328 protein-coding genes, 6 tRNA genes, 1 other RNA gene and 1 pseudogene are annotated in these 403233 nt (G+C 49.6%); 137 read left to right on the plus strand and 199 right to left on the minus strand.

The window, feature by feature from the left end; all coding sequences use genetic code 11:
* Positions 1-2 precede the first annotated feature (2 nt).
* Together MJX74_RS11720 and MJX74_RS11725 are read right to left on the minus strand one after the other, a co-directional pair.
* On the minus strand, positions 3-845 hold the full coding sequence (locus MJX74_RS11720; RefSeq protein ID WP_240223029.1) for a hypothetical protein: 843 nt from the start codon (positions 843-845) through the stop codon (positions 3-5).
* On the minus strand, positions 842-1423 hold the full coding sequence (locus tag MJX74_RS11725; protein WP_240223030.1) for a Pvc16 family protein: 582 nt from the start codon (positions 1421-1423) through the stop codon (positions 842-844). The genes MJX74_RS11720 and MJX74_RS11725 overlap by 4 nt, the downstream gene beginning before the upstream one ends.
* Positions 1424-1779: 356 nt before the next feature.
* Between MJX74_RS11725 and MJX74_RS11730 the strand changes: the two genes are divergently transcribed.
* A complete protein-coding gene (locus tag MJX74_RS11730) occupies positions 1780-2778 on the plus strand; it encodes an FAD:protein FMN transferase (RefSeq protein WP_240223031.1) in 999 nt (332 codons plus the stop codon).
* Between the two features lie 13 nt (positions 2779-2791).
* Here the strand turns inward: MJX74_RS11730 and MJX74_RS11735 are convergent, their stop codons facing one another.
* From MJX74_RS11735 to MJX74_RS11835, 21 genes are all read right to left on the minus strand, one after another.
* Entirely contained in the window at positions 2792-3598 is an 807-nt protein-coding gene (locus MJX74_RS11735; protein WP_240223032.1) for a substrate-binding periplasmic protein, read from the minus strand.
* A 102-nt stretch (positions 3599-3700) separates the two neighbouring features.
* A complete protein-coding gene (locus MJX74_RS11740) occupies positions 3701-5278 on the minus strand; it encodes a general secretion pathway protein GspF (protein WP_240223033.1) in 1578 nt (525 codons plus the stop codon).
* A 10-nt stretch (positions 5279-5288) separates the two neighbouring features.
* Entirely contained in the window at positions 5289-7715 is a 2427-nt protein-coding gene (locus tag MJX74_RS11745) for a LamG domain-containing protein (protein WP_240223034.1), read from the minus strand.
* A 3-nt stretch (positions 7716-7718) separates the two neighbouring features.
* The gene (locus tag MJX74_RS11750) at positions 7719-8915 is read right to left on the minus strand and encodes a hypothetical protein (RefSeq protein ID WP_240223035.1); all 1197 of its coding nucleotides are present in this window, start codon (positions 8913-8915) and stop codon (positions 7719-7721) included.
* 23 nt (positions 8916-8938) lie between these two features.
* Positions 8939-9883 carry an AgmX/PglI C-terminal domain-containing protein gene (locus tag MJX74_RS11755; protein ID WP_240223036.1) on the minus strand — a complete coding sequence of 315 codons (945 nt, stop codon included), beginning with the start codon at positions 9881-9883 and terminating at the stop codon, positions 8939-8941.
* Positions 9880-10401 carry an ExbD/TolR family protein gene (locus tag MJX74_RS11760; RefSeq protein WP_240223037.1) on the minus strand — a complete coding sequence of 174 codons (522 nt, stop codon included), beginning with the start codon at positions 10399-10401 and terminating at the stop codon, positions 9880-9882. The genes MJX74_RS11755 and MJX74_RS11760 overlap by 4 nt, the downstream gene beginning before the upstream one ends.
* Positions 10398-10916: a biopolymer transporter ExbD gene (locus MJX74_RS11765; RefSeq protein WP_240223038.1), complete on the minus strand. Its 519-nt coding sequence runs from the start codon at positions 10914-10916 to the stop codon at positions 10398-10400. Before MJX74_RS11765 ends, MJX74_RS11760 begins: the two co-directional genes overlap by 4 nt.
* A complete protein-coding gene (locus MJX74_RS11770) occupies positions 10900-11559 on the minus strand; it encodes a MotA/TolQ/ExbB proton channel family protein (protein WP_240223039.1) in 660 nt (219 codons plus the stop codon). Before MJX74_RS11770 ends, MJX74_RS11765 begins: the two co-directional genes overlap by 17 nt.
* A gap of 13 nt (positions 11560-11572) precedes the next feature.
* The gene (locus tag MJX74_RS11775) at positions 11573-11878 is read right to left on the minus strand and encodes a hypothetical protein (RefSeq protein WP_240223040.1); all 306 of its coding nucleotides are present in this window, start codon (positions 11876-11878) and stop codon (positions 11573-11575) included.
* Positions 11871-12494 (minus strand): tetratricopeptide repeat protein, encoded by a 624-nt coding sequence (locus MJX74_RS11780; protein WP_240223041.1) that lies wholly within the window; start codon positions 12492-12494, stop codon positions 11871-11873. The genes MJX74_RS11775 and MJX74_RS11780 overlap by 8 nt, the downstream gene beginning before the upstream one ends.
* On the minus strand, positions 12481-15351 hold the full coding sequence (locus MJX74_RS11785; protein WP_240223042.1) for a tetratricopeptide repeat protein: 2871 nt from the start codon (positions 15349-15351) through the stop codon (positions 12481-12483). The genes MJX74_RS11780 and MJX74_RS11785 overlap by 14 nt, the downstream gene beginning before the upstream one ends.
* Entirely contained in the window at positions 15348-17195 is a 1848-nt protein-coding gene (locus MJX74_RS11790) for a hypothetical protein (RefSeq protein WP_240223043.1), read from the minus strand. The genes MJX74_RS11785 and MJX74_RS11790 overlap by 4 nt, the downstream gene beginning before the upstream one ends.
* Positions 17180-17686, minus strand: coding sequence for an AraC family transcriptional regulator (locus tag MJX74_RS11795; protein ID WP_068229223.1), 507 nt, complete (start codon positions 17684-17686; stop codon positions 17180-17182). The genes MJX74_RS11790 and MJX74_RS11795 overlap by 16 nt, the downstream gene beginning before the upstream one ends.
* Positions 17687-17715: 29 nt before the next feature.
* Positions 17716-18846, minus strand: a complete 1131-nt coding sequence (locus tag MJX74_RS11800) for a DUF3570 domain-containing protein (RefSeq protein WP_240223044.1) — start codon at positions 18844-18846, stop codon at positions 17716-17718.
* Entirely contained in the window at positions 18833-19057 is a 225-nt protein-coding gene (locus tag MJX74_RS11805) for a DUF4266 domain-containing protein (protein ID WP_240223045.1), read from the minus strand. The genes MJX74_RS11800 and MJX74_RS11805 overlap by 14 nt, the downstream gene beginning before the upstream one ends.
* The gene (locus MJX74_RS11810) at positions 19050-19532 is read right to left on the minus strand and encodes a TlpA family protein disulfide reductase (RefSeq protein ID WP_240223046.1); all 483 of its coding nucleotides are present in this window, start codon (positions 19530-19532) and stop codon (positions 19050-19052) included. Before MJX74_RS11810 ends, MJX74_RS11805 begins: the two co-directional genes overlap by 8 nt.
* Positions 19533-19552: 20 nt before the next feature.
* Positions 19553-20167, minus strand: coding sequence for an outer membrane beta-barrel domain-containing protein (locus MJX74_RS11815; protein WP_240223047.1), 615 nt, complete (start codon positions 20165-20167; stop codon positions 19553-19555).
* Complete coding sequence (locus MJX74_RS11820) at positions 20137-20859, minus strand: outer membrane beta-barrel protein (protein ID WP_240223048.1); 723 nt, start codon at positions 20857-20859, stop codon at positions 20137-20139. The genes MJX74_RS11815 and MJX74_RS11820 overlap by 31 nt, the downstream gene beginning before the upstream one ends.
* A complete protein-coding gene (locus MJX74_RS11825) occupies positions 20860-23472 on the minus strand; it encodes an HzsA-related protein (RefSeq protein ID WP_240223049.1) in 2613 nt (870 codons plus the stop codon).
* Positions 23473-23632: 160 nt separating this feature from the next.
* A complete protein-coding gene (recA, locus tag MJX74_RS11830) occupies positions 23633-24676 on the minus strand; it encodes a recombinase RecA (RefSeq protein ID WP_240223326.1) in 1044 nt (347 codons plus the stop codon).
* Between the two features lie 62 nt (positions 24677-24738).
* On the minus strand, positions 24739-25236 hold the full coding sequence (locus tag MJX74_RS11835; protein ID WP_275692769.1) for a CinA family protein: 498 nt from the start codon (positions 25234-25236) through the stop codon (positions 24739-24741).
* A gap of 359 nt (positions 25237-25595) precedes the next feature.
* Here MJX74_RS11835 and MJX74_RS11840 point away from each other — a divergent pair, with 359 nt between their 5' ends.
* The 6 genes from MJX74_RS11840 (at position 25596) to MJX74_RS11865 (ending at position 33500) form a co-directional block, all read left to right on the plus strand.
* Positions 25596-26291, plus strand: a complete 696-nt coding sequence (locus MJX74_RS11840) for a 3-keto-disaccharide hydrolase (RefSeq protein WP_240223050.1) — start codon at positions 25596-25598, stop codon at positions 26289-26291.
* Complete coding sequence (locus MJX74_RS11845; RefSeq protein WP_240223051.1) at positions 26291-27970, plus strand: GMC family oxidoreductase; 1680 nt, start codon at positions 26291-26293, stop codon at positions 27968-27970. Before MJX74_RS11840 ends, MJX74_RS11845 begins: the two co-directional genes overlap by 1 nt.
* Complete coding sequence (locus tag MJX74_RS11850) at positions 27970-28767, plus strand: gluconate 2-dehydrogenase subunit 3 family protein (RefSeq protein ID WP_240223052.1); 798 nt, start codon at positions 27970-27972, stop codon at positions 28765-28767. The genes MJX74_RS11845 and MJX74_RS11850 overlap by 1 nt, the downstream gene beginning before the upstream one ends.
* Positions 28768-29054: 287 nt before the next feature.
* Entirely contained in the window at positions 29055-31628 is a 2574-nt protein-coding gene (mutS, locus tag MJX74_RS11855) for a DNA mismatch repair protein MutS (protein ID WP_240223053.1), read from the plus strand.
* Positions 31629-31686: 58 nt separating this feature from the next.
* Positions 31687-32856 (plus strand): benzoate/H(+) symporter BenE family transporter, encoded by a 1170-nt coding sequence (locus MJX74_RS11860; RefSeq protein WP_240223054.1) that lies wholly within the window; start codon positions 31687-31689, stop codon positions 32854-32856.
* Entirely contained in the window at positions 32856-33500 is a 645-nt protein-coding gene (locus MJX74_RS11865) for a GntR family transcriptional regulator (protein ID WP_240223055.1), read from the plus strand. Before MJX74_RS11860 ends, MJX74_RS11865 begins: the two co-directional genes overlap by 1 nt.
* A gap of 46 nt (positions 33501-33546) precedes the next feature.
* Here MJX74_RS11865 and rpoS read toward each other — a convergent pair whose 3' ends face one another.
* The 10 genes from rpoS to MJX74_RS11915 form a co-directional block, all read right to left on the minus strand.
* Complete coding sequence (gene rpoS / locus MJX74_RS11870) at positions 33547-34539, minus strand: RNA polymerase sigma factor RpoS (protein ID WP_240223056.1); 993 nt, start codon at positions 34537-34539, stop codon at positions 33547-33549.
* A gap of 84 nt (positions 34540-34623) precedes the next feature.
* Positions 34624-35481, minus strand: a complete 858-nt coding sequence (locus tag MJX74_RS11875; RefSeq protein ID WP_240223057.1) for a peptidoglycan DD-metalloendopeptidase family protein — start codon at positions 35479-35481, stop codon at positions 34624-34626.
* Between the two features lie 68 nt (positions 35482-35549).
* Positions 35550-36452: a DUF368 domain-containing protein gene (locus MJX74_RS11880; RefSeq protein WP_240223058.1), complete on the minus strand. Its 903-nt coding sequence runs from the start codon at positions 36450-36452 to the stop codon at positions 35550-35552.
* 13 nt (positions 36453-36465) lie between these two features.
* A complete protein-coding gene (locus tag MJX74_RS11885) occupies positions 36466-37104 on the minus strand; it encodes a protein-L-isoaspartate(D-aspartate) O-methyltransferase (RefSeq protein WP_240223059.1) in 639 nt (212 codons plus the stop codon).
* Position 37105: 1 nt separating this feature from the next.
* Complete coding sequence (surE, locus tag MJX74_RS11890; protein WP_240223060.1) at positions 37106-37858, minus strand: 5'/3'-nucleotidase SurE; 753 nt, start codon at positions 37856-37858, stop codon at positions 37106-37108.
* A 4-nt stretch (positions 37859-37862) separates the two neighbouring features.
* Positions 37863-38906: a tRNA pseudouridine(13) synthase TruD gene (gene truD, locus MJX74_RS11895; RefSeq protein WP_240223061.1), complete on the minus strand. Its 1044-nt coding sequence runs from the start codon at positions 38904-38906 to the stop codon at positions 37863-37865.
* Positions 38903-39382: a 2-C-methyl-D-erythritol 2,4-cyclodiphosphate synthase gene (gene ispF, locus MJX74_RS11900; RefSeq protein ID WP_240223062.1), complete on the minus strand. Its 480-nt coding sequence runs from the start codon at positions 39380-39382 to the stop codon at positions 38903-38905. The genes truD and ispF overlap by 4 nt, the downstream gene beginning before the upstream one ends.
* On the minus strand, positions 39382-40074 hold the full coding sequence (gene ispD, locus MJX74_RS11905) for a 2-C-methyl-D-erythritol 4-phosphate cytidylyltransferase (RefSeq protein WP_240223063.1): 693 nt from the start codon (positions 40072-40074) through the stop codon (positions 39382-39384). The genes ispF and ispD overlap by 1 nt, the downstream gene beginning before the upstream one ends.
* Complete coding sequence (ftsB, locus tag MJX74_RS11910) at positions 40067-40366, minus strand: cell division protein FtsB (RefSeq protein ID WP_240223064.1); 300 nt, start codon at positions 40364-40366, stop codon at positions 40067-40069. Before ftsB ends, ispD begins: the two co-directional genes overlap by 8 nt.
* A gap of 73 nt (positions 40367-40439) precedes the next feature.
* Positions 40440-41093, minus strand: a complete 654-nt coding sequence (locus tag MJX74_RS11915) for a hypothetical protein (RefSeq protein ID WP_240223065.1) — start codon at positions 41091-41093, stop codon at positions 40440-40442.
* Positions 41094-41258: 165 nt separating this feature from the next.
* Here MJX74_RS11915 and MJX74_RS11920 point away from each other — a divergent pair, with 165 nt between their 5' ends.
* On the plus strand, positions 41259-41777 hold the full coding sequence (locus tag MJX74_RS11920) for a DUF1569 domain-containing protein (protein WP_240223066.1): 519 nt from the start codon (positions 41259-41261) through the stop codon (positions 41775-41777).
* Positions 41778-41821: 44 nt separating this feature from the next.
* Here the strand turns inward: MJX74_RS11920 and MJX74_RS11925 are convergent, their stop codons facing one another.
* Positions 41822-42181, minus strand: coding sequence for a DUF3192 domain-containing protein (locus tag MJX74_RS11925; RefSeq protein ID WP_240223067.1), 360 nt, complete (start codon positions 42179-42181; stop codon positions 41822-41824).
* A gap of 175 nt (positions 42182-42356) precedes the next feature.
* Between MJX74_RS11925 and MJX74_RS11930 the strand changes: the two genes are divergently transcribed.
* Together MJX74_RS11930 and MJX74_RS11935 are read left to right on the plus strand one after the other, a co-directional pair.
* Positions 42357-42647 carry a hypothetical protein gene (locus MJX74_RS11930; RefSeq protein ID WP_240223068.1) on the plus strand — a complete coding sequence of 97 codons (291 nt, stop codon included), beginning with the start codon at positions 42357-42359 and terminating at the stop codon, positions 42645-42647.
* Between the two features lie 2 nt (positions 42648-42649).
* Entirely contained in the window at positions 42650-43429 is a 780-nt protein-coding gene (locus tag MJX74_RS11935) for a Zn-ribbon-containing protein (protein WP_240223069.1), read from the plus strand.
* On the opposite strand, the gene syd is transcribed toward MJX74_RS11935, so the two are convergent.
* Complete coding sequence (gene syd / locus MJX74_RS11940) at positions 43414-43965, minus strand: SecY-interacting protein (protein WP_240223070.1); 552 nt, start codon at positions 43963-43965, stop codon at positions 43414-43416. The two genes, MJX74_RS11935 and syd, sit on opposite strands and share 16 nt — an antisense overlap.
* Before the next feature lie 20 nt (positions 43966-43985).
* On the opposite strand from syd, the gene queF reads away from it, so the two are divergent.
* The 8 genes from queF (at position 43986) to MJX74_RS11980 (ending at position 52323) form a co-directional block, all read left to right on the plus strand.
* A complete protein-coding gene (gene queF, locus MJX74_RS11945; RefSeq protein WP_240223071.1) occupies positions 43986-44882 on the plus strand; it encodes an NADPH-dependent 7-cyano-7-deazaguanine reductase QueF in 897 nt (298 codons plus the stop codon).
* A 453-nt stretch (positions 44883-45335) separates the two neighbouring features.
* Complete coding sequence (locus tag MJX74_RS11950; protein WP_420851403.1) at positions 45336-46892, plus strand: sensor domain-containing diguanylate cyclase; 1557 nt, start codon at positions 45336-45338, stop codon at positions 46890-46892.
* A gap of 33 nt (positions 46893-46925) precedes the next feature.
* Complete coding sequence (ppnN, locus tag MJX74_RS11955) at positions 46926-48284, plus strand: nucleotide 5'-monophosphate nucleosidase PpnN (protein WP_240223073.1); 1359 nt, start codon at positions 46926-46928, stop codon at positions 48282-48284.
* Position 48285: 1 nt separating this feature from the next.
* Positions 48286-49098 carry a flap endonuclease Xni gene (gene xni / locus MJX74_RS11960; RefSeq protein WP_240223074.1) on the plus strand — a complete coding sequence of 271 codons (813 nt, stop codon included), beginning with the start codon at positions 48286-48288 and terminating at the stop codon, positions 49096-49098.
* Between the two features lies 1 nt (position 49099).
* Positions 49100-49525, plus strand: coding sequence for a DUF3192 domain-containing protein (locus MJX74_RS11965; RefSeq protein WP_240223075.1), 426 nt, complete (start codon positions 49100-49102; stop codon positions 49523-49525).
* Positions 49515-50867, plus strand: a complete 1353-nt coding sequence (locus MJX74_RS11970) for a hypothetical protein (RefSeq protein ID WP_240223076.1) — start codon at positions 49515-49517, stop codon at positions 50865-50867. The genes MJX74_RS11965 and MJX74_RS11970 overlap by 11 nt, the downstream gene beginning before the upstream one ends.
* 163 nt (positions 50868-51030) lie before the next feature.
* Entirely contained in the window at positions 51031-52038 is a 1008-nt protein-coding gene (locus MJX74_RS11975) for an isocitrate dehydrogenase (protein ID WP_240223077.1), read from the plus strand.
* A 66-nt stretch (positions 52039-52104) separates the two neighbouring features.
* A complete protein-coding gene (locus MJX74_RS11980; protein ID WP_240223078.1) occupies positions 52105-52323 on the plus strand; it encodes a VF530 family protein in 219 nt (72 codons plus the stop codon).
* 36 nt (positions 52324-52359) lie between these two features.
* Here the strand turns inward: MJX74_RS11980 and MJX74_RS11985 are convergent, their stop codons facing one another.
* The 8 genes from MJX74_RS11985 to MJX74_RS12020 all read right to left on the minus strand — a co-directional run bounded on the left by MJX74_RS11985 (position 52360) and on the right by MJX74_RS12020 (position 58221).
* Positions 52360-52929, minus strand: a complete 570-nt coding sequence (locus tag MJX74_RS11985; RefSeq protein ID WP_240223079.1) for a nucleoside deaminase — start codon at positions 52927-52929, stop codon at positions 52360-52362.
* A gap of 2 nt (positions 52930-52931) precedes the next feature.
* On the minus strand, positions 52932-53402 hold the full coding sequence (gene gpt, locus MJX74_RS11990) for a xanthine phosphoribosyltransferase (protein ID WP_338052276.1): 471 nt from the start codon (positions 53400-53402) through the stop codon (positions 52932-52934).
* Between the two features lie 32 nt (positions 53403-53434).
* Positions 53435-54136 (minus strand): purine-nucleoside phosphorylase, encoded by a 702-nt coding sequence (gene deoD, locus MJX74_RS11995; RefSeq protein WP_092795588.1) that lies wholly within the window; start codon positions 54134-54136, stop codon positions 53435-53437.
* A gap of 9 nt (positions 54137-54145) precedes the next feature.
* The gene (locus tag MJX74_RS12000; protein ID WP_240223080.1) at positions 54146-55360 is read right to left on the minus strand and encodes a phosphopentomutase; all 1215 of its coding nucleotides are present in this window, start codon (positions 55358-55360) and stop codon (positions 54146-54148) included.
* 244 nt (positions 55361-55604) lie between these two features.
* Positions 55605-57770 carry a prolyl oligopeptidase family serine peptidase gene (locus tag MJX74_RS12005; RefSeq protein ID WP_240223081.1) on the minus strand — a complete coding sequence of 722 codons (2166 nt, stop codon included), beginning with the start codon at positions 57768-57770 and terminating at the stop codon, positions 55605-55607.
* 139 nt (positions 57771-57909) lie between these two features.
* Positions 57910-57985, minus strand: a tRNA-Phe gene (locus MJX74_RS12010).
* A gap of 19 nt (positions 57986-58004) precedes the next feature.
* A tRNA-Thr gene (locus MJX74_RS12015) sits at positions 58005-58080 on the minus strand.
* A 65-nt stretch (positions 58081-58145) separates the two neighbouring features.
* A tRNA-Phe gene (locus MJX74_RS12020) sits at positions 58146-58221 on the minus strand.
* A 200-nt stretch (positions 58222-58421) separates the two neighbouring features.
* Between MJX74_RS12020 and MJX74_RS12025 the strand changes: the two genes are divergently transcribed.
* Positions 58422-61187: a hybrid sensor histidine kinase/response regulator gene (locus MJX74_RS12025; RefSeq protein WP_240223082.1), complete on the plus strand. Its 2766-nt coding sequence runs from the start codon at positions 58422-58424 to the stop codon at positions 61185-61187.
* Positions 61188-61230: 43 nt separating this feature from the next.
* Here the strand turns inward: MJX74_RS12025 and MJX74_RS12030 are convergent, their stop codons facing one another.
* Positions 61231-62841, minus strand: coding sequence for an endonuclease (locus tag MJX74_RS12030; protein ID WP_240223083.1), 1611 nt, complete (start codon positions 62839-62841; stop codon positions 61231-61233).
* A gap of 198 nt (positions 62842-63039) precedes the next feature.
* Entirely contained in the window at positions 63040-64635 is a 1596-nt protein-coding gene (locus MJX74_RS12035) for an isocitrate lyase (RefSeq protein ID WP_240223084.1), read from the minus strand.
* 227 nt (positions 64636-64862) lie between these two features.
* Here MJX74_RS12035 and MJX74_RS12040 point away from each other — a divergent pair, with 227 nt between their 5' ends.
* Entirely contained in the window at positions 64863-65801 is a 939-nt protein-coding gene (locus MJX74_RS12040) for a LysR family transcriptional regulator (protein ID WP_240223085.1), read from the plus strand.
* Positions 65802-66116: 315 nt separating this feature from the next.
* Here MJX74_RS12040 and aceB read toward each other — a convergent pair whose 3' ends face one another.
* Positions 66117-67721, minus strand: a complete 1605-nt coding sequence (gene aceB, locus MJX74_RS12045; RefSeq protein WP_240223086.1) for a malate synthase A — start codon at positions 67719-67721, stop codon at positions 66117-66119.
* A 239-nt stretch (positions 67722-67960) separates the two neighbouring features.
* On the opposite strand from aceB, the gene MJX74_RS12050 reads away from it, so the two are divergent.
* Both MJX74_RS12050 and MJX74_RS12055 read left to right on the plus strand, forming a co-directional pair.
* The gene (locus tag MJX74_RS12050; RefSeq protein WP_240223087.1) at positions 67961-68614 is read left to right on the plus strand and encodes a DUF2726 domain-containing protein; all 654 of its coding nucleotides are present in this window, start codon (positions 67961-67963) and stop codon (positions 68612-68614) included.
* A gap of 154 nt (positions 68615-68768) precedes the next feature.
* Complete coding sequence (locus MJX74_RS12055) at positions 68769-68963, plus strand: hypothetical protein (protein WP_173500863.1); 195 nt, start codon at positions 68769-68771, stop codon at positions 68961-68963.
* 56 nt (positions 68964-69019) lie between these two features.
* Here the strand turns inward: MJX74_RS12055 and MJX74_RS12060 are convergent, their stop codons facing one another.
* Entirely contained in the window at positions 69020-70573 is a 1554-nt protein-coding gene (locus MJX74_RS12060; protein WP_240223088.1) for a methyl-accepting chemotaxis protein, read from the minus strand.
* A 222-nt stretch (positions 70574-70795) separates the two neighbouring features.
* Between MJX74_RS12060 and MJX74_RS12065 the strand changes: the two genes are divergently transcribed.
* From MJX74_RS12065 to MJX74_RS12085, 5 genes are all read left to right on the plus strand, one after another.
* Complete coding sequence (locus MJX74_RS12065; RefSeq protein ID WP_240223089.1) at positions 70796-72139, plus strand: DUF4397 domain-containing protein; 1344 nt, start codon at positions 70796-70798, stop codon at positions 72137-72139.
* A 22-nt stretch (positions 72140-72161) separates the two neighbouring features.
* The gene (locus MJX74_RS12070; RefSeq protein WP_240223090.1) at positions 72162-72854 is read left to right on the plus strand and encodes a response regulator; all 693 of its coding nucleotides are present in this window, start codon (positions 72162-72164) and stop codon (positions 72852-72854) included.
* A gap of 4 nt (positions 72855-72858) precedes the next feature.
* The gene (locus tag MJX74_RS12075) at positions 72859-74013 is read left to right on the plus strand and encodes a sensor histidine kinase (protein WP_240223091.1); all 1155 of its coding nucleotides are present in this window, start codon (positions 72859-72861) and stop codon (positions 74011-74013) included.
* Positions 74014-74096: 83 nt separating this feature from the next.
* On the plus strand, positions 74097-74480 hold the full coding sequence (locus tag MJX74_RS12080) for a response regulator (protein ID WP_240223092.1): 384 nt from the start codon (positions 74097-74099) through the stop codon (positions 74478-74480).
* A gap of 79 nt (positions 74481-74559) precedes the next feature.
* A complete protein-coding gene (locus MJX74_RS12085; RefSeq protein WP_240223093.1) occupies positions 74560-74835 on the plus strand; it encodes a DUF5666 domain-containing protein in 276 nt (91 codons plus the stop codon).
* A gap of 70 nt (positions 74836-74905) precedes the next feature.
* Here MJX74_RS12085 and MJX74_RS12090 read toward each other — a convergent pair whose 3' ends face one another.
* Both MJX74_RS12090 and MJX74_RS12095 read right to left on the minus strand, forming a co-directional pair.
* A complete protein-coding gene (locus MJX74_RS12090; protein ID WP_240223094.1) occupies positions 74906-76822 on the minus strand; it encodes a phytase in 1917 nt (638 codons plus the stop codon).
* 14 nt (positions 76823-76836) lie between these two features.
* Entirely contained in the window at positions 76837-79602 is a 2766-nt protein-coding gene (locus MJX74_RS12095) for a TonB-dependent receptor (RefSeq protein WP_240223095.1), read from the minus strand.
* A 202-nt stretch (positions 79603-79804) separates the two neighbouring features.
* Between MJX74_RS12095 and MJX74_RS12100 the strand changes: the two genes are divergently transcribed.
* The 5 genes from MJX74_RS12100 to MJX74_RS12120 all read left to right on the plus strand — a co-directional run bounded on the left by MJX74_RS12100 (position 79805) and on the right by MJX74_RS12120 (position 84655).
* On the plus strand, positions 79805-80701 hold the full coding sequence (locus tag MJX74_RS12100) for a GGDEF domain-containing protein (protein WP_240223096.1): 897 nt from the start codon (positions 79805-79807) through the stop codon (positions 80699-80701).
* The gene (locus tag MJX74_RS12105; protein ID WP_240223097.1) at positions 80701-81729 is read left to right on the plus strand and encodes a helix-turn-helix domain-containing protein; all 1029 of its coding nucleotides are present in this window, start codon (positions 80701-80703) and stop codon (positions 81727-81729) included. Before MJX74_RS12100 ends, MJX74_RS12105 begins: the two co-directional genes overlap by 1 nt.
* A gap of 27 nt (positions 81730-81756) precedes the next feature.
* On the plus strand, positions 81757-82665 hold the full coding sequence (locus tag MJX74_RS12110; protein ID WP_240223098.1) for a metallophosphoesterase family protein: 909 nt from the start codon (positions 81757-81759) through the stop codon (positions 82663-82665).
* Between the two features lie 113 nt (positions 82666-82778).
* On the plus strand, positions 82779-84179 hold the full coding sequence (locus tag MJX74_RS12115; protein WP_240223099.1) for a tetratricopeptide repeat protein: 1401 nt from the start codon (positions 82779-82781) through the stop codon (positions 84177-84179).
* Positions 84180-84196: 17 nt separating this feature from the next.
* On the plus strand, positions 84197-84655 hold the full coding sequence (locus MJX74_RS12120; RefSeq protein WP_240223100.1) for a hypothetical protein: 459 nt from the start codon (positions 84197-84199) through the stop codon (positions 84653-84655).
* Positions 84656-84689: 34 nt separating this feature from the next.
* Here the strand turns inward: MJX74_RS12120 and MJX74_RS12125 are convergent, their stop codons facing one another.
* On the minus strand, positions 84690-85775 hold the full coding sequence (locus tag MJX74_RS12125) for an AI-2E family transporter (RefSeq protein WP_240223101.1): 1086 nt from the start codon (positions 85773-85775) through the stop codon (positions 84690-84692).
* A 58-nt stretch (positions 85776-85833) separates the two neighbouring features.
* A complete protein-coding gene (locus MJX74_RS12130) occupies positions 85834-87072 on the minus strand; it encodes a DUF819 family protein (RefSeq protein WP_240223102.1) in 1239 nt (412 codons plus the stop codon).
* A 231-nt stretch (positions 87073-87303) separates the two neighbouring features.
* Between MJX74_RS12130 and MJX74_RS12135 the strand changes: the two genes are divergently transcribed.
* Entirely contained in the window at positions 87304-87483 is a 180-nt protein-coding gene (locus MJX74_RS12135) for a hypothetical protein (RefSeq protein WP_240223103.1), read from the plus strand.
* A 41-nt stretch (positions 87484-87524) separates the two neighbouring features.
* Here the strand turns inward: MJX74_RS12135 and MJX74_RS12140 are convergent, their stop codons facing one another.
* A complete protein-coding gene (locus MJX74_RS12140; protein WP_240223104.1) occupies positions 87525-87872 on the minus strand; it encodes a HopJ type III effector protein in 348 nt (115 codons plus the stop codon).
* A gap of 185 nt (positions 87873-88057) precedes the next feature.
* Here MJX74_RS12140 and MJX74_RS12145 point away from each other — a divergent pair, with 185 nt between their 5' ends.
* Positions 88058-89431: a DNA-3-methyladenine glycosylase 2 family protein gene (locus MJX74_RS12145; protein ID WP_240223105.1), complete on the plus strand. Its 1374-nt coding sequence runs from the start codon at positions 88058-88060 to the stop codon at positions 89429-89431.
* A gap of 1 nt (position 89432) precedes the next feature.
* Positions 89433-89900 (plus strand): methylated-DNA--[protein]-cysteine S-methyltransferase, encoded by a 468-nt coding sequence (locus tag MJX74_RS12150; RefSeq protein ID WP_240223106.1) that lies wholly within the window; start codon positions 89433-89435, stop codon positions 89898-89900.
* 30 nt (positions 89901-89930) lie between these two features.
* Here the strand turns inward: MJX74_RS12150 and MJX74_RS12155 are convergent, their stop codons facing one another.
* Positions 89931-90467, minus strand: coding sequence for an outer membrane beta-barrel protein (locus MJX74_RS12155; protein ID WP_240223107.1), 537 nt, complete (start codon positions 90465-90467; stop codon positions 89931-89933).
* A gap of 217 nt (positions 90468-90684) precedes the next feature.
* On the opposite strand from MJX74_RS12155, the gene MJX74_RS12160 reads away from it, so the two are divergent.
* From MJX74_RS12160 to MJX74_RS12210, 11 genes are all read left to right on the plus strand, one after another.
* Positions 90685-91572 carry a pirin family protein gene (locus MJX74_RS12160; protein WP_240223108.1) on the plus strand — a complete coding sequence of 296 codons (888 nt, stop codon included), beginning with the start codon at positions 90685-90687 and terminating at the stop codon, positions 91570-91572.
* Between the two features lie 91 nt (positions 91573-91663).
* A complete protein-coding gene (gene mtnN / locus MJX74_RS12165) occupies positions 91664-92374 on the plus strand; it encodes a 5'-methylthioadenosine/S-adenosylhomocysteine nucleosidase (RefSeq protein WP_240223109.1) in 711 nt (236 codons plus the stop codon).
* Between the two features lies 1 nt (position 92375).
* Complete coding sequence (locus tag MJX74_RS12170) at positions 92376-93323, plus strand: cobalamin biosynthesis protein CobD/CbiB (protein ID WP_240223110.1); 948 nt, start codon at positions 92376-92378, stop codon at positions 93321-93323.
* A gap of 132 nt (positions 93324-93455) precedes the next feature.
* On the plus strand, positions 93456-97991 hold the full coding sequence (locus tag MJX74_RS12175) for an EAL domain-containing protein (RefSeq protein ID WP_240223111.1): 4536 nt from the start codon (positions 93456-93458) through the stop codon (positions 97989-97991).
* Positions 97992-98093: 102 nt separating this feature from the next.
* Entirely contained in the window at positions 98094-98939 is an 846-nt protein-coding gene (locus MJX74_RS12180; protein WP_240223112.1) for a DMT family transporter, read from the plus strand.
* A gap of 156 nt (positions 98940-99095) precedes the next feature.
* On the plus strand, positions 99096-100529 hold the full coding sequence (gene miaB / locus MJX74_RS12185) for a tRNA (N6-isopentenyl adenosine(37)-C2)-methylthiotransferase MiaB (protein WP_092794435.1): 1434 nt from the start codon (positions 99096-99098) through the stop codon (positions 100527-100529).
* Between the two features lie 45 nt (positions 100530-100574).
* Positions 100575-101579 carry a PhoH family protein gene (locus MJX74_RS12190; protein WP_240223113.1) on the plus strand — a complete coding sequence of 335 codons (1005 nt, stop codon included), beginning with the start codon at positions 100575-100577 and terminating at the stop codon, positions 101577-101579.
* Positions 101579-102040, plus strand: coding sequence for an rRNA maturation RNase YbeY (ybeY, locus tag MJX74_RS12195; protein WP_240223114.1), 462 nt, complete (start codon positions 101579-101581; stop codon positions 102038-102040). Before MJX74_RS12190 ends, ybeY begins: the two co-directional genes overlap by 1 nt.
* Positions 102041-102073: 33 nt before the next feature.
* Positions 102074-102946, plus strand: coding sequence for an HlyC/CorC family transporter (locus tag MJX74_RS12200; RefSeq protein ID WP_240223115.1), 873 nt, complete (start codon positions 102074-102076; stop codon positions 102944-102946).
* 5 nt (positions 102947-102951) lie between these two features.
* Positions 102952-104514 (plus strand): apolipoprotein N-acyltransferase, encoded by a 1563-nt coding sequence (lnt, locus tag MJX74_RS12205; protein ID WP_240223116.1) that lies wholly within the window; start codon positions 102952-102954, stop codon positions 104512-104514.
* 75 nt (positions 104515-104589) lie between these two features.
* The gene (locus MJX74_RS12210; RefSeq protein WP_240223117.1) at positions 104590-105168 is read left to right on the plus strand and encodes a GNAT family N-acetyltransferase; all 579 of its coding nucleotides are present in this window, start codon (positions 104590-104592) and stop codon (positions 105166-105168) included.
* Between the two features lie 206 nt (positions 105169-105374).
* On the opposite strand, the gene MJX74_RS12215 is transcribed toward MJX74_RS12210, so the two are convergent.
* Complete coding sequence (locus MJX74_RS12215) at positions 105375-107768, minus strand: Lon protease family protein (RefSeq protein ID WP_240223118.1); 2394 nt, start codon at positions 107766-107768, stop codon at positions 105375-105377.
* A gap of 147 nt (positions 107769-107915) precedes the next feature.
* Between MJX74_RS12215 and MJX74_RS12220 the strand changes: the two genes are divergently transcribed.
* The 4 genes from MJX74_RS12220 (at position 107916) to MJX74_RS12235 (ending at position 110263) form a co-directional block, all read left to right on the plus strand.
* The gene (locus tag MJX74_RS12220) at positions 107916-108191 is read left to right on the plus strand and encodes a hypothetical protein (protein ID WP_068229008.1); all 276 of its coding nucleotides are present in this window, start codon (positions 107916-107918) and stop codon (positions 108189-108191) included.
* Between the two features lie 93 nt (positions 108192-108284).
* Positions 108285-108905 carry an HvfX family Cu-binding RiPP maturation protein gene (locus MJX74_RS12225; RefSeq protein WP_240223119.1) on the plus strand — a complete coding sequence of 207 codons (621 nt, stop codon included), beginning with the start codon at positions 108285-108287 and terminating at the stop codon, positions 108903-108905.
* A complete protein-coding gene (locus MJX74_RS12230) occupies positions 108898-109566 on the plus strand; it encodes a sigma-70 family RNA polymerase sigma factor (RefSeq protein ID WP_240223120.1) in 669 nt (222 codons plus the stop codon). Before MJX74_RS12225 ends, MJX74_RS12230 begins: the two co-directional genes overlap by 8 nt.
* Complete coding sequence (locus MJX74_RS12235; RefSeq protein ID WP_240223121.1) at positions 109559-110263, plus strand: DUF3379 family protein; 705 nt, start codon at positions 109559-109561, stop codon at positions 110261-110263. Before MJX74_RS12230 ends, MJX74_RS12235 begins: the two co-directional genes overlap by 8 nt.
* A 46-nt stretch (positions 110264-110309) precedes the next feature.
* Here MJX74_RS12235 and MJX74_RS12240 read toward each other — a convergent pair whose 3' ends face one another.
* The 10 genes from MJX74_RS12240 to MJX74_RS12285 all read right to left on the minus strand — a co-directional run bounded on the left by MJX74_RS12240 (position 110310) and on the right by MJX74_RS12285 (position 118968).
* Positions 110310-111098, minus strand: a complete 789-nt coding sequence (locus MJX74_RS12240; RefSeq protein WP_240223122.1) for a PEP-CTERM sorting domain-containing protein — start codon at positions 111096-111098, stop codon at positions 110310-110312.
* Positions 111099-111248: 150 nt separating this feature from the next.
* Positions 111249-111812, minus strand: coding sequence for a nicotinamide riboside transporter PnuC (pnuC, locus tag MJX74_RS12245; RefSeq protein ID WP_240223123.1), 564 nt, complete (start codon positions 111810-111812; stop codon positions 111249-111251).
* A gap of 15 nt (positions 111813-111827) precedes the next feature.
* Positions 111828-112235, minus strand: coding sequence for a DCC1-like thiol-disulfide oxidoreductase family protein (locus MJX74_RS12250; protein WP_240223124.1), 408 nt, complete (start codon positions 112233-112235; stop codon positions 111828-111830).
* The gene (locus tag MJX74_RS12255) at positions 112235-112954 is read right to left on the minus strand and encodes an aspartate/glutamate racemase family protein (protein ID WP_240223125.1); all 720 of its coding nucleotides are present in this window, start codon (positions 112952-112954) and stop codon (positions 112235-112237) included. Before MJX74_RS12255 ends, MJX74_RS12250 begins: the two co-directional genes overlap by 1 nt.
* A gap of 138 nt (positions 112955-113092) precedes the next feature.
* Positions 113093-113803: a ZIP family metal transporter gene (locus tag MJX74_RS12260; protein WP_240223126.1), complete on the minus strand. Its 711-nt coding sequence runs from the start codon at positions 113801-113803 to the stop codon at positions 113093-113095.
* A 187-nt stretch (positions 113804-113990) separates the two neighbouring features.
* Positions 113991-114341, minus strand: coding sequence for a putative quinol monooxygenase (locus MJX74_RS12265; protein ID WP_240223127.1), 351 nt, complete (start codon positions 114339-114341; stop codon positions 113991-113993).
* Positions 114342-114360: 19 nt separating this feature from the next.
* On the minus strand, positions 114361-115833 hold the full coding sequence (gene nhaD / locus MJX74_RS12270; RefSeq protein ID WP_420851405.1) for a sodium:proton antiporter NhaD: 1473 nt from the start codon (positions 115831-115833) through the stop codon (positions 114361-114363).
* Between the two features lie 85 nt (positions 115834-115918).
* Positions 115919-116773 (minus strand): universal stress protein, encoded by an 855-nt coding sequence (locus MJX74_RS12275; RefSeq protein ID WP_240223129.1) that lies wholly within the window; start codon positions 116771-116773, stop codon positions 115919-115921.
* Positions 116774-116793: 20 nt separating this feature from the next.
* Complete coding sequence (locus tag MJX74_RS12280; RefSeq protein ID WP_240223130.1) at positions 116794-118275, minus strand: SulP family inorganic anion transporter; 1482 nt, start codon at positions 118273-118275, stop codon at positions 116794-116796.
* A 210-nt stretch (positions 118276-118485) separates the two neighbouring features.
* A complete protein-coding gene (locus tag MJX74_RS12285) occupies positions 118486-118968 on the minus strand; it encodes a zinc ribbon-containing protein (protein WP_240223131.1) in 483 nt (160 codons plus the stop codon).
* Between the two features lie 134 nt (positions 118969-119102).
* Between MJX74_RS12285 and leuS the strand changes: the two genes are divergently transcribed.
* The 14 genes from leuS (at position 119103) to MJX74_RS12355 (ending at position 132483) form a co-directional block, all read left to right on the plus strand.
* Positions 119103-121694: a leucine--tRNA ligase gene (gene leuS, locus MJX74_RS12290; RefSeq protein WP_240223132.1), complete on the plus strand. Its 2592-nt coding sequence runs from the start codon at positions 119103-119105 to the stop codon at positions 121692-121694.
* 1 nt (position 121695) lies between these two features.
* The gene (locus MJX74_RS12295; RefSeq protein WP_240223133.1) at positions 121696-122175 is read left to right on the plus strand and encodes an LPS-assembly lipoprotein LptE; all 480 of its coding nucleotides are present in this window, start codon (positions 121696-121698) and stop codon (positions 122173-122175) included.
* A gap of 19 nt (positions 122176-122194) precedes the next feature.
* Positions 122195-123238, plus strand: a complete 1044-nt coding sequence (gene holA, locus MJX74_RS12300; RefSeq protein WP_240223134.1) for a DNA polymerase III subunit delta — start codon at positions 122195-122197, stop codon at positions 123236-123238.
* A 6-nt stretch (positions 123239-123244) separates the two neighbouring features.
* Complete coding sequence (gene nadD, locus MJX74_RS12305; protein ID WP_240223135.1) at positions 123245-123880, plus strand: nicotinate-nucleotide adenylyltransferase; 636 nt, start codon at positions 123245-123247, stop codon at positions 123878-123880.
* 62 nt (positions 123881-123942) lie between these two features.
* Positions 123943-124263 (plus strand): ribosome silencing factor, encoded by a 321-nt coding sequence (rsfS, locus tag MJX74_RS12310; protein WP_068228951.1) that lies wholly within the window; start codon positions 123943-123945, stop codon positions 124261-124263.
* Positions 124264-124269: 6 nt separating this feature from the next.
* Positions 124270-124740 (plus strand): 23S rRNA (pseudouridine(1915)-N(3))-methyltransferase RlmH, encoded by a 471-nt coding sequence (rlmH, locus tag MJX74_RS12315; RefSeq protein WP_240223136.1) that lies wholly within the window; start codon positions 124270-124272, stop codon positions 124738-124740.
* Between the two features lie 2 nt (positions 124741-124742).
* Positions 124743-126611 carry a penicillin-binding protein 2 gene (gene mrdA / locus MJX74_RS12320; protein ID WP_240223137.1) on the plus strand — a complete coding sequence of 623 codons (1869 nt, stop codon included), beginning with the start codon at positions 124743-124745 and terminating at the stop codon, positions 126609-126611.
* The gene (rodA, locus tag MJX74_RS12325) at positions 126604-127722 is read left to right on the plus strand and encodes a rod shape-determining protein RodA (protein WP_240223138.1); all 1119 of its coding nucleotides are present in this window, start codon (positions 126604-126606) and stop codon (positions 127720-127722) included. The genes mrdA and rodA overlap by 8 nt, the downstream gene beginning before the upstream one ends.
* Complete coding sequence (locus tag MJX74_RS12330) at positions 127722-128558, plus strand: septal ring lytic transglycosylase RlpA family protein (RefSeq protein ID WP_240223139.1); 837 nt, start codon at positions 127722-127724, stop codon at positions 128556-128558. The genes rodA and MJX74_RS12330 overlap by 1 nt, the downstream gene beginning before the upstream one ends.
* Before the next feature lie 39 nt (positions 128559-128597).
* Positions 128598-129761: a serine hydrolase gene (locus tag MJX74_RS12335; protein ID WP_240223140.1), complete on the plus strand. Its 1164-nt coding sequence runs from the start codon at positions 128598-128600 to the stop codon at positions 129759-129761.
* 106 nt (positions 129762-129867) lie between these two features.
* Positions 129868-130149, plus strand: coding sequence for a DUF493 family protein YbeD (gene ybeD, locus MJX74_RS12340; protein WP_240223141.1), 282 nt, complete (start codon positions 129868-129870; stop codon positions 130147-130149).
* Positions 130150-130198: 49 nt separating this feature from the next.
* Positions 130199-130906: a lipoyl(octanoyl) transferase LipB gene (gene lipB, locus MJX74_RS12345; RefSeq protein ID WP_240223142.1), complete on the plus strand. Its 708-nt coding sequence runs from the start codon at positions 130199-130201 to the stop codon at positions 130904-130906.
* On the plus strand, positions 130899-131864 hold the full coding sequence (gene lipA / locus MJX74_RS12350; protein ID WP_240223143.1) for a lipoyl synthase: 966 nt from the start codon (positions 130899-130901) through the stop codon (positions 131862-131864). The genes lipB and lipA overlap by 8 nt, the downstream gene beginning before the upstream one ends.
* 262 nt (positions 131865-132126) lie before the next feature.
* Complete coding sequence (locus MJX74_RS12355; RefSeq protein ID WP_240223144.1) at positions 132127-132483, plus strand: PilZ domain-containing protein; 357 nt, start codon at positions 132127-132129, stop codon at positions 132481-132483.
* Here MJX74_RS12355 and MJX74_RS12360 read toward each other — a convergent pair whose 3' ends face one another.
* From MJX74_RS12360 to rlmE, 17 genes are all read right to left on the minus strand, one after another.
* Complete coding sequence (locus MJX74_RS12360) at positions 132484-133668, minus strand: hypothetical protein (protein ID WP_240223145.1); 1185 nt, start codon at positions 133666-133668, stop codon at positions 132484-132486. It lies immediately after the preceding gene.
* Positions 133658-134569 carry a lipoprotein NlpI gene (gene nlpI, locus MJX74_RS12365; protein WP_240223146.1) on the minus strand — a complete coding sequence of 304 codons (912 nt, stop codon included), beginning with the start codon at positions 134567-134569 and terminating at the stop codon, positions 133658-133660. Before nlpI ends, MJX74_RS12360 begins: the two co-directional genes overlap by 11 nt.
* Positions 134550-136679 (minus strand): polyribonucleotide nucleotidyltransferase, encoded by a 2130-nt coding sequence (gene pnp, locus MJX74_RS12370; RefSeq protein ID WP_240223147.1) that lies wholly within the window; start codon positions 136677-136679, stop codon positions 134550-134552. The genes nlpI and pnp overlap by 20 nt, the downstream gene beginning before the upstream one ends.
* 189 nt (positions 136680-136868) lie before the next feature.
* Complete coding sequence (gene rpsO / locus MJX74_RS12375) at positions 136869-137138, minus strand: 30S ribosomal protein S15 (RefSeq protein WP_092794585.1); 270 nt, start codon at positions 137136-137138, stop codon at positions 136869-136871.
* Between the two features lie 129 nt (positions 137139-137267).
* Positions 137268-138194, minus strand: a complete 927-nt coding sequence (truB, locus tag MJX74_RS12380) for a tRNA pseudouridine(55) synthase TruB (protein ID WP_240223148.1) — start codon at positions 138192-138194, stop codon at positions 137268-137270.
* Entirely contained in the window at positions 138194-138640 is a 447-nt protein-coding gene (rbfA, locus tag MJX74_RS12385) for a 30S ribosome-binding factor RbfA (RefSeq protein ID WP_240223149.1), read from the minus strand. The genes truB and rbfA overlap by 1 nt, the downstream gene beginning before the upstream one ends.
* Positions 138641-138711: 71 nt before the next feature.
* Positions 138712-141396 carry a translation initiation factor IF-2 gene (gene infB, locus MJX74_RS12390; RefSeq protein WP_240223150.1) on the minus strand — a complete coding sequence of 895 codons (2685 nt, stop codon included), beginning with the start codon at positions 141394-141396 and terminating at the stop codon, positions 138712-138714.
* A 21-nt stretch (positions 141397-141417) separates the two neighbouring features.
* On the minus strand, positions 141418-142917 hold the full coding sequence (gene nusA / locus MJX74_RS12395) for a transcription termination factor NusA (RefSeq protein ID WP_240223151.1): 1500 nt from the start codon (positions 142915-142917) through the stop codon (positions 141418-141420).
* A gap of 29 nt (positions 142918-142946) precedes the next feature.
* Positions 142947-143402 (minus strand): ribosome maturation factor RimP, encoded by a 456-nt coding sequence (gene rimP, locus MJX74_RS12400; protein ID WP_240223152.1) that lies wholly within the window; start codon positions 143400-143402, stop codon positions 142947-142949.
* 289 nt (positions 143403-143691) lie between these two features.
* Positions 143692-143768, minus strand: a tRNA-Met gene (locus MJX74_RS12405).
* A gap of 74 nt (positions 143769-143842) precedes the next feature.
* Positions 143843-143927 (minus strand) — tRNA-Leu (locus MJX74_RS12410).
* 13 nt (positions 143928-143940) lie between these two features.
* Positions 143941-144267, minus strand: a complete 327-nt coding sequence (gene secG / locus MJX74_RS12415; protein WP_240223153.1) for a preprotein translocase subunit SecG — start codon at positions 144265-144267, stop codon at positions 143941-143943.
* Positions 144268-144269: 2 nt separating this feature from the next.
* Positions 144270-145022 carry a triose-phosphate isomerase gene (tpiA, locus tag MJX74_RS12420; RefSeq protein ID WP_240223154.1) on the minus strand — a complete coding sequence of 251 codons (753 nt, stop codon included), beginning with the start codon at positions 145020-145022 and terminating at the stop codon, positions 144270-144272.
* Positions 145023-145105: 83 nt separating this feature from the next.
* On the minus strand, positions 145106-146440 hold the full coding sequence (gene glmM, locus MJX74_RS12425) for a phosphoglucosamine mutase (RefSeq protein ID WP_240223155.1): 1335 nt from the start codon (positions 146438-146440) through the stop codon (positions 145106-145108).
* 3 nt (positions 146441-146443) lie between these two features.
* On the minus strand, positions 146444-147277 hold the full coding sequence (gene folP, locus MJX74_RS12430; RefSeq protein WP_240223156.1) for a dihydropteroate synthase: 834 nt from the start codon (positions 147275-147277) through the stop codon (positions 146444-146446).
* 88 nt (positions 147278-147365) lie between these two features.
* Positions 147366-149297: an ATP-dependent zinc metalloprotease FtsH gene (gene ftsH / locus MJX74_RS12435; protein ID WP_275692770.1), complete on the minus strand. Its 1932-nt coding sequence runs from the start codon at positions 149295-149297 to the stop codon at positions 147366-147368.
* 49 nt (positions 149298-149346) lie between these two features.
* Positions 149347-149976 (minus strand): 23S rRNA (uridine(2552)-2'-O)-methyltransferase RlmE, encoded by a 630-nt coding sequence (gene rlmE / locus MJX74_RS12440; protein ID WP_068228891.1) that lies wholly within the window; start codon positions 149974-149976, stop codon positions 149347-149349.
* 83 nt (positions 149977-150059) lie between these two features.
* Here rlmE and yhbY point away from each other — a divergent pair, with 83 nt between their 5' ends.
* Positions 150060-150356 (plus strand): ribosome assembly RNA-binding protein YhbY, encoded by a 297-nt coding sequence (yhbY, locus tag MJX74_RS12445; protein ID WP_092794618.1) that lies wholly within the window; start codon positions 150060-150062, stop codon positions 150354-150356.
* 56 nt (positions 150357-150412) lie between these two features.
* On the opposite strand, the gene greA is transcribed toward yhbY, so the two are convergent.
* From greA to MJX74_RS12475, 6 genes are all read right to left on the minus strand, one after another.
* Positions 150413-150889: a transcription elongation factor GreA gene (gene greA, locus MJX74_RS12450; RefSeq protein WP_240223158.1), complete on the minus strand. Its 477-nt coding sequence runs from the start codon at positions 150887-150889 to the stop codon at positions 150413-150415.
* The gene (carB, locus tag MJX74_RS12455) at positions 150886-154107 is read right to left on the minus strand and encodes a carbamoyl-phosphate synthase large subunit (RefSeq protein WP_240223159.1); all 3222 of its coding nucleotides are present in this window, start codon (positions 154105-154107) and stop codon (positions 150886-150888) included. Before carB ends, greA begins: the two co-directional genes overlap by 4 nt.
* Before the next feature lie 30 nt (positions 154108-154137).
* The gene (carA, locus tag MJX74_RS12460) at positions 154138-155268 is read right to left on the minus strand and encodes a glutamine-hydrolyzing carbamoyl-phosphate synthase small subunit (RefSeq protein WP_240223160.1); all 1131 of its coding nucleotides are present in this window, start codon (positions 155266-155268) and stop codon (positions 154138-154140) included.
* A gap of 197 nt (positions 155269-155465) precedes the next feature.
* A complete protein-coding gene (dapB, locus tag MJX74_RS12465; RefSeq protein WP_240223161.1) occupies positions 155466-156275 on the minus strand; it encodes a 4-hydroxy-tetrahydrodipicolinate reductase in 810 nt (269 codons plus the stop codon).
* A 238-nt stretch (positions 156276-156513) separates the two neighbouring features.
* Positions 156514-157668: an iron-containing alcohol dehydrogenase gene (locus tag MJX74_RS12470; protein WP_240223162.1), complete on the minus strand. Its 1155-nt coding sequence runs from the start codon at positions 157666-157668 to the stop codon at positions 156514-156516.
* Positions 157669-157794: 126 nt separating this feature from the next.
* Entirely contained in the window at positions 157795-159666 is a 1872-nt protein-coding gene (locus MJX74_RS12475; protein WP_240223163.1) for an MFS transporter, read from the minus strand.
* Between the two features lie 172 nt (positions 159667-159838).
* On the opposite strand from MJX74_RS12475, the gene MJX74_RS12480 reads away from it, so the two are divergent.
* Positions 159839-161173: a Na+/H+ antiporter NhaC family protein gene (locus tag MJX74_RS12480; protein ID WP_240223164.1), complete on the plus strand. Its 1335-nt coding sequence runs from the start codon at positions 159839-159841 to the stop codon at positions 161171-161173.
* Here the strand turns inward: MJX74_RS12480 and MJX74_RS12485 are convergent.
* The 7 genes from MJX74_RS12485 to dnaK all read right to left on the minus strand — a co-directional run bounded on the left by MJX74_RS12485 (position 161170) and on the right by dnaK (position 168015).
* Positions 161170-162243: a nucleotidyltransferase domain-containing protein gene (locus MJX74_RS12485; RefSeq protein ID WP_240223165.1), complete on the minus strand. Its 1074-nt coding sequence runs from the start codon at positions 162241-162243 to the stop codon at positions 161170-161172. The genes MJX74_RS12480 and MJX74_RS12485 overlap by 4 nt on opposite strands.
* The gene (locus tag MJX74_RS12490) at positions 162237-163088 is read right to left on the minus strand and encodes an HprK-related kinase A (protein ID WP_240223166.1); all 852 of its coding nucleotides are present in this window, start codon (positions 163086-163088) and stop codon (positions 162237-162239) included. The genes MJX74_RS12485 and MJX74_RS12490 overlap by 7 nt, the downstream gene beginning before the upstream one ends.
* Positions 163081-163248 (minus strand): hypothetical protein, encoded by a 168-nt coding sequence (locus tag MJX74_RS12495; RefSeq protein WP_240223167.1) that lies wholly within the window; start codon positions 163246-163248, stop codon positions 163081-163083. The genes MJX74_RS12490 and MJX74_RS12495 overlap by 8 nt, the downstream gene beginning before the upstream one ends.
* A gap of 4 nt (positions 163249-163252) precedes the next feature.
* Complete coding sequence (locus MJX74_RS12500) at positions 163253-163855, minus strand: hypothetical protein (RefSeq protein WP_240223168.1); 603 nt, start codon at positions 163853-163855, stop codon at positions 163253-163255.
* A 148-nt stretch (positions 163856-164003) separates the two neighbouring features.
* Complete coding sequence (locus MJX74_RS12505; protein WP_240223169.1) at positions 164004-164804, minus strand: M48 family metallopeptidase; 801 nt, start codon at positions 164802-164804, stop codon at positions 164004-164006.
* A 106-nt stretch (positions 164805-164910) separates the two neighbouring features.
* Positions 164911-166041: a molecular chaperone DnaJ gene (gene dnaJ, locus MJX74_RS12510; protein WP_240223170.1), complete on the minus strand. Its 1131-nt coding sequence runs from the start codon at positions 166039-166041 to the stop codon at positions 164911-164913.
* A gap of 63 nt (positions 166042-166104) precedes the next feature.
* Complete coding sequence (gene dnaK, locus MJX74_RS12515) at positions 166105-168015, minus strand: molecular chaperone DnaK (protein WP_240223171.1); 1911 nt, start codon at positions 168013-168015, stop codon at positions 166105-166107.
* Between the two features lie 228 nt (positions 168016-168243).
* Between dnaK and luxS the strand changes: the two genes are divergently transcribed.
* A complete protein-coding gene (gene luxS, locus MJX74_RS12520) occupies positions 168244-168753 on the plus strand; it encodes an S-ribosylhomocysteine lyase (RefSeq protein WP_240223172.1) in 510 nt (169 codons plus the stop codon).
* A 27-nt stretch (positions 168754-168780) separates the two neighbouring features.
* On the opposite strand, the gene MJX74_RS12525 is transcribed toward luxS, so the two are convergent.
* From MJX74_RS12525 to MJX74_RS12615, 20 genes and pseudogenes are all read right to left on the minus strand, one after another.
* Positions 168781-170415, minus strand: coding sequence for a diguanylate cyclase (locus MJX74_RS12525; RefSeq protein ID WP_240223173.1), 1635 nt, complete (start codon positions 170413-170415; stop codon positions 168781-168783).
* A 24-nt stretch (positions 170416-170439) separates the two neighbouring features.
* Complete coding sequence (locus MJX74_RS12530; protein WP_420851406.1) at positions 170440-172260, minus strand: PAS domain-containing sensor histidine kinase; 1821 nt, start codon at positions 172258-172260, stop codon at positions 170440-170442.
* A 51-nt stretch (positions 172261-172311) separates the two neighbouring features.
* Positions 172312-172731 (minus strand): annotated as a pseudogene (locus MJX74_RS21965) (GAF domain-containing protein); the annotation flags it as partial.
* A gap of 187 nt (positions 172732-172918) precedes the next feature.
* Positions 172919-175672, minus strand: coding sequence for an FAD-binding and (Fe-S)-binding domain-containing protein (locus MJX74_RS12535; RefSeq protein WP_240223175.1), 2754 nt, complete (start codon positions 175670-175672; stop codon positions 172919-172921).
* Positions 175673-175819: 147 nt separating this feature from the next.
* Positions 175820-176200, minus strand: a complete 381-nt coding sequence (locus tag MJX74_RS12540) for a VOC family protein (RefSeq protein ID WP_240223176.1) — start codon at positions 176198-176200, stop codon at positions 175820-175822.
* A gap of 3 nt (positions 176201-176203) precedes the next feature.
* Positions 176204-178540 carry a pectate lyase gene (gene pelA, locus MJX74_RS12545; protein ID WP_240223177.1) on the minus strand — a complete coding sequence of 779 codons (2337 nt, stop codon included), beginning with the start codon at positions 178538-178540 and terminating at the stop codon, positions 176204-176206.
* Positions 178540-180159, minus strand: coding sequence for an NADP-dependent glyceraldehyde-3-phosphate dehydrogenase (locus MJX74_RS12550; protein ID WP_240223178.1), 1620 nt, complete (start codon positions 180157-180159; stop codon positions 178540-178542). Before MJX74_RS12550 ends, pelA begins: the two co-directional genes overlap by 1 nt.
* A gap of 483 nt (positions 180160-180642) precedes the next feature.
* A complete protein-coding gene (locus MJX74_RS12555) occupies positions 180643-181599 on the minus strand; it encodes a sugar kinase (protein ID WP_240223179.1) in 957 nt (318 codons plus the stop codon).
* An 11-nt stretch (positions 181600-181610) separates the two neighbouring features.
* Positions 181611-182279: a bifunctional 4-hydroxy-2-oxoglutarate aldolase/2-dehydro-3-deoxy-phosphogluconate aldolase gene (gene eda / locus MJX74_RS12560; protein WP_240223180.1), complete on the minus strand. Its 669-nt coding sequence runs from the start codon at positions 182277-182279 to the stop codon at positions 181611-181613.
* Positions 182279-183748, minus strand: coding sequence for a mannitol dehydrogenase family protein (locus MJX74_RS12565; protein ID WP_240223181.1), 1470 nt, complete (start codon positions 183746-183748; stop codon positions 182279-182281). Before MJX74_RS12565 ends, eda begins: the two co-directional genes overlap by 1 nt.
* Positions 183749-184082: 334 nt before the next feature.
* On the minus strand, positions 184083-185507 hold the full coding sequence (gene uxaC / locus MJX74_RS12570) for a glucuronate isomerase (protein WP_240223182.1): 1425 nt from the start codon (positions 185505-185507) through the stop codon (positions 184083-184085).
* Between the two features lie 55 nt (positions 185508-185562).
* A complete protein-coding gene (locus MJX74_RS12575) occupies positions 185563-187119 on the minus strand; it encodes a UxaA family hydrolase (protein WP_240223183.1) in 1557 nt (518 codons plus the stop codon).
* 274 nt (positions 187120-187393) lie between these two features.
* Positions 187394-188839 carry a glycoside hydrolase family 28 protein gene (locus MJX74_RS12580; RefSeq protein WP_240223184.1) on the minus strand — a complete coding sequence of 482 codons (1446 nt, stop codon included), beginning with the start codon at positions 188837-188839 and terminating at the stop codon, positions 187394-187396.
* Positions 188840-189022: 183 nt separating this feature from the next.
* The gene (locus MJX74_RS12585) at positions 189023-190057 is read right to left on the minus strand and encodes a LacI family DNA-binding transcriptional regulator (protein WP_240223185.1); all 1035 of its coding nucleotides are present in this window, start codon (positions 190055-190057) and stop codon (positions 189023-189025) included.
* A 10-nt stretch (positions 190058-190067) separates the two neighbouring features.
* Positions 190068-190853, minus strand: coding sequence for an IclR family transcriptional regulator (locus tag MJX74_RS12590; RefSeq protein ID WP_240223186.1), 786 nt, complete (start codon positions 190851-190853; stop codon positions 190068-190070).
* Between the two features lie 58 nt (positions 190854-190911).
* Positions 190912-192207: a TRAP transporter large permease gene (locus MJX74_RS12595; protein WP_240223187.1), complete on the minus strand. Its 1296-nt coding sequence runs from the start codon at positions 192205-192207 to the stop codon at positions 190912-190914.
* On the minus strand, positions 192207-192707 hold the full coding sequence (locus MJX74_RS12600; RefSeq protein WP_240223188.1) for a TRAP transporter small permease: 501 nt from the start codon (positions 192705-192707) through the stop codon (positions 192207-192209). Before MJX74_RS12600 ends, MJX74_RS12595 begins: the two co-directional genes overlap by 1 nt.
* Positions 192700-193707: a TRAP transporter substrate-binding protein gene (locus MJX74_RS12605; protein WP_240223189.1), complete on the minus strand. Its 1008-nt coding sequence runs from the start codon at positions 193705-193707 to the stop codon at positions 192700-192702. The genes MJX74_RS12600 and MJX74_RS12605 overlap by 8 nt, the downstream gene beginning before the upstream one ends.
* A gap of 86 nt (positions 193708-193793) precedes the next feature.
* A complete protein-coding gene (gene kduI, locus MJX74_RS12610; protein WP_240223190.1) occupies positions 193794-194636 on the minus strand; it encodes a 5-dehydro-4-deoxy-D-glucuronate isomerase in 843 nt (280 codons plus the stop codon).
* Positions 194637-194664: 28 nt separating this feature from the next.
* Positions 194665-195423, minus strand: coding sequence for an SDR family oxidoreductase (locus MJX74_RS12615; RefSeq protein ID WP_275692771.1), 759 nt, complete (start codon positions 195421-195423; stop codon positions 194665-194667).
* A gap of 374 nt (positions 195424-195797) precedes the next feature.
* On the opposite strand from MJX74_RS12615, the gene MJX74_RS12620 reads away from it, so the two are divergent.
* The 3 genes from MJX74_RS12620 (at position 195798) to MJX74_RS12630 (ending at position 202043) form a co-directional block, all read left to right on the plus strand.
* Positions 195798-198581 (plus strand): TonB-dependent receptor, encoded by a 2784-nt coding sequence (locus tag MJX74_RS12620; RefSeq protein ID WP_240223191.1) that lies wholly within the window; start codon positions 195798-195800, stop codon positions 198579-198581.
* Positions 198582-198706: 125 nt separating this feature from the next.
* Positions 198707-201175, plus strand: coding sequence for a glycoside hydrolase family 88 protein (locus tag MJX74_RS12625; RefSeq protein WP_240223192.1), 2469 nt, complete (start codon positions 198707-198709; stop codon positions 201173-201175).
* A 115-nt stretch (positions 201176-201290) separates the two neighbouring features.
* Positions 201291-202043, plus strand: coding sequence for a rhamnogalacturonan acetylesterase (locus MJX74_RS12630; protein WP_240223193.1), 753 nt, complete (start codon positions 201291-201293; stop codon positions 202041-202043).
* Between the two features lie 44 nt (positions 202044-202087).
* Here the strand turns inward: MJX74_RS12630 and grpE are convergent, their stop codons facing one another.
* Together grpE and hrcA are read right to left on the minus strand one after the other, a co-directional pair.
* A complete protein-coding gene (gene grpE, locus MJX74_RS12635; RefSeq protein ID WP_068228780.1) occupies positions 202088-202651 on the minus strand; it encodes a nucleotide exchange factor GrpE in 564 nt (187 codons plus the stop codon).
* 30 nt (positions 202652-202681) lie between these two features.
* Positions 202682-203713, minus strand: a complete 1032-nt coding sequence (hrcA, locus tag MJX74_RS12640) for a heat-inducible transcriptional repressor HrcA (protein ID WP_068228777.1) — start codon at positions 203711-203713, stop codon at positions 202682-202684.
* A 126-nt stretch (positions 203714-203839) separates the two neighbouring features.
* Between hrcA and nadK the strand changes: the two genes are divergently transcribed.
* From nadK to MJX74_RS12655, 3 genes are all read left to right on the plus strand, one after another.
* Positions 203840-204721 carry an NAD(+) kinase gene (nadK, locus tag MJX74_RS12645; protein WP_240223194.1) on the plus strand — a complete coding sequence of 294 codons (882 nt, stop codon included), beginning with the start codon at positions 203840-203842 and terminating at the stop codon, positions 204719-204721.
* Positions 204722-204830: 109 nt separating this feature from the next.
* The gene (recN, locus tag MJX74_RS12650) at positions 204831-206504 is read left to right on the plus strand and encodes a DNA repair protein RecN (protein ID WP_240223195.1); all 1674 of its coding nucleotides are present in this window, start codon (positions 204831-204833) and stop codon (positions 206502-206504) included.
* 67 nt (positions 206505-206571) lie between these two features.
* A complete protein-coding gene (locus MJX74_RS12655) occupies positions 206572-206922 on the plus strand; it encodes an outer membrane protein assembly factor BamE (RefSeq protein WP_068228768.1) in 351 nt (116 codons plus the stop codon).
* A 54-nt stretch (positions 206923-206976) separates the two neighbouring features.
* On the opposite strand, the gene MJX74_RS12660 is transcribed toward MJX74_RS12655, so the two are convergent.
* Together MJX74_RS12660 and MJX74_RS12665 are read right to left on the minus strand one after the other, a co-directional pair.
* Positions 206977-207324, minus strand: coding sequence for an RnfH family protein (locus MJX74_RS12660; protein ID WP_240223196.1), 348 nt, complete (start codon positions 207322-207324; stop codon positions 206977-206979).
* Entirely contained in the window at positions 207317-207760 is a 444-nt protein-coding gene (locus MJX74_RS12665; RefSeq protein ID WP_240223197.1) for a type II toxin-antitoxin system RatA family toxin, read from the minus strand. The genes MJX74_RS12660 and MJX74_RS12665 overlap by 8 nt, the downstream gene beginning before the upstream one ends.
* A gap of 106 nt (positions 207761-207866) precedes the next feature.
* On the opposite strand from MJX74_RS12665, the gene smpB reads away from it, so the two are divergent.
* From smpB to MJX74_RS12710, 9 genes are all read left to right on the plus strand, one after another.
* On the plus strand, positions 207867-208349 hold the full coding sequence (gene smpB, locus MJX74_RS12670) for an SsrA-binding protein SmpB (RefSeq protein ID WP_240223198.1): 483 nt from the start codon (positions 207867-207869) through the stop codon (positions 208347-208349).
* Positions 208350-208508: 159 nt separating this feature from the next.
* Positions 208509-208869, plus strand: a transfer-messenger RNA (tmRNA) gene (gene ssrA, locus MJX74_RS12675).
* A 104-nt stretch (positions 208870-208973) separates the two neighbouring features.
* Complete coding sequence (gene vapB, locus MJX74_RS12680; RefSeq protein WP_240223199.1) at positions 208974-209171, plus strand: type II toxin-antitoxin system VapB family antitoxin; 198 nt, start codon at positions 208974-208976, stop codon at positions 209169-209171.
* Positions 209172-209726: 555 nt separating this feature from the next.
* The gene (locus MJX74_RS12685; protein ID WP_240223200.1) at positions 209727-210443 is read left to right on the plus strand and encodes a hypothetical protein; all 717 of its coding nucleotides are present in this window, start codon (positions 209727-209729) and stop codon (positions 210441-210443) included.
* A gap of 223 nt (positions 210444-210666) precedes the next feature.
* The gene (locus MJX74_RS12690) at positions 210667-211761 is read left to right on the plus strand and encodes a nucleoid-associated protein (protein ID WP_240223201.1); all 1095 of its coding nucleotides are present in this window, start codon (positions 210667-210669) and stop codon (positions 211759-211761) included.
* Positions 211758-212744 carry a GTP pyrophosphokinase gene (locus tag MJX74_RS12695; protein WP_240223202.1) on the plus strand — a complete coding sequence of 329 codons (987 nt, stop codon included), beginning with the start codon at positions 211758-211760 and terminating at the stop codon, positions 212742-212744. Before MJX74_RS12690 ends, MJX74_RS12695 begins: the two co-directional genes overlap by 4 nt.
* Before the next feature lie 318 nt (positions 212745-213062).
* The gene (locus MJX74_RS12700; RefSeq protein WP_240223203.1) at positions 213063-214175 is read left to right on the plus strand and encodes an AsmA family protein; all 1113 of its coding nucleotides are present in this window, start codon (positions 213063-213065) and stop codon (positions 214173-214175) included.
* A gap of 51 nt (positions 214176-214226) precedes the next feature.
* Positions 214227-215129: an MlaA family lipoprotein gene (locus MJX74_RS12705; protein ID WP_240223204.1), complete on the plus strand. Its 903-nt coding sequence runs from the start codon at positions 214227-214229 to the stop codon at positions 215127-215129.
* On the plus strand, positions 215101-217521 hold the full coding sequence (locus tag MJX74_RS12710) for an efflux RND transporter permease subunit (RefSeq protein WP_240223205.1): 2421 nt from the start codon (positions 215101-215103) through the stop codon (positions 217519-217521). Before MJX74_RS12705 ends, MJX74_RS12710 begins: the two co-directional genes overlap by 29 nt.
* 44 nt (positions 217522-217565) lie before the next feature.
* On the opposite strand, the gene MJX74_RS12715 is transcribed toward MJX74_RS12710, so the two are convergent.
* The gene (locus MJX74_RS12715) at positions 217566-217982 is read right to left on the minus strand and encodes an organic hydroperoxide resistance protein (RefSeq protein WP_240223206.1); all 417 of its coding nucleotides are present in this window, start codon (positions 217980-217982) and stop codon (positions 217566-217568) included.
* A 175-nt stretch (positions 217983-218157) separates the two neighbouring features.
* Between MJX74_RS12715 and MJX74_RS12720 the strand changes: the two genes are divergently transcribed.
* The 3 genes from MJX74_RS12720 (at position 218158) to MJX74_RS12730 (ending at position 220808) form a co-directional block, all read left to right on the plus strand.
* Positions 218158-218607: a MarR family winged helix-turn-helix transcriptional regulator gene (locus MJX74_RS12720; RefSeq protein WP_240223207.1), complete on the plus strand. Its 450-nt coding sequence runs from the start codon at positions 218158-218160 to the stop codon at positions 218605-218607.
* 315 nt (positions 218608-218922) lie between these two features.
* Positions 218923-219750, plus strand: coding sequence for a PEP-CTERM/exosortase system-associated acyltransferase (locus tag MJX74_RS12725; protein WP_240223208.1), 828 nt, complete (start codon positions 218923-218925; stop codon positions 219748-219750).
* A 50-nt stretch (positions 219751-219800) separates the two neighbouring features.
* Positions 219801-220808 carry a metal-dependent hydrolase gene (locus MJX74_RS12730; RefSeq protein WP_240223209.1) on the plus strand — a complete coding sequence of 336 codons (1008 nt, stop codon included), beginning with the start codon at positions 219801-219803 and terminating at the stop codon, positions 220806-220808.
* On the opposite strand, the gene MJX74_RS12735 is transcribed toward MJX74_RS12730, so the two are convergent.
* Both MJX74_RS12735 and MJX74_RS12740 read right to left on the minus strand, forming a co-directional pair.
* A complete protein-coding gene (locus tag MJX74_RS12735; protein WP_240223210.1) occupies positions 220798-221298 on the minus strand; it encodes a DUF1543 domain-containing protein in 501 nt (166 codons plus the stop codon). The two genes, MJX74_RS12730 and MJX74_RS12735, sit on opposite strands and share 11 nt — an antisense overlap.
* A 100-nt stretch (positions 221299-221398) precedes the next feature.
* Complete coding sequence (locus MJX74_RS12740; protein WP_240223211.1) at positions 221399-223033, minus strand: diguanylate cyclase domain-containing protein; 1635 nt, start codon at positions 223031-223033, stop codon at positions 221399-221401.
* Between the two features lie 207 nt (positions 223034-223240).
* On the opposite strand from MJX74_RS12740, the gene MJX74_RS12745 reads away from it, so the two are divergent.
* Positions 223241-224620 (plus strand): sensor histidine kinase, encoded by a 1380-nt coding sequence (locus MJX74_RS12745; protein ID WP_240223212.1) that lies wholly within the window; start codon positions 223241-223243, stop codon positions 224618-224620.
* A gap of 30 nt (positions 224621-224650) precedes the next feature.
* Here the strand turns inward: MJX74_RS12745 and MJX74_RS12750 are convergent, their stop codons facing one another.
* Together MJX74_RS12750 and MJX74_RS12755 are read right to left on the minus strand one after the other, a co-directional pair.
* Entirely contained in the window at positions 224651-225907 is a 1257-nt protein-coding gene (locus MJX74_RS12750) for an ABC transporter permease (protein WP_240223213.1), read from the minus strand.
* Positions 225901-226593 carry an ABC transporter ATP-binding protein gene (locus MJX74_RS12755; protein ID WP_240223214.1) on the minus strand — a complete coding sequence of 231 codons (693 nt, stop codon included), beginning with the start codon at positions 226591-226593 and terminating at the stop codon, positions 225901-225903. Before MJX74_RS12755 ends, MJX74_RS12750 begins: the two co-directional genes overlap by 7 nt.
* Positions 226594-226664: 71 nt before the next feature.
* Between MJX74_RS12755 and MJX74_RS12760 the strand changes: the two genes are divergently transcribed.
* A complete protein-coding gene (locus tag MJX74_RS12760; RefSeq protein WP_240223215.1) occupies positions 226665-227210 on the plus strand; it encodes a DUF3299 domain-containing protein in 546 nt (181 codons plus the stop codon).
* Between the two features lie 37 nt (positions 227211-227247).
* Here MJX74_RS12760 and MJX74_RS12765 read toward each other — a convergent pair whose 3' ends face one another.
* Positions 227248-227835: a ZrgA family zinc uptake protein gene (locus MJX74_RS12765; RefSeq protein WP_240223216.1), complete on the minus strand. Its 588-nt coding sequence runs from the start codon at positions 227833-227835 to the stop codon at positions 227248-227250.
* Positions 227836-227963: 128 nt separating this feature from the next.
* On the opposite strand from MJX74_RS12765, the gene MJX74_RS12770 reads away from it, so the two are divergent.
* From MJX74_RS12770 to MJX74_RS12780, 3 genes are read left to right on the plus strand one after another with little or no spacing between them, the layout of a single operon-like run.
* On the plus strand, positions 227964-229493 hold the full coding sequence (locus tag MJX74_RS12770) for a cryptochrome/photolyase family protein (RefSeq protein WP_240223217.1): 1530 nt from the start codon (positions 227964-227966) through the stop codon (positions 229491-229493).
* Positions 229490-230764 (plus strand): DASH family cryptochrome, encoded by a 1275-nt coding sequence (locus tag MJX74_RS12775; RefSeq protein ID WP_240223218.1) that lies wholly within the window; start codon positions 229490-229492, stop codon positions 230762-230764. The genes MJX74_RS12770 and MJX74_RS12775 overlap by 4 nt, the downstream gene beginning before the upstream one ends.
* Before the next feature lie 8 nt (positions 230765-230772).
* Positions 230773-232275 carry an FAD-binding domain-containing protein gene (locus MJX74_RS12780; RefSeq protein WP_240223219.1) on the plus strand — a complete coding sequence of 501 codons (1503 nt, stop codon included), beginning with the start codon at positions 230773-230775 and terminating at the stop codon, positions 232273-232275.
* A 14-nt stretch (positions 232276-232289) separates the two neighbouring features.
* Here MJX74_RS12780 and MJX74_RS12785 read toward each other — a convergent pair whose 3' ends face one another.
* The 3 genes from MJX74_RS12785 to glnB are packed head-to-tail and all read right to left on the minus strand — an operon-like array spanning position 232290 to position 234744.
* Complete coding sequence (locus MJX74_RS12785; protein ID WP_240223220.1) at positions 232290-233195, minus strand: M28 family peptidase; 906 nt, start codon at positions 233193-233195, stop codon at positions 232290-232292.
* 2 nt (positions 233196-233197) lie between these two features.
* On the minus strand, positions 233198-234373 hold the full coding sequence (locus MJX74_RS12790) for a tetratricopeptide repeat protein (RefSeq protein ID WP_240223221.1): 1176 nt from the start codon (positions 234371-234373) through the stop codon (positions 233198-233200).
* A 32-nt stretch (positions 234374-234405) separates the two neighbouring features.
* On the minus strand, positions 234406-234744 hold the full coding sequence (gene glnB, locus MJX74_RS12795; RefSeq protein WP_068228692.1) for a nitrogen regulatory protein P-II: 339 nt from the start codon (positions 234742-234744) through the stop codon (positions 234406-234408).
* Positions 234745-234893: 149 nt separating this feature from the next.
* Between glnB and nadE the strand changes: the two genes are divergently transcribed.
* Together nadE and MJX74_RS12805 are read left to right on the plus strand one after the other, a co-directional pair.
* Positions 234894-235721, plus strand: a complete 828-nt coding sequence (gene nadE / locus MJX74_RS12800; RefSeq protein WP_240223222.1) for an ammonia-dependent NAD(+) synthetase — start codon at positions 234894-234896, stop codon at positions 235719-235721.
* A gap of 70 nt (positions 235722-235791) precedes the next feature.
* The gene (locus tag MJX74_RS12805) at positions 235792-236298 is read left to right on the plus strand and encodes a GspH/FimT family pseudopilin (RefSeq protein ID WP_240223223.1); all 507 of its coding nucleotides are present in this window, start codon (positions 235792-235794) and stop codon (positions 236296-236298) included.
* Here the strand turns inward: MJX74_RS12805 and MJX74_RS12810 are convergent, their stop codons facing one another.
* The 19 genes from MJX74_RS12810 to murJ all read right to left on the minus strand — a co-directional run bounded on the left by MJX74_RS12810 (position 236299) and on the right by murJ (position 255294).
* Entirely contained in the window at positions 236299-236694 is a 396-nt protein-coding gene (locus tag MJX74_RS12810) for a type IV pilin protein (protein WP_275692774.1), read from the minus strand.
* Positions 236695-237771 carry a hypothetical protein gene (locus MJX74_RS12820; protein WP_240223224.1) on the minus strand — a complete coding sequence of 359 codons (1077 nt, stop codon included), beginning with the start codon at positions 237769-237771 and terminating at the stop codon, positions 236695-236697. It abuts the gene before it with no gap.
* Position 237772: 1 nt separating this feature from the next.
* On the minus strand, positions 237773-238144 hold the full coding sequence (locus MJX74_RS12825) for a hypothetical protein (protein ID WP_240223225.1): 372 nt from the start codon (positions 238142-238144) through the stop codon (positions 237773-237775).
* Complete coding sequence (locus MJX74_RS12830) at positions 238141-239106, minus strand: PilW family protein (RefSeq protein ID WP_240223226.1); 966 nt, start codon at positions 239104-239106, stop codon at positions 238141-238143. Before MJX74_RS12830 ends, MJX74_RS12825 begins: the two co-directional genes overlap by 4 nt.
* 2 nt (positions 239107-239108) lie before the next feature.
* Complete coding sequence (pilV, locus tag MJX74_RS12835; protein ID WP_240223227.1) at positions 239109-239603, minus strand: type IV pilus modification protein PilV; 495 nt, start codon at positions 239601-239603, stop codon at positions 239109-239111.
* A gap of 74 nt (positions 239604-239677) precedes the next feature.
* Positions 239678-240091, minus strand: a complete 414-nt coding sequence (locus MJX74_RS12840; protein ID WP_240223228.1) for a type IV pilin protein — start codon at positions 240089-240091, stop codon at positions 239678-239680.
* An 8-nt stretch (positions 240092-240099) separates the two neighbouring features.
* Positions 240100-243534: a pilus assembly protein gene (locus MJX74_RS12845; protein ID WP_240223229.1), complete on the minus strand. Its 3435-nt coding sequence runs from the start codon at positions 243532-243534 to the stop codon at positions 240100-240102.
* Between the two features lie 10 nt (positions 243535-243544).
* On the minus strand, positions 243545-244063 hold the full coding sequence (locus MJX74_RS12850; protein WP_240223230.1) for a pilus assembly PilX family protein: 519 nt from the start codon (positions 244061-244063) through the stop codon (positions 243545-243547).
* A 9-nt stretch (positions 244064-244072) separates the two neighbouring features.
* Entirely contained in the window at positions 244073-245026 is a 954-nt protein-coding gene (locus MJX74_RS12855) for a PilW family protein (protein ID WP_240223231.1), read from the minus strand.
* A complete protein-coding gene (gene pilV, locus MJX74_RS12860; protein ID WP_240223232.1) occupies positions 245023-245439 on the minus strand; it encodes a type IV pilus modification protein PilV in 417 nt (138 codons plus the stop codon). Before pilV (MJX74_RS12860) ends, MJX74_RS12855 begins: the two co-directional genes overlap by 4 nt.
* Before the next feature lie 11 nt (positions 245440-245450).
* Positions 245451-246068 carry a GspH/FimT family pseudopilin gene (locus tag MJX74_RS12865; RefSeq protein ID WP_240223233.1) on the minus strand — a complete coding sequence of 206 codons (618 nt, stop codon included), beginning with the start codon at positions 246066-246068 and terminating at the stop codon, positions 245451-245453.
* Between the two features lie 123 nt (positions 246069-246191).
* Entirely contained in the window at positions 246192-246896 is a 705-nt protein-coding gene (locus tag MJX74_RS12870; RefSeq protein WP_240223234.1) for a LytR/AlgR family response regulator transcription factor, read from the minus strand.
* Positions 246896-247924, minus strand: coding sequence for a sensor histidine kinase (locus tag MJX74_RS12875; RefSeq protein WP_240223235.1), 1029 nt, complete (start codon positions 247922-247924; stop codon positions 246896-246898). The genes MJX74_RS12870 and MJX74_RS12875 overlap by 1 nt, the downstream gene beginning before the upstream one ends.
* A 90-nt stretch (positions 247925-248014) precedes the next feature.
* Positions 248015-248944: a 4-hydroxy-3-methylbut-2-enyl diphosphate reductase gene (gene ispH / locus MJX74_RS12880; RefSeq protein WP_240223236.1), complete on the minus strand. Its 930-nt coding sequence runs from the start codon at positions 248942-248944 to the stop codon at positions 248015-248017.
* A gap of 3 nt (positions 248945-248947) precedes the next feature.
* Positions 248948-249385, minus strand: a complete 438-nt coding sequence (gene fkpB / locus MJX74_RS12885) for an FKBP-type peptidyl-prolyl cis-trans isomerase (protein WP_068228648.1) — start codon at positions 249383-249385, stop codon at positions 248948-248950.
* Entirely contained in the window at positions 249382-249870 is a 489-nt protein-coding gene (gene lspA / locus MJX74_RS12890; RefSeq protein WP_240223237.1) for a signal peptidase II, read from the minus strand. The genes fkpB and lspA overlap by 4 nt, the downstream gene beginning before the upstream one ends.
* Complete coding sequence (gene ileS, locus MJX74_RS12895; protein WP_240223238.1) at positions 249870-252698, minus strand: isoleucine--tRNA ligase; 2829 nt, start codon at positions 252696-252698, stop codon at positions 249870-249872. Before ileS ends, lspA begins: the two co-directional genes overlap by 1 nt.
* On the minus strand, positions 252695-253669 hold the full coding sequence (gene ribF, locus MJX74_RS12900) for a bifunctional riboflavin kinase/FAD synthetase (protein WP_240223239.1): 975 nt from the start codon (positions 253667-253669) through the stop codon (positions 252695-252697). Before ribF ends, ileS begins: the two co-directional genes overlap by 4 nt.
* Before the next feature lie 50 nt (positions 253670-253719).
* Positions 253720-255294 (minus strand): murein biosynthesis integral membrane protein MurJ, encoded by a 1575-nt coding sequence (gene murJ / locus MJX74_RS12905; RefSeq protein WP_240223240.1) that lies wholly within the window; start codon positions 255292-255294, stop codon positions 253720-253722.
* A 175-nt stretch (positions 255295-255469) separates the two neighbouring features.
* Here murJ and rpsT point away from each other — a divergent pair, with 175 nt between their 5' ends.
* A complete protein-coding gene (gene rpsT / locus MJX74_RS12910; RefSeq protein WP_040551604.1) occupies positions 255470-255739 on the plus strand; it encodes a 30S ribosomal protein S20 in 270 nt (89 codons plus the stop codon).
* A gap of 60 nt (positions 255740-255799) precedes the next feature.
* Here rpsT and MJX74_RS12915 read toward each other — a convergent pair whose 3' ends face one another.
* Positions 255800-256093, minus strand: a complete 294-nt coding sequence (locus tag MJX74_RS12915) for an ArsR/SmtB family transcription factor (RefSeq protein WP_068228627.1) — start codon at positions 256091-256093, stop codon at positions 255800-255802.
* A gap of 221 nt (positions 256094-256314) precedes the next feature.
* On the opposite strand from MJX74_RS12915, the gene MJX74_RS12920 reads away from it, so the two are divergent.
* A complete protein-coding gene (locus MJX74_RS12920; RefSeq protein WP_240223241.1) occupies positions 256315-257646 on the plus strand; it encodes a M20/M25/M40 family metallo-hydrolase in 1332 nt (443 codons plus the stop codon).
* A 1-nt stretch (position 257647) separates the two neighbouring features.
* On the opposite strand, the gene MJX74_RS12925 is transcribed toward MJX74_RS12920, so the two are convergent.
* Positions 257648-258052 carry a hypothetical protein gene (locus MJX74_RS12925; RefSeq protein WP_240223242.1) on the minus strand — a complete coding sequence of 135 codons (405 nt, stop codon included), beginning with the start codon at positions 258050-258052 and terminating at the stop codon, positions 257648-257650.
* Positions 258053-258237: 185 nt separating this feature from the next.
* On the opposite strand from MJX74_RS12925, the gene MJX74_RS12930 reads away from it, so the two are divergent.
* Positions 258238-258522 carry a hypothetical protein gene (locus tag MJX74_RS12930; RefSeq protein ID WP_240223243.1) on the plus strand — a complete coding sequence of 95 codons (285 nt, stop codon included), beginning with the start codon at positions 258238-258240 and terminating at the stop codon, positions 258520-258522.
* Positions 258523-258591: 69 nt separating this feature from the next.
* Positions 258592-259182: a DNA endonuclease SmrA gene (smrA, locus tag MJX74_RS12935; RefSeq protein WP_240223244.1), complete on the plus strand. Its 591-nt coding sequence runs from the start codon at positions 258592-258594 to the stop codon at positions 259180-259182.
* Positions 259183-259472: 290 nt separating this feature from the next.
* On the opposite strand, the gene MJX74_RS12940 is transcribed toward smrA, so the two are convergent.
* Together MJX74_RS12940 and MJX74_RS12945 are read right to left on the minus strand one after the other, a co-directional pair.
* Positions 259473-260054: a GNAT family N-acetyltransferase gene (locus MJX74_RS12940; protein WP_240223245.1), complete on the minus strand. Its 582-nt coding sequence runs from the start codon at positions 260052-260054 to the stop codon at positions 259473-259475.
* A gap of 1 nt (position 260055) precedes the next feature.
* Complete coding sequence (locus MJX74_RS12945; RefSeq protein WP_240223246.1) at positions 260056-260976, minus strand: 2-hydroxyacid dehydrogenase; 921 nt, start codon at positions 260974-260976, stop codon at positions 260056-260058.
* 377 nt (positions 260977-261353) lie between these two features.
* On the opposite strand from MJX74_RS12945, the gene MJX74_RS12950 reads away from it, so the two are divergent.
* Both MJX74_RS12950 and MJX74_RS12955 read left to right on the plus strand, forming a co-directional pair.
* Complete coding sequence (locus MJX74_RS12950) at positions 261354-261875, plus strand: hypothetical protein (protein ID WP_240223247.1); 522 nt, start codon at positions 261354-261356, stop codon at positions 261873-261875.
* Between the two features lie 47 nt (positions 261876-261922).
* Positions 261923-262600: a 4'-phosphopantetheinyl transferase family protein gene (locus tag MJX74_RS12955; RefSeq protein ID WP_240223248.1), complete on the plus strand. Its 678-nt coding sequence runs from the start codon at positions 261923-261925 to the stop codon at positions 262598-262600.
* On the opposite strand, the gene MJX74_RS12960 is transcribed toward MJX74_RS12955, so the two are convergent.
* Both MJX74_RS12960 and MJX74_RS12965 read right to left on the minus strand, forming a co-directional pair.
* Positions 262572-263357, minus strand: coding sequence for a thioesterase II family protein (locus MJX74_RS12960; protein WP_240223249.1), 786 nt, complete (start codon positions 263355-263357; stop codon positions 262572-262574). The two genes, MJX74_RS12955 and MJX74_RS12960, sit on opposite strands and share 29 nt — an antisense overlap.
* Positions 263358-263380: 23 nt before the next feature.
* Positions 263381-293413: a non-ribosomal peptide synthase/polyketide synthase gene (locus MJX74_RS12965; protein WP_240223250.1), complete on the minus strand. Its 30033-nt coding sequence runs from the start codon at positions 293411-293413 to the stop codon at positions 263381-263383.
* Positions 293414-293732: 319 nt separating this feature from the next.
* On the opposite strand from MJX74_RS12965, the gene MJX74_RS12970 reads away from it, so the two are divergent.
* From MJX74_RS12970 to MJX74_RS13035, 14 genes are all read left to right on the plus strand, one after another.
* Entirely contained in the window at positions 293733-297113 is a 3381-nt protein-coding gene (locus MJX74_RS12970; RefSeq protein WP_240223251.1) for a non-ribosomal peptide synthetase, read from the plus strand.
* A gap of 34 nt (positions 297114-297147) precedes the next feature.
* Positions 297148-303630 carry a non-ribosomal peptide synthetase gene (locus MJX74_RS12975; RefSeq protein WP_240223252.1) on the plus strand — a complete coding sequence of 2161 codons (6483 nt, stop codon included), beginning with the start codon at positions 297148-297150 and terminating at the stop codon, positions 303628-303630.
* 3 nt (positions 303631-303633) lie between these two features.
* Positions 303634-309945 (plus strand): non-ribosomal peptide synthetase, encoded by a 6312-nt coding sequence (locus tag MJX74_RS12980; RefSeq protein ID WP_240223253.1) that lies wholly within the window; start codon positions 303634-303636, stop codon positions 309943-309945.
* Between the two features lie 23 nt (positions 309946-309968).
* Positions 309969-314609 carry a non-ribosomal peptide synthetase gene (locus MJX74_RS12985; protein ID WP_240223254.1) on the plus strand — a complete coding sequence of 1547 codons (4641 nt, stop codon included), beginning with the start codon at positions 309969-309971 and terminating at the stop codon, positions 314607-314609.
* Between the two features lie 13 nt (positions 314610-314622).
* The gene (locus tag MJX74_RS12990) at positions 314623-315984 is read left to right on the plus strand and encodes an MFS transporter (protein WP_240223255.1); all 1362 of its coding nucleotides are present in this window, start codon (positions 314623-314625) and stop codon (positions 315982-315984) included.
* A gap of 37 nt (positions 315985-316021) precedes the next feature.
* A complete protein-coding gene (locus MJX74_RS12995; RefSeq protein ID WP_240223256.1) occupies positions 316022-317275 on the plus strand; it encodes an efflux RND transporter periplasmic adaptor subunit in 1254 nt (417 codons plus the stop codon).
* A gap of 17 nt (positions 317276-317292) precedes the next feature.
* On the plus strand, positions 317293-318000 hold the full coding sequence (locus tag MJX74_RS13000) for an ABC transporter ATP-binding protein (RefSeq protein ID WP_240223257.1): 708 nt from the start codon (positions 317293-317295) through the stop codon (positions 317998-318000).
* 1 nt (position 318001) lies between these two features.
* Positions 318002-320434 (plus strand): ABC transporter permease, encoded by a 2433-nt coding sequence (locus MJX74_RS13005; RefSeq protein ID WP_275692775.1) that lies wholly within the window; start codon positions 318002-318004, stop codon positions 320432-320434.
* Positions 320435-320575: 141 nt separating this feature from the next.
* Complete coding sequence (locus MJX74_RS13010) at positions 320576-321361, plus strand: UDP-2,3-diacylglucosamine diphosphatase (RefSeq protein ID WP_240223259.1); 786 nt, start codon at positions 320576-320578, stop codon at positions 321359-321361.
* 92 nt (positions 321362-321453) lie between these two features.
* Positions 321454-323166, plus strand: a complete 1713-nt coding sequence (olsF, locus tag MJX74_RS13015; protein WP_240223260.1) for a bifunctional ornithine lipid synthase OlsF — start codon at positions 321454-321456, stop codon at positions 323164-323166.
* A gap of 165 nt (positions 323167-323331) precedes the next feature.
* A complete protein-coding gene (locus MJX74_RS13020; protein WP_240223261.1) occupies positions 323332-324762 on the plus strand; it encodes a DUF3300 domain-containing protein in 1431 nt (476 codons plus the stop codon).
* Positions 324763-324895: 133 nt separating this feature from the next.
* A complete protein-coding gene (locus MJX74_RS13025; RefSeq protein WP_240223262.1) occupies positions 324896-325594 on the plus strand; it encodes an OmpW/AlkL family protein in 699 nt (232 codons plus the stop codon).
* 93 nt (positions 325595-325687) lie between these two features.
* Entirely contained in the window at positions 325688-327550 is a 1863-nt protein-coding gene (locus MJX74_RS13030) for a GNAT family N-acetyltransferase (RefSeq protein WP_240223263.1), read from the plus strand.
* Complete coding sequence (locus MJX74_RS13035) at positions 327550-328467, plus strand: histone deacetylase family protein (protein WP_240223264.1); 918 nt, start codon at positions 327550-327552, stop codon at positions 328465-328467. The genes MJX74_RS13030 and MJX74_RS13035 overlap by 1 nt, the downstream gene beginning before the upstream one ends.
* A 100-nt stretch (positions 328468-328567) precedes the next feature.
* Here MJX74_RS13035 and purL read toward each other — a convergent pair whose 3' ends face one another.
* Complete coding sequence (purL, locus tag MJX74_RS13040; protein ID WP_240223265.1) at positions 328568-332461, minus strand: phosphoribosylformylglycinamidine synthase; 3894 nt, start codon at positions 332459-332461, stop codon at positions 328568-328570.
* A 152-nt stretch (positions 332462-332613) separates the two neighbouring features.
* On the opposite strand from purL, the gene mltF reads away from it, so the two are divergent.
* Positions 332614-334044, plus strand: a complete 1431-nt coding sequence (gene mltF, locus MJX74_RS13045; RefSeq protein WP_240223266.1) for a membrane-bound lytic murein transglycosylase MltF — start codon at positions 332614-332616, stop codon at positions 334042-334044.
* A 203-nt stretch (positions 334045-334247) separates the two neighbouring features.
* On the opposite strand, the gene tadA is transcribed toward mltF, so the two are convergent.
* On the minus strand, positions 334248-334733 hold the full coding sequence (tadA, locus tag MJX74_RS13050) for a tRNA adenosine(34) deaminase TadA (RefSeq protein WP_240223267.1): 486 nt from the start codon (positions 334731-334733) through the stop codon (positions 334248-334250).
* 187 nt (positions 334734-334920) lie between these two features.
* Between tadA and MJX74_RS13055 the strand changes: the two genes are divergently transcribed.
* The 3 genes from MJX74_RS13055 (at position 334921) to MJX74_RS13065 (ending at position 336232) form a co-directional block, all read left to right on the plus strand.
* Complete coding sequence (locus MJX74_RS13055) at positions 334921-335133, plus strand: hypothetical protein (protein WP_240223268.1); 213 nt, start codon at positions 334921-334923, stop codon at positions 335131-335133.
* 95 nt (positions 335134-335228) lie between these two features.
* Positions 335229-335669 carry a transcriptional repressor gene (locus tag MJX74_RS13060; protein WP_240223269.1) on the plus strand — a complete coding sequence of 147 codons (441 nt, stop codon included), beginning with the start codon at positions 335229-335231 and terminating at the stop codon, positions 335667-335669.
* Positions 335670-335767: 98 nt separating this feature from the next.
* Positions 335768-336232 carry a chemotaxis protein CheX gene (locus MJX74_RS13065; protein ID WP_068228539.1) on the plus strand — a complete coding sequence of 155 codons (465 nt, stop codon included), beginning with the start codon at positions 335768-335770 and terminating at the stop codon, positions 336230-336232.
* Between the two features lie 93 nt (positions 336233-336325).
* On the opposite strand, the gene alr is transcribed toward MJX74_RS13065, so the two are convergent.
* The 20 genes from alr to tsaE form a co-directional block, all read right to left on the minus strand.
* On the minus strand, positions 336326-337411 hold the full coding sequence (gene alr, locus MJX74_RS13070) for an alanine racemase (RefSeq protein ID WP_240223270.1): 1086 nt from the start codon (positions 337409-337411) through the stop codon (positions 336326-336328).
* On the minus strand, positions 337411-338793 hold the full coding sequence (dnaB, locus tag MJX74_RS13075; RefSeq protein WP_240223271.1) for a replicative DNA helicase: 1383 nt from the start codon (positions 338791-338793) through the stop codon (positions 337411-337413). The genes alr and dnaB overlap by 1 nt, the downstream gene beginning before the upstream one ends.
* 167 nt (positions 338794-338960) lie before the next feature.
* Positions 338961-339413, minus strand: coding sequence for a 50S ribosomal protein L9 (gene rplI / locus MJX74_RS13080; protein WP_240223272.1), 453 nt, complete (start codon positions 339411-339413; stop codon positions 338961-338963).
* A gap of 19 nt (positions 339414-339432) precedes the next feature.
* Positions 339433-339660: a 30S ribosomal protein S18 gene (rpsR, locus tag MJX74_RS13085; protein WP_068228526.1), complete on the minus strand. Its 228-nt coding sequence runs from the start codon at positions 339658-339660 to the stop codon at positions 339433-339435.
* 11 nt (positions 339661-339671) lie between these two features.
* A complete protein-coding gene (priB, locus tag MJX74_RS13090; RefSeq protein ID WP_092789719.1) occupies positions 339672-339977 on the minus strand; it encodes a primosomal replication protein N in 306 nt (101 codons plus the stop codon).
* A gap of 10 nt (positions 339978-339987) precedes the next feature.
* Positions 339988-340365, minus strand: coding sequence for a 30S ribosomal protein S6 (gene rpsF, locus MJX74_RS13095; RefSeq protein WP_240223273.1), 378 nt, complete (start codon positions 340363-340365; stop codon positions 339988-339990).
* A 455-nt stretch (positions 340366-340820) separates the two neighbouring features.
* Entirely contained in the window at positions 340821-341552 is a 732-nt protein-coding gene (gene rlmB / locus MJX74_RS13100) for a 23S rRNA (guanosine(2251)-2'-O)-methyltransferase RlmB (RefSeq protein WP_240223274.1), read from the minus strand.
* Between the two features lie 179 nt (positions 341553-341731).
* On the minus strand, positions 341732-344071 hold the full coding sequence (rnr, locus tag MJX74_RS13105) for a ribonuclease R (protein WP_240223275.1): 2340 nt from the start codon (positions 344069-344071) through the stop codon (positions 341732-341734).
* A 66-nt stretch (positions 344072-344137) separates the two neighbouring features.
* Entirely contained in the window at positions 344138-344758 is a 621-nt protein-coding gene (locus tag MJX74_RS13110; protein ID WP_240223276.1) for a tetratricopeptide repeat protein, read from the minus strand.
* Positions 344759-344831: 73 nt separating this feature from the next.
* Complete coding sequence (locus tag MJX74_RS13115; RefSeq protein WP_240223277.1) at positions 344832-346151, minus strand: S41 family peptidase; 1320 nt, start codon at positions 346149-346151, stop codon at positions 344832-344834.
* A 95-nt stretch (positions 346152-346246) separates the two neighbouring features.
* Positions 346247-347542: an adenylosuccinate synthase gene (locus MJX74_RS13120; RefSeq protein WP_240223278.1), complete on the minus strand. Its 1296-nt coding sequence runs from the start codon at positions 347540-347542 to the stop codon at positions 346247-346249.
* 125 nt (positions 347543-347667) lie between these two features.
* Positions 347668-348837, minus strand: a complete 1170-nt coding sequence (locus MJX74_RS13125; protein ID WP_240223279.1) for an aminotransferase class V-fold PLP-dependent enzyme — start codon at positions 348835-348837, stop codon at positions 347668-347670.
* A 67-nt stretch (positions 348838-348904) separates the two neighbouring features.
* The gene (gene hflC, locus MJX74_RS13130; RefSeq protein WP_240223280.1) at positions 348905-349786 is read right to left on the minus strand and encodes a protease modulator HflC; all 882 of its coding nucleotides are present in this window, start codon (positions 349784-349786) and stop codon (positions 348905-348907) included.
* Positions 349787-349789: 3 nt separating this feature from the next.
* On the minus strand, positions 349790-350944 hold the full coding sequence (gene hflK, locus MJX74_RS13135) for an FtsH protease activity modulator HflK (RefSeq protein ID WP_240223281.1): 1155 nt from the start codon (positions 350942-350944) through the stop codon (positions 349790-349792).
* Positions 350945-350984: 40 nt separating this feature from the next.
* Entirely contained in the window at positions 350985-352280 is a 1296-nt protein-coding gene (hflX, locus tag MJX74_RS13140) for a ribosome rescue GTPase HflX (RefSeq protein ID WP_240223282.1), read from the minus strand.
* A 17-nt stretch (positions 352281-352297) separates the two neighbouring features.
* The gene (gene hfq / locus MJX74_RS13145; protein ID WP_068228488.1) at positions 352298-352558 is read right to left on the minus strand and encodes an RNA chaperone Hfq; all 261 of its coding nucleotides are present in this window, start codon (positions 352556-352558) and stop codon (positions 352298-352300) included.
* Positions 352559-352647: 89 nt separating this feature from the next.
* The gene (miaA, locus tag MJX74_RS13150; RefSeq protein ID WP_240223283.1) at positions 352648-353577 is read right to left on the minus strand and encodes a tRNA (adenosine(37)-N6)-dimethylallyltransferase MiaA; all 930 of its coding nucleotides are present in this window, start codon (positions 353575-353577) and stop codon (positions 352648-352650) included.
* Positions 353574-355328: a DNA mismatch repair endonuclease MutL gene (gene mutL, locus MJX74_RS13155; protein WP_240223284.1), complete on the minus strand. Its 1755-nt coding sequence runs from the start codon at positions 355326-355328 to the stop codon at positions 353574-353576. Before mutL ends, miaA begins: the two co-directional genes overlap by 4 nt.
* A 2-nt stretch (positions 355329-355330) precedes the next feature.
* The gene (locus MJX74_RS13160) at positions 355331-356638 is read right to left on the minus strand and encodes an N-acetylmuramoyl-L-alanine amidase (protein WP_240223285.1); all 1308 of its coding nucleotides are present in this window, start codon (positions 356636-356638) and stop codon (positions 355331-355333) included.
* On the minus strand, positions 356625-357140 hold the full coding sequence (tsaE, locus tag MJX74_RS13165) for a tRNA (adenosine(37)-N6)-threonylcarbamoyltransferase complex ATPase subunit type 1 TsaE (protein WP_240223286.1): 516 nt from the start codon (positions 357138-357140) through the stop codon (positions 356625-356627). The genes MJX74_RS13160 and tsaE overlap by 14 nt, the downstream gene beginning before the upstream one ends.
* A gap of 135 nt (positions 357141-357275) precedes the next feature.
* Between tsaE and queG the strand changes: the two genes are divergently transcribed.
* Positions 357276-358409 carry a tRNA epoxyqueuosine(34) reductase QueG gene (gene queG, locus MJX74_RS13170; protein ID WP_240223287.1) on the plus strand — a complete coding sequence of 378 codons (1134 nt, stop codon included), beginning with the start codon at positions 357276-357278 and terminating at the stop codon, positions 358407-358409.
* On the opposite strand, the gene MJX74_RS13175 is transcribed toward queG, so the two are convergent.
* From MJX74_RS13175 to orn, 3 genes are all read right to left on the minus strand, one after another.
* A complete protein-coding gene (locus MJX74_RS13175; protein ID WP_240223288.1) occupies positions 358378-358584 on the minus strand; it encodes a DUF1289 domain-containing protein in 207 nt (68 codons plus the stop codon). The two genes, queG and MJX74_RS13175, sit on opposite strands and share 32 nt — an antisense overlap.
* Before the next feature lie 94 nt (positions 358585-358678).
* Positions 358679-358754: transfer RNA gene (locus tag MJX74_RS13180), tRNA-Gly, on the minus strand.
* Positions 358755-358823: 69 nt separating this feature from the next.
* Positions 358824-359372, minus strand: coding sequence for an oligoribonuclease (gene orn / locus MJX74_RS13185; protein WP_240223289.1), 549 nt, complete (start codon positions 359370-359372; stop codon positions 358824-358826).
* Positions 359373-359483: 111 nt separating this feature from the next.
* Here orn and rsgA point away from each other — a divergent pair, with 111 nt between their 5' ends.
* The 3 genes from rsgA to MJX74_RS13200 all read left to right on the plus strand — a co-directional run bounded on the left by rsgA (position 359484) and on the right by MJX74_RS13200 (position 362249).
* Positions 359484-360518: a small ribosomal subunit biogenesis GTPase RsgA gene (rsgA, locus tag MJX74_RS13190; protein WP_240223290.1), complete on the plus strand. Its 1035-nt coding sequence runs from the start codon at positions 359484-359486 to the stop codon at positions 360516-360518.
* Positions 360519-360536: 18 nt separating this feature from the next.
* Positions 360537-361394 (plus strand): archaetidylserine decarboxylase, encoded by an 858-nt coding sequence (asd, locus tag MJX74_RS13195; protein ID WP_240223291.1) that lies wholly within the window; start codon positions 360537-360539, stop codon positions 361392-361394.
* A gap of 153 nt (positions 361395-361547) precedes the next feature.
* The gene (locus MJX74_RS13200; RefSeq protein WP_240223292.1) at positions 361548-362249 is read left to right on the plus strand and encodes a glycerophosphodiester phosphodiesterase; all 702 of its coding nucleotides are present in this window, start codon (positions 361548-361550) and stop codon (positions 362247-362249) included.
* Between the two features lie 67 nt (positions 362250-362316).
* On the opposite strand, the gene MJX74_RS13205 is transcribed toward MJX74_RS13200, so the two are convergent.
* The gene (locus MJX74_RS13205) at positions 362317-362706 is read right to left on the minus strand and encodes a MerC domain-containing protein (protein WP_068228461.1); all 390 of its coding nucleotides are present in this window, start codon (positions 362704-362706) and stop codon (positions 362317-362319) included.
* A gap of 172 nt (positions 362707-362878) precedes the next feature.
* Here MJX74_RS13205 and priC point away from each other — a divergent pair, with 172 nt between their 5' ends.
* Positions 362879-363187 carry a primosomal replication protein PriC gene (priC, locus tag MJX74_RS13210; RefSeq protein ID WP_068228458.1) on the plus strand — a complete coding sequence of 103 codons (309 nt, stop codon included), beginning with the start codon at positions 362879-362881 and terminating at the stop codon, positions 363185-363187.
* Positions 363188-363260: 73 nt separating this feature from the next.
* Here priC and MJX74_RS13215 read toward each other — a convergent pair whose 3' ends face one another.
* The 3 genes from MJX74_RS13215 to MJX74_RS13225 all read right to left on the minus strand — a co-directional run bounded on the left by MJX74_RS13215 (position 363261) and on the right by MJX74_RS13225 (position 365995).
* Entirely contained in the window at positions 363261-363797 is a 537-nt protein-coding gene (locus tag MJX74_RS13215; protein WP_068228455.1) for a DUF3016 domain-containing protein, read from the minus strand.
* Positions 363798-364018: 221 nt separating this feature from the next.
* The gene (groL, locus tag MJX74_RS13220; protein ID WP_240223293.1) at positions 364019-365656 is read right to left on the minus strand and encodes a chaperonin GroEL; all 1638 of its coding nucleotides are present in this window, start codon (positions 365654-365656) and stop codon (positions 364019-364021) included.
* 48 nt (positions 365657-365704) lie between these two features.
* Positions 365705-365995 (minus strand): co-chaperone GroES, encoded by a 291-nt coding sequence (locus MJX74_RS13225; RefSeq protein ID WP_068228453.1) that lies wholly within the window; start codon positions 365993-365995, stop codon positions 365705-365707.
* A 306-nt stretch (positions 365996-366301) separates the two neighbouring features.
* Here MJX74_RS13225 and MJX74_RS13230 point away from each other — a divergent pair, with 306 nt between their 5' ends.
* The 5 genes from MJX74_RS13230 to prmA all read left to right on the plus strand — a co-directional run bounded on the left by MJX74_RS13230 (position 366302) and on the right by prmA (position 371547).
* Positions 366302-368074 carry a protein-disulfide reductase DsbD gene (locus tag MJX74_RS13230; RefSeq protein WP_240223294.1) on the plus strand — a complete coding sequence of 591 codons (1773 nt, stop codon included), beginning with the start codon at positions 366302-366304 and terminating at the stop codon, positions 368072-368074.
* Positions 368075-368294: 220 nt separating this feature from the next.
* Positions 368295-368750 (plus strand): type II 3-dehydroquinate dehydratase, encoded by a 456-nt coding sequence (aroQ, locus tag MJX74_RS13235; protein WP_240223295.1) that lies wholly within the window; start codon positions 368295-368297, stop codon positions 368748-368750.
* Between the two features lie 22 nt (positions 368751-368772).
* The gene (accB, locus tag MJX74_RS13240; protein ID WP_240223296.1) at positions 368773-369222 is read left to right on the plus strand and encodes an acetyl-CoA carboxylase biotin carboxyl carrier protein; all 450 of its coding nucleotides are present in this window, start codon (positions 368773-368775) and stop codon (positions 369220-369222) included.
* A gap of 16 nt (positions 369223-369238) precedes the next feature.
* Positions 369239-370582 carry an acetyl-CoA carboxylase biotin carboxylase subunit gene (gene accC / locus MJX74_RS13245; RefSeq protein ID WP_240223297.1) on the plus strand — a complete coding sequence of 448 codons (1344 nt, stop codon included), beginning with the start codon at positions 369239-369241 and terminating at the stop codon, positions 370580-370582.
* A gap of 80 nt (positions 370583-370662) precedes the next feature.
* On the plus strand, positions 370663-371547 hold the full coding sequence (gene prmA / locus MJX74_RS13250) for a 50S ribosomal protein L11 methyltransferase (RefSeq protein WP_240223298.1): 885 nt from the start codon (positions 370663-370665) through the stop codon (positions 371545-371547).
* A gap of 3 nt (positions 371548-371550) precedes the next feature.
* Here the strand turns inward: prmA and lepB are convergent, their stop codons facing one another.
* The 9 genes from lepB to MJX74_RS13295 all read right to left on the minus strand — a co-directional run bounded on the left by lepB (position 371551) and on the right by MJX74_RS13295 (position 380421).
* A complete protein-coding gene (gene lepB / locus MJX74_RS13255) occupies positions 371551-372222 on the minus strand; it encodes a signal peptidase I (protein WP_240223299.1) in 672 nt (223 codons plus the stop codon).
* A 138-nt stretch (positions 372223-372360) separates the two neighbouring features.
* Complete coding sequence (locus MJX74_RS13260; RefSeq protein WP_240223300.1) at positions 372361-372942, minus strand: outer membrane beta-barrel protein; 582 nt, start codon at positions 372940-372942, stop codon at positions 372361-372363.
* Between the two features lie 284 nt (positions 372943-373226).
* Positions 373227-375203: a response regulator gene (locus MJX74_RS13265; protein WP_240223301.1), complete on the minus strand. Its 1977-nt coding sequence runs from the start codon at positions 375201-375203 to the stop codon at positions 373227-373229.
* Complete coding sequence (locus MJX74_RS13270; protein ID WP_240223302.1) at positions 375196-375657, minus strand: response regulator; 462 nt, start codon at positions 375655-375657, stop codon at positions 375196-375198. The genes MJX74_RS13265 and MJX74_RS13270 overlap by 8 nt, the downstream gene beginning before the upstream one ends.
* Positions 375657-377141, minus strand: a complete 1485-nt coding sequence (locus tag MJX74_RS13275) for a sensor histidine kinase (RefSeq protein ID WP_240223303.1) — start codon at positions 377139-377141, stop codon at positions 375657-375659. The genes MJX74_RS13270 and MJX74_RS13275 overlap by 1 nt, the downstream gene beginning before the upstream one ends.
* A gap of 23 nt (positions 377142-377164) precedes the next feature.
* Complete coding sequence (locus MJX74_RS13280) at positions 377165-377374, minus strand: histidine kinase dimerization/phospho-acceptor domain-containing protein (protein ID WP_068228428.1); 210 nt, start codon at positions 377372-377374, stop codon at positions 377165-377167.
* Between the two features lie 20 nt (positions 377375-377394).
* Positions 377395-378729, minus strand: coding sequence for a sigma-54-dependent transcriptional regulator (locus MJX74_RS13285; RefSeq protein ID WP_240223304.1), 1335 nt, complete (start codon positions 378727-378729; stop codon positions 377395-377397).
* 211 nt (positions 378730-378940) lie between these two features.
* A complete protein-coding gene (locus MJX74_RS13290) occupies positions 378941-379390 on the minus strand; it encodes an SRPBCC family protein (protein WP_240223305.1) in 450 nt (149 codons plus the stop codon).
* Between the two features lie 194 nt (positions 379391-379584).
* Positions 379585-380421, minus strand: coding sequence for a MipA/OmpV family protein (locus MJX74_RS13295; protein ID WP_240223306.1), 837 nt, complete (start codon positions 380419-380421; stop codon positions 379585-379587).
* A gap of 204 nt (positions 380422-380625) precedes the next feature.
* On the opposite strand from MJX74_RS13295, the gene MJX74_RS13300 reads away from it, so the two are divergent.
* Together MJX74_RS13300 and MJX74_RS13305 are read left to right on the plus strand one after the other, a co-directional pair.
* Positions 380626-381303 (plus strand): response regulator, encoded by a 678-nt coding sequence (locus MJX74_RS13300; RefSeq protein ID WP_240223307.1) that lies wholly within the window; start codon positions 380626-380628, stop codon positions 381301-381303.
* Positions 381304-381353: 50 nt separating this feature from the next.
* The gene (locus MJX74_RS13305) at positions 381354-382691 is read left to right on the plus strand and encodes a sensor histidine kinase (protein WP_240223308.1); all 1338 of its coding nucleotides are present in this window, start codon (positions 381354-381356) and stop codon (positions 382689-382691) included.
* Positions 382692-383177: 486 nt separating this feature from the next.
* Here the strand turns inward: MJX74_RS13305 and MJX74_RS13310 are convergent, their stop codons facing one another.
* Complete coding sequence (locus MJX74_RS13310) at positions 383178-384416, minus strand: MFS transporter (protein ID WP_240223309.1); 1239 nt, start codon at positions 384414-384416, stop codon at positions 383178-383180.
* A 101-nt stretch (positions 384417-384517) separates the two neighbouring features.
* On the opposite strand from MJX74_RS13310, the gene MJX74_RS13315 reads away from it, so the two are divergent.
* On the plus strand, positions 384518-385477 hold the full coding sequence (locus MJX74_RS13315; protein ID WP_240223310.1) for an AraC family transcriptional regulator: 960 nt from the start codon (positions 384518-384520) through the stop codon (positions 385475-385477).
* Between the two features lie 308 nt (positions 385478-385785).
* Here the strand turns inward: MJX74_RS13315 and guaA are convergent, their stop codons facing one another.
* The gene (gene guaA / locus MJX74_RS13320) at positions 385786-387363 is read right to left on the minus strand and encodes a glutamine-hydrolyzing GMP synthase (RefSeq protein ID WP_240223311.1); all 1578 of its coding nucleotides are present in this window, start codon (positions 387361-387363) and stop codon (positions 385786-385788) included.
* A gap of 58 nt (positions 387364-387421) precedes the next feature.
* Positions 387422-388891, minus strand: a complete 1470-nt coding sequence (gene guaB, locus MJX74_RS13325) for an IMP dehydrogenase (protein WP_068228410.1) — start codon at positions 388889-388891, stop codon at positions 387422-387424.
* A 140-nt stretch (positions 388892-389031) separates the two neighbouring features.
* Here guaB and xseA point away from each other — a divergent pair, with 140 nt between their 5' ends.
* The 8 genes from xseA (at position 389032) to MJX74_RS13365 (ending at position 399645) form a co-directional block, all read left to right on the plus strand.
* A complete protein-coding gene (gene xseA, locus MJX74_RS13330; RefSeq protein ID WP_240223312.1) occupies positions 389032-390369 on the plus strand; it encodes an exodeoxyribonuclease VII large subunit in 1338 nt (445 codons plus the stop codon).
* Between the two features lie 83 nt (positions 390370-390452).
* Positions 390453-391298 carry a MipA/OmpV family protein gene (locus MJX74_RS13335; protein ID WP_240223313.1) on the plus strand — a complete coding sequence of 282 codons (846 nt, stop codon included), beginning with the start codon at positions 390453-390455 and terminating at the stop codon, positions 391296-391298.
* Positions 391288-391668: a DUF3019 domain-containing protein gene (locus MJX74_RS13340; RefSeq protein ID WP_240223314.1), complete on the plus strand. Its 381-nt coding sequence runs from the start codon at positions 391288-391290 to the stop codon at positions 391666-391668. Before MJX74_RS13335 ends, MJX74_RS13340 begins: the two co-directional genes overlap by 11 nt.
* Before the next feature lie 159 nt (positions 391669-391827).
* Complete coding sequence (locus MJX74_RS13345) at positions 391828-393822, plus strand: TonB-dependent receptor plug domain-containing protein (RefSeq protein WP_240223315.1); 1995 nt, start codon at positions 391828-391830, stop codon at positions 393820-393822.
* A gap of 94 nt (positions 393823-393916) precedes the next feature.
* Entirely contained in the window at positions 393917-394639 is a 723-nt protein-coding gene (locus MJX74_RS13350) for a response regulator (protein WP_240223316.1), read from the plus strand.
* Positions 394636-395940: an ATP-binding protein gene (locus MJX74_RS13355; RefSeq protein ID WP_240223317.1), complete on the plus strand. Its 1305-nt coding sequence runs from the start codon at positions 394636-394638 to the stop codon at positions 395938-395940. The genes MJX74_RS13350 and MJX74_RS13355 overlap by 4 nt, the downstream gene beginning before the upstream one ends.
* A gap of 97 nt (positions 395941-396037) precedes the next feature.
* Positions 396038-398527, plus strand: a complete 2490-nt coding sequence (locus tag MJX74_RS13360) for a serine hydrolase (protein ID WP_240223318.1) — start codon at positions 396038-396040, stop codon at positions 398525-398527.
* Between the two features lie 290 nt (positions 398528-398817).
* Complete coding sequence (locus MJX74_RS13365; protein WP_240223319.1) at positions 398818-399645, plus strand: MipA/OmpV family protein; 828 nt, start codon at positions 398818-398820, stop codon at positions 399643-399645.
* A 232-nt stretch (positions 399646-399877) separates the two neighbouring features.
* Here MJX74_RS13365 and MJX74_RS13370 read toward each other — a convergent pair whose 3' ends face one another.
* The 6 genes from MJX74_RS13370 to MJX74_RS13395 all read right to left on the minus strand — a co-directional run bounded on the left by MJX74_RS13370 (position 399878) and on the right by MJX74_RS13395 (position 403142).
* On the minus strand, positions 399878-400144 hold the full coding sequence (locus MJX74_RS13370) for a hypothetical protein (protein WP_008900236.1): 267 nt from the start codon (positions 400142-400144) through the stop codon (positions 399878-399880).
* 126 nt (positions 400145-400270) lie between these two features.
* A complete protein-coding gene (locus tag MJX74_RS13375; protein WP_240223320.1) occupies positions 400271-400774 on the minus strand; it encodes a hypothetical protein in 504 nt (167 codons plus the stop codon).
* 54 nt (positions 400775-400828) lie between these two features.
* Entirely contained in the window at positions 400829-401173 is a 345-nt protein-coding gene (locus MJX74_RS13380) for a hypothetical protein (protein WP_240223321.1), read from the minus strand.
* Positions 401174-401297: 124 nt separating this feature from the next.
* A complete protein-coding gene (locus MJX74_RS13385; protein WP_240223322.1) occupies positions 401298-401906 on the minus strand; it encodes a hypothetical protein in 609 nt (202 codons plus the stop codon).
* A gap of 107 nt (positions 401907-402013) precedes the next feature.
* The gene (locus tag MJX74_RS13390) at positions 402014-402571 is read right to left on the minus strand and encodes a type II secretion system protein GspG (protein ID WP_240223323.1); all 558 of its coding nucleotides are present in this window, start codon (positions 402569-402571) and stop codon (positions 402014-402016) included.
* Positions 402572-402677: 106 nt separating this feature from the next.
* Positions 402678-403142 carry a hypothetical protein gene (locus MJX74_RS13395; protein ID WP_240223324.1) on the minus strand — a complete coding sequence of 155 codons (465 nt, stop codon included), beginning with the start codon at positions 403140-403142 and terminating at the stop codon, positions 402678-402680.
* Positions 403143-403233 lie beyond the last annotated feature (91 nt).

The raw sequence follows: 403233 nt of genomic DNA on the forward strand, positions 1-403233 counted from the left end.
GGTTAATAGTTAAGGTAAATTTCCGACACGTTGCTTGCTACTCCATTGACTACTGCTTTATCGATTTGCCCGGCCACTGCAACCGGCAGCCGTTTGATCAGAATTTTCTCACTACCGTGCGCTGCAGTTATTAGCTGAAACCGGTACGGGCTGAATTGCTGCAGCTTTAAAGGCTGGGCAGAATCAAATACCTGCGCCACAAGGCCATTGGCCAAACGGGTATCGTTTTGCTGTATAAAATGGGTTTGCTGCGCCATATCCTGAATGCGCAGCGGTTGCGCAAAGGCTCTGCCACAGAGGTAATAGCGCCAGACACTCTGCCTGCTGCCAAACCGCAACAGATAAGATATTGCGTTATCCGCTGTAAGTTGCGTTATGTGCAAAGCGGTTATATCAAGGGCCAGCAGCATTACAGGTAAGGGTTTGCCTTTTGGTGGCAGTACACCGGCCACTGGCGTATCATTAGCACTTATTACCTCTGCGCTGCCAAGCTCCGGTTTGGCATGTAAACGCAAGGCCGCATCATCCGGCATCGGCGCCCGGTTATCGCAGTATAATAATTGTTGTGGCTCCAGCAGCGGCAGGCTGTAACTGCCAAAGAGCGGGTCATCGCTGTACAACAAAAAATATAATGTCAAAATTGGCTCACAACAGGCAGCAGCTATGTCGCGGCGGCTGGTATCCAGCAGCAACACGGCGCCCTGTTTTGTCGGTTTAACCAGCAACTGGGCATTTTGTAAGTGCCGCTGTGTTTGTGCTGCAGGTACCAGACGTAGCTGCTGCGCCAAACCATCACTAAAATATTGATGCTGCAGCACAATATGACATAACGGCAGGTAACTCATGATTGGGTTCCAACATCAGTGACCGGTTTGCGCAATAAGCTGCTTTGGCTGTAAATATCCGCGCCGTCAAAACTAATCATCCGTACCTTGTACAGTACCGATGGCAGGTATTTACCGCTTAACATGCCCCACAGGTTACTGGCATCCTGAATGCTCAGGTTTTCCATATCCAGCGCCAGCCGTTCAATAGAGGGGTCAAGATCAGGCAGGTTTTGATGAGTAAACAGCGGATTGCGCTGAAAAAAACTGATACTGGCCGACAGTAATGTCAGCGCATCGCTGTAGTTAGTGCCATTAAAATTAGCGGCCAGCATGACATACAAATTCAGATGCAGTGGCGGGGCACTGTTAGCACTGCGGGCAAAGCCGGTATCCAGCAATGTTGTTTTACTGCGCGAAGCGGCTTCTTTTTCGATGCCAACTAAAAATAGCACCAGTTTGTTATTAACCTGGGTCAATACGGTGCCATCGGCCTCATTTAAGTTCGACACCAGCACCACATCTTCTTCCAGTTTGAAGTTATGCCGCAAAAAACGGTTTAATTGCACCGCCAACTGTGACAACGTCTTTGCTATCATGTTGTGTTTCCAGCCAAACGAACACCACACAGCCTTCTTGGCTGTGAACGATACTTCAGATTAACAGTGAATACCGGAAGCGCTTTTAACTGCGCTTTTAGTCTCCAACAACAGTAAAAACAAATAACAAAAACAAACAGCGGGTTATTTATACAAGGAGAATTTACATAATGCGATTAAAGATAGTGATTGTTTAGCGCTTTGCAAACATATAATAAATTTATCAAATAAATTGATATTTTCATTAGAAATACATTTAATATCTGCATTAGCTATATTAGGCCTGGCTGATGAATTACATAAGGTGATACAGTGAATTGCAGTGATTTTCGTTTAGATATTGGCAGATATTATTTATGACTTTTTTAATGAAACCATGCCGCCAGCCCGCTCTGTTCTGTTTTGTTATTGCTGTGTTTTTGCTGCAGTTCACAGCCACTGCTAATGCCCAGTGGCAACAAAAATCGTTTCAGACACTGGGTACTCAGGCCTATATTGAGCTGTGGAGTGAAGACAGCAAACAAGCAGAACAGCTGATCAGTGAAGTGCAGGCCGAGTTTGAGCGGATAAACCAGCTGATGAGCCCTTACATTGCCAGCAGCGAACTCAGCCTGTTAAACCGCGAAGCAGCAAAAAAACCGGTGCAGGTATCTGCTGAGATGTATCAATTATTGCAGCGCGCCAGGCAAATTTCACAGCAAAGCAACGGTGCTTTTGATATTACCTTTGCTTCAGTCGGTTTTTACTACGATTACCGTAACCATAAAAAGCCTGACGCTACAGTGCTACAAAAAGCCAGACAATATGTTAATTATCAGAGCGTTGAACTACTAAAAAACAACACCGTCCGCTTTGCCCAGCCTGGCGTTAAAATTGATCTGGGCGGCATAGCCAAAGGTTATGCGGTTGAGCGCAGCATTGCCTTACTGGCACAGCATGGCATCAGCAATGCGTTGCTTACTGCCGGTGGTGATACCCGCCTGTTGGGCGATAAAAAAGGCAAACCCTGGCTGGTAGCCATTAAACACCCGCGCCAGGACGATAAATACGCCGCCCAGTTACCACTGGAAAACAGTGCTATCAGCACATCAGGCGATTACGAGCGTTACTTTATTGAAGATGGTGTGCGCTACCATCATATTTTGGACCCTAAAACCGGCCAAAGTGCTACCGGCCTGCTTAGCGTAACAGTAACCGGTGCTGACACCACCCAAACCGATGCATTATCTACCACATTATTTGTATTGGGATTAAAGCAGGGTATGGCACTGATTGAACAAATCGATGGTTATGACGCCATATTTATTACCGCAGAGCGGAAAATGCATTTTTCCAGCGGCCTGAGCCAACCCTGAGTTGCCTGCTGGTTTATTCTGTTGCAGGCAATAAAGAAGCGGGGTTGGGCAGTTTAATCTGATAACCGGACAGCGGATAACGCTGCACAATAGCGGCCAGAGTGCCGTCTGCGTACAGTTTTTGCCAGGCCTGCGCTAATTGTTGTAACTGTATGCTGCTAATGGTGCGAAGGTTAAAGCCAAAATACACCATGCTCTGATGCACCTGAAACAGCGGTACGTAATCTGCCGTTGGTAAACCTGGCTGTACTTTCCAGTAATGGTAAGCCGCAATGTCTTCCAGCACACCGTGCACCCGGCCATTGAGTAATAATGCCTGCTTATCTTCGTTACCGCGGATAAACACAAAACGGGTGCGGTTTTTTGCATCATTTAAAATGCTGTCCAGCTTGTCACCGTAATAAGCCCCATTTAGCAGCGCGATAATGCCGGTGGTGCCGCTGTTTTGTAATTGCTCTACCGCAGTAAGGCCGGGGAAAGCACGCGGCAAACCTACCAGATAAATGGTTTCCTGCTGATGCGGGCCAATAAAAGCAAACTGTTTGCTGCGTTCAGCGTTATAGCTAAGGTGGCTTAACACATCCAGCTCGCCCTGCTCGATTAGCTTTAACGAACGCAGCCAGGGGCTGTGAATAAACTCAAGCTCGCAGCCCATCTCTTGCACCAACCGTTGCAGCAGCTCAACATTCATACCTCGCCAGCTGTCGCCGTGCTGCAAGATATAAGGTGCGAAGCTGGTTTCAATGCCCATACGTAAAGTACAGCTGTATACCGGCTGGCTAAGAATGCAGCTAACAATAAGCGCCAGAACCCCTTTCATTATGCACCCTGCAATAAAACGCACAGACATCAACTATAAGCCCGGCGAAGCCACTTTGCCTGCCGCCGTAAAAAAATACTACGGCAATCCGCTTTTAGGCAGCTAGACAATAGGCTCAAATGCAGTAAGGCGGTCAATACTGGCAGCATTACCTAAACCATGAAACGGTGCTACTTCAGCCAGACGGTTTTGCTCACCGCTTAGTGCCAGATAGTTTAACAGCACTGTTTGCACCAGCAGGTTAACGTTGTTCGCCGCCACTGATGAGCCGGTTTCTACCGAAGCATCCGGCCGCATAAAGCCAATTTGCTGATGCCTGGCTTGCTCGGCTGTACTACCGCCCAGTAAAGAGGGGCGGCCATTGGGGCTGTATACCAGCATAAAAGAGGCAGCGGTGGAGGAATTATCACCTGTCCACTCGCCTTTACCCCGGCCTGCTTCTGAATCGTCAATACGGCCGTTGCTGTCTACCGAGCCATCGCTGTACACATAAATCATCAGCGGCTGGTTCACTCTTGCGGCATATTCTAGGCAGGCGCCAATACAGCGGCCGGCGCGTAAGTCACGCAGCTCACCGGTACCGCGCTCACCGGTGTGGTAGTCGTAACCACCAATGGTAATGGAACCCGCACCGGCAAAGCCATTTACCACCAGCTTCATTACCGATGCTGTTTTACGAAACTCGGCATCGCTGTTAAATTCGTCCACGCTAAAAATGCCGGCCGCGCCGACAATATCCACATCAGCAGCCGGGTCCAGCGTGGCCGGGTTACCAAAGCGATCTGCCAGATCAGCACTTTTTACATAACCACAGCGGATCAGATCTTTAATCACTGCATCACGGCTGATATTGGTATTAACCCGGCTTAGTTTGCTGTCGCTGATGCGTTGCACAGATTCCATCACCGCTACGGCGTCGTTCTGGTTTAACAAGCCAAACAAATCGCCGACATCAACCAGACCGGTCACATCACTTGGCCGGTCAATTTTGGTCGGCCGCAGTTCGGCATTATAAAACTCCATTGGTGCCATAGAGTTAGCACCGGAATCTGAATTGCGCGACCCTACCAATGGCATTAATGAGCCGCTGGCACCGGCTTTGGCAATGGCGTACATCGGGTTGTGCGGGTTATTGCCGGTATCGTTTTCCGAGCGTGACGGTAACACAGCGCCATTGGTCATCGCCTGGGTAGCCAAACTGGTACGCTCTAAAATGCCGGCCAGCATTTGTGAATCGCTGTGAAACGCCAACCCCAGCTGATTATTAACAAAGCCCCCGGCCGGGTTAGCAGCATTAACTGCTGTTGGCACCATATCCGGCGGCAGGCCCAGTTTGCTGTAGCCCTGCACCGATAAAAAATCGAGCTGGCCACCCGCGCCGCCCACCAACACATTAGAACCGGCAATATTGGCACCACCGGCTAAATCGAAACAGATAAACGGAATTTTACCCGCGCCTTGCACATTAATACCGCACAGCTGTTTTAGCGCTTCTAAATCAGGTGATAACTGCGCCTGTGCTTTACCGGGGTTAGCAAACATGCCAAATACCGAGCCAGTGGTTAGCACTGCAGCGCCGTAACTTAAACCACAGGCGATAAAGTCGCGTCGGCTTACCGGTTTACTGTGGCAGGCATGCAGCAACGGGCTGTCGGGGTGCAAAGGTTTTGCTCTTTTCATCTTTTATCTCCTACTGCACCAGCAGTTCTGCACTGGCCAGTACCGCAGTACAGGCCGCTTTGGCAATGGTAAGGCTGCGGTCACTGCTACAAGCGCCGCTGCAGGTGCTTAAGCGGGTGATCAGCGCATCCAGTTCAGCTTCAACATCGGCCGGCGATGCTGAGCTTGCCGGTGACAACGGCATTAACCGGTTAAGTAGCGGCTGCACAACCAACGGCCGGTTAGCCTGGCTGTAGGTGATAGCCGGGCTGGCACTAAAATCTGCCGCCGGGAACCAGCTTTGGCGCAAACTGGTATCTTCAATAGCGGCATTACAGTAAGCGATAGCTAACTGCGTGATCGCCATCTGCTGCGCCGAGACAAAGGTATCGATAGCCTCAGCTGCCGGTAACTGCCGCTGTATGGTCTGGTAAATGTCTGCTACCGCGCTTTGTTCTTGTGCTACGCCGGTCAGCGCGCTCATACTGGCATGAATTTCTGCAAAGGTTCTCAGGCCAATATCACTACTCTCTCTGGTGCTGGCGGTAATCTGTTGCACCGGCACACTGATGCCGGTGCGCACATTTTCCAGCTCGCCAATACGGCCGAACGATAAAAAGAACTCGTCGCTGGCCGCGCCTTGCTCAGCAGCAATAATAGTGCCCTGCGCCGACAACTCGGCCCCTTCTGACAGTGCCGTGCCGGATGCCAGGTTAAAACGTTGTTTTAGCCAGCTCTGGCCGGTTACCGCTTCTTGACCGTTAATGCCTATCGCCATGCCGCTAATCGTCAGTGCCTGTGGCAGGCTGCGCCCCTCCAGATTTACCAGATAAGGCGAGTTAAACAGATAAGAGTAATTATCAAACTGGGCTACCTCAAACACAATATAACTGTCGGGCAGGTTAATCAGCTCGCCAACGCCAAATAACAGGTAAAACTTCTGCCCGACACCAACAGTATAGTTTTGCTGAATTTGCGCCGCAGTTAAGGCTTTATTGTGAATAGCCAGCAAGCGCATGGTGCCCTGCCACTGGCGGTTGCCGTTGGCCTCGTTACCGACAATCAGCGCGTAGCTGTCGTCCCAGTTACGGATAGCCTCTGCGGTGTCGCGCACTGCGCTGTCCTGGCCGTTAATATAAATACGCCGGCCGTTTACCGGGTCTTGTGTCAGCACCACATGTTGCAATGTGGCCTGCAGCAGTTGATCGGCATCGGCTGTGCTTAATGCCGGCAAACCGGCAAAATCCGTGGCGGCTGAGCGCAGTAAAAAGTTGTAGTTGTACTGTGTCTGGCCCAGCGTAAAGTTGCGTTCGGTGCTGCTGCCAGCATAGCTGACAATAGCGGCAGGGCCTTGCTGCGTCACATTAGCCGGCACTACCCAGGCCTCTACCGTCATTTCACCGGTGGCGCTGATAAGCCGGGCCAGTTTGTTGCTATTTTGCGTGCTGGCCTGCGCCCGGCCGCTGTTAATCTGAATACCCCAGCCGGTTACCCAGCCAATATCACCCTGCAGGCTAAGGTTTGCCGCAGGCTCTACGCCCGAGGTGTCGTAGGCAATAGCGCCACTGCCAGCTTTAAACTGATAAAACGCAATCTGGTTAGCTTCAAAGCGGCCACCACTGGAGGCCACCACACCATCGTCCAGCCGTAAGGCCTTAGACGGCACCAGTGCCGGGTCCAGCTCGCTTAGCTCAACACTGTCGGCTATCTGGCGCACCGCAGCCAGCATAGTGGCCGCGTCATCATCACAGGTTGACCAGCAGTTATGAAACTCACCGGCCAGCCGGGCGACAAAGCGCGACAGTTCTGGGCTGTCGAGGTTAATCAGCTTACGGCTGGCCTGATAGGCCGCGGCCAGATCGCTGTCGGCAAAAAAGGGCGACTGGGTTTGTGCTGCATCCGGCGCATGGCAGTTTACACAGTGCTGGCGCAGCAGCGGATAAACCGAACCGCCAAACAAAGTAGCATCATCCGGCAAGGCTTTGCTGGCACCGGGCTCGCGCACCGGCGGCGCAACCAGGGTTACTGTAGCGCTTTGCGTGTCGGTGCTGTTAGCCCAGTTACGCACCCACTGCGCCATAGTGTCGGCACAGGCACTGTCGCTGGCCTGCCAGCAATTATGGCCACCGGCCAGTTTAGTTACCAGCAGCGATTGCGCCGGATCGGCCAGATTAACCAGCGGGGTGGCAGCAGCATAGGCCAGGTTAATATCGTCGTTACGGGCAAAAAATGGCGCGGTATTACCGGCAACATGACAGGCACCGCAGCGGTTACCGGCGGCGATATTATCCCACAGCGTAAGTTTAAACAGCTGGATATCAGCCGTTTGCGGTGCAGGCCCGGTGTAATTAACATTGTCTTCCTGTACCGGTGGTGGCGGGTTTTGCTCTACTTCTGCCCCACCGCAACCGGCTAACAACAGGCTTAACGCCAGTAATGGGAGTAAAAATAACTTCATCGGTTAGTCTCCCATACAATAAGTAGCGGTGTCGGCAAACACCTGTTTCAGGCGGTAACCGCCACTGCGAAAACTGTCGGTAATGCTGTGCAGTGCAGTCACATCACTGAGGTTTTCCGGCTCGCGCAGGCACACGGTACGAAATACCTTTTTTACCTGGCACTGAGCAAAAGCAGCGCTGTTGGCCAGCTCCTGACCCAGGCTTCTGGCGCCGTTACCTTCACCCGGCAGGCTGTTATCCCAGCCCAGCGCCTGGTTTTGCCCTTCGCGCCAGTAGTTAGTCCAGCTGTCATCCGGCGTGCGAAAGCCATAGGGAAAGGTACCGGCATTGATATGGTATTTGTTTTGAACCCGGCTTTGTGTGCTTTCATTTTGCGTGCCGCTTTGCTGATAAAAAACCCGGCCATTGCTGCCGCTTTCATCAGTAAACTGATAATCGTAATAGGCAAAGGCCTGTGCCAGTGGATCCATGCCAGCGTGGCAACCTACACAGCGGTTGTTAAAAATACGGCTGTCGCCACCTGGGCTGCGGCTGACATCCTGCCGGATGCGGTCGGTTGGCATGGCGATATCCTGCAGCGGCTCTAAGTCGGTGCACAGTTGGCTCATCAGCGTAAAACGGAACATCGCGCGGTTAGTACCCAGATAAAAAAACGCTTTGGCGGCGGCACGGCTGGTCATAACCCCCGCGGCTGCATCTGCCGGAATACCGTTTAACGTGCTTTGCGCCCTGGGCTGCAAGTGCTGGGCTAAATCGACGGCTTCGCGCTCCAGCGCCAGATAATGTTCATTATTGTTACTTTGATACGGCGGTAAACCCAGGCTGTCGGCACCGACATATAAAATGTCGGTTTGCAGCAACTGGCGAAAATCTACATCATCTCGCACCAGACCGATCACGGTGGCGCTGTAATCGTTCAGCGGTTCAAACACGTCCAGCTCGCGGTTGGTTGCTGCTGAGGCAAACAACTTCAGCGTTGTGCGGTAAAAATCCGGGTGCTGCATGGCCAGCTCCGCAGCTGCAGTGGCGTTACCGCCATCAATCAACGCCTGCATCTGGCTTAAAGTGGCCGCATCTGCCGGTATACCGGCAATACGGTCATGTAGCCTTTTTGCCTGCTCCAGTGAACCGGCCTGCGTCATTGCAGCAAAGAGCAAACTGCCGAACACCATTACTCTGACATAGCATAGATAACGCATTTTTATCACCTCCGGCTGTGTTATCAGCCCGGTAAAAATTCTACTGTCCACTGCGAACGGGTTAAAGCTACAGCTTCAGCACCAAAATTAACGGAACCTAATCTCAGCACCAACTGCCGCTCCAGTTTGCTGTCGTTCAGCTCACTTTGCACTATGGTCACTTCTGCCAGGCTACCGTCTGGCTTAATCACCAGCTCAAACACCACCTTGCCTTTTAGCAAAGGGTTAGCACGTAAAGCACGGCTGTACAGCGTGTACAGGCTGCTTTTATTCGCCTCCAGCACCCGGCGGATAGCGGCTTCTGAACGGCCCTGCCCGGCGCTGTTAGCGCTGGCATTGGCATTGCTGCGATTTTGCTGCTCAGCGCTGCCGGTGGCCGACAAACCCTTTAGTTCAGCTTCGGCCAACGCGGTAGTGCCGGTATCGGCCAGTTCAGAACGTGCTATATCGCCAGCCACCGCAGCAGCCTGCGCCGCAGCAAATTGTTTACTGGCGTCATTACGCAGTAGCTTACGATCTACCTGGGTAGCTTGTTGTTCACCGCTGCTTTTTACCTGTGGTGCGGTATTGTTCAGCTGAAAGCTTTGCCGCAGCTGTGCCAAATCATCTTTCATCGCCAGCAAACCGGCCTGTTGCGCCTGTTCACGCGCCCGTTGTGGGTCTGGCTTTACCGGTTCCGCGGCGGCAGGCACAGGTTCGGTTACCGCAACTGGCTCGGGTTTTGGCTGCGGCAAAGGTTCCTGTACCGGTGGCGGTTCTGGTGGCGGTGGGGCTTTGCGCTCTTCCAGCACAACCCGCGCCAGCTGCGGTGGTAATTGCTCCTGCACTTGCCGGCTACGCTCCGGCACTGTCAGCGCGGGTATCAGTACCGCAAATATCAGCCATAGCGCAAAACCCAGCCATAACAGCCGGTAAAAGCGCTTGTCTTCAAATTGCCAACTGCTGTCAGTCAGGATCGCTGCTGTCATGGCGCCTCCACAGCCGGTGCTATTGCTTCTACCGCCAGCGATAAATCGCGATATTCGGTAGCGGCACAAATGGCCATTAACCGACGCAGCAGCGCATAAGGCGTAGCAGCATCACCCAGTATCGTCAGCGCCCGGCCAACCGGCTGTTGCTCTGGCGCTAAAGGCCCGGCCCGGTTGGCCAGATAATTCAGCTCAGCAGTTAACGCCTCAGTAAGCTCAGGCAGCCAGTTGTTGCTGTCTTGCTGCCAATCGCCCTGCCACACCGGTTTACCCTGCACCAGCACACCGTTGGTGGTAATGGTTAACATCACTTTTTCGCTGGGTAACTGCTCAGATACTGAACGCGGTAAGTTGATCTCTTTATTGCTTTGCAGTACTTTAACTTCAGACTGGTTCACCATTAAAAAGAATACCAGTATGGTGAAAATATCCATCAGCGCGACCAGGTTCAGTTTACCAGCCTGCGCCAAACGTTGGTTCTGCCGCTCTAAGCGTTTGGCGCGAAATGACATTTTCATTCACTGCCCTCCGCTTTAGGTAACTCGCCCAGTGATATTTGCGGAAACAGTTCTGCATCAACCAACTGCGCAGCAACCACGGCTTTAAACGAGCGCACGGTATCCATCGCCGTTACCAGCGTCTGGTAGTCCAGCTCGTCGGGCGCCAGAATGGTAATATCTTGTTTTTCTATCTGTTTTTGTGCAAAAGTTAGCTTTAAATCCTGCAGGTACAGGCTAAGCGCGGCAAAATCTAAGCTGCCTTGTTCTGTCAGTTCAAATACCCGCAGCGGTTCACCCGCCGGATAATTCAGCCGTAGCCTGTCGGCATGAATTTCCAGTTCCAGTTGCTGCGGCTGTTCTTGCTCTTGCTGCAGTTGCTGTTCGCTTAATGGCGGCAGCTGAATATTCAGCACGCGAATTTGTGCAAACACCAGGCTTAGCAGCAATACCGGTACCAGCACGATCATCAGGTTCATAAAGGACGTGATATCAAGCTCGGCATCGGCAAGGGGTGCTTTACGCCGTTTTATCATCCGCGCCACCATCAGTTTGTTTGGCAATACTGTTCATCAGCTTAATACCAACCATTTCCATAGTATCGATAATGCTGGCTGTTTTGCCCTGCAGTAAGGCATGAACAAACACCAGCGGAATGGCGGTGATAAGGCCAAAGGCAGTGGTGTTCATCGCTACCGAAATACTCGATGACAACAAGCTGGCTTTTTCCGACGGGTCGGCATTGGCTACCGCCGAAAACGCGGCAATTAAGCCCATAATAGTACCCAGTAAGCCAAGTAACGTGGCTACGTTAGCCAGGGTGGCCAGAAACGGCGTGCGTTTTTGCAACCGCAGGCTGTATTCCAGTACCACCTCTTCCATCGCGTATTCCATATCTTCACGCTTGGACGATGAGCGCAACCGGTGTACGCCGCTGGCCAGCATAGCCAAAATTGGAGCGCTGCTGCTGGCTGCTAATTGTACAATGCGGCTGGTATCGGCCTGTGCAACTGCACTTTGTACCTGCGCCATAGCGCGCTGGTTTACGCCATATACACTGCGTAAAAACCACCAGCGTTCAACGGCAATAACGATGCCAAGCACCAGGATAAAAGCGATAGGGTAAATAAACACGCCGCCTTCCTGTAAAAACCGAACTATGCCGTTTAACAACTCCATGAAAAATGTCCTCTTATTGCTTTTGTGGATTAACTGTTGTGGTAGCCGCCGCGCCAGCCTGGTTGCCCTGCTGTACAGCGATAAAACGTAAAAATTGCTGCCGATCCAGTGGCGACAGTGCCGGTGCCTGCTGGGTTAATGGCTCGCCTGGAATGCGGATCAGGCTAACCGGGCTTTGCCATGGCAGCACATAAATGGTTTTTGGTTGTTCCTGATTACCACTAATAGTGCTTTCCACCTGTACCTGCTGCGTGCGCTGTTGCGCAAACAGACTAAAACTGGCAGATAACACTATGCTAACTAACACCAGCCTATTCATTAGCTGCCTCCTGATCCAGTTGTTGTTCCAGCAGTGCCAGCCAGACTTTCGCCTGCTCGTCTTGTGTCATGGCATAGTATTGCTGGTAGTGGTAATGCGCCGCTAACGGCTCGCCAAGGTACAACTCATATAAAAATGCCAGATTTTTATGCGCTATGGCGTAATCTGGTTGTGCCTGTAATGCCCGCTGAAAATGCCGCTCAGCCTGGCGAAAGTTACCTTGCTGGCGGGCCAAAATACCCAACAGGTTATGGCTGGCACTGTGCCCGGCAGAGGCATTCACCGCCTGTTGCAGGCTGCTTTGTGCTCCGGCAGCATCACCACCCTGCCACTGGCTTAACGCCAGGTTATACCAGATACCGGCAAAACTGCCTTGCTGCGCCGCCAGCGCGCTGAATAGTTTTTGTGCCGCACTGTATTGACCAGCGACTAACAACGCTTTGCTTTCGGCGAATTGTTGTTGCTGTAAGGCGCTTAACTGCGGTGCTGCAACCACCGGCTCTGCAGGAGGTGTGGGTACCGGCAACTGGCTGCAGGCGGCCATGCTGCTTAAGGTTGCAGCCAGCAAATACTTAACCAGAGCATGCTTAGCCAGAAAGTGTTTAGTCAGCGGCATCGGCTACCCCGGTATAGGCTTCGGTTTTATTAAATTTAGCCGGCAGCAACTGCGCCAGCCGGGTAAAGCTTTGCTGCACCCAACTGTCCCATACCTGCTGTTGGGTAAGGCGGGTATTTTGCTGATAAATAGCAATGGCTTGCTCTTCAAACGGAAAGGCCTGCTCTTCCAACAATAGCTCGTATTCTTCCAGTGCCAGCTCGTTCAGCCCTTTGGGCCGATCTGACTGCAGCAAAGCCGTGGCCATTTGCTGATATAACTCCGCTACTCTGAACTGAGCTTCACTAACCAGCGAGGCCACGCCGTAGCTAATGGCTTGCTCGTAATGTTTAATTGCGCTACTCATATGTTGGCGCTTTTTTTGTAAGCTTTGCCGCAGCGGATGGCTAAGCCTGATTACAGCAAATAAACTGCTTTCGTGCTGCCCCAGTTGCAGCAACGCCTGCGCCGCTAATTGCTGGGTACGCTCGTTTCCTTCGCCGGCAAACTGTTGCTCAAAGCTGGCAATTTTTTCCCGCCAGAAATTTTGCCGCGACAGATCCCGCTGCGCCTGATACAGCTGCACCAGCTGATAACGCGCTTCCTGCGCCAACAGATGCGGCTGCGGATAACGGTTGGCATAGCTGCGCCAGGCATCAAGCGCTTTGTCGTTACTGTTAGCGCGCTGATAATACTGTGCAGCCAGGTACAGGGCTTCGCGCTGTTGCTGCGCATCACCTTCGCTGCTCAGTGTTATTAGCTGAGCGGCGGCTTTGTCCCATTGCTCAGCTTGTTCGTAACTGTCCAGCAGCAGCGCTTTGGCGGCCACCGTGCGCTCGGTACCGGGATAACGCTGAATAAAAGCATTTAGCAGCGTAATTGCTGCCGGATAATCCCGGGCAGCAAGCTGTAATTCTATTTGCTGATAAGCCGCAGCTTCGTGATATTCCGACTGCGGCAACGCGCTTAACAAACGCTGTAAATGTGCCTGTACTGCTACTACAGGCGCGTCTTTTTGCTGTGCCTGCTGATAAATACTGGACGCCAGTTGTGCCGTTAACAGTTCGCGGCGATCTGCTGGCAAGGTTTGCTGCAATAGCACATTAATACTCTGCTCTGCAGCAGCATATTGCTTAAGCGCCAGCTCGCTCTGGCTTTGTAAAAACTGCGCTTCCTGCACTAATGCGCGCTGGCTCGGCGCAGCAGGGGCTGGTTCTGCTGAGTTTTTCATAGCTGAGCTTTGCCGGTTATCGCCCCAGTTAATCACATCCGCGCTGTGCAGCAGTACGGCCTGGTAATCCTGCTCGCTATAACGTTGTTGCAGCTGTTGCAACGCCACCTGCTGTGCGGCAGGGTGTTGGCGGTGCTGCGCCACAAAACGGCTTTGCTGTTGCCACAGAGCCAGTGCTGCGGCGTCACTTTGTGACGATAACTGCTCGCTGAGCAGTAACGCTTTATAAGCGGCATCCTGCGCACTAAACAAGCTGGCATCGGTTAACGGTGCCTGATAGCCAAGCCAGCTATAAAGCTCAAGCGCGGCATCATACTGGCCAGCACCGGCATAAGACTCTGCCAGCAGGTAGCTTATGTCTGCCTGAGAGTAGCGGGTATCCGCCTGCGGGTAAGCGCTGTTTGGCATTTGCTGCAGTACTGTCAGCATGGCTTGCCAAAGCGGTATGGCTGCAGCAAAGCCGGTTATTCTTTCCTCGCCCTGCAATGCCGTGGCGCGGGCATAATGGGCGCGGGCAAAGTAATCCAGATACCGAAGCAATAATGGCTGCACCTGCGCCAGCTCGGCGCTGCGGGCCTGCTGCCAGAATGCTGAACCCGGCCCAAACAGGCTGATATATTCCTGCTGCGCGCTAAGGGCTAAATCAGCATCACCGGACGCCAGATAATGCTCAATCAGCAGCAACTGAAATTCTGCTGCAGTGATGGTTGCCGGGTAATCTTGAATAAACAGCCGGTAACTTTGCAGGCTTTCGCTCAGCAATTGTTTTTCTGCTAAAAAACGTGCCAACGTCTGATACAGCTCGGCCACATACACTACAGAGCGTTCGCCACTGCGATAAGGCACCCGTTGCAACAGTGCCTGCAGGCTTTGCCCCTGTTGCTGGTAACTCAGTGAAATGCTTAAGGTGCGCAGTACTTCACTGCGCAGGCTTTGCTGTGGCTGGGTGTTTTCTGTCAGCAGTAATTCAGTGTAGGTATCATCCAGCAGATGCAAAAACTGCTCATCGGCCTGTTCAAACTGCTGCAATTTAAAGTAACTCCAGCCAGCCATATAACGGGCGTGCTGCTTTAAGCTCGGGTCGGTGCCGTTCAGCACAGCTAAATAGGCAGATAAGGCGGCCTCGTAATCAGCAAAGCTGTAATGAATATCGGCTTTACGAAACCATACTTCGCTGGCAAAGGGTGAAGATGGGTAATCGCGCAGCAAAATATCCAACTGTTGCAGGCAGGCGTTTTGCTCAGCCAACAAATCGTAACTGCGCGCCAGCTGATAGCGGATCAGCTCGTTGTTTGGCTCTTGCGGATAATCACGCAGCAGCTGCTCGTAGCGCTGTACCAAAGCACGCAGTGCAGTTTGCTCCTGTGCCGTTGGCAGCTCAGATTGCTCCAGTTGGCTGGTGTGCATTTGCGATAAGCGATACAAAATACGCTTACGCGTTTGCTCGGCTGGCTGCATGCTGAGTATTTGCTGGTATATCAGATCCAGTTGTTGCTCGCTTACGCTAAGATCAGCAGACAGCATGCTGCGATCAAACGCCGGTAAATCCGCCAGCCGCGGCCGTTTGTTTTGCTCGGGCACTGAACTACAGCTTTGCAGCAGTAAACTGCAAGCTGCGGCCAGCACACTAATGCGTAACAGGCTCATGGCTGGCCTCCGCTGTTAGCGGCACGCTTTAGCAATACCAGTTCCATCACCCGGGCCAGTGATTCTTTATTGTGCCGCTGCAACTGTTGCAACCGCGCGATATCTTGCTGGCGGTGCTGTTGTAACTGCTGATTCAGCTGCGCCAGTAACTGCTGTTGCTGGCTTAACAGCGCCAGGTTCAACTGTTGCTGCTGCGCACTTAATTCGGTTAAGCGTTGCTGTTGCCGACGCAACCGGTCAGTTTGTGTGCCTTGCCGGCGCAGTGCCTGTAAGCGGTTATCCAGCTCGGTAAGCGCCGTGCTGATTTGCTGCTGCAACCGGCTAAACTGATAGTGTTGCGCGGCGCTATCTTCGTAATATTGCCACTGTAATAAACCACGCAGCCTTGTCAGGCGCTGGCTGTAAGTATCAGCCTGCGCTGGCGGTAACTGCTGTAAATGCTGCTCAGCACGCTGCAGCCGGCTTAACTGCTGGTGCAGGTTGCCCTGTGTCAGAGCCAGCGGCAGGTTATTGTCAGTTAATGCGCTGATTTGCTGCTGTACTGCCGCAAACTCACCCTGCAATTGCTGGCGCCGTGCACTAAGCTGTGGCAACTGGCTGCTGAGTAATTGTTGTTGCTGGTTTAACTTAAACTCAGCCGTTTGCTGCAGGCTAGTCAGCCGTTGCTGGCGCTCTGGTGCAGCCGTAAGCTGTTGCTGTAGCGCAATAATATCCTGCTGTAGCCGGTACAGATTGTTGTCGTTAGTTAACTGTAATTGCTGCCACTGGCTGGCACCTTGTACCACTTGCTGCACCTGAAGCGGATTCGCCTGCTGATTAATTAGCTGGTATTGCTGCTGATAGTAATTGTCAGCCCAGTTGTAAGCGGCCAGTGCATCATCGGGTTGTAATGCCCGCTCTAACTGCTCACCGATGCGGGTTGCCGCTTGCCAGGCTGTGTTGCTAAACGGTTGCTGGCGGATCTGCTGCTGTAATACCGCCAGCAAAGCCGGAATATGCCGCTGCTCAGTAAGAATATAGCTATATAGCTCCAGCGCATTGCTGCTAAGCACACTGTCGCGGCCAAAGTTAGCCAGAATAGCATCGGCTGCGGCATAATCCTGCAGCTGAATATGCAACTGGGCCTGAGTAAGCTGCAGGTAATCATCCAGAGCCTGCTTTTCGTCATCAGGATAAACAAAACCATCAGGCCGGCTGAGTAAACTCCAGCGCCCGGAAAATAGCTGCTGCCAGAAGCCCTGCTCAGCTGGCGTGACAAATTGCTGCTGCAACCCGGCCAGCCAGTTAAGCGCCTGTTGTGGCTGCTGCTTTGCCAGCACCAGCGCCTGATTACTGATGACATAAGGCATTTCTGGCTGATCTGCCAGTGAGACAAAATCCGGCTGTGGCGGCACACTGATATCCGGCCAGTGAATAAGCTGGCTTAGCAGTTGCTGCTGGCCGCGCCAGGCACCATCGGCGGTAATATTAACCTGCTCCAGATAATGGCGGGCAGCGGTTTTTTTGCCCAGTTCCAGCTGGTAGCGGGCAAACTGCAATAAGGCAATATTTTTCAGAGCCTGAGGTACGGCGTTATCATCTGCAGGTTGTGCCAGCACCTGCTCCAGCGCAGTAGCAGCATGTTCAGGCATAGCCAGCTGTAAGTACAAACCGGCTTCCAGCAAGCGGGTGCGGCCATCCTGCTGCGGCGCCAGTTGTAGCGACTCCAGCGCGCTGGCTGGTTGTTGCTGATAAAAAGCCCACGCCGCCTGGCGATAATGCTTTTCGCTAAGCGATACCGGTTCTGCTATCACAAAAACAGATAGCAATAACAGGCTGACGGGCACTATCAGTCGTTTGACCATGGCTGCACAATAAATTCAGGTTGATAATCACTGCTGCGATCTTTTACCTGTAACTCCAGCAATACGGCATCTTCTGCTTTATTAAAGCGGTAACTTACTGCGCGGCGGTAGTCGCGATTGTCCGGCCCTTTGCCAACAAATACGGCCGTCAGGTTATGCTCTCCGGCCTTAACATTGCCTTTATACAATGGTTGGATCGCGCCACGTTTTAGCGCATCCCACTGCTGGGCAGTGTATAAATGGCCCTCTACCGGTTTGTCATTCAGCATTAACTCAACACTGTCGAGCTGGAAAAACTGGCCGCTGTCTACCGACAAAAACACGGCAAGCTGGGTTTGCGGAGGAAATAACAACTCTTCTTCGAGCAAAAACAGCTCACGGTTTAACTGAATAACCTGCTGTTTCAGCTGCTCCAACTGATCGCTGGCGGGCGTATTGGCACCTGCCTGGGCGCTTAGCAACAGCAAACAACTTAGTAGTAGCGCTCTCATTATTTTGTCCTGTTAAAAAGTAAGCCCGGTTAAAAATAAACACTAAAAAACGCCCGCAACACATTGGCGTCCAGCCGGTACAGTGGCTCCAGGCCAACGTCGGTGTCGGTGGCGGTTACATCACGAAAATTGTTATAGCTAAAGCGGATGTGGTCCCACTGCAGGTTAAATTCGGGTTTGGCCAGTGGCCAAAAGTCCCAGCCCGGCAGGCGGTAACTGGCACCTACGCCAAAAGTCCAGTTGGTAAAGTCGCTCAGCTCTTTGTCACGCGCCATAAAGTTTTGCTGGCTGGCAAAATCAAATAAGTCACGGTAAAACTCGGCCTGGCTTTGGCTGTACCAGCGTATTTTTGCGTCCAGCGTCCAGCGCTGGCTAAACGGGTGCACATATTCCAGCTCGGCATCCAATGCGCGGATATCCCAGCTGTCCTGATAATGGCGCAGGTTAAAGCTAAGTGCAGCGCGATAGGGCAAATACACTTTGTTTACCACGGCAACTGCCAGTGAATTACGGGTAGAGGGATACACCTCGCTTTGATATCCATAGCCGAGCGGCTCGGTATTATCACGGTAACGCACACTGCGATAAGGGTTATTTAAAAAGCCTTCGTCTAAATCAACCTGCACATTCAGGGCGCTGATCCAGCTGCTGCTTAGCACCTGGGTCCAGCCCAGTTTGTAGTTGTAGCGTTTTACGCTTTCGCTAAAACTTTCATCGCCGTTGCGGCCGACGTCGTCATCGCCAAGGCCAGCCTCCAGGCTAAGGGTGGTCATGCCACCAAAAGTATCGTGCGCTATGGCAAAAGACACTGATTTAGCCTTGTAGTCGTCTTCGTCGCTTTGGGCGTAGTTGGCGCTTAAAATGCTGTTGCCTGCCAGATAATCAATGCCAACACGCTTTTCATGGCGTGTTTCGCTATAAGCCGAGGCCGTGGCGACTACATCGATAGAAGCACCCGATACGGTATCTATATAGTAATAGGCCGATAACGACACCGCCTGACCGGCTTTTTTACGCAGCATTACCGCCGGGCCATCAATAGACACACCACCGCCCTGATAGCTGTGGTACATCAGATCAGCCCTGTCATCCGGCAATACAGCCGCCTGCGCTACTGAGCACATAAAGCACAACAGCGCCAACAGCCTAGTTACAGCCACAACCACCACCTCCGCTGCCATTTGCACCTTTGGCGGCTTCACGCGAATCCTGCACGTGGGCGACATGCTGCAGTGCTACCGGATGGCGGCCAAACGCCATGATCGGATCGGCCAGCTTGTCGCGCTCGTAGGGTTTTACCCAGGGCTCCATACCGGCACAGCCACTGAGTAACAGCAGCACCGCTGCGGTGCTTAGCAGATGTTTATTCACGTAATAAACCTTTGATGTCGTCTTCATATTTCTTTTCATACCCCGGCTTATATCCACGGTGCACACTGCGCACCTTACCGTCTTTATCCAGTATTACGGTGGTGGGCATCGCCTCTACGCGATAATCTTTCGACACACTGTTATCCACATCAAACAGAATAGGAAACGCCACCTGCACCTTGCTCAGGTAGGCTTTGGCGGCGGAGCTGTCGTTTTCGACATTCACGCCCCAAACCTGCACCCCCAGCATCTGGTATTTTTGCGCCAGTTTGTCCAGCGCCGGCATTTCCTGAATACAGGGGCCGCACCAACTGGCCCAGAAGTTAATTAGCATAATGTCGCCACGTTGCTCAGCTAAACGCAGGTTATTGCCATCCAGTGCCTTCAAGGTGAAATCGGGTGCGGTTTGCGCCTGCACCGTAGCTGACAAACCCAGTGCCAGTAGCAGCATGCTGCTTCGTATTAATCGCTTCATTACTACCTCTGTATCAACAACTAGAAATACACCGCTACACCCAGTGCCAGGCTAAGGTTGTGTGTGGTTTTGCTGCGTGCCAGTATGGTGGTTTCAAAAATATAATCGCTAAAGGTCAACTCAAGCGCCAACCAGTCTGTGGCGTATAGTCTGAACTGGCTGCCCAGTTGCAGCGCAAATACCTTATCTCCGGCAAAATCGACATTGCCCCCACCGGCAAATACCGACAAGCCGCTGTTCATCGCGTAGTTACGGTTTAAAAACACTTCGCCCGGTAATAACATATAACCGACATGTGCGCCGTAATAACGCCACTCGCGTTCGCTGTCGGTCAGTAATGGCGCCGCGCCGCTCAGCTCCTCAAACGAGGTGCGCCCAGCTTTAGCCATGGCGTACTCAGCGCTCAGGTAAAAGTCTTCGTTAATGTGATAACTAAGCTGCAATGCCCCCAGTGCACTGCTGCCAAAATCTTCAATATTGATCATGCCGCCACGCAGGCCCAGCAACCAGTTTTCGCTATCCAGTACGTTTTCGCTGATACTGCTTTGGTTGATATCCGGCTCAACCTGCTGTGCATAAGCCAGAGCGGGTGCCAGACCCAGCACTAAAAAAATACGCTGAAACCAAGTTTCCATGTGTCTATCTCTTCGTTGTCATTGCGATCGGTAACGATAATACTGCGCCGGTAACCGGCACGGGCGATAAAATTACGGCTAAGGTAATAACGTACCCCCAACTCAGCACTGGCCAGGCTGTTATTACGATCCGGCGTTTGCACCAGCACGGTTCGCGGCGTGGTACGCAGCACACCACCGCCAATGCCAAAATAAGGTGACCAGCGCCAGTGTGGCATCGGGCTTAAATACACGCTTAGCTCGGCTGACAGGTTATCAGCCTGATCGCCATTAGCCTGCCCTACCGCCAGCTCGGTTTGCACATAGGGGCTAAACAAATACGCCAGCGACAGCTGATAAAAACTGCTGCCGTTAAAGTCGCCAAACATAAAGCCCGCTTCAAGCGAGCGCTGCTCGTACTGTGCTATACGATTATCTGATACCGTAAATGTTTGTTGTTGTAGCGTAACCAATTGTGTCAGGTCAGCTCGCGCCAGCCAGTACTGCTGTTGTTTAAACTCTACCTGTACCCAGTCGGTGCGGCGTTTATTGAGTACTAAAGCCTCACCTTTAATGGCTACCTGCACGATGGGGTAACCGCGGCCAGGGCCGGAATGCAAATTGACAAAATCTCCGCTTACTTTAACAGCGACTGTTTCAGCCATTAACTGCAGGCTTAATACACTAAGAAGTAACATTAATAGCCGTATCATTTATTGCTCCGGCACGGCAAAAGGCGAGTTGTAGTACTGCGCACCAATATCCAGCCAGTCGGCTAGCAGTTTAAGCTCGGCGGCGGTTAAATAACCCTGATGGCTACCAGTATTACCAAATAAACTGAAAAATGCGCCACTGCCCACAGCGCTGCCAGCGCGCAGGGTTGGTGTAACCGCCACTGTTACCATCACATGAATGGGATTGCCGTTGTCATCAAGTACCAGATTGCCGGTGCCGTCGGTAACAAACAGCAAATTACCGTCAGCATCGGTAGCCTGCACCAGGCGATCAACCAGTACTGCACCCACCAGCTCCTGCTCGTTATCGGCACTTAACAGTTCGCGGTAACTGCGATAATGCTCAGGCTCCAAATCTGATGGCTCTGCATCCAGTTCCAGTTGCGCTAAAGGCACACGGCTGTTGTCGTTAGCATCGGTTCTGCTATGGCAATTGACACAGGTATGATCGGCAATCAGTTCGTTAGTGTCTGGGTCAAAGCGGCGCCGATCTTGCTGCCACAGTGGCTGAATATGGGTTGGGTAATCTATGCGTAACCGGCAACTGGCCAGCCACTGCGAAAAGCACTCCAGCCCGGCAGGTAAGGTTGTAGTCAAATCCTGCAGACTGATCTGCACAGCGACATCTGGCGCACGCCTGGCCGGATCGGTCCAGATATCTAAATATTGCAATGCTTCGCTAAGCTCTGGTATGCCATTTAACCTGGCTGCAGTTTGCGCCATGGTTTCCCCGGGCTGCGCCAGCAATTGCGGATTGGCATTAGGGAATGCAGCCAAATCTGGTGAGCCGGCATTAGCACTTTGCGCTTCACCTTCGCCGTTTACTCTGCCATGCGGCGCTGTGCTTTGTGGCGTATGGCAACCATTGCAGCTAAGCGTTTCGCCGGGGCGCAGTGTTATCCATTGCTGGTGCAATGCAGAAACAGCCTGGCCTTCGCCATTAAGCACCGCCAGATTAAACGGCACATTGGCCGGTACTTTTACCTGCACAGAGCCATCGGGCTCAATGGCGACAGTACCCAGAATTTCCCGCATCAGCTGACGGCGGCTAACGCCAAAAGCAAAGTCTGGTGTGTCCAGCACTTCTTCTGGCGGCAAAGGCACCCCGCGTACTAACCGTAAAAACCGCGCCGGGCGCTGCGTAGCAGTGCTTTGCATCGGATCAGACAGCAGGGCAATATCCACCTCAGCCACACCGGCAAAATCATATACGCTACGAATATCCAGCACGGCGGCATTTTGCGCCGCCAGCTCTGCATCCAGCAATGGATTTGCCGGTAAAAAAGCGCCGGCAGTGTAAGGTTGCAACACGACAGGCTCTGTTACCAATACCCCTTCCTGGCCGGGCCGCACCGGCACCTGAGTTTGCTTTTGTGTATCAAACAGCCATAAACCGTATAAAGGTTCTGCCAGTTCCAGATCGGCATCTTCTGCTACCTGAGCACAGCTTAAGATGGCTTCTTCCTGTATCACACGACACGGAGACCAACTCACCAGATAACGGCCAGTGCCATCTTTCAGAGCAGCGTAGCTATTAACTGCCCCGGCACGCTCGGCGCGGCCGGTATTATCAAACGCCCAGGCAAATAATGGTGTCTGCGCTGGCATATTCAGTGTTTCACCTGCCAGTGCTTGCTCATTGTCACTGGCAAGGTCAAGCGCCACACGTTGTGGCCAGCTGTTGTAATAAGGTGCATCAACCCCGGCCAGAGCCAGAGACACAGCGCCATCATCCAGCACTATCGCCTTAGCAAACTCCACTGCCGATTGCTCCGCCCCGCTGTTATGCGAATGCCAGCCATACACCAGTTGGTTTTCGCTGCCATCGGGCTGCATACGATACCAGTTAAGCATCGAACGATCGCTCTGGTTGTCCCAGCGACTATACAAAATATGGCCATCGTCCAGCACTACCGGATAAAGGTCGTGGCTCAGGTTAAAACTCAGTTGGGTAATATTGCTGCCATCGGCATTCATAACATGCAGGTTAAACGCGGATGAATTTACGTCTTCATCCAACGCCGTATATTGCGGCTTGAACTCATCTAATAAAATTTGCCGGGAAATAATCTGCCTGGTCGAACTGAAAATAATACGGCCATCAGGTAAAAAAGCCGGGCTGATATCATGGCCGCGCTGTGCCAGTTGTGTATCTGCAATTAACGGGCTAACCGTTTTACTGGTAACGTCATAGCGCCATAATTCCCACTTCGGCTGCAGCTCATCGGCAACATTGGGTATTTGCGGCGCGCGCAGGGCAAACAACAAGGTTGTGCCATCGGGCGAAGCTGCTAAATCTTTTACATCGTATAGGGAATTTTCGGTAAACAGGCTGGCAGTAAGATCGGTTTCAGCCGACTGGGCAAACGCATTTTGCTTAAGTACTAACCGTGCACCGGGATTAAATGCTGAAGGGTCAAATAAATTGCTTTGATAGCGTTCATCGTCAACCAGTAACGGGCGTTCAACAAAAGCGAGGGCAATTTCCTGCACTACCGGGTCGGTGGGTTCATCCTGTACGCTGATATCTGCTTTGCATGCTACAAGTACAATACAAACTGCGATAAGGCATAGCCTTGTTATTATTATCATTATTCTGATACCGGCTACCGTTTACTGCTTGTTTACGTTTTGGGAGCAACAAAACTGGCTAAGTCAACAGCTTATCGCTGCATGAACAACAGAGCAAGTTAAAATTTATCACAAAAAAAGCCAGCTTAAGCTGGCTTTATTAACGGCAGATGAACACGACTTATAAGTCGGCTTCAAACGCTTCTGGTATGCTTTCTTCAATCGGTTTTTCACCCGGTTTTAACAACAGGCGCGAACGCAGCTCTTTTTCAATTTCGTCGGCAACAGGTTGGTTGTCTGCCAAAAACTTCATTGCATTTGCCTTACCCTGGCCAATTTTATTGCCCTGATACGCATACCAGGCACCGGCTTTGTCTACTAAACCCTGGGCTACACCCAAATCAATCAGTTCGCCCAGCTTATTAATGCCGGCACCGTACTGAATAATAAACTCGGCTTGTTTAAATGGCGGCGCCACTTTGTTTTTCACCACTTTAACGCGGGTTTCGTTACCGGTAATTTCATCACCATCTTTTACTGAGCCGATACGGCGGATATCTAAGCGCACAGAAGCGTAGAATTTCAGCGCATTACCACCGGTAGTGGTTTCCGGGTTACCAAACATTACACCGATTTTCATGCGGATTTGGTTGATAAAAATACACAAAGTATTAGAGCGTTTAATATTACCGGTTAGCTTACGCAATGCCTGTGACATTAAGCGGGCTTGCAGGCCCATATGGCTGTCGCCCATGTCGCCTTCAATTTCAGCTTTTGGCGTTAACGCCGCTACCGAGTCGACTACCACAACATCTACTGCGGCAGAGCGCACTAACATGTCACAAATTTCCAGCGCCTGTTCACCGGTATCCGGTTGCGACACCAGCAGGTCTTCTACCTTAACACCCAGCTTTTTGGCATAAACCGGGTCCAGCGCGTGCTCGGCATCGATAAAAGCACAGGTTTTACCGGCCTTTTGCGCTTCGGCAATAACCTGTAAGGTTAAGGTGGTTTTACCGGACGACTCCGGGCCATAAATTTCAACAATACGGCCATATGGTAAACCGCCGATACCCAGTGCAATATCCAGCCCCAGCGAACCGGTAGATACAGCAGCGATATCCAGCGCGGTGCTATCACCCAAACGCATAATAGAACCTTTACCGAACTGACGTTCAATTTGACCTAAGGCGGCAGCGAGCGCTTTTTGTTTGTTGTCGTCCATTTTTATATCCATGGTTGAGCCGGGCTTGCCGGACAATTAACACTGTATGCTCGTACAGTAGTCTAGTTTACTAAAGCTGTCAACAGCTCAATGCTTTGTTTGAGGGCGTAATCGATGGCTTGCTGGCGTACTTGCTGGCGATCACCGGCAAATACCAAATGGCTGCTGGCTACATTACCATTAAGGTAAAAGCCAAAACACACAGTGCCCACCGGCTTATATACCGAGCCGCCATCCGGACCGGCAATACCAGACACAGCAATAGCCATATTCGCATTAGCAGCTTTGGCAGCGCCTTCGGCCATTTCACGCACAGTCTCTTCACTTACGGCACCAAACTGTAGCAAAGTTGCGCTGCGCACAGCCAGTAATTGCTGCTTGGCTTTGTTGCTATAGGTAATAAAACCGCGGTCAACATAAGCTGAGCTGCCGGGTACTGCGGTTAACCAGTAACCTATACCACCGCCGGTACAGGATTCAGCAGTAGTGATAGTCCATTTTTTCTGCACCAGTAACTGCCCAAGCTGTGCTGCCAGTGTCATACTGTCTGCGGTCGCCATAATTCACCTACATCGTAATAAGTGCCTGCTATTATGCCGCCAGAACCGAAAACGGAGCAAGTACCGCTTGGCCGCGCTGTAAAACAGCCAGCCTTCCAGCTATATTTTTCGCCAAAAAAAATGTAACGCATTACATTCAAGACTAGCCAGCCATACCAGACTAAATTGGCCTGGTTAGCGGCTAATTATGGCGCAGCACTGCAGCAAATATCGAGTTTTTGCACTAAAAAAGCGCCGTCTGTTTATCGAATTGCTCTTTTATTTTGTAGCTGTTTGCACTATAACAGCAAACGCAATGATATCGGTTACATTGAAACAGTGCCTATAACAACAATCACTGCAACAAGAGGAGAACGACCTTGAAAATCAGACACCAACTTTATGCCCTGCTGCTAACGCTTGGTAGCTTTGGCGCACTCGCCGCGGATAATCAGTTAACCGCACAAGAGCAACAGGATGGCTGGCAACTGTTATTTAATGGCAAAGACCTGTCGCAGTGGCGTAACTTTAAACAGGAAGGATTAAGCGATAAGTGGGTCATTGAAGATGGCGCTATTAAGTTAAGCGGCAAAGGCGGCGGCGACATTCTGACTAAAGCCCAATATCAGGATTTTGACTTGAAGCTGGATTGGAAAATTGCCGAAGGTGGTAATAGCGGCATTTTTATTCTGGCAGATGAAGCTGGCAGCCAGATTTACTCACATGCCCCGGAAATTCAGATCCTTGATAACGAACGCCACCCCGACAATAAACTGGCAAGCCATTTATCCGGTTCTTTATACGACATGATCGCCTCGCCTGCGGCTTCGCACAAAATAGCCGGTGAGTGGAATCAGGTACGCATCCGGCTGGAGAAAAACCAGTTAACCATTTGGCAGAACGATGTGCAGGCAGTACAAGTGGAGCTCCACAGCCCACAGTGGCAGCAACTGGTGGCCGCAAGCAAATTTGCCAACTGGCAAGGGTTTGCCGCTAACAGCAACGGCCATATTGGTTTGCAGGATCACGGCGATGTGGTGTGGTTTAAAAATCTGAAAATTAAAGAGCTAAACTGATGAAAGATTTTGCTTATGACGTTTTGGTTGTCGGCTCGGGCGCCGGTGGCGCCATGGCCGCTTATGAGTTAACCCGGCAAGGCCACAAAGTGCTGCTACTGGAAGCTGGCCGCAATTACGACCCTAAAACAGAAACTCCGATGTTCAGGCCCAACTCAGCCGCACCGTTGATGGGCACCTCCACACCAGATAAAGACTTTGGTTTTTATGATTCCACCGTAGACGGTGGCTGGCAGGTACCAAACGAACCCTATACCACAGCCGAAGGCTCGGACTTTTTATGGTGGCGTGCCCGTATGCTGGGTGGCCGTACCAACCACTGGGGCCGCTATTCGCTGCGTTTTAGCGAGCATGATTTTAAAGGCAAGAGCCGCGATGGCCTGGGCGCCGACTGGCCCTTTAATTATGACGACATTGCCCCCTGGTACGACAAAACCGAAGCTTTAGTAGGCGTTTGCGGTACCAATACCGGCCTGGATGATATGCCACCATCACCGGAAGGTGTGTTACAGCCGCCACCCGCACCACGGGTACCTGAATTACTGATAGCTGCTGCGGCAAAAAAACACGGTATTACAGCAGTACCGATGCACCGCGCCGTGCTGACCAAACCGCTGGATAACCGCGCGGCCTGTTTTTATGCTACCCCCTGCGGCCATGGCTGCTCTATCGGGGCCGCTTTTCAAACCACTACGTCACTGCTGCCAATGGCACAGGCAACCGGTAATCTACGGATAATCACCGACGCTATGGTTAAAGCTGTTACCGTTGATGCACAAGGTAAGGTTACCGGCATCAGCTATATCGACAAAAAAACCACTACTGAACAGCAACTCAGTGCAAAAGTGGTTATTCTGGCAGCCAGTGCCTGTGAATCAGCGCGCATTTTGCTCAATTCAAAAAGCGACAGTCATCCCAACGGTCTGGCCAATTCCAGCGGCCAGGTTGGCCGCAACCTGATGGACTCCACCGGCGCTGGCCTGTCAGCACTGGTACCGGCACTAATGGACCGGCCGCGCTATAACGAAGACGGCCACACTGCCAACCACCTGTTTATTCCCTGGTGGGGCCACAAAGCGCAGGCCAATAAAGAATTGGATTTCCCGCGTGGCTATCACTTTGAACTTGGCGGCCGCTTCGGTGAACCAGGCGCTTATGTCAGCGGTAATCTGCAAGGTTACGGCACATCACTAAAACAGCAGGTTCGCGCCCATTACGGCTCTTACGTTTCATTTGCACTACGCGGTGAAATGCTGCCAAACGAACATTGCTATATGGATATAGATCCACAGGTAACAGACAAATGGGGTATTCCGGTGGCACGTTTTCATTGGAAATGGTCCGAGCACGAGCTTAAACAAGTCGAGCATGGCCTGAAAACCGCCAAAGCCATTTTGGAAACGATGGGCGCGACAGTTAACGAGTTACCTTCAGCCGAAGATGCCATTAGAAAAGGCGGCGAAATTATTCACGAAGTGGGCACCACACGGATGGGCAGTTCAAGCAAAGACTCGGTAACTAATCAATGGGGACAAAGCTGGGATTGCCCGAACTTGTTTGTCATGGACGGCGGCGTTTTTGCCTCCAACCCACATAAAAACTGCACCCTGACCATTATGACACTGGCAATGCGTAACAGCGCCTGGCTGGCAGATCAATTAACAGCGGGGAAACTGTAATGCAAAAACCAACCATAATGCCGAACCCAAACACCACTGAGCACGCCGACGGCCTGACACCGGCTTACACCAACCATTTAAGCCGGCGTGATTCGTTAAAACTGCTGGCCGCACTGGCTGCAAGTGCGATGTTGCCTGCCCTGGCTGGTTGTGAGCCAACACCAGCGGCAAAAACAGCCAGCGGCACGACAAGCGCAGAACACTGGCCAGAACTGAAGCTGCAACCGATCACCGCCAAGGGTTACGGTAAAGATCCCAATCTGATTATGCCACCCGAAGCGCCCTGGCCTTTAACCTTAACAGCTGCACAATTATCACTGGTAGCTTTGTTGTCTGACATTATCGTGCCGCAGGAAGGCCAATCGCCGTCGGCTTCTGCAGTGCAGGTGCCAACGGTGATCGATGAATGGGTTAGCGCGCCTTATCCCAGTCAGCAGCGGGACAGGCTGACTATTCTATCGGCACTGGCCTGGCTGGACGATGAAGCGGCTCTGCGCTTCGCCAAGCCGTTTACCGCACTTGGCACAACGCAACAACTGGCAATTATTGACGATATTGCCTACGACAACGAGCAAACCCCACAACAGTTCCAGCGTATTGTCAAAGCCTTCGCCCGGCTGCGCAATCTGGTACTGGCGGCCTATTTCTGTACACCGGAAGGCATTAAAGATATTGGCTATCTGGGTAATGTTCCCATCGCCGGCGCCTACCCCGGCCCCACGCCAGAGGCATACAGCCACTTAAACAAAACACTGACAGAACTGGGGTTGAGTGACTTTGCTTATCCGGTAAGTTAAACCTTAACCAGCATTTGCTTATTAAGCTCCCTGATCGCAGATCCAGGGAGCTTTTTTATTTTCGTGCTGTAGTGTCGCAAGTGAATAGTCTGTAGTTATCACCTGAGCCAAAAAACACTTGTACCTGGAAGTTAATTTAGATTTATTTAAATAATCGTAGCCAAACTACGATAATTGAAACTTTTCTAAATATCCACCGCCTGTACCCGACGATCACACGCACTAAAAAACTTCTGTTATAATCCCCGGCTTTATCATCGCTAACGGCCGCGGATAAGAACATCGGTATGACTATTATCAAAGACCTGTCTTCTCATACACCCATGATGCAGCAGTATCTGGGGTTAAAAAGCGAACACCCCGACATTTTGCTGTTTTACCGCATGGGTGACTTTTACGAACTGTTTTACGACGACGCTAAACGCGCAGCCGCACTGCTGGATATTTCGCTGACCAAGCGCGGCCAAAGTGCCGGTACACCGATCCCGATGGCGGGCGTACCTTATCATGCCGTTGAGGGCTATCTTGCCCGTTTGGTACAGCTGGGCGAATCGGTGGCAATTTGTGAGCAAATTGGCGATCCAGCCACCAGTAAAGGCCCGGTTGAGCGCAAAGTAGTGCGCATTGTTACCCCCGGCACGGTTACTGACGAAGCTCTGTTAAATGAGCGGCAGGACAATTTACTGTGTGCTATCAGCCAGTTGCGTGGCCAATACGGCCTGGCTCAGTTGGATTTAAGCAGCGGCCGTTTTTTGCTGAATCAGGTAGACAACATAGATGATTTAACCGCGCTGTTGCAGCGGCTTAACCCGGCAGAGCTGTTATACCCGGAAGATTTCGCCGACAGTTATCTGGTAGAAAAACGCAAAGGCGCGCGTCGTCGCCCGGTGTGGGAATTTGAGCTGGCTACCGCTAAGCGTTTATTATGCCAGCAGTTTGCTACTAAAGACTTACTGAGTTTTGGTGTAGATGAAGCACCGGTAGCGCTAATGGCGGCCGGTTGCGTAATGCAATATGTTAAAGACACACAACGCGCCGCGCTGCCACATATCCGTGCGGTGGCGCTGGAACGCTCACAGGACAATATTGTACTGGATGCCGCCACCCGGCGTAATCTGGAGTTAACACAAAACTTAGCCGGCAACTACGAACATACGCTGGCCGCCGTGCTGGACCGCAGCCAGACAGCCATGGGGTCACGCCAGCTAAAACGCTGGATCCATGCGCCATTGCGTAGTCAGGCCCAGGTTAATGCCCGGCTGGATGCCGTAACAGAACTGAATACAGAATATGAGCAGTTGCAACCACTGTTAAAACAAATTGGCGATATTGAGCGGGTTATCGCCCGTTTAGCGCTACGCAGTGCCCGCCCGCGTGACTTTGCCCGTCTGCGCCAGGCATTACAGCAATTACCGGTGCTGGCACCGCAGCTGTCGCCGCTGCAAAGTGCTTTACTGCAACAAATCAGCCAGGCCGCCCAGCCACTGCCACAGCTATGTACGCTGTTAGAGCAGGCTATTGTGGAAACACCACCGGTATTGATCCGCGATGGTGGCGTTATTGCCAGTAGTTACAACGCCGAGCTGGACCAATGGCGGGCTTTAGCTACCGGTGCCACCGATTATTTAGAACAACTGGAGCAGCGCGAGCGCGAGCGCACCGGTATTGCTTCACTAAAAGTAGGCTTTAACCGTATTCATGGTTATTACATTGAAACTGGTCGCAGCGCCGACACCAAAGTGCCACCTGAATATGTGCGCCGCCAGACATTAAAAAACAATGAGCGCTATATTATTCCCGAGCTAAAAGAGTACGAAGACAAAGTACTTGGCAGCCAGAGCAAAGCCTTAGCGCTGGAAAAACAGCTGTATGAGCAACTATTTGAGCTGACAGCGCCCTTTTTGGCCCCACTACAACAGCTGGCGCAGGCGCTGGCCGAGCTGGATGTGTTATGCACCTTTAGTGAGCGTGCCGACAGCCTGAACTATTGCCGGCCACAGCTTAGCAGCCAAACCGGCATAGTGTTGCAGCAAGCGCGGCATCCCGTGGTAGAGCAGGTATTAACCGAACCCTTTATTGCCAACCCGCTGCATTTACACCAACAACGCCGTATGCTGATGATTACCGGGCCGAATATGGGCGGTAAATCTACCTATATGCGCCAAACTGCGCTGATTGTACTAATGGCTTATATTGGCTGCTTTGTGCCTGCCGACAGTGCCGAAATTGGCCCGATAGACCGTATCTTCACCCGTATTGGCGCGTCAGATGATCTGGCCTCCGGCCGTTCTACTTTTATGGTTGAGATGACCGAAACTGCCACTATTTTGCATCACGCCACTGAGCACAGTCTGGTACTGATGGACGAAATTGGCCGCGGTACCAGTACTTACGATGGTTTAAGTTTAGCCTGGGCCTGTGCCGATTATTTGGCAACCAAAATTAAAGCCTTAACCTTGTTTGCCACCCATTACTTTGAACTGACTGAACTGGCAGAGCAACTGCCGGGGCTGGCTAATGTGCACCTGGACGCAGTAGAACATGGCGACAGCATAGTGTTTATGCACCACGTGCAGGACGGCGCCGCCAGCAAAAGCTTTGGCTTACAGGTAGCACAACTGGCCGGCGTACCTAAAGCCGTTATTAAACAAGCGCGGCATAAACTCAGTGAGCTGGAGCAGCATGGCAGCACAGCATCGGTAAAAACAGCAGTAACAACAGCGTCAACCGTGATACAACCGCAACTTAGCCTGCTGGAAACCGAACATCCGGTAGTAGAGCAACTGCGCGCTATTAATCCGGATGATTTAACCGCCCGGCAGGCACTGGAGTTATTGTATCAATTGAAACAACAACTGTAGCTTGACAAAAAATGTATACATTTTAAATTAGGTATACTTTTTTAGTTTGAGTTAACTTATGTCAATTAAAGATCTTAGCCTCTCGGCCATAGTCGCGGGGTTTGTTGCGGTATTGGTCGGCTTTGCCAGCTCGGTAGCGATAGTGCTGCAAGCTGCCGCTGCTGCCGGTGCCACGCAGGAGATAATGGCATCCTGGCTGTTGGCGCTGGGCCTGGGTATGGCCGCCACCTGTATTGGTTTGTCCTGGTATTACAAAGCGCCTATTATTACCGCCTGGTCTACTCCCGGCGCGGCCCTTTTAGCAACCGGCCTGCAGGGCTTAACCATCAACGAAGCGGTAGGTGTATTTATATTTACCGCGGCACTTGGCGTTATTATCGGCCTTAGCGGTTGGTTTGATAAGTTAACCCGGCTTATTCCGCTGCCACTGGCCAGCGCCATGCTGGCGGGTATTTTGCTACAGTTTGGCTTAAGTATTTTTACCTCACTACAAAGCCAGTTATTACTGGTTGGCCTGATGTGTATCAGTTATTTACTGGCCAAACGCTTTATGCCGCGCTATGCCATTTTGTGGGTGTTGCTTACGGGGTTACTATGTGTACTGCTGCAGGGCCAGTTTAATTACAGTGCCGTTACGCTAAGTTTAACCACACCGGTATGGGTAACACCGCATTGGTCACTCAGCGCCTTACTCGGTGTTGGCCTGCCATTGTTGCTGGTTACCATGGCATCACAGAATATCCCCGGTGTTGCGGTGATCCGCACCAGCGGTTATCAAACGCCGGTGTCACCGCTTATCAGCAGCACTGCCCTATCAACCTTACTGCTGGCACCCTGGGGCGCTTTCTCCATTAACCTGGCTGCCATTACTGCAGCTATTTGTACTGGCACTGAAGCACACCCCGACAAAGATAAACGTTATATTGCCGGTATAGCTGCCGGTGTATTCTACCTGCTGGCAGGTTTGGCCGGTGCCACTGTAGTGGCGCTATTTTCCGCTTTCCCTAAAGAAATGATTGCTGCGCTGGCTGGCCTGGCGTTGCTGGGCACCATTGGTGCAAACCTGGCCGTAGCTACTGCTGAAGGCGAGCACCGCGAAGCGGCTGTCGTAACCCTGTTGGTTACAGCAAGCGGCGTGAGTTTCTTTGGTGTTGCAGCCGCATTCTGGGGCATTATTGCCGGTGGTTTAACCCTGCTGATAATCAATGGCCTGCGCCGGAGCCACTGATGCTGAAAAAGCAACAGCTTTACAACCAGCTAAAACAGCATATTCAGCTGCAACACTGGCCACCGGGTACCGTGCTTACCCAGCAACAGCTTGCAGAGCATTATGGCGTCAGCCGTATTGTTGTGCGCGATGTGCAACAGGCGTTATTGAGTGACGGCTGGCTGGAGCCGCATGGCAAAGCCGGTATCCAGGTGCCGGGTTTTAGCGCGACTGAAGCACAAGAGCTGTGTTTGCTGCGTTTACAATTGGAGCCGCTGGCACTGCAATTGGCCGCAGCCAATATGAGTTTCAGCCAGCTGGGCCAGGCCGAAGACTTACTGGCCTATATTGCGGCGCATAAACATCTGGCGCCTTATCAGCGCGGAGAATTAAACTGGCAGTTCCATCGCATATTGTATCAAAGCTGCGCTAAGCCACATTTATTGCGCTTGCTGGATCAACTGCATCAACAGGTATCTCGCTATCTGGGGTATCAGGAGCAAGCCCTGGCCTATGCCGATACCAGTGCCGCTGAGCATGCAGAATTACTCAGTTTATTGCGCCACGGCGACACAGAGCAGGCCGGTAAACTGCTGGTGCGCCATATTACCGAGGCCGGTAATTTGCTGGTGCAGTTGCTACAAAAACAACAAGGCGCCAGATAGCGCCTTGTTTGGTTTCAGCCTGGTCTTAGCCAAGTTTTAGCATAGTTTAATCCTGAAACAGGGTTTCGATATTCAAGCCCTGATGGGTAACAATTTCCCGTAAACGCCGCAGTGCTTCAACCTGAATTTGCCGCACCCGTTCGCGGGTTAAACCAATTTCATGGCCAACATCTTCCAGCGTCGAAGGCTCGTAGCCAAGCAAACCAAAACGCCTTGCCAGTACTTCACGCTGTTTTGGATTCAGCTCATTTAGCCATACTACTAAGTGCTGGCGAATATCTTCGTCCTGCAGCTCAGTTTCCGGCCCAAGCTCTTTTTCATCTGCAATAACATCCAACAACTGCTTTTCTGATGAACCTGCCACTGGCGTATCTACCGAGGTTATTTTTTCATTTAACTTCAGCATTTTGCGCACTTCTTCCACCGGCCTGTCCAGCGCACTGGCAATTTCTTCCGGTGTTGGTTCATGATCCAGCTTTTGTGACAACTCCCGCGCAGCACGCAGGTAAATATTCAGCTCTTTCACAACATGAATGGGCAACCGGATGGTGCGGGTTTGGTTCATAATGGCGCGTTCTATGGTCTGGCGGATCCACCAGGTGGCATAGGTTGAGAAGCGGAAACCGCGTTCAGGATCAAATTTTTCTACCGCGCGGATCAGGCCAAGGTTACCTTCTTCGATTAAATCCAGTAACGCTAAACCACGGTTAATATAGCGGCGGGCAATTTTCACCACTAAGCGTAAATTGCTTTCTATCATACGCTTACGTGCTGCTTGATCACCTTTTAGTGCCAAACGGGAAAAATACACTTCTTCTTCAGCAGACAATAACGGTGAAAAACCTATTTCACCCAGATAAATTTGTGTTGCATCCATAGTTTTATGGCTGTCATCACGGGCAAAAACATCTTCTGTCACACTTTCTTCAGCCGTTAAATCAGCCACATCCGGCTCTGCATCCTCTTCCAGCAACGCAGCATCGTCTACCAGTTCATCTTCTTTAAAATCTAAAACGTCATCGTCACTCTTTTGTCCCATATCCTTTCTCCCACGTCTACAGGGTCAGGAGCCAACTAAGGCATATCGTGTCCATTCCTGATATTACTTGTGTCTTTGATCTTATTATTTTGGTAAATATTTTAATGGGTCTACGGAGGTGCCACGAAAGCGGATCTCGAAGTGCAAACGTGGATCCGTAGCATCAGTACTGCCCATTTCGGCTATCTGCTGCCCGGCAGTAACCATTTGTCTTTCTGTTACCAGCAATTTGCGGTTATGCGCGTAAGCACTTAAGTAATCATCATTGTGCTTGATAATAATTAAATTACCATAACCTCTTAACGCACTACCGGCATAAACCACTTGCCCGCTGGCTGCTGCATTTACTCTGTTGCCTTCACGCCCGGCAATATCCACCCCTTTATTGCCTTGTTGCTGATGCGAAAAACCGGAAATTATTTTGCCTTTTACCGGCCATTGCCATTGCACCACGTTCCCACTTAGGGTAGGATTTTGCGCCTTTTTTTCCAGCGCTGTTCTGTTCTGAACATAACCCGTTTGATTTTTCGGTGCAACAGGTTTAGCCGGTTTTACCGAACTATTTGATTTTGCTTGGCTTGAATTATTCTTATTTGTATTTTGTACAGGCTTTGGCGCAGGTTTAGCCACGGTTTTAGCAACCCGACGGGCCATAGTTCCGGTAAGTTTAAGCTGTTGTCCGGGGTAAATAGTGTAAGGGCTGGCAATGGCATTCAGCCGTGCCACTTCGCGTACATCTTTACCCGCACGAAAAGCAATAGAATAGAGGGTATCGCCGCGCTTAACGGTATAACTGCTGGCAGACAATGAACCACGGTTGCGCTGTTGATAGAAATTCTCCCGCAGCTCCAGCGTGCTAACCGGTGCCGGTGTAGAGCGTGAAGAACAGCCGCTGAGCACCATTATCAGCAGTATTAACCACAGCCAGAAGGCACGCGCCAAAAACCAGACCGGACGTGTTGTTGCGCTTTGCAGGTAGCTGTGGCTAGTACAACGAATAAAAACCTCCTTTAGTCTTTCGTCGTCGCATTTTCCGCCGTAGCAGGCAGAGTAAACCATTTTTCCAGATTTAACAGCAGTAACATAATGCCTATGCCAGCAATCAGACACACCAAAGCCATACCAATATCTGCATCACCTACCTGCCTGGCATACTGCCAGGGCAGATAGATTTTTTGCTCGGCCTGCCAGGGCCAAATCCGGTAAAAAGCGCCAATTACCACCCCAATTAACAGCGCCAGCGTGGCGTCATGGTAATGCTGCAGCAGCCAGTTTAGTAAACGGGAAAAACTCAGTAAACCAAAAATGCAGCCTGCCAGAAACAGCGCCAGCACGCCAAGCTGTAATTCCGTTACCGCCAGCAGTACCGGCGCATACATACCTGAAATCAGCAGGATAAAACTACCGGAAATACCGGGCAGGATCATTGCACATATTGCTATCGCACCGGCAATGAAAAACAACCAGGGTGCAGGTTTAAGTTCATGTGGCGCCAGCATGCCAACCGATACCGCGAAAGCCACTCCCAACAGACACAACCCGACACGCAGTAAGTTCCAGCGCAGGCTTTTTATCAGCGTGGGTAGTGCCGCAAGAATCAGGCCATTAAACAGCGCCCACAACGGAATGGGCCGATACTCGAGAAAATAGCTTATTACCCCGGCCAGAGAGAAAATGCTGATAAAAATGCCGCCAAACAAGCAAAGTAAAAATGTACCATCAATATGCTGCCACAATGCAGCAATTTTGCCTCGCCCAAGCAAACGCAATGCCTGCACATTGCAGTTACTGATGGCGGCCAGCAAACGCTCATAGATGCCCAGAATAAAGGCCAAAGTACCGCCTGACACACCCGGCACCACATCAGCAGCTCCCATCGCCAGCCCTTTGATAATCCACTGAATATATTGCATTAATTTCCCTTAATCAGGCCAGTGCACCCGGCACAAGAGGCACAAAACGCACCGCTTCAATGTCCGTGCTGCTAAAATCATCGCCATTGCGCTGGTATACCCGCAAAACCTGCTCATGTAACCCCACCGGGATCACTAACCGGCCACCTTCAGTCAGTTGTTGCAACAAGGCTACAGGCACTTCAACCGGGGCCGCAGTAACAATAATACTGTCAAACGGGGCTTTGCTGGGCCAACCCTGCCAGCCATCGCCATGTTTCATCGATACATTGTGTAAATCCTGCTGTTGCAAGCGCCGCTTAGCCTGAAACTGCAGCGCTTTAATACGCTCAACACTGCATACATGCGAAAATAGCCTGGCCAGTATTGCAGTTTGATAACCTGAGCCGGTACCAATTTCCAGTACCTTACCAGGCGCTTTGTCCTGCAATAATAATTCTGTCATGCGGGCAACAATATAAGGCTGAGAAATAGTCTGGCCCTGCCCAATCGGCAGGGCGGTATTTTCATAGGCTTTATGAGCCAGCACGGCTTCAACAAACAGATGACGTGGTGTGTGGGCTATAGCCGCCAGAACCTGTGGATTGCTGATACCCTCAGCCTGAAGTTTTTGCGCCAGTACCGCGGCGCTGCGTGATGTTGCTACTGCCATGTTACAAACTGATCCCCTCTAGCCACTGACGTAATGTGTCCATGCTTTTATAAGCCGACATATCAATTTGCAGTGGTGTTACAGACGCATAGCCATTGGCTATGGCATGAAAGTCGGTGCCCTCGCCAGCATCCAGCTCCGGCCCCAGTGAGCCATACCAGTATATTTTCCGACCCCAGGGATCGGTAGCACTGGTCATGGTTTCGGCTTTATGGCGCCGGCCCAGACGGGTTACCTGAATGCCTTTTAGCTGCTCTATTGATACCGCCGGAACATTAATATTTAAAATCTGATCTGCCGGTAACGGGTGTGACTTCAGCTTTTTAATAACCTGCACAGTAACATAGGCGGCTGTAGCAAAATGCTCTTCATCACGCCCGGCCAGTGAAACCGCAATGGCAGGTAAACCTAAGTGCCGCCCTTCTGTGGCGGCAGCGACAGTACCCGAGTACAATACGTCATCCCCCAGGTTAGCACCATGGTTAATACCGGCTACTACCAGATCCGGTGTGAAATCCAGCAGCTGGCTGATAGCTAAATGCACGCAATCTGTCGGTGTGCCGTTTACCGACAAAAAGCCGTTTTCCATCTGCTGTACCCTTAACGGGTTTATCAGCGTTAATGAATTGCTGGCACCGCTACAGTTCCGATCCGGCCCGACTGTTGTTACTTCAGCTATCTGGCTCAGCGCCTGTTGCAGCACCTGCATACCTTTGGCATGCACACCATCATCATTACTTAATAAAATTCGCATCTGGCTACTCCATATCAACGGTTTTACGGCCGCAATCCTGGTACTTCAGCAGCTCTCTGAGCACGCTGGTAGCAAAACAACCTGCGGGTAACGCAAAGCTTAGCGTTATATCATTACCCTGCTGTTGCACTGTTAACTGTTGTGGTAACAGCCGTATCGCCCGCCGTTCGGCCTTTAAGCGATAATCTTCCAGCCCCTGCACCAGGGCTCTGTGCTGTGCAAGCACCTGCTGCTCAAATTCGGCGGCGGCACCGCTGACCATTGGCTCGCCAATGCCCGCCAGTACTGCAGTAATATGTAAATCCTGCTGTTGCAGCCGCTGCTGCAATTTGGCATCAGCCTCTGGTGCGCGGAATACCGAGCCAGAGCCATTTAGTTGCAGCACATCACCATGTTGCACAGTATTAAATAAACCTGCACTGATGCGGGCACACACCTGCTGATTGAACACATAAGAGCGGGCGGCCGATAATGCCAGGCCGCGCAGTTTACGATCAGTGATACTCTGGCCATTAAACAGCTGTTGCGCCAATGCAAGATTGCCACCATTAATGCCAAAACGCTGCTCACCATAATAGTTAGGCACGCCCTGGTTTAGCAACGTAGCGCGTTTAAGCACATCGGTAATATCTGATACCTGGCGCAAGCGGATCTGAAACAGATTAGCTTTAAGTGCGCCTAAACGCAGTTTGCGGTAATGGCGCTGCATATCCAGCACAGTGCAACCTTCCAACTGCCAGCTTTGCCAATCCAGCGGTTGCTTAATTGGCCACTTAAAACAAAACCACTGACGGGTAACAGCATGGCGGTCTTTTAAACCGGCATAACTGATATCGCGGGCGCGCAAGCCGGTAAGCTCTGCCAGTTGCTTGGCAACATACTGGGTGTTCTGGCCGGTTTTTTCGATATACAGCAAAATATGCTCACCGGCGCCGCTCGGGCTGAAATTAAGCTGCTCTTCAACAATAAAGTCATCGCTGTGCTGACGTAATAACGCTGTAGCTACAGGTTCACCGTACAGATAACTTAGGGGCTGTGCAGCGGTCATGCGCCAACCAGCAGTACCACGGCCTCTGCCGCTATACCCTCTTTGCGGCCAACAAAACCCAGCTTTTCTGTGGTAGTGGCTTTTACATTTACCTGTGACAACTGGCAAGCCAAATCATCGGCAATACACTGGCGCATAGCGTTAATGTGCGGTGCCATTTTAGGCGCCTGCGCCATAATAGTGATATCAAGATTACCGATTTTATAACCGGCTGCACTAACATCAGCGAACACCTTACGCAGTAATATCCGGCTATCAATACCTTTAAAAGCAACGTCAGTGTCAGGAAAATGATGGCCAATATCGCCAAGCGCTACGGCACCAAGTAAAGCATCGGATAACGCATGCAACACAACATCACCATCAGAATGTGCCAGCAGGCCCTGGGTATATTCAATTTTAACGCCGCCCAGCGTTACCGGGCCTTCGCCACCAAAGGCATGCACATCAAAGCCGTGACCAATACGCATATTCATTAACTACTTTGCTCCAGATAAAACGCAGCCAGGGCTAAATCGGCTGGCTGAGTAATTTTAATATTGTCGCTGTGGCCTTCCACCAGCAGCACACTGTGGCCAGCCCATTCCATCGCGGATGCTTCATCAGTAATGTGTACCCCGGCGCTGATAGCGTCCTGCAAGGCGGCTTTTAACAGGCCGGTAGGAAAAAACTGCGGTGTCAGCGCATGCCACAAATGTTCGCGGCTCACCGTTTCAGCTACCATTAATTCGCCGCGTTTCATGGTGTCGCGTACACGGCAGGCCAAAATGCCGCCCTCGCCACTGGCTAAACAACGCTGAATTAGCTGTTCAATATCAGATTGGCGCACTAACGGCCGTGCTGCGTCATGCACCAGCACCCAGGGGTACTGATGTTCATCTACAAAATTCAGTGCATTGAGCACCGAATGCATACGCTCTTCGCCACCTTTAACCCGGATAATATTACTGTGGCTTAACGCGGTAGCATCAAAATAGGGATCATCTGCTGCCAGCGCCAGCCAGATTTGTTCAACACCAGCAACTGCCTGCAACCTGGCAACACTGTGTTCCAAAATGGTTTTACCATGCAAAACCAGATATTGCTTGGGCCGATCAGCCTGCATGCGTGCACCAACACCAGCGGCAGGCACTATGGCGGCAATCGCAGGATAATTAGGGTTAGTCATTAATTGTTTTACCCGGCTCGGCCTGGCTGAATAACCGAAAGAATACTTCGTCTTGCTTAATTAACCCAAGCTCATTGCGGGCGCGCTCTTCAATCGCTTCCAGCCCTTGTTGTAAGTCAGTCACATCGGCTTTTAATAAGCGGTTACGCTTTTCCAGCTCCAGATTACTGGCCTGCTGGGTACGCAGCTCTTCTTGCAAACGAAAGTAATCGGCAATACTGTGCTGGCCCAACCACAAACGGTATTGCAGCAAGCCCAGCACAATTACCAGCAGTAAAGTGAGTATTCGCATAATACAGCTTCATTAAACAGACTGTGGCCATTATGAAGCCTCTGCCCCCGATTGCAAAGCAGGAAAACCAACATCAGGCTAACAATGCCGGTAAAGGTTTGGCAAAGTTTTGCCAGTTTAACCGACTCGCCAGCAACAATTCGCGCAGGCTAAGCAAACGCGGTGGCTTTTTGTCAGCATTTAACCACTGATGGCCACAGCAGGCGGCAGTCATAATAGCTTTGGCGGGTTTCAGCACAAACTTATCGCTGTTTTCCTGTGCCAGCGGTGTACCGGAAAAACTAAACCAGCCGTGCTCATTGCAATGCAGGCGCTGCCTGGTGGGGTCGACTTCATCTACGCTATCAAGCACTATCTGCTCGTGCGTCAGTTGGGTAATGTATACCGGCACTATCAGGCCGGGTTTGGCATATTTATTGTAAAACGCATCTATCGGATCGGCCTGCTGTTTACGTGCCGGGCAACTTGCCGCCTGTTTGTGATACCAGGACGCATTTTGGCTATCCAGCTGCAAGGCATTATTTTGCTGCAATATATTACTGGCCGCCCGGCGGATATAAAACGGCAGGCTGGCTAAACGGTTTGGCAGACGTAGTAATTGCTCCGTACTAAGCTGTGACAAACGCAGCAGTTCACGCTCATACAAAGCGTTACACAGCTCAGTATAAGTCTGGTTGTCTCTGGACACCTGCCAGAAGTGGGGTTGGTTGCTACCGGCGTCAATCATGGCCAGATGTTAGCCAATCGCCCGGCGCTTGTAAAAGCAAATCAGTGGGATATGCATAATAAATCTGTCGTTTTTATAGCGAAAAAAGTGCAAAAAAGGTAGCGTTACTGCATGCTTACTCAACTGCACTCGCTACTCAATGCTGCAGGCAATACGGATTATCAGATGAACCGACGCAAATTTCTTTTAACCGCAGTTGGCATACCACTGGCAGTGGCATTTGGCACTAAAATGGTGGCTATGGCGCGGCACTACCCGCTGGATGAGCTGCTGGCACAATTAAAACGCTTACCGGCAGCTAAACTGACCAGCCATGGCAACTGGAGTGTCAGTAAAGTGTTTCAGCATCTTGCCCAAAGTATTCGCTACTCGCGCCTTGGCTACCCACAGGCGAAATCGGCTTTGTTTCAGTACACCGCAGGTGCGGCTGCATTAAATGTATTCTCAGCCAGTGGCACTATGTCACATCCACTGGATGAACCTATTCCCGGCGCAGCAAAATTGGTAGACGCCGTGCCTAACGACGTAGCACTGGCTGAACTGGTAACCGAAATTGAATTGTTTATTGCCTGGCAAGGCGATTTAGCGCCGCATTTTGCTTATGGTGAGCTGACCAAAGCACAATATTACAGCGCTCATTACCTGCATCTGCAAAATCATCTGCAGGAAATAACACTAAGTTAATGCTATGCCCGGCGGGCGACTGCGCCGGGTAAGTGCTATTGCTATTACAGATACTGGTAGGCTTTATCGCCCCAACCGCTGAGCTTGTTTTGTTTAAAAATAAGCGGCGTACATTCATCTTTGGTGGTCTTACCATCACTTTTTATATGATGAGTGCGATAAAACAGTACTTGCACGGTTTCACCGTCTTTGTTGAACGACTCAGTAAAATCAGGCGTACCCAATAAGGTGCGTACGTCTTCTGCGCTACTATTCAGGGCCAGCCGGTTAATCTGTTCCTGATTATACTGCTGGGTTTTCTTCCAGCTGCTGTCATCATCCAACTCGTGCTTGCCCCCTACTGCAATCACACATCCTGATAACGAAACTGCTAAAGCAGCGGCCACAAATACTTTTGCTAACATAGTGATTTTCCTGTGTTGTTTTAATAATCAGCTGCAGTAGCAGCCTGGCTTTAGCTCAGCAAATGCCATGCCATAGATTAAAACAATATAAAACAGTAACTTATAAAATAACCGCTACTATCTGTCGGCGCTTAGTGGTAAATTTCGCTATTAGTTAGTCAAACAGGCAAAAGCCATGACAGATCCCGTACAACTGTTACAACAAGTTGCCGCCCAGCTGCAACGTGAGGGCAAAACGCCCAGCCTGGCGTTGTTTCGTACTCGTTTAGCCGGGCGTATCGCTCCACAACAACTCTTTGCGGCATACCAGCAATGGCGGAATAACCCGGTATTTGATGATACACCTCCAAGCACAAAGCCTTTACCAACGCTAGCAACAACTGAATGCTCAGACACCACCCTGACACAAACTCTGGCGCGCATTGAAACCAAGCTGGATTTACTGCTCAGCAAGCTGGATAAATAGCCGTGTATCTGGCTGAGCTACGGTTCAAGGTAATTGCTGATACCGACTTTAATAGCGCCGAAAGCGCTATTCGCCGTTACATTGAAACCCTGATATTTAATGGCCAGGTGCTGGGGCGTGAATTTCCAACCGCCTGGCAACAGGACAGTTTTAACAGCCGCATAGTGTTGCCGGATGAGCACGCTTTACAACAAAAACACCACAGCGCCAAAGGCCTGGATGCACTGCAGCAATTAGCTCCGGTAGGCCTGGCTTATCCGCAAGTATATATTCTGGGTATGGATCTGATGTCGCAGCATACCGATCCTTGTCACAGCGCCGATTTTTATATTCTGTACAGCCGTTTTAATGACACCTGCTCGCCGGTACGCTGCGGCGAACATTTTGCGCCAGTGCCGTTATATCAGCTCAATACAGCAGCAGTAGATCATGAAAAGCTTATTCGCTGGCAGCTGCAATACCAGGCGCTGGACGAGATACAAATGCAGCATACGCGGGTACTGGTTAAAAGCGCAGAGCGCAGCTTGCAGCAGCTAAACAGCAAATTAAACAAACAGGGCAGACAACTGGCGCGCCAGTTGGAACAGGCCAATAACACCCCGGTGTACTACGCGTTGTACAGTGGCAGCAGTAGTAATTGCGAAAAAGAGGCGGATAAACCCTGCCCCGGCTGTGGTGATAACTGGCGTTTAGCGCTGCCGTTGCAGCAGTTATTCGACTTTAAATGCGATAACTGCCGCTTACTGGGTAATATTGCCTGGGATTGTCAAAGCCCGTCGTAGCAGCAGGGTGCCAGCTGGCTGATAAAATCAGCCAGGCTGTCGGCCAGTTTTTCTTTTACTTCCTGCCCTACATGCTCAACAAACACTTCACCTGTGCTGTTAAGCACCGACAGCAAAATATCATCATCTTCAGTGGTGGCAAAAAACACCGTTTCGCGCTGTTTTAACCGCCGTTTCATAATGATATGGCCGATAATGTTTTCCTGCAGCCGCTTTACATCATCACTGTTCCATACCATTAGCAGCAACAGTTTTCCGCGGCTATGCTCTGCGGCAAGACCGGCACCATACTGCAACTGATAATAGCTTTTTATATCAGGGTGTAATTCCAGCTCGAGTGCCTGCTCAACATTAGAAAAATCAGCAGGCGGTTGCTGTAATACAGGCTGCCATTGCACCCGGTCGTCCACCGGATCTGTAACCTGGCAGGGGGATGGGCTTTTGGGATCGGCCCAGGTGGTTAATGTCAGCTGTTGCTGCTGATACCACAGTACTGCACGCTGAATAAATTGACTGTAATTCGTTGCCAGAGCCACGCGACCTTCCATCAAACTTTATGATAAACTTGCGCCATTGTAACGCTAACTACGCCGTGATGACAAAAACAGACATGACCAGCAGCCACTCAGAACTTCTTGCCGAATTAAGCCTTGGTAAAGTAACCGCCTATGCCGATCAGTATGATGCCTCTTTATTGCAGGCAGTACCGCGCAGCCTGGGCCGGGATGACATTGGTCTGGCATCAGCAGCCTTACCCTTCGTAGGTCAGGACATCTGGCACGGTTACGAGTTATCCTGGCTTAATGCCAAAGGTAAACCTATGGTAGCCCTGGCTACCTTTGTGGTGCCTTACAACTCGGCAAATTTAATTGAGTCCAAGTCATTTAAACTATACCTCAACAGTTTTAACCAAAGCCGCTTTGCTGATCTGGGGCAGGTATATCAGCATTTGCAGCGCGATTTATCAGCCTGTGCCGGTAAAACGGTAAAAGTCAGCCTGCATAACGTTAATGAGATTATGGCGTTTCAGCCCACCTGGATCCCTGGCCGCTGCATTGATGACTTAGACATTGAAATTACCCAGTACCAGTATGATGCAAGCTTGCTACAAACTCAGACTGACGCCGATATTGTTGAAGAGAAACTGCACTCACATTTACTTAAATCGAATTGTTTAATTACCTCACAACCCGATTGGGCCAGTGTTTATATACATTACCGAGGCAAAGCACTGGATCACGAAGCGCTGTTACGTTATTTAATCAGCTTTCGCAGTCACAACGAGTTTCATGAACAATGTGTTGAGCGCATTTTCAGCGACATCTGGTCACATTGTCAGCCCAGCTTTTTGTGTGTTTATGCCCGCTACACCCGTCGCGGCGGATTGGATATTAATCCCTGGCGTGCCAGTGAACCCTGCACACCTCCGGCTATCCGCCTAAGCCGTCAGTAAACATCTACTATTACAAACTAACTTTCACACCATAGAAGCACCATTAAAATAAAAAACCATACAAATCATAATAGTAAAAAATTGTAAATTTAAACTTACAGATCAAAACATAGAAATTTTGAAATAAATAAAGAAACATTACATGATGACTTTCACAAAATAACGTTTTCTGGTTAAATATGCAGCGTCTGGCAGATGGACTGCCGGACAGTAGTTCCAACAAGGGATGCTGATTATGCAACACCTGACCTCTGCTGAAGAACAAACCTGGTTACCTTATTACCTGTGTAAAAAGTAAACCGGACAATAAGAAAGATAAATCCCCTACTACAGCAGGCCTTCGGGCCTGCTGTTTTTTTATCTGCTAATACATTTTGCTTAAAACAGTGATCGCATTTATTACTTTTGCCGATATACTTAAATCTAAACATAGATTTAACAGCGAACCCTCAGGTGGTAGTCTTGCAAGACGACACACAAAAACAACTGGCTAGCGCACTTAAAGCACGTAAAGCGCTGGAAGACACTTATGAAAGCCAGTTTAAAATTCTGGCACAGTTTGTCTCGCGGCTGTCTCTGGCGTGCAAAGGGGTGGATGTCGATTTAGATAACCGGCTGGCAAAATTGCGAACCGAACTAAACCGCGGCACCGATCTGGAAAAACTGCTGCCGTTTATTGAGGCCACCAGCGACAATCTTAAACTGATAGAATCAAGGCACCAGGCCGATATTCAAAGCATGCAGCAGGGCCTGGCTGACGCCGGTAAGCTGCTGCAGCAACAAAAAGGTTTACCTGATCAGCTACGCCGCGATTTACGCCAGTTACTGGGTAAAGTCGGCCAACCCTCTGCTACTGTACATGCATTTTTGCCGCATTTAACTGAACTGGCCAAACTGTATCAAAACGTACTGCAAGCCAAACAGCAACTGGCCGACAGCGATGACGATGATGTGCGTTACAGCCATATTTGTCGCCAAATCAGTGTCGAGTTGACTAACCTGCTTAGCGAACTTGCCTTTGCCGAAGAAAGTGCGGCCGAAATTGATGCCATCCGGCTGAGCTTGCTGGGCAAACTGCCCATTGATGCATTGCTGGAAGCCTGCTTAAAGACCATCGGTATTATCATCAGCAGCATTAACCGTGAGCGTCAGTCGGCTGAACATTTTTTATTAAAACTCAATGATGCCCTGACCAGCGTGCAACAATCGGTGGTATCGTCGTTAAGTGCATCGACTGATCTGAAACAAAAGATGCTGGTGCTGAACCAGCAAATTGAGTTGCAAATTGATCATCTTAGCCATGTCAGCCAAAAGGCCACTTCGCTGGAACAGTTAAAATTACTGGTCAGTGATAAGTTAACTGCTATTACCGGATCGTTACGCGAAAAAGAGCAGTTGGAACAGCAGGAACGGCAACAATTGCTGTTAACACTTGGTAATATGGAACAACGCCTCGGCGAGCTGGAGACAGACGCCGGCACTTTTAAAAAGCGCATTGCCGAACAGAATTTCCGCAGCCTGCAAGATGCTCTAACAGAAATACCCAACCGCGCAGCCTTTGATGAGCGCTACCAATTAGAAATTAAACGCTGGCAACGCTATAAAAAACCGCTTTGTGTGGTTTTGGCAGATGTTGACCATTTTAAAAATATTAATGACAGCTACGGCCACAGTGCCGGTGATAAAACACTCAAAGTGATTGCCAAAACACTGAAACTTAACCTGCGCGAAACTGATTTTATCGCCCGTTACGGTGGCGAGGAATTTATTATGCTATTTCCGGAAACTGAGTTAGCCGAGCTGGAAAAGCGGCTTAACGCCTTAAGGGAAAAGATTGGTAAAATCCCTTTTAAATTTAAAAATGTAAATGTGCCTATTACCATTTCATTTGGCGCAACCCGATTTACAGAACAAGACACCAATCGCAGCGCTTTCGATCGTGCCGATGAAGCGCTGTACGAAGCCAAAAAAGCAGGCCGTGATAAAGTTATTCTTAAACCTGCCTCCTGACACGGCATTAACCTAATGTATAAAGGAGCACATATGCATGTGCAGTTAAACCCACTTGGGTCTATGGATTTATTATCACAGCTGGAAGTTGACCATTTAAAGCAAAATACCCAACAAGAAGCCTTCCGTTTATTTCGTAACTGCTGTTTGGCAGTGCTCAATGTGGGTAGCCACACCGACAGCTCGGCCGAAATTTACGAACAGTACAACGATTTTGCCGTTAACCTGATTAGTCGCGAGCGCGGCATTAAAATTGAGTTATTTAATCCACCGCAAAGCGCCTTTGTTGACGGCCAGATTATCAAAGGGATACACGAACACTTGTTTGCCGTACTGCGCGATATTCTTTTTTATCACAGCCGCTTACAAAGCAGTAAAAGCTGGCTGGATTTAAACAACAGCGATCATATTACTCACACCGTATTTGATATTTTGCGCAACGCCCGTGTAATTGATGCCAGCAACGAGCCTAATATGATTGTTTGCTGGGGTGGCCACTCTATTAATGAAGTGGAATATAAATATACCAAGCAAGTGGGTTATGAACTTGGCTTGCGCGGTATGGATATTTGTACCGGCTGTGGCCCTGGCGCCATGAAAGGCCCGATGAAAGGCGCCACCATTGGCCACAATAAACAACGCATTAGCACTGGCCGCTATCTTGGCTTGACAGAGCCCAGCATTATTGCCGCCGAACCACCAAACCCTATCGTGAATGAGCTGGTGATTCTGCCGGATATCGAAAAGCGGTTGGAAGCTTTTGTCCGGGTGGCACACGGTATTATTATTTTCCCTGGCGGTGCAGGTACTGCAGAAGAGCTGTTATACCTGCTTGGTATTATGCTGAACAAAGATAACCAGCAGCAGACGTTACCGGTTATTTTAACCGGGCCGAAGCAAAGCGAAGTGTATTTTCGCGAAATTGCCAGTTTCATAGAAAACACGCTGGGCAGCGAAGCGCTAAAACTGATTGAGATTATTATTGATGATGCGCCCGCAGTAGCGCGTAAGCTGAAGCTGGCCGCCACCGAAGTACGGCATTACCGTAAATCAGTCGGCGATGCCTATCACTTTAACTGGACACTGCAGATAGAACCGGACTTTCAGCAGCCTTTTATCCCGAATCATCAGAATATGGCCGCACTTGACTTGCACCTGGATCAGGACAGCGCAACACTGGCAGCCAACCTGCGCCGCGCCTTTTCCGGCATTGTGGCCGGTAATGTCAAAGACGAAGGTATTAAAGCCATTCGCCAACATGGTCCTTTCCAGATAAGTGGTGAACCCAAACTGATGCAAATGATGGATACGCTATTACAGGCTTTTGTGAACCAGGGCAGAATGAAGCTGCCAGGCAGCAAATATGAACCCTGTTACAAGGTAGTACGCTAACATGGCACACTTGCTGTTAATTGATGCGCTTAACCTGATACGCCGGCTATACGCCGTGCAGGAGCGGCCATATCTACCTGTAACCGACGAAGTTGCTGAGGGCACCAAAACTCAGATCATTCGTAATACAGAAAATATGCTGCGTCAGGCACTGGCAAGATTACAGCAAGAATTAGCACCGAGCCACGCTGTGCTGGTATTTGACGGACGCAACAGCCTGTGGCGTAAAACGCTGTATGTTGAATACAAAGCTAACCGTAAACCAATGCCAACCATTCTGGCAGATGCCCTGCAAGGATTACAGCTATGCGCCAAAACGCTAGGCTTTGACAGCGTGCAGCAAGATGAATATGAAGCCGATGATATTATTGCATCAATTGCCGTAAAGCTGGCGCAGCATGGCCAGCAGGTTACCATAGTGTCAACAGACAAAGGTTTTCTGCCACTGCTAAGCCAGCATATTCAAATTTACGATGCCTTTTCCCGCCAGCACCAAACTGAAGAAGCGGTACAGCAAAAGTTTGGTGTCAGTACAGCTCAGCTGGTGCGCTACTGGAGCCTGGTGGGCGATAGTACCAACAATATTCCCGGTGTAAATGGCATCGGCCCCAAAGGCGCCCATGATTTGCTGGCACTGGGTGCCACGCTGACCGAAGCACTAGAACACCCGGATTGCCATAAAAAATTGCGCGAAAAAATTCTGCAGCATAAAGAACAGATCAAAGTTTTTATGCAAATTCTGGCATTAAAAACCGATGTACAACTGGGATTGAACCTGCAGGATATGCGGATCCAGCCGGTGGTAGCCCCCTGATATGATGCAAAAAGCCGCTTCTGTGTTTCAGCTGAAACTACGCAAATGGACCTGGCTCAGTATCGGACTGGTGGTGTACCTGTTGCTCACGGCTACAGTATTTTTCTGGTATCAGGATGATGTCGACCAAATGACCTGGGTCGACCGGGAAGCCTTTAACTACAAACTGATCAACCAATATAAATTGACTGACAACCTGACACAGGATGACGTTATGCGCCGCCTTGGCACACCAGATATTACTGAGGCAGTGCTGCAGGGTAAGGATCTGTATCAGGTGTTGTATTACCGCACCCACCGCAGCGTTTCAGATGGCATAACTACTGCTGATGAATGCACAGCCTTGCTGTTTAAAAACCGCCACCTGCAAGCCATAGGCGAAGAGGCGGTGCAGCGCTACACTGTTATTAGCGGCCATGCAAACTGACCCAGGCCCATGGCAGCGTTATCAGCAACTTTACCAACACTGCGTTAGCCAGGCAGACACCTCAGCTGAAGCGCTGTATAAAACAGCAATACTGCTGAGCAAACAGCGCGAAGCACTTGATACCGCAGTCACTTATGACAGCATTAGCCAGCCAATCCACCAACTGCCCGCATCACTGTGGCGTATTGAGGTATTGTTATATCTTGCCGGTTGCTATCAGTTACAGCCGCTTAACCGGCGCTTACTGCTTCTTGCCGGCTGCTGCAGTGCTGTAGTGTCTGCTATACAAACAGGGCCATTGCCGTACCCTGCCCTGACAGCAGCCAGGCAGTTTAAAGCGCTGCCGCAAGCTGCCAGCATCGTTAAAGTGTTAAGTGGTTGCTATGCCTCCGAGCGTAAACAACCGCAATGGCAACAAACTCTGTTAAGCCTGCTGCTGACACAAAGTGAGTATCTGTCTAACCACAGCGAATGGCAGGGGCAGTTAGCCACGCGCCTGATGCTAAGCCAAAGTGACTATGAATTAGATATTTTGCACCAGCTACTGCAGCAGCCAGTTACAGAGTTAACACCACAGCCGGATACCTTTGCCCATTTGCTGCAACATTCCCGCTTTAGCGAACTGCGCCATTATGACAACAAAGCCTTAGAGCATTACCTGACAACCAGCCCAGAGCGCTCGGCGCCCTTGCTGGCACTGGCAAGCCAGTTAAACCGCCAGCAGCAAAGTGTGCAAAGCGTAAAGCTGGCAATTGGCATTATTGGCCGTGATGCATTGCCTGCAGCGCTGGCTCAGGCAGAGCTGCAGCATTATCTCAGTGCCCTGCGTCACCCATGGCAGGAGGTGTTTAGTCAGTTTTGTCATGTGTTGACACAAGCGCTACAACTGTTCATGCCCAAGCTGTCAAACGCCGATAGCCGCTTGCTGGCGCTGTGTTGCTGCGCCCCGCTATGGCTTAGCCCACTTTACCAGCGCACTGCGCTGGTTAACCGTACTACCACCGGTTACCAAAGCGCTTTTACTCCAGCGCTAAATTGCCAAAGTGAAACTTACCTGCCACAGCTTATTGAACTGCTGCAGCTATACCAGCTGGATCACACCGCCGCTGTTACGGCCTGGCTACAACCCAGTACAAGCCAGCGCTTAACAGCCGTTGCGGTTAATCTGCAACTGGCATGGCATAGCAGCCTGGTGCTGTACTGCGCAGCATCAGCGCAACCCTTTAATACTCTGTTGAATATAACTGTGACGGCTGGCAATACAGCGGTTGCAGCAGATGTGTGGCTGCAACAACTGATACAACGCAGCCAATGCTATTACCCCATCAGCCTTAAATTGTAGTTTTATTACAACATTCACCAGCCTTATAGCGTATATAACACAGATAACTGCGCTAAACTGGCACCAAACTGGCGTAATGTGCCGAAAAATGCTATATTCTGCGCCGTTTTCAGGCCCGCCAGAGGCCCTCTTTCCTAATAAATACGACAGCTAAGGATCCCCCATGAGCAAGCAAATTATTACTGTCATTAAAGGCGATGGCATAGGCCCAAGTATCGTTGAAGCCGCCATCCAGGTGCTGGACAAAGTGGGCTGCAACTTCGATTATGAATATGTCGATGCCGGTTTAACTGCGCTGGAAAAAACCGGTGAGCTGTTGCCACAAGCCACGTTGGATGCCATTGCCCGCAATAAAATCACCTTAAAAGGCCCGCTGACCACGCCAGTGGGTGAAGGTTTTACCTCTATTAACGTAACGCTGCGTAAGAAATTTAACCTGTACTCTAACGTGCGCCCGGTTATTTCATTTAAAGGCACTAAAGCCCGTTACGAAAACATCGACATCATCACTATCCGTGAAAATACCGAAGGTATGTACTCTGGCCATGGCCAGGTCGTGTCTGCCGACGGCCTGGTAGCAGAAGCCACCAGTATTGTGACTAAAGAAGGTGCCGAGCGTATTGCAGTGTTTGCCTTTGAAACGGCACGGCGCGAAAAGCGCAAGAAAGTGACTATTGTACACAAGGCCAACATTCTGAAATCCACCTCAGGTTTATTTCTGAAAACAGCGCGTGAAGTGGCTACCCGCTACCCGGATATTGAAGCACAGGAAATGATTGTTGATAACGCCTGTATGCAGCTGGTAATGAACCCGCAACAGTTCGACGTTATTGTTACTACCAACCTGTTTGGCGATATTTTGTCAGATTTATGCGCCGGTTTAGTCGGTGGTTTAGGTATGGCGCCAGGTGCTAACATTGGTACAGATTGCGCCATTTTTGAAGCAGTACATGGCAGCGCGCCGGATATTGCCGGTAAAAACCTGGCTAACCCAAGCTCAGTAATTCTGGCCTCTATTCAGATGTTGGAATATTTAGGCATGCAGGATAAAGCCGAGAAAATCCGCAGTGCTCTGGCCGATGTTATCGCCACCGGCGATCGCACCACCCGTGATTTAGGCGGCAGCTTCGGCACCACCGACTTTACCGCTGCGATGTTAGAGCGTTTATAAGCCTGGACTGTATGCAGCCGGTTCAGGCATGAACCGGCTTGCTCACGCCAACAATAGGGACCTTATATGTCTCAACCAAAGAACCCGCTGCATGGCGTTACGCTGGAGCAAATTGTCACCGCGCTGGTTGATCACTTTGGCTGGCCGGGCCTGGCAAAACAGATTGATATCAACTGCTTTAAATCAGATCCGTCGGTAAAAAGCAGTTTGAAGTTTTTACGTAAAACGCCCTGGGCAAGGCAGAAAGTAGAAGAGTTATATGTAGCAACCAAGCTGTATCAGTAACACTGATCCAGCTTGGGTTTATTTAGCCGTTACACCCTAGCCATTATAAATAGCGCCACCGCTACCAATATAATTCTGCAATACGCTATTGGCTGCATCACGCTGTACCAATTGCACCACTTCTACGCCAGCGTCGCGTAAATACTGATAACTCTGCGCAAATACCGGGCCTTCGTCAAAACCGATAGCACGGGCATCTTCAGCAGTAGCAGCGCATACCAAACGCTTTACACCACTCCATAAGGTACCGCCTAAACACATGGCGCAGGGCTCACACGAGGTAAATAGCTCACGCTTAACACCATCGGCCGATAAACTAAAGCTTTGCACATTTTGCTCTGCCAGCATTATCGCCATCATTTCGCCATGTGCAGTAGAGTTATGCAGTGGCACTACCCGGTTTACACCCACGCTAACCAGTTTGCCGCTGGCACAATCAAAAATAGCGCTACCAAAAGGGCCACCGGTGCCGCGCAGCACGTTTTGCTTTGACAGCTCGACCGCCAGCGCCATTTTTTCATCGTCGTTTTGATACACTTTTTGCCAGTCGACTACGTCGTTAATCCAGTCCGGCAAATGCAGGGTTAATTTTTGTACTGCGGTCATAGTTACTTCTCAGCTAACGGCTTGCTATAGGCCAGTTCCATATCCCATGGCAGCTGGATCCAGGTATCCTGCTCGATATCTGTTACGTATTTATCCACCAATGGCTTACCTTGCGGCTTGGCATACACAGTAACAAAGCAGGCTTTAGGGAAGTGTTCGCGCAAAGCCCGGGCTGTTTCACCGGTGTCCACCAGATCATCCACAATCAGCAGTTTGTCAGAATCAGCCAGGCTGGCGTCTTTTAAAATGCTCAGGCTGCCTTGTTTATCATGGTCATAACTGGCAACACAAATGCTGTCTACCACGCGGATATTCAGCTCGCGGGCCAAAATAGCGGCCGGCACCAGGCCACCACGGCTTACCGCCACTATAGCGTTATAGTCCTGTCCCAGCAGCTGATGCGCCAGCTCTTTAGTGGCGCGGTGAAACGCTTCCCACGATACATAAAACATTTTATTGCTTGATAATGACATCTGTCTGTCCTGCAAAATCGGTTACACGAAAATTATAAGCAGCCCAGTGCTACTTCAACCATTTCATTAAAGCTGGTCTGGCGCAGCTCAGCGCTTAATGCTTCACCGGTACGGATATGATCGCTTACCGTAAAAATAGCCAACGCATTAATGCCGTATTCTGCCGCCACGCCATATAAACCGGCCGCTTCCATTTCTACCGCCAGCACGCCGTATTTTTCCAGGGTGTCGAATAAGGTTTCGTCCGGGTTGTAGAATAAATCTGAGGTAAACACATTACCTACTTTGACATTAATATTTTTTGCCCGGGCCGCAGCTACGGCTTTTTCCAGCAGGTTAAAACTGGCAATAGCGGCAAAATCCATTCCGGCTAAACGGTTACGGTTTACGCTGGAATCGGTGCTGGCGCCCATGCCGATCACCACATCACGTACTTTTACGTCCAGCGGCAAACCGCCACAAGAGCCAATACGGATAATGTTTTTAACACCATAAAACTTTACCAGCTCGGTGGCATAAATAGACATAGACGGTACGCCCATACCCGAGCCCAGCACGCTTACCGGCTTACCTTTGTAGGTACCGGTGTAGCCAAACATATTACGAACGGTGTTTACACATACCGCGTCAGTTAAAAAAGTTTCTGCAATATGCTTGGCCCGCAGCGGATCGCCCGGCATTAGTACGGTTGCTGCAAAAGCGCCTTCTGGCGCATTAATATGCGGAGTTGCCATAAAAGTCTCTTAGTTAATTTTATCTAAAAAGGAGTCGCCGTAGGCCATGGCCTCCAGCTCAAAATAACCTGCCAGAGTCTGGCCAATATCGGCAAAGCTCATGCGCTCGCCTAAATTAATGTCTTGCATACCGTTTTTGTAGGCCAGCACCGGAATATATTCACGCGTATGTTCAGTACCATGCCAGGTTGGGTCACAACCATGATCTGCTGTCAGAAGCATTAAGGTGTCATCACCACAGGCAGCTATTAATTGCGGCAAGCGACTGTCAAAGTATTCCAGCGCTTCGCCATAACCGATAGGATCACGGCGGTGGCCAAAATTCTGGTCAAAATCAACCAGATTGGTAAAGATAATGCTGTTATCAACCTGTTGTGCCATTTGCACCAGCGTTTTGTCTACCAGTGCTTCAAGGCCGGTGGCTTTTAAACTTTCACTAATGCCCTGATGAGCATAAATATCAGCAATTTTGCCAATGCTGATCACCTTACCGCCGGCATCTGTCAGCTTATCCAATACAGTTGGTGCCGGTGGCAATACTGAATAATCGCGGCGGTTACCGGTGCGGGCATAGTTATTGGCGTTATCGCCCAGAAATGGCCGGGCAATAACACGGCCAATATTGTATTTGTCCAATAGCTCGCGTGCTACCAGACAAAAATCCAGCAGTTTCTGCAGACCAAAATGTTCTTCATGCGCCGCTACCTGAAACACGCTGTCGGCCGAGGTATAACAAATCGGCTTACCGGTTTTAATATGCTCATCACCCAGCTTGACCAGAATATCAGTGCCTGAGGCATGGCAGTTGCCCAAAATACCAGGCACGCCGGTACGTTGGCATAGTTCGTTAAGCAACTCTGGCGGAAAACTGCCGGTTTTATCATGGAAATAACCCCAGTCGAACAGTACCGGTACACCGGCAATTTCCCAGTGGCCGCTTGGCGTGTCTTTGCCGCTGCTTAGTTCACGCGCATAACCATAAGCGCCGGTTATCGACCTTGCACCGGCTATATCGGCCTGCACACCATTGGAGGCCGCGGTGGCAGCCTTAACCAAGCCCAGTTGCGCCAGATTAGGCAATGCCAACTGGCGGCCTTTTTGCGCATGAAAGGCTTTTGCGATACTGGCAAAGGTATTAGCACCAACATCACCAAACTTATCGGCATCCGGTGCATAGCCAATACCAAAGCTATCCAATACCAGGATCACTGCTTTTTTTGCCATTGTCCTGCTCCTGATCTTTTGTTGTCCATCTGTGACAAACCAGTTGTGATAAAACCAGACCAGCATAACCGTTACAAGGCTGGCATAACAGGCTGGCGTGCACATTTAAAAAAGGGCACGCAGTGTAAAACGAAGCGCTAATCTTTACAATATCAACTTTAGATAAACACCATACTGCCTGAAACAGTTTTAATAAAAACAAAGAACCCGCTGTCACAGCGGGTTCTTCTCATCGCTCAGCCGGTTAAGGCAGTTGCTTATAGCCCATGTTATACAGTGTAAAGCTAACCATATCGGCCGTTTGCTCAATCTGCTTGGATACCGGTGTACCAGCACCATGGCCAGCATTGGTTTCAATGCGGATAAGCTGCGGGTTAACACCGGCATCTTTTGCCTGTAACTCAGCAGCAAACTTAAACGAGTGTGCCGGTACTACGCGGTCATCATGATCGGCTGTGGTTACCATCGTTGCCGGGTACGCCACGCCTGCTTTTACATTATGCACCGGTGAGTAAGCCAGCAGGTAATCAAACATTTCTTTACTTTGCTCACTGGTACCGTAGTCGTATGCCCAACCGGCACCGGCAGTAAAGGTGTGGTAACGCAGCATATCCAGCACACCAACCGCTGGCAACGCCACTTTAATCAGCTCTGGCTGTTGTGTCATTACTGCGCCAACCAACAAGCCGCCATTAGAGCCGCCACGAATTGCCAGCTTTTCTTTAGAGGTATACCCCTCTTTTTGCAGATACTCTGCAGCTGCGATAAAGTCGTCAAACACATTTTGCTTTTGTAACTGAGTACCGGCCTGATGCCAGGCTTTACCGTACTCACCACCACCGCGCAGGCTTGGCACCGCATATACGCCCCCCAGATCCATCCATACAGCATTGGGAATGTTAAACGCCGGGGTCAGGCTGATATTAAAACCACCGTAGCCATACAACATGGTTGGGTTGCTGCCATCGCGTTTCAGTCCTTTTTTGTAGCTGATAATCATCGGTACTTTAGTGCCATCTTTTGAGCTGTAAAACACCTGCTCCGACACATAGTTATCGCTGTCAAACTTTGCACCTGATTTGCTGTAAACTGCTGAGTTACCATCAGTTGGGCTGAAATCATAAATAGTTTGCGCCGTAATATAGTTGGTAAAAGTGTAATACAGCTTTTGGTCATCTTTTTTACCACTGAAGCCACCGACACTGCCCACACCCGGCAGCGTAATATCACGTACCAGTTTGCCGCTATAATCGTATTGCTGCACTTTGGCAATGGCGTCAACCATATACTCAGCAAAGATATAACCGGCGCCGGTTGATGCGCTAAGCACATTATCTGTTTGCGGGATCAGATCCTGCCAGTTTTCCGCTTGCGGTTTAGCGGCATCAACCGTAACCACTTTTTTATTTGGTGCATTTAAGTTGGTAACCAGAAACAGCTTGCTGCCGTCGTTATCCAGCAAGTCGGTATCCGAATCGGTATGATCCAAAATGGTCACCAACGGGCTGTCCGGGTTGGCTAAATCTTTTAAAAATAACTTATTACCAGAGGTCGATACCGCAGCAGAAATCAGCAGGTAACGATCATCTTCGGTTACCGAGGCACCAACATAGCGATGCTTTTGTGCTTCAGTGCCACCAAAAATAACAGCATCGTCTTTTTGCGCACTGCCCAGCTTGTGGTAGTACAGCTTATGTTGATCCGTTTTTGCCGACAGTTCACTGCCATCTGGCTTGTCGTAACTGGAATAGTAAAAACCTTCGTTGCCAAACCAGCTGATACCGCTGAATTTAACATCAGTCAGCTCTGATTCCAGCGGCTTTTTAGTCTCAACGTCAATAATGATAATTTTACGCCAGTCGCTGCCGCCTTCAGAAATAGAATACGCCAACATAGAGCCATCTTTAGAAAAACTAACCTCAGCCAACGATGTTGTGCCGTCACTGCTAAAGGTGTTGGGATCTAAAAACACCTCACTGCTGCCATCTTCCAGTTGGCGGTACAATACATACTGGTTTTGCAAACCGTCATTTTTATAGAAGTAGGTGTATTTGCCTTCTTTGAACGGCGCGGTTACTTTTTCATAGTTCCACGATGCCGCCAGCTTTTGCTTCACCTGCTCACGGTATGGAATTTGCTCCAGATAATCAAAAGTAACTTTATTTTGTGCTTTTACCCAGGCTTCGGTTTCGCTGCTGCGATCATCTTCCAGCCAGCGATACGGGTCGGCAATTTTTTGTTCAAAATAGCTATCTACCACGTCGCCTTTAGCGGTTTGCGGATAGGTAAAGGTGGTTTTTGCAGCTTCTGTCATGGTTACACTATTAGGTTGGGTGGCAATATCAGTTTTCGATTCGCTGCCACAGGCAGCCAGTAAGGAAACGGCCAGGATACTTAAAACGTGCTTCATCGTGAGGAACTCCCTGATTCTTTTTGTTATAGCCCGTCAGAGCTTAACAAAGAAGCCGGTGTTTGCCTATTTCGGCTCAACGGATTTTCGGCGGTATTAAACGAAAAAACCCTAACCAAATGGTTAGGGTTTTTAAGTATGGTGCCCAGAGGCGGAATCGAACCACCGACACGCGGATTTTCAATCCGCTGCTCTACCGACTGAGCTATCTGGGCAAAACTGGCTGACGCAAAATGGTGCCGCTTATCCGAGTCGAACGGATGACCTACTGATTACAAGTCAGTTGCTCTACCAACTGAGCTAAAGCGGCTGCGACAACGTGACACAAGTTGAATAACTCTGTTACTTTAGTACAACTTGAGCACCAAAAACTGATGGTGCCCAGAGGCGGAATCGAACCACCGACACGCGGATTTTCAATCCGCTGCTCTACCGACTGAGCTATCTGGGCAACGCGGGTCGTATTAAACGGATTTTACGATCTTAAGTCAACAGATATTTTAATGCTGCTGGTGCGTTAGCCTAATAGTTGAACAACCCGCTACAATAAGCAGCAAAAACCAACACTGGCTACCTAAATTATGAAAAGTTGTTAAAATGCCCGCCAGTGCATAAAGTCTGCTGAGCTGGCAGCAAAATATTGGAAAACTAATGGAAAACACGTCGTTTAGTAAACCGATTTTTAAGCGCCTGACTGTACTGTCTCTGCTGATTTTATTTGCTCAGGCAGCGCTGTTTGCCTGGCTAAACCAACCTGAGCCTGGCCTAAATGAACAGCAACTAAACCGGCTAACAGCTGACAGCCGCTTGCTAAGCCGCGTTTTACAGCCACTACTGGCAGAAAACAATACCGCGGCTACTGAGCAAATGCTGTTTCAAACCCGGGATGGTAATACCGACCGTGCACTTTATGTATACCGGACACTACCCAACCAACAAACCGAACTTATTGCCAATACCAGTAATGTGCAGGGTTTTGTACCCCAGCCTGTATGGCAAGACAGTGCTTTGCAGCAGGATAACTATCTGATCGTCAATCAGTTGATTAATTTACCGCAGCAGCAAACCGCTATTCTGATCTATGTACAACAGTTAAAACTGCGCCCAAGCTGGCCTTTTTTTGCTGCTTTTGGCGTAAGTTTGGTATTGGCACTAACACTAAGCGCGGTATTTGCGGCCACTATTTCAGGCTTTTTCAGCCGCCGTATTAAGCCTTTATTAGTTGGCACCCGTCAGGCGCTGGATAAAGATCAATACAACAGCAGCGTCGACAGCCACGCACAAGACAGCTACGGCACGCTTGGTAGTTATATTAACCAGCTGCTCCGCCGCATACAGCAAGCGCAGGAAGCCCTGGCAGCATCGGAGCAGAACATTAAAAACCTGAAGCTGGAAGTGGAAACCCGCATTAAAGAACGTACCGATGCGCTGGAAACCGCTAAGCTCACCGCAGAAAAAGCCAACGAAGCCAAATCAACTTTTCTTGCTACCATGAGCCATGAAATCCGTACGCCAATGAATGGCATTATCGGTACTATTGATTTACTGCGTAAGACTCAGCTATCCACCTCGCAGTTTCGCATGACAGACACGGTACGTGAGTCGTCATTCTCATTGCTGCGCATCCTGGACGATATTCTCGATTTTTCAAAAATTGAAGCCGGTAAACTGCAACTGGAAACCATACCATTGTCACTGGTGGATATTATTGAAGCTGTCGGCCGTATTCTGGTATCGGTGGCGCATCAGCGGCAAATTGACCTGAAACTGTTTATTGATCCCCGCATACCCGACGGCCTGATTGGCGACCCGGTGCGGTTGCGGCAAATTCTGTACAACCTGGCAGGTAATGCAATTAAGTTTACCCAGACCACGCCGGAGAAAACCGGACTGGTCATTATTAAAGCGGAGCTGCTGGAAGAAAATATGGATTTCAGCCAAATCCAGTTTAGTGTGACAGACAACGGCAAAGGCATGACGCAGCGTCAAATTAACTATGTATTTCAGCCTTTTAACCAGGCAGAGGGTTCAATTACCCGTAAATTTGGCGGTACAGGCCTTGGTTTGTCTATTTGCCAGCGCTTAACCACACTGATGTACGGTGATATCAGTGTGAACAGTCAGGTGGATCAGGGCACCGAATTTATTGTGCGTATACCCATGCGCCGCTCAGATGAAATTCAATATCCGGATAAAGAACTACTGCGTGATATTTATATATGCCTGTTCAGCGCAGACGTACACAACATGGCGCATTTACATGATTACCTCAGCCATACCGGTGCCGAACTTGATGTTGCCAGCCATTTTGACACTTTGTTGCAAAAAGCACAGGCTCTGAAGCCATTACCTCCCAAACAGGCAGCAGTATGGGTGCTGGATGCAACCTATGAGCAAATTTCGGCAAATGAAATAGATCAATTGTTGCAGTTACCCACTATGGCCCAGGTACAGTTTGTGGTGATCACCAATCAGGTGGAATTGTCAGAGCGCAGCACCGACAGGGTGTATTATCTGCACAGCTCACCAATATGCCGCAGCCATTTATTTGATGCCGTGTTAATAGCCGCAAAGCGCAAAAGCAAACCGGTTTATACCAGCAGCGAACCACAACAAAACCGTCTGGTGCCCTCGCTTGAAGAAGCGCGTAAACAGCGCCGTCTGGTATTGCTGGCTGAAGATAATTTAATGAACCAGCGCGTAATTGTTGATCAGTTAAATGCGCTGGGTTACGCAGTAGAAGTTGCCGATGACGGCGCGATAGCGCTGGAAAAATGGCGCCAGTACCACTACCCGCTGCTGCTGACAGATTTGCATATGCCGAATATGAGTGGCTACGACCTGACCAGCGCGATCCGCAAAGAAAGCTTGCACCTAAGCGAAGGTGCCGAATTCACCCGTATCGTTGCGGTAACCGCCAATGCACTCAAAGGTGAAGAGCAAAAATGTCTGAGTGTAGGCATGGACGGCTATATCACCAAGCCGATTGAACTGGCGGCGCTGGAAACCATGCTCACCCGCTGGCTACCGCACGCTGCTGAACTGAAAAAAACCACTGTCTCAGCTACCGAAAACAATCAGAACAATTCGCCGATATGCTTTACCACTATTGCTAATTTCCTTGGCAATAACCCGGCCAAGCATGAAGAATACCTGAATTACTTTGTAAAACATGCCGCTGAACTGCTTAGCAATATGGCCACTGCGGTGCAAAATCAGGATCGCAGCACAGTACGCTCAGTAGCACATCAGTTTAAGTCGGTAGCAAAAAGTGTCGGTGCACTTGGCTTATCCGGCGATGCACTAAAACTGGAAAAAGCAGCCGAAGAAAGTGACTGGCCGGTAATTAACGATTATATCCGCCTGATGCAGGAGAAATATCAGGAAGTAGTCAGTTACGTAAAACAACGTTATTGAGCGTAAAACAACAGCGTCGGCAATAAGCCGACGCTGTCTCATTTTAGTTACCCCAGATAGCGCTGACAAATTGCGGATGGTCAATAAAAGGGTTACGGTTACCCTGATACTGATATGCCGCATTGTTGCGATCACGCTCTTTCTGGCTAACCGGATCCTGCTGGTGCCATTGTTTCAGCAACTGTAACAACCAGTTTTCAAATACCTGGGTGGTCGTGCCGTTTAACGCTGCATTAGCTTCGGTACTGTTGTTTTGCCAGTTTGCCAGCTGACTCTGATACCGGGTTGCCATATAAAAATATGCCCTGGCTATATCACCTTTAAACTCATCTATCGGTTCAAATACAGTGCCACTATAACCGCTACCGGCGATAGCGCTACCCAGTTTCGAGCCGTTGGTTGACGTGAAACTGGCGCTGCCTACTTTACCAAACGGATAGCTACCGCGTTTTGAGTTAACAAAACCGTCAGTGGCGAAAATATGATGGATATCCGAGTTCATCGGCTCTATGGCACCACCAAACCAGCTGCGCGGAAAGCTGTGCTCACGGTTATAGCAATCCGCTTCGCTGTTATAGCTACCACATTGATCGCTACCTGCAGCATATACATAGCTGTCTGTCGCAGAGGGTTTTTCCGAGTAGATATCCAAAATAGAGCCATCATTCTCGTAGTAGTTATCCAGCTCATAAACATTGTAAAACCCCCAGATAGCGCTATATCCGCGCGCAGTGTGGTTGTTAATAATATTATGTAGTGCTGTTTTCAGGTTGTAGCCGGTTAAGCCTGCAGCATCCGCGTAGTAGCTGCCTAAATCAACATCGCCACCACCGGCACTCCCAAGCGTAAAGCTATGGCTTTGCTGCGCACCGAAACTGCTGCCACTGAACACGGGCTGGTTGTTAAGTGTCACGCTATAACTGCCATTACCGTAACTACAGCAAATACCATCACCATAGCTGTCAAAAATGGTAAAGCTGTATTCGCCATCGGCCAGACACCACTGCTCGCTGTAGCTGGTGTTACCGGCATAGCCTGAGCCAGCATATTGCTGCTGGTTTTGCGCGTTAGTTAACTGCCAGCTGGTTTCTGCACCGTAGTTATCGGTACTCAGTGCAAAGCTCAGGCTGGTATTACTGCAGCCTGTCGCGGGTGGCTCTGTTGTGCTGGCAGGTTTAAACTCGTCAACATATACCAGCTCGGAGCCATCAAAGCCTGCTACATCATAAAAACGTAAACCGACTTCTATATTGCCACTGCTGGGTGCGGTGTAACTGTGGCTAAGTGTTTGCCACTGCCCGGTTAGCTGCTCATTGGAATAGCCCTGATAGCCGTTTACATAAAGCCGGGCCCTCACGTTGCCTTCAGTATGATAAACCGCAGTGCTGAAGGTATAAGTCTGGCCGGCCGTTACGCCAACCAGCTGGCGAAAGTCAGTGTTAGCCTGATCTGCCGTATTAACACTGATGGCTGCGGCGCTGCTACCGCTGAGTTTTATTGTGTTTGACTGACTAACGCTAATACCGCTGTCAATTAAGCTCCATGCCGTAGGCTGGCCCTGAGCCCATTGCTCAAAACCACCGTTAACTACGGTAGCCTGCGCCGGTATTGCCAGCGCAGTAAGTACACCAAGTAAGAAGGTTGCTCTTTTCATCGTATTAGTCCTGTGGCTAAAAGCTGCCAGCCCAACGGTCAGCAGTGCCTCTACACTATTGCAAATAAGATGCATAAAAATAAAGCAATTATTAATTATTGATGAATTTATCAATAAAAAAGGCAGCACAAGGCTGCCAACACTGCCAGTTTCCTGACCACGTAGTGTAAAACCAACTCAAAACTTAACACTCAGCAGTTAAAACTGATTCATAGTGTTATGCGTACCACCGGCTTTTAACGCAGCTTCGCCAGAGAAATACTCTTTATGATCATCCCCGACATCAGAGCCGGACATATTCTGGTGTTTAACACAGGCAATACCCTGGCGGATTTCTTTACGCTGCACCCCTTCAACGTAACCCAGCATACCAGCCGCACCGAAGTACTCTTTCGCCAGATTGTCGGTAGACAACGCTGCCGTATGGTAGGTGGGCAAGGTGATCAGGTGATGGAAAATACCGGCTTCACGCGCTGCATCAGCCTGGAAGGTGCGAATACGGTTATCGGCTTCCAGCGCCAGCTCTGTCGCATCGTAATCGGCACTCATCAGCAAAGCACGGTCATAAGCGGATACGTCTTTAGCGGCAGTTTTCCAGGCATCAAATACCTGCTGGCGGAAGTTTAACGTCCAGTTAAAACTTGGGCTGTTGTTGTACACCAACTTGGCGTTGGGCACCACTTCGCGAATGCGGTTTACCATTTCGGCTATCTGGCCAACGTGCGGTTTTTCCGTTTCAATCCACAGTAAGTCAGCGCCATGCTGTAACGAGGTAATACAATCCAGCACTACCCGGTCAACGCCACTGCCCTGTTTAAACTGGAACAAACCACTGGCCAGGCGTTTTGGTTTCAGTAATTTGCCGTTGGCTTTTACCACCACATCGCCGTTGGCAATATCGTCAGCGCCGCTGATCACATCACCGTCTAAAAAGCTGTTGTACAAGTCGCCCAAATCGCCCGGTTTATTGGTAACGGCAATTTGTTTGGTTAAACCGGCACCTAACGAGTCGGTGCGGGCCACAATAATACCGTCATCCACGCCAAGCTCTAAAAAGGCGTAACGCACGGCGTTAATTTTCGCTAAAAAGTCAGCATGTGGCACGGTAACCTTACCGTCCTGGTGACCACATTGCTTTTCATCCGACACCTGGTTTTCAATCTGGATAGCACAGGCACCGGCTTCTATCATTTTCTTTGCCAGTAAATAAGTGGCTTCTTCGTTACCAAAGCCGGCGTCGATATCGGCGATAATAGGCACCACATGAGTTTCAAAGTTATCAATTTTGCTTTGTACTACAGCAGTTTTGGCGCTGTCACCAGCGGCTTTGGCGGCATCCAGCTCACGGAATAAGCCCCCCAACTCACGGGCATCGGCTTGCTTTAAAAAGGTATACAGCTCTGCAATTAAGGCCGGTACCGCGGTTTTTTCATGCATGGATTGATCTGGCAAGGGGCCAAACTCAGAGCGCAGCGCCGCTATCATCCAACCGGACAAATACAGGTATTTACGTTTGGTAGTACCGAAATGTTTCTTAATAGCGATCAGTTTTTGCTGACCAACGAAGCCGTGCCAGCATCCCAATGACTGTGTGTACTGGCTGCTGTCTGCATCATAGGCAGCCATATCGGCACGCATAATTTTGGCAGTGTATTTGGCGATATCCAGCCCGGTATGAAAACGGTTTTGCGCCCGCATTCTGGCAGCAGACTCAGGGTTTATCGCACTCCAGGCCTCGCCGTTTTGTTGGCGCAGTTGGGCGATGTGTTGTATTGCATCTTGGTAAGCTGACATAGCAGTATCCTCTTTTGCTTATTGCCCGGCTTGCCGGACGCTGACTGTTCCCAGGCTGATGTACTACCTGTTGCATTACACTATAGGTTTCATTTTTGTAATTCATAAAGGTGATTTTTGTGATGCTGACCATTCATATAACTAATACCAAAGTCAGCTTGACGCTGGCCACTGTGCTAATGCTATGATTCAGTTCAGTTATGAAATGTCGCCGGGTTATTTAACTAATGAATATTAATAAAATGGATTTAAATTTGCTGGTGTACCTGGATGTACTGCTACGCGAAAAAAATGTTACCCGTGCCGCCGGCAGGCTTAATATAACCCAGCCAGCCATGAGCAACGGCCTGAAACGGCTGCGCGACTTACTGAATGATCCGATACTGGTACGCACTTCAGACGGCATGGTGCCAACAGAGCGGGCCCGCGAGCTGGCACCGATAGTACGGGGGGTGTTACTGACACTGGAAGAAACCCTGCAACCGAATAAAGATTTTGAACCCCTTAACAGCCAGCGGGTGTTCCGTATTATGGCCAGCGATTACGCAGCTTCTACCTTAATACCGGCATTACTGAAAAAAATGCGCGTGCAGGCGCCACATACCAGCCTGGATATTATGACGCCGTCCGATGTGACCTTTCATGATGTCGAGAACGGCAAGGTGGATATGGCGATTAACCGCTTTGATCAGTTGCCGCAGTCGTTCCACCAAAAAACGGTATGGCGCGACAGCTTTTCCTGTCTGATCAACACACAAAACCCGGTGCTGAAAAACTTTAATTTAGACAGCTACTTAAAAGCGCAGCATATTTGGGTAAGTAAAACCGGCTTTGGTGTAGGTGTGGGTATGGACCCAAAAGACGTGCAAAAACTGGGCTGGGTAGACGAAGCCTTAGCCAAGTTGGGCAAACAACGTAGTATCTCGGTATTTACCCGTAACTACCATGTAGCAATGCATTTAGCGGTAGGCATAGATTTAGTTGCCACTTTACCCAGCCGTGCAGCCCGCCTGTACGAAAATGATAGCGCAATGGCCATTATGGACCCTCCGTTTGCCATTCCGTCGATTGAGCTGAAGATGATCTGGAGCCCGTTGCTACACCAGGACGCCAGCCATATCTGGTTCCGCCGCTTAATTGTAGAAACTGCAGATGAGCTAAACTGAGCCCACCTGACAGGGATAAAACCTTTTTTGAATGAGTCGGGGAGTGTCTGAGCCCTGCCGCAGGCATAAGGGCGAGTTGCCCCGGCGAATGAGGAAAAGCGTTTTATCCCGGTATATATGCTCAGGACGTGCTGCAACACCCGCCTTGGCTCGCCACAGCAACTCGCTCGCGCTGGCGCTGGCGCACTCACTCAAACACTCTGTGCCGACCAAAACGGGGTTCCAGCCCATCCCCTCATTAATCTGCAGTCTTCAACCGCATAAAAAAGGCGCTGTCAGCAAGTCAGCGCCTTTTGCATTGGTGGTTTACTCAGGTTAATCAAGTAACTGATAAGCTGGCAGGGTCAGAAAATCTACCAGTTGATCAGAAGTCGTGATATCAAGCAATAAAGTTTGCGCTTTGGCAAAATTTTGTTCTGCCCATACTGCTTCGCCTACTTCTTCCTGTACCACTTTTGCCTCCTCCTCTAACATAGAAGCAAATAACGCTTTGGTAATCAGCTTGCCGTTGCTTAAGCTCTTACCGTGTTTAATCCACTGCCAGATAGAGGTGCGCGAAATCTCCGCTGTGGCAGCATCTTCCATCAAGCCATAAATCGGCACACAGCCTTTACCGCTGATCCAGGCGGCAATATATTGCAGCGCCACCCGAATATTAGTACGCATACCTTCTTCTGTACGCCCACCATCACAAGGCTCAAGCAACTGTGCCGCACTGATTTCTTCGTCTGCTTCACGGCTAATATCCAACTGGTTCTGTTTGCCGCCTGCCAGGTACTTGTCAAATACTGCATTAGCCGTAGCAGCAAGGCCAGGGTGCGCCACCCAGGTGCCATCGTGGCCGTTAACCGCTTCCAGCTCTTTATCTGCGGTTACTTTGGCCAGTATAGCGGCGTTTTCTGCAGCATCTTTGGCTGGTATAAATGCGGCCATACCACCCATCGCCAGTGCCCCGCGTTTATGGCAGGTTTTTACCAATAAACGCGAATAGGCATTTAAAAATGGTTGTTTCATGGTAACGACCTGGCGATCTGGCAGTACACGGTCAGCATGATTTTTTAACGTTTTGATATAGCTGAAAATATAATCCCAGCGGCCGCAGTTAAGCGCTACGATGTGATCGCGTAACATATACAGAATTTCATCCATCTCAAACACGGCCGGCAGCGTTTCAATTAATACCGTGGCGCGAATAGTGCCAATTGGCTGGCTGAACTTTTGCTCAGTGTAGCGAAACACATCGTCCCACCATTTAGCTTCCAAATGGCTTTGCAGCTTTGGCAGGTAATAGTACACACCGCTGCCATTGGCTAAACGGGTTTGGTAGTTGTGCAAAAAATACAGCGCAAAATCAACCAGGGAGCCCGGGATCTGCTCACCATCCACCAGCAAATGTTTTTCCCACAAGTGCAAACCGCGCACACGGGCAATTAGCAAGGCCGGATTATCTTTTAACGCATAGTGCTTACCGCTTTGCGGATCGGTATAACTGATGGTACCCATGGTAGCATCGCGCAGGTTAATCTGGCCTTCAATAACACCGGCCCAGCTAGGCGCCTGCGAGTCTTCAAAGTCGGCCATAAATACTTTTACATCAGCATTTAAGGCGTTAATGATCATTTTGCGATCAACCGGGCCGGTAATCTCCACCCTTCTGTTCTGCAAATCGCCAGGTATTGGTGCTACGCGCCAGTCAGACTGACGGATATTAGCGGTTTGCGGCAGAAAATCCGGCAGAGCTCCCGCGTCATATTGCTGCTGTATTGTCTGGCGTGCAGCTAATAACTCTTTTAAGCGCGGGCGAAACTCGCGGGTTAATGCTACCAGCAAGGCACAGGCCTGCTCTGTCAGAATAGTATCGTAATCGGCATTTAACGGTGCATTTATGCTTAAACCGGCACGGCTGATGCTTGTTGTCATAAGTCTGTCCTTTTTTGCTGCCTGTACGCTATTTGCCGGTAAGGCTGTCAGGTATCAGGGTAGGCACTAACTATAAGCGCTTTTCAACTATAAAATGTATTAATGCAGACAATGCCAGCCATTCGCAGCATAAATAGTAAAATTATGAATATATAAGAAAATATGGCACAACTTATGCTTTATCTATCACAGTCTTATGATGTGTCAGACATTGAGTCAATTTTCTGTCGGAGGTATGCATGGAATTTGTCCTGCTGTTAATTTTACTGTTAGTCATTGTTGTGGCGATGGTAGCCAGCCGCTTTATTGACAGTGGCAACCCTTTTCCGGTGCAGAAGAAAAACAGTTTATTCAGCCCGGTAGAGCGCTCTTTTATGCAACTGCTGGAAAAAGCCGTAGCTAACGATTACAAAGTAATGAACCGGGTAAAGCTGGCCGATATTATGGAGCTTAAAAATGGCACCAGCGATAAAACCCGTGCCAGCACCATGCTGAAGTTAAATACCAAGTACCTGGATTTTGTTTTATGTGATCCGCAGGATTTTAGCGTTATAGCAGTGCTGGATTTAGTTAATAACAGCAGTAAAGAAGGCCACAAGGCTGTACCCGACTGGTTTGTTAACGGCGCGTTGGATGCCGCAGGCGTACCTTACCTGCGGATGAAAATAAAAGCCGGTTACACTTCCGCCGATATTCAGGCAGCTATTGCGTCCCGGTTAGGTAAAACAGTAACCAAACCTGAACCCATGTTTAAAGGTTTAGTGAAAAAAGGCCCTACCCGGCCAGTACGTTCACTAAAACCGGCAACGGCTGGCGGCAATACTTTGCCGGTGCCAGCTTTGTCACACTCACAAATTAAAGCGCAGCAAACTGCGCTGATACAGGCTTCTTAACGCACTTGGAGAAATGAGTCACTCCGCGCTAAGTTGGAATGCCGCCCGCTGCAACGGGCGGCATTTTTTTATACTTAAAAAAATCTTAAATAAACGCTAAAGGTATTTATCTTCCGGCCGTTACAGTCTTGAGGAATTGGCATAGGAGGTAACTATGAGTCAATCCGTTGGCGCTGCGGCGTCAAACCAGGGCTTTGAAGTACTGGGGGCTGTAATGGCCAAAAAGCAACAAAACCAGGAAGCTAAAATGGCAACCATGCTGGTACAAAGTGCTATGCAATCGGTTGAGCAGGTACAGGCTTCATCCCCTGTAGGTAACCTGGGACAAAATATAAATATTACGGTGTAAGTAATATTTTATGTAACAAAAACAAAGGCCAGCATCTGCTGGCCTTTTTATTGAACCTATCTGGCAAACCGTACTACCAGTTCATGTAGTTCATTGGATACCAGTTGCAGCTGTTTAATACTGTCAGCTGAGTTACCCGCTTCTGTCAGTGTGTTATTAGCCAGGCTGGAAATATTCACTACCTGCTGATTTACTTCCTCAGCGACATTAGCCTGCTGCTCTACTGCCGCTGCCATCTGGATAGACATATTGGCTATGCTACCCACAGCATCTGAAATACCATTTAACATTTCTTCGGTTTCTTTCACCCTGACCAACCCGGCTTCTGCACCGCTGGTACCATTCTGGGCAACCCGCACAGCAGTGTCGGCTCTGGTGGTTAAATCGCTAATAATCTGATGGATCTCTTTGGTAGACTGCTGAGTGCGCTGTGCCAGGTTACGCACCTCGTCAGCCACAACAGCAAAACCGCGCCCTTGCTCACCAGCCCGAGCCGCTTCAATAGCAGCATTTAACGCCAACAAGTTGGTTTGCTCGGCTATTTGCTCAATCATCTGCGCAACAGTGGCAATTTTCTTGGTTTGTTCCGATACCTCAGTTACAGAGCTGCTAATTTCGTTTACTGTCTGACGCAGTTCCTCAATCGCTTTACGCGTTATTGCCGCGGTTTGCCTGCTGCGCCCGGCCAGTTCGTTTGATTGTTCAGCACGCTCTGCGGTTTCCTGTACATGCTTTGATACTTCCGCAATGGTAGTGGTCATTTGGTGCATTGCTGTGGCGGCTTGCTCGGTTTCCTGCTGCTGGCGCTGAATCAGCTTCATAGAAGATTGTGCCAGCTCCAGGCCAAGATCCGATTGTTCCGATACGCTTTTCGCGGCATCTTCCATCCGGCTCAAAACGGCCCCCAGATGCGCTTTTGAGCTCATCACTGCCACTTTAAGCTCACCCACTTCAGGCTCATCGTCAGTAAAGGTTTTCACCGCCAGCTCATGGCGAAATGAATTCGCCAGCAACATTTTGACACTATCTAACGCCTGTCTTTTACTAAAGTTAGCCCAAATAACATACCCAATCAGCGCAGCCAGAATCAGCAGTTCAGATAAACCGGCAAAGCCGGAAAAATACAGCCCGGCTGCTACTACCAGCACAACGGCCAAAACCATATTGGCGGCACCAAGATGAAAATTTCTGCCGCGGAACTTGCCCTTATTAATGGCATCGTACAGCTTTTCTGCCCGTTTGATATCACTACGGGCGGGGCAAGACCTGACTGACTCATAGCCTACAACCCGGCCATTTTCTGTAACAGGGGTTACATAAGCATCAACCCAATAATAATCACCATTTTTACTGCGGTTTTTCACCAGCCCCATCCAGGGCTTACCGGCTTTTAAATGCTCCCACATTATTTTATATGCCAGCGGCGGCATATCAGGATGGCGTACTATATTGTGCGGCTGACCGATTAACTCTTCTTTGCTAAAACCGCTGATAGCGATAAAGGCGTCGTTGCAGTGTCGGATATTACCGTTAAGGTCTGTGTTGGAAATTAGTTTCTGATTTGGCGGGAAAGTTCTTTCGGTATTGGTAACCGGCATGTTGCGGCGCATAACAGTGTATTCCTTACTGAAAATCGAAGAATCCGATTCCTAAAAATAGCAATACTTCACAATAAGGCAATGAAGTTTAAATAATAAATGCTAAACATGCGAAATAGCGTACAGAAACACAAGGTTAAGATAGGTTAAGCAAGGTAAAGCTGGGTAAAACTATGAACTGATTAAAGTAATAGCCTTCTTAGCGCTGTTAAGAACTTACTTTTATGAGGCGTTATGCGTATTTTTTTATTATTTTCCCTGCTATTGGGTACAGCTACATTAACCGGATGTGGTAGCAGTAACTCTGATGATACTTCGGCCACTTACACCAGCAGCTATATCCAGCTATATAATGGCTCAGCCAATAGTACTTCAACCCGGCTAATACTTACAGACAGCGATGACAGCAGTGTGCTAGCCGGGGCAGCAACTTATACCGATGCAACATCTTTGGTCACTTATACCCCCGCGACTTACGATATTAAACTAAGCCGCCTTAATAGCGATGGTGATGATATTAGTGCGCTGGAAACCAGCATCACCCTACGACAGAGTTACAAACATCTGCTGTTGCTCACTGGTGATTACAATAGCCCTGAACTGCTGACACTGGAGTTTCTGCGTGATGACAGCCTGACAGACACTTTTAAGCTGTATGTGGTGAGTTTACTTCCGGACGATGCTTATGATGTGTATTTAAGTAAGTCAGATGCCACCTTTGACGACGCTACCCTGGCGGCAACACTGAATTACAGCCAAATAAGCTCTGTGCTGGAGTTTGATAGTGGCAACTACATTATTTATGTTACTGCCGCAGGCAGCCGTGACATATTATTTCAGTCATCCAAATATAACTTTGAATACCTGACCGAATATGTGCTGGTGCCCCGTATAGCCTCCGGCCCGCTTGCAGGCAATATAGCCGTAGATGTCATTAACAACACCACGACAGTAGGTAACCTGACAGATTTAACAGCCCAGGCCCAGTTCCGGTTGTATAACAGTATCGACAGCATCGGCAACAGCGATATTTACCTGAACGACAGTATAACTTTTACGTCACTAGCCGCCGATAGCTTGTCTGATTATGTTGAATTAGCAGCGAAAGACTATCGTTTATCGGCATCAGACGAACAAGGGGTGTTTTATTTAAACAGCGCTTTAATGACATTAAACCAAGGCCAGAGCAAAGCAGTGGTGTTGTATCAAAATGCCAGCGCCAATACTGCAGCTGTAGTGGTAGAAGAAAGTAATGCGCCACAGATTTATGATTTTGATGTAAACGTGGTAAACACTATCACCTCTTATAGCTCTTTAAGCGTCTATTTTGTGCCACCCAATGAAACCATTGATACAGCAGAGTACTATATTACGTCGCTAAACAGTGGCGCCCAAAAAGAGATTAACGTGCCTGACGGCGAATATACGGTTTTTCTGCTTTATACCGACAGCAATAAGAACCAAACCCTGTTAGCTGAGTCTGAAGTGCAGCAATTTGTTGCCGGAAGCAATTATTTATTGATTGCCGAACCCGACAACAGCAGCAACAGTGGCTACAAACTAAGCGTGTTACGTTAACTTTTTCGCGCCAGAGGTAGATGTGATCCGGTTATTATTAATTGATGATGATGTAACACTAACCACCTTATTGGCAGAGTACCTGCAAAAAGATGGTTTTCATCTTACCGTTATAAATGATGGTATAACCGGATTACGTAGTTGCCAACAGCAACAGTTTGACTTGATTATTCTGGATGTGATGATGCCGCAACTGGATGGCATTTCGGTGTTAAAACAACTACGGCATTTCAGCAATGTCCCGGTGATAATGCTAACTGCGCGTGGTGAGGATCTGGACAAAGTGATTGGCCTGGAATTGGGAGCGGATGATTACATTGCCAAGCCTTGCTTACCGCGGGAGCTTAGTGCCCGAATTAAAGCAATATTGCGCCGCGTACAGCAAAACAACAACCAAACTGAATTGAAGCTAGGCGCTTTGCACATTAAGCCGGTTAACCGTAGCGTGTCGCTAGACCAACAGATGATTGAATTAACCGGCGCCGAATTCAACATTCTGTACCTACTAACACAGTACGCGGGTACCATTGTCAGCAAGGCTGAGTTGTCACAACAAGCCCTTGGCAAACCTTTAGGCAGCTATGACCGTAATATTGATGTGCATATCAGTCATATCAGACAAAAATTAGGCAAGCTACCGGCCGGGCAACAATGGATCACCTCAGTCCGGGGTAAAGGTTATCAGTTCACTTACCCGTTTGGTGGTGGAGTATAACAATATGCATAAATTGTTCTGGCGCTTTTTTCTTGTATTTTGGGCCACACTGTTAATGGCCGTTATTTTGGTACGCTTAACTTTTACCTGGGATAACTCGTCACGCTTGCTACCGCCAGAGAATATGCTGCCAGCCGGAGCGGTTTTTTTTGCCACACCATCGATACCGGCATACCGTATAAATGCCTCCGACTTATCTGCGACAATTGATATCTCAAGACACCCTGTACCGCCATTCTGGCGCCATCCGCTGTTACACTTGTCGGTGTTGCTGGCTGCCAGTATCTTGTTCAGTTGGGTACTGGCACGCAATATTGCTGCACCGGTTCGTCAGCTAAAGCTGGCTCTGGCGGGGCTGGCAGCAAATAACTGGCGTACCCAGTTAGGCCCGGAATTGATAACCCGACGGGACGAGTTTGGCAGCCTGAGCCGGAACTTCAACCAAATGGCTGGTCAGGCGGCAGAGGCCATTGCCTCACAGCGCCGCCTTCTGCACGATGTATCACACGAGTTACGATCCCCGCTGGCCAGGATGCAAATTCTCACCGGGCTGGCGGCGCAATCCCCGTCTTATACCGCCATGGCGATGGAAAAAATAGAGCAGGAAGCCAGTAAACTGGATGAACTTGTCACTGAAATCCTGACCTTTTCCAGGCTGGAGAGCGGCGCAGTCAGTGCCGAACATATTGATATAAACCTGGCGGAGCTGGTTTCCTCAGTCTGTGATGATGCACGGCTGGAAGCTGACAGCAGCAACAAGTCGCTGTGGCTACATCTGGAAAATGTACCATTAATTAAAGGCGACCCGTCGCTGTTGTACAGCGCAATAGAAAATGTGATCCGTAACGCGGTGAAATACACACCACCTTATTCTGAGGTAAGTATTTGCTTACGACAACATCAACACCAGTTAAGTTTGCAAGTTCGCGATCAAGGCCCGGGCGTACCGCCGCAATATTTGTCTAAGTTATTTACCCCCTTCTTTCGGGCACAAAGCAACCACAACGGCATAGGCCTGGGATTAAGTATTGCCAAACGCGCAACAGAAGCATGCAACGGCAGCATAGATGTAGCCAATATTATGACAAATAATGAAATTTCCGGCTTTAGTGTAGTGATCAGTTTACCACTCAATTCATCTGTAATTCAGTTACAATGACTATATTGAAAAAATTTTCCCAATTCAGTTAAAGGTCAGCCATACTGTATCAGATTGGCTAACAGCTAAAGGCAAGGATCGCTATGACGCAACAGCAATGCTCAGTACTTATTATTGACGACGCCTATACAGTGCGGGAATACCTGCGCCAAACTCTGCTTCATCTTGGCATTAGCAACGTGCAGGAAGCCTCTAACGGCAAGCGCGGGCTATCAGCTTTTGCTGAGCAACAGCATGATTTAGTATTTCTTGATATTGAACTACCTGACATTAACGGTCAGCAGCTACTGCAACAAATTAAAACTCAGGCTGACAAAACCCATGTTGTGATGGTTACAGCCCACAATTCAGTTGATAATGTGCGTAACAGCATAGCCTCGGGTGCCAGTGGTTTTATCGCTAAACCCTTTTCGCCACAAAAAATAAAAAACATTGTTGAACGCTGCCTGTCAGCCAAACTAAATTAAACATTTGCGTATTCAGCCTTAATTCAGCCACTTTAAAGTACGGTATTGATACTGATTTTTATTAACCAGGAGTGTCAAGATGAAATTAAGCCTGAAAACATTGTTACTTACTGCAATAGTGTCAGCGATTTCACTTTCTGCGCAAGCGGATGATATTGAAGGTAAAATTGATGCTATCAATGCTGAAGCCCAATCTTTTGTTGTGCAAGGAATAACTTTCTTTACCGAGACAACAACCGATTATGATGATGGCCTCAGAACCTTTGCCGATTTAAAAGTCGGACAAAATATTGAGGTAGATTTTGAGTATCGCGATAAACGTCACATTGCTACAGAAATAGAACTCGAGAAATAAAGCGTTCTGCTTCTGAAAAGGCTGCACCCTTTATGGTGCAGCCTTTTTTATTGCAAATTATTGTTTGAAGCTACTGTAATTGCTGCAAAATATGCTGCCATGGCACCAGCTTCAGGTTTTGCCCCTGCTCCGGCATGCGGTTACGGCCATCCTGCACTATCAATGCTCCCTGCTCAAAACCTGGCCCCAATGAGCGCGTGGTTACCTCAAGGCCATCGGTTTCAGAAGCACCGTCGATACCCAGCTGCGGGTTAGTGCTGATACGAAAGTGTAACCGCTGTGCATAAGGTGGCGCGGCGTCAAACAACAGGTAACTATTGTTACCCTGGCTTGATACCAGTAAATAACTACTACCGTTGTGCTCTGCCAAAGCAATGCCTTCAATATCATCTACCAACTGCTGACCATCCACGCGGATTACCGCGTCGCCGGTTGTCGCTGCATCCGCTTCAGCGGCAAAACGCCAGATGGCCTCGTCTTCCTCGCCAACAAACAATACGCCGCGTTTATCATCAGCCACACAACCTTCCGGCTGCGAGGGCACCTGCAATGAGCGCACTAAAGTGCCCTGCCAGGCTGTGCCATCGGTATCGATACGGTATTGCTGAATTAAGCCCGATTTATCATTAACAAACACATAGTGCTTATTGCTTTGTGCACTGTGGTACATACACAAGCCATAAATATCGTCCATTCCGGTCGCTACTTTGCCGGCAGTGTGCAGCTTGCCGCTGTTATCAATAGCAAACAGTTGCAGGCTGTTATCGTCACGCAAACTGGCCGCCGCAATATCGTAGGCCCTGCCCTGCCAGTTAAGGCCATAGCGTACATCCACATTATTTAACCGGCCCACGCTAAGCTGCTGCACACGCTTACCCTGCATATTGTAAACATCCAACCCGGCGCGCTTGTCAGTACCAAGGATCAGGCTAAGCTCAGGCTTGTTTGGATGATGCCACACTGCAGGGTCGTCCATTACATCGCCACGCTGACTGGCTGCTTCGGTCTGCAGTGTTGGCTGCAACTGCGTTATCGCCTCTTTATGGCTACGCTCATTTGCCAGCGGCAGTGTTAGCGATAACTGCTGCACCGCTTCGGCATCTTCGCTGCTGATATAGGCTGTCGCGGTGTTGCTGTGCATACTGACAGCTAAACCGCTGGCCTCAGCCAACGCCGGCACAGCAGTGGCGCTGCGCAGTTGGCCATCACTGTTAATCAGCAATAACCTGGCCGGCTGTTCTTCCAGTGCCAGCAGACTGCCGTCAGGCAAGGTTTGCAATGCCTTTACTTCGCCTTGCAGCTGCCCGAAAGGTTTATTTACCTGCACTAAACTACGACCTTCGTCGGCTTCAGGTTCAGCCTGGTAGCGCCAGATAGCGCGATCAGCTTCGGCGATATACAGCGCACCGGCGTTTTGATCTACTGCGCAGGCGGTGCTGTCATAAGGTATATTCAGCTCACGTATAACCACCGGTTGTGCCAGCCATTGTTGCTGCTGTTGCAGCAGTAACTGATCAGCTCCGCCGCGGCCACCGAGTAAAAACAGGCTGAGCTGCTGGTTTTCACTACTGTGATAAAAACACAGATCCTCTACCACGCGACTGCTGATCAGCTGTTGCTGCATCAGCTGCAGCGGCGCTGACTCTGCCGGGGTAAAACGCCACAGATACAGGCTGTTACTATTGTCTTCGATCGCAGCCAGTAGCACGCTATCGTCGCTAAGCGGCTGCACTGTCAGCCGGATAAAAGCGCCGTCGTAACGGCTTAGTACAGCTGCGCCCTGTTGCACTTGCAAGCCTGTAGCGTCAGTAAACAGCTGGTAAGCCGTGCCGGCCAGTTGCACATCCTGGTAATGGCTGGCATTAACAGCCACTGCCTGTGGCTCCGGCGTTAGTGAACCCGGCTTATCTGCCTGGCAGGCGCTTAACAAGCCTGCCAGCGCCAGACTAACCACGCTGAGTTTAAACATATTTTTATTGTTTAACATTGTGCTTTCCTTGCTTACCAGTTGGTGATCTGCACGCCCAGCACAAAGGTGCGGCCATATTGCTCATACTGGAAGTTATACGGCTTGCGCCCGGTGTAAGCATAGTATGGTTCGTCATTCAAATTGACCACGTTAAAGTACAGTTGCATACCACGGCGGATGGTCCACTTCCCGGTAAAATCGAGCTGCATATGATCATCAGAATACACATCATAGGCAGCATCGGTCACATCGCCCACTTCGGCCAGATACTTAGACTTATAATTAGCTGCCAAACGCAGGCTGATTACATCAGTTTCATAACCCAGGCTCAGGTTAGCGGTTTTATCTGACTGGCTGGGCAGCGCCACTTCGCGGCTAAACAATGCGCCATCATCAAACCATTCAATATCGGCGGCAGAATCGGTTAATGTAAGGTTGGCAGACAACAACAGGTTATCCAGCCAATTACCGAAACCCGATACCTTATGAATAGCGTTCAGCTCCAGGCCGTATAAATCGGCCTTACCACCGTTAACATAGGTTTCGGCCACCGCAAAATCGGCATACGCGCCGCGACCGGCTAAATCAGCCTCGTAGATAAAGTCGTCAATTTGTTTATAAAACAACATGGCAGAGACCACGCCGAGCTTGTCGGCATAATGCTCAATACCCAGGTCAAAGTTATTTGACGTCAGCGCCTTTAGCTCCGGATTACCAAAGGCGGCTTCGAGCTCATCATCATCCTCTTCCAGAATAAATGCCGGCGATAACTGTTCAAAGTTAGGCCTTACCAAGCCGGTGCTGAACGCCGCGCGCACTATACTTTGCTCCGACAGGTTATAGCGCCCTACCACAGCCGGTAACCAATAACCTTCAGAGCTGTTCACCCGATTGGCACTGAATACTTCTTCTATAGCATCATAGCGGCTGCCTGTTGCTTCACGTTTCTCGTGCTCATAACGCACACCGGTAATCAGCTGCCAGTTATCACGTTCCCACTGCGCCATAAAGTACGCCGCGCTGATATCTTCATCTACCTGGTAGTCGTTAATTTGTGACTCAACTTCGTCAATAAAATCGTCACGGTCTAAGCTGCTAACCAACTGATAAATACTGCCGCTGTTAATCGCTGAACCCATATTACCCAAGCCGTAATCCACCGTGCCGCTGGCGTAGTCAGTCATGCTTAGCGCGCTAATACCCAGATCAGCAAAGTCTTCAAACAGCCAGACATCCTCTTCGGCGCTTTTCTCGCGCTGGCTAAACTTAGCACCGCTTTTTAGCAGCACGCTGCCATTACGCTGAATAATTTCGCGGCTGAGGTCAAACTTAATATTACGTTCGGTTTCTTTGGCGTAGGTATCGCCCATCTCAACTTCTTTCAGCTCATAACCGTCGGCCAGAAATGCTTCTGCCGGCGCAGTTAAACGCAAAATATTGCTGCCGCTAAAGCCGACACCTTCGTCAAACTCCTGGTCAAAATCAGCCGCGGCTATATTAAACGGCGTATCTTCATCAGCTTTACTGGCGCCAGCTTCCAACAACCATTCCCAACTGCCGGAAATTTGTTTGGTACCAATCACCAGTGCGCTGATGCTTTGGGTTTCTTCCCGCTGCTTCAGTGAGCGGATAAGCTCAGCCCCACCACTGCTGCCGGTAAATTGCGGATCGGCCAATTCCACTATCATGCCCTGACGCGTTTCGGTGTCACTAAAACGGCTGTACAAGCTACGCAGGTAATACTCGTTGTTGTTACCTGGCCGGTAATCCATGTTCAGCGCCAGGCCGATGCGTTCGCGGCTGATCACATAATCGCGCAGTTCAAACTCTTCCAGTCCCTCGTCAAAATCCCAGCTGCCGCCGGTCTCAACGTTTTCAGAGCCGAATTTACGCTCGGCGTAACTGGCTGCTATGGCAATACCTAAGCTATCGGTTTCACCAGCAGCATCAAGTATCTTACTGAACACGCCGGAGACCTTGGGGCTGGTTTTACTTTGCTGCTCGTTATAGCCGGCCTCTGCAGTAAAAGAGTAAAAATCGTTGCTGCGATCAAAAGCCGACAAGCTTTTAATTTCAACGGTACCGCCTAAGGACCCGGCCGGCATATCCGGTGTCAGGGTTTTGTTTACTTCTACTGATTCGAGCAGATCAGATGGGATCACGTCCAATGCAACTGCGCGACGGCCGGCTTCGGGCGCGGCTAATTGAGTACCGTTGTAGGTTACTGCGTTGTAATCCGGCGCCAAACCGCGCACACGGACAAAACGGCCTTCGCCCTGATCACGCTCTACTGATAACCCGGCAAGACGTTGCAAGGCTTCGCTGACATTGCTGTCCGGGAACTGACCCATTTCATCGGTACTGGCCACGGTAACAATACCGCCTGCATTGCGCTGGCGGTTCAGCGCTTTACTTACCGCGCCGGATTGCCCCACCACTTCTATATGCTCTACATCTTCACTGGCAGACAGCAGCTTAATATCGCCCAGACGCTGTTCAGTATCGGCTACCACCAGCACCCGGGTTTCCGGCACAGCACCAAGATAATTCACCAGCAGAGTATAAGTGCCCGACGGCAGCTGATTAAACTGAAAGCGGCCGTCCGCTGCGGTGGTACGGCTTAGCTTTAGCTCAGGAATACTGACTTGTGCACCGGTCAGCAGGTTGCTGCGGTTATCAGTAATACGGCCCTGTACGTCGGCATCGGCGAATACCGGGGCAGATAACGTGGCAAACGCCAGGCTTATGGCACAGGCCAACGCGCTGCGTGAAGTATGTTGGTGATGGGTCGGTTTCATCGGTTACTCTCAGATCACGGCTAATAATTGCGCTAAAGTTTGCCGGGTCTGTGTGACAAAACGCCGTTTGTTAACACTACGCGCTGAGCCGATATGACCCGGGTCTTAACGGTGCAACGCAATGCCGTAAGCAGCAAAGCTTGTCATCCGGCTGTCATACAGGGCGCGGAAAATTGAGTTTATTTGTGCGGATAACCTGACTATGTGGCGACAACACCGCTATAAAATGCTGTTCAGCCTGCTATTGCTGTTAAGTGGCCTGCTGCTGGCTATTGATACCGGCGATGCCAAACACAGTAATGAATTTGATGCTCTGGATATTTTGGGTGAAGGCACTACCTTATTGGTGGCCTGTGGCTGGCTGGGGCTGATTATCAGCAGCCGGCCAACCGGAAGGGTAACCGAATGGTTGTACTATGGCAGCCTGCTGCTGGTGTATTCATACTTTCTTGACCTGCTGGACGAATTTATCCGCTACCCGGATACGATGCGCCTGATGAGCTGGCTGGAATCGTTGCCGGCGCCGGTTGGCATGCTGGTACTTACCTATGGCCTGATAGGCTGGCACCGTGAACAGCGGGCGATTAACCGCCAGTTGCGTGGCCGCGAGCTGTTTTTACGCGACCATCAGCTTATTGATCCGCTCACCCAGCTATACGGTCTTGAGTATCTGCAAGCGGTATTGCAACGCGAAATAGAGCTGCACCAAAGCCAACACAAAGCTTTAAGTTTGCTGGTATTGGATGTTGATAATTTTGCCGCTGTTAACCGCCGCCATGGTATGGCCGCCGGTGATGCTTACCTTAGCCAGCTAAGTGAGTTGCTTAGCAGTCATCTGCGATACAGTGATGTGGTGTGCCGCTACGCCGGTGACCGTTTTATTGCCCTATTGCCCAACACCGCTCTGCCACAGGCACACATTATGGCGCAGCATTTACGCCAGCAGCTATCACAACTGTCGGTTGAAAACAGCGGGCCGCAGCTGACATTGGTAGAAATGGCAGTGCAGCAAGACAGTGCGATAAGTGCTTTACAAGCTGCCGACCAGGCTATGGCGCTGGCGAAAAAAACTACCGCACTGAAGTTGCAGCCAATCTGATGAGTATTCGCCACTTCGGCTATCAGGACAAAATCCTGCTGTTGCAACATGGCAGCACTGAGCTGCTCTCGCTGGCACAGCGGCGCGGCGCCCTGTTGCATAAGCTGCTAAGTGGCACCGGCATTTTTGAACAGGACTTACACAAACCGCATGGCAGGCTGCACCATAACGACTGGCTAAAACTGCTGCAAAATTGCCAGCAACAGCTAAACAGCCCGGAGCTGCCCTACTTGCTGGGCGGCGCTTTACTGAACAGCCGTTATATTTCGCTGTGCCAAAGCCTGCAATATGCACAAAACCTGCGCCAGGCACTGGCTCAGTTGTACTACTTCCGCCATCAGCTGTTTCCTTGCTTCTATGGGCGGCTTTACCAACAACAGCATTGCATCCTGATAGAATTGAAACCGGCGCTGGGTTTGGCTAACCAGCAGGGGTTTATGCTGACGGTCGTATTCTCACTACTGCTGGAATTGATAAAACAACAGCTGGGTAGCGTTTGTGGCATCAGCCTGCAGCTGCAGCAGCCGGCCTCACCTCAGTTGCAGCACCAACTGCATTGGGGCGTGGATGTCAGCTTTAATCAAAGCGTTGACTGCATCAGTATTCCGCTTACTTTATGGCAGCAACGCTTTATTGATGCAGATCTGCAGAAATTCAGCGCTACCCGCCGCACCTGTCGCCAGCTTAACCATGTGCTGAGCAAACAGCGGGCTTTGCCGGAGAGCATTTGCCATCTGCAACGCCGGGCTCTGCCGCAACTGCTGAACCAGGATCAGGTTGCCACCGTGTTGGGGTTAAGCAGTAGCAGCTTAAAACGCCAACTTAGCCAACATAACACCAACTTTGCCACCCTGCTTGACGAGGTACGCCGCGATGCGGCCCGCCAACTATTACAACAGGGCCACTATTCTAACCGTCAGTTGGCACAAAAACTGGGCTACTCCGACGAGCATAACTTTCGCCGTGCCTTTAAACGCTGGACCGGGTTAATCCCCAGCAGTTTTAAAGGCATGTTTAATTTCAACTAACCTCAACTTCACTACCAGGGATTTTTAATGAAACTGTTTACTACTGTCAGCCTGGCGCTGCTAAGCACTTTGCTTATCGCCTGCTCACCGGCCGATACAACGAAAACCAACCAGACACCTGCCGCCCCACCGGCAACAGAAAATGTAGTACTGCGCTTTGCTGTGCTGGGTGACGCTGAACCCAAGCCAGAGCCACAATTTCCGCATCTGGCCGCTGCAGTACAGGACGTAAACCGGCTGGCAACGCAAACTAAGCTGGATTTTGTCGTCGGTGTTGGTGATATCGCCCACAAGGGCACTTTAGTACAGTACGACAATGCCACACCGGTGCTGCAACAGCTAACGCTGCCGTTTTATCCGATTATGGGCAATGAAGAACATGGCAGTACTGTTGAGCGCTTTATGCAGTACGCTAACAGCTGGAATGCCGGCAAGATTAAGCTGGATTCACCGAGCTACGTACTGGAATTTGACACTGTGGCGCTGGTATTCGCCTCGCCCGATCATGGCCGCGACTTTAATGACAGCGGCATAGCCTGGATGCTAAACCAGCTAAAACAGTTGCAGCCAAAGCCGGTGTTATTAATCGTGCACGGTGCGCAAACCGGTGTATATCCGGAAAACGCCGATAAAGGCATTCAGCACCCGGGCTTTGTCGACGTGATTGCCCAACCCAACCTGGCGGCGGTGATCTCCGGCGATTTACATATGGATATGAACCGCGTTGAACACTCGAAACAACTTGGCAAAGTGCATTACCTGCATATACCGGCGCTGGAACGTACTAAAATTCCGGATGAGAGCCAGCATACCGCTATGTTCCGAGTATTTAGCCTGAGCAACAACGGCGTAGTGCAGGTAGACACCTACCAAACTGGCAATACTACAGCGCTGGCTCAGCACAGCTACAGCTTTAGCTTACCCCGCCAACCATAACAACGAGGCCATAAAGCAGGGCTTGCTTGCAACATAGTTTGCAGCTATGTTACGCAGCTTTAATAAAGCTGCCGTTTACAGGCGCCCTGCTTATCTCCCGGAATATTATAAAAATGCCATTCGTTAAAATACTGTCTGTTGCCGCCATACTGCTTCTCCTGCTCCTGAGCCACGCGGTAAAAGCGGAACTATCAGCGTTGGAGCAGCTGTTTGAACAACAGCAATATGACACCTTCTTGCAACAAGCGCAGCAACAGGCCAGCGAGAATAACGCTGATGCATTATTTTTACTGGGCAAAGCCTACGATCTTGGCCGCGGCGTTACAGCAAACCCCGGCACTGCCAGTCAATATTACGAGCAAGCCAGAGCATTAGGCTCTGCCCGCGCCAGCCACAACCTTGGCAATATGGCACTGCACAACGGTAGAAAAGCCAAAGCAATCAGCTTGTTTGAAGAAGCCCTGGCTGGTGGCCTTAAACTACCCACTTTATACAACCTGGGGCTGGCGCACAGTCCTGCAGATCCCACGTCCGTATTTAATCTGGCGCCCACCATAGAGGCAGCGCAGTTGGCTGGCAGTTACTTTGGCCAGGCCTATGAGTTGGAAAAAGATAGCTTGTATCTGGATAAAGCATCACGTGAATACTTGCGTGCCTATTTAATTGCGATGCAAAGTTACGGCAACGACAGAGAACAGTTCGACATGGCGAAATTGCGCCAGCAAGCTGTGCACTGGCTGGAGCGCGGTATGGCAGCGGATCAGGGCACGGCCTGGACAAACTATGGAGCCCTGCTGCTTAATGAACAAGACTACAGCGGCGCTAAGGCGGCCTTTTTACAAGGTGCACAGCGCAATATTGCTGTAGCGAACTATCATCTGGCCACTATGGCAGATAAAGGCCTGGGGGCAGAAGCGGATAAAGCCCTGGCGCTGGCGCATTATGAAAAAGCGGCTTTAGCCGGGATGGAACAAGCCAAGGTTCCGGCTTACCGCCTGCTTAAAGATCAGCTTAAGTACGAAGACGACATAGCAGTGCTGGAGCAGGGCATTGCCCGTTTTGATGCGCTAAAACAGCAGGAAAAATATCCCCCGGTCTCGTTGGATGCCGCCATTCGCCGGCTGGCATGGGGCAAGTTTTTGGCACAACAAAGGCTGCAGAAAATAGCCCTACCCACTTCAGACGATACACAATTAGTCCTGCAGGCCTGTGGCTTAGACCTTGGCCAACAACATGGTGCAGCATACAACCTGGGTATCAACTCGCACTGGCGTATGGCAGCCTATCTGACACTGGCAGACAGAACCTCTTTACCGTTCGAAGGCCGGGTTGACGCGCAAGGCTGCGCCCGCTTTACCACCGCCATAACGGAGCAACTGCAGAGCTTGTTACAACAAGGTGCAGTATTTGGCTTGCGCTTTCCTAACTATACCTTACCGCTGGCACTAAGCCGGCAAGGCAATATGCTGCAGCTATCGCTGTTGCCTGTAGGCACGCCATTACCGGCTAATTAAAAGCTGCGGGAGCGATGATGAGCGGACATGAAATTATTATTCTGCTGCGGGACCCGCAACAACAGCCAAACGCGGACATTATCGCCGCCACTAAACAGTTTATCGCCGGCCTGTTTCCGGCAACTGAACATATAGACGTTACCTGCACCGACGAAATACGTTATTACGACTGCGGCGGCAATTTTGAACATATTCATTGCCCGGCCTGCCAAACAGAGCTGAGTGTGGAACAATGGCACAACCTGATGGAAGCAGACTACAACGCTGAGCACAACAGCTTTGCTATGCAAAGCCTGGCGCTGCCGTGCTGTGGCAAGCTCTGCAATTTAAATCAGCTACAGTATTCTTTTGAGCAAGGCTTTGGCCGTTTTGCCATCATTATGGATAACAGTGTCGGTGCGGTTGATGCTGCCACGCAGGCAGCAATAGAGGCATTTTTAGGCAACCAGCCGGTAAAAATTATCTACCGGCATTAGTTGAGTAGGCGCTATAAGCAGGCTGTAGCCCTGCTTAGCTTTTATCCTGCTTTTCCAGAAAGTCTTTAAACTCAATGGTATAAAGCTTAATCAATACATGGGTCAGCGCAAATATAATCGGGCCGTAGATCAAACCAATAACGCCAAATAACTGCAAACCACCAATAAGTGACAGGAAAAGCACTAGTGTGCTCATATTAGACGTACCCTGCATCAGAATCGGCCGTAAAAAGTTATCAATAGAGCCAACCAGTATTGCGCCCCACAAGGTTAAAAATAATGCCCAGGGCCAGTCACCCGTGAGTAATAAATATAAGCTGGCAGGAACCCAGATTAACGCAGCGCCGACCAACGGAATTAATGACGCAAACACCATCATTGTTCCCCAGAACAACCCCGGCATACCGACAATTGCCATACCAATGCCACCCGCAGCCCCCTGAGCTAAGGCGGTCAGAAACGTTCCCAGTACTGCGGAGCGCGCAACAGTGTTGGCTTCAGTGAGTAACTTTTCTTCCTGTGAGCGGGCCAGCGGTAATATCCAGAACAGGCTTTCGATAATTTTTTTATGGTCGCGCAGCAAAAAGAACAGCACAAATAACATCAGGAAAAAACTAACAATTATTCCGGTTACGTTACCAACAACTTTAGTACTTAAATCAAGCAGTTCTGTACTAAAGCCTGAGGCAAACCCGGTTAATCTGTCAATAATGTCTCTGATACTGAAATCACCAACCGGTAGAAATTGGTTTATTTTTTCAATGCCATTTTTAATAAACGGCTGCTGCAGCAATGCTTCAGCTTTGCCATCCTCAACCCATTGGTAGCTTTGTTTAGCAAACATAATACTTTGCTGAACTATCGCCATTAACACTACGCTAGCCGGCACCAGGATCACCACCACCAGCAAGGAACAGGTTATAGTTGATGCCAGGTTAGGCTTATCAGGCAATTTACGCACTATTTTCTGATGCACCGGAAAGCATAGTAACGATAGTACGAATGCCAATACTACCGGGCCAATAAAGGGCGCTATCAGCAGGTAACTGGCATACAGCGCCAGTAATAAGAAGATAATCAACACCCAATGACCAGGCTCGATTTTAACTTGGTTACTCACAGGTAAAACTCCCTTCTTTGATTACTGCACGGCTATTTTATGTTACGGCTGTTTTACACTAAGGCGCAACCTGCTGCATAATCAGGCCGCAAATATAAGCACCATAAGTACCAAGGCCGTAGCCCAGCACTGCCAGCAATACACCAACAGGAGCTAAGGATGGATGAAACGCTGCCGCGACCACGGGCGCCGAAGCGGCACCACCGACATTTGCCTGGCTACCTACCGCCATATAAAACATCGGCGCTTTTATCACGCGGGCTACTACCAACAACAATACCGCGTGCACCAACATCCAGATAATACCGACTAAAAACATCAGCTTATTACTGAAGATAGCCGTAACATCCATATGCATACCTATGGTGGCTACCAATATATACAGAAATGCTGAACCTACCTTTGATGCGCCTACCGCTTCAAGTTTGCGCACCCGGGTAGTAGATAAATACAGCCCCACGGTAGTGGCAATAACCACCAGCCAGAAGAAAGTGCTGGTTAAGCTGTACATAGCCAGTTGCGGCGCTACACGCTCAATCCACGGTGCGATAATATCTGCCAGAGCATGCGACAAACCGGTTACGCCAAAAGCTACTGCAACAATCAGCATAATGTCGTTTAAATTAGGAATACGGGCATTTTGCGCCTGATATTGCTCAATTTTTTGCCGCAGGTTCATAATGCCACGGGTATCAGCACCGTTTTTGCGGTCAAAAAACTCTGCCCGGCTGGCAATAAACAGCAATACCGCCATCCAGACATTCGCTACCAGCACATCCACGGTGATCATTACTGAAAAAATATTGCCATCAACATTAAACACTTCTTTCATTGCCGCCTGATTCGCGCCACCGCCAATCCAACTACCGGCAATAGTTGTCATGCCACGCCAAACATCACCACCCAGCTCCTGCGGAAAAAAATAGCCAACACTCATCAATGCAATCGGCCCGCCAATAACAATGCCTAAAGTACCGGTTAAAAACATGATTAGCGCTTTAGGACCAAGGCCAAGAATGGCTTTAAAATCAACACTAAGAGTTAATAACACCAGGCTGGCCGGCAGCAAGTAGCGTGACGCCATTTTGTAGAGTGATGAGCCTTCGCCGTCAATCACGCCAAAGCTGTTAAATAACGAGGGAATGAAATAACACAACAACAGTGCAGGCACATATTTGTAAAAAGCTTTAAAGAAGCGGTTATCGCTATGGCTGGTATAAAACACGGCACCCAAAATGGTGGCCATTAAACCAAGTACCACTGCATCGTTAGTGATAAGTACGCTGGATTCTTGCATCGGATACCCTGAAAGTAGTTAGTAATTTGAGGTTTTATGACATCGCTTTTTGCGCAAACATACCACAGCGCTGCGGCTTAACAAAGCTGTAGCCGTTGTTCTGCCGCAATACTGCGGCAATCCGACAATAGAAACCAGATTACGCGATATCTCGCCGCAAAAAGAGGCAATGACAAATTTACCAGCCTGTACCGCTACTTAAAAACCCACGGCAAAGGGCCGGTACACTTAGTGCTGTATCCGGGCGAAGACCACGGCAATCAGAAAGCTGTAGCCCAGCTGGATTACGGTATGCGCCTGATGCGCTGGATAGATCATTTCTTAAAGCAGGGTAATAAAGATTTGCCACCGCACAAGCTGCCACACGCTGACAATATAAAAGCAGCCCCCAAAGAAAAAGACGCGGCCTAAAAGCCGGATAATGGAAGATGCCCGGCTTGCCGGGCATTTTTTTACTCAGCCGCTTTAGCGCTTAACGCTGGTGCTGCAAACGCCACGCCATTCCAGCCGGTGCGGATAAAGTTACGGATATTCTGATGATCGGTGCCTTTGGGGGTATCCAGTACAGCGCGGTAATAATCGCCAAATAAAAATAACGTTTGCGGTGCCGATAACTGGTGCAGCAAACCAAAAGCTAAGATTTTGCATGAACCGTTGTTTTCACCGGCGGCGTTGTGCAAGTCGCCATTTTTAAATGCTACCGGCGTAAACTGATACAGCGCATCGATCAGCGCTATACTTTGCTCAAAGCTGATACTGTCGGGTTCAGTACTCAGCTGAATAAAAAAATGCTCTAGCATAGGAACTCCTGTTCGTTATGGCCAAGCGGGCCTGCTGCAATCTGCTGATACTAAGCGTTGCCTTTAAGCTTAGCAACAACACAAATAACCAAGTAACACATCTTTACTATTGAGTACCGGATCCGGCTAACGTCACAGTTATTGCCTGATATACTCTGGCTATTATCTGTAAGCCGGGCCACATTATGTTAAGCACCGATATCTGCCAGCAGGCACGACTGGCAAGAGATGCCCGCTTTGATGGCCTGTTTTTTACTGCAGTAAAAAGCACCGGTATTTATTGCCGCCCTGTTTGCCCGGCAAAAGCACCGGCAGAGGCCCAGGTTAGCTATTATTTTTCATCTGCCGCGGCCTGTGCCGCCGGTTACCGGCCGTGTTTACGTTGCCGGCCAGACAGTGCGCCGGGCTCTGCTGCCTGGCAAGGTACAGACACCACCTTACAACGTGCCTTAAAACTTATTGATGCAGGCGTATTGCAGCAACAAAACCAGACACAATTGGCAGAGCGGCTGGGTATTAGTGAGCGTTACTTACGCAAAATGTTTCAGCAGCAACTGGGGCTGGCGCCAAAACACTATGCTATTACCCAGCAGGTGTTATTTGCCAAAAAACTGCTGCATGAAACGGCACTGCCTATTAGTGCCATTGCTTATCAGGCAGGCTTTAACAGCGTCCGGCGTTTTAACGATGCTTTTAAACAGCAGCTGCAACTTAGCCCCGGCGCTATCCGCCGGCGCCATGACAGCGCTGAGCCAGATGTAATCCGGCTTGAACTTAGCTACCGCCCACCGCTGGCCTGGCACACTATGCTGCAGTTCTGGCAGGCCCGTACGCTAAACGGTATTGATTGGGTAAACCAGCAAAGCTATGGCCGCACGTTCAGCTATCAGCAAAGCGCAGGCTGGTTTGAAGTCACGCCGAAAACTGACAGCAGTTTACAACTGAGCTTGCACTGGGCTGGCAAGCAAGGTCTGTTTGGCCTGGTGCAGCAGCTGCGCCGCCTGCTGGATTTGGATGCCAATATGTTGCAGATAGAACAGCAACTGCAGCAGCATGCGTTGTTTAGCAACGGCATAATCAGTGGCCTGCGTATTCCCGGTTTATGGTGCAGCTGGGAAGCGGGTGTCAGGGCTATACTGGGACAGCAAGTCAGTGTTGCCGGTGCCCGCACCCAACTTAACCGTTTAGTACAAGCGTTGGCTGAGCCGGTGGCCGGTGACAAAAAACTGTTCCCTACCCCGCAGGCCGTAGCCCAAAGCAGCCTGGAAATGATAAAAGTACCGCAGGCGCGGCGCGACACACTAAAAGCTCTGGCGCACTTTGTTATGGCAACACCTGATGCATCACCGCAACAATGGCTCAGTATTAAAGGCATCGGCCCCTGGACGGTAAACTACGCCTGCCTGCGCGGTTTATCTGCCAGTGATATCTGGCTGGCCGGCGATCTTGGTGTACAAAAAGCGCTGGCCCGTAATGGTAATGCTGCCACTGATGCCAGTAGCCTGGCGCCATGGCGCAGCTATGCCACCTTCCAGTTATGGTTTAGTCCCGGAGAATAATATGTTTAGTCAATATATCGACAGCCCGTTAGGGCCGGTACATATTGTTGCAAGCGCCAGTGGTATCAGTGCCATCAGCTTTGTAACAACACGCCTGACAGCAGAGCAACCTTCAGCGCTTACAGCTTTGGCCGCACAGCAGCTCAGCGCCTATTTTGATGGCACGTTAAGCCATTTCAGCTTACCGCTGGCAGCCAGTGGCACTGTGTTTCAGCAACAAGTATGGCAAGAGCTTTGTGCTATACCTTTTGGCCAAACCTGCAGCTATGCCGATATCGCCCGCGGCATCAACAATGTTAAAGCAGTAAGAGCGGTAGGTGCCGCTAATGGCCGTAACCCTGTGGCAATAGTGGTACCGTGTCATCGAGTAATAGGCGCCAATGGCACCTTAACCGGTTATGCCGGCGGGCTGGATAAAAAAGACTGGCTGCTAAAACACGAACAGCGCCAAAAGGCGCTGTTCGGTTAAACGGTTGTGCAGTTAAAAGACTGGCACAAATTAGAACTGGTAAGACACACCGAAACGGAATTCGTTTTTAGTATCGCCGCTATTTAGCGCCACATTGCTGCGAATGGCCCAGTCCGGGCTCAGATGATAAGCGATACCACCGGCAAAACTGCCATAATTATCGCCGATAGAGTGGTAACTGGCTTCAGAGTAAAGCTCTACCTGCGGTGTTAACGGGTGACGTACACCCACACCACCATAACCACCGGTGTCATCTGCATCACCAGATGCATTCTCAATACCGGCCAGAATATAAGTTTGAGTATTAGGTGAAAAATCCAGTTTAAAACCGGTTAAGTAATTTACACCCACTTGCAGCATGTTAGCGTCAAACGGGCCTTGCGATACGCGGGCAAACTCGGCGTCCAGCACCCAGTTTCTGTCCAGGCGGTATGATGCTTCAACATAAGGGCCATCAGGTCCGATATCAGTATAACCTGCACCAACATAGTCCCAGTTGATGTTAGCCTGTGCACCTGCGGCAAAAACAGCGGCAATGATACTTGCTGATACGATTGATTTTTTCATCTTATACTCCTAGGTTTCTCACACTGAGTCACACTTCGTTGCGACGTGAGACTTATTTTTATTAAGGCACAGCTTAGCCTCAGCGTCTTAACGCTGGCTGAACCCACCAACATGGTGCAAACATTCTACTTTTTAGAATGTTTTAGCGTGAATAATGTAATTTTCTTTCCATTAACGCTAAGCTTTAATAACCACCTTTATTGCTGGAGAAACCACCATGACCACACGCACAGTGCAACGCCTGATCCCTGCCATACAGGCATCTGATGGCGCCGGGGTAAAAATTAAGCGCAGCCTGGGGCAAAACCAACACACCCGGCTGGACCCATTTCTGATGCTGGATTTTTTTGGCTCAGACCAGGCCGGAGATTATATTAAAGGTTTCCCGCCCCACCCTCACCGCGGCTTTGAAACGGTAACCTACATGCTGGCAGGCCACATGCTGCACGAAGATCATCTGGGTAATCAGGGCCATCTTAAAAGCGGTGGCGTACAATGGATGACCGCCGGCCGGGGTATCATTCACTCAGAAATGCCACAGCAAGACGCCGGCTTAATGCAAGGTTTCCAGTTATGGCTAAACCTGCCTGCAGCAGAAAAAATGAAACCGGCGGCTTATGTTGATATCAGCCCCGAGTTGATCCCGCAGATAGCATTAGCGCAAGGCACAGCTAAAGTGATTGCCGGCACTTTGCAAACCAATGATATCCAGCAAAGCGGGCCAATACAGGGCTTAACCACTGAACCACAGTATTATGATTTACACCTGACAGCCGGGCAGACAATAACCCTGCAACTGGCGCTGACCCACAGTGCTTTTGTTTATCCTTATGCCGGCGAGATAAAAGTGGTTGATGATAAAGAACAGCGCAAAGTGCCCGAGCACCATGCCGGTGTTTTAACCAACGGTACTGCTGTCACTCTGTATGCCGAGGACGATTGTCGTTTATTGCTGTTGGCAGCAGCGCCTATTGGCGAGCCGATCGTGCAGTATGGCCCTTTTGTGATGAACTCTATGGCTGAAATTGAACAGGCCATCAGTGATTATCAGCAAGGCCGCCTGACCGACAATAAAGCGGCCAACAGCATTGTACTGGCCCGATAAAGGGTTTAAACAACGCTTTAGCTAATGAAAAGCGGGATTTTGTCAGCACAGCGTTTTATACTAACGCCTTTGTTATGACAGAGACCACAGTATGCAATTAATCGGTATTATCGGCGCCATGGAGCCGGAAGTGGCGCTGTTGCGCCAGCAAATCGTTGATGTAGAAACCACAGAACTGGGCTCCTATGTATTTTACAGCGGCCGTCTCAATGGCGTAGCTGTTGTGCTGGTGCAATCCGGTATCGGTAAAGTCGCCGCCGCAGTTGCTACTACTTTGATGATCCAGCACTTTAAACCAGACGCCGTTATTAATACCGGTTCAGCCGGTGGTTTTGACCCGCAATTAAGTGTCGGTGATGTCGTTATCAGCACTGAAGTGCGCCACCACGATGTTGACGTTACTGCCTTTGGCTATGAAATTGGCCAGGTACCGCAAATGCCAGCCGCTTTTATACCGCACCCGGCGATGGTAGCCGCTGCCGAGCAAAGTATTAAATTGCTGGGTTATTGCAAAACCAAACAAGGGCTTATTGCTACCGGTGACAGCTTTATCTGTGATCCGGCGCGCATTGCCGTTATCCGCCAGCAGTTCCCCACCATGCTGGCGGTAGAAATGGAAGGCGCCGCTATTGCTCAGGTATGCCATATGCTGCATACACCTTTTGTGGTGATTAGAAGCTTAAGCGATATTGCCGGTAAAGAGTCGCCACAATCTTTCGAAGCGTATCTCGACGTCGCCTCAAAAAACAGTTCCGCCATGGTTGCTGAACTGATTAGCAGCCTGGCCGGTGTAAGCCTGTAACGTGCTGCCTCAAGGGCTTTGGTATGCGCCGTTAATGCTGCTGGCCGTGGTGCTGGCAGCAAACTGGTTCAGCTTACCTGCGGCTTATCACCCGTTAACATTGTTTCGTTATTATGCCCGGCAACTGGCAAAAAAAGTACACCCTGATCCTGGCCGGCCAGCACAGCAACAATTCACTTCCGGGAGTCTGGCTGTAGTGGTCGGTGCGGCACCACCGTTACTGTTGTGCTATAGCCTGTATCAATTCTCCGAACTGCCGCAACTGCTGGATGCCTTGCTGTTGTACCTCAGCCTGGACTGGCAACAACAACGTAAACACATGCTGGGCATTAGCGACAACCTCAAACGCGGCCAGCTAACGCTGGCAAAAGAACAAGCGACAAAATTACTGCTGCGCGACACCAGCAGCCTGACGGCAATGGGCGTAAGTAAAGCCATAGTGGAAAGTACGGTGCTACGCAATACCAGGCTGATACTGGGTGTGTGGTGCTGGTTTTTAGTTGGCGGTGGTATTGCCGCACTGGCATACCGGCTGTTACAGGAACTGGCCCAGCAATGGAACACTAAACTGCCGCTAAACCGCCACTTTGGCAGGCCTGCCGCCTGGCTGGCAACTGTTACTGCGGCACCGGCGGTACTGATTAGCAGTGTTATTCTGGCATTGCAGCATGGTATCAGCCGCTGCTACCGGCAAATTCGCCAGATCCCACGGCTTAATCTCAACTACCTGTCTTTTTTACTGCTGTGCTGTGCCAGTGTGGCCGTGCGCTGCAATCTTGGCGGCCCTGCTTATTATGGCAACCGTAAACTGCTGCGCAGCCGTATACCGTATCAGCGAGACCCAGCCTGGCAAGATATTGGCAACGGTGTAAGGGTTGTGCATTTTGTTCAGTTATATTTTATGCTGCTGGCGCTGAGTGCAACCTTAGTGCAATTTGCTCTGCTTTGATTGAAATAACAGCGATAACAGGTGCTGTAGTCAGAAAACTGGACAAGCTATTCACTCTCAGTATATGTTCTGCACAATAACGCCGATGTAGCAGCAATAATAATAATCACGCTACAGTGAACAGGAGTTTCAGTGAATTTTTTGCGGCCTTTGATGCGTCTTGCAGCCCTGCTTTTATTGCCGGCTGTGTTCAACTTAGCTGCAGCCCCGCTTTTACGCCCACTGACACCAGATCAAGGGCTGACACAGGGTTCAGTTAATGATTTGCTGCTGGACCAGGAAGGGTTTCTCTGGCTGGCTACCGAGGGTGGCCTTAACCGTTTTGATAGTAATCAGGTGGTGCAGGTTGGCACTGAGCTGGCCAGTTTAAAAGAGATTTCATTTACCCGCTTACTGCAGGACAGCACCGGCAGTATTTTTGCAGCAACCGCAACAGGCGATTTGTACCGTTTTAACCGCGCCAGTGGTTATATCGAACTGGCGGGCAGTTTACGCCAGCAGAACAACCAACCCAACAGCACTTATATCTCAGACGCTTTTATCTCCGGTATGGTGTCGTACAACAACGATACGTTGTTGCTGAGCACCCATCACGCTGTATTTCGTTTATCGTTAGCTGATGGCAACCATGAGAAGTTGTTTGATATCCGCGAAGCGGGTTATAGCGATGGCTGGCTGCGCAATATTCAATATTATCAGGGCTATGCACTGCTCGCCGCGTTTAACGGTGTTATTGCCGTTAACCTTAGCAACCTGCAACACCAATACCTGCCTTACTTAGACAGCAGTATGGTGTCCGATGACAGGTTGCACAGCAAAGTGCTGAGCATTAAGCATAACCGTTTGTGGATAGGTACTGTCGATGGCCTGTACAGCATTAACCTTGACGATATGCTGGCCTATTTACAACACCAGACGCCCTATCAGGCTAAAACAGAGCTGGCCGCACTGAATGTCTGGCAGGTAAAGTGGGTTGATGATCACGCCCTGATACCGACCGAGCGCGGGCTATACCGCTTTTATCCGCAACAGCAAAATACAGAATTTGTGCTGCGCTTTAGCGATGCTAATCTGGGCTTATTTGAAAACACCATCATAGATATAGTGGCCGATAAAGCCGGGGGTTACTGGCTGGCATCGCGCGACAATGGCGCTTATTACTGGCATCCACGCAGCCAGGCTTTTAGCCAGATTATCCGCACCGATAACGATAACAGCACGCTTAGCAGTAATGTGGTTTATAGCCTGCTGGCCAGCGACAACCAGACACTGTGGATAGGCACTGCCAATGGCCTGAATAAAAATCAGCTGCATAACGGCATTAATACCAGTTATCTGGTAAACCCGGATCCCAAAGCTATTGAACATGATGGCACTATCTATGCCATTTATCCTGCAGACGACGGCAACCTGTGGCTGGTTAATGCCAATGGCTTACGATTATTTAATACCAGCACGGGCAAACTGCAGTTGCCTGCCACTATTAAAGACAGCGACAAACACTATTTAAACGCCAGAAACAACAGCTATTTTCTGTATCAGCAGCAATGGTACTTCTTTGACGATACCAAACTGATGCGGTACACACCGGCCAACGGCACAGTTGAAGACATCAGTAATGATTTCAGTGCGTCCGGTGACAGCCGCGGTACTATTTTGGGCGTATACACGGGTTTGGGTGCTTACACCGGCAAAAGTATGGGGTTATTAATAGCAAAACCGGATGAAATCTGGTTATGGCAGCCACAGAATAACAGCCGCCGCCTGATCTATCAGGCGCCTGGCTACCAGCCTATGCTGGGCCGTATTGCCAACTCCATGCAACAGGATAAACAAGGCCGGTTGTGGATCAGTATGTCGGGGGTAGGCTTACTGGGCTTTTCCGCAGAAACGCTGGAACTGCTGCATTTTTACAGCATAAACGACACCTTATTGTCAGATGCGTTATATAACCTGCAACTGGATGCGCATAACGATATCTGGTTTTCCAGCCATTATGGCCTCGCCCGGCTTGATGCCGATACTCTGCAAATTGAGTTTTTTACCCGCGATGACGGTATTTATACTCATGAATATAACGGCGGTGCAGTAACGACACTGGCCGACAACCGGCTTGCCTTTGGCAGTATGCGTGGCGTAACACTGGTAGACCCCGCACGACTGCAGGAGCAAACCGTCAAGCCAAACGCCATTGTTACCGGCATCAGTGTGTTGTCTGGCAATTTAAAGCCGGTAAATGCCAACTTAAATGAACGCCATTTTACGTTATCGCATAAAGATCTCGGTATTACTCTGCAATTTAGCGCGATGAATTTTAGCAATCAGCACAAAATGCGTTATCGCTACTGGCTGGAGGGCAAACAAAATATCAGTTACCCGCCGCAGCGTGGCAACAGCGTTATTTTCCCGCAGCTAAGCAGTGGTGATTACACCTTTAACGTGGTGGCTATTTCCCCCGAAAGCGGCACTGAAAGCGCACCGGCAAAAATTCATTTACACATCAAGCCTGCGTTCTGGTTATCCGGCTGGGCATTGCTAAGCTACGCCGCACTGCTAACCCTATTGTTGTATAAACTTTACCGGCTACGACGCCATCAGCATGCGCTGCTGCGCAGCATACATACCAAAGCCCTGCAAAGTGAGCAGCGCCTGAAACAGGCTCTGGCGTCGGTAAACAGCGGTGCCTGGGAATGGCAGGCTGACACTAACCTGCTTTTCGCATCACGCATTCACAGCATGCTCGGTTACAATGAAGCCATGAACCCGTTGACATTGCAGCAGCACCAAACGCTGATCCATCCTGACGACCGGGATGGTTTCAATGCGCAGTGGTTACGTTTTTTACAGCAGCCTGAACCGGGATTTGATGTTACCTACCGTATGCAGCACCAAACCGGTAACTGGCTATGGTTTCGCGATCTGGGCAAAGCCACTGAGTATGATAACGACAACAGCGTAAGCAAAGTTATTGGCACCTTTAGTAATATCACCGAAACCCGCGCCAATCAGGAAAAAGCCCGGCTATTTGGCGAAGCCTTCCAGCAAACCCGCGACTGGGTGGTTATTCTGGACAACAACCAGCGGGTCATTGCTGCAAATCAGTCTTTTGCCGATGCTTTTGGCAGCGTGGAGCAATACCTTGAACAGCCCCGTACCCACCATCTGGGTATTAGCCTTATGCGACGGCGTTTTTACACTAAGCTGTTAAAAGAAATGAAACCAGGCCAACACTGGCAAGGTGAAGAGCTGGTTATTACCCCCGATGGCCGTGAGCGTCCTACGCTGATCAATATCAGTGCCATCGGCGAACAGCAGGAACTGGCATTTTTCGTGTTGGTGTTTACCGATATTACCGCGCAAAAAATGGCCGAAGATGAACTGCGTTACCTGGCCAACTATGATGCCTTGACCGGCCTGCCCAACCGGGCTTTATTAATGGACCGTATTTACCACGGTATTGATCAAGCCAAGCGTGACAAGCGCACACTGGCGCTGTGCTTTATCGATCTGGACAAATTTAAACAGATTAATGACTCGCTTGGCCATGATGTCGGCGATTTATTACTAAAAGAAGTAGCACGGCGCTTAACGCTGACGCTGCGGGACAGCGACACAGTGGCGCGCTTAGGCGGCGATGAATTTATTGTGCTGCTTGAAGGCTATAAAACCGCAGACAATATCAGCCATGTCGCCCGTAAGATGCTAACCGTTGTCAGTGAGCCTATGCAGTTAGGTACTCATACCGTTGGCGTATCCCCCAGTATTGGTATAGCCATATATCCTGACGATGCCATTAATGCTATCGAACTGCTAAAGCACGCTGATGTGGCGATGTACCATGCCAAAGAAGCCGGGCGTAACAACTTTCAGTTTTTTACCGCCGAAATGAACGAAAAAGCCCATATGCGGCTGGCGCGGGAAACCCGTTTACGTAAAGCACTGCAGAATGATGAGTTTGTTAACTTTTATCAGCCCATCGTTAACAGTCAGACCCGTCAGGTGGTGGGGGCTGAAGTGCTGATCCGCTGGCAAAGCAGCGAAGGGTTAATTTCTCCGGCTGAGTTTATTCCGCTGGCTGAAGAGCTGCGGCTGATTATAAATATGACACACCAGTTACTGGAAAGAGCCTTAAGCGACTTACGCCAGTGGCATCTGGACGGCTATCAGCTGTATTTGTCTGTTAATTTATCCACCCAGCATCTGGAACAACCGGCACTGGTAGAACATACCCGGTTTTTGTTGCAAAAATATCAGGTGCCTGCCAGTTGCCTGCGGTTTGAAGTTACCGAAAGCGCACTGATGCGCGACCATCAAAGCGCTATTGATACCATGCTGGCGCTTAGCGAGCTTGGCGTACAACTGGCACTGGATGACTTTGGTACCGGTTACTCGTCACTGAAATATTTAAAAGAGCTGCCGATTGACGGCATTAAAATTGACCGCAGCTTCGTGCAGGATATCGGCATCGACAGCAGCGATGAAACCATTATTGACGCCATGCTCAGTATGGCCAACAGCCTGGGCATGTATTGTGTGGCAGAGGGCGTAGAAACCGAGCAACAACTGGCGTTTTTCAACCGCCGTCAATGCTATCTGATCCAGGGTTACTTATTCGCCAAACCCATGCCTGCCAAAGATATTCCGGCATTTTTACAAACCGAGCTGTGACAAACGCCAGGTTGCAGCTGTGTTGCGATATATTCTGCCAGTACCTGCATACCGGCTCTGGTATACTAGCCAGCCTTATTACCCACGCTGCAGGCTGGTATATTGTCGCCGTTAGCCAAAGGAGCCTTACTACTGCTGCTGGCTGAAGCCTGCTTCGCTGGTATTGGCGCTATTGTTAAATTTACCAGCGGCACCGCATCTGAAGTGCAGGTGGTGTTTTTCCGTAATTTCTTTGCCCTGCTGCTAATGCTGCCATTCTTGTACAAGCACGGCTTTGGCCTGTTAAAAACCCAGCGCTGGTATCTGCACCTTAGCCGCGCGTTAACTGGGCTTATTTCGATGTACTGCTTTTTCTATGTGCTGGCGCGCTTGCCACTAGCACAGGGTATGCTGGTGCTGCTGCTATCCCCCTTTATTGTGCCCATTATCGCCAGATTCTGGCTAAAAGAGCGCCCCAGCCGCCTGACACTGTTTGCCATAGTACTGGGTTTTATTGGTGTCATGCTGGCACTGCCCGGCACCGCTGGCACTATTGATGCCATTATGCTGGTGGCACTGGTATCTGCTGTGCTGGTAGCGGTTACCAAAACCACTATCCGTTATATGTCTGATACCGAGCCTGCGGTGCGTATTGTGTTTTACTTTTCGCTGCTCACCGCCATTTTATCTGCGGTACCGCTGCCATTTTACTGGCAACCACTGAACAACGAGGTATGGCTGGCGTTTATTGGTATGGGTGTACTGGCAGCTATTGGCCAGTTGGCGATGACCCGCGCTTACGCCGTGGCGCCAGCCAGTGATATAGGTATGTGGACTTACAGCAGCGTAATTTTTGCCGGTTTGTTTGGTTATTTATTCTGGCAGGAGCCGGTAACCATGGCCTGGTTTGCCGGTGTATTGGTTATTTTCTACGCCGGTTATATCACGACCAGGCAAAGATTACTGTAGCTGCTGTTCGTCCGTAGGCAGATTCCGCATAGACCGGTCCATGCTTTATGCAATTCGCTGTATTCAGCCATTTTTCGCAAGCGCTGGCAACGCGGGCCCGAACAGGCTAAAATACGCTCCCTTTTTTCCAAGTGACAATACAGGTAACGACACACAATGGGCAAAAAACTGCACATTAAAACCTGGGGCTGCCAGATGAACGAATACGATTCATCCAAAATGGCCGACCTGCTGGATGCTACCCACGGCTTTACGCTGACCGAAGAGGCAGAAGAGGCAGATGTTATTCTGCTAAACACCTGTTCTATCCGCGAAAAAGCACAGGAGAAAGTATTCCATCAGCTGGGTCGCTGGCGTCCGCTGAAGGAGAAAAATCCGAATTTAGTGATCGGTGTCGGTGGCTGCGTAGCCTCACAGGAAGGTGCGGCCATTCGTGAACGCGCACCCTATGTCGATATCGTGTTTGGCCCGCAAACCCTGCACCGGCTGCCGGAAATGATCAACGCCGTGCGCGGTAACAAATCGCCGGTGGTGGATGTATCCTTCCCGGAAATTGAAAAATTCGACCGCCTGCCTGAACCTAAAGCCGATGGCCCAACCGCCTTTGTTTCGGTAATGGAAGGCTGCTCAAAATACTGTACCTTCTGCGTGGTGCCTTACACCCGCGGTGAAGAAGTCAGCCGGCCGCTGGATGATGTATTATTTGAAATAGCCCAGTTAGCCGAGCAAGGCGTGCGCGAAGTCAACCTGCTGGGCCAAAACGTTAACGGCTACCGCGGTGAAAAATTCGACGGCACTATCTGTCATTTCTCGGAATTACTGCGCTTAGTCGCCGCGATTGACGGTATCGACCGTATTCGCTACACCACCTCGCACCCGGTGGAATTTACCGACGATATTATCGAAGTATACCGCGACGTACCTGAGCTGGTTGATCACCTGCACCTGCCGGTACAAAGTGGCTCTGACCGCATTCTGAACCTGATGAAACGAGGCCATACCGCGCTGGAATATAAATCGCAAATTCGTAAACTGAAGAAAATCCGGCCGAATTTAAGCATGTCTTCTGATTTTATTATCGGCTTCCCCGGTGAAGACGATGCAGATTTTCAGGCCACGATGGATTTAATCGCTGCAATCAATTTTGATATGAGCTTCAGTTTTATTTACAGCGCCCGCCCAGGCACACCGGCAGCAGACTTGCCGGATGATGTCAGCGAAGACGCGAAAAAGCAGCGGTTGTATATATTGCAGGATCGCATTAACCAGCAGGCGCTGAAAATTGCGCGTGGCATGCTCGGTACCGAACAGCGTATTCTGGTAGAAGGCCCGTCGAAAAAAGATATTATGGAACTGACCGGCCGCACCGAAAATAACCGGGTGGTGAATTTTGAAGGCTCGCCAGACATGATAGGCTGCTTTGTCGATGTGAAAATTACTGATGTATTCAGTAATTCATTGCGTGGTACGCTAATCCGTACTGAGCAGGACATGGGCTTGCGCCGTGAAATAGCACCGCAGCAAATTCTGGCACGGCAAAAAGCCGTGCCGGTAGCAGACGTTCTTGGCGTAACCACTTTTACACCTTAACTGATCCGGGGGCATTAATGCCCCCTTTTACACTGAGGCAGGCATTTGAGCACAACTTTACATACTGCAGATTTAACGCTGGAAGGTGCTGACAACCGGCGGTTAACGCTGTTATGTGGCCCCTTTGACGATAACCTAAAGCACGTTGAACGCCGTTTGCTGGTTGATATCAGCCAGCGCGACAACCAGCTGAAAATAGCTGGCCCGGCCGATAACGTTGCCGCTGCTTTGGATGTACTGCAGCAATTGTATGCTGCCACGGCGTCGCCAACGGCAGAGTTAACACCCGAGCAGGTGCATTTGCTGATCAGCGAAAACTACGATATTCAGTACCAGCAACACGACGACGAACCGCGCGATTTTAGCCTGAAAACCAAAAAAGGCCTGATAAAGCCACGCAACCCTAATCAGGCAGCTTATGTTGGCAATGTGCTTAAACATGATGTCTGTTTTGGTATTGGCCCGGCCGGTACCGGAAAAACTTATTTAGCCGTAGCCTGTGCCGTAGACGCGCTGGAGCGTAACCTGGTGCGGCGTATTGTATTAACGCGCCCAGCGGTAGAAGCCGGTGAAAAACTGGGCTTTTTACCCGGCGACTTAGCACAAAAAGTCGACCCGTATCTGCGGCCTTTGTACGACGCCCTGTTTGAAATGCTTGGCTTTGAAAAGGTTGAAAAGTACCTTGAACGCGGCATTATCGAAATTGCACCGCTGGCTTATATGCGCGGCCGCACACTGAACGACGCCTTTATTATTCTCGATGAAAGCCAGAACACCACGGTTGAACAGATGAAAATGTTTTTAACCCGGATTGGCTTTAGCTCAAAGGCGGTGATCACCGGCGATATTACCCAGGTAGATTTACCCCGCGGCCAGTATTCCGGTTTAAAACACGCCATTGATGTACTGAGCGAAGTAAACGAAATCAGCTTTAATCATTTTACCGCCAAAGACGTGGTGCGCCACCCGATAGTGCAGCGCATTGTTATGGCTTATGAAGCCTTTGAAGCGGCCAAAGCGGCAGCAGATAACGCCGCCAAAGGCCAATAATGGCAATTATTCTCGATTTACAGCTGGCCAGCACAGCAGACAACTTACCCACCGAAGCACAGGTTCAGCAGTGGCTGGAAGCGGCCATACTGCCTTTTCAGGCCGAAGCCGAAGTCACAGTGCGTATTGTTGATCATGCCGAAAGCCAGCAGCTGAATTTTGATTATCGCAGCAAAGATAAACCCACTAATGTGCTGAGCTTTCCGTTTCAGTGCCCGCCTGGCATTGAACTGCCGCTATTGGGCGACTTAGTGATTTGTGCCCCGGTTGTTGCTGCAGAAGCGGCAGAGCAACATAAAAGCCTGCTGGCGCATTGGGCACATATGGTAGTACACGGAAGCTTGCATTTATTGGGCTTTGACCATATAAATGACGACGATGCCGAGCAAATGGAAGCCGAAGAAGTAACCATATTGCAGCAACTTGGCATTACTAACCCCTATTTGTTGGATAACGAATAGGTTTTTTTTGTTTTTTGGAGCAACAGTTCACCCATGAGTGACGACAATCCCCACTCTAGTCGCGGTTCTGCCGGTAAATCCTGGTTAGATCGGATCGCCAGTATCTTCAGTGCAGAACCACAAGATATATCAGACTTACAAGACATCATCAGTGAAGCGCAAGCACGTAACCTGATAGATGCCGATACCAAAAGTATGCTGGACGGCGTGCTGGATGTTTCCAGTATGCGGGCCCGTGACATTATGGTACCGCGCTCCCAGATGGCCACCATCGACATTGACGACTCTGTCGCTGATATGCTGCCCATCCTGATGGAAAACAATCACAGCCGTTATCCTGTCGTCAATGAAGACAAAGACCATATCGAAGGCATACTGCTGGTGAAAGACCTGCTGCAGTACGCGCTGGACCCCAATGTTAACAACTGGCACCTGCGCGATTTACTGCGCCCAGCGGTGATTATACCCGAGAGTAAGCGGGTTGATGCGTTGCTAAAAGAGTTCCGCCAGAAACGTTACCATATGGCCATAGTAGTGGATGAATATGGTGGTGTATCCGGCCTGGTAACCATTGAAGATATTCTGGAACAAATTGTCGGCGAAATTGAAGATGAGCACGACGATGAAGAAGAAAACGATATCAAAAAAATGGCATCCCGGGTGTTTCAGGTTAGCGCCTTAACACCGCTGGATGAATTTAACGAATCATTTAACACCACCTTTGATGAAGAAGATGCCGACACCATAGGCGGCATAGTGCTGCATGCGTTTGGCCATATGCCCGCCAAAGGTGAAAGTATAGAGCTTGAAGGCTTAACCTTTAAAGTCAGTAAAGCGAACAGCCGCCGTTTAGTGCAGCTGCAAGTGATCCGCGCTAAAGAGCCTGCCGAGACAGAGGAAAACTAACTATCTTGCGTGCTGTTGTCGCCTGGCTGTCACAAGCCCTACCCCATCTGCTGCTTATTGCGGCTGGTGGGGTTACCACTCTGGCCTTTGCGCCTTACACACTCTGGTGGCTGCCTCTGCTTAGTCTGGCGCTGCTGGCGTTTTTATTGCAGCGTGCAGCAACAGCGAAACAGGCAGCACTAAGAGGTTTTAGTTTTGGCCTGGGCTGGTTTGGTGTCGGCATCAGCTGGGTGCATGTCAGTATTGACCAGTTTGGTGGCTTGCCACTGGCAGGCAGCTTGGGGCTGATGGCCTTGCTGGTGAGTTACCTTGCATTGTTTCCGGCTCTGGCCAGTTGGCTAAGCTATAAATTGCAACGCCCGGCTTTTACACCGCTGTTATTGGCCACTTGCTGGACAATGACAGAATGGCTGCGTAGCTGGTTATTTACCGGTTTTCCCTGGTTGTCTATGGGCTACAGCCAAACCAGCCATGGCCTGCGTGATTTTGCCCCGCTGATTGGCGAAACCGGCATCAGCTTTTTGCTGGTGTTTTCTGCCGCAGCACTGGCGCAGCTTTTTTTGCAGCAGCGCGCAATCAGCCGCTACAGCTATGTGTTTATTGCCGGCTTGTTATTTGTGCTCAGCCCGCAGCTGGTAAAATTTAACGGCTGGCAGTACAGCGATAAACAACTGTCTGTCGCGCTGGTACAGGGCAACATAAAACAAGACTTGCGCTGGGCGCCGGAGCAAGAATGGCCCACCATGCTTAAATATATGGATATGACACGGCCAAATTTCCAGGCTGATTTAGTTATCTGGCCGGAAGCGGCGATCCCCCGGCTGGAGCCTGTAGCACAGGATTTTCTTGATAACCTCAACCGGGCAGCGCTGTATCAAAATACCGCAGTCATCAGCGGCATTCTCGATTACAACAGCCAAACCGAACAAGCCTGGAACAACCTGATTGTGCTGGGTAAACGCCATACTGACTCCACCGATGGCGATTATTTTTACGGCCACAGCAACCGCTACAGCAAGCACCATTTGCTGCCAATCGGCGAGTTTGTACCACTGGAAGGCTTGTTACGCAAACTGGCACCTATTTTCGACTTGCCCATGAGCTCGTTTACCCGTGGTACTTATGTACAACCGAATCTGGTGGCCAACAGCTACCATTTACTGCCTGCCATTTGTTTTGAAATTGCCTTTCCAGCCCAGATAGCGGCCAATATGACCGACGCAACGCAACTGCTGCTAACAGTAAGCAATGACGCCTGGTTTGGTGACAGCATAGGCCCGCACCAGCATTTGCAAATAGCGCAAATGCGTGCGCTGGAGTTTGGCCGGCCGGTATTGCGGGCAACGAACAACGGCGTAACAGCCACCATTGATGCCAGCGGTAATATTAGTGCCACCGTAGCTCAGTTTACCGAAGCGGTGTTAAAAGACGAGCTACGCCTGAGCACAGGCACCACGCCCTACAGCCGTATTGGTGATAAGCCGTTGTGGTTAATATGCGGTTTCTTGCTGTTTTTGTTCAGTATTATTAAATGGCGCAGTGCAAAAATAGTTGTTAACGCCACTTAGTCATTAACATTTAACTTGAGAAGCCATCTCAGTCAGGTAGACTGTCTGCACGCTTTTGTTTTGCCGGCCCCTGGTATGACCCTACTGCACAATATCAGCCGCACCCTGCAGCGCCGTCGCAACAGTACCTGGCATGCACTGGGTTATGACACTACAGTGCGCGCTGAAACCCCGGCTGACTACGAGGCAATAGCCAGCCTTACCCGCTCTGCGTTTAATAATGAAGCTGAAGTCAACCTGATCACAGCATTGCGCCAGCAGGCAACTGACTGCATAGCCTTAGTGGCTGAACAACATGGTCAGCTTGTCGGCCATATCCTGTTCTCACCCGCTACGCTGGATAAAGCACCAGAAACCCGGTTAATGGCCTTAGCGCCAATGGCGGTAAGCAATGTATTGCAGCATCAGGGCATAGGTTCGGCACTGGTACGGGCCGGGCTGGGGCAATGTAAAAAACAGGGCGTTGCGGCAGTAGTCGTGCTGGGTCATCCGGCGTACTACCCACGGTTTGGTTTTATCCCGGCCAGCCGGTTTACTATTAGCTGCCCGTGGCACGCACCGGACAACGCCTTTATGCTGTTAGAGCTGACACCCGGCGCGCTTAAAGGTAAAAGTGGCCAGGTGCAGTATCACCCGGCTTTTGCGACGCTTTAATCAAAGTTAACCGATACAAAGAACCGGATTACCCTAAGCTAACCGTTGAAGGCATGGATGCTGACAAATTCGTCGGGAGCGAATTTGAACAGCTGTGCTGGTCCGCAGGATGAACTTCATGGATGAAGTTCATAGTAGAGCCTACAAGGACGTATTCACGGCGTGTTAGCGTGGGTAAACCGGTTCTGCAGATTTGCAGCTACAGCCTAATCCTCATCCATACTGCCATTTACTATTTCAGCAATCTCTGCCAGCCGCACCAAGGCACGGCCATTAACTGATTTTTTCGGATACTGGCCGCGGCTATTTTTCTCGCCAGCTTCTACACCGGTTAACAGGGTTAACGCCTCATCCACTGTTTTTACTACATACAGATGAAACTTCTGCTGTTTTACAGCAGTAATGACATCGTCATTCAGTACTAAATTTAGCTGATTACTGGCCGGAATAATCACGCCCTGCTCGCCGGTTAAACCGCGGCTTTGGCATAAACGGAAGTAGCCTTCTATTTTTTCATTTACCCCACCAATAGCCTGCACCTGGCCATGCTGGTTAATAGAGCCTGTCACAGCCAGGCTTTGTTTAATCGGGATATCAGTAATGGCCGATAACAGCGCACACACTTCAGCCAGCGAGGCGCTGTCGCCGTCGATGTGGCCATAGCTTTGTTCCATGGCAATATTAGCAGACAGCGTCAACGGAAATTGCCGGGCATATTTAGCGCCAAGGTAGCCGGTTAACAGCAGCACGCCTTTAGAGTGAATGGCTTTGCCCAGCTCAACCTCGCGTTCAATATCGACTACGCCGCTGGAGCCGGCAAATACCGTAGCACTGATACGCGCCGGTGTACCAAAGGCGGTATCACCAATTTCCAGTACCGTCAGGCCATTAATTTTGCCCACGGCCAGGCCGTCGGTATCAATTAAAATTTGCCCCTCCTGAATATCTTCCAAAAAGCCTTCGCTAATACGGCCGGTGCGGTGCTGCTTACCTTTAAGAGCCTGCTGAATATGCTCTGCCGTTAAGCTACTGCTGTGCTGCTGGCCGGCGTAATAGCACGCTTCACGCACCAGCTCTAATACATCGGCAAAGCGGGCCGACAGCTTACGCTGGTGCTCGGCCTGGCGAAAACTAAAGGTCAGCAGTTGTTTAAAACCGCTGGCGGTCAGCTCGTCAATATTTAGTAAGCGCATTTGCTCACGAATTTGCATCGCCATATAAGTGATGGTTTCAGCGGTATTAGGCAGGTAATGCTCAAAATCGGCCAATACCCGGAACAGCTCGTTAAACTCGTCGTCAACGTCCTGGATCAGGTAGTACAGGTCGCGCGAGCCCAGCAGCACCACTTTGACATTCAGCGGTATCGCCCGTGGCGTAATAATGGTCGAGTTGGTTACCGCATGCTCCGACAGCGTATCAATTAACAGCTCGCCGGATTTTAGCGCCAGCTTAAGCGCATCCCACAGTTGCGGTTGTGTCAGCAGCCGGTCGGCATCCAGGATCAGATAACCACCATTGGCGCGGTGCAAAGCACCGGGGCGGATCATGCGGTAGTTGGTGTATAAGTTGCCACTGCTGGAGTTGTATTCCACCCGGCCAAACAGGTTGCCATAGCTGGGGTTAGGTTCAAAAATAATTGGCGCGCCCGACATGCTCTCGTAATGCACCAGTACGTTGGGCACAAATTCTTCAATAAAAATTTCGCGGTTGTCGGCCTCTTCTTGCTTTTCAGCTTCAGATTCATCCGGCATCAGTTCCAGCACGGCCTTCACCAGGTGACTGCGCATTTCCCGAATATAGCGCAGCACACCCAGCTCAGCGGCATAGTCATGCTCCAGCTGTTTCAGCAGCGGTTTAATCGCCTGTTCGATGGTGTCTTTACGCAAGGCGCGCAGGCTTTCTGACAGCTCACGTTTCCACTGTGGCAGCTCAAGCAACTGCTCATTCAGTATGGTTTCCAGCTCGCTGACCAGACCATAAAAATACTGCCGCTGCTCTTCGGTTAACTTAGAAAACTCCTGATCGTCCAGCGGCTTGCCGTCGATAATCGGCGAAAAGCTTACTGCGCCGTTTTCTTCGTACAGCACAACATTTTTTTCCAGCGCTTTGCTTTCTACCAGCTCAATAGCATTTTCGTATTTATCGTCAAAAGCACGGGCGATAGCTTTTTTCTTACGCTGATAACCGGGGTTATCAAAGGCAGCCGGAAAGGTATCCAGCAGTTCATCTATCAGGGCTTCAATTTTTTTAACCAGAATTTTACCTTCACCCGGCAGTAAACGCAGGGTGTTGGGTACACGCTCATCATCAAAGTTATTCAGGTAACACCACTCTTCCGGCGTGGCTTTTTCACTGGCAGCCTGCTGCAATATGTCCTGCACCAGCGTAAAGCGCCCCAATGCCGGCTCACCCATCACGTACAGGTTGTAACCGGGCATATCCATGCCAATGGCAAAAGCCAGTGCCGACTTAGCCCTGTCCTGGCCAATAAACGCCGGGATCAGTTGCTTAACATCCAGCGCCTGCTTAATCAGTTTGCTGTCCAGATGCGGCCCGAGTTGTTGTACCGTCAGTGTCAGAGGATTGAGGTGTTGTGTCATGTATTACCTTAGCTTAACCAGCTGTTATAGCGGCTATACTAGCAAAAAGCAGCCCTGCTGTGCTGGTCAATTTCATTGTTTAGCTAAAGAAATTGCCGTTGTTGTCGATACAGTATTTATCAAGGCAAACAGTACACGGGGCCAGTTATGAACGAGACTTACCGCTTACAAAAAATCCGCAACCTGGGCGTACGCTTACAGGAGCTGGAATTAGTGTCATTAACACCGGGAAAATCTTACACCTCGGCCGCACTTAACTTTCTGTTTGCTGACCACGAATTAGAACGCCCTGCCGGAGTGCCACTGGAGCACACGCTAAAAACACTGGGCGATGCCATAGTAAGCAAACGCAAAGTGCGCTTTACCAACCTTGACGCTGATGCAGTGATTGATTTTTTCTGTCGGCTATACCGCGTACATTAACCTCTTACTGCGCAGCAAATTATCGCTGCGCTGAAATACATCTGCCTGCCAGCCGTTCTTATACCTCAGTTAATCTGATTACGGGGCCCGCAGATGCAAGCGGCATTATCGTTCTATCATCTCTCCATTACACAAAGTCAGCGGCTATCAGGGCTGGCACCGCTATTGCTCAGGCTATATCTGGCGCCGGTGCTGTTGCAGGCTGGCTGGAATAAATATCAGCATTTTGACAATACCGTTGCCTGGTTTGCCAATACTGACTGGGGTTTGGGCTTACCGGCTCCGGCGCTACTGGCCGCGCTGGCAATTGCAGCAGAAACCCTGGGGGCAGTGTTTTTATTGCTGGGCTTGTTTACCCGTTTAGTTAGCATTCCACTGATCTTTACCATGCTGGTAGCCATTTTTTCCGTGCACTGGCCCCATGGCTGGCTGGCCATCGCTGATAGCAGCAGTTGGCTGGCCAACGAGCGGGTTATTAACTCGGCCGAACAGCTAAGCAAGGCAAAAGAGCTGTTACGGCAACACGGCAATTATGACTGGCTTACCAGCAACGGTAATGTGGTTATTCTGAACAACGGTATCGAGTTTGCGGCCACTTATTTTGTCATGTTAATCAGCCTGTTTTTTAGCGGTGGCGGCCGTTACACCAGCCTTGATTACTGGTTATGCCGCCAAAGCACGGTAAAAATGCAGCAAAGGCCAGCCTATGAATAACATTCATTTTTTGCCAGCGAAGCACAATAACGCTAGGCTATCAGCCAATTCAGCAGCTATTAACGCCAGTGCTATGCCAGAGCAATCACCCACGCCACCAGACAGCGCGGCAACACCAGTGCCGCACGTTGCGCTGATAAAGCCCAGCGGCAGTAAAAATAAGCGCTATGAACAGTTGGTACAGCTATATCATGCCGATATATACCGCTACGGCTACTGGCTGTGCAAAGACCCCGATATCGCCCAGGATTTAGTACAGGAAACCTTTTTACGCGCCTGGAAACACCTGGACAGTTTGCTGGATGCCGCTGCAGCTAAATCCTGGTTAATTACCATACTGCGCCGCGAAAATGCCCGCCGCTTTGAACGTAAGCAATTTGACTACGACGATGCCGCCGAGCAAGACAGCCTGCCCGACACCGAGCAAAGCAGTGCTGAACAAGATTGTGACAACAATAAGTTACGTAACTATATGGCGGCTTTGCCGGAAGAATACCGTGAGCCATTGGTAATGCAGGTTATCGGTGGCTTTAGCAGTGATGAAATAGCCAACCTGCTGCAACTGAATGTCAATACAGTAAACACCCGTTTGTTTCGTGCCCGCAAGCTATTGCGGGAACAACTGAATATTAACCAGCATGGGGAGACTCGCCATGAATAACACTGAAGTGCGCCGTATTTTACTGGTTGATCCCTTTAGCCAGGAGCCGGCGGTACGCGATGCCTTAGCGCGGGATACTGCTCTGCAGCAATTTGCCCTTGAACTGCAACAACAGCAGCAGGATCTGGAAGATGCATTACAGGTACCAGTGCCGCCGATGCTGACCGAACGCCTGCTGCAAATACCGGCACAGCAGCAACGCAAACCGCTACGCCGCTGGTTTACGCCACTGGCGCTGGCTGCCAGTATTGCGCTGGTATCGGTGCTGAGTATGCAGCTTTATCAAAACAGTTTTGCCACGGATCTTGGCAGCCACGCGCTGGCACATGTGTACCATGAAAATGACTACCTGCAACAGCATGCGCAAAGCCAGCCTTTAAACGAGGTAAACCTGAAACTGGCCGATTTCAGCGCCAGCCTGCAGGATTGGCAGGATGAGATAATTTATGCCCGTTATTGCACCTTTCAGGGGGTACGCTCTTTACACCTGGCTGTGAAAACCGCCACCGGTTACGCCACAGTGTTTATTGTGCCCAAAGAAACTGAACTGGATTTTGTTGCCAGCTTTGCTGATAACCGTTATCAGGGCTTAACCATGGCCATGTCTAAAGCCAACATAGTGGTAGTAAGTGACAACGCGGCAGACTTAAAGCAACTGCCGCAGAAGCTCAGTAACAAACTTATTTTTTCAGCATAAAAAAACGGCCCGCAAAGGCCGTTTTTAACCGCGCTTAAACGCTATATCATTTGCTGTAGCGCATACGCATGCGTAAACCCGCTAAGCCTGCTGCAAACAGTAAAATGCTGGCAGGTGCCGGAATATCATTTACCGGGTCAACCTGATCACCAATAAAACCGATCAGGTTTTTGGTTAATTCCTGTGAATTGGGTAAATCAAACTGATTCATCATAAAATTCACATCCAGGATCGTGGTTAACGCGCCAGCCATTGCATTACTCAGACTGCCTACACCAAAAGCCACACCCGAGCCCAAAGAGCCATCAGCACGTGACGTGATCCACTGGCCAGTGCCGTTATCCATAAAACAGCCAGAGGCAGCATAGGTTACTTCGCTTACTGCATTAGGACCGGTAAACGGCGCGTGTACCATCTGAGTACCGTCGAAACAGCCATCGAAGCCAAGATCACCGCCACCTAACAGCTCGATAAGCTCCAGAACCGAATTATTCCGGTCCATAAAGCTTGAGTTTTCACCCATTAAGAATAAACCACCACCATTACCGAGGTAGTCCATATAGGTATTTTGTGCTGCAGAATCCAGTGCGGCAGCATTAAAAAAACGTACATCCCACACCTGGCTATAGCCGGAAATATCGGCCAGCAGGCTATCAACAATAGTGACAGTATTACCAACAGCTAAATGCAGTGCTTGCAAGTTCGCCGTTAATGCACTGGTAGTACCCGATTCTGTAGTTTGATCTGCACCATTTATAATAAGTATCGGGCCAGCTGACACTGTGCCAGACAGGGCAAGGCCCGCCACACACAGTAAATGTTTTAATGTTTTCATGCTTCACTCCGTGAATTAGTCTTGCCTGATATGGCAAAGGCACAGAGCAACATTCGAGCCACTAAATATAACAAACCAAAAACAACAGCTTATATTTTAAGCTGTTTAATAATGCAGGAAATGCGTAAAAGAAACCGACAAACAACACACTTAACTGGCTGTTGATTTACTTAAACGCCGCCATAAATACAGGCCATACCAGGCATTAAACCAAAAGCCGGTATACACAATGGCAGTAAGCTGTAACTCGCGCGAGAAATACAGCGGCACCGCCAGCGTATTAACAATCAGCCAAAACCACCAGGTTTCCAGCTTGCGGTTCATCAGTAGAAACTGGGCAATAATACTGAACATTAAAATGGCCGAGTCAACAAAGGGTGCGTAGGCATCGCTAAAGCGATGCAAGACAAAGCCATACAGCAAAGTAACCAGCATTGCCAGAGCAGCATAAGCCAGCAACCGGATAAATGGTGCTGAGCTTACTGCTTTGGCACCGCTGGAGCGGCCCCACTGATACCAGCCAATAAAGTTAGTGGCGATAAAAAACAGCATCAGCACCACTTCGGCATACAGTTTTACCTGATAAAACAACACAGCAAACAAGGCACAGCCAATAACGCCCAGCCACCAGGTATGAATGCTATTACGCGCAGCCAAAAACACCGCCAGCAAATAAAAGCCATTGGCGCCATATTCCAGATAAGTGGGGTTCATCAGGGGTTCCTGCAATTAAAAACGATCATTACCGCCAATGCCAAGGTTGTTAATCTTGCGTTTGCCCAGCAGTTTCAGCAGCAGATTACGGAAGAAGCGTAACAGCGGATACAGCCACTTTGCCAGCCGTTTTGATTTAAACAAATGATAATTCAGCCGGCTAAATAGCCCACTGCGGCTACTAAGCAGCGACAGCATATAAATAGCGTCGCTGCCGTAGTACCAGTTATCGCCCATTTTCAGCACCATACCCTGATCAATATCCAGCCCCTGCGCGGTAATTTGCTGCATTACCTCAGTGTCTTCACGGGCGTTAATCAGTTTAAGTTCGCCGACACTCTGGCGAATACGTACCATCTGGCAATAAGCATTACAGGCCGGGCAGTCTTTGTCGTAAATCAGCAGTATAGGGTTTTCAGCCATTAGGGTACTTTGTCGGCGTTTAGGTTATCAGTTAGTGCCAGTCTAACAGCTGCAGCGGCGTGGATCACCGTAGTATCAAACAGCGGCACTGCGGCATCAGCTTTGCCCACCAGCAAACCAATTTCGGTGCAACCCAGAATAATGCCATCCACGCCTTGCCAGGCAAGGCCGGCCATCATCTTACGCACGGATTGTTTAGATTCCGGTGTAATTACCCCCAGGCATAGTTCCTGATAAATAATCTGGTGCAGACTGTCTTGTTCGGCTTCATTCGGCAACAGCACTTCAATGCCGTGTAACTCAGTTAGCCGCTCGCGGTAAAAGGGTTGCTCCATAGTAAACTTAGTGCCAAGCAAACCTACCCGGCTGCAGCCTGCCTGTTTTATTGCAGCGGCAGTAGCATCGGCAATATGCAGAAGCGGAATATTCACTGCAGTTTCAATGCTGCTGGCCACTTTATGCATAGTGTTGGTACAAAGCACAATAAAATCAGCGCCAGCCGCTTCAAGTGAACGCGCGGCATCGGCCAGCACAACACCGGCGCCATCCCAGTCGCCAGCATGCTGCAGGCGTTCAATTTCATAAAAATCAACGCTGACTAAAATACATTTGGCAGAGTGCAGCCCACCCAGCTGTTGTTTTACGCCCTCGTTAAGCAGCCGATAGTAAGGAATTGTCGACTCCCAGCTCATACCGCCAATAAGGCCAATAGTTTTCATACGTACTCCATTTACTGAGCTAAATATGCCCGTTTAAGGTTAAGTCTGGCCTGAGTCAAAAAGGTGCTTCCCACCGACGTCATTAAACCCATGCATTTCAGCAATTTTATTTTAGCCTGTCGCCAATGATCGCATCGCTTAGTGCGCCAACATAAAACCGAGCATACCCAGTACAAAACCAAGCACAGTGCCCATTGGAGGCCCCCAATGCCTGGCCAGCTTAACCTGTGGCGCCATATCCTGAAACACGGAATACAAAATACCACCAGCTGCAAACAGCATTATGGCGCTAACAATGTGCGTTGTATTTTGCAAGAAAACATACCCACACAGCCCGGCAGCAGGCCCCAATAACGCCATAAGTGCAAAGCTGACAATTAAACGCCATGGCGATCCTGAAGCTTTGTGCAACTCACGATAAGCATTAAAGCCCTCTGGTAAATTTTGCAGTGCAATTATACCTGCCAACAGCAACGCCATTTTAGGATCAGCGCTGAAGGCTGCGCCAAGTGCAATAGACTCCGGGATAAAATCAGCTAACATTGCAGCCAACTGGCTGGCCGGAGTATTGGCTTTTTTCAAAGCTATATCCAAAAACATAAAACCAAAGCCGCCAGCAACAAACCACAATGCAGCAGGTAGCGCTGGCAGGTGCCTAATGCCTTCCGGTACCAATACTAATGCAACAGCAGACAATAAGGCCCCCGCACCAAAGGCCAGCACGCTGTGTCGAAACTCTTTTTCAAGCCAGTCAGGGTGTATGCGCTCAAAGGCTGCAACTATTGCCCCTGCAGGCATTGCCAGCCCCGCACCTAGGGTTGCCAGCAAAATTATCAGTAATGCATCCATTTACTTCCTCTACTCGGGCTTATCCTCTTTTGTAACACGCTCAGGAACTGTATTTAACGCTGATAATTTCTACTGAGCGACGACATTAAAGCGATGCTAACATAACAGTGGGCACTGCGCTTATCGTGAACAAAATCAAGCGCATAAAAAAACCTGCAAAAAGCAGGTTTTTTTATGCATTACTAAATTACACCAGCTTTGGTGCGTCGAAATTAGCAGGTTCGTCGCTGTAAATGCACACGTTCCAATCTGCTGCCAGGCCGTCTTCGGCTAAGCAGTAGGTTTCAAAGAAGTGCTTTATCTCGCTGCGTTGGCAGTGCGCTTCAAAGCTTGGCAAGTCGGCCCAAATTTCGTTAAAAGCAATAGCAAAGCTTTTGCCTTCAGCAAACGGGCTGGTTATATGCCGGGTTACGATATACTGCAGGCAGCCGTCTTCGCGCAGAGTGTTGGGCTCCAGGCCTTGCAGCACTTTAAACAGCTCGTCTGCTTTGCCCGCTTTGGGCTGAAACTGGGCTACGCAATATACTTTTTTTGACATGGTTAATCCTTAATAAGTGCTAGTGCCCGGCGGCGCGGCTGGCTACATCACCGACTATATGAAACAAGTCGGCGTTTATATATAAATGCGTTAATACGCTGGCGATATAACCCAGCAAAATAACCGGTGCCCATTTTAAATGGCCGGCAAAGGTGTAATAACCACGCGCTTGGCCCATTAACGCCACGCCGGCGGCCGAACCGATTGATAACAAGCTGCCGCCGACACCGGCGGTTAAGGTGATCAGTAACCACTGGCCATGCGACATAACCGGGTCCATGGTTAATACAGCGAACATCACCGGTATGTTATCAACCACAGACGACATCAGCCCCAGCGCCACGTTAGCGTAGGTTGGGTCAAAATTACCGTACAGGCCGTTAGATAACAGCTCCAGATACCCAAGGAAACCCAGGCCGCCGACACACACCACCACGCCGTAGAAAAATAACAGCGTATCCCACTCGGCGCGCGCTACCCGGTTAAATACATCAAACGGCACAACCTGGCCCAACGCGCGGATGCGTTCCATATCACCTTCACGCTCGGCCAGCGCGCGTTTGCGTGCCAGAGAGCCGGGTAACGTCATCCGCAAAAAATAACCAAAAAATTGTAATAAACCCAAACCTGTCATCATGCCCAGCACCGGCGGCAAACCCAACACTGAATGGAACACAACCGATAAAGCAATGGTACAGATAAACAGCGTAAGAATGCGCAACGCACCGCGCTTTAGCTCAACCACTTCTTCATCGCCGTCATGCTTGCCGGGGTAACGGTTCTCGACAAAAAAGCTCATGATGGCAGCAGGCACTAAAAAGTTAACCACAGCAGGAATAAACAATACAAAAAACTCGGAAAAGGTGACTTTTTCTGCCTGCCACACCATCAGGGTAGTAATGTCACCAAAGGGGATAAAAGCACCACCGGCGTTGGCGGCCACCACTACACTGACACAGCACAGGCTGATAAAGCGCTTATCACCTTCGGCCACTTTCATTACCACCGCACACATCAGCATAGCCGTGGCCATATTGTTAGAGAACGTCGAAATACAAAACGCCAGCACGCCACAAATCCAAAACAGGCTGCGATAGCTAAAGCCCTTGCGGATTAACCAGCTGCGCAGCGCATCAAACAGCCTGCGCTCTTCCAGCGCGCTGATGTACGTCATGGCCACCAGCAAAAACAGCATCAGCTCGGCGTATTCGAGCAAGGTATGACGAAATGAATCCTGAGCAATATCAGACATGCCCTGCTGGGTATAATGCCAGCCAATCATGCCCCAGATAATACCGGCAGCCACCAGCACCGGCTTGGATTTACGCAGATGAATTTTCTCTTCTGCCATTACCAGCATATAAGCAAAAATAAATAAGCCCACGGCAACGATGCCCAACATAGAGCCGGTAAGATCAATTGGCCCGGTATCGGCCATAGCAGAGGCTGGCAACAAAGCCAGTACAGCGATAAAAGCGGTGATAAATTTCATGTTTAACATCTTTATTTCTGCGCAAGTAAAGTGTGTTGTTACACGGGTTGATAAAAAACAACCCGGCCAGGCCGGGTTGCAGTAACTAACGTAAAATAAGCAGGGAGCATTTGGCTTTGCAAATCATGGCAGTGGTGGTACTGCCAACAATAAATTGCCGGATACGGGAATGGCCATAAGCCCCCATCACCATTAAATCTATAACCTGTTCTTGCTGGTACTGGTGCAGCACGGTTTCCGGCTCGCCGGCCACTATTGCTACTTTGGTATCAAAACCGGCATTGCGTAGTATTTGTGCCGCGCTGTCCATTTGCGCCCGTGCGGCCTCCGTGTCGGCACCGGCCATCACCAGATGCACCGGCAAACCACGGCCCAGCGGGCTGCCTGCCAGCATTTCCAGGCCTTTTAATGCCGTGGCGCTGCCATCATAGGCCAGCATAATCCGCTGCGGCGCTTTATAACTTTGCTGCGTAAGCAAAATGGGCTTGTGCAAGCTGCGGATCACCCGTTCAACATGCAGGCCCATATGGCCGTGCGCTTCAGCGCTGCTAAAACCGCGCTTGCCCATTACCAGCAGCCGGGTTTCCTCTTCCAGTTCGGTTAAGGTTTCTACCAGCTGGCCGTGGCGTAAGCGCTCATCTACCGCTTTCACACCAGCTTGTTCAGCACGCGCTTTGGCCGCGTCTAAAATACTGCGGCCGCGCTCCATTGCCAGCTTGCTGTGTTTTTCATCCAGCTCGGCCAGTTGCTGCAGTAATAATTCCTGTGAGCCAAGGCCAATACTGCCGCTAAGATCCGGTGTTTGGGTGTGTTGCGCTTTATCCAGCACATGCACTACCGACATCGCCACATCAAGTTTTCTTGCTGCCCATACGGCGTAATCGCAAACCGCTTCGGCGTAAGGTGAGGCATCAATACACGCCAGTACTTTTTTAGTCATTGTTGTGCTCCTCGGTAAAATTAGTGGCCCATCAGCTTTTCAACCGCATCTGGCCGGTTATGCACGCCAAACTTGTCTACCAGGGTAGCGCTGGCTTCATTTAAGCCAATCAGTTCTACTTCGGTGCCTTCGCGGCGAAACTTAATCACCACTTTATCCAGCGAGCTAATGGCGGTGATATCCCAAAAATGCGCCCGGCTTAAATCAATGCTGACTTTTTCTACCGCATCTTTAAAATCAAAAGCTGCGACAAATTGCTCGGCTGAGGTAAAAAATACCTGCCCTACTACCTGATACTGGCGCTGATGGCTGTCAGCAGACAGGGTAGAGCCAATGTATAAAATTTTGCTCACCTTGCTGGCAAAAAATAGTGCGCTAAATAACACCCCAACAAATACACCATAAGCCAGGTTGTGGTAATACACTGTTACCACTACGGTAGCCAGCATCACTATACTTGAGCTTTTTGGGTTAGTGCCTAACCCTTTTAACGAACCCCAATTAAAAGTACCGATAGACACCATAATCATAATGGCGACTAAAGCTGCCATAGGAATAAGGCCGACCCAGGCGTCTAAAAATACGATTAAAATTAATAAAAACACCCCGGCCAGCAAGGTGGATAAGCGCGTACGGCCACCAGATTTTACGTTAATAATAGATTGGCCAATCATGGCGCAACCTGCCATACCGCCAATTAACCCCGAACCAATGTTTGCCACGCCCTGGCCAACACACTCACGGTTTCTATCACTGCTTGTGTCGGTTAAATCATCTACTATAGAGGCGGTCATTAATGATTCCAGAATACCCACTACAGCCAGCGCTAAAGCATAAGGGAAAATAATTACCAGGGTATTCCACGTTAGTGGTACTTCAGGCCATAAAAATATCGGCAGGCTATCTGGCAACTCGCCCATATCTGCCACAGTGCGGATATCAAAGCCGAAATACAGCGCCAGTGTGGTTAGCACTACAATGCACACCAGCGGTGAGGGTATGGCTTTGGTGACATAAGGAAACAAATATATAATAGCCAACCCGAGCGCTGTCATACCGTATACCAGTGCAGAGCCGTGCTCGTACAATTCAGGTAACTGTGCAATAAAAATCAGAATGGCTAATGCATTCACAAAACCAGTCACCACAGAGCGCGAGACAAAGCGCATTAACTCGCCAAGCTTAAACAAGCCAAAAATAATCTGCAGCACACCGGTTAATAATGTTGCGGCAAGCAAATACTGCAAACCATGTTCGCGCACCAGCGTTACCATTAACAGCGCCATAGCGCCGGTAGCCGCCGATATCATCGCCGGACGACCACCGGTAAACGCGGTAATTACCGCTATACAGAATGAGGCATACAAGCCAACCTTTGGGTCAACTTCTGCAATAATAGAAAAGGCAATAGCTTCAGGAATAAGCGCGAGAGCTACAACAAGAGCAGCAAGCACATCCCCACGCAGGTTGGAAAACCAGTGTTGTTTTAAGTAGGTTGTCATTTAACAGTCCGGATCAGGTAACACATTATCCGCCAGGCAAACTGCATTAGCGGTATTAAGTACTATCAGCTATCGGCAATCTGTTACATTGGCCCGGGTATCCTGCACGGTGAAAAGAAAAGGTGTCTGGTGTTACGGCGGCGCAGTTTAGCAAAAAAACACTATGCTGCCCACCGCTGATAGAGGAATTAGCTGGAAAAATACGTGTGGCTATACCGGCAGGCCTTCACGGAAAAACTGTACGCCACCACATTCGCCGCAAGCCAGCAGCTCTGCCGGATGGGTGTAATCAATATGTTGTAAGCAATGGCTGCAACGGTAACGCCCCATGCCGACAATTTCGCCCTGATAATAGATGCCTTTGTGCTTAAAATCCTGCGCCAACTCCTGCCACTCTAACTGGCTTTTATCGGTAATACTGCTTAGCTCCTGCCATAACGCTTCGGGCCATAGCGATGGTGTTTCTGTGCTGTTTTTAGCAGCCTCATCCGTATCGTGATCCTGCCACTGGCGCTTTAGCGTTTCAATAAACAGCGCTGTTTCATAGGCGCTAAGCTCTTTACTGGCTTTAACATAGGCTTTTAACTGGTCTACAAACTCCAGCATATTATCCATTTGTTGTTGCTCAGCCTGTTGTAATGTCTGGCTGAACTCACTAAGCCAAGCCTGATACTTCTTTACAAAATCTGTCATGGAGCCTCCAATGGTTTAAAACCAGTATAGACAATGCGCTGCTTGTTGTTGTCAAAACGCCGCTGCGGTATGCTATAGCCACTTTTTTGCCGCTTCAGCGGCGCTTGTACTAACCCCCTTTTCGGAAGACCTTAATGCAAGAACAATATAACCCGCAGCAGATTGAAACCGTACTGCAGCAGCAATGGGAACAAACCAACGCTTTTAAAGTGACAGAAGACGCCAATAAAGAGAAATTCTACTGCCTGTCTATGTTCCCTTACCCCAGCGGGCGCTTGCATATGGGCCATGTGCGTAACTATACCATTGGTGACGTTGTCAGCCGTTTTCAACGCATGCAAGGTAAAAATGTAATGCAGCCTATGGGGTGGGATGCGTTTGGTTTACCGGCAGAAAACGCTGCTATTAACAACAAAACCGCACCGGCGAAATGGACCTACGAGAATATCGACTACATGCGTAACCAGCTAAAACGCTTAGGTTTTGGTTACGACTGGAGCCGCGAAGTCGCTACCTGCAAACCAGAATACTACAAATGGGAGCAGTGGTTCTTCACCAAGCTGTATGAAAAAGGCCTGGTGTATAAAAAAATGGCTACCGTTAACTGGGACCCGGTAGATCAGTGCGTGCTGGCTAACGAGCAGGTTATCGATGGCCGTGGCTGGCGCTCTGGCGCTTTGGTTGAGCAACGCGAGTTAGCACAGTGGTTTATTAAAATTACCGCCTACGCCGAAGAGCTGCTGCAAGATTTAGATAAGTTAGATGGCTGGCCGGAACAAGTTAAAACCATGCAGAAAAACTGGATTGGCCGCTCTGAAGGCGTTGAGATCCGTTTTGATATTGCCGGTTCAAGCCAAAGCTTAAGCGTATACACCACCCGCCCGGATACGTTATACGGCGTAACCTATGTTGCCGTTGCGGCACAGCACCCGCTGGCGCAACAGGCCGCTGCCACTAGCCCCGCCCTGGCCGCGTTTATTGAAGACTGCAAAGGCGGCAAAATGGCCGAGGCAGAGCTTGCCACGATGGAGAAAAAAGGCTGCGATACCGGTATTTATGCCGTGCACCCGTTAACCGGAGAACAAGTGCCGGTATGGGTAGCCAACTTTGTGCTGATGGATTACGGCTCAGGCGCAGTAATGGCCGTACCCGGCCATGATCAGCGCGATTATGAATTTGCCACTAAATACAGCCTGCCAATTAAACAAGTTGTCGCGCCGGTTGACGGCGCAGCGCAACAATGTGAATTAGGCCAGGCTGCCTACACCGAAAAAGGTGTACTGATTAACTCTGCTGAGTTTGACGGTTTAGCTTTTGAACAAGCTTTTAATGCCATTGCCACCAAACTGGCGGCAATCGGCCGCGGCGAAGTAAAAGTAAATTACCGCCTGCGTGACTGGGGCGTATCGCGCCAGCGTTACTGGGGCACCCCCATACCGATGCTGAACCTGGCGGATGGCTCAGTGGTGCCGGTGCCTGAAGATCAACTGCCGGTACGTTTGCCGGAAGATGTAGTGATGGATGGCGTAACCTCGCCGATTAAGGCTGATCCAGAGTGGGCTAAAACCACTTACAACGGTGCTGAAGCCTTCCATGAAACCGATACCTTCGACACTTTTATGGAATCCAGCTGGTACTATGCCCGCTATTGCAGCCCGGATCATGACAAAGCCATGCTGGACCCGGCCAAAGCTAATTACTGGCTGCCGGTGGATCAGTATATCGGCGGTATTGAACACGCCATTTTGCACCTGCTGTATGCGCGTTTTTTCCACAAGCTGCTGCGTGATGTTGGCCTGGTAAGCACCGACGAGCCCTTTAAGCGTTTATTGTGTCAGGGCATGGTACTGGCTGAAACCTTCTACCGCGATACCGATAACGGCGGCAAACAATGGTTTTCACCGGCCGATGTTACCGTACAGCGTGATGATAAAGGCCGGATTTTAACCGCCATACTAAATAGCGACGGGCTGCCAGTGGTAGCATCCGGCATGAGCAAAATGTCGAAGTCGAAAAACAACGGCATCGACCCGCAAAAAGTGATCGACCAATACGGCGCCGATACCGTGCGTTTGTTTATGATGTTTACCGCCCCGCCAGAGCAAACGCTGGAATGGTCAGATTCTGCCGTGGAAGGGGCCCACCGCTTTATTAAACGTATTTATGCGCTGGTTAGTGACTTTGCTGGCGCAGGCTCTGTCGGCCCGCTGGATATTTTAGCTCTGAATAACGAGCAAAAAACCCTGCGCCGCGAGTTGCATAAAACCATTGCCAAGGTATCAGACGATATCGGTCGGCGTTATACCTTTAACACCGCCATTGCCGCTGTTATGGAACTGAGCAACAAGCTGCAAAAAGCCAGCCTGGCCACTGAGCTCGACCGCGCTGTCATGCAGGAAGCGGTGCTGGCACTGCTGCAGCTGCTAAACCCTATTACGCCGCACGTTGCACAATACCTTTGGTCGCAACTGGGCCAAAGCCAAAGCATTGAGCAAACGCCGTGGCCGGTAGCAGATGAAGCCGCAATGGTAGAGGATGAAAAACTGGTTGTAGTACAGGTTAACGGCAAAGTGCGTGGCAAGGTAACAGTAGCGGCCGATGCGACAGAAGATAGCGTTTTGGCCATGGCCAAAACGGATGACAACGTTAGCCGCCATTTAGAAGGCGTAAGCGTGCGTAAAGTGATTTACGTACCGGGCAAATTGCTAAACCTGGTGGTGGGCTAAGATGGCCCGCCTTAGCCTGCTGGTTGCTCTGCTAAGCAGCATGCTGCTTGGCGGCTGCGGCTTTCATTTACGCGGCGATTTGCCGCTAAGCCATTTTCCTGCCATGTATATTCAAAGTGATCGCCACTCTGAACTGGCGGCACTGGTAAGCAACCGGCTAGAGCATAATAAGGTAGAACTGCTGGATTCCTATCAGCAATCAACCCCTATGTTGCAACTGCTTAGCGATTCGCTGGAGCGGCGCACCCTATCGCTGTTCCCTAATGGCCAGGTAGCGGAATATGAGCTGATTTACAAAGTAAGCTACGCACTGACAATGCCGGATGGCGAACCGCAGCAATATCAGTTTGAGCTGTTCCGCGATTATCAGGATGACCCGAACCAGGCCGCCGCCAAAGCCAAAGAGCTGGAGCTGATGCTGGGCGAACTACGCCAGCAGGCCGCCAACCGTATTGTGCGCCAGCTGTCGCGGTTGCATTAATGCCAACCGGGCCGCACTGATGCAAAAACTCTATGCCAATCAGTTAGAACAGCACTTAGCCGGGCAACTGGCGCCCTGCTACCTGATGTTTGGCGAAGAGCCGCTGCAAAAACTTGAAGCCATAGATGCCATCCGCGCCGCGGCAAAACAGCAAGGTTATCTTGAACGCATCAGCTTAGCTGCCGATGCCCAGTTTGACTGGAATGAACTTAGCAACGAGTTGCAAGCCATGTCGTTGTTTGCCGAACGGCGCTTAATTGAGCTGGAACTGGTGCAACAAAAGCTATCGCCGGCTGCCAATGACCAGTTAAAAAACCTGCCACAACAGTTACACAGCGATGTTATTTTGCTGATCCACGGCGAGCGCAGCCATAGCGATGTCAGCAAACTGGCCTGGTTTAAGCAATTGCAAACCCAGGCCGTGCAAATACCCATTTATGCCCTGGATGAGCGGCAAAGCCAGCAATGGTTAAGCCAACGGGCCCGCCAGTTACAGTTACAGCTAAGCAGTGATGCCCTGGCGTTACTACAGCACCATTGTGCCGGTAATTTACTGGCCGCACGGCAAGAGCTGGAAAAGCTGGCGCTAAGCAATTTACCCCAGCCACTGGATGCCAATGCGTTAAGCAGCTTTTTAGCTGACCATTCCAGCTTTACGGTGTTTCAGTTGGTTGACGCCATTTTACAGGGCCAGACCGACGAAGCGCTGCACCGCCTGCAACGCTTATGTCAGCAGGATACCGAGCCGGTTATTATTGCCTGGCAGCTGCAAAAAGAAGTGCTGCAACTGCGTCAGTTACAACAGGCAGCGCAGCACAACCTGAACGACAGCTTTAAAAGTTTGGCTATCTGGCCCAAACGCCAGCCGCTGTACCAAAGTGCGCTGAAGCGTTTATCGGCGAACTGGCTGGATTATCTGCTGCAGGAGCTGGCCGCATTCGACCGGCTGTACAAAAGCGGCCAGCTAACTAACAGCGAAGTGGCACTGGCGCACCTGGTTACGTTATTTATTAAACCGGTGCCCAAAGCGTTTTCGCTACAACAACACGCCAGCTATGACTAAGCGCGTATGATAAAGCACATCGGTATTCTGGGCGGCACCTTTGACCCTGTGCACAACGGCCACATTCGCTGCGCCCAGTATGTCCAGCAGTACTGTGCCCTGGACGAAGTACGGCTAATGCCCTGCCATCTGCCGCCACATCGGGCCACGCCAGGCGTAAGCGGTGAGCAGCGCGCCGCCATGGTACAGCTGGCTATAAGCCAAAACCCACAGCTGAAGCTGGAACGGCTGGAGCTTAATAAGCCCAGCGCCTCCTACACTGCAGACAGCCTGCAATTGCTGAGCGAGCAAGAGCCCGGCAGCCGGTTTTACTTTATTATCGGTATGGATTCGCTGTGTTATTTTCGTAGCTGGAAAAACTGGCCGGACATACTTAAGCTTGCACATTTGCTGGTATGTCAGCGCCCCGGTTACAGCCAGCAAGACGGCGACGCCCCGGCGTTGTTGCAGCAGTTTGGTGTAACCAACCTGGCGACAATTCGCCAACGCCACAGCGGCTGCATTATGCTGCTGGCAAACCCTTTAACAGACATCAGCGCCAGCGAAATCCGCCGGCAATTGCAGCAACAGCAAAGCCCGGTAAAAACTTTAGATGCCGCCGTATTGAACTATATTCAAACACAGCAACTCTATCAGGCTTAAGCGCTATATCCGCGTTTAAACTGTGCTAAAATGCCGCTTTTTTAACGCGCAGAGGAATCAGGGTGCAAACAGCCGAACTGGTAAGTTTTATTCAGGACAAAATTGACGACATGAAAGGCCGCGATATCGTGACTTTAGACGTGCGCGGCAAATCCAGTGTCACTGAGTTTATGATAGTGTGCTCCGGCACATCAAACCGTCACACTAAATCTATTGCTGATTATGTGGCTGGCGAAGCCAAAAAAGCCGGCCTGCCAACGCTAGGCATTGAAGGCCAGGCATCCGGCGAATGGGTATTACTGGATTTAGACGATGTGGTAGTGCATGTGATGCTGGAAGAAACCCGCAGTTTTTACCAGTTGGAAAAGCTTTGGAGCGCCTAGGCTGACATGAAGTTAGTGCTGATTGCTGTAGGCAACAAAATGCCCGCCTGGGTACAAACCGGTTTTGACGAATATGCCAGACGCTTTCCGCGTGATATGCCACTGGAATTAGTTGAAATTCCGGCCGGCAAACGCGGTAAAAATGCCGACATTAAACGCATTCTGGAACAGGAAGGCGAAAAAATGCTGGCAGCCGTACCGCGCGCCAGCAAAATAGTTACGCTGGAGGTAACAGGCGATAACTGGAGCAGCCCCACCCTTGCCGCCAAGCTTACCGACTGGCAGCGTGATGGCCGCGATGTGTGTTTACTGGTTGGCGGCCCTGAAGGCCTGGCACCAGCCTGTATTGCCGCCAGTGAAGCAAAATGGTCGCTGTCAGCACTGACCTTACCGCACCCGCTGGTGCGGGTGGTACTTGCCGAAAGCCTGTACCGGGCCTGGAGCATCTGTACTAACCATCCTTATCATCGCGAGTAAAGATGTTTAAAAAGCGCGTTGCCATTCAGGATTTTGCCGCCGAAAGCCGTTTGTTTAATCAACGGGCGGTTTTTGCCATTCTGTTTGTCGTGCTGATGTTTAGCATTATTGTATTTAACCAATATCAACTACAGGTTGTGTCTTACCAGGATTACCAAACCCGCTCTGAAGGTAACCGCATTAAAGTGGTGCCGCTGGCACCGAATCGCGGCCTTATTTATGACCGAAGCGGTATTTTGCTGGCAGAGAACCGGCCGGTATTTTCACTGGAGCTGGTGCCAGAGCAGATTAAAGATATGACGGCCACGCTGGCTGAACTGGCAGCATTAATTGAGTTTAGCGCCGAGCAGCAAGATGCCTTTTTAAAACAGGTCAGAGCGCAGCGACGCTTTAACAGCATCACGCTAAAAGAACAGCTTAATGATCAGGAAGTGGCCATTCTGGCGGTGAACCAGCATCGTTTTCCTGGTGTCACTGTAGAAGCCCGCTTAAGCCGGCATTATCCGTTTGGCGATCTGTTTACCCATGCCCTGGGTTATATCGGCAAAATAAACACCCGTGAATTACAGCAACTGGAACTGGATGGCGAGGCAGCAAACTATGCCGCCAGCCGCGATATCGGTAAAATTGGCCTGGAACGCTTTTACCAGCGCGAGTTGCACGGCACCATGGGATATCAGGAAGTAGAAGTTAACAACCGCGGCCGGTTAATCCGGGTGCTGCGCTCGGTGCCCGCTGTTTCTGGCCAGAATATCTATCTTGGGCTGGATGTCGGGCTGCAGCTAACTGCGCAACAGATCCTAAAACAGCACCGCGGCGCAATAGTGGCTATAGATCCACGTGATGGTGCCGTGCTGGCGTTTTACAGTAACCCCAGTTACGACGCCAATTTGTTTGTGCATGGTATCAGCTCGGCTAATTACAACGAATTACTTAACTCACGTGACCGGCCGCTGATCAACCGCGTGACTCAGGGTGTTTACCCGCCAGCGTCTACCATTAAGCCGCATCTGGCCTTGCTGGGGCTGGAAACCCGCACCATTACAACCAGCACCAAAATCTGGGACCCTGGCTATTATACGCTGCCTAACAGCGACCACCGTTTTCGTGACCATATCCGCTGGGGCCATGGCTGGGTTGATATTTACACCGCGATTACCAAAAGCTGCGACACCTTCTTTTATGATATGGGCATTAAGCTGGGTATTGACCGCATTTCCGAATACATGCACAAAATGGGTTTTGGCGAAAAAACCGGCATAGATATTCTGGAAGAAAGCAGCGCTAATATGCCATCGCGCGGCTGGAAACGGGCACGGCACAACCAACCTTGGTATCCCGGCGACACCGTACCCCTGAGCATAGGCCAGAGTTACTGGACCACCACACCATTACAGCTTGCGGTTGCCACTACGCCTTTACTTAACCGCGGTAAATTAGTTACACCGCATATGGTTACTGCCTTTAGCAATGGTGAAACTACTGCCGCCAATAATTTACCGCCAAGGCAGGTGCTGGAGGTTGAAAATGAGCAAAACTATGCCGTTGTTATGGACACCATGCACCAGACAGTAAGTATATTGGGTGGCACCGCACACAGAGCCTTTATTGGTGCACAATACAGCTCAGCCGGTAAAACCGGCACCGCGCAGCTGGCCGCCATAGCACAAGATGCCAAATATGACGCCGATGCCATTGACGAGCGCCTGCGCGACAACGCTATGTATCTGGGTTATGCCCCGCATGACAAACCAACAATACTGGTGGTAGTAGCTTTGGAAAATGCCGGTGGTGGTGGTAGTAATGCCGCACCGCTGGCCCGCCAGTTGATGGATTACTATTTTACTGCCGGAGTAAACACCGATGAATGATGATTTCACCGGCAACGCCCGGCACAGCCGGCTGGCACAGTTTCATATCGACACGCCTTTATTATTGGGCTTACTGGCGCTGATAGGCTTTGGTTTAATGGTGTTATACAGCGCCTCTGGCCAAAGCATTGTGATGATGGAGCGGCAGATTATACGCCTGGGCATAGCACTGGCCGTGATGGTTGCTTTCGCCCAAATCAAGCCACAAACGTTAAAACGCTGGTCTTTTCCGCTGTTTTTGGTCGGCGTAGCGTTACTGGTAGCGGTAATGCTGGTAGGCAGTGTTGGTAAGGGCGCGCAGCGCTGGCTGGATCTGGGCTTTATGATGTTTCAGCCTTCAGAGGTGATGAAACTTGCTGTGCCTATGGCGGTTGCCTGGTTTATTGCATCGCACAGCTTACCCCCACGGATCTGGCACCTGCTTGGCGGGGCGCTGCTATGTATTGTTCCTACCTTGCTTATTGCCCAGCAACCGGATTTGGGCACATCCATTCTGATAGCCACGGCCGGTGTTTTTGTGCTGTTTTTATCCGGTATGAGCTGGCGTCTTATTGCTGTGGTAGCAGGTTTGATTTCGGCATTTTTGCCCATACTGTGGCTGTTTTTAATGCGCGAATATCAGCGCCAGCGTGTACTGACATTCCTAAACCCGGAAAGCGACCCGCTGGGCTCCGGTTACCATATTATTCAGTCGAAAATTGCTATCGGCTCCGGCGGCTTTGACGGCAAAGGCTGGCTGCATGGTACACAATCACAACTGGAGTTTTTACCCGAGCGCCATACCGATTTTATTTTTGCTGTTCTCAGTGAAGAGTTTGGCATGCTGGGTGTGTTGATGTTGCTGGCAATTTACTTGTTTATTATTGTGCGCTGCATGATTATTTCCAGTAGGGCACAGGATAACTACAGCAAGTTGGTAGCCGGCAGCTTTACGCTGACATTTTTTGTTTATGTATTTGTTAATATAGGCATGGTATCAGGCCTGTTACCGGTGGTAGGTGTGCCTTTACCCTTAATCAGTTTTGGCGGCACGTCGATGGTGACACTGATGGCAGCCTTTGGTGTAATAATGTCGGTAGGAACTCATAAACGCATGTTGGCGGCGCCTTAATGAAATATTTAATGTTAACTCTTTCAGTACTGGCTTTACTCAGCGCCTGTAGCAGTAAACGTAGCAGTACCACAACCACAGCAGAACCCGAGCCGAACGCCGGACGTTATCAGCAAAAAAAAGACAGCATTCCACCGCGCCTGCCTACCATGCTGGAAATGACGGATCCTGTCCCCCAGGCAGAACCGCTTAGCCGTGGCGGTAACCGGCCCTACAGTTTGTTTGGCCAACATTATACGCCACTGGTGCAAAGTACTGATCACCGTGAAATTGGTATCGCCTCCTGGTATGGCAATAAGTTTCATGGCCATCTGACGTCCAATGGCGAAACTTACAATATGTTTGCCATGAGTGCGGCACATAAAACCCTGCCTTTGCCGTCTTATGTTAAAGTAACCAATCTGGACAACAATAAGTCGGCCATAGTACGGGTTAACGATCGCGGCCCGTTTCACCGCGACCGGGTTATTGATTTATCCTACTCAGCCGCGCATAAAATAGGCATGCTGCAGCAGGGTACAGCCAGAGTTCAGCTGGAACTGCTACAATCGCCCGCCATGTATGCGCAGGCTGCAGTCCCGGGAGCTTTGCCATCTCAAACCAGCAGTTGCTTTATTCAGGTGCTGGCCAGTTCAGACAGCAACCGCCTTAGCCAGTTGCAGCAAAAACTGCAACGCGAGCAAGCACTGCCCAGTGAAATACAGCCGGGCAGCGGAATTTTTCGCTTATTAGTCGGTCCTACTGCTAATAAGCAGCAAGCGCAGCAATGGCTGCAACAGTTAAAGTCCGGGTCTTTCCCGGATGCATATTTTTTTGATAGCCGTCAGTGCAGCTGACATCTGATTAAACATAACGATTAAAAAAGAACAGGTCTCATGAAAAGTTATTGCCATATTTTTGCCGTCGCCGCCGTTTCCCTTGCCAGTGCCAGCTTCAGCTTGTCTGCTATTGCCCAGACGGTTATTCCGCAGCCACCTGAAGTTGCAGCCAAAGGCCATATTCTGATCGATTTTGATACCGGCAAGGTGTTATCCGAGCAAAATGCCGACATGTCGCTGGCCCCGGCCAGTTTAACCAAAATGATGACCAGCTATGTTATCGGCACTGAGCTGAAAAATGGCAATATCACCAACGAAGATATGGTGACCATCAGTGAAAATGCCTGGGCAAAGAACTTCCCCGGTTCATCGTTAATGTTTATTGAGGTGGGCACTCAAGTATCGGTAGCCGACTTAAACAAAGGCATTATTATTCAGTCTGGTAACGACGCCTGTGTTGCACTGGCAGAACACATTGCCGGTAGCGAAAGCGCCTTTGTTGACTTAATGAACGCCCATGCCCAGCGCCTGGGCATGACCAGCAGCCGCTTTGGCAACAGCCACGGCCTGCCAAGTGCCGAGAACTTTTCAACCCCACGTGACATGGCCAAATTATCGGCCGCGCTAATCCGTGACGTACCGGATGAATACGCTTTATATTCTGAAAAAGAATTTTCCTACAACAACATCAAACAATACAACCGTAACTCACTGTTGTGGGATCGCAGCCTGGAAGTAGACGGCATTAAAACCGGCCACACCAGCGAAGCCGGCTTTAGCTTAATTACCTCAGCCACCCGTGACGGCATGCGCTTAGTGTCTGTTGTTATGGGCACTAACAGCGAACGCGCGCGCCAGAGTGAAAATAAAAAGTTACTCACTTACGGCTTTCGCTTTTTTGAAACCTTCTCGCCTTATCAGGCCGGTGAGAAATTTGCTGAACAGCGTATCTGGCAAGGCGAAAAAGAGAATATCCAGTTAGGCATCCTGCAATCGGCCCAGGTTACTATTCCACGTGGCCAGCGCAAAAACCTGCAGGCCGATTTCACCTTGAATCAGCAGCTGCTTGCCCCCATAACCAAAGGCCAGCAGGTGGGTACTATTTATCTGAAGCTTAATGGCGAAGATATAGCAACTTATCCACTGGTGGCGCTGGAAGACGTAGCCGAAGGCGGTTTCTTCAGCCGGATGATTGATTATATTAAAATGCAGTTTAATTAATTCGCCCAGATTATAGCGTTCTAAGTCCCGGCAATAGCCGGGATTTTTTGTTACAATCAGGCCAAAATGGTAAGGCAACGGCAAACGCCGTGATAGTGAGACAAAAATGGCGCACGAAGTTAAAGACACTAAGTTTGATGAATATCTGGAATTCCCCTGTCAGTTCAGTTTTAAAGTACTGGGGGTGGCCGATGACGCCCTGGTCGATCAGGTCATGGCCGTCGTGCGCCAGCATACTGATGCCGGTGACTATAGCCCGGCCGTTAAACCCAGCAGCAAAGGCACTTATCATGCAGTTTCAGTTAGCGTAACAGTTACCAGCAAGCAGCATATTGAACTGCTGTACACCGAGCTTGGCAAAATTGAACTGGTGCGTTACGTACTGTAAGCCAGTACCTGCAACTCAGCCATTCGTATTGCGCGCATAAGGCGGTATAATGCACAGCGTTTCACATAAGGCCGGACAACAGGTGACAACAGAGCCAACGGTAGCAGAGCAACTGATCATCAGAGAGCTTGGCGTGCAGGACTACACCACAGTGTGGCAAGCCATGCAGCAATTTACTGATCAGCGTAATAGCGACACCGCCGACGAGCTATGGCTGCTGGAGCACCAGCCGGTATTTACCCAGGGCCAGGCCGGTAAAGAAGAACACTTGCTGTTCCCCGGTGATATTCCGGTGGTAAAAGTCGACCGTGGCGGCCAGGTAACTTATCACGGCCCCGGCCAGTTAATGGTGTACGTGTTGCTGGATTTAAAGCGGCGTAATATGGGTGTACGTCAGTTGGTAACTCTGCTGGAACAGGTGCTTATTCAGTTGCTGTCGGCCTATGGCATTAATGCCTACGCCAAGCCTGATGCGCCCGGCGTGTATGTTGACGGTGGTAAAATTGCCTCTTTAGGGCTGCGGGTGCGCAAAGGTTGCACCTTTCACGGCCTGGCACTGAATGTAGATATGGATTTAAGCCCGTTTTCACGCATTAACCCCTGTGGTTATGCCGGATTACAAATGATCCAAAGTAAAGATTTAGGCGGCCCGCAAAGCATTGCAGAGGCCAAACAACGAATAGTGCAGTGTTTTTCGCAGCAACTGAATGTAGCCACACTGCAGCACACTACAGGGTTAGATTGGCAAAATGACTAAAACTGCACGTATGGAACCGGGCGTTAAACTGCGCGACGCTGACAAAATGGCCTTAATTCCTATTAAGGTGCTGCCAACCGAGCCAGAACAAATGCTGCGTAAACCTGAGTGGCTGAAGATCAAACTGCCAAAAAGCTCAGAGCGCATCGATCAGATCAAAGGCGCCCTGCGCAAGCACGGCCTGCATTCTGTATGTGAAGAAGCCGCCTGCCCTAACCTGACCGAATGCTTTAACCACGGCACTGCTACCTTTATGATTTTGGGTGCCATCTGCACCCGTCGCTGCCCGTTTTGTGATGTTGCCCACGGCCGGCCGTTGCCACCAAGTGCCGAAGAGCCGGAAAAACTGGCCTTAACCATCCGCGATATGAATTTAAAATACGTGGTAATAACCTCGGTTGACCGCGATGACTTACGTGACGGCGGCGCTCAGCACTTTGCCGACTGTATCAGCGAAATACGCAAACACAACCCAACCATTAAAATTGAAGTACTGGTACCTGACTTCCGTGGCCGTATGGATACTGCACTGGATATTTTAACCCAGACACCACCAGACGTATTTAACCACAACCTGGAAACGGCCCCAAGGCTATACAAGCTGGCCCGCCCGGGTGCCGATTATAAGTGGTCACTGCAGCTGTTAAAACGCTTTAAAGCCGCTCACCCTGAAGTGTCGACCAAATCCGGTTTAATGGTCGGCCTGGGTGAAACCACTGAAGAGCTGATCGAAGTATTAAAAGACCTGCGCGAGCACGATGTCGATATGCTCACCGTAGGCCAGTACCTGCAACCGAGTAAGCACCACTTACCGGTAAAAAGGTACATGCCACCAGCCGAATTTGACGAAATTAAACGTATTGCTTATGAACTCGGCTTTAAACACGTCGCCAGCGGCCCGTTTGTGCGGTCAAGTTATCACGCCGATCGCCAGGCAGCCGGTGAAGATATTAGTTAATAGCGAGCTAATCTAGCTGTTAGAAAAATGCGCTCTAGGGCGCATTTTTTTATCGCTGCCTTGCCTGTTACTGATACGGCTATTTATTACACTGCTGCACAATTTTATATCCACAAGCACCCGCCATAACTTACTCCGCTTTTACCAACAACAACTTGCAGCACTTTCGTTGCTGCGATAGCAGGTTTATACTGGCCAGCACTGCATGCTGTTGTTTCGGTGAAAAGCCGCTATGCTTCTTTACAACTTTAAGGGGAAAACCATGGAACACAGACGATTTAGCCGGGTAAGCTTTCAGGGTAAAGCCCATCTGGATATTGGCAGCCATAGCCTGGCCACTGAAGTGCTGGATTTGTCATTGCAGGGCGCCCTGATTAAAAAGCCTGACGATTGGCCGCCGTCGTTACCTAAACAGATGTTACTGCGTATACAGTTGAACGAGCTGCCGATAGAATTAAGTATGAAAGTTAGCGTGGCGCATACCTCTGATACTGTGGTGGGTTTACACTGCGAGAAAATTGATATTGAAAGCGTATCGCACCTGCGCCGCTTATTGGAGCTTAATCTGGGTGACGCTGAGCTGCTAAGCCGCGAGTTGTCGGAGCTAAGCGCCGGCTAATCAGGGTGCCAGCGCTTGTTGGGCTTCGCTGTAGCCCAGCTCTGAGGCCTGCTGCATATAATGCTGCCAGCGTTGCCAGTTTTGTTGCTGCCGGGCCAGATAGGCAAAGTAATACTGCACCGGCATCAGCTCTTGCGGTTGTTTTAGGATCTGTTGTGCCAGCTGAAAATACAGCGGCGGCATCTGCAGCTCAAATGAGCGCATCAGATTACTTTCTGCCACCATCCGATATGCCTGCAAAGGCGTATGTTTGCAGCTCTCTACCGCCGTTAAGGTGATATCCTCTGCACCAAGCTGCCATTGCTGCAAATAGGCTGAAACGTCTGCATTAGCCGATTCTGTAACAATAATATTAGGGTAAAATTTTCCGCTTCTACACAGCTGCTGTGCTGTGGCTTCAGGCAGCTGATATTCGTCGATAAAACCGAGTATATGCATAAATTCATGACGCAACAGCGCCAGACTGGCGTTATCCGGCAGTTGCAAAATACCGTTGTTATAACTGGCTTTACCCCGCCCGGCCACCACCACTAACTGGCTGAAATCGCCATTAGCGACCAGTTGTTCCAGCGCCTGATAACGGCATTGCAGCAGGCTGTTGCTGTCTTCTGAGCACTGCAGTGAGGTGCTATTGATGGTATGCAGGGGTAAAAAACATACTGCTAATTGCGACAACTGGGCGTCATTTTGCCATTGCTGCAACAGTTGCTGCCAGGTATCCACCCCAGCTTGCTGGCTGGCAACAGGTTGCAAGGTTAGCTGACAGCCTTGTGGGTGCTGATAACCAGCAGAGCTTGCGTTATTACCCTGCCATAGCCCCAGCTCTGCGCGCTGGGCAGCCGAAACAGCGCTTACTGCCATAGTGTTGCTATCAAGCTGCTGTTGTAACCACTGTGCAGTGGCCAGCCGCCCCTGCTGGCGCTGTTGTAATTGCAGCGCATGCTGCAAGGCCTGGCTATCACCTAAATGCGCAGCCTGGCGCATCCAGTGCAGTGCTGCGTCATATTCAGCGCTGGCAAGCCGCTGGCGGGCTAATGTCATAGCTGCGCCAGCGTCTGTCTGTGCCTGCTGCATCAGCACTGCCTCGCTATCAGGTGTGGGCTGGCAGGCACTGAGTAATATAAATGCAAAAAAGCCAGCAAGCTGGCTTTTAATTCGCGTACTGACAAACCACTTAAGGTTCATCGAAACCTTCAGGGCTGGTGTTTTCACCACGCAACCTTGCCATTTCTAACCGGGCATAACGATGTTCAACAAACTCGAATACATTGGTTGCCAGTACTTTTTTATAGTACTCCAGCGCCTGCTCGGGTTGTTGCTTGCTTTCATGCCACTTGGCCAGATAGAAATACGCTTCACATAAACGCTCTGCCAGTAATTGCGGGCCAGATAAATCCTGCATTACCGAGTCCAGTAAAGCGCTTTCTGTCATCTCCCCGGCCAGAAACTGCACAATATTAGTAGACCATTCGGCCTGATCCAATATCAGTGCACGCTGCTGCAATTGCTGCTGCGCCTGCTCTGCGGACAGTTCGCTTTGCGCCAGGTATAGCCATATTACACGGTATGCATCTGTCGGTTTTAACGCCAGAAACCGTTCAAAATCGCCTACGGCTAACTCTGTTTTACCGGCATAATACAGTGCAATACCACGGTTTAAATAAGCAAACTCGTGCTCAGGGGCCAGCTCCAGCGCAGAATCAAAAGCTTCGTATGCCGAGTCAAAATCACCGCTAACGGTATGATGAATGCCAACAAAGTTGTATGCATCTGCCATATCGGGTTTTAACCGCAACGCTCTTAAAAAATCCAGCCGGGCCAGCGAGCGCAGGCCAACACTGTCATACATTACACCGCGATCATAATACAGCTGAGCAGATTGCTCTTCTGATAGCTCGGCGCGGTACAGAATTTCAGTTAAGCGAGCGATAGCCAGTTCAGTACGGTAAGATACCGCCAGAGGCTCTGGCGTTAGCCAGCCTCCGGTGGTAGCCGACTGAGTAGTTGCACAACCACCCAGTAATGTTACCAGCAGCGCCAGAGGCGCTGCACGGCGTAACAGCCTATCAGGCATTTTCTTCAACATTCGTAGACTCAGTAGAAGGTTTAGCGTTGGCTTCCTTGATACTCAGGCGTACGCGACCTTGCTTGTCAACTTCAAGTACCTTAACCGCCACTTTCTGGCCTACGGTTAAATGCTCAGATACATTATTTACGCGCTCATCAGAGATTTGCGAAATATGTACCAAACCATCTTTGCCAGGCAGTACGTTAACAAAAGCACCGAAGTCAACGATACGTACTACTTCACCTTCATAAATGGTACCCACTTCAATCTCGGCCGTGATAGCGTTGATCTTGTCGATAGCAATTTGTGCAGCTTTAGCAGTGGTCGCAGCAATTTTAATGCTGCCGTCATCTTCCAACTCGATAGTTGTGCCGGATTCTTCTGTGATTTGACGAATTACCGCACCACCTTTACCGATAACTTCGCGGATTTTCTCCGGGTTAATCTTCATGGTGTAAATACGCGGAGCGTATTCAGACATCTCTTCGCGGTGACCACTGATGGCCTGGTCCATTACGTTCAGAATATGCAAACGGGCAGCTTTAGCTTGCTTCAGTGCAATTTGCATAATTTCTTTGGTAATGCCGTCGATCTTAATGTCCATTTGCAGTGCCGTAATACCATCGGTAGTACCGGCTACTTTAAAGTCCATATCGCCTAAGTGATCTTCATCACCTAAGATGTCAGACAGTACAACGAAATCATCGCCTTCTTTAACCAGGCCCATGGCAATACCGGCGACAGAGGCTTTAATAGGTACGCCTGCGTCCATCAGTGCTAAAGAAGAGCCACATACTGATGCCATAGAGCTTGAACCGTTAGATTCAGTGATTTCTGACACGATACGTACTGTGTACGGGAAGTCATTGAAATCAGGCATTACTGCTAATACACCACGCTTGGCTAAACGGCCGTGGCCGATTTCGCGACGCTTTGGTGAGCCTACCATGCCGGTTTCACCTACGCAGTACGGCGGGAAGTTGTAATGCAGCATAAAGGTGTCGGTTTTAGCACTTAACAAATCGTCGATGTTTTGTGCATCACGCGCAGTACCTAAAGTCGCTGTTACCAGCGCCTGAGTTTCACCGCGGGTAAACAGCGCTGAACCGTGGGTACGTGGTAATACGCCGGTCATTACGCTTAAACCACGGATCATTTCCGGGTCACGGCCGTCGATACGTGGTTCACCTTTGGTGATACGGCCACGTACTACTTTAGATTCCAGATCGTGGAAAATCTCGCCTACTTCGTTTTTGTTCAGCTCTTCGCCTTCGGCCAGCTGTGCAGTCAGTTTTTCTACTAACGCAGTTTTGATCTCACCGATACGCTCATAGCGCTTGGCTTTTTCAGTGATCTGATAAGCTTCGCCCAGTTGCGCGCGCGCCAGACCGTCAATTTTTTCAATTAACGGCAGGTTTTTCGCCGGTGATTGCCAGTTCCACTTTGGCTTAGCGCCTTCAGCAGCAAATTCGTTAATGGCATTGATAGCAATTTGCATCTGCTCATGGCCATACATTACTGCACCGAGCATTACGTCTTCAGACAGAATACCGGCTTCAGATTCAACCATTAATACTGCACTGGCAGTACCGGCTACTACTAAGTCTAATTTAGAGGTTTTCAGCTCTTCTTCTGACGGGTTCAGTACATACTGGTTATTGATATAACCCACGCGGGCGGCACCAATAGGGCCGGCAAACGGAATACCCGATAGCGCCAGCGCTGCAGAAGCACCGATTAACGCTACGATGTCCGGCTGAATTTCAGGCTGTACTGATACTACCGTAGCAATAACCTGCACTTCATTAATAAAGCCTTCAGGGAACAGCGGGCGAATTGGACGGTCGATTAAACGTGAAGTTAAAGTTTCGCCTTCTGACGGGCGACCTTCACGTTTAAAGAAACCACCAGGGATACGGCCGGCAGCATACATTTTTTCTTGATAATTTACCGTTAACGGGAAGAAATCCTGACCTGGCTTAGGTTCTCTCTTACCCACTACCGTTACTAAAACTGATGTATCACCCAGGCTGGCCAGTACTGCGGCATCTGCCTGACGGGCGATAACGCCGGTTTCTAAGGTGAAAGTATGTTGGCCGAACGGGAATGATTTTACGATGGGAGTCACGTGTTTGTTTCCTTTACTTAATCGCCTAATTGCGATGTCATTTTTGTCGTTTAATTCTTACTTAGTATACTCTGTAACCAAAGCGGAAAGATAGTTCAGTCAATCGTTAACTTTAGTGAAAAATAGTCTGCACCCTGACAAGCTGAATTAAAAAAAGGGGCTTAAAAGCCCCTTTTTTACTTAAACCGATTAACGGCGTAAGCCTAAACGCTCAATCAGTGTGGCGTAACGGCTCTGGTCTTTACCTTTTAAGTAATCCAGTAACTTACGACGCTGGCTAACCATACGCAGCAAACCACGACGTGAGTGGAAGTCATGCTTGTGCTGGGCGAAGTGGCCTTGCAGGTGGTTAATAGAAGCAGTTAACAGGGCTACCTGTACTTCTGGTGAACCTGTGTCGCCTTGCTTAACAGCGTAGTCAGCAACGATTTTTGCTTTATCAGCAGCGCTTAAAGACATATTTAACTCCAAATGTGAGTGAACTACAGTCAGGGAATCGCCGATCACTCATCCAGCAGACCCCAAAAAAATCCGCCGTATAATAGCATTTTACTGCTTTTTTTACAAGGCGTTTCTGCTACACAACCCTTAGGATAATGTGGCGGTATTTAATAAGCGCCGCGAGCTCAGCACGCCTTGTTCAACCTGGCCAATACCAAAGAAGTTATCGCCTGCGCCATGTAACTTAATGGCTGCAATATCAGCCATTGTTACCTGACAGTTCTGGCCATGCTGTAACCGGTGTTGCTCCTGCTCTGTCAGGACCAGCTTCGGCATATTTACAATACCGGCGTCCAGCGGTAACAGCAGTGCGTCCATATTGTTAAAATCACCACTGGCATGGCATTGTTCTGCCAAAACATCCAGCTGCGGCGGCGTAACCATTTGCGCAGCACTAAAAGGCCCAACCTGAGTACGGTGCAAGGCACCCACATGGGCGCCACAACCGAGCGCTTCGCCCAGGTCATCTATCAGGGTGCGGATATAAGTACCTTTAGAGCAATGCACAATAAAATCGGCCGTGCTGCCGCTGAACTTCAGCAACTCAAAGCGGAAAATACTAATTGGCCTGGCTTCACGTGGTACGGTAATACCCTGACGGGCATAGCGGTATAACGGCTGGCCCTGGTATTTAAGTGCTGAAAACATCGTAGGCACCTGTAAGATGTCACCACGAAACGCCGTTAGCGCCTGCTCCAGTTCCGCCTGGCTAAATTGCACCGGTTTTTCACTGATCACTTCGCCTTCAACATCACTGGTGTTGGTACGAATGCCAAAGTTAGCCGTAACCAGATAGGTTTTATCGGTATCGAGCAAAAACTGGCTGAACTTGGTAGCTTCACCAAAGCAGATTGGCAGCAAACCGGAAGCCATAGGATCCAGTGCACCGGTATGGCCGGCTTTTTGTGCCTGAAACAGCCAGCGTACCCGCTGCAGAATACCGTTGCTGCTAACTTCCAGCGGCTTGTCTAACAATAAAATGCCGTTAACGGCCCGGGCATTTTTCCGTGCCATTAGTTTGCCGGCTCGTCACTGCTATTATCGGTGCTGTCAGCTGCATCCGCCACATCATCCAGTGCCTGGCCTGACTGCAGCCGGCGCCGGTCATCTTCAGCCCGCGCCGTACTCACTAAAGTAGCCATGCGGATACCTTCGTTTAATGACTCATCAAAGGCAAAACGGATATGCGGCACAATCCGCGCCTGAATACGTTTACCAATTAAGCTGCGGACAAAACCCGAGGCATCGTTGAGGATTTTAAGATTGTCTTCAACCTTCTCGTCAGCGAGGCCTAAAAAGGTTACAAACACTTTGGCGTGAGATAAGTCGCGAGATACCTCAACGTCTGACACCGTAATCATACTGTGCAGGCGCGGATCTTTAATTTCGCGTTGCAGGATCACCGCCATTTCTTTTTTCATTTGCTGCGACAGTCTGTCGACCCGCGAGAATTCTTTCATAACTGTATTTCCACTGTCTGTTGCAGACAAAACAGGGGCCAAAGGCCCCTGTTTTATTGCTGCGTTGCCTGTTACAGGGTGCGTTCAACCTGTATTACTTCAAACACTTCGATCTGATCGCCTTCGCGCACATCGTTGTAGTTCTTCACGCCGATACCACATTCAAAGCCGTTACGTACTTCACTAACGTCATCTTTAAAGCGACGCAGCGATTCCAGTTCGCCTTCGAAAATAACCACGTTGTCACGCAGTACACGGATAGGCGCATTACGTTTGATCACACCTTCCGTTACCATACAGCCGGCTATAGCGCCAAACTTAGGTGAACGGAACACATCACGTACCTGTGCCAGGCCGATAATTTGTTGTTTAAACTCAGGTGCTAACATGCCGGTCATCGCCGCACGCACTTCATCTAACAACTCATAAATGATGCCGTAGTAACGTAAGTCGAGACCTTCATCTTCTACCAGTTTACGCGCTGTGCCATCGGCACGGACGTTAAAGCCGATAACAATCGCAGATGAAGCAGCTGCCAGCGTAACGTCGGTTTCAGTAATTCCACCCACGCCGCTACCAACAATTTTCACTTTAACTTCGTCGGTAGACAACTTCATCAATGATTCAATGATAGCTTCAACAGAACCTTGTACGTCTGCTTTAAGTACAATGTTCAGCTCTGACACATCGCCTTCAGTCATATTAGCGAACATGTTTTCCAGCTTAGACTTCTGCTGACGCGCCAGTTTCACATCGCGGAATTTACCCTGACGGTACAGTGCCACTTCACGTGCTTTACGCTCGTCTTTTACTACGGTTACTTCGTCACCGGCTTGTGGTACACCGGATAAACCTAAGATTTCCACCGGAATAGACGGGCCGGCAGTTTTGATTTCTTTACCGTTTTCGTCACGCATCGCACGAACCCGGCCGTATTCAAAACCACACAGTACGATTTCGCCCTGCTTCAGTGTACCTTCCTGTACCAGGATAGACGCTACCGGGCCGCGGCCTTTGTCCAGACGTGATTCAATAACCACACCGCGGGCCAAACCTTCTTTAACCGCTTTTAATTCCAGCAGCTCAGATTGGTTTAGAATGGCTTCAAGTAAATCATCAATACCCATGCCCGATTTTGCCGACACCGGTACAAACTGCGTGTCACCGCCCCACTCTTCAGAAATAACATCGAATTGCGACAGTTCATTACGTACCCGATCCGGATCAGCTTCTGGCTTATCCATTTTGTTCACAGCAACCACGATTGGCACACCGGCGGCTTTTGCATGCTGGATAGCTTCTTTGGTTTGTGGCATTACGCCATCATCGGCTGCAACAACCAGAATAACGATATCGGTTGCCTTGGCACCACGGGCACGCATTGACGTAAACGCCGCGTGGCCTGGCGTATCAAGGAAAGTAACCATACCGCGGTCAGTTTCAACATGATAAGCACCGATATGCTGCGTAATACCACCGGCTTCACCGGCTGCTACTTTAGCTTTACGGATATAATCCAGTAATGAGGTTTTACCGTGGTCAACGTGGCCCATAACAGTAACTACCGGCGCACGAGGCTCCAGAGCACCCTCACCCTGGCGGTCAGACATTACCGCTTCTTCCAGCTCGTTTTCTTTGGTCAGGGTAAACTTGTGGCCCATTTCTTCACAGACAATAGCCGCAGTTTCCTGATCAATGACCTGGTTAATGGTCGCCATAGCGCCCATTTTCATCATCACTTTAATCACTTCAGACGCTTTAACGGCCATTTTAGCAGCCAGCTCAGCTACAGTGATGGTTTCGCCAATTTTTACTTCGCGCTCAACCGGCTGGGCTGGTTTATTAAAACCATGCTGCATACTGGTCGGGGTTTTCTTTTTCTTTGAATGACGGTTAGCACGGTTAAAGGCTTCTTTGTCATTGGCATCGTCTTTTTTCTTGCCTTTAACAACAGGCGCTTTTTTACCGGCGCCACGACGGCCAGCACGCTCTTCTTTAGCGTCAACTTCGTCTTCTGCCTGTTTGGCAAATTCGTTGCTGGTCAGGTGGTAATCATCGGTATCCGCTGGTTTGGCTTTTTCTTCCTGTGCCCAACGTTCGCCATTTTCCTCTGCCAACTTACGCGCAGCTTCCGCCTGCTTAGCGGCTTCTTCTTCCAATTTACGCAGTGCTTCAGCTTCCTGTTGCTGACGAATACGATCAGCTTCTTTACGCGCTTCTTCTTTCGCGGCACGACGCGCCGCTTCTTCCGGATCGTCTTTTAACAGCTGGGCCTGCTTAGCATCTTCGCGACGTTTAGCTTCGGCAGCTTTGCGCTCGGCTTCTTCCTTTGCTTTAGCTGCAGCAATTTCTTTCGCTTTGCGATCTGCTTCAGCACGGGCATGATCAGCTTCGGCACGGGCTTTTTCTTCAGCCAAGCGCGCTTCTTCCTGCGCTTTTAATGTCGCTTCGTCAATTATCGGCTTTTTCACGTAAGTTTTTTGCTTACGCACTTCAACCTGAATCTCACGGTTACGACCTGCGCCACCCGCTACACTTAGTGTCGTTTTTTCTTTGCGTTTTAATGTTAAACGCGCAGGTTCTGCCGACTTACCACCATGCTGAGCACTTAAATGTTCCAGCAGGGATTTTTTCTCATCTTCGCTGACTACCTGACCGGCTGCTTTACTGATACCGGCATCAGCGAATTGCTGCACTAACCGCTCAACAGTAGTACCGACATCACTGGCTAGCTTTTCTATAGTGACTTCTGCCATTTGTGTTGTTACCTCCGTTGACTACTTATTTTCTTCGCTAAACCAAACGATATTACGGGCTGCCATAATCAGGTCGGCGGCTTGTTGTTCCGACATGGGGGCAATTTCCAGTAAATCGTCTACACCCAGCTCTGCCAGGTCGTCTAACGTTGTTACCCCTTTACTGGCCAGAACATAGGCTGTATGGGTATCTAATTCTTTCAGCGCTAACAGCGCTTCAGTGGGTTGCGCATCTTCCAGTGATTCCTCACTGGCCAGAGCGCGGGTGGTTAATACTGCTTTGGCACGACCACGCAGCTCTTCCACTGTCGCTTCGTCCAGACCATCGATGCTTAACAGCTCGCTGATTGGTACATAAGCAATTTCTTCCAGTGTGGAGAAACCTTCATCTACCAGCACATCGGCAAAGTCTTCGTCAATTTCAAGTGCATCAACAAATACCTGACGTACCTTGGCGGTTTCTTCCTGGTGTTTTTGCTTCATGGCGCTAACCGACATAACGTTCAGTTCCCAGCCGGTAAGCTGGCTGGCTAAACGTACGTTCTGGCCGTTACGGCCAATAGCCATTGCCAGGTTGGCGTCTTCTACCGCGATATCCATTGAATGCGTGTCTTCATCAACGATGATAGAGGCAACTTCAGCCGGAGCCATGGCATTGATAACAAACTGCGCATCGTTATCGTCATACAGCACAATATCAACCCGCTCACCGGCCAGCTCGTTAGAGACAGCCTGCACGCGTGAACCACGCATACCTACACAAGCACCAACCGGGTCAATACGACGGTCGTTACTCTTAACGGCGATTTTGGCACGGGCACCTGGATCACGGGCAGCGCCACGCAGTTCAATCATCTCTTCGCCGATTTCAGGCACTTCAATGCGGAATAATTCCAGTAGCATTTCCGGGCGTGACCGGCTTAAAAACAACTGAGCACCACGCGCTTCCGGTTTTACTTCAAACAACAACGCACGAATACGATCGCCTGGGCGATAGGTTTCACGCGGGAGCATTTCATCACGGCCTAACATCGCCTCGGCGTTGTTACCTAAATCAACAATGATGCTGTCACGGTTTACTTTTTTCACCACGCCGGTAACTAATTCACCCACCTGGTCAATATAAGCTTCTACCACCTGTGAACGCTCGGCTTCACGTACTTTCTGTACGATTACCTGCTTGGCCATCTGGGTAGTAATACGGTCAAATTCGATAGAGTCAATTTGCTCTTCGTAGTAATCGCCAATCTTTACCGAAGGGTCGTCGTACTGCGCCGCAGATAACGTCATTTCGCGGTATGGGTGCTCTTGCACCTGATCGTCAGGAATAACCTGCCAGCGACGGAAGGTCTCATAAGAGCCTGTCTTACGGTCTATATTAACGCGAACTTCAATATCGCCTTCATTCTTTTTCTTGGTGGCCGCTGCCAGTGCAAACTCCAGTGCCTGGAAGATCTTTTCCCGTGGCACAGATTTTTCGTTTGAAACTGCATCAACAACTAATAATATTTCTTTTGCCATTGTTTGTTGCCTCGCTTTGCCCCGATACCTTAAAACACCGGTACCACGTTTGCTTTATCTACGTTATCCATCAGCAAACGATAGGGTTTGCCATCTACTTCCACTATCAACATATCGTCTTCAATAGCTGTTAGTACGCCTTTAAACTTACGCCGGCCATCCTGTGGAATAGCCAGTTTTACTTCAATTTTTTGCCCTACCACCGCCAGAAAATGGGCAGGTGTAAACAATGGCCGATCCAGACCTGGTGACGATACCTCAAGCAGGTATTCATTGGTGATTGGATCTTCCACATCTAAAATGGCACTCACTTCGCGGCTAACCAGCGCACAATCGTCAACATTGATACCATCCACGTGTTCAATATACAGCCGTAGAGTTGAGTGACGACCAGCCTGTACCAGTTCAAGCCCCAACAACTCAAAGCCTGCGGCTTCAACGGTTGGCAGCAATAACTCTGTCAGTGTCTGTTCTTGCTTAGTCAACGAGACCTCCGGAAATTCTGCTGTAACCTGCTACTTTGTCAGTAACAGCGGCAACAACAGTAAATAAAAAAAGGGCGTTTAGCCCATTACTGCGTAAAACTGAGTCTGCAGATACGAAAACGCCCCGAACTAGCGGGGCGAATGGGCATCCAATCAACTAACATATCGCCAATGTTAATTGAAAATCTAATCACTTCATAAGAAGTTGGTTGCGGGAGCCCCAAGATTTAAGAGCGAACCGACAACCTTCAGTACTAAAATACAATTAAACTATTTTGTACTGCAAAGTTGGTTGCGGGAGCCGGATTTGAACCGACGACCTTCGGGTTATGAGCCCGACGAGCTACCAGGCTGCTCCATCCCGCGTCCGTAATTGGCGCTTATTATATAGCGCTGACTGGCTTATCGCAAGCATTGCCTTGGCAAACTGTCGATAAATTTGGTGCCGAGAGCGGGACTTGAACCCGCACGTCCGAAGACACTACCCCCTCAAGATAGCGTGTCTACCAATTTCACCACCTCGGCTAAATTAAGAGGATTAGTTACCTACAGGAATATCGCTGGTATCGTCTTTTTTCGGTTCAACTTGCTCAGTAACGGGTACTGACAAATCGTCCCAGGCATCTACCTTTTTGCTGCCCGTGCTGTAGTTACCCAGCACTATGCTTAATACAAAAAAGATAGTGGCCAGTACAGTAGTGGTTTTGGTAAGAAAATTACCTGTACCTGACGAACCGAACACGGTAGCAGAAGCACCTGCTCCAAAAGCCGCGCCCATGTCCGCGCCTTTACCATGCTGAATTAACACTAAACCAATTAAAGCTATGGCAACTAACAAATAAACTACTATCAATACTTCGTACATGCTTATTCCTTTGCACCTTTTGTAACTGCAAGGCAAATTTGCGCAAATTCTGCTGGCTTTAGGCTTGCACCGCCAATCAGAGCACCGTCTATGTCGGCTTGGCGAAATAATGCAGCAAAATTGTCTGCATTAACACTGCCGCCATACAATAATTTTACCCTTACTGCTGACTGCGCATTGTACCTGGCCAGATGTTGCCTGATAAAAGCATGTGTCGTTTGCGCCTGTTCTGGCGTTGCCGACTCACCTGTGCCGATCGCCCATATGGGTTCATACGCAATCACTGATTTCGCCAGTAATTCGGGCTGCGAAGCATACACCGCATCAAGTTGCCGTGCAAGAACCTGCTGCGTTTTTTCTTGTTGCCGCTCGGCTGCTGATTCACCAATACAAAGTATCGGTGTTAAACCCGCAGCAACAGCACGATAAAATTTAGCCGCGATAAGTTCATTGCCTTCGCCATTTAACGCACGCCGCTCTGAATGTCCGACAATTACATAGCTGGCTCCGGCTTCCTGCAGCAAATCAGCACTGAGTTCACCGGTAAAAGCACCGCTTATTTCATGGCTTAATGTCTGCCCGCCAAGAGCAAAATTACACAGTGCAGGGAAGCGTGTTAACAACGTGGCTGGTGGACATACCACAACAGCTTGCTCTACTAACGGCAGCGCCGTTAACACCTCGACCATTTCCTCAACCAGTGCGGCTGAACCGTTCATTTTCCAGTTCGCTGCGATCAGTGGTGTGCGTTGCATGGTACTGTTTCCCTGTAATTAGACGGGCGCGATATTAACCAACCACGCCGGTGCAAACAAGCTTTAATGGCGCATTCAGACAATCAACTGGCGATTTTTACTGCAGCAGCAATCTGCTCGGCATACTGTCGTACTTCAGTGGCATCTTCGCCTTCTACCATTACCCGGATCAATGGTTCGGTGCCACTCTTACGGATCAATACCCTGCCTGAACCATTCAGCTTGGCCTCAACATCGGCAATCACTTGCTTCACATGTTGTTTTTCCAACGGGGCAGTGCCTTTTTCAAATTTTACGTTCACCAGCACTTGTGGCAGCTTATGCATACCCTGGCTAAATTCAGCCAGCGTCATTCCCGCCTCAATCATTGCCGTAAGCACCTGCAGTGACGCAATAATGCCGTCACCGGTGCAGGTATGGTCTAAATTCAATACATGGCCTGAGTTTTCACCGCCAATACGCCAGTTGTTTTCGCGTAGTAGCTCCATTACGTAGCGATCGCCTACTGCACTGCGGGCAAACGGGATACCTAACTCTTTAAGTGCCAGCTCCAGGCCCAGGTTACTCATTAAAGTACCTACTACGCCACCTTGCAGTTTATTCTGCTCTTTGGCAGCACGGACAATAATATAAACAATTTCATCGCCATCAATAACCCGGCCGGTATGATCAACCATCATGACACGGTCACCATCGCCGTCATAAGCAATACCGAGATCGGCTTTACATTCCACCACAGTTTTCTGCAGCAATTCAGTATGGGTGGCACCACAATGATCGTTAATATTTAATCCATCCGGGCTGGCACCAATTACAATAACTTCAGCACCCAGTTCTTTAAACACTGCAGGTGCTATGTGATAAGTGGCACCGTGCGCGCAGTCGATAACAATTGTCATGCCACTTAATGATAAATGGTTAGGTAAGTGGCTTTTACAAAACTCGATATAGCGCCCGGCAGCATCATCGATACGCTGAGCTTTACCCAGTTTTTCCGATGACTCGCACACCATCGGCTGTTCCAGCTCGTATTCAATCGCCAGTTCAACTTCATCCGGTAATTTTGTGCCATCAGCGGAGAAAAACTTAATGCCGTTGTCATAATAGGGATTGTGCGAAGCACTGATCACAATACCGGCCTCAGCGCGGAATGTACGGGTTAAATAAGCTACCGCAGGTGTAGGCATCGGCCCCAGCAAACGCACGTTGATACCAGCTGCAATTAAACCGGCTTCCAATGCTGTTTCTAATAAATAACCAGAGATACGCGTATCTTTGCCAATTAATACTTTACGGGTGCCACGCTGTGACAACACACGGCCGGCGGCCCAGCCTAACTTCATCGCAAACTCTGGCGTAATAGGAAACTCGCCGACACGGCCACGCACGCCATCAGTTCCAAAATATTTTCTGCTCATCCTTTATGCTCCATACTGCATTGCTGTCACGACCCTGACCGCCTGCACGGTTTCTTTAACATCATGCACCCGGATTATCCGGGCCCCTTGTAATGCTGCAATAGTAGCGCAGGCTACACTAGCTGCCAAACGCTCATTCACCGGTATGTTCAGTAATTGACCAATCATTGATTTACGCGACATACCTGCCAGTACCGGATAGCCAGAATCGGTAAATTGTGTCAGTTGCTGCAACAGTAAATAGTTATGGCTCAGGCTTTTGCCAAAACCAAAACCGGGATCCAAAATAATATGCTGCCTTGGCATGCCTGCCAGTTCACAGACAGTGGCGCGCTCTAATAAGAACTGCTTAACCTCTGCCACCACCTGCTGATATTGTGGTAAATGCTGCATACTGCGCGGTGCCCCCTGCATATGCATCAGGCATACCGGCACATCAGCTGCAATAGCGACTTCTAAAGCACCAGGTTCCAGCAAAGCCCTGACATCATTGATAATATCGGCACCAGCCTGAACCGCAGCTGACATAACTGCAGCTTTGCTGGTGTCAACCGAGATGGCACAATCAAAGCGTTGGCGGATGGCTTCAATAACAGGTATTACGCGGTTTAACTCGTCCTGCTCTGCTACATCAGCAGCGCCGGGGCGGGTAGATTCACCGCCAATATCTAAAATTGCTGCGCCGTCTGACAGCATCTGCCCGGCCTGACGCAGAGCAGCATCCAACTGCTGGTGTTTACCGCCATCTGAGAAAGAGTCCGGCGTAACATTTAAAATACCCATAACCAATGGGCGGCTTAAATCCAGCGTGCGCTGACGCGGTAAGGACAACAACATAATGCCTCCTGAAGCAGATATTTTGGCGTTGACAATAAAAATAAACCCCGGCATAACCGGGGCTTTAGTTTAATTAAATGCAGCAGATTTAGTGCAGATTACCTTCTGATGGCTTACCGGGTGCGGCAGCATCATCATCCTGGCTAACTTTGCTATCCGGCTTGTCATCTGAGCCTGGCTTATCACGAGGTTCCCAGTTCTCTGGCTGGCGAACTTCGCGACGGGCCATCAGGTCATCAATCTGTTTAGCGTCTATGGTTTCATACTTCATCAATGCATCTTTCATTGCATGCAGGATGTCCATATTTTCTTCAATCAGCTTTTTCGCACGGTCATAATTACGGTCAATAAAGTCACGAATTTCTGCATCAATGGCTTTAACGGTATCTTCCGACATATGCTTGTTTTTGCTGACAGAGCGGCCAAGGAACACTTCACCTTCTTCATCGGCATACAGCAACGGGCCCAGCTTCTCTGAGAAACCCCACTGGGTAACCATCTTACGCGCCAAATCTGTAGCCCGCTCAATATCGTTCGACGCACCGGTAGTGACATATTCAAAACCGTAGATCACCTCTTCGGCAATACGGCCACCGAACAACGAGCTGATCATACTCTCCAGTAAACGTTTGCTGTGCGATACACGGTCACGCTCTGGTAAGTACATGGTGACACCTAATGCCCGGCCACGTGGAATAATACTGACTTTATACACCGGATCATGATCAGGCACCAAGCGGCCAACAATGGCATGGCCAGCTTCGTGATAGGCTGTCATTTCTTTTTCTTTCTCTGTCATCACCATAGAGCGGCGTTCTGCGCCCATCATGATTTTGTCTTTGGCTTTTTCAAATTCGTCCATTGACACCACGCGGCGATTACCACGGGCAGCGAACAGTGCAGCTTCGTTAACCAGGTTGGCTAAGTCGGCACCAGAAAAGCCCGGCGTACCGCGTGCAATAACTGACGGCTCTACACCTTCAGCCAGTGGCACTTTACGCATATGCACTTTTAAGATTTGCTCGCGGCCTTTTACATCCGGCAAACCTACCACTACCTGGCGGTCAAAACGGCCGGGGCGTAATAGCGCAGGATCAAGTACGTCAGGACGGTTAGTTGCTGCAATAACAATAATACCCTCGTTACCGTCAAAGCCGTCCATTTCAACCAGCATCTGGTTTAAGGTTTGCTCACGTTCATCATGGCCACCGCCTAAACCGGCGCCACGCTGACGGCCTACCGCATCAATCTCATCGATAAAGATAATACAAGGTGCGGCTTTTTTGGCTTGTTCAAACATATCGCGCACGCGGGATGCACCCACACCGACAAACATTTCGACGAAGTCTGAACCGGAAATAGTAAAGAATGGCACTTTGGCTTCACCGGCAATCGCTTTAGCTAACAGCGTTTTACCTGTACCTGGTGGGCCTACCATTAAAATACCGGTTGGAATTTTGCCACCCAATTTTTGGAAACGGGATGGGTCGCGCAGGTAATCAACCAGTTCAGATACTTCTTCTTTAGCTTCGTCGCAACCTGCAACATCGGCAAAAGTGGTTTTGATCTGATCTTCGCCCATCAGGCGCGCTTTGCTTTTGCCAAACGACATGGCACCTTTGCCACCGCCGCCCTGCATCTGGCGCATAAAGAAAATCCACACGCCGATAAGCAATAACATCGGGCCCCAAGACAGCAGAATAGTGCCCAGCAAGCTGCTTTCTTCCGGCTTACTACCTAAAGTTCTGACGTCATTTTTGATCAAGTCATCCAGCAGCTTTTCATCATAGCCCCCCGGAATAACTGTTTCGAAGCGGTCACCGCTACGTTTTACGCCTGTAATCACACCAGAGCGCTCAACTTTCACCTCGCGGATCTGGCCCTGATTTACCTCGTTGATAAACTGAGTATAGCTGGTTTGCCGGTCGGTACTGTCGCCGGGGCCAAAGCTGTTAAACACCGACATTAATACGACGGCGATCACTAACCAGACAATCAGATTCTTTGCCATGTCACTCAAGGTTATAACCTCTTCTTACCGATAAATAGATAATTACCCGGCTACTTTACTAGACTTTGAAGCCGGTCGCCACGATATATGTCTCACGCGAACGCGCACGGGACGAATCGGGCTTACGAATTTTTACAGTGGTAAAGGCGGCGCGCACATCTTTTAAAAATTGCTCGAAACCATCACCCTGAAATACTTTGACCACAAAACTGCCATTTTGCTTCAGTACTTTGTGACACATGTCCAACGCCAGCTCTACCAGATAAACCGACCTTGCCTGGTCAGTAGTATCATTGCCACTCATATTCGGCGCCATATCAGACAATACCACATCTACGTTCTGACCACCTATCCGGCTCAGTAATGCATCTAATACTGCTTCATCACGAAAGTCTCCCTGCAGGAAACTCACACCGTTAATCGGGTCCATTGGCAGAATGTCGCAGGCTATCACGGTACCTTTGTCACCGACAAGCCCCACACAGAACTGCGACCAACTACCCGGCGCAGAGCCTAAATCAACCACAGTCATCGCTGGTTTTATCAGTTTGTCCTGCTGGTTTATCTCTTCCAGTTTAAACGCTGCGCGTGAACGCAGGCCTAATTTTTGTGCTTTTTGTACGAATTGATCATCGAAATGCTCTTTCAACCAGCGGGTGGAACTGGCGGAGCGTTTTTTCTTGGTCATGCTTTCACTCTTGATTAGTGTTATGCGTTAGATGGCGCTACAATAACGCAAATTCAAGCGTTATCTGCGGAAATAGTCATTTTATGAGTTTAACCAACAAACAGAAACAATTTTTAAAAGCAAAAGCCCATGATCTTAAGCCAGTAATTTTACTCGGCGGCAATGGCCTGACCGAAGGTGTGGTAGCCGAGATTGAAGTAGCACTAAGCTTTCACGAACTGATTAAAGTAAAAGTACCAACGGAAGACCGTGAGCAAAAAGTACTGATTATGGATGCCATCATCCGTGAAACCAAAGCAGATAAAGTTCAGGTAATAGGTAAAACCCTGGTGTTGTTCCGTCAAAGTGAAGCGAAAAAAATCCAGCTGCCACGCGGCTAAATATTTATTAAACATAAAAAAAGCGCCGTTCGGCGCTTTTTTTGTTGGGCTAAAACTCAGATATATTGCACTGCGGTAATTTCGAACTCAACTACACCTTTGGGCGTAGTGATATTTACCACATCATCCGCAACTTTGCCGATTAAGCCACGCGCAATCGGCGAATTAACTGAAATCAGGTTATTTTTGATGTCCGCTTCATCATCACCAACGATACGGTAAGTCACTTCTTCGTCGCTATCCAGATTCAGAATAGTAACAGTACTGCCAAAGATAACCTTGCCGGTATTGGGTAATTTGCTGATATCAATGATCTGCGCATTAGACAGCTTGGCTTCAATATCCTGAATGCGGCCTTCGCAAAAGCCCTGTTGCTCACGGGCAGCGTGATATTCAGCATTTTCTTTTAAATCGCCGTGCTCACGCGCCGTAGCAATGGCCTGGATAATCGCAGGCCGTTTTACTGATTTAAGTTCATGCAGCTCAGCGCGCAGTCGTTCTGCGCCCTGCACTGTCATCGGGATTGCACTCATCCGTTAACTCTCTTATGTAGTTCCTGCACTGAGGCTACGTTTTCAAACGCACTGGCGGCGTTTGATTTTACCGTAGCAAAGGCAGCATTTAATGTCGTGGTGTAGTTGGCTTTATACTGCAAGGCCCCACGGCGTATTACTTTAGAATCCTCAATCGCCTGGCGACCATCGGTCGTATTGACGATATAGCTGTATTCACCGTTTTTAATGCGATCCAGAATATGTGGACGGCCTTCAGACACCTTATTTACCGTGCGGCATGTAATACCTGCGGCCTGTAATGCCTTGGCGGTACCGCCGGTAGCGTCCAGCTCAAAGCCTTTTTCAACCATACGTTTTGCCAGTTCAACAACGCGCACTTTATCGCTGTCGCGCACGGAAAGCAAGGCGCGGCCACCGGTTGGAATTAACGTGCTGGCACCCAGCTGGCCTTTAGCGAAAGCTTCTTCAAAGGTATCACCCACGCCCATCACTTCGCCGGTAGAACGCATTTCAGGGCCTAAAATAGGATCAACACCCGGGAATTTGTTAAACGGAATAACCACTTCTTTTACCGAAAAGAACGGTGGAATAATTTCTTTGGTAATACCTTGTGCAGCCAAAGATATACCAGCCATACAACGGGCGCCGACTTTTGCCACAGCCACACCGGTAGCTTTTGACACAAAGGGTACGGTACGGGCGGCACGCGGGTTAACTTCAATTAAGTACACTTCGTTATCTTTTACTGCAAACTGCGTGTTCATCAGACCAACTACACCTAACTCCATCGCCAGCTTACGTACCTGCTCACGCATCACGTCCTGGATTTCTTTGCTCAGGCTGTACGGTGGTAAAGAACAGGCTGAGTCACCGGAGTGCACACCGGCTTGCTCGATGTGTTCCATAATGCCGCCAATCACCACTTCTTTGCCATCGCAGATGGCGTCGATGTCGACTTCAATCGCATCATCAAGGAAGTTATCCAGCAGTACCGGTGAGTCATTCGATACGCTAACCGCATCGGTCATATAACGGCGCAGGTCTTGCTCGTCATAGACGATTTCCATCGCGCGGCCACCCAGTACGTAAGATGGGCGGACTACCATCGGGAAACCAATTTCCGGCGCCTTGGCAATTGCTTCTTCCATGCTGGTAACAGTCGCGTTTTTCGGCTGCTTTAAGCCTAAACGCTCTACCGCTTGCTGGAAACGTTCGCGGTCTTCAGCACGGTCAATCGCATCCGGCGACGTACCAATAATTGGCACTCCGTTGGCTTCCAGTGCACGGGCTAATTTCAGTGGCGTTTGACCACCGTACTGCACGATCACGCCTTTAGGCTGCTCTTTACGCACAATTTCCAGTACGTCTTCCAGCGTTATGGGTTCGAAGTATAACCGGTCTGAAGTGTCGTAATCGGTAGACACCGTTTCCGGGTTACAGTTAACCATGATGGTTTCAAAGCCGTCTTCGCGCAGTGCCAGTGAGGCATGCACACAGCAGTAGTCGAACTCGATACCCTGGCCGATACGGTTCGGCCCGCCGCCGATAATCATAATTTTATCGCGGTTGGTTGGCGCAGCTTCACACTCTTCATCATAAGTGCTGTACATATAAGCGGTGTTAGAGGCAAATTCTGCCGCACAGGTATCTACCCGCTTGTACACCGGGTGCAACTTATAACCGTAACGCTTTTTGCGTACTTCGTTTTCGCTGACACCTAACACGTCGGCAATACGCTTATCGGCAAAGCCTTTGCGTTTTAAGCGTTTTAACCGGGCTTCGTCCAGCGCAGCAAAGCCATCTTTACCCAATGCCAGCTCTTCTTTTACTAAATCTTCAATTTGCACCAGGAACCAGCGGTCGATATTGGTTAAGGTGAAAATGTCATCCATGCTCATGCCAAAACGGAACGCATCGGCGATATACCAAATGCGGTGCGAGCCAGGCTCTTTTAATTCACGGACAATTTTATCTTTGGCTTCTGGCAGCGTTATATCGATAACAGGGTCTAAACCGCAAACGCCAATTTCAAGACTGCGCAGTGCTTTTTGCAACGATTCCTGCTGGTTGCGGCCAATGGACATTACCTCCCCGACTGACTTCATCTGGGTAGTAAGGCGGTCATTCGCACCGGCAAATTTTTCAAAGTTAAAACGTGGTACCTTGGTAACCACGTAGTCGATACTCGGCTCAAACGACGCCGGGGTTTTACCGCCGGTAATATCGTTTGCCAGCTCGTCCAGTGTATAACCAATGGCCAGTTTGGCCGCCACTTTGGCAATAGGGAAGCCGGTCGCTTTAGAAGCCAGTGCAGATGAGCGCGACACGCGCGGGTTCATCTCAATAATAACCATGCGGCCATCTACCGGGTTAATACCAAACTGTACGTTTGAACCACCGGTTTCAACGCCAATTTCACGCAGCACTGCCAACGAGGCATTGCGCATGATTTGGTATTCTTTGTCGGTCAGGGTTTGCGCCGGAGCTACAGTGATAGAGTCACCGGTGTGCACACCCATAGGGTCGAAGTTTTCAATGGCACAAACAATAATGCAGTTATCGTTTTTATCGCGTACCACTTCCATTTCGTATTCTTTCCAGCCGATTAACGACTCGTCAATCAGCAACTCTTTGGTAGGTGATAAGTCCAGGCCGCGGGTACAAATTTCTTCAAACTCTTCGCGGTTGTAAGCAATACCACCACCTGAGCCGCCCATAGTGAACGACGGCCGGATAATGCACGGAAAGCCAATATCTTCCAGTACCTGGTAAGCTTCATCCATAGAATGCGCAAAACCGGCACGTGGGCAAGCCAGGCCGATAGAGCGCATGGCCTTGTCAAAGCGACCACGATCTTCCGCCTTATCAATGGCATCGGCAGTAGCGCCAATCATCTCAACATTATATTTAGCCAGCACACCCTGACGTTCTAATTCCAGTGCACAGTTCAGTGCAGTCTGGCCGCCCATGGTAGGCAGAACGGCGCAAGGGCGCTCTTTTTCAATAATTTTTTCCACTACCTGCCAGTGAATTGGCTCAATGTAGGTGGCATCGGCCATTTCCGGGTCGGTCATAATGGTGGCCGGGTTCGAGTTCACCAGAATAACGCGGTAGCCTTCTTCTTTTAATGCTTTACAGGCCTGAGCGCCTGAATAGTCAAATTCACAGGCCTGGCCAATCACGATTGGGCCGGCGCCTAAAATCAGAATGCTTTTTAAATCTGTACGTTTTGGCATTGCTGCAAAATCTCCGTAATTCGTGTCTGCCTAGGCGTTATGCTGTTGCATCAGCGCAATAAAATGGTCGAACAGCTCAGAGGCTTCGTGCGGACCAGGGCTGGCTTCAGGGTGGCCCTGAAAGCTGAACGCCGGTTTGTCGGTACGATGGATGCCCTGTAAGGTGCCGTCAAACAACGATTTATGGGTGGCGCGTAAATTCGGCGGTAAACTGACTTCATCGACAGCGAAACCGTGGTTTTGCGCCGTAATAAGTACCCGTTTTGTATCCAGATTTTGCACCGGGTGGTTACCACCATGATGACCAACGGTCATCTTCACCGTTTGCGCGCCACTGGCCAGAGCCAGCAACTGATGGCCTAAACAGATACCAAACACCGGAATGTCGGTTTCAAGGAAGGCTTTAATCGCTTCAATGGCATAGGTACAAGGAGCCGGGTCGCCCGGGCCATTGGATAAGAAAATCCCGTCCGGATTCATTGCCAGTACGTCACTGGCCGGCGTTTGTGCCGGTACTACCGTCAGCTTACAGCCACGATCTGCCAGCATGCGCAGAATATTGCGCTTTACACCAAAGTCATAGGCTACCACATGAAACTGTTGTGGCGCTGCCGCGCGATGGCCTTCGCCCAACTGCCAGCTACCTTCAGTCCACTGATAAGCTTTTTTAACGCTAACTTCTTTGGCTAAATCCATACCTGACAAGCCAGGGAAGCCTTTAGCCAACTCGAGTGCTTTGGTTTCATCCAGATTATCGCCTGCCATTAAGCAGCCATTCTGGGCGCCTTTCTCGCGTAAAATACGGGTTAACTTGCGGGTATCGATATCGGCGATGCCGAGAATATTGTGTTGTGTTAAATACTGACTAAGAGAGAGTTGGTTACGGAAATTACTGGCAAGAAGCGGAAGGTCACGGATTATCAGGCCCCTGGCCCAAATTTGTCCGGATTCTTCATCCTCAGAGTTAGTACCGGTATTGCCAATGTGTGGATAAGTGAGAGTAACGATTTGTTCTGCGTATGAGGGATCAGTTAATATTTCCTGATACCCGGTCATGGAAGTGTTAAACACCACTTCACCTACAGAAACTCCTTCAGCGCCAATGGCTGTACCGCGAAATACGGTGCCGTCTTCCAGTACGAGCAGGGCGGACTTAGTCAAGATAACCTCCAAACAGCAAAAAACGGGCGAAAACCTGACACTGTTTTACAACCCGTTTTGACCCAAAATGTGATACCCGATTTGCCTTAGGCAAACCTGACTATTTTAGGCGATCAGCGCTGGATAAGCTATGCTTTTTTTGATTTTTATTACAAATGACAACTTTAGCCTGTTTTTAACCTTAATAGCGCAAAAATCTAGCTTAAATCAGCTAAACCTAACACTTGTTGCATAGAATAAAGTCCGCTCTGTTTATTTTGCAACCACAGAGCAGCGCGCAGCGCGCCTTGGGCAAAGGTGTTACGGCTGGAGGCTTTGTGGCTTATTTCCAGCCTTTCGCCTAAATCAGCGAATAAGGCGGTATGGTCGCCAATAATGTCGCCGCCACGCACGGTGGCGAAGCCTATAGTTTGCTGCTGCCGCTCGCCGGTAATACCCTCACGGCCATATACTGCAACCTTAGCTAAATCGCGATCCAGCGCTTTGGCAATGCTGGCGCCGATAGCCATAGCCGTGCCCGACGGCGCATCTTTTTTAAAGCGGTGATGCGCTTCAATAATTTCAATATCGGCCGTTTGCCCCATCACTTTGGCAGCGGTTTGTACCAGATGCAGCAGCAGATTTACGCCAACGCTCATATTCGGCGCCCAGACAATTGGAATATGCTCGCCGGCCTGCTGCACCTGCTGGTATTGCGCATCGGTTAAACCGGTAACACCTATTACCATGGCTTTTTTTGCTGCTACCGCCAGTTGTAGATGCGCCAGCATCGCCTCGGGCATCGTAAAGTCGACCCAGATATCGGCGTTTTTAATACTATCAGTACCGGTTGCGCTAAGTAGCAAGCCAAGCTTACCCACACCAGCCAGCTCGCCAGCATCGACACCGATAAGATCTGATCCGCTGCGTACTGTGGCAGCCGTAAGATTTAGCTGTTGCTCTTTAGCAACGGTGATTAACGCCCGGCCCATACGGCCGTTAGCACCAAAGATCCCGATAGATGGCATAATCTGGCTCTGTGTAAAAGTAATAATGGCGGCTATTAGAGCAAAAGCCGCCAGCAGGGGGAAGTAAAATAGCCATTAAGATGGCTATTTTTTACTACGACGCCCGACGTTACAGTTAAAGGTCGTGGCAACTGATGGGGCGACACAGAGTGTCTGAGCGAACGCGCCAGCGGTAGCGAGTTGCTGTGGCGAGCCCAGCAGATGTTACGACCTTTGCTGTCCGGCTCCATACCTGAATCTAAACCGCCCGTTGTAGGATCTGCCGCGACACGTCCGGGGTAATATCACCGTGCTCACCCAGCTTTACCATACCGTTAGCTTGCAGCGCTGCTACCAGCTTATCGACTGCATCGGCTTTAATACCATAATCGGCTAACCGGGTCGGCACACCCATTTGCTCGAAAAAGGCGCGTGTGTGATTAATTGCATCGTCAATTAAGCGCTCTTCATCCTGATGCTGTAATTGCCAAACACGGCGGCCATATTGCAGCAACTTGTCGCGCTTTTGTCCGCGTTGTTGTTGCAACAGCGACGGCAATACTATTGCCAGTGTTTGCGCATGATCCAGGCCATACAGCGCAGTGATCTCGTGGCCAATCATATGGGTGGCCCAATCCTGTGGTACGCCCTGGCCAATAAGGCCGTTTAGTGCCATAGTTGCCGCCCACATTACATTGGCACGTACATCATAGTTGTCCGGCTGGCTCAGCGCTTTGGGGCCTTCTTCTATCAGGGTTTGCAGTAAGCCCTCAGCAAAGCGGTCCTGCACCGGCGCATTGACCGGATAGGTCATATACTGCTCCATTACATGCACGAAGGCATCCACCACGCCATTGGCCACTTGTTTTGGCGGCAGGCTATAGGTGACAGTGGGGTCTAAAATAGCAAACTGCGGATAAACCAGCGCACTGGAGAACGATAGTTTCTGCTGCGTTTCATAACGGGTAACAACTGAGTTGCCATTACTTTCAGTGCCTGTAGCGGGTAAGGTGAGCACGCAGCCCAATGGTATAGCAGCGGTTACCTTAGCGCCCTTAGCCAGGATATCCCAGGCATCGCCAGCAAAGACTGCGGCAGCGGCAATAAACTTGGTACCATCAATTACACTGCCGCCACCGACCGGTAGCAAAAAATCAATTTTCTCACGGCGCACTACGTCAGCAGCACGCATCAGAGTTTCAAAGCTTGGGTTAGGCTCTATGCCACTGAACTCCTGCCAGTCAAACCCTTCCAACGCTTCAACCACCTGGTCGTAAACACCGTTCTTTTTAATAGAGCCGCCGCCATAGGTCAGCAGTACTTTACTGCCCGGTGGAATAAGTTTGGCTAACTGTGCCAGCTGATCTTTACCAAATACAATACGGGTAGGGTTTTCAAATGAAAAATTAAACATTTTGCCTCCGGGTCTTTGGCATTCGCCAACGCTAGACAGCAGTTATGCGGTCCGCCAGCCTTGAGTTCAAGGCTGGCGGCGCCCGTTGCGCCAAACGTTACTATGTTTCAGTTAAGTTGCCGCCTTTTAAGCTAAATCGCCGCGTAACAGCTGTACCTGCCGCTGCAGCTCAGTTGCACTAGCTTGCTCTGCAGGTACAGGGGCGCTGGCTGTCAGCATAATTTTAGACCAGAAGCGGCCTTTAAACTTAAAAGCGCCATTGCCATGATGGCTGAAAAACGATCCCCATAAGCCCTGCAACGCCATTGGCACCACAGGTACCGGCGTTTCAGCTAAAATCCGCTCGATGCCAGGGCGGAAGTTGTCGATATCACCGCTTTTGGTTAAACGGCCTTCCGGGAAAATGCATACCAGATTGCCCTGCTCCAGCTCACGTTTTATTGCAGCAAAAGCAGCTTCGTATACCGCCTCATTTTTCTGCTTTGAGCAAATAGGAATAGTGCGGGCGGCTTTAAACAGCCAGTTGGCCACCGGCAAATCATAAATGCCTTTTTCCATTACAAAGCGCACCGGCCGGCGCACTGCACCGCCAATCAGCAAGGCATCAACATAGCTGACATGGTTAGCTACCAGAACAGCTGCACCTTCGGCCGGAATATGTTCCAGCCCGCGACTTCTGACCCGGTACATGGTGTGGCTAAGCAGATAAATAACAAAACGCAGCACAAACTCCGGTACCGTGCTGTACACATACAGCGCTACCACCGCGTTCATAATAGCCAGAACTAAAAAATACTCCGGGATAGCTAACTCCAGCACAGTTAAAAATACGATACCGGCAATGGCGCTGACAACCATAAACAGCGCATTAAAGATATTGTTAGCGGCTATCACCCGCGCCCGTTGTTGTGGCTCGGCGCGCTGCTGCAACAGTGCATACAGCGGCACAATAAACAAACCACCAAATACACCTATTAATGTTAAGTCTATCAACACCCACCAACCAAAGGCCGTAGCCAGAAACTGCGACAGGCTCAGCAGCTCAGCGGGTAACTGGGCCGGGCTGCTAAAAAATAAACTGATACCAAACACGGTTAAACCGATAGAACCAATAGGCACTATGCCAAGCTCTACCCTGTCACCGGATAAACGTTCGCACAGCATTGACCCTATCCCCACACCAACTGAGAACGCCACCAGCAAAGCTGTGACGACAGTGTTATCACCACCGAGCACCGTTTTGGTAAAATTGGGAAACTGCGTTAAATAGCTGGCGCCTAAAAACCAGAACCAACTAATCGCCATAATAGAAAGATATAAAGTACGGTTCTGATAACTGATACTGATAGTGGCCTTGGTTTGCTGCCAGGGAGCAAAGCGAAATTTTTCAGCTTTATGCACCTCACCCACAGCAGGAATGTATCGGCTTACCAGATAACCCAGTACAGAAAATACCACAACAACCAGTGCAACCCACAGCGGCGCATCGGCAAACCCCACCAACAAGCCACCGGTGATGGTGCCCAGCAAAATAGCAACAAAAGTGCCCATTTCTACCCAGGCGTTGCCGGCTAATAACTCCTTCTCACTAAGTAACTGCGGCAAAATAGCGTATTTTACCGGGCCAAAAAATGCTGATTGACTACCCATTAGAAACAGCAGCCCCAGCAACATCAAATATTGTTGAAAATAAAATGCTATGGCAGCCAGCAACATCAGGCCGATTTCCAGCAACTTTAACGCACGAATCAGTTTAGTTTTGCACACGGCATCAGCCAAAGTACCGGCAGTGGCAGAAAACAACAGAAATGGCAGAATAAATAACCCTGCAGCCAGATTCATGGTTAAATCGGTATCCCATGGCAACGCATTGGCGGCAGTAAAGGCCAGCATTAACATCAACGCATTTTTAAACACATTATCATTAAATGCGCCACTGGCCTGAGTGAGAAAAAATGGCAAAAAGCGTTTGCTGCTGATTAAGCGGTTTTGCGACATATCCACTCCATCGGAAAAAGAGATAGTAATAAATAAGTTGCCAGCATAATCAACTCAGGTAGCTTATACCAGTAGATAAAAATACCTGCCGAAATTGACAGGACGTCTAGCCATCTATATATTGCGCAACCAATAAGACTGTTACACAGTCTGCGTATTAAAAGGTAAACCTATGAACGATACTACGCTGGTACCAGCGGGTGCTAAACGCTCACTGCTGCCACTACTGTTTTTTGTTGCGCTATTTCTTGGCACTGGTCTGTACCTGCAAAGTCAGGAGGTGGCTTATGCGTTCTATCAATTACCCGGCCATGTCGCTATTATTCCGGCCCTTATCCTGGCTATCTGGCTGCATAAAGCGCCGTTGCAACAATCTATCGATGTGATGATCAAAGGCGCAGGTAACAGCAATATTATTACCATGTGTATTATTTATTTGCTGGCTGGCGCTTTTGCCAGTGTAGCCACTGCAACCGGCGGTGTTGACGCTGCTGTTAACGCTGGCCTCAGTTTAGTGCCGGCGCCCTGGTTACTGCCTGGTTTATTTGTGATAGCAGCACTGATATCTACTGCAATGGGTACCTCCATGGGCACTATAGGTGCTCTGGCTCCTATTGCAGTGGGTTTGGCTAATCAGGCCGGGTTGGATCAGGCGTTAGTAGCGGGTGTACTGCTTAGCGGTGCTATGTTTGGTGACAACCTGTCGATTATTTCCGATACCACTATTGCCTCTACCCGTACTCAGGGCGCAAAAATGGCAGATAAATTTCGCGAAAATATAAAAATTGTTCTGCCGGCAGCTGCAATAACACTGCTGTTGTACATCGTACTGGCCACAGATGGAGCTCCGGTACAGATTGACGCAGTGAACTGGAGTGGCGTAGTACCTTATGCGGCAATACTGGTGCTGGCCGTAATGGGACTGAATGTCTTTGTCGTGCTGCTGCTGGGCATAGTGCTGGCGGCACTGCAAGGCGCCTTCTTTGCCGATTACGCTATGGCTAACCTCGGTAAAGATATCGCCAGCGGTTTTGCCAGCGTGCAGGAAATTTTCCTGCTGGCAATGCTGGTAAGTGCACTAAGCGAGTTTATAAAGCAGCAAGGTGGCTTACAGTGGATCGCCGGTAAAATCCAGCAAGCGGCAAACCGGCTTAAGCTGGCAGGCAACAAAGCCCAGCAATTGGCAATCGCAGCATTAGCGTTTAGCAGCAACCTGTGTATCGCCAATAATACCGTGGCGATAGTGCTTACCGGCGAGATCAGTAAAACGCTGGCGCAACAACATCAAATAACCGCCAAACGCAGCGCCAGCCTGCTGGATATTTTTGCCTGTATTAGTCAGGGGTTAGTACCTTATGGTGCTCAGGCATTGTTGCTGGGGGCCAGCTTTGGTATATCGCCATGGCAGGTAGTAACACAAAGCTACTATTGCCTGATTTTGCTACTGGTGGCTGTGCTTACCATTTTACTAAGGCCGGTAAAGCCGCTAACAGCAGCAGCGGTTTAAGATTTATGCCCCGGTAGCCAGCGCCGTAACCAGCGCTGCATGCCGCTGGCAGGCTTAGCCAGACTATGATAAACCAGCACCTGCCAACGCATTTTCAGGCTGTGGCCGCGTACAAACCAGAGCTGGCGGGCAAACCAGGCCCGGGCTGGCTGGCCCTGTAACATAGTCAGCAACAAATTACACACCAGCGGCTGGTGCCGGGGCAACGCAAAGCTGTGCAATGCAGCCTGCGCAGCGCCATTCTTAAACAATTTGCTTAGTATCCAGCACGCATTGATCACAGCAGATTGCACCGACATCCTGGCAGCTTGTTCAAGCATAAAATCCAGTTGTTTTTGGTGTTGCACTTCCAGCAGTAAGTCATTTAAATCAATCACATCTTTAGTGAGTTTATGTGTTTCTTCCTGATAAAACAGGTGCACAGCCGCATGAATAAACAAATGCGCGCTAGCTGGCACTTTAAACGCTGAGCCAGGCACATTAACGGCGTAGGTAAACAACGGCGTGATATCTATAGTTCTGGCGGATGCTGTCGGGTAAATATGGTGGTGTAAATCGATCACTGTGCCGCGCTGATAATGCTGTAATGGCGGGTTTTGATGTGACCAGTTCAGATAATAATCACGATCGTAATCGGTCATCTGCGCTTCGCGAAAGCCATAAAAAAACAATCTGTCACGTACATGCCGCAGTTGCGCAGCAGGTACCAGAATATCAATATCGGAAAACAACCGGCCAAAACTCACGGCTAAAGCTTGTGTTCTGTAAGCTGCGCCTTTTAACAACAAGCACGGGTAATCGGCAACAGCAAATAACGACTCTAACTGCTGTAACTCAGCGTATAAACTGTGTTGTTGCTTCTGGGCGTAGCGCGCACCCGACTCACCATGCAGCTTAACCTGCAGCGGCACTTGGTCAAGTAATTGCTTTGTTTGCAGTACATAGTAAAACCGGGCAGTAAGGCCTTGTTGGCGGGCTTGCTGTAAAAATGTGGTCCATTGCTGCGGCGTAGCCTGCTGCACAAATTCGGCCGGAGAGGCAAAAAAAGCCAGCAATTGCGAACTTAACATAACTTATTTAACTCGCTTAAGGCTTGTTCAATGCAGGCATATTCCAGCCGATACGCATCAATTTGTTCAGTCAGTCTACTCAGGCTGATAAAGCCCTGCTCTGCCAATACCGCGTAATTAAATGAATTATTGGCCAAATGCATAAATGCATCCGCCTGGCTCACCTTCGACAGCGTAAGTTGTTGCTGCGCGGCATTATACTGCGGGAAAATAACCCAGGCTGCCGTTGCCGTTTGTTGCATACCGGCCCAACTGTGTTTTGATGGCAACATATAGCCAACAGTGCCTTTGGTCGTGCCAGCGGTAATCTGCCGGATCTGCGCCTGCGGATACCAGCTTTGTAATAACGTTAGTGATTGATTTTTAAGGCTAACCGGCCGGACATAAGGCACGATTGCGCCGCTGACTAAATCGACCAGACACATTTCGTCTGACAATAAACGCCAGCCTTCCTGCATTAATACCGCACACAAGGTGCTTTTGCCCGAGCCTGGTGGTGCAGGCATAATGAGTGCTTTGCCATCACGCTCAAGCACTGCTGCATGAATGGCCAGAAACTGGTGCTGATAAGAAGCCACACACCAGTTAACGCCCCACTCAAAAACCGGTACCAGCTGAGCAGAGTCCGTCATTCTGAAATGCTGATCTCCGGATGACACGTGAAACGGCCGCCCCCAACCCGCCCATTTACGCTGAACTTGCAGACAAAAATCGTAGATAAGTTGTGGATTCGGGCGTGTTATTAGTTCTGCCGGATATAACTCAGCAAGCGCAGCAGTAAGCTTGTTACTGTGATTGGCAACAAGTACAGAAAAAGGTGCGGTATGAATAGCAAAATCAGTCAACGTCAGGCTCTTTTGCCTCAGTTGCAGTGCCAACCAGATGCGTTTCGTGGTCTTGTTTTGAAAACAACACACTGCTAGCATCGTCAAATAATGCCGTCAATGTGTTGTCATCTGTAGCTTGCTGAGATAGCCAGGCAGCATAACTCAGGGTTACGTCCATCAGGTTACCCCATGTAACCGTCTATATAGTAAACCAGTAAAGTCGATAGTTGATCTTTCTGCTCCTGAGTAACAGCGCCCTGATAGGCATTTACTATTTCGTCAGGCGTAGGAACACTGGTGCTGACACCTTCTAACTGATAGTACAACGCATGCAGGAAAATTGCGGCAATATTACGGATCAGCGCATTGCTGCCACCAAGGTTAACTGCTTCGCGCAGCGTGCCACTGTAGCCATACTGAAAAATGGTATTAAACTTAGTGTTTTGGTTAATATCGATACCGCGCCACTTTTTATACCACTTACTACCCGATTTATAGAAGTAACCGCCTTTACCGCCGCCAATACCAGGCTTTTTAGTCTGAAAATACAGTTTGGCACTACCGTGGGAGTCAAAACTCTTACTGCACTGTTCAAACTTATCGGGCTGCACCGACTGCATCTGTGATGCATTTTCACTTAACGAACAGTTAAGCGTGCTGGTACCCCAGGCGGATTTACTTTTTAGTGTCAGCAACACCGGCAAACTACCCAAGCCTGCGCGCATTAAAAACTTTCTGCGACCAGACTGCGTTGCCTTCATTTCCTTGTCATTAACAGGTTCCATAGCTACATTCCATAAAGCAAACTGCGTAAAGTGTAATGCCAGTTACATGCAAGATCAAATCCAACAATATAACTTCATATCAGGCATAAGAAAATTCTTAAACCTGAACTTACAGCATCATAAGTTGTAAAACAAGCTGACGCTAAAATCAGGCTTTACAGTTAGGCAAAGCGGCAGTGGCTTTGCGGTCGTTATACGTTTTCATTGCTTGCGGCATATTATCACGCAAAGCCGTGATGCGATTTTCCGGCAACGGGTGGGTAGACAGAATTTGTGGTGTGCCACCACCGCCCTGAGCCGCCATATTCTGCCATAAATTAACCGCCTGACGTGGCTCAAAACCCGCCTTTGCCATTAAATCCAGGCCCATAATATCGGCTTCACTTTCATGTGCCCGGCTAAATGGCAGTGCAACGCCCACCTGAGCACCTAAGCCAAAAGCTGTCATCAGTTGCTGCTGATACTGCACGTTATAGGCTTTCATGGCCGCATCGCCCAATGTCATCGCTGTTTGAATAAACTGGTTGGTAGACAGACGCTCATTGCTATGGCCCGCCATTACGTGCGCAATTTCGTGACCGACAACTGCTGCCAGCTGATTCTGGTTCTCAGCTACTTTTAATAAACCGGTATAAACACCTATCTTGCCACCTGGCAGTGCAAAAGCATTCACCTGCTCTGAATCGAATACCACGATTTCCCAGGTATTGCCCATAAACTCCTGTGGCGTAACCTTAAGTAAAGCACCCGCTACACATTGTACATACTCATTTGTGCGCCGATCTTTGGAAATGGGCGTTTCCGCTTTCATCGTCTCAAAAGTTTGTACGCCCATTTTGCTCAGTTCAGCATCATTAAACAGCATAATCTGGCGACGCCCGGTGGGCGATTGCGCGCAGGCCACAATCAGTAAAGAACAGGTGGTAAGCAGTAATAACTTTTTCAACATGAGCATATCCTTATTTGACACTTTTACCGCAGCTGGCGCCGCAATGTCTTGTTATTGTATCTGTTGAGCAATAAAAAACCACCCGCAGGTGGTTTTTCATTACAACTTAACTGGTTAAATCATCAAAGAACTTCTTCACACCATCAAAGAAGCCTTTCGATTTAGGCCGGTGTTTAGCCTCGCCATCACCCGCCATGCTGTCATCCAGCTGACGCAGTAAGTCTTTTTGCTTATCACTCAGGTTAACCGGAGTTTCGATCACAACCTTACAGACCAGATCACCTACGCCGCCACCACGTACCGATTGCACGCCTTTACCACGCAGGCGGAACATTTTTTCGGTTTGTGTTTCTGCCGGAATTTTCAGCTTAACGCGGCCATCCAGCGTTGGCACATCAATTTCACCACCCAGCGCAGCAATAGTAAAACTCAGTGGTACATCGCAGTACAGGTTGTTGCCATCACGCACGAAAATCGGGTGCTCTTTAACATGCACCTGCACGTACAGGTCCCCTGCCGGTGCGCCATGCATGCCAGCTTCACCTTCGCCGGTTAAACGGATGCGATCACCAGTGTCTACGCCGGCCGGAATTTTCACCGACAGCGTTTTGGTTTTCTCTACGCGGCCTTCGCCATGACACTTAGTGCACGGTTCAGGAATAATCTTGCCACGGCCATTACAGGTTGGGCAGGTTTGCTGCACAGCAAAAAAGCCCTGACGCATAGTAACCTGACCAGCACCATGACAGGTTGGGCAGCTCTTGGCTGAGGTGCCTTTTTTCGCACCCGAGCCATCACAGCTATCGCAGCCCACCATTGTCGGTACTTTAATATCGACCGATTTGCCGCGCACTGCTTCTTCCAGGCTCAGTTCGAGGTTATAGCGTAAATCTGAACCGCGTTGTGCCCGTGACTGGCCCCGACGGCCACCGCCACCGAAGATATCACCGAATACATCACCAAAAATATCGCCAAAATCAGCATTGCCTGCACCAGCGCCACCGCGGTTTGGATCTACTCCGGCATGGCCATAACGGTCATAGGCTGCGCGTTTTTGTTCATCCGACAACACCTCATAGGCTTCCTGGACTTCTTTAAACTTCTCTTCCATGGCTTTGTCACCCTGAGTTCTGTCCGGGTGAAATTTCATGGCGAGGCGTTTATAAGCCTTTTTGATGTCTTTATCGTCGGCGCCTTTAGCGACACCTAGTACTTCATAATAGTCACGCTTCGACATAGCTTAGTGCTAACTTCTCATGTTAAAGGGGCTGCAGTTTACTACAGCCCGGTTAAACCTTAATTATTTTTTGTCGTCTTTCACTTCTTCAAACTCAGCATCAACCACGTCGTCGTTGCCGCCAGCCTGCTGGCCTGCATCGCTGCCGCCTTGCTGGGCTTTGGCCTGAGCCGCTTCCATCAGCTTTTGTGATGCCTGAATAAGTGCCTGAGACTTCTCATCAATTGCCGCTTTGTCGCTGCCTTTTAACACAGCTTCCAGCTCTTTGATTGCCGTTTCAATGGCTTCTTTATCATTTTCTGCCAGTGTTGTGCCTACTTCTTCCAGTTGTTTGCGGGTAGCATGCACCATCGCATCGGCCTGGTTACGGGTTTGCACTAACTCTTCAAACTTTTTATCGTCTTCAGCGTGCGCTTCAGCATCGCGTACCATGGCCTGAATTTCTTCATCACTCAAACCAGAGTTAGCCTTGATGGTGATTTTTTGCTCTTTACCGGTATCTTTATCTTTAGCAGATACATGCAGAATACCGTCGGCGTCTAAATCGAATACGACTTCGATTTGTGGCTCGCCACGACGACCGCCGCGAATACCTTCTAAGTTAAACTGACCCAGTGACTTATTGTCAGAAGCGCGCTTACGCTCGCCCTGCAGCACGTGAATAGTTACCGCAGACTGGTTGTCTTCAGCTGTAGAGAACACCTGCGATTTCTTCGTTGGGATCGTGGTATTTTTCTCAATCAACGCTGTCATTACGCTGCCCATGGTTTCAATACCCAGTGACAGTGGCGTAACGTCAAGCAGCAATACGTCTTTAACATCACCTGACAGTACCGCGCCCTGAATAGCCGCACCCACCGCTACCGCTTCATCCGGGTTTACGTCTTTACGTGGCTCTTTGCCAAAGAAAGCTGTTACTGCTTCCTGAACTTTTGGCATCCGTGTTTGACCGCCCACCAGGATGATGTCGTTAATTTCACCCACGCTTAAATCGGCATCTTTCAGTGCTTGTTTCAGCGGCTCAATAGTGCGCTGAATTAAGTCTTCTACTAAAGATTCCAGCTTGGCACGGGTTACTTTGATGTTCAGGTGTTTCGGGCCTGAGGCATCAGCAGTAATGTACGGCAGGTTCACTTCTGTTTGTGACGCTGACGACAGCTCAATCTTGGCTTTTTCAGCAGACTCTTTTAAGCGCTGCATGGCCAGTGGATCGTTACGCAGGTCAATGCCCTGCTCTTTTTTGAATTCTTCAACTAAGTAATTGATTAAACGGTTATCGAAGTCTTCACCACCTAAGTGGGTATCACCGTTAGTGGCCAGTACTTCAAAAGTTTGCTCGCCGTCTACATCGTCAATTTCAATGATAGAGATATCAAAAGTACCGCCACCTAAGTCATATACCGCAACCTTGGTGTCGCCTTTCTTCTTATCCATACCATAAGCCAGCGCGGCTGCGGTTGGCTCGTTAATAATACGCTTAACATCTAAGCCCGCGATACGGCCGGCATCTTTGGTTGCCTGGCGCTGCGCATCGTTAAAGTATGCTGGTACCGTAATTACTGCTGCAGTTACCGCTTCACCTAAGAAGTCTTCTGCAGTTTTCTTCATTTTTTTCAGCACTTCAGCTGAAATTTGCGGTGCGGCTAACTTTTTGCCTTTAACTTCAACCCAGGCATCGCCATTATCTGCTTTTACGATAGCGTAAGGCATAATTTTGATGTCGCGTTGTACTTCTTCGTCTTCAAAGCGACGGCCAATTAAACGCTTAATCGCGAATAAGGTGTTTTTCGGGTTGGTCACTGCCTGACGTTTTGCCGGCTGGCCAACTAATACTTCGCCATCTTCAGCGTAAGCAATAATAGAGGGCGTGGTACGGGTACCTTCAGCGTTTTCTAATACGCGTGGTTTGTCGCCATCTAAAACTGCAACACAAGAGTTGGTTGTACCTAAGTCAATACCGATAATTCTGCCCATAACTACACTCCACTTATATATTCTGAACAATCACAAATTGCGTTGAGCGATTAATGGGGATTAGCCCTGATCCATTCAAGGTTATTAGATTAAAAATTTTGCCATCTGCGCAGTTAATCCGGTTTTAGCGCCGGTTTAACGCTGTTATCTGCCGATAACGGTTAACTTATCGGCCTTTACCTGCCTATAATAGCCACCATCTGTAGCATTTATTTTGAAGGTGTTGTTATGCCATTACTCGACAGTTTCACCGTAGACCATACCATTATGAAAGCCCCCGCGGTGCGCGTGGCAAAGAAAATGAATACGCCTAAGGGCGATGCCATTACGGTATTTGATTTGCGTTTTTGCGTACCAAATGAAGAAATTTTGTCGGAAAAAGGTATTCATACACTGGAGCATTTATTTGCCGGTTTTATGCGCGACCATTTAAATGGCAACGACGTAGAAATTATCGACATTTCGCCGATGGGCTGTCGCACCGGCTTTTATATGAGCTTAATTGGCACCCCGGACGAGCAACGTGTCGCCAAAGCCTGGCAAGCGGCAATGGACAATGTGTTGCATGTTGCCAGCCAAAGCGATATTCCTGAGCTGAATATTTACCAGTGCGGCACTGCACAAATGCACTCACTGGATGAAGCCAAGCAAATTGCAAAGAATATTCTTGAGCGTGGTGTCGGTGTTAACCGCAATGATGATCTGGCACTGCCGGATAGCATCCTGAAAAATCTATAACCTTCAGTTACAAAGCGGCGTAACTAATTATGTTGCGCCGCATTTAACCTGATTACGCCCGGCATCTTTAGCCTGATACAACGCTTTATCCGCAGCAGCAATCATTTGCGCAGCGCCATCAAAATTTTGATCGTGGGTTGATACCACCCCGGCAGAAAAAGTACAGCTGAACTGTTGTTCCTGCACATTAAAATGCAAGGCGGCAAAAGACTCCAGAATTTGCACCGCCAACTGCTGTGCCTGCTCTGTCGGACAATCTGGCAACACCAACAAAAACTCCTCGCCGCCATAGCGACCAGCCCGGTCTGTTTTGCGGATCCTTTTACGCAGCAGCGTTGCTAATGCAGTAATCACTGTGTCGCCGGTCGCATGGCCGTAGCTGTCGTTTACCCGCTTAAAATGGTCAATATCCAGCATCACAATACTCAGTGGATTTTTACTGCGCTGTGCCCGCATAAACTCCATGTTAGCAGCATCTTTAATTGCACCATGTTTTATCAGTGATGTCAGACTATCTTTTTCAATCAGGTTTTTCAGCTGCAAACTGCGAGCCAGACGGACTTTCAGGGCCTGAGCCAGTTGCACATCATCGATCGGTTTAGTGATAAAGTCATCAGCACCATGAGACATAGCGCTGATTTGCAAAGACTTGTTTTGCTCTGATGATAAAAATACTATAGGTATGCGTTTTAAACTGCGATACTGGCGCAACACACCAGCAATTTCAGCACCGGAATACTCCGGCATATAGATATCCATCAGGATCAGATCCGGCTGAAACTGCATCACTTCATCAATAATATTTTCAATTTTGCTGCTAATCCTGGTTTCAATACCCACCTGTGTAAGCACCAATGCATAATGCTCTGCCAGCAGCTTGTCGTCATCAACGATATAGACTCTGCCACTGCTGTTGCAGTAATCAAGTAACTCACTGACTTGCATGATTAATTCAGGTACATTTACCGGTGCAAAGAACATCCCCTCTGCACGTAACTGAGCCACGCGAACCCGCATCGCGAAACTGTCATTATCAGCCAGCACGATTAACCGGCTCTGCTGTTTTGCCAGCTCGTTTAACAGCCAGCTTTGCTTAAATAACGACTCACCGTACTGTAATGTTGTGGCGCTAAACACAATTGCTGGCGTCTGTTCCCGGAGCCGGGCACCAAGCTGTGAAAACTCATCAAACATCTGCACCTGAAGGCCAAACCCCTGTAACTGCACGCTGATCTCTTCCGCCAGCGGTTTGTTATCCAGTAACAGCCAGACGCTGTCTTTTGCGACAGACACAACCTGAGCCTGTTTCCCGTCCAGATCAGTTGTCTGCATCGTTTGCATTACTGCACGTTCAAACTGTCGGACCAGATTAATCAACTCAGGAATAGCTTGCTCCTGTTCGGCTACAGCTCTTTGCTGCACTACGCGCGCCAGTTGCTCTATCTGCCTGGCCATAGCACCCAGCATACTGTAACCAAAAGTACCGCAGGCACCCGCCAGTTTATGTGATTCAACGATCACAGTGCGCAGCATTCCAGCTGCGTTGTGCTGCTGCACTGCCTCAGACATCGCTGACGCGCGCTGTGGCAAACTGTCTGCAAAGCGTTGCCGTATCTGACTAAATGCTGCAGTTAAGTCCGTTTTATTGTTTTGTGTTTTCATTAATTAACTGCCTGCCATGCTACTTCATATGCTTTCCGGGTGTATCGGCAACATAAAAAAGAATACCGATCCCTGATGCAATACCGAGCTAAAACCAATAATGCCGCCCATTTGCTCTACTAACTCTTTGCAGATAGCCAGCCCTAACCCAGTGCCACCACTCTGCCTGCTGCTGGAACCATCAGCCTGAGCAAAACGCTCAAATATTCTCGGCTGAAACTCACTGGCTATACCGATACCGGAGTCCTGAATCTCTATCCGGATCTGATCTGCCTGTCGTGTTGCCGCTACTTTGACGATGCTGTTTTTACCAGAAAACTTAATCGCATTCGATACCAGATTGGTAATAACCTGCTGCAGACGAAATTTGTCAGCAGTAATGCTCAGCTCTGGTGTAATCGGCTGTAACTGCAGTTCGACACTATACTGATTGGCATAAGGTTGCAGATTGTGCAGCGCATATTCCAGCTCTGCATTTACCTCTACCGCATGCAAGTCGAACCGCATTTTCCCCGCCACCAGTTTTTCAATATCCAGCAAATCATTGATAAGCTGAGACAATCTTTCGCTGTTACTGTGGGCTACCTGTAATAACTGGCTCATGCTTTGTGGCGCTTCACCCAGTGTGCCTGAATTGAGTAATCCCAACGCACCTTTTATCGATGTCAAAGGTGTTCTCAGCTCATGACTTACCGTCGAGATAAACTCATCTTTTAACTGTTGCAGCTGCACGCGCTCAGTAACATCCTGCACTGAGCCGATAAAAACATGTTGTTTATTCTCCGCCGGTGACATACGAGCTAATTCATGTACCCAGCGAATAGAGCCATCCGGGCGGATAATACGATGCACCACATCGTGAATTCCGGTTTCCAGTGCCATTTTTTCACTTTGTTTAATCAGGCGCCAGTCATCCGGATGTACGGTGCTTTTAAACAAGGCTGCACTAGGCTGGGTGTTAGCTTCATCAAAGCCAAATATCTGATAAATAACAGGGGACCACCATAAATCTCCAGTTTCAAGGTTTGCCTGCCAAAAGCCAATCAGCGCATTTTCACTGGCCGTATTTAACCTCTCCCTTACCAGTTCCAACTCCCGGTTTGCTAACTCTAACTGCAGGTAATACTGTTTTGTCTCAGTAATATCCTGAATATAACCATGCCATAAAATACTGCCATCAGGCATTTTCTCCGGCAAAGCGCGACCCGATAACCACGCCAGAGTGCCCCCCTCACGATACACCCGGTATTCATGCTGCCAGATCGTTAAGTCACGACCGGATTGCTCAATGCTCGCAATCAGCGCTGGTAAATCTTCCGCATAAAGTTTTGAGAACACCAAACTAGCGTCCTCTTTTACCTGCTCAGGCGTAACACCATAAATTTTTTGTATCGCCGGACTGGCATAAGGAAAAGCGGTACGGCCATCAGGCCAATGCTGATACTGATATACCACACCAGGCAATTGTGATGTCAGCGTAATCAGCTGCCGCTTCAGCCTTTTTTCCTCGCTGATATCCAGAATTAAACCATCGAGAAAACTCAGCTGGCCTTGGTCATCAAATTCCGCCCTGCCACGTTCCTCTACCCAACAAATATGCCCATCTTTGTGCAGCATACGGTATTGCAACAGCCAGCTTTGTTTAAGAGCTATGGCCTCTGCGACAGCCAGTGACACCCGCTCTCTGTCATCAGGATATATTACACTGGCATAGCTACGTAGCTGATTATCGATGAAATCACTGGCAGGATAACCTGATAAAGAATCAATGCCGCTGCTCATATATAGCATGGTCCAGTCAGCGTCAGCTTTGCAGCGGTAGGTTATACCAGGAATATTAGCCACCAAACGTTGAAACTGGTCCCGGCTGGTAGCCAGTTCCTGTTTAGCGTGTTCCTGCTGTCGATCTTTAATTTCCTGCTCAACCGCATCCGCAAATTCGCGTAAGATTAGCCTTTCTTTAGCCGTCAACTTGCGGGGTACGCTGCTGATAAGGCATAAAGTACCTATTCGCTGCCCGGCGAATAGCAGTGGCGCTCCGGCATAAAACCGGATAAAAGGCGCCTCGGTGACTAACGGATTATCAGCAAAGCGACTATCCGCCCGGGCATCGCTGACCTCAAAAATATCGTCGTCAAGAATTGCATGGCCACAGAAAGAAATATTGCGGCAGGTTTCACAAGCATCCAAGCCCTGACGTGATTTAAACCATTGCCGTTCTTTATCGACCAATGAAATCAGTACAATTCCTGCATCCATACATTGCTGCACCAGATGGGTTAAACGATCAAACCGGGCTTCACAAGCAGTATCCAGCAATTCAGTTGCCTGAAGTGCCGCCAAACGATCTGCTTCGTTCTGTGGTATTGGCGCCTGCAGCATAAACTCCCCGCTCTCTTTTACCCGCTGAAAACGTTAGTAAACGGTGATACTACGCCAGCAGGATCTCATCAAGTCAGTTAAGCTTATCAGTAATTTGCACTGGTATTTAAATTATTGCAGTTTAGTTGCTGCAACGATCAAGCAGGTAAACAATGTGCTGATATTCAATACCAGCGTGACGGGATAAACCAATCTCACAGGTGCGGCTGGTTGACACACCTTGTGAGCACCCACTTACCTGCTGTTTTAAGCTAGACAACGCCGAAGCATTTAACTCTGGCAAGACAAAGCCTTTATCGCCGGCAAAACCACAGCAACTGATACCCTCGGGGATCACGACAGTATTGCTGCAAGCTTTAAGCAACTGTTTTAGTTTATCTGCCTGGCCCAACTGGCTGGCGCTGCAGGTAATATGCAGTGCTACCGGCTCTGACAGTGGCTTAATATTTAGCTTAGGCAGCACTTTATCATGCAAAAAATCGACGCTGTCGAAAATACTGAGCCTGTCATCAAGTTTGCCCTGCAGGGTTAAACTGCACGGGCTGGTATCAGACAAAATAGGGATTTCACCATTATTACTTACGTCGAGTAGCCACTGCTCCAGCTCACGCTGTTTTTGCGTGGCAACAGCAAACTGGCCCTTCGATTGAAACGGCATACCGCAGCACTGGCTGCCAAGACCCTCTGGCATTATCAGCTGATAACCAGCTTTAGCAAGTAAGTGAGCGCTTACCTGTTGCAGACTGCGTTTGTCTTTACTGCCTGCCTGAGGTGACATTACCCGGCCAGAGCAGCTGGCTAAATAGATAACAGGTTTCAGCTGGGTATCTGCATGAGCTACTGGCAGCACATTGTTATAGTTCGCTGTTGGCATAGCGCTATGCCACAACGCACGCAGTGGCAACAGTTTGGCAAACATAGTGCCCATAGCCAGGCCGGCACGGGCCATAGCCGATACTGCTGTAAAATGCCGGGCAATAAAAGCTGCCAGCCCCTGCCAGGGGCGGTTATGTTCTGCCCGCAACTGCCGGGTAAGGTCGCCGGTATTAATGCCCACCGGGCAGGCGGTACTGCACATACCACAGGCGGCACAGGTGTCGTTACCGGCATACTGATAAGCTTTATTAAGGTCAGCCAGCCGCTCTGGCTCGTCGCCACTGCGTTGTAAACGCGAAATTTCGCGCTGGGTAACGATACGCTGGCGTGGCGTCAGCGTTAGTTTGCGTGACGGGCACACCGGCTCACAAAAGCCGCATTCAATACATTTATCTACCAGCGGGTTAGTAGCAGGTAAGGGTTTAAGGTTTTGCAAATGCAACTGGCTGTTGTAACTTAGCACGACGTCCGGGTTCAGAATATGCTGCGGATCCAGCAGCTTTTTAATCTGCCACATCAGTGTATAGGCCTCTGTGCCCCACTCCAGCTCAACAAAAGGTGCCATATTACGGCCGGTGCCGTGTTCAGCTTTAAGTGAGCCACCAAACTCTACCGCTACCAGCTGCGCTACTTCCTGCATAAACGCATCGTAACGTGCAACCTGTGTTGTATCATCAAAGCCCTGAGTAAAAACAAAATGCAGGTTGCCCTCTAAGGCGTGGCCAAAAATAATCGCTTCATGGTAGTAGTACTTATCAAACAACTGCTGTAGACGCGATACCCCTTCAGCCAGTTGCTCAACCGGAAAAGTAACATCTTCAATAATCACCGTAGTGCCGGTTTTACGCACCGCTCCTACCGCCGGGAAAGTACCTTTGCGTATGGCCCATAGCTGGTTGTATACGGCTGCGTCAGTACTAAAATCGACCTGCTGCTCCAGCGTAAAACCAGCTAAAGCACTGCGTACCTGTGTCAGTTGCTGCTGCAATAGGGTGGCGTTTATCGCCGTACTTTCTATCAGCAAAGCACAGGCATTATCAGACAAGCCCCTTACCCAGGCGGGCATACCAGGCTTATGCTCTACAGAGCGCAGGCTGCGCCTATCCAGTAGCTCTACCGCCGATACCGGCTGCTGCTTTAATACCGTAACAGCACGGCAGCAGCTTTCCACTGACGGAAACACCAGCAACGCACTTGCCCGGTGCGGATAATCCGGCACGGTGTTGTAGGTTACGGCGCTGATAAAACCGAGGCAGCCTTCAGAGCCGACCATTAAATGGGTCAGGATATCGATAGGATCGGTAAATTCGGTTAGCGCATTGAGCGAAAAGCCGGTGGTATTTTTTAAGCGGTACTTATGGCGAATTCTTGCGTTAAGCTCGGGGTTATCCCGGGTTTGTTTGCCCAGCAAAGCCAGCTCGGCTAAAAGTTTGGCATGTGTCTGGCGAAACGCCGCTACGCTTTGCGCATCTTCAGTATCCAGTACAGTGCCGTCAAACAACACCAATCGCATCGCTGAGAGCGTATTAAAACTGTTATGCGCGGTACCGCAGCACATACCGCTGGCATTATTGGCTACGATACCGCCAATTTTGCAGCTGTTAATTGACGCCGGATCAGGGCCGATTTTGCGCTGAAATTTTGTCAGTACGCTGTTAGCCGCAGCGCCGATAACACCGGGCTGCAGCCGTATTTGCTCGCCTAAGCCACGCACTTCACGCTGCTGCCAGTTTTCGCCCAGCACCAGCAACACAGAATCGGTTACCGCCTGGCCGGATAAACTGGTGCCGGCGGCGCGAAAGGTTAGCGCAACCTTAAAGTCGTTTGCCAGTTTTAGCAGCGCCACCACTTCAGCTTCGCTTTCAATGCGCAGCACTAATTTAGGCAGCATACGGTAAAAGCTGGCATCGGTGCCAAAGGCAAGCGTAGCGATGGGGTCGTCAAAATAACGTTCAGCCGGAATAAGCTGTTTAACGGCCTGAATAAACTGCGGTTGCATGCAAACCTCTGGCGCTGAGAAACTAAACCTAGATTAACCGATAATACGGTATTCACGCGTAGCTTGCATAAATTTTTTACTATATAAATTTGTAAGTGAATAATTTATTCATAACTAATGTAGTTTCAACTGCTATAACACGCTGTTTTACCTGCCACCACCGCGCCGGCACAGTTGCAGTGCTAAGCCCCAAGGATCGCGTAACATGGCCAGGTGCGAGCCGTCGTTCAGATGCACGTCGGTAACATGGCTGGCGCCGGCGGCGATTAAGCGGGCACTGTCGGCGGCCGGATCGGCAGATACCAGCGCCAGATGCAAAATCAGCGGGTCCATAGCGGTGTAATCGGGTACCTGATCGGCCGGGTTGCAATAAATTTCTATCATCATGACGCCGCTGTCGTCGGCGAGAAAATGCGTTTGTGCTGCATCATCTAATGCCCGTTTTAAGCTAAAGCCCAGATGCTGCCTATACCAGTTGGCCATCAGTGTCGGCTCAACAACATTAAAAGCGACATGTTCGATACGCATAACTTAAGGTTCCTGTTTTTTGTTACCGGCCGGAATAAAGCTGTCCAGCCAGGCGTTGATATTGTCTGTTGGCACCTGCAGAGGCCGGTACAGCGGCTTAATTTGCGGATAGCCACCCACTTGCTGTTGGCTGTCGATAATACGGCCATTACGGTCAACATAACTTTGCACGATACGCTGGTCGGTTATGTCACGCTGCCAGTATCGTGCTCCAACAACAGGTAACAGCTGGTGTTCGACCTCTTTTGCTGCCATAACGCGAACGCCTTTCGGCCACACCGGTGCAGCAACTAAAGGTGTGATAACCCCGGCAGTGTCGTACATAGCTTTGTCATCAAGGTTAAAGGTCAGATTATCTTGCAGGTAAGCATCGCCATGATAAGACACCAGGGCTAAATCCGAATATGAATCACGGCCATAGCGCAGCACATTACCTATCACCGCTACCTGCGGGTTCTTCGGATTAAAGGCAGTATGCGCCCATTCAGTATCAATAAAACCCAGCTTCACGGCATTGGCATCGGCGTTATAAATGATGTTATTCAGCACCACACCCGTAGTATGAGCTTTAAAATACGGGTTACGCCGTGCATTGTGGGCAAACAGGTTACCGATAAAAGCAACGTGCTGGCTAAAATCGTGCACCAATGCACCTTTACTGTGTTTGCCTTTAACGTGAGTAGCATAGTCCAGCGCTTCGGCCAGAATATTATACCGAAAGGTAATGTGCTTCGACGTTGCCTGCGGCCCTTTATCACGCGGACCGGAAGCCGACACCAGCTCGTCAGTGGCCCAGCTGATAGAGTTATGCTCGACCAACACATTGCAGGCATTGCTGCCGGTTACCGCTATACCGTCGGTGTCCCAACCGGCGCGCTTTGGCAAACCGGCATCGCCCGGACGGATATGTAAATGCCGCACTATCACATCATGGCTGATAATGCGCAGGCCGCCTTTAATCAATGTAATACCGGGAGCAGGTGCTGTTTCACCGGCGATGGTCAGGTACGGCTGGTTTATTTCCAGATTAGTGCGTTCAAGGTCAATCACACCCGCTACTTCAAACACCACGATGCGCGGCCCGCTGTGTGCCAGGGCTGCGGCCAGAGAGCCAGGCCCGTTGCGGTTCAGGTTGATTACTTTAAGCACCACACCATCCCTGCCGCCTGGTGTATCGAGGCCAAAGTTACGACAATGTGCGTCTGCGCCAGTCTGGTCATATTCTGTCAAAAACTCTGCCGCAACGCTTTGATACCAGCCATAACCGCGCTGGCGTTCCAGCGATACCTGGCTGATATCGCTGTAGGTTTTGCCGTCACGGTCAAAAAATACCGGCAAACCGGTCTTCAGATCATAGAACCGCGCCCAAATCACCTTGCCCGGGCTGTCTATTAATGACAAGCGGCCATCAACGTCACGATGGCGATCTTTGTCGCTGATCTGCTTATCCCTCAACCAGTTGGCGGCTTCCGCCAGGCTTTGCGCTACGCCGGGGTAATCTGGCGCATAACGCAGCAACAACTGCAGAATTTTTGCACTTTCGCTGCTAACCAGAGCAGCTTTCTCATACTTGCGCGCCGTTACCGGCTCACCCGTTAATGGGTGGTGCTGTGCGCCCCATGCAGTGCGCTTGCCGTCGACGACGACCTGATTAGCCAGCAGCCAGTTCACCGCATGATAAAAAGCAGCTGCGGCCTCTGTTTTAGTATTGTCGGCCAGCATGGCAAAGCGTGGCTCGTGTGCTACCTGCCACAACAACTGCATTAACTGATACAGGGCATGGTCGTTCAGCGTTATGGCGTCATGATAACCACCACGCAGCGGGTAAGACTGCGGAAAACCGCCATTGGGATACTGCGCTTTTAACACCAGCGCCACTCCCCGCTCTATCGCCTGCATCATATGTTGTTGCAGTTGCGGTGTTGCTTGCGGGTAAAAATCAGCCAGCCAGTGCAACTGCGTGCTGGTGGCATCATTATCAAAGGTAGGCACATAATTAGGTTCCGAGCCAAACTGCTGGCCCCGTTGCCTGGCAATACGCATATCGGTGCGTTTGCTCCAGCCGCCTGAAGGTGTTTGAAAGCTTAGTACTGCTTGCGCTTGAGCCGCATTGCGAATGCCGGTTAAACCAAACTGGTTGTGCTTGGTTGCCGCAGTTAGCGCTCCACCCTGTTGCTCAGCCGCCAGCGCCGCAGTATCCTGTTGTAGCAGCTGTGCTGAATCCGCTACATACTGCTGCCACTGTGCCGGTAGCTGCAGATCCTGCCAGTAACTTGCGCTGGCAACACAGGGCAACAACAAACCAACCAATAGCAGCAGATGACGCAGCCGGTAATACATCAGAACAAAAAGTCCGTCGATAAAAAGCGGGAATGCCGCTCTTTCACCATCTGTTTCACAAAGTCGACATCACTATCCTGATATTTAGCGGCCACCAAGGTTGGTGTAGAGAATTGCCGCAGTGCATCCACCACCGACAGCGTACCTTCGGCGGAGTCTTTGCGGCCGTTAAACGGAAAACTGTCCGGCCCGCGCTGACACTGGCTGTTGATATTAATGCGGCCGACCTGGTTAGCAAAAATATCTACCAACTCCCCCACTTGCTGCGGGTTCTGGCCGAAGATACTCAGCTGCTGGCCAAAGTTAGAATTAACTACATAATCAATTACTTCGTTGATATCGTTATAAGGCACTACCGGCACCAGCGGGCCGAATTGTTCCTCGTTGTACAGCCGCATACTGCTGTTTACCGGATATAACAGCGCCGGGATAAATAGCGAGGCAGTCGTTTGGCCACCACCGGGGTTTTGCAGTGCAGCGCCTTTGTTTAACGCATCTTCTAACAACTCTGTGAGAAATTGTGTTTTGCCAGGCTCCGGCAGCGGGGTTATTGCCACGCCTTGCTGCCACGGCATACCGGCTTTTAGCTCACCGATGGCATGTGAGAGTTTATCCACCAGCTCCGCCGCGCGGCTGTTATGGACAAACAAAATTTTCAGCGCCGTACAGCGCTGGCCGTTAAATGACAGACTACCGGCCAAGCACTCTTTTACCGTGCGGCTCATATCAGCGTCGGGCAAAATAATCGCCGGGTTCTTGGCATCAAGCCCTAGCACAGCGCGCAGCCGGTGTGGCTTGGGGTGCATACGCTTTAAATCACTGGCGCCTTTATTGGTGCCGATAAAAGCAAACAGGTCAATTTTGCCGCTTTCCATCAACACACCGACGGTTTCGCGGCCGCGACCATAAATAATGTTGATCACGCCGGCAGGGAAACTTTGTAAAAACGCCTGTAACAGCGGCTGTATAAGCAGTACACCGTATTTGGCCGGTTTAAAAATCACCGTATTGCCCATAATCAGCGCCGGGATCAGTGTGGTAAAGGTTTCATTTAACGGATAATTGAACGGCCCCATACACAGCGCCACGCCTACCGGCACACGGCGGATTTTGCCTAAACTGCCCTGCTCAATAATAAAGTGGCTGGCGTCTCTGTCCTGCTGTTTTAATGCTTCGATAGTATCGCGGATATAGTCACAGGTGCGGTCAAATTCTTTTGCTGCATCGGGGTAGGTTTTGCCTATTTCCCACATTAGCAGGCGGATAACTTCAGCGCGCTGTAATTGCATTAGCCCAAGGAATTTTTCCACATGCTGAATACGCTCCAGTACCGCCATCGTCGGCCAGGCGCCACGGCCTAAGTCGTAGGCTTTTACTGCACTGTCGAGGGCTTTTAGTGCCGTGTCAGCGTCCAGTAACGGCGTATGGCCCAGTACCACTTGCTGTAGCTCATCATCATGCTCGTTGCGCAGATATACGGGGCTAACGACAGGGCTAAGTTCGCCCTGCCACTGCACCAACTCGCCGTTTAATAAATACTCGCGCTGGGTTATTTCGCCTGTATGGGCAAACTCTGCCGGTATATCAGCCGCTTGCGGAAAAACTGTTGCTAAACTCATGCCTTGCTCCTTCTAACAAAATTGACTTGGTTGTTAGTCAGGGTCAGATGCGACGCTTGCCCGGCTTGGGCCGGATCTTCTTATGTTGCTTTGTTCTGTTACCGTTGCTGGCTTCACAGTTAAGGGAACGCAAAGACGTCGTAAATACCTCCCTGTAGACTCTTCTGCCGCATCCTTGCGGCAGAGGCTTTGCTATACCCTTAACTGTTTCGCTTTGTTATTTCGGTGATACATCAATCGTTAGCTGTGCGCTTCGGGGTTCCAACCTGCTTTTGACGTTTTGCTACAGCGAGAATCGGTTTGCTGTAAGCTGACCGTTGAAGGCATGGATGCCTGACAAATTCGTCCGGAACGAATTTGAACAGCTCCGCTGGTCCAACGGACAAACTTCACGGATGAAGTTTGTAATCGAGCCTACAGGGACGTATTCACGGCGTGTCAGCGTGAGCAAACCGGTTCGTGCCGAAGCCACTGAACCCTTGGCTACTTCACAAACAGCGAAGGCCGGTTCTGCGCCCAAAAGCCGTTAAAGTGATCCTTGCTGACAATAGCGCCGGTGTGTTCAACGACAAAGCCCGCTAAACGAGCAGCAAACTTCACTGCATGCTGCGGCGCTATACCACCTAAACGCGCTGCCAGATAACCGCCGTTAAATGAATCGCCGGCTGCCGTGGTATCTACTACCTTCTTAACCGGATGCGCCAGCGCCGTAAAACCCTGTTGCTGATAGCGGCCGTTAATACCGTTTTTGCCATCTTTAACAATAATTTCGGCCACACCCAGCTCTGTTAACTGCTCAACCACATCATTGGTGGTTTGTGCATCAAATAACACGCGATGATCGTCCAGCCCCGGCAGCGCCATATCAGCCAGGCTGTAAGCCTGAATAAAGGCCGCTTTGGCTGCATCAGCGTTTTGCCAAAGCGCCGGGCGGTAATTCGGATCAAAGATAATCTGGCTGCCATCGGCTTTTAACCGGCTAACCAGCTCGAACAATTGGACTCTGTCGGCATCAGATAAAATCGCCAGCGTAATGCCGGAGAAATAAAACATATCGCAGCCTTTAATAGCATCGTAATTTAACTGGGCGTTAAAACACTGCAATACCTGTTTAGCGGCAGAGCTGTCGCGCCAGTAAACAAAACTGCGCTCGCCAAACGCATCGGTATTAATCATATACAGGCCGGGCCGGGCAGTTTTGGTGCGCAGCATCAGGCTGGTGTCTATTTTTTCCCGCTCAACGGCGCGTACCAGCTTGTCACTGATAAGATCAGTACCGACTGCAGTAAAAAACTGCACATCGACCGGGTTTTCGCAGGTACGCTTTAAGTACACGGCGGTATTAAACACATCTCCGGCAAAATTCTGGTGATAGACATTGTCGACCAACTGATAAAGCTCGACCATGCACTCGCCCATAATGACAATACGTTTGCTCATGCCGATGCTCCTTAAGCTGCGGTTTTAATCTGTCTGGCAATGGCGGTCGCTTCAGCGGCCAGTGTCGTAATTTGGCTCCACTGCTGTGCTTTTACCAGATTAGCCGGGGTTAACCAGGAGCCGCCAACCACAAACACATTTTTCAGCGCCAAAAACTCAGCCAGATTATGCTGGCCAATACCGCCGGTGGGGCAAAATTTTACTTGCTGGAATACACCGCTAAGGGCTTTTAGCATTTCAATGCCGCCGGATAAATGCGCCGGGAAAAACTTTACTTCGCGCAAACCATATTCGTACGCCATAGCAATTTCCGACGGTGTCGCCACACCCGGTGCCAGTGGCAAACCGGTATCGATCATCGCTTCAAGCAACTTTGGCGTGCTGGCAGGGCTAACCAGAAACTGCGCACCAGCGTCTTTACACGCATTGGCATCAGCTGCCGATAATATAGTGCCGGCACCGACCAATAAATCTGGCAAGGCAGTGCGAATAGCGGTAATGGCGGCTAACGCCTGGCGTGTACGCAGCACTACTTCTACTGAACCGACGCCGCCATCCTGCAAAGCTTTGGCAATCAGTACCGCTTCGTGCGGCGTCTCTGCCTGAATAATGGGTAATAATGCCGGACCTTTCACCAAAGACGACAGCTGAGACGATAACAATGGAGGTAAAGATGACATTAAATATCTCCTGCATAGGCCACCAGCGCTGCGGCTGGACGGGAAACTAATTGCTGATAAGCAGTATGCACTGCGCTAAAGAAGGTTTTGTTTAAACTCAGTTCTGCCGGGAACACGGCATCAACGGCTAAAAACAGCGCCACATCGGTATCGGCATTACCGGCACACTGAGCCGCAACGGCCAGTAGCTGTTCTGCTAACGGGTCGACTAATTTTTCGTTGTCGCTATGGCGCTTAACAATAAAACAGCACCAGGCAGCGATGGCAAACGCCAGTTTGTCGATCGGTTTACCTGCGGCTAAGTTATCGCTAATGGCAGGCAGAATTCGCATCGGCAGCTTTTGCGAACCGTCCCAGGCAATTTGTGCCAGCAAATGGCGGATGGCCGGGTTACGAAACCGCGCTAATATATCCTCACTGTACTGCTTAACATCCAGCTCGGCCGGTGCTTTGAATGATGGCATAATTTCAGCAGTAATCATCTGCTGAATAAACTGCGTTAGCACTTCATCCTGCATGGCATCGAATACGGTTTCATAGCCAAGCAAACAGCCAACATAGGCCAGGGTGGAATGCGGTGCATTGAGTAAACGCAGTTTGGCTTTTTCAAAGGCGGTGACGTCCTGAGCGTAAATCACCCCGGCTTGCTGCCACGCTGGCCGGTCTGCAGGTAAGATATCTTCAATCACCCACTGCACAAAAGCTTCGCGTTTAATGGGCCAGTTATCCTGTACACCCAGCACGTCTGCCACCTGGGCTTTAATGGCATCGTCGGTAGCCGGTGTAATGCTGTCGACCATAGTGCAGGGGCTGATCAACTGCTGGCTTAACCAGTTGGCGATATTGGGGTCTTTTTGTTCAGCAAAGGCAATGAGTGCGTTACGCAGCTTATGGCCGTTGTCGGTCAGGTTGTCACAGCTAATGACGCAAAACGGCGCGATATTGGCTTGATAACGCGCCGCCAGAGCGGTAAACAATAAGCCAATGGCTGTGTTAGGTTGACCGCTACCGCTTAAGTCTTGCTGAATTTGGCTATGGCTTAAATCCAGCTTGCCGCTGCCGTTTAAGCAGTAACCTTTTTCGGTAATGGTCATGGTAACGTATTTGGTGCTGGCGGCAGTTAAGCGCGCTAATACTTGTGGGTATTGCTCGCTGGCGATCAGTACTTCCTGCACCGAGCCGATAACCTGATAGCTTTGTACGGCATCAAGCACGGCCAGGGTATATAAACCATCTTGCGGTGATAATGCCTGGCTGACATCGGGTGATCGCATTGATACGGCGCTGATGGCCCAATCGCCGCCAAATTGCAGTGCCTGTTCGGTATACCAGGCTTGATGGCCGCGGAAAAAGGCGCCGGGGCCTAAATGCACTATGCCAATTTGTGGCTTGTGTTCGTCCAGCCGGTAAGCCGGAATTGGCAGTTTGCCGTTTAGGCTTGCCAGAGTCTGATTGTTTAGTTGTGTCATCAGTTTTTTGCCATTTGATTTAGGCTCCGCGGTCAGACAGCACACAAAGACGTCGTAAATACGTCCCTGTAGACTCCTCTGCCGCATCCATGCGGCAGACGCTTTGTTTAGCTGTCTGCCCGCTGCGCTTTTCTGCAATGTAGGCTTGGGCAGTTTGTTACACGCAGAGACGTCGTGAATACATCCTTGTAGACTTACAAACTGCTTCCTGCAGTTTGCCCTTCGGGTGGCTATGCCATTCAAATTCATTCCCGAAGAATTTGTCTCTCCAGCATCCCTGCTGGAGACGCTCTGCTTAGTAACAATCTGCCCCGCTATAACGTTCTGTTTATTGTTACTTCAACTGATACGCTTTCTTTACCAGGCCATAGGTCAGCTCGTAGGCTAACTCACCGGCTTCTTCTTCGGTTAAGCGATGCTCGGCCACTAAGCCTGCCAGGAAGCGGCAGTCTATGCGCCTTGCTACGTCGTGCCGTGCCGGAATAGATAAAAACGCCCGCGTATCATCGTTAAAACCCACAGTATTATAAAAACCGGCAGTTTCGGTTACCTGATGGCGGAAACGCAGCATACCTTCCGGGCTGTCATGGAACCACCAGGCCGGGCCGAGTTTTAGCGCAGGGTAATGGCCTGCCAGTGGCGCCAGTTCGCGGGCATAGGTGGTTTCGTCCAGTGTAAACAAAATAATGTTTAAGCTGGCTTCGTTACCGTATTTCTGTAGCAAAGGTTTCAGGTTTTGTACGTACTCGGTTGGGCTCGGAATATCCGCGCCTTTGTCGGCACCAAAACGCTCGAAAATCACCTGGTTGTGGTTACGGTGTGCGCCGGGGTGAATTTGCATTGTCATGCCATCTTCCAGGCTCATGCCGGCCATTTCGGTCAGCATCTGGCCGCGAAACAGCTCTGTTTCTGCTGCTGTGGCTTTACCGCTTAAACAGCGTTGAAATAATGCCGCGGCATCTTTCATGGCTAAGTCTGCCGTAATGGCGGTAGGGTGGCCGTGATCTGTTGCCGTAGCGCCGTGCTCACGAAACACCTTACGGCGCTTACGCAATGCTGTCAGATAACCCTGCCAGCTCTTGGTATCTTCGCCGGTAATTTCGCCCAGTTTAGCCACGTTGGCGGCAAAATCAGCGCGGTCGGCGTCAACAACATCGTCGGGGCGAAAGGTGGTGATAACCCGGGTTTCAAAGCCGGTGCCTTTTAGTTTGGCGTGGTGTTTTAAATCGTTCAGTGCGCCTTCGGTGGTGGCAATCAGCTCGATATTAAAACGCTCTAACAAAGCACGCGGTTTAAACTCAGGCTTGGCCAGCTGAGCGTTAATGCTGTCGTAGTAATGATCAGCAGTTTCTTCACACAAAGTTTCGGTTAAACCAAATACATCGTGAAATACCGTGTCGAGCCAAATGCGCGAAGGTGTGCCGCGAAACAGGTAATAGTGCTTGGCAAAAATATGGAAGATTTTGCGATAGTCACTCTCAACTACTGCGCCGTCCTTACGGCGGATACCTAACTCTTCGAGCTTAATGCCCTGGCTGTACAACATACGAAACACATAGTGATCCGGCAGCAGCAATAACGCAGTGGCATTGTCCCAGTTGGCGTCTTCAGCAAACCAACGTGGATCGGTATGGCCGTGCGGGCTAACGATCGGCAAGTCTTTAATTTGCTGATATAAACGCCGGGCGATATCACGCACCACCGGATCTGACGGAAATAAGCGGTCTGGGTGCAATTCTAAGCGACGACTCTGTGCCATTTTCAAGTCCTGTTATAAAAAGTGTTTAAATTCAATATTTCATTAATTTCACGCATCAGAGCGTCACGCCATTTTTCCAGATGGCTATCTCGCGGTTATCTGATTGCTCATTGCGTGTGGCTTTGCCGGAGGCAACATCGATCAGATAACGGAAAAAGTCATGGCTAAACTGCTCGGCGTCCTGGCCTTTTTTCAGCAGGCCGCCGGCGTCAAAATCAATCCACTGTGGCTTGCGTGAGGCCAGCGAAGAATTGGACGAAATTTTAACTGTCGGTGCCGGAAACCCCAGCGGCGTGCCACGGCCGGTGGTAAACAACAATAAAGTTGCGCCGGCAGCGGTTAAAGCAGTGGATGACACCGCATCATTGCCCGGCCCTTCCAGCAGGGTTAAGCCACTTTGGCTGGCCATATCGCCGTAGCGGATCACCTGGTTGACTACCGCCGAACCGCCTTTTTGAATGGCGCCAAGCGATTTTTCTTCCAGCGTGGTTAAGCCGCCATCTTTATTGCCCGGGCTCGGGTTTTCATACACCGGCTGTTTGTTGTCGATAAAGTACTGCTTAAAGTCATTTACCAGGGTCACAATATCGCCAAACACCTGCTCATTCTGCGCGCGGGCCATAAACACTTGCTCGGCACCAAACATTTCCGGCGTTTCGGTCAGTACTACCTTGCCTTTACCGGCAGCGACTAAATCGGCTATGCGGCCAACCAGCGGGTTCGCAGTTAAACCGCTTAAGCCATCCGAGCCACCGCATTTCATCCCCATCACTAAATCAGATACCGGGCACGGCGTGCGCTTATCATCGCGCATTCTGGCTACGAGCTCTTCAACTGCAGCTAAGCCCTGCTCTATTTCATCTTCCACCTGTTGGGCGTTAAAAGAGCGGATACGGCTTAAATCAACGCCTTCGCTTGCTGCCAGTAATTTGCTTAGCTGATTGTTTTCACAGCCTAAACCCATCACCAGCACACCACCGGCATTGGGGTGTTGAATAAGCCCGGCCAGTAAGCGGCGGGTGTGGTCTAAATCATCACCGAGCTGCGAACAGCCAAACGGATGGGTAAAAGCATAAATACCGTCGATATCATCGCTGTATAGCTTACGCGCCTGCTCGGCCACCCGCATCGCGGCGCGGTTAACGCAGCCTACAGTATTGATGATCCACAACTCGTTACGGGTACCTACTTTGCCATTGCCGCGGCGATAACCCATAAATTCGGTGGGTAAACCGGCCGGAAACGCCAACGGTTGCGCCTGACAGCCGCTATAGCGGTAGTCGACCTGGCCGCTTAACAGCGTAGCAAGATTATGCGAGTGAATATGCTCACCGGCTTTAATATCAGTAGTAGCGGCACCGATGGCAAAGCCGTATTTAATCACCGGCTCGCCTTTGGCTATGTTTGCCAATGCCACTTTATGCCCGGCCGGTACGGCCTGCTGTGCAGTTAACTGCGCAAACGGTTCTGGCAGTGCCACGCCCTGCGCTAGTGGTTGCAATGCAACCACTACGTTGTCGCGCGGGTGTACCTGCAACACCTGTAATTGCTCGCCGATATCTGCCGGTGTACTTAGCTTGGTACTGCAACCGGGTTTTAATTCTGTGCTCATGTTCAGCCTTCCTGCACCTTGTCTAGCGGTGGCAAACTGGGTTTAAAAAACGTTGTTCGGGACTGTAGCAGGTGGAAACCGGCTTGCCCTAAACCAACCGTTGAAGCTCTGGGGCCGGACAAATTCGCCTGGAGCGAATTTGAACAGCTCCGCTGGCCCATCGGGCAAACTTCACGGATGAAGTTTGTAATCGAGCCTACAGGGACGTATTCACGGCGTGTTGGTGTGGGCAAACCGGTTTGCGCCCCCGCGGCTGCAACCACACTCATACCAGTCACAATGTTAATGCTTCACCATTTAAGGTCAGATCGAACTGATCAATCTGCGCCACATTCTCCAGCACGCCAATGCTGGCGGTCTGGTTAAACTGCACATGGTGCAAACTGACACCACTAATCGGCGCCCGCTCAAAACCGCGCAGTTCAAAGGCACGCTGCGCTTTTTGTACGCGTAAATTGCTGATATGCAAATTCTTTACCTGTGGCAGGTGCTGGCCAGCATCGCCCTCTTCATAGAAGAAGTTAATCACGATAGCGTCTTTTACTTCGCCAATATCAATATCGCGGATATAGATATTTTCAATTAAGCCGCCACGTACCGAGTTGGTTTTAATACGAATACCGCGCTCTAAATCCGGGCTGCTCATACGGCAACGGCGGGCGAAAATATTACGTGCGCCACCGGAAATTTCACTGCCCAACACCACACCACCGTGGCCGGCGCGCATCATACAATCCTGGATCACCACATTTTGTACCGGCGTTGCCAAACGGCGGCCGTCATTATTGCGGCCGGATTTCAGCGCAATACAATCATCGCCGGTATCAAACAAACAGTTTTCAATTAACACCCGGTTACTGGATTCCGGGTTGCAGCCATCAGAATTTGGCCCGTGGCTGACACAGTTTACACCGCGCACTATCACATCTTCTGACAGCACCGGGTTAATCAACCAAAATGGCGAGTTACGAATGGTAATGCCTTCAATCAGTACCCGCTTACAGCGATACGGTTGAATAAATGGTGGCCGTAAGTAGTTTTTGGCAAACACACGCTCTGCCACAGGTACACCGGCTTCAGCCATATCAAACAATGGCGTGCGGGTGTTTGCCTGATCAGTTTTCGCGTCCAACTGCCACGGGGTATGTTTCCATTTACCTTTCCATGGCCACCATTGGGTGTTGCTGCCGTTGCCTTCAACGATACCTTCACCGGTAACAGCGATGTTTTCCTGCTCAAAAGCGTAAATCAGCGGCGAGTAGCCCATCAACTCTACACCTTCCCAACGGGTGAATACCGCTGGCAGGTAGCGCTCTGGTTCAGCGTAAAACGATAATACGGCATCTTTTTGCAGGTGCAGGTTAACGTTAGATTTTAAATGTACCGGGCCGGTGTTAAAGCGCCCGGCAGGCACCACTACGCGGCCACCGCCTGCAGAAGCACAAGCCGCAATAGCTGCGTTAATGGCAGCGCTGCTGTCAAAATCTGCTACGGCTTTGGCACCAAACGTTGTAATAACAAAATCGCGTTTGGCAAAAGACGTCGGGGCAATGCTGGCAATAATGGCATCAGCCTGCTGCCATAACACATTGTCGGCAGCATCACTGGATGAGGTTGCTACAGCAGAGACAGACGAACAGCCGTTTAATGACCATAAAGATAAGCCTGCACCAGCCAGGCCTAAGGTTTTTAAATGTTGTCGCTTCTGCTTATCTGTCATTAGTCACCTCTTTTTATGGCCGCAGTTATTATTTTCAGCGGCGCCTTTACCCTGTTTACAGCTTAATTACGTTAGCTATTGATACTATAATAACCAATCTGCCACCGGTGGCAAGTAAATCGGCAAACTTTTTGCCAGCGGTAGCAAAAAAGTGTGCTTTAGTTAAAACACAATTTAAACAGCTTAGTTGCTGCTTTCAATTACACGGGCGGTAGACTCGCGCACTACCAGGGTTGGTGCTACTTTGGCAGCCACGTTAGATGCAGCTTTATCGTTATTTTCTATCGACATAATCAGCTTACTGGTGGCCAGCAATGCCATTTGCCGCACCGGCCGTTTTATAGTGGTTAACGCTGGAATCACCCGCGAGGCCAGCATATTGTCATCAAAACCTGCTACCGAGAGCTGGTCAGGCACTTTAATACCCAGGCTGTGCGCTACCTTTAATACGCCGGCGGCCATCTGGTCATTATTGGCAAAAATGGCTGTCGGCCTTTCCTCTGCCTGCAGCAACTGGCGCGCACATTCGATACCGGTTTCGTAGGTATTATTACCTTCAATAATCCAGTCTGGCCGCAGTTTAATACCATAGGCCGATAGTCCCAACTGAAAACCTTCCATCCGCTCGGTTGACGATTTATAACGCTGGGGCCCGCTGATAAAGGCAATATGTTCATGCCCCAACTGAGCAAAATAACGCGCCATTTCGGCAGCTGCAGCTCTGTCGTCTGACACGACGATGTGTTTGGCGTCATCCAGCGCTACTGAGCTTAAGCGCACATAAGCACTGCCGGATTCTTTTAGCGCCTGCGCCAGAGTTTCAGATTCCGACACCGGTGGCAGCACGATAACGCCATCCAGCTTAGAGCGCTGCATAAAGCGCAGGCAGTCCTGTACCAGAGTTTCACTGCGATAGCGGCATGGGTGCACTACCAGCTCATAGCCCAGGTTCGAGCACACTTCCAATACACCACGCTGTACATCATCCAGATAGAGCGCATCGGGGTTGTCATAAATCAGGCCGAGCAAGTACGAGCGGCTGGATGCCAAACCTCGCGCCTGGGCATTAGGCGAATACTTTAATTCGCTGATCACCTTTTCTACCCGGGTACGGGTGGTATCACCGACACTAAGCGAACCATTAATAACTCTGGACACCGTGCGTTTAGATACACCGGCAATACGGGCAACATCATTTATCGTGGCTTGTTTTTGCATAAGTCTCATCTTATTGACCACGCGCACTGTTAGCGACCAGCTGCGGCCTGTAGGTACAAAGTGCGATATCGATCGCCGTTTGTTTTACGCTGGCGATAAGATCGGTTTGGGCTTTTTTAGCGAATAGCACCAGCGGCCCGGTAACACCGACAGCGGCCACTACAGCACCCTGGCTGTCGCGAATTGGCACCGCCAGACAGCGCACATCGTCATGGTATTCCATATCGTCGCTAGCATAACCGCGTGCCAGTATCCGCTGCAACTCTGTTGTTAACTCATTTGGCTGCACCAGGCTGTGCGAAGTGCGCCGCTTAAACAAATCTGCTTCGGCTAACACCGTTAACCTGTCAAAATGATGAAATGCCAAAAACACCTTGCCCGCAGCAGAGCAGTTAAAATCGGCTATGGTGCCCGGCCTGGCCGCTAAACGTTGTGGATTAGGGCTGTCGCATACTTCTACCAGCAAAGCGCCTTTGGCATGTGGCAATGCCAGATGGCAACTTAAGCCGGTAGTCAGCGCCAGTTGCTGCAGCATTGGCAAAGCCTGCTGCTGCAAACGCTGCGAACTTAATAAACTCAGACCCATTTTAAACAGCTGCGCCCCTACCAGGTAGCGCTTGCCGTGTTTTTCCAGCACCTGCTCCTGGCACAGGGTTTGTAAAATGCGAAACGCTGTAGTGCGCGGCACCGCTAAACGCTGTTCCAACTCGGTTAAACTCAGGCCCTGATCCGACTCTGTCACCAGCGACAGAATACGGCAGGCATTGGCCAGATTGGGGATCACGTAGCTTACCATGGGTTAACTCCTGAGTTTACGATCTGTTGAAAACCAAGTTGGTTAAGTAACAAGCCAGTTAAAAGCCAAACTGCGCGGGTAACCATTCACTGATCGCCGGCACATAGGTTACCAGCATCAGCACCAGAAACATGGCCAGATACAACGGCATTAGCGGCCGTAAAATGGCTTCAAGCTTGGTTTTGGCAATAGCACAGCTAACAAACAGCACGCTGCCCACCGGCGGTGATACCAGGCCAATAGACAAATTCAGTACCATCATAATGCCAAAATGCAGCGGGCTCATGCCCAGCTCTACCGCTACCGGCAGGAAAATCGGCGTGAAAATCAGCACCGCCGGCGTCATGTCCATAAAGGCGCCTACCAGCAGTAAAATCAGGTTAATCATCAGCAGAATTAATAGCGGGTTTTCACTGATTGTCAGCATCCCGGTACTAATGGCTTGCGGAATTTGCTCATAAGATAAAATCCATGACATAGCCGATGAGGTAGCAATAAGCGCCAGCACGATAGCCGTGGTTTCTGCCGACTTCATTAAAATGCCCGGCAGTTCCGTGGTTTTTACTTCACGGTAAATACCTACCGCCAGGATCAGCGAATACACCACAGCAATAGCGCCAGCCTCAGTGGCAGTAAATACGCCGCTGACAATACCGCCAATCACCAGAAATATCATAAACAAGCTGGGTAAGGCGGCCGCCACTTTTTGTACCACCAACTTTAATGGCAAGCGCGCGCCTACCGGGTAACCCTTTATTTTGGCGTAACCGGCACAGACAATCATTAACGACAGGCCAAGCAAAATACCTGGCAAATAACCGGCGATAAACAGTGCAGCAATCGATACGCCACCGCTGGCAATGGCGTACACAATAAGAATATTACTGGGCGGAATAAGCATACCGGTAGTTGCCGCCGCCGCTGTTACCGCTGCACTGTAGTTTACGTCGTAGCCCTGTTTTTTCATTTCCGGCAGCATAAAGCTGCCAATGGCTGAGGTTGCAGCAACGGCAGAGCCTGAGATCGCACCGAAAAACATACAGGACATCACATTAACCAGCGCCAAACCGCCCGGCAACATGCCCACCAGCGCCATCGCACACTCAATAAGCCGTTTGGCAATGCCGCCGCGGCCCATAATCAGCCCTGACAGTACAAAAAACGGAATAGCCAGCAGTGCAAAGCTGTTAATACCACCGGCCATACGCTGCGCCATGGTAGTAACTGCAGGCATAAAATCTACGCTTAGCAGCATCGTGGCCAATGTTGCCAGGCCAATACAAAATGAAATAGGTACGTTAAGTAGCAATAAGCCGAAAAACACCAGCAGTAAAACCAGAATTGCCATTTCCATTATTGCATCCCCTCTACTACCGGTGTCGGTTTGTTACAAGCCATAAAGTACAACTGGCAAATACCATAAAACGCAATCAGCACACCGGATAACGGCACCGCAACGTAGATATAGGCCATTTTAATATCCAGTGCGGCTGACATCTGGTTCAGCTCATACGTCAGCGCAACCAGGTTACCGCCGCCAACCACCATTACGGCAATAGCAAAAATAACAACCGACGCGGTCAGCACCATTGCCAACTTACGTTGCAACGCAGCATTAAACCGGCGGGTAACAATGTCCAGCCCCAGATGCACACCGGTACGGTAGGCAAATGCAGCCCCTACCATACCAATCCAGATTAAGAAGGTACGGGACAACTCTTCAGTAATTGAGCTGGGCGCATTTAATATGTAACGCGACACAACCTGCCAGCACACCACCAGCACTATGCCGCCCATTAGCCCGGCCAGAAACCACTTAAGCAAGCTATCAACTACGTGGATTAACTTAGTCATTTTTTGCCTCCATTTGCGCACCTATATCTGCAATTTGCTGCAGTAAGGGGCCAATATCGGTTTGTTGCAGGCTTTGATGAAACGGCGCTACCGCATCGCGAAACGGCTGTTTATCGGGGTAAATAACTTTTACGCCGGCGGCTTTCACAGCAGCCAGTGCTTCATCAGAAGACTGCTGCCAGGCCTCGCGCTGGTAGGCGATAGAATCATTAGCGGCACGCTGCAGCCATTCCTGTTGCTGGGGAGTCAGATCCTGCCACACCGGCAAGCTGACAATCAGCACATCCGGCACTGCGGTATGTTCGTCCAGGGTGTAGTATTTGCTTAATTCATAATGGCGCGACAAGTAAAAGCTTGGCGGGTTATTTTCTGCCCCATCTACCACGCCCTGCTGCAGGGCAGTATACAGCTCACCCCAATCTACCGGTGTGGCGGCGCCACCTAACTCCTCAACCATCCGCACGGCGGTTTGGCTGGCCAACACACGGAACTTTTTGCCACGTAAATCAGCCGGGGTATTAATTTCAGTATTGGTAGAGTAAAAACTGCGGCTACCAGCATCATAGTAGCCCAGGCCACGTAAGCGTGCCGGTTGCAATGCCATCAGCAATTCAGTGCCGGTTTTGCCGTTTAACACCTGCCATAAATGGGCGTTGTCATTAAAAATATAGGGCACACTAAATACACGCATTTGCGGTACAAAACTTTCTACTGAGCTAGCCGACACCTTTGTCATCGCCAGGCTGCCAATTTGCAGCAGTTCAACTAATTCGCGTTCATTACCAAGCTGGCCGCCGCTGTAAATATCAACCTGCATAGTGCCGTTGGAGTAATACTCAAGGCGCTCGCCCATTAATACCATGGCTTTGTGCACCACATGTTCCTGATCCAGCGCATGTGCCAGACGCAAGGTTGTAACGTCCTGCTGTGGCTTGCAGCCAAGCAAAAATGCAGCCGCTACCAACAGCAGGCCGCTGGCCCACCGGATAATAATTCTCATAACTCGTCCTACCCTGTTGGAGTGGCATATCTTGCTGCATGCCTTACTCGGTACGATTGCTGCCATTGGCAGCGAAAGGCCAGTTGCTACTTCATTGCACTGGCAGGAAATTTATCCATATCGTGGTAGTCCAGGTTTTCCCCGGCCATACCCCAGATAAAGGCATAATTACTGGTGCCACAACCGCTGTGAATAGACCACGCCGGTGACACTACCGCCTGCTCATTAGCCACCCAAATATGCCGGGTTTCTTGCGGCTGGCCCATAAAGTGGCACACACGCTGATCATCACCGAGGTTGAAATAGAAATAGGCTTCCATGCGCCGGTCATGCTGGTGCGCCGGCATGGTGTTCCATACGCTGCCGGGTTTGAGCACCGTTAAGCCCATTTGCAACTGGCAGGTTTGCACCACATCGTTAATCATCAACTGGTGAATAGCGCGCTCGTTCGATGTTTCCAGCGCACCCATTTGCAGTACAGTGCAGTTATCCATCGTCAGGTGCTTGGTGGGGTAAGCATGATGCGCCGGGGCCGAATTTAAATAGAATTTTGCCGGCGTTGCGCTGTCGCTACTGTGAAAGCTCACCTCGCGTGCGCCCATGCCAACATACAGCGCTTCCGTGTTCTTCAGCTCGTAATCGGTGCCATCGACAGACACTTTGCCGGTACCGCCCACGTTGATAATACCCAGCTCACGGCGCTGCAGAAAAAACTGCGCTTTCAGCGGCTCTGGTGCGTCAAGCTTTACCGCGTTTTTTACCGGCACGGCGCTACCAACAATAACGCGCTCGTAATGGGTGTAACACAACACCAGCTTGTCGGCTTGCATCAGGTTATCTACCAGAAAATGCTGGCGCAGTTCGTCAGTGTCATAGTGCTTTACGTCATCCGGATGTGTCGGGTAACGGCTTTCAAATAAAACAGTCATAAAAAACCTCAGTTGAAAAGTAAAGTGTTTAGCGCGCCAGCCAGCCGCCATCTACCGCCAGGACATGGCCATTAACATAATTACTGGCGTTTGAAGCCAGAAATACCGCGGCGCCGGCTAAATCTTCCGGTTCGCCCCAGCGTGCTGCCGGAATACGCGCAGTAATAGCAGCGTTACGCTCGGTATCGGCTTGCAACGCAGCAGTGTTGTCGGTACGGAAATAACCCGGCGCAATGGCATTAACCTGAATATTGTGCTGCGCCCATTCGTTAGCCAGCGCTTTAGTTACGCCGGCAATAGCATGTTTGCTGGCGGTGTACGCCGGCACGGTAATACCGCCGCTGTAGGATAACATTGAGGCGATATTAATAATTTTACCCTGCTGGCGTTTAATCATTTCGGCACCCAAACGCTGGCTTAGCAAAAATGCTGCATCTAGGTTTACTGCAATCACTTTGTGCCACTCGTTCATCGGGAACTGATGTGCCGGGGCCCGGAAAATAGTCCCGCCGCAGTTCACCAGAATATCAACTGCGCCTTGCGCCAGCGCCTGCTGCGCTAACTGCTCTACTGCAGCTTCATTACTTAAATCTGCCGCTAAACCAATGGCCTCGCCGCCCTGCTCGGTAATCATTGCTACTGTATCGCGGCTGCCTGCAATGGTTGAACTGGCACACAGCACTTTGGCACCGGCCTGTGCCAGCGCTACAGCAATAGCCTGGCCCAAACCCCGGCTGGCGCCAGTGACCAAAGCGGTCTGCCCGGCGAGAGAAAATAATGCTGCCATAATGGCCTCCTGTGTTTAAATAAACCTTGCCATCCCGATATTTCGTTCATATATGGAACAAAATTAAAATTCGAAACAACTCTAAAATATCAAAAAATCAATCAGTTAAGCCATACTGGCGTGTTTTACTTACAAATTAGGCTGATTTTATTCTCGCCAATAATTGACAGATTTTAGTTGATGGTGTTAGCTTTTTGCCATCGGTGGCACAAAATTGCAAGTTTTTTTTGCCACCGGTAGACAAAACATATAGGCTGAATACGAAACAAGCAAATCAACAGGGAGCAAAGTCACTTTGCTTCTGAAAAAACACAAAAAGCCGGGGCATGACTCAGGCTAAAACTACAAGTCAATTCAGGACGAGGTATATAAAAATGGCTTATCGCAACACGCAATTCCGCCCTACTAAGCTGGTGCGCGCGCTTACGCTGGCCGGCTTAGCTACCGTGCTTGGCGTTGCTCCGGCACTGCAGGCACAACAGGCCGAAGAGCAACCAGCAGCACAGGTACAGGAAGAAGACATTGAAGTTATTACCGTAACCGGTGGCTTTCGTGGCAGCCTGGCCAGTGCTTTAAACCAAAAGCGCTTTGAAACCGGATCTACTGACACCATTAAAGCTGAAGATATCGCCGACTTCCCGGATCTTAACTTAGCAGAATCTTTACAGCGTATTCCTGGTGTAGCAATTAGCCGTGCCGCCGGTGAAGGCCGGCAAATTTCAGTACGCGGCCTTGGCCCAGATTTCACCCGCGTACGCATTAACGGCATGGAAGCGCAGTCTACCAGCGGCGGTACTGACCAGATTGGTGGTGCTAACCGTGGCCGGGGTTTTGACTTTAACACCTTTTCATCTGATTTATTTAGCGAGCTGACGGTACGTAAAACCGCCTCTGCCAATATTGAAGAAGGCTCGTTAGGCGCCACAGTCGATCTGCGCACCGCACGCCCATTCGATTATGACGGTTTAACCTTTGCTGCTAACGTACAGGCCGGTTACAACGATTTATCTGAAGAAGTCGACCCTAAGGCCTCGTTTTTAGTCAGCAATATTTTTGCAGACGGTAAATTTGGTGCTTTATTCTCACTTGCGATGTCTGAACGTAATGTAAAAGACGAAGGTGCCAGTACCGTGCGCTGGGCTGACGCAAATGACTTTGGCCGCTACCAGGGTACAGCCCCCACAGAAGCAAACCCGGTTATCCCGGAACTAGACGCCATTAACGACGCGTTTCGTCCGCGTTTACCGCGTTACGATTCATACACCCATAACGTTAAACGTACCGGCGCAGCGGCAGCGTTTGAATTCCGCCCCAGCCTGGAAACGCGCTTTAATTTAGATATTCTGTACGCAAAAGATGACTCTACACGTCAGGAAGTATTTACTCAGGGCATCTTAAATGGCAGCAATACTAGTGATATGAACGTGTTGGATTACGAGATTGATAATACCAATACTGTTACCTACGCTGCTTTTGAAGATGCCACAGTGCGCAATGAAAACCGCTACGATGAACTGGGTACAGAGTTTCTGCAGGTTAGCTTAAGTGCGCAGCACCAGCTAACCGATGACTTAAAAATTGACGGTATGATTGGCCGGGCTAAATCTGAGTTTGATAACCCGATTCAAACCACGGTAGTGATGCAAAAGACCGGTGTCGATTTTAGCTATGATTACCGCGGTGGCAAACGCCAGGCGCCAGAGTTATTGTTTGGGCAAGAGGTATATGAGGCCGATGGCTGGACGACGAACAGCGTGCGCCTGCGCCCGTTAGGTGCCGAAAACACCTTCGACACTGCCGCGCTTAACCTGGAATATATTTTGACTGAAAGCCTGACCCTGCGCGGTGGCGTGCATTACAAAAACTTTGAATTTGAAACTTATGAAGCGCGCCGTCTTCCAGAAGACTCGGCGGGTATTGTGATGACACCGGATCTGATCATGAGTTATAACGCTGGTCTGGGTTCACAAGGGGCCTGGCTGATACCAGACCTTGCTGCAATTGATGCCGCTTATGATATTTATAGTAACACCGGTGCCTTTGAAGTCAGTGCCCAAAACCGTCTGGCCGATAACTATAGCGCCGAAGAAAAAACCCTGGGCACTTACCTACAGCTGGCGTTTGAAACCGAAGTGGGCGATACCGTTATCCGCGGCGATGTCGGCGGCCGCTATGTTAAAACTGACCAGTCTTCAACAGCCTGGGCAAAGCTTGGTGGCGCAGACCAGCAAATTACTGCCAAGCATGAGTACAGTGAGTTTTTACCATCACTGAACCTGGTATTTGAACCGCTGGAAGATGTGATTATCCGTTTTGGTTACGCAGAAGTTATGGCCCGTGCTGGCCTTGGCAGTATTCGTCCGAACTCATCAGTATCGGTATCAGGCAGTTCACGTAGCATAAGCGGTGGCAACCCGACACTGGAACCGACCAAAGCCAAAACCTATGACTTAGGCTTAGAACTGTACTTTGATAATGAATCACTGTTAGGTGTTGCCGTATTCCGTAAAGATATCGACAGCTACGTACAGGGCTTACGTCAAACCAAACTATTTACAGAGACGGGGTTACCGGTTGAGGCCGCGATAGATGCCTGTAACGCTGGTCCGGATGGTTACGGTGCAAATTGTAACGAGAACATGCAGTGGGATACCAATACCCCGCTGAATGGCCCCGGCGGTAATCTGTATGGCTTTGAAGTGCAGTATCAGATGCCATTTACCTTCCTGCCAGAAGGCTGGGATCGCTTTGGCTTTATCGGTAACTACACCTATGTAAAAGCGCAGATGGACTATGTCAACACAGATGGCCAAATTCTGGCTACCCGTGATTTACAGGGCTTATCTGAATCTACCCGCAGCGCTACGCTGTACTATGAAGATGAAAAGTTCAGCGCGCGGGTGTCGTTAACCGATCGCTCGGATTACCTGACTAACGCACTGGGCCGTAATGGCAATGATATGGAAGGTACCAACGCCACCCGTAACATTGATGCCGCCATGTCATATCAGCTTACTGAGAAGTGGAAAGTCAGCTTAGAAGCCCTTAACCTGACCGACGAAGTAGATGATCAATGGGTAGACTCAAGCGGCAACCGCTTAACTTACTACCATGCTACAGGTCGCCAGTATTACTTAGGCGCTCAGTACAAGTTCTGATATCGCCTCTGTGCACTACCCGCTATGCTCCGGCATAGCGGTTTTAGTTTCTCCCGGTAAACGCTGCGCCACGGAAGGCCCGTTTTACTAAGCATGGACGTACGAATTGTAATAACAGGTACCTTATGGCCCGCATTCTTTTTGGCAAAACTTTGTTAAGTATCAGCATTGCCACAGTTGTCAGCGCTTGCTCGCCGCAACCTACTGCTACGGCACCGCAGCCAGTGAGCAACAACGACAGCAGCATTGCCAACCTCAGCATCAGTAACCCATCCACTTTTGCACGTAAAGAACAAAACCTGCTGCTGCCATTTACCGATCTTGGTGTAACAGCCAGCCAGGCTCAGGCACTGGTGGCGCTGGAAGGCGGTAATACAGTGCCGTCACAACTGATTGACCACAACGGCGATGGCAGTAAAGACAGCTTGTTATTACAGTTTGATTTCGCTGCAGTTGAGACAAAACAATTGCAGATTATTAATGATACTGCGTTGTTTAATTCCCAGCAGTTAGCCAAACGTACTCAGGCCGAAATTTCGCGCAAAACCGGCGGGCAATGGCAAGATACCAAGTACGTTGGCGGTAGTTTCGAAAATGTCAGCGAGCTTACCCCACCTGCGCAATATACTGATCATTCAGAGTGGATCCGCTACGAAGGCCCGGGCATAGAATCCGATAAAGTCGGCTACCGTATTTATCTGGACTGGCGCAACGGCTTTGATGTATTTGGCAATAAAACCGGCAAGCCGGTGCTGCATCAGGTAGGGCTGGATGGTTATCAGTCATACCATGAAATGACCGACTGGGGCATGGATCTGCTCAAAGTGGGTAAATCCCTTGGTGCCGGTGGCTACGGTTACTGGGATGGCGAAAAGGTGCAGCTGGTATCCACTGTCAGCGGCCACACCGCCAAAGTGATTGAAAACGGCGCTTTATATTCTGCATTGCAAATTCAGTATAAAGACTGGCAAATTGCCGGTAAAACCACCAATTTAACAGCAAACCTGTCCATGACAGCCGGCAGCCGCTTAGTGCATACCCGCCTGTCTTTAACCGAACCACTGGACAATATCGCCATCGGTTTAGTACGCCTGCCTGACACCAAAGTTTTGCATGGTAAATCAGAAGTGACCGGCCACAGCTGGACCTATCTGGCCACCTGGGGCGAGCAAACCCTGACCGGTGGTAACGATAAACTGGGCATGGCCATTTTGTATAAACGTGGTGCCAATAAACAGCTGACCGGCGACGAGAACAGCCATGTTGCAGTAATGACACCATCAGGCACCGAGCTGGAATATTATTTTCTTTCGGCCTGGGATGGTGAGCCGGGCGGCATTAAAACCGAAGCCGAGTTTGTTGCATACCTTGAACAGGAAGTAGAACAGCTTACGCTGACATCCAGGTTATCTCTTAAAACCGCACTGTCTGAGCAGCAAAAAGCCGGTGCTTTAACTGCTGACGTAGCGTTAAACTGGAGCGAGCGTTTAGCTGCCAGCGAAATGGTACGGCAAACCCCTCACTATGCTTATGGTGGCTGGGATTACGAGCGCCAGCGCCCAAGCAAATGGGAATACACTACCGGTTTACAGCTGCAAGCCTATGACGACCTGCTTAAAGTTAAACCTAATGCTAAGTGGCAACAGGTGCTGACGGAGGTTATCGACTCTTTTATTACCAGCGATGGTGATATCCGCACGTACAAAATCAGTAACCATAATATCGACAGTTTAAATACCGGCAATATGCTGCTACGTGAATACCAGCGTAACCCCAAGCCAGAGTATAAACAGGCACTGGATTTACTGCGTAAGCAGTTAGCTGAACATCCGCGCACGTCTGAAGGTGCCTTCTGGCATAAACAAATTTACCCGCATCAGCTGTGGCTGGACGGCGTTTATATGGGCATGCCCTTTTTAGCTAACTACAGCAAAGCGTTTGAACAAGGCCATGCTTTTGATGAAGTGGTAAAAGAATTTACCATCAGCCGCGACAAACTGCGCGACCCCAACACCGGTTTGTACTATCACGCCTGGGATGAAAGCCGCACGCAAGATTGGGCCGATAAAGACACCGGCCTGGCCAGCCAGTTCTGGGGCCGGGGTTTAGGCTGGCTGGCGATGGCGTTAGTGGATGTGCTGGAGATTATTCCTGAAGATCAAACCGCACTGCGCCAGCCATTACTGGATATGGCAGCAGAACTGGCCGAAGCGTTGGTAAAAGTACAGCATGACAGCGGCGCCTGGTATCAGATCCTGGATAAACCCAACGCACCGGGTAATTATTTAGAATCGTCCGCCAGCGGCATGTTTACTTACTTTTTTGCTAAAGGCGTAAATAACGGGTATCTGGATGCCCGCTATAAAGCTACCGCAATAAAAGCTTACGAAGGTCTGGTAAATGAATTTATTCTGGTCCACCCGGATAACAGCGTAAGTTTAGTCAATACCTGTCAGGTAGCCGGTTTAGGCTTTGGCCGTGATGGCAGCTATGACTACTATATGAGTGAACCGGTATTTCGTAACGACGCTAAAGCCAACGGCCCCTTTATTATGGCCGGCGTGCAAATAGCCAAATTACTTGGCACTCACTAAGTTTCTTCCCGGTGAATTAGGCCGGCGTTAGCCGGCCATTTTTTCAGCCAGCCACTACTCATCTCATTCTGCTGTAACAGTTACAACACTCTGGCAGATAAATAAGGAATAGCCGATGAAATACCTTGTGATCATAGCTCTATGCTTTGGCATATTTCAGGTAAACGCCGCCGCACTGCAGCCGGTAAAACTGCACCTGGTAGGCGATTCTACCATGTCGAATAAACCCAACCTGGCCTACCCTGAGCGCGGCTGGGGCCAGTTGCTGCCACAGTTTTTATTGCCACAGCTAACTGTAGTGAACCATGCTGCAAATGGCCGCAGCACACGGCGCTTTTTAACTGAAGGCCGCTGGCAATTACTGTTAAGCGAGCTTGGCAACGGCGATTATGTACTAATCCAATTTGGCCATAACGATTCAAAGGAGTCAGACCCGGCGCGTTATGCCGCTTTTGACAGTGATTATCAGACATTTTTAACACAATTTATTGCTGATGTGCGTGAGCGTGGCGCCACGCCAATGCTGGCAAGCTCAATTTGCCGGCGTAACTTTGCCGAAGATGGCAGCTTAAAACGTGATCTGGCCGATTACGCCAGTGCCGCTGCCAAAGTAGCCAAGGAAACAAAAGTCAGCTTTTTTGACTTACAGCAGCTAAGTTGTGATTTCTGGCAACAGCAGGGTAAAGATAACAGCCAGCCATATTTTATTCAGGTACCGGCAAGTTTGTATCAAAAGTTCCCCGACGGCAAAGTGGATAACACCCACCTGACACTGCAAGGTGCCAGCAAAATAGCGCAGTTTTTTGTCCAGGATTTAACACAACAGCAGCATCCGCTGGCAGCTTATGTGTACCGCGAATTGCTGTAAAAAAACCGGCGTAAAGCCGGTTTGTTTTCGCAATATAGCTGACCTTAGTCAGGCGCTTTAGACACACCTACCATTGCCGGGCGTAATAAACGGCCGTTTAACTCGTAGCCCTTTTGCATTACAAAGGTAACGGTATTAGGTGCAACATCTGCAGATGGCTGAATACTCATCGCCTGATGATGCTCAGGGTTAAATGGCTGGCCTTGCGGGTCGATTTGGTTTACGCCGTATTTAGCTACCGTATCCAGGAAGCTTTTCAGGGTCAGCTCAACGCCTTCAACCACACCTTTTAACGCTTCATCTTCACGGTTAATAAAGCCCAGCGCCCGCTCCAGGTTATCTACCACCGGTAACAAGTCACCGGCAAATTTCTCCAGGGCAAACTTATGGGCTTTTTCTACGTCCATCGTGGCACGGCGACGCACGTTTTCAGATTCGGCTTTAATACGCAGCATTAAATCCTGCTGCTCTGCCACACGGGCGTTAGCGTCGGCCAATTCGGCTTCAAGTTTGGCAATAATTGCCTGCTCACCCGACAGCTCTACTGTGTCGGCATGCTCGTTGGCTTGCTCTGGCGCATTATCGTTTGGCTGGTGTTGCTCTGTCATGTGTTACTACTCCCAAATTAAGTAGGTGTATTATGGGGATACCTGGCGCCGATTCAAGTTTAAATTTAATTGGCGCGCACAGGCTTCCACTAAGGGGATCAGCCGGGCGTAATTCATTCTGCGCGGCCCCAGTAAAGCAATAAAACGTTTTGGCTGTTGCTGATAACGCTGCACTATGACACTGACATTAGCCAGCTCAATAAAACCAGACTCTTTACCCAGCAATAATTTTGGCTGATCATCCTGCGTTACGGTTTGTAACAGGCGGATCAGGCCGTCGGGCTGTTCCAGCATCTGCATCACCTGCTGCAGCGCAGGGTTTTGCTGGTATTCCGGCGCCAGCAATAACTGGTGCTGGCCATAAATTAATGGCTGATGCTGCTGCAGTTCATCCAGGCTCAGTTGCCCCAGCACTTTTTGCAATAATTGCTGACACAAGCCGGTTTCGTTACGCACTATGCTGCCAAGCCGTTCGATACCATCCTGCCACTGCCCGCCACCGCCTAAAGCCGCGTTTAATAAACACAGCACTTTGCTTAATGTATTGCTGTCTATCGCGCTTTCACAGTGCAGCACCCGGTGCAAAATATCACCATCTTCATCTATTACCACCAGCAGTAATCTGTCACTGGCCAGGCGCACTAAATCAATCTGCCGGACAATACGGCCGTCGGCTTTAGGCGCACTGACAATAGCGACAAAGCCGGTAAGGTTAGTCAGTAACTGTCCGGCTTGCTGGCACAATAACGACACCGGCAACTGCGGCGTAAGCCTGCGCTGTAACTCATTATTCCACATACTGGTAAGCGGCTGCAGTTGCAGCATCTTGTCGATAAATAAACGAATGCCAGCCGTAGTGGGTATACGCCCGGCCGAGGTATGCGGCGAGCGGATTAAGCCCTGCTGCTCCAGTGCCATCATAGTATTACGCACCGTAGCCGAACTTACCGCCAACTGAGCATGATCCGCCAGCAACTTTGATGATACCGGCTGGCCATCCAGCAGATACTGCTCAACAATCAGCTTTAAAATCAACTCAGATCGGTTTAGGGCTAACGTCATGCGACATACTCACTTCATCAATGAGCTTGGATATGGGGGCAATAAGTACCAATTCAAGTAAAACACGGCCTAGTGTCCAACGCGTGCTGCCGTTATACTGCCCTAACGCATTGAAAGGAAACTGCTATGCAACATGCCTTTACCACCGTTGGCCTGATTGGCAAACCACACCATCAGGGCGCGAATAATACGCTGATCAGCCTGTACAGTTTTTTACAACAACAAGGCCTGAAAGTTTACGTTGAAGAACGCGTAGCACAGTCGCTGACGCTGCCGGATGTAGAAATACTTGATCTGGTTGAACTGGGTAAAAAATGCGACCTGGCGATTGTTGTTGGCGGCGACGGCAATATGCTCGGAGCAGCCAGGGTATTGGCCCGCTTCGATGTGGCGGTACTGGGTGTTAACCGGGGCAATTTAGGGTTTTTAACCGATTTGGCGCCAGAGGATTTTCAACAGCCACTAAGCGAAGTGCTGGCTGGTAACTTTGTAACTGAAAAACGTAACCTGCTGGAAATATCCGTACACCGCCATGGTACGGTAAAAAGCAGTAATAGTGCCGTAAACGAAGCTGTGCTGCATGCCGACAAAGTAGCGCATATGATAGAGTTTGAAGCTTATATAAATGATGAATTTGTATATAGCCAACGCTCCGATGGCCTTATTATCAGCACCCCTACCGGCTCTACAGCTTATTCACTATCCGGTGGCGGCCCGATCCTAACCCCCGATTTAGATGCCGTTAGCCTGGTGCCAATGTTTCCGCATACGTTAAGCAGCAGGCCGCTGGTGGTGTCGGGCAATAGCGAAATCAAGCTTAAAGTGGCCAGCACCAACGATGCTCACCTGCAAATCAGTTGCGACAGCCACGTTATTCTGGCGGTAATGCCAGGCGATGATATTTATATCCGCAAGCACCCTACGCCCCTTCGGTTGGTACATCCGCCGGGTTACAGCTACTTTCATGTGCTGCGTAATAAGTTAGGCTGGGGCAGCAAACTTTATTAAACCGCTGCTTGCCTATTGTACAATTCCTGTATAAAGTTACTGTATAAATAAACACTGTTATTTTTCACAGTTGTTCTGTAGCGTAACTTTATTAAGGTTGGAGCATCGCATGCTGTGTCATCTGCATATCAGTAATTTCGCCATTGTCCGCGCACTGGAAATTGACTGGGCCAGTGGTATGTCTACCATTACCGGTGAAACCGGTGCCGGTAAATCTATCGCTATTGACGCTTTATCATTGTGTTTGGGCGAACGCGCCGATGCCAGCGTAGTGCGCCCCGGTGCAGATAAAGCCGATATCGTCGCCAGCTTTGATATCAGTAAACTTAAAGCCGCACAGCACTGGCTGACAGAGCAAGATCTTGCCATGGGCCACGAGTGCATTGTGCGCCGTGTAGTTAGCAGCGAAGGTCGCTCACGTGGTTACATTAATGGTGTGCAGGTACCGGCGCAGCAACTTAAAGCCTTAGGCCAGTATTTACTCAGTATTCATGGCCAGCACGCGCACCAGCAACTGCTAAAAAGCGACTACCAGCGCCAATTACTGGATGCGTTTGCCGCCAACAGTGCAACACTGGATGCCACCCGCCATGCCTGGCGTAACTGGCAGCAACTACAACGCGAGTATGGCGATTTACAGCAATCGCAACAGCAACGTGATGCCCAGCGCCAGTTGCTGGAATATCAGGTAGCAGAGCTGGACAACTTTGCCCCGCAGGAAAATGAATACCCCGATCTGGAAGCCGAACACAGCCGCCTAAGCCACGGCAATACGTTATTAAGCCAAAGCCAGCAATGCCTGCAGCTATTGTATGATGACGAACAGCAAAATATTTATCAGGCACTGTCTGTTGCCACTGCCCAGTTAGAACAATTAGCAACCCTGGACCCGGCACTGAACAACATAGCCCAGATGCTGAACGATGCGCTGGTACAAACCGAAGAAGCCAGCCGCGAACTACGCCGTTATGCTGATAAAGTTGAGCTGGATCCGGAGCGTTTAGCACAGGTAGACGAGCGCCTTGGCATGTGGCTGAATTTATCGCGTAAACATCAGGTAGCCCACGAGGCCCTACCCGCCCTGCACCAACAACTGTCTGCGCAGTTAGCAACCCTTACCGGCAACGACAAACGCCTGGTGCAACTGGCTGCAGACATTGAGCAGGCCGAGTTAGACTATATGGCACAGGCAGAGCAATTAAGTGAGCAGCGCCGTCAGGCCGCCAGTGCACTTAGTAGTCAGGTCAGTAAAAGCATGCATGAACTTAGCATGGCAAATGCCCGCTTTGAAATACAGCTAACCACCATGGCTGCCGAACAGGCCAGCGCCAGCGGCATTGATGCTGTTGAATTTCAGGTATCTACCAACCCGGGCCAGCCGTTACAGGCGATGCATAAAGTGGCATCGGGCGGCGAGTTATCACGCATCAGCCTGGCAATTCAGGTAATACTGGCCGACAAAGTAACCACCCCTACACTTATTTTCGATGAAGTAGACGTAGGTATCAGCGGCCCGGTTGCAGCAGGTGTCGGCCGTTTACTGCGCCAGTTGGGTGAAAGCACGCAAATTATTTGTGTTACCCACTTGCCGCAGGTAGCCAGCCAGGGGCATCAGCAACTGTATGTAGAAAAGTATACCGACGGTATCGCCACAGAAACCCGCATGCGCACGCTGGCCGACGAAGAACGTATCAGTGAAATTGCGCGCTTGCTGGCAGGTGAGAATATCAGCGCCAGCGCGCTGGCAAATGCCCGAGAACTTTTATGTGCACCGGCAGTCTGAAAGAAGGTTTTTCACAAGGCTTGTCATAGGGTATGATAAAGCCAATCAGATTAAGCAGAAGTGACAGATGAAAGCAGTAATTAAAACCTTATGCCTGGTAGTTGGCATACTTAGCCTTGGTGCCTGCAGCAGCTGGATTTACCGTATCGATATTCCACAGGGCAATTTTTTAGAGCAAAAAGATGTAGATAAGCTGCGTGTGGCCATGACCAAAGAGCAGGTAACTTATGTCTTAGGCAGCCCGGTAGCCAGCAATGCATTTGACAACGACACCTGGCACTATTTTTATGCCCTCAAAAGTGGCCGTGGTAATAACTTTGAAAAGCAGCTGATTGTTGAGTTTAAAGACGACAAATTGCAGGATATAAAAGGCGATTTTGATAAATCGGCCGAGTTTAGCACTCCGCTGGATATTTAAACGCAGCCTCAGGTAAAGGCAGATCGTAAAAAAACCAGCTATTAAGCTGGTTTTTTATTCAGTGGCGTTTTTAGCTTCGTGTGGCCGGCCACCGGTTACTTTGTCTGCCCGGCCTTCTTCTTTGGCTTTCTCAGCCCGGCGACGGCGTAAATCTTTTGGATCGGCAATCAGCGGCCGGTAAATTTCAATTCTATCCCCTGCTTTTACCGCATCATCAAGCTTTACCGGCCGGCTCCAGATCCCGACCTTTTGCACGGCCAGGTCAATTTCAGCAAACTGCTGCAAAATGCCCGAGCGCTCAATAACCTGTTGCACGGTGCTGTTACGGTTAACCGATAATGTCATCAGGCTTTGCCGCTCTGGCAGCGCATAGGCAACCTCTATCATGATCTGCTCAGACATGGTTTTCTCCGTATACTTGCTTTGCCCGTTGCGTAAACGCATTCACCATGGCCGCGGTCAGTTCGCCAAAAATTTTACCAAAAGCAAACTGAATAAGCCGGCTGGAAAATTCAAACTCCAGCCTTAAAATAACCTTACAGGCCGTTTCACTTAATGGCTGAAACTCCCAGCCGCCGTGTAATTGCTTAAACGGGCCGTCTACCAATTGCATAGCAATACGATGATGCGGGTACAAGGTATTACGGGTGGTAAAAGAATGGCCAATACCAGCCTTGGAAACCGTAAGCGATGCCACCATGTCTGTATCAGACTGGCTGACAATACGGGCAGAGGTGCAGCCAGGCAGGAATTGCGGATAGTCAGGTACAGCGTTGACTAAGTCAAACATCTGCTGTGCACTGTAAAAAACCAGCGCACTGCGCTCAATTTGTGGCATACTCTCTCCCCTTTAAACCCGCCGCCGATTGTAACAGAATAACGCGCTGCAACAAGGCTTGAGCCATCGCTGACCCATAAAACAGAGCTGCGACAAATAACGAATTATGAGTAAAAAACAAGTTAGTAAAAACAAAAACGGCACCATAGCGCAAAACAGAAAGGCACGACACGAGTACTTTCTGGAAGACCGCTATGAAGCGGGTATGGCCCTGCAAGGCTGGGAGCTGAAAAGCATCCGCGAAGGTAAAGTTAACCTGTCAGATTCTTATGTCATTTTGCACAATGGCGAAGCTTTCTTACTCGGTGCGCAAATTCAGCCGCTAAACAGTGCCTCCAGCCATGTGGTATGCGACCCTGAGCGTAGCCGCAAGTTATTGCTGCACAAGCGCGAGCTGGATAAGTTAGTTGGCTTAAAAGAGCGCGACGGCTTTACGCTGGTAGCCACTGCCATGTACTGGAAAGCCTGCTGGGTTAAGCTGGAGTTTCATTTAGCCAAAGGTAAAAAAACCTTTGATAAACGTGACGATATTAAAGACAGAGACTGGTCACGCGAAAAAGAACGCATGATGAAGCACTCTAAGCGTTAACAGTAAACGTAAAATAATACTTGAAACTTCTGCAGCCTAACCCCATCTAAGTAAGGCGACAGGAAAAAACGGCAAAGGTGCAATGCTTGCTTGTGTAACAACAGTCAGCTGCGTACAATAGCCAAACACTATGGTGTGTAAGTGTTCCATACAGAATTCGGGGCTGATTCTGGATTCGACGGGATTCACGAACTCCTAGGTGCATGCCGAGGTGCGGTAGGCCTCGTAAAAAAACCGCAAAAAACTAGTCGCAAACGACGAAACATACGCAATCGCTGCTTAATAGGCAGTAGATAGCTCTTCCCCTCACGCATGTCTGTAAGCTGAGACTCTGGAAGATCACCCCTAACAGAATCGCGTCGCGTCTTCGCCTGGAGACAACACGTTAAAACCAATCAGGCTCGCCCGACGATAGCCTGCCATTCGGCGCTCATAGGGTTAACTAAATGAATGTGCTAAGCATGTAGTACCGAAGATGTAGGTTTTTCGGACGCGGGTTCAACTCCCGCCAGCTCCACCAAATAGCAACAGGCCAGCAGAAATGCTGGCCTTTTGTTTTTCTGCTGTTATACATTAATGCCAAATTCGGTATATGCTTTTGTTATCAAGCGAACGGAGGTATGTATGACAATCAGCAACGTGATAAACCATAACAACTCCCAGTTAATTGAATTACCGCTTGAAGCGCATTTTCCTGATGGTATTACAGAAGTAACAGTGCGGGTGAATGGTACAGACCGCATACTCTCCCCTGTTGCCAAAAGCTGGGATTCGTTTTTTAAACAAGGCCCAGTGGTAACTGATGATTTTATGGCTGAGTAAGCATCGATCATCAAAGCCAGACTAAAAAAATCTGCAAACGAGAGAATCGTTCTACATCTCTTGCATGCTAAAACCTTCGCGGTATGACGGTGTTATGCGTGAACGCTTGTGGACACCTGCATTAAATTGTGTACGAGTTAAGTACCGCAGCCCATACACCTGCCGCCATAAATATGCTTCAACCATGCTTACCGCTGGTAAAGCTCCAAGATGGTTAGATAGCCAAGTTGTATTAATTGGCAAGTTCCAGCGAACCAATTGAACATTTTTAGCTTAACTAGACTCAAACATCTGTAATCGAATATAGATTAGAATTAGGTTAAAATTGTATGCTAGAGTACGGCAGTACAGTGATCATAAAGTGGAGAATGCTATGAAAGCTCTTATGGGCGAATTAGCCAAAAAAATCCGTAAAGACGAGAATGGAAGCGAGGCACTTAGTTCATTCCTGACAGCCAGTGATGCTGACTCCCAAATCATAACTCTGAGTGACGGCTCAAGGTACAAGGTATCCAGAAAAAGACCTTCGACTAATGGTAATAAGCAAGCCATAGCATGAATTTTGCCGTTCCAGCAATATTGATTTTTATACTTTTGCTGCCCGGCTTTATTTTTTTAAATGCATTTGAAAAATCAGAAAATACTGAGCTAGAACGTAAACCTTTCCAAGCTTCCTCTGCAGGCGCATTTGCGGTTGCTTTGGTACTTCAAGTTTTTTTTTGTAATGCAGTAAACGCCCTCGTGGAAATAGACATCAATTTGTTTATCAAAGTACTCATGGCGGTTAAGTTAACTGACGCCGAATTGATATCTATAAGCAAGAATTACGTATTAATAGCTGGCTATTTCATATCTAGCTTTGTTGTAGCCTTCTTGCTCGGTAAATTATTACAAAAGCTATTATTAGAACTTAACCCATATAAGTCCTCCGCTTTCTCATTCGACACCCCTTGGTATTATGAGCTAAAAGGGAAAATATCCGAGGCAGAATCCGCTCAGCTGATAAAAGTTTCATGCATGCAAGATTGCAAAGACGGCACAGTTTTCTATTATGGATACTTACAAGACTTTTATTTAAATAAGAGCGGACAGTTAGATCGTTTAGTACTATCAGATGTTTACAGACGAAAAATTGAGTCAGACGAGACTGAAGACCATACCTCTAATAATGCCAGATTCTACAAAATAAAAGGCGATCGTTTGGTCATCAAATATGAGCATATTCTAAATCTAAATATTGAATACTTATATATTGAGGAAATCCCCAAGTAAATATTTCAAACTTTATTTTGTTGCTAAATTAGACAAACCCGGTCAAAATCGAATTTCGTTAAATTTTTGAAAAATAGTCTAGCAACTGATGCTCTGTTTTAGGTTCATGTTAAAGAAAAGAACTCTATCTACATAAACTTGCATCCATCGAAAACCAATTTATACCAACTATAAAATAGTCACATGCCAGTTATTCGATGCTTGGCGATTTCTAGGGGATGACATGCTACTAACAAATTTAGATATTGAACGAATAGTTATTCACCAAGTCTTTCAGAGAACTTCTGAAGGATTGACTAAAGATCCATTACAAAGCCATGACCTTACAAAGTTTGATACGAGCGCCATGACTGCATTCAAACTTAGGGTTATAGATGCCCTTGGTGAGAGCTCAAAAGCAGTGCAAATGCAAATTTACAACCAAGATAGCAATGGACTTCCCTCTCTCGTAGATAAACTTGTAGAGCTTGATGATACAAATTTCATCCTTGAATCTTATGAAATCGCTAAAAAATTGACGACAGCTCAGAGTAAGAAGTCGATTCCAGGAGGTATCGTTGTAGTATTTACAGGTAAATACGGAGTTTCTCGCAAAAAGTTTCTTGCGGTCATAAAAGCAGAAGTACATAGTGCTTACGAAAAGTTGCAAGATCCTCAGACACAGGAGATTTCACTAAAGTTTGTTGAAGAGGTACTCCTAACACCTAGCTCCAAACTTTATAAAACAGCAGCTTTTTTTGAGAAAGCAAGCTATGCAACACCAACAACTGATCTGAATGACAAGTGGACTGTGCTAATTTCTGATTATCAAATCAGCCAATCTGACGGGAAAGCCGCAGCACATTATTTTTATTCAGAATTTCTTGGCTTTTGCTATCCAGAGACAAGTGCGAGAACGACAAAAGCATTTTATGAAAATGCATCTGACTTTATCTCGCAGCTTCCTGTTAACGAATCAAAGAAAAGTGATTTGTTAAATGCCTTAACAACTTACATGAAAACTGATCTTTCATCTACGATAAGCTGTAACGACTTTTCATCTAAGTATTTTGATGTTAACACGCAAGACCTCTTTAATGAGTACATGGAAGACGCAGGAATTCCAACCACTGCTTTTACAAAGGATATTGAGCATATAGCGTCTAAACTTAAGTTCAGAAAAGTTAGCTTTAGTAAAAATGTCAAAATATCTGCCCCATCCGACGTATTTAAAGACTATGTTGAAATTGAGACCATTCCTGGAGCTCCAGATGCGACAGGTTCTCCGACAGTCTGGACGAAAGTAATTATCAAGGATAGGATTTCTAACCAAGAATGAATGAGAATGAGTTCATTGACAAATGGAATGCCGAAAAGCCGCAATACGCGGCTTGGGGCGCATATGTTATCGAATACATTTCAAGTGGCTTACTTAAAAACGGAAAAAATCTTAATGAATTTCTGAAAATTCCTGTGAAGTACAGGCTAAAAGAGAATCAATCTTTACTAGATAAAGCTTTTTCAAGAAAAGATAAAAATTACAAAGACCCTTATAACGAAATTGAAGACAAAGTTGGTGCAAGGTTTGTTGTTCTTCTAATCGATGATATACGAATCATTTGCGAAATAGTCTTAAATAATTCAAATTGGGATATTGATTCCTGTAAGCATTTCGATGTTGATAGGGATAGAGATCCGTTGTTATTTACATATCAGTCCGTCCATTTTGTAGTTAGACCTAAAACTGACTTAACATCTAACGGTTCAACAATCAAAGCTGGCACACCTTGCGAGCTACAGATCAGAACCCTACTGCAACATGCTCATGCTGAATTAACTCACGATGCCATATACAAATCAAAAAGAACTGTTAAACCAAAAGTGCATCGTATCGTCGCTAAGAGCATGGCACTTATCGAAACGACAGATGATTTTTTTTCAGAAGCGACCCGCTACCTAAATTATGGTCCATTACAAGAACACAATATCTTAACTGAATTAGATAACGTGTACTTTCTCTTGACGAATATAAAACCGAGCAATCAAAAATCGTCTTTGGTTATCTGGGATACTTTTGAACAACTAATTGATGAAAATCTAATTAATCTAATCAAAAAGTTTGTAAATAAATATGAGCATATCGGCGAAACAATTAAGCAAAATTACAATAATAATTCTGTCTATCCACAGAGTATAGTTCTGTTCGTTTATTGGATGCTTAAACACAGAAGAACAATCCTAATTCGAGATTGGCCGCTCCATATGAGTGTTTTAGAGTCTTTTGCAATTGATATGAGTGTCAGTTTACAAGTAGACTCGTAAAATATACCAAGGTTGATATAAGCAGTTGAATTCAAAGTGAACATTCAAGGCTTAACTCCCGGCAGCTCCACCAAATAGCAAAAGGCCAGCAGAAATGCTGGCCTTTTGTTTTTCGGCTCTACTGCCACAACTGCATTGCAGCAAAATTTACAAAACTACAGGTAAATAATCCGCGAAATATTGTCTTGCCTCGGTTAGCTAGCTTAGTGAATTTTAGTAAAGTTATTTAAATTCAGCATCTTGAGAATTTCAAAATACGTGGCCTGATCTTTGCTGCTGTCTTAGCATTTGTGTATTCACCTTAAACAGCGCTTACCCATGAGATTATCTAACAGTGTAAAAATCATGCTGGCTGTGGTTTTAGTATTGCTGGCAGTAAGAGTAGCCCTACCGCCTGCGATGGTATGGTATGTCAATTCGCTGCTGGAAAAGCAGGAGGGTATTAGCGGCCAGGTGCGGGATATTGATTTGGCGCTTTGGCGTGGTGGTTATGTTATTAAGCAAGTGGAAATTAATCAGCTTAACGACAAAGGCGAGCTGCCGCTATTTTCAGCCGAACGTATTGATATTCAGTTGTCGTGGGCCGCCCTGGCCGATGGTGAAATAGTTAGCACTATGGCATTTCACCAGCCGGTAATAATGGCACAGGACCGAGCAGGGCAGGAAGACATCACCGAGGATGCTGTGCTGGATGAACGCACCTGGATTGGTCTGGCAAATGACCTCACCCTGTTTTCCATTGATAAGTTGTCAATCCACGATGGCAAAATCGAGTTTAATGCTATTGCCAAAGATGTACTTGGTGAGCTGATTTTGAGCCAGGTAGAAGGCGAGATTGTTAACCTGCACAATGACGCAAAGTCAGAATTGCTGACGGAAGTCGATTTTAGCGGTATGGTGGCCACGCAGACCCCTTTTATCATCCAAGGTAAGTTTAATCCGAATGTAAAGTTACCGATGTTTGATATCAATCTGAAAATGGACAGAATGCCTACTGCCGAAACAGCCAATATTATTAAAATATATGCTCCGTTTGACGTAGAAGCCGGCGAGTTTGAACTGGCAACTGAGCTGGCCAGCGACAACGGTCGGCTAAATGGTTATGTAAAGTTTGGCATATACAATCTGGAAGTTTTCTCCTGGAAAGAAGACGTGGTAAAAGATGTGATAGAAGGCGACGAGAATCCCCTGCAGATATTTGTTGAGGGCGTTTCGGCCATGTTCGCTACACTGCTGGAGAACAGTGAACAAAACCTGATCGCGACCCGTATTCCTGTCAGCGGTAATTTTAGCGAACCGGATGTATCCAGGTTAAAAGCCTTGGCCGGGCTGCTTCGAAACGCTTTTATCGAAGCTTACAAATTGAATCTTGAAGATATTATCGATTTTTCATCGATGGCTGATGAGAAACAGAAAGCTGAAAAAAAATAAAATAAACTGCTGGCTACATTAGGTGTCAGGGTATTTACATTGGAGTTCTGCATGAAAACAGCCACCGTTATTGCTGCCTTATTTTTATTTACCCTTAGCGGTTGTGCCAGCAAGCCAGCACCGCCCGATATTACAACTGCCGAAACGGAGCAACAAACCACAGAAGCTGCTGCAGAATCAGAAGCTGCCGCAGAACCAATAACTGCCACAGAACAACTGAGCAGCGGTAAAACCACCACCATTAAAACCTCACAGGGCAATATTGAAATTCAGCCTACCGTGGTGGATATGGCCAGCCGTGACGACCCCGCAACACCGGAAGATGAAGCGGCAGAACAGTATAATGACCCACTGGAAGGCTGGAACCGCGCTATGTTTGGTTTTAACCATGCCGCCTATTCTTATGCGCTTATTCCATTGGCTAAAGGCTATGAATATGTATTACCGGATGTGGTACGCAGCAAAATAGGCAATGCCTTTAGCAATATTCGCGAGCCGCTTAGCCTGCTTAATAACCTTGCTGCCGGTGAAGTAAAAGATGCCGGCACCAACCTTGGCCGCTTTTTAATTAACAGTACTGTGGGTATTCTTGGCTTGTTTGACCCCGCCACAGCCTGGTTTGATATGCCATCAGCGAAGCAATCATTGGCCGATACGCTGGCCGGTTATAACGTCAGCCCCGGCCCCTATCTGGTACTGCCTATACTGGGGCAGAATAATGTCCGGGGCTCTACGTCTGTGGTCAGTGGTGTACTGCTTGATCCGCTACGGCAAATAACATCACCGCCCGATACTTATTACCTGCAAGGTGTTGACGCTGTTGATACCTTTTCAGATCGCGCCAGAGTATATGAAGAACTCTATCAGCAGGCCGACGACCCTTACCTGTATTTCCGTAACCAGTTTTTACAGGGAGTAAAGCGCGATGACGCCTTCAACAACCAGCCGGAATAACAGCGGGGTTAGCATGTGGCTGGCGCAAAGTATTGTGCGGGCACGTTTTGTTATATTGGCATTATTTGTCGTGCTGCTTGGCGCAGCCGCATTTTTTGTCCAGCAGTTTCGTATTGATGCCTCGGCCGAAACCCTGCTGGTAAAAAACAACGCGCTGTACATTAAAACCCAGCAGGCGAACCAGCGCTTTTCACCGGACGAGTTTATTCTGGTGGCGTATAAACCACGCAACGGCGAGTTGTTTAGCAGCACCACCTTTGCCGACTTAACTGCACTAAGTGAGCAATACAGCAAGCTGGAACGGGTGCAAAGTGTTACCTCTATGCTTAACGTACCGCTGATTGCCGATGCATCAGCGTTAACCTCAGACGTTGATGTATCTGCACTTACCTGGCAGAAGCAACAGTACTCAGCGGCACAGATGCAACAGCTGCTCAGTGACCACCCTATTTTTACTGATCTTTTGCTAAATAGCGCCCAAACCGCTGCAGCCATTCAGATAGTATTTAAGCCAGACGCGAAGTTAACCGCGCTGGAAAGCGATATGCTGGCAATTGAGCGCCACACGCTGCAACGTGAACTGAGTGCGGAAGAACAAACGGCACTGACGGAACTGCAGGATCAAGCTGATCCGTTACGCCAGGCGCTGGTTAAACAGCGCCAGCAGGAAATTGCGCAGATAGAAAAAATTAACCAACAGGTGCAGCAACGCGCCCAAACCTTTACCGGTGGTGGCTATGTGGTGGCGCAGCATCTGGTGGATATTATCACCAGTGATCTCACCGTGTTTGGTAGTGCCATCGCTGGCATTATCGCCCTGCTGTTGTTACTGCTGTACCGTAGCATACGCTGGGTAGTGTTTCCGGTGTTAGCCTGCGCAGCAAGCGTTTGGCTTACGCTTGGCCTGTTTGCCTTTCTGGATATACGCGCCACGGTTATTTCGGCCAATTTTATTGCCTTGCAGCTTATTTTAACGCTGGCGGTGATGATCCACCTTATCGGCGCATATCGCGATATCGCCCGTAACGATAGCACTGCAACCCAACAGCAGCGCGTGGCGATGACATTACAACAAAAACTTGCACCGTGCTTTTATGCCACAGTCACTACCTCTGTCGGTTTTGGCTCGTTAATCTTCAGCGGCATTCAGCCGGTAGTTGATTTTGGTTTTATGATGTTATTTGCCATGCTGATCACCATGAGTGTCAGCCTGCTACTGTTCCCTGCCCTGCTTAGCCTGCTGAAAAGCAAGCCGGAAACCGCCGACTACGCCATACTCAGCACCAGCTTACAAGCTATCCGCCGTTTGGTAGAGCGGGCACCTTTACGCACGGTTTTTGCCTGCCTGCTATTGTTTGCGCTGCTGTTACCGGGCATTACGCGGCTGAATGTGGAAAACAGCTTTATCAATTATTTTGCCACCGATACCCAGGTGTACCAGGAGCTTAAGTTTATTGATCAGGAGTTTGGTGGCTCTACGCCACTGGATATTGTTATTACCCTTGATCCGGCAAAAACCAAGGCAGATTTACTGCTAAGTGCCGAGCAATTTAATCAGCTGCATGTAGCGCACGCCGTGGTGGCAGAGTTTGCCGCTACCGGTAATGTTACCTCGCTGGTTAACTTCACCACTCTGGCTACCCAGCTTAACGATGGCAAACCACTGACAGAGTATGAATTAAATTCTATTTATCAGTTGCTGGATCAAAAGGTCGTTAACCAGCTGGTGGGCGCTTATCTGACGGAAGATCCGCTGCAGGTGCGTATTGCCACCCGCATTCAGGACACCACAGAAGGGCTTAACCGCGAGCTGCTGATGCAACAGCTGAATCAGGATTTACAATCGGTGGGCCTTAAAGCCGAAGATTACAGCCTTACCAACCTGTTTGTGTTGTATCAGGATATTTTATCGCGGTTGTTTGATTCACAAATAATGACGTTAGGCCTGGTTTACCTTGGCATGGCAGTTATTTTGCTGCTAATTTTCCGCTCATTAAAAATTGCGCTGATAGCGCTGGTACCTAATGTGTGCACCACGCTTGGTATTTTAGGCCTTATTGGCTGGCTGGGTATTCCACTGGACATTATGACCATTACCATCGCTGCCATTGCTATGGGTATCGCTATTGACGACACCATTCACTTTGTTCACAGCTATTTTAAGGCCCCTGCCGACACTGCACTGAAAAACGCCTTTGCCCATACCGGCATGGCAATGCTGTTTACCTCAGTGGTTATTGCCGCAGGTTTTGCCGTGTTTGGTTTTTCCAGCTTTTTACCCAGTGTCTATTTTGGTTTGCTGACAGCAGCGGCCATGATAATGGCGCTGGCAGCCGATTTAACTATATTGCCGGCCCTGCTTAGCCGTTTTGTTAAACCGAAAGCTGCATAATGCGAAAAGCCGGCGAAAGCCGGCTTTTCGTTGCACCAACGCGGTTATACGCTAACGTGTAAACGCACGTCGATATTACCGCGGGTTGCATTTGAATACGGACAAACATGGTGCGCTTTTTCTACCAGTTGCTGCGCTGCAGCTTTGTCCATACCTGGCAGGCTTATAAACAAATCAACATCCAGACCAAATCCACCTTCAATTTTACCAATACCTACTTCAGCACGCAGGCTCACATCGGCAGGCAGCACCTGTTTGCTCTGGCCAGCGACAAACTTCATCGCACCGATAAAGCAGGCAGAATAACCGGCAGCAAATAACTGCTCAGGGTTAGTTGCCCCGCCGCCGCCGCCCAATTCTTTTGGCGCGGCCAGTTTAACTTCTAATAAACCATCACTTGATTTAGCTGCACCATCACGGCCGCCGGTTGACGTTACTACTGCTTTATAAAGAATATCCATCGTTATTTCCTCAGTTAGGGTTAGTTGCCGTTAGCGAACACCTGCATAATAGAATTAATTAATCTTGCATGCAAGATATTTGCATATAACTTTTTTGCCTCAAATATAATTACTAAAGCTATAAGGCCGCCAGCTAAGTTTGGTACACTTGAATAAAATTGCCGGATTAATACAGATGAATAAAACTTTACCACTGGAACAGCAGCTGTGCTTCGCGCTTTATAGTGCCTCTAATGCTGTGGTGCGGCTGTACCGGCCACTATTACAACCCTTTGATCTCACCTACCCGCAGTATGTGGTAATGCTGGCGTTATGGCAGCAAGACAATATCAGCCTGGGTGAACTGGGCAGCAAAACGCTGTTTGACTCAGGCACCCTAACGCCATTGGTAAAAAAGCTTGAACAAAAAGGTTGGCTAAAACGGCTGCCCTCTTCAGTTGATGAGCGGGTAAAACATGTTGTATTGACCAGCAGCGGCACAGCACTGGAAACGACTGTAGCGGGTGTGATGCCTGCGTTGCGCTGCCAAATATCGCTAACCGATGAGCGGTTAATCCAGTTAAGAGCTTTGGCGCGGCAAGTTCAGTCGGATATTCAACAACTTGAACGTTGCTCTATTGACTAATAGCCATATACTTCATGCTGTTAGAGCATGTTTAAGATGAACTTAGGCTGAATTACATTTAATAACATTAGTTAAATAACAATATTTTTTTACTTTCGTTAAATCATAACCTTAGTTTCAATTGACTGATTTACTTTATCAAAGTACCGATCTGGCATTTGACGCAAACCCGAATCAACTGCATAGTAATTCCGGCCTTAGTGCCCTGCAATGGAATTGTCAGCATTTACACCGCACGGAAAGCTAATTTCACGCGCAATTTAAACAACTATAAAATCAGATAATGCGCAGACAATGACTTTTTGGGGCATCATTATGAGTTCTCTGGCAGCAGTTGCAGATACTGCTTTTTCACCATCAGCAAACACATTAGCAGCACCTTTTAACTGTACCTCTTTGTACAGCCCTTTGTCACATTTTCCTGACTTTTATCAGGCGCGGGTGGCAAGTGTGCAAGAACACCGCAATGAAACCTTTCGCTTACGCCACAAGGTGTATTGTGAAGAACTGCGCTACGAACCGCCACGGCCGAATAAACTGGAGTATGATCAGTTTGATCACCGGGCAATCCACTGTGCCATTAAACACCCTGATTCTGATACTCTGGCTGGCACCGTACGCCTGATCACGTCAGCGGCGCCAGAGCAATTGCTGCCGGTGGAGTGTTATTTTGCCAATAGCTTTACTAATGCAGCACTGGCGCCGGCTAATTTTCCCCGGCGTAATATCTGTGAAATATCACGCCTTGCAGTGCCAAAAGATATTCGCTACAGCCAGGTTATTGAAGCAACGGATGAATATTCCGGTTTAACCAGTGTACAGGGCCAATGCCGCAAACTGGTATCTGTTGCCCTGTATTTGCTGGCCACACTGATGTGCGTGCGTGATGAGCGTTATCACGCCTATGTCATGATTGAACCTTCACTGGCCCGAATACTAAAAAGAGTAGGCATTCATTTTGTACAGATTGCCGAAGCTATAGACTTTAACGGCAAACGCGCGCCCTATTACCTGGATATGCGCACCACCAGAGCCACGCTGAAATCCGATTACCTGAAGTTGCGTAATGCCCTTGATGAACAGTTGTTTGAACAAAGCGACGAGTATTTTCATGCCGCGCGGCCGCAGTTGGCTTATCGCTAACATCTGTTAAAATGCCGGCCTGATTCTACGCACGGGTACCTGACAGTAGTATGGATTCATTAACACAACTTGCATTGGGTGCAGCCGTTGCCGCCACGGTAATGGGCAAAACGCCGGGCTCACGGCTAAAAACCGTACTTACCGGTGCGGTGCTGGGCACTTTGCCTGATTTAGATGTGCTAATAGATTATGGTGATGTCGTTAGCAACATGGTGTTGCACCGTACGGAAAGCCACGCGTTTTTATATCAGACACTGATATCCCCGATACTGGCCTGGCTGGCAGCAATGTTATGCCAGCAGCGGCAGTATTACTGGCGCTGGCTGCTGGCAACCTGGCTTATTCTGCTAACCCACACTGCAATAGATGCGATGACGGTGTATGGCACCCAGTTCGGTTTACCCTTTACCAATACTCCTTTTGCGGTTGGCAGCATCTTTATTATTGATCCCCTGTATACCCTGCCACTGCTACTGGGGCTGGGGTATTACCTGCTGGGTGAAACACGCGGCCTCGCAGTAAATACCGCGGCATTGGCGGTTTCCAGTGCTTATATGTTGTGGTCTGTGGCAGCACAACAGCATGTCAGCAACGTTGCACAAAATAGCCTGCATCAGCAGCAGCTGGATTATCAACAGTTGCTGGTTACGCCAGCGCCGCTGACTACAGTATTGTGGCGCATTGTTGTCATAACTGAGCAAGGCTACGCAGAAGGGTTTTATTCATTATTCGACAGCACTACAGAGATTAGTTTTACGCATGTGGTACGGGATCACTCGCTTAAGCAACAATATGCCCGGCTTAGACCGGTGCAGCAATTACACTGGTTCAGCCGTGGCTTTTATACTGTGCAGCAACAAGGTGACACCTTGCTGCTTACCGATCTGCGGATGGGGCAGGAAGGCAGTTATGCCTTTGAGTTTATAGTTGACCCGAAAAACAGCGCCCCCGTGCAGCAGTTACCGATGCGCCGTGATACGGCAGTAGCGTTGCCGTGGCTGTGGCAACGCATGTGGGGGCAACAGTTGCCCTCACCTTACTTACCACTTACCCAATAATCTGATAACCAGACCAGTCGGGCCGCATTGGCTGGCTTTGCCCACTAGTGTGCAGGTGAATATATAAGCCCTGCAGCTGTTCCAGTGCAAAGCAGTCGTCCAGCTGCAGTAAATCATCTTTGTGCTGGCTGTCGGCATCGGTTAACAGTTGTTGTTTTGCTTTGGCCTTAGCTTCTGCTGCAGAAGCCGCAACGCAAAGCATAAAATCATGCTGCTCGGCAATTTTATCCGGGTAATAACCACCAAAGTTAACAAAATACAGTTTGTTGCTGCCGGGCTGTGGCTCGTTATGTAAGCTGACGCTGTAACCATCAATATGGTTAATTTGCATATAGCTATCTATATGCAGGCCTTTAACGGTGCCAAACCATTGCTGGCATAACAGGCTGTACGTGTCTTCGATACGTTGCGCTGCGACAAAACGCACATCATGTAATTCAATATTGGCCCCAGGCGCTGTACCGCCTATATACACCAAAAACAGCTGCATTGTTTTCTCCGGTTATCATAAAAAACGCAGTATAACGGCACGCGGATATGGCTACCAGTGCAGCCGGTTTTTCAGATGAATAATGCTTAAAAACGCTATGTCAGCCAGACAGAATAGTGCGGTTACGGCCCGAACTTTTGGCGCGGTATAACGCCTGATCAGCTTTGTCGATAACTAAATCGGCATGCCCCAGCGTGGCAGCACAGATGCCAGCACTGAAACTACAGAAAAACCGCTGCTCAGCTGCGGTAAAAGGTAAGGCGGCAAACAACTCGCGAACCTGCTCTACCACGGTAAAAGCCCGCTGAACACTGCAATCAGGCAGCACCAGTAAAAACTCTTCACCACCATAACGCCCGACCAGATCAGTTTTACGTAGTTGTTGTTTTAACAAGTTAGCTAAATTGGCTATGACCTGATCACCAACTAAATGGCCGTAGTTATCGTTAACCTTTTTAAAGTGATCAATGTCCAGCATTACCACACTGACTGGCTGGCTGCTGCGCACAGCGCGTAGCATCTCCAACGCCAGCCGCTCTTTAATATGGGCGTGCTGCAGCAAACCGGTAAGGCTATCGCGCGTCATAATATCAGCCAACTGCCTGGCCCGTTGCGCCCGGGCAAATACCGCAACCAGCAAGGCGGTATCTGTAATAGGTTTAGTAATAAAATCATCACCGGCTTTAATCAGCGCGGCAAGTTGCTGTTCGCCATCGGTTTCAGACGATAAATAGATAATCGGCACACCCAGCCAGGCTTGCTGCAACCGCACCAGTTGCGCCAGCTCCGGGCCAGAGCAAAATGGCATATTCACATCCAGTAAAATGACATCCGGGTGGAACTGCTTAAGAGATTCAAAAATCAGTGCAGGCTCAGACAGTACCTCTACCAGTAAGCCGCCCTGGCGCAATACCAAGGCATAGTGCTCTGCCAGCAGTTGGTCGTCATCTACCAGCATTACCCGAAACGGTTCACGCTCGTTGCGCGATAGTTGCTGCCTTAAGCGGGCCTCCAGCTCAGTAGAGTTCAGCGGTTTTACAAAATAGCCGATAGCACCTACGCGTATAGCGTTCAAATAACTGCCAAAATCGCTGTGGTGGCTTAGCAGCAGCACCGGAATGGCTGAGCTTTGCTTCGCCTGTAAATCGGCGATTCTCTGCATAGATTGCCCGGAGGGCTGGTGCATATCCAGATCAACAATGAGTACTTCGGGGGGCTTATTGGCAATCGCCTGCGTTATGTCATCCACACTACTAAAATGACGGTAACCGTAGCCAAAAATATCCAGCATGGTGCTGATTTGCTCTGTTAAAGCAGGCTCATCGCATAACAGATAAACACCAGCCCGCTCTGCTGCTACTACCTCTGCCGTTGCAGGTGCTGTAGGATAATCTGCCACTGCCGTTGGCAGCTTAAGCTGTTGTATACCATCAATCAGCTGCTGTTGTTCTGCCGCGGTAACAGCAGCGCCAGGCAGCAGCCAGGGTTTTAGTTGCTGCTCAAACTGCCGGGCCTGTTCGCCCAGTTCTGGTAAACCAAAAGTACCGGCAGAGCCTGCCAGAGTATGCAGTTTGACAGATAAATCTTCTACCTGGGCATGCCAGGCAACGTCAGACAACTGATATAGCAACATCGCGCCTTGCTGTAACTGCGGCAGCTCTTGTACCAGCCGCATCACATAGGTATGGCGCAACTGTGCAAGCTGCTGATCTAAATCTGTTTTTGACTCTGTCATACTACCCTGGTAACTGCGCTGCTCATAAGTTTAATGCTGGCGTCGATACGAACCTGCGCCCGGCACTGCCCAGGCTGCTACAACATCAAGTTAATGAAAAATCTGCTGTAAATTTAGCGCATAACCGTTAAAGATGCTATACATTGGTGCTAAGGCATAACTGGTTGACGTACCGTCCGAAGCCGATACGGAGAGCTCTGCGTAGTAATGCAAATTGAACTGCAGCATATTCTGGCCCAAATCAGCCGTAATCCAAATATCGACAAAGGCGATTTATCCGCAGCTAACAGCTTAGTCTTAGAGGCCATTACTCAAGGGCTTGCTGTTGATCGCGCCAGTGTCTGGCTATTATCTGACGATCATCAACGAATGCACTGCGCTTATCAGCTCGATGGTAAGCAGCACAGCACCCCTGATCTTACGTTAAGCCGGCAAGACTTTCCCAGCTATTTTGATGCATTAGACGATGAGCGTAATATTGTTGCTGCGGATGCACATCATCACCCGCAAACTGCTGAATTTTCAGATATCTACCTGTCACCTTCTGGTATTTGCTCTATGCTGGATACGCCAATCCGCCATCATGGCGTTATGGTGGGTATTATCTGTATTGAGCACCGCCAGATTAAACAATGGCAAACAGACGAAATTGTGTTTGCCGGTTTTCTGGCCGATATTTATGGCCGGGCATTAAGTGCATCGGAACGCATGCGTTATCAGTGCGAGTTAGAGCAGCTAAACAGTGGCTTAGAGCAAATTATCAGCCAGCGTACACAAGAACTGACCCAGTCACTGGAACAACTGCAGCAAACCCAGCACAGATTAATTGAAATAGAAAAAATGGCCAGCCTCGGCCGTTTAGTGGCCGGTATCGCCCATGAGATTAACACCCCTCTGGGCGTTGCGGTTACTGCTATCAGCCATGCCGAAGTAACACTACTGGAACTGGAAAAGCTGTTTCTGGCAGGCCAGCTTACCCGGCAAAAATTTGGCCAGAGTGGCGCTGCAATTAAGCACAGTATTGCCATGGTGCAGGCAAACCTGCATCGCACTGTTGATCTGGTAAACAGCTTTAAACAAACCGCCGCGGCAAACCCGGATCAGCAGGCAGAATGGTTGATATTAAGCGAGTTTATTCCCAAAGTGCTGTGTAGTGTGGAGTCACTATTAAAGCAGCATCAGGTGAGTGTGCAGTTAGAGCTGCCTGCAACGTTAAAAATTCAGAGCTTTGCCAGCCCGCTAACCACCATTCTGACCCGGCTTATAGAGAATGCCTGCCAGCACGCCTTTGATAAACAACCATCACGCCAGATTGTGATCCGTGCCAGCCAAACCCCTTACAACTGGCAGCTGGAAATAGCCGATAATGGCCGCGGTATGAATGCCGACGAATTGGCCCGCGCCTTTGAGCCATTTTTTACTACACGTCGCAGTAAGGGCGCCAAAGGCCTGGGCATGACGCTGGTGTTTAATCTGGTTACTCATCTGCTGCAGGGTGATGTTAGCCTGCACAATACTGATACAGGCTGTGTAGTAACCCTGCGCTGCCCGCTGAACCTCAGTACTACAACTGAGTTTGCTACCTGAAAGCCACACCCTGGCGCTACTACCTGAGCATTACAACCTGATTGTCAGGCCATCGGCCAGCGCTTTGCGGTAAGCCAACACACCCGGTATCGTTGCCAGCACGGCAGATAACAGCAAAATAGCCCCAGCCCAGTATAAGCTGGTCAGTTTGACAACTTGCAGGCTGATAAATAAACCAAAATCAGCGGCCAGTTTGTCCTGCAACAGATAAAGGCTGATAAACAGCAAGGCTGCGGCAGATAACATCGATAGCAGGGTTACCAGTAATACCTCAAGCTGAATAAGCACAAACAAATACCACGGGTGCGCCCCGGCTGCTCGCAAAATGGCCATTTCGCGTTGCCGCTCTTTCATTGATGCCAGCAAGGTAGTGATCATCCCCACCAGTGCCGCCAGCAGCACCAGTAAACTTATCAGCAACAACAGGTTTTCTACCATACCCAGCATTTGCCAAAGCTCTGCCAATGCGACACCCGGCAATATGGCAGTTAGTGGCTCATTTTTAAATTCGTTAATCTGCCGTTGCAGCGTAAAGGTTGCCATGCGTGACTTTAGCCCCACCATAAAGGCAGTGATAGATTTGGGTGTTAAATCCTGCGCCAGCGTCTGCTCACTGGTTAGCTGTCTGCCGGGTATGGGTGCGCCCTGCTGCCAGTCCAGATGAATAGCTTCTATTGCTTGCAGGCTGACATGCACAGTTTGATCTACCGGTGTACCGGTGCGCGCCAGAATACCCACTACAGTGAAAGGTTTGTCTTTATGCTGGCTGAAACTTACCGCGCCGACACCATGCGACAGTTCAATTTGTTCGTTTAGTTTATAGCCCAGCTTTTGTGCTACCTCAGCACCAAGTACAGTGTCAAACACCTGCTCAAATGCTTTACCCTGCGCCAGCACCAGCGGTTGGCTGTTGGCATAGCGGTAATGGCTGAAGTAATCGGTATTGGTGCCCATTACCCGGTAACCACGGTGCGAATCGCCCAGTGAGATCGGAATGGCCCAGTCTATTTGCGGGTGTTTGATAATACGCTGATAACTGGGCCAGCTGATATTGGCGGTAGCGTTACCAATACGAAATACTGAATACAATAGCAGGTTAAGCTGGCCAGAGCGGGCCCCTACAATAAGATCTGTACCCGATACGGTGCTGGTAAAACTGTTTTTTGCCTCGGTGCGCAAGTGATCAATGCCCAGCAGCAAAGCGATACTAATGGTTAGTGATAACCAAGTCATCAGCACTGTACCGCGCCGGTTCCATAAACTTAACCGGGCTAATTTCATCAGCATGGCTGTACTCCTTTAACTAACTGCTGCATATCCAGCTGATAATGAAAATACTGCGTCAGGCTTTGATCATGGCTGACAAAAATCACTGTGCAGCCGTTGGCATCGGCTTCGGCCAGCATTACCCGCATAAACGCATCACGGTTATCGCTATCCAGCGCTGACGTGGGCTCATCGGCAATCAGTAAGGTAGGTTTGGGTAGCAAAGCACGGGCAATGGCCACCCGTTGTTGCTGGCCAACACTGAGGTTAGTAGCCGGTTTATGCCATAAATCCTGTTGTAACCCCAGGCGCTGCAATAGCGTTTTTGCCCGGCTTACCGAGTCGGTTTTATTCTGGCCGGCAAAGTGGCTGCTAAGCAGCGCGTTGTCCAGCACCGACAAGTAAGGAATAAGATTAAGCTGCTGAAATACTACACCAATATGTTTTGCCCGCAGGCTGTCACGCGCACTGCTGGATAATTGATGCAGCGGCTGGCCATTGACATACAGCTCACCACTGACCGGGCGGGTAATACCACAGAGTAAATTTAATAAGGTTGTTTTGCCGCTGCCCGAAGCACCACGAACAAATAAATGCTGGCCACAGTGTAAAGTCAGCTCAGGCAGGTGTAATTGCCAGCCACCACTTTGGTAATAAAACTGCAGCTGTTTGAGATCAATAGCGGGAATTTTCGGCTTGTCGGTCACAGGAGCCCTCAGTGTCATGTTATGATATCGGCGTTTTTTGTCATTATGCCAACTTAGGGGGGCGAGCTCCAATGCTACGGACGTTATCTGTTGCGTTATATCTGACACTGGTCGCATGTTTTGCTGCCGGGCTCAGTGCAAGTGAAGTCAAAACCATTGAATGGACTGACTTAATGCCGGAAGAAGATTTAAAGCTGCTAGAGCAAATGCCTGAAGTGCAGCATGATTATAACCAGCCATCACCATTTGACGATGACTATCAGGGTGATGATCCAGCCGCGCAGCAATGGCAACAAATTCTTAAATCAGCAAAGGTACGCTCTGAGTTTAACAATACCAAAGTGCGGGTACCCGGCTTTATTGTGCCACTGGAGTTTGACAGTGCCCAAAACGTGACCAGCTTCTTTTTAGTGCCTTACTTTGGCGCCTGTATTCACGTACCGCCACCGCCGCCGAACCAGATTATCTATGTGACCGGGGCGAAAGATTTAAAAGCCGATATGATTTATTCACCCTTTTGGATCAGCGGCACCTTAACCACCGAAACCATGACCCACGATTTGGGCCAGGCGGCTTACAGCCTAAAAGTGGATAAAGTAGAAGAATACACCTACTAAAAAAACGGCAGCTCAGGCTGCCGTTATCATTTTATCGTTACTGAAAACGTACTGTACTGCTACTAAGTGCAGCCTGTGATGCACCTTGCTGGCCATTGATAATCCACTGAATATCCATATGCTCCAGTGCAGGCAACAGCTCGAAAATACGCAATTGCAATTCATTTAACCGCGCCGGACGCTGGCATAATAGCTGATAGTTGGCGTAAAAATCAGCATGGCCTTCATTTGCCTGTAGTTCAGTCAAATCAGTACTGGCCTCTGCCATAGCCAGCTCGCAGTTGGCATCATTGTTAAAGCTGAACCATTCACCCTGATTAAACACCTCAATAGCAGCGGCGACTTCCTGCTTTTGCTCAGCCGTGCTGGGTTTATGCTCAAAGCCTACTATGCTTTGCGCTGCTGATTGAAATGCCAGTTGCATTTCGTTGCCTTCCAGCACCAGTGTTAACACCGCATGGCCATGCACATGAGCACCCAGCGCGACCACGTCGTCGTCATGTTCATGTTTGTGTTCAGCATGATCGTGTTTATGTTCGGCAGCACTCTGCTCTTGCGCTACTGCAGGTGTATTTAACGCCATTAAGCTACAAACAAGCAGGCTGGCGACTAAAGAGAGCTTCATAGCATGGTTCCTGTATTAATTTAAGTTATGTGACAATATAACATAAAGAACTTTCTGTACACCAGACGATGATCTTGCCAGCCGGGCACAGCGTAAAGGCACTATTGTTGTCGTAATATAGCCCGGTTATGGCCAGACTTATTGTAATTTTAGGCGATCAGCTAAGCCCGGCGCTGTCGAGCTTGCAAAACATAACAGCAGATGACGTGCTGCTGCTGGCAGAAGTAGCAGCAGAGGCCAGTTATGTGCAACACCACAAACACAAAATTATTCTGATTTTCAGCGCTATGCGCCACTTTGCCACGGTGCTGCGGCAGCAAGGCCATACTGTTTGTTATATCCATTATGATAGCCAAAGCCAGATAAAATGCATCGGCGATGCCGTGCAGCATGCTTTGGCGCAACACCCTCACTTGCAAAGTATCCTGATAACACAGTGTGGTGAATACCGCCTGCAGCAGGAAATTAACAGCTGGCAACAGCATTTTCTTGTGCCAACAGAAATACTGTCTGATGACCGTTTTATCTGTGACTTACCGCGTTTTGCCCGCTGGGCCCAGGGTAAAAAGCAACTACGGATGGAATACTTTTACCGCGAAATGCGCCGCTATACCGGCTTGCTAATGCAAGGCGATACACCAGAAGGTGGTAAATGGAACTATGATGCCGATAACCGTAAAGCCTGCCCGCAAGATTTACAGCAAATTCCACCACTGCAATTTACACCCGACGATATCACTGCAGAGGTAATTGCGCTGGTTAACCAGCATTTTGCCGCCAATATGGGCGCTGCTGATAACTTTAGTTATGCCGTTACCGGCAAAGATGCAAGGCAGGCATTTTTGCATTTTGTGCAGCAACAACTGCCGCAGTTTGGTGATTACCAGGACGCCATGCTGCTTGACCAACCGTTTTTGTTTCACAGCATTTGCTCGGTATATTTAAATTGTGGCCTGCTGGATGTGCGCTGGATGTGTAATAAAGTGCAATTGGCCTATCAGCAGGGCTTAGTGCCGCTTAATGCCGCAGAGGGTTTTATCCGCCAGCTGATTGGCTGGCGCGAATATGTGCGCGGCCTGTACTGGCTGCTGATGCCGGACTACAAGCAACACAACAGTTTAAACGCTAAACGCGCTCTGCCGGGCTTTTACTGGCATGGCAACACGCAAATGCGCTGTATGCAGCAGGCCGTAAAAAGCACTATTGATCATGCGTACTCGCACCATATTCACCGCTTAATGATCACCGGTAATTTTGCCCTGCTGGCGGGCTTGTCGGTTGAGCAGGTTACCGACTGGTATCTGGCCGTTTATGCCGACGCCTACGAATGGGTCGAATTGCCCAACACTCTTGGCATGGCATTATTTGCTGATGGTGGTGTACTGGCATCAAAGCCCTATGCCGCCAGTGGTGCTTACATCAACCGGATGAGCAATTATTGCAAAAACTGCGCGTACCAGGTTAAACATACCACGCAAACCGATGCCTGCCCGTTTAATGCGCTGTACTGGGATTTTCTTCACCGGCATCAACAACAATTTGCCACTAACCCGCGCCTGACACTGGCCTTTGCTAACTGGCAAAAACGCAGCGACAGCGACAAAACCGCTATTCTGGCCAAAGCCGCCGACACGTTAAACCGTCTGGAGCAGCTATGAGTATCAGCCTGATACTGCTAAACGATACATTGCGCTGGCACGACAACCCGCTGTTAAACGCCTGTGAAGGCACCAAAGCAGCCGTAATTGTGCTGAATAAAGCTGCGTTTTTTGGCCGCCAGTATGGTTTACCCAGAGCCAATTTACAGCGTTTACAACAGCAGATAGTTGTTATTGCTGCGCTAAAAAATACTCTGGCGGCAAAGCATATTGGCCTTATCACCCTGGTTGGCGATACGGCCAGTTGCATCAGTGCTTTGGCAGGTGAATTAAACGCAAGCCAACTCTACTGTGCAGAGCCGGTTGGCGCTTATGAATATGCAGCCATTAAAAGCCTGAAGCAAACCCTTAACGTAACTCAGCTCGATTGCAATTCTCTGCTGGGGGATAACTTAAGGCCTGAGCTTGCCACCATGCCAAATAGTTTTACGCCGTTTCGCAAACAGCAAGAACCACTGCTGCAAGTTAGTACGCCAACGCAAAAAACAGCTGACGAAAACTGGTTATCACCGGCACACACCGAGGCGTATAACAGCGCGTTTATACAACTAAGCCAACAATACTCTACTCATTTGACGGCCGACACCGGTAGCGAAGCTGCTGCTTTGGCAAGGCTGCAGTATTATATCTGGCAGCAGCAACACATTTTGCACTATAAACAAACCCGCAATCAGCTGATGGGCGGGAATTACGCCAGTTTTTTCTCAGTGCCGCTGTCACTTGGTAGCTTGTCTGTACGCTATTTATGGCAGCAGATTGTCAGCTTTGAACAGCAAGTGCAGGCTAACGACTCTACTTACTGGCTTAAATTTGAGCTGTTGTGGCGTGAGTTCTTCCGCTGGCAGTTTCGTAAATACGCCAACCTCTGGTTTAGTAAAGGCGCCATAAAAGGCCGCGCCGATTTTAGCCAGCCGCAGCTTAGCAAAGCTCAGCTTAAGCAATTTAACCTCTGGTGCCAGGGCAATACCGGTGAGCCCTTTATTGACGCCAATATGCAGCTGCTAAACCAAACCGGTTTAATGAGCAACCGCGGCAGGCAGAATGTTGCCAGCTATTTGCTACATAATCTTGATATCGACTGGCGTTTGGGTGCTGCATATTTTGAGCAGCGCCTGCTCGATTATGACTGCGCCAGCAACTGGGGAAACTGGGCCTATATTGCCGGCACTGGCAATAGCACCCAGCGGCAGTTTAATATCAGCAAACAGGCGCAAATGTATGATCCGCAAGGCGCATTCGTTAACGCTATACTGCTATCAACGCTGTCATGAACACTTTGGTGTGGTTTAAACGCGATCTACGCATTGATGATCATCAGCCGTTGTATCAGGCGGCCAAAGCAGGTGCAGTATTACCGGTTTACATTATTGAACCGGATTACTGGCAACAAAGTGATGTATCGCTGCGCCACTGGCAATATATCGCCCCGGCACTACAGCAACTTAACCAACAATTAACTGCACTTGGCCAACCCTTGCTGATAGTGAAAGGCCCGGCCACCCTGGTGCTGCGCCAACTCTGCCAGCAATTTGCCATTAGCCGCGTATGCAGCCATGAAGAAACCGGTAACCTCTGGACTTATCAGCGTGATCTGGCAGTAGCACGGCTATTGCACGAGCTGAATATACCCTGGCAGCAGTACCGGCAGTTCGCTGTATTTCGAAAACTGAAAGACCGGGATAACTGGTTTAACCTGGCCGATAGCTGGCTAAAGTCATCTGTGGCATCAACAGTAACAACACTGCCATTTTTAACTGCCGTGCAGTGGAACCTGGCGGAACTTGCCCCTTGCCGTAAAACCGATTTACCGCTTTGCTCTACCCTGCAAGATGCAACTGCAGCAAACCATACTTTTGACAGCTTTATCAGCACACGCTGTATGTACTATCGCCAACACATTTCACTGCCGGCAAAAGCGCTAAGCAGCTGCTCCAGGCTCAGCCCTTATATCAGCTACGGCCAGCTTAGCCTGCGCCAGTTGCAACAACACAGCTTTATGGCGCTAAAGCGCAGCGCAGAACAACGCAAACAGCAGGGCCTGCAGGCATTTTTCAGCCGGTTACGCTGGCATTGTCACTTCATCCAAAAACTGGAAGATGAGCCAGCCATTGAGTTTTTTAATATGCACCGTGGTTTTGACGGCTTGCGGGAGAACGATTTTAACCCTGTGCTGTTTCAGGCCTGGCAAAGCGGCCAAACCGGCTACCCGCTAATCGATGCCGCTATGCGTAGTTTGCTGGCAACCGGCTGGCTGCATTTTCGGGCTCGCGCCATGTTAGTGGCCTTTGCCAGCTATCACTTATGGTTACATTGGCGGCCGGTGGCACTGCATCTGGCTCAGTGCTTTATCGATTACGAGCCGGGCATTCATTACCCCCAAATACAAATGCAGGCCGGTACCACCGGGATAAACCCCAACCGGATGTATAACCCGACAAAACAAAGCCAGCAAAAGGATGCCGATGGCCGCTTTATCCGCCAGTGGTTGCCCGAACTGCGTCAGGTGCCGGATAGTTGGCTGCATACGCCCTGGCTAATGCCAGCCGCACTACAACAACGTTATGCTTGTGTTATAGCGCGGGATTATCCGGCACCAATAGTCGATTTACAGCAGGCACAACAACAAGCCAGAGCACGGCTAAGCCAATGGTTGCAGCAACATAATAAACCAGATTGGCAACAGCAGAAACAAGCCGTGTTTACGCGCCATGCCAGCCGCAAAAGGCCAGCAACGCATAAAAAGGTAGCTTGCCGGGATCAGCTTAGCTTTAACTGGGAGTAAGTTTGAACGGCTGGTTAGTGCTTATCCGGCCGCAGTGTCTGTGGGGGTTGTTGCTCCAGCCACTGCACTGTCTGCCAAATAGAGCGCATTGCCATATCCAGAAATACCGGCTCAATACGCTGCCAGGTATCTTGCTCCGTATGGTAATACGCATGCTCCTGACCGCCGAAAAATAAATAAGGAATACCAGCACGGTGAAAAGGCCCATGATCGCTGGCGTTAGGCCAGTTATAACGCGGGTTATCACGTGCTATACGGCCCGGGCCACGATGATGTAGAAACTGCAGCGTGCTAAAAGTGGCATCTAATTGCGCTGTCAGCGCCGGATAACGTCTGACACCGGTCAGGTAAAGCTTGCCACGCCGATCAGGCTGGCTAATCATATCCAGATTCAGGTTCATTACTATGCTGCCAGGCGGCACCGGTGATTTGGTGATAAAGGCTTTGCTGCCATGTAAGCCGTTTTCTTCAGCATCGGTCGCAAGAAAAATATAAGAATACACCGGACAAAAGTGGTTTAGCCTGGCGGCCAGTTCCAGCATAGCGGCAACACCGGAAGCATTATCATCAGCCCCATAGAAAATTTTTCTGCCCTGTATGCCAAGATGATCATAATGTGCTGTAACAACAATATAGTGATTCGGGTAAGTGCACCCCTGGCGCCAGGCCAGCACATTAATACCGGTTTTTTCAGGCCAGGATGAATAGACAAAAGGCTGCTGATAGCTGTTGTTAAACCTGTCCAATCGCAAATGGGCAAAACGCTCAGAAATCAGTTCGCGGGCAAGACCGGCACCTACAGTGCCGGTTTTACGCCCCTGCATATCTGCAGCGCTTAACTGCTGAATATCTGTCAGCAGATTTGCCTGTGCACAAAATACTTGGATCAGCAGTAATGCAGCAACAGGCAGCCTGAGCATAATCAGTGCGTAGACTGACGCAGTTTTAACGCTTCAAGTTTTGCATGATAGCGTTGTTGTGTATTGTTATCGGTGACCAGCTCAGCCGCTTTGCTAAGCACCTGCAGTGCTCTGCCAGTCTGATTGTTACGGTAATATGCCAACGCCAACTCCAGTTGTAACTGATGCATATAAGGCGCTTGCTCTGCTGCTTTGTACAAATAAGTTACGGCCTCCTGATACAGGTTTTTCTGTTGTGCGTTTTTCCCCAGCACATACCACAGGTATGGGTCATACTCGTTAAATGACGACAAGGATTGTAGCATCTGCTGAGCAGTATCCGGGTCTCCCTGACTTTGCTTTAGCACTGCATAGTTCGTAAGCAATGTGACCTTACTTGCTGAAACATCAAGACCATATTGATAAAACTGCTCAGCCAGTTGCATCTCATCCATACGCCGGTGAACTACTGCTGTCAGATTAATAACTGCACTGTAATCGGGAGCATATTGCAATGCAGTTTTTAGCAGTGCCAGAGCCTGGTCATATTGCTCAGCCAGCAGAGCATCAGCTGCCAGGTTACGATAGAACATAGCTATAAAGGTTTTCTGGGTAATTCTGGGGCCGGTTATATCTGCTGACGATGGCAGATAATCTACTACCAGTGACGGTTTTATAAAATACAAAGTATCTTTTTCAGGAACAAAGGTTGGATCATACAAAAAGGTTCTAACGTGATCTGAAGACACCATTAAATCCTGCTCAAAACTTATAACAGGCGCCGAGATAATGCTTTGAAACTCTATTTGCACACCAGCCAAGTCTGCCAGAGCTTTGGTCAGCACGGCCAGGGATATACAGTTTCCACTTTTAAGGGCGTAAGCCTCTGTTGCCGTGTAGTTTTTACCCTGATAGTCAAAGCCTGCCAGGTGTTGTTCCAGAAACTGATATACCCGCCGGTGACCTGCAATATCCTGATTCTCAGTAGCATGAAAATATGCCAGAAACTCAGCTTGTTGTGGCGCTGACAACTGAAAAATATCATCAAGCGTCGGTGTATTAGCGTTGGCACTTTCTAACAATACTGAATAGGGTAACACAGCAGTATTGGTTACTTGGGCCGGAGCAGAACTACAAGCACTAAGGCCCAGCCAACTGAGCCCAACAACAAAAAGATAAAATGATGTGGATGAGACCATAACATACTCAGGTTAAATAATTATTAACCTTGTTATATCGCATCTTCGTCTTCTTCGCCAGTGCGGATACGTACTACGCGTTCAACATCAAACACAAAAATCTTGCCATCACCGATACGGCCTGTTTGTGCGGTTTTCATAATAGCTTCAACACAGCGTTCTACCTGATCGTCGGTAACCACAATATCCAGTTTTACTTTAGGCAAAAAATCGACCATATACTCTGCACCGCGATACAGCTCTGTATGGCCTTTTTGCCGGCCAAAACCTTTAACTTCAGTAACTGTCATACCGGTAATACTGATATCTGCCAGCGCTTCACGCACGTCATCCAGCTTAAAAGGTTTAATAATGGCTTCAATTTTTTTCATCACAATTTCCGTCAGTTAAGCGTCGGTAGTATTGGCAGTATAATACAAGGCCGGATGCTGTTCAGCAGTTAATCACTAAGAATCACTTGATCTGCTGAGGGTAAAACACGATAAGATAGACCGGTATTTTCAGCAGAGGCCCAAATAGTATGAATGCAGCACAGATTATTGCCGAAATGCGGGTGCTACCGCAGATAGATCCGCAATTTGAGATCCGCCGCCGGGTTGAATTTATTAAGCAACGTCTTCGCGCCTCAGGCATGAAAACACTGGTACTGGGCATCAGCGGTGGTATCGACTCTACTACTTGTGGCCGGTTAGCCCAGTTGGCTATAGATGAGCTGAACGAAACCGGTAGTGGTTATCAGTTTATTGCTGTGCGCCTGCCATACGCTACGCAAAAAGATGAAGCCGAAGCCCAGATGGCGGTTGATTTTATTCAGCCAAGTAAAGCGTTATCGGTAAACGTACAGCCGGGTGCAGATGCTATTCACCAGGCAACCTTTAGTGCCATGGCTGCTGATGGCCTGGCTACCGCCAGTGAGGCTCAGGCCGACTTTGCCAGAGGTAATGTAAAGGCCCGTACCCGTATGGTGATTCAGTATCATATCGCAGCCCTGCTTGGAGGCTTAGTGCTGGGCACCGATCATTCCGCTGAGAACATTACCGGTTTTTATACCAAATGGGGCGATGGCGCCTGCGATTTAGCACCGCTGTTTGGCTTAAGTAAACGCCAGGTACGATTAGTGGGTAAAACACTGAGGGCACCAGATGTGCTGGTAAGCAAAACGCCGACTGCCGATTTAGAATGCCTGGCACCACAAAAAGCAGATGAGGCAGCGCTTGGCTTAACTTACGAGCAAATTGATGATTTCCTTGAAGGTAAAACAGTATCTGCTGAGGTGAGTGAAAAACTGATTGGCATTTATCTGAAAACCCAGCATAAACGTCAGCCGATCCCGACAATATACGATTAGAAGCAATTATTTTACATTAAACTAATAGATGCTACGCTTTTTGCAGGAGAATCACTGCAAGGAGCGTTGTATGTCATCAAAGACAAGCCGGGGATTTAGCTTACCAGAGCTGATGATTACGCTGGCCATTCTGATCATTTTTGTCACTGTTGCAGTACCGGCAATGGCTGAATTTATCGATCGCCAGCGCGCTACCGCTTATGTCCGCCAGTTTAGCCAGCATCTGGCTTTTGCCCGTGTTGCAGCCACCAGCAGTAACCTACCAGTACAACTATGCCCCACCGTTGAGGGGAAATGTGAAGCACAGTGGCAAACTGTACCGGTGCAATTATCGATGCTTTATCCTGACACTAACGAGCGCACCCTATTGCGCGAAATACCCGCAATTGATCCGCGTCATAAACTAATCTATAACCGCGAAGCCATAACATTCCGGCGGGATGGTAGTTTAAATGGTTTTGAAAACGGTACTTTTTACTATTGTCCGCAACAAAGTTATCAGTGGCATTACCGCCTTACCGTAAATCAAGCCGGCCGTAGCAGGTTAACTGAGGTCGCCACACCTTGCCCGGCCTAACTAATTCCAGCAAGCCTGAGCTTGGAGATCCTGACCGTTACGTTGTCCAAGGTGGTTCAATGTAAACAGTTGGCATTCGCTATCGGCCTGTTGTTGCCCCTGAGCCTGAGCTGTCAGCTCAAATTCCTGCTGCGCTGCAAACAGATTAATATTAAATGTATAGCGCTCTGACGCCTTAACACCGAGTACAGCTAAATCTGCCGAGTACGCACCGTAGTCGGCTAAATGCTGTTCTTGCGCATTTGCAAGTTGCAATAGCTGTGATATTGCTTCTGCGCGATAGCTTCGTAACACATACTGCTGATAAGACGGGTAGCATATCGCCGCCAGAATACCCACTATGGCCAGTACTATTAATAACTCGATTAAACTAAAACCAGGCTTAACAGTTTGCATTTAGTGGCCATCCTGCTCTGCCTGAAAGGTTGCCAGCCGGCTGATCCGGGGAAACTGATCAGCCGTCAATGCTACAGCACAATTGGCGCAATCCGGGGTAATTGCCAGCAAATCTGCCTGTACGCTTTGCTGTTGCTGTTCGTTATGCAAACTTAATTCAAGCTCGCCTTGCGGGTTTTTCTGCAACACCAGCTTGCCCCGTTCCAGCGCAGGTATTTGCCAGTTCCTTCTGGCATACACTGCCCCAGCGTGATGCAAGTGTAATGCATGGAGCTCCAGTTCAGTATTTTCTGCCAGACTGCAGTCTGGCTGCACCGCAGCTACCTCTGCAGAGCTAAGGTACACCACCCCGGCATAAACCTGCGGCACGGCAGTAATACGTTTATCCATGCTGACATACCAGCCAGCGCCCAGCTGTACCTGCTGCCAAAGCTGTTCGGCAATACCTGACACCGCTTCAGCATCGCTCAGATAGGTTCTGTCTGTCAGATCACTAAGCTGTATAACGACGCGCTGCGGCGATAGATGCTTTACTACCAGCAAGGTGTCACCTCCTGCCGCCATACTGGCAATAATCAACAGCATGGTCTGGCGTTGTAACGCGCCAACGCCAACGGGCGCTAATGTTTGCAAAAGTTGTAACGGTTGGCGAAACTCAGCCGCAATATCGCTAAAGTCGGCTACCAGTTCAGGCTCGGCAAAACCACTACGGGTTAGCGGGACAAACCACAGACGGCCACTGGAATCAATAGTATAAACAGCATCAGCTATACCATCATAGTTCTGGTCCAGCACTATCGGTTGCGCTTTAATACTACTGATCTGGCCTGTTTCAGTTGGCCAATTTGTCAGTTGGTCCAGCAGCACTGAACTATCAGCACTGTGCATCCTCAGCACGCCTTCAGCGTCAGGTATATCCAGCTGAATATTATTACTCAGGCTGATTTTTCTGGGCGGGCCATCATCTAACAATGACGGTAACGTTGCGGCAACGGCAGTAGTATCGTTTAAGTCACAGCTGTGGCTAAGGCCACTGACAACAGAAAATATAATGCAAATAAACCTGTGCTTTAGCATTTTAGTCTGGCTCCTGTATCAGTGTCGTTTTCAATACCAGGCTACTGTAACCGGCATAAAAAAGCCTGCTGTCTGAGTAAGCTGCAGTGTCAACCTGTATCACTTCACACTGCACAGCACCACCAGACCAGGCAGCATAGCTTGCCGGACAAGCTGTCATTGTTCGGCTTACGGCAGCAGCCTCGTCGGTCAGCGCGTTAAGCACAGCTATATGTTGTGCCAATGCTTCTTGTGCAGTTTGCAACTGTTGTTGCCCGGCATAAGCTGTTTTGTGACTTAACTGGCTAACCAATAGCATGGCTGAGATCAGCAAGCTCATCACCAACAGAAATACCAGCGCCATAATAAGCACCATGCCCTTGTGTGTTGTCATGAGCCCTCCTGCAGCGCAGCATTCTGGAAAAAGATACTACTGCTAACCAACAACCTGCGGTAATGGTCACCTGGCGCAATAAACTCTGAGCCGCCCATATCATAGCGCTGATTGTTGATATAACCGGGATCAGGCTGGCGGGCGCGAAGCAGCACATAATAACGGATGCTGATAATACGGCTGTTTTTTTGCCACCAGAAATCTGCAGCCATCTGCTGGGTTGGCAAAAAATAATTCAACTGACCATTCAGGTTAGTGTCAACACCGAACTCAAAATGCATACGTTCAACGCCATCAAGTACAGAGTCAGTACTGATAGTGGCGCTACCAGCCTGATTTCTGGCCAAACGCTTGCGCATCAGCACAGGCACGGTATTACCGTCTACACGCTGCAACTGCAGATAAAACACCAGATGCTGATAAGGAAAATAATCATAGGCGGCGTTAAGCCCGGGGCTGTTGCCGTCAACAAAGCGGCTGTGTTGCCAATCTGTCTCCAGATAAAATCGGTTTTGTCTCATTTCTGTTGGAATGGTCAGTTGGCCAACAAGCCGCTTTACCTGTAATAGTTCACTATCAGGTATGGTTTGAGTTATACAATTCAGCTGGCGCCCGGCAGCAGTGCGGCTGGCATACAAAGTGACAAAGTTGCGCCCGGCCTGAGGAAAGCTACCACTATCAAGCGCATCTTCAACACAATCGGGTGCCGGAGAAGCCGGCATTGGTGACGTAACAGCCAGCATAGGGTCGGCTCTGCCGCCCCAGAAACCGGTATTAGTCAATTCATTCTGAAACAAGCTCATTACCAGTTGCGCATTCTGTTGCAATTCAGATAATTGCTGGGCCTGTTTGACAGAGCGGCTTAAACTGCTAAAGGCGGTTAGCACCATGCTGAGTAAAAACAGTGCCAGCAGCATAGCAATAAGTAATTCCGTTAACGTAAAACCCGCAAGTCGGCGCACAGTTACCTCCAGCGGCTTTGTACTGTAAAGCCACTTCTGCCAGCACCCGCTGCACAAGACTGACCTGCTGGCTCGGCAGAAAATGCCCTTTGCTGCCAGCTAACGTCCAGCCTTACGCCAGCCCCTTGTGACTGCAGACAAAATTCAGGATCATAAAGGCCAGCACCATGTTGTGGCTGTAATTGGGAAAACAAGTGATGTAACTGCGCATCTGCCAGTTGCTCTGCAGAACAAAATGTTGGAGGGGTACATACGGGAATCACAGGTAGCTCGGTATATCGGGTAACGCGCTGGCCGACAGTAGCACTCAAACTCTGATTAGCTCTTAACTCATTGAGTAAACCATAACTCAGCGCTACAGCCTGGGTTCGCTGTGTAGCATCCTGCACCTGACGTAACGCCACTGTTTGTGCAGCCAGGATGCCTAACAAGCCCACTTTTAAAACCAGCAGAGTAACTAATACTTCAACCAGGCTAAATCCATGTTGTAACCGCATATCCGTATGCCCAAGGCCATTAACTTAACCTTAAAGTTACAACATTATTTCAAAAGATCAAATTTAATTCTAAATTACCAGCATTGCCTTACATCTGCTACCACAAAACCACCATTAGCGCCCCTACGTCCGGCTTGATTGAGTATAAGTACGCCACATTCATCTGTGGCCTGGCTGCCAATTGGCGTAGCATTCAGAGTGTATGTTCTGGCGGCCTGATCTGACACAGCAACAGTGTAACGCGTGTCAATATCGTTTATGCACTGCAAAGCCGGTATCTCAATCCCCTCATAGCTGAAAGATGCCGTGTAACTGCGCTCCATAAACTGAGAGAGTTCTGTAAGGCAAGCTACAGCCGCGGCTCTGTTTGAACGCTGCACGTGGCCTTGATAGGAGGGGTAGGCAATTGTAGCGAGAATACCAACAATAGCCACTACCACCATTAACTCAATAAGAGTTACCCCTTTTTGTCTGCGTTTTATGTTCATATATTTGCTCATTGGTTTGTCAGCTCACGCCAGGATACCCTGCCCTGTAAAAAGTTCGGAGCGACGTTGATAACACGTCTGCGGGTATCCGCTAAACTAGTCGCCAAACTGGCCGTGCCATCGTTATTATTAAACACTACAGGCTCGCTGGGCATACCATCAAAACGCATGCCAGATACTGGCGCATTAGTTCCATTCACACTCAGCCCATCATCACCATCAATGTCACCATCTCCATTACGGTCGAAATACATATAATTAAGTCGGCTGCCGGTATAAGGGCTTACCGCCATAACCCAGCCACTCCCTTGCGGGTTACAATCATTATCACCAGGCGCTATTGTATTTATAATCAAGCTATTACCTACAATCTGCGGCCTATTAACAATACGTTCCCGGGCGTCGCTCAGGTCAATATACCAGCCTCTTGCTCCGGCCATATCATGTGGCTCGCCGGGCTCAATCACTCGTGCATTATCCTGCTGAGCAATAATCTCGCGCTGTTTTAGTTCTGATCTGTTGTTAATAACCAAGCCATCTCGGATACCGTACCAGGTGTTTGCATCACTGCGTAACGGATCCTCTGCAGCTAGCATTTTCCCGGTACCAAAAAATACCCATAAATAGCCAGTTGCCGGCTCTGAAGATAGTGAGATACCACCAGTAACAGGTTGTGGATTGCCATTCCTATCCGCTGCAGTAAATAAAGGCGCACCGTTATAAGCCACATTCCACATCGCCGGATTACTCGAAGACAAATCAAACTTCCATATATTGCCCAGAATGTCGCCAGCGAAAAACCAGTCAATATTACCATCGCCATTACGGTCCCAGCCTTCTATCTGTCCGACACCATTAGGCACACCACTGTTCGCTTCCAACCTTTTGATAATATTGCCATTTTCAAGGTCGATAACCAGCAAACCTGCTTTGTTGCTGCTGTTATTATAGCCATAACCGGCTATTGCGGCCCACTTGCCATTATTCAGCCTGGCAATCACAGGTTTATTAGTGGTAATACCTAACTCAGGGTAGCGTTTATCCCATAGCACTTTCGTGGCGCCATCACTGACCAGCCCTTGCGGACTAGACACATCAATGGCAAATAAGCTGTCTCCGCCACGGCCAAGAGAGCCAAGCAGAATTGAACGCCAACTGCTATTAATATAAGCATCAAAGATTACCGGCGAGCCATCAACATAATACTTGTGCTGATAATCTATGCTGGCAAACGCAGCCAGATCAGCGCTTGCGGTTAATATTTGCTTAGGCACATAGGCCATAATTTCGGTGCCAGTATTACCATTAAACGCATGTAACATACCGTCATTAGCGCCAACATAAATAACCGGCGTTCTGCTACTGTTGGTAGCAAAGAATTCTCTGTAGCTGCTGGCGCCATCCCAATTGTACCGCTGATAATCACGGTTAACCGGCACACCAACGTAGGCAGGAGACGAGTTAGCAATATCGCCCATTAAAGACACTCTGCGGCGAAACTGCGCATTTGTGCCAACTTCTAAACTCCGGTCTCCCCGCAGATAATTTACCAAATTTGTTTTACCACTTAACGCATTCCCATCCGCGGTCACATTTTCCGCGGTAAAAGCAGTCGCAGTACCGTTATTTTTACCAAATAAGATATTGCGTGCGACTGGTACCGGGAAGTTTGACTCCCATACAGGTGTACTTATATCTTTGATATTAAAAGATTTAAGCGAACCGCTCCATTCACCAGAGTTAAAGCTACCCTGATAAATAAAGTTGTCTGCCTGTAATGATGTGGTTGTACCGGCAAGGTTAGAGGCAGAAGCCACCCGCTCAATAATCGCATTTAGTGTACGCTCTAACTGGATGGCAAAATCGTCAGGCTTATCTGCTGTGAAGAAACCTCCGCGGCTATTAACAGAAGCATGCAGTAAGTCATCTATCTTGGCGCTATTTTTCGCCGCCTCATTACCGGCAAAAGGGCTATCCCAGCTAACACTGTCATTATTATTAATCGCGGCAAAAGCTGTTGCCGGATTAACTTTACCAATAACGCCCAAGCCAATGCCAAAGGTAACCATATGCTGCCAGAACGCTGGGTTAATCGTACTGGTAGGAACGCGGTTATCTAAATTAGTACGTAAGTCATTCTTCCAGTACTTCATAGCAACATCAGCCAGGGTCGTACTATGCCCATCAGAGAAAGGTGCAGTGGCTGTATATTGGTAATTGCCTCCGGTATCACCTAATGGCCGTAAGATTGTATTGCCTGCCGAACCATCCTGATTGCCAACATTTGAAGCGGTATCACCATCAGACCAATAACCATCCGTCATTAATATCGTAAAGCTTTGCCGGCACGATATATGGTCTATTGATTGCTCACTACCTGAGCCCGGATTAACTCCCCACGGGCCCCGGCTATCAGTGCGGGAAAAATAACGCCCTGCCGCATCCAGTGCAGTGAGCAACGGCGTACCCGCAGCAGGTACATCCCTGCCGTAAAGATCAGAGTAGAAATTGTTCTTGGCAGCATCTTTAAACTCGCGCACACCTCTGACAACTACGCCGGTGTTTACACCGTCAATCGACGAGCTGTCTTTGTTCAGCGCACCAAAGCCTACACGCATTTTCTCAGATTGACCGACAAAAGCGCGGCCAATGCCTGCCCGGCTGGTTAAAATACGCGAGCGGTGATAAGTGTACCAGTTGGCAAAATTTTGCATCTCCTGGTTATAACTACACACACCTGCAGAGCAATCTGTTCGTTTATCACGGCCATGACCGCTGTACGAAGCTGTACTGCTTTTAATTTCAATTTTTGTATAGTTGTTCCATTGCCAGGCACTACCACTATTAAGGTAAAAATAAGTTGCCGGCCAGAAACTACGGTTATTGGTGTCATAGCTACAACTACCGCTGGAGTTACATTTATACCAGCGATTGCTATTGTAACGACCATTGTTACGGGTTAAATCCCGGGCAACTGAGTTCGCGGTATCCGCCGAAGGACAGGTGCCAGTGGCCATAGGGTTATGCCAGGCACAAGCCGGTGCTGCATTAGGGAAGCTGGTGCCATCAGCCCTGACCCAGGGTTTATAAGTTACGGCAGGATCATAGTAGCTTTTATTGTTTTGAGCAGAACGGGTAAATGCATTGTACGCTTCGCCGTCTTCTACCGTAGGGACATAGTTGTTGTAGTCACTTGAGCCGTATACACCGTTTGCCCGTGGAAAAATATAGCGCTTATCTGAAAACATAATTTCATCTGGCAGCAGTTCGAACTGCATTGAGCCTGAGTCATCAATAATAAACATAATATTGGGTGGTACTGCGCTGCCTGTTTGTAGCGGAATATCCGATATCTCAATCGCCGCATGCGCTGTCGCAGCGCCAAACAGTAAACCTGCAATAAAAGCGAACCTGAAAGAACGATTAAACCTGAATTTACTCATAAATACTTCCTCAGCGACGCCAAATGGTTTGCAAGGTCACTTCTGCCCGCCCTGGCGTTGCAGGAACTCTGGCAGTAATACGAAAAGTCGGTTCTTTACATCCGGCTGGCGGGTTATTTGCCTGTCTGTCGCACTCAGGCGGAAATACCCAGTCGCCCATATATTCAATAATATAACTGGCCGGATTAGCCATATCATCGTTCATCGCAGGTGCCTGGACCCAGGTTACAACCTGGCCTGGTGCCCAACGATCCGGTAGTAATGGGTCAGGAATGTTATACACCCCGGCATTATTGATTAAGCCTATCGGGCCAGCGGGCAGCGGAGCCGCCTGAAGTAAACGCTCAGCAACCAGCAACGCAGCCTCTGCTTGCTGTAATGCTAACTGCCGGTCATGCAAATTACCGGTCATTTTTTCCTGTACCGTTGTGCGCTTCATATTACTGACAGCCAACAGTGTAATGGCCAGCAAAAGTAGCAAACTGACAACCAAAGCAACACCATGCTGTTTACCTAAGCGACTTTGCATAATTAAACCCTAGTTGCGTAAAGTAACTAAAAAGTTGATTGTTCTGACGTTGTCAGGCACGTTTTGTCCCTGAAACACAGCGTTGTCGAGGGTAACAGTGACATTCACTGCAATAATTGACTCCCACTGCCCTGCTGCTGTTACGGTTGCAGCCTGCTGAAACAAACCGTTGTTACGGTTAAGATAGGAAAACTGTAAGTTAGCCACGCCAAATAGCACCTCTTCATTAATCTGCGTATTGCCAACTAACGAAGCCCGATACAAAGACATAACATTGTCATCACTGCGGCTGGGGGCAACAAACCAGGCAATAGACTCAAAGCGCATCAGAACGCCGTTATTAGTAAAATTTCGCGCCTCAGCTAACCCCGGGACCCACACCGCCGGATCGACAAAACCAAGATTAGCCTCGCTGTTAAGGCCACTGACATTGTGCGTAACACTGGTAGCACCAGCCTCGCTTACCTGAAAAATACTGGATAAGCTTTCATCGCAGGCAATGGCTATTTCTCCGGCCGCTAAAACCGGATTGCCGTTTAACGAGATTACTGCGCCATTGTAATTACTGATCGTATTACTGGCGCCAGAGCCAAACATCAGCCGTATGGCCTCAGTGCCAACTCTTGGTGACAAGCCATTAATTTGCGCAACGGGTGAAGCAAACCCCTGCATACCGCCCGCAGCGTTCCAATCGGCCCATGCCGGCCGGACTCCCAATATGGCAATAATATTTGATACCCGCTCATTATTGCTGCAACCAGAAAAACCGGCGTTGCGGATATCCTGCGACATCAATTGGAAACTCAACCTGGCTATGCTCTGCATATCACTTATTGCAGCATTCGCCCTGCTGGTAGTCTGATTGGCTATAAATACCCCTATAGCACCGCCCAAAACCAATAATCCCAGCACCATGGCAATCATTAATTCAACAAGCGAAAAACCTCTGACAATACTCTTCATGGCATCACCTGAGTTACAATAGAATGCTGGGCATTTAACCGCTCGTCCCCCCAGGCAATCGTGACGGTGTATCTATCCCCTTCCCAGGTGACAACCGGGCAGGTGTCTTCCCGGGTTGCCTGTTTCACATCCTGCACCCAGCCGGCAGTGCCTAATTGCACACTACCAACACAGTCGCTAAAAGCATAGTTTCCCAGTCTGGCCGCTTCTGGGTTGGCTCTTAACAACTCAGCCAGTGTATCAGTGAGAATAACGGCCATGGTTTTCTCAAGCGAGCTGTTAGTATTGCGCATACTCGAGGTTTGTAATGCCGCAACACCTAATAAACCAATTCCCAGTACTAACACAGATACCAGCACCTCCAGCAGAGAAACGCCCCGCTGTTTATTAAAAGTGTGAACACCATTGTTCATATTATTTTCCCCTAAGCCGGATTTGCGGGTGCCGGACAGTTTTGTCCTGCACTGGCACTGACAACCCGCGTCCGGCCCCCAGAGTGCATCTCAATATCCCGGATATTTTCCGACAACGTTATGTTGGGTAAACAAACCCGCAAAACACCATTTAACGGGTTGTTAGCGTTACCACTTCTTATTAACCCCTGAGGGCTAAAACGCAAAGAATGCCCAACACCACCTAAGACAGCATCGGCAACATTACTGCTGGACAACATAACCAGCCGCTCAGACTTAATGATACCTGTTGCAACTACGGTAACATCTGTAGTGCCCCTCACCAGCCAGCCTTGCCAACCCGCAGCAGGCGGGGCTGAACAATTTTCTCCGTCTGTTGTATGACAAAACACTATACTTTCATTTCGCTTAATGGCTTCAGTGCGTGCCAGAATAAGCACGGCCAGCACCTCATTAGCCTGAGCCGTTAAACGATTACTGTTTATAAGATTGGTAAAAGAGGGTACTGCCACAGCCATCACAATGGCGAGCACCGCCACCGTTACCATCAACTCGACCAGCGTAAAGCCGTGTTGCAGCCGTAGCGATAAAATAGAATTGGAATATTGATTTCTTTCAGCAGTTATCATTAGGGTAAAGTCTCTGCAAATACCAGGCGCAATTTGATTTATCAACTTTACGCTAATGCTTAAACAACCGGCATGGTTTTCACGACAGGCGGTGTCATTGCCAGACCAACGGTAAACTGATAATTAAGACATATTGCTACGGATATTAGCTACTTCGCGCCGGCTTACTTCCAGCTTCTCGCTGCACCCTGCCAGTACCACCCAATGTTTACCATTGGCACTAATTAAGCGCTGAAAGTGGGCTTTATTGATCATGGTACTGCGATGAATTCGTAACAGCTTGTCCGGGTACAATTGCTGCAACTGCACCAGGCTCTGCTCAATTATTGCCTCGCCCTTGCCAAATACCATCCGCACATATTTATCTTCAGCACTGAAGTAAAGCACGTCTTTGAGGTCTATCTGACGTTTTATCCCTGCTTGTATGTAACTTAACTTTGGCTCAGCGGTTTTGCGCTCCAGATGAGCGCGGGTCTGAGTACCTAAGCGTTGCAGCGCCTGTGCCAGCCGCTCTGGCGATACCGGCTTTAGCATGTAGTCGGCCGGGCCAGCCTGATATGCGTCCAGCGCGTGTTGCGGATGGGCAGTCACAAAAATAACCGCAGGCGGTGTCGCCAGCGCCAGAATATCTGTTGCCAGAGAAATACCATCCGCCCCTGGCATGGCAATATCCAGTAATAGTAAGTCAGGCTGTAAGGCATAGATAAGTTGCATAGCCTGTGCGGCATTTACGGCTTCGCCGACACAATGATATCCGTTTTGTTGTGCCAGTAAACGCTTTAGTCTGGCACGGGCAAGAGGCTCATCGTCAACAATAAGTACTTTCATCAACTGCCCTCTTTGGGTAACACCAGCTTGATCCTGAACCGGCCTTCGCTGGTTGCACTGAGTAACTGTGCTCCGCTGCCATAATGTAATTGCAAGCGCTGGCGAATATTGTCCAGTGCAATGCCATTACCGGCCTTTTGGCTGCCCGGCTGCCCAAGCGGATTAGTAATGACAATACTGACAGATTGCCTGCTTTCTACCAGTGTAAGATGCAGCCTGGCTTGCTCAGCACAATTTTCCACTCCATGGCGCACAGCATTTTCCAGCAAAGGCTGAATAGTAAGCGCCGGCAGGCTAAGCTCAGGAATATGTTCGGGTAAATCCCACTGCACTGTCATACGCTGGCCTAAACGCCATTGTTCAAGCGACAAATATTGCTCAGACAACCTTAATTCATCGGCAAGAGATACTGTTTGGCCAGCATTTAGCGCGGCCCGGAACAAAGCTGATAAATTGAGCAGCGCCTGCTCTGCTGCATTGGGGTCAACCTGCGTAAGCTCTGCTACGGTGTTCAGGCTGTTAAATAAAAAATGTGGTTCTATGCGGGCTTGTAAGGCGTTTAATTCGGCCCGGCTTTGCGCCCGGATCTGCTGATTACGCTCTGTATGAATAATAAAAAACTGTATCGCTATAACTGCAATAATCAGGCTAATCATCATATTAGCCAATACAAATGCCGGTAAACTCTGTGACATATGTGGGCTTTGGCTGGCAAGCCAGGAATGGGCAATAACGCTGACGAGGATAGTGGCAACTTCAAACAGCGCAATGCAGCTAATCAGCATGGCTGCAGGCTGCAGGCGGTTAAGTTGCCGTCTTAGCTGGCAAAAACATACGGTGGTAAGTAAGGCCACCCAATGCACAAATACACTGATAAGCCCCAGCCTATGCCAGGGATCAGCAGCTATGCCAGGAGCAAATGCTAAAACCACCGACATAGCCTGCGCCATTACCAGCAACCGCAGCACAAAACGGCCATGGCACAGATAGGGAAATTCCAGCGCGGGTAAAGCCCGGTTTATTTGCATAAGCTTGCCTGACTGATTAACTGCCAAGCAGCATACTATAACAACACGGGCAAACAAATAAGGCTGAGCACGCTAAGTGTCAGCCTGGTATTAACGTAGTTCTGCCGGAATAGCAAACACCACGTTCTCTTCGCGGCCGGGGTTTTCGCTTACTGTTTTACCGCCCCACTGCTGCAGCTGTTTAACTACCTGCTGCACCAGCACTTCAGGTGCAGAGGCACCGGCCGTTACGCCTACCGATTTGATACCATCAAGCCAGGCTTGCTGTATGTCGTTGGCGGTATCGATTAAATAGGCAGTACAACCCATTTTGTCAGCAAGTTCGCGCAAACGGTTCGAGTTACTGCTGTTTTTCGCTCCAACTACCAGCAACAAATCAGCTTTAGCAGCTAAATCGCGTACCGCATCCTGCCGGTTTTGCGTAGCGTAGCAAATATCATCTTTACGCGGGCCTTCAATATCGGGAAAACGGCTGCGCAGCGCGTCAATCACATCAGCGGTGTCATCCACTGATAATGTCGTTTGGCTACTGAAACACAACTGGGCCGGATTTTTAACCTTAAGCGCCGCCACATCATCAACCGACTCAACCAGATAAATACCGCCTTCCGGATTATCATACTGCCCCATCGTGCCTTCTACTTCAGGGTGGCCAGCGTGACCAATCAGAATGCACTCAATACCTTTGCGGCTGGCCCGGGTGACTTCCATATGCACTTTAGTTACCAATGGGCAGGTAGCATCAAATACCTTTAAGCCACGCTGCTTGGCATTTTCGCGTACCGCCTGCGATACACCATGAGCACTGAAAATCACAATATTGCCATCCGGCACTTCGTTCAATTCATCAACAAACACTGCACCACGGCGGCGCAGGCCGTCTACCACAAACTTGTTGTGTACTACTTCATGGCGCACATAAATCGGTGGTTCGTACAGCTCCAGTGCGCGCTCAACAATGCTGATGGCGCGATCTACGCCGGCACAAAAACCGCGCGGATTGGCTAATAAAATATCCATAACTCAGCTTACCTGTACTATTTCAACGCTAAAGGTTAGCGTCTGCCCTGCCAGCGGGTGGTTAAAATCTATCGTCACCGACTCGCCAACCACTTCACGCACCAGGCCCGGCATTTCAGAGCCATCCGGCATGGTAAAACCGATAATCATGCCGGCTTTAGCCGGTGCATCTGCAGAGAACTTACTGCGGTCAACATAGTAGATATTATCCGGGTTTGGCATGCCGTAGGCATCTTCCGGTGCCAGCGTGAAAGTTTTTTTATCACCGGCTGTCAGGCCATTTAGCTGTGCTTCAAACGCCGGCGAAATACTGCCATCACCCATTTGCAGTTTGGCCGGTTTGTTATGCACCCGGGTGCTTTCTGCCGCGCTGCCATCTGATAGCTTAATATCAAAGTGAAAAATTACGCTGCTGTTGGCGCCTATTACTGCGTTTGTCACTTTTTCACCTCGTTATTGCTAAAACTGTCCCAAATTAATAAAGCTGCGCCAATACAGATAGCGGAATCAGCGATATTAAACGCCGGATAATGCCAGTTCTGGTAGTACAAGTGGAAGAAGTCTATTACGTAACCATAGATACTGCGATCAATCAGGTTACCAATAGCCCCCGCCAACACCAAGCCCAGCGCAAGGTTCAGCTTTAACTGCGTTTTACTGTTACGTGCCAGCCATACCGCCAGCACGCAGCTGATCGCTACAGCAATAAAGGTAAAAAACCAGCGCTGCCAGCCTCCGGCGTCACTTAAAAACGAGAAGGCCGCGCCATAATTACGCACATAGGTAAAGTTAAAAAACGGCAGCAGTTCAATAGAATCAAACAGCTGCATATTGGCAATTACCACCTGCTTACTGATCTGATCGGCTACCAGCACCAACAACATCAGCCACCACAGCCGCCAACCGGTATCTTTAAACAGCACCATTATGCAAACGCCCGCAATTCGCCTTCGCCTTCTACGTTGCTAACGCAGCGCAGGCACAACTCAGCATGTGCTGCATCAGCCCCGACATCATGGCGGTGATGCCAGCAACGGCCACACTTGGCTGCCGTTGAAGCCTCAACATGCACACTTAAGCCAGCTAATTCGGTTTGCACTGCATCGGCCGGCACAGCTTCGGTGCTGACCTGCGCCGTAGAGGTGATCAGTACAAAACGCAGTTCATCCCCCAACTTAGCTAAATCGGCGGCCAGTGCTTCTGAGGCATATAAAGTGACTTCGGCCTGCAGTGAAGCGCCGATTTTGTCTTCACGGCGCGCAGCTTCCAACACCTTGTTAACTTCATCACGCACCTGCAGTAATTGCTGCCAGAAAGCATCGTCAAACTTACCACCGGTTACACCGTTAAAGCCGGTATACCAAACATCAGTAAACACGAACTCCTGCTGTTGGCCCGGCAGTTCCTGCCATATTTCCTGGGCAGTAAAGCTCATTACCGGCGCCATCCAGCGCACCATTGCCTGCGCAATATGGTACAACGCGGTTTGGCACGAGCGTCGCGCCACGCCATCGCTGTGCGCGGTGTACTGGCGGTCTTTAATCACATCGAGATAAAAACTGCCCAACTCAACAGTACAGAAATTCATCAGCTTTTGGCTTACCTGATGGAACTGATAGTTATCGTAGGCATCGATAATTTCCTGCTGCAATTTAGCGGCGCGGTTTACTACCCACAGGTCCAGCTCAACCATCTTATCAAACGGCACTAAATCGGTTGCCGGATTAAAGCCGTTTAAGTTTGCCAGTAAAAAACGCGCGGTGTTGCGGATACGGCGGTACTTATCGGCTGCACGGTTTAATATTTCATCCGACACCGTCATCTCTGAAGTGTAATCGGTGGTGGCCACCCATAAGCGCAGAATATCGGCACCTAATTTATTCATCACGTCTTGTGGTGATACCACATTACCCAAAGATTTCGACATCTTGCGACCATCACCGTCTACGGTAAAACCGTGGGTCAGCACTTGCTTGTATGGCGCTTTATGTTTAATGCTAACGCCCGTCATCAAGGACGACATAAACCAGCCACGGTGCTGATCGGAGCCTTCCAGATATAAATCAGCCTGATCAGCGCCGCCAAACTCTGGCCGCTCTTCCACTACACAGGCATGGGTTACACCCGAGTCGAACCAAACATCCAGAGTGTCTGTTACCTTAACGTATTGCTTTGCATCATCGCCCAGCAGGGTTTCAGCGGTTAAATCAAACCAGGCCTGAATGCCGTCTTGCTCAACCAGCTTGGCTACCTGCTCCATTAATGCCTGGGTATCAGGGTGCAATGCGCCGGTGTCTTTATCAACAAACAGTGCCATTGGTACACCCCAGGTGCGCTGGCGTGAGATACACCAGTCTGGCCGCCCTTCTACCATTTTCTCAATCCGCTGCTGGCCCCAATCCGGGATCCAGCGGGTTTGCTCAATTTGCTCAAGCGATGTAGCACGCAGGCCCTGCTGTTCCATGCTGATAAACCACTGCGGCGTGGCGCGGAAAATAATTGGCGTTTTATGCCGCCAGCAGTGCGGGTAGCTGTGCTTATAAGCTTTATGCACCAACAGTGCACCGGCTTCCTTTAATGCTTCTACTACGCTGTCGTTGGCTTTAAATACATGCTGGCCGGCAAACAACGGCGTATCCGGCAGATAAACGCCGTTCGCGCCCACCGGGTTCGCTACTTCAAGGTTATATTGTTTACCGACAATAAAGTCTTCCTGACCATGGCCTGGCGCAGTGTGCACGCAACCGGTACCGGATTCAGTGGTAACATGCTCCCCCATAATCAGCGGTACGGTAAAGTCATACAACGGGTGCTGTAATTGCACTAACTCCAGTGCAGCCCCCTTGGCAAAGCCCAGTGCGTGGTAATGCTCAATGCCGGCACGCGCCATCACGTCTTTTACCAAATCGGTAGCAATAATTAAGCGCTCAGCGCCCAACGGGCCCTGCTCTACCTGCACCAGGCTGTAATCGAGCTTAGCGTTTAATGCCACCGCACGGTTAGCCGGAATAGTCCAGGGCGTGGTGGTCCAGATCACGACCGATACTTTGCCACTACCCCGTTTACCTTCAGGATGGTCAAAGCGGTCTACGGCTGCCTCATCTACCACAGTAAAACGTACATCAATGGCCGGTGATATTTTATCCTGATATTCCACTTCCGCTTCAGCCAGCGCTGAGCCACAGTCGGTACACCAGTGCACCGGCTTAAAGCCCTGCTGTAAATGGCCATTAGCAATAATTCTGCCCAGTGAGCGGATTATATTGGCTTCAAAGCCATAATCCATGGTGCGGTACGGGTTTTGCCAATCGCCCAGCACACCTAAACGGATAAAGTCGGTGCGCTGTGCATCAATTTGCGTGGCGGCATATTCGCGGCACTTTTGCCTGAATTCTGCCGGTGTCAGCTTAGTACCCGGCTTGCCGTATTTTTTCTCCACTACCAGCTCAATCGGTAGGCCGTGACAGTCCCAACCCGGTACATAGGGCGCGTCAAAATCGTCCAGCGTTTTCGCTTTAACAATAATGTCTTTCAGAATTTTGTTAACCGCATGCCCGATATGAATATTGCCGTTAGCGTAGGGTGGGCCGTCGTGCAGAATAAAGGTCTTTTTACCTTTTTTCGCTGCACGGATTTTGCCGTACAAATCGGCTTCGGTCCATTTTGCCAGCATTTGCGGCTCACGCTGCGCCAGATTGGCGCGCATCGCAAAAGCCGTTTCCGGCAAATTCAGGGTATGCTTGTAGTCGCTCATCCGTTGGGTTCCGTCTTATCAGTAGTGGCATGCGCTGGTGTTAAAGCGTCATGCTGAAAAAATGCTTTTGCTGCTATCACATCAGCAGCAATTTGTTGTTGTAACGCGGCCAGACCGTCGAAGCGTTGTTCATTACGCAACTTATGCTGCAATAACACTTCTATTTGGCTGCCGTATAAATCGCCTTTAAAATCGAACAAATGTGCTTCAAGCTGCTGCCTCTGGCCCTGTACAGTCGGCCGGTTGCCAATATTAGCTACACCATAATAGGTGCCAAATACCGTGTTAGCCGTAATAGCATACACACCGGCTACCGGTAGCTTACGCCGGTATAAAAACACATTAGCGGTCGGAAACCCCAGGTCGCGGCCTAATTTGCGACCATGCCGCACACGGCCGGTTAAAGCAAAAGGCCGGCCCAGCATCTCTGCCGCCAGCGTTAAATTGTCATCTGCCAGTGCCTGACGGATCAAAGTACTGCTGATACGCTGCTGGCCTAACACTAAACTGGAGGTGCTGCACAAACTGAACTGGTATTGCTCAGACGCTGATGCCAATAACTCGAAATTACCGCTGCGGTTACTGCCAAAGCGAAAATCATCACCGACAATTAAATGCTCTACGCCTAGCTGCTTTAACAACAACTGCTGAACAAACTGCTCTGGCGCCTGGGCGGCAAAAGCGGGTGTAAAATTAACACATAGCAAACGGTCTATACCCAACTGCGCCAGCGCAGCGTATTTTTCCCGAAACCGCGTTAAGCGCGCAGGTGCTGCGGTACCGGCAAACAATTCCAGCGGTTGTGGCTCAAACAGCATAACGCAGGAAGGCAGCTGCATTTGTTTGGCAATAGCCACTACTTTATGCAACACAGCCTGATGGCCCAAATGCACGCCATCAAAATTGCCGATGGTAAGCACACAACCGCGATGCCGGGGCTGAATATTGTGTAAGCCGCGAATTAACTCCATGCCTGCCGTTTCTGAGTACTGATTATAAACCGCGCATTATAGCCACTTAATCATTTGCTTTCAGCAACAGAATTGGCTTTAAAATGCCGCAAACGCACACCAAGCAACCATAACAACAGAAAATATCCTGCAATTGCCAACCCACACAAGGTAATTAAACGCCACAATTGCACGGTAAAACTAAGTTGCACCCACTGCGCCAGTGTTGGTGTTTGCCAATAGAGCAACGCCGCCATCAGGCTACTGGCAATAACCAGTTTCAGCAAAAATATGATGCTGGTTTTACTTAATTGGTATACCCCGGCCAGTTTTAAACCGCGATACAGTAAAAACGCGTTTAAACTGGCCGACATCGCCGTCGCCAGAGCCAGGCCGACATAGCTTAAAAAGGGCGCCAGCATCAGGTTAAACACCATATTGGCCACCATGGCAATAATACCAATGCGTACCGGCGTTTTAATGTCCTGCCTCGCATAAAAACCGGGCGCCAGCACTTTTATTAACATATAGCTAAGCAAACCGGTACTGTAGGCAATTAAACTGTACGACACCATCAACACATCGTTCTGGCTAAACTCACCGCGCATAAACAGTAAGGCGATAATAGGTTGTGACAACACCATTAAGCCTGCCATGGCGGGTATACCAAACAAGGCGACAAAACGCAGTGACCAGTCCAGCGTCTGGCTAAAACGTTCTGTATTGGCGCTGGCATGATGGCGGGATAAATTCGGCAAAATTACCGTTGCGATGGCAATACCAAATAAACCCAGCGGGAATTCAATTAAGCGGTCAGAATAATACAGCCAGCTTACAGCGCCGGTAAGTAAAAACGAGGCGATAACGGTATCGAGCAGTAAATTTATCTGGCTTACCGACACGCCAAATAAAGCCGGTAGCATAAGTTTGCGGATTTTTACTACGTTTTCATCGCGCCAGCCCCACCTGGGCCGCACCAGCAAACCGGCTTTGGCTAAAAACGGCAACTGAAATAATAACTGCACAATACCACCAATAAATACGCCCCACGCCAGCGCCATTGCCGGCTCATCCAGTGTTGGCGCCATGTACACCGCACAAGCAATAATAGCGATATTTAAAAATACCGGTGTAAAAGCTGCAACGGCAAAGCGATTATAGGTATTAAGCACAGCACCGGACAGCGCAACCAGGCTGATGAACCATAAATACGGAAAGGTAATTTTCAGCATCGTGCTGGCCAGTTCAAACTTATGCGCGTCCGGGCCATCGTTCAGCCACTCCACAAACCAACCCATGCCAAACAGCATGGCAACCAGCGGCGAAGCAATAACCCCCAGCAGCGTAACAATAGTTACAACCATACCCAGGCTGCCGGTTACCCGTGCCAGCAATAACCGCACGGCATCATCACCATGTTTGGCTTTTACCTCAGCTAATACCGGCACAAATGCCTGCGAAAAAGCGCCTTCCGCAAACAAGCGGCGCAAAAAATTAGGAATTCGGTTGGCAAAAAAGAATACGTCGGCAGCAGCACCGGCACCGATAAAGTTGGCCACCACTACATCGCGAACCAGCCCTAACACGCGAGAAATTAACGTCATAAAACTAACGATGAGGCCTGATTTTAATAACTTTGCAGACACGTAAACTTCCTTCTTCTGGCAGGCTGCTATTTTGCCCCTTTATTAACACAGATTACCAGTAGGCCGCCGGATTAAAATCTGTGTCTTTACCGTTAAAGCATTTGACAACGGGCCATTAAATAGGCATATTATGCGGCCTTTGATGGGTCCGGTTTAGTTTTTTAGGAGTGTTACCTTGGCTAACATTAAGTCTGCTAAGAAGCGCGCAATTCAATCAGAAAAACGTCGTCAGCAAAATGCTTCGCAACGTTCTATGATGCGTACTTTCATAAAGAAAACCTACGCGGCGGTATTAACTGCTGACGTAACTGCTTCAACTGAAGCATTCAAGAAAATGGTGCCTGTTCTGGATCGTATGGCTGCTAAAGGCCTGATTCACAAGAACAAAGCAGCACGTCATAAAGCTCGTTTAAATGCACATGTTAAAGCATTAAGCGCTGCTTAAGACACAGTTCCAACAAAAAAGCCGGCTGATGCCGGCTTTTTTGTTTTTGCTGTCAGGCTATTAAGAGCAATATAGCTTGTGCAGCAAGGCAATCAGCGCTTCAGCTTCTTTGCTGTTGAGGCTATAAAATACTGTTTGTGCTTCTTTACGGGTTTTAACCAGCTTATGCCGGCGTAATAACGCCAGATGCTGCGACAAAGCTGACTGACTCAGCTCCAGCTTTTGATTCATCTCTCCGACTGACAACTCCCCTTCCAGCAAATGGCAGAGGATCAATAAACGCCGCTCATTGGATACTGCTTTTAACAGCTTTACTGCTTTAGCAGAATTTTTCAGCATATCCTGTAAATTCATTTCGTGTACCTGTATGTCTGGACGGCCCGATATTACCGCCTTCCTTATAAAGCGACAATATAATCATTCTTATTTAACAAAGAATAACACTTTCTGCTTTACCTCAGCGGCGAACGCCCCTGTTAGTCTGACAAACGCCAGCGTTTAGCGTGCATCACTTCGGCAGCGAAAAAAAAGGTGCTACAGTCTGCGCACTACAATAACAAAAGGAACAAGCAACGATGAAATTATGGTTAACCACGCTGGCGGCTGCATTGAGTTTGCAACTCTCAGCTCAGGAACTCACACTGGATAATACCCTGGCTTACCAGTTGACAGAATCGATCACGGTAGAAGTTGGCCAGCGCCTGGCCGGCAGCGAAGCCGATGCCCGGGCAGTAGCCTGGGCCGAGCAGAAATTTAAGCAACTGGGCTATGACAAAGTCTGGACCGAGCCATTTACCATGCAATACTGGGAGCGTGGCAATGCAAGCCTGCGTGTTAGCGCGCCTTTTCATCAAAATCTGGTGGTTACCGCTTTGGGTGGTTCTGTCGCCACTCCGTTTGACGGCATTAATGCCCAGGTAGTGATGTTTGACAGCCTGGAGCAGCTAAAACAAGCCCATACCACGCTGGTAAAAGATAAAATTGTGTTCATTAATAAAAGTATGGGTAAAGACAAACTGGGTACCTTTTATGGCTCAGTGGTTGGCGCGCGCGCTCAGGGTGCGGTAGAAGCAGCAAAATTGGGCGCCAAAGCTATTATTATCCGCTCGGTAGGCACCAGTATTAACCGTTTTGCCCATACAGGTATTATGCGTTACAACGATGAAGTAGCACGGATCCCGGCAGCAGCTGTCTCGGTACCCGACGCCATGCAGCTGGCTAAAATGCTCAGCCGCCAGCCTGAGCTGACACTGCACTTACAAATGCAAAACAAATTACCCGGCGAAGTGGTAAGCCATAACGTTATTGCCGAGATCACCGGCAGTAAATACCCGGATGAAATTGTATTGATAAGCGCCCACATTGATTCGTGGGATGAAGGTACAGGCGCACTGGACGACGGTGCAGGTGTAGGCATTGTTATGGCCACCGGCGCTTTGCTAAAACAACAAGGCCGGCCAGAACGCACGGTACGGGTAGTGTTATTTGGCAATGAAGAAGGTGGCTTATTCGGTGCGCGTGCTTATGCTGCCAAACACGCAGCAAACCTTAACAAGCACGTATTTGCTTCAGAGTCTGACTTCGGTGCTGGACGGATCTGGCGGCTGGATACCGGCTTTGGTGAAAAAGCACTGGCCTTTGGTAAAACACTGCAGCAAAAACTGGCGCCGCTTGGCATAGAAATGGGTGATAATACTGCCTCTGGTGGCCCGGATGTGTCTGTTTTAAAAGCGCAAGGTGTACCGGTTGCCAGTTTACAGCAAGACGGTACAGATTATTTTGACTACCACCATACCCCTAACGATACACTGGATAAAATTGATCCGGCCGCGATGCAGCAAAACCTGGAAGCCTGGTTAATTACCACTAAAACTATCGCAAACAGCCGTATTGATTTAAGGCAGTAAGCTAACCGCGTAAACGCAGCGGTCTGGCTTTAACCGGCACAGGCCGCTGGTGTTTACGATAACTACTGCGCAATAGCCATAACTGTATACCCACTACCAGCATGATCATCGCTGAAGGATAAAAGTATACATTGTCACTGCCGGTAAACAGCAATAATGCCACCATGCTGTAGTTAAAAGGCAGCATCTCGTAAAACCAGAACGGTAGTGCCCCGCCGTACTTATTTCTGGCATCTTTAATGTCTGTGCGACGGTTATCTGAGCGCAATACCCAGATAACTGCACCGGCAAACACGATAAGTAAGCCGGAAACAACGGCCAGCCACGAGTTTATTCCCAGTAAAATTGCACTTCCGATAGCAATATAAGAATAAGGTATCGTTTCATATAATTTTGCAGGCAACATCAGTGAACCCCCTCCTTGTTCAGCTGGAATTAAGTGTAGAACAAGTTTTGACTTATGTATGACATCGCCATTACAGCCATTAATTAAACTAATCTGAAAACAGCAAAATTCCTCAGTTGAGTAACACTACACTGCACAGCATAATGCGCACAAATTATAGTCAGCCAGATACGCAGGAAAACGTTATGGAAAACATTATGTTCGATATCATCAGCTGGGTTGGCTTAACAATCTGTATTGGCGCGTTTTTTATTAAAGATGTGTTCTGGTTACGTTTAGCAACACTAATTGGTTGCAGCCTGTTGTTTGTCTACTACAGCCATATTGCCATTCCACAGGGTGTTATCTCTAATTTATTAGTATTATTAATTAATGCTTACTACCTGTTGCGCTTTGCCAAAGCCCGTAAAGCCGAGAAAGCCGTCCAGCAAAATCCGGCTGCTGCGCCACTTGCAGCTCAGGCCGAATAACAACACACTACTTTTGTCTGGCGGCAGTGCGGGCTATAATTGCCGACCGGTCAGACAGGAGTACCCGCTATGCAAAACGATGAATCAGACTTGTTTCTGCAGGAGATGTCTGGTGTAACGCCATTATCTCAGGACGCCGTATTGCTTGAGAACGGCGAGTTCAGCCCTACGTTGGCACAACAAGCAAGGCGTAAAGCGGCTGAACAGGAAATGGAGTACGATGCTAACTATCTCAGCATGGAATATGTTGATCTGGTAAAGCCGGACGAGCCTTTCACTTACAAAAAAGATGGCGTTCAGGATGGCGTATACCGCAATTTGCGCTTAGGCAAATATCAGCTGGACGCCACATTAAACCTGCTGGGCAAAAGCCTGAGTGATGCCCGCCGCGAGCTGTTTTTCTTTCTTGAAGATTGCCATAAGCGTGGCATACGCACTTTGCTTATTCAACACGGCATGGGCCGCAATAGTAAACCGCACCCGGCAATATTGCGTAGCTACGTGTTTAAATGGTTACCGCAAATAGCAACAGTGCTGGCCTGTAATACCGCACAAAAGCAACACGGTGGTTATTCAGCAACTTATGTTTTACTGCAAAAGAATGCTGAACAAAAGCGTGAAAACAGAGAGTTACATAGCAAACGCGGTGCACAGAAATAACTAACCCCCGGCAAGCCGGGGGTTGATTTAGTCAATCCTTATGACTGTATTCGATTCCTGCTATCCGCCACACAACAGACAGACAGCTTCGGCTTTGGTCAAAAATGCCGATAACGCCATTAAACACACCACAATGGCGATTGCGGTAAAGCCAAAACCCCGACTGGACGCTTTACTCATAACTAACCTCGGTAACGCATTTTATTATTTTAATTAGTAACTTGGCCTAAGTTTCCTTAAACCGTCACTGAGTGTAGTTAAGTTGTAACAAAGTTACAATAACTGTGTATTTAACCAGCCTTTTCAACGTGATGCGCTAACGCTGAATAGACAAAATCTGCCGCCAGCAAACGGCTGTCATTCAGCTGTGGTAAAGCTTCTGTACTGTGTTCAATATGGGTAATAACAAAACCGGCTTGCTGATAATTTTTCAGCGCTGACGGGTGATCAGCACTGCAGGTATGCAGCCATATTTTACTGGCCTGCCACTGTGCCGCCTGCACTATAGCGGCTTGTGCCAGCTTTAGCCCCAGGCCCTGGCCAATAAACTGCGGTAACAAACCAAAAAACTTAATTTCCACACTGTGATCTGCGTGCTTTAGTAGCTCAATATAGCCTGCCGGGGTGCCTTTCACCCACAGCAGCCAGGTACGTACCTGCTGTTGTGTCAGATAATCCAGCCACTGCTGATAATTCCAGCTTAAGCGGCTAAACCAGCGCCAGGGCCCACCCACTGTTCTGAACATAAACTGGCTTAGCTCGGGGCTGGTAACCTCAGCCTCGGCCAACTGTACGCCATCCGGCCATTTTGGTGGCTGTGGTGCTGGCGCATCAAATTGCAAAAACCAGGTGGTAATGTCTGTGGTGTGCATTTTAATATCCCCTGCCAATATCTACCGGATTTAGCAAAGCCTCACCGCGCTGGCTACGCCGGTAATTCTCAGCAATTTGTTCAACCACAGTACTAACATCTGTTACCGCTGAAACATGCGGTGTAATAAGCACAGCCGGATGGCTCCACAATGGATGTTCTGCCGGTAACGGCTCCTGGCAAAATACATCCAGGCAGGCAGCCTGCAACCTGCCGTTGTCCAGCGCGGCCAATAATGCGGTTTCATCAACAATGTCGCCGCGCGCCACATTAATAAAAATGGCACCAGGCTTTAAACTGCTGAAGAAATCCTCTGAGAGCATCTGCTGCGTTGCCGGCGTTAGCGGCAGTAAGCAAATCACAATATCAGCATCAGCTACAGCCATAGTAAGACCTTCTGCAGCATAAAAGCAGCTGATATGCTCAAGCTGCTTCGGCGTTCTGGCCCAGCCATTCACGCTATAACCCTGGCGGGCAAAATGCGTGGCGGCAGCAGCTCCCAGCTCACCCAGCCCAAGCACAGCAATATGCGCAATGCGTCTTGGGCTTTTCGGCTTCCACTGTTTTTGTTGCTGCTGCGCGCTGAACACATCTAAGCGCAAGCGGTAGTAACTGACCACACCATCAAGATAGCGCACCATGGTATCTGTTAGCGTAGGGTCAACAATACGGGCTATAGGTAAGGCGGGCAAAGTGGGGTCAGCCAGTATGGCATCAACCCCGGCGCCAAAACACTGCACAGCTTGTAAAGCAGGCAGGCTGGCCAGGCTGCCATGCGGTTGTTTCCATACCACAGCAAATTCAACAGCTGCCGGGTTACGGATCTGCGGCCAGATTTCAATATCAGTATCAGGCAAAGCCTGTGCTAAGCGTTGTTGCAAATCGTCAAGTTTACGATCGGGAATAATCAGGGCTAGGGTCATAATTTACCTTAGGTTTTAATTACTGCTTTATGCTTGTGGCTAACACGCAATGAAGTTAACATTTGCATCACCTTATAAAAACATCGTTATCTAAAATGCCAAAAAATATCTTTTTGCCTGTACTGTGGCTAACCATGCTGCTTTACGTTATCAGCGCCGCAGGCATGTCAAATGCGGCTGTGCCTGCTACACCACAGCAAACTGCTAAGGCATTATCGCAGGAGACACCTGATAGTATGTCAGCCCATTTTAATTTGCTCTTTATGGGCAATAGTCACACTTCGAGTCACAACCTGCCGCAGTTAGTAGCTCAACTGCTTCAGTCCGGCATACCAGGTGCAAAAGTCGAAACCCGGCTAGCATCTGGTTACCATTTTTTGGATGAACGCCTGCAGCATCAAGCCAGTACTACACTACTAAGTGACGGCAACTGGAGCCATGTGATCCTGCAGGCACAAAAATACAGCACAACAGGACGCTATTTCTACCCCACTGATGCCGCAGAAGAGTGGATAAGACGTATTAATGCCAAAAATGCCCGCGCTATAATGTTTCCGGAGTGGCCCAGACGAGGTAACAAAGAAGAGGGCCAACGCATACATCAGTTGCATCAAAATATTGCCAAAGCTGAGCCTGCCTGTGTTGCTCCTATCGGCTTAGCATGGGAACAAGCCCTACAACATAACCCCAGGTTAAAACTCCATTCCAGTGATGGTAATCATGCCGCTTTTGAAGGTGCATTTTTGACGGCTCTGGTGTTGTATGGAACTATTAGTACACAAGATCCCGCTGAATTAGACGAAATCAGAGGTATTAAGCTCAACCGGGATACCCAGGCTGAACTCAGACAGGCGGCTTCAGCCACATTACGCCAGCACGCGCCATGCGTTAACAAATGATATCCGCGCAACAAATTGCTGGCGATGTTTTCGGACCTGTGACGCCTGTGAGATTTAAACTGCAACAGGAATCGCTGATTGTCCACTGTCAGTTCGATGTCAGCCACTATGATGATGCGCTATTTGGTCACTATGGTATTAGTATGCCAAGTCAGCTGTGGCAGGCGGTGCCTAAACGCCGCTGCGAGTATCTGGCCGGCAGAGTGCTGTTTCTGCAATTATTACATCACTACCAGTTGCCTTCTTGCCAACTACTCAATACCTTATCCGGCGCACCAAGCTGGCCTGCGGGTTATATTGGTTCAATCAGTCATGCTGATGGCAACGCTATTTGCTGCATGATGCCGGATAAAATATACCAGGCGATAGGAATAGACATTGAAACGATACTTGGCGCCAACAGCGGCACTGAGCTTGCATCGCACATTGTTCAACCAAAAGAGCAACACTTATTACTCGGGACCGCTGCTGTTACTTATGCTGAAGCGTTAACCATTGCTTTTTCTGCCAAAGAGAGTCTGTATAAGGCGCTATACCCTAAGGTACAACGTTTCTTTGGTTTTGAAGACGCTGAATTAATTAAGATACTGACAGACAAACAACAATTTACCCTACGATTAACCACTGACCTAACCCCGCAGCTCACGATGGGCATGTTATTTCATGGACATTACTGTTTTGTTGAACAGCAAGTAATCAGCCTGATAGCACTGCCTTCGTGTTAGCTATTGTGGCTTTCGCCTGTTGACAGTGCGGCAACAGCGCAAGCTCAATAACATGTGCCATTTTAGTTAAGTGTGTATTTATAAAGAAATGATCGCCATCAATGATATGGTGCTGGCAACTACCTGTAAACAGCTGCTGCCATGCCAGCACATTTTCTGCTGGTACATCTTTGTCAAAACGCCCTGCCATACTGGTCAGATCTATTGCGGGGGGATTAACTGGCGGACATTGATAGTCGTAGCCCAGTTTAAAATCAGCCCGTAATGTGGGTAACATCAGTTCCATCAATTCATCATAAGCCAGCAGCTCCTGTGGTGTACCACCAAGCAAAGCCAACTCTTGCCGGAATTGCTGATCAGCCAGTAAATGTATAGGCTCACGTTGTATACCCAGCTGCGGCGCAGAACGTGCAGCCATAAACACATGCCGTACATCTGCCTGCTGCAGGCGATGAGCAACCTCATATGCTTGCAGGCAACCATTACTGTAGCCGAGCAGGGCAAAAGGTTTATCAGCGCAGGCCTGGATCTGCGGCGCCACCGCCTTGGCAATATCTTGCGCCGAGGTCAGTGCAGGCTCAAACATTCGGTTACCCCTGCCGGGTAACTGCACCGCTACCAGCTCAATTTGCTCTGACAGCAATCTGGCTAACGGAAAATAAATCGCGGCCTGGCCGCCGGCATACGGAAAACAGAACAACCTTAATTTTGCTGCTGGTTTAGCTTTCGGCACTATAAACCATTCATTTTTATACATATTGCACTCCATCTGCACAGCGGCTATAGCCAGCCGCTCTCCACTACAGGTGCGGCATGTTCGTCAATATAAACGGCCAGTTGCTGCACATTACTATGTTCGAACAGTACACGGACGCTAAGCTCCAGCCCCATGCGGCTGTTCAATTCGGTGATCAACCGCATGGCCAGCAATGAGTGACCACCCAGCGCAAAGAAGTCGCTGCTGGCACTGACCTGCTGCAGTTGCAATACCTCACACCACAACGCTGCCAACTGCTGCTCTGTTTCTGTCGCCGGTGCAACATAATCACTGCTTTGCACCGCCTCATCCGGCAAGGCCAGCAGCGCCCGTTTATCCAGCTTGCCATTTGCCGTCAACGGCAGTGCTGTCAGCAACACATAACGCCCCGGCATCATATAGGCCGGTAATTGCCCTGCGGCTGCGCTAAACACCTCGCCTAATGCGCCCTCATCTGCCATCACCAGGTAAGCCACCAACTGCTGCTCTTCCTGCGTCTGTCCGCTTACCAGCACTACCGCATCGCTTACCGCTGCGTGCGACAGCAAAACCCGGCTGATTTCCGACAGCTCTATCCTGAAGCCCCTGAGCTTAACCTGCTCATCCAGTCGACCATAAAAAACATACTCGCCGTCTTCTCTTTGTCGCACCAGGTCGCCACTGCGGTAATAGCGCTCATCGCTGTCAACATCACGCATAAAGGCCGTATCGGCCTGCGCATTATTATGATACCCCTGCGCCAAGCCACAGCCACTGATACACAACTCACCAATAAATCCGGCCGGCAATACTGCGCCTGCCCGGTTGCGTACACTTAGCCCCGTGCCCCACACCGCCTGCCCTATCGGCAGACGGTGCGTGACATCGAAGCCTCGCGGCACGGCGTAACAGGTTGTCATCACGCTGTTTTCTGTCGGACCATACGCATTCACCAGTTGTACCTGACTATTGTGCTGATACAACACGGCCGCTGCCTGGTTCGGGAACACATCGCCCCCTACCAGCACGTGACGCAGCGCATTGTTGGCAATACCCTCACCCTGCTTCATCCACTGCTCGAACAGCGCCGGCGTCATCAGCGCCGTGCTGATGTGCTCGCGGTTGATAAGCTCCCCAAGTGCGCTGGCATCAATAAAGCTATCCGGATACAACACTAACGCACCGCCGTTGACCAGCGGCCCCCATATTTCGAACACCGCACCGTCAAACGCCATCGATAACAGCTGTACACTGCGACTGCCCGGCATAAAACCAAACAGCGACTGATTATGCCGTAACAGACGCATTATCGCCTGATGACTCACCGCCACGCCCTTGGGCTTGCCTGTCGTGCCGGAGGTGTAAATCAGATAAGCCAGCTCATCGGCCCTCCCCGTTTCAGCGATATCCGCAGGCCAGTGATAGCCGCTGTCATCCAGCGTGCTAAGCTCCGTGCTGGCAGCGGCACAGTCTACGTCTTGCAGTTGAGCACTATGCTGACATAATACATGGCTTACCCCGGCATCCTGCAGGATGTAACTTATCCGGGCGGGCGGATAATTCGCCGCCACAGGCACATACACCGCGCCCAGTTTCAACACGGCCAACAGGGCACTGATAAGCTCGACAGAGCGCTCGGCGACCACGGCAACTTTATCCAGCCGTTTAACCCCCTGCGCAGCTAAATACCCGGCCAGGCGTGATGCGCGCTTATCCAGTTCACGATAGCTTAAACGCTGTTCGCCATAACACAGCGCTTCTTGCTCCGGCGTCCGCGCTACCCAGTGTGCAAAGCCCTGCTCTAAACGCTCGGCCGGCGCACTCAGTAACGCGACGTTTTGCTCAGCCGTGCAAAGCCTATAATGACTCAGCTTCTTAGCTGGCTGGGCCGCGATTTGCTCCAGCAACTGCATAAAGGCAGCCGCTACGGTGCGGATACTGCGCTCACTGAACAAGTCCGTGCAATAACCCCAACTAAAGTACAGCCCGTCAGTGTCGGTTATTGCCGTCAGCGTCAGGTCGAATTTGACGCTGCTCTGCCGGTCCCGCTGGTAAGGCGTAATCGCCAGCTCCGGCAACTCCAGGGCAACCTGCTCGTTGTTCTGCAACACAAACAGTACCTGGAATAACGGGCTATGGGCTAAGCTGCGCTCAGGTTTTACCGCCTCAACCACCAACTCAAACGGCACATCCTGATTACTCTGCGCCGCCAGGTGCATACCCCGGTTACGCTGCAATAATTCACTGAAGCTCGGGTCATCGCTTAAATCCGTTCGCAGCACCAGGGTATTAACGAAGAAGCCTATCAGCGCTTCGGTCTGCTGCTGGGTACGGTTTGCTACTACCGTGCCCATCACAATGTCCTGCTCATTGCTCCAACTGCCCAGCAAGGCCGCAAAGGCACTTTGTAATGTCATAAACAAGGTGGCGCTGTGAGCCTGGCCAATTTGCTGCAACCGGTTCAGAACATCCAACGACACTTCACTGCCAATAAAGTGGCCGCGCAGGCTTTGTACCGCCGGACGCACTTTATCGGTGGGCAGGTTATGCCGCTGTGGTGCCCCCGCCAGTTGCTGCTGCCAATAACCCAGCTGGCGGTCAAACTCCTGCTCAGCCAGTTGCTGTCGCTGCCAGCGCGCATAGTCACTGTATTGAATAGCCAGCGCCGCAGGCACCAGTGCATGCCCTTCATAACGCTGACGGTAAGCAGTAATCAGCTCGCGCAGCCACAGCCCCATCGACCAGCCATCACTGGCAATATGGTGCATTAACACCAGCAGTAAATGTTTATCATCCGCCAACTTAGCCACATACAGCCGGCACAAGACATCCTGTTGTAAATTAAAGTGATACTGGCTGGCCTGCTTCAGCCAGGCATTTGCCGCCTCAACCTGGGCCTCTCCACTTAGCAGACTCAAGTCTGTCAGTTCCAGGTTGAAGCCGTCGCTGCTCATCAGCTGCTGCATCTGCCCCTGCGCTGTCTCAACAAAGCAGGTGCGCAAACTGTGGTGCCGCTCAATAATATGCCGCGCCGCCTCATGCATCAGTGTCAGATTAAGCTGGCCTTCCAGTGCATAACAATACGGCATGTTATACAGCGCAGGCGCATTCTCCAGATGACTGACAAACAGAATGCGCTGCTGGGCATAAGACACCGGCTGTAACTGCTGGTAGTCTTCTGCCGGTATAATACTGCCCAGCGTACTGCCTTGCGCTTGCAATAAGCGCTGCGCCATCTCGCTCAGCACCGGGGCCTCAAACACCAATCGTACCGGTAACTCCAGCGCCAGTTGCTGCCGGATTGCCGCTATCAACCGCATGGCCAACAAGGAATGACCACCCAGCGCAAAGAACTGTGCCTGGCGTGACACCTTGTCCAGCTTCAGCACCTGACACCAGATCTGGGCCAGGGCTTGCTCCATTGGCGTCTGCGGCGCGGCATAGTCTTCAGTCGCTGTCAGTTGGGGCAGTGGCAGGGCCTTGCGGTCTACCTTGCCACTGACCGACAGGGCAAACTGCCCGACTTCGATAATATGTTGGGGCAGCAAGTATTGCGGCAGCGCGCTCACCAACTGACGCTGTAGCGCCTCAGCACGCCCTGCACACCCAACTGCCGGCACAATATAAGCCACCAGCACCTGGCTGCCCGCGCGATCCTCCTTCACCGCCGCCACGGCTTGCGCCACATCATCCAGCTGCAGCAAGGCCGCTTCGAGCTCACCCAGCTCTATCCGGTAACCGCGCAGTTTAACCTGGTGATCACCCCGCCCCAGAAACAGCAAGCTGCCATCACTGAGCCAACGCACTAAATCGCCGGTACGGTACATCCGGCTGCCTGTCTGGGCATCACCCCACTCCGCGCTGAAGCGCTCTGCCGTTTGCTCCGCCCGGTTCAGATAACCGGCGGCCACACCCGCACCGGCAACATACAGCTCACCGATAGCGCCCACAGGACTGAGCTGCTGTGTGCTGTCCAGCACATAGAAGCGGGTGTTGCTTATCGGTTTACCAATAGCAATGCTGCTACCCTGAGGGGTTTCTGATAAGGGGTTCACACTACAGCCGATGGTCGTTTCGGTCGGGCCGTAATGGTTAAAGATACTCGCCGCAGGCATCTGCTCGCGCATTTGCTGATACAGGCTGGTCTTAAATTCCTCACCGCCCAGCATCAGGCTATGCGCGGCGCTGACCGGGCCTTCCAGCTCTGCCAGCAACGCCTGCATCTGCGTGGGGGTCACTTTAATATATAACCGCTTACTGCCAGACAGGTGTAGCGCAGCACTGCGGTACAAGTTGTCTTCATCGGCAATGTACAAACAACCACCGGTGAGTAACGGTAAATACAGATTCGGGATAGTGCCATCGAAGCTAAAAGAACTCAGCAGAATCGCACCCGCCAGCGAAGCATCATAATAATGCGCTTTGGCATGCTGCAGATAATTGCTCAGGTTGCCATGAGTAATGGCTACACCTTTAGGCTGCCCCGTTGACCCTGAGGTATAAATTACATACGCCAGTTGCGCCGCACTAATCTGCGGCCAGCGCATAGCGCTAAGCCCTGTAAGCCCGGCAAGCTCAGCCTGCACCTCTGCCGTATCCAACGCAACCAGGGCTACGCCCTCAGGTAAGCGCTGCGCCACCGCCTGATGGCCCAGCACCAGTACAGCGCCGGAGTCCGACAACACATAGTGCAATCGCTCATCCGGGTAGGTCACATCTACCGGCAGATAGGCCGCGCCGGCACGCAGCACCGCCAGCATCGATACCACCAAATCAATCGACTTCTCCAGACAAATCGCAACCACATCATTGGCCACCACACCACGCTTAAGCAACAGCGCAGCTAACTGATCGACCCTGGCCGTTAACTGCTGATAGCTCAACTGGCCTTCACGGCTATTGACCGCAAGTGCAGTCGGTACCGCGGCCATTGCATCACTGAGCAACTGGTTAACCAACGCCGGGCCAAACTCATGGCCGGTGGCATTCCACTGACTAAGTAAACTGCGGTCCTGTGCGGTCAGTAAATCATAACCTGCCAGCGACAATTGTGGCTGCGCCACCAATTGGCTTAACAACTGCTGGTAACTGCCGGCCAAACGCTCAATGCTCTGGCGCAGGAACAAGTCGGTGTTGTATTCAAAGCTCAGGTGCAACTCGCCGTCAAACTCTACCGCCGACAGCTTTAAATCAAACTTGGCGCTGTCACGGCTTTGTGCCACACCGCTGACGCTAAGGCCACTAAACTCAACATCCGTCTGCTCGTTGTTCTGCAAGGTAAACAACACCTGGAACACCGGGCTGTAGCTTAAGCTACGCTCCGGCTGCAACTGCTCAACCAGCAGCTCAAACGGCAACTCCTGATGCTCAAACGCATTGAGTACCATGTCGCGGCTGTGACTTAACTGCTCGGTGAAACTGCGCTGCCAGTCCAGCTGATGGCGCAGTACCAGGGTATTAACAAAGAAGCCAATCAGCGGCTCTACCTCTTTCACCGTTCGTCCCGCCACTGGTGTGCCAATGACAATATCGGTTTCATTACTGTAGCGGCTGAGCACCAGGGCAAAGGCGGTATGCAACAGCATAAACAACGACGACTGTTGCTGCTGCGCCAGTTGCGTTACTTCATTGAGCATCGCGGCATCCAGCGCCAGGTTAACCCGGCTGCCGCGGAAGCGCTGCACCGCAGGGCGCGGCTTATCCAGCGGCAGGTTATGCACTTGCGGCAAGCCTTGCAGTTGCTTATGCCAGTATTGTGTTAACCGCGTAAAGGCCTCTCCCTGCAGTTGCTCACTCTGCCAGCGGGCAAAGTCGCTGTACTGCACACTCAACGCGCTCAGTTGCACAGTCTGACCACTTGCCAGCGCGTTGTAGCTCTGGGCTAACTCCCGCTCCAGTATGCCAAACGACCAACCGTCACAGGCAATATGGTGCAGGCACAGCGACAAAATATGCCGCTGCGGTGCAAGGCGAATAACACAACCGCGTAGCATCAGCGCTGAACTTAGCGCAAACGGCATCGCCGTATCACGGGCCAGCGACTGCTCCAATGCCTGCTGCTGCTCTGCCTCTGCCAGCGCCGATAAATCCAGTCGGGATAAACTAAATTCGGCATCGCTCAGCACATGCTGATACGGCCCGTCACCGTCATCACCGAACACCGTACGTAACGTATGGTGCCGTGCTACCAGTAATTGCAGGGCCTGCTCCAGCGCATCAACATCCAGCTCACCATCAAACTGGTAGCGGGCCGGCACGTTGTAATTAGCGCTGCCTTGCTCCAGCTGATCAATAAACCACAACCGCTGCTGCGAGAACGACAACGCAACCTTATCACCTACCGTCGTGCTGGCACTCAGGGCATGACTGCTCACCTGGCGGCCCTTCGTTACCAGCTGTGCCATCGCACTTAATACCGGCGCTTCAAACACCTGCCGGATACTGAACTCCACAGTAAACTGCGTACGCACCGCCGTTACCAACCGCATGGCCAGCAATGAGTGACCGCCCAGTGCAAAGAAGTCACTGTGGCGCAGTACCACCGCACCTGGCAACAACGACTGCCACAACTGCGCTAACTCAATTTCGGTATCGCTCTGCGCTTGTTCACCTTCGATCTCTGTGTGCCACACTATGGCTGGCAACGCACCTTTGTTGACTTTGCCATTGCCGGTGAGTGGGATTGCGCTTAACTGCATCCAACCTTTGGGCCACATATAGTCCGGCAATTTACCGGTCAGATGCTGCTGTAACAGCGCGGGGTCAATGGCTTCATTTGCCGCACTGACAAAATACGCCACCAGGTGCTCGCCATTGGCAGAGCTCTGCAACAATACCGTCGCATCACTGATCTGCGGATAACTCAAAATACAGTGTTCTATTTCACCCGGCTCGACCCGGAAGCCGCGGATTTTCAGCTGCTGATCAGCACGCCCCAGATAGTCATACTGGCCCTGATGATTTAGCCGCACTAAATCGCCGCTACGATACCAACGCGCTGTGTGGCCATTCAGTTGCAACTGCACAAAGCGCTCAGCCGTTAGTTCAGCGGCACCGACATAGCCAATGGCCAGGCAATCGCCGCCCAGATACAACTCGCCTACAGCACCCGCTGGCACCGGCTGTTGATGCTGATCCAGCACACAGATACTGGTGCCGGTAACTGCCGCACCAATGGGCGGCAATAATGGCCACTCAGCTGCTGCTGAACTAAGCACACATTCAGTTGTGACATGCGTTTCTGACGGGCCATAGTGATTTACCAGCCATGCCAGGGGATGCTGTTGGAATAATTGACGGATCTCAGGTGTTATACGCAGTTGCTCTCCGGCCGTAACCAGTACCTGCAAGTCACTGAGTTGGCTGTTACTGCTAAGTACCGCATGCGCCAATACCTGTAGCACCGCATAAGGCATAAAGATCCGGCCGATATGGTGCTGCTGCAACAGGCTGATCAACCTGGGCATATCCAGACGGCTCTCTTCATCTGCCAGCACCAGCGCACTGCCGGTGGTTAATGCTGTCACCATTTCCTGCACCGACACATCAAATTGCAATGACGAGAACATCAAAGTGGGCATAGCTGCAGCCAACCGGGCCGCGCCCTGCTGCTGGTGAGCCAACAGTGCCAATAAGGTACGGTGCGGCACCAGCACGCCTTTTGGCGTGCCGGTAGAACCGGAGGTGTGGATCAAGTAGGCGGCTTGCTCCGCACTATGGTGGACATCATGTAAAGCACCGGATGCAAATGCCTGCAACTGGCTGATACTGAAGCTGAGCTGTTGTACATTACTAATGTCAGGCTGGCTAAGCTCAGGCCGCTGCAGTTCTGCCGTAGTGAGTAAGCATTTTATGCCGGCATTGCCAATAATGTGCTGTAAACGCTCTGACGGAGCTTTAGCATCAAGCGGCGTGTAGACTGCGCCAAGCTTTAACAGTGCTACGAATACCAGCACCACCTCAGCGCTGCGTGGCAACATAACGCCGACATGATCTGCTGAACTAACACCCTGCTGTCGTAACCAGCGCGCCAGTTGATTCGACAGGTGATCCAATTCCAGGTAATTGTATTGCTGTTGCCCGGCAATCAGTGCTGTGGCAGTTGGCGTACGTCTAACCTGCTGCTCTATCCACTGGCTGATACTGTCGATACCCGCAGGCAATGCCGAAGGCGCTTGCTCGACCAACACGTCGTTGGCCAGCACCAGCCTTGATACTGCGCAGGCCGGGTTCTCAATAATGCTGTGCAACAAGTGCATGAAACAGCGGCTAAAACGGGTGATACTTTGCCCGGCAAATAAGTCGGTGTTGTATTCCCAGTTAAACTGCAGGCCGGTATCTGTTTCTGTAGCGATCAACGTAAGGTCAAATTTGGCCAGTGCTGCCCGGCTACGCTGGGCTTCAATATCCAGCTGTTGCGAGTCGGCCTCGACCTGCTGGTTATTGTGTAACACAAACATCAGTTGAAATAACGGGCTGTAGCTCATGCTACGTTGCGGATTCAGCTGTTCCACCAGCAGTTCAAACGGCACATCCTGATTGCTTTGTGCATTCAGATGCGTCTGACGCGCCTGTTGCAGAGCGCTGCTGAACGTCGGATCTGCCGCAAAGTCATTCCGCAGCACCAGCGTGTTAACAAAGAAGCCCACCAGATGGTTCAGCTCATCCCGCCGCCGGTTAGCTACCGGGCTTGCCATCACAATATCAGTTTCATTACTTAACCGGCTCACCAAAACGGCAAACGCGGTTTGCAACAGCATAAATAAGGTCACATCATGCTGCTGTGCCAGTTGCTTTAACTGCTCAGTAGTCGCCAGATCCAGGCTGGCATCGAGCCAGGCTCCGTTGTAAGTCTGGCTGACGGGCCGGGCATTGTCTAACGGCAGATTATGCACCGCCGGCGCCCCTGCCAGTGCCTGACGCCAGAAATTTACCTGTTGTTGCAGCATGTCGCCAGCCAACCATTCACGCTGCCAGACAGCAAAATCAGCATATTGTACCGGCAGCGCCGCTAACGGGTTGGCCATGCCCTGACTAAAGGCGTCATACAACCGGACAAACTCTTCTGCCAGTAAGCCCATCGACCAGCCATCGGCAACGATATGGTGTACTGTCATCAGCAATAGATGCTCGTCATCAGCTATTTTCAGCAGTTTTACCCTGAGCATCAGGTCGCGCTGCAAATCAAAGGCCGTATTCGCTTCAGCCAGCGCAAGCTGTTGTTGCTGTTGTTGCCGCTCTGCCTCAGGCAGACCGGTTAAATCCGTTACCGCCAAGACAAAATCAGCATCCGGCTGCAGCCATTGCAGCGGTACGCCATCCTGCTCAATAAAGCGGGTGCGTAAAGTGGCATGCCGGGCAAAAATTGTGCTGAATACCTGTTGCAGACAGTTGTAATCCAGTGCACCGCGCAGCTGATACACCATCGGAATATTATAGTTACCACTGGCGCCATCCAGCTGATGCATAAACCACATCCGCTGTTGGGCGTAGGATAACACCGCCTTATTGTCCGGGTGCTGCAGTGCTCGCAGCACCGCTTGTTGCTGTGCAGGTTGCGTCTGTTCAATGGCAATAGCGAGCAAGGCCACTGTATTGGCTTCAAAGATGGTTTTAACCGTCAGTTCTGTAGTAAATTCGGCAAAAATCGCATTAACCAAACGGGTCGCCAGCAAGGAATGACCACCAATGCGGAAGAAATTATCGTCCCGGCCAACTTGTTCTACGCGCAGTAACCGCGCCCATATCGTCGCCAGCCGCTGCTCTGTGTCGCCCTGCGGCGCCTGATAAGCATAGCTTTGCTGCCAATTCACCCCTGGTAACTGGTGGCGGTCAACTTTACCGTTTGGTCGCAAGGCAAACTGCGCCATACAGTGGTAATACACCGGCTGCATATAGTCGGGCAGTTGCTGCGATAACTGCTGGCGTAACCGCACTATCAACTGTTCCTGCTCGGCACTGTCGGTTAACAGATAAGCGAGAAGCTGTTTATCCTCAGCATCGCCAACCACTTTCACTACAGCGTTTCTTACACCGTCGTCCTGCAGTAATTGCGCTTCAATTTCGCCAAGCTCTATGCGGTAGCCACGGATTTTTATTTGATCATCCATCCGGCCCAGACAGTGCAACTGCCCCTGCCAATCGAACCGGCCCAAATCACCGGTACGGTATACCCGGCCCACCGGCGTCTGGATAAACTTTTCTGCCGTTTGCTCCGGCTGTGCCAGATAGCCCAGCGCCAGATTGCTGCCGCTGACCACAATTTCACCTATAGCCCCATCAGCCACCGGTTGTTGTTGTTGATCCAGCAACAGTAGCTGAGTATTACTGATGGCCTGTCCTATAGGGACATACATGCTGTCAGCGGTGCCACGGCGACTGACATTGTAATAACTGATATCTGACATAACTTCAGTAGAGCCGTACAAGTTAATCAGCTCTGCCGGTGCTAAATCGGCAATGGCCTGGCTGGCCAGTGAAACCGGCAGCGGTTCACCACTGACAAACCAGTAACGCAGTGCGTTCAGCGTCAGGCCTTTTTGTTGTTGATACTCCAACATACTGCGCAGTAACGATGGCGCCGTGACCAGACGGGAGATCTGCTGTTGTTGCAAATGGGCAAATAGTGCTGCCGGCTCTTTGACGTCAGCGCGGTCAATCAGGTGCAGTGTCTGGCCACACAACAGTGGCAGCCACAGCTCCCACACGGCACGGGTAAACGCCATAGAAGTGATGTGGCAACATTGCTCGTCCTGGCCAAACGGATAGAGCCCGCTCATCCACAACACGCGGTTAAGAGTAGCAACATGCGTCCCCGCAACCCCCTTGGGCTGGCCGGTTGAACCCGAAGTAAAAATAACATGTGCTGCGCTATGCGAAGTAATTTGGCTGTAATCCGGCATTTGGGTGTCGCACTGCGTCACGGCCTGAATAAAATCAGCGTTATCAGTAATTAATTGCGGCACCTGCGCCGGCCACTGGTAGGCCGTGGCCAGTGCTGAGCTGCTCAGCACCAAACTGACATCAGCCGCCTGCGCCATATAGTTAACGCGGGCAGCCGGTAATTCAGTCGACAACGGCACGTAGGCGGCGCCACATTTCAGCACTGCCAGAATGGCCACTATGCGCTGCAGATCACGCGGCATCGCTATTGCCACCCTGCAACCAGCGCTTAGCGCATAATGTTGCTGCAGGTATGCTGCCCACTGGTTACTTAGCTGTTCAAGCGCCGCGTAGCTCATTTGCTGGCCACCGTGTTGCAAGGCGGTGCGCTGGGCGTTTTGCCGGGCAATAACACTGAATAACGCAGGTATTGACGATACCGGTAACGGCTGCACGGTTTCAGGCTGCGGCCAAGGGGTACCCCAACTGTGAGACAATACCGGCGTTTCCGGCGCTTGCTGGACCTGGTTCAGTAAATAACCAAACTGGGTCGCTGCCAGCTGTATCGAGGAAGCTTCAAACAAATTCGCATCATATACCCAATTTAAAATCAGCTCACCGCTACTGTCATCGGCGTACAGGGTAAGGTCGTACTTGTTTTGCACTTCGCCCAGGCTGAGCATTTCTACCTCAGTTTGATACAAACTGAACGGTTGTTGCTCATTATTGTTGTAGTTCAACATGATCTGAAACAGCGGCGTATGGGTCAGGCTGCGCTGTGGATTCAGTATTTCTACCAGCTTTTCAAATGGCATAGCGGCATGCTGATGCGCATCAAGTTGCACCGTTTTAACCTGCTGCAGTAGCTGCACCAGGCTTGGGTTAGCAGACAAATCAAGCCGCAGCACCAACGTATTAAGAAACACGCCCATTAACCGGCTTAATTCCGGTTGATTGCGTTGTGCCAGCGGCGTACCTATTACCACGTCGCTGTCGTTGCCAAGCCGTGCCAGCAATACACTGAATACGGCATGCAGCAGCATAAAATCAGATACCTGGTATCGTCTGGCCAGCTGCTTTAATAAACTCAGTTCCGCCACAGGGATCACCTGTGACCAAACACCACCACGGTAGTTATGTTGCGCCGAGCGGGGCCTGTCCAGTGGTAAACTGTGTACCGCAGGAATACCCTGCAGCTGCTGACGCCAATACTGCTGCGTCTGTTGCAGTTGCACAGCTGCATTCCGCCGTTGCCAACTGGCATAGTCACGGTACTGCACTTGATAAGACTCAAGGGTTAGCGTCTGTTGCTGACAAGCGGCCTGATAAAGTTGCTGCAGATCCTGCAGGAAAATACCCAGCGACGCGCCGTCAGTCGCAATATGATGCATGCACAGCAACAACACATGATCGGTTGCCCCAAGCGATAACAGCTCTGCGCGCAGTAATATATCGGTATCTAACGCAAAGGGCTTAGCCGCCAGTTGATCGATCGCGTGCGTAATCGCCTGGGCGTGATCTGGCGCCAACTCAGTGTAGTCGCGCAGCACCAGGGTAATAGTTTTGCCCGGCATCACTTGCTGCCAGACCTGGCCGTCTTGCTCCAGGTAGCGGGTGCGCAATGACTGGTGCCGTTGCAGTAAGGTGTCAAGCGCCTGCTGCAAAGCTGTCAGTTGCAACGGGCCGCGAATACGCATTGCCAGCGGCATATTGTACTGACTGGCCTGCGGCGACATTTGCTGCATAAACCAAAGACGTTCCTGAGCAAAGGACAGCTCAACCAACTGCTGCTCTTCGGTACAGACGGTCAGAGCAGGTAGCGCAGTTTCTGGCTGGCTTTGGCCAATAACGCGCGCCAATTGCCTGATGCTGTCATGCTCAAACACTGTGCGCAGCGCCAGTTCAATGCCAAAGGCACGCTGGATCAGCATCAGCAACCGGGTAGCCAGTAACGAATGCCCGCCCAGGGCAAAAAAGCTGCTGTCCACGCTAATTTGCTCTGCTGGCAGTTTTAACAACTCTGCCCACAGTTGCTGCAATTGCAGCTCAATATCACCTTCTGCGGCGACAGTGTCTGTGCTGTGTTGGGTAAACTGCGGTAACGGTAACGCACGTTTATCGACTTTGCCGTTAGCGGTTAACGGTAATGCCGGCAACGGCATAAAGGCAGCCGGGATCATATACGCCGGTAGCGAGGTTTTCAGCTGTACCCGCAGGTTGCTGGCAGAGTCTGCATGCCACGCACTATCAGCTGCCAGTACCAGATAGGCCACTAACTGCTGATGCTGTGCCGCATCCGGCAGGCAAATAACACAAGCTTGCTCCACTTGCGGTAGTTGGTTTAGCGCAACAGTGACATCAGATAGCTCAACGCGGAAACCGCGGATTTTTACCTGGTCGTCACTACGCCCCAAATACTGCAATTTGTTGTCGCCACGCCAACGCACTAAATCGCCTGTTTTATAAAATATGTCGGCATGGTCAGCAAGACGGACAAAACGTTCGGCACTCAACTGGGGTAAATTAAGATAACCACGCGCCACACCTGGCCCGGCGACATACAGCTCGCCTACAGCTCCGCGCGGCAGTAATTGTTGCCGTTCATCCAGGATCAGACAGTGGCTCTGACCCACCGGTAAACCGATAGCAGCATATTGGCCGGCGTGCAGTTGGCTTACCCGCTCGGCAGTGACCACATGGGTTTCTGTCGGACCATAATGGTTCCATAACTGACAGCTGGCATGCTGCTGCATGAAAAGGCTGATGGCCTCATTGATAAACAAGGCTTCACCGGCAACGATAACCTGTTGCAGTGCCGCTAATGGTAATTGCTGGCTAAGTGCCTGCTCAGCCAGCAGGGCAAATACCGCTGGCGGGCAAAACAGCCGTTCAATATCAAGCTGTTGCACCAATTTCGCCAGCTGCACCAAATCACTTTTCTGTTCAGCGCTTATTAGTTGTAAACAGCTGCCGGTCGCCCAGGCGGTTGCCAGCTCTTGCGCCGATACATCAAAGGTAAGTGGGGTAAACTGCAGCGTATTCAGCGCCTGTGCCTGGCCCAGTTGTTTTTGCGCCTGTACCAGATGCAATAAGGTGCCTTGCGTTTGACACACCCCTTTAGGCTGGCCGGTGGTACCTGAAGTGTACAGAATATAGGCCAGATCAGTTGTGGCAATGGCGCGGTTAAGCTGTGGTGGTGTCGACAGCTGGGCGGCAATCTGCGCCTGCACGCTACTGTCGTCCAGTAACTGCATGGCGGTATCCACTCTGAAGCGGTGGCTAAACTGTTGTTCAGTTAACAGCAAGGCCGGTTTAGCATCTTGTAATATGTACGCCAGCCGCTCTGGAGGTAATTCTGCATCCAATGGCAAATAGGCGGCGCCAAGCTTTAACACTGCCAGCACAGTCAGTATCTGGCTGATACTGCGGTCCAGACATAAGGCAACGATATCACCCTGCGCCACGCCTTGCTGTGCCAGCCAGTGGGCATAGCGGTTGGCCCACTGTTCCAGTTCACGGTAACTCAGCTGCTCCGCGCCCATTCGCAGCGCAACCTGTTCAGGCCGCTGTAGTACCTGTTGCCGTACCAGGGCGGCAATATCGGCGCTAACGTCCGTCGGCATGCCCTGAGCCAGTTGCAACAACTGCTGTTGCTGCTCGTCGCCCAGCAGTGGTATCTGTGGCAGTAACTGCATACTGTGCTGTGTTACCTGCTGCAGTAGATACAGCAAACTGTCAGCCCAGGCTGCAATAGTTGCGGGGGCAAAAATATCGCTGTTGTATTCCCAAATAATGTCTAAGCCATCGGCGTGTTCTGCAACCGACAGCAGCAAATCAAACTTGCTGTGCGATAACAGCTGTTCCTGCTCGCTTAGTTGCAGCCCGGCTAACTGCCAGTCGCCATGCTGCTGGTGATGTAATACCAGCATGATCTGGAATAATGGCGCATAAGCGGCGCTGCGTTCTTTTTGCAGTTGTGCTACCAGTTGATCAAACGGCAATTGCTGGTGCTGATACGCGTCCAGCGCCACCTGCCGACTGTGTTGCAGTAACTGGCTAAAATTCATAGTGCTGTCGCAGTTCAACCGCATCACCAACGTATTGGCAAAGAACCCCAGCATCTGTTCGAGTTCAGGCTGCTCACGATTCGCTACTGGCGTGCCGATAACGATATCACTTTGCTGACTCAACCTGGCCAGTAATAAAGCCAGTGCCGCCTGTAACCCCATATACAAACTGGCGCCATGCTGCTGGCATAGCATATTAAAGCGCTGCAGCTCAGTGGCAACCAAACGACGTTGACAGCTGTCTCCGGCAAATGACGATTTTTCCGGCCGGTTATAATCGAGCGGTAAACTGTGCAGTTGTGGCATCGCGTCGAGCTGTGTCAGCCAGTATTGTTGCTGCTCCTGCAACCGATCCGGCGTCAGCCATCGTTGCTCCCAATGAGCAAAATCTGCATATTGCAGCGCAGTACTATCCGCTAACTCGGCCGTGCCGTGACAATACTGCAGATACAAATTGGCCAGTTGCTGCTGTAACAGACCAACCGACCAGCCGTCAGCGGCAATATGGTGCAGCGTAAACGCCAGTACATGCGACTCATCTGCCAGTTGGATAATGCCGCTGCGCAGCAGATAATCTGAGCCCAGATTAAAAGGTGAGTTGGCATAACGTTCAAGAATATGCTTCAAGCGGGCATCCACGTCAGGAACCCGGCTCAAGTCGATAACTTCAGTCTGATAATGCTCTGCACTAAAACGGCGTTGCAGCGGTCCTGCTGCCGTCTTTATTATGCTGGTGCGCAAAATGGCATGCTGCTCTACCAGTTGCATGAACGCGGCTTGTAGCGCGGTAATGTTCAGCTTGCCCTGCAGGCGGTAAGCAAAAGGCATATTGTAGTGCGCACTGCTGCCCTCCAGCTGATCGACCAGCCACAAGCGCTGCTGGGCGTAAGACAAGGGCACTAATGCCTCTGCCGGTTGGCGCTGTATCGCTGTTATTGCAGCCGTTTTTGGCAAACGCTCAACGATAGCGGCCAGATCGGATAACAGCGGGGTTTTAAATACTTGCGCGACGCTGAGCTGACAACCGACATGCCGGCTGATAGCCGCGACCATTCTGGCAGCCAGTAACGAATGCCCGCCTAAGCGGAAGAAGTTCGCCGTCCGGCTGATACTCCCCGCCTCACGCTGCAGCAACTGCGACCACAGCTGCACCAGGTACTGCTCTACGTCCCCTTCGGCTGCACTATACTCTTCTACGTCGGCCTGCTCCGGTAATGGCAGCGACTTACGGTCAACTTTACCGTTCACATTCACCGGTAAACTGTCCAGTACCAGCACATGCGACGGCACCATATATTCCGGTAACACCTGCAGCAACGCTGTACGCAGCGCCATGGCGTCGATTGCCGCTGCGCTGACAATATATCCCACCAACACCTGCTGATGCACCAGCACCAGCGCCTGCTGCACGCCCGCCGCTTTACACAGCTGCGCTTCAATCTCGGCCGGCTCTATCCGGTAGCCTCGTACCTTGACCTGGTCATCACGACGCTGTAAATACTCCAACTCCCCTATGCTGCTGTAACGCACCATATCGCCGCTCTTATACAACATCCCTGCGCCAAACGGGTTGGCAATAAAACTCGCGGCACTAAGCTCAGGCTGATCCAGATACCCCTGGCCTACACCCGCGCCACCTATATACAATTCGCCCCGCGCACCCACCGGCACCGGTTGCAGTACATCGTCCAGCACATATAAGCTGACGCCGCTTAGCGCCCCTCCCAACTGCGGCCGCTCGCCCGCTATCAGGCAGGCGCTGCTGTTAACCGTACATTCGGTTGGGCCATACAGGTTATACGCCACCCGGTTATGCCGGCTATTATGTGCCACCAGATTACGCCACAGCTCGGCGCGAATGGCTTCACCCCCTATCAGTTGATTCGGCAATGCCTGGCCCACGGCACATTGCTCCAGCAACACTTCGCTCAGCGAAGGGGTGGTATCCACCCAGTCTATCTGCTCGGCGGCGAAGTAGGACAACATCTGCTGCGGGTCTTTACGTTGCTCATCCGTCAGCACATGCAGGCAGATACCCTCGCCCAGCAATGCCAGTGCCTGCACCGACGCATCAAACACTACCGGCGCACGCCAGGCAAACCGGCTGCCAGCCAGCGGGTACGCTGACAGTAACTCTGCCATACCATCACACAGATGACTCAGGTTACCCTGGCTGATAACCACGCCTTTGGGCTCACCCGTCGAGCCTGAGGTAAACAAGACATACGCTGCCTGCTCTGCCACCAGCGTCGGTAAATGCACCGCGGTATTACCTTCGCCTGTCAGGGCCAGTAAGGTCACACCGTCAAGCTCCACCCTGGTGTCGGTCAGTAAAAAGCCGACCTTGGCCTGGCGCACTATCTGCGCTACCCGGCCAACCGGTGTACTCTCGTCAAACGGCAGGTAAGCTCCGCCAGCCTGCTGGATTGCCAGCAAATTAACCACCAGCCCCGCATCCCGTTTTTGCCACACGCCAACAATATCGCCCGGTTTAACCCCCTGCTCCACCAGGTAACGTGCCCGACTGGTCACCGCGTCAACCAGTTGCTTATAGCTCAGCCGCTGCCCGCCGCTTACCAACGCCAGCGCGTCGCCTTGCTGCGCGGCATACGCCGATAACCTCGATGTCAGGCTGTGATAAGCACGTTCAGGCTGCTCACTGTTCTGATCTTCTGCTTTGCTTTTTACTACTGATTGCCGGGCCCATAGCTGTTGCACACTTTGCGTTGGCTGTTGCAATAATCCTTCGGTATAACGGCAGAAACATTGCAGTATCCCGGCAACACTTTGCTGACGCAGCAGCGCCGTATCGTATTCTAACTCCAGTAACAAGGCGCCATTGGCTTGCTCTGCCACCGTCAGCGATAAATCAAACTTCGCCACCAGTTCGTCACTGTGCCTGACACTAACCTTATTTTGCGGCAGCGTTAATGCGGGTTCAGCCCAGTTTTTATCCAGATAATTAAACATGATCTGAAACAGCGGATGGTAACTCAGGCTACGCTCTGGGTTGAGCACCTCAACCAGCTGTTCAAACGGTAAATTCTGTCTCGCAAAAGACTGCTCTGCCTGCTGCTGTTGCTGTTGTAATAACGTCGTCAGCGCGACAGAACTATCAATACGGGTTCGTAGCAGTAAGGAGTTAACAAACAACCCCAGCATCTGCTCTGTTTCCGGCCGCTGCCGGTTAGCAACCGGACTGCCGATGACAATATCGGTTTCTGCACTAAGACGGGCCAGTGTTAAGGCAAATATGGTTTGCAGTACCACGAAAGGCGTAGTGCGCTGCTGGCGGGCAAATTGCTGCAAAGTGCCGTTTAGTTCTGGCGTCAGTTCACTTTGCACGGCACTGCCGGCAAATTGCTGTTCAGCCGGCCGGGTATAATCCAGCGGCAGGTTGTGTACCTGCGGTAAGTCCTGTAGCAGCTGGCGCCAATACTGTTGCTCTGCACCCAGTTTCTGTTGTTGTTCAGGCTGTTGCAAATAGCAGGTGTAGTCCAGATATTGCAATGTCTGCTGCTTTTGTTCTGGCTGCTGGCCCTGCAGCAATTGCTGATACAGTTCAGACAATTCGGCAAAAAGCAGGTCCATTGACCAGCCATCAGCGGCAATATGATGCAGACACAACAGCAACTGATATTGCTCTGGCGCCAATTGCACCAATTCAGCCCGCAGCATCAGATCAGCACTCAGATCAAAGGCTTTGGCGGCGTTATCCCGGGTAATGCTCTGCAACTGCGTCTGACGCTCGCTTAGGGCCACAGCACTCAAATCGGTATACCGACAAACACCTGCAGTAGCTGCACTGATATGCATATACAGCTCGCTGTTATCGTCCTGACGATACTGGCTGCGCAAAATCTCATGTCGTTCAACCAGCAGATCGATAGCCTGACATAGCAGCACCGGCACTAACTGACCCTGAATATCAAATTGTGCCGGGATTAGATAACTGCCCCCAGCCTGCGCAAACTGGCAGACAAACCACAGCCGCTTTTGAGCAGGTGACACCGGGTTACGTTGATAACGCTGTGCACTGACTATTGCTGCGTGATGTCGCACAGGTTTGGCATCAATCAAAGCTGCCAGTTGTCGGATACTGCTATGCTCAAACAAGTCTCGCAGGGTCAGTGACTGTTGCCATTGTTGACTGATACGGCCGAGCAATTTACCCGCCAACAATGAATGCCCACCCAGGGCAAAGAAATTGGTCTCAACACACAGCTCAGCGCAGTCTAACTGTAACGCGTCTGCCCAAAGCAGTTGCAGCTGTTGTTCTGTCACAGTAGCTGGCATCAGCGCCGCTATAGCCGTTTCGACGACAACAGGCAAAGCTCGACGATCTGTTTTACCGTTCGCAGTGAGCGGCAACTGCTCGAGCAATATAAAATGTGCTGGCACCATATACGACGGCACCCTAGCCGCCAGACCGGTACGAATTTTTGCCAGATCCGGCGTAGCGCTATTACACACCAGATAAGCCACCAGCTCTTTTTGCTGCAGCCGGTTAACGCGGCTCAGCACTACTGCCTGCACCACGTCGGCACAGTGCAGCAGTTGTTGTTCAATTTCGCCGGTCTCAATGCGAAAGCCACGGATCTTCAGTTGCTGATCATCACGACCAACAAAATGCAGTAAACCGGCGTTACAGCGGTAAACCAAATCGCCGGTGCGGTACCAGCGACCAGCAAGCGCGGCACTGTCTAGCTGGACGAACCTCTCTGTGGTTAATGCTTCCTGCCGCCAGTAGCCTTGCGCCAAACCCAGACCCCGGCAGTACAACTCACCGATAGCACCTACTGGCTGCACGTTGCCGTATTGATCCACTACGATAATTTCATCGCCCGGCACTGGCCAGCCCAGCGGCACCGTGGTGGCATTGAACTGGCGCGGGATCGGATAACATAGGGTAAAGGTCGTGTTTTCGGTAGGACCATAGCAATTGATAATACTCAGCTCAGGTTGACGCCGATACATTGCCGCTACCGCTTGCGCCGACACCACATCACCACCGGTAAGCAAATAACGCAGCGTCGGTAACGGCTGAGCGCAGTGCAACGCAAAATGTTCAAACACCGCGGCAGTAAGCCACAGGCTGTTAACCTGATAGGTCGCGACCGCCTGCTCAATGCCGCTTGCCGATATTATCGTGTCCGGATACAGCACCAAAGTGCCACCATTGAGTAATGGCCCCCATATTTCCAGCGTCGCAGCATCAAAAGCAACCGAGCCTGCCTGCAGAAACACCGTTTGCTGATTCAGCGGCATATAATCAGCCAGCTTCACCAGCCGCAGTATTGCTTGCTGCGGTACTGCCACCCCTTTGGGTTGGCCGGTAGAACCCGAGGTATACATGATATACGCCAGATCGTCGGCTTGACGTTTAACTGCAGTAAAGGCACTTTCGGCTGCTGGCAGTTGATCCAGCAGCAATACCGGCGGGCTAATGTCGGGCAACTGCTGCATCAGAATATGGTTGCTTAACAGCACACTGGCCTGGCTATCCTGCAGAATAAAGCTGTTACGAGACGCAGGGGCATCGGGGTCTAATGGCACATAGACCGCACCCGCTTTGTTAATTGCCAACAGTGCAATAATCAGATCAACAGAACGCGGTAACAATAACGCTACCCGGTCCGCCACAGACACGCCAGCCTGTTGTAACTGCGCCGCCAGCAGCTCGGCAGCCTGCGCCAGAGCAGCGTAACTCAATTGCTGCTGTTGATAACGCAGGGCAATCTTGTCCGGGGTATGTTGCAGCCAATAAGCAAAACTCTGGTGCAGACTTTGCTGGCATAGTGCCAGCTGTTCAGCTGACACGTTGCGGCTTATAGGGTCTGCTGTATCCAGGTGAATACCGCTTTGTGCCGCCTGGGGCTGTTGCAATAAGGTGGTTAGCGCCCGCTGGTAGCTATTTAGTATGCGCTCCGCTGTGGCAGCACTAAACAGATCGGTAGCATATTCAAGCTCCAGCAGAACGCTGCCGTCAGTTTGTTCTGCCACGGTTAGCGACAAATCAAACTTGGCTTTATTAAGCTCAGCTTCCTGCAACTGTACATCCAGTTGCTGCCAGTGTTCCGTCGCCTGCAAATCGGCGCCAACATAGTTAAACATCAGCTGGAATAACGGATGGTGGCTAAGGCTGCGTAGCGGATTGATCAGCTCCACTAACTGCTCAAAACTGATGCTGTGGCTGAGCAACTGTGATAACTGCTGCTGGCACTGCTGCATTTGTGTAATAAAACTGGCTGACAAATCTATGTCATGCGCTACCACCAGCGTGTTAACGAAGAAACCGATCATGTCGTCCAACCCGGCTTGCTCGCGGTTGGCCAGCGCGACTGCCGTCACGACCCGGCGCTCGTTACTCAAACGGGCAATCAATGCAGCAAATACTGAGTGGTATAAATTGAAGCTGCTGCACTGAGCATCATTGGCTAATTGCTGCAACGACGTTGCAAGCTGCGACGTCAGCCACAGACGGCATACCGCACCGTTATAGCTTGGCGTCGCCGGACGGGGGAAATCCAGCGGCAAGCTGTGCAGTGCAGGCGCATCCTGCAATTGCTGCAACCAGAAGGCACTCTGCGGTTCTGTATCGGCGCTTTGCTGTGCCACGGCATAATCGCGGTACTGCAAGGCATCATCCGCTGCCATTGCCAGCGTTTGCCCCTGACATACGGCGTTATAGCTGGCAGCCAGTTGTTGCAACAGCAACTTAATTGACCAGCCATCGCCCGCGATATGGTGCAGGTTCAGCAACAAGCAATGTTGCTGGGCAGATAACCGTATCAGTTGCAGTTTCAGCATTAAATCGTTAGTTAAATCAAATTGATAGCTGGCATGCTGTTGTTGCAACCTGGTCATTGCCTGTTGTTGTTCTGCGCCAGCCAGCGCAGACAGATCGGTGCTATGCCATAAAGCTGCTGGTACCGCAGTCAATTGCTGGTATACACCGGTATCATTTTGACGATAAACAGTACGCAGAATATGCTGACGCTGAAACAGCGCGGTTACTGCTGCATTAAAAGCCGCATAGTCCAGCTCACCAGTTATTGTCAGCTGTAGCGGCATATTATAGATACTGCTGTCTTGTTGGATTTGACATTGATGCCAGATACTGGCCTGTGCCGCTGACAGCGGATAATAGTCAGCCGCTTCAGCCTTAACCAGCAGCTGCGGTACGGCGTTGGCCTGTTGTTGCGTAATCAGCTGAGCCAGTTGCTGCAGCTGTGAAAACTCAAATACATGTTTTAATTTCAGCGCTGTCTGTAGCGTCTGATTTATCGCTGCGACCATTCTGGCGGCCAGTAACGAATGCCCGCCTAAGCGGAAGAAGTTCGCCGTCCGGCTGATACTCCCCGCCTCACGCTGCAGCAACTGCGACCACAGCTGCACCAGGTACTGCTCTACGTCCCCTTCGGCTGCACTATACTCTTCTACGTCGGCCTGCTCCGGTAATGGCAGCGACTTACGGTCAACTTTACCGTTCACATTCACCGGTAAACTGTCCAGTACCAGCACATGCGACGGCACCATATATTCCGGTAACACCTGCAGCAACGCTGTACGCAGCGCCATGGCGTCGATTGCCGCTGCGCTGACAATATATCCCACCAACACCTGCTGATGCACCAGCACCAGCGCCTGCTGCACGCCCGCCGCTTTACACAGCTGCGCTTCAATCTCGGCCGGCTCTATCCGGTAGCCTCGTACCTTGACCTGGTCATCACGACGCTGTAAATACTCCAACTCCCCTATGCTGCTGTAACGCACCATATCGCCGCTCTTATACAACATCCCTGCGCCAAACGGGTTGGCAATAAAACTCGCGGCACTAAGCTCAGGCTGATCCAGATACCCCTGGCCTACACCCGCGCCACCTATATACAATTCGCCCCGCGCACCCACCGGCACCGGTTGCAGTACATCGTCCAGCACATATAAGCTGACGCCGCTTAGCGCCCCTCCCAACTGCGGCCGCTCGCCCGCTATCAGGCAGGCGCTGCTGTTAACCGTACATTCGGTTGGGCCATACAGGTTATACGCCACCCGGTTATGCCGGCTATTATGTGCCACCAGATTACGCCACAGCTCGGCGCGAATGGCTTCACCCCCTATCAGTTGATTCGGCAATGCCTGGCCCACGGCACATTGCTCCAGCAACACTTCGCTCAGCGAAGGGGTGGTATCCACCCAGTCTATCTGCTCGGCGGCGAAGTAGGACAACATCTGCTGCGGGTCTTTACGTTGCTCATCCGTCAGCACATGCAGGCAGATACCCTCGCCCAGCAATGCCAGTGCCTGCACCGACGCATCAAACACTACCGGCGCACGCCAGGCAAACCGGCTGCCAGCCAGCGGGTACGCTGACAGTAACTCTGCCATACCATCACACAGATGACTCAGGTTACCCTGGCTGATAACCACGCCTTTGGGCTCACCCGTCGAGCCTGAGGTAAACAAGACATACGCTGCCTGCTCTGCCACCAGCGTCGGTAAATGCACCGCGGTATTACCTTCGCCTGTCAGGGCCAGTAAGGTCACACCGTCAAGCTCCACCCTGGTGTCGGTCAGTAAAAAGCCGACCTTGGCCTGGCGCACTATCTGCGCTACCCGGCCAACCGGTGTACTCTCGTCAAACGGCAGGTAAGCTCCGCCAGCCTGCTGGATTGCCAGCAAATTAACCACCAGCCCCGCATCCCGTTTTTGCCACACGCCAACAATATCGCCCGGTTTAACCCCCTGCTCCACCAGGTAACGTGCCCGACTGGTCACCGCGTCAACCAGTTGCTTATAGCTCAGCCGCTGCCCGCCGCTTACCAACGCCAGCGCGTCGCCTTGCTGCGCGGCATACGCCGATAACCTCGATGTCAGGCTGTGATAAGGACGGCCAGAGGTCTGCTTTGTATAGGGTTGAGTGCTAATGTCAGCCAACTGAAGCGAGGCCAGAGTATGCTGAGGTTTTTCTGCCAGTTGTTGCAACAGTACATGAAATGCCTGACTAAACTGCGCAATAGTGGCCGGGCGAAATAGCGCACTGTCAAACTCCCAATTCAACTGCAGCCAGTCGTCGTGCTGCACCGCATCCAGCGTCAGATCAAATTTGGCAATGCCCGGCGGACTGTCTTGCAAAGCACACTCCAGCTGGTTAAAGCATAGGCCAGAGCCGGTTTGCTGGCGGAAACTAAACATGATTTGAAACAGCGGATGGTAGCTCAGACTGCGTTCTGGATTGAGCATCTCGACCAGTTGTTCAAACGGATACTGCTGGTTCGCCAGCATAGCAGCGTGTTGCTGTTTATCCTCAGCCAATTGCTCAATAAAACTGCGGGATAAATCAACATGGCTACGCACAACTACCGTATTAACCAGATAACCCACCAGCGCTTGTTGCCACTCTTCTGCGCGGTTTGCTACCGGCGAGCCGATAACGATATCGCTGTGCTGACTATAGCGCGCCAGCAAAATAGCAAAACTGCTTTGCAGTAGCTGATACAAAGTAGTGTGTTGCTCTGCCGCCAGCTTGCTCAGCGCTGACAGTAACGAGGAGCCAAGCTGCGAGTGCAGCAGATCGCCACGATACTGCTGCTGGGCCGGCCGGATAAAATCGGTGGGCACTTGGTGCAAAACGGGTAGCTCTGCCAACTGCTGCTGCCAGTATATACCTTGCGGTTGCATAACGGTGACCACGTCTTCCTGTTGCAGCCACGCGGTATACTGGCCGTAGTTGATAGCCGCCGGTTCAAGGCTGGCACCATTATACAGCGCCGCCAGTTCGTCAAGCAGCAAACTGACGGCATGGCCATCGGCCGCAATATGATGCAGACATAAAAGCAATTGATAACGCTGAGGGCCGACACGCAGGACTTTAGCTCTAAGCGGATAATCTGCTGCCAAATCAAAAGGCGCCAGCGCCATAGTGTTAACTTCTGTCGCCAACCATGTCGTCGCATCCTGCTCTGCGCCGGGTTCGCTGTACTGCAGCAGTGTTGTCGGTACCGGCAATGTCACCACAGCCAATTGTTCCTGTTGTTGCCGGTACACAGTACGTAAAATATCATGCCGCTCAATTAATTGTATTAAAGCACTGTCAAGCTTGGCGCTATCTAACTCACCGTTAAACTCGATAGTCAGCGGGATATGGTAAGCTGCAGCCTGTTGATCTAATTGACATAGCAGCCACATCTGTCGTTGTGCGGCTGAGGCCACACCGGCGGCAGTTAGTAACGTCGGCGAAGCGAATACAGTAGTGCTGCGGTGCTGATCCAGCCAGGCAGACAACTGTCTGATAGTGGGGTGTTCAAACACCTGACGAATACTGCACTGCCCGTAGCCTTGTTGCACTATGGCGCTAACGACTCGGGCTGCCAGCAATGAATGCCCGCCCAACGCGAAAAAATTAGCGTCTACGGAGGTTTGCTCAATATTCAGCTGCAAAAACTCAGCCCAGATTTTCTGCACACAGCACTCAGTTGCCGTTGTCGCTGGCTTAAACACCGCATCAGTCAGCTGCCAGTCTGGTAGCGGCAAAGCTTGACGATCAAGCTTACCATTGACGCTACGGGGTAACGATGACATTGCAATAAAGTGTGCTGGCACCATAAAGGCTGGCAATTGTGCTGCCAATGCCTCACGCAGCTGCTGCGCTGTTACTGCCATGTCTGCTGTACCAGTGTCTTGTTGCACATAATATGCAACCAGTGCCGGTTGTGCCGCTTTGTCCTGTTGCAACAGCACTGCCGCTTCACGAATTTGTGGCAACCTGCTAAGACAGGCTTCAATTTCTCCCAGCTCTACCCGGTAACCCCGTAGTTTTATCTGATGATCTCTGCGGCCAATAAACTGATGTTCCAGCTGCGGCGTCAGGCGCACCAAATCGCCGGTTTTATACAAACGTTCACTGGCATTAAATGGACTGTTTATAAAGCTCTGTGCGGTTAGCTCTGGCCGGTTCAGGTAACCCCGGCCGACTGCCAGCCCCCCGATATACAGCTCGCCCACTGCGCCTACAGGTAAAGGTTGCAAGGCGTCATCCAGCACATATAGCCGGGCAGTCGGTAATACTTGCCCCAACGTAATACGCTGCTGCGGCAAAATTGGTCCTAAAGTTACGGCGATAGTACATTCAGACGGGCCATAAGCATTAAACAACGCATACCGCTCAGCCCAGCGCCACGCCTGTTGTTCATTGCAGGCCTCACCCGCCACCATCAACGCCTGCAGTGCGTAGTCGTCACGGCAATTTAAATGCGCCAGCAGTGCAGGCGGCAACACCGCATGGGTAATATGTTCTTGCAACAGTTTTTGTTCCAGCGCCAGCATATCCAAACGCTGGGTTTCGTCACACACATGCAGCGATGCGCCGCTGCAAAATGCCATAATCCACTCGAAAGTGGCGGCATCAAAACTGACAGTGGCATATTGCAGCACGCGTGATAGCGGGCTCAGTTGCAGCGGAGACTGCAGCGACAACGCCAGTTCCAGCAAAGCACCACGCTGTAACAACGTCCCCTTGGGTTTACCGGTAGAGCCTGAGGTGTAGATCACATAGGCCAGTTGCTCTGGCTGCAGCACTATATCCGGCAGGGTATGCGGATAATCTGCTAAACAAATGTGCTCCAGCACGATTACTGCATTATGGTTGTGTAATCTGGACAACAGTTTTTGCTGCGTCAGCACTAACTGACAACCGCTGTCACTGAGCATATGCCCGATGCGCTCATCCGGATAGGCCGGGTCGACCGGCAAGTATGCAGCGCCAGTTTTAAGCACCGCTAAAATAGCAATCAGACTGCTCGCAGATCGTTCAGTACACACAGCGATAATTTGCTCTGGCAACACTCCCTGAGCTAACAAATAATGTGCCAGCTGAGACGACTGCTGGTCCAGCTCGCGGTAACTGAGCTGTTCAGTGTTAAATTGTAATGCCAACTTGTCGGCATATTTTTCCACAACCCTTGCCAGCTGTTGACCCAGTTCAGTGCCGTTGGCGACCTGCCCTAATAGGCCCAGCTCCGCCAAGCTTTCACTTGATGTCAATGCTAACTCTGCCAGGGGCCGGTGTAATTGCTCGGTTAAGGTTTTCAGTAGATAGCAATAACTGTCAGCCAGTGCCTGTATGGTTGCCGTGTCAAAAAGCGCTGTTGCGTAGATCCAATTGCACTGGAAGCCTGCAGGAGTAGACACAACTTCCAATGTCAGATCGAATTTTGCTTCTACACTGGCACTTTCGGCCAGCGTGGCGTTCACGCCATTGAACAGGGTCAACTCACCACTAAAGCCAGCATCACGGAAACTAAACATCAGTTGGAACAACGGATGATAGCTTAAGCTGCGTTCTGGCTTTATCAGATCTACAATGTCGTCAAAGGGTAAATCCTGATGATCCTGCACGGCGAGTATATATTGTTTGGCCCGCTGTAAGGTATCCGCTAAGCTTTGCTGCATTGACAACGGTAACCGCAGAGGCAGGCTGTTGACGAAAAATCCGGCTATACCTTCAAACTCAGGTAGACGACGGTTTGCCACCGGCGTGCCCAGTACCACATCATCGGTGGCACTGAATCTGGCAATCAAGACGGTAAACAGGGTTTGTAGCAGGCTAAAGGAACTGGCGTGCAGTTCATGACACAGTTGCCGGACGGTCTCTGACACCTCGCCAGGCAACACTATCTGCAGCTGACTGCCAGCAAAACTCTGGCGCTGTGGCCGGGCATAATCGGTAGTTAAACTATGTAGTGACGGGGCACCTTGTAATTGCTGTTGCCAAAACTTGCGCTGACGCTCAGCCGCGTCGGACTGCAGCCACTGATGCTGCCACTGTACATAATTCGCGTAGTGCCAGCTTGTGTCTAACGCAGCTTTAGCGCCACCACTATACTGGTTATAAAACGCCGCCAGTTGCTCCAACAGCAAATCCATACTCCAACCATCAGTAATAATGTGATGGCAGGTCAGGATCAATACCCGCTGCTTTGGCAAACAAACCAGCTCGGCATCAAACAGAATGTCAGCTGCAAGATCAAAACCCCGGCGGCTTTTTGTCAGTATGTAATCATTTAGCTGCGCGCTGGCACTCTCAGTTGTAGACCAGTCCTGCAGACTCAGTATGCCCGCTGGCGCAGGCAGCGTTTCCTGCCATAAATTATTGCTTACAGCGTCCATAATAAAACGGGTGCGTAATTGAGGCTGTATCTGAACTAAGTTAGTAAGCGCTTGTTGCAACGCCGTGACTTGCAATGAGTCACTAAAATAGATCACCGACTGCACAGTATTCGTTTCTTGTTGCGAAGACAAACTGTTGCTCAGCCACATCCGTTGCTGACCCGCCGATGGTGCAAACCGCTGAGGTAGCGCCATAGGCTGTAATACATCTGGCCGTTTTTGCTGATGCTGCGCTAACCAGATGGCAAGTTTACGCACACTGCTATGTTCGGCAAACTGCGCAAAACTCAGCTCAACACCATACAGTTGCGCCAAGCGCGCTAACATCCGCGTTAACTGAATAGAATGTCCACCCAACTCGGTAAAACTATGCACAACACTGACCGGACCAGAGTTTAGTATGTCCCGCCATAACTGTGCCAACTCACTTTCCAGAGCCGTAGCTGCAAAATGTTGTTCAGCCTGCACAGGCGCTGACAGCTTAGTAGCCAACAGCTGCCGACGATCCACTTTACCACTGCTTAATAACGGCAAGCTATCTAACCAGCCGCCATTTGAAGGCACCATAAAACGGGGTAACTTCGACGTTAACCAATCACTAAGCTCAGACCATTCAGGCCTCAAATTACCAGCCGCCCGCATAAAAGTGACCAGGCTATCCTGTTCAGCCAGTTTAACAACCACCGCCTCGGCAACCGCAGGATGTGCATTGAGCTGATTTTCAATCTCACTGAGTTCAACCCTGAATCCACGCACTTTTACCTGCTGGTCACGCCGACAGACAAATCGCAGCAGTCCGGACGCATCGCGGGTTACAATGTCTCCGGTGCGATACCAACGCCCCTGCTCGTTCTGATAAAAAGCTTCAGCAGTTTGTTGTAGATTGTTGATATACCCTTCGGCCAGACAGCTACCACCGATATGCAATTCACCTTCGTGCGCAGCAAACCCCTCTACCGGCTCAACTTTATACAACCGCGGGGCGAGCACTTTGCCGATTGCCACAGACGTTCCCTGTAAATCTGCGACACTCAAGAGATGATAGCAGGCCGAGATCACCGTTTCTGTCGGACCATAGGCGTTAAATAATCGGCAACGACCAAATAACTTGTATTCCTGCCACCGCTCGATGACCTGCCGCGGTAACACATCGCCACCAACAACCACCGTATGTAGCGTACTGTTATGCCAATACGTTTTAGCTGTAGTCCCCTCAAGTAACAGCATCAGATAAGCAGGCGGTACATCTGTTGCCGTGATCTGGTGCTTGAGGGTATAGCGATAAAACTCAGAAATGCTGAGCTGCTTAATTTGTTTCAAATGTAAACAACAACCATGCATCAAGCTAAGCCACAGCAGTTCCAGCGCTGCATCAAACGTAAAAGCATTAATATGCAACAGGATATCGGTGGCAGATAACGAAAAATGGGTAGACACTTGTTTCAGGTGAGCTGCCAGCGCTTGGTTAGTTACCAGCACCCCTTTTGGTTGCCCTGTACTACCTGAGGTGTAAATAATATAGCCTTCAACAACATAATTTTTATAATTTACATTAAAATCAAAAAGATATGGATCATCAAGCAGGTTAGTACAACTGACACTAAAGAGTTCCGCATACTGTTTCACCGCGTCGGTCACCAGTAATACCAGGCCAGTATCTTCGACCATATAGCGGGTGCGCTCAGTAGGTGCTTGGGGATCTAACGGAACAAATATCGCGTTTAACTTACACACCGCCAGATAAACAGTTAAGTACCGAACCGATTTTTCCAATAGCACGCCAACGGCATCCCCCGGCTTGACGCCGAATCTGGCAAGTTGCACGGCACAAAAATCAACCTCTTTAGTTAATTCTTCGTAACTTACCATTTCTGTTTCAGATACAACTGCGGTACTCGTCGGGAAGGTAGCTGAAGATGCCAAAAATGCAGAGTAAATAGCTGATTTTGTTTCATTAATCACAAAGAAATCCTTTTGTAATACTATTTTATAGTTGTTGTTATCGTCACATCATCAGCTAATACAGCAATTTTTTCAATCTACAAGTTAAATGCAAGAGAACACAAAAACCGTAAAGCACCACTTACAGTAACAAAAAGTTAAATTTAATGTACCGATTAACATTTGTTGACTATGTAATTATTTTAGTTAAAGTCTCAAACCTAAAATATAAAAACAAATACAAATTAGAGCAACAACTCACTTTTTGTTTCTATTTTGACACAAAATCATCAGCAGACAGGGAGCACACAGTACATAAGTACTGCAGTAAGTGATTACTATGAATATTGAGCATCTGATCGGCAAAGCAGAACAGCATGATATTGAATTGTTTCTGGAAAATGGAAAATTGGGTTACCGGGCTTACCAATCACAACCCAACAGGGGGCTTTTGGATCAGTTATCGGAGCACAAGGATGCGATTCTTCACTATCTGCAGCAGCAGGCTGCAAATATGCCGGATTACTGCAAGCCCCTGCCAGTATCAACTAGTCAGCAGCGTATATGGACCATTGATCAGTTGGAACATGGCAGTACTGAGTTTCATATCCCTGTCGCACTGTTGCTGCCGCGTTCAGTAGATCTGTTAACTTTGACTGAACGGCTAAAAACAATGGTCGAACGGCACTATGTGCTGCGTTGTGTCTTTACAGAGAAAGAAGGTCAGCTGTATCAGAGAGTAGATAGCCCTGATAAATTAAAGCTGAGTGTTGAAGATTTGACATATCTGCCTTACCAAAACGCCATCGCTCAGGCTCAAGCCAGAATAGCGCTGGATAATCAACAGACATTCAATCTGGCCGAAGATCTGCCACTGCGGGCTATCCTGTTCCGTTTGCCGCAACAGCATGCCGTTATTTACCTTAATATTCACCACATTGCTGTAGATGAAAGTTCGGTGACCCAGTTACTTGAAGAGTTATTGGCCGAAAACAACGTACTGCAAAGCGCAGCGCCGGTGCAATACGCTGATTATGTATATTGGCAGCAGGCGTATTTACGTTCCTATGCATTTAAGCAACATCTGGCTGCCTATGTGCAATTACTTACCGACGCTCCTGCGCTGCACAGTCTGCCACTGGATTTTCCCTATAGCCCACTTACCAGTAATGCAGCAGCTCAATATAGAATCGATTTGGAGCCCGATTTAGCAGTCGCTGCTTTTACATTATGCCAACAACAGCAATTGACACCTTTTATGCTATTTCAGGGGGCACTGTCTGCTTTTCTCAGCATCTGGACTCGTAGTGATGACATAGTACTCGGCACACCAAGTATTTTGCGGCCTCAAGACAAGTTTAAACAGGTGGTTGGCTGTTTCCTTAACCTGTCCGTATTGCGCAGCCAGTTTACTGCCGGTATGACGGGATTAGATGTGATGAAACAAGCTCGTCAGCTCAGCCTGAATTTACTCGACTGGCAGTCTGTGCCGTTTGAAACCCTGTTAGAGAAGCTAAAACCTGAACGCAGCCCACTGTATAGCCCTTTGTTTCAAATATTATTTTCGATGCATATGCAGGGGCAACAGAATACGGATAGCAAGCAAGACAGTGTAACCGCGCTAGCAATTAGCAGAAATACAACCAAGTATGATCTGACGGTTCACGCCAGTGTCAGCAAGCAGCATATTGCATTTAATTTTGACTACAAAACAGATTTATTTCTGCCCAGTAGCATCGAACAACTGGCTCAGGCATTCTGCCAGTTTCTGCATACTTTTATTTTGGCACCAGCAACTGATCTGACTCAAATCAGCCTTGTTACTGAGCGGGACTCTGCCCGGCTAAAGCAGTACAACGCGACAATTTTCGACTATCCGAAAAGTCTGCGTTTAGATCAACTTATTACTCAACAAGCCGAAGCGACACCTGACAATATTGCCATAGAAGCAGAACAGTGCCTGACTTATCGTCAATTGGAACTGTATAGCGAGCGTATAGCAATATCATTAGCTCATCACGGAGTGAAATCAGGAGATCACGTCGGCATTATGCTTGAACGCTCTGCACTGATGGTCTGTACTATGCTGGCGTTAATGAAACTTGAAGCGGCCTATGTCCCCCTTGATCCAGCGTACCCGCTGCAGCGGTTAAAATATATTTATCAGCAGGCTAATTGCACGTTGTTAATTAGTGACACTATCGAATCAGCAACAGAATTAGGCGCCAAACATAGCTTTTCGCCTGAAACCTTATTGCAGCGTGCACAAACGTCAAGACCAGCAGCCACCCATTTAGGCTCAGCAGCAACGGCTTATCTGATTTTCACCTCAGGCTCTACCGGTCAACCGAAAGGCATAGCAATACAACACTGTAATGTTGTGAATTTCCTACTGTCGATGCAAACACAGCCCGGCATTACCAGCCAGGATAAACTGCTTGCAGTAACTCCGATTTCGTTTGATATCTCAGTTCTGGAGCTCTTTTTACCACTGATTAGCGGCGCTTGTCTGGTAATTGCAGCCCAGAAACAAAGAGACGGCTTTAGTTTGTGCCAACGGTTGGAACAAGGAGATATCAGTCTGATGCAGGCCACACCTGCTGGCTGGCAAAGTGTGCTTGATGCAGGCTGGAAAGGTCAGCCTGGCTTGAAGGCGCTAAGTGGGGGTGAAATGTTGCCAGCACAATTGGCTAACCAACTGAAACAAAAAACAGCCGCACTGTGGAATATGTATGGGCCAACCGAAACCACCGTATGGTCTAGCATGGCTGCAGTAAATAACACGGCACAAAACAAGATCACTATTGGCCGGCCGATCGCTAATACTGAGATCTACGTACTCACACCGAACCACCAACTATGTGCATTTGGCCAAACTGGCGAGATCGCGATTGCAGGAGATGGAGTCAGTTCAGGCTACTACGGTCAACCCGAATTAACACTAAGCCGTTTTATCAGTATTAAAACGGCTGAGGGTGAAAAACGGGTATATCTTACCGGCGATTTAGGCCGCCTTACTTCTGATGGCCAGTTGCAGTGCCTCGGCCGTACTGATGAGCAAATCAAACTACGTGGTTTTAGAATAGAGCTGACAGAAATCGACGCTGTAATGCTGACTCTGTCGAATATTAAACAAGTTGCAACAGTGCTACATAAACACAACACAGGTTCCACACTGGTTAGCTATTACTGCTCAAAACAGCCCGATACTCAGGACAACGAACTGCAATTACTGTTACAGCTCAGGCAGCAACTACCAGCTTATATGCTGCCAGAGCGCTTGGTCATTTTGCCGCAATTGCCATTGACACCAAGCGGGAAGATTGATCGAAAAGCCTTAGCAGCATTAGCGTTGAAGCAACACCGTCATAGTCATGTAGCACCTAAAACTGACCTGCAATGTCAGTTGGTTGAGTTGTGGCACAAACTTACCGGCCAAACCGATATTGGTATTACGGACAATTTTTTTGCCCTCGGAGGAGATTCTATTTCCGCAGTCAAAATTGTGCGTTTCTTGCGTGAACAAGGCTATGACATGAACAACAAACTGTTATTTAGCCATCAGACTATTGAAGATCTGACGACTCACTTACCCCAGCTCCTTACACCTTTGACTGGAAACGTCACTGAAATACAAGTCGACGGTATCGACATGTTGCTGACGGGAGATGGCGACAACAACGACCTGACAGCCATATTAAAAGAGTTTTCAGCCCGTTGATATAAGAATAAAAATAATAACCAGGACCAATGACATGAAGTCTACAGAAAACATCGCGGCTATTTATCCTTTGTCACCGACCCAGTCAGGATTGCTGTTTTATTTGCTAAATGCAAACAAAGGTGACCTGAGTTACCGTGAGCAGCTGAAATTTACTGTCGATAAAACCTTGTGTTTAGCCAATCTAAAACAAGCATGGCAACATGTCGTCAATCGTCACCCGGTGTTACGGTCAATATACAGCTGGCAGGACAAATCCCAGCCGTTTCAGATCGTTCTCAAGCATGCACCTCTGTACTGGCAAGAGCACGATCTTAGTCATCTGAATTACGACGATTGCCGTCAATGTATCAAAGAGTTGTCATTGCGTGCCCGGCAATATGAACTCCAACTCGACCAGCAACCACCGTTGCAAATAGATTATTTTAAACTGCCAGATGGCAGCGCTGAGCTAGTCTTCAGTTTTACTCATCTGCAACTTGATGGCTGGTCGATGGCGCTGATCAGCAATGAGGTTGAAGCGATTTTACATCAGCTATTAACTGCAGACCCTCTGGCTCTGCCACCAGCCGGTGACTACAAAGAATACGTGAAATGGCTGCTGGCACGCGATCATGCCGCCTCTTTGCAATACTGGCAACAGCAGTTGCAAGACTGTGATCCGACACCACCATTACATTTAAAACAGCAAGCTGTCCAAAGCAACAGCAATAACCATGAACAAACGGTATTGCGTCAGCAGATTAATGTCGAAAATAGCCAAAAAATACAGCTGTTCTGCCGCCAAAATGGCATGACGTTAAACGCTTTTATGCTAGGGGTGTTTGGCTATCTGAACAACCTTGCGAGTAACCAGACACATAGCATTATTGGCGCAGTGGTATCAGGCCGGTCGGCAGAAATTGACAGTATCGAGCGTACTGCCGGATTCTTTAGCAATGCAGTGCCAACTGCGATTAAATCGGTACCCGGCTTAAGTTTTATTCACTGGTTACAGCAGCTGCAACAGCAATTGGCAGAAGGGCGTGAGCATGCATTTGTTTCGCTTGAGCAAATCAAAGCAGGTATAAACATTGCTGTTACTGAACCTTTGTTCTCCACCTTGTTTATATTTCAGAACTATCCGAAAAAAATAATCACCGGTGATAACAACCGCTCTGTGGTTATGCAACAACAGCAAGGTGTTGAACAAAGCCACTATCCTTTAACGCTGTATATCAGTGTCAAAGACTCCATCAGTATCTGGGCCAGCTACGACAACCTGCATTATGATCAAACTGAGGTGCAGCTATTACTGGATTATTACCACGAATTAATGTTGCTGTGTATGACACAGGCAAAAACACCACTGTCGGAACTGAATTTACTCACGGACGCCCGGCGCGAACAGCTGGAGCGGATTGCCAAAGGCCCACGCAAGCCAGAGTTAATCCAGCAACATTTGTCATCACAGCTATACCAATTAATAACCGCCTCAGATCGGTTGGCGCTTATCGATGGCAAACGGCAGTTTAGCTATTTGCAGTTGGCCCGGCATGTCGAAACACTGCGAAAAAACTTACAGGCTCAGAATATTGGCCCGGGGCAACGTGTAGCGTTGCGGTTAACCCGCTCAGCTGAGTTTGTTATTGCCAGTCTGGCTTGCCTACAAGCTGGCGCCAGCTACGTCCCCATTGATCCTGCCATGCCACTGGAACGGCAACAATTTATTTTACAAGATGCCGCTGTGGTATTAATTATCAGTGAAAGCAGCACCGAGGCAGATCAAGTGCCGGTTTGGTCAACAGATTCTCTGCTAGATGGGCCACTAAGCGCGGCCCCCAGCTCAGAGCATATTTTTGACAATCAACTTGAAGCCTATGTGATCTATACATCCGGGTCTACCGGCACGCCAAAAGGTGTTGCAGTATCACGCGGTGCTTTATGTCACTACGCCTTATCTGCAGCTCAGTATTACCATCTACAGCCTGGCGATCATGCGCTGCAGTTTGCCTCGGTTAGCTTTGATACGGCTATTGAAGAAATTTATCCGACATTATTCAGTCAGGCCAGTCTGGTGATAAGAGATGATAACGTTCTTGGCTCGGCGGCCAGTTTTAACCAATTTTTACAGCAACAGCAGATCTCCATACTGAACCTGCCTACCGCCTACTGGATGCATTTAGTGACCATGCTCGAAGAAGAACAGGTGAAGCTGAGCCCGCAGATCAGAAGCGTTATTATCGGCGGTGAAGAAGCATTGCCCGGCGTCCTCAAAAAGTGGCAACAATATTGTCTGCAGTATCAGCTAAATCCGGCGTTGCACAACACTTACGGCCCCACTGAAACCACTGTGATTACCAGCCGTACCGAATTAAGTCAGTACCGGATAAAAAATACCGCCTTACCTATCGGTCGTGCTATTGATAACAGCGCCTTGTATATCGTCAATGAACATTTGCAATTACTTAGCCCTGGCTGTGTTGGCGAAATAGCAATAAGTGGTCCGGGATTGGCACTTGGCTATCTGAATCAGATAGCGTTGACAGCAGAAAAATTCGTCCAATTGCCGCAAGCGGGCAAAGCCTACCTCAGCGGCGATTTGGGTTACTACCAGGACGATCAGCTGTATTATCTGGGACGTAAAGATTTTCAAGTGAAGATCCGCGGCTATCGGGTCGAACTGGGTGAAATTGAGCAACTGCTGTCTACTCATCCGGACATCAGTGAATGCGTTGTGGCAAGTTTTACCAATGAAGACAACACCAGACAGCTGGCAGCATACTATGTCGCAGCCGTGCCATTATCACATCTGCAGATCAGACAGTTTCTGGCAGCAGTATTGCCCGACTACATGCTGCCGTCAGCATCAGTACAACTGAATCAACTGCCGAAAACTCTGACAGGAAAGTATGATCGCAAACACTTACCCATTCCTCAGTTCGAACTGACACAGGTTAGCTGTTTCTCTGACCCTTATCAGGATTTACTGGCACAAATCTGGTTAAAACTGCTGGGTGACCAGCCACTGACAACAGAAAGCCACTTCTTCCGCCTTGGCGGACATTCCATTCTGGTAACAAAGCTGATTGCTGAAGTAAGAAAAAACCTACAACTGAACCTGAGTTTTACAGAAGTATTTCAGCAGCCGGAATTGGCTAAACTGGCCGCTTTACTACAACAAAAGCAAGCTCAGGAGCAGCAGGCGTTTACCCTACCGGCAATCAAACCCTACCCACCACAGCGTGATATCCCGCTGTCATTCCAACAGGAACGGGTGTGGTTTTTACAACAACTGCAGCCAGGAAATACAGCCTATAATTTTCAGTTAACTTTCTGGTTAAAAGGTCCTTTACAGCCCGAAATTCTGGCACAGAGCTTAACGGAAATCGTTGCCAGACAGCATTTGTGGCACACCAGTTTCCATCAGCAAGACGGCATCCCTTTTCAACGGATTGGCAAGCCTTTCGACGTCGAGTTACAACTAGAATCCTTGATGCATTTAAATGCCCAGGATAAAAAAACCTATGCACAAAGCTTACTTGATGAACTTAGCCAAACTGCTTTTGATGTCAGTCAGCTGCCACTGATTAGGTGGAAATTGCTGCAACTGGACACCGACTACTATCAACTTATTCAGGTTGAACATCATTTGGTGCACGATGGTTGGTCAGTGGGTTTATTTTTAAAAGAACTGCAAAGTATTTATCAGGCCAAACTGGCCGGCACTGCCCATGCCTTACCGGCGCTACACATAAACTATGCCGATTTCTGTTTGTGGCAACGGGAAGTCTTAGCGGGACCTTATTTTAACCAGATGGAGCAGTATTGGTTAACGCAGCTGGCCGATTGCCCAACCCAATTGGCGCTCCCGTACGATTATGCCCGCCCTGCTGTACCAAGCTTCCGCGGTGATTCAGAAATGTTTCATCTGCCAGACGCACTTTACAGCCAGTTACGTCAATTCAGTAAGCAACAAGGTTACACCTTGTATATGACGATGCTGGCTGCCTATTACGTGATGTTGTCCCGCTACTCGCAGCAGACGGATATTTGCGTCGGCGCTGGCGCCGCATCACGCAGTTTGCCAGAGCTGCAACCCATTATTGGCATGATGGTTAACAGCATAGTGCTGCGTACTGATCTGAGCGGCAACCCTAACTTTTTGCAGTTACTCGACAGAGTTAAAACCACCTGCCTTGGAGGCTACTCACATCAGGATATGCCATTTGAGCAGTTAGTGAAAAAGCTCTGCCCCAGCCGCACCGGGCATGCAAACCCATTATTTCAAACTATGTTCAGCTTCCATGATGCAGAAGTGCCTGATCTTAACTTCGGCGGACTGGAAGTCACGGCTCAGGTAAAAACCAATAAATCGGCCAAGCTTGATTTAAACATCATTGTTGCACCACAGGCAGAACAGCGGGTTGGTAAAGTAAGCACCCGCCCTGCCTATGCCGTAGTCACCTGGGAGTACAGCACTGAACTGTTTAACCGTAAAACCATTCTGGATATGATTGATACCTATCTGCAACTGCTGGACAATCTGACCAAGCAGCCGGAGCAACCAATTAATCAGCTCAGTGCCGTAAGCCCTGAGTCGATGCAGGAGCAGTTATTTGCGCTAAATAATACTGCCCAGCCACTGTCGGACGCTTCAATACCTGGATTATTTGATCAACAAGTCTTACAGCATTCAGATCGTGTTGCCGTAGTTTGCCCTGCTGCAGGCAATATAACGTATCTGCAATTGCAGCAACGCTCACTGCAACTGGCAACTTACTTACAACAGCAAAATGTCGAGCAAGGGCAGATTGTCGGTTTGGCCTTGCCCGCCGGTATGGAATTGTATGCCGCTATGCTGGCGTGTTTACGTCTGGGCGCCAGTTACATGCCGCTGGATTTGACGGCAGGTGAGCACCGTCTTGGCGCAATGTACAACGACTTGCAATTGCAAAGCCAGCCGATAATTCTGGCACAGCAACCATTATTAGCGCACTGCCCTGCCAGTATCCGCGTACTGCCGTTACCGGCCCCAACAGCACAGGCAATTGCCTGCTTTGACCATTCCCGCGCACTGCAACAGGCTTATGTACTTTATACGTCTGGCACCACCGGCCGTCCGAAAGGTGTGTGCGTGCCGCAGCAGGCTGTGATTCGGTTGGTTAAAAATAATCAGTTCCTGACAATCACCGAACAAGATTGCCTGTTACAACACTCTTCAGTCTACTTTGATGCTTCAGTGCTGGAAATATGGGGTGCCTTTTTAAACGGTGCCTGCCTGATTGTTCCTGCCCAAACCAAGCTAACGCTGGACGCGCTGGAGCACACTCTGGAGCAACATCGCATCAGTATCCTCTGGCTGACAGCCGGTTTATTCCATGCATTTGCTGATTACTTTACAGGGCGACCATTGCATAACCTGCATACGCTATTAGCAGGCGGCGATGTGCTATCGATGGAAAAAGTATGTACTGTGCTGCAGCACTACCCGCACTTAACGCTTATCAATGGCTACGGCCCGACCGAAAACACCACGTTTTCCTATTGTTACCCGATGCGCGCCCACACGCTGTCACATTGGCAGCACTTAGCCTCGGTGCCACTTGGCTATGCCATCAGTAACAGCCGCGGTTATATTCTGGATCAACAAAAACAGTTACTACCTTATGGCGCCACTGGCGAACTCTATCTGGCAGGTCTGGGGCTAGCGACAGAGTATCTGGGGCTTGACGGGCCAACGGCAGACAGTTTTATTGAACTGACATTGGGTGAGGGTGACTTTAAACGCACTGAGCGCTTATATCGTACCGGTGACTTAGTACGTTACAGCCAGGACGGTTTACTATGCTTTGTCGGCAGACGTGACAGCCAGATTAAAATTCGCGGCTTTCGGGTTGAAATACTGGAAATAGAAGAGATCCTGCGTCAGCATCCGCAAGTTCAGCAGGCTGCCGTCGTTGTTGATGATGATCCGCAACTGGGTAAGACCCTGTTTGCTTTTGTCAGTACTGACGGCAATATCAGCACTGCAGAACTAATGCGCTATTGTCAGCAGACCTTACAGCCTTTCCAGCAACCCGCCAGTATCAGCTTGCTACCACAGCTCCCCTTAACAGCTGTGGGGAAAGTCGATAAAACAGCCTTGCTGAACCAGCGCACCACCGAGCTGCCGGTTAGTGAGGCACAGTTGCCCGTGACAGATACCGAGATCCGTCTGCAGCAGATCTGGAGTCAGGTGCTGGGCAAAACTAATATCACCGTACAGCAGAACTTCTTCAGTTTAGGTGGCCATTCTCTGGTTGCAGTGAAGGTTATCGCTGACATTCATCAGCAATTTGGTGTGCGTCTGAGTTTACTCGATTTCTTCCATCGCCCCACTATCGCAGCCTTGGCGGTGTTAATAGAACAACAGCCCTTAGCAACCACTGAACTAATTAGCCCATTGCCGACGACAAGCTCGAACGCTGAGGAGTTAGATAACTTATCTGACGAAGAGCTTGACGCTATGCTCGCCGTGCTGGCAGAGCAGGACTGAATCATGACGGCGACAATGACCCGTGCAGAGAAACTGCAAAAGCTGGCCCAGGCCAAACAACAGCTGGGAGCATTGCTGCCATTGTCAGCGGCTCAGCAACGATTCTGGTTTATTGAGCAACTAGAGCACAGCAGCGGCCTGAACAATATTTTTAAAGCGCTGCTGATTACTGAGCCGCTGGACCAAGCGGCTTTGCAGCAGGCGCTTTACACTGTGACGCAGCGCCACCCAACGATGTGCAGCCGCTTTATCAACACCCGTAATGGCCCAAGGCAACACACCGTGCCTGCGACAACACCACTGATCGCAGTGACTGACGTGACAACTTTAGCCGAAGCCAAAGCGCTGGCCAGCGCCGATGCACAACGAGGTTTTACTTTATCAGCAGAATTGCCATTTCGCTGCACGCTGTACCAGATGTCACAACAGCAGTTTCTGTTAACACTGTGCATTCATCACATTGTTGCCGATGGTTATGCGTTAAACCTGATCCTGGCAGAGTTACACACGCTTTACCGTCAGTTACTGGGACACGCTGTACCAGCATTAGCGCTGCCGGCTATAGATATGCAGCAGTACCTACAGCAACAGCAACTGGCAGAGCTTGTACAGTTACAACAGTTCTGGCAAAACACGCTGCAAGATTGCGAACCGCAATTACAGTTGAGCCGTAAAACTGCAGCTCTGAGCAACGACGGCGATTATTATTATTTCAGTTTACCGGCTGATGTCTCTGCGCAAATCAGCCAGTTTTGCCAGCAACAACACATCACCCCTTTTAACCTGCTACTGGCTGTGTTTAATATTTTGTTACATAAGCTCAGCGACCAACGCAATTTCATTGTTGCCACTCCGGTGTTAAATCGGGATCAACCGCAGCTAAAGCATTTTGTTGCCGCGGTGGCGAATACGTTATTGCTGCCAGCCGCTATAGACAGCAAGACCGCCGCCGGGCAGTACGTGCAGCAGTTACGACAGCAGTTTTATCAATGCCTGGCACATCAGCAACTGGGTTACTCACAGATCCTGGACTTGTTACAACCAGAGCGCGATATTAATCGTAATCCTCTGTTTCAGGTGATGTTTTCGTATAACGCACTGCAAGATGCCATAGCGGCACCCGACAACAACTGGCAAAGCTGTGCGATACAACGACACTATGCCAAGCTGGATCTGACGCTGGAGCTGACATATCAGCACAGTGGTTTCCATGCCTATTTTGAATATAACAAAGCCTCATTCAACGAAGGTGATATCAGTCGTTATGCCGAATTTTATGTCGAATTGGTGCAACAGGTTATTCAGCAACCAGAACGCCCATTGGCACAAATTGCACTAACAACTTTGGCTCAACAACAACAGCTGCTAGGCCATGCGCCAATCGCTGGTTCGGCAGAACAAGATATTTTGTCGGCGCTGCTAAAGACGGTTAATCGGATACCGCAACAAAGCGCGCTAACACAAACCAATGCCGCTCAGCAATTGAACTACAGTCAGCTGTGGCAGCTGGTAAAGCACTATAATGCCCTATTGCAGCAACATGGCATGGAACCCGGTCAGGTGGTAGCTATTAGTTGCGAGCACAGATTAACCGCCATTGTTGCCATGCTGTCAGTGCTGGCAGCTGGCGGCTGTTTTGTGATTATCGACCATGATATCAACGTCGATCGTAAGCAGTTTTTATATCAGGATAGTCAGGCATGTCTGACTATGACTGACCAGCCAGACGTTGGCGCTATTGAGATAACATTAACGCCTGAGCTACTGCAACAATCAGCTGCAGTAGAAATCCAGTCCACCCAACCGGCTTATCTGGTGTATACCTCAGGCACTACCGGCACACCTAAGGGCGTAGTTGTTAGCCGGCAAGCACTGAGCAACCACGCCAGCAGCATGGCGCAACATTATCAGCTCAGCCAGTGTCGCACCAGTTTACAAAGCTCTGCATTATCTTTTGATTTGGCACTGGAAGAAATTTTCCCGCCATTAATTGCCGGTTGCCACCTGCTGTTGCCCGCTCAGCAACAGACGCTAACCTTCGACGAGCTGCGACAGTTGGTTACCCAGTACCAGATTGAACATCTGAGTCTATCGACTGCCTACTGGCAAAGTTGGATTAGCAGCTTGCTGCAGGCACAGCAGCCGCTGCCAGGCTGCATCCGTCAAATTGTTATCGGCACAGAACAATTAACCGGTACAGCCGTAAAAAGTTGGTTCAGCTTAACACCACCACCTCAGGTCGTATTGTTTAATGCCTATGGCCCCAGTGAAGCCACCATCAGCTGTAGCTTACACCGGGTAACACCGCAGGATCAGTCGCTGCCTGAAGTACCGATAGGCAAAGCAATATTACCGAACCGGCTTTACGTGCTGGATGCAGATTTGATGCCTGTTCCCGTTGATGTTACCGGCCAACTATATATTGCCGGTGATAATCTGGCACTGGGCTATCACAATCAGCCTGAACTTAGCGCCAGCAAATTTATTTATCATCCATCAAGCGGTGAGCGACTGTATGCCACTGGCGATCGTGTCTACTTCAGAGGCGACGGTAACATCTGCTTTGCCGGTCGTAACGATCAACAAATTAAGCTACGTGGCTATCGTATTGAGCTTGAAGGTATTCGCCAGCAAATACTGCAATACGGTGCTGTCGCTCAGTGCTATGTCACGGTCGTCGAGCCACAACAGCTAGTCGCTTATCTGGTGGCTGCCGACAATACTCTGCAACTGACTGGGCTGCGCCAGTATTTGCAGTCGCAGTTAGCCGAATATATGCTGCCACAGCATTTAATCTTGCTGGATGCCTTACCTCTTAACAACAGAGGCAAAGTTGATCAGACCAAACTGCCACGTCCGGATACAACCTTCAGTTCAGCTGCAGAGCAAACTAGCGACGATGTTATAGAACTTGCTTTGCTGGAAATTTGGCAACAGCTTTTACCCGACAAGCCGCTGCAGATGACACAAAACTTTTTTAGTGCCGGAGGTCATTCACTGTTGGCGCTGTCTATGTTAGCGCGGATTAAAGACAGCCTGCACAGTACTATCAGCCTGCGGCAGTTTTTTCAGCAGCCTACTATCCGGGCGCTGGCGCAGTTGGTACGTCAGCAAACCGGTGTGCAACCTGCTATCCCATTGTTACGCCAGCCAGAGCAAAACCTGTTTCCGCTGACAGCAAGCCAGCAACAAATGTGGGTGTTGCATCAGTTAGACAGCAGTGGTGCAGCCTACAACATGCCGATGCTGCTGCTACTGAACGGCGAATTAGATACGGTCAGTTTGCGCCATGTGTTGCAGCAAATAGCGCAGCAACAGGGCGCATTTCACACCACTTATGTTGAAGATAACGGCACGGTGTTTCAGCGTCTGCATCGCAATACTGAACTACAGTTTAGCGAGCGTGATCTCTGCACTGCAGCCAATACCCTGCCACAGTGCTTTGCCGCTGATGCCAACGTGCCCTTTGATCTGACAACCACGCCAGCATACCGGTTTGTGTTGTATAAGCTGGCACCACAGCGTCATGCGCTGGGCGTAGTGATGCACCATATTAATGCCGATGGCAGCAGCTTCCAGTTACTGTTGCGTCAGCTTGCTTACGGCTATCGGCAGTTGCTGCAGCAACAGCCCTGGCAAGCAGCACAACCCCAATTGCAAATGGCAGACCTGGCATTGTGGCAACAGCATGCTGATTATCAACAATGGCAACAACAGCAACTGGCTTACTGGCAGCAACAGTTAAAAGATGTACCTCAACTGCTGGAACTAGCTACAGACTTTCCTCGTCCGTCGCAGCCGAGCTTCCGCGGTGGCCGCTGCCGTTTTCAGCTTACTGCAGATTGCGTCAACGCCTTAAAACAACAAGCCGAACAACGTGGTGCATCGCTGTACATGCTCAGCTTCGCCATTTGTGCTCAGCTATTACATGAGTTTTCCCGCCAGGACGATTTTGTTATTGGTATCCCGGTATCCGGACGCGACAACACGCAATACAGTGAACTGATGGGGCTGCTGCTGAACACCTTACCTATCCGACTGCAATGGCAACCGGACATGACCTGCAGCCAATTGATTGCGCAGGCAAAGCAGCAAATTTTATCAGGCTTCGAGCATCAACAGTTGCAGTTACCGCAACTGCTGCAACGGCTGAATATTACGCGCAGCACCAGCCATAATCCGTTATTTCAGGTACTGTTTAACTTCAACCACAGTACTGCTGCCAGCAATAGTGAACAGGCCATTACAGAACAGCTGTCGCTGGCTATGCCTGATAGTGATAACCACAGCGCCCGCTTTGATTTAAGTTTCAGTCTGACCTTACAAGGCGATAACTTAAGTGGCTTTATTGAGTACAGCGAAGATTTATTTTTGCCTGCCTCAGTTGAGCTGATGGTAACGCGGCTACAACAGTTATTTTGCCAGTTTGCTGAAAATACGGCCAGGCCACTGGCGACGCTGGAGCAAGAGCAACAAGCGGCGTTTATGGCGCAGTTACCTGAAACCAGCTGCAATAGTGTGCCCGCATTTGACAACCTGAGCTGTTGGTTTGCAGATACCGCGTCACGCTTCGCCGATAACCAGGCACTGATAAGTGCTGATCGTCAGCTGAGCTACCGGCAACTGCAGGTTGAAGTTGACACCTTAGCAGCTCAGCTTTATCAGGCGGGTATCCGCCCTGGCGATTTGATCGGCGTTTGTTTACCCAGAGACAGTCAGTTGATCATCACGCTACTGGCTATTTTCCGCTGCCAGGCGGCTTACCTGCCACTGGATCCTGAGTATCCTAAAGACCGCCTGCAGTATATTGTCACTGACGCTGCAGTGCGCGCCATTATCAGTAGCGATGAATTGCAAAGCGTACTGGCGTTACAAGACGCACCAGTCTGGCTGCTACCACAGCTGCAGCAGATGTCAGCAGAACCACTACCCGAGTTATCCGGTCAACCACAACAACTGGCATACTGTATCTATACATCAGGTAGTACGGGTCGGCCTAAAGGGGTGGAGATAGGCCAGCACAGCATGCTGAACTTCCTGCAGGCCATGGCAACCGAACCCGGTATCACTGCCACCGATAAATTACTGGCAGTGACGCCAGTCTCATTTGATATTTCAGTATTAGAACTGTTTCTACCCTTGCTACATGGCGCCTGCCTGGTGTTATTGCCACATCAGCAAAACCGCGACGGGCATAGTATTTCCCGCCAGTTACATCAACATCAGATCAGTATTATGCAGGCAACGCCAGCTGGCTGGCGCTTGTTGCTGGAATCAGGCTGGACCGGACAAGCTAACTTAACCATGCTGACAGGCGGTGAAGCACTGCCAAAAGTACTGGCACAACGGCTGCTGGGTAAAGGCCGGCAGTTGTGGAATATGTATGGCCCAACCGAAGCCACGGTATGGGTATCATGTCAGCAAATAACCGCGGATAACCTGAATTTAATCAGTACCGGTCTGGCAATCAGCAACAACCGGCTGTATGTCATGAATGCCGATGCCGAACTGGCCACAATTGGCAGCAAAGGCGAGTTATATATTGCCGGTGACAACCTGGCACTGGGCTATCGGGGCAAAGCCGAACTGACTGCTGAACGTTTTATTACCAAACAGTGGCACAACGGTAAACAGGAACGTCTATATCGTACCGGCGATTTAGTAAAACAATTGGCAGATGGCCGCTTGCTGTATCTGCAACGGCTTGATGAGCAAGTCAAACTGCATGGTTATCGTATTGAGCTGACAGAAATAGAAGCTGTCGCTGAACGTTATGCCGACGTTACCGCCTGCGCTGTGGTGCTGAGCCAGGCCAGTAATGGCGAGCCATTACTGGTGGCGTTTTTTACCGCGCCACGACAATTAGATACCAGTAGTTTGGCAGCATACGCCTCCAGTTGGTTACCTTCTTATATGGTGCCCACATTATGGCAGCAGTTGGACACCCTGCCTACAACCCCAAGCGGCAAGGTTGACAAGAAGCAACTGCGCCAGCGCGAACTTACTGAACAACTGCCGCAACAAGCTCTGGTAACAAGCACTGAACAACAATTAGCAACGTTGTGGCAAAAACTGCTGGGTATTGATGTGACCAGCCGTAACAGTAACTTTTTCCGTCTGGGCGGCAACTCAGTGCTGGCGATGAAACAGCTGGCGTTAATCCGTCGTCAGTTCGGCGAGCATCTGCCGCTGGCGCTCGGTGATTTATTTGCCCATCAGCGGTTGGACCAATTAGCAAACCGGCTGGACGAGCTGCAGTTACAAACGGTAGATGAAGATGAACTGTTAGCCATGATGGCTGAGATAACCGGATAAATATAACAATAATGGATATCCCGATGGACATAGAAGAAAAGCTTAAGGCACTGTCACCCGAGCAAAAAGCGCTACTAATGCAGCGTCTGGCACAACGCCAGGGCAGCTCACCCGCTACGGCCTCATTGCTACCCAAAGCCGGGCTTGCGGCACATTACCCTCTGTCCCATGAACAGCAGCGCATCTGGTTTATGTCACAGTTCGATCCGGCGAGTCCGGAGTACAATATACCGATGGTTTATGCGGTAAAAGGCGCGGTGGACACAGCACGACTGACGAAAGCCGTGCTCCAGACGCTGGAATTTCACCCAATCCTGCGCAGTCAATATCGCGAAGTGGATGGCACAGCTCGGCAGAATATTCTTAGTCTGGCAGATTTTATCAGCAATAAAGCCCACACCATTCTGCCCGTAGTCGACTTAACCGAACGGGGTGAGGAACAAGCCAAAAGTGACGCGCTACGCGAAATTAAAGAAGATGGCCATACGCCGTTCGATCTGCAGCATGACGGTGTCTTCCGCAGCCGTTTGTTCCATATCAGCCACGAGCACTATCTGTGGTATATCAATGTGCATCATATTGCCTTTGACGCCTGGTCACACGCCTTACTGATACAGCAAATTTTCCAATGCTACGACCAACTGGCCGATACTCAGCCTACAAGCGGTATTACCGACTATAGCTATATCGATTATGCCTGCTGGCAGCGCTCTGATGCTCAGGAAAAACTGCTTCTGAACAAACTGACTTACTGGAAAGATAAGCTGGCCGACGTTGCTCCGCTGGAACTGTATACCGACAGACCAAGGCCGTCAGAGCGCACCTATAATGGCAACTCCGTCGCTATCAACATTGCACCAGAGCTAAGCAGTCGATTAAGACAACTCAGCTACAACACCGGTGCGACTCCTTTTACCCTGATGCTTGCCACACTGCGCATACTGCTACACAAGTATAGCCGTCAGGATGACTTTGCCATTGGCACGTTAATCGCTAACCGCAACCGTACCGAACTGGAAAATGTTATTGGATTCTTTACCAATACACTGGCATTTCGAACCTACGTCGATCCGCAACTCAACTTTATGCAACAGCTTGAGCAGGAAAAGACCACTGTTTTTAATGCGTTCGCCAATCAGGATGTATCGTTTGAAAAGTTGGTAGAAGAGCTGAACCCGCCACGCGACATGAGCCGGGCCGCTATTTTTCAGGTGATGTTGATCCTCAACAATACGCAGAACCAGACCGATAACGAGCAAGCGACTAGAGCACCGGTAAACCAGGCATTGCAGCTACAAGCACTCACCACCGAAAATCAAACAGCCAAATATGACCTGACGTTTTATTTAAATGATACCGGCGAACTGAATGGCTTTATTGAATACAACACCGATTTATTTAACCACGATACGATAATCAGGATGGCGGAACACCTGACCCTGTTGCTGCAACGGTTGCTTGCCCAGCCCCAGCAAAAGCTGGCCGATGTCAGTCTGCTCAGTGAACAGGAAAAACAACAGATTTTGCAGCAGTGGAGTGTGGGTGACGAGCAGCCTGTTAATCAGGATACTTTAGACCAAATGGTGCAACGCCAAGCGCAAAAGACACCGGATCTTGCCGCGGTAATTAGCCGCGAAACCACCTTAAGCTACCAGCAACTGGATACTCTAAGTACGGTGCTGGCGCAACACCTGCTGGCGCAAGGTGTTGGTTGCGGCAGCTATGTTGCCATTGCAACAGAACGCAATGCCGCCATGATTGTTGCCATGCTTGGTACGCTGAAAGCTGGTGCCGCTTATATTCCGGTTGACCTCAGCTACCCGCAGGACAGGGTGCAGTATATGTTTGACACCGCCAGCATCGCGGCAGTGATTACACAACCCAGTCTGGTTGCCAAGGTACCTGTCGGTAACTGGCCTGCATTGCAACTTAACGCTGACGGCAAGCTACAACATGGTAGCGACCTGCCCGTTTTTGTACAGGTTGCTAAGGCGCAGCCAACCGATCAGGCCTATGTCATTTTCACTTCAGGCTCAACCGGTTTACCCAAGGGCGTGATGATCCGCCATCAGACCGTGGCGAACTTTTTACAGGCGATGAGTCTTGCCCCCGGCGTAAAAGCTGGTGAGAAGCTGCTCGCCGTTACCACTATCAGCTTTGATATCGCCGTATTAGAGATTTTCCTGCCGCTGATTAATGGCGGCACTGTGGTACTGGCTGACAAAGAACAGTTGCAGGATGCCAATTGCATTTTGCAGTTGATACAACAACATAATATCAGTGTTATGCAAGCTACACCGTCTATGTGGCGTATGCTGTTAGACATGGGCTGGCAGGGTAAACGTGATATGCGCATACTCTGCGGCGGCGAAGCTTTACCGCCTGAACTGGCAGAAACGTTACTGCTACGTTCATCGTCATTCTGGAACCTGTATGGCCCTACCGAGGCAACGGTTTGGTGCAGCCGGCATCGTATTGAAAGTGGGGATGGCGAAAACGGCGCAGTCACCATTGGCAAACCGATTGAAAACTCCCGGATGTATCTGCTGGATGAGCAAATGCAGCCGGTTCCTGTTGGCGTACCCGGTGAAATTTTTATTGGCGGCCACTGTTTAGCCGACGGCTATATGGCAAGGCCAGACCTCACCGCCGATGCGTTTGTTGCTGACCCGATCACAGGCCAAGGTGTGCTTTACCGCACCAGGGATTTAGCCCGCTACAACAGCGCAGGTAATATTATTTTTCTCGGTCGGGCAGATTCGCAGGTAAAAGTACGCGGTTTCCGGATTGAGCTGGGCGAAATTGATACCACACTAAACAAACACCCTCAGGTACAGCAAGCCGTATCGGTGGTGCATGAAATCAAACCTGGTGATAAACGCATTATCTGTTATTTTACTGCCAGCGTGGCCACCTTGGGGCATGACACTTTACGGCTCTATCTGAAAAAACATATTCCAGAATATATGGTTCCCGCCATTTTTATTCAGTTGGAAAAACTACCGCAGACACCAAACGGTAAAATTAACCGCCGCTCGCTGCCAAAGCCTTCAGCAGACCTGATCCAAAGTGGTGTGCCTTATGTTGCGCCGACAAACGATATAGAAACGGCATTATGTCAGTTGTATCAGCAAATTCTGCGAACTGAACGCGTTGGCATTGAAGATGATTTTTTCAGCATGGGTGGCGATTCCTTACTGGTTATCCAGTTAGTGTCAAAGGCCAAGTTATGTCATATCAGCCTGACTGCGCGGCAAGTGTTTCAGCATAAAACGCCGCGTTTATTGGCACAGGCATCATTAACAACACAAATACTGCGCCAGCTAACCCCTGTTGAAGGCCCGGTAGCTATGACACCGGCTCAACGTCATTTTCTCAGCCTGCAGCATACTAACCCGCAGTTTCATACACTTGGGGTTTATCTGCAACCACGTGACAACGACTTTGACCTGGACGCCATTGAACGTGCATTGCAGCATGTATTAACCCGGCATGATAGCCTGCGAATGCGCCTGTCTGATGCAGACTCAAACCCACCCAGCCTGATTTGTGACAGTCCTCCAGACAAGGTGAAGCTAAACCAGGTTATCCTGGATGCTGAAGATCAAGCTGACTATGAACGCCAATTAGGCAGACGGATCTATTACAGTGTTACCGCGCTGGACTTACAGCAAGGGCCATTATTTCAAGCCTGTTTATATCGTTGTAACCTGGACCTAAAGCCGACTCTGTTTTTGTTTGGTCATTTTATGCTGGCTGATATCGGCTCCTGGCACATCATTATCGACGATTTTGAGACCTGCTATCGCCAATACAGCCGTAATGAGCCGTTACAGCTGCCAGAAAAAGGCACCTCCTTTAAGCAGTGGGTCGAAAAATTGTCAGCCTGGGGCTACAGCGATGAAATGAAAAACCAGCGACCATACTGGCTGTTGCCGGAGCGGAAATATGCCGCTGAACTGAGCAAGGATTTTCCTGCTGGCGAAAACCTGATGTCCAGCTCGCAGAGCGTCTATGTCCAGTTAGATCAACAACAAACCACTATATTGCTCGATGAAGTCCCCAAGATAACCGGCGCCAAAATTGATGCCATCTTACTGACTAGCATTGTTTATGCCTTCAAACAAAGCTGTAGATCAAACAGTCTGATGATAGATCTGTTGGGGCATGGTAAAGAAGCGCTGTTTGACGATGTTGATTTGTCCCGCACAGTTGGCTGGTTTAACACGATTTACCCTGCCTTCCTCGACTATGGCAATAACAGCAATCCTGTGGCCGCTATTAAAGCTATCAACGAGCAGCTGCGAGCTATTCCTAACGGCGGCATTGGCTATGGTGTACTGCGCTATTTGAACCAGGATCAGGAATTAATTGAACATTTTAACCAAACCCCTGAGCCACAGGTGTTTTTCAATTATTTTGGCCATGATAATCAAGCCGACTTACGCGTGTTACGCAAGGTCGATGGCTTTGGCGGCTATGGTTTGGATCACCAGACTAAACGGCTAAGACCTTTGGCGGTAGGGGTGTACATCAAAGAAGGGGTTATGGCTATTCGTTGGGAGTTTAGCAACACCATTTATCGTGTCGAACGAATTGAACAGCTGGCTGCAGACTGCAAGCAATGCATATTAGAAATATTAAATAATTACAACAAGTTATAAGAGGATAATTTCAATGTTACTGCAATTTAAGGGCGCCAGCGATGGCATGAAAAAATACCAGTTGATGTGGACTGGTCAGCTGTTTTCTATCCTCGGTTCTGGCTTAACCAGCTTTGCACTGGGGCTGTGGATCCTGGGGCAAACCGATTCTGTTACCTCTTTTACCATGATAGCGGTGATTGCGGGTTTACCCGCGGTGCTGCTGGCGCCCTGGATAGGGGCCATTGTTGATCGCTATGACCGAAAATTGATCCTGATTCTTACCGACACTATTTCGGCACTGGTAACACTTTACATTGCAATCCAGTACATGAACGATAATTTAGTGTTCTGGCATATCTATGTCTGTGTACTTATCAGTTCAGTTGCTACTGCGTTTCAGGCTCCAGCCAACATTGCTGCTATCACCTCACTGGTAGAGCGTAAAGATTATGGCCGGGTCTCAGGCTTGATGCAATTTGCTGACTCCAGCAGCATGATCATCGCACCATTAGCTGCGGGGGCCTTACTAGCTTTTACTGACCTGACAACTATTTTACTGATTGACCTTGGTACTTATGCCATCGCCATGGTTACGTTAATTCTGGTTAAAATTCCTAAAGCCAAAGCCTTCAAGGGTGACAAGAAAGGCTCCAGTATGTGGCAGGAGTTTAAACTGGGCTGGGCTTATCTGTTTCAACACAAAGATCTGGTTTATTTACTGGTATTTTTCTGCCTGATCAACTTCGTTGTCAGTATGGGTACGATCTCAGTACTGCCGATGCTGCATTTCTTCGCCGATAAGTCTGAAATTGGTATGGTGTTGTCGGTCGGTGGTATCGGTATGTTATTGGGTTCTTTTTATCTGGCGTCAACCGGAGGCCCCGACAAAAAGATCCACGGTATCTTGGGTAGCGGCTTTTTAATGGGTTTTTGCTTGCTGTTACTGGGTATTTACCCGTCAATCTGGCTGATCATGCTCGGCTTATTCTGCTTCAAATTCTTATTACCGATGATTAATGGCTGCAGTCAGGCAATCTGGCAAGGTCGCATTCCTCCGGGTGTACAGGGGCGGGTGTTTGCCCTGCGCCGTATGTTTGCTCAGTTTACCATTCCACTTGGCGATTTCCTCGCCGGCCCGTTGGCAGACTTTGTGTTTGAGCCAGTAATGCGTGGTAACAATATCGTTTCCAGCACGGTTGGACCAATAATTGGCACTGGACCGGGCCGGGGTATCGCCCTGATGTTAATTTGTTTATCTATATTGCCAATGCTGTTTGCTTTGTGGGGTTACAGCAATAAACAAATCCGCCATATCAGCGATGAACCAGATCCAGAGCATGAAGACGCTGATAGTCAAGATCAGACAGGCACTACTGCGGCAACAAACAGCTAATTATGTCTGTTCAATTTCAAACTTACAGGAGCCGTATATGGACGTGGTAAAACAAAAATCTGCCCACGCCAACTATAAACAAAAAGCGATGTTGCTGTTTTGCATAGTCCTGGTGATTGTTGTCGCCATCCTGCTGATGGGAAAAGAGTCTCATCGGCAGATCAACCGCAACCAGTTGGTGTTAAGTACGGTAAAACAAGGAGATCTGCGTGTACAAGTACAGGGCTATGGCGTGCTCAGGTCGCACAGGCAGAAGCTGTTAACCTCCCTCACGTCTGCCACCGTAGAAGAAATCATCCTGCGTCCTGGGGCGCAGGTTACGCCCGATAGCATCATAATGAAGCTGAATAACCCTGAGCTGCACGAAGAAACGGAACGCGCCAGAATGCAGCTAAATCAGGAGAAAGCTAATTTGCGCAAATTGGAGCTGAACAATCAGCGTGAGTTGTTAGCGGAGGAGTCTAATCTGGCGGAGATGGTGGCGAAGTTCAACATGGTTAAATTGCGTCGAGAAGCAGAACAAGAGCTGGTTGATAAAGGTGTGGTATCTCAACTTACCTATAAAACTACAGTACTGGAGCAAGAGCAACTGCATGACAGCATGCGCATCCAGCAAAATCGCATAGCGCAATTAAAGTTGGTTAATCAGGAAGCGCTGAATATTCAGCAAGAGCAGATTAACCAAGCCGAAGCACTATACTTCACTGTCAAAAACCGCGTTGATGCTTTGGCTGTTAAAGCTGGTATTAACGGTATATTACAAAGGCTCCCGGTAGAGTTAGGCCAAAGTATTGCTGCAGGACAAGAGTTGGCATTGGTAGGTAGCGAACAAGACCTGCTTGCACTAATCCGTGTACCTCAAGCTCAGGCAGAAAGAATTAGTGTAGGTCAACTGGCTGAAGTGACGACCCGCAGGGATCTGCTGCCTGGCAAAGTCAGCCGCATTACCCCTGAAGTACAAGAAGGCACGGTAACGATAGAAATCCAGTTCACAGCAGCACACTTACCTGCATCGGCAAGACCTGAACTGAGCGTTGATGCGGTTATTTACACTGCTGAGCTTAAAAACACCCTGTACATAGACCGGCCGGTAAATGTGCGGGTTAATTCCAGCAACAGTCTGTACAAACTGGATCAGACACGACAACTGGCGGAGTACTCGGAGGTTCGCTACGGCGAAGACGCCGGAAAATATATCCAGTTGCTTGAAGGTGCCGCTGTCAATGACACCTTTATTGTGTCGGATATGACAGGCTTTACTGACAGCAAACGCATAAGTATTACAAACTAAATGAAAAGGAAACGGTTATGCGCGAATTAAAAATTAAAATGGCTGGAATTACCAAAATTTTCAGCACTGATGAAATGGATACTCATGCTCTCAGAGGAATAGATCTGGAGATTTACAGTGGCGATTTTGTCTCCATTTGTGGCCCGTCTGGTTGTGGTAAATCTACTCTGCTGTCTATTCTGGGGTTACTCGATATGCCCAGCAATGGTCAGTATCTGATTGAAGATAAAGATGTCAGCCGCCTTTCGCTCACAGAGGCGGCAGAAATCCGTAACGCCAAAATTGGTTTTATCTTTCAGTCCTTTAATCTGATAGATGAACTAAGCGTATTTGATAACGTTGCCCTGCCATTACGCTATGCACAGCAAGCGCCGAAGCAGGACGAAATTGAGAAACGAGTGATGCAATGTCTGGAAAAGGTTGATATGGCGCACCGCGCCAAACATAAACCTAACCAGTTATCTGGTGGGCAGCAACAGCGAGTAGCAATCGCCAGAGCACTGATCGCCAACCCTGCCATTTTGTTGGTTGACGAACCCACCGGTAACCTTGATTCAAAAAATGGTGATGCCGTTATGGCTATGCTGATGCAACTCAATAAAGAGGGGACAACTTTGTGCATGGTGACACATGATCCTCGTTACGCAGAGATGGCGAACCGTAAACTACATCTGCTGGATGGCCAAATAACCGATAAAGCCGGTATATTAGCGGAGGCTAGTTAATATGTTCAGCTACTTTATCAGAACGGCTGCTAATAGTTTAAAACATGTGCCCGGTTATGTGTTGACGATAGTCCTGACTTTTGGTCTGACGCTCGGCGCTCTGGTTTGCATGTTTAATCTAAACTATTTACTACTGTATAAACCGCTCCCCTATCCTGATCAACAACAGCTGTATGTCACAAACTGGACACACCACGACGATGGCCGCCTCAGATTCAATAATGCCCAGAACTACCCAGGTCTAATGGAGTTATATCAACAGACTGATCAGTTCGAACAGCGTGCTTTTATAAAATATAGTGAAGCAGTACTGACAAATGATGACGCCAAACCGAAATTAAAAGCTAATTTTATCACGCCTGATTATTTCTCAATGTTAGGCACGCAGTATGTGCTGGGGCGCGGATTCTCAGCAGAAGAAGGTTTGCACTCCAAGGTGCCAGTTGCCGTAATAAGTTATCAGCTATGGCAGGATTTATACAAAGGCAAGCCAGATATCCTGTCCGAAAAAATGATGTTCAACGGCACCAGTTTCAATATTGTTGGCGTTACAGCAAGAAACTTTGTCGAGCCACAACTACATGAAACAGGCCGCAATACTCAGGTATGGTTGCCATGGGACTTTAACCCACTTCCACCTGGAGACGATACTGCCTGGGGTATGTTTTTTATTGAGATTTATCTGGTTGCTAAACTGAACGAAGGTCAGTCTGTCAGCCAAACAGAACATAACCTTTCTACACTGATTAATAAAAGATTCCGTGAAGAAGTAACTGGTGTGCCTTATTTTGATAGCCGGAAAATCGCTGTTAGTTTGCGTAGCTTTGAAAACGTTATTATGGGTGACTCTCGCTCCAGAGCCTTACTGATGTTCGCAGGAGTATTGGTACTGGTATTAATAGCAGCAGTCAATATCATCAATCTTATTCTGGCTCGCGCAGCAAATAATCACCGTAAAATCGTGATCCAGATTGCCCTGGGAGCAAAACGTCAGCATATCTTCGGCGTAATTTTTGCCGAAATTCTGATGCTAATGCTAGCTGCCAGCACACTGGCGATTGTGATCGCTCACCTTGGTAATACCCTGCTGATATCCGTAGCGCAAACACAGTTGCCCAGAGTAGCAGAATTATCGCTGAATTTGCCTACTGTGTTATTCTCCTGGACCATAGGTATCGTGCTGGCAGCTATTTTCTCTCTGATCACTACCAGCCAGCTCAACTATCGAGAACTAAATAAAACATTACAGGCCAGCGGTAAAGGTGCAGGTTTACAAATATCCTCTCGCATCCGTAATCTCCTGATTATCAGCCAGGTTACTCTGTGTGGTGTACTCATCAGCTGTAACCTTCAAGTATTCAGCTCTGCTGTCAAAGCAATACAAGCCCCCTTGGGTTTTACTACTGAATCGAAAACATTTCTTGATTTTGACCTCGGTGAGCTGGTGATGGCGCCGGCAGAAGAGCGGCGCAACTACATTGAGGCAATAGCAAGACAGCTGGAGCAACACAATGCGATAGAAAAAGTCAGCCTTGCGAGTAATGCCCCAATGGCCAGAACAGTAAATATTGAGTGGACCACCGCAGTTACATCAGAGCTTGGTGGTGGCATATCTATAGGTCCCGGCATCGGAACTATAGATGAAAACTATATGCCATTAGTGGGACTATCTTTTATTGCAGGTCGTAATGTTACAGCTGAAGAAGTTACTGCACGTGACAAAGTAGCGGTGATTAATGAAACGATGGCACAAATGTTGTCGCCAGACAGCTCTGCCCTTGGCAAACCGTTTTATTTCAACAATCAGTCCGTGCCTTACCACGTGGTAGGTATCGTAAAAGATTTAACTATCCCAAACCAGCTTAATATGCCACGCATCTATGTACCTATGCTGCGTGGCGCAACCTATCTGGTGTCTTATAAACCTAATCAGCAGTTGTCTGCCGCACAGTTAAATCAGTTGGCAGCTCAGGTCAGCTCACAAATTTACCTGTACGATATGTATTCGATGAATGATGTTCATCAGCTGAAGATATCTATGGACAAAATATCTGCCTGGGTGACGGCGATACTGGGTTTATTATCCCTGTTTTTAGCAGCAGTGGGAGTATACGGTGTATTAAGTTACAGCATGACCTTGCGTAAATTTGAGTTGGGTATTCGTCTGGCCATTGGCGCCACACCAAAACGGATCATGACATTGGTTTGCAAGGACACTATGGTACCCGTTTTAATAGGGTTAACCTGCAGCACCGCCCTATTACTAGCGCTATTAAGTTACGTGAAGAACAAACCCTGGTTCACTGTATCAGTTGAACTGTCATCGTTTATTATTCCTGTTGGGCTAATCTGTACTATCGCCATCGCAACTGCCATTTTGGCAGTTTGGGGCGTTGCCAGTAAACCTGCAATTCACTCTCTGCGTAGCAACTAATCCGGCAGCGGATGAAAGCAAACTGCTTTCATCCGCGCTGTTATTACCATACCAAATCATCAAAGCTTCATAAATTAGTCATATCGCTGACACAGCCCGCGCTGATGCTGGCAGCGTCTAAAGATAACATGGTACAGACTGATGCTGAACTGCCGCACTATCTTTTTATCTGACGTTCATCTGGGTTGCAAAGACTGCCAGGCAGATTATCTGCTGAGCTTTCTTGAGCATACTCAGGCTCAAACCATTTATCTGCTGGGCGATATTGTCGATTTATGGGCCATGCGCAAACAGGTGCACTGGACCCCAAGCCAGAACAAAGTGCTGCGTTGTCTGCTGGATAAAGCCGAGCAAGGCGTAGCGGTAATATATATCCCCGGTAACCACGACGAAGCTATGCGGCTGTATGCTGGTAAAAGCTTTGGTAATATCCGCATTGCCCTGCGCGCCAACCATACCACAGCACAGGGCAAAAAATTGTTACTGCTGCACGGTGACGAGTTTGATAAAGACGTTAACTTTGGCCGCTTGCATGCCTGGCTTGGCGACAATTTGTATGACTTGTTACTGTTTTTAAATCGCTGGTACAACCGCCTGCGCCGGTTAACCGGTGGCGGCTACTTTAGCCTGGCTGCCTACATTAAAAATAAGGTACCGGGCGCACAAAAAGCCATAGCCCGTTATCGTGCCGCTGCAATTGCCAAAGCGAAACGCGGTGGTTTTGACGGCGTAGTATGCGGCCACATCCATCATGCCGAAATCCGCCTGGAGCAAGGCATTATTTACTGCAACGATGGTGACTGGATTGACAGCTGCACAGCCCTGATTGAGCAGCCCGATGGTAGCCTTGCATTGTATCACTGGACTGAGCAGGCAGAGAAAATTGCTGCCTTGCCACTTGCTGCCAGCAATAAAAAAGCTGCCTGAAATTTCAGCAAACTGCCATAAATCCGACACTGAATTGTCATACAACCGCTTTAGCCTGAGCGCAGCCTACTGCCGTGCTATCGGAGCGAACCATGATCAGTGTCGAACAAGTACTTGCACAAAACCTGCCTCAGCTGTCAAACAAGCCGTGGCTGTATAAGCCGGTAAAAGGCGCATTGCGCCATTTGCTGCATGAGCAGGACTTTATTGCCTTTGCCAGCCGTTATCCGCATTTACAAGGGCTGGAATTTGTTGAACAGGTACTGGACTACTTTAACTTCCGCTATTCGGTGCGCGACAACGAAATTGAGCGCATTCCTACCTCCGGCCGCATTGTTATTATTGCCAACCACCCCATAGGCTCACTGGATGGCCTGGCGCTGTTAAAGCTGGTAAGCGATATCCGCCCCGATGTTAAAGTGGTGGCCAACCAAATACTGATGGCGCTGGAACCACTGCATAACTTACTACTGCCGGTAAATAATATGAGCGGCGGCACTGAGCGGCGGGCACTGGATAATATTCAGCGACATTTAGCCGCTGAGGGTGCATTGATCCTGTTTCCGTCGGGTGAGGTATCGCGCCTACGCCCGGAAGGCATCCGTGATGGCAAATGGCACAGCGGCTTTTTACGTTTTGCCACTAATGCCAAAGCACCAATATTACCTATCTTTATTGATGGCCGTAACTCAGCGCTGTTTTATGGCGCCTCTATGCTGTACAAGCCACTGGCGACCATGCTGCTGGTAAAAGAAATGTTTAAGCAGCAACGTAAAAAGCTGGAAATGCGAATTGGTGAGCAGATCCCTTACGAAGCCTTTGCCAATATGGCGCTGGAAACTCAGGCCAAAGTAAAGCTGTTTAAAAAACACCTGTACCGGCTGGCCAAAGATAAGGCACCGCTGTTTATTACCCAAAGCGCCATTGCTCACCCGGAAGATCGTATTACGCTGAAAAAAGCCGTCGAAAGCTGTGAATTACTCGGCCAAACCGGTGATGGTAAGCAAATTTACCTGTATTGCCACCAGCAAAGCTCGCCGGTGTTACGCGAAATTGGCCGGCTGCGCGAGTTTGCCTTTCGGGCTGTAGGCGAAGGCAGTGGTTTGCGCCGCGATATCGACCGCTTTGACAGCCACTACGAGCAGTTGATCCTGTGGGATAAAGACGATCTGGAAATTGTCGGCGCCTACCGCTTTGCTAACACCCGCAAAGTGCTGGCTGAATACGGCGAAAATGGCCTCTACACAGCGTCATTATTTCAGTTTGATGCCAAGATGAAGCCGTATCTTGACGCCGGGCTTGAACTGGGCCGCAGCTTTGTGCAGCCTCGTTACTGGGGTAAACGCAGCCTGGAATATTTATGGTACGGTATTGGCGCTTACTTAAAACGTAACCCGGATATTCGCTATTTGTTTGGCGGTGTCAGCCTGTCGAACAGCTACCCGCAGGCAGCGCGCGATCTTATGGTATATTTTTACAGCCTGTACTTTAGCGACGCAGCATGCGCTGCTGTGTCAAAACAACCTTATCAGCTGCCACAGGCTATTTTATCTGAATTACAGCAGCACTTTAGCGGCGATAACTACCTCGGGGATTTTACCCAGCTAAAACATTTGCTGGCCAATATGGGTGTTAGCGTACCCACACTGTATAAACAGTACAGCGAACTGTGTGAGCCGGGCGGCGTGAAGTTTCTTGCTTTTGGTACCGATCCTGATTTTGCCAACTGTGTTGACGGCCTGGTACTGGTAGATATGACCATGCTAAAAGCCAGTAAAAAAGCGCGCTATATCGACGCTGAATAATCCGGCTAAAACACCACAGAAACTGGCAGCTTCGGCTGCCAGTTTTGCTATGTAAAGGTTCAGTAAAGTTCAGTTTCGATTCAGCCAAATCCCCCTATAAGCTATACACTGTACAAAAAGCCGTCAGTGCAGTAATTTGCTAACGGTGAAACTGAGGATAGCAAGATGAAAAACCTGATGCTGCAACTAAGCCGGATACTGGCGGTGTGCGTGCTACTGGTTAGCCAGTCGTTTGATGTCCGGGCTGAAGAAGAAACCTTGTCGCAGGCGCAGCTGGATCAAATGCTGGCGCCGGTAGCCCTGTATCCCGATACCGTCTTAACCCACGTGTTGATTGCCTCAACTTATCCGCTGGAAGTGGTGCAGGCTGCCCGCTGGGTAAAAGACAACCCTAAACTGACAGGCGAAGCTGCTGTCGACGCCGTAGAACAGCAAAGCTGGGATCCAAGCGTAAAAGCCCTGGTGGCTTTTCCACAATTACTGGAACGGCTAAGCAATGATCTGGACTGGACACAGGAGCTTGGCGAGGCTTTTTTAGCAGATGAAGCGCAGGTCATGGCCAGCATTCAGAACCTGCGGCAAAAGGCCTATGCCAATGGCTCGCTAAACGACACTAAACACGTGGTAGTAGAGCGCGAGCGTGAGATTATTATTATTGAACCTGCACGCAAAGAAGTCGTCTATGTGCCGGTGTACGATACCCGCGTAGTGTATGGCGACTGGTGGTGGCCATCACACCCGCCGGTATACTGGCATACCGCCGGAGTATATTACCGTAACAGCCCGTTTCACTGGGGTATAAGTGTCAATGTACGGCCGTGGTTTTATTTTGGTATCTTCGACTGGCATCATCGCCATGTGGTAGTACACCATCACTATTACCACAAGCCACCGCGTTATTATCCGGTACGCCACAGACACTACGTGGATGCGCGCCGCTGGCACCACAACACCGAGCACCGTCGCGGTGTGCATTACCGCCATGAGCGCCTGAACCGTGATTACAACTCAGGTTATGGTTACCGCCAGCCAACACGCGAAATTAAAGGCCAGCCGGTGCGTCATACCGGTGTTGACAGCAATGTTACGGTGCGCGAGAACAAACCGCATTATCAGCGTAAAACAGCTGAGCAGGTCAGAATGCCTAACCGTGAATGGCAGGCTAACGATAACAACCAACGCCAGCAACGCAATGTCTCTACAGAGCAACGGCTGCGGCCAACCGAAGTTAAGCGTGATGAACGCCGCCAACAGCAGCTTAACCAGCAATTAAAAGACCAGCGCCAGCCTGCGGTGCAGCGTGAGCGTTCAGAGCGGGTATTAAGTACTGAGCAGCTGCGCCAGCGCGAGCCACAACGGCATCAGCGGGCAGAGCAACCTCAGATCAGAACAGAGCAGCGTCAGGTACAGCAGCCTAAGCAGTACCAGCAGCCCACGGTGCAGCAACGCCAGCCACAACAAGCGCAAATACAGCAGCGGCAAGCAGCGCCAGTTGTGCGCCAGCAAAATCAGCCGGCACGTGAACACCGCCAGCAGCAGTCAACACGGCAAACTACTGTGCAACGGCAAGAGCGCCCGGCCAGACAAATCGAGTAATCACCGCTTTATTTGATATAAAACAAACTACGGGGCTGAATTCACATCAGCCCCATTTTTTATTGATCCAGCCCAATATTCTCTGCTAAGCAAAGCGGACAATTGGCCACAGAACTTATCTGTGGAGATCACTATGAAAACGACCCTGTCTATTATCACTCTTGCCTCAATGCTGGCGGCAGCACCCGCCTATGCCGACTTTGCTATTAACGTTGGTGCTATTGCCGTGGCGCCGGACGACAGCAGCTCCAGCTTAAACGTTATTGAGCAGGTTGCCGGTTTGCCATCCGGTTCCACTGCTGTTGGCGTTAACACTAATACCCAGTTGGGCCTGACATTTGACTACCGCATTAACCCGAACTGGGCAGTACAACTGATTGCCGCTACCCCGTTCAGCCATGATATTACTGTGAAAGGCTCGGCGATTGATGGCTTAAAAGTAGGTAAAACCAAGCATTTACCACCAACTTTGCTGGCACAGTATCATTTTATGCCGCAGCATCAGATGTTTGACCCTTTCGTTGGTGTCGGGTTAAATTACACTGAGTTTTTTAACGAAAAAGCAGATGCCCAATTGGTTGGCGCACTAAACGCACTGGAAGTCGCCGGCGCTGACGACAATGTCGGGCTAAAACTGAAAAGCTCTTTTGGCCTGGCATTACAGGCTGGGGTAAATATTAAACTCACCGATACCTTAGGGCTGCACCTGATGCTAAGTAAAATGGATATCGACACTACCGGCCGGGTCCAAGTAAATGGCACTACAGTGCAAAGCGTTGATGTTGACATAGATCCTTATGTTGCCATGGTTGGCCTGCGCTGGATGTTATAAAGCAATAACTTAGACTAAAGGCGACTGCACCCCGGTTGCCTTTTAGCCTAAACTGTTATCCTATAGCTGTATCATATTACACGGAGCATAACAGTGGCTAAAGCCCCCGCTACGCTGAACTGGCAACAGCTGTTAAAATCCGGCGACCGTATTTTTATTGGCTCGCACGCCGCCACCCCAACAGCACTTATAGATCACTTAATAAGCAACGCCAGACAACTGCATGATATCGAAATTGTGCAGGTGTACTCACTGTCTGACAACAAATGGGCAGAACCTGAATATCAACAATTGTTCAAGGTGAACGCACTGTTTATTGGCGGTGATCAGGTGCGACGTGCAGTAGCAGAAGGTCGTGCCGATTATACGCCCTGTTTTATGTCTGATATTCCCTCGTTGTTCAGTGACGGTATATTGCCGCTGGATGCCGCATTAATTATGGTTAGCCCTGCAGACGAGCACGGGTACCACTCGCTGGGTGTGTCCGTCGATATCGTCTCTGCAGCCGCCAAAGCCGCAAAAAAGGTTATTGCGCAGGTAAATCCGTCTATGCCGATTACTTATGGCCAGGCTTTTATCCATAAGGACCAGATAACCAGCTATTTTTATGCTGATCAACCTATTGTACAAATGCCACCGGTAAAATTAGACGCTGTGACAGAGCGGATTGGCCAATATGTCTCTTTACTGGTTGAAGACGGTGCCACAATTCAGATTGGTGTAGGCAAAATGTGTGATGCTGTACTTCGGTATCTGGGCAACCATACTGACCTTGGCATTCACAGTGAAATGATTACCGACTCTATGATGGAGCTGATTAAAAAAGGCGTTGTCACTAACCGGAAAAAAACCTTCCATCCGGGCAAAACGGTGGCCAGTTTCTGTGTCGGCAGCAAAGCTTTATACGATTTTGTCCACTGCAACCCGCATATGGGTTTTTATCCCAGTGAATACGTAAACTCACCGGCTAATATTGCCCGTAACGATAATATGGTATCAATAAACAGCGCGATTGAGGTGGATCTCACCGGCCAGATCGTATCCGACTCAATCGGCCACTTATTTTACAGCGGCATTGGCGGCCAGGTCGATTTTAGTCGGGGTGCATCGATGAGCAATGGTGGTAAACCCATTATTGCCATGCCCAGCACTGCAAAAAACGGTACTATTTCACGTGTTGTTGCCCATCTGAGTGAGGGCGCTGGAGTAGTGACGTCAAGGGGCCATGTACACTACGTAGTAACTGAGTTCGGTGTGGCTTCCTTGCGTGGCAAAAGTATTCGAGAGAGAGCTCTGGAGCTTATTCGTGTGGCCCATCCGAAGTTTCGCCAGCAATTGCTGGAGCAAATCCGACAACAGTTTTGGGTGCCTCATTATCAGTTACATACACCAACCGAAGTGCCAGAACTTGGCAGTGTTGGGTTCAAGGAGTTACATATTGACGGCGAAGAGTTTGATCTCAGACCTTTAAACCCGTCAGACGAGCGCCGGTTGCAGGAGTTTTTTTACTCACACACCAAAGAAACTCTGCAGCTACGCTACAGCGCCGTGCCAACCCAAATGAGCCGGGAGAAATCCTGCACCCTGGTCGGTGTTGATCAGTCCAGGGATTTGGCACTGTGTATTGTTAAGCAAAAAGGCTCTGCAGTACAGATTCAGGCAGTGGGACGTTACTATTTGCTCAACGATAACCTAAGCTGTGAAGTGGCGTTTGTCACACGGGAAAAATACCAGGGCAAAGGAATGGCAAAACGCTTGCTGCTGGAGCTGATTGATATAGCTGAACAGCGCAGCCTGAACAGCATGGTTGCTTATGTGCGGACAGAAAACAAAGCCATGCTGGCGGTATTCCAAAAAGCCGGTTTTAGCCGCCTGCCAGGGGACGAGCCCACCGAAGTTAACCTGCAACTGCGCCTGCCCCGCTCAGCCAGCAACAAACCAGCGGAGCACAACTGATGGCAATTACCCTGTTTAGCCACCCCAGCTGTTATTTACATCTGGCCGGGGACGATCACCCGGAGCAACCTGCCCGGTTAAGTGCAATAAATGATCAGTTAATCCGCTCTGGCCTGGAGTTTATTGTGCAGCAGCGCGATGCCATCCCAGCCAGTGCTGAAGATTTATATCATGTACACAGTAAGCTATATGTGGATGAGATTTATGCTAAAACTCCTGAAGATGGTCATATCTGGCTAGATCCTGATACCCAGATAATGAAACACAGCCTCAATGCTGCACTGCATGCCGCAGGCGCGACCATTAATGCCGTTGATCAGGTTATGAGTGACACCAACCAGCAGGCATTTTGCAATGTGCGCCCGCCGGGCCACCATGCTACACGCAGCCAGGCTATGGGCTTTTGTATTTTTAACAATATCGCAGTTGCAGCCGCTTACGCGCTTGAACACTACCAGCTTAGCCGGGTGGCCATAGTCGATTTTGACGTGCATCACGGCAACGGCACTGAAGATATTTTCGCCGCTGATGAGCGGGTGTTGTTTTGCTCATCCTTTCAGTATCCGCTTTACCCCAATACCGGTGAACACCCCAGCGCCAGCAATATTGAAAACTTACCACTGCCTGCCCTGTGCAAACCAGCCATCTGGCGCGAGCAAATTCTGCAGCATTGGTTGCCACGCATTAACGCGTTTAAACCGCAGCTTATTCTGGTATCCGCCGGTTTTGACGGCCACCGCGAAGATGATATGGCGCAGTTTCTGCTAACCGAAGCCGATTACCAGTGGATAGCGCAGCAGCTAAAACAACTGGCCGACCAACACTGTCAGGGCCGGATTGTCGCCGCATTGGAAGGCGGCTACGCCCTAAGCGCACTGGGCCGCAGCGTAGTAGCGTTTTTAAAAGGCTTGATGTAGGTAAACACCGCTGCAATAACGACCGCTGAGGCCTTTATCTTTTAGCTCGCCATAAAAAAACCTGCCGCAGCAGGTTTTTTCGTTATTACAGTTGGTTAGCTTAACCTAACCAAACCCGCGAGTTACGGAACATGCGCATCCAGGGGCTGTCTTCCTGCCAGCCGTCTGGCTGCCATGAATTAGCTACGGCGCGGAACACACGCTCCGGGTGTGGCATCATTATCGTTACCCGGCCATCAGTGGTGGTAAGCGACGTAATACCGGCTGGCGAGCCGTTCGGGTTTTGCGGGTATTGCTCAGTGGCTTTACCGTAGTGATCCACAAAGCGCATGGCAACCGTGCCGCTGTGGTTGGCTTTGGCGAATGCTTCTGATGAAGCAAACTCAGCATGGCCTTCACCGTGTGACACAGCAATGGGCATACGTGAACCGGCCATACCGTTAAAAAACAACGACGGGCTTTGCTGTATTTCTACCAGACTAAAACGGGCCTCAAAACGCTCAGATTTGTTGCGGACAAAGTGTGGCCACAGCTCAGCACCCGGGATCAGGCTCTTGAGGTTAGACATCATCTGACAGCCATTACACACCCCAAGCGAAAAGGTGCTTTGGCGCGCAAAAAACTCAGCGAACTGCTTACGGGCAATGTCGTTAAACAATACTGATTTAGCCCAGCCTTCACCGGCACCGAGTACGTCACCGTAAGAGAAACCACCACAGGCCACTAAACCATTAAAATCAGCTAACTTAGCCCGGCCTGCCAGTATATCGCTCATATGCACATCAACGGCGGTAAAACCGGCACGGTTGAAGGCGGCAGCCATTTCTACGTGCGAGTTAACACCCTGTTCGCGCAAAATAGCCACTTTAGGTGCAGCACCCTTTAAAACAAACGGTGCGGCAACATCGGCATTTAAATCAAAGCTCAGTTTTACGTTAAGGCCCGGATCGGCAACATCGGCTTTAGCATCAAACTCTTGTTTGGCACCAGCCGGGTTGTCACGCAGTGCCTGCATCTGATAAGTGGTTTCGGCCCAGATACAACGCAAGCGGGTGCGGCTGTCGCTTAATACCACTTTATCGCCACGGCTGAATACCAGCTCGTCTGCAGTGCTTACGCTACCGATAACATGGCTGCAAGCGGCCAATTGATGCTGTGCCAGCACTTGCTTCACATACTCAAGCTCGCTGTTGCTAACCTGAATCACCGCGCCCGGCTCTTCCGAGAACAGCACCGCCATATCGTCGCTACCCAGGCTACTTACATCGGCACGTACACCAGCTTTACCGGCAAAGGCCATTTCGGCCAGGGTAACGAATAAACCACCGTCTGAACGGTCATGGTAGGCCAGCAGTTTTTGCTCGCGGGTTAATTGCTGCACGGCGTTAAAGAAGTTAATCAACAGTTGTGGGCTGTCTAAATCAACCGGCGTCTGGCCCAGCTGCTTATAAACCTGTGCTAAACAGGACGCGCCTAAGCGGTTCTGGCCCAAGCCTAAGTCAATTACCAGCAGGCTGGTATCGCCTTTGTCAGTGCGCAGCTGCGGCGTAACCGTTTTGCGGATATCTTCTATGCGGGCAAACGCCGTGATCACTAAAGATAATGGCGCAGTAACGGCTTTATCTTCACCATTTTGCTGCCATTTTGTTTTCATCGACATAGAGTCTTTACCCACCGGAATAGTCACTTCCAGTGCCGGGCACAGCTCTTCACCAATGGCTTTTACTGCGGCGTATAAACCGGCGTCTTCACCCGGGTGGCCGGCTGCTGCCATCCAGTTGGCAGATAATTTAATCCGTTTTAGATCGCCAATATCAGTGGCAGCTATATTGGTAATGGCTTCTGCTACCGCTAACCGGGCCGAAGCAGCAAAATCAAGCAGTGCCACTGGCGTACGCTCGCCCATCGCCATCGCTTCACCGTGGTAGGTGTCGTAGCTGGCTGCGGTAACACCGCAGTTAGCTACCGGTACCTGCCAGGGGCCAACCATCTGGTCACGCGCGACTAAACCGGTTACCGTGCGATCACCTATGGTTACCAGAAAGGTTTTTTCGGCAATAGCCGGTAAACGCAATAAACGCTCTGCCGCGTCTTTTACTGTTACGCCGGTTAAATCCAGTGCTTTACCCACGGTTTGTGCGCTTTGCACGTCGCGGTGCATTTTCGGCGCTTTGCCCAGTAACACATTTAACGGTAGATCAATTGGCGTGCTGCCAAAATGGGTATCGGTCAACGTTAAGTGTTGCTCTGCTGTAGCTTCGCCTACTACGGCAAAAGGTGCGCGCTCACGCTTACAAATCTGCTCAAACACCGGCATTTTGTCGGCCGGTATTGCCATCACATAGCGTTCTTGCGATTCGTTACACCAAATTTGCAGCGGCGACATACCCGGCTCGTCGTTTGGTACATTGCGCAGTTCAAACTTACCGCCCACGCCACCGTCGTTAACCAGCTCAGGGAAGGCATTGGATAAACCACCGGCGCCAACATCGTGAATAAATACGATAGGGTTTTCGCTTCCCAGCTGCCAGCAGCGGTCAATGACTTCCTGACAACGGCGTTCAATTTCCGGGTTTTCCCGTTGCACTGAGGCAAAGTCTAAATCTTCGGCCGACTGACCCGATGCCATCGAAGATGCCGCACCGCCGCCCAGGCCGATATTCATCGCCGGGCCGCCTAGTACCACCAGTTTTGCGCCAACCGGTAAATCACCTTTTTGTACATGATCTGCACGGATATTGCCCAAACCACCGGCAATCATAATCGGCTTATGGTAACCGCGTACTTCGTCACCATTGTGGCTCGGTACCTTTTCTTCATAGGTACGGAAATAACCATTAATGGCCGGGCGGCCAAATTCGTTATTAAACGCCGCACCGCCCAAAGGGCCTTCCAGCATAATATCCAGCGCCGATACAATGCGCTCCGGTTTGCCAAAATCGGTTTCCCATGGCTGCTCAAAACCCGGAATACGTAAGTTAGATACCGAAAAACCTACCAGACCCGCTTTAGGCTTAGAACCGACCCCGGTGGCGCCTTCATCACGAATTTCACCGCCAGAGCCGGTTGCGGCTCCCGGATATGGTGAAATAGCCGTTGGATGGTTGTGGGTTTCTACTTTCATCAGTATATGAATAGGTTCATGGTGATACTGATAAGTTAAATTACCGGGCTGGGCAAAAAAGCGGCCAGCGGTAGAACCTTCCATTACCGCAGCGTTGTCTTTGTAGGCTGACAACACATAGTCCGGAGTTTGCTCAAAAGTGTTTTTAATCATTTTAAACAGCGATTTAGGCTGTTGTACGCCGTCTATTGTCCAGTCAGCGTTAAAAATTTTGTGCCGGCAATGCTCTGAGTTCGCCTGTGCGAACATATACAGCTCAATATCGTTCGGGTTACGGCCAAGCGCGGTGAAGTTGTCAAACAGATAATCAATTTCATCATCGGCCAGTGCCAGGCCCATATCAATATTGGCTTTGGCCAGCGCAGCACGGCCGCCGTTTTTAATATCCACAGAGCTAAGCTCTGCAGGCTCAGCTTTGGCAAACAGCGCCTGAGCCTGAGTAAGCTCGCTAAATACCACTTCCATCATGCGGTCATGCAGTAAGGCAGCAACCTGCTTTAGCTGGTCAGAAGTTAAGGCTGTAGAAGCTTCTATATAATAGGCAATACCGCGCTCTAAGCGCGAAACCGGCGTTAAACCACAGTTACGGGCAATATCTGTCGCTTTAGATGACCAGGGCGAAATAGTGCCCGGCCGTGGCGTTACCAGCACTAACTGGCCGCGTGGTTCATGGCTGGCAATAGCCGGGCCATAGGTTAACAATTTATCCAGTGTTTGCTGTTGGGCGTCAGTCAATGCGCTGCTAACGTCAGCAAAGTGCATAAACTCAGCATAAATACCGCTGATGGTTAAGCCACTCTGGGCGCATTGGTCTAGTAACTTCTGAATTCTGAAATCGGACAGTGCTGGCGCACCACGCAGGATCAACATAGGCTTTTTTTCCCGTGGATTGAACGACGATGGAACCTAAAACAGGCGCGCCATTATAAAGAAATTTCTGCTCAAGTGGTATGAGTAAACACTGACGCGGCGACAGAAGTTTGTTATAACAGCGCAGAACGTGACATTGCAGGTTAGCAAAGATGTGGAAAAATCAGGCCTGGTTGCTGTTGTTACTGTGTTTAGCAGGGTGTAGCCCCGAGCCATCACAAAGCCAGCTTTACCAGATATATCAGCGTGATAGCTTAAAAGTTGGCATTTTGCACGGCCCTACCAGCTATTATGTTGGTATTGACGGCCCAACCGGCTTCGAGCTGGAACTCAGCCAGGCACTGGCTGATAAACTTGGTGTGAAACTGGAGTTATTTCCCAGCTACCAACTGGACGAACTGCTGCAAAAGCTGCAAACCGGCCAGGTGGACTATATTGCCGGCGGGCTAACACTGACAGAGCGGCGCAAAGGTAAGTACCGTTCATCACCGGCGTATCGTTGGATAAATGAAGTATTAGTATTTAAACAAGGCAATACCTGGCCCCGCTCGCTGGACGACCTGACCGATACTGTAGTTGTAGTAAAAGACAGCAGCCATGCCGAAACATTGCAGCAGCTAAGTCTGGATAAACCCGATCTACAGTGGCTACAACACCCGACTCTCGATGCCGACGAGATTTTACAACAGGTGGTTGACGGCAATATTGCTTACACCCTGACCGACTCAAACCAGCTGGCACTGAACCGGCGCTTTTACCCAAACCTCAGTATCGCCTTCACCGTACGCGACAACTTACCGGTTAGCTGGTTACTGGCAGATAACAGCGATGATTCACTCTATGCCGTATTAATTGAGTTCTTTGGTGCTATGTATCAGGGCGGCGAACTTATTGCACTGGAAGACCGCTATTTTGGCCATGTACAACTGTTCGACTACGTAGATACGCTGGTGTATATCGACGCTATAGAACAACAATTGCCTAAGTTTAAAGCCTGGTTTATGCAATATGCCGGTGAGCTTGACTGGCGCTTACTGGCCGCGCTCAGTTATCAGGAATCGCACTGGGACCCGAAAGCAAAAAGCCCGACCGGTGTACGCGGCTTAATGATGCTAACCTTACCTACAGCACAGCAGATGGGCGTGACCAGCCGGCTTGATCCTGAACAAAGCATACTGGGTGGCAGCCGTTACCTGCACCGGATGGTTACCCGAATACCAGAGCGTATTACTATGCCTGACCGGCTCTGGTTTGCGCTGGCGTCTTACAATGTTGGTTGGGGCCATGTTGAAGATGCGCGCATTATCACCCAGCGCCAGGGCGCTGATCCGGATAAATGGCTGGATGTAAAACAGCGCCTGCCGTTGCTGCGGCAAAAAAATGTCTATCAAACCACTAAATATGGCTATGCCCGCGGCGATGAAGCAGTAACTTACGTCGAAAATATCCGCCGCTACTACGACACCTTGTTGTGGGTAGATGAGCGCCAGCAGGCAGAGCAACGGCTTGAGCAGCAAAAACAGCGTTTAACCGAGCAGCTGAGTATAGAAATATTGCCAGAGCCACCTCAGGACAACAATTAAAGCGACTATTGCAACCGGGCCAATACGCATCCATAGTACGCATATTAAACCGAAATAAGTGTTAGTTATGTTAAAACGCAAAAAACCTCAGGTCAGAGCCAGGCGCAGGCGCCTGGTTGATGTAGCCTCCAGCAGGCGCCGTATTAAACGCAATATCGCTGTGGCAAAACTGCATCAGCGCCGACGCCATTATCTGAGCTTTTTTAATCAGGCAAACGAAGTTGTTTAGCTGCTTTGTGCTCCAGCCTGCGGCGTTGAAAAAACGCCGATAACTGTGTGGCACATTCTGTTGCCAACACCCCGGACACCACTTCAAGCTGATGATTAAACCGACCATATTGCACCAGATTAAGTACCGAGCCCGCAGCACCGGTTTTTAAATCTGTCGCGCCAAACACCAGCCGCTTAATTCGGCTATGCACCATTACCCCTGCACACATACTGCAAGGCTCCAGTGTTACGTACAAAGTACAATCCGGCAGGCGGTAATTAGCCATAACAGCCGATGCTGCGCGTATTGCCTGCATCTCAGCATGGGCAGACGGATCATTCAGACTAATCATCTGGTTCCAGCCTTCGGCAATCATCTTACCGTCTTTAACCAGCACTGCGCCTACCGGCACTTCGCCCTGCTGCTCGGCGTTAGCCGCCAGCGCCATAGCGCGGCGCATCCAATCTTCGTCAGTCATAATGCTTTACAATTAATTGCTAGATTGGTGGCGAAGTTTACCACTATATTATGGCGAAATTGGCTAAACTTTTGTTATCTGCAAAGTTATCGCTGCTTAATAGAATTTTAAACGTATGATTTAAATGCAGTTATATAAAATGGCACCGACTTTGCTTTAACTTAAGAAAAACAACGGAGACAAAACTATGGGACCTTTCGAAATTGCAGCTATAGCCATTATAGGCGGCTTAGGCTATTCAGCTTACGATTCTTATAATAAAAACAAAGACAAAGCGAGTGATAAAGAAGTTGCTGAGCTGAAAAACGAATTAGATAAAATGAAGCAACGCATAGCCACGCTGGAAAGCATTGTTACAGACAAAAGTTACCAGTTAAAAGAGCAAATAAACCGGTTATAAACAACTACATTTTCATTCTGTTGCACTGCATGGCAGTGCGTGGCAGTTAAGCTTTGTTATGGTACACTGCCAGCAACTGCTGACAGGAGCTGAAAATGTCGACGGAAATTCTGGTTAACCGGGCGCGCACAATTTGCGAACAAAATGGTGCCCGCTTTACATCTATCCGCGAAAAAGTGTTTCGCCTGCTGGCCGGCCTTAACGGCGGCATTGGTGCCTATGAACTGCTTGAGCAGTTAAAACAAACTGAGCCCGGCGCAAAGCCCGCTACAGTGTACCGGGCAATAGAGTTTCTTACCGAGCAGGGCTTTATTCATAAAATTGAATCCAGTAACGCGTTTATGCTGTGCCATCATTTTGGCCAGCATCACCCGGCACAGCTGCTAATTTGCGATCAATGTGGTAATGTCACTGAGCTGCATTCCAGTTTGCTGCAAGATGAGTTTAACCGTCAGGCCGTATCTCAGGGGTTTGTTATCAAACACCAGACCATTGAAGCGCATGGTTTGTGCAAAATATGTAAAGCCAAACAATAAAACTTATCTGTATCAAGGATCTGGCTTGTGCATTTACAAAAAGCTTTCTAATCTTAAACAAGCTTTCGCTTTAGTTCTGTTTTCTGATAGGCATTGACATGAATGTTGAATTTATAAATCCGTTTTTATCGTCTTTAGTCAATGTGCTAAGCACTATGGCAAATACCACCATTACACCCGGACAACCGCGTATTAAAAAAGACGAAGTTGCACGTGGCGATGTGTCTGGCTTAATTGGTATGGTTAGTCCGCAAACCAAAGGCTCATTTTCTATTACCTTTGAAGAATCCTTAGCGGTGGAAATTATGTTTCGCATGCTGGGTGAACGGCCAAAAGGCATTACAGAAGACGTTACCGACATGGTAGGTGAAATAACCAATATGGTTACCGGCGGTGCCAAGCGTATTTTAGGCGAAAAAGGCTATGATTTTACCATGGCAACCCCTGTGGTGGTGTCTGGTAAAAACCACACTATTTCGCATAAGTCTGAAGGTGCAAAGGTATTAATGCCATTCGACTCTGACTTTGGCAAGGTGCATATCGAAGTTAGTTTTGATAAATAACCTGCTATTTTTGCAATACAACGCCGGCTCAATGCTGGCGTTTTTGTTTACAATATCAGGCTGTAGATATCCAAAGTAATTGGAGCTGCAGCATTAAGTGCCAAAGGCATAACTGAATTGCACGCGGCTGGTGATATTGCACAGTAGCTCATAAGGGATAGTTTCAACACAAAGCGCGAGCTGTTCTACCGGTAAATCGCGGCCCCACAGGATCACTTTATCGCCAACGGCCACTGCCTCGTTGCCTATGTCAACGGTAATCATGTCCATAGATACCCGGCCAACAATCGGCAAACGCTTACCGTTAATCAGCACATTAGCATTATTACCAGCTGCGCGCGGGTAGCCATCACCATAGCCCATGGCTACCACCGCTAAACGGCTGTTATGCGCCGCTATCCAGCTGCCGCCGTAACCTACAGCATCACCGGCCTTTACCTCACGCACGGCGATAACACTGCTGCTGAATGTCATTACCGGCCTTAAGCCATGATCACTGCCAACAGCATCTGCCATTGGTGATACACCGTACAACATTAAGCCGGGCCGCACCCAATCGCCATGGCTTTGCGGCCAGTTTAATACGGCGCCGGAATTGGCCAGTGAATGCTCACCGGTACTGCCCTGAGTAATTTGTTGAAATAGCGCCAGCTGATTTGCGGTAGCAGGCTTATCCAGCTCGTCTGAGCTGGCAAAATGGCTCATTAGTCGCAGTGGCCCCTGCACATTGCTGCTTTGGCTCAAACGCTGATACAGCTCGTTAAATTCGTGTGGGTAAATACCCAGCCGGTGCATACCGGAATCGACTTTTAGCCATACCCGTACCGGTGCATCCAATTGCGCCGTCAGCAATGCTTCGGCCTGCTCGCGATGGTGTATAACCAGTTGCAGGTTAGAGGCAACCACTTGCGCCAGTTCATCCGGGTGAAAAAAGCCTTCCAACAGCACTATCGGCCTGGCAATACCACCGGCCCGCAGTGCCAGCGCTTCATCAAGCCGCGCTACGCCCAAAGCATCGGCCTGCCTTAACGCCTGAGCTACCGGCAACATACCATGGCCGTAGGCATTGGCTTTTAGCACCGCCAGTATTTTGCTGTTTGGCGCCAGTTGCTTTACGCGCGCGAAGTTATGCTCAAGCGCAGCTAAGTCTATAGTGGCCTGCGGCCGGCGGCTGAGCATTAATCGTCCTCAAACCTGGCGCTACCGGCGTAGTTATCAAAGCGCGAGTAACGGCCATGAAAGGTTAAGCGCACCCGGCCAATCGGGCCGTTCCGCTGTTTACCTATAATAACTTCTGCGGTGCCTTTGTCCGGGCTGTCGTCGTTATACACCTCGTCGCGGTAGATAAACATAATTAAGTCGGCATCCTGCTCGATAGAGCCGGACTCACGCAAGTCGGAGTTTACCGGGCGTTTGTCGGCACGCTGCTCCAACGACCGGTTAAGCTGCGACAGTGCCACTACCGGCACTTTCAGCTCTTTGGCAAGTGCTTTTAACGAGCGGGAAATCTCGGCAATTTCTAAGGTACGGTTGTCACTCATACCAGGCACTGTCATTAGCTGTAAATAGTCGACCATGATCATGCTTAAGCCGCCATGTTCGCGCGCCACCCGCCGTGCCCGCGAACGCACCTCGGTGGGTGTTAAACCCGAGCCGTCATCGATGTACATTTTGCCTTTGGTGTTCAAAAGCTCTATGGCTGAAGACAGTCGAGCCCAGTCTTCATCTTCCAACTGGCCGGTCCGGACCTTGGTTTGGTCAATGCGGCCTAAGGAAGCCAGCATACGCATCATAATTTGTTCGGATGGCATCTCTAAGCTGAAAATCAGCACCGGCTTATCCGAGGTAATGGCCGCATGCTCACACAGGTTCATCGCGAAGGTGGTTTTACCCATCGACGGACGGGCGGCAACAATAATCAGGTCTGACGGTTGCATACCGTTGGTCATTTTATCTAAATCGACATAGCCGGTAGATACCCCGGTAACGCCATCATACGGCGAGCGGAACAGCTCATCAATTTTTTCAATGGTTTTAGCCAGGATACTGTTGATAGGCTCCGGGCCTTCATTGGCATTAGTGCGCTGTTCGGCAATTTTAAATACTTTGGTCTCAGCAAAGTCCAGCAGCTCGGCTGAGGTGCGCCCCTGAGTGTCGTAACCAGCGTCGGCAATATCGTGCGCTACTGAAATCATATCGCGCACTACGGCGCGCTCACGCACTATTTCAGCGTAAGCCAGAATATTGGCGGCACTGGGGGTATTTTTGGCAATTTCGCCTAAATAAGCAAAACCGCCGACATCGTCCAGCTGCAGGTTAGCTTCTAAATTTTCCGATACGGTAATAATATCAATTGGCTGGGTGGCCTCTGCCAGACGCGACATGGCAGCGAAAATAAAGCGGTGCGCGCGCAGGTAAAAATCCTGCTCGACAACTTTTTCTGCCACTCGGTCCCAGGCCTCGTTATCCAGCATTAAGCCGCCAAGTACCGACTGCTCAGCTTCTATCGAATGGGGCGGCATTTTAACCGCAGCAACCTGCTTGTCTTTAATACTACTCATAACACCTGTTTCAGTTAGCGAAAACAGCATAATGCTAACCCGCCGCAGGCAGATCACAAAGCGAAGTGTCAGATATTTTTATCGGCTTAACGAAACAAACGGGATAAACAACAACGGGGAAAACAGAGGAAAAAGCGCACTGCATATACAGTGCGCTTTAAAGCTTATTAAGCTTCTGCGATTACTACAATTTTTACAGTTGCAGTAACTTCAGCGTGTAACTGAACGTCGATTTCGTACTCGCCAGTTTCACGTAAAGTACCTGTAGGCAGTTTAACTTCTGCTTTAGATACTTTAACGCCAGCTTCAGTGATCGCATCAGCGATATCACGGGTGCCAACTGAACCGAACAGCTTGCCTTCGTCACCGGCTTTAGAAGCAATAGTCACTTCACCCAGCGCAGCAATTTTAGCAGCACGGTCGTTAGCAGCTGTTAAATCATCAGCTAATTTAGCTTCTAATTCAGCGCGACGGGCTTCGAATTTCTCGATGTTAGCCTTGGTAGCCGGAACTGCTTTACCCTGTGGGAATAAGAAGTTACGAGCATAACCTGACTTAACAGCTACATTGTCACCTAAACCACCAAGGTTAGAGACTTTGTCTAACAGAATAATTTGCATTGCTTATACCCCTTCTGTATTAACTGTGTGAGTCGCTGTAAGGCAGCAGAGCCAGGTAGCGTGCGCGCTTAATAGCACGAGCCAGTTGGCGCTGATACTTAGCGCTGGTACCAGTAATACGGCTAGGTACGATCTTACCGCTTTCTGTAACGTAGTTTTTCAGAACAACGGTATCTTTGTAATCAATCTCTACAGTGCCTTCTGCAGAAAAACGGCAGAATTTACGGCGACGGAAAAAACGTGACATTTGCCTGTCTCCTAACTTATTTGTTCAATTTGTTGCGCATGCAGCACCAGCTTAGCTTGTCCGCTGCGGCTTTGGTGGCGGTTTAAAAAACCTGTCACCTTTACCATGTTGCCCAACGTTAACTGTCGGGTATGTTGTGTTAGTGCGGCTCCGGTAAGTACTACCTGTATCCTGACATAGGCCTGGCGGTTTAAGCCGGCTTCCATCTGGTTACTGCGGTGTTCTAACACCAAAACCGTATGCGGTATGCCCGCAGGACTTTCGCTGTGCTCCGGTTGACGGCAGATACTGCCAACCAGTACGGTGCTATTGTCCATTAACAACAACTTACTCTTCGTTTGCTACTTGCTCTTCATGTTCGCGAGGAGCACGCTCACGACGTTCATCACGTACTTTAGCCATTGGTGATGGCTCAACTACGGCACTGTCTGTGCGCATAATCAGGTTACGTAATACCGCGTCGTTGTAGCGGAAGTTAGTTTCCAGCTCATCAATCACAGTTTGTGGTGCTTCTACGTTCATCAGAACATAGTGAGCTTTATGCAACTTCTGGATTGGGTAAGCCAGTTGACGACGGCCCCAATCTTCCAGACGGTGAATAGAACCACCCGCTTCTTTGATTGAACCAGTGTAACGCTCAATCATGCCAGGTACTTGTTCACTCTGATCAGGGTGAACCATAAAAACGATTTCGTAATGACGCATTGTAGCTCCTTACGGTTAGTAAGCCTCGGGGGAACTCGGCCGGGGTTCTCATGGAGGCAAGGAACGTTAGGTGTATGGCCGAAGGTCGCGTATTTTACGGACTTAGCGGGTAAATAACAAGCAGAAAGCAATCAATTTGAAAGATTAAGCAGGTAAAAGCGAGTGATAGCGCAGCCACAAACCCATTTCGCGTAAGCGAAGGCGGCGGACAAATTCGTCGGGAACGAATTTGGCAAGCTGAGCTGAGCCGCCTCACTGAGGGCAGGATTGCCCGAGGTGTCATTGTGGCGAGCATAACACTCACTTTTACCGGCAACTTCAAAGCAAGGCTAGCTATTTCGCTGTGCTCGCCACAGCAACTCGTTCGCTGCTTGCGCGCTCACTCAGACACTCTGTGGCTGCGCAATCGAAACACCTAACCTTTGCTATCGCCCAAAAGCAATCGGGGGAGGAGTTTACTGGCGCTGGCGCACGGCTTCAAATAAGCAGATACCGGCAGCAACCGATACGTTAAGGCTGGACACACTGCCAAACATCGGAATTTTTACCAGGCTGTCGCAGGTTTCACGGGTTAAGCGGCGCAGGCCTTCGCCTTCGGCGCCCAGTACCAGCGCCAACGGGCCTTTAAAATCGGCCTGGTAAATGCTGGTATCGGTTTCACCGGCGGTGCCGACTACCCAAACACCGGCTTCCTGCAATTCGCGCAAGGTACGGGCTAAGTTGGTTACGGTAATAAAAGGCACGCTCTCTGCTGCGCCACAGGCTACTTTACGTACCACTGAGGTTAGCTTTACTGAACGATCTTTTGGCGATACCACCGCATGCACACCAGCCGCATCGGCGCTGCGTAAAATAGCGCCTAAATTGTGCGGGTCTGTTACGCCATCGAGGATCAGAATAAATGGCTTTTCCTGCTGCTCAACAATGGCGGCTAAATCTGCTTCGCTGCCGCTACTTTGTAACCGGGCTTTAGCAATAATCCCCTGATGCTGGCCGCCAACCATATCGTCCATAGTTTTGCGGTTACAAAACTGTACCGACACACCGTTTTGCCGTGCTTGCTGGATTAACGGCTGCATGCGCTTGTCGTCGCGATCTTTCATCACAAACAACTCCAGCACATCCTGCGGTGCGCGTTGTAATAATGCTCCTACCGCATGAATACCAAAGACCAGATCTGCGCTCATTGTTAACCCTTAATGCCGACACTTAAAAAAGCCGGCAGTTTACCTTAGATTCCGAAATTAGCGAACCAGTATGCTCTAAGCCAACCGTTGAAGGCATGGATGCCTGAGTCGAGCCTATAGGGACATATTCACGGCGTGTTGGCGTGGGCATACTGGTTCGTTAGTGCATAAGCCAATCGTTACTTAGCCTTACGTCGTGGCTTTTTACGCGCCGTAATATTACGCGCGCCTTTGGGCTTAGCTTCTGCACCTTTCACTGCAGGTGCTACTTTACCGGTAGCACGTTTGCCGCCTTTAGCTGAACCTTGCTTCGACGCTTTAATTTGCTCTTTGCTGACCACTCGTGTTGGCTCGCCCACTAAGACTAAATCAATTTTTCGCGCTTCAAGGTTAACCGCTGCCACTTTCACTTTCAGTAAATCACCCATGCGATAGGTTACTTTGCCATGCTCGCCGCTTAGGGTATGGCGCTCGGCGTCAAAGTGGTAGTAATCGTTCTGCAGCGAGGTGACATGCACCAGGCCTTCGATATACAACTCGGTTAAACGCACAAATAAACCAAAGCTGGTAACGGTAGATACTACGCCGTCAAACTCTGCGCCCAAGTGGTCCTGCATATATTCGCATTTTAACCAGTCGGCTACTTCGCGGGTGGCGTCATCGGCACGGCGCTCTGTCATCGAGCACTGCTCGCCCAGCGGGGTGATTTCGGCTTCAGAATACTCACGCGCTCCGGTAACTTTCTGGCCTTGTTTGGCCAGTAAAGCTTTAATACCACGGTGCAGCACTAAATCCGGGTAACGGCGGATGGGTGAGGTAAAGTGAGCATAAGCTTCCAGTGCCAAACCAAAGTGGCCCTGATTATCGCCCTGATACACGGCCTGCTTCATTGAACGCAGCATGGTAGTTTCAATCAGCTCACGATCCGGCCGGTCGCCGATTTTTTCCAGCGTTTGCGTGAGCTCCAGCGGGGTTGGCTCGGCTGATAAATTCGCTTCGATACCCAGCTCAGCTAAAAAGCGGCGGAAGTTGTCAAAGCGGTCTGCATCGGGGCGTTCGTGCACTCGGAAAAGCGTATGGGCTTCGTGCTTTTCAATAAAGCGTGCTGCGGCCACGTTGGCCATAATCATGCACTCTTCAATGATCTTGTGCGATTCAACCCGGTGCACCGGTACAATTTGCTCAATTTTACGGTGGCTGTTAAACACAAAGCGGGTTTCAACCGTTTCAAACTCTATAGCGCCGCGTTGGCCGCGCACTTTGGCCAGCTTTTTATACAGGCTGTTCAGCGTTTCAATGTTGGTCAGGTTGGCCGCATATTGCTGACGCAGCTCAGGGTCGCCCTGCAGTATTTTATGCACCTTGTTATAGGTTAAGCGTGCACTGGAATGCATTACGGCTTCATAAAACTGATAGCTGTCGAGTTTGCCGCTGGCGCTGATATGCATATCGGCGACTAAACATAAACGGTCGGTATGCGGGTTAAGCGAACACAGGCCGTTAGATAATGCTTCGGGCAGCATCGGCACCACGTGATCGGGGAAATACACCGAATTGCCGCGCTCTATTGCCGTGTTATCCAGCACCGTATACGGCAGTACATAAGCGCTAACATCAGCAATGGCAACCCATAAACGCCAGCCGCCGTTGTCTTTGGCTTCAGCGTAAACGGCATCATCAAAATCGCGCGCATCTTCACCATCAATGGTAATTAAACCTAATTGGGTTAAATCGACACGGCCCTGCTTGGCTGCTTCCGGCACTTCTTCGCCGTATTTAGCCACTTGTTTTAATACTGCATCAGAAAACACATGCGGAATTTGATGATTGCGAATAGCAATTTCAATTTCCATCCCGGGTGCCATATGCTCGCCCAGTACTTCGGTGACTTTACCAACCGCATTAACCCGTTTTGATGGCCGCTGGGTTATTTCTACCAACACCACCTGACCGTGCCTGGCCTCGCCTTGCTCACCATCAGGGATAACAATATCCTGGGTAATGCGCGGGTCATCCGGCACTACTACACCTAAAGCGAAATCTTTGTAATATCGGCCTACTATCGGCTCGGCGCGTGACTCTAATACCCGTACTACGCGGGCTTCAATTTTATCTTTACTGTTTACGCTTTGCGCTGTCGCCAGTACGATATCGCCGTGCAGCAAGCGCTGCATTTCAAAATTGGGGATAAACCAATCCGGCCCGCCCTGCTCCAGCTTTAAAAAGCCAAAGCCTTCGCGGTGGCCCAATACCGTGCCTTTAACCAGGTCCATATTATCGACCAGGCCATAGCGGCGGTTTTTGGTATAAATTAACTGGCCATCACGTTCCATGGCACGCAAGCGTTTTTTCAGCGCGAAAATAGCATCGTCATCGCTTAAACCCAGCTCTGCAACTAATTCTTCAAAATAAGCGGGGCTTTGGCGTTTTTCGATATGCTCGAGAATAAATTCACGGCTGGGGATAGGGTTGTCATATTTTTCCTGCTCACGCGCAAGATGCGGATCATTTACCGTCATTAAGTTATCTTTTGTTTCCTAAATTGTGTTAAGTGTAACAGCTAAACCGGGTTATGAGTATGAACTTCATTTTACCGGCCGTTTGGCATTGGCCACTACCCGTGCGGGCATTTTTTGGCTTAGCTTGCCAAGCAACTGTTGTATTTGTTTATGTGTACCGGCATCTGCCGTTACCGCATTATGCAACCAACGATAGCTTTGTTCAAAATCTACCGGGCTGCCATGGCCTTCAGTCAGCATTTGCGCCAAACGTAACTGCGCTTTTAAATTACCCAGTGCCGAGGCTTCACGCAAATAAATGATTGCTTTATCGGTATCGGGCTGCACAAAGCGGCCAATATGATAATAACGGCCCACTTGTTCTAAACCCTCTGGTAAGCCTTGCCCTGCAGCTTGTAACATCAGATCCCAGCCACGCTCTACATTGCGTGGCACGCAAACCGCATAAGCCAGCATATCACCATACAGAAACTGATACGCTGGCAACTGCATAATATCCGCCCGGGCTTCTATATCACGAACCAGTTGGCATTCATCGGCCCGTACGCGCTTAAGATGGCTATTGGTGCGGATCAATGCCAACAGTTCATCCTGAGAATACAACTGCACGGCTTCCAGCTCTTGCGCCTGGGTTAGCGGCGTTTGCAGCATCAGAACGGCCAGCACCAGCCATAGAGTTTTAGTCATAATATGCGCCTGAAAATTGTCATCTTAGGCTTTATCGGCCAGAAGTGGCTTTTTTTAAGCAACTTCTGCGCCTTTATTGCTCGTTATTCAATATCCACGGAGCTGAAAGCCTTGGTTTTACTACCTCAGCACGCACTGTAGCGCTGCTTACAGCTACATCGCTGCAGCTGCCACTGGCAATGTAATTAACGGCTTCCGCATAAAGTGGGTCAGTGATAACGCCCCAGTCACCGGTAATGTTGTCAGTAACCGGACAATTAGGTTGCAGGCCATTAAAATACTCGCCTTGATCCAGTGCGTTTACCGTCTGGAAGTTAATAGCAAACAACACATAATTGCCAATAATCTCCGGTTGCTGCCCTACAGGTTTGCCGCAAGTTGCGCTGCCAATTTGCACAACATCAACAAAAGGCGCCAGAGAATTAATCACCAGTTCACTGGACGAGCAACTGCCTTCGGTTGTCAGTACAAATACCCGCGGCAAGTTCAGCACACTGCGCCCGGCGCCAAGCGCAAACAATGTAGAATTATTCTTGGCGGTATTTTTGTCATTAAACTGATATTTTACAAACACTTCGCTCTGGACGAAGTTTCGGGCAATTTGTGTACTAAGCTGGTTTGCCACGCGGATCAGGCCACCGCCGTTGTATCGCACATCCAACACCAGCTCATTAACCCCTTGCGCAACAAAATAGGCAAAAACTTGTTCCAGCTCAGACTCTGATAATTCGATAAAAGTATTAAATACCAGATAACCAATACGTTTGCTGCCTTGTGTCGTCACAGAGCGATGCAGCACAGTATTGGTAGTGACTTCTGTTTTAATAAAATCAGCGGCCAGCTCAGAGGCATCTGGTTTGCGCCAGACAAAGTTACGCATTACGCCATCTTCATTCGGGCCATAAATATCATCATTGGTCACCGTGCTGGCATCAAGCTGGCTTAACCACTGAGCAACACTCACCCCTTCAATTTCAATTATTTTATCGCCACGACGCAGGCCGTTTTGTGCTGCAGAACCATCATCATACACATAAGCAATTTGCAACGCGGTATCATTATCCGTTCTGATACTGGAGAAACCGTAACCGAAGAAGGTGGCGTTAATATAGCGATCTTCATATTCCTGCCGGGTAATTATAAAGCTATAACGATCCTGAGGCGCCGCGACAGCCTGTATTAATTCGCCAGGTGAACTGTAGCTATCAGGGTTTACAGAGGCCGGTAAGTCACGGTACCAAAGATAATCTTGCTGCAAAGCGCAGAACACCTGAGAGTTAATATCAGTGCGCTGGCAAATACTGGTTTGTCCTGTGCTGTCAGTGTCTATACTGCCTCCGCCACCACAAGCGGTAAGTGTTATTAACGCTGCTACCAATATAAAAATGCGCATAACTGTCGCTCCATGTTTTGCTTTTTATCAGCATAAACAAAAACGCTGCCAGGTGGCAGCGTTTTTTATACGGTACAACTTAACAAACAGATGCCTCAGGCAAAAGGATGGCGCAGTACAATAGTCTGAACACGATCAGGGCCGGTTGACACTATATCAACAGGCACGCCGGTCAGTTGCTCTAAACGGCTGATGTAGTTACGCGCTGCCTGCGGTAAGTTTTCCAGTTGCTGCACACCAAAGGTGCTTTCGCTCCAGCCTGGCATTTCTTCATATACCGGTGTTACCAGCTCAAAGCCTTCTGCAGCCATAGGCGGAACATCCGTCACATTACCTGCCGCATCTTTGTAACCGGTACAGATGTGTATTGTCTCCAGGCCATCTAATACATCCAGCTTGGTTAAGCAAAAACCAGAGATACTATTTAATTGCACGGCACGCTTAACGGCAACGGCATCGAACCAACCACACCGACGTTTACGGCCGGTAGTTGCACCAAACTCATGGCCTTTAACGCCTAAATGCTCACCTACTGCACAATCCAGTTCCGTCGGGAACGGGCCTGAGCCAACACGGGTGGTATAAGCTTTAACAATACCCAGCACGTAATCCAGGTAACGCGGGCCAAAACCAGCACCGGTTGCTACACCACCAGCGGTGGTATTAGACGAGGTAACATAAGGGTAGGTACCGTGGTCAATATCCAGCAATGTACCCTGAGCACCTTCAAACATAATTTCCTGGCCGGCTTTACGCGCTTTGTCCAGCAAATCAGTAACATCTACTACCAACGGCTTTAAAATGTCTGCAATAGCCAGTGCATTGTCCAGCGTGGTCTGATAATCCACTGCCGGCACTTTGTAGTATTGTGTCAGAGTAAAATTATGCAGATCCATCAGCGTTTTCAGCTTCTCAGCAAACAGTGTTGGGTTAAACAAATCCCCCACACGTAAGCCGCGGCGGGCAACTTTGTCTTCGTATGCCGGGCCAATACCACGACCGGTAGTACCGATAGGCTTGTCGCCACGGGCCAGTTCACGCGCTTTATCCAGTTCAACATGGAACGGCAGAATCAGTGGGCACGCTTCGCTTAACAGTAAACGCTCTTTCACCGGCACGCCACGCTGCTCCAGCATGGCCATTTCCTTTAAGAACGCTTCAGGGGACAGCACTACACCATTACCAATAACGCATTTCACGTTGGCACGTAAAATACCTGACGGAATTAAATGTAATACGGTTTTCTCACCGTCGATAACCAAAGTATGTCCGGCATTATGGCCGCCTTGATAGCGCACCACATAGCTGGCTTTATCTGTTAATAAATCGACGATTTTACCTTTACCTTCGTCACCCCATTGGGTGCCGAGCACTACGACGTTTTTGGCCATGGTTCCTACATCATGGGAAAAATTAGGCGGGGATTCTACCAAATTGGCAACCAAGTTTCAGCCGTCTGGAGGAAAAAAAGCCGCTTTTTTCTCAGCGGCTTAATTAATGGTTTTTATTCAGTTAGTTAAGTATGCTCACGGGTTAGACAAGTTAAATCATACTGCGCGCTGTTATGGTATAAGGCGAAACCAAACCGCAACCGATCTGCGCGATAGTCTGTTTCGATACCCGCTCGTTTTAACTCTGCTGCCAGTTCGGCAACTTGCGCCGCACTACCCAGGCGGAAGGTTAAAAAGTGGCCGTGGTGCGCTAAATCCTGTTGCAGCAGCGATTGCATATTTAACTTAGTATGCTTTAACTCTGCTACTTTGGCTAAAAATGCTTGCTGTAACTGCTGCACATACTGATGAATACGGCCCACACTGATGCCCTGCTGCTTAAATAACCGCAACACGGCATTAAGGCGATATAAGGCGGAGAAATCCATCGTTGAGCCGGCAAACCGATAACCATCTTCACTGTACAGCACCGTAGCAGATTTTTCGCCGGCCAAAGTACCAAACTCGGCAAACCAGCCTGTATATAACGGCCGGGCAGTGCTGCCCAGAGGAACTGTCATAAAACAGCAGCCCTCACCGCCCTGAGCGTATTTATAACTGCCTGCCAGATAAAAAATACGTTCTGCAATTGCCGACAAATCCGTTGGCAAGGCCATAAAACCATGATAGCCGTCGATCACGATCATCGCATCGCTGCTGGCGGCCAATTGCTGCACAAAGCCGGTTAAGTCGGCAATAGCAAAACCTGAATTGAAAAATACCTGACTGCAGAAAATTAATTGATAGTTGTTTGCTGCCGCTGCATCAGTAAAACGCTGGGCAAAGCTGGCAAAAGGTTCGGTTGGGATAACATCCAGCTGCACGTTATCATATTCAGCCAGACGCTTTACCTGGCGCGAAAAGCTATGAAATTCACTGTCGGTTGTTAAAATCCTCAGTGGATGGCGTAAATCAAAGCAACTGAGCAAACGCATAACCAGCTCGTGGGTATTAGGTGCGAACACAATTTGCTCAGCCTGGGGCAGTTGCAATATATCAGCGATAAGCTGCTGGGTTTGCGGCACTTTGTCACCAAAAATATAACGCCATTTATCATCTACCAGCCTGGCGGTGTCGTCCCAGTATTCCAGCATGGCATCACGGGTAACATCTGGCCAGTAGTGATGCGAATGGCAGGCAAAGTGTTGCTTGCCCTGATTCGCCTGCAAAAAACGCTGATAAAACTGTTGGTACATAACTCCCCCTATGACCATCTCAGAGACAAAAAAGGCCCTGAAAGGGCCTTTTTCTTAAACACTATAATCAGTTTTGTACTTGATCTGATTTCATGTATTTGAAGAATTCATTATCCGGCTGTACCACCAACACATCGTCTTTACTGCTAAAGCTTTTGCGATAGGCTTCCATACTGCGCACGAAGGAAAAGAACTCGGCATTTTTGTTATAGGCTTCGGCATAGACATTGGCTGCTAAGGCATCACCTTCACCGCGTACAGTACGCGAGTTACGCTCAGCATCGGCTACCATAACGGTAACCCGTGCATCAACATCGGCACGAATGATCTCTGCTTCTTCCATACCACGTGAGCGGTGCTCACGCGCCACAGCATGACGCTCAGCTTCCATCCGGGCAAAAATCGAGCTACTAACTTCCTGCGGCAGGTTAATCTGCTTCACACGAACGTCGACCACTTCAATACCAAGTTCTTTTGACGCAGCACCCGCTTGCTGTAAAGCACTCTGCATTAACTGAGTACGCTCGCCTGATACAATTTCCTGAATGGTACGGGTACCAAATTCTGTGCGTAATCCGTTATTAATATACTGTTTTAACAACACTTCTGCTTGTGCCGTATTACCGCCTGTTGCCAGAAAGTAGGCACCAAAGTCGTTAATACGCCATTTTACATAGCTGTCTACCAGTAAGTCTTTTTTCTCTGCAGTTACAAAACGATCCTGCGCATCGTCCAGCGTTTGGACACGGGCATCTAACTTACGCACGGTTTCAATAAATGGCAGCTTAAAATGCAAACCGGGTTCATACACAGTCACATTCTGCTCTGCATCACGCTGAATTTTACCAAACTGGATCACAATGGCACGCTGACCTTCTGGCACTACAAATAAAGCAGATACAAAAATAAACGCAATAATAACGATAATGGCTATAGTAAAGTTCTTCATATATTACCCCCGGCCACTGCGTGTTGTTGTGCTGCGCGAACTGTCAGTCCGGTTTGAACTGCTACTACTGTCGGTGCTGCTACGCGATGGAATTAACGGCAGGCTATTTGACGGCGTTGAACTGCCTGAGCCTTGGTTAATCATTTTATCAAGAGGTAAATACATAATATTATTACCATTTTTTACATCAACAAGCACTTTTGATGTATTGCTGTATACCTGTTCCATCGTTTCAATGTACATACGGTCGCGAGTTACCTTAGGTGCAGCCAGATATTCCGGTAATAGCTTTTCAAACCGGGCTACTTCACCTTGCGCCTTCAACACAACTTGCTGTTTGTAGGCATCGGCTTCTTGCATTACACGATTAACCTGACCACGGGCACGTGGTTCAATTTCACGGGCATATGCCTGAGCTTCCTGTACAAAGCGCTCCTGATCTTCCTGTGCTTTAATCGCATCATCGAAGGCGTCACGTACTTCTTCCGGTGGCCGTGCATCACGGAAGTTAACATCAACCAGAGCTATACCCATCTTGTAAGGTTCAATAATGCCTTCCAGTTCCTGCCGGGTGTTCTGGCGCACAACTTCACGGCCACGGGTTAATACGTCATCCATAATAGAGTGACCGATAACATAGCGCAGTGCTGCATCGGTTGCCTGGTGTAAACTGCTATCAGCATCTACCACTGAAAATTTATATAGCCGGGCGTTGAATACACGATACTGAATTTCAAACGTTACCCGTACCAGATTCTGATCCTGCGTAAGCATAAAACCATCGCTGCGCAAAGTACGTACACTGGTTACATCAACCGGCAGCACATTGTCGATAAAAGTTGGTTTCCAGTGAATACCAGGCCCGACTTCATCGTGATACTGGCCAAAACGCAGCACAACTCCACGCTCAGATTCTTTAATGGTATAAAAGCCACTGAAGGCCCACACCAATGCTGCGACAATCAGTATTAGTACCAGCGCAGCTGAAGCGCCACCGCCGCTACTACCACCTGTTGACTTGCCACCGCCGAAGATACCTCCTAACTTTTTGCCAAAGTTACGAAACACTTCATCTAAATCGGGCGGGCCCTGATCACGACCACCCTGTTTCCAGGGGTCGTTATTCTTGCCGTTATTGCCCGGCTCATTCCAAGCCATGGTTTACTCCATTCTAAGTTGCAAAATAAGGGTTAATGTATCAAATAACCGGCTGACTGACGACATAGTTTTCTAATTGTCCGTGCGACTGCTTTACGCTGCGGTTCCACACCGACTCGCTTAACCGCAGTTGCAACTGACAATTGCCCTCAGCGTCGAACTGTTCTTGCTCAATACTGTGTTGCTGGTGAAACCGGGCACGCCACTGCATTTGCTCCGGTGGCAATAGCAAAGTTATGTCCATATACCGTTCTGACAACAACTGGCTTAATGCCTGCGCCAGCAAGTCTACCCCGGCGCCGCTAACGGCAGATAAATATACCGCTACCGGTTGTTTGTATTCGTTGTACTCAATACGCGGTAATTGCTGCAACAGGTCAATTTTGTTGTACACCACCAGTTGCGGTAACTGATCGGCATCAATTTCCTGCAATACCAGGTCAACCTGCTGCATATTGTCATCTTTACGCGGATCTGACAGATCCACCACATGCAACTGCAAGTCGGCATCGCGGGTTTCCTGCAACGTCGATTTAAAAGCAGCGACTAAGTCGTGCGGCAAATGCCTGATAAAACCAACGGTGTCGGCCAGAATTATCTCGCCAACACCTTTTAGTTTCAGTTTACGTAAGGTGGGATCCAGTGTGGCAAACAGTTGATCAGCTGCGTACACATCGGCTTTGGTAATGCGGTTAAATAGCGTCGATTTACCCGCGTTGGTATAGCCCACTACCGACACTACCGGCACTTCAGAACGTTGCCGGGCACGGCGGCCTTGCTCACGCTGCTTAGTCAGCTTTGCCAGCCTGGTTTGTAATGCCTTTACCCGCTCGCGCAGTAAACGCCGATCGGTTTCCAGCTGTGTTTCACCGGGGCCGCGCAAGCCAATACCACCTTTTTGCCGGTCAAGACTGTCCCAGCCGCGCACTAACCTTGAGGCCAAATGCTGCAACTGTGCCAGTTCTACCTGCAATTTACCTTCAAAGGTGCGGGCGCGCTGGGCAAAAATATCCAAAATCAATGTGGTGCGATCAATAACCCTGGTAAGACACAAACGTTCCAGATTACGTGTTTGCGCCGGGCTCAATGCATGGTTAAAAATAACCACATCAGCACCGGTTTCTTCTACCAGTGCTGCTATTTCCTCTGCCTTACCGGAGCCAACAAAAAATTTAGCATCAGGCGCGCTTCTGCTTGCAGTAACAACCTGCATAGTTTGCACACCGGCGGAAGACACCAGCAATTTCAGTTCGGTTAGATCCTCACTGACATGCTGCTGCGAAAAGTTTACATGGACAAGGATCGCTTGTTCCGGTACCACGCTAATGTCAGACAAGCGAGTAACCCCTGAAATTATTCCACGTCCTCTTCATCATCACCCTGACCATTGCTGTGAGTTACCATAGTATTGACCGCGCGGGCCGGTACCACAGTTGAAATGGCATGCTTATATACCATTTGACTTACAGTATTTTTCAGCAGAATAACGAACTGATCGAAAGATTCGATCTGACCCTGAAGTTTAATGCCATTCACCAGATAAATTGATACCGGAATACGCTCCCGTCTCAAGGTGTTTAAAAATGGGTCTTGTAAAGATTGGCCCTTTGCCATGTGCCGCTTTCCTTTTTTAATTAGTCCGACTTATATTGGTATTATTTTTTTTATTTCAAGTTGTTAAAACGTCTTTTTCTACATCTTCTTTAGCTTAGCGAAGATAAAACGGCTTGCAAGTTTTCAGCTAACGGCGCGTCACTTTTCAGCCATGTCAGATCAGGCCAGCCTCGCAACCAGGTTAACTGCCGTTTTGCCAGTTGCCGGGTTGCCGCGATACCGCGCTCACTCATCTGTTGATAGCTACCATTGCCTGACAGATAATCCCACATTTGCCGGTAACCTACGCAGCGCATAGAGGGTAAATCCGGGTGTAAATCTGGCCGGGCTTTAAGTGCCGCAACTTCCTGTTCAAAACCGGCAACCAGCATCTGCTCAAACCTCATCGCAATACGCTGGTGCAACACGGCACGATCCTCCGGCGCTATCGCAAATTGGTGTGCAGGAAAAGCAAAAGGTTCCCCTTTTTCTGCAGTTAAATCTGTCAAACTACGCCCGGTAAGACGGTAAACTTCCAATGCCCGGTTAATACGCTGCGGGTCATTCGGGTGAATACGCTGTGCAGATACAGGATCAATCTGCGCTAACTCGTCGTGTAATCTGGCCCAGCCTTTTACTGCTGCTTCCTGCTCCAACTGCTGTCGCACTGCTTCGTTAGCCTCTGGTAGCGGCGAAATACCTTCAAGCAAGGCTTTAAAGTACAGCATAGTACCACCAACCAGAATGGGGATGTTACCACGATGTTGAATTTCAGCAATCAAACGCAACGCATCTGTACGGAAGTCTGCCGCAGAATAGCTTTGTGCCGGGTCACGAATGTCGAGCAGGTGATGCGGCGTTACTGCCAGCTCCTGCGCGGTGGGTTTGGCAGTGCCTATATCCATACCGCGATAAACCAGAGCACTGTCAACACTGATAAGCTCTGCAGGTAACTGTTGGTATAGCTTTGTTGCCAGCGCTGTTTTACCGGACGCGGTTGGCCCCATCAGAAAAATTACATCGCGCTTTAGCTGACTCATGGTTGTTGCCTTGTTAACAAACCCAGTGTGGTATCAAGTTGCAACGGTGCATAGCTCCAGTACTCGGGCAGAGACAATACCGGAGGCGCAGAGTTTAATACTGTGGCCGCAGCAACCCCATTAGCATTGAGTAACATAGACAATAAAGCACCTATCACATCATCGCCGCTATTTTGCGCTAACTGCTCAAACCATGATGGTAACCACTGCCCCAGCACAGTTTGTCGCAGCCAATCGGGCACCGCCCTCACTATCACGGTATTGTCAGTAAGCAGCATATCAAAACCAGCACGGCTGAAGCTGTCAGCCAGTTGGGTAAGTTTGCGTAGCTGCGCAGCATTGACACTGATACGAAGCGGCAGCAATAACGGCACGGCAGGTAAACTGTTGGCAGTAAAATATGCCGATAAGGTGGGCACAAGATCAATCAACAACACATCGTCAGCATGTTGTTTAAGCAAATACCGGTTACGTACAATCAGCGGAGCAGCTGTTAATTGAGTTTGTGCAGGCGGGCTGAATGCAGCAGTGGCAGGTTGCAGTTCTGCCGTTGCTTCTGTTTGTGCATCTGCAGCTTTATGGCTGTGCTGCCAGTATGACAGCTCACGTTTTACTGCTGCGACTCCCGGCTGACGGGGCGCATAACCGCCGCTACGGCCTGCCTGGTTGCTGACCGGTTGCTCTGGCTGGTAGTTACAGGCTGATGTTTCCTGTACCCGGTGAACTATATCTGCGGCAGTTGGCTGTGATGTAGCCAACTGCACTAACGCATCACCCAGGGCTGATACCACAAAATCGTGTATTAGCCTGGCCTGATGAAAGCGCACCTCATGCTTAGCCGGATGCACATTTACATCTACCTGGCGCGGGTCAAGCTCCAGGTATAATACAAAAGCAGGTTGTTGCTCGGCGGTTAGCATATCGCCATAGGCCTGACGGATAGCATGATTTAACAGCTTATCGCGCATCATCCGGCCATTAACGTAGCTGTACTGGCATTGCAACTGGTTACTGCACGCTTGCGGCTGCACTATCCAGCCCCAGATCCGCACATCGCCATACTGATTCTCAATAAAAGCGGCATTCTCTGCAAACACCCGGCCACACAGGGCCGCCACCCGCTTTTGCCGTTGCTCTTCAGTTTTCGCCGCCTTTAACCGGCGCACTACCTGGCCGTTATGGCTCAGTTGCCAGGTCACATCATAACGGCTTAACGCCAGCCGTTTTATCAGTTCATCAATATGGCTGAATTCTGTTTTGTCAGTCCGCAAAAACTTGCGCCGCGCCGGTGTATTAAAAAATAAGTCCAGTACTTCAATGCTGGTACCCACCGGATGCGCTGCCGGACGCACCTCCACCTGCATATCACGCCCGGCGGCACTGGCCTGCCAGGCTGCGCTTTGCTCAAGGATTTTCGATGTTAACGTCAGCCGTGATACCGAACTGATACTGGCCAATGCCTCGCCGCGAAAGCCCAGGCTGGTAATGGCTTCCAAATCATCCAAATCAGTAATTTTACTGGTGGCATGCCGGCTTAACGCCAGTACCAGCTCTTGCTCTGCAATACCGCTACCATTGTCACGCACCCGGATCAGCTTACTGCCACCTTTTTCAATATCTATTTCAATCTGGTCAGCACCGGCGTCCAGGCTGTTTTCTACCAGTTCTTTCACTACAGATGCGGGGCGCTCAACAACTTCACCCGCCGCAATCTGGTTAGCAAGCTGCGGCGGTAAAATACGAATAGCCATAGCTAGGGGATCCGCAGGGTCTGGCCAACGCGGATGCTGTCAGTGGTAAGTTGATTAAGGTTGCGTAACTCATCAATAGACACATTATAACGCTGCGCCAGCAGAGACAAAGACTCGCCAGCGCTAACGCGATGCTCCCTTGAGCGCTGCTGTGCAAACAAAGAATCCGCTGGCGGTGATTTTTCAAAGTGCCGTTTTAGCGCGCTGAACAAAGATTGCGCCAGTTTGGTTTGATGCGCAGCCGAGCGTAATTGCCGCTCTTCCTGTGGGTTAGAGATAAAACCAACTTCCACCAGAATAGACGGAATATCCGGAGCCTTAAGCACACCAAGGCTGGCAGCCTGCGGCTCTTTCTTATGCAAATGCGCAACTTTACCCAGCTCTTGCAATACTTCACCGGCAACCTGATAGGCGGTTACCATCGAGTGGTTCATTGATAAATCCAGCACTGTTTGCGCCAGATAGCGCTCATTGGCAGAATCTTTAATAATCTCAGCCACACCGCCCAGCAGTTCAGAGTGCCGCTCTGTCTGTTCCAGCATACGCCCTACTTCGGTTGTAGCGCGCCGTAAAGATAACACCCAAACAGAAGCCCCACGCGGCTGCGGCGTGGTAAACGCATCAGCATGAATAGAAACCAGCAGATCGGCTTGTTGGCCACGGGCAATTTCGGTACGGCGGTTAACGTGAATATAGTAATCGTTAGTGCGCACCATCATGGATTTCATACCTGGCTGACGATCGATTAGCTGCGCCAACTGCCTCGCAATAGGCAAGGTGATGTTTTTTTCATAAAAACCACTGGGGCCTATTGAACCCGGGTCCTCACCGCCGTGGCCTGCATCTATTGCAATAACAATATCGCGTGCAGCCCGTATTGCCGGTGGAGGTACGTTCTGTGCTGGCTGGTCATCCGGTAAATCTACCACTAAACGGTGTCCATAAGGTGGTGTGGGTGACAAAGCAAACACATTGGCTTTGGTTGATTTGGCTAAATCCAGCACGATGCGCATACTATTGGCATCGCCACTGCTACGGATAGCTTTAATTAATGGGGACTCTCCTGACACCGACGGTAAATTGCTGCCACCTTTAATATTACTCAGGTCAATAACCAGCCTATCCGGTTTATCCAGCGTGAAATATTTGTGATCCGGTGCAGCAGATAAGTCGAATACCACTCGGGTATTGTCCGGCGATGGCCAAATTCTTACACCCTGCACCTGATTAGCGGCTACGCCAGCGACGCTGAACAATGCCAGCAGCAACAGCAATAAACCGTGTAACGTATTGTAACTATTCGTTTTCATTATTTAGCGCATTCAGCATTTTGGCTCCGGCTGGGGTATTAGCGCTTATCCTTACCCGCCGTAGCTCTTGTTCGAATAATAAGTGTATGTCCAGATCCGCTACAGGTAAATAACCCATGCCCTGCAGAGGCCATTCAATCAGGCATATACTGTCGCTGCGAAAATAATCGCGGATGCCCATAAACTCCAGCTCTTCAGCATCACGTAAACGGTACAGATCAAAATGAAACACCGTTAAGTTTTCCAGCTGGTAAGGCTCAACCAGAGTATAAGTTGGGCTTTTAACTGTACCCTTATGGCCAAGAGCATGCAGCAGCCCCCGGCTGAAAGTCGTTTTGCCTGCCCCTAAATCGCCATGCAGAAATAAGGTGTGCCCGCCTGAAACCAGAGTTGCCATACGCGATGCTAACGCTAAGGTTGCTTGCTCATCCTTTAACACACTTTCAAATTGCTGCACTGGCATTTTCTCTGTTGTCGCACAAAAACCGCACCATGTTAACAAATTAGTTGCCTGCTGGGCCAGTAAAACCGCTTGTCGCGACTATGACTTAATCTGCTACTACCAAGTTCCCGCCCGGCTAGGCGCAACAGCCCATTTTATGCTAAATTGCGCTGTGTTTTCTTACCGGCTTTTTGCATGACAACAGATTATGCCGCACTGGCATTGCAGATAAAACGCTGGGCGCAGGAACTGGGCTTTGCGCAGTTAGGTATAACCGGTGTTTCCTTGCCGGATGCTGAACGGCAACTGCAAAAATGGCTGGATGCAGGCTATCACGGCGAAATGGATTATATGGCCAGCCACGGTATGCTGCGGGCAAGGCCGGCAGAACTGGTACCCGGCACGTTGCGGGTATTAAGTGTACGGATGAACTATTTACCCAAAGGCGCTGGTTTTGCCACCAACCTGGCCGACCCGACTCAGGCTTATATCAGCCGCTATGCTCTGGGGCGTGACTACCATAAGCTGATCCGCAACCGGCTTAAACAACTGGGCGAACGTATTAATCAGCAGGTGGCTGAATTGGGCTATCGGCCTTTTACCGATTCAGCCCCCATCTTAGAGCGACCACTGGCCCAACAAGCCGGGCTTGGCTGGATAGGCAAACATAGCTTATTGCTAAACCAGGAGGCTGGCTCATGGTTTTTTCTCGGTGAGCTGCTGGTTAACTTGCCTTTACCCATCGATACGCCACACGAAGGTGATTGCGGTAGTTGTGTTGCCTGCATCACCAGTTGCCCCACCGGCGCAATTGTTGAACCCTACGTGGTCGATGCCCGCCGCTGTATTTCTTATCTGACTATTGAACTTAAAGGCGCAATTCCGGAAGAATTCCGCCCGTTACTGGGCAACCGTATATACGGTTGCGACGACTGTCAGTTGGTATGCCCGGAAAACCGCGTAGCGCCACTCAGTATTGAAGGCGACTTTCAGCGCCGGCCTCAATGGCAAAGCCAAAGCCTGCTTAGTTTATTTGCCTGGCAGGAATATGAATTTTTAAGCCACACCGAAGGTAGCGCCATCCGCCGCATTGGTTATGAACGCTGGCAACGTAACATCGCTGTGGCACTGGGCAACGCGCCTTATCAGGCTGACATTGTGCAGGCGTTAAGCGCTAAACTCGATAGCGCCAGCGCATTGGTCGCAGAACATATTCACTGGGCATTAGCACAACAAAAGCGAAAAGGCTGGCAGGCAGAGTCACTCTTACCACGCAGCACGGAGCGTTTAGTCAGGATTATTCAGAAGGGCCTGCCGCGGGATGCATGACTGAATATAATTGTTGGCGCTGCGTCAGACGCTGTGCAGCCAGATCCAGGATCGCCTCGCGCCGTATACTGTCTGCACTGTGCCACTCTATAATTTCGTTTAATAACCGGCCGCACCCCAGACAGCAATCATGCTGATCCAGGCAACAGTTACGCACACAGGGCGATTCAGACATAACAGCCAGATGATAAGCTAAACAAGCACTAACTATATCGCAGAAAACAAAAAACCGCACTGTGCTTGCGCAAGGTGCGGTTTTTCATCGAATTTGGAGCGAGTAACGAGGTTCGAACTCGTGACCTCGACCTTGGCAAGGTCGCGCTCTACCAGCTGAGCTATACTCGCATCAACTGACGTTGTTACGTCGTGATGGCGCGCATTTTACAAAATCAGTTAGCTTATGCAAGCACTTTATTACGGTAATTTGAAAAAATGCTCGCGATAGGTTACTAATTCAGCAATTGACTCACGAATATCATCCAGTGCCAAATGGCTGCCGGCTTTTTGTACTTTCTTCAGCACCTCCGGGTGCCAGCGCCGTGCCAGCTCTTTAACTGTACTGACATCCAGATTACGGTAATGAAAAAACGCTTCCAGTGTTGGCGCATATTCTGCCAGAAAACGTCGGTCCTGCCCTATGCTGTTACCACACATTGGCGATTTACCTGCCGTCACATACTGGCGTAAAAACGCGATAGTTTGTTGTTCAGCATCTGCCAGGGTGGTTGTACTTGCCCGGCAACGCGCCGTTAAACCGCTTTTACCGTGTTGCTCAACACACCAGGCGCTCATATTATCCAGCACATCGTCAGGCTGTTTAATGGCAAATACCGGCCCCTCGGCCAGGATATTCAACTGGCTGTCGGTAACAATAGTGGCCATTTCCAGAATTACATCGGTTTTTGGCTCCAGGCCAGTCATTTCCAAATCAAGCCAAATCAGATTATTGTCATTTACACTCATCAAAAACCCTTACACTCGTTGCTGCTTTGTTCATTAACAGATTGCAGGTATCATACACGTCCTAAGCTTAGCAGTAATAGCATCCTTTACATCAGAGCGATAAAAGCAGCAGTGACAAAGAAAAAACATCTTACCCAGCGCCAGCAGCAACGTATTGCCGACAATGCCAGCAAACGGTTACGCGCACCAAAAAATAAAGGTGTCGAATCAGTTGATGACGACAGCTTTGCCGCCACAGAAACCGGCCTGATATTAAGCCGTTTTGGCCAGCATGCTGATGTCGAAGATACCAACGGTGTCGTGGTGCGCTGTAATATGCGCCGCTCTGTTGCCTCTTTGGTTACCGGTGATCGCGTAGTGTGGCGCCGCGCTTTGCAACCCACCGGTGGCATTGATGGCGTAATAGATGCGGTAGAAGAGCGTAGCTCTGTGCTGCTGCGGCCAGATTTTTACGACGGTTTAAAACCGGTCGCCGCCAATATTGATTTAATGATTATCGTCTCTGCTATTTTACCTGCGTTATCGCTCAATATTATTGACCGCTATCTTGTGGCAGCAGAGATCACCGGCATCAAACCGCTGTTGGTGATTAATAAAGCCGATTTGCTCAGCGCTGATGAGTTTATTGCTACAGAGCAGCAACTGGCATTGTACCAACAGCTGGGGTATAACTTTTTGCTGGTTAGCGCTAAAAGCGGTGTGGGTATGGCGCAATTACTCAGTTACCTGCACAGTGGTACCAGCATTTTTGTCGGTCAGTCTGGCGTGGGCAAATCGTCATTAATGAACAATTTAATGCCCGGTCTCGAAGCGTTAACTCAGGAAGTGTCGACAAACTCAGGCCTCGGGCAACACACCACCACGGTGTCGCGCTTGTATCATTTGCCTGATGGCGGCGATTTAATCGACTCGCCCGGTATTCGTGAATTTGCGCTGTGGCATTTAACAGCAGAAGAAGTTACCCGCGGCTTTACTGAATTTACCCCCTGGCTTGGGCGCTGTAAATTCCGTGACTGCAAGCATATTTCCGATCCTGGCTGCGCTATTCAGCACGCGGTAGAAACCGGAGACATCAGTCAGGAACGCTATGACAGCTATTTAAAAATCCTGGCCAGTATGGCGCAAGACAAACCGAATCACTTTTAACTTTATACAGAGAACATAATGGATAATTTAAAAATTACCCTGCAATATTTGTTGCCTAAACATTTAATTTCACGCCTTGTTGGCAAATTAGCCGCGGCGAAGCTGGGCTGGTTCAGCCACTTTTTAATTAATCGTTTTATTAAAGCCTACGGCATTAATATGGCGGAAGCTCAGTTTGAACAAGCCAAAGACTACGCCAGTTTTAATGAGTTTTTTACCCGGCCATTAAAAGATGGTATCCGCCCGCTGGCAGCAGAAGCCAATATCGTCGCGCATCCGGTAGATGGCTGTATCAGCCAGTTAGGCCCTATAGTGCAAGGCCAGCTGGTACAGGCTAAAAATCACAGTTATTCTTTGCAGGCGTTGTTAGGTGGCGATATTGCCACTGCTGAACCTTTCAGCGGTGGAGACTTTGCCACGATTTACCTGGCACCGAAAGATTATCACCGTATTCATATGCCTGTTCGTGGCACCTTACGCCAGATGATTTATGTACCAGGAGAACTCTTCTCGGTTAACCCATTAACCGCAGAGTGCGTAAAAGATTTATTTGCGCTGAACGAGCGCGTAGTAACCATTTTTGACACCGAACTTGGCCCTATGGCTTTAGTGCTGGTAGGCGCCACAATAGTAGCCAGTATTGAAACGGTTTGGGCCGGTACAGTAACGCCACCGGCGGGTAAAAATGTGTTTCGCTGGAGCTATCCGGCACATGGTAAAAATGCCATTACGCTGGAAAAAGGTGCCGAGATGGGCCGCTTTAAACTGGGTTCAACAGTAGTGCTGGCTTTCCCGGCGAATAAACTACAGTTTTTAGCCGATCAGCAACCAGGTACCGTTACCCGCATGGGTGCGCCTTTTGCAGAACTAAACTGATTAACAGCGTTACTGGCTGACACGTATGTACTTTCTTCTGTGACCGTTGCAGGCCAGGATGGCCGAATCGAGCCCCCAGGGATGGGTTCACGGCGTGTCACAGAAGAAATGTACGGAGTGGCAGGCAGCGTCCGGAGAAATGGAGGTCATTTTATGCAAATCATCGCTCATCGTGGTGCCAGTGGTGAATACCCGGAAAACACCCTGCTGGCTATTGAACAAGCCATAACGCAAGGTGCGGACGCTATAGAAATAGACGTATTCGCTGTACAGGGCGAGCTTATTGTTATTCATGATCATCACTTAACCCGCACCACTAACGGCACCGGCAGTATCTATCAATACTCTGTAGAACAACTGATGCAACTGGATGCAGGCCGCGGTGAGCGCATTCCTACGCTATGGCAGGTATTACAGTTACTGCAAAACACCACACTGTGGCTGAATATTGAATTAAAAGGCGAAAACACCGTAGCACCGCTGCTGGCCTTGCTGGATAAAGCCAGGCAAGAGCTGCAGTTTGACAGCAAGCGACTGCTTATTTCATCTTTTAACCACCATTTACTCGCCGAGCTTAAACTGGCACAGCCCGAGCTAAAATTGGGGGCACTGACAGCCTGCCTGCCACTGGATTACGCCGCTTTTGCACAGCAGTTGCAAGCACACTCGGTAAATTGTGATGTCAGCTTTATTAATCAGGCTTTTGTTGAGGATGCCAAAGCGCGCGGTTTAAAAGTGTATGTGTATACCGTGGATCAACCTGACGATATCAGTCGTTTTCAGCAATATGGTGTAGACGGTATTTTCAGCAATTATCCGGCACGAAGCCGTACACTGCTAAGCACAGATAATTAACCACCGATAATTAACCATAGAAAGCAAAAATCCCGCCGTAGCGGGATTTTTTAATACATTTTGATACCTAGTGGTCATGGCAGCTTTTGCAGCTATTACATAAGCGCATATTCATCACATGCGCCAACACCACCAGAGATGCACCCACGATCAAAACAGCGTGTTCATATTCGTGGCCCCACACATCCCGCTGCCAATATATAAACACACCTAAAAATAACGAATAAAACGGGTAGAGCTTGCGGTGATAGCGATGAAAACCAATAAACAAAGCAATAAAGCCCAGCACAATAGTAACCAGCAACATCACGCGCTCAAAAGCATGGTTATGGCCAACGCTAAGGCCCAGTAATGGCAAAACCGGCAGAATGATCGGCAGCATAATGCAGTGAATGGCGCAAAGCGACGTCACTGTAATACCTACTTTATCAAATACGTTTCTTACTGTTGCTAACACGTGGCTTACTCTGGCAGCTGAAAATAAAGAAACGAGATAATATAACAAAACGTTTGCTAAAGAAACGCCCACTGAAAAAAATACCTGCTAAAACGGGCTTTCATTGCAAGGCTGCTGAAGCTGCGCCGGGCTTATGGCATAATGGCGTCACTTTTTTCAGCTAAGCCGTATTATGGATACTTTACTTAATCAACTCGATGACAACTTAAAAGAGCTGTACCGCAAAGCGCTGGACGCCGATGCCCTGCTGGATAACCTGCAGCAGCAAGGTCATGCTAAACACCAGCGTATTTTTGCCGACAATAAGCTATTTAAGGCCTCCAGCAACCGTTTTATGCCTTATCTGGCAGAAACAGCTGAACAGGTTGCTGCAATGCGACAAAGCCAGCAGTTTAATACTGCAACATTACAGCGCGTAGTACAGCAACTAAAGCAGCTGCACACTACGCTGGCTGAATTTCGCACTCTGGTAGCAAAGTAAAATCACCGCGCTTACAAGGTAAACGCCGGCTTAACTGCACCGGTATTTATCGCAAAGCCGGTGTAGCCTGAACTCAGTTTGTGCTTACCTTGGGTAGCGCTAACGCGTACTGCTCAACTTTAGGCTGTAATTCTTTGCTAAACCAGTTGCTCAGCATCTGCTTTTCATAGCGAAACTCTTCGTTGTCATTGGCTGAGCGTAACGACTGCATAAAGCCCATATCACGCAGGCGCTCTTCACCACTGACAACCTCTTCACCGTGTTTATCCCGCAGCACATGGGTAAAACGGACAGCTGGTGAGTAAATATCTTTCACCACGCGTAAAGCATTGCCGGCACCACCAATAAAATAATCCACATCACCGGCCAAGTCGACGTCAGTTACTGTGACTTCCCATTTATAGCCTTCAGGTAACTGGGTTGCCATATCATTGAAAAAGCCATCAAACTTTTTAATCACTCTTTCGCGAAACGCTTTACGGTTGTCATTCGCCGGGCGAATATCGGTGAATTTTTCCGGATCTTGCCATTTGATCTGTACTTCACCTGCCTGCACAGCCCCCGTGCCAAGCACCATAGCTAAACTGCATAGTAATATTGTTGTACGCATAGTCCGTCTCCTGTACCTATGGCCAGCTTTAACCACTCTGGTTAGAGCTAGCCGCCGCTAATAAGTTTACCTAACGCTATTCACTATAGCCTTGATCAGGACCAGAATGCTGTAGCCTTTTGTATAAAAATGTAGCCAGCTGCTATAAAAGCCACACCGTAAAAAAGCAAAAACCCGGCATTAAGCCGGGGTTTTCGTGTAAGTGGGCACTCACATTCTTATCACATCATGCCGCCCATTCCACCCATGCCGCCCATATCAGGCATTGCCGGGGAATCATTCTTTGGTAACTCAGTTACCATAGCTTCGGTGGTAATCATCAGTGAGCCAACAGAGGCCGCAAACTGCAGGGCTGAACGGGTTACTTTGGTTGGGTCCAGAATACCCATTTCCAGCATATCGCCGTATTCGCCGCTGGCTGCGTTGTAACCGTAGTTACCCGTGCCTGATTTCACCTGGTTAACCACTACTGAAGGCTCATCACCGGCGTTATCAACGATTTGACGCAGTGGCGATTCCATAGCGCGCAGCGCAATTTTAATACCGTGGTTCTGGTCTTCGTTAGCACCGCGCAGGTCAACCAACTTGGCGGCTACACGTACCAGTGCTACACCACCGCCAGGCACAACGCCTTCTTCTACTGCTGCACGAGTCGCGTGCAGAGCATCTTCAACGCGGTGTTTTTTCTCTTTCATTTCAATTTCAGTAGCTGCGCCAACTTTGATCACCGCCACACCGCCAGCCAGTTTGGCTAAACGCTCTTGCAGTTTCTCTTTGTCGTAGTCTGACGTTGCTTCTTCAATTTGTTGACGAATTTGTTTCACACGGCCATCAATAACGCTTTGCTCACCGGCGCCATCAATAATAGTGGTGTTATCTTTGGTAATCACCACACGCTTGGCTGTACCTAACTCTTCCAGACCAGCTTTTTCCAGCTCCATACCAATTTCTTCAGAAATTACGGTACCGCCGGTTAAGGTAGCAATGTCCTGCAGCATTGCTTTACGACGATCGCCAAAGCCCGGAGCTTTAACCGCAGAGATTTTCACGATACCACGCATGTTGTTTACGACCAGCGTTGCTAACGCTTCGCCTTCAACATCTTCAGCGATAATCAGCAATGGCTTGCCTGATTTAGCCACGCCTTCAAGCACTGGCAGCAATTCGCGGATGTTAGAAATTTTCTTATCCACAGTCAGGATGTACGGGTTGTCCAGTTCTACCTGGCCAGCTTCCTGGTTGTTGATGAAATAAGGAGACAGGTAGCCACGGTCAAACTGCATACCTTCAACCACGTCCAGCTCGTTGGCTAAACCCTGGCCTTCTTCAACAGTGATCACGCCTTCTTTGCCTACTTTGTCCATCGCGCTGGCGATGATCTGGCCGATTTCGTCATCAGAGTTAGCAGAAATAGTACCTACCTGAGCAATAGCTTTGCTGTCAGCACAAGGCTGCGACAGTAACTTTAACTCAGCTACCGCAGCGATAACCGCTTTGTCGATACCGCGTTTTAAGTCCATCGGGTTCATACCGGCAGCAACGGCTTTAACACCTTCATTGATGATGTTTTGTGCCAGCACTGTTGCAGTGGTAGTACCGTCACCGGCTTCGTCATTGGCTTTAGAAGCAACTTCTTTTACCATCTGCGCGCCCATATTTTCGAACTTGTCTTCCAGCTCGATTTCTTTGGCTACCGATACACCGTCTTTGGTGATCATCGGTGCGCCGAACGACTTATCCAGAATTACGTGACGGCCCTTCGGACCCAGCGTTACGCGCACGGCGTTTGCTAAAATATTGACGCCTTTAAGCATCTTGTTACGGGCTTCATCGCCAAAACGTACGTCTTTTGCTGCCATTTTCTTAATCCTTAAATTCAGTTAATCGTTGTAAGGTTTACGGGAAAATTAATCCAGAATTACACCTAAGATATTGTCTTCTTTGGTGATCACGTATTCCTGACCATCAATTTTTTCTGTGCGCTCTACATAAGCACCAAACAGCACCTTGTCACCAACTTTAACGTCTAGTGGCTTAACATCACCGTTATCTAACACACGGCCCAAGCCAACTGCAACCACTTCACCACGGGTAGATTTTTCCGCTGAAGCGCCCGTTAAGACGATGCCACCCGCTGATTTGCTTTCAGCTTCTAAACGTTTGATGATGACACGATCATGTAATGGACGAATATTCATGCTCTATCTCCTAAAGCTATTTTGTGTTTTAACATGGGTGTTAAATTGTCTGCCCGGTATATGGGGCACTGCGGAAAAAAATCCAAGGGGTAAAGCGAAAATTTCTTTATTGCTGCTTAAGGCAAACAGATTAAATTTACGGCTATTGAAATAAACCCGGCCTGCCTCAGGTCTGTACTGAGGTGATGATTCTGAGGTGATGGTGGTCACGTTGATAAAGCCGGATGGCAGCTATCAGCGTATAGTAAGCTCATGTTAGTGTAATACAATAACAACGCTATGGCGTTTAATAGGAAGTATAAGCTGATGTTTAAAGTGTTTTTTCTGCCTTTTTTACTCTGGTTTGCTCTGCTGGCACCGGCTGCTGCGCAGCAAAACTCGGTGCTCAACAGCCTGCTCAATACCAATGATAGTTTTTTGCCGGTAGAGCAGGCATTCGAGTTTGATTTTGTGCAAAAGCAAAATGAGCTGCTCGTCAGTTGGACGATCGCCGATGGCTATTATCTGTATAAAGACAAAATAAAGCTGGGCGGTATTGCTGTCAGTTTTTCTCACCCCAGCTACCCGGCAAGCATGCAGATAGAAGACGAGTTTTTCGGCGTGTCAGAGGTGTATTTTCATCAGTTAACCCTGCGTATTCCATTAACAGATGTCAGCGAAGATGCAGTATTTAAAATTCAGTATATGGGCTGTGCCGAAGCCGGCTTATGCTACCCGCCAGTAACCAAAGAGCTGCCACTCATTGAGCTTGCTGCAGATCAAAGCACAATAGCTAACCCAGGCAGCGCAACTAACCAGAGCACAGCTCCGGTATCCAGCCAGAATACACTGGCAGCAAAGCTCAGCGATGGCGCAGGTTTAGCCACACTGGCCGGTTTCTTTTTGCTGGGTTTGGGCCTGGCGTTTACACCGTGCGTCTTTCCAATGTATCCCATTTTAACCAGCATTATTGTCGGCCAGGGCAAGCAGTTATCTAACAAACGTGCCTTTACGCTGTCGTTTTCTTATGTGCAGGGTATGGCCATTACCTATTCGGCATTAGGGTTAGTAGTAGCCAGTTTAGGTGTGCGGTTTCAGGGCTACATGCAGCACCCGGCGGTATTAATTGTTGCCAGTATCATTTTTGTGCTGCTGGCACTGGCGATGTTCGGTGTATTTAATCTGACATTGCCGTCCAGCTGGCAGGAAAAAATCAGCAAAGTCAGCAATAACCAACAAGGTGGCTCGCACAAAGGTGCCTTTACCATGGGCGCGCTGTCTGGCCTTATCGCCTCGCCCTGCACTACGGCACCTTTATCTGCAGCGCTGCTGTATGTAGCCCAAAGCGGTGACTTACTGCTGGGCGCGGTTACGTTGTATATTTTAAGTTTGGGTATGGGCCTGCCGCTGCTTATTCTGGGTAGCTCCGGCGGTAAACTGCTGCCTAAAGCCGGTAACTGGATGAATGCAGTAAAAGCCACCTTCGGCTTCCTGCTGTTAGCGGTACCGCTTATTTTGCTGGAGCGCATGCTGCCGTTCAGTTATATCCTGGCTATAGGTTCTCTGCTGTTACTCAGCTTTATTATTTACCTGTACCGCATGATGTTCAGCCTGCAAAGCAACAGCGCCAAAGCGGTTATTTTAATACTGGCTCAATTACTGCTTAGTGCAGCGTTATACCTGAACCTGAAACATTGGTGGCCGGCTACAGAACAAACAGCCGCAGTTACCCAGCAACAACAGGCAGGTTTTGAACTGGTGAACTCACTGGAAGAGCTACAGCAAAAAATTGCTGCCAGCGAAGGGCGCTACACCTTGGTAGACTTGTATGCTGACTGGTGTATTGCCTGCAAAGAGTTTGAGCATTTAACCTTTCCCAAGGCTGAAGTACAGGCACAAATGCAGAAGATGCAGCTGATAAAAGTCGACGTAACCAAGATGACCCGCAAAGATCAGGCCCTGCTGGATAACTATCAGGTGCTGGGTTTACCTACCCTGCTGTTTTTCAGCCCGCAGGCTGAAGAACTCAGCAGCGCCCGGGTTACCGGTTTTATGAACGCAACCGACTTTGCTGCCCATCTGGCAGAACTGCAACAGTAAATTCAGGGCGGTGCTTTTAACCGGCGCCGCTTACTGCCACCTGCTTTCTGGCTGATAAGACCAGTATTTTGCTGCCATTTGTCACGATTTCACTATAATAAGGCGCTATTGTTAAGCCAACGGCTTTGTTTACAACTTAAAAGTGCTAAACAGATGCAATTATTCGTGAGCTTTGGCAAGATAGTGCCGGATTACAACAAATAGCGGGAATTACGCACAAATGGCGGCAAGTTATCGAGTTTTAGTCTTGAATGGTCCTAACCTAAATATGCTGGGTGTGCGTGAACCTGCTGTTTATGGTTCCGCTACACTTAACGATATTATTTCTGACCTGACGGAACAGGCTGCGGCAAAAGATGTCGAACTGGCACATTTACAATCTAACGCCGAGCACGAACTGGTAACTGCTATTCAACAAAGCCTGGGCAAACAAGATTATATTTTGATTAATCCCGGTGCTTTTACTCATACCAGCGTAGCCATTCGTGATGCGCTGTTGGCAGTGGCCATTCCTTTTATTGAAGTGCATTTATCTAATGTGCACGCGCGCGAAAGCTTTCGCCGGCACTCATATTTATCTGATATCGCCAAAGGGGTGATCTGTGGCCTTGGTGCCAAAGGTTACCACTACGCACTTGATGCGGCGGTAGCAGAGTTACAAACAACCAAACAGTAATAACTAATCAGGCTAAAAAGACATGGATATTAGAAAGATTAAAAAATTGATCGAGCTGTTAGAAGAATCTGGCATTAACGAGCTTGAAATCACTGAAGGTGAAGAGTCCGTACGCATCAGCCGTAACGGCCCAACACCACAATATGCGCCAATGCAGCAATATGCTCCGGCGCCACAATACGCACCGGCGCCAGCTCCGGCGGCACCTGCCGCTGTGGAAGCACCAAAAGCAGTTAGCGGCCATGTTATGAAATCACCGATGGTGGGTTCTTTCTATCGCGCGGCGTCACCTACTGCTAAAGCCTTTGTTGAAGTAGGCCAAAGCGTTAAAGCCGGTGATACGCTATGTATTGTTGAAGCGATGAAAATGATGAACCAGATCCAGTCTGACAAGGCCGGTGTGATCAAAGAAATTCTGGTAGAGAATGGCGAGCCGGTTGAATTTGACCAGCCACTCTTTGTGATTGAATAACGCAAAAGGCAGACTGATGCTAGAAAAAGTACTGATTGCCAACCGCGGCGAAATTGCACTGCGCATACTGCGTGCCTGCAAAGAGCTGGGTATAAAAACGGTTGCCGTACACTCTACGGTAGACCGTAATTTAAAACACGTGCTGCTGGCCGATGAAACCATTTGTATCGGCCCTGCAGCATCCACGCAAAGTTATTTAAATATACCGGCACTGATTGCAGCAGCTGAAGTAACCAATGCTCAGGCAATTCACCCTGGCTACGGCTTTTTAGCCGAACGCGCTGACTTTGCTCAACAGGTAGAAGAAAGCGGCCTGGTATTTATCGGCCCACACCCGGATTCAATTCGCTTAATGGGCGATAAAGTTTCTGCTATTGAAGCCATGAAAAAAGCCGGTGTACCTTGTGTACCAGGCTCTGACGGCGCAGTAGGTGACGATGCAGCCACTAACATGACCATTGCCAAACGTATTGGTTACCCCATTATTGTAAAAGCCGCTGGCGGCGGCGGTGGTCGTGGTATGCGTGTAGTGCGCAGCGAAGAGGAATTGGTTAGTTCAATTGAAATGACCAAAGCGGAAGCTAAAGCTGCGTTTGGTAACGATATGGTTTACATGGAAAAATTCCTTGAAAACCCACGCCATATCGAAATTCAGGTATTAGCCGACGGCCAGGGCAACGCCATTCACTTAGGTGAACGTGATTGTTCTATGCAGCGCCGCCATCAAAAAGTGGTAGAAGAAGCACCAGCCCCGGGCATTACGCCTGAGCTGCGCGCCTTTATCGGCGGCCGCTGCGTAGATGCTTGTAAAGTGATGAATTATCGCGGCGCTGGTACTTTTGAGTTTCTGTTTGAAAACGGTGAGTTCTTCTTTATTGAAATGAATACCCGTATTCAGGTAGAACACCCGGTTACAGAAATGATTACCGGTGTGGACCTGATTAAAGAGCAGCTGCGTATTGCCTCTGGCATGCCAATGACACTTAAGCAGGAAGATATTGTTATTCGCGGCCATGCCGTAGAATGCCGTATTAATGCTGAAGATCCGGTTACCTTTATCCCGTCACCGGGTAAAATTACCCGTTTCCATCCTGCTGGGGGCAACGGTATCCGCTGGGACTCGCACATTTATGCCGAGTACACTGTACCGCCTAACTATGATTCTATGGTAGGCAAGCTAATTACCTACGGTGAAACCCGTGATATTGCTATCGCCCGGATGCGTAATGCACTGGACGAGCTACTGGTAGACGGCATTAAAACCAACATCGCGCTGCATAAAGACATTATGCGTGATGAAGGTTTCTGTAAAGGTGGTACTAATATCCACTATTTAGAGAAAAAACTGGGTATTAAGTAAGCCAACACTTACTCAGATTAAAGGCCGCTATTGCGGCCTTTTTGCTATAATGCGGCAAATTTTCATAAGCGAGACTGATTATGCCCTGGATCCAACTGCGCGTTAGCACCAACGAAGAAAAAGCCGAACAAGTCAGCGATATGCTGATGGGCTGGGGCGCTCAGGCCGTCAGTTTTGTTGATGCACACGACACGCCGATCTACGAGCCCATGCCAGGCGAAGTGATTTACTGGACCAATACCGTAGTAGTGGGCCTGTTTGATGCTGAACACCCGATGGATAAGGTAGTAAAGCAGCTGGAACAGGTTTCATTTTTTAAAGACGGTGTCGATTACAAGCTGGAGCAGTTAGAAGATAAAGACTGGGAACGCGAATGGATGGATAACTTCCACCCGATTAAATTTGGCACCAGGCTTTGGGTATGCCCCAGCTGGCGTGATATCCCGGACCCGACAGCAGTAAACGTAATGTTAGACCCTGGCCTGGCCTTTGGTACCGGCACCCACCCTACTACTGCGCTATGTATGCAGTGGCTGGACGCCACCATAGAACCACAGCAAACCGTAGTTGATTTTGGTTGTGGCTCCGGCATTTTGGGCATAGCAGCGTTAAAGCTGGGCGCCAAACGAGTGATTGGTGTCGATATCGACCCACAGGCAATAGAAGCCAGCACAGCTAACGCCAGACGCAATAATGTCGAAGGCCAGATAGAGCTGTATTTACCTAAAGACCAGCCGAGCAATTTTCAGGCTGATGTCGTAGTAGCCAATATTCTCGCCGGGCCGCTGGCCGAATTAAAGCAAGTGATAAGCAGCTACGTAAAACCCGGTGGTAAACTGGCACTGTCAGGCATTTTAGAAAGCCAGGCACAAAGTGTGATTGACGCTTACAGTGACGAGTTCAGCTTTGATCCAATAGCCATGCAGGAAGAATGGGTGCGCCTGAGCGCACACAAGCATGGTTAACAGCTAAAGCGCTGCAAAAAAACGCTCGCTGCGCGGCAAGTAGTAATTATCATAATCCAGCGAAAACAACACCTTGCCAGCACGACCGACAATTTCTTTGCGCGGTACAAAGCCGATTACACGCGAGTCGGCGCTGTTATCGCGGTTATCGCCCAATACCAGATAGTGGCCGGCAGGCACTTTTACGGCGTTAAAACTGTCGCGGCCAGTCGCAAAGGGGGCCAGCTTTACTGTATGGGTAATATTGCCTAGTTGTTCGCTTAGCAACTGGCTGCCCTCGTCAGTAGCTGAATAAAATTCTGCAGCAGTATCCGGCCGGTTATACACCAGTTGCTCGCCATTAATACTCAGCACATTGTGTTGCATTGCCACCACATCACCCGGCACACCGATAACACGTTTTACCAGCCGGTTATCGGCAGCTTCTGACAGGAAAATAACAATATCACCGCGCTGTGGATCAGCGCGTTTTATCAGCGACACTGTGGTAAAGGGCAGGCGTAAATCATAGGCCATTTTATTCACCAAAATGCGATCGCCAATCTCAATAGTCGGCTGCATCGATCCCGATGGCACATCATTCCAATCGGCTACCGCACTTCTGAACACAAACATTAAACTTAAAAACACCAGTATGCCGCGGTTATCACGCCACAGCTGCAATACTTTATTCATTCCCTGACTCCGTTAAGTACAAACGTAATGTCAGACCTGGGGCGCGAAACAAAGTTCAGCATGTGCAAGAGGCTAAGTTCAACATGCAGACAGCCGGGTATTTACCCGGCTGTCTGCATGTTGAGTAACGTGGCGGGCTTAAAAGGTGTACTGAATACCGATACTGGCGTAATCCACTTTAGTGTCAAAATTATCAATCTCGGCCAGGATGCCAATCTCATCGCGGTCAAATTCTACATCAAAGCGGGTGTAATCCAGACGCAGATCCAGGTTCTGCGTCAGCGCAAAGGATACTCCTACACCATAAAATATATCTGAGCCGTCAACGTCATCGCTGTCATCGGTGGCATTAATGTCGGCTTTCCACCAGACATTACCGCCCTGCGCATACACAGTAAAACGCTCCGTCACCGGTAAGCCGGCTTTTAACGCCAGAGTGTAACCATCTAAATCTGTGTTAAAAACACTGTTGCCATAGTTGCCAAAATCGATGTAACCACCTTCTAAAGACAGCACCTGATTAAACTGAGCGCCTACAAAATACCGGCTGGCGTTATCTTCATCATCAAAATCCTCATCATCACCGTCTACGTTTAGCAAGCCATAAGCAGCGCCAACGTAGATACCCATGTGGTCAATATCGTCTTCTGGTGTAACAGCATAAGCCGAGGTGGCGATAAGAGAAGATGCAGTTAATACAGCTAGAAATGACTTTCTCATTATAAACTCCGTTAAATCAGCTAATAGTAATTGGCACTTTGGCCTTAGTTCGCTGTAACGGTTACAAGCTTTGTACCACTTTTAAAAATAAAAATAAGACATTAAAAATCAAAAGCTTAAATTCTGACAACTTTTCCGGGCCGATTTTAAGCCGTTATAATATTGTAATACTAACATCGTAATGTGCAGAATTTACAATGCTTAAATGGCAGTTTCAGCGCCAAAACTGCCAACAATTGATTGAATTATATACAAATACCGAATATGAATACTTTAGCAGTGCCTTAGCGGCAGGTTAACACTAAGCTGTTTAGTGCCTGTTTAGTGATAGGTTTTAACAGGCTCTGCTGGACAATGCTACTACCGGATGCGGCCACATCATGCTCATGTCCACTTACCACAATCACAATATTGTCAGGATAGTTATGCTCAATCCGCTCAATAAGCTGCAGTCCATCACTATCTGGCAGCCCCAGATCAAGCAAAATTCTGTCAAACCGGTGCAGTAAGGCCAGTTCGCGCATACACTCTTCTGCGCTGTGTGCCAGTGTGGTTTTCACCCCCAGGCTTTCTAACAGTATCTGCATTAATTGTGCAGCTTCAGTATCATCCTCTACCACCAGAAAATGCAGCGGCATACTATCTGCTGCGCTGTTGTCTACCGATGCCGCATTGCCCGTTAAATAACAGCGTAATGCACGGTATAGCTGATTCTTCGTGATCGGTTTGGACAGCACGTCATTAAAACCCAACGCCGTTAGCTGCTGGCGGATCCCCTTCGCCATTGCTGCTGTAAGCGCAACCACAGGATAGTGATAGCCCGTTTCACGGATAGCTACCGTCGCTTCTCTGCCGTCAATGCCTGGCATATGTAGATCCATCAGAACCAGATCGTAATAGCTATCTGATGCTATTTTTTGTTTTACCTTCGCTATTGCTTCGGCGCCATTTTCAGCAAAATCTACTGACGCACCTGTTGCCTGGATCCAATGTGCAGACAGCTTGCGTAAGTCAGCCAAATCATCAACGATAAGTACTTCGCCTGTTAAAGCCAGCTTATTGTGCGCACCACCGGTATTGCTAATTGACGGTTCCATGCTCAATGGCTTGCGCTGGGTGTCTGTGATATCGCCCGGGTCCAGCGAAAAGGTAAATACACTGCCCTTTCCCTCTTCAGAGGCCACATCAATGCTGCCTCCCATACGCTGGATAAGCTCTGAGGAAATAGCCAGCCCCAGGCCTGCGCCGCCTTTTTTCCGGGTAAGGTAATCTTCTATCTGAGTAAAGGGCGCAAAAATATCTTTAAGTTGGCGCTGCGCAATCCCCATACCGGTGTCGGTTATGCGAAACCATAACATCTCTTTTTCTTTATTTTGCTGCACCCAAAGATCGACGGTGATACTGCCGGCGTCAGTAAATTTGATGGCGTTGTAAATCAAATTTATTAACACCTGGCGTAAACGTGTGCCATCAACAGTAATCAACGCCGGTAATTCGGTTAAAGAATTAATAGTTAATTCCAAGCCGTTATCAATAGCGGTAACATTAAGCAGGGTATAAATATCCAGCATCAGGTGGCGTAAACTGGTGGGCTCAGGGCGTAATTCCAGTTTGTTCGCCGTGATTTTGGACAGATCGAGAATATCGTTTAACAAACTCAGTAAGTGTTTGCCATTGTTCAGGATAGTATTCAGCTCTGGCCGCGCATCTTTGGTATGGTCAGATTCAAGCAGTAACTCGGTGTAGCCCAAGATCGAAGACAACGGCGTTCTGAGCTCGTGGCTAAGATGGGCTAAAAACCGATCTTTTGATCGGTTATCCGCTTCAAGACGCAGCCGGTTTAAACGTTCCAGTTCAAATTCCCGGCGGCTTAACGCATAACGTATTGCTCTGGCAAACCTTGCTTCACTCAGTTCGCTTTTTACTAAAAAGTCTGCCGCACCGTATTCCAGTGCCTGTAAATCAAGCTGCTTATCCGGTTGGCCGGTAAGCATAATAATGGGTGTAGATATACCGCTGTCTACTGCCTGTTTTAGCAACGATAAACCGGTTTCGGCGCCCAGCTGGTAATCAAGCAGACAGACATCAAAGTTGCCTTCGGCTAGTTTTTGCAACCCATCGAGTGAATTTGTTACCCACGTCAGTTGGCTGTCAAACGAGGTTAAGTCTTCCAGATGACTACGGGTAATGATGTAGTCATCTTCATCGTCTTCGACCAGAAGGATTTTTGCCTGTAGAACCGGCTTTACCTGTTTAATCATTATTTTCTACTGGTAACTCAACAAACTCTACCCAATATTTACCCAGGGTGCGCATTAGCTCTACCAAACCATCAAAGTTTACCGGCTTGGTGATATACGACGCCGCGCCTAAATTGTAACCCCGCACCATGTCTTCTTCTTGTTTTGACGTGGTAAGAATAACGATAGGAATACCACGTAACTTATCGTCATTTTTAATATTATGCAGTGCTTCACGGCCATCCATCCGTGGCATATTTAAATCGAGTAATATCAGGCTGGGCCGCGGACAAGGCACGCCGGTGGCATATTTACCTTCTTTGCGCAGATATTCCAGTAGCTCTACACCGTCTTCAACGCAATACAGCGAATTAAGTACCCGGCTTTCACGCAGTGCATCCTGTGTTAGTAATCGATCATCTTCATCATCATCAGCCATTAAAATAGTAATTGGCCGTGTCTTGTTAAGTGGCATTATTCAGTTTCTCCCCTGCTGCCAAACGGTGTGCCGTCGGCAGGCAAAATTAATGTAAAAGTGGCGCCAACCCCCGGCTCACCCGATGCGTAAATTAACCCTCTGTGTCTTTCTACAATCCGCCGGCATACCGCCAGCCCAATGCCAGTCCCTTTATATTCTGAGCGGCCGTGCAGGCGTTGAAACGGTGTAAAAATTTTCTCGGCATACTCTATCGCAAAGCCAATGCCGTTGTCTGTCAGGGTTATTACATACCAATCCGGGCAAATGCCCTGCTGCATAATATTAGGCTGGTGCACTGCAGCAGTAATAGTAATAACCGGTGTTCTGTCCGGTAGGCGGAATTTCAGCGAATTTGACAACAGATTAAGAAACAGCTGACTAAGCTGACTGCTATCGGCCTGTATTACCGGTAAATTCTCTATATTGATTTGGGCATTACTTTCCTGAACTGCAATTTCAAGATCGTCCAGTGCGTAATTAACAACTTCAGTTAAATTGGTGGGTGCAAAATCCCTGCCCCGGGTATTGATGCGGGAAAAATCCAGCAAATCGTTGATTAAATGCGACATTCTTTGCGCAGCGCTGCGCATCCTCTTCATGTAGTCCAGGCCTTTCTCGCCCAGCTCCTGACTAAACGACGCCTCCAGGCGATCACCAAATGCCTGAATTTTCCGCAACGGCTCTTGTAAGTCGTGGGACGCAACAAAGGCAAAATCCTCCAGCTCCCGGTTGCTACGGCTTAATTCCTCCGAATACAAGCGTAACTCCTGTGTGCGCTCTTCCACTTTCAGCGCCAGTTCTTCGTTCTTGCTTTCCAGTACAGCCAGATACTTTCGCTCTTTCTTTACATTAATAGATGACAGGATCAGCATCAGTATCACCAGTACACTGCTTAATATGCCAGATAAAATAAAGTTAAGCTGGGCGTCGTCACGCCCTTTAGTCAGGCGCAGAAACAGGCTTTCCCGGTAGGATTTTTCTACCTGGCGGGTGATATCAAATAATGCCCGGAACTCCAGATAAATGTTCTTACCGCGGTCAGTTTTTAGTAATCTGAGCGCCAGCGCATCTTTATTTTGCTGTGCCAGCCCAACAATTTCAGTTAGCTCAGCAATTTTGGCCTCTGCTAACCCGATCATCTCATTGATGCGCAGTTGCTGCTCCGGTATCTCAGATTCAATAGCCTGTACTTCAGTTATTTGCGCTTTTACCCGGCTTAATGCCGCCTGATAGGGTTCCAGATAGATAATATTATCTGTCAGTAAGTAACCCCGCTGGCCAGATTCGGCCGACAATACCGACAAATGCAAATCATCAAGTTTGACAATATTGTCCCCGGTGTTGGTCAGGCTGGTTTGCGTAGCAGTTAACTCTTTAATTGAACTGATTGCCAGATAAGCATTGAAGCCAATCAGGCACATCATCACCGCCCCCAGTAAAAACCAGCTGGTACGGGCACTGTTTAACAGACTGCCTGGCATCTATGCTTCCCTTTTTAATTGCGTCACGCTGATGGATCTGACAAGTTTTCCAGTAACTGACTACAGTCCTGACAGGACTGCAGTATTTTATCCACAGCTTCAATCGCTTTTTGCGGCGGCAAATTGTTTTCCAGTACCAGCTTAATTAACTCCGCCTGCATCGAGATCCGATTCAGCGGCTTGCGAATATCATGCACTTGCTTAGCTAACTCAGCCACTTTTGCGTCAGACATTATATTATCCCCGTTAATAACTAGCTAAATTCCCCTAAACCACCATAGGCACTTAACCGGTTGTACAAGGTTTTCACACTTACTCCCAACATATCGGCAGCCATAGCTTTGTTTCCGCCAACTTTTTTCAATGTCAGGTAAATTAACTCTCTCTCGACTTCATCAATAGTTTTGCCCGCCGTCAGGCCGGTTTTTTCTTTCTGTACAGCAGAAAACGGAGATGCAAACGAGGTGGGTAATTCAATTTCATCCTTGGCAGGATCACTCATAATGTAAGCGCGGTGCACTGTATGGCGCAGCTCTCTGACGTTACCCGGCCAATCAAAGCTGGCCAGCCGCTGCAGCTGTGCGTTGCTAAATTGGTAGGTTGTGCCGTTCTCGTCGTTTAAGCTGGCTAAAAACGCTTTCGCTAACAGCGGGATGTCTGCCGCACGCTCTCTGAGCGGCGGAATTTCAATCGGGAATACCGCCAGACGAAAATAAATATCTTCACGCAGAATATTTTTTTCGGCAATATTTTCCAGGCTTCGGTTAGTCGCCGATACCACCCGGCAATCTACAGCAATTTCTTTACTGCCACCTACCCGCACGATCTTTTTCGTCTCTAATACCCGCAATAAATGTGGTTGCATATCGAGCGGCATTTCGGTCACTTCATCTAAAAATAATGTGCCGCCCTGAGCCCGCTCAAAAACCCCGGTTTTTTGCGCAACGGCACCGGTAAAAGCGCCTTTTTCATGGCCGAACAGCTCGCTACTGATCAGCTCTTTCGATAAGCCACCACAGTTTGTTGCAACTAAGGCACCGGCTGTCTTGCTGGCATAATGAATAGCTGATGCAACCAGTTCCTTACCAACACCACTTTCGCCCAACAACATCACGTTAGCATTCGAAGCAGCGACACGCTCAATCATGGTGTACAGCGCTTGCATCGGCGCCGACTCACCAATCAGACAACCAAAATGCAGCTCAGACTGAGCAGCAGAAGACTTTTTCGCTTTTTGCCTGGCCGGGTTAAGCACCCGCTCTAAACACTCACGCTGTATCGGCTTTAGCAAATAATCTACTTTGGGCCCACACAGCTCAGCAATAATGGATTTAACCGACGGGTGTCCGGTAATAAAGGTGACTTTGGGAATAGGAAACAGGTGCTGGACTCTATCCATCAAATGGATACCGCTGCCGTCTGGCAGCATAAAGTCGAGCAGAATATGGTCAAAACTATTGTGCTCAAGCCACTCATTCGCTTCGGCTAAACTGCCAGCGACAGACACGGTATGCCCCAGAAAATCTATAATGTGGGAGGCAACCTCAGTGAATTCGTGGTCATCATCTACAAGTAATATCGATAGCAAAGCTCAAATCTCATATCAGTCGATTAACAATTATCAGTTCTATGCACTATTAGATGGCAATACACTGCAATAACACGCCAATACTAAGTGTTTAGCACCCAGCTGAATAGTGATTTATTAATTATTTGTGCAAATCTGTTTGTTATCGCTGATGTAAAAAAGTGCAATGCAGCTGTGATGCTAAAGCACTACTTTAGCGCTAATTCAGCATTTAGCTTTGCTCACATAACAGCTTTAGTTTTTGCAGTGCCTTGGGCCAGGTATCCTGCATATATTGCGCATACTCGGGCGCAATATCCTGCTCAATACTCACTTCTGTACCGCTTTCTACCGCCCGAAACCGGTAGTTCTCGAACGCCGGTGCCCAGCTGGTTACCTGTTCGCTATCAAAATCATCTTGGCCATTAACGATAAAACCCAGGTGTTTAATCGAGATCAGTTCCAGCGGTTTATGCTCAGCAATCGTTGCTACCATGCCATTACCGGACGGCGATAAAAACCGTATGGTCTCGCCCTGTTGCCAGCTGCCTTTAAAATACGAGCCTTCGCAAAATGCTGAGGTCCAGTTACGGTAACCAACGTCCGAAAACATCCGCTGCCACACCGTTTGCACCGGTGCATTAATCACAATACTGAAGTTAAGTTGTTTTACATTACGCATTGTTAGCCTCCGGCCTACTGTGTTTTTACAAATTAACATAGCAAAAAGGCCTGCATTGCGCTGGCCTTTTTGTTTAACTCAGGGGAATTAAGCACTGTCGAGCTGCAACCAGCCATCTGAGCCAGTGCGGAGCCAATACGTATTGATTGACAGCGCATGGCGCAAGCTGGCAAGAACCACACGCCTAACGACGCTCAGAAGCTATATGTCAGATTCAAGCTGCCAGCGGGTGATGTTTCTCGTTGAACAATCGAGCTATCACGTGCATCGCCAGCCAACTGCGTAACCCCAGCTGAGGCAACCACGCTCCAGCTTCTGTTGAGCTTGTGCATCCAGTCTATATTCAGTGAATAGGCATAGATCCCAGATTCGGCATCATGTCGAGCAAACCCCGATGCGGCCGACTGTGATGCACTTACCCCGTAGTAAGTCTGCATGTACTTGCTGGTACCCCAACTGCCCGTCAGCGCCAGCGTCACGGAGTTGTTCGACGACGTATAGAGCGGGCTGATAATGCCGAAGTGCAGGGCCGCACCGTTGTTGCGCTGAGAAATCGGCACCTCAGCCAGCAACTGCAGATTAAGCCAGTCGGTTACCTCGTACCCCAGGCCAAGCACACTGATCGCAGAGCCTTTGACGTCGCCCAAGCCTCGCAAATAGTCGCTGCCGTAGCTGGTCGAGTCGCTGTCGACGTCACGATCCTTACGGCCTGCGCGATAGCTCAGCACAGCCCTGTAATTCAACTTGCCGATGCTGTTGCCATAGCCTATTCCACTGGTGGTGCTGACGAAGAAACCATTTACCATGGAGTAATCAAGTACCAGTGCAGCCATAGCTCGGTTTTCATCCGAACCGGAGTAACGTGGCGCGACGTCCACGCCTCCGCCCAAGGTCAACTCGTTACCCTGCTTCGCTTCGGCCGCCAGTATTGGGGTGACCAGCAACGCCAAGGCAGTTCCCAGCAACATTTGTTTCAGGCTTCGACCTGAGAGTGAATAGGGAAACTTATGACGCAGTTCGATGTTTCTCATTGAAGAGTTCCTTGTAGATCCAATGATTAAAATAAAAGCGGTTTTTAACCGCCGGAATGCTAAGTTTGAATGCACCCCCTAAAGTTCTCATGAGCCAGAAATGAAGAAACAATGAAGCCAGTACTGGTGCTGCAAATCTGATGAATTTCCTATACCGCCCTTTTCTTAAGGCGTTCTTCATTTACTGTTGATACAATTGCCATTGTGAAAATTCTCCTGATCGAAGACGACCTGGATCTCGGCAATGGCGTACGTATTGCTCTTGTAGATCAAGGGTTAGATGTCATATGGGTTCGCCGCAAAGAGGATGCGCTTCAGCAACTCGATGCCTGCGCGCCAGAACTTGTGTTGCTCGACCTCGGACTACCCGATGGCGATGGCATGAGCCTAATGACATGCTTGCGTCAGCAATTCAAAGGTATTCCCGTAATCATCCTGACTGCGCGAGGCACTCTGCACGATCGTCTATGTGGGCTGGATGCTGGTGCGGACGACTATCTTGTCAAACCTTTTGTTCTCGCCGAGTTGTTGGCTCGGGTGAGAGCACTTGCGCGACGCAGTTACGGTTTTGAGAATGAGACGATAGAAGTTCGAGGATTATCGCTTCATGTGCCGACTCGTCGCGTGACAGTACGTGAACGAAATATGGATTTGACGGCAAGTGAATATACGTTGCTTGAGCTATTAATGTTGCGCACCGACCGTGTACTTACACGCCGATTTCTGGAAGAAAGGATATTCGGTACAAAAGACAACTTAAGCAATGCTCTCGATGTGCATATGGGTAATTTGCGGCGCAAAATCGGCGACGGTTATGTGCGAACGGTGCGAGGCGTAGGGTATGTCATTGATACCGTACCGATCCAGAAGGGGGCAGGCTGATGCGAAATTTTTGGCACCACCTGAGAACCCCAACGCTCGTACGGCGAATTATGTTCGCCCAAATGCTGCTGCTTACACTGCTTTGGTGTGTTTTCCTGACTTACATTCTGTGGGAGGACTTGCGCAGTCCTAATATGCTATCGGGCAGCAAGACTTACGAAACCATTATTACACTGATTGATCGTATGGATGATCGTCCGCAGGATCGAAACGCTGTACTAGAAGACTTCAGCAAAGCGTTACGTGAAGGTTATGGTGGCGGTGAAGACCCAGCAATTTCCATCAGCCTAATCGTTCGGAAGAATAAAGAGATTATTTATTCATCTGATGGCGCTCCAACAAGTGTGACAAACACAAAGTATGGAGAAATTCAACGCATTCAAAGTGAGGGCCGCACTTGGGTTGGCCGCACCCAGAAGTCGGAGGAGTCCGACGCAGAGGTAACACTCGTCACACCGGCTGGAGACTGGAATTTATTTATATACCTGAACTCGCGCGGCTATTACATATTGCCGCTGCTGGTATGCATTCCTTTTCTTTTATTTCCCGCCTGGTTGTCAATCCGTATTGCAATGCGCCCCTGGAACAAGGTGGTGCATGAAGTTTCCTTGCGAACGCCAGAAGATCTATCCCCCTTAAAAGATGGGCCAAAGCACATGGAGCTTCGCCAAATGGTAGACGCCATTAATGTGTTTCTTGCCAGGGTGCGAGAAAGTACTGAAAGGGAACGCATTTTTATTGCAGATGCCGCTCACGAGCTACGTACTCCCTTGGCTGCGATGCGCATCAATGTTGAGGCTTTGCAGTCCTACGTAAGCAGCGATAGTCAGCAAGAGTTACTTGCAGGAATTATCCGCAGTAATAGCCGTGCGGCTCGTCTCGTCAATCAGTTGCTGCTGATGATGCATAGCGAAGCGCCCATTGACACAGTAGTGGTGCCCGTGCCGCTGACGACGCTGGTACAAGAGCGAATGGCTGCGCTGGCGCCGCTAGCTGCTGAACGTAGGATTGAGCTTGAATTCTACTCGCATGATGAAGTCTGGATTACAGGTATCAGAGAGCGCCTGATGTCGTTAATCGACAATTTAATTGAGAACGCAGTGAAGTACAGCCCCGAGGGCGGACGGGTTGAGGTAGATATACGGGCACTGGATAAATCCGCACAACTGCGTGTTTCAGATGCAGGCCCTGGCATTTCCGCTGAATTGAGGGAGCGCGTATTCGATAGGTTTTTTCGTGACCCCAATCAGATGCAAAGCGGAAGTGGATTAGGGCTTGCAATAGTCAAAGCAGTTGCACAACAACATAACAGTAACGTTTGCCTAAACACCTCTGCAGAGGGTGGGCTCATGGTTACCATTGAATTCCCAAATCAAAACTCCACCTGAAAGAATACACGACATGAATCTCAAGCCTGTCGGGGGGGTATCTACGGGAATAATGGAATTTCAATTGAAATACCTAACCATGGCTATAATAGTATTTCCGATATCAATCATCGGATGTGCCACCGGTTAAGCTGGCAAAGCGATAATTTTTTCGAACGCCGGTGCCAAGCTGGTTACCTGTTCGCTATCAAAATCATCTTGGCCATTAATGGTAAAACCCAGATGTTTAATCGAGACCAGTTCCAGCGGTATATGCTCAGTAATAGTCCTACCAGGCTGACACAGAATATTGAACACCCTCTCCAGCGCCGTGCAAAAATGTTATTTTGTTCATTCTCAATGCGGTTGTATGGCTTATTAGTTTGGCGACCGATCTGATCGCGCAAACCGCATTGAGTTCCTTTCGCTTGGTGATCTACTGTTAGGAACAGTTATTTAGGACAAGTTAATAAAAGGCAACCCTAAACAAACCAATTCAAACTATCTTTAAATTTGTCTCACTTGAGCTTCCGATAAGCTATCTTTGAATAAGTCAGTTCGAACTCGTAAACTTATGAAAATTGCAGCCAGCAACATAATACTAGCGGCAGCTATAAAAACTCCCGCAATGCCACTCAGTCCAAAAATAAGCCCCCCTATAGCTGCCCCCAATGCAATCGATGACTGCACAGCGGCAACTACCATCCCTCCTGCGGTTTCAGCCTGATCAGGAACTACGCGAGTCACCCAGCTTGACCATGCAACAGGAACACCACCAAATGCTAAGCCCCAAAGTGCAACTAACATCATCAATCCAATCCCTTGAACAGGAAGCAAGACTATACCGAATGCTGCTATACCTACCAGTGCAGGCATAATGATCAAAGTAGCACGCAAACTACGCTCCATTAACCAGCCAGCTAACAGCGTGCCAAAGAAGTTGGCGATACCGAACCCCAAAAGCATCAAAGCCAAACCGTCTACACTGATATTAGAGACACTCTCTAAGGCAGGACGAATATAAGTGAACAAGGCAAACTGACCTGTATGAGCTAATACACACCCCAGCATTCCCATCAAGATACCGGGACGACTTAATAACTCTATCACTGATGCACTCCGAACAATTTTACGTGGAGCCATACTAGGCAGTGTGAAAAGCTGAAAGATTAGCGTTAACACTCCCACTGCGGCGGCTGCCAGGAAAGCGCTACGCCAACCATATAGTCCTCCCAGATAACTGCCAAGAGGGACAGAAACCACAGTCCCAACAGCTATACCACTGAAGATGATAGAAAGAGCACGGGGAACAAGTTTTGCTGGAACTAAACGCATAGCAACCGCGGCAGCCATACACCAAAAACCCCCAAGAGCAAAGCCTAGCAAGACACGTATTACTAGTAGGAACACTAGGTTGGTAGACAAGGCTACAAGTAAATTAGAGGCGATCATCAATACGGTAAAGCCTAACAACACCACTCGTCGATCTAACATTCGAGTTAGACGTGGTACCAACAGACCAGCAAACAGGGCAACAACAGCTGTCACTGTCACCGCTTGACCTGCCAGCGCTTCAGAGACCCCAAGATCGGATGCCATTGGCGTAAGGAGACTGGCAGGAAGATATTCAGCGGTTAACAAGCCAAACACACCCATCGCCAGGGAAAGTACCGCCATCCATGCCGGATTTGATGGCACTTCGTCAGCCATGGGAGTTGACGCTGACTCCACCATTTCATTTTTCATTTCAAGACCCCTAGACATTAAAAAAACACCTCGAAAGTCTAGAGCTAAAGAGTAGGATGATCTATGATTGATACTCCCTAGTTTTTGACCGAAACCCCTCAATGAAAGAAAGTAAACAATTTGCTATACCCTCTGAACTCATCAGCGAGCTATTAACTGGCCTGCGTTTGCGCGGCATTCAATACCGCCGTATTCAGACTGGACCTACTTTTGGTTTAGCATTTAATTCAAGACCGGGACACGCTTACTTTCACTACGTGGCAGTGGGGACAGCTTTACTAAGAATAAAAGAAGGCACTCAACACGAGCTCTCGGCAGGCAGTGCTGTGTTCATACCTCAAGGGGCGGAGCATCAATTAATATCGAGCACACAAATCTCAGGTCAAGAGATCAACGAGTTTACCTCTGCCCCATTGGGAGACACAGTTAGTGGTGTAGATACATGCCCAAGCACCCACTCGACACCAAGCGCTATCATTTTCTACGGTTGTATGGAATTCGATCTTGGCGGCATGTATGAAATCAGAAAACTAATGCCTGACGTGATGATGGCAGATACACGTGGACAAACATATCCAGATTTAGTGGGAATATTAGACGCCATGAAACGAGAAATTTGCTCAGGCCGTATAGGCTTCGCTGGAATACTCGCCAGATTAGCCGAAGTGGGAGCATCAATGATCGTACGCGGATGGGTTGAAAATGGCAGTGAGAATGCTTCAGGCCTTATCTGTGCACTACGCGACCCACGTCTCGCTCCTGCAATATTAGCGCTACATCGCCAACCAGGTAGACAATGGACTGTTTCAGCGTTAGCGGCTGAGTCACATATTTCACGGTCGATCTTTGCACAACGATTTCAAGACACAATTGGCGTCCCGCCGCTACGCTATGCAACAACTCTGCGAATGCGCCTTGCTCACCTATGGTTAACTCGCGAAAAGATCTCTATCGACGTTGTAGCTCAGCGTCTGGGCTATACTTCCCAAGCAGCTTTTAGCCGAGCTTTCAAACGCATTAATGGTCACCCACCAGGCGCTAGTCGACATTTATCCATATAGTTTATAAATTTTCTGCCTGTAACACAGCTGCCTTTTAAGCTATTAAAATCGTTATTCATCAGGATATCAGAAAGTAAAAGTGCCTCTACTATTTATCACCTATGAACCTTATAAAACCTACCAACAAAGCTCGCTATCTCTCCATTCCGTTCCTTTTGCTTCTTTTGGTCGCAGTCGAAGTACCTCTCGACATCAAACGCATGTTTCTTTAGATAGCGAGCTTAACCGTTAGATAACAAAAAGCCCGCTAGAAAGCGGGCTTTAGAGTGTTTGTTGCTGTTCAGTGCAAGATGTTACCTAACGCTAAATTACTCCCACTCAATCGTCGCTGGCGGCTTGCCGCTGATGTCATAAACAACGCGGGATATACCGTTGATCTCATTGATAATACGGTTAGATACTTTACCCAGCAGCTCATAAGGCAGGTGTGCCCAGTGCGCGGTCATAAAGTCGATAGTTTCAACTGCACGCAGTGATACTACCCAATCGTACTTACGTGCATCACCCATAACGCCTACCGATTTTACCGGCAGGAATACCGCAAAGGCCTGGCTTACTTTATGGTACAGCTCGGCTTTGTGCAGCTCTTCGATAAAGATCGCATCGGCGCGGCGCAGGATGTCGCAGTATTCTTTTTTGATCTCGCCCAGTACACGCACACCTAAACCCGGGCCCGGGAACGGGTGACGGTATAGCATGTCGTATGGCAGGCCCAGCTCTAAACCTACTTTGCGCACTTCGTCTTTAAACAGCTCGCGCAGAGGCTCTACCAGGCCCATCTTCATATGTGCCGGTAAGCCACCGACGTTATGGTGCGACTTAATCACGTGCGCTTTACCGGTGGCCGAGCCGGCTGACTCGATCACGTCCGGGTAAATAGTACCCTGCGCCAGCCACTTGGCGTTTTCCAGCTTTTGCGCCTGCTCGTCGAACACTTCAACAAACACGCGGCCGATAATTTTGCGCTTGGCTTCCGGCTCGTTTTCACCGGCTAAGGCATCAAGGAAGCGCTGTTCGGCTTCAACCTTGATAATGTTCAGGCCGAAATGGTCACCAAACATATCCATTACCTGCTTGCCTTCGTTTAAGCGCAGCAAGCCGTTATCAACAAACACACAGGTCAGGTTTTTACCGATAGCACGGTGCAGCAACATCGCCACCACTGAGCTGTCGACACCGCCGGACAAGCCCAGAATAACGCGGTCATCACCAATCTGCTGTTTTAAGCGGATAATGGCGTCTTCAATAATCGTTGCCGGTGTCCACAGTTTATCGCAACCACAGATATCCACCACGAAGTGCTCCAGCATGCGCTGGCCCTGGCGGGTGTGGGTAACTTCCGGGTGAAACTGCACGCCGTAGAACTGGCGGGCTTCATCTACCATACCGGCATGCGGGCAAGTAGTGGTGCTGGCACAGGTAATAAAACCGTCCGGTACCTGTACTACTTTGTCGCCGTGGCTCATCCACACATCTAACAGCGCATTGCCGCTGCTGCCGACATGGTCTTCAATTTTGGCAAACAGGTCATTCGCGGCTACCACTTCTACCTGAGCATAACCAAACTCGCGCATATCCGAGCCCTGCACCTTGCCGCCCAGTTGCTCGGCCATGGTTTGCATGCCGTAGCAAATGCCCAGTACCGGTACACCGGCTTCAAACACATAGTGTGGCGCCCGTGGTGAGTTCAGCTCATGTACGCTTTCCGGGCCGCCGGATAAAATAATACCGGTGGGGTTAAAGTCACGAATTTGCGCTTCGGTAACGTCCCAGGCCCACAGCTCACAATACACGCCAATTTCGCGCACACGGCGGGCAATCAGCTGGGTATATTGCGAACCAAAATCGAGAATTAAGATGCGGTGGTGATGAATGTTTTTGTTCATAGCGACCTTTAAAAAGTAAAGCGGCTGGGGTTAGCCAGCCGATAAAACAGTAAACAGTTTAGCCTAAGCGGTAGTTGGGTGCTTCTTTGGTGATCTGCACATCGTGCACATGCGACTCGCCCATACCGGCCGAAGTAACCCGGACAAACTCCGGCTTGGTGCGCAGCTCGTCAATGGTTGGGCAACCGGTTAAGCCCATGGCGCTACGCAGGCCACCCATTTGCTGGTGGATAATGTTTTCCATCGGGCCTTTGTAGGCTACACGGCCTTCAATGCCTTCCGGTACCAGTTTCTCGGCGTTGTTGCTGCCCTGGAAATAACGGTCTGACGAGCCGTTACGCTGCGCCATCGCGCCCAGTGAACCCATACCACGGTAAGATTTATAATAACGCCCCTGATACAGCTCTACTTCGCCCGGCGCTTCTTCGGTACCGGCAAACATAGAACCCACCATTACCAGGTTGGCACCAGCCACTAAAGCTTTGGCAATATCACCGGAAAAACGAATACCGCCATCGGCAATAATGGTTACATCCGTGCCGGCCACACCCATCGCCGCTTCAGAGATCGCTGTAATTTGCGGTACACCACAACCGGTAACAATACGGGTAGTACAGATAGAGCCCGGGCCAATGCCCACTTTTACTGCGTTAGCACCGGCTTCTGCCAACGCTTTAGCGCCAGCTGCAGTCGCTACGTTACCGGCGACAATTTGTAAATCCGGGTACTGGGCACGGGTTTGTTTTACGCGGTCAATCACGCCTTGCGAGTGGCCGTGTGAGGTGTCTATCAGCAGAATATCAACACCGGCTTCTACCAGCGCGGCAATGCGCTCGTCGGTGCCCGGGCCCACGCCTACCGCTGCGCCTACGCGCAAACGGCCTAATTCGTCTTTACAGGCGTTAGGCTTACTGGCGGCCTTGTAGTAATCACGTACGGTGATCAGACCTTTTAATTTAAATTCGCTATCAACTACCAGCACTTTTTCAATGCGGTGCTGGTGCATCTTTTTAAAGGCTTCTTCGCGCGGTGCCGTTTCCAGTACCGTGACTAAACGCTCGCGTGGCGTCATCAGGCTGGAGACGATTTCGTTATTGTTGGCTTCAAAGCTCATATCGCGGCTGGTCAGCATGCCCACCAGATTATTGCTAGCATCCACCACCGGAAAACCGGAGAAGCCACACTGCTGGGCCAACGCCTGCACTTCGCGGATACTCATATCCGGCGTTACCGTTACCGGGTCTGACACCACACCGCTTTCGTATTTTTTAACTTTACGAACGTTAGCGGCCTGCTCTTCGATGGTCATGTTTTTATGAATAAAACCTAAGCCACCTTCCTGTGCCAGCGCTATGGCTAAGCGGGCTTCGGTTACTGTGTCCATAGACGCAGAAACCATAGGAATATTCAGCGTGATGCTTTTAGTCAGTCGGGTGCGTAAATCGGCTGTATGAGGTAGAACACTGGAGTGCGCCGGCACCAATAACACGTCGTCAAAGGTAAGGGCTTCTTGTTTGATCCTGAGCATTGCAACAATCTCGCTGTGGCTGAAAAGATAGGGAATGTTGCGGCGCAATTTTAACGGTTTTACGCGCGTATCACAAACGCTTTTTTGTTTTATGTTACTCTAACGCTTTCGTTGTCAGGCCACCTGCTGGTACGTTTTTTATGCAAAACCCCGATATCTATAGTGTTTCCCGGTTAAACAGTGAAGTACGCCTTACGCTGGAGCTGCAGTTTCAAACTCTGTGGCTGCAAGGCGAAGTGTCTAACTTTGTCGCTGCTGCCAGTGGCCACTGGTACTTTTCGCTAAAAGACAGCGCCGCCCAGGTAAAATGCGCCATGTTTAAAATGGCCAACCGCAACAGCAGCTTCCGGCCGCAAAATGGCCAGCAGGTGCTTATTCGCGCCCGCATCAGCGTTTACGAGCCACGCGGCGAATATCAGCTGTTAGCCGAATTTATTGAAACCGCCGGTGCCGGGTTATTAAAGCAGCAATTTGAGCAGCTAAAAGCGCAACTGCAGGCCGAAGGCTTATTTGACCCGACGCGGAAAAAAGCGCTGCCCACCCAGGTACAGCGTGTTGGCGTTATTACCTCGCCCACCGGCGCCGCCGTGCGCGATATTGTTACCGTGCTAAACCGCCGCGCGCCGGGTATTGAAGTTATTGTGTATCCCTCACAGGTGCAGGGCGAAACCGCCGCCGCGCAGCTTAGAAATATGCTTAGCAGCGCGATACGGCGCAATGAAGTGGATGTATTAATTATCGGCCGTGGCGGTGGCTCGTTAGAAGATTTATGGTGTTTTAACGATGAGCAGTTGTGCCGTGCAGTAGCCGCCTGCCCTATTCCGATTGTCAGCGCCGTAGGCCATGAAATCGACTTTGCCCTTACCGACTTTGTTGCCGATATGCGCGCGGCAACACCTTCGGCGGCAGCTGAATTAGTCTCGCCGGATCAGTCGCATGTGTTAGACCGCATACTGCAGCTAAAAAACCGCCTGCTGCAAGCCCAGCGCAGCCGCATGCAACAGGTCGCGCCTAAGCTGCTAAACCTGAGTCAGCGCCTGTTAGCCTTGCACCCGAAACGCCGTTTGCAGCAACAGCAACAACGCCTCGACGAGTTGCAACTGCGCTTAAGCGCCAGCGCCAAACGGGCTGTACAAGCTGCGCAGCAACAGCAGCAATTTCTGGATAAAAGCCTGCGCCAGTTATCGCCGGCTAAAACCTTATTGGCGCATACCCAGCACATTAATCAGTTGGAGCGCCGGCTAACCAACGCCCAGCAGTTGCAGTTAAAGCAAAGCAAACAACAACTGGCGCAGTTAAGCAGCCAGCTTAATACCGTAAGCCCGCTGGCAACCTTAGCGCGCGGCTACAGTATTACCTTTGATGAAAAACAGCAGGTGGTGACCTCAGCCTCGCAGCTTAAAACCGGCGATAAAATTACCGCCAAACTGGCAGAGGGTAGCATCAGTGCAATAGTCAATGAGGTAAGCCGCAGCTAAGTTCTGACATTTCTTATACAGTAATACGTTGGCAGAAAGGTTAAGGTTGTAGTTTTTATATTATCTGCGCCAGAGTCTCCCTGATGAAGAAACTGCGGTTATTGTTACTGTATGGTTTGCTGCTGACAATCAGCAGCATTAGCCTGGCAGAAGAAGAGTCTGCTTTTAACTGGCAGTTCGGTGTCGGGCTTGGTATCAGCCATAACCGCAACCTGCTGCCGACAATGGACAGCCCGCGTAATGGCATACCACAGCTGCAATTACTGTTCGATTTTGAATATAAAAACTGGTTTGCTGAAACACCTAGCTTGCGCAGTGGCCAGCTGTTTGGCGTACGCAGTGGCCGGCTGCTTGATGATTTCACGCTGGGTTATCGTCTGAGCAATAGCGAGCGGCATAATCTGGCTGTGATTATGGCCAGTTACCATGATGGGTTCGGCCACTCTGTCGCCAGCGGCGACGGTATTAACAGCAGCAAACTGGACGGGTTACATAACCGCGAAAGTGATTTTATGCCCGGCTTGCGATATCAGCTTTATACGACTGACAATCAGCTGCTGTCATTGCAGGTTAATAAGGATATCACCACCCACCATGGCGATATGCTCCGGCTGTTTTATGGCTTCCGCTTTGAACAGCATAACTGGGATCTGTACTTTAACAGCGAACTGAGCTGGTACAGCGCCAAGCTGGTCAATTACTACTATGGCGTAACAGCAGCAGAAGTCCGCTCCGGGCGCCCACAGTATCAAAGTGGCAGCGGCTGGCGCTGGCATAACGGACTGGTCGGCGTGTACCCGCTGAACAAGTATTGGGTCACCGAATTGGGCGCTGGTATTAACCTGTACTCAGACACCTTTACCAACAGCCCTTTGACGCGGAACAATCCGGAAGTGGTTTCTTTTGCGCTTGTACGTTATGTTTTTTAGATACAGCTTATTGCTATTAGCGGCTGGCCTTTTCTGGCAACCGGCTCAGGCTGAAGTAGTACTTAGCGCTTCCCCCAGCAATTGCGTTACCCTACAGCAAGGACGGGAATGCCATGCTCAAATTCAGGCAAGCTGGAGTATTCTGCAACCCGCAACCGTCTGCCTGTATCTGGATGAACAACAGCTGCAATGCTGGCACAATACAGCCTCAGCTCAGTGGCAATGGCATTTCAAAGATGTGCAAAGCCGCCAGTTAAATTTATGGCAAATGACGGACTCCGAACAAAAACTGCACGTACTGGCCACCGCCAGAATTGAGGTTAGCTGGGTACAAAGCGCGCATAAAAAGCGATTGTGGCGGCGCTTCTGACACTTACTGACATTTTACCGACAACCCCGCTACAGCACTTTATACCTTCCAGTCAGACAATAGCAGCACCTATATTTTAATGGATAACATATAAGTATGATGCCTGCTAAACCGCGATTCAAACCGCTATTAATACCATTGCTGCTCAGCAATCTGGCAATGCTTTCTGCAATCGCCAGCGCCCAGTCTGCTGACTCTGCACCAAAACATCTGCAAGAGGTGGAGCGGCTGACCGTTAGCGGAAGTCGTAACATGCCGCAAACAGAGGTAAGCGAACAGACTCAAAAGCTGCTGAATATTGGCGGGTTAATGGGGGATCCCATTCAGGCACTTTACACTCTGCCGGGCGTGGTTTATGACACCACAGACAGTGCCCCGGCAGTAAGAGGCTCATCACCAAGAGATAACCATTTTATGCTGGACGGCCAACGTACCGGCCCGCTGTTGAACCAACTTTACGGTAGTGCCCTTAACAGCGAGCTGTTACGTGATTTCACCCTCTATCCAGCCGCCTTTGCGGCGCCGTTTGGCCACGCCACCGGTGCAGTTTTTGATGTGGCACTGCGCGATCCCAAAGCACAACCTTTGGTTGGCGTCATTGACCTGAACATGCTGCGCACCTCAGCGCTGGTTGAAGGTTCGTTGAGTGAAAACCAGAGCGTCTATGCTGCTTACCGGCACAGTACCTTGCAATATTTCACTGAAAAAGGTGAAAAATTAGAAGATGGTGAAACCATTACCAAGGTGCCGGTATTAAATGATTACCAGCTTCGCTACCAATGGCGGCCGGGAGACCAGCATAAACTGACGCTGACTGCACTGGGGGTCGGTGAAAAAGCCGGGATTAACCTGTCAGAAGCGTCGGAAGCAGGCCGCATTGATCCGGATTTTATTGGCGATGCTTACCTTAACAGCAACTGGCACAGCCAGCAGCTACGCTATGAATACTTTGGCCAACAGCAGCAGTTGCTCGCTATCTCACTGTTACAGCTTAATCAGCGTGAACAGGGTGGCTTCGGTGACAACCAGTTCTATCAGCTAAACCAGAACAATACTGAACTGCAGATCCGCTGGCAACAACCGCTGAGCAGCACTGTGCTGCTGCAAACCGGTGCCGAAGCAGGCAGGCTGAACGCCGATTACCGCTACGATATGATTCTGTACTACTGCACTGATCACCAACCAGACTGCGAAGCCAACCGTGGTGAGCGGGAGCAGGACGATGACAGGCTTAGCATGCAGTACCAAACGCTGTATATCAGTGCAGACTGGCAGCTAACGCCGGATCTGTTATGGCAGTTCGGCAGCCGTTACGACCATCAGGATTACACTGACGACAGCCTGTTTGCACCGCGAACCCATATCAGCTGGTTTGTTACCAATAAACTGGAACTGGTTGCCAGTGCCGGGCGCCATCAGCAATTAGCCGATATTGAAAAATCCCTGCCGAAAATTGGTAACCGCAATTTGCAATCGCCCCGTTCTGACCATTACACCGCCGGTTTGCGCTATCAGTTTGATAGCTGGCGGCTATTACTGGATTTCTATTACAAGAACATGCAGCGCTTACCAAGAGCTCTTAACCCTGCAGAAGACCCAGAACAACTGCATTACGTTAGTGACGTTACAGGACACAGCCGTGGCGTGGAGCTGATGCTGGAAAAAGAATTACCCGGCAACTGGTCAGGCTGGCTGGCAATGAGTTTTTCGCAATCCGAACGCCAGGATCCGGTTACAAAGGAAAATACCCCGTACCGTCTGGATACACCGCTGGTCATTCATGGCGTGCTGAATTATAAACTGAGCAACGACTGGACGCTGGGGGCGGTATTTACCGGGCGTTCGGGTAATCTTTACTCCCCGATTACCGGTGCCAAACCGAATCCTTATCACCCGGATTACCTGCTACCGGTATACGGTGAGCTGAACAGCAAACGGCTGCCATTTTATCACCGCCTGGATGTTGAATTGCGTAAACAAAGCACGCTGTTTTCGCGCCAGGCAGAATATACCATTGCGGTCAGAAACCTTTATAACCGCGAAAATGTTACTGGCTATTATTTGCTGAATCAGCCCGAGCAGCAAAGCTACAACATCAACAAAGACGAAGATATGGACCTGTTTCCTTACGTCGGCATGAAGCTGTGGTTCTGATCCAAGATATTGTTACACTTTCCCGACACTATTCTATACCGGGCTGCGTTATAGTAGCCCGCACTAACTTAACCCCTGTAGCTTAGGATCCGGTATGTCTGCTGATACCCTTCTTGCACAAACCGCTACCGTATTACTGGTTGAAGATGATTTGGCACTGGCAGCCTGGATTAGCGATTTTCTCTGCTCCAGAGGCTTCAGAGTAGAACATTTCAGCCGTGGCGATCAGGCTGCGACGCAATGGCAGCAAGCCGCCGCCGATCTGATCCTGCTGGATCTGATGCTGCCGGGCAAAAACGGGCTTGAAGTCTGCAAGTTGATCCGCCAGCAGTCGGATATTCCAATCTTAATACTCACGGCACAAGGCGAAGAACTGGACGAAGTGCTGGCGCTGGAAAGTGGTGCTAATGATTATCTGGTTAAACCCGTTCGCCCAAGAGCCTTGCTTGCCAGGCTGAACAGCATACTGCGCCGGCAACAGAAACCGCAGCCACAGCAGCCCCTACTGCAGTTTGATCAGTTATTGCTGGATTTATCATCACACCGGGTTTGTCTGGCGGATACAGAAATCCCGTTATCGGCTACCGAATTCAAGTTGCTCTGGTATCTGGCCAGCCATGCCGGCACAGTATTGAGCAGACAACAGGTTTTTCTGCAAATGACCGGCCGGGACTACGATGGTCTTGACCGCCGTATAGATATGCTGATTTCGGTACTGCGCCGTAAACTAAATGACAACAGTAGCCAGCCGCAACGGATTAAAACAATCTGGGGCAAAGGCTATTTGTTTGTTGCCGATGCCTGGCAGCAAGCATGACCCGCCTGTTTAGTGGTTTATTACTAACCAGCTTACTGTCGCTGTTTCTGCTGGGTTATCTGATTGACAGGGTTATAGATGCTGACCCGCCCCCGTCCAGTGCCGATACTATTTCAGCCCATCTGCTGGACTATATGGTCAGCCAGAGCCAGCCGCTGGCAGAAACTCAGCTGTCAACCCATTACCGGCAACAAGCTGCAGCACTTGGCCTGAATTTACAGCTGGAGCCGTATCATGCGCTGGCACTGCCGGCAGAGCTGGCGCAGCAACTGACTGCCCCGGGCGGTTTAGCCCTGGCCAGCAATGAGCAGGACTACCTGGTCAAACAGCTACCCGCTCATCCACAATGGTTACTTAAACTGGCATTACCGCCGGAGCAGCAACAGCATCCGCTTAGTTTATGGCTGACACTGGCGCTTTATGCCGGTTTTGCAGTGTTACTGTTGCTGTGGTTATGGCCTCTGGTGAAGCGGCTTAATTTATTAACCCGACTGGCTGAGCGTTTTGGTAAAGGCGAGTTGCATATTCGCCAGCCATATTCCCGGTTTAGTTATATTCCCCGGCTGGAACACAGCTTTAACCAGATGGCAGAGCAAATCAGCCAATTGCTGCATGAAAACCGCCTGCTGGCAAAAAGCCTGTCGCATGATTTGCGTACGCCCATTGCCTGTTTACGGTTTGGTCTGGAGGCAGCACAAGAAGCAACAAGCCCGGAGAAAAAACAGCAACTGTTACTGCGGATGGAGCAGGATGTAGACAGGATGGAGGCCATGGTGAATTCCTTTCTGGAGTTTGCCAGCTTGTCGCGTACGGCACGTAATCTGGAGTTTAGCCGGCATACTATGCAGCACTGGCTAACCGAATATGCTCATAGTATCGAGCCGCTAGTGCTACAGCATCAACTGCGTTTGTCATTACTGATGACAGAGCCAGCGTTATACAGCCGGATTAACCCGCATTGGCTGGAAAGGGCGCTAAATAACATTGTTGGCAACGCCTGCCGCTTTGCCATCAGCCAGTTGCAGCTCACCCTGTCAGCCAAACAATCACAGCTGCTGATTAGCATCAGTGATGACGGCCCGGGTATTGCGGCAGAAGATGCAAAAAACGTCTTGCTCCCCTTCGTTAAACTGGACAACGCCTCACAGAGCAGCACAGCGCAAGATAGCCCCCCCCATTTTGGCCTGGGGTTGGCTATCAGCGCAGAAATAATCAAATGGCATAATGGCAAGATAGTGGTTGACCGTGATCCGATCTTAGCAGGCGCCAGATTCAGCCTGTATTTAAACTCTTGCAGCTGACACAATTTGTACAAAAGCCACACAAGCTTCCTACAGCTCGGGCTGCAGCTTACTTATAAAGTGACAAGCAGTTATTACCAGCCCAGAGAAAACTGTTATGAAGACAAGAATGAAACAAGCACTGCTTAGCACGGTATTATTACTAACGGCATGCGGCAGCGATGATAAAGCAAAACCAGCCGAACTTGCCGGCATTTATGAGCAAGCAGGTTATGGCAACATTATAGTGTTTAGCCACAACACTTATGAAACTTACTATGCACTGGACAAATTCTGCTGGCGTGGTGAGCAAGGCGCTCTGGCTGATCTGAACATGTCAGCGCCAAACGTCTCTGACAAAGGCAACCGTCTTAGCTTTACTATGCCGGGGGCGCAGGCCTTTCCGGTACAGCTTAAACGTTTAAACCGCTTACCGGATAAATGTCGTAATCCTGTCGCGCCAACACAGAGCCCCATACAGAACTTTGAGCTGTTCTGGCACACAATCAACGATCTTTATGCGTTTCTGCCTGAGCGCCAAATCGACTGGCAACAACGATATCAGCAGTATGCTCCCTTGATCAGCGAGCAGTTAACTGACGAGGTATTGTTTACAATTTTTGCGCAGATGCTCGCTGGTTTTAATGATAGCCATACTACGCTGTCGGCTGAAATCAATGGCGAACAAGTTGATTATAGTGCGGCTCCTGCCAATGCTATTGCTGATTACGCTGCGGCGGCAGAGCTCTCAACGGAGCAGCTGCTATCCGATATGCGCACCAGAGCGCTGCAACTGATGCAGCTTTACGCTGGCAAAGCGTTAACACAAGCCGACGCAGAGCAACCTTTATGGTGGGCCAAAAGCGACAATAACGTTGGTTATATTATGCTGGGCGCTCTGGGAGGTTATGCTGCCGATGAGCGTGATGTCGCCGGAGATTTTAACCTGGCAACAGCCGCTTTTGCGGCCATGATGGCAGATCTTGCCGGCACAGACGCTATTATTATCGACAATCGCTTTAATGAAGGTGGTTATGACGATATTGGCAGCGAATTAGTACGCTACTTTTTGACCCAGCCACAGGCAGTATTACAAAAACAGGCAAAAAACCGTTTAGCCACCACCGGTTTAGTCAGCCTGAAGCTTTCCCCCGCAGCAACAACCTATACTAAACCGGTATTGCTGATTAACAGCCAACAGAGTGTGTCTGCGGCAGAAACCTTCAGCATTATGATGAAAAGCATACCGCAGGTAACCCTCCTCGGTGAAGCCAGCAATGGTGCCCTTTCAGATATGCTGCAAATCGCCCTGCCAAACGGTTGGCTGTTAACCTTATCTAATGAGCATTATCTGGATATGCAGGGCAACAGCTACGAAGTAACCGGCATACCGGCTGATATTGAAACGGCGGTATTCTCGTTGCAAGATAATGCCTTATCCAGGGTTCAGGCTTACGACACAGCGCTTTCGTTAGTGAATAAATCTTTTGCCATGCCGTTTAGCTTTAACGATGTAGAAGCGCTGATAGCAGAAGCACTGCAGCAAAAAACGCTGCCCGGTATTGCGCTGGCCGCGCTGAAAAATGGCGAACCGGTTTATAGCCAGGGCTTCGGCAAGGCCAGCGAAAATCAGCCAGCGACTTCAGACACCGCATTTTTTCTGGCATCGGTCAGCAAAGTATTTAATGGCACACTGGCGGCGATAATGGCAGCTGACGGACAAATTAGCCCGGATTTACCCGTGTCCGGCAATATTGGTTTTGAATTGACGCCGCCGGCACATTTTTCTCAGCCAATTTTGTTCAAACACTTGCTGTCGCACACCAGTGGCATTCTAGACAGCGAACACTTTAACTGTGGCTATTTTCAAAGTGATGACGGCAGTAGTTTATACAATGCGCTTTTTACTACTACGGCATGCCCGGAACCGGCCTATCAGGCACTGGGGGTATTTCTGCCAAACTACCTGCAGCAATCTGGTAATCGTTATACCCAGGGTAATTATCAGCAGGACGACAACATACAACCGGGCAATAATTTTGCCTACTCTAACGTTGGTGCGGCAACGGCAGCCTTACTGATGTCGGCTACAGCCGATAAACCCTACACAGCGCTTTTTGAAGAGAAATTGGCAGCGCCATTGCAGCTTAAGCAAACCCGCTGGGATATAACAGGCAACAGCATTGCCAACACAGCAACACGCTATGCCAAAACTGACGGTGAGTTTATTGCTTATCCTGACTATGGTGCCAACAGCTGGCCAGATGGCTTTTTAACGGCCTCTGCAAATGATCTGGCCAAATTTGCCATGGCGCTGTTAGCTGATAATCACCCGCTTATTACAGCTAAGGTACAAGACATCATGTTCAGCCCGTTGCATCAGCAGCATTTAGGCCAGGGTATCGGCTATTTTTGGGGTTTGGATCATTCTTACGCCTCGCATGACGGCGCAGACCCTGGCGTAACAACCTTATTGCTACTGGACAGAGCAAGCCGTAATGCGCTGATCGTATTGATGAATGCTGACGACAACGACAATGAAGAGCTCAATGACTTTATCGAACGCCTGCAAGTAACCGCCTGGCATGCGATCTGGGCCACCAATTAAACTATCAGGCTCAGTCTCAGAAGAGGCTGGGCCTGTTGCTGTTTTACTCTTTTGCTATATAAATAAAGTATTTCACTTCGCTTTTGATCAGTTCGCCCACCAAGCTTGGCAAGGTTCGGCTAAAAATAGATGTTAATTTTTATCTGCCCCTAATAATTTGAAAAATCAGTGCAAATCGAAAATTCAAATAAAAAGCGCCAATCTGAGATCTCTCAACAAAATTACACGTATATCTAGCAATCAACCCTACACCCGGGTGCCGTTCTGCGAACTTATACAGGAGGTTTTACATGAAAAACTTTACCGGTCTACTGCTAATCATTTTCATACATGGTTTTTTCTTTCAAACAGCATTGGCGCAAGACGGCAAAACGGCGCTGGTACCTTTGCCCTCGGTAGACGACTTCACCAGAGGTGAAGATGGCTGGGCTTTTGGGCTGGGCTTGGGTATTGAGTATGAAACTGCCTACGAAGGATCGGACGAATTTGGTGTTGAAATACAGCCAGCGGGCGCTGTGCAGTGGCGCCGCGGTGATGATATTTTCTATTTTGCCGGCGAAGCACTGGGCTGGCGAGGCCTGCGTGCTGACACCTGGTTACTGGAAGCCTTAATAGGCTTTGATGAGGGCCGCGAAGAAAGTGACTCTGATGATGGTCGTCTGGACGGACTTGGTGATACCGAAGAGGGCTTTGAAGTAGTACTGCAGGCACGGCGGGCGTTTAGCAACGACTGGCGTTATTGGTTGGTAAGCCGGCTGGTAACCGGAGATAACGGCAACCTTGGCCTGTTTGGTGTCGGCCGCCGCTTTGGCGATAAAACCGACGGTTCCGGTTCGGAAATTAATATCGTGGCGGTGTTTCACGATAGCAAATATGCCAATACAGGTTTCGGCATCACCGCACAGCAGTCGGCGGCATCCGGTTTGGCTGAAACCAACTTGAGTGGTGGCTTGCGTTCCATCGGGGTTGATTACAACTACCGGCATAATATCAACAAGAACTGGCAGATTTTCGGCGAGGCTCTTTATGAGCATTTCAGCAGCGACGTGCGCAATAGCCCCATCGCCCGCAGCAACTACGAAGCCGAAATCGGCATCGGGTTTATTTATATATTCTAGCCAAACCAAGGCTTGCACGGACCTAAGGGGTCAAAAATCAATGACACTGACACTTTTGATTACCTTTGATTCTCCTTCGTATATCCTTACCCGATTAACGCACTATGCAGTTGCATGCGCCAATAGTTCATCGTAGTTTCCTTTTAAACATAACACCGCGGTAATAGGCAGCTGGAACAGAGCGAAGCGGCGTGTAAGGTGTCCCAGTGAGCGAACGAAATTAACAGCCTTGTTAGGTTTTTGGCAGTTCATTTATTGCTACTTCCAGCTCTTTATCGTATAGCTCTGTATCATCTACGTAACCACGTTTAAGGCGATTTTCTGCCTCTGGAACTACAATGGCTAGCGCAAGTTTTTGGCGGATAAATGTTGCAAGAACATGATTTGTAACTTGAGACACTGGCTTTGACCAATTATCTCTGCAGCGCTGTATTAACCCAGAGTTTAATTCTGGTTCTACCCACAGCCCTTCTACATCAGCAACACTTTTCGCATTCATCGATAAAACCTAACGCCCAACTTTGGGGCAGTAACATGCAGGCTTAACTTGGAGCGAAGCGACAGAAGCCTGCATGTTACTGTCCCAGCGAACGCAGTGAGCGACAACAGTTGTTTGTTATGTGCTTTACTCACCAAGCCACTCAAATCTAGCTTTTCTGGTTATCTGATTGAATTCGACCTTATCTATTTTACCCTCAGACAGGTCATCTTCAGCTGCCATTATTATTTTTTGGTAACTGTATTCAATCTCAGCAAGAACATACCCTAATTTCCTTTCTGTAATGTCCCCTTTTTTATAGCTCTCTATTGCTAATTTCCTGTTCCACGATTTACCCGCTGGAGGATCGGGTAGAGAAAAATCCTTTTCGAGTAGTAAGTTATCGGTTATAGAGTACCCCGCCGCTATCGACTCTTTAGCGCATTGATAAAGCATATAATCAATTGAGTCTTGTAATCCATGAAGATGCCAATCAAACCCAGCAATACAACCACCAACTATTTTTCCATTTCGATCAATGATGTCAATTCGCCGTTCAGCACACGCCGACAACATAATCAAAAAGATTGTAATACTCAAAAACTTTAAATGCATAATCTCAACTTCTGAAGCACATAACGCCCCGCGCATGCGCGCGAACTTGTGAGCGTCGCAGGGGCCGCAGGCCCCGAATGACGCGGATTGTTAGGCTCTATTGATAAAAAGTAACTTTTCAATAGTCCCAGATAATGCTTTGTCGATACCTGGTTCGCCATGCGCAGCCAAGAAACTACAGGCCTTTTCAACAAACTCATTTGACTCAGCATGAGCTAATTTCTCCAGTGCATATTGTTTCGCTATTAAACACTGAATTGAGATTGGGAGCTCATCCATAGTTTCAGACCAAAGGTTTGCAACGTAGGATTCTAGATCATCTGCGGAAGAGCTAAGAACTGTCCATATACAATGATCAAGTGCATCAGCCTTACCACTATCATTCGAGCTCGTTGCTTTAAGTAATCCGTCAATTCCAGACTGAATCCAATTCATGTAAATAGCCTAACGCCCTGCTTAGGGGCGGAAACACATGGGCTAAAATTTAGGAGCGAAGCGACGCAGCCCATGTGTTTGCGTCCCAGCGAGCCTGCGAGCGACTACAGCAGATTGTTAAGTTTCATTCCGAACGAACCTTGTTTTGAAAATACTGTTCAACTTTTTTCACGGCTGCATAGATTTGTTGACTAAAATCATCTTCATCAGAAATTAAATACACAATTTCATCGTTAGCGGCAACTCTATCGGGATTATCATCGACAGTTGCGCCAGGACTCCTGTAAGCTCCTTTTAACCAAAAATGAAGCCAAATTTCAGACCTGATTTTTTTAACAGTTTTTTCTAAGTCGTCAAATGCTTGATCTGCTCCAGACGCCCAAATAATCTTCGTTTCTAATCTAAGAGTTGCAAGTTCAGACCATTCTGAGAAGAGGTGATTTAGTCTCTCATCATAAATTCTTTGCTCTTCTTTTAAACTATTACCTGCTTCAACTTCTTCTTTATTCAGAAAAAGCATTGGGCTGCGCACAGCTTGAATTGCTTGAGCTACCTGATGAGACTTAACAAGAACTTTCTTTGCAAGCTCGTACTCGCTTGTACCTCGAAGCTGCTTTTTCCAAGTAGAAAGGCCATAAATCCCAATTCCTACTGCGGCAATTGTTCCTAGTATGCTGATAATATCTTTTGTAAGAGACCAATTTATCTCTGAAACAGAAAAGCAAATGTTCAAATTTCCTCCTTGAAACTTAACGCTTTGCTAATTGGCTGCCGAAGCGCAGCGTGGGCAGTCCAGTGGAGGCCACGCTTTTTGTGGCCGGAACGAAATTAAGCAACTTGTTATAAACCATTTGAAACTTGATAATCAGCAACCAAGCCGACATTCTTTATCGGTGAAGGCAAAATATCATCTGCTGTGTTAATTAAACCATCGCGGCCATAAGAACGAATATGGTACGAGCTTTCATCAATTAACTTGTAATAGTAAAGTTTGCCATCTGTGTTTACTTGAGTCGCATCATGCAGGAAAACCATAGAGTTCTCTGGTAGAGATTTTTGCAGTACTTCTAATGATTCTGGGTAATGCCCGTTTTGTACTTTGTAAAACTCAATGGCTTGTACAGCGCTAGTTAGCTGAGTTTTAGTTAGCTCACCACGTAACTCATCATAAACACCTCCTTCTTGTACAAAGCCAAAATATCCCAGTGCACTATAAAGGAGTACAGTGAATGCGATACCGCACGCACCAACTATTTTTAGCTTTGTATGCTTTATAGCAAAGCCCCAAATAATGGCTATTGTGCCGAATAGAACTCCAATTAGTGGAATGAATGACATCCCACCAATCACGTAGCCCAGACATCCAGCTTCCTTTGCATTTTCTTGTTTATTTTCCATATTACACCGATATTTCTTTTGGTTTATAACGCCCCGCGCATGCGCGCGAACGTGTGAGCGTCGCAGGGGCCGCAGGCCCCGAATGACGCGGATTGTTATGTTAGCACTACCACAGTTTGTCTTGTTTTGTAGGTTGAGACTCATCGCCTACTTTATCTTGCTTAAATCTATTCTTACCCATCAGTGAAAATCTACTAAAATTATTAATTGATCCTAAATTACGATCGGATTTATTAAAGGTGTAGTCACCGACAACCTCAATCATATGCATATTTAAGCTTTTTTGAACGTAATTAAACAAATCTTCGTTGGCATATTCAATTTCAACTGCTTCACGCAAGACAAAATGAGATGCAGAATCACTATTTGGAAACAAAAATATTTTTCTTAACAGTGGCCCACCACCAGAATGATACTCAACCGCAGCGACTACACCTGAAATAAATATTTTTTTATCGTTAAAAGCCTCAGGGCTATTTATTAATTTGTAGAATGAAACTTGTTCCCCAAAATCAACATGTGCTTTTACAGGGAGGAACATAAAAATCAAAAAGAAGGCTATAGATCTCATAAACTCTCCTGTTCAACATAACGAGCCTGTAGAAAAACCTGTTGAACGCACAGTGTTTCTACTCCGGCCTTTCTGTTTATTATTTGTTAGC

It is taken from the genome of Rheinheimera hassiensis, assembly GCF_022436675.1.
In the GTDB taxonomy this organism is placed as follows: Bacteria; Pseudomonadota; Gammaproteobacteria; order Enterobacterales; family Alteromonadaceae; genus Alishewanella; species Alishewanella hassiensis.

What these genes read in the sequence shown, in the direction of transcription:
- rlmE (WP_068228891.1), bottom strand. Translation starts at nt 149,976, where the DNA reads ATGACCAAGAAAAAACGCTCCGCCAGTTCCACCCGCTGGTTGAAAGAG.
- MJX74_RS12580 (WP_240223184.1), bottom strand. Translation starts at nt 188,839, where the DNA reads ATGACAGATAAGCAGAAGCGACAACATTTAAAAACCTTAGGCCTGGCT.
- MJX74_RS13115 (WP_240223277.1), bottom strand. Translation starts at nt 346,151, where the DNA reads ATGCGCATTTTTATATTGGTAGCAGCGTTAATAACACTTACCGCTTGT.
- MJX74_RS13305 (WP_240223308.1), top strand. Translation starts at nt 381,354, where the DNA reads ATGTTCGCCCAAATGCTGCTGCTTACACTGCTTTGGTGTGTTTTCCTG.
- holA (WP_240223134.1), top strand. Translation starts at nt 122,195, where the DNA reads ATGCAAAAACTCTATGCCAATCAGTTAGAACAGCACTTAGCCGGGCAA.
- rlmB (WP_240223274.1), bottom strand. Translation starts at nt 341,552, where the DNA reads ATGAGCGCAGATCTGGTCTTTGGTATTCATGCGGTAGGAGCATTATTA.
- lspA (WP_240223237.1), bottom strand. Translation starts at nt 249,870, where the DNA reads ATGGTGCTGTTTAAAGATACCGGTTGGCGGCTGTGGTGGCTGATGTTG.
- MJX74_RS12865 (WP_240223233.1), bottom strand. Translation starts at nt 246,068, where the DNA reads ATGATAACTGCTGAAAGAAATCAATATTCCAATTCTATTTTATCGCTA.
- MJX74_RS12260 (WP_240223126.1), bottom strand. Translation starts at nt 113,803, where the DNA reads ATGGATGCATTACTGATAATTTTGCTGGCAACCCTAGGTGCGGGGCTG.
- MJX74_RS12110 (WP_240223098.1), top strand. Translation starts at nt 81,757, where the DNA reads ATGAAACTGTTTACTACTGTCAGCCTGGCGCTGCTAAGCACTTTGCTT.
- MJX74_RS12105 (WP_240223097.1), top strand. Translation starts at nt 80,701, where the DNA reads ATGAGTATTCGCCACTTCGGCTATCAGGACAAAATCCTGCTGTTGCAA.
- smpB (WP_240223198.1), top strand. Translation starts at nt 207,867, where the DNA reads ATGAGTAAAAAACAAGTTAGTAAAAACAAAAACGGCACCATAGCGCAA.
- MJX74_RS11785 (WP_240223042.1), bottom strand. Translation starts at nt 15,351, where the DNA reads ATGAGCCTGTTACGCATTAGTGTGCTGGCCGCAGCTTGCAGTTTACTG.
- MJX74_RS13390 (WP_240223323.1), bottom strand. Translation starts at nt 402,571, where the DNA reads ATGGAAAATAAACAAGAAAATGCAAAGGAAGCTGGATGTCTGGGCTAC.
- pilV (WP_240223232.1), bottom strand. Translation starts at nt 245,439, where the DNA reads ATGAACAATGGTGTTCACACTTTTAATAAACAGCGGGGCGTTTCTCTG.
- orn (WP_240223289.1), bottom strand. Translation starts at nt 359,372, where the DNA reads ATGAGTGTAAATGACAATAATCTGATTTGGCTTGATTTGGAAATGACT.
- surE (WP_240223060.1), bottom strand. Translation starts at nt 37,858, where the DNA reads ATGCGAATTTTATTAAGTAATGATGATGGTGTGCATGCCAAAGGTATG.
- MJX74_RS13395 (WP_240223324.1), bottom strand. Translation starts at nt 403,142, where the DNA reads ATGAGATCTATAGCCTTCTTTTTGATTTTTATGTTCCTCCCTGTAAAA.
- MJX74_RS12155 (WP_240223107.1), bottom strand. Translation starts at nt 90,467, where the DNA reads ATGAAAAAATCAATCGTATCAGCAAGTATCATTGCCGCTGTTTTTGCC.
- queG (WP_240223287.1), top strand. Translation starts at nt 357,276, where the DNA reads ATGACAACAGATTATGCCGCACTGGCATTGCAGATAAAACGCTGGGCG.
- truB (WP_240223148.1), bottom strand. Translation starts at nt 138,194, where the DNA reads ATGGCACGGAAAAATGCCCGGGCCGTTAACGGCATTTTATTGTTAGAC.
- MJX74_RS11850 (WP_240223052.1), top strand. Translation starts at nt 27,970, where the DNA reads ATGCAAAAACCAACCATAATGCCGAACCCAAACACCACTGAGCACGCC.
- mrdA (WP_240223137.1), top strand. Translation starts at nt 124,743, where the DNA reads ATGTTTAAAAAGCGCGTTGCCATTCAGGATTTTGCCGCCGAAAGCCGT.
- MJX74_RS12605 (WP_240223189.1), bottom strand. Translation starts at nt 193,707, where the DNA reads ATGAGAATTATTATCCGGTGGGCCAGCGGCCTGCTGTTGGTAGCGGCT.
- gpt (WP_338052276.1), bottom strand. Translation starts at nt 53,402, where the DNA reads ATGTCATTATCAAGCAATAAAATGTTTTATGTATCGTGGGAAGCGTTT.
- MJX74_RS13350 (WP_240223316.1), top strand. Translation starts at nt 393,917, where the DNA reads ATGTCTGCTGATACCCTTCTTGCACAAACCGCTACCGTATTACTGGTT.
- nusA (WP_240223151.1), bottom strand. Translation starts at nt 142,917, where the DNA reads ATGGCAAAAGAAATATTATTAGTTGTTGATGCAGTTTCAAACGAAAAA.
- ileS (WP_240223238.1), bottom strand. Translation starts at nt 252,698, where the DNA reads ATGAGCGACTACAAGCATACCCTGAATTTGCCGGAAACGGCTTTTGCG.
- MJX74_RS11765 (WP_240223038.1), bottom strand. Translation starts at nt 10,916, where the DNA reads ATGATAAAACGGCGTAAAGCACCCCTTGCCGATGCCGAGCTTGATATC.
- MJX74_RS13120 (WP_240223278.1), bottom strand. Translation starts at nt 347,542, where the DNA reads ATGGCCAAAAACGTCGTAGTGCTCGGCACCCAATGGGGTGACGAAGGT.
- queF (WP_240223071.1), top strand. Translation starts at nt 43,986, where the DNA reads ATGATAAACTTGCGCCATTGTAACGCTAACTACGCCGTGATGACAAAA.
- MJX74_RS11925 (WP_240223067.1), bottom strand. Translation starts at nt 42,181, where the DNA reads ATGTTAGCAAAAGTATTTGTGGCCGCTGCTTTAGCAGTTTCGTTATCA.
- MJX74_RS12730 (WP_240223209.1), top strand. Translation starts at nt 219,801, where the DNA reads ATGGATTCATTAACACAACTTGCATTGGGTGCAGCCGTTGCCGCCACG.
- MJX74_RS11725 (WP_240223030.1), bottom strand. Translation starts at nt 1,423, where the DNA reads ATGATAGCAAAGACGTTGTCACAGTTGGCGGTGCAATTAAACCGTTTT.
- MJX74_RS12000 (WP_240223080.1), bottom strand. Translation starts at nt 55,360, where the DNA reads ATGGCAAAAAAAGCAGTGATCCTGGTATTGGATAGCTTTGGTATTGGC.
- ybeD (WP_240223141.1), top strand. Translation starts at nt 129,868, where the DNA reads ATGGCGCACGAAGTTAAAGACACTAAGTTTGATGAATATCTGGAATTC.
- MJX74_RS12590 (WP_240223186.1), bottom strand. Translation starts at nt 190,853, where the DNA reads ATGGTAAGCTACGTGATCCCCAATCTGGCCAATGCCTGCCGTATTCTG.
- MJX74_RS12735 (WP_240223210.1), bottom strand. Translation starts at nt 221,298, where the DNA reads ATGCAGCTGTTTTTGGTGTATATAGGCGGTACAGCGCCTGGGGCCAAT.
- MJX74_RS12200 (WP_240223115.1), top strand. Translation starts at nt 102,074, where the DNA reads ATGAGTGACGACAATCCCCACTCTAGTCGCGGTTCTGCCGGTAAATCC.
- MJX74_RS13125 (WP_240223279.1), bottom strand. Translation starts at nt 348,837, where the DNA reads ATGTACCAACAGTTTTATCAGCGTTTTTTGCAGGCGAATCAGGGCAAG.
- MJX74_RS12085 (WP_240223093.1), top strand. Translation starts at nt 74,560, where the DNA reads ATGAAATTAAGCCTGAAAACATTGTTACTTACTGCAATAGTGTCAGCG.
- MJX74_RS13260 (WP_240223300.1), bottom strand. Translation starts at nt 372,942, where the DNA reads ATGAGAAAGTCATTTCTAGCTGTATTAACTGCATCTTCTCTTATCGCC.
- rlmH (WP_240223136.1), top strand. Translation starts at nt 124,270, where the DNA reads ATGAAGTTAGTGCTGATTGCTGTAGGCAACAAAATGCCCGCCTGGGTA.
- MJX74_RS12265 (WP_240223127.1), bottom strand. Translation starts at nt 114,341, where the DNA reads ATGTCAAAAAAAGTATATTGCGTAGCCCAGTTTCAGCCCAAAGCGGGC.
- ftsB (WP_240223064.1), bottom strand. Translation starts at nt 40,366, where the DNA reads ATGCGAATACTCACTTTACTGCTGGTAATTGTGCTGGGCTTGCTGCAA.
- mutS (WP_240223053.1), top strand. Translation starts at nt 29,055, where the DNA reads ATGACTATTATCAAAGACCTGTCTTCTCATACACCCATGATGCAGCAG.
- MJX74_RS12130 (WP_240223102.1), bottom strand. Translation starts at nt 87,072, where the DNA reads ATGCAAGAATCCAGCGTACTTATCACTAACGATGCAGTGGTACTTGGT.
- glmM (WP_240223155.1), bottom strand. Translation starts at nt 146,440, where the DNA reads ATGAGCAGAAAATATTTTGGAACTGATGGCGTGCGTGGCCGTGTCGGC.
- MJX74_RS12100 (WP_240223096.1), top strand. Translation starts at nt 79,805, where the DNA reads ATGTGGCGACAACACCGCTATAAAATGCTGTTCAGCCTGCTATTGCTG.
- MJX74_RS12760 (WP_240223215.1), top strand. Translation starts at nt 226,665, where the DNA reads ATGCTACGGACGTTATCTGTTGCGTTATATCTGACACTGGTCGCATGT.
- MJX74_RS13065 (WP_068228539.1), top strand. Translation starts at nt 335,768, where the DNA reads ATGAATGTTGAATTTATAAATCCGTTTTTATCGTCTTTAGTCAATGTG.
- MJX74_RS12585 (WP_240223185.1), bottom strand. Translation starts at nt 190,057, where the DNA reads ATGCAAAAACAAGCCACGATAAATGATGTTGCCCGTATTGCCGGTGTA.
- MJX74_RS11845 (WP_240223051.1), top strand. Translation starts at nt 26,291, where the DNA reads ATGAAAGATTTTGCTTATGACGTTTTGGTTGTCGGCTCGGGCGCCGGT.
- rpsR (WP_068228526.1), bottom strand. Translation starts at nt 339,660, where the DNA reads ATGTCACGTTTTTTCCGTCGCCGTAAATTCTGCCGTTTTTCTGCAGAA.
- MJX74_RS12500 (WP_240223168.1), bottom strand. Translation starts at nt 163,855, where the DNA reads ATGGAACCTGTTAATGACAAGGAAATGAAGGCAACGCAGTCTGGTCGC.
- lepB (WP_240223299.1), bottom strand. Translation starts at nt 372,222, where the DNA reads ATGAATAAAGTATTGCAGCTGTGGCGTGATAACCGCGGCATACTGGTG.
- MJX74_RS12690 (WP_240223201.1), top strand. Translation starts at nt 210,667, where the DNA reads ATGCTACTAACAAATTTAGATATTGAACGAATAGTTATTCACCAAGTC.
- MJX74_RS11985 (WP_240223079.1), bottom strand. Translation starts at nt 52,929, where the DNA reads ATGACCGCAGTACAAAAATTAACCCTGCATTTGCCGGACTGGATTAAC.
- mtnN (WP_240223109.1), top strand. Translation starts at nt 91,664, where the DNA reads ATGCAATTAATCGGTATTATCGGCGCCATGGAGCCGGAAGTGGCGCTG.
- MJX74_RS12475 (WP_240223163.1), bottom strand. Translation starts at nt 159,666, where the DNA reads ATGTCGCAAAACCGCTTAATCAGCAGCAAACGCTTTTTGCCATTTTTT.
- infB (WP_240223150.1), bottom strand. Translation starts at nt 141,396, where the DNA reads ATGGCAGAAGTCACTATAGAAAAGCTAGCCAGTGATGTCGGTACTACT.
- MJX74_RS12705 (WP_240223204.1), top strand. Translation starts at nt 214,227, where the DNA reads ATGAAAACAGCCACCGTTATTGCTGCCTTATTTTTATTTACCCTTAGC.
- MJX74_RS13345 (WP_240223315.1), top strand. Translation starts at nt 391,828, where the DNA reads ATGCTTTCTGCAATCGCCAGCGCCCAGTCTGCTGACTCTGCACCAAAA.
- MJX74_RS12855 (WP_240223231.1), bottom strand. Translation starts at nt 245,026, where the DNA reads ATGAAGAGTATTGTCAGAGGTTTTTCGCTTGTTGAATTAATGATTGCC.
- MJX74_RS12970 (WP_240223251.1), top strand. Translation starts at nt 293,733, where the DNA reads ATGAATATTGAGCATCTGATCGGCAAAGCAGAACAGCATGATATTGAA.
- MJX74_RS12960 (WP_240223249.1), bottom strand. Translation starts at nt 263,357, where the DNA reads ATGTATAAAAATGAATGGTTTATAGTGCCGAAAGCTAAACCAGCAGCA.
- accC (WP_240223297.1), top strand. Translation starts at nt 369,239, where the DNA reads ATGCTAGAAAAAGTACTGATTGCCAACCGCGGCGAAATTGCACTGCGC.
- tpiA (WP_240223154.1), bottom strand. Translation starts at nt 145,022, where the DNA reads ATGCAACGCACACCACTGATCGCAGCGAACTGGAAAATGAACGGTTCA.
- MJX74_RS12695 (WP_240223202.1), top strand. Translation starts at nt 211,758, where the DNA reads ATGAATGAGAATGAGTTCATTGACAAATGGAATGCCGAAAAGCCGCAA.
- MJX74_RS12740 (WP_240223211.1), bottom strand. Translation starts at nt 223,033, where the DNA reads ATGACAGAGTCAAAAACAGATTTAGATCAGCAGCTTGCACAGTTGCGC.
- MJX74_RS12925 (WP_240223242.1), bottom strand. Translation starts at nt 258,052, where the DNA reads ATGTTGCCTGCAAAATTATATGAAACGATACCTTATTCTTATATTGCT.
- dnaJ (WP_240223170.1), bottom strand. Translation starts at nt 166,041, where the DNA reads ATGTCGAAGCGTGACTATTATGAAGTACTAGGTGTCGCTAAAGGCGCC.
- ppnN (WP_240223073.1), top strand. Translation starts at nt 46,926, where the DNA reads ATGCATGTGCAGTTAAACCCACTTGGGTCTATGGATTTATTATCACAG.
- MJX74_RS12600 (WP_240223188.1), bottom strand. Translation starts at nt 192,707, where the DNA reads ATGACTAAGTTAATCCACGTAGTTGATAGCTTGCTTAAGTGGTTTCTG.
- MJX74_RS12210 (WP_240223117.1), top strand. Translation starts at nt 104,590, where the DNA reads ATGACCCTACTGCACAATATCAGCCGCACCCTGCAGCGCCGTCGCAAC.
- MJX74_RS13365 (WP_240223319.1), top strand. Translation starts at nt 398,818, where the DNA reads ATGAAAAACTTTACCGGTCTACTGCTAATCATTTTCATACATGGTTTT.
- nlpI (WP_240223146.1), bottom strand. Translation starts at nt 134,569, where the DNA reads ATGTTGAAGAAAATGCCTGATAGGCTGTTACGCCGTGCAGCGCCTCTG.
- nhaD (WP_420851405.1), bottom strand. Translation starts at nt 115,833, where the DNA reads ATGAAATTTATCACCGCTTTTATCGCTGTACTGGCTTTGTTGCCAGCC.
- MJX74_RS12525 (WP_240223173.1), bottom strand. Translation starts at nt 170,415, where the DNA reads ATGAAAACACAAAACAATAAAACGGACTTAACTGCAGCATTTAGTCAG.
- MJX74_RS13310 (WP_240223309.1), bottom strand. Translation starts at nt 384,416, where the DNA reads ATGAAAAATGAAATGGTGGAGTCAGCGTCAACTCCCATGGCTGACGAA.
- hflC (WP_240223280.1), bottom strand. Translation starts at nt 349,786, where the DNA reads ATGAAGAACTTTACTATAGCCATTATCGTTATTATTGCGTTTATTTTT.
- nadE (WP_240223222.1), top strand. Translation starts at nt 234,894, where the DNA reads ATGAATGCAGCACAGATTATTGCCGAAATGCGGGTGCTACCGCAGATA.
- MJX74_RS11720 (WP_240223029.1), bottom strand. Translation starts at nt 845, where the DNA reads ATGAGTTACCTGCCGTTATGTCATATTGTGCTGCAGCATCAATATTTT.
- ispF (WP_240223062.1), bottom strand. Translation starts at nt 39,382, where the DNA reads ATGAATATGCGTATTGGTCACGGCTTTGATGTGCATGCCTTTGGTGGC.
- MJX74_RS12250 (WP_240223124.1), bottom strand. Translation starts at nt 112,235, where the DNA reads ATGGCTGAAAACCCTATACTGCTGATTTACGACAAAGACTGCCCGGCC.
- MJX74_RS12295 (WP_240223133.1), top strand. Translation starts at nt 121,696, where the DNA reads ATGGCCCGCCTTAGCCTGCTGGTTGCTCTGCTAAGCAGCATGCTGCTT.
- alr (WP_240223270.1), bottom strand. Translation starts at nt 337,411, where the DNA reads ATGCTCAGCCGCCGGCCGCAGGCCACTATAGACTTAGCTGCGCTTGAG.
- rnr (WP_240223275.1), bottom strand. Translation starts at nt 344,071, where the DNA reads ATGACGGTAAATGATCCGCATCTTGCGCGTGAGCAGGAAAAATATGAC.
- prmA (WP_240223298.1), top strand. Translation starts at nt 370,663, where the DNA reads ATGCCCTGGATCCAACTGCGCGTTAGCACCAACGAAGAAAAAGCCGAA.
- MJX74_RS12540 (WP_240223176.1), bottom strand. Translation starts at nt 176,200, where the DNA reads ATGCGTATCGAACATGTCGCTTTTAATGTTGTTGAGCCGACACTGATG.
- MJX74_RS13265 (WP_240223301.1), bottom strand. Translation starts at nt 375,203, where the DNA reads ATGATTAAACAGGTAAAGCCGGTTCTACAGGCAAAAATCCTTCTGGTC.
- MJX74_RS12005 (WP_240223081.1), bottom strand. Translation starts at nt 57,770, where the DNA reads ATGAAGCACGTTTTAAGTATCCTGGCCGTTTCCTTACTGGCTGCCTGT.
- MJX74_RS12285 (WP_240223131.1), bottom strand. Translation starts at nt 118,968, where the DNA reads ATGACAGATTTTGTAAAGAAGTATCAGGCTTGGCTTAGTGAGTTCAGC.
- MJX74_RS12870 (WP_240223234.1), bottom strand. Translation starts at nt 246,896, where the DNA reads ATGAAAGTACTTATTGTTGACGATGAGCCTCTTGCCCGTGCCAGACTA.
- MJX74_RS13005 (WP_275692775.1), top strand. Translation starts at nt 318,002, where the DNA reads ATGTTCAGCTACTTTATCAGAACGGCTGCTAATAGTTTAAAACATGTG.
- MJX74_RS11775 (WP_240223040.1), bottom strand. Translation starts at nt 11,878, where the DNA reads ATGAATAGGCTGGTGTTAGTTAGCATAGTGTTATCTGCCAGTTTTAGT.
- MJX74_RS12975 (WP_240223252.1), top strand. Translation starts at nt 297,148, where the DNA reads ATGAAGTCTACAGAAAACATCGCGGCTATTTATCCTTTGTCACCGACC.
- MJX74_RS12775 (WP_240223218.1), top strand. Translation starts at nt 229,490, where the DNA reads ATGAGTATCAGCCTGATACTGCTAAACGATACATTGCGCTGGCACGAC.
- MJX74_RS13360 (WP_240223318.1), top strand. Translation starts at nt 396,038, where the DNA reads ATGAAGACAAGAATGAAACAAGCACTGCTTAGCACGGTATTATTACTA.
- asd (WP_240223291.1), top strand. Translation starts at nt 360,537, where the DNA reads ATGGATAATTTAAAAATTACCCTGCAATATTTGTTGCCTAAACATTTA.
- MJX74_RS13025 (WP_240223262.1), top strand. Translation starts at nt 324,896, where the DNA reads ATGAAAACGACCCTGTCTATTATCACTCTTGCCTCAATGCTGGCGGCA.
- MJX74_RS12940 (WP_240223245.1), bottom strand. Translation starts at nt 260,054, where the DNA reads ATGCACACCACAGACATTACCACCTGGTTTTTGCAATTTGATGCGCCA.
- MJX74_RS11865 (WP_240223055.1), top strand. Translation starts at nt 32,856, where the DNA reads ATGCTGAAAAAGCAACAGCTTTACAACCAGCTAAAACAGCATATTCAG.
- ribF (WP_240223239.1), bottom strand. Translation starts at nt 253,669, where the DNA reads ATGGAGTTAATTCGCGGCTTACACAATATTCAGCCCCGGCATCGCGGT.
- MJX74_RS12535 (WP_240223175.1), bottom strand. Translation starts at nt 175,672, where the DNA reads ATGCAACCGCAGTTTATTCAGGCCGTTAAACAGCTTATTCCGGCTGAA.
- MJX74_RS12505 (WP_240223169.1), bottom strand. Translation starts at nt 164,804, where the DNA reads ATGTTGAAAAAGTTATTACTGCTTACCACCTGTTCTTTACTGATTGTG.
- MJX74_RS12630 (WP_240223193.1), top strand. Translation starts at nt 201,291, where the DNA reads ATGAAATACCTTGTGATCATAGCTCTATGCTTTGGCATATTTCAGGTA.
- MJX74_RS12225 (WP_240223119.1), top strand. Translation starts at nt 108,285, where the DNA reads ATGCAAGCGGCATTATCGTTCTATCATCTCTCCATTACACAAAGTCAG.
- MJX74_RS13055 (WP_240223268.1), top strand. Translation starts at nt 334,921, where the DNA reads ATGGGACCTTTCGAAATTGCAGCTATAGCCATTATAGGCGGCTTAGGC.
- MJX74_RS13370 (WP_008900236.1), bottom strand. Translation starts at nt 400,144, where the DNA reads ATGAATGCGAAAAGTGTTGCTGATGTAGAAGGGCTGTGGGTAGAACCA.
- MJX74_RS12330 (WP_240223139.1), top strand. Translation starts at nt 127,722, where the DNA reads ATGAAATATTTAATGTTAACTCTTTCAGTACTGGCTTTACTCAGCGCC.
- MJX74_RS12770 (WP_240223217.1), top strand. Translation starts at nt 227,964, where the DNA reads ATGGCCAGACTTATTGTAATTTTAGGCGATCAGCTAAGCCCGGCGCTG.
- nadD (WP_240223135.1), top strand. Translation starts at nt 123,245, where the DNA reads ATGATAAAGCACATCGGTATTCTGGGCGGCACCTTTGACCCTGTGCAC.
- MJX74_RS12030 (WP_240223083.1), bottom strand. Translation starts at nt 62,841, where the DNA reads ATGAAAAGAGCAACCTTCTTACTTGGTGTACTTACTGCGCTGGCAATA.
- MJX74_RS12470 (WP_240223162.1), bottom strand. Translation starts at nt 157,668, where the DNA reads ATGTTTAATTTTTCATTTGAAAACCCTACCCGTATTGTATTTGGTAAA.
- MJX74_RS13215 (WP_068228455.1), bottom strand. Translation starts at nt 363,797, where the DNA reads ATGCGTACAACAATATTACTATGCAGTTTAGCTATGGTGCTTGGCACG.
- MJX74_RS12920 (WP_240223241.1), top strand. Translation starts at nt 256,315, where the DNA reads ATGAAATTATGGTTAACCACGCTGGCGGCTGCATTGAGTTTGCAACTC.
- MJX74_RS12820 (WP_240223224.1), bottom strand. Translation starts at nt 237,771, where the DNA reads ATGCTAAAGCACAGGTTTATTTGCATTATATTTTCTGTTGTCAGTGGC.
- dnaB (WP_240223271.1), bottom strand. Translation starts at nt 338,793, where the DNA reads ATGAGTAGTATTAAAGACAAGCAGGTTGCTGCGGTTAAAATGCCGCCC.
- MJX74_RS12230 (WP_240223120.1), top strand. Translation starts at nt 108,898, where the DNA reads ATGAATAACATTCATTTTTTGCCAGCGAAGCACAATAACGCTAGGCTA.
- MJX74_RS11735 (WP_240223032.1), bottom strand. Translation starts at nt 3,598, where the DNA reads ATGAAAGGGGTTCTGGCGCTTATTGTTAGCTGCATTCTTAGCCAGCCG.
- MJX74_RS12160 (WP_240223108.1), top strand. Translation starts at nt 90,685, where the DNA reads ATGACCACACGCACAGTGCAACGCCTGATCCCTGCCATACAGGCATCT.
- MJX74_RS12785 (WP_240223220.1), bottom strand. Translation starts at nt 233,195, where the DNA reads ATGCTCAGGCTGCCTGTTGCTGCATTACTGCTGATCCAAGTATTTTGT.
- MJX74_RS13315 (WP_240223310.1), top strand. Translation starts at nt 384,518, where the DNA reads ATGAAAGAAAGTAAACAATTTGCTATACCCTCTGAACTCATCAGCGAG.
- MJX74_RS11820 (WP_240223048.1), bottom strand. Translation starts at nt 20,859, where the DNA reads ATGATACGGCTATTAATGTTACTTCTTAGTGTATTAAGCCTGCAGTTA.
- MJX74_RS13225 (WP_068228453.1), bottom strand. Translation starts at nt 365,995, where the DNA reads ATGAATATTCGTCCATTACATGATCGTGTCATCATCAAACGTTTAGAA.
- purL (WP_240223265.1), bottom strand. Translation starts at nt 332,461, where the DNA reads ATGTTGATCCTGCGTGGTGCGCCAGCACTGTCCGATTTCAGAATTCAG.
- MJX74_RS11880 (WP_240223058.1), bottom strand. Translation starts at nt 36,452, where the DNA reads ATGCAATATATTCAGTGGATTATCAAAGGGCTGGCGATGGGAGCTGCT.
- rodA (WP_240223138.1), top strand. Translation starts at nt 126,604, where the DNA reads ATGAATGATGATTTCACCGGCAACGCCCGGCACAGCCGGCTGGCACAG.
- MJX74_RS12275 (WP_240223129.1), bottom strand. Translation starts at nt 116,773, where the DNA reads ATGACTAAAAAAGTACTGGCGTGTATTGATGCCTCACCTTACGCCGAA.
- MJX74_RS11980 (WP_240223078.1), top strand. Translation starts at nt 52,105, where the DNA reads ATGTCTCAACCAAAGAACCCGCTGCATGGCGTTACGCTGGAGCAAATT.
- MJX74_RS12765 (WP_240223216.1), bottom strand. Translation starts at nt 227,835, where the DNA reads ATGAAGCTCTCTTTAGTCGCCAGCCTGCTTGTTTGTAGCTTAATGGCG.
- recN (WP_240223195.1), top strand. Translation starts at nt 204,831, where the DNA reads ATGCTGTGTCATCTGCATATCAGTAATTTCGCCATTGTCCGCGCACTG.
- MJX74_RS13290 (WP_240223305.1), bottom strand. Translation starts at nt 379,390, where the DNA reads ATGCGTAATGTAAAACAACTTAACTTCAGTATTGTGATTAATGCACCG.
- eda (WP_240223180.1), bottom strand. Translation starts at nt 182,279, where the DNA reads ATGTCATCTTTACCTCCATTGTTATCGTCTCAGCTGTCGTCTTTGGTG.
- xseA (WP_240223312.1), top strand. Translation starts at nt 389,032, where the DNA reads ATGCAAAACCCCGATATCTATAGTGTTTCCCGGTTAAACAGTGAAGTA.
- MJX74_RS12665 (WP_240223197.1), bottom strand. Translation starts at nt 207,760, where the DNA reads ATGCCACAAATTGAGCGCAGTGCGCTGGTTTTTTACAGTGCACAGCAG.
- yhbY (WP_092794618.1), top strand. Translation starts at nt 150,060, where the DNA reads ATGAGTTTAACCAACAAACAGAAACAATTTTTAAAAGCAAAAGCCCAT.
- miaB (WP_092794435.1), top strand. Translation starts at nt 99,096, where the DNA reads ATGGGCAAAAAACTGCACATTAAAACCTGGGGCTGCCAGATGAACGAA.
- MJX74_RS13110 (WP_240223276.1), bottom strand. Translation starts at nt 344,758, where the DNA reads ATGACTAAAACTCTATGGCTGGTGCTGGCCGTTCTGATGCTGCAAACG.
- MJX74_RS12080 (WP_240223092.1), top strand. Translation starts at nt 74,097, where the DNA reads ATGACGCAACAGCAATGCTCAGTACTTATTATTGACGACGCCTATACA.
- smrA (WP_240223244.1), top strand. Translation starts at nt 258,592, where the DNA reads ATGCAAAACGATGAATCAGACTTGTTTCTGCAGGAGATGTCTGGTGTA.
- MJX74_RS12875 (WP_240223235.1), bottom strand. Translation starts at nt 247,924, where the DNA reads ATGCAAATAAACCGGGCTTTACCCGCGCTGGAATTTCCCTATCTGTGC.
- MJX74_RS12725 (WP_240223208.1), top strand. Translation starts at nt 218,923, where the DNA reads ATGAGTTCTCTGGCAGCAGTTGCAGATACTGCTTTTTCACCATCAGCA.
- ispH (WP_240223236.1), bottom strand. Translation starts at nt 248,944, where the DNA reads ATGGATATTTTATTAGCCAATCCGCGCGGTTTTTGTGCCGGCGTAGAT.
- MJX74_RS12140 (WP_240223104.1), bottom strand. Translation starts at nt 87,872, where the DNA reads ATGCTAGAGCATTTTTTTATTCAGCTGAGTACTGAACCCGACAGTATC.
- deoD (WP_092795588.1), bottom strand. Translation starts at nt 54,136, where the DNA reads ATGGCAACTCCGCATATTAATGCGCCAGAAGGCGCTTTTGCAGCAACC.
- MJX74_RS12050 (WP_240223087.1), top strand. Translation starts at nt 67,961, where the DNA reads ATGGAATTTGTCCTGCTGTTAATTTTACTGTTAGTCATTGTTGTGGCG.
- hflK (WP_240223281.1), bottom strand. Translation starts at nt 350,944, where the DNA reads ATGGCTTGGAATGAGCCGGGCAATAACGGCAAGAATAACGACCCCTGG.
- MJX74_RS12235 (WP_240223121.1), top strand. Translation starts at nt 109,559, where the DNA reads ATGAATAACACTGAAGTGCGCCGTATTTTACTGGTTGATCCCTTTAGC.
- MJX74_RS12790 (WP_240223221.1), bottom strand. Translation starts at nt 234,373, where the DNA reads ATGGTCTCATCCACATCATTTTATCTTTTTGTTGTTGGGCTCAGTTGG.
- MJX74_RS12825 (WP_240223225.1), bottom strand. Translation starts at nt 238,144, where the DNA reads ATGACAACACACAAGGGCATGGTGCTTATTATGGCGCTGGTATTTCTG.
- kduI (WP_240223190.1), bottom strand. Translation starts at nt 194,636, where the DNA reads ATGACTGTTTTATTTGAAAGCCGTTACCCGACACATCCGGATGACGTA.
- MJX74_RS13000 (WP_240223257.1), top strand. Translation starts at nt 317,293, where the DNA reads ATGCGCGAATTAAAAATTAAAATGGCTGGAATTACCAAAATTTTCAGC.
- MJX74_RS11745 (WP_240223034.1), bottom strand. Translation starts at nt 7,715, where the DNA reads ATGAAGTTATTTTTACTCCCATTACTGGCGTTAAGCCTGTTGTTAGCC.
- MJX74_RS12035 (WP_240223084.1), bottom strand. Translation starts at nt 64,635, where the DNA reads ATGTCAGCTTACCAAGATGCAATACAACACATCGCCCAACTGCGCCAA.
- MJX74_RS13340 (WP_240223314.1), top strand. Translation starts at nt 391,288, where the DNA reads ATGTTTTTTAGATACAGCTTATTGCTATTAGCGGCTGGCCTTTTCTGG.
- MJX74_RS11835 (WP_275692769.1), bottom strand. Translation starts at nt 25,236, where the DNA reads ATGGCGACCGCAGACAGTATGACACTGGCAGCACAGCTTGGGCAGTTA.
- uxaC (WP_240223182.1), bottom strand. Translation starts at nt 185,507, where the DNA reads ATGGCACAGAGTCGTCGCTTAGAATTGCACCCAGACCGCTTATTTCCG.
- MJX74_RS12565 (WP_240223181.1), bottom strand. Translation starts at nt 183,748, where the DNA reads ATGACACAACTAAACAATCAGACTCTGGCAAGCCTAAACGGCAAACTG.
- MJX74_RS11740 (WP_240223033.1), bottom strand. Translation starts at nt 5,278, where the DNA reads ATGAAAAGAGCAAAACCTTTGCACCCCGACAGCCCGTTGCTGCATGCC.
- MJX74_RS12595 (WP_240223187.1), bottom strand. Translation starts at nt 192,207, where the DNA reads ATGGAAATGGCAATTCTGGTTTTACTGCTGGTGTTTTTCGGCTTATTG.
- MJX74_RS13020 (WP_240223261.1), top strand. Translation starts at nt 323,332, where the DNA reads ATGAAAAACCTGATGCTGCAACTAAGCCGGATACTGGCGGTGTGCGTG.
- MJX74_RS12065 (WP_240223089.1), top strand. Translation starts at nt 70,796, where the DNA reads ATGCGTATTTTTTTATTATTTTCCCTGCTATTGGGTACAGCTACATTA.
- MJX74_RS12550 (WP_240223178.1), bottom strand. Translation starts at nt 180,159, where the DNA reads ATGAGTTTAGCAACAGTTTTTCCGCAAGCGGCTGATATACCGGCAGAG.
- hrcA (WP_068228777.1), bottom strand. Translation starts at nt 203,713, where the DNA reads ATGACGTTAGCCCTAAACCGATCTGAGTTGATTTTAAAGCTGATTGTT.
- aceB (WP_240223086.1), bottom strand. Translation starts at nt 67,721, where the DNA reads ATGACAACAAGCATCAGCCGTGCCGGTTTAAGCATAAATGCACCGTTA.
- MJX74_RS12930 (WP_240223243.1), top strand. Translation starts at nt 258,238, where the DNA reads ATGGAAAACATTATGTTCGATATCATCAGCTGGGTTGGCTTAACAATC.
- greA (WP_240223158.1), bottom strand. Translation starts at nt 150,889, where the DNA reads ATGAGTGCAATCCCGATGACAGTGCAGGGCGCAGAACGACTGCGCGCT.
- MJX74_RS12090 (WP_240223094.1), bottom strand. Translation starts at nt 76,822, where the DNA reads ATGTTAAACAATAAAAATATGTTTAAACTCAGCGTGGTTAGTCTGGCG.
- leuS (WP_240223132.1), top strand. Translation starts at nt 119,103, where the DNA reads ATGCAAGAACAATATAACCCGCAGCAGATTGAAACCGTACTGCAGCAG.
- rplI (WP_240223272.1), bottom strand. Translation starts at nt 339,413, where the DNA reads ATGCAAATTATTCTGTTAGACAAAGTCTCTAACCTTGGTGGTTTAGGT.
- pilV (WP_240223227.1), bottom strand. Translation starts at nt 239,603, where the DNA reads ATGCGGTTACAACATGGATTTAGCCTGGTTGAAGTATTAGTTACTCTG.
- dnaK (WP_240223171.1), bottom strand. Translation starts at nt 168,015, where the DNA reads ATGGGCAGAATTATCGGTATTGACTTAGGTACAACCAACTCTTGTGTT.
- dapB (WP_240223161.1), bottom strand. Translation starts at nt 156,275, where the DNA reads ATGCCATCTATCGGGATCTTTGGTGCTAACGGCCGTATGGGCCGGGCG.
- aroQ (WP_240223295.1), top strand. Translation starts at nt 368,295, where the DNA reads ATGGCGGCAAGTTATCGAGTTTTAGTCTTGAATGGTCCTAACCTAAAT.
- lipB (WP_240223142.1), top strand. Translation starts at nt 130,199, where the DNA reads ATGCACAGCGTTTCACATAAGGCCGGACAACAGGTGACAACAGAGCCA.
- MJX74_RS11750 (WP_240223035.1), bottom strand. Translation starts at nt 8,915, where the DNA reads ATGCGTTATCTATGCTATGTCAGAGTAATGGTGTTCGGCAGTTTGCTC.
- MJX74_RS12255 (WP_240223125.1), bottom strand. Translation starts at nt 112,954, where the DNA reads ATGAAAACTATTGGCCTTATTGGCGGTATGAGCTGGGAGTCGACAATT.
- MJX74_RS11920 (WP_240223066.1), top strand. Translation starts at nt 41,259, where the DNA reads ATGAACCGACGCAAATTTCTTTTAACCGCAGTTGGCATACCACTGGCA.
- MJX74_RS12915 (WP_068228627.1), bottom strand. Translation starts at nt 256,093, where the DNA reads ATGAATTTACAGGATATGCTGAAAAATTCTGCTAAAGCAGTAAAGCTG.
- MJX74_RS11780 (WP_240223041.1), bottom strand. Translation starts at nt 12,494, where the DNA reads ATGCCGCTGACTAAACACTTTCTGGCTAAGCATGCTCTGGTTAAGTAT.
- MJX74_RS11970 (WP_240223076.1), top strand. Translation starts at nt 49,515, where the DNA reads ATGCAAACTGACCCAGGCCCATGGCAGCGTTATCAGCAACTTTACCAA.
- MJX74_RS12980 (WP_240223253.1), top strand. Translation starts at nt 303,634, where the DNA reads ATGACGGCGACAATGACCCGTGCAGAGAAACTGCAAAAGCTGGCCCAG.
- MJX74_RS12555 (WP_240223179.1), bottom strand. Translation starts at nt 181,599, where the DNA reads ATGAGCAAACGTATTGTCATTATGGGCGAGTGCATGGTCGAGCTTTAT.
- MJX74_RS12660 (WP_240223196.1), bottom strand. Translation starts at nt 207,324, where the DNA reads ATGTCTGAGCAGATCATGATAGAGGTTGCCTATGCGCTGCCAGAGCGG.
- MJX74_RS12745 (WP_240223212.1), top strand. Translation starts at nt 223,241, where the DNA reads ATGCAAATTGAACTGCAGCATATTCTGGCCCAAATCAGCCGTAATCCA.
- luxS (WP_240223172.1), top strand. Translation starts at nt 168,244, where the DNA reads ATGCCATTACTCGACAGTTTCACCGTAGACCATACCATTATGAAAGCC.
- MJX74_RS11795 (WP_068229223.1), bottom strand. Translation starts at nt 17,686, where the DNA reads ATGAGAGCGCTACTACTAAGTTGTTTGCTGTTGCTAAGCGCCCAGGCA.
- MJX74_RS12355 (WP_240223144.1), top strand. Translation starts at nt 132,127, where the DNA reads ATGGAACACAGACGATTTAGCCGGGTAAGCTTTCAGGGTAAAGCCCAT.
- MJX74_RS12990 (WP_240223255.1), top strand. Translation starts at nt 314,623, where the DNA reads ATGTTACTGCAATTTAAGGGCGCCAGCGATGGCATGAAAAAATACCAG.
- folP (WP_240223156.1), bottom strand. Translation starts at nt 147,277, where the DNA reads ATGTTGTTGTCCTTACCGCGTCAGCGCACGCTGGATTTAAGCCGCCCA.
- MJX74_RS13270 (WP_240223302.1), bottom strand. Translation starts at nt 375,657, where the DNA reads ATGCCACTTAACAAGACACGGCCAATTACTATTTTAATGGCTGATGAT.
- nadK (WP_240223194.1), top strand. Translation starts at nt 203,840, where the DNA reads ATGCAACATGCCTTTACCACCGTTGGCCTGATTGGCAAACCACACCAT.
- MJX74_RS11790 (WP_240223043.1), bottom strand. Translation starts at nt 17,195, where the DNA reads ATGGTCAAACGACTGATAGTGCCCGTCAGCCTGTTATTGCTATCTGTT.
- MJX74_RS12040 (WP_240223085.1), top strand. Translation starts at nt 64,863, where the DNA reads ATGAATATTAATAAAATGGATTTAAATTTGCTGGTGTACCTGGATGTA.
- rbfA (WP_240223149.1), bottom strand. Translation starts at nt 138,640, where the DNA reads ATGAAAGAATTCTCGCGGGTCGACAGACTGTCGCAGCAAATGAAAAAA.
- MJX74_RS13035 (WP_240223264.1), top strand. Translation starts at nt 327,550, where the DNA reads ATGGCAATTACCCTGTTTAGCCACCCCAGCTGTTATTTACATCTGGCC.
- MJX74_RS12240 (WP_240223122.1), bottom strand. Translation starts at nt 111,098, where the DNA reads ATGAAAACATTAAAACATTTACTGTGTGTGGCGGGCCTTGCCCTGTCT.
- MJX74_RS12995 (WP_240223256.1), top strand. Translation starts at nt 316,022, where the DNA reads ATGGACGTGGTAAAACAAAAATCTGCCCACGCCAACTATAAACAAAAA.
- MJX74_RS12095 (WP_240223095.1), bottom strand. Translation starts at nt 79,602, where the DNA reads ATGAAACCGACCCATCACCAACATACTTCACGCAGCGCGTTGGCCTGT.
- MJX74_RS12220 (WP_068229008.1), top strand. Translation starts at nt 107,916, where the DNA reads ATGAACGAGACTTACCGCTTACAAAAAATCCGCAACCTGGGCGTACGC.
- MJX74_RS12150 (WP_240223106.1), top strand. Translation starts at nt 89,433, where the DNA reads ATGTTTAGTCAATATATCGACAGCCCGTTAGGGCCGGTACATATTGTT.
- MJX74_RS12685 (WP_240223200.1), top strand. Translation starts at nt 209,727, where the DNA reads ATGAATTTTGCCGTTCCAGCAATATTGATTTTTATACTTTTGCTGCCC.
- MJX74_RS12280 (WP_240223130.1), bottom strand. Translation starts at nt 118,275, where the DNA reads ATGACAACCTACTTAAAACAACACTGGTTTTCCAACCTGCGTGGGGAT.
- rpoS (WP_240223056.1), bottom strand. Translation starts at nt 34,539, where the DNA reads ATGGGACAAAAGAGTGACGATGACGTTTTAGATTTTAAAGAAGATGAA.
- MJX74_RS11965 (WP_240223075.1), top strand. Translation starts at nt 49,100, where the DNA reads ATGATGCAAAAAGCCGCTTCTGTGTTTCAGCTGAAACTACGCAAATGG.
- MJX74_RS12060 (WP_240223088.1), bottom strand. Translation starts at nt 70,573, where the DNA reads ATGCGCCGCAACATGCCGGTTACCAATACCGAAAGAACTTTCCCGCCA.
- carB (WP_240223159.1), bottom strand. Translation starts at nt 154,107, where the DNA reads ATGCCAAAACGTACAGATTTAAAAAGCATTCTGATTTTAGGCGCCGGC.
- MJX74_RS12360 (WP_240223145.1), bottom strand. Translation starts at nt 133,668, where the DNA reads ATGAACCTTAAGTGGTTTGTCAGTACGCGAATTAAAAGCCAGCTTGCT.
- miaA (WP_240223283.1), bottom strand. Translation starts at nt 353,577, where the DNA reads ATGAGTCAGCTAAAGCGCGATGTAATTTTTCTGATGGGGCCAACCGCG.
- MJX74_RS11915 (WP_240223065.1), bottom strand. Translation starts at nt 41,093, where the DNA reads ATGATTGACGCCGGTAGCAACCAACCCCACTTCTGGCAGGTGTCCAGA.
- guaA (WP_240223311.1), bottom strand. Translation starts at nt 387,363, where the DNA reads ATGAACAAAAACATTCATCACCACCGCATCTTAATTCTCGATTTTGGT.
- olsF (WP_240223260.1), top strand. Translation starts at nt 321,454, where the DNA reads ATGATCAGTGTCGAACAAGTACTTGCACAAAACCTGCCTCAGCTGTCA.
- MJX74_RS12840 (WP_240223228.1), bottom strand. Translation starts at nt 240,091, where the DNA reads ATGAACATAAAACGCAGACAAAAAGGGGTAACTCTTATTGAGTTAATG.
- rpsO (WP_092794585.1), bottom strand. Translation starts at nt 137,138, where the DNA reads ATGTCTTTAAGCGCTGCTGATAAAGCAAAAATCGTTGCTGACTACGCT.
- MJX74_RS12615 (WP_275692771.1), bottom strand. Translation starts at nt 195,423, where the DNA reads ATGGCAGCATTATTTTCTCTCGCCGGGCAGACCGCTTTGGTCACTGGC.
- MJX74_RS11730 (WP_240223031.1), top strand. Translation starts at nt 1,780, where the DNA reads ATGACTTTTTTAATGAAACCATGCCGCCAGCCCGCTCTGTTCTGTTTT.
- MJX74_RS12715 (WP_240223206.1), bottom strand. Translation starts at nt 217,982, where the DNA reads ATGGATATTCTTTATAAAGCAGTAGTAACGTCAACCGGCGGCCGTGAT.
- MJX74_RS12985 (WP_240223254.1), top strand. Translation starts at nt 309,969, where the DNA reads ATGGACATAGAAGAAAAGCTTAAGGCACTGTCACCCGAGCAAAAAGCG.
- secG (WP_240223153.1), bottom strand. Translation starts at nt 144,267, where the DNA reads ATGTACGAAGTATTGATAGTAGTTTATTTGTTAGTTGCCATAGCTTTA.
- MJX74_RS12710 (WP_240223205.1), top strand. Translation starts at nt 215,101, where the DNA reads ATGACGCCTTCAACAACCAGCCGGAATAACAGCGGGGTTAGCATGTGG.
- glnB (WP_068228692.1), bottom strand. Translation starts at nt 234,744, where the DNA reads ATGAAAAAAATTGAAGCCATTATTAAACCTTTTAAGCTGGATGACGTG.
- accB (WP_240223296.1), top strand. Translation starts at nt 368,773, where the DNA reads ATGGATATTAGAAAGATTAAAAAATTGATCGAGCTGTTAGAAGAATCT.
- MJX74_RS12335 (WP_240223140.1), top strand. Translation starts at nt 128,598, where the DNA reads ATGAAAAGTTATTGCCATATTTTTGCCGTCGCCGCCGTTTCCCTTGCC.
- groL (WP_240223293.1), bottom strand. Translation starts at nt 365,656, where the DNA reads ATGGCAGCAAAAGACGTACGTTTTGGCGATGAAGCCCGTAACAAGATG.
- MJX74_RS12810 (WP_275692774.1), bottom strand. Translation starts at nt 236,694, where the DNA reads ATGCAAACTGTTAAGCCTGGTTTTAGTTTAATCGAGTTATTAATAGTA.
- mltF (WP_240223266.1), top strand. Translation starts at nt 332,614, where the DNA reads ATGTGGAAAAATCAGGCCTGGTTGCTGTTGTTACTGTGTTTAGCAGGG.
- grpE (WP_068228780.1), bottom strand. Translation starts at nt 202,651, where the DNA reads ATGACAGAGCAACACCAGCCAAACGATAATGCGCCAGAGCAAGCCAAC.
- MJX74_RS12850 (WP_240223230.1), bottom strand. Translation starts at nt 244,063, where the DNA reads ATGCAAAGTCGCTTAGGTAAACAGCATGGTGTTGCTTTGGTTGTCAGT.
- MJX74_RS12625 (WP_240223192.1), top strand. Translation starts at nt 198,707, where the DNA reads ATGGCCCGCATTCTTTTTGGCAAAACTTTGTTAAGTATCAGCATTGCC.
- MJX74_RS11975 (WP_240223077.1), top strand. Translation starts at nt 51,031, where the DNA reads ATGAGCAAGCAAATTATTACTGTCATTAAAGGCGATGGCATAGGCCCA.
- MJX74_RS11760 (WP_240223037.1), bottom strand. Translation starts at nt 10,401, where the DNA reads ATGAAAATGTCATTTCGCGCCAAACGCTTAGAGCGGCAGAACCAACGT.
- MJX74_RS11810 (WP_240223046.1), bottom strand. Translation starts at nt 19,532, where the DNA reads ATGAAGCGATTAATACGAAGCAGCATGCTGCTACTGGCACTGGGTTTG.
- MJX74_RS12025 (WP_240223082.1), top strand. Translation starts at nt 58,422, where the DNA reads ATGGAAAACACGTCGTTTAGTAAACCGATTTTTAAGCGCCTGACTGTA.
- MJX74_RS13295 (WP_240223306.1), bottom strand. Translation starts at nt 380,421, where the DNA reads ATGAGAAACATCGAACTGCGTCATAAGTTTCCCTATTCACTCTCAGGT.
- pelA (WP_240223177.1), bottom strand. Translation starts at nt 178,540, where the DNA reads ATGTATTACCGGCTGCGTCATCTGCTGCTATTGGTTGGTTTGTTGTTG.
- MJX74_RS13380 (WP_240223321.1), bottom strand. Translation starts at nt 401,173, where the DNA reads ATGAATTGGATTCAGTCTGGAATTGACGGATTACTTAAAGCAACGAGC.
- MJX74_RS12055 (WP_173500863.1), top strand. Translation starts at nt 68,769, where the DNA reads ATGAGTCAATCCGTTGGCGCTGCGGCGTCAAACCAGGGCTTTGAAGTA.
- MJX74_RS12575 (WP_240223183.1), bottom strand. Translation starts at nt 187,119, where the DNA reads ATGAGCACAGAATTAAAACCCGGTTGCAGTACCAAGCTAAGTACACCG.
- MJX74_RS12215 (WP_240223118.1), bottom strand. Translation starts at nt 107,768, where the DNA reads ATGACACAACACCTCAATCCTCTGACACTGACGGTACAACAACTCGGG.
- priB (WP_092789719.1), bottom strand. Translation starts at nt 339,977, where the DNA reads ATGGACAATAGCACCGTACTGGTTGGCAGTATCTGCCGTCAACCGGAG.
- MJX74_RS12145 (WP_240223105.1), top strand. Translation starts at nt 88,058, where the DNA reads ATGTTAAGCACCGATATCTGCCAGCAGGCACGACTGGCAAGAGATGCC.
- xni (WP_240223074.1), top strand. Translation starts at nt 48,286, where the DNA reads ATGGCACACTTGCTGTTAATTGATGCGCTTAACCTGATACGCCGGCTA.
- truD (WP_240223061.1), bottom strand. Translation starts at nt 38,906, where the DNA reads ATGACCGCTGCACAGCCCCTAAGTTATCTGTACGGTGAACCTGTAGCT.
- pnuC (WP_240223123.1), bottom strand. Translation starts at nt 111,812, where the DNA reads ATGAACCCCACTTATCTGGAATATGGCGCCAATGGCTTTTATTTGCTG.
- rpsF (WP_240223273.1), bottom strand. Translation starts at nt 340,365, where the DNA reads ATGCGTCATTACGAAATCGTTTTTATGGTTCACCCTGATCAGAGTGAA.
- MJX74_RS13060 (WP_240223269.1), top strand. Translation starts at nt 335,229, where the DNA reads ATGTCGACGGAAATTCTGGTTAACCGGGCGCGCACAATTTGCGAACAA.
- ispD (WP_240223063.1), bottom strand. Translation starts at nt 40,074, where the DNA reads ATGACTAACCCTAATTATCCTGCGATTGCCGCCATAGTGCCTGCCGCT.
- MJX74_RS11860 (WP_240223054.1), top strand. Translation starts at nt 31,687, where the DNA reads ATGTCAATTAAAGATCTTAGCCTCTCGGCCATAGTCGCGGGGTTTGTT.
- MJX74_RS11825 (WP_240223049.1), bottom strand. Translation starts at nt 23,472, where the DNA reads ATGATAATAATAACAAGGCTATGCCTTATCGCAGTTTGTATTGTACTT.
- MJX74_RS13355 (WP_240223317.1), top strand. Translation starts at nt 394,636, where the DNA reads ATGACCCGCCTGTTTAGTGGTTTATTACTAACCAGCTTACTGTCGCTG.
- MJX74_RS12845 (WP_240223229.1), bottom strand. Translation starts at nt 243,534, where the DNA reads ATGAGTAAATTCAGGTTTAATCGTTCTTTCAGGTTCGCTTTTATTGCA.
- MJX74_RS13280 (WP_068228428.1), bottom strand. Translation starts at nt 377,374, where the DNA reads ATGTCTGACGCAAAAGTGGCTGAGTTAGCTAAGCAAGTGCATGATATT.
- priC (WP_068228458.1), top strand. Translation starts at nt 362,879, where the DNA reads ATGGATACTTTACTTAATCAACTCGATGACAACTTAAAAGAGCTGTAC.
- MJX74_RS13200 (WP_240223292.1), top strand. Translation starts at nt 361,548, where the DNA reads ATGCAAATCATCGCTCATCGTGGTGCCAGTGGTGAATACCCGGAAAAC.
- MJX74_RS13160 (WP_240223285.1), bottom strand. Translation starts at nt 356,638, where the DNA reads ATGAAAACGAATAGTTACAATACGTTACACGGTTTATTGCTGTTGCTG.
- MJX74_RS12480 (WP_240223164.1), top strand. Translation starts at nt 159,839, where the DNA reads ATGAACGATACTACGCTGGTACCAGCGGGTGCTAAACGCTCACTGCTG.
- MJX74_RS12700 (WP_240223203.1), top strand. Translation starts at nt 213,063, where the DNA reads ATGAGATTATCTAACAGTGTAAAAATCATGCTGGCTGTGGTTTTAGTA.
- MJX74_RS12720 (WP_240223207.1), top strand. Translation starts at nt 218,158, where the DNA reads ATGAATAAAACTTTACCACTGGAACAGCAGCTGTGCTTCGCGCTTTAT.
- ybeY (WP_240223114.1), top strand. Translation starts at nt 101,579, where the DNA reads ATGGCAATTATTCTCGATTTACAGCTGGCCAGCACAGCAGACAACTTA.
- MJX74_RS13335 (WP_240223313.1), top strand. Translation starts at nt 390,453, where the DNA reads ATGAAGAAACTGCGGTTATTGTTACTGTATGGTTTGCTGCTGACAATC.
- MJX74_RS12115 (WP_240223099.1), top strand. Translation starts at nt 82,779, where the DNA reads ATGCCATTCGTTAAAATACTGTCTGTTGCCGCCATACTGCTTCTCCTG.
- vapB (WP_240223199.1), top strand. Translation starts at nt 208,974, where the DNA reads ATGACAATCAGCAACGTGATAAACCATAACAACTCCCAGTTAATTGAA.
- MJX74_RS12495 (WP_240223167.1), bottom strand. Translation starts at nt 163,248, where the DNA reads ATGGACGTAACCCTGAGTTATGCTGCCTGGCTATCTCAGCAAGCTACA.
- MJX74_RS13275 (WP_240223303.1), bottom strand. Translation starts at nt 377,141, where the DNA reads ATGCCAGGCAGTCTGTTAAACAGTGCCCGTACCAGCTGGTTTTTACTG.
- MJX74_RS13010 (WP_240223259.1), top strand. Translation starts at nt 320,576, where the DNA reads ATGCTGAACTGCCGCACTATCTTTTTATCTGACGTTCATCTGGGTTGC.
- MJX74_RS12805 (WP_240223223.1), top strand. Translation starts at nt 235,792, where the DNA reads ATGTCATCAAAGACAAGCCGGGGATTTAGCTTACCAGAGCTGATGATT.
- MJX74_RS12075 (WP_240223091.1), top strand. Translation starts at nt 72,859, where the DNA reads ATGCATAAATTGTTCTGGCGCTTTTTTCTTGTATTTTGGGCCACACTG.
- MJX74_RS11770 (WP_240223039.1), bottom strand. Translation starts at nt 11,559, where the DNA reads ATGGAGTTGTTAAACGGCATAGTTCGGTTTTTACAGGAAGGCGGCGTG.
- MJX74_RS13375 (WP_240223320.1), bottom strand. Translation starts at nt 400,774, where the DNA reads ATGCGCGGGGCGTTATGTGCTTCAGAAGTTGAGATTATGCATTTAAAG.
- MJX74_RS11885 (WP_240223059.1), bottom strand. Translation starts at nt 37,104, where the DNA reads ATGGCAGTAGCAACATCACGCAGCGCCGCGGTACTGGCGCAAAAACTT.
- MJX74_RS12655 (WP_068228768.1), top strand. Translation starts at nt 206,572, where the DNA reads ATGAAAGCAGTAATTAAAACCTTATGCCTGGTAGTTGGCATACTTAGC.
- MJX74_RS12485 (WP_240223165.1), bottom strand. Translation starts at nt 162,243, where the DNA reads ATGTTAAGTTCGCAATTGCTGGCTTTTTTTGCCTCTCCGGCCGAATTT.
- MJX74_RS11755 (WP_240223036.1), bottom strand. Translation starts at nt 9,883, where the DNA reads ATGACAGCAGCGATCCTGACTGACAGCAGTTGGCAATTTGAAGACAAG.
- lipA (WP_240223143.1), top strand. Translation starts at nt 130,899, where the DNA reads ATGACTAAAACTGCACGTATGGAACCGGGCGTTAAACTGCGCGACGCT.
- hfq (WP_068228488.1), bottom strand. Translation starts at nt 352,558, where the DNA reads ATGGCAAAGGGCCAATCTTTACAAGACCCATTTTTAAACACCTTGAGA.
- MJX74_RS13175 (WP_240223288.1), bottom strand. Translation starts at nt 358,584, where the DNA reads ATGTCTGAATCGCCCTGTGTGCGTAACTGTTGCCTGGATCAGCATGAT.
- MJX74_RS12945 (WP_240223246.1), bottom strand. Translation starts at nt 260,976, where the DNA reads ATGACCCTAGCCCTGATTATTCCCGATCGTAAACTTGACGATTTGCAA.
- MJX74_RS11930 (WP_240223068.1), top strand. Translation starts at nt 42,357, where the DNA reads ATGACAGATCCCGTACAACTGTTACAACAAGTTGCCGCCCAGCTGCAA.
- MJX74_RS13230 (WP_240223294.1), top strand. Translation starts at nt 366,302, where the DNA reads ATGTTTAAAGTGTTTTTTCTGCCTTTTTTACTCTGGTTTGCTCTGCTG.
- tadA (WP_240223267.1), bottom strand. Translation starts at nt 334,733, where the DNA reads ATGACTGACGAAGATTGGATGCGCCGCGCTATGGCGCTGGCGGCTAAC.
- MJX74_RS12120 (WP_240223100.1), top strand. Translation starts at nt 84,197, where the DNA reads ATGAGCGGACATGAAATTATTATTCTGCTGCGGGACCCGCAACAACAG.
- MJX74_RS11815 (WP_240223047.1), bottom strand. Translation starts at nt 20,167, where the DNA reads ATGGAAACTTGGTTTCAGCGTATTTTTTTAGTGCTGGGTCTGGCACCC.
- recA (WP_240223326.1), bottom strand. Translation starts at nt 24,676, where the DNA reads ATGGACGACAACAAACAAAAAGCGCTCGCTGCCGCCTTAGGTCAAATT.
- MJX74_RS12750 (WP_240223213.1), bottom strand. Translation starts at nt 225,907, where the DNA reads ATGCTGATGAAATTAGCCCGGTTAAGTTTATGGAACCGGCGCGGTACA.
- MJX74_RS12620 (WP_240223191.1), top strand. Translation starts at nt 195,798, where the DNA reads ATGGCTTATCGCAACACGCAATTCCGCCCTACTAAGCTGGTGCGCGCG.
- mutL (WP_240223284.1), bottom strand. Translation starts at nt 355,328, where the DNA reads ATGGCTATTCGTATTTTACCGCCGCAGCTTGCTAACCAGATTGCGGCG.
- guaB (WP_068228410.1), bottom strand. Translation starts at nt 388,891, where the DNA reads ATGCTCAGGATCAAACAAGAAGCCCTTACCTTTGACGACGTGTTATTG.